This window comes from Pseudomonas sp. W2I6 (assembly GCF_030815935.1).
In the GTDB taxonomy this organism is placed as follows: domain Bacteria; phylum Pseudomonadota; class Gammaproteobacteria; order Pseudomonadales; family Pseudomonadaceae; genus Aquipseudomonas.
In genome coordinates this window covers 1202930-1660058 of sequence record NZ_JAUSXJ010000001.1, presented here as the reverse complement: position 1 = coordinate 1660058, position 457129 = coordinate 1202930, and the positions used below count along the sequence as shown (strand labels likewise).

Below are 457129 nucleotides of genomic sequence, written 5' to 3'. Positions count from 1 at the left end.
AACCTGCCAGGTCGGCAGCACTGTCTGCACCAGGGGCTGCTGTACCAGCCAGGTTTGCAGCGCCTCGGCCTGGGCCGGATTTTGCGGGTTGAGGTACAACTCGGCGGTCAGGCGTTGTTCCAGCCAGTTGTTAAAGGTCTGGCGAAAGCCCGAGGTCATCGAGCCCGCGCCGATATTGGCGGCCAACGCCAGCAGCAAGGCCATCAGCGCCAGGCTCAGGGCCGGCAACTGCTGGCGGCAATCGGCGAGAAACCATTGCCCCAGCACCGAACGGCTGCGCCCCAATACCGCCTTGAGCACACCATTGAGCACCACCGGCAAGCCCAGCGCAGCGCCCAGCAACAAGGCCGCCATCAAGACAAAACCACTGGCCAGGCTATCGCCAAATACCAGTGCCAACAGCGCAACCAGTAAGGCCGAACCCGCCACCCAGCCCTGGCGTCGCAGCCAGCGCCCATGGGCCTGGTGCCAGGCCTGGGCATTGGCCAGCGCCAACAACGGCAAACGCGCCGCCCGCCACAGGCTGCTGGCCCCGGCGAGCAACGCACCGAGCAAACCCAGGCCCAGGCCACTGAGCCACCACAGCGGGCTGAGGCTCAGTTGGCCGGGCACCTCGGCGCCATACAGACCGCGCAAGCTGGCGGCTACATCCGGCAGCAACAGGCTGGCCAGCAAGTACCCGCTGGCCACGCCCGCCAGGCCACCCAGCACGGCCAGGCCACCGAGCTCCACCGCCAGGCTGAGTATCAGCATCCGCGCACTGACCCCGCACGCACGCAAGGTTCGCAGCAGGCCGCGCCGCTGCTCCAGCGCCAGGCCGATGGCGGCATGCACGATAAACAAGCCCACCACAAAGGACAGAAAGCCCAGCGCATCGAGGTTCAGATGGAAGCTTTCAGTGAGGCGCGCGAGGTTGTTTTCCTCGGCCTGCTTGAGCTGCAGTTGCGCGCCCAGTTCCGGCGGCAGGGCGGGATGCGCGGCGGCAAAGGCCTTGTCCAGCAGCAACCGCGACAGGCGTTGGGGCATGTCCAGCAGCGGTTGGGCGAAGCCGATATCGGTCAGCAATACGCCAGGGGCCATGTCCGCTTGAACATGCAGCGGCGGCAGCACCAGCCCGGCAGCTGTCAGCGGCTGGTCGCCCTCTTTCAGGACCAGAGACTGCAAGGTCTGCGGCGCGATCCAGGTGCGTCCCGGCGGGTTGAAGAACGCGACCATCTGCGCCCGGTCCAGGGTCTGCCCGGCCAGCGCGCCACCGCCGGGCAACGACACCGGGTCGATGCCCATCACTTGCAGGCGCTGGTCTTCATGGCCCTTGAGCTGCACGCGGCCCTGCACCACCGGCGACACCGGCCACCCGGCGCGGCGCAGGTCGGCAAACAGCGCCTGGGGGAAGCTCGCACCGTCCGGCGCACTGAGGCTGGCCTGGGGTTCGCCGCCGATCAGCTGGCTGGCCCGCGCGTAGCTGTCCCGCGCCTGGCTGTTGAGGGCTTGCACGCCGGTCAACAGCGCGGTGGCCAGCCACAGGCCGGTGAGCACACTGAAGAATTGCACAGGGTGGCGCCGCCAATGGCTGAGCAGCGCGCGCAGTGTCCAATAGAAGACCCGCATGTCAGCGGGCGTCCGCAGCGAGTACCTGGCCGCGGTGCAACACCACCTGCTGGTCAAGGCGCGCCGCGATGCGCGGGCTGTGGGTGACCATCAGCAAGCTGGTGGGGCTGTCCCGCAGCAGGTCCAGCAGCAGTTGCAGCACTTCGTCGCTGGTGCCTTCGTCGAGGTTGCCGGTGGGTTCGTCCGCCAGCAGCAAGCCGGGGCGCGATGCCAGGGCTCGCCCTACCGCTACCCGTTGCTGCTGGCCGCCGGACAGTTGTTCGGGGTAACGCTTGAGCAAGTCACCCAGGCCGAGTCGCTCCACAAGCTGCGCTTGCCACGCCGGATCGAGGCGCCCGGCCAGGCGCGCCTGGAAGGCCAGGTTGTCTTCGACCCGCAGGCTGCCGATCAGGTTGAACTGCTGGAACACCAGGCCGATCTCGGTGCGCCGCCAGTGGGCCAGTTGCGCCTCACTCATCTGGTCCAGGCGCTGGTCGCCGACCTGGATGCTGCCACGGTCGACCTGGTCGAGCCCGGCCACCAAATGCAGCAGCGTGCTTTTGCCACTGCCCGACTCACCCATCAACGCCAGGCTGCTGCGCGCTCCCAGGTACAGGTCGACACCCGCCAGCACGGTCAACGGCCCCTGCGGCGTGCCATAACTCTTGAATACCCCTTGTACCTGCAGCATCACCCCTCCCCACAAGCTTCTGGACTTAAGCCGGAGAATAACGGTTGTCACATTTTTATGTCACAACCATGGGCAAAAGGAGCGCCCCATGACCCCCTGCAAATTTTTCACATCGATTTCACCCGGCTGCCACCTGCTGCACTTTAAATTGCCGCCCATTGGCAGATAACAGGCTGATTATTTCAAACGCCCGTTAGTACAAGTGAACAATTTTTTATATCGGTATGTTCAGCAAAAAGACAGCGCCCCTGTGACACGCTTTTGCATATTCCCGCATCAGCGCTACTCACTTGGCGCCTGCCTGACTTGCTGCTGCCAGTTACCGGATTAACGCCTGGAAGTTACCAATGGTGAATAGTGTGGTTGACCTGACCCTGAGCAAGTCTCGCTCGCGCTGGGCGTTTGTAAAACATCTGAACAAACTGTGGCTGGGCGTGGCAGGTATCGTAATGGCCAGCCTGGCAGTAACGGCGTTCATCTGGTGGCCAAGATCGCCGCTGGACCTGGGCGTGGGCCACCGCCTGCTCAGCTCCGGAACCCTGGAAGCCTGGCGCAACGGAGACTTGGTGGTGCTGGTCCGCCATGAGGAACGCTGTGACCGCTCCAACAACCCTTGCCTGGGCCCGGCAGACGGCCTGACCACGCTCGGCTCGTTGTCTGCAAGTGCCGTGGGCAAGGCCTTCCAGACCCTGGGCATGGAAAACACCGACGTACTGAGCAGCCCCACCACCCGTACCGCGCAGAGCTCGCTGTTCATGTTCGGCAAGGCCGAATTGTCACCCGGGCCCCTGGCCATCTGCGGCCCTGCCATCGGCGAGGAACTGCGCCCACATAAACACGCGGACCGCAACCTGCTGGTGGTCACCCACAGCGCCTGCATCAGCGACTTCGAGGAGGCATTGGGCTACCCACACGCCGCCCATGCCGAGTACGGCAGTGCATTGTTTGTAAAGCTGCTGCCCGATGGCAAGTTCAAGGCGCTGGGTATTTTGAACAGTAAGGACTGGGCCGCCGTGCTTAAACAACTTTAGAACACTTCTTAACATTTAATCATTCAAGTTCGTTCAGCAAAAAGACAGCCAGACCGTGGCATCTTCTATGGTTTTAATTGAATTTTTGTCAAAAAATTATTAGCTCACTAACTTTTCACAAGTTAACAACATGACGACGACCTTCGATGACTTATTGGACGCCACACATTTAACGAGCTTGACTGGGGCACAGGGATATTCAGTTTCGCCCCCCACTAACAGACTGTTTAAGGAATAACGTTCTGTGCCGCATTTTTACCCGACCATGACCACCTTCCACCCCTCGCGCATGGCTGATCCGCTCGCGCTGATTCACCGTCAATACCGCTTGAGAGTGCAATAGCCATGACCCGCCTTAAACCATTGCCCGTATTGCTACTGGCATTCGTGATGTTCTATCTGTTGCCACTGGGCCTGCATGGCCTATGGATCCCTGACGAAACCCGCTACGCCCAGATCAGCCAGGAAATGCTCATCAGCGGCAACTGGGTGGCACCGCACTTCATGGGCGTGCGCTATTTCGAAAAACCCGCCGCCGGCTACTGGCTGATCGCACTGGGCCAGGCATTGTTCGGTGAAAACCTGTTCGGCGTGCGCATCGCTTCCGCCCTGACCACCGGCCTGAGCGTCGTGCTCGCCTACCTGATCGCCCGCCGGCTATGGAACGACCCGCGCAAGAGCTTCGCCTGCGCGCTGCTCTACATGAGTTTCGGCCTGGTGGCCGGGCAAGCCGGTTATTCCAACCTGGATCCGCAATTCACCTTTTGGGTCAACCTGAGCCTGGCGGCGCTGTGGTTTGCCCTCGACAGCTCCACCCCCCGTGCCCGCCTCGCCAGCTGGACGTTGCTGGGTGTGGCCTGCGGCATGGGTTTCATGACCAAGGGTTTCCTGGCGTGGTTGCTGCCGGTGTTGATCGCCCTGCCTTACATGCTCTGGCAACGTCGCCTGGGGGAACTGCTGCGCTACGGGCCGCTGGCGATACTGGTGGCGGCCGTGGTGTGCCTGCCCTGGGCACTGACGATCCACCTGCAGGAACCGGACTACTGGCGTTTCTTCTTCTGGCACGAGCACATCCGCCGGTTCGCCTCCGACAATGCCCAGCATGCACGACCCTGGTGGTTCTACCTGCCGCTGATGGTGGTGTCGTGCCTGCCGTGGGCGGCGCTGCTGCCGGCGACACTGTGCAAGGCCTGGAAGGAAAAGCGCCAGCCGGCCATCGTCTTCCTGGCGCTGTGGTTGCTGCTGCCCCTGGGCTTTTTCAGCCTGAGCAACGGCAAGCTGCCGACCTACATCATGCCGTGCCTGCTGCCGCTGGCGCTGCTGATGGGCCATGCGTTGATCGACCTGCTGGCCAACGCCCGCACCCGCACGCTGCGCGTCAATGGCCTGCTCAACCTGGGCATCGGCGTCGCGGCAATGGTGACGCTGATCTACCTGCAAATCGACCGGCCGGTGTACGGCAACAGCCACAGCGAGATGTTCAACCTGTCCCTGACGTTCATCGTGCTGATGGGCTGGATGCTCGCCAACCTGCTTCAGGCCTTCCGCCCACTGGCGCTGTGGGCGATGCCGGCGTTGGGCATTGGCCTGCTGGTGGCGCTGTTGCCCGCCGGCATGCCGGCGGTGGTCGAAGATAACCAGATGCCTGACCAGTTCGTGCTCCAGCACCTGGACGAGCTCCAAAAGACCCATGCGCTGCTGAGCAACGAACTGGAGTCGGCGTCGGCCCTGGCATGGCGCCTGCGGCGGCCCGAAGTGACGCTCTACAACACCGAAGGCGAACTGCGCTACGGCCTGCAATACGCCGACTCGATGCACCGCAAGGTGGATCTGGACAGCGTTCAAGCCTGGCTCAAGCAGGCGCGCCAGCAAGGCCCGGTGGGCGTGCTGATGCGGGTCAGGAGCACCAGCGAAATGCGCGAAGCCGGCCAGCTGCCGTTGGGGGGCAAGCGTTATTACAAGGGTGACCTGGAGATCATCATCTACCCGCAATTGCCGTAACACAGGCGCCCTAATGTGGGGTGACCCCATTCAACACTCGTCCCACATCGGAACCGCCGCATGAACTTCTGGAAAACCGAACGCGGCGCCCTGCTGCTGCTCCTGGGCGTGTCGGCCCTGATCCTGCTGCTGGGCCTGGGCGCCCGCGACCTGTGGGGCCCGGAAACCCGCTGGGCGAACATCACCCTGCAGATGCTGCAAAGCGGCGACTACTTCGACCCGTACCTCAAGGGCACCCCGTATTACGACAAACCCCTGCCGTCGTACTGGCTGATCACCGGCCTGGCCAACCTGATGGGCGGCCTGGGGCCGTGGTCGTTGCGCCTGTCATCGGTCATCTCGGCGTGGCTGAGCATCTGGCTGGTGTACCTGATCGGCGAGCAACTGTTCCGCAAAGGCACCGGCCTGATTGCCGGCTGGATGCTCGCGACCACCTTCTACTTCCTCTTCTGGGCCCGGGTGGCCACGGCGGACGTGCTGACCGTATGCGGCGTGCTCGCCGCCGTCTGGTGGTATTGGCGCGGGCCGGACGATACGCGGCTGGGGCGCTACACGGTGTTCTTCCTGTTACTGGCGGCGACGTCGCTGTTCAAGGGCTTGATCGGCTTTGTACTGCCGGGCCTGGTGTTGTTGCCGCACTTGCTCAGCGAACAGCGCTACAAACGCCATCTCAACCTGCGGCTGGTGCTGGCCGTGATCATTGCCGGGGCGTTCTACGCGATCCCGTTTGTGCTGTCCCACCTATACGGCGCACCGACCTACGGTGCAAGCGGCCTGGAACTGGTGTTCCGGGAAAACGTGGTGCGCTTCTTCGACCCGTTCGACCATATGGGGCCGATCTACACCTACCTGATCTACCTGCCGGCCTACACCTTGCCCTGGGCGCCGTGCTGGGTGCTGGGCCTGTGGCTCGCCGTGCGGCATTGGCGCGACACCCCGCCCAACACCCGTTGGCTGGTGTGGGGGCTGGGCCTGCTGTTTGTGTTCTTCACCGCCAGTGGCAGCCGGCGCAGTTACTACGTGCTGCCGCTGGTGCCGTTCGCGCAGTTGCTGGCGGCGTGGTGGGTCAGTGAGCGTATCGCCCGCAAAGGCACGGTCGGCCGGGGTTGGTACCGTGGGTTCGGCATCGCTGCCGGGGTGATGCTGCTGGTACTCGGGGTGGTGTATCCGTGGACCAATGGCAATGGCGGCGTGACCCGTTTCGCCGAGGACGTTCAAGCGCAAGCAGTGAAAAGCGCGCCATGGAACGCGTGGCAGATGGTGATGGTGGAAGTCGACAACAAGGTACCGATGTACCTGCAAAATCACGGGACGCCGTTCTACTACGTTGCCGAAACCCAGGACTTCCCGCGCCAGGGCGACAGTGCGGCGTTCATGGCCTGGCTGGAAAAAACCAGCGGCCGCCCCTTTGATCCCAAGCGCACAATTATTGTCGCGCAGTCCACCAAGGATGACCCGACGCCGCTGGCCTACCTGGGCAACGATCATCAGGTCATCACGACCCAGCCGGACAATGGTGAACGGTTGTTCCACAAGCGTGACGGTGGCAGCGTGGCATTTGTGCCCAACGCCGCGCCGTAGCACTGGCGGCATGGGGCGGGCATTGCTAGTGTGGCGCGCTTAAGCCACCGTCCGAGCCCGGCCCGCCATGCCCTACCCTTCCCTTTTCCTTGCCGCCCTGAGCCTGATCGTGCTCGCCACGCCGGTAGCGGCAGACACGCCGATGCCGGCCAACATGGTTTACCTGCGCAGCCTCGACCCGAGCATCGCCCAGGACATTCGCTACGCCAGCCCCCACAACTTCACCGGAGCGCCGCTGGACGGCTACAACGCAGCCGAATGCGTGCTGTCTGCCGACGCGGCAAAGGCACTGGTACGGGTCCAGGCCGAGTTGGCCAGGCAGGGTTACGGCTTGAAGGTCTTCGACTGCTATCGTCCCAGCCGTGCCGTGGCGAACATGGGCCGCTTCGCCAGCCTGCCGGGGGATCCGGCCAAGGCCGAGTTCTACCCCCGGGTGAACAAGCAGGATTTCTGGCGCCTGGGCTATGTGGCCAAGGTTTCCAACCACTCCCGGGGGGCGGCAGTGGACGTGACCCTGACCGGCCCCGATGCACTGCCAGCCCAGGCCTGGAACGCCGACACCGCGGCGGTGGATTGCGCCGCCGGTTACGGTCGACGCTTGCCCGATGGCGGCCTGGACATGGGCACCGGTTTTGATTGCTTCGACGAAATGGCCCACACCAACAGCCCCCACATCAGCCAGGCGGCACGCCAGAATCGCCAACGGTTGAGCGCTGCGATGGCCAAGGAAGGCTTTGCCGGTTATGCCGGCGAATGGTGGCACTTCACCTACAGCCGCAATCCGGTGCGGGCCGAGCCGATGGACTTCCCTATCGAACCGCTGCGGTAACATCACAACACAGCTTCAGCTTGATAAAGCCCGGGGCAAAAACTAGCGTTTGAGGTTTCCCTCTTTTCAAGGACTGAACGACGTTGAACACGCTCATCAAAACCTGCGCGGCGCTGCTGACGCTGCTTTCAAACGTGGCACTCGCGCAAATCCCCGAGACCAGCCGGCAACTGATCGTGGTCACCACCCCGGACTGGAACAGCATCCAGGGCACCGCACAACGCTATGAGCGGCATGGGCAAGGCTTTCAGAAAGTCGGCGAACCCTTTGCCATCGTGGTCGGTAAAAACGGCATGGCGTGGGGCACCGGCCTTACGACGCCCACCCCCGACCAGCAGCCCCTCAAGCATGAAGGCGATGGCAAGGCCCCGGCCGGCATCTTCAAACTCGGCGGTGCCTTCGGCTACGCCCCCACCGCTGACACCCGCTTGCCTTACGCGGCCAGTACCGCCACCCGCGAATGCGTGGATGACAGCCAGTCCAGCCATTACAACACCCTGGTGGACAGCTCGGCGGTGAACAAGGACTGGACCAGTTCCGAGCGGATGCTGCGCAAGGACCAGCTGTACCGCCAGGGGATTTTTGTCGAGCACAACACACCGGCCTTGGCCAACGGCGGCTCGTGTATTTTCCTGCATATCTGGCGCAGCGTCAGTTCGGGAACATTGGGCTGCACGGCGATGGACCCGGTGAATATCCAGGCGTTGTTTGCCTGGCTGGACCCGCGAGAAAACCCGCTGCTGGTGCAACAGCCCGCCGCGCAGTACGACCTCTACCGTGAGCGCTGGAAACTGCCGTCCCGCTGAGCTGACAGCAGGCGTTGAAATGCGGCCAATACTTCGCCGGGTTTTTCCAGCATGAGTTGGTGGCCGCATTCGGGCAGCAACTGATACTCGGCATTGGGCAAATGCCGGGCGAGTGCTTCGCCGCCGCTGGCCGGGGTCAGGCCGTCGGTGTCGCCGGCCAGCACACTCACGGGCAGGGTCAGGGTGAGCAGTGCATTGGCGTCTGGCCATTGGACGTTTTTCATCAGGGCCTTGAACATGTACAGCGGGTTGCGCTCGGTGAGTTTTTCTTCGTAGGCGACCAGTGCGGGGTCGGCTTTGGCGTTCCATGCGGCCTGGCGGAAACCTTTGGCCAGCAGTGGGCGCAGCCATTCCAGGAGCCATGCGGGTAGACGCATCAGGCCGCCGCTCCGGCTGATGCTGTGCAGTCGGGTGCCCAGCAGCAATACGGCTTCGATGGGGATCGCGGGTTTGGCCAGCAAGGCGCTCAGGGTCAGGCCAGTGCCGAAGGAGTGGGCGACGATGAGGTTGCGGGAGCCGCCGTAGCGCCTGAGGATTTCCAGGTAATCGGCGACCAGTTCGGGCCAGGCGTAGGCCTCGGGGTTGCGGGGTTTTGCGCTGGCGCCGTGGCCGAGCAGGTCCCAGGCGACCAGACTGTAGCCTTGGGTTTTCAGGGATTGCCATTGGTGGCGCCACTGGTCCTTGTTGCCGCCGGCGCCGTGGCAGAAGAACACTACCGTGTCGGGTTGGGTGGTGCCCGCGTGATGGGTGATGCTCAGGTGACGGTTGGGGCGGATTTCCAGTGGTTGGCCCTGGATCACTGGCAGTTCGGTGAAAGAGGTCGGCATGGAGGTTTCTCAATAAGTGAAAGGGTTGAGTGTGGTGAAGCAACAGCAAAATCAAAGGCGGACACGATCCAAATGTGGGAGCGGGCTTGCTCGCGAAGGTCGTTAACGATAACGCGAACATCCTGATTCAACGCGGCGCTCTCAGGTTCTTCGCGAGCAAGCCCGCTCCCACATAAAGCGGCTCTGCTTTTGCTCTAACACTCAGGTCGCCTTTGCCGCTTTTGCAATGTGACTCGCTGTAAGAGCGAAACCATAGGTGGCCGTTAGCTGAATAACGGATATGCCCCCAACCCCAACACCCCAAGTCAGATGGCCTCAGCCATCAACAACTCCCGCGTATACGGATGCCGCGCATCAGCAAACAGCGCCGCCGTCTCCCCCTGCTCCACCACCCTCCCCTGACGCATCACCGCAATCCGGTCACACAACCGCGCAGCCACCCGCAAGTCATGAGTAATAAACACAATGCTCAACCTGAACCGCCGCTGCAGCGACTCCAGCAACTCCAGAATCTGCACCTGGATCAGCGCATCCAGCGCCGACACACACTCATCAGCGATCAACACCTTAGGCTCCACCGCCAACGCCCGGGCGATCCCTATGCGCTGCCGTTGCCCCCCGGAAAACTCATGAGGAAACCGCTCAAACGCCGCTGCCGGCAACCCCACCAACCCCAGCAACTCACGGGCCCGCCGCTCGGCATCCGCCTTGGAAACCCCCTGCACCAAAGGCCCAGTCATAACAATCTGCCCCACCGTCTGCCGCGGATTGAGCGAGGCAAACGGATCCTGGAAAATCATCTGCACATCACTGCGCAACGCTCGCAGCCGCCCTTCAGACAACCCCGCGACCTCCCGCCCCAACCACTCGATCCGCCCGCTGTCAGCACGCAGCAAACGCACCAGGCACCGACCCAGGGTCGACTTGCCCGACCCCGACTCCCCCACAATCCCCAACGTCTCGCCTTCACGCAATTGCAGCTGAACCGCATCCAACGCCTGAGTCGTACGCCGCCCCCACCAACCGCTGCGGCTGCGGAACACCTTGCCCAGCGCTTCGGCCTTCAGCACCACAGGGCCAGCCACCTGCGTACGTGGCACCAGCGGTTGCGCCGACACCGCCGCCAACAACTGCCGGGTGTAATCTTCCCGGGGCACACGCAACACCGCCGGGGCCGTGCCCTGCTCCACCACCCGGCCCTTCTCAAGCACCAGCACCCGGTCGGCAATCGCCTCGACCACGGCAAAGTCGTGGGTGATAAACAACAATGCCATGCCCTTGTCCTGCTGGATCTTGCGCAGCAGGTCGAGAATCTGCGCCTGGGTGGTCACGTCCAGCGCCGAGGTCGGCTCATCGGCAATCAACAGCGCCGGATCAAACGCCAGGGCCATGGCGATCACCACCCGCTGACGCTGCCCGCCAGACAGTTCAAACGGATACGCCAGTCGCAAGCGCTCAGGGTCGGGCAAGCCGACATAACCGAGCAAATCCACCACCCGCTGACGCCGCACCCGTGCCGCCGCCACGCCATGGGCGCGCAGGGTTTCATCGATCTGTTCGCCCACCCGCAACAGTGGGTTGAGGGCGCTCATGGGCTCCTGGAATACCATGCTGATATCCCGCCCGCGCAGTTGGCGCATGGCCTCTTCGCTGCGGTCGGCCAGGTCTTCGTCGCGAAACACCAGGCGCCCGCTTTCCACCTTCAGCGGCTCCGGCAACTGGCGCAGCAAAGCCTTGGCCAGCATTGACTTGCCGGAACCGGATTCACCCACCACACACAAGCATTCGCCACGGTTCAGTTGCAGCGACAGGTCATACAGCGCATGGCTGCGATCCGCACCGGCCGGCAAGGCGATACGCAAATGTTCAACACTCAACAACGTCATAGCGACCTCCCGGGCTCAAAGGCCACACGCAAACCTTCACCGACTCGATTGACCGCCAGCACGCACAGCACAATCGCCAACCCCGGTAGAAAGCTCATCCACCAGGCGTCCCGCAGCAAGCCACGGGAGGCATTGATCATGTAGCCCCAGCTCATGGCTTCCGGGTCGCTCAAGCCGAGAAACGCCAGGGCCGCTTCGGTGAGGATCGCCGTGGCCATGACAAAGGTCATGGTCACCAGCAGCGGCGCCAGGGCGTTGGGCAGGATCTGCTGGGCGATGATCCCCAGCGGCGACTGCCCCAGCACCCGCGCGGCCTGCACGAATTCGCGCTGGCGCAGGGTCAGGAACTCACTGCGCACCAACCGCGCCACCGCCGGCCACGCTACGAGTGCGATGGCCAGCACGATGGAGAACAGGGACGGCTCAAGGATCGCCACCAGGATCACCGCCAGTACCAGTTGCGGAATGATCTGGAAGAACTCGGCAATGCGCATCAGCACACCGTCGAGCCAGCCACCGAAATAGCCGGCGACCGCGCCGACCAGCAGGCCCACCACCAGGGTCGCCAGGCTGGCCAGCGCCCCCACGGCCAGGGACACCCGCGCGCCGTACAGCAGGCCACTGGCGAGGTCGCGACCGAGCAGGTCACTGCCCAGCCAATGGGCCGGGTCGTGGAATGGCGCGAGCATCGGCTGGCTGTTCATCTCCCATGGCGAGCTGCTGGTCAGCCAGGGGGCGGCGATCGCCAACAGCGTCAGCAGCAGCAAAAACAGCGCACCGATCAACGCCGCAGGCTGGCGCACAAAACGTCGGAAAACCAGCATCAGCCTTGCACTCCTGCACCGATACGCGGGTCGAGAAAACGACAGATCACATCGGTCAACACGTTAAAGCCCACCACCAGAATCGAGATCACCAGGAAACCGCCCATCAACACGCCGTAGTCACGCTGGGCCAGCGAGTCGTACATCAAGCGACCAATCCCCGGCCAGGAATACACCACCTCCACCAGCAACGCGCCGCTGGCCAACTGGCCCAGTTGCAAACCGGCAAAGGTCACCACCGGCAACAGCGCATTGCGCAACACATGCACGTACAAAATCCGCCGCGGGTGCAGGCCCTTGGCGTGGGCGGTGCGCACGTATTCCTGGCCAAGGGCGTCGAGCACGGCGGCGCGGGTCAGGTGGATATACAAGGCGAGAAACAGCACGCTCAACGACACGCACGGCAGCAGCAGGTGCTTGAGCCGGTCGAGCAGGGAAAAGTCCTGTGCCACCGTTTCCATGCCAAACGCCGGCAACCAATCGAGGCTGACGGAGAACAACAGGATCAGCAGCATCGCCAGCCAGAATGGCGGCATCGCATACAGCAGCAATGCGCCGTGGGAGATCACGCCATCCAGCCAGTGACGCTTCTGTCGGGCCCGGGCGGCCAACGTCCCCAGGGTGACGCCAAGCACCGACGAGAGCAAAAATGCCGAGCCCATCAGGGCCAGTGTTGCCGGCAAGCGCTCGGCAATCAGCGACCACACCGAGGTCTGGTTGCGGTAGGAATAACCCAGGTCCAGATGGGCGATATTGCCCAGGTAGATCAGCAACTGCGTGAGCAACGGCTTGTCCAGGCCCATGGTCTGGCGCAGGTGTTCGATGAACTGCACATCATCCCCCCCCGCCTCGCCGGCCAACAGCAGCGCCGGGTCACCCGGCGCCAGGCGGATCAGTAAAAAGCCCAGCACCAGCACCGCCACAATCATCAACAGTGCCTTGAGCAGGCGACCGCTGAAATACAGCAACCCGTTCATGGTGCAGGCGCGTCGAGGTAGACGCTTTCGTAGTCTTCGTTAAGGCTGGTGGCGGTTTGCAGCAGGTTCTTCACCTCTTTGTGGAACAGTGTCGGGTAGCGCATTTCGAAGATCGGCGCGATCGGCAGGTCGGTGTTCAGCACGTTTTCCAACTGGCTATAGAGCCTGGTGCGTTCCGGGCCTTCCGGGGTGTTGGCGACCTGAGTCCACAGGGCATCGGCCTCGGGGCTGTTGTAGCCGCTGACGTTGGCAAATGGCGAAGTCTTGAGGATGTAGTCGGAGCGGTACAGGTAGGCGTTGGTCAGGTACGGGTCGCCGATCTGGAAGATGAAGTTGTAGGTCAGGTCGAAGTCCCAGTCGCTGACGCGCTGGAACCAGGTGGCGGCGTCGGACGTCACCACTTGTACCTTGAAGCCCAGCGGCTGCAGGGCTTGCTTGGTGTATTCGGCCAGGCGCTCCCAGGCACCGCCCTTCTCGCCGTTAAGCAGGCGAATCCGCACGGCGCCCACGTCCACGCCGGACTCGGCAATCAGCGCCTTGGCTTTTTTCACGTCATAGGTGTACTGCGGCAATAGCGGGTCGTGGTACGGCGAGGTGGACACGAACTGGCCGGGGGCAACCTTGCCCGAACCGAAGAAGATGTTGTCGACGATGAACTGGCGGTTCAGCGCATACAGGATCGCCTGGCGCACCTTGGGGTTGTTCAGCGGCGGCTTGCGCGTATTGATCTGCAGGAAGGCCAGGCCGGAATACAGCTCCCAGCCTTTTTCCGACGACTGCACGTCCGGCAAGGCGGTCAGGCGCTTGAGGTCGGAATAGTCGGCATCACCGCTGCGCAGCACCTGCACGTCGTTGCGCTCGAACGCCGCAGCGCGGGACGAGCCGTCCGGGATCACGTGGAAGATGATCGCATCCAGGTGTGGCAGGCCCTTTTTCCAGTAGTCGGGGTTCTTTGCCAGCTTGATATAGGCGCCGCGTTTCCACTCCACAAACACAAACGGGCCGGTGCCGACAGGCTTGAGGTTATAGGGGTTGTTGCGAAAGTCAGTGTTCTCGTAGAGGTGCTTGGGCACCACAGGCCGCAGCCCGCTGCCCAGGGCCGAGAGCAACGGCGCGAAGGGTTTCTTGAGCTGGAACACCACCTGCAGCGGGCCCTTCGCGGTGATGCTGTCGACGTACTCGGTGAAGACCCCGCCCAGGCGCTTGTCCACTTCGGGGTAGAAGGTCTGGAAGCTGAACACCACGTCATCGGCGGTGAACGCGTGGCCGTCATGCCAGCGCACGTTGTCCTGCAAATCGAAGGTGTAGGTCAGGCCATCGGGGGAAACGGTCCAGGCCTTGGCCAATACCGGTTTGGGTTTCAGGTCGGTGTCGAAGGTCAGCAGGCCCTGGAGGATCTTGCCGCTGACGTACTGGGTGGACACGTGGCTGACCACGCCGTGCATCAGCGACGGCGGTTCGGGTTGGGCCACCAGGTTCAGCACGCCGCCGTCATGGGGTTGCGCCTGAGCGGTGCCGGCCAGCAGCACGGCGCCAAGTCCCAGGTATGAAAGGACACGGCGAAAAGATAAAGGGCGCATGGAGACTCCTTGACTAAGGTTTTGTCAGGGATTTAGCAAGGGCTGTGCCATGGGGCGACGGGCCGCGTTTGCGGGCATCACAGGCCTTGGCAGTGATGAAAAAACCACAGTGGCCGGGACGAGTGTGGAAAAAGCAACAGCCCGCCCTCTTGAGGAATGGTTGTGCGTAGCAGCTGCCGAGCCTTGGCGAGGCTGCGGCTGCGGTGTGTCAGGTACGCCGCCAACGCAGCCTCGACAAGGCTCGGCAGCCGCTACGGTAAGGTTTGAAGTTTGAGGGCCCCCTTCACTGGCACAAGGTTTGCCCGTCTAACCGCTATCTGAACCCATGAGTTTGAAGCGCATGTCACTGGATTACCTGGGCAACCCCATCGACACCCGCAACCCCGCCACCCGTCAGGGCCTGGATGATTTCGTCGGCGGTTTTCTCGGCTATCAGCCCCGTGCCGAGGGCATCCTCGCGGTCGCCGATGCCGACCCCGACTCAGCATTGGCCAACGGATTTGCCGGCCTGCTGCTGATGTTTATCGAGTCGCCCGAGGGCCCTGTGCTGGCCGAGAAGTACCGCCAGCGGGCGGCGGCGGTGAACTCCCGGCATCCACGGGCGCTCGTGTATCTGCAAGTACTGCAAGCCTGGATCAACGACGAGCTGGATGAAGTGCTGCGCCTCAGCGAGCATCTGCTGGATCTTTATCCGCGGGACCTGCTTGCGGCCAAGCTCAACCAGTACCTGGAATTCAACCGGGGCAACTGGCCGGCGCTGCTGCGGATCGGTTTGAAAGCCACCGCCGGCGCGCCGGATATCGCCCACAGTCACGGGCTACTGGCGTTTGCGTATGAGCAGTGTCATTTGCTGGAGGAAGCCGAGGCCAGTGCGCTTGAGGCGTTGCGGTTGCAGGCGTCCGAGCCATGGGCCCATCACGCATTGGCCCATGTGATGCTGACCCAGGGGCGTATCGAGGAAGGCATCGGGTTTCTGGAGAGCGTGAAGCAGCACTGGGACGGGCTTAACTCGTTCATGTACACCCATAACTGGTGGCATCTCGCGTTGTTTTATCTGGGGCGCGGGGAGGATCAGCGGGTGCTGGAGATTTATGACCGGCATGTGTGGGGGATCTTGCCGGAGTACTCCCAGGATCAGGTGGGCGCGGTGTCATTGCTGGCGCGGCTGGAGCTGGCCGGGATTGATGTGGGTGAGCGGTGGCAGGCGTTGGCGCCCTACCTGCAGCGTCGGGTTGGGGATGCGGTACAGCCGTTTTTGAGTGTGCAGTATTTGTATGGGTTGGCCCGGGCGGGCAAGCCTGAGGCGGATCAGTTGTTGGCGGCTTTGCGCAGGCACAGTGTGGAAGCGCGGCCGGTTTGGGGGGAAGTGACGTTGCCGTTGGCTGAGGGGTTGTTGGCGCATGCCCGGGGGGATGCCCGGCGGGCGTTGGAACAGCTGGGGATAGCGTTGCCGCGGCTGAATGAGATTGGCGGGAGTCATGCGCAGCGGGATTTGTTTGCGCAGGTGGAGCTGGACGCACGGTTGCGGGTTGGGGATTGGCTTGGGGCGCAGCAGACGCTGGAACTGCGCCGGCGGTATGACGGGCTGGATGTGCCGACGAACCGAGCTTTGGTGGTGGTGTATGAGGCTTTGGGGTTGCCTGGGGAGGCACTGCGGGCGCGGGCGCGGATTGGGGCGATATCCGTTATTTAGGTGATGGCTTGTATCGGTTCCGCTTTTGCCCCACCACTCGGCACCTCACTTAGGCTCGGTGTGCCCAAGATCAAGATCAAAAGCTAAAGCGGGCACGGTTCAAATGTGGGAGCTGGCTTGCCTGAGATGGCATCGCTTCGGTGTGTCTGATGTACCGAGGTGTCTGCATCGCCGGCAAGCCAGCTCCTACAGAAAAGCGGCTTTGCTTTTGCTTTTAACACTCAGGTCGGCTTTCAGGCCGCCGTGCTCTTGCTTTTGATTTTGATCTTGCTCTGACTGCCCCAATAAGCCCGAGGCCGAACGCAGGTATTGCGCAGCGGCTAAACCGGCAGGACGCCGGTTTAGCCGCGCCGGGCCATGGATGGCCCGTCGCGGCGGCCCGCGGAGTAACGGATATACACCCACCCCTAACCCCGCGCAGCAAACACCCCCCGAGCAATCGACCGAGCCACACAATCAGCCGCCGCCGACCCAATCCGCCCAATCTCCACCTGCCGCCGAGGCCCATCCGCCACCTCCACCGCCCCCGAAGCCAACGCAAAAACCGTATCCCCATCAAACGGCAAATGCGCCGGCCGCACCGCCCGGGCAATCCCGTCCTGCGCCATGATCGCCACCCGCTTGCACTCCGCCACCGTCAACCGCGCCGTACTCGCCACCACCACCAGCGTGGTATTGGCCCCCGCTTGCAGACGCCCCATGGAATCCAGCCGCGACAACTCCGGCATCGGATCACTGCAATCCATCTCCGTCACCGGCCGCGCTCCGCCAAACTCCCCCGCCACCTCCCAGGGCCACGCCCAGAACGTCTCGCCATCCGGCATGTAGACCGAACCAATCGGGTTAGCCACCACCAACGCGGCAACCACCAACCCATCGCCCAAATCCAGGGACGCGGTCCCCAGCCCGCCTTTCAACACCCCGGCCATGGCCCCACGCCCGGCCCCGACAGAGCCCAGCTCAAACTCCGGACCGGCATTGGCCAGCGCCTCAAACCCCAGCCGCCGGTAAGGTGGCTCCAGGCCCCAATCCTTGTCCCCGCCATTGGCCAAATCATGCAACACCGCCGCCGGCACGATAGGAATCGCCGGCGCACCCGGCTTCAAATGCAACCCCACCTGGTCCTGGGACAACTTCGCCGCCACCGCATCCGCCGCCGCCAGGCCAAACACCGAGCCACCGGCAAACACCAGCGCGTGCAGCTGGCCCACCATGTTCTCCGGCTCCAGCGCCGCGGTTTCGCGACCACCTGGGCCTCCACCGCGAATGTCGATACTGGCAGTCCAGAAACCATCCGGGCGGATCACCGTGACGCCGGTGTCGGCGTACAGGTCTGTGGCGTGGCCAACCTCCAGGCCGGGAATATCAGTGAGGGCGTTGCGCGGGCCAGGTCTAGGCATACAGAAAAGCTTCCTTGGGTTTAGGTATGGCGTGGGGAGAGCAAAGGGTGTGCCAAGGAGGCGCTCCCCCGGCCCAGCGTACGCTAGCAGCTTCGCGAAAAAATCCCCTGCACAAAAACCAACACCCTGCCCTCCCGCCTGTTAGAAAAACACCACCCGCCCCGCAAACCCTCCAACAACTCCTTGTTATCCAAGACTTTTCAGCGATGGCACAGCCTTTGCTCTCCTGCCTCCACCAGAGCTTGAACTTAACAAGCCGTCCTCGAACAAGGCCCGTTGCCTAACCACACTGGAGTGTTGCACATCATGAATCCATCACGCGCCGCCGGCCGCCGCCAACCCGGCAAGGCTTTCGCCCATACCCTGTTGTTCCTCGCCGTGTGCGAGGCCGTCAGCTATAGCAGCCTGACCCTCGCCGCCGACGCCCCGGCCAGCGACAACCCCCTGGACACCGTCGTGGTCATCGGCAACCGTGGCCAGGCCCGCACCCTGGCCGACAGCCCGGCGCCGGTGGACGTGATTTCTTCCAAGCAGTTGCTCGCCACCGGCCAGGGCGACCTGACCCGTGCCTTGAGCAAGGTGCTGCCGTCCCTCAACCAGCCGGCCTCGTCGGGCTTCGGTTCGACCTCGATCGTGCGCCCCATCAGCCTGCGCGGCTTGAACGGCGACCAGGTGCTGGTGCTGGTCAACGGCAAGCGTCGCCACAACAGCGCGCTGCTGAACAACGCCACCTCCCTCAACTCCGGCTCGCAACCGGTGGACCTGGACATGATCCCCACCGCCCTGGTGGATCACATCGAAGTGCTGCGTGACGGCGCCTCGGCGCAATACGGGTCGGACGCCATCGGCGGCGTGATCAACATCGTGCTCAAGCAAACCGACCACGGCGGCAGCTTGTCCACCACCTACGGCCAGAACTATGAAAACGGCGATGGCGAAACCGTGCGTCAAACCGGCAATGTCGGCCTGGCACTGCCCAACGACGGTTTCATCAACCTCGCCCTGGACGTGAAGAAACAGGACGTCTCGGACCGTTCCGATGCGGCGCCGTACACCGACAGTGCCGGCAACACCAGCCAACGCCACACCTACTACGGCACCGGCTTGCCCGAGGCGAAGAACTTCAGCCTCGGCTACAACGCCGAGCTGCCGGTCGCCGACGCGCTGACCCTGTACTCGTTCTCGACCTACACCCACCGCAACTCGGAAAAGCCCCTGGCATTCCACCAGCCGCCGTCGTTCAACGGCATCCAGACCCCGTACCCGGAAGGTATCGAAGACAACCTGCGCTTCATCGAAGACGACTTCCAGGTGGCGTTTGGCGGCAAGGGCCAGGCCGCCGGCTGGGACTATGACCTGTCGAGCACCTACGGCCAGGACCATGCCCGGGCCACCCTCACCGACACCTACAACCTGAGCTACGGCCCGAACTCACCGACCTCGGTCGACACCGGCGTAAAAACCTTCAGCCAGTGGACCAACAACCTCGACCTGACCCGCGCCTTCGACCTCGGCCTGTACAAGCCGACGCAGATTTCCTGGGGCCTGGAACAGCGCTACGAAGACTACAAGATCGGCAAGGGTGACCTCGCCTCCTACGCCAGCGGGCCGTTCGACACCGGTGCCAACGGCGCGATCATTCCACCCGGGACCATTTCCGGTGCCGGTACCACCCCGGCCGACGCCGCCGAAAAAAGCCGCATCAGCCTCGCGGGCTACGGCGAGATCGGCCAGGACCTCACCGACAAATGGCATGTGGACCTGGCCGGGCGCTACGAGCACTACAACGACGGCTCGGGCACCACCACCAACGGCAAGTTCTCCACCCGCTACCAGCTGACCCCGATCCTGGCCTTGCGCGGCACCGTCAGCACCGGGTTCCGCGCACCGTCCCTGGCCCAGCAGATCTACAGCTCCACCTCGCAAACCAGCGTCAACGGGCAACTGTTCGACTACCGCAACGTGGCGGTGAACTCCGATGTGGCCAAGGCCCTGGGCGCGACCACCCTCAAGCCTGAAAAGTCGACCAACTACAGCATCGGGCTGACCCTGCAACCCACTGACAACACCAACATCACCCTGGATGCCTACCAGATCGTGATCAAGGACCGCATCGCCCAGACCGGTTACCTGGGCGGCACGCCGCAAATCAGCGCGATCCTCGCCGCCGCCGGGCTCAACCCGAACCAGGCGGTGACCTACTTCACCAACGCCCTCGACACCACCACCCGCGGCGTTGACCTGGTGGGCGACTACCGCCAGGAGATCGGTGCCTATGGCAGCCTGAAATACAGCGCCGGCTTCAACTGGAACACCACCCAGATCGACTCGATCCACGCCTCGACGGTGGCTGCCCAGGCCCTCGGCCCGGACGGTGGCTATGACCGCCAGCGCCAGGGCAACCTCAAGTACGGCTTGCCGCAATCCAAGCTGCTGCTGGGCACCACCTGGACCTACGACAAGGTTGAAACCAGCCTCAACCTGACCCGCTACGGCTCCTACACCGAGTACGGCACCGCCGAGATCTACGACCGCAACTTCGCGCCGACCTGGATCACCGACCTGAACATCGACTACCACCTGACCAAGGCCGTGACCCTGAATGCGGGGGCCAACAACCTGTTCAACAAGTACCCGAAACGCACCGACCTGGTAAGCAGTTCCGGCGGCTTCCCGTACGGTACCTTTTCGCCTTACGGCACCACCGGTGGCTATTGGTACACCGGCGTGACGTACGCCTTCTGACCCAGCCCGCGGGGCCGGTTCGCCGGCCCTGCGCCTGACCTTTTGCGGGAGCCTGCCCATGACCCGACGTACCGATCAACTCAAGCTGGGGGCCTTCCTGGCCAACAGCGGCCACCATGTATCGGCCTGGCGCCATCCCCTGGCCCAGGCGGATGCCAGCCTGGATTTCGAGCACTTCAAACACATCGCGCAAACCGCCGAACGCGGCAAATTCGACGCCTTGTTCGTCGCCGACGTGGTCGCCCTGTGGGGCCATCATCATGACGCCCTCAGCCGCACTGCCCGCGCCGAACACTTCGAACCCTTGACCCTGATGGCCGCTTTGGCAGCCGTCACCAGCAACATCGGCCTGATCGCCACCGCCACCACCAGCTACAACGAGCCGTACCATATCGCCCGCAAGTTCGCCTCCCTCGATCATCTGTCCAAGGGGCGCGCCGCCTGGAACCTGGTGACCTCGGTGGTCTCGGATGAGGCCTGGAACTTCGGCCGCGAAACCCATATCGACCATGGCGACCGCTACCAGCGCGCCGAAGAATTCCACGACGTGGTCAAGGGCCTGTGGGACAGCTGGGACGACGACGCCTTCACCCGCGACAAGGCCAGCGGGGAGTATTTCGACCCGGCCAAACTGCACACCCTGAATCATCGCGGCGAACATTTTTCCGTACGTGGCCCACTCAACGTCGCCCGCCCTCCACAGGGCCATCCGGTTCTGGTGCAGGCCGGTGCGTCGGAACCCGGCAAGGCCCTCGCCGCCCGCGTTGCCGAGCTGATTTTTGCGGTCAACCATGACCTGGCCGGCGCCCAGGCTTTCTATCAAGACATCAAGCAACGCGCCGCCGCCTTTGGCCGTGACCCCGACCACATCAAGATCCTGCCCGGTGTCACCCCGTTTATCGGCGAAACCCGCGAACAGGCCCAGGCGCTGTTCGAAGAGTTCCAGGCCCTGGTGGACCCGGTGCTGGGCCTGCGCTTCCTGGCCGACACCCTGGGCGATGACATCGACCTGTCGGGCTACGACCTCGACGGCCCGCTGCCGGAAACCCCGGTAGGCCAGCGCGGCAGCCGTCGCGACAAACTGCTGGAACTGGCCCGCAGCCAGAACCTGAGCATCCGCCAGCTGTACCTGCACCTGACCGCCGGCAACCCGATAATCGGCACCGCCGAAGACATTGCCGACTTCTTCGAGCAGTGGTTCGAAGCCCGTGCCTGTGACGGGTTTAATGTGTTCTTCCCGTACCTCCCGGGTGGCATCGACCTGTTCGTCGAGCAGGTAATCCCACTGCTGCAGCAACGCGGGCTGTTCCGCACCGAATACGAAGGCACCACCCTGCGGGAAAACCTCGGCCTGCCGCGCCCGGCCAATCGCTTTACCCAGGGAGTAGCACCATGAAGCGCAGCGCATGGATGCTGGCAGTCGGCAGCCTGTTCGTCTCGAAGGCCTTTGCCCTGAACATTTTGCTGAGCAACGACGACGGTTATCAGCACCCCAATATTCGCGCCCTGTACACCGAGCTCAAGGCCCAGGGGCATACGGTGCGGATTGCCGCACCGCAGGCCGACCAGAGCGCACGGGGCGGTGCGTTTTTCTTTGGTCGCGAAGTCACCGTTGGCCATGACGACGACCCGGCCTACCCCGACAGTTACTCCATCAGCACCACTGAAAACGGCGTATGCCAAAGCCCCGAATGCGCCGGCAAAGACGTGCAGATCGAAATCAGCGGCACGCCGGTGATGGCCTTGCTGATGGGCCTGAAAAAAGTCATGCCCCACCCCGACCTGGTGATCGTCGGCCCCAACCCCGGGAATAACCTGGGGGCGATCAACAGCGCTTCCGGCACGTTCAACGTCGCCAGTGTCGCGGTGCAGGCGGGCATTCCGGCGCTGGCGGTCAGCACCGATTTGAAGGAGGCAGACCCACAACGCGCGGCGCAACTGGTGGCGAAGCTGGTCAATGCGCTGGACCAGCATCGCCAGCCCGACGGCGCGCTCTTGCCCAAGGGCCTGGGCCTGAATATCAACCTGCCAAAAGACCCACGGATCAAGGGCGTGAAACTCACCCGCATCGGCAGCTACGTGGGCTTTGAAGCGGTGTACACCGACGACCTCAAGCAATTCAAGCTGCCGGGCAAACCCGGCATCGGCTTCCAATACAGCCCCGCCGCCACCGCCGAGCAGCAGAAGCAGGATGAGGCGGTATGGCTCAACAAGGGTTACCTGACCATCAGCCCGTTCAGCGGCCTGCCGGAGTCGATCAACGCCGGCCCCGCCCTGCAAAAACAACTGGCCCGCGAGGTGCAGCCATGAGTTCGCGTTTTTCCCTGGGGTTTCTCAGCCGGGTCTACAGCCCCGGCTTCGAGCCCAAGGTCTACCGCGACACCGTGGAGTTGTTCAAGGTCGCCGAAGAGCTGGGCTTTGACAGTGGCTGGGTGGCGCAGCACCACTTCGCCAGCGAAAACGGCCGCCTGCCCTCGCCCCTGGTATTGCTTGCCGCCATCGCCCAGCGCACCCGGCGGATCAGCCTGGGCACCGGGATTATCGTGTTGCCCCAGGAAGCGCCGCTGCGCCTGGCGGAAGACGCCTCGGTGCTGGACCTGTTGAGCAATGGCCGGCTGGAGCTGGGCCTGGGTGCGGGTTTTGATCCCGACACGTTCACCGCATTCGGTCGTGAGCCTGAGGCGCGCCACCGCGATTATGAGCAGCACCTGCAACAGTTGATCCATGCCCTGGGCAACGCCCCCCTGACCGACAGCGGCTCGCGCCTGTTGCCACGGGCAGCCGGCCTTGGGCAGCGAATCTGGGAAGCCACCTCACGGGTGGAACGGGTGGCCGAGCGCGGCCACGGCCTGATCATGGCGCCCAACCCGCACCTGCCGCCCGAAGCCGGGGTAGAACTGGTCAACCGCTATCGCAACGCCTGGACCGGTGACAACGGCACCCCGCCCCGTGTCACCCGGGTACAGGCGCTGATCCCGAACCCGGACGCCGCCACGCGCAACGATATCCAGGCCTACGTGCAACGCCAACAGAGTATCGGCGTGTACAAGGCGCCGGTGGATGATGATTTCGACGCCACCCTCAGGCGCCTCGGCATCCTGCACGGCCCGGTCGAGCAGATCATCGAGCAGTTGCAGCAAGGGCCGAGCCTGACGGCCAACGACCACCTGGTGCTGCAAGTACAGACCGCCAGCACCCCGCTGCGGGAGGCGATCCGTGCCCTGGAAATCATCCGCGAACAGATCGCCCCGGCCCTCGGCTGGCAACCGACACTGCCCCAAGGAACCCTGACATGAGCTTCAAACTGGGCTTTCTCAGCCACGCCTTTGGCGACGATCCACAGCAGGTCTACCACGACCTGATCGAACAATTCGAAGTCGCCGAGGCCCTCGGTTTCGACGGTGGCTGGATTGCCCAGCACCACCTGAGCAATGGCTTTGGCCGGCTGCCGTCACCGCTGGTACTGCTGGCCGCGGTGGCCGAGCGAACCCGGCATATCGAACTGGGCACCGGGGTGATCGTGCTGCCTTTCGAAGACCCGATCCGCCTGGCGGAAGACGCCAGTGTGCTCGATGCACTCAGCGGCGGCCGGGTGCAATTGGGCCTGGGCAGCGGCGGCGCCAACCTCGACAATTTCAGCGCGTTTGGCCGTGATGCCGTGCAACGCCAGGTCGATTTCAGCGACCACCAGCAGCAGGTCCAGCAGTTACTCGACGGCGAGGCATTGACGCCCCACAGCGCGCTGACCCTGCAACCGCCAGCAACCGGCTTGAGCAGCCGCTTGTGGCACTCCCACGGCAGCCTCGAAGGCGCGGCATACACCGCCAGCCAGGGCAACGGCTTGCTGCTGGGCACCGCCACCCACGATCCGCTGACGGTGCAAAAACCCCTGGCCGATGCCTACTTGAATGCCTGGACCCGCACCGATCGCCCACCGAGAATCGGCGTGGTGCGGGCAATTTTCCCGGCAGCGGATCGCGCCAGTGCCCAAGCGGAACTGGCGGTGGATATCGAGCGCCACATCCCGCGCCTGCAACGCGAAGGCCTGATCGATCAAGCCGTGGACCTGCAGGAGCACCTGCGCCTGATGAACGTGCACCACGGCCATCCCGACGAAGTGATCGCCAGCCTGCAACAGGACCCGTCCCTGCTGCCCTATGCTGACTACGTGATCGCCGTGGTCCAGGCCGAAAGCTCGACCCAAGCGCAGATCCTCAAGCGCCTGGAAATCATCGCCCGGGACATCGCCCCGGCCCTCGGATGGCGAGGACGAGAGTAGGATGATCAAACGCCCTGAAAGCGTCAGCTCCCGTAGCAGCTGTCGAGTGAAACGAGGCTGCGTAGCGGTGTGTCAGATACACCGCGAACGCAGCCTCGCCGGGGCTCGACAGCTGCTACGACGACGCGTGATGCTGATGCCAAACTATGGAGCCCGTGTATGCCCCTTGAATTCAGTTGGTTGATGCCCCTCTGTACCCCCGACTGGGCGGCGCGGCCGGGGCAGTGGATCCAGCTGGCCCAGGCGGTGGAATACGCCGGCATCGACGGCCTGTGGATCCCCGGCGGCGCGCTGTGTGCCGACAGCCTCGGTGTGGCGGCGGCGTTATGCGCCCACACCCGACGGGTGCAATTGTCGGTGAGCGTACCGCCGGAAGTCATGCTGCCGGCGGCCCTGGCCACCACCCTGCAAAGCCTGCAATCGATCAGCAGCCACCGGGTGCGCCTGCACTTGCCCGACGGCGAACAAGGCAGCCTGCGCAGTGCGTTTGGCGAATGGCTGAACCGCGACCAGCGCAGCGAACGCATCGGCGAATACCTGGAGATTCTCCAACAACTGCTGGCACCGAATGACGGCGGCCTGGATTATCAAGGCCGCTATTTCCAACTGGAAAACGCCGGCGTCGCCCGCCGCGAACTGCCCGCGCCGCCACTGGTGCTGGACGACAGCCAAAGCCACGCGCTGGTGGCTGGCCACGCCCAGGTCTGCTTGTTGCGGCCTGGGCATCCGCAGTGGCTGGACCAGGAAATACAACGCTGGCGCCAGCTTCAGCCGGGCCTGGCCTTTGCCTGTACCTTCGGCCTGGTCATCGGCGACAGCGAGGACCTGGCCTGGGAAACCGCCGCCGCCCTGCTGCCGACCCAGGACCTGCCCAACCACCGCATCGCCACCGTGCCCCGCGACCGTCACCCGTTGCGCCAGTGGGAGATCCACCCGAACCTGCTGCAACTGCACCCTGGCCAACCGTTGATCCTGGTGGGCACGCCCCGCCAAATCGCCACGCGCCTGCAGGAACTGCACGGCCTGGGCCTTGGCCACATCATCCTGCAAGGCGGCCCGGCGGTCGGCGAAGTGCTGCGCTTTGGTGAACAGATCCTGCCGCTGCTTTTTCAACACGGCCTGCGCAAGGAGCGCCTGCACCATGAACACTGAGGTTCGCCCCCCGATCCAGCTCGACTGGTTCCTGCCCACCAATGGCGACGGCCGCCACCTCACCAGCAGCGGCCTGCCCAAGGTCGGGCTGTTCCAGCAAGGCGAACGTGCCCCCACCCTCGATTACCTGCGCCAGATCGTGCGGGCTACCGAACAGGCCGGGTTCGACGGAATCATGGTGCCCACCGCCAGCGGTTTCGAGGATCCGTGGCTGATTACCGCGGTGCTGGCCCAGGAGGTGCGGCGGCTTAAATTCCTCCTGACGTTGCGACCAGGCATGGAGCTGCCGGCCTATACCGCCCACCGTGCGGCGACCTTGCAATTGCTCAGCGAGAATCGCCTGGCGTTGCATGTGGTGACGGGGTCCAGCCGTTTTGAGCAGCGTTCGTTGGGGGACTTTCTCGAACACGATGAGCGTTATGCGCGTACTGCGGAGTTTTTGCAGGTGTTCCAGGCGGTGTGGGCTGGAAAGCAGCCGGCGCATCCGGGGCGCTACTACCGCAGTGGGATCAACACGCCGGTGGCGCCTGGGGCCGAGGTGCCAGCGATCTATTTTGGGGGTGCCTCCGAGGCTGCCGAGCAGGTGGGGGCTGCCCATGGGCAGACGTACCTGATGTGGTGTGAGCCGCCGGCGATGATTGCCGAGCGGGTGCTGCGGATGCGTGAGTTGGCCGCGATGCAGGGCCGGACGTTGCGCTTTGGGTTGCGCTTGCACATCTTTGCCGATCGCACTGACGAGGCGGCCTGGGCGCATGTGGAGCGGCTGTTGGAGGAGATACCCAAGGACGCCATTGACCAGGCGCAGCGGCAGATGGCCAAGTATGAATCGGTGGGGCAGAGTCGCCAGACCGAGTTGATGAAAGGCCGTGGGCGTGGGGCGCGGGAGCTGGAGGTTTCGGCCAACCTCTGGGCCGGTGTGGGCCTGGTACGGGGCGGGGCCGGGACGGCGCTGGTGGGGAGTTATGAGCGGGTGGCGGAGCGGATCGAGGAGTATCACCAGCTTGGGGTGGACAGCTTTATTCTCTCGGGGTTTCCGCATCTGGAAGAGTCGATTCATGTGGGGGCGGAGGTGTTGCCTTTGTTGCGCAGGATTGGGGCTTCGGGGAGGGATGTTGAGGTGGGTCGGGGTTGACCAGAGCAGTGTACATATCCGTTATTTGGGTAACGGCTGATATTGGTTCCGCTCTTACAGCGGCTCACTTTTGAAAAGCGCAAAAGTAAGCAAAACGCTCTTGCCCCACCACTCGGCACCTCGCTTAGGCTCGGTGTGCCCTCACTCCGGCTTTGGACCGTGGGCCGCCGTCATGGGCCATCCTTGGCCCAGGACGGCTAACCCGGCGTCCTGCCGGGTTACCCACGCTCCAAAGCCTGCGTTCGGCCAGCGTGGTTTAACGGGGCGCCTAAGATCAAGATCAAAAGCAGATCAAAAGCACAGCGGCGGCGTTTTTCAAGGTAGTTGTCGCGTCCACCATCGTGCTACGCGACCTTGATGCTCACTGCCAGCTCCCTTTCGGGGTTCAGATATACCGTTCCGGCTGGCTTCCAGTTGCGTGTCTCACCAGACCAACGCTCCGGTCTCTTTTCTCTAGCTTGCCCGTAGATTGCATCGCGCCGGGCCAGGATTTCCCGGTCTTTTCCCTCGTGACGTTGAGCCGGTGTCACAAAACGGATTCGGCTATGACGATGCTCGGTGTTGTACCAGGTCATAAAGTCCCTCACCCAAACACGCGCATCATCCAGGCTGCTAAAACCATCTAGTGGCCACTGCGGGCAGTATTTCAGCGTCCTGAACAGTGATTCCGAATACGGGTTGTCATTGCTGACCCGCGGTCGACCACGAGATGGCGTGATGCCCAGATCGTACATCTTGGTCAGCAGCGTCACCGACTTCATCGGCGCGCCGTTGTCAGAGTGCAGCACCAGCGGCTGGCGCCAGCACTGTTCCCGGGTCACGCTTCGTTGCAGTAATACTGCTGCTTTTTCACCACTTTCTACGTCGTAAACTTCCCAGCCCACCGCCTTTCGGCTGTAGATATCTTCGATCAGGTAGAGGTAGTAAAACTTCCCTCGAACGGGTGACGGCAGGTACGTGATGTCCCACGACCACACCTGATTAGCGGCTGTCGCCGCATGAGTGGTGGGTGCCGGATGACGATGAGGTCGCTTGGCACGTGAACGACGATGTTGCTGGCCTGCGGCATGCAACACACGATAAAACGTCGCCTCTGAGGCTACATAACGCCCCTCGTCCGCCAGTTGTGGCACGATCTGACTCGGGGGCAGATGCGCGTAAGCCTTGCTGTTGCACAGCGCTACGATGGCCTGGCGCTCGGACTCGCTGAGCGCGTTGCTGGGCACGGGTCTTGAGGTTGTGGTACGCCCATCGGCCAGTATTTTTTCAGGCAAACTCCAGCGTTGCAGTGTCCGTAGCGAAATGCCGACCTCCAGACAAGCAGGCGCCCTGCGGGCGCCCGCCGCGATGGCTTCATTGAGCCAACCAACGAGTAAATACCGTTCTGGCAACAAGGTCAGTTGCCCTCGTCGTCGCTCCCCCAGTAGGCATTGAGCTTTTTTCGCAACACCAGTAACGCCGCTGTCTCAGCCAATGCCGCATCCTTGCGCCGCAGTTCGCGCTCAAGCTCGCGGATACGGTTTTTATCGTTCTTCGACTGGCCGGTGTTTACATTTTTAACCTTTGTTTGCTGGGTGCTACTGGCGATAAATGCATTGCGCCAATCAGTGATTTGCTCAGGAAAAATCCCTTTTCGCCGGCAGTACTCACCCAGTTCCAGCTCTGACAGAGCTGCTGTTTCTATGATGACCGCCATTTTGGATTCGGCTGACCAATTCTCAACAGGTTGTTTGGTGTCGGACAATTGCGTTCCTCTGGCAGCGGCTTGCTTGCGCCAATAATGGAGAGACATATCGCTGCAACCTTCGCGGCGAGCGACCTCCGCCGCCGAGAGGCTCAGGGGCGGAAGCATCATTTTTAGCAGCGCAGCTTTGCGCTCTTCTGAGTAGAAAGGCATGACCATACTCTTGCCGCCCCCGGAATGTTTTTAAAAAAGTGGGGGCACGACAACTACCCTGACACCGGGGGGCGGCCTACCGGCCGGCTTGAGTGTTGAAGAGCAAAAGCCAAATCAAAATCTAAAGCGGGCACGGTTCAAATGTGGGAGCTGGCTTGCCTGCGATGGCATCGCCTCGGTGTATCTGAAAAACCGAGTTGTCTGCATCGCAGGCAAGCCAGCTCCCACAGAAAAGCAGAGCTGCTTTCGCTCTGGTTTTTGATCTGGCTTTTAACACTCAGGTCGGCTTTCAGGCCGCCGTGCTTTTGCTTTTGATTTTGATCTGACTGCCCCAATAAGCCCGAGGCCGAACGCAGGTATTGCGGAGCGGGTAAACCGGCAGGACGCCGGTTTAGCCGCGCTGGGCCAAGGATGGCCCATCGCGGCGGCCCGCGGAGCAATGCCGGAGTGAGGGAACACCGAGCCCCAGCGAGGTGCCGACAGGCGGGGCAGAGCCCTTTGCTTACTTTGGGGCTTTTCCAAAGTGAGCCGCTGTAAGAGCGGAACCATAGGTGGCCGTTACCGAAGACACGGATATGTACCTCATCAAAAAATCAGGGTTTAACCCGCCCCTTGAGCATCCCATGATTCACCAAAAGCGTCCGCATGGCATTGCGCGTCACCCCCAACAACTCCGCCGTACGCAACTGATTAAACCCACAAAACGCAAACGCCTCCCGCACGATCAAATCCTCGATATCGTGCAACAACGAATCCCCAGGCACCTCGAACAACCGCAGCAACTGCTCCCGCACCACCTCCTGCGGAATCCTCGGCGCCCCGCTGTTAACGCTGGCATGCATCGCACTCAGCCCCGCAGAAAACTTCAAGTGCGACGGCATGATCGGCCTGTCCCCAGCCACCAAAAGCGCCAGGTGCACCACATTCTCCAGCTCACGAATATTCCCCGGCCACGGATAATCCAGCAACGCCTGGGTCGCCGACTCCGACAACATCGGCTCGGCGATTTTCAGCCTGGCACTGTAGAGCCGCCGAAAATGCTCAACCAACGGCAGGATATCCAGCGGCCGCTCACGCAACGGCAACACCTGCACCTGCGCCACGTTGATGCGATAGAACAGGTCAAGACGAAAGTTGCCCGCCTCCACCGCCTGCTCCAGGTCGATGTTGGTGGCCGTCACCAGCCGGATATTGATCTTGATCGGCTTGCGCGACCCCACTCGCACCACTTCCTGCTCCTGCAATACCCGCAGCAGCTTCACCTGCAACGGCAGCGGCAAGTCACCGATCTCATCGAGGAACAGGGTCCCGCCATCGGCTTCTTCAAACCAGCCGATCCGCCGCCCCGAGGCCCCGGAAAACGAGCCGGCCTCATGCCCAAAAAATTCGCTTTCCGCAAGGTTCTCGCTGATGGCCCCACAGTTCACCGGCACAAACGCACCGGTGCGGCCGCTGGCGCTGTGGATATAGCGCGCCACCAGCTCCTTGCCGGTGCCGGTCTCGCCATTGATCAACACCGGCGCTTCACTGGGGCCGACACGTTGCAAATATTCGAGCAGTTGCAGGGAACGCGGGTCGGCAAAAACCAGCGCCTTGGCGCGAATCGACAACGGGTCTTTTTCGCCCTGGGGCAAAGTCAGGATCGGCGTGGGATGCCCGTGGGGACGGTTCATGAAGAGTATTTCCCGGCGACGAGGTGAAGGTACGTAAGGGAACTTTACTCAGTCACGCATATAACTAGAAATATTAAAAATTCATTAGTACATAACCGTTTATCGACGATGCGCCAGCGACCTCACGCAACGATCCCCCAGGCTTTGCACGCCCTGGACCAGCACCACCAACACAATCACCGTCACCACCATGATCTGGTTATTGAAACGCTGGTACCCATAACGAATCGCCAGGTCGCCCAGGCCGCCACCGCCAATCACCCCGGCCATGGACGAAAAGCCGATCAGCATCACCAGGGTCAGGGTCAACCCCGCAAGCAAGGCAGGCAGCGCCTCCGGCAGCAGCACCTTGAAGATCACGTGCCGAATATCCCCGCCCATGGCAACGATGGCTTCGATACGCCCCTTGTCCACTTCGTCCAGCGCGTTCTCGACAATCCGCGCAAAGAACGGAAAGGCGCCAATGGTGATCGGCACCACGGCGGCAGTGCTGCCCAGGGTGGTGCCGACGATCAGCCGGGTCAGTGGAATCAAGGCAATCAGCATCACCACAAAGGGCAATGAGCGGCCCAGGTTGATCACCGCACCCAGCACACGGTTCACCCGTGGCAAGGGGAACAGCCCGCCGCGGCGACTGACAAACAGCAGCACCCCCAGGGGCAGGCCGATCAGCAAGGTAAAGACCGCCGCCAGCAGCACCATGTACAGGGTTTCGCCAGTGGCCGTGAGCAGCAGTTGCAGGATGTCGTTCCAGTCCGTTTTCATACTGCCCTCACCGCTGGCAGGCTGGGGGCCAGTGAGCGGCCCAGGCTTGAGGCGGGGTCGGCCTGCAATTGAATCAGGCTGCCGCTTTCCACCACACGCCCATTGGCCAGGGATACCGCGCTGTCGCAGATAGCCTTGACCACATCCAGCTCGTGGGTGATCAACACGATGGTCACCCCCAGTTGCCGATTGATACTGCGCAGCAGTTCCAGGATCGACGCGGTGGTTTCCGGGTCGAGGGCGCTGGTGGCTTCGTCCGACAGCAAATAATCCGGGCGCGCCGCCAGTGCCCGGGCGATGCCGACGCGCTGCTTCTGGCCACCGGACAGTTGCGACGGAAACGCCAGCGCCTTGTCACTCAGGCCGACCAGTTCCAGCAATTCCTTGACCCGGGCAACGCGCTCGGCCTTGGGCTGGCCGGCGATTTCCAGGGGCACCGCCACATTGTCGGCGACGTTGCGTGAATGCAGCAGGTTGAAACCCTGGAAGATCATGCCGATACGCTGGCGTTGCTGGCGCAATTGCTTGTCACTGAGCAGCGTCAGGTCCTGGCCGTCCATGAGGATGCGCCCGGAAGTCGGGCGCTCCAGCAGGTTCAGGCAACGTAGCAAAGTACTCTTGCCCGCCCCGCTCCGCCCCACGATCCCGAAGATCGAACCGTCGGCAATCTGCAATGACACGTTATCCAGCGCCGGCGGCTGGCCATCGGCGTAGGTTTTGCTGACCTGCTCGACGACGATCATTCGACAGCTACCGGAATCACCGAACCTGCATATTTCTCGGTGATGAACTTAGCCACCTCCGGCGAATTCAGGTCCTTGGCCAGCTGTTTGATCCGTGGGTCGTCCTGCAATTTCGGGGTGGTCACGAGGATATTCGCGTAGGGATTGCCCTGGGCTTTTTCCAGCCCAAGGGCATCCTTGGCCGGTGACAGGCCGGCCTCGAGGGCGTAGTTGCCATTGATCACGGCGAGGTCGACATCATCCAGGGCACGAGGAATCTGTGGTGATTCGATCTCGAGGATCTTCAGGTGCCTGGGGTTCTCGGCAATGTCCTTGGGCGTTGCCTGGTCCTTGGCCGGGTCGTTGAAACCGGGCTTGAGCGTGATCAGGCCGTTGGCTTGCAGCAGGTACAGCGCACGGCTCAGGTTGGTGACGTTGTTGGGCACGGCCACGGTGCCTTTATCCGGCACCTGGGCAAAGCTGGTGTGGCGATGGGAATAGATACCCAGCGGCTCGATATGCACGGTGGCCGCCACTGTGAATTTCTGGCCGAGAGCCTGTTCCTGGGAGTGCAGGTACGGCAAGTGCTGGAAGTAGTTGGCGTCCACATCACCGTGGGCCAGCAGTTCATTGGAGTTCACGCCGTTGGGGATTTCGATGATTTTCAGCTGCAGCTGCGGGTCGAGCGTCTGCACGTATTCGAGGATTTGCGCGTGGGGAATCGGGTCCGCCGCCACACGCAGGGCCTCGGCGGCCTGGGCGTCGAAGGAGGCAATCAGGACGGCCAGGGCCAGGGCTGTTTTCTTGAGCATGGTGATGTTCCTTATCAGGCGGACAGGGCTTGGGGAATCGTGGCATCGGCGTAAAACCGTTGGGCGACATCCGGATGGGAACGCAGGCGGCCCTTGAGGTAGTTCCAGCCGACGTCCCGCAGCAGCGGGTTACGCGGGTCACTGGTGGGGCCGTGGGCATCGCGCAGCAACTCGGGCGGCAACTGATACACCGGCACCACCGCGTCGAGTTGTGCACCGAGGAAAAACGCCAGGGACAAACGCTCGCTGCCCAGGGGCGGCGATTCGACCCGGTGCACCGTGGCACGCAGGTAGCCGTTGGTGGCCAGTTCCAGCAACTCGCCGATGTTCACCACCAGGGTGTCGGGGCGCGGCAAGGCGTCGATCCAGCGGCCCTCCTCCACTTCCACTTGCAGGCCGGCCTGCCGGTCTTGCAGGAGGAAGCTGAGAAAGCCGGAATCCTTGTGGGCACCGACGCCCTGGCGACTCTGCTGGGCGTGGCGGCCGGGGTAGCGGATCAGCTTGATGTGTTCGTTGGGCTTGGCGCCATACAGCGGGTCGAAAGCGTTTTCCGGCAGCGACAAGGCCTGGGCAAAGGCGCGCAACAGGCGCAGGGACATCTGCGTCATCGCCTGCTGCCAGGCCAGTAACAAGGGCTTGAGTTCAGGCAATGCGGCGGGCCATTGGTTGGGGCCTTGCAGGCGCGACCAGGCCGGTGAGTCCGGGCCCTGTTGCAGCGGCTCGCGCTCGGCGCCGAGGTCGAACTGTTCACGCAGGTCCGGCTGCCCCCGGGTGATCTCCGACGCGGCGCGGTTGTAGCCGCGAAAGTGTGGGGAGTTGATCATGCCGACAGCAAGCTTGTCGGCCTCCGGCAAGGCGAAAAACTGGCGCGCCTGCTGCTGCACCTGGGTGAGCAACCCGGCGTCGATGCCGTGGCCGGTGAGGTAGAAAAAACCGATATGCCGCGCAGCGTGGCGCAGGTCATCGAGAAACTGCCCACGCTGGGCCGGGCTGCCGTCGAGCAGCGCCAGGTCCAGCAGGGGCAAGGTGTTGATTGCCAGCGGGTGCGACATTGGGTGCTCACTCCATGAACAGGTACGTGGAGTGGTGAAGCTAAACGATCTAAAAACCCCGCAATAAATACCTTTTTGGCATTAGCTTAGGTTGGCGCGTTCGCCGCCCTGGCTTCTTCCAGCAGGGCCTGGATGACTTTCTCCTGATTGTCGTAGCGGCCCTCGCCGAAATGGCTGTAGCGCACTTTGCCGGTGGCATCGAAGAAGTAATGGGCCGGCCAGTACTGGTTATCGAAGGCGCGCCAGATGCGGTAGTCGTTGTCGATGGCCACCGGGTAATGGATGTCCAGCTTCTTGACCTGGCTGCGTACGTTATCCAGGACTTTCTCATAGGCGTTTTCCGGCGTGTGCACACCGATCACCACCAACCCGTCCCTGGCGTACTTCTTCGCCCACTGATTGACGTACGGCAGGCTGCGCTGGCAGTTGACGCAGTCGTAGGTCCAGAAATCCACCAGCACCACCTTGCCCTTCAGGCCCTCGGCCGTCAGCGGCGGCGAGTTGAGCCAGGCCACCGCGCCGTCGAGGGACGGCATGCGCTCATCGGACTGGCTGAAACTTTCGGCATCGACGTTGTTGATCAGGTAGTTCACCGCCTTGGGCACGCCGACCAAGGCAACCACCAGTGCCAACAGCAGCAGGCCTTTTGAGCGGCGCAGGTATCGGATGAAGTTCATGGGTGTCACCTCGTGGCCGGGGGTGTTTCGGCGCGTTTGCGAGCCGCGCCGTTTTGCGCCAGCGGCGTGTTCTGGAAGCAGGTTTCACTGCCGGTGAGTTTTTTCGCGGTAGCGGCGTTCACATCCGCCGCCACACCCGCCATGGAAAACGCCAGGGCACTGAGAAAGCTGTTGAGTGGGGTCATGGCCGGTCTCCTCAGCTGCCTTCAAGGCAATTGCTGGAAAATTTGCGGTAGTCGAGGACGTGGCGCTGGCCCTCGGAATCGAGGTAGGTCAGGTGCGAGTTGACGATGCCGCACAGCGCGCCACCGGACTCTTCGGAGATCGACAGCACCTGGTGGATATCCGGCTGGCTGGCGGTGGTTTCGGCATGGGCGGCAACACTCAGGCCAGTGAGTAAGGCAAACAGGCAACTGGCATAGGCAGCTTTGATGGTCATGGGTGGTTCCCCGGGGGTTCAAGTGGGCCGAGGCGGATTACCTCGATGGGCTCATTTGAACCTTGCGAGGTATCCGGATTGTGTCGGCCAGGCCCGGATTTTTGCGTCGATGTGTATCTCGTCACCGCCAGATACACTGCAATACAAAGGGCACAAGGCAAGCCCGCCGCCAGTGGCTAGACTGCGCATCAATGACTAATCAACGAGGAAGGCAGCATGGATCACGTCGATCACATTCTGATTGTCGATGACGATCGGGAGATCCGCGAACTGGTGGGCAACTACCTGAAAAAGAACGGCCTGCGCACCACCGTGGTGGCTGACGGCCGGCAGATGCGCAGCTTCCTCGACACCACGCCCGTGGACCTGATCGTGCTGGACATCATGATGCCCGGCGACGACGGCTTGCAGCTGTGCCGCGAACTGCGGGTGGGCAAGCACAAGGCCACGCCGATCCTGATGCTCACCGCGCGCAACGATGAAACCGACCGCATCATCGGCCTGGAAATGGGCGCCGACGATTACCTGGTCAAGCCCTTCGCCGCCCGTGAACTGCTGGCCCGCATCAACGCCGTGCTGCGGCGCACACGGATGCTGCCGCCAAACCTGGTGGTGACCGAAAGCGGCCGGCTGATCCGCTTTGGCCGCTGGCGCCTGGACACCACCGCCCGCCATCTGCTGGACGAAGACAACACCCTGGTGGCCTTGAGCGGTGCCGAATACCGTTTGCTGCGCGTCTTCCTCGACCATCCGCAACGGGTGCTCAACCGTGACCAGTTGCTGAACCTGACACAGGGCCGGGACGCGGACCTGTTCGACCGCTCCATCGACCTGCTGGTCAGCCGCCTGCGCCAGCGCCTTTTGGACGACGCCCGCGAACCGGCCTACATCAAGACCGTGCGCAGCGAAGGCTATGTGTTCTCCCTGGCCGTGGAAATCCTTGGGGACCCGGCATGACCCTCACGTTCCGCTGGCCGCGCACCCTCGCGGCGCAACTGACGGTAATTTTCATCGTCAGCCTGCTGTGCGCCAACGCCCTGTCGTTCAGTGCGCAGTTCTATGAGCGCTACATGAGTGCCCGCAGCGTAATGCTGGGCAACCTGGAAAACGACGTATCGACGTCGATCGCGATCCTCGACCGCCTGCCCGCCGCCGAGCGTGCCAGCTGGCTGCCGCGCCTCGACCGCAACGCCTACCGCTACCTGCTGAATGCCGGCGAACCCGGCGAGCCGATGGCCAGCGACAACGTGCCCATGGCCGCGACGTCGATTTCCGATGCGTTGGGCGAGCATTACCCACTGACGTTTCGCGACATCCCGGGCCTGCAAAAACACTTCCAGGCGCACCTGACACTGGCCGATGGCAGCCCGGTCACGATTGATGTCTATCCCAAGCCGATCCCGTTTGCGTTCTGGCTGCCGGTGGTACTGGTGCTGCAACTGGTGGTGTTGCTGGTGTGCACCTGGATCGCCGTGCGCATCGCCATCCGCCCGCTGACACGCCTGGCACGGGCAGTGGAAACCCTCGACCCGAATGCCCGCCCGACACCGCTGGACGAAACCGGCCCCACCGAGGTGGCGCATGCGGCGGCGGCGTTCAACGAAATGCAGAAGCGGATTGCCGAGTACCTCAAGGAGCGCATGCAGATTCTGGCGGCGATCTCCCATGACTTGCAGACGCCGATCACCCGCATGAAATTGCGTGCCGAGTTCATGGAGGACTCGGTGGACCGGGAAAAGCTCTGGAGTGACCTGGGGGAAATGGAGCATCTGGTGCGCGAGGGTGTGGCGTATGCCCGCAGTGTGCATGGGTCGACCGAGGCCAGTTGCCGGATCGACCTGGATGCGTTTCTCGACAGCCTGGTGTTTGATTACCAGGATATGAACAAGCAAGTGAGTTTGACCGGTAAAAGCGCGGTGGTTTTGGATACGCGGCCCCATGCGTTGCGTCGGGTGCTGGTGAACCTGGTGGACAACGCGCTGAAATTTGCCGGGGAGGCGCAGTTGGAGGTGGGGTCGACGGCGGCGGGTGAGCTTTCGATCAAGGTGCTGGACCGGGGGCCGGGGATTGCCGAGGATGAACTGGTGCAGGTGATGCAGCCGTTTTACCGGGTGGAGAGTTCGCGTAATCGTGGCACTGGTGGTACAGGGCTGGGGTTGGCGATTGCCCAGCAACTGGCGGTGGCGATTGGTGGGGAGTTGACGTTGAGCAACCGGGACGGCGGGGGGTTGTGTGCGCAGGTTCGGCTGGAGCTGTGACGGGCGGTGTGTATATCCATTATTTGGGTGATGGCTTGTATCGGTTCCGCTCTTACAGCGGCTCACTTTTGAACAGCGCAAAAGTAAGCAAAACGCTCTTGCCCCACCACTCGGCTCCTCGCCTAGGCTCGGAGTGCCCTCACTCCGGCTTTGGACCGTGGGCCGCCGTCATGGGCCATCCTTGGCCCAGGACGGCTAACCCGGCGTCCTGCCGGGTTACCCACGCTCCAAAGCCTGCGTTCGGCCAGCGTGGTTTAACGGGGCGCCCAAGATCAAGATCAAAAGCAGATCAAGAGCACAGCGGCCTACCGGCCGGCTTGAGTGTTGTAAATCAAAAGATAATGCGGGCACGGTCCAAATGTGGGAGCGGGCTTGCTCGCGAAGGTCGTTAACGATGACGCGGGCATTCTGGATGAACGCGGCGCTCTCAGGTTTTTCGCGAGCAAGCCCGCTCCTACAGAAGAGCAGCTCTGCTTTCGCTCTGGTTTTTGATCTGGCTTTTAACACTCAGGTCGGCTCTCAGGCCGCCGTGCTCTTGCTTTTGATCTTGATCTGACTGCCCCAATAAGCCCGAGGCCGAACGCAGGTATTGCGGAGCGGGTAAACCGGCAGGACGCCGGTTTAGCCGCGCCGGGCCATGGATGGCCCGTCGCGGCGGCCCGCGGAGTAATGCCGGAGTGAGGGAACGCCGAGCCACAGCGAGGCGCCGACAGGCGGGGCAGAGCGCTTTGGTTACTTTGCCGCTTTTGCAAAGTGACTCGCTGTAAGAGCGAAACCATAAGCCGCCGTTACCCAAATAACGGATATGTACCCAGCCAGGTCAAACCGACAAATACCGACTGATAGTCGCCTCATCCACCCGATCCCGAGTTTCCTCAATCACAAACCTCCCCTTCTCAATCACCAAAAACCGATCAGCAATTTCCAAAGTAAACGACAACACCTGCTCAGAAACAACAATCGTCAAATCCCGCAAATTGCGAATCTCCTTAAGCGTACGAGCAATGTCCTTGATGATCGAAGGCTGAATCCCCTCAGTCGGCTCATCGAGCAACAACACCTTGGGATTCGTCGCCAACGCCCGGGCAATCGCCAACTGCTGTTGCTGCCCCCCAGACAAATTCCCACCCTTGCGCGAACGCATGTCATAGAGCACCGGAAACAGCGCATACAAATCCTCAGGCACCCTGCCCCGGGCCGCCGCCGGCAACCCAGTCTGAATATTCTCCAACACACTCATGCTGGGAAAAATCATCCGCCCCTGCGGCACATAGGCAATCCCCCGCTCCACCCGCTCATGGGTTTCAAGCGCAGACACATCATGCCCATCCACACTCACCTGCCCCTGCCACTGCGGCAAAATACCCATCAGGCTCTTGAACAACGTGGTCTTGCCCATCCCGTTGCGCCCCATCACCGCGACGATCTCACGCTTCGCCACATCCAGTTCCAGGTCGTGAAGAATCTGGCTCTGCCCGTACCCACACGACAGTTTGTCGATCTTGAACATGCCCGACTCCTCAGTGGCCCAAATACACTTCAATGACTTTCGGATTGCTCTGCACCGACTCCATGCTGCCCTCGGCCAGCACCTTGCCCTGATGCAAAACCGTGACCTTGTGGGCAATGCTCTTGACGAACTCCATGTCATGCTCGATCACCAACACCGAGCGCCCCTGGCTGATGCGCTTGAGCAACTCGGCCGTTTGCGCCCGCTCGTTGACGCTCATCCCGGCCACCGGCTCGTCGAGCATCAGCAATTCAGGGTCTTGCATCAGCAGCATGCCAATCTCCAGCCACTGCTTTTGCCCGTGGGACAGCAGGTCCGCCTGCTGCTGCAACAAGTCGCCGAGGAAGATTTCCCGCGCCACCTCCTCGACCCGCGCAATCACCTGGACATTACGCTTGAAAAACAGCGCGCCCCACACCTTGCGCCCGGCCGGATACGACATCTCGAGGTTTTCAAACACCGTGAGGTTTTCGTAGATCGATGGGTTCTGGAACTTGCGCCCTACCCCGGCGCGCACGATGTTGTATTCGCGCATTTTGGTCAGTTCCTGGCCGTCGAACTGGATGCTGCCACTGGTGGCGCGGGTCTTGCCGCAGATCAAATCCAGCACCGTGGTTTTGCCGGCGCCGTTGGGCCCGATCACCACCCGCACTTCATTGCGGTCGATATACAGGTTGAGGTTGTCGACAGCCTTGAAGCCATCGAATGACACGGTGAGGCCTTCGATAGCCAACACCGGTTTTTTCATCTCAAAACCGACGGCGGTCATGGCTGTGTCTCCAGGATCTTGGCTTCAGCCTTGGGCTTGATCTTCGCCGGTTCGGCCTTGACCACCGGCTTGCGCCGCAACACCCGGGCCAGGGCCTGGCGACCATGGCTGTCCCACAACCCCGCCAGGCCGTTGGGGAAGTACATGACCACGGCGATAAACAACCCGCCCATCAGGTACAGCCACAGCTCGGGGAAGGATTCGGAAAAGTAGGTCTTGCCATAGTTCACCAGCAACGCGCCATACACCGCGCCCAGCAACGACATGCGCCCGCCCACCGCGGCAAAGATCACCATCTCGATGGACGGCACGATGCCCACGAACGACGGCGACATAAAGCCCACCTGCAAGGCAAACATCGCCCCGCCAATCGCCGAGAACGCCGCTGCCACGCAGAACACGAAAATCTTGAAGCTGGCCACGTCATACCCGGAAAACCGTACCCGCTCTTCCTTGTCGCGCATGGCCATCAACAGCCGGCCCAGCTTCGAGGCGAGGATGAAACGGCCAATGAAGATGCAGCCGAACAACAGCCCGGCGTTGATGAAATACAGGATCATCTTCGCGCCGTCACCGCGCAGGTCCCAGCCCAGCAGGGTCTTGAGGTCAGTAATGCCATTGACACCACCGGTAAGGCCTTGCTGGCCGACGATCAGCACCGTGAGGATCAGCGCAATCGCCTGGGTGACGATGGAGAAATACACATCGCCCACCCGCCGCTTGAACAGCGCCATGCCAATGATGAACGCCAGCAGCACCGGCACCGCAATCACCGCGAACAAGGTAAACGTGAAGCTGTGGAACGGCTGCCAGAGCCACGGCAATTCGGTGATCTGGTTCCAGTCCATGAAGTCCGGGATGCCCGGGGTGGACTGGATCTTGGTGCTGATCGGGTCCGAGGCCTCAAGCTTCAGGAACATCGCCATGCAGTAGCCGCCGACGCCGAAAAACACGCCTTGCCCCAGGCTGAGAATCCCGCCATAGCCCCAGCACAGCACCAGGCCCACCGCGACGAACGCGTAGGTCAGGTACTTGCCGACCATGTTCAGCCGGAAGGCGTCCAGGGTCAGCGGGAACACCACGAGGATCAACAGCGCCAACAGCACGATGCCGATCAGGTTTTGCTGGCCGCCCAGCAGTTTGTCTAGAGCCTTCATCGGTTCGCCTCTACTTGCGCACTTTGATGGAGAACAACCCTTGCGGGCGCAGCATCAGGATCAGGATCACCGACGACAGCGTCAGCACCTTGGCCATCGAGCCACTGAGGAAAAACTCCGACAGCGATTGGGTCTGGGCAATCACGAACGCCGAGGCAATGGTGCCGAACAGGCTTTGCGCGCCGCCGAACACCACCACCAGGAAGGTGTCGACGATGTACTGCGAACCGGCAGTCGGCCCGGTGGAGCCGATGGTGGTGAACGCCGCACCGGCCACGCCCGCCACGCCGCAGCCGAGGGCGAAGGTCATGCGGTCGACCTTGCGCGTGTTGATGCCCACCGCCCGGCTCATCAAGCGGTTCTGCACGGTGGCGCGCACCTGCAAGCCCCAGCGCGAACGGTAGAGCATGACGAAGATCGCCCCGGTCAGCAGCAAGGTCAGGCCCATCATGAACAGGCCGTTGCGCGGGATTTCGATGGCGTCGGTGAGGTTCACCGAGCCCATCAGCCAGGCCGGCGGTTCGGCGCTCACTTCACGGGCGCCGAACACCGAGCGGAAGGTTTGCTGCATCACCAGGGACAAACCCCAGGTGGCGAGCAAAGTGTCCAGGGGCCGCTTGTACAAGCGGCTGATCATCGCCCATTCCACCAGCCAGCCCACGGCGCCGGCAACGAGGAATGAGAGGGCAATGGCAACGAAAAAGTAGTACGGCTGAAAGCTTGGCGCGAAATGCGCGGTAAGGCTTGAACAGACGTAGGTGGTGTAGGCGCCAATGGTCAGGAACTCACCGTGGGCCATGTTGATCACGCCCATCTGGCCGAAGATGATTGCCAGTCCCAATGCCATCAGCAACAGCACGCAGAACACGGACAAGCCGTTGAACCCCTGCATCGCCGCGATGGCTCCAAATTCCGATAGCCATTCCATGATGATGGTCTCCTGAGCGGGAGGTTGAAATGCAATCTGCTTCTGCTTTATGTGGGAGCTGGCTTGTGTGGGAGCGGGCTTGCTCGCGAATACGGTGTGTCAGTACCGGATGCACTCACTGATTCACCGCTTTCGCGAGCAAGCCCGCTCCCACACAAAACCAGTTCCCACATTCAGATCAGCGCCAGACCCGAGGTTATTGATAGCCTTTCGGAAACGGATTCGGCTCGATCAGATCCGACTCGTAGATCACCTTGAACTGGCCATTGGGCTGCACTTCACCAATGCGCGACTTGCTCCACAGGTGATGGTTTTCGTGGATCTTCACATAGCCTTCCGGCGCGTTTTTCAACTCGATGCCAGGCGATGCGGCGACGACTTTATCCACGTCGAAACTGCCAGCCTTCTCCACAGCCGCTTTCCACAACCATGGGCCGAGGTAGGCCGCCTGGGTCACGTCGCCAATCACTGCGTCCTTGCCGTACTTGGCCTTGAACGCTTCCACGAAGGCTTTGTTGTTCGGGTTGTCGAGGCTCTGGAAGTACTTCATCGAGGCATAGAAGCCGGCCATGTTTTCGCCGCCGATGCCCAGCAGTTCGTCTTCGGTCACCGACAGGGTCAACAGGGTTTGCTTGGACGCGTTCACGCCCGCTGCGTTGAGCTGTTTGTAGAAGGCCACGTTGGAGCCGCCCACCACGGCGGCAAACACCACGTCAGGCTTTTTCAGCTTGACCTTGTTGATCAGCGAACCGAACTGGGTATTGCCCAGCGGGTAGTAGTCTTCGCCGACCACGGTGCCGTGCAGGACATTTTCAATGTGCTTGCGCGCGATCTTCATCGAGGTGCGCGGCCAGATGTAGTCCGAGCCCACCAGGTAGAAGGTTTTGGCGCCCTTGGTCTTGGCGATCCAGTCGAGGCTGGCAAGGATTTGCTGGGTCGCTTCCTGGCCGGTGTAGATCACGTTTTTCGACTGTTCCAGGCCTTCGTAGAAGGTCGGGTAGTAGAGCAGGCCGTTTTCTTTCTCGAAGATCGGCAATACGGCTTTACGTGAAGCGGAGGTCCAGCAGCCGAACACTGCGGCCACCTTGTCGTTCACCAGCAGTTTCTTGGCCTTTTCGGCGAAGGTCGGCCAGTCGGACGCGCCGTCTTCCTGGATCACCTTGATCTGCCGCCCGAGGATCCCGCCCGAGGCGTTGATCTGCTCGATGGCCAGGCGTTCGGCCTGGATCGAACCGGTTTCGGAAATCGCCATGGTGCCGGTGGCCGAGTGCAACTGGCCGACGGTGACTTCGGTCGGCGTCACCGCCAGGCCTTCGTTGTCGGCCATTACGCCATGGCTGAACAGACTCGCCGCCAGCAGTGATAAAGCCAACAACGGTTTGGAGCGGATCAATCGTGATTCCATGGGGCGACTCCTCTGCAATGAGGGGTTCAGCATGGCGGCAGGTGGCCACGGCGGGTATACGCAGCCTGACGTAACGGGATACGTCATTTGACGTATGCCGTTGCGCACCATTTTCGAGCAGGATCCCGCCCGCCTTGGGAAAGGAACCCCCTGTGGCGAGGGAGCTTGCTCCCGTTGGGCTGCGCAGCGGCCCCAAAACCGGCGACCCGGTTCTGCCTGGAAAAATGAAGTGGTCTTGCTGGGCCTGCTTCGCAGTCCAACGGGAGCAAGCTCCCTCGCCACGAAGAGCGCACCCCGCAGGACTGGGGCACGAATATTGCTGCTATCTCCCCATCCTTGCAGGAGTTCCCCACCGTGCACCCCCTCCCCGGCACCCAGCGCATCGTCAAGATCCGCCGCGACTACAATTCCTGGGTCGCCGACGAGACCATGGAAGACTACGCCCTGCGCTACACCCCGAAGTCCTTCCGCAAATGGTCGGAACTGCGCATCGCCAACACCGCCTTGGGCGCGGTGTCGTTCCTGGCGCTGGAGGCCATCGGCGGCGTATTGGCCTTGAGCTACGGCTTTACCAACACCTTCTGGGCGATCCTCGCCATCAGCCTGGTGATCTTTCTCACCGGCCTGCCCATCAGCTACTACGCCGCCCGCTATGGCGTAGACATGGACCTGCTGACCCGCGGCGCAGGCTTCGGCTATATCGGTTCCACCATCACGTCGCTGATCTACGCCAGCTTCACCTTCCTGTTCTTCGCCCTGGAAGCGGCGATCATGGCCCTGGCCCTGGAGTTGTATTTCCATATCCCGCTGGCCATCGCCTATGTCATCTGTTCACTGCTGGTGATCCCGCTGGTGGCCTACGGCGTAACGCTGATCAGCCGCCTGCAACTGTGGACGCAACCGCTGTGGCTGGTGCTGTTGGTGCTGCCCTATGGCTTCGTGTTGTGGAAAAACCCCGAGGCCTTCAGCGACTGGACCAGCTTTGTCGGCCGCAGCAGCGACGGCGGCGACTTCAATCTGCTGTCGTTCTGCGCCGCCTGCACCGTGGCGCTGTCGCTGGTCACGCAGATCGGCGAACAGGTGGACTACCTGCGCTTCCTTCCGGAAAAAACCAGCGCCAACCGCAAGCGCTGGTGGGCCGCGCTGTTATGCGCCGGGCCCGGCTGGATCGTGCCGGGGGCGTTGAAAATGTTCGCCGGGGCGTTCCTGGCGTTCCTCGCCCTGCAACATGAAATCCCCATGGAGCGCGCCGCCGAGCCAACCCAGATGTACCTCGTCGCGTTCGGCTATGTGTTCTCCTCTCCCGAATGGGCGCTGGGGGCGATGGTGCTGTTCGTGTTCATCTCGCAGATGAAGATCAACCTGACCAACGCCTACGCCGGCTCCCTGGCCTGGTCGAACTTCTTTGCCCGCGTGACCCACAGCCATCCCGGCCGCGTGGTGTGGCTGGTGTTCAACGTCGCCATTGCGCTGATGCTGATGGAGCTCGGCGTGTTCGATGTGATCGAGCAGGTGCTGGGGCTCTACGCGAATATCGCGATTGCCTGGATCGGCACGCTGGTAGCGGACCTGGTAATCAACAAGCCCCTGGGCCTGTCACCCAAGCACATCGAATTCAAGCGTGCGCACCTCTACGATATCAACCCGGTGGGCGTCGGCTCGATGCTGATTGCCTCGCTGCTGTCGATTCTCGCCCACTTCGGCCTGTTCGGCGCCCTGGCCCAGGCTGCGCCACCGTTTGTCGCGCTGGGTACCGCGTTAATCATGGCGCCGCTATTGGCGTGGCTGACCAAGGGCCGCTACTACATTGCGCGCAGCAGCGAGGCGCAATTGATTCACCCGCAACCCGGCACCGGCCTGGTGATCTGCGGGCTGTGCAGCAACCCGTTCGAGACCGCCGACATGGCGTTCTGCCCGGCCTACAGCACGCCGATCTGCTCGCTCTGTTGCTCACTGGATGCGCGTTGCGGCGACCGTTGCAAACCCCACGCGCGCCTGGCCAGCCAGTTCGAAGGGGTGCTGCGCTGGTTGCTGCCGACGACGTTGGTACCGCGCCTGCATACGCGGCTGGCGCATTACCTCGGATTGTTGATGGCGCTGGTGCTGATGCTCGCCGGGGCGCTGGCGCTGATCTACATGCAGGCGGCCCAGGGTTTGCCCCATTCGCAAACCTTGTACCAGGCGTTTTTCAAGGCGTTCCTCACGCTCTCGGTGCTGGCCGCCGTACTCGCCTGGTGGGTAGTACTCACCCGCGAAAGCCGGCGGGTGGCCCAGGAAGAATCCGACCGGCAAACCTCGCTGCTGATGCAGGAGATCGCCGCCCACAGCCTCACCGACCAGGCCCTGCAACAGGCCAAGGAAGCCTCGGAAGCAGCGAACGCGGCCAAGAGTCGCTACGTCACCGGGCTGTCCCACGAGCTGCGCACGCCGCTCAACAGCATCCTTGGCTTCACCCAGATCCTGCAGCGCGACAGTGCCATGCCCGAACAGCATCAGGACGCCCTGGCGACCATCCTGCGCAGCGGCTCGCACCTGCTGTCGCTGATCGACGGCCTGCTGGACGTGGCGAAGATCGAGGCCGGCAAGCTGCGCCTGGAGCTCACCGAAATCCCCTTCCCGGAACTGATCCACGACCTGGAGCAGATGTTCACCCCCCAGGCCGAAGACAAGGGCCTGCGCTTTCGCCTGGACTGCGTGGGCAAGATCCCCGCCGTGGTGCGTGGTGATGAAAAACGCGTGCGGCAGATCCTGATCAACCTGCTGGGCAACGCGATCAACTTCACCGACAGCGGCGAAGTGCGCCTGCGGGTCAGCTACATGCGCGAGACCGCCAACTTCGAGATCATCGACACCGGCATCGGGATTGACCCCGAACAGATCGAGCGGATTTTCCAGCCGTTTGAACGCGGCGACCTGATGCGCCAGGACAAGGGCGTGGGTCTGGGCCTGACCATCACACGCATGCTGACCTCGCTGATGGGCGGCGAATTGCGGGTGGTCAGCGAGCTGGACAAGGGCACCTGCTTCCAGGTACGGCTGTTCCTGTCCCAGGTCCGCGTGCCGCAAGCCGTGGTGCATGTGGAGCACGACATCATCGGCTACCACGGCGAACGACGGCGCATCCTGGTGGTGGATGACCACGTGGACCATCGCAAGGTGCTCAGCGGCATGCTCACGCCCCTGGGCTTCGAGGTGTCCCAGGCCAGCAACGGCCAGGAGGCGATCCGCCAGGTGGCGCTGCTGTCGCCGGACCTGATCCTGATGGACCTGTCGATGCCGACCATGGACGGCTGGGCCACCAGCAGGCTGATCCGGCGTAACGCGTTGTCCACCGCGCCGATAATCATCATCTCCGCCAACGCCTTCACCGACGACCGCGAACGCAGCATCGCCGGCGCCTGCAACGACTACCTGGCCAAGCCGGTGCGTACCCCTGAACTGCTCGGACGCCTGCAACTGCACCTGAACTTGCAATGGCTGCGCCGTCGCACACCGCTCGGCGCGCCGGTCGCGACCCAAGGCGCGCTACCCAGCGCAGAAGAACTCGCGGTGCTCGCCGAACTGAGCGCCATTGGCTATGTGCGTGGTTTGCATGAAAAGCTCGACGCCATCGTGCTGGACAGCCCAGGTACCGCACCGTTCATCAACAAGCTCCGGGCCTTGCTGAAAAGCTTTCGCCTGGAAGAACTCAACCGCATCCTGAAGGAGGCCGAAGATGAATGCCTTGACCCACAGCGCTGAGCCCGGCGTGGTGCTGATTGTCGACGACACCCCGGACAACCTGGCCATGCTCTCCGACGCCCTGGACGACGCCGGCTACATGGTGCTGGTGGCGCTGGACGGCCTCAGCGCGCTGAACCGCGTACAACGCCGGCGCCCGGATTTGATCCTGCTGGACGCGGTGATGCCCGGGTTGGACGGATTTGAAACCTGCCGCCGGCTCAAGGCGCAACCGGCCAGCGCGGATATTCCGGTGGTGTTCATGACCGGGCTCACCGACAGCAAGCATGTGGTGCAGGGGTTCGAGGTGGGCGGCAGCGATTACGTGACCAAGCCGATCCAGACCGATGAAGTGCTGGCGCGGGTGGCGGCGCATTTGCGTACGTCGCGGATTTTGCTGTCGGCGCGGGCGGCGACACAGCCGAGCGTGATCACCCTGGAGGATGAGCCGGCGCACAAGCTATTGTCGGCGCGGTTTCAACTGACGGAGCGGGAGGTGGAAGTGCTGCGTTGGGTGGCGTGTGGCAAGACCAATCGGGATATTGGCGACATTCTTGGGTTGAGTCCGAGGACGGTGAACAAGCATCTGGAGCATGTGTATGTGAAGCTGGGAGTGGAGACGCGCACGGCGGCGACTTCGGTGGCGATGGCGGCGATGAGTCCAATCCGGATCCCACAGATGGCCACGGTCTAAAATGTGGGAGCGGGCTTGCTCGCGAATGCGGTGTGTCAGTCACCAAATTTTTTACTGATACACCGCATTCGCGAGCAAGCCCGCTCCCACATTTGATCTGTGTCGTTACTGGTATTACCTACCCACCGAAGATCTGCGACGGCCGACGCAATGTCGGGTCAAACGGGTTGATCTTCGGCCCGATCGCCGCCGCCTCGCGCTTCAACAACTCCACCACCGTCGGCAACCGCCCCGGCCCCAGCCGGTCGCTGATGGTCGCCACACTCAACGCCGCCACCGCATGCCCATTGCGATCCAGGATCGGCACCGCCAACCCGGCCATGCCTTCCAGCACCCCGGTATTGCGCGCCGCATACCCCAACCGCCGCACACTCTCCACCTCCGAACGCAAAAACACCTCGTCGTACAGGTGAAAATCCTTGAGCCGCGGCAAGTTGTAGCGGATCACCGTCTCGCGCTCTTCCTCCGGCAAAAACGCCAAAATCGCCAGGCTGCCCTGCCCCACGCCCAGCGCAACGCGGCCGCCGATATCACCGGTAAAGGTACGGATCGGATACGGCCCCTCACTGCGGTCCAAGCAGATCGCATCAAACCCGCTGCGCGCCAGCAGGAACAATGAATCCCCCAAGGATGCACTGAGGCGCAACATGCTCGGCCGCACCAGGTCCCGCAGGTTGCCGGTGTTGCCCGCATTCGCCGCCAGGGCAAAGAACTCCAGGCTCAGCCGATAGCGCTTGCTGCGCGCATCCTGCTCCACCATGCCCTCGTCCATCAGGCTGCGCAGCAGTCGGTGGGTGGTGGGTTGCGACAGCCCCACCTGCTGCGCCAGTTGCGTCACCCGTTCACCACCGTCCGGCGCCGCGCCGAGGATGCGCAGTAATGCAAACAACCGGGAGACGCCACCGGCGCCGACTTCCTTGACACTTTCATTCCGCTCAGTGGAATCCATAAGCCGATATCTCACACTAAATTCTGGTCAGTGAATGAAACTGAAAAAAGTACTCTATCCAGTGAAATTCCATCTTCCGCCATCCTAGTCTTTCGCCCTAATCTGCGTCCACAGGGGCGAAATGAACAACTAACGGCAGCCGACTCAAGATCGAGCGCCAACGCACCCGCAACACCCTTTTCGCATCTGCCCAAAACAAAAAAGCGCGTTTCGACGCGACTCAAAAAGGTGGAACGCAGACATGGCTTTTCTCCAACTCAACGCCTTGAGCAAACGCTACGGCGCCGTCGACGCGGTGGTCGCCACTGATCTTGCGGTGGAAAAAGGCGAATTCGTGTCCCTGCTCGGCCCCTCGGGCTGCGGCAAGACCACCACCTTGCAAATGATCGCCGGCTTCGTCGACGTCACCGGTGGCCAGATCGTCCTCGACGGTCGCGACATCACCCACGCCAAACCCGCCAGCCGCGGCCTCGGCGTGGTGTTCCAGAGCTACGCGCTGTTCCCCCACATGAGCGTGCGCGACAACGTCGCCTTCGGCCTGAAGATGCGCAAGGTGCCTGCCACTGAGATCGCAAGCAGAGTCAAGACCGTGCTGGAACTGGTGCGCCTGGCGCCACACGCCGAGCGCTACCCGCGGGAGCTGTCCGGCGGCCAGCGCCAGCGCGTGGCCCTGGCCCGCGCCCTGGTGATCGAGCCGCCGGTGTTGCTGCTGGACGAGCCGCTGTCGAACCTCGACGCCAACCTGCGCGAAGAGATGCAGTTCGAGATCCGTCGCATCCAGTGTGAAGTCGGGATCACCACCCTGATGGTCACCCACGACCAGGCCGAGGCGCTGTCCATCAGCGACCGGGTAGTAGTGATGCAGGCCGGGCGCGTGACGCAGATCGACGCGCCGTACAAACTCTATGAACACCCGCGCACACGCTTCATCTCGGATTTTGTCGGCAAGGCCAACCTGCTGGCGGGCGACTTCGATCAACTCGGCGCGCCGCAAGTGCGCTTCGAGCCGGGCAACGGCGAGCTGACCCTGAGCCTGCGCCCGGAAAAGATCGACCTGGTGGCCGCCGGCTCAGGGCGCCTGCAAGGCACGATCCTCGACAGCTACTTCTTCGGCAGCCAATGGCTGTATCGCATCAAGACCGAGATCGGCGAGCTGACCGTGGTCCGCCGCAATGACGGCAGCGCGCCATTGGCTTGCGGCGCTGCAGTGGGCCTGGACTGGGAGTCGAACCTGTTGCGGGTGCTGGCCGCGGATGAGGTGCGCGCATGAGCCGTGGCTACCTGTTGTCGTTGCCGGCGCTGGTGTTGTTTTTCGGGCTGCTGATCCTGCCCCTGGGCCTGACGCTGGTGCTGTCGTTCAACGTGTTCGACTATCAGGTAGGGGTGAAGGCCGATGAGTGGACCTTCGCCCACTACCTGTCGCTGTTCAGCGATTCTTACTTCTACGAGATCTTCTGGCGCACCTTCTGGATCAGTGCCCTGGTGACCTTGCTCTGCGTGGTGATCGGGGTGCCCGAGGCCTACATCCTCAGCCGCATGGGCACGCCGTGGCGCTCGATCTTTCTGATCCTGATCCTCACGCCGCTGCTGATTTCGGTGGTGGTGCGGGCCTTTGGCTGGAGCCTGCTACTGGGTGCCGATGGCCTGGTGAACCAGGTGATCCAGGCCCTCGGCGGCAAACCGGTGAAGCTGCTGTACACCTCGTTCGCGGTGATCATCGCACTGGTGCACGTGATGCTGCCGTTCATGATTATCCCGGTGTGGACCTCCCTGCAAAAACTCGACCCGTCGGCGGAACAGGCAGCGCTGTCCCTGGGTGCCAGCCAGGCCACGGTGATGCGCAAGATCGTGTTGCCGCAGGTGATGCCCGGCGTACTCTCCGGCACCCTGATCGTGTTCGGCCTGGCCGCCAGCTCCTTCGCGATCCCCGGCCTGTTGGGCGGACGCCGGCTGAAGATGGTCGCCACGGTGGTCTACGACCAATACCTCTCGGAACTCAACTGGCCCATGGGCGCGACCATCGCGGTGGTGCTGCTGTTGGTCAACTTGCTGATCATGCTGAGCTGGAACCGCATGGTCGAAGGCCGCTACAAAAAGTCCCTGGGAGTATAAGACGATGTCCAGAAACGGTCCTTTGGCCCTGGGCTTTCACGGCCTGGTGGTGCTGTTCATGATGGCGCCGCTGGTGGTGGTGTGCCTCGTCGCCTTCACCCCGGAAAACACCTTGAGCCTGCCCACCTCGGGCTTCTCCCTGCGCTGGTTTCATGCGGTGTTCGAGCGCGCGGACTTTATCCAGGCGTTCTACAACAGCCTGGTCCTGGCGTTCGTTGCCGCCACCCTGGCGACGTTGATCGCGGTGCCGGCGGCGCTGGCAATCAGTCGCTACCAGTTCCCCGGCCGTAACTTCTTCAGTGCGCTGTTCCTCTCGCCGATCATCATCCCGCACCTGGTGCTGGGGGTGGCGATGCTGCGGCTGTTCGCAATGATGGGCGTCAACGGCAGCTTCACCTGGTTGATGCTGGCCCACGTGGTGATCATCACGCCTTACGTATTGCGCCTGGTATTGGCGGCCGCCATCGGCATTGACCGCAGCGCCGAGCAGGCTGCCGAATCCCTCGGCGCCAGCCGCTTCACTCTGTTTCGCCAGATCACCTTGCCGATGATTCTGCCCGGCGTGGCCGGCGGCTGGTTGCTGGCGTTTATCAACAGTTTCGATGAAGTGACCCTGTCGATCTTTGTCAGCTCGCCGGCCACCCAGACCTTGCCGGTGCGCATGTACGTGTACGCCACCGAATCCATCGACCCGATGATGGCGGCCGTGTCGGCGCTGGTGATCGGGTTGACGGCGGCGGCAATGATTCTGCTGGACCGGGTCTACGGCCTGGATCGCGTGTTGGTAGGGAAACATTGATGGCACTGTTCAAACGACTGGCCGAGACCGAGCGGCCCAGCCTGGCGTTCACCCTCGATGGACAGCCTGCCACGGGCCTACTCGGGGACACCTTGCTGACTGCCGTACTGACCTGCGCCGAGCACCTGCGGGGCAGTGATTTCAGCGCCGAACGCCGCGCCGGTTTCTGCTTGATGGGGGCCTGCCAGGATTGCTGGGTACGCCTGGAAGATGGTCGACGAGTGCGCGCCTGTTCGACCTTGCTGGAAGACGGCCAGGCGATTCGCCGTGACCCGGGGCGCCAGGCATGAAGAGCGTGGTGATAGTGGGCGCAGGCCCGGCGGGCATTACCGCAGCCCGGACCTTGCTGGACCATGGCGTAACCCCGGTGTTGGTGGACGAGAGCCTGCGCGGTGGCGGCCAGATCTATCGGCGCCAGCCGGCGAACTTCCAGCGCTCGGCCAAGCAGCTGTATGGGTTTGAAGCGGGCAAGGCGACAGCGCTGCATCGCACCATGGATGAGCTGGCCACCCGGATCGACTACCGGCCGGAAACCCTGGTGTGGAATGCGGAAAATGGCCGCCTGGACATGCTCAACAACGGCCACGCCGAAAGCATCGAATACGCGCAGATCATCGTCGCCACGGGCGCCACCGACCGCATCCTGCCCGTGCCGGGCTGGACGCTGCCCGGTGTGTACAGCCTGGGCGCGGCGCAAATCGCGCTGAAGTATCAAGGCTGCGCCATCGGTGAGCGTGTCGCGTTTTGCGGCAGCGGGCCGTTGCTGTACCTGGTGGCGTATCAGTACGCCAAGGCCGGGGCCAGGGTGGTGGCGGTGCTCGACAGCGCGCCGTTCAGCGCCCAATGCCGCGCCCTGCCGGCATTGCTCGGCCAGCCGGCGACCCTGGCCAAGGGTTTGTACTACCGCGCCTGGCTAACGGCCCACGGCATCCCGGTGCATCAAGGGGCAACGTTGTCGCACATCAACGGCGAGCAACGAGTGACGGGCATCCACTGGGACCAGCAGAAAATCGCCTGTGATGCCGTGGCCTTCGCCCATGCCCTGCGCAGCGAGACCCAACTGGCGGATTTACTTGGGTGTGAATTTGCCTGGAATGCATTGAACCGCGCCTGGTTGCCCCAGCGAGATGCGGCCGGGCGTAGCAGTGTCGCGGGGGTGTATCTGGCTGGCGACGGTGCAGGAATCATGGGCGCCGATGCGGCGCAAATGGCCGGCGAGCGAGCGGCATTGGCCTTGCTCGAAGACAGCGGTGTTGCCATCGACCACCGTCGCGGGCCCGTGCTGGAACAACAACTGGCAGGTATCCAGCGCTTTCGCCACGGCCTGGAAACCGCCTTCCCCTTCCCGGAAAACTGGGCCGCTGAAGCTCCGGACGAACTGATCCTGTGCCGCTGTGAAGAAGTCAGCGTCGGCGAAGTACGCGCGGTGGTGGACGAAGGCCACTGGGAAGTGAACCGGGTCAAGGCCCATTGCCGGGTTGGCATGGGCCGCTGCCAGGGCCGGATGTGCGGGCTCGCAGCGGCAGAAATCATTGCCGAACGCAGTGGCCGCGAGATTGAAAACGTTGGCCGCCTGCGTGGCCAGGCACCGATCAAACCCTTGCCGTTTGGCGTGGAGGTGCAGCCATGATCGACAGTGAAGTGATCGTGTTGGGTGGCGGGATTGTCGGGGCCTCGGCGGCTTTGATGCTGGCGCAGAAAGGTCGCCGCGTGGTGCTGCTGGAGCGGGACTTTTGTGGCTCGCACTCCAGTGGTGTGAACTATGGCGGCGTGCGGCGCCAGGGGCGGCCATTGCACCAACTGCCGCTATCGCAACGTGCCCATGAGCTATGGTCCGACTTGCCGGGGCTGATTGGCATTGACGGCGAATACGTGCGCTCCGGGCATTTGAAACTGGCCCGCAGTCATGACGATCTGGCGGCTCTGCAGGCTTACGCCGACGCTACACGCGGCTTTGGCCTGGGCCTGCAAATGCTCGACCACGCTCAACTGCGCGCCCGGTTCCCGTGGGTGGGTGATGTGGCAGTCGGCGCGTCGTTATGCCCCGAAGACGGCCACGCCAATCCGCGCCTGGTCTCCCCCGCCTTTGCCCGCGCAGCGCAACGCCACGGTGCTCGGGTGATGGAGCAAACCGAAGTCACCCATCTTGAACATGACGGCCAGCGGTTTCAGTTGCGCTGTGCCAATGGGCTGCAGCTGCAAGCCCCCTGGCTGCTGAACTGCGCCGGCGCCTGGGCCGGCACCGTGGCCGCGCACTTTGGCGAGCCGGTGCCGATGACCTCGGCGCACCCGGCGATGCTGGTGACCGAGCCGTTGCCGGTGGTGATGGACGTGAGCACCGGGGTCGAAGGCGGCGGGATTTATGCGCGGCAAGTCGCCCGGGGCAATTGCATCCTCGGTGGCGGGCGCGGCTTTGCCCTGGGCCCGCAACAAGCCCGCCCGGGGCAAGCGGCGGTGCTGGAGATTCTGCGCAATGCCGGCGAGTTGTACCCGTTCCTCAAGGGCGCCCAGGCGATCCGTACCTGGAGCGGCACCGAAGGTTATCTGCCCGACCACGAACCGGTGATCGGCGACAGCAGCACCCAACCCGGCCTGCTTCACGGTTTCGGCTTTGCCGGCGCCGGGTTCCAGCTCGGCCCTGCGGTCGGTGAAGCCCTGGCAGAGATCGTCTGCACGGGGGCCAGCCGGCAGCCCATCGAAGCATTTTCCATCCGTCGTTTCCAAGCCTGAGAGGAAGATTCATGCACATGATCAAACGTACTGCGCTGTCTTGCCTGTCCCTCGCCCTGTTGAGCACGGCGGCCCACGCCGCACCGACGCTGTACCTGGGCATGAACGGCGGCACCATGGAGCGGGTCTACGCCGACAAGGTGCTGCCCGCGTTCGAAAAGGCCAACAACGTCAAGGTGGTGATCGTGCCGGGCACCTCGTCGGACATCCTGGCCAAGGTGCAGGCCAACAAGGACAACCCGCAGATGCACGTGATGTTCCTCGACGACGGCATCATGTACCGCGCGATTTCCATGGGGTTGTGCGAGAAGCTCACGCCCAATCCGACCCTGGATCAGATTCCGGCCAAGGCGAAGATCAAGGAAGAAGCGGTTGCGGTGACGCTCGGGGTGACCGGGTTGGGTTACAACGCCAAGATGTTCAAGGAAAAGGGCTGGGCGCCGCCGACGTCGTGGATGGACCTGGCCGACCCGCGCTTCAAGGACAAGGTGGTGTTCCAGTCGTTGGCCTCGTCCACATTTGGGTTGCATGGTTTCCTGATGTTCAACCGGATTCAGGGGGGCAGCGAGACCAACGTGGAGCCGGGGTTCAAGGCCTGGCCGAAAACGGTTGGGCCGAATGTGCTGGAGTACATCGCCAGCTCGGCGAAGATTTCCGAGATGGTGCAGACGGATGAGGCGGCGATCTTTCCGCTGACGCCGACGCAGGTGACCACGCAGCAGTTGTTGGGTGTGCCGATGGAGTATGCGCAGCCGAAGGAAGGCGCGGTGGTGTTGAACGTGGCGGAGTGTGTGATTGCGCGGAATGACCAGCCGGAGTTGGCGCAGAAACTGGCGCAGTTCTTGTTGACCGCAGAGGCGCAGGCGCCGGCTTTGGAACTGGGGGATCAGATTCCTTCGAATCCTACGACGCCGACTACCGACAAAACCCGGGCGCGGGTGGAGGCGATGAACAGTTATTTGCAGACGGCGATTTCGATTGACTGGGACCAGGTGAACCAGGCACGGCCCGAGTGGAATGCGCGGTGGAGTCGGTCGATTGAGCGGTAGACAGTCATGCTGATGACTGGCGCTGTTTTTTTCGGCGCCGGCCCCGAATGATCGCTATGACCCGATGGCGCTTCTGACGCAGCTTGACCCACTCGCTACGCACTTCACGGTGGCGTTTGCTGTTAAGCAACAGCAGCGCAAGAAGGGGGAACAGAATGCTCAACACGTAGAAGACTTTATGCGGGCGATAGTCAATCGTCGGCAGAACGCCGAGCAGGCACAGAGTCATCAGTACCACGGGAATCCATACCCAACCAGGATAGCCGCGGGCGATCATGAAGTTGCAATGCGAAGCCAGCAAAGCCAGACCAAGGCCGGTAAAAAATGAATATCTGAGGTTATCCCCGACAGGCATCTCTTTAAAATAACTGTCAAACATCAAGGGAATACCGAACGCAAAAGTAAATATCTGGGCATAAATAGCCATCATAAATGTTGGAAAGTAGCGTTTTAGAAAGTTCAGGAACTCTTGAAGGCTCATCAGAAAAATCATTCAGCGAACTCCTCGTACAAACCCACGGCAATCGTTCTCAAATTTCCAGACGTGGCGCTTCCCATCACCGCAGCGGAGGCTCCAACGACATCTTTTATTTGGGTAAGCGTCGCATGCTTAAGCTCTGCAGATGTAAATCGCTTGGGTAACGCGCCAGACGCCTGCTTAAGCTTCGACATTTTCGAGGTTAACTGCGGGTGATTGATACTTAGCAGCTCCTTGGTCAGTTTCGCGCGTTCTTGCCGACTTAACCCTCTGAGTACATCCCGCCAACTTTTTGCCGTTGCAGCCTTGATGGTTCTTACAAGCTTGACCGTCGTCAGAAACGACGTGCTCGCACCGATAAGAGATATTGCGTCCAAAACAGCTATTGCGCGTTGATACCACTGCTCACTGTCCAACATGTCATTACGTGAAGGCTCGGTCACTTCTTTGTACACCCGATACCCAGCGTTAAAACATTGAGCCGTACTGGCGGCAGTAGCACTGAAGCCAATTGCCACCACTACGGAACTGGTACCGAGTGTAAAAGGGATCGCCGCTGAACCACTTGTCACCACGATCCACCCCAACACCGCACTCGTACACGCCAACCCCATCCCCACCGCCTCAAACACCACCTGCGACTCCCTAGGTTCGTGCTCCAACTGCCGGACAAAATCCAGGCGGGCCATGGACCGTGGCATTTCCCGCAAGATCACTCGCTTGGGTAGCACACTGCAAATTGGCTGAAACTCACGCAAGGTTACCGGCCACAGTTGGTCATCGAGATACACCACCCCTGCCCCGGCAATCGCCGGATCGGCATCAATGCTTGCAAACAGGCGCCGCAGGTCGATGCTGCTTTCAATCCGCTCACGGGTGGTGAGGTGCGCACTGGGAAAACCGTCCTTCAAGAGGCTGGAAGTCATTCCTTTTACTCCGGGATTTCACAAGAGCGCAGAGCCTAAAGAATCCATATCCCGAAAAAATGTCGGAGGTTTTACTTTTTCTCGACAGGCACTTCCTGATCCTGTTCCCACCTCTTGTAGGCCATCGCGCGAATAGGAAAAGTACGCCCCACGCCACTACCGGTGAACACAGGAACAGGGAGCGACAATGGCCGTTGATATGTTTTTAAAGCTGGGAGACATCAAGGGTGAGTCCAAGGACCAGGCACACCGAGATGAAATCGAAATCAACAAATGGGGATGGCGCATGACCCAGTCGGGCAACATGCATTCCGGCACGGGCGGTGGTGCGGGCAAGGTCAATATGGGCAACCTGGCGATCAGCAAGGCCCTGGACAAGTCCACGCCCAACCTGATGATGGCCTGCTCCACCGGCAAGCATTATCCCGAGGCAAGGCTTGTGGTGCGCAAGGCCGGCGGCAGCAGCGCGGTGGAATACCTGGTGATCACTTTGAAGGAGGTGATGGTGTCGTCCTACGAGACCACTGCGGTAACGACGAGCGACGTGCTGACCGAAGAAATCAGCCTGAACTTCGCCAAGGTGGAAGTCAGCTATCAGCCGCAGAAGTCGGATGGTGGCAAAGACGGGGGAGCGATCAAGTACGGATGGAATATTCGCGAGAACAGCAAAATGTGACCCGGAAGCGGCGTGCGTCAGGCACGCCGCTCGTTGGCTGGCAGGCTACCGCCCGGTTCCGCTGTTACAGCGGGTCACTTTTGAAAGTGAGCCCAAACGTAACCAAAAGGCTCTTGCTCGGTGTGCTCACTCCGGCTTTGGAGCGTGGTTTAACGGGGCGCCTAAGATCAAGATCAAAAGCAGATCAAGAGCACAGCGGCCTACCGGCCGGCTTGAGTGTTGTAAATCAAAAGATAATGCGGGCACGGTCCAAATGTGGGAGCGGGCTTGCTCGCGAAGGTCGTTAACGATGACGCGGGCATTCTGGATGAACGCGGCGACCTCAGGTTTTTCCGCGAGCAAGCCCGCTCCCACAGAAAAGCAGATCTGTTTTCGCTCTGGTCTTTGCTTATGCTTTTAACACTCAAGCCGGCCGGGAGGCCGCTGTGCTTTTGCTTTTGATCTGACTGCCCCAATCAGCCCGAGGCCGAACGCAGGTATTGCGCAGCGGGTAAACCGGCAGGACGCCGGTTTAGCCGCGCCGGGCCATGGATGGCCCGTCGCGGCGGCCCGCGGAGTAATGCCGGAGTGAGGGAACGCCGAGCCTAGGCGAGGCGCCGACAGGCGGGGCAGAGCGCTTTGGTTACTTTGCCGCTTTTGCAAACTGACTCGCTGTAAGAGCGAAACCATAGGTGGCCGTTACCGAAGAAACGGATATGTACCCAATCAATCACCCCACCATCTCCCGAACCCGATACCACAACATCCCCAACGCCAACAGCGGCGAACGCAACACCTTCCCCCCCGGGAAAGTCATATGCGGCACCTGGCTGAAAATATCCAACCCCCGGCTCTGCCCAGCCTGAATCCCCTCAGCCAATAACCGCGCACACCAATGCGTCACGTTAAGGCCATGCCCCGAATACCCCTGGGCATAGAACACATTCGGATGCTGCTTCAGGCGCCCCACCTGGGGAAAGCGATTGGCGGTGATGCCGATCTTCCCCCCCCACTGAAACTCAATCGCCGTATCCACCAACTGCGGAAAAACCTTGAGCATCTTCGGCCGCATATACCCCGCGATATCCACCGGATCACGCCCCGAATAATGACAAGCCCCCCCAAACAACAACCGCCGATCCGCCGAAAGGCGGTAATAATCCAACCCCACTTTCTGATCACACAACGCCAGGTCCTGCGGAATCAACTGATCAGCCACCCCAACCGACAGCGGCTCGGTCGCAATGATGTAGCTCCCCGCTGGCAGCACCTTGCCGCTCAACTTCGGCTCCAGTTCCTCCAGATGCGCATTGCACGCCAGCACCAGGTTGCCGGCGCGCACGCTGCCAAACTCGCAACGCACCTGCACCGTGTCGCCATGGATCAACTCCAGCACCGGGCTGTCTTCAAAGATCCGCACCCCAAGGGATTCGGCCACACCGGCCTCCCCCAGCACCAGGTTCAACGGGTGCAGATGCCCGGAGCCCATGTCCACCAGGCCACCGGCATACAAGCCTGAGCCAACCACCTGCGCCATATCCTGCGATGCCACCAACCGCGTTTCAGGCGCATACCCCAAGGCAGCCAGGCTCTCCAGCTCCCCCTGAAACGCCGCAAACTGCGCCGGCGTATTCGCCAACTCGCAAAACCCCCAGCGCAAATCACACTCAATCCCGTGCTCGCGAATCCGCTCGCCCACCAGCGCCACCGAATCGATCCCGGCCTGCTGCAGGTAACGCACACCCTCCTCCCCCACGTACCTGGCAAAGCCCGATACGTCATGCCCAATCCCGCGTATCAACTGCCCGCCATTGCGCCCGCTGGCGCCCCAGCCAATCCGCCGGGCCTCCAGCAGGATCACCGAAAGCCCGCGCTGGGCCAGTTCGATGGCGGTGTTGACCCCGGTGAACCCACCGCCGATCACACACACATCGGCGGTCAGGTCAGCCCCCAGCGCTGGGCGCCGGGGCATGGCGTTGGCCGAAGCCAGGTAATAGGAACGAGCGTGGTCGGAGGAGGAACGGTTCATTTGTTGGTCTTCACTTTGCTCCAGGACCGCGTCATCAAGCGCATGACGGCGGGCGTCGGGGTGGTGGAAATGTAGAGTTTGTCGAGCACTTCCTGGGACGGGTAGATCTCGGGGTTGTTCACCAGCTCGGGGGCCATGAAGGCCTTGGCCGCCGGGTTCGGGTTGGCGTAGCCGACGCTGGCGCTGACCTTGGCGATCACTTCAGGGTCCAGCAAGTAGTTGATAAAGGCGTGGGCGGCTTTCGGGTTGGCGGCGTCCGCCGGGATGGCCAGCAGGTCGAACCACAGGTTGCTGCCTTCCTTGGGGATCGAGTAGGCGATGTTCACGCCGTTCTTGGCTTCCTTGGCGCGGTTGGCCGCCTGGAACACGTCGCCGGAATAACCGAAGGCGACGCAGATATCACCGTTGGCCAGGTCCGAGATGTACTTGGAGGAATGGAAATAAGTGATGTACGGCCGCAGGGTCAGCAGCTTGGCCTCGGCCTGTTTGTAGTCTTCGGGATTCTCGCTGCGCGGGTCCTTGCCCATGTAGTTGAGGATCGCCGGGAACAGTTCATCCGCCGAGTCGAGGAACGCTACGCCGCACTCGTGGAGCTTCTTGATGTTCTCCGGTTCAAACAGCACGGCCCACGAGTCGATATGGTCAATGCCCAACACCTGCTTGACCTTGTCCACGTTATAGCCGATGCCGTTGGTGCCCCACAGGTACGGCACCGAATGCTCGTTGCCCGGGTCGTTTTTCTCCAGCAGCTTGAGCAGCTTGGGGTCGAGGTTCTTGAAGTTGGGTAGCTGCGAACGGTCCAGCTTGAGGAACGCGCCGGCCTTTACCTGGCGCGCCAGGAAGTGGTTGGACGGCACCACCACATCGTAGCCGGTACGGCCGGCGAGCAGTTTGCCTTCCAGGGTTTCATTGGAGTCGAACACGTCGTAGATCACCTTGATCCCGGTCTTGGCCTGGAAGTCGGCCAAGGTGGTCTCACCGATGTAGTCGGTCCAGTTGTACACACTGACCGTCTGCGCGGCGTGGCCCGCGCTGCTGAACAACGCCGCCAAGGCCAGCGGGAGAAGCTTTTTCACCAGACGCATATCGACACCCCTTTGCTTGATTGATTTTTATGTATTCATCCAGCCATTCTGCCCGTAGCAGCTGTCGAGCCTTGGCGAGGCTGCGTAGCGTTGTATCAGACACAATTGCGGTGGGCCCGACGCAGCCTCGCTAAGCTACGGACGAGTCGTCAGACGCTCAGCAGCAGGAATTCACGTTCCCAGGAGCTGATCACCCGCTTGAAGTTCTCGTGTTCGGCGCGCTTGACCGCGACGTAGCCGCGCACAAACTTGTCCCCCAGGTACTGCTTGACGGTGTCGCACTCTTCCATGCGCGCCAGGGCGTCTTCGATGGTGATCGGCAGGCGCAGGTTGCGGCGTTCGTAGGCACGGCCTTCCACCGGGGCGCTGGGCTCGACCTTTTCGATCATGCCGAGGTAGCCGCACAGCAGGCTGGCGGCGATGGCCAGGTACGGGTTGGCGTCGGCGCCCGGCAGGCGGTTTTCCACGCGCATGGCGTCGGGGCTGGAGCTCGGTACACGCAGGCCGACGGTGCGGTTTTCTTCGCCCCACTCGACGTTGACCGGTGCCGAGGTGTCCGGCAGGAAGCGGCGGAACGAGTTGACGTTAGGCGCAAACATCGGTAGCAGCTTGGGGATGTACTTCTGCAGGCCGCCGATGTGGTTGAGGAACAGTTGGCTCTTGTTGCCGTGCTCATCGACAAACACCTGCTTGCCGGTGGCGATCTCCACCACGCTCTGGTGCAGGTGCATGGCGCTGCCGGGCTCGTCGGCCACCGGTTTGGCCATGAAGGTGGCCGCCACGTTGTGCTTGAGTGCAGCCTCGCGCAGGGTGCGTTTGAACACGGTGATCTGGTCGGCCAGGTCCAGGGCATCGCCGTGGCGGAAGTTGATTTCCATCTGCGCCGGGCCGTCTTCATGGATCAGCGTGTCGAGGTCCAGGCCCTGGGCTTCGCACCAGTCGTAGACGTCTTCGAACAGCGGGTCGAACTCGTTGGCAGCGTCGATGGAGAATGACTGGCGGCCACTTTCGGCGCGACCGGAACGGCCCAGCGGGGTCTTCAGCGGCAGGTCCGGGTCTTCGCAGCGCTGGGTCAGGTAGAACTCCATCTCCGGCGCGACAATCGGCTGCCAGCCCTGGTCGGTATAGAGTTGCAGGACCTTTTTCAGCACGTTGCGCGGCGACAGTTCGATGGGATTGCCCTGCTTGTCGAAGGTGTCGTGGATCACGATGGCCGTCGGCTCGATGGCCCATGGCACCACGTAGGTGGCGTTGGACACCGGGCGGCAGATCATGTCGATGTCGGCCGGGTCCAGCAGGTCGTAGTAGATGTCGTCGTCGACAAAGTCCCCGGTTACCGTTTGCAGCAACACACTTTCCGGCAGGCGCATGCCTCGCTCATGCAGGAACTTGTTGGTGGGCGAAATCTTGCCGCGTGCGATGCCAGTCAAATCACTGATCACGCATTCGACTTCGGTAATCTTGTGTTCTTTCAGCCAGGCGGACAGCTGATCGAAGGGGGCGTTCATAAGGACCTCGTCATGGGTTGGATGCTGCGCCGCGGGCTTCCCTCGCGGCGCATTGAGGTCTATCTTGGGCCAGCCGTCCAACGGCATCTATCCACTTTGCGCCAACCACAACGCACCAATAGAGTGCGCCCAGGTTACCCATGACACAGGCAACAGCTTTGCGCGTACAGGCCTTCACCACCGGTGATGTGGCCGCTCAATGCAGTGCGACACCCGGTTGGGTGCAGCAGTACCAGCAAATGTCCCCGGGGCATTTTGCCGGGCAGATCCGCTATCTCGACCTGCAAGGTGTCGAGGTGTACGAAGAGCGGATGAACACCCGGGTGGAGCAGAACTTCAACGCGCCGCCGGGTTCCCTGGCGTTCTGTTTCGATGGCAGCGACAACGCGCTGTACGTGCTCAATGGCGAAAGCCGCAACACCTGGATCACCCCGGAAAACTACCGCGAAGTGGCAGTGGTGTTCGGGCCGCAGTTTGTCCAGCGCCATGGTCTGGATGTGGCGAAGCTGGAGGGGTTGTTCATGGCCCCGCTCAACTCCCTGCAAAACCCGTTGTTCAGCCGCTGGCTCAGCGGCACGCTGACGCGGCTGTCGGCGACGCTTGACCCGCCGAGTCGTGATGCCCTTACGCAACAGTTGCTCGACGACTGCCTGTTCATCCTCGACAACGCCTGCGTGTGCCTCGACAAGGGCTCATTGCAGCGACGCACCGAGGAGCGAATCATCATGGCGCGCATTGGCGAATGGGCGGCGGATGTGCCGGATGAAACCGTCAACCTGCTGCAGCTGGCGCGCATTGCCGGGGTGCCGTTGCGCCAGTTGCAGCACGGGTTCAAGACGTATACCGGGATGAGCCCGGCGCAGTGGTTGCGGTTGCGCCGGTTGAACAGTGCACGGCGGGAGTTGTTGAACCCGCCGTCAGTGGACACCACCGTGGCGGAGGTGGCGATGAATTGGTCGTTCTGGCATTTGGGGCGGTTTTCCAACAGCTATCGGGCGTTGTTTCAGGAGTTGCCCAGCGAGACCCTGAAGCGCCACCAAAAACACCGCTGGTCTTGAAGATCGTTCCCACGCTCCGCGTGGGAATGCATCCTGTGACGCTCCGCGTCACCCTCGGGACGCGGAGCGTCCAGGGCGGCATTCCCACGCGGAGCGTGGGAACGATCAGGTCCGAAGAAACGCCAGCATCAACTGATTCACTCGCTCCGCCGCCTCCAACTGCACCATATGCCCCTGCCCCGGCAGTATCTCCACCTGAGCCTCCAACCCCTGGGCATGGCTCGCCGGAATGATTGCGTCCTCACTGCCCCAGATCACCAGGCTCGGCTGCTGCCCGACAACGTTGCGTAGATCCACCAACTGCCGACCACCGCTGAACAACGCCCCGGTGATCTGCCGCAACGCCTGCTCCACACCCTCCAGGCGCTTGAACTTGAGCATGTCTTCCAGCATCTGCCGAGTCACCAGCGCCGGATCGCTGAACAGTTGAACCAGTTGCGGCTTGAGTGCATTGCGATTGCTCGCGTCGATAAAACCTTGCAGGTAATCACTGTTGATCTGCGTACCCAATCCAGCGCTGGCGATCAGGGTCAACGACGCCACACGCTGCGGTGCCACCCGCGCGAGGTTCAGGGAAACCAGCCCGCCCATGGAATGCCCGGCGAGGTGTACCCGGTCAACCTTCAGATAATCCAGCAGTGCCAATACCGCCTGGCTCAGCTCTTCAAGCTCGCCCGTTTGCAGGTACTTGCCCGACTCGCCATGCCCCGGCAAATCCAGGGCGATCACCCGCCGCTCAGCCGCGAGCACCGGGTGATTGAACAGCCAGTTATTCAGGTCGCCACCAAAGCCGTGCACCAGCACCAGCGGTGTGCCGCCCTCCCCGAGGTCCAGATAGCGCAGCAGGCGCCCGCCCACCTCGACCTTCTGTGCCGATGGCCCGCTGGCTTCAGCCTCGGCGGCACTGGAAACGAACCCCGCCTGGAACGCCTCGATCACCCCATCAATCTCGGCCTCGCTGGCCTCGCCTTCCACCACGATTGCCAGCAATGCCCCCACGGGCAAGGTCTCATCGCTCTGGGCCAACACCCGTCGCAGCACCCCGCTGAAGGGTGCCTCGACACTGCTGGAAATCTTGTCGGTCTCGACATCCAGCACCTCTTCACCCTTCTCCACCCGGTCGCCCGGCTGCTTGAGCCAGACATCAACCCGGCCCTCGGTCATCGACAGCCCCCACTTGGGCATGGTCAGTGTATGGATCATGCGGCATTCCTCTTGTCGGCAATCTTCAGCACCGCAGCTTCGATCTTCGCCGCGTTGGGGATGTACAGGTCCTCCAGGGCATCGGAGAACGGCACCGGCGTGTGAGGCGCGGTGACCATTTCGATCGGCGCGCGCAGGAAGCCGAACGCCCGTTGCGCCACCAATGCACTGATGTCCGTGGCAATCGAGCAGCGTGGGTTGGACTCGTCGATCACCACCAGGCGCCCGGTTTTCTCCACGCTTTCAAGGATGCTGTCTTCGTCCAGCGGGCTGGTGGTGCGCAGGTCCAACACTTCGCAGTCGATACCCTGGCGCGCCAGATTGGCGGCGGCTTCCAGGGCGATGTGCACCATGCGCCCGTAGGTCACCAGGGTTACATCGTTGCCTTCACGCACGTAGTTGGCTTCGCCGAACGGCACGGTGTACAGCTCTTCCGGCACTTCGCCCTGGAGGCTGTAGAGCATTTTGTGTTCGAGGAAAATCACCGGGTCGTTGTCGCGGATCGCCTGGATCAGCATGCCCTTGGCGTCATAGGGCGTGGCCGGGCACACCACCTTGAGCCCGGGAATATGCGTCCACATTGAAGTGAGCATCTGCGAATGCTGGGCCGCCGCACGCAGGCCGGCGCCGTACATGGCGCGCACCACCAGCGGCGTGGTGGTCTTGCCACCGAACATATAGCGAAACTTCGCCGCCTGGTTGAGCAACTGGTCGAGGCAGCAGCCGATAAAGTCGACGAACATCAACTCGCACACCGGGCGCATGCCACGGGTGGCTGCACCGACGGCCATGCCCACATAACCGACCTCGGAAAGTGGCGCGTCGAGCACGCGGTCGGGGAACTCCGGATACAGCCCCTTGGTGACGCCGAGCACGCCGCCCCAGGCGTCCTGTTCACCGGGCGAACCGGTGCCGCCGGACACGTCCTGGCCGATGATGAACACGCTCTGGTCGCGGCGCATCTCCTGGGCCAGGGCTTCGTTGATTGCCTGCTGATAGCTGATTTTTCTAGCCATGATGACTTCTCCACGGATTGTTTTTGTAGTGGGTGGCGGTTAGCGGTAGGCGACGTAGACATCGCTCAGCAGGTCGGCGGCCTGGGGTTTGGGATCGGACTTGGCCAGGCGCACGGCGTCTTCGATCAGCTGCGCGACTTCGGTGTCGATGCGTTCGAACTGCGCTGCGTCGAGCCAGCCTTCGGCGGTGCAGCGCTGGCGAAACAGGCTCAGGCAGTCGCCGGTTTCCCGCAGGTTTTTCACTTCGTCCGGGCCGCGATAGGTTTGCGCATCGCCTTCGAAGTGGCCGTAGAAACGGCTCAGTTTGACCTCCACCAGCGTCGGCCCTTTACCGCTGCGGGCACGCTCTACCGCAACGCCGAGGGCGGCGTGCACGGCAAAAAAGTCGTTGCCGTCGACAATCACCCCCGGCATGCCAAAACCCACGGCGCGCTCGGCAATGTCCTTGCAGGCCACCGACCAGCCGGACCCGGTGGCTTCGGCATAACCGTTGTTCTCGGCCACGAACAGGCACGGCAGGTTCATGATCGAGGCCAGGTTCATCGCTTCGAACACCGCCCCCTCGTTGGAGCCGCCGTCGCCGAAAAACGCGACCGCCACCCCCGCGCTGCCCTTGAGCTTGGCCGCCAGGGCCGCACCGGCCGCCAGCGGCGCCCCGGCACCCACAATGCCGTTGGCGCCGAGCATGCCCTTCTCCTGGTCGGCGATGTGCATGGAGCCGCCCTTGCCGCCGCACACCCCGGTTTTCTTGCCGTAGATCTCGGCCATCATGCCGAACACGTCCACACCCTTGGCGATGCAATGGCCGTGGCCACGGTGGTTGGACGCGATGCAATCTTCATCGTTGAGGTGGGCCATGACCCCGGCGGCGCTGGCCTCCTGGCCGGCATACAAATGCACGAAACCGGGAATCTCGCCGGTGGCGAATTCCACGTGCAGGCGTTCTTCGAAATCACGGATGGTGCGCATCACGGTGTAGGCATGGAGCAGTTGATCGGTGGACAGGTGAGTGGACATCTTGTTGTTCTCCAGGTTGTCTCGACACACAAAAGGCTGGATCAGGCCAGCTGCAAGGCACTCAGCACGGCCTGTGCCAATCCGCTGGAAAACCCGGGAAAGCCTTGACCCAGAGCAGTTGCCTGGAAGCGTGGACGTGCCACTGTGGACCGTTCAATGAGACGCGCCGTTGCAACCTGCCCGCAGCGTCTGCGGCGCAATGAGACGCTGCGTCTCACCTCGGGCAGTTGGTCAGGCCGGCCTTGTTCCTCCCGGCCCATGGGCGCTTAATGGCGGGCATAACAACAAGGATCGAGAACCGGAGGCTTCAATGCTCGCCGTGAACTCCAAGGACCATGTCGACTGTGTCAGCCGCGTGGTACGCAACGCCGACCGACTGCCCCAGGCTCCGGTGCCGTCGCTGATTTTTGATTCCTGGCGCCGCTCCATGGAGCAGCACCACCTCGACCCCGGTTCACTGCAAGGGCCGCGCATCCTCACCAGCACCCTGCTCAAGGAATGCCGCGAACGCGCCGAACTGTTCATGCGCATCGCCAGTGAGGAAGTCGGGCAGATTCACAACCGGGTGCGCCACGCCGATTACTGCGTGATGCTCACCGACGCCCAGGGCCAGACCATCGACCACCGCGTGGACGCCGGCATTCGCAACGACTGCCGCAAGGCCGGCCTGTACCTCGGCACCTGCTGGTCGGAAGCCGAGGAAGGCACCTGCGGCGTGGCCACGGTGCTGACCAGCAAGGCCGCGGTCACCGTGCACAAGCGCGACCACTTTCGTGCGGCGTTTATCGGCCTGACCTGCTCTGCCGCACCCATCTTTGATCCCCAGGGCAACCTGCTGGGCGTGATGGACGCCTCCGCCCTCAAATCGCCGGATGACCGGCGCAGCCAACACCTGGTGCGGCAGATGGTGGCGCAAAGCGCGCGGGCCATCGAGAACGCGTTTTTCATGCACAGCGCCCGGCAACATTGGGTGTTGCAGGCCCACAGCACGCCCGGTTACGTCGACAGCCAGCCGGACATGCTGCTGGCGTGGGATCAGGATGGGCGGCTGCAAGCCTTGAACAGCAAGGCGCGGCAGGCCCTGAGATTGCGCTTCGGGCAGTTGCCGGAGCATATCGGCGAAGTGTTTGACCTGGACGCGTTGCGCGCCGTGACCGATCAATCGACGCAGCAGTTGCATTGGCTCGGCGAGCCGGGGGCGTTGCAGGTACGGGTCAGCGCGCCGCGGCGTAAGGCTGCACGTGCGACGGTGTCTTCGAGTCATCAGGTAGACCCGCGAGTAGAAGAACATCTGCGCCTGGCCGTGCGGGTCAAGGACCGCAACCTGCCGGTGCTGGTCCAGGGCGAAACCGGCGCCGGCAAGGAAGTGTTTGCCCGCCAGTTGCATGAACGCAGTGCCCGTCGCGACGGCCCCTTTGTGGCGGTGAACTGCGCGGCGATCCCGGAAAACCTGATCGAGAGCGAACTGTTCGGCTACGTGGCCGGGGCATTTACCGGTGCCTCCAGCAAGGGCATGACCGGGCTGCTGTTGCAGGCCGATGGCGGCACGTTGTTTCTCGACGAGATCGGCGACATGCCGCTGGCGTTGCAGACGCGACTGCTGCGGGTAATGGCCGAAGGTGAAGTGGCGCCGCTGGGCGGGGCAAAAACCCGGGCGGTGGATATCCAGGTGATCTGCGCCAGCCATCGGGACTTGGCGGCGCTGGTGAGTGCTGGAAGCTTTCGCGAGGATTTGTATTTCCGGTTGGGCTGTGCGCGGTTCTGTGTGCCGCCATTGCGCGAGCGCATGGACAAACTGGCATTGATCAATCGACTTCTGGAGCAGGAGGCGCGGCACAGCGGTGTTGCGGTCGGGATCGCGGCAGCGGCGCTGGAGTCGCTGCTGGGTTATGCCTGGCCGGGGAATGTGCGGCAACTGCGGCATGTGTTGGCGTATGCGTGTGCGGTGTGCGACGGCGGGACGATTCAGCTGGCGGATTTGCCGGTGGAAGTTCGTGGTGACGCGGTTGCGGTGGAAACATCGGAAAGCGTGAGTCCTGAGCGGCAGTTGGTGCTGGACGCACTGATTCGGCATCGGTGGAAGCCGCTGGCGGCGGCGCAGGCGTTGGGGATTTCCAGGGCGACCTTGTATCGGCGGGTTAACCAGCTGGGTATCGACATGCCCGGCAAGCACTGACCCAACACGGTCAAAAATGTGGGAGCGGGCTTGCTCGCGAAGGCGGTGTACCAGTCAACATTTCCGGTGACTGACACTCCGCCTTCGCGAGCAAGCCCGCTCCCACATTTTTTGACCGAGTGATTCCGCCGGCTCAGCGGTACAGAATCCCGCCATCAATCAACGGCGATTGCCCGGTCATGTAATCCGAATCCGGCCCCGCCAGGTACGACACCAGCCCCGCCACATCCTCCGGCGTTTCCGCCCGGCCCAACGCAATCCCGTCTACATACTTCTTGTACGTCGCCCCCACCTCGGCGCCGGTAATCTCGGCCATGCGTTTGTCGATCTCGACCCACATATCCGTGCCCACCACACCCGGGCAGTAGGCGTTGACGGTAATCCCGTCACTGGCCAGTTCCCTCGCGGCGGCCTGGGTCAGCGCACGCACGGCAAACTTGGTGGCCGAATACACCCCCAGCAACGCAAAGCCTTCATGGCCGGCAATCGAGCAGGCATTGATGATCTTGCCCTTCTGCTTCAGCGCCTTGAATTTCTTGCCTGCGGCCTGGATGCCCCAAAGCGTGCCCTGCACGTTGATACGCAGCGTGCGGTCGACCTGTTCCGGAGTCACGTCCAGCAGTGCGTCAATCTGTGCGATGCCGGCGTTGTTGACGATGATGTCGAAGCCGCCCAGGGTCTGGTGGGCATGGTCCACCGCCGCGACCACTTGCTCCAGCTTCGAGACATCGGCGACATACACCGAGGCCTTGCGCCCCAGTGCAACCACCTCGGCCGCCACCGCTTCAATCTTCGCGCTGTTGATGTCCACCAACGCTATGTCGGCGCCATCCCGCGCCAGGCGCAGGGCGATGGCCCGGCCGATGCCTTGCCCGGCGCCGGTCACCAGTGCAACTTTTCCAGCGATACTCATGACGATCTCCTTCAACGGTGAGAGAAGCCTTGTCTATCGCAGTTGCCAGGGGCCGCTGTCGAGCAGCAGCAGGATTGATCTGCGGGCTGAGACGGGACGTCTCAAAGCGAACCATTCTCGAAAACTTGTAAAACGCCGCCGTTATGCCTAGCTTATGCGCCCTCCGCTCTGCGCTCTCAGGCCTTCCCCCATGGTTTTGCGTCTTCGCCCCGCTGCCCCTTCACGTTTTGCCCTCGGCCTGTTGCTCAGCGCAGGTATTGGAAGCAGCCAGGCGGCTGATATCGAGCTGCCGGAGGTGAAGGTCCAGGGCCAGGATGAATCCGGCTATAACACCGACACCGCGTCGGTGGGCGCTTTCAATGAGGCGCCGTTGCTCGACACGCCGGCCTCGATCGCGGTGTTCAACGAGTCGTTGATCAAGGACCAGCAGGCGCGCTTGCTCAGCGAAGTGCTGCGCAATGACGCCTCGGTGGGCGACAGCTATGCGCCCATCGGCTACTACGAAAACTTCGTGGTGCGCGGTTTCTCGCTGAATGCCGCCAGCAGTTACAAGATCAATGGCCGCACCATCACCGGCGAGCAGAACGTTGCCCTGGAGAACAAGCAGCGCGTGGAGCTGCTCAAGGGATTGTCGGGTATGCAAAGCGGGATTTCCGAGCCCAGCGGCGTGATCAATTACGTGACCAAGCGCCCGGAGGATGTGCGCTCGGTGACGGTGTCCACCGATGATCGCGGCAGTGGTTACCTGGCCACCGACGTGGGCGGCTGGTTTGGCAGCGAGCAGCAGTTCGGCCTGCGCGCCAACGTGGCCCATGAAGACCTGCATTCCTATGTCGAACATGCCAATGGCCACCGGGATTTCCTGTCCCTGGCGTTCGACTGGAACATCAGCCCCGACGCGGTATTGCAGCTGGATGCCGAGTATCAGAACAAGCAACAGCGCTCGGTGCCGGGTTATCAGCTGCTGGGCGGGACCGAGGTGCCGCACGACGCGTCGCCGAAAAAACTGCTGGGGCATCAGAGCGGTGCGAATCAGGTAGGGATTGATTCGCTGAACCTCAACGGCAAGTTTGAATATCGCTTCAGTGACCAGTGGAAAGGCAGCGTCAGCGCGGCGCGCAGCAAGGTGGTGATTGATGATTACAGTTCGTTTGCGTGGGGCTGCTACGGGTCCGCGAGCTGTGCCGGGGCCAAGGTACCAAACTACTTCAGCCCGGAAGGCAACTACGATATCTACGACTTCCGCAGCCCTGATGACACCCGGCGCGATGATGAAATCCAGGCCGCGATGACCGGGTTGTTCAATACCGGTGGCCTGGGGCATGAGTTGACGTTTGGCAGCAGTGCGTTTCGGCGAGTGGTGGACAAGCGCGAATCGGTCAACGAGATGATTGGCTCCGGCAATATCAATCAGGACCCGGAAAACTTCGCGCCCACCGATAAGCCCCTGAACGATAGCCATCGCAACCTCGACAGCCGCCAATACGGCCTGTTCGTCACCGACCGCATCAGCTTCAACGAGCAATGGCAGACCATCGTGGGCGGCCGCGAAGTGCGCCTGGACGAAAAGGCTTTCGATGATCAGGGCAACGAGTCGCGCCACACCCGGCAGTATGTGTTCCTGCCCCAGGCGGCACTGATCTACAAACCGATTGAAAACCTGTCGCTCTACACCAGCTACAGCAAAGGCCTGTCCCTGGGCGGTACCGCGCCGTGGTTTGCCCTGAATAAAGATGAAACCCTCGCCCCGACAGTTTCCCGCCAGATCGAAGCCGGGGTGAAATACGACTGGCGCCGCATCAGCTTTGCCGCCGCGATCTTCCAGACTCGCCAGGCCTATCAATACGCCAGGCCGGACGACTCTGGCGACTACACCTACGTGCAACAGGGCGAGCAGAAAAACACCGGCCTGGAATTGTCCGCCAACGGCTGGGCCACCCAGCGCTTGCAGATCGCCGCCAGCGTCGCGGCCATCCGTGCACGGGTGACGGGCAGCGGCACGCCGGAATACGAAGGCCATCAGGCGATCAACGTGCCGAAACTGCGGGCCAGTCTGTACGCCGACTACGCCCTGCCCTGGGTCGACGGCCTGGCGCTGCTCGGCGGCGTGCAATACAGCGCCAACAAGTACGCCAATCGCACCGGTGATGTGGAAGTGGGCGACTACGCCATCGTCAACGTCGGCAGCCGCTACACCACCAAACTCGATGGCTATGAAACGGTGTTTCGCCTGAGCGTCGACAACCTGTTCGACAAGCGTTACTGGCGCGATGCCGGCGAATACATGGGCGATGACTACCTGTTCCAGGGTGCGCCGTTGACGGCGCGCTTGAGTGCCACGGTCAATTTCTGACGGTACGCGGGATCGCCAGGCATAGCGCCACCAAGGCGCACACCAACAGGGTCCAGCCCAACTGCTGGACCCAGGCTGCCAAGGTCAACCCCACCCCGATCACCAGGTAATACAGCAAACCGAACAAGGCACCGGCGGTGCCAAGGCGGTCGCGATAAGCCGTGAGTGCCGCCCCCAGGACATTGGGAATCGCCATGCCGAAGGCCATGACCACCAACAGCATCGGCAACACGAACAGCCAACGGTCCTGTAACAGCACCACCAGCGCGCTGCCCACTAACATCACGCCACCGGCTGCCAGCACCAGCTGTTCGCTGCCGGCCCCGCGCTTGAGCAACCCCTTGTTGAGCCAGGCCCCAAGCCCCGATCCCAACGCCAGCAGGACGCCGCTGTAGCCGAACTGCTCGGCAGACAACCCCAGGCGCTGGAACACAAACGGCCCCAGGCTGTAATAGCTGAACAGCGAGATATTGAAGACCGCGACCAGCCCCACCGAACGCCACAGCGCCGCATCCTTGAGCATCAGGCCCAGGGTGCCGCGCAACGACGCTGTGGGCAGCGAGGCCGGGCGGGTTTCCGGCAAGGCCCACAGGCACCAGGCCAATAACGTCAGCGCCAGCAGCAACAAGCCTGTGAGCACCCCGCGATAGCCAAAGTGCTGCACCAGGCCCGCGCCAGTGAACAGGCCAATGGCGGGGCTGGCCGCCAGGGCAATGCCCACGACTGAAAACACCTGCGCCAGTTCGGCGCCACTGAAGCGGTCGCGCAGCACGGTTTGCGTCACCACCGACCCCACCGCCGCACCAAACGCCGCCACCGCCTGGGCCAGCAACAGGCCGTTGAACGCACGCACGCCCAAGGCCAGCGCTGTGGCCGCGCCATAAAGGGCCAACCCGGCCAGCATCACCGGGCGCCGGCCGAAGCGGTCACACAAGCGTCCCCACACCACGACCCCGAACGCGAAGGCCAGAAAGTACACCGACAAGGTCTGCCCCGCTGCCTCGGGCCCTACCGCAAACGCCTGGCCGATATCCGCCAGCGCAGGGCTATACAGGGTTTGTGCGATCTGCGGGAACATCAGCAGCGCCACCGCCAGCACCAGCAATTTTTTCAACATCATCCAGACGCTCTTCACGAGTAAACAGGCCAGGGAGTCTAAACAGCGGCAGCTGGCGTATTATCCAGACTTTGACACCTTATCAATGAAATCGGACATCCCATGGCATGGCTGGCGGCGCAGACACCTTTCGATCCCGACCGCTTCGACGCGCCCGTGGTGGGCATCGCCGCCCTGCTGGGTGATCACGACTCCGGTGTACATCAGCATCAGCGCGGGCAATTGCTGTTCACCCAACAGGGCTGCACGCGCATTACCCTGGCCAACCAACTGTGCCTGTTGCCGCCCACTCGGGCAGCGTGGATTCCCGGCGGTGTGCCGCACCGGGCAGTGATGCAACAGACCGTGGATTACCGTTCGGTGTATGTCAGCCCGGCATTGGCCGGGCAGTTGCCGGCACAAGTGCGGGTGATTGAGGTGAGTGCGCTGCTGCGGGCGGTGCTGGAGCCGATGGCAATGGCGGCGTTCGACACCGATTGGCAACAGGGCAAATACGCGCATTTGCTGGCGCTGTGCCTGAGTGAAATCCGCGAGGCAGTCGAGCAACCGCTGCTGCTGCCCCTGCCCACGGACAAACGCCTGGCGCCGTTATTGCAGAACCTCGACACCCTGCCGCCGGAGCTGCAAGCCTTGCAACGCCAGGTGGCCGCCAGCGGCAAAACCATCGGCCGGATCTTCCTGCGGGAAACCGGCATGGGCTATCAGCAATGGCGCCAGCAGTGGCGCCTGATGCGCGCCATCGAGCTGCTCGCCACCGGGCGCAGTCTCGGGTACTGCGCCTTTGAGTTGGGCTTTGCCAGTGACAGTGCGCTGATCGCCTTCTTCAAGGCCATGACCGGCGCCACGCCACGGGGTTACTTCAAGTGAATGCCGACTGGCTGTAACCCGGTGGTAGATCGGCTTCACTGATCGTTCCCGCGCTCTGCGTGGGAATGCATCCCGTGACGCTCCGCGTCACCCGTACGCAAGACTTGAGCCTTGCATCGCCCGCTGGACGCAGAGCGTCCGGGGCGGCATTCCCACGCAGAGCGCGGGAACGATCAGTCATCCCGGCGTCTTGTCGGGTTATTTAGGCATCTTGCGAAAACCCACCGCCAGACGGTTCCAGCTGTTGATGGTGGCGATCGCCACGCTCAGGTCGACTTGCTCTTGCGGGCTGAAGTGGGCGGCCAGTTCGGTGAAGTCTGCATCCGGTGCGTGGGTCTGGCTCAGCAGGGTCAGGCTTTCGGCCCAGGCCAGCGCGGCGCGTTCACGGGGGGTGAAGAACGGCGTTTCACGCCAGGCCGACACGGTGTACAGGCGGCGCTCGGTCTCGCCCCCCTTGCGGGCGTCGGCGGTGTGCATGTCGAGGCAGAAGGCGCAGCCGTTGATCTGCGACACACGCAGGCGCACCAGTTCCAGCAGCGGCAGTTCGATGGACAGTTTGCCGACGGCAGCCTCCAGGGCCAGCATGGCTTTCATGGCATCCGGGGAGGCGGTGTAGAAGTCGGTACGAGCTTGCATGGTGATACTCCAGAACAGTGGGGATTGGTGTCTAGAGTAGTGACGAGGGGGCATTGGACAAATAGCCAATCCGGGGAAAGATCAGGTGGCCAATGGGGCCAATCCTGACGATCACCCCGGCCCTGCGCCTTCACCGCGAAACGCACTGGGGCTCAGCCCGGTCCAGCGCTTGAACGCCCGCCGAAAACTGCGCACATCGCTGTAGCCAACTTCCTCGGTGATCCGTTCGATGGACAACCCCGGGTTGCTCAACAACCCCATGGTCCTTGCCCTGCGCACCTGTTCCAGCAAGCCCTCGAACGTCAGCCCATGCTCGGTCAGGCGCCGGCGCAAGGTACGCCAGCTCATGTTCAAGTCACTGGCGACCTTTTCCAGCTGGCTGCCCTGCAAATCCCGGGAAATCGCGCGCTCCACCGCCTGGATCAAATCCATTTTCTGATGCAACTGGGCGCTTTCCAGCTCCAGCAGTTCCAGGGCCTGGCGCAGGGCCAGGGCATGGTGATTGGGCAGGCGCACGTCCAGCCAATGGCTGGCCAGGACCATGCGGTTATGCAGGCAACCAAAACGTACATCTGCGCCAAACAGCTGGTGATAGTCGGCGACGTAGACGGGCGCGGCGTGGATAAATTCGACCCGCAGCGGCATGAAGCCCTCGCCCACCAGGGCGCGGCCATACACCATCAGGCTGGCGAAGAACTCCTCGGCGGCAAACACCTGCACCTCGGCGTAGGGCAGCAGGCATTCGATATCGACGAAAACTTCCTGGGGGCCTTCATGGGTGCGCGAGGTGGCGATACCGCCGGAGGTGTGCTGATGACGTTCCCCGATGGCAAACGCATCGCGCAACGTCTTGCACAGTGAAATCACATGGCCGAGCAGGCCCAGGGTGCCGAGTACGTTCTGATGGCCTACCCACAGGCCCAGCCCCTGGTCGGGCAACACCTTGAGTGCACGCTGGATCATTGCTACTGCCTGGCGGTAGGAAATGCGCTGGGCCGGGTCGTCCAGATCGGCCAGGGTGAATCCCAGGCCACGGCACAGGTGCTCGGCGCTCGCGCCTTTTTGCGCGACCACTTGGCCGAGGGTTTGCAGCAGAAATGGCGAGACCAGGGCCAGGTCATAGTGCGGATCAACGGCTTTCCTTTGCATGGATCTTCGATTCCCGACTGAGTGCTTCAGTTCTTGTTTTGGAAACATCCTGACAATCATAGGCTCTTGCAAGAACTGCTGCACTCTGGATGAAAGCTGTCCGCCAAAGTCCCCCTATGTGGCCGCCAATACCCTGCCCCGCCGGGCGCCGAGGGCTTATTTCTATAGGCAGCGTCGTCCTGATAATAATAATAAGCCCAGACATGAACACGACCCGTGCGTTTTACCCCGTGCAACTCGCCCTGTTGACCCTCATCAGCCTGCCGGCCCTGGCCACCGAAGGCGGCGTCGACAACATCGGCCCCGGCACCGATGGCTTCTACATCCTGCCGCTGGACGTCAACAACCTGCCCGACCACATGTTCGCCTTCAACATCTATTACAACCATTACGAAGCCAGGAAGCTCGATATCAGCTCGTTGGGTGGCAAGGTGCCGGACGTGAAGATCAAGTCCGACGCGATCATCCCGCGCCTGGATTACCTCAGCCCGTTGCGGGTATTCGGCGGGCGCCTGGGCGGCTATATCGCCCAGCCGTACCTGAAGCAACAGGTATCGCTGTTCGGCATGTCCGACACCCGGGAAAGCATGGGCGACACCACCGTGGCGCCGATCATCCTCTGGGACCTGGGCAAGAACCTGACGGTGGGCACCGCCCTGGAAATCACCCTGCCCACCGGCGAATACGACGCCACGCGCCTGGCCAATACCAGCAACAATTTCTACACCTACAAACCGTTGGTGTCGGCGACCTGGATGCCCAACGAGCGCACTGAGCTGTCGATCAAGACCACCTACAGCTTCAACAAGGAAAACCCCGACACCCATTACCGTTCGGGGCAGATTTTTCACTTCGACTACTCGGCCAGCTACAAGGTGACGGATAACCTCAGCCTTGGGCTCAACGGCTACTACCTCAAGCAGACCACCGACGATAAGCAATACGGGCATACCGTGGTGAACATCTATGGCGAAGATGTGGATGACGGGGTCAAGGGCCAGGTGTTTGCGATCGGTCCGGCGGTGTATTTCACCTTCCTCAAGTATGCGAGTGCCGAGGTGCGCTGGGCCAAGGAGTTTGATGTGCAGAACCGGCCGGAAGGCGACATGTTGTGGGCGAAGCTGACGATTCCGTTTGCCTTGTAAACCCGGTTGAACATGTGGGAGCTGGCTTGCCTGCGATAGCATCACCTCGGTATCACTGAAAAACCGAGTTGCCTGCATCGCAGGCAAGCCAGCTCCCACCTGTTGATCGGGTTTCTTCAGGTGTAGACCGGCCAGGTATCGACGATTTTCCCGCCCCGTACCGCCAGCAAATCGCCGAACTGCAGCAGCACAAACTCACTCTGGGTCGGGCGCAGAAACACCTGGTCTTCCACGTTCAGCCCCACCTTGGGCGAACCATTGACCATCTCCTGATTGGAGCTGCGCCCGTACAGGTCATTGCTCTGCAACCCCCTGGGCGATTCAAACTCCGCCATCCAGTTGCCCCCATAAATAAAGAACGTGGCGCGCTGATTCGCATCCCACCACGAGAACAACCGCGACTTGCCGTCCAGCGCCGGAATGTCCACCGGCCCGGTGCTTTTCAACACGGGCGTGGCGATATAGGCCGCCGGCACATGCTCGCTCAGCGACGGCAAGTCATAGTGCGTCGGCTTGAGCAACGCCGTGCCCACCGACACCTCGCTGCTGAGCTTCTCCTGCTCGTGAATGCGATAGCTCGGGCTGCCTGCCGTATTCAACGTCAGCCCGTCGCGCCACAGCGGCGCAAAGTGCTGGCGGGTGTAATCCACATAGCCGTTGTAGCGCTGCATGACTTTGTCGAACAGGTCCTGGGGCGAGCCGAGAATCCCCGGCACACCCATGCCCACGAACGGGTCGTAGCCCATGAACCCGCTGAATTCCAGCTGCTGCGGATGCGCGCTGATCATCGTCAGCATCTGCCCCAGCACCGCGTTGTCGCTGATGCCGCCGCGATGCAGGCCCACATCCAGCTCGATATTGACCCGCAGTTTGGTGCCCAGCCCCTGGGCCAGCGCCAGGTATTGTTGCAGGCGCTCGGGCGTGTCCAGCAGCCATTGCAGCTGGCGGGACGGGTCGAACGGGCCCTTGTGGGTTTGGTAAAACAGCTCGGCGGAACGCACCGGCAACGGCTTGCCCAGCAGGATGTCCGCATCGGGAAAGACCTGGGCGTCGTGATTCAGAAATGGCTGATGAAACGACATCAGGCGCTGGGTGCCGGCTCGCTTGGCGATGTACGCCAGCAGCCCCGGCGACGGCAGGGATTTCTCCACCAGCCGCAGGTGTTTGCCGCCGCGCTGCACCGACTGCATCACCACGTCGATGTTGTGGTCCAGGCGATCGAGGTCGATCAGCATCACCGGGCGCATCGGCCCATGGGCCTTGAGTTCCTGGTTGAGGCTGCGGAAATACTCGGTGTACGGGCTGCCCCGGTCGCCGGGCCTCAGCAAGATGGCACCCCCCACCAGCAACACGCCGGTGCCGAGCATGAAATGTCTGCGGTTCATCAGGCCACTCCCAGAATAGACGACAGGTGCGCATTGAGGAATTTGCCGCTGGGGTCCAGCTCGCGGCGCACTCGGGTAAATTCCTCCCAGCGCGGATACAGCGGCTGCAAGGTGCGCGCATTGAGGGTGTGCAACTTGCCCCAGTGCGGGCGACCGGCGTATTTCCAGAAGATCGGTTCTACGGCGGCGAAGAAGTTGTGGTGGTCCATGGTGTAGTGCTGGTGCACGGAAATCGAACAGCTGTCGCGGCCCTCGAACATGCTCAGCGGAATGTCATCGGCCTTGACGTAGCGGTACTCGATGGGAAACCAGGTGCGCAGGTCCTTGTCGTTGATCAGCTTGAGGATTTCCCGCAGGCACGCCGGCCCGTGCTCGGCGGGCACCGAATATTCCATCTCGTTGAAACGCACGTTGCGCACGTTGGCGTACACCTGGAACGACTCGGCCACGCGGTCATCGAAGCTGGCAAAAAAGCGCAGGCTGTTGAGCAAGGTACGCCGGGCCTCGGGGAAATCGCTGCCGTATTTGTCGAGTTTCTCGATGATCGACACAAACTCGTTGCCGCCTGCCTCGGCCGGGTCGATGGGCGGGGTTTCGGGGTCGGTGGTTTCGTTCAGGGCGATGGACAGGGCGTAGTCGGAATGGGTCACCACGAGCATTTCCCAGTGCTGGTTTTCCCGGGTGTTCTTTGCCACGTCCTCCAGCAGTTCTTCAGTCTTGGCGATCCACTGGCGCTCCCGCAGGCGGTACGGTGCGCGGTTTTGCAGGCGGACCTGGGTGGCCACGCCGAGGGCGCCGAGGGACACCCGGGCGGCACTGAACACTTCGGGGTGACGCTTGGCGTCGCACTCCAGCACCTCACCCTGGGCGGTCACCAGTTGCAGGCCGGTGACGCAACCGGAATATGAGGTGAAGCCCACGCCGGTGCCATGAGTGGAAGTGGAGATCGCCCCGGCCAGGGTCTGGTAGTCGATATCCGCCATGTTCGGCAGCGCCTGGCCGACGTCTTTCAAGGCCTGGCCCATGCGTGACATCGGCGTACCGGCGGCGAACGTGGCCTGCAAGGTTTGCGGGTCGTGATCCAGCAGGCCGTTGAAGTAACTCAGGGACAGCAGCGTGCCGTCGGTGGGCACCAGGGCACTGAACGAATGGCCCGAGCCCACCGGCCGCACCTTGCCCGGTGCCTGGCCGATGACCTGCACCAGTTCATCAAGGTTCTTCGGCGCCAGCCGCGCCAGGGGCAGACAGGTTTGCGCCCCCGACCAATTGCGCCAGGGAATCAGCCGCGGTGCCCGGGCCAGCTGGGCCAGTACCGGGTTACTGGTCAATGCCATGAACGCGCCGGCTACCGCGCCGCGCTGCAATAATTCTCGCCGTGAAAGCCCCATCGCCTACCCCGTTATTCTTATTGGATGTGTTGACCCGACATAAAGCTGATCAGCCCCAGGAATTGCGCTTCGGAGCACTGCACGCACATCCCCATCGGGGGCATGCCGTTGTAGCCGTTGATGGTGTGGTCCAGCAGGGTGTCCGGGCCCTGGGCGATGCGCGGGCTCCAGGCCGGGCCGTCACCGGTCAGCGGCGCACCGGAGGCCGGGTTGGCGTGGCACAGCTTGCAACTGGTGTCGTAGACCTGGGCCAGGGCTGCGTCGCTCGGCATGGCATTGGCCGCCGTGGCACGTTCGGGGGGATGTTTCGGTTTGTCGCCACAGGCTGTCAGCAGGCAGGTCACGGCCAGCAGCAGACTGATGCGACGGGGGTTGATTGCCCGCATAGCCACCTTCTCTCTTATTGTGTGAAAGCGTGATCCACACTAAGGCAGCCAGGGCGCGGCGTTGAGGGTATTGGGGGACAGAAAGGGGGGCTTGGGCGGACAGGCTTCAGCGGCTGATCGTTCCCACGCTCTGCGTGGGAACGCCGCCTTGGACGCTCTGCGTCCGCGTTGTGACGCAGAGCGTCACGGGATGCATTCCCACGCAGAGCGTGGGAACAATCAGTCAGGCAGATTTAGAAGGCTATACCGACCTTGAACCCGTACTCGTCACGCTTGAGCTTGGTGTTGTCGGCCACGTACGAATCGTCATCGAGCTTGTACTCGGTGCGGGTGTAGTACAGGCCCGCCATCACTGGCAGATCGCCTTTCTGGTTCATCAGCAGGCTGACTTCGGCGTACGGGTTGGTGCGGTCCTTGAGGTCCACCGTGTCGCTGCCGATGCCGTCGACCTTGAGCTTGGCGCGGCCGTCGATGGTATGGCGGGCGCCCAGTTCAACACGCATGGTCATGTCGTCGAACTGGTGGTTGTAGCCCAGGGCCGCCTTGGCGAACGGCGATTTGTTGGTGAGTTTCATGTCGTAGTCGCCCGAGTCCGGCTCGTAGCGGGTCCAGCTGTAGCCGCCCCCCACCAGCACGTCGACGAAGTTGCGCGCATCCAGCGCGGCACGCCAGCCGAGGTCGAGGTCGGCCTGGCCTTCCTTGAGCTTGTTGTCGCTCTTCTCGCCGTACTTGGCTTCGATACCGGCCTGGTAGATGAAGCCGGATTCAGCCGTCAGCTTGTTGCCGAAGTTATAGAACAGGCCGGCTTCAGGCATGTGGTCCTTGTCGCTTTGGCTACCGCCTTCGAGTTTGAAGTCGTTGTAGCTGCCGAGGATCCCGAAGGTGGAAATCGGGTCGGTCGGCGCTGCGGCGAACACCACACCAGGTGCCGCGATCAAGGCCAGGACCGAGGAATTCTTGAGGATCTTTCCGAATAGTTTGGACATCGTTTTACGTCTCCATTGCAGGTGGCAAATTATTCAGGAAACGCTTCGAACCCTCGTTTTGGCGAAAGGTTCGAATTAATTTGCACCTTTTTCGAGGTAAAACGGTTCAGCGAAGGCTCTATATCAAGCGTCTTGGACGGGAGCCAGCAAACGGCCGAGAATTGACCGCAACTGCGGATGCGCCGGCAGGCGAATGCCAAAGCTGGCCTGCAACAGGTTCAGCAACTCTTCGACGTCCTCGATTGCACGCTTTTCGCTGGCCCGGTCCAGGTAGTGAATCGCGTACTGCCCGTTGTTCAGCGTGCGGCGAAATCCCGGGCCAATCAGTGCGACTTTCAGCTGGCCGAGGAACGGCGAATCCGGGTGGGTGGAGACGTACCAGTTACCGATCTCGTAGTCGAAGTGTGACTGCACCTGCAGGTCGAACACATATAAGCCGCGCCACTCACCGGCGACCTGCGCCCACAAGGTGTAGCTGCCCTCGTCCAGGCTCAGGCGATAGGGTTCATGGGCGGTGGCCTGGGTGGCATCGGTGTCCAGTTGCAACGGACTGGTGGGCACCATGCCACCAAAGCCGACATCACTGATGTAACGCACGCCATCCAGGGTCACCAGGCTCAGCCGATGGGTGCGCGCCGTAAGCGCATCGGGCGGCCCCCCCATCACCACACGGCCGGTAATGCCCCGCGCCTCGAAGCCCAACTCCTGCAACAAGGCCAGGAACAGCTGGTTCAGCTCGTAGCAATAACCACCACGGCCGTCGAACAGGACTTTTTGTTCGACGCTCGGCAAATCGATCGGCACCGGTGCGTGCAGCAGGGTCGACAGGCTTTCAAACGCGAAGGTGCTGACATGGCGCAACTGCAGATCCTGCAGGGTTTGCAGGGTGGGCGGAGGCGGCGTGTCGTAGCCCAGACGTTGCAGGTAGAGGCGGCTGTGGGTCAGCTCTGGCATGACGCAATCCTGGAGTCGGTGGCGAAAGCACCACTAATACCCTGACGGCGGTTATTTGCCAATTGTGGGTTGAATCAAATGCAAGCCCTCAGATGCACAAACTTTCTGAACCTTTCTGAACTGATTTATATCCATTCACTACAAGACAGGGAGGCATCATGAGTACCGCAATGATCTACACCATCCACTACTTGCTACACGGCGAACCAAAAACCTTTGTGGTGCGTGCCGAGGTCATGAACAACGCCGAAGCGTGGCATTGGGCGGCCGTTGACGCCGACATTGCCCACGTGGGGCGCATAGGCCGACCGGGCCATGAGCGGGTGAAAAAGACCACTCGGCCCTGGGCGGAGAAGTTCGGCATCACCGAGGTGACATGGACAGCCCCGAAACGGCTTGGTTGAGGAATAAAAAGCCCCGCACGACGGCGGGGCTTGTTTCACTTTTTCAGATCACCGAGGGGATCATAGGCCGGCTTCTTGCCGGTTTTTTCTGGCTTGTCCAACGGGGCAATGGCGGGACCTACCGGGTCGACCTGTGGGTCGGCGACGTCCGGGGAATCGGGGTCGAAACCCAATTCGTCCTTGCCGCTGGAATGCTCGGATGAATGCGGGCCGCTTGTACGATTAGTCATAACTACCTCCTTGGCGCGCCGGGTCTACAGCGGGCGGGCCTTGTCGTGCAGGTTTTCCAGGTCTTCCTCGACCTGCTCTTCGTCGTCTTGCCGTTCGGCCGGGTCGTTGGGGCGCAGGGCGTCGTTGTCACGCTCCTCTTCGCCGGGCGTGCGGTCGGGGTTGGGTGTGCCGGGCGGCTGTTGCTGGTACCGGGTCATGGTTCACCTCGCTTGGGGGTCGGTTGCCTACAGGGGTTAGAGAAATTGCGCTGATCCATCGTTCAACCTGATTACCGTCACTCCGACGGGTGAAGCATGAGAAGATGCTGGCCGGCGTTATAACCCTACTTGTGCCATGGAGACTGACCCTGGATGTTTGAGCTCAAACCGTGCGACCCGATTGTTTTTCGCCAGCAGACGCGACGCAGTACGTTGATAGTCGCGGGGTTGTTTGTGGTGTTGGCGATGGTGCTTTCCAGCCTGGCGGTGATGCTGTTTGGTGAGCCTGGGGGGGATAATTTTCGCTTTAATGTGGGCGGGGTGTTTGCCGGGGTGTTGATTACCGTAGGGCTGGTGCGGGGGCCGTTCTGGAACCAGGCCTGGTTCGCGCCGGCGGTGTATGGGTGGCAGCTCAAGCGCAGCCTGATGAGTGTGACGAATGTGATGCACAAGGTGACTGACGGGGTGAAGGCGAATGATCCGGTGGCGATCAAGTTGCTGCGGTTTTATCACCTTGGGTTGATGCAGATGCACGAACTGGACGCCAATTCGAGTTCTCAGGCGCAGTTGGTGCGGGAGGTTGATGAGCATCTGGAGAAGATGCGGGGGTTGGGGATTGAGCCTGACCAGACGCGGTTGGATCCGGATTGGGTTGAGGCTGTGAAGGCTCGCTGATTGGGGGGCATATCCGTTATTTGGGTGATGGCTGATATGGGTTCCGCTCTTACAGCGGCTCACTTTTGAAGAGCGCAAAAGTAAGCACAACGCTCTTGCCCCACCACTCGGCACCTCGCCTAGGCTCGGTGTGCCCTCACTCCGGCTTTGGACCGTGGGCCGCCGTCATGGGCCATCCTTGGCCCAGGACGGCTAACCCGGCGTCCTGCCGGGTTACCCACGCTCCAAAGCCTGCGTTCGGCCAGCGTGGTTTAACGGGGCGCCTAAGATCAAAAGCAGATCAACAGCACAGCGGCCTCCCGGCCGGCTTGAGTGTTGAAGAGCAAAATCAAAAGCTAAAGCGGGCACGGTCAAATGTGGGAGCTGGCTTGCCTGCGATGGCATCAACTGGGTCTGCCTGATACACCGAGGTGTCTGCATCGCAGGCAAGCCAGCTCCCACAGAAAAGCAGCTCTGTTTTCGCTCTGGTCTTTGCTTTTGCTTTTAACACTCAAGCCGGCCGGTAGGCCGCTGTGCTCTGCTTTTGATCTGCTTTTGATTTTGATCTGCGGGCCCCGTCAACCACGATGGCCGCAAGTAGGCACGGTGGAGCGGGTAAATCGGCAGGGAAGCCGATTTAGCCGCGCCGGGCCATGGATGGCCCGTCGCGGCGGCCCGCGGAACCGGGCCGGAGTGCGGGCATGCCGAGCCTAGGCGAGGCACCGAGTGGTGGGGCAAAGACCTTTTGGTTACTTTTGGGGCGTTTGCCAAAAGTGACCCGCTGTAAGAGCGGAACCCTAAGTGGCCGTTACCGAAGAAACGGATATGTACCCCCCTCCCCCCATCTCATGCTAAACCCCTGGCCCGCCAGCAAAACACCGCACTGACCGCAATCGCCCCCCCCGCCACGCCAAACACCCAAGGCGCCGACGCCACCGGCAACAACAACCCCGCCAGCAAAGGCCCAAGCCCCGCCCCCACATCACGCCACACCGCATTCGACGCCAACGCCGAAACCCGCATCGCCCCCGGATTACGCTCCGCCACCAGCGTCGTCACCAACGGCAACTGCAACGCCCGCAACACCAACACCGCCGCCCCCCCCACAATCACCCAATGACTACCAAACGCCCCCAACGCCAACGCACTGAGAAACGAAAACAGCAGCAACATCGACGTAGCACCAAACTGCTGCGCAGCACGCCCCCCCAGCGGACTCAGAAGCAACTCCGAAACATATCGCAGCGCCATCAACCCACCGGCAATCAATACCGCATTGCCCCCCAGCAGCTTCTGCGCCTGAATCGACAGGCCAAAGATAAACAGCCCATCCAGCGCCACCCCTTCGATAAACGACCAGGTCGCCACACTGTCAGGCAACTTGAACCGCCGCCCCGGCGTGCCATGCAAATTGTGACCCGCAGTCGGCAACCCCCGCGCCATCCACAACCCCACCAGGCAACACACCGCCAGAATCCAGAAGATCGGCCGCGGCCCAACCTGCAACGTCAGCCACCCACCCAACGGCAAGGCCAGCATCGGCCCCAGGGCAATCAACGCCCGCGACCGCCCCGCCCGCCGCGCCGCACCCAGCGGTTCAGAGGTGGCCAAGACTTGAGTGGAAAGGTTCAACGCCGCAAAACACAGGCCCCAGACCAACCGCAGCCCCAGCAAGGCCGCAAACCCGGACAGCATCGAGTTGCCAAGGGCACACACCGCCGCCGCGCCGGCGGCAATGGAGCACGTCAGCCGATCACCGTTGCGGGCGTAGAAATTCAGAACATGCTTGTAGCCGAAGATCCGCACCAGGCGGTTGGCCGCCAGCAGCACCCCGGCCTGGGCCAGGGTGATACCGAACGCCTGGGACTCCATCGGCAGCACCAGGTACAGCAACACGTCACTGGGCAGGCACAGGCCAAGGGTCAGCGCGGCACGGCGGGAGTGTGAATCAGCACTGCGTTGGGCCAGATCAGACATAAAAGCTGAAACATTCAGAATTATTTAGACGGCCACGGTAGCCGTCTACCTCAAGGTTTTACAAGGCCCAAATGATTAAACCTTGGCGCCGTCCTGCATCAGACGCAACCCGCTGGCCACCGCGCCCACCAGGGCAAACCCGCAGCCCAGCCACAACGCGTACTGCGGGCCGCTGCTCAGGGACAGGTGGAAACACAACGCCACCAACGAAGCGCCGAGTGTCTGCCCCATCAACCGCGACGTGGCAACGATCCCGCTGGCTCCCCCGCTGCGGGCAATCGGTGCGCTGGTCATGATCGCCTTGAGGTTGGGCGACTGGAAAAAACCGAACCCGGCGCCACACAGGGCCATGCGCCAACCGATATCGAAGGTCGAGGCGTCGTTGCCCAGGGTCGCCAGCGCGGCCATGCCCGCGCTCAACATCACCAGGCCGATGCCGCACAACAATGCCAGGGAGATACGGTCCGCCAGGCGCCCGGCAATCAGCGCCATCACCGCGACCACCGCCGGCCACGGCGTCATCAGGAAACCGGTGGCCACCTGGCTGTGCCCCAACACCGTTTGCAACAGGAACGGCAGCGACACAAACGCCAGCCCCTGGGCGCTGAACGCGCAAATCGCGGTGAGGGCCGACAAGGTGAACAGCGGGCGCTTGAACAGATCCACCGCGAGCATCGGCGCCGGGTGCCCGGCCTGACGGCGGATCAGCAACAGCCCGCACAGCAGCGCCACGGCGATCAGCCCCAGCGTCAACACCGCCTGCGCACCGTGCACCGCCGAGCCCAGGCCCAGCACCAGCAGGGCAAACAACCCGGCGCAGAGAATTGCCGCCAGCCGGTCGAAGGCATGCCCGGTGATCGGGATCACCGGAATCGCCCGCACCCCGAGCCACAAGGCCAATGCCCCAAGGGGCAGGTTGATCAGGTACAACCAGTGCCAGGTAGCCACCGATAGAATCGCCGACGCCGCCGTCGGCCCCAGGGTAAAGGCCAGCCCCACCACCAGTGAGTTATACCCCAGCCCCCGGCCGAGGATTTTTGCCGGGTAGATATGCCGCAGCAGCGCAATGTTGACGCTCATGATTGCCGCAGCGCCCAGGCCCTGCACCACCCGGGCGGCTGTCAGCGTCGGCAGTGACCAGGCCAGCCCGCAAAACAGCGACGCCACCACAAACACCAGCAAGCCGCCGAGGAACACCCGGCGGTGGCCGACCACATCACTCAGGGACGCAAAGGGCAGTACCGCGGCAATGGTCGCCAACTGGTAGGCATTGACCACCCAGATTACCGAAGCGGAGTCGGTGCCAATCCCTTCGGCCAGGGTCGGCAACGCGGTGTTGACGATGGCCGTGTCGAGGGTCGCCATGCCGATCCCCAGGGAAATGGCGACAACCGCCGCTAGACGCTTATCACTGGGCAACCCATCAGCTACTGAAGACATGGACAATCCGCACACGTGGCAAAGGCGTCTAGATTACGGGCAGCGGCCTTTTTTTTCAGCGGGCAAATGCGCGGCTGTCCAAATATTCATGTTCAGGTGCGCCATTTGCCCATCTGCGCCATCTGCACCAGCACCTCGGCCAGGGCGGGCTGCGGCGCGCTGTTGACGGTGACCAGCGCCACACAGCGGCTCGGCCGCAAGGTGGCCGCTGCCGTGACGGCACGACCGCCGAGATCGAACCCACCCAGCACAGCCTCGGGAATGTGCAAGGCGTTCATCAGGTCCAGAACGTCCTGGCCGAGAACGACTTCCTGAGTGACGGCGGGCGCAGCCTTGTCCAGTTGCGTGGTGCTGCCATGGCCTCGCAGGTACGGGATGACTACCCGAAAGCCTTGGGACACCAGATGCGGCGAGACCTCGGCAAAACGCTCAAGGTCGCCGTCAGCCCCATGCAGCAAAATGATCGGCCGGCCGCCTTCCGGGCCGGCTTCGTAGTAGCCGATATCCAGCAGGTCGGTGCTGACCTGGCGGATCGTCCAACGGGCGGGCGTCGCCATGACCGGCAGTGACAACGCCACTGAAGCAATGGCGCTGGAAATCAGAAAGCGCCGGCGATTGAAAAAAGACATAGGTTTATAGCTCCGAAAAATTCGACACTGGAAGGTCGTCAACAACCCCCACAATCAACTCGCTGCCGATCCAGCCGGCCAACAGCTCACCGGCTTTCGCGACGCCCTGCTCTTCCCCCAGGCGCGCTACCAGAAACTCGCACAACCCGGCAAAACTGCCGTCGCCTTGCAGGTGCACCAAGGCCTGGAACTCCAGCGCATCGACCTGGCGCAAGCGCGAAGTGAACTGCCGACGCCACACCAGCAACCCACCGGCCTCGGCCAGCATCACCGCCTCGGGCGCCGGGGTTTGCTGCCACAATACCGACCAGATCGCCTCGGCGTTGGTGGTCAGCCCATGGCAGCGCAGCGATGGCGTGAGTTGCAGGCGTGCCGTGTCCCAATCCACCGACGCCAGCACGTCCATGGGCAACGGGCTGGCATCGGCGGCGACAAACGCTTCATTGAGCGACGACTCGATCCAGGCCAGTTCATGCACGTCGGGATTGTTGGGAAACAGTTCGCCCAGGGTCAGGTGAAAACCCTCGGGATAGACGTCCAGGGTCCAGGCATGGGGCGGATGCCGGTCGATATGGCTGACGCACGCGGCCAGGAACGCCTCGTCCCCGACCCAGCGCCGCAGGTTGGGAAACGCCTGTTCCAGGCAACCCACCAATTGCGCGCGGTAGTTGTTCTGATACACCGCCAGTCCCGCGACCTTGTTACCCAACATCTCGGCCGACTGCTCCGAGGCACTCACCAGCCAGGTATGAAAAGCCTGCTGCCATTGCGCGAGATTCATGAGCGCACCTGCGAACGCTTGTAGGCCTCGGAGGCACCGAGCATGCGGGCGATCGACAGCTCCTCCAGCAGCTCTGCCAGGGGCGGGATCTCGTCATCGCGCTCGATCATCGTGGCGACCGGGCCGAGCAACGCAACGGCCTTGGCATACAAGTCCCAGACGCCGTCACACACCGGGCTGTCGTGGCTGTCGATCAGCAAATCGCGGCCCTGGCTATGGCCGGCCAGGTGAATTTGCCGGACCCGCTCGGCCGGAATCCCGTCGAGAAACGCGAGAGCGTCAAAGCCATGGTTGCTGGCGCTGACAAACACATTATTGACGTCCAGCAACAGCTCGCAGCCGGTGCGCCGGGACATGGCGGCGATGAATTCCCACTCGCTCATGGACGCGCCATCAAAGGCCAGGTAGCTGGACGGGTTTTCAAACAGCATCGTGCGGCCCAACACTTCTTGAGCCCGGTCGATATTGGCGCAGACCCGGTCCAGTGCCTCATGGGTGTAAGGCACCGGCAGCAGATCATGGGAGTTGAAGGCCCCACTGCGGGACCAGCTCAAGTGGTCGGACACAAACAGCGGTTCGATCTCGTCCACCAGCGACTTGAGGCGTTTCAGGTAATCGCGATCGAGGCCCTCGGCCGTGCCGATCGACATCGACACCCCGTGCAGCGCCACCGGATACCGCTCGCGAATCTGGCGCAGGATGTGCCGGGGCTGGCCGCCCGCGACCATGAAATTTTCGGAGATCACTTCAACGAAATCCACCGCCACCGGGTTCTCCAGGAACTCGCTGTAGTGTTCCTTGCGCAGCCCCAGGCCATAGCCTGGAAAACGCGGGTTGGGTGTCGGCATCATGTGGTCTCCGTTGCATAAATAGGCGGCGGGCCCAACCTGGGCCCGCCGGGGTGTTACTTCGGTTCGGTAGTGGTGCCGCCCAGCTTCAGGCACTCGGACGGGGTCTTGACGACAACGCCCTGGCCCTTGCAGCTGTTGAGGCCCTTGCAATCGTTCTTGGCCGTGGCGCACAGGCTTTCGCCCTTGCAGTTGTTCACGCCGTAGCAGCGACCCGGCTGTTCCGGCTGGTCGGCGGCGCTGGCGGCCGCCGCGAAGGAAGCGGACGCCATGGCGATCAGGGCGGCGGCAGTGGCAAGGCTCAAGCGGGATTTGATGGATGTGCTCATGGGTATTACTCCTCGGGGGTGGGGTTTATTTGATGACGGATGCCGCGTCTTCGATGACCTTCGCCACAGCCTCGGGCTGGGAGATGTACACCGAGTGGCTGGCCTTGATTTCAGTGACTTTCGAGCCGGCGCGCTTGTACATCCAGCGCTGCAGATCGGGGCTCAGGGCACGGTCTTCGGTGGACACCACGGCGTAGGTCGGCTTCTTGTGCCAGGCCGCGGCCCACACGGTGCCGCCGAACAGCGCGGTGGTGGCCGGCACCTGGGAGGCGGCCATGAAGTCGGTGCGGTTGGTGGTCAGGTCGGCAGCAAAGTCGGCATTGAACTTGGTGCGATCAAAGAACAGATGCCCGTCGCGGGTCTGCATCACGTCATTGCTCGGCGCCGGCATCGACGACAGCAGCTGGCTCATGTTCTCGCCGACTTCCGGCTGCAGGGCCGAGACATAGACCATCGACTTGACCTTGTCGCGGTCACCGGCAATCGAGATCACCCCGCCGCCGGAGCTGTGACCCACCAGCACCACCGGGCCGACCTGCTGCTCCAGCACTTCGCGGGCCTCGGCCACGTCGGCGGCGAGGCTTTCATGGCCCTGATGCACCACGGTGACCTTGTAGCCCTTGTGAATCAGGATGTCGTGCACCACTCGCCAGCCGGAGCCGTCGACAAAGGAACCGGGCACGATCACCACGCTTTTACCGGTGCCCGGCTGGGGCTTGGCTGCATCGGCGGCCGAGGCCACCAACGGTGTAGCGAGTGCCATGGCGATCGCCAGGGAAGAAAGAATACGCATGCGACTCTCCACAGGCCTTGGGGCCTGATCATTGTTGTGAAAGGGTTAACGGCGTTGGCCGGACAGCACGCGGTCCAGTGACCAGGCCCCGCCGCCATACGCCAGCAGCGGCAGCAACAAGCCCGCCCAGGTCAGGTGGGTCGGCCAGGCGTCGGGGTATACGAACACCTCGATCACCAGGGTCATGCCCAACAGCGCGGCAGCCGCCGGGCGGGTCAGCAGGCCCAGCACCAGCAACAGCGGGAACAGATGCTCGGCGTAGGTCGCCAGGTGCGCTGCCCAGTCCGGCGGCACCAGCGGCAAGGCGTATTCCGAGCGAAACAAGGTGTAGGTCGACGGCTTGAGCTGCAGGAAACCGGTCACCTTGGTGCGGCCCGAGAGGAAAAACACCGAAGCGATCCCGAGGCGGGCCACCAGCAACAGCAGCGCCTCAGGCAGCACACGCTTGAGCACCGCAGGGGCCAGGGCAATCATGGTTGTTCCGTCAGGCTGCCGAAGCCTTTGGGGGTTTTGATCTGGGTGCAGGTGCCTTTGTCCACCAGCACCCAGGCGTTGCCCTGGTAATCCGCCTTGGCGGTGCCGGCGCAGGAAGTCCCGGCACCGGCGGCGCAATCGTTGGCACCGGCGAGGGACACGCCGAAGCATTTTTCCTGAGGCTTGGCATCCTCGGCATGGGCGGTGGCGGCGAAGGCACCGAGGGACAGTGCGAGGGTGGCGGCAAGGGCTGCGTAATGGCGCTTCATTGTTGAATCTCCTGGCTTGACTGAATGTGGCCAGGGCGCTTGTGCGGTGGGTGACCGCCTGCGCCATCTGGTAGACAGATTTAAAGCCAGGCGTGTATCCCGTCTGTGTCGCGTTTCCTCCTTCTATTCATGCCGGTGTATCAGGTGGGTGCTGATACACAGTCTGATACACAGCCAAAAAAACCACGCCAAACCACCGCCGTTTTATTCGGCATCCCGAACGACACAATTAGAAATATTCGCCTTTCCGAACACCCACCTTCCCCCGCCTTCGACGACCTCAAAAATCCCCATAAATTTCATACGGTTGTTGTCATCTTTGTTACATGCCAACTGGCATACATTCTGCTACATCAGGTTTTCTAGTAATAAAATGTTTCTAAATTGAAACAGTCTCATCGCCTGAAACCCAACGGCCCCGCGCCCTATAACAACGTCCATGCCCCAAAGGAGGGCGGCAATTCTCACCTTTTTGATCGACTTCAACTCTCCAAGCCTGCTGCCGCACGTAAGCACCCAAAAGGGCGAATGGCCTGATCGCCAATAACAAGCCCGACTACAAAAAAGGACAAATTGATGAGTTCGAGCAAATACCCCGCAGTGTCCTTCACGGACCTCGCCCCCCAGGCCCCGGACCACACCGAGAATGCAATCGGTTTCGGCCCCTTTCTCTTGTTGGCGCGCCAGCATGTATTGCTGCGCAACGGCGAGCCGGTGACCCTCGGCAGCCGCGCCTTGTACCTGCTGATCGCCCTCGCCAGCCGAGCTGGCGAGTTGCTGGAAAAGTCCGAGCTGATCTCTTTCGCCTGGCCCAAGGTGGTGGTGGAGGAATGCAACCTGCGCGCGCAGATCGTTGCGCTGCGCCGGGCGCTGGGGGATGACGGCAACTTCAGCTACATCGTCACCGTGCCGGGCCGGGGTTATCGGTTTGTCGCGCCGGTGACGATGCAGGCAGTGAGTGAAGGCGCCATCGCCCAGGCGCTGGTGCCCGCCCCGACGGTGGACGTGCCCAACCTGCAACCGCCACCCAGCACAGTGATTGGTCGCGAACAGCTGATCCTGAGCCTGGCCGACCAGGTACTGAGCCAGCGTTTCGTGACCATCACCGGCCCCGGCGGCATCGGCAAGACCACCGTCGCCCTGGCCGTGGCGCAACTGCTGCAGGGCCGCTTTCACCAGGGCATGTGCTTCGTCGACCTGGCACCCGCCACCAGCGGCCAATGGGTGGCCGGCATGCTCGCCAACGCCCTGGGCATTCAAAGCGTAAGTGACGAGCCCTTGCAAAGCGTGGCCTCGATGCTCGCCAACAGCCCGTTGCTGCTGGTGCTCGACAACTGCGAACACGTGCTGCAAGCCACCGCCGACGTCGTCGAAGTGCTGCTGCGCTGCGCGCCCCAGTGCTGCGTGCTGACCACCAGCCGCGAGCCGCTGCGGGCCGAGGGCGAACGGGTGCACGACCTCGCACCGCTGCTGGTGCCGGACGAAGACTTAAGCTTGAGTGCCGAGCAAGCCATGACGTGGTCCGGCATCGCCCTGTTCATCGAACGGGTCAAGGCCCTCGACCCCGGCTTCGTGTTCAAGGACACCGACGTCGCCGCCGCCAGCGCCATCTGCCGCAAGCTCGACAGCAACGCCCTGGCCATCGAAATCGCCGCAGCGCGGGTCCGCACCTTTGGCATCCAGGACCTGGTGGGGTTGCTCGACGGCAGCTTCCGCCTGCAAATGACCGGCCGGCGCACCGCCCTCGCCCGCCACCGTTCACTGAGCGCGACCCTGGACTGGACCTACTCGATGCTCACCGGCGACGAACAGGCCATGTTGCGCCAACTGGCGGTGTTCACCGGTTCTTTTACCCTGGACGCGGTCAAGGCCATGACCGCCAGCAGCACCCTCGATGCACGCAATGCCCTGCCCTTGCTTGAAAGCCTGATGGACAAGTCGCTGCTGATCGCCGGTGAATCGCAGTTGCTCAAGCGCTACCGCCTGCTGGAAACCACCCGCGCCTACGCCCTGGAGAAGCTCAACGAACACGGCGAAGCCGATGCCACCCGCCAGCGTCATGCACTGTATGCGCTGGGCGTACTGCAGGAAGCCGGGCAGACCCTCGACGGGCTTTCTCCCGAGACCTGGATCGGCCTCTACGGCCCGGAAATCAACACCATCCGCACCGCGCTGGAGTGGGCCTTTTCAGCCTCGGGCGACCTGCCCACCGGCATCGAACTGACCTTGGGCGGTGTGCCTTTGTGGCTGCGCCTGTCGCTGGTCAGCGAGTGCCGTACCTGGGTCGACAAAGGCCTGGCCAGCGCCGCCACCACCCCGCTGCCGCTGCGCCAGCGCATGCTGTTGCAAACCGCCCTGGCCAGCGTGCTGATGCTCACCTATGGCACCGGCGGGCCAATGCGCGAAGCCTGGCGCCAGGTGCGTGAAGACGCCCGCGACCTGGGCGACGCCGAGCACAAGCTGCGGGCGCTGTGGGGCCTGTGGAGTGACCGCTGCGGCTGCAACCAGTACGTCGAAGCACTGGAATTGGCCGAGCGCTACATCAGCCTGAGCCACAGCGGCAACCAGCAACTGCTGGGTAAACGCATGCGCGCGCTGGCGTTGTTTCACATGGGCGACCTGGCCGGCGCCCGACAGAATATCGACGAGGCACTGGGGTCACCGTCAGCCCCGCGCTCGCACATTATCGACGTGCATTTTGACCAGCGCATCGCCGCCCGCTGCCTCAAGGCACAGGTGCAGTTGCTGGAAGGCGATGTCGACCCGGCGCTGCGCCTGATCGGCAGTTGCGTCGATGAAGCCATCACCCTCGATCACCCCGCGACCCTCTGGTACACCCTGTGCCTGGGGGCAATTCCCCTGGCGCTGTTGGCGTCCAACCTGCCCAAGGTGCGGTATTACCTGGGCTTGCTGCAAGACAGCACGACCCAGCAGGACCTGCACATCTGGCGTCAGTTTCGGCTGTGCTTCGAGAGCATCCTGCTGATCCGCCAGGGGTCGCCCGAAGAAGGCGTGCCGTTGCTGGGTGAGGCCTTGCATCACCTGCATGGCCAAGGCGACAGCCAGCTTTATAGCTTGCTGCGTTGTGAATACGCCCTGGGTCTGGCGCGGCTGGGCCTGGAGAAACTGGCGCTGGAGGTGTTGGAAGACACCCTGCAATTGGCGCTGGGCCGGCATGAGCGCTGGTTCGTGCCGCAGATGTTGCGGATCAAGGCGCAGCTGATTCTGCGCCAGGCCCAGTACGGGTCGGTGGACAAGGCCAAGGTGTTGCTGCGCCAGGCGTGGGTGGATGCGCAGTTGGCCGGGGCGCATTTCTGGCGGGCGCAGATTGCCAGTGACCTGGCCAGGTTGCAGGAGCCGAAGATGCGGATTGCTTCGTTGCCAAGGTTTCAGCACCGGTAGAGGCTGCCGGCATGTAACGGTAAAAAGGGGACAGATTTATTTTATAAATAAATCTGTCCCCTTTTCGCTCTTTTTGAACCCCGGCAGCCGCGCTATTGATCCGCTGCATAAATGACGGTTTGCGCACTGTCGGGTGCAGCGGGTCGGCGGGTGAAGTAGGTGTCGCCTTCATCCGTATGAATCTCGTATTCAAACTTGCTGGTCGCGCGGCCCGTGGCGGTGGCGTGCTTGATGATCTTCAGCACGCGCTGGAATTTCACACTTTGGGTGCCGTTCTGGCTGGGCCCGGTGAGCACGTTGACGCTTTGAAACCAGCCGTCGTTCTTCTTGTTCGCCACCAGGGCGCCGGTCATGGCTTCAAACCGCTCCAGCCGGGTAAAGCCCCACAATGTCTGCTCTTCCACGGTTTGGCCGAGGGCCGCAGAGCCGGTAAACACGAACAGGTTGATCGCCGGGCTGTCTTCACAGAAGAAATCGTAAGGCACCAGGCCGTCGACCATTTTCTTGCCGGCCACGAAGCCTTTTTTGTGCACCTGAAACATCGCCACCTCCACGCCAATGGCGTCACTGAACATCAGCTCACGCAGGAGAAAAGTCTAAAGGCGCAGGGCGTACAGGGCGGTCAAGCCAATGTAATATCGTGTAAAGATCCCACCCGAGGCAGGATGATTTCCACGCTCAACCCGCCGGACGGCTCGTTGTGCGCCTCGATGGTGCCGCCATGCATTTCCACGGACCTCAAGGCGATCGCAAGGCCCAGTCCGAAACCGGCATCGGTGTCATTCGGGCCACGTTCGAAAGGTTCGAAAATACTCCGCAACCGCAGGTTTTCAACACCCGGCCCCTGATCGGTGATCAACACCCGCAGCCAACGGTTGTCGGGGCTGACCTCCGCCGAAACCCGCACCGTGGTATCAGGTTGCGTGTAGCGCACGGCATTTCGAATGACATTTTCGAAACACCGATACAGCAGCTCGCCGCTGGCCCGACTGACAAAGTCCGGACACGCCTGCAAGCTGACACTGCAGCCTTTGATACCCGCCTCGAACTGGGCATCCTCGACAATCACGGCCAGCAATTCGACGATATCCACCGGCTCGCGCTCGATGCTTTCGGGACGACCCTGCACACGCGCCAGGGTCAGCAGCGCCTCGATCAGCGTGTCCATGCGCGCCGATTCACGCTGGATGCGCCCGAGCATTTCCTGGCGTGCCGGGTCTTGCTGCAACAGCCCGATGGCCACTTGCAGGCGCGTCAACGGTGAGCGCAGTTCATGGGAGATGTCGTGCAACAGCTGTTGCTGGGCTTCCACCAGCAGCTTGAGCTGGTTGGCCATGCGGTCGCAGTCTTCGGCCAGGTCGACGATTTCATCACGGCGCTTGCCCATCATCGGCCGCACCCGGGTTTCGAAGCGGCCCAGCGCAACGTCGCCCATCGCCCGCCGCAGATAAGCCAGCGGCCACGCCAGGTAGTAGGCCATGTACCCACTGAACAGCGCGCTCATCAGCGTGCCGATGATCAGCGGGATCCAGTGGCCCAGGCGCCCGGGTTCGTGGGGAGGATGGGAAGACCTGAGGGACAGCCTGACCCCGTCCTTGCCGATCAGCGACTTTTCATAAGCCACCTGCGAGACCGGCGTGCCGGCCAGCAATTGACCGGCACTGTCATAAACGCCAATGGCTTGGCCGTGGGGTGGCTGCCACACCGCCAGGAGCTGGCGGCCCGACTCGACACCGTACTGTTCCAGCAACTGTTCTTCGCTGGCCAGGATCGCATCCAGATGATGGTCCCCGGGGCCCAGGCTGCCCGCCACGAGAATGCTCAAGCCCACCAGGAACGTCAGGCTGGTGGCCAGCCAAAAGGCCAGGAACAGTTTCCAGAACAGCCGGCTGGGTTTCATCATTCGGCGATCAACAGGTAACCGAGGCCACGCACGCTCTGGATCCAGGCCTTGGCATCCGGGCGCGGGCCCAACTTCTGGCGAATGCTGCTGATATGCACGTCGATGCGCCGGTCATAGCGGGTCAACGGGCAGCCCAGGGCATTGAGCGACAGGGTCCTTTTTGCTCACCACCTGGCCGGCGCACCGGGCCAGCACTTCAAGTAGGCTGAATTCGGTACTGGTCAGCCCCAGTGCGCAGCCTTTCCAGAGGGCCTGGCGCTTGCCGGGCCAGAGCACCAGGGCGCCGGTCTTGATCACGTCAGCGGCCGGCGGGTCCACGGGCTGCACCCGGCGCATGATCGCGCGCAGCCGCGCCACCAGTTCACCCGGGGAACTGGGCTTGGGCACATAATCGTCCGCGCCGAGTTCCAGCCCGGTGATCCGGTCGATGTTGTCGCCCCGGGCCGTGAGCAACACCACCGGCACCTGGCTGCTGGCCCGGATACGCCGGAGCACCTCGATGCCCGAGAGCCTGGGCAGCATCACGTCCAGCACCACAATGCTGTAGCGCCCCGACAACGCCTCAACTTCACCCTCCTCGCCGGTGTGCACGCAGGTCGCCTCAAAGCCTTCATGCTCCAGGTATTGGCCCAGCATTTCAGTCAGTTCCTGGTCATCGTCGACTAGCAATACGCGGATCATGGCGAGCTCGTGAAAGGGTACCCCCACAGTATCGCCCAGCCTCATCGCCCCGGGGCCAACCTTTACCTAACTTGACACTTGGTTAACCGCACCAAACCCGCGCCGCTCTTATGCTTGCCGTCCACCCGTCTGGCCGCGTTGTGGTGACCCGTCTGCGGCGAGTCATCCCGGCGCGCTTGCGCTGCTTGTCGATGTGTTCTGGAAAAGATCTTGATGAATTTTTCGCGCCTGCTCTGCTCGGTTGCGCTGCTGCTCAATGTCACACTTGCACACGCTGAAGCCTTCAAAATCTCGGATATCCGTATCAACGGTCTGCAACGGGTCTCGGCGGGCAGCGTGTTTGGTGCCTTGCCCCTGAACGTGGGGGACGAAGCGGATGACCGACGGCTGGTGGATTCCACCCGTGCGTTGTTCAAGACCGGCTTCTTCCAGGACATCCAATTGAGCCGCGACGGCACGGTGCTGATCATCAATGTGGTCGAGCGCCCATCGGTGTCCAGCATCGAGTTCGAAGGCAACAAGGCCATCTCCACCGAAGACCTGCTCAAGGGCATGAAGCAGTCGGGCCTGGCCGAGGGCGAGATCTTCCAGCGCGCCACCCTGGAAGGCATGCGCAACGAACTGCAGCGCCAGTACGTGGCCCAGGGTCGCTATTCGGCCACGGTCGACACCGAAGTGCTGCCGCAGCCGCGTAACCGCGTGGGCCTGAAGGTCAAGATCGACGAAGGCTCCGTGGCCGCGATCCAGCACATCAACGTGGTGGGCAACCACGTGTTTACCGACAAGGAACTGATCGGCACGTTCACCCTCAAGACCAGCAACTGGCTGTCGTTCTTCACCAACGATGACAAGTACGCCCGTGAAAAACTCACCGGGGACCTGGAACGCCTGCGCTCCTATTACCTGGACCGTGGTTATATCAACATGGACATCACCTCGACCCAGGTGTCCATCACCCCGGACAAGAAGCACGTCTATATCACCGTCAACATCAACGAAGGCGAGAAATACACGGTGCGTGACGTGAAGCTCAGCGGCGACTTGAAAGTGCCCCAGGACCAGCTTGAAGCCCTGTTGCTGGTGCAGAAAGGCCAGGTGTTCTCGCGCAAGCTGATGACCACCACCTCGGACCTGATCACCCGGCGCCTGGGTAACGACGGCTACACCTTCGCCAACGTCAACGGCATGCCCACGCCCCACGATGAAGACCACAGCGTGGACATCGTGTTTGCGGTCGACCCGGGCAAACGGGCCTATGTGAACCGCATCAACTTCCGTGGCAACACCAAGACCGACGACCAGGTGCTACGCCGGGAAATGCGCCAGATGGAAGGTGGCTGGGCGTCGACCTACCTGATCGACCAGTCCAAGGTTCGCCTTGAGCGCCTGGGCTTCTTCAAGGAGGTCAACGTCGAAACCCCGGCCGTGGCGGGGGTCGACGACCAGCTTGATGTGAACTACGCGGTCGAAGAACAAGCGTCTGGCTCGATTACCGCCAGCGTCGGTTTTGCCCAGGATGCCGGGCTGATCCTTGGCGGTTCGATCACCCAGAACAACTTCCTGGGCACCGGAGATTATGCCAGCCTGGGCCTGACCCGCTCGCAGTACCAGAGCAAGTACAACATTGGCTTTACCAACCCCTACTTCACGCCGGACGGGGTGAGCCTGGGCTATAACGCGTTCTACAGTGCCACCGATTACAACAACTACTACGACGATGGCAGCGGTGTTTCCTACTACTCCATCAACAGTTACGGCCTGGGGGCCACACTCGGCTACCCGATCAATGAAACCTCGCGGTTGAGTTTCGGCCTGACGGTGCAACACGACAGTATCGACCCGGGCATCTACAGCTCTGATGAGATCTACGATTTTCTTCAGCGCGAAGGCAGTGAGTTCACCAACTTCAAGGCCAACCTTGGGTGGTCGGAGTCGACGTTGAACAAAGGCGTGATGCCGACCCGTGGTTACTCGCAGAACCTGAACCTGACGGTGACGCTTCCGGGCAGTGACTTGAGTTTCTACAAACTCGATTATTCCGGGCAGACATTTGTGCCGATCACCAATTCGACGACGCTGCGTTTGCATACCAAGCTCGGTTACGCCAACGGGTACGGCTCGACGGACGGCCTGCCGTTTTATGAAAACTACACGGCCGGGGGTGAAGGTTCGGTGCGCGGGTTTGAAAGCGGCACGCTTGGGCCGCGCAGTACGCCGGCGACCGGGGCGTATGCCAGTGCGGGCCAGCAGTACTACAGCGACCGCAGTCCCGAGGCGTTGGGGGGCAACATCCTGATTACCGGGGGGGCGGAATATCTGTTTCCGATGCCGTTCCTTAAAGATAATAAATCGGTGCGTACGTCTGTGTTCTGGGATGTGGGTAACGTGTATTCGGACAAGTGTGCCCTCAGTACTACCCAGGGTTGTAATGGGGTTGACCTGAGTCAGCTGGGTGCCTCTGTGGGGGTTGGGGCTACGTGGTACAGCCCGTTGGGGCCGTTGAGTATCAACCTGGCGTTGCCGGTTCGTACGCCGGAGAATGCGACCAAGCAGGTGTTCCAGTTCTCCATGGGGCAGAATTTCTGATCTGCCTGGGTACATATCCGTTTTTGCGGTTATGGCCGCTATTGGTTCCGCTCTTACAGCGGCTCACTTTTGAACAGCGCAAAAGTAAGCAAAACGCTCTTGCCCCACCACTCGGCACCTCGCCTAGGCTCGGTGTGCCCTCACTCCGGCTTTGGACCGTGGGCCGCCGTCATGGGCCATCCCTGGCCCAGGACGGCTAACCTGGCGTCCTGCCAGGTTACCCACGCTCCAAAGCCTGCGTTCGGCCAGCGTGGTTTAACGGGGCGCCTAAGATCAAAAGCAGATCAACAGCACAGCGGCCTCCCGGCCGGCTTGAGTGTTGAAGAGCAAAATCAAAAGCTAAAGCGGGCACGGTTCAAATGTAGGAGCTGGCTTGCCTGCGATAGCATCAACTGGGTGTACCTGATGCACCGAGTTGTCTGCATCGCAGGCAAGCCAGCTCCCACAGAAAAGCAGATATTCTTTCGCTTTGGATCTTGCCTTTGCTTTTAACACTCAAGCCGGCCGGTAGGCCGCTGTGCTCTGCTTTTGATCTGCTTTTGATTTTGATCTGCGGGCCCCGTCAACCACGATGGCCGCAAGTAGGCACGGTGGAGCGGGTAAATCGGCAGGGAAGCCGATTTAGCCGCGCCGGGCCATGGATGGCCCGTCGCGGCGGCCCGCGGAACCGGGCCGGAGTGCGGGCATGCCGAGCCTAGGCGAGGCACCGAGTGGTGGGGCAAAGACCTTTTGGTTACTTTTGGCTGGGCCGGCATTCCGGGCGTTTGCCAAAAGTGACCCGCTGTAAGAGCGGAACCATAAGCCGCCGTTACCTAAATAACGGATATGTACTCAACCCCTAGCGAAACCGCGCGATCACCGCCTCCACCACCGGGTTCGGCCGCTGGGTATTCCAGGCGACGGCCGTGGTCACCACATTGAGCTTCTGGCTCAACGCCCGAAACACCACATTGGCCGGCGCCAGCTTTTTCAACGACGCCGGCACCAACGCAATGCCCTGCCCATAGCTGACAAACGCGATCTGCGAAGCCACCGACCGCACTTCATGCAGCACCCGAGGCGAAAACCCGCTGGCACGACAGGTCGCGATCAAATTGTCGAAATACACCGGACTGACGTTGCGCGAAAACATCACCAACGGCTCATTCGCCAGGCTCGACAAACTGATCCGCGTACGACTCGCCAACGGGTGATCCGCCGGCAACGCCACCACCAGCCGGTCCTCCGTCAGCGGCAATGACTGCACCGAAGCCCCAAGGTCACCATCCAGCCGGGCAAACGCCAGGTCGATATCCCCGGCCTCCAGCGCCGGCAACGCCTCGACGCTGTCGATTTCCCGCACCGACACCGTGAGCTGCGGGTAATCAAGCTTCAGTTGCTCGATCAACCCCGGCAGCACATCAAACATCGCCGTGGAAATCGCGCCGATGGTCAACATCCCCGACTGCCCCGCCACCGCTTCTTCCACGGCGAGTTCCAGGCGCTCCAGCTGCTCGGCGAACTTGCGCACCGCCGGCAGGATCGCCGCGCCCACCGGAGTCAGCTTGGCCCCCCGTCGGGAGCGGTCGAACAGCTTGACCTTGAGCGCCTGCTCCAGCACCTGGATCTGCTCGCTCAGCGGTGGCTGGGACATCCCGAGGCGCTTGGCCGCACGGCCAAAGTTCTGCTCTTCAGCCACTGCCAGGAACAACCAGAGGTGACGAATCAGGCGAAAGTTGATCATGGTCTTATCCATAGGTTAAGCGTATGCAAGGCTTCTGTACTTCGTAATATACCTATCATAGGCACTGCCTGACACTGGCCGCCTCCGTCACCCGAGGCTTGCCCATGACCCCTGACCGTTTGCTCGACCGCCTGGCCGCACTGGACACCAACACCGTGTCCGACGCCCTCGACTTCCTCGGCCTGCCCGGCGCCACCGTGGGCCTGCGCCCATTGTGGAACTGCCCGAAGATCATTGGCCGCGCCAGTACCGTACTGCTCGGCCCCAAATCTGACATCGCCCCCACCGTGCATTTGATCACGCCGGTGATCGAACAGGTCGCGACAGACGACCGGGTGCTGGTGATTGCCGGCGGTATCGAGGGCATTTCCTGCTGGGGCGACATCATCGCCAACGCGGCGTTGCGCAAACACATACGCGGTACGGTGATTGATGGTTTCAGCCGCGATATCGACGGCAGCGAAGCCATCGGCTATCCGGTGTACGGACGCGGCGTGACCATGATCAGCGCGCGCAACCGCGTGGTGCAGCTCGACGCCGGCGTGACCCTCAGCGTCGCTGGCGTGTGCGTCAGCGAGGACGACTACGTGATTGCCGATACCTGCGGCACGGTATTCGTGGCCCAGGCGGTGATCGAAAAGGTCCTGGACCTGGGCGAGCGCATTGCCCGCCGCCAGGACGGCATGGTGCAGGCCGTGCGCAGCGGGCGCTCGGTGGTCGAGGTGATGCACGACGCACAGTTTGAGGCGATCAGCCGATGAGCGCCGATATCCAGCGGCTGAACCCGCGCCTGGCCAGCGCACAACCGTCCGCCACCTATCGCATCATGGACCGCGTCGCCGAACGCCGGGCACAAGGCGCGCAGGTTATTTCGTTGTGTGCCGGCGAGCCGGATTTCGACACCCCGGCGCATATCCGCGAAGCCGCGATCCAGGCCATTGAAACCGGGCATACCCGCTACACCCAGGTGGCCGGTGCGCGGGCCCTGCGGGAGGCGGTGGCGGCGAAGTTCCGGCGCGAAAACGGCCTGGACGTGTCCTGGCAGGACACCCTCGTGTGCAACGGCGGCAAGCAGGTGATCTACAACGCCCTGGCAGCCACCCTCAATGAAGGCGACGAGGTGATCGTGCCCGCGCCATACTGGGTCAGTTACCCGGAGATGGTGCAACTGTGCGGCGGCGAGGCGCGCATCGTCACTTGCAATGCCAACAGTGGATTCAAGCTGACACCCGAGGCCCTGGCTGCTGCAATCACCCTGCAAACACGCTGGCTGATCCTCAATTCACCGTCCAATCCCACCGGCGCGGTGTACAGCGAGGGCGAGCTACGGGCGCTGGCCGAAGTGCTGTTGGCCCACCCGCAGGTGCTGATCCTGGCCGATGACATTTACGAGCACCTGATCTTCGACGGCCAGGCCTTTCATACCCTGGCCCAGGTTGAGCCGCGTTTGGCACCACGCACATTGACCATGAACGGCGTGTCCAAGGCCTACGCCATGACCGGCTGGCGCATCGGTTTCGCCACCGGCCCACGCTGGCTGCTGGAGGCCATGGAAAAACTCCAGGGCCAGCAGACCTCCGGCGCCTGTTCGATCTCGCAACAGGCGGCCCTCGCGGCACTGGAAGGCCCCAGGGATTTCATCCGCGACAGCCGCCGGGTGTTCCAGGCGCGCCGGGACTTGATGGTCCAGTTGCTGAACGACACGCCAGGCCTGACGTGCATCAGCCCCGCCGGCGCGTTCTATGCGTTCGCCTCATGCGCCGCGCTGATCGGGCGCACCTCGGCGGGCGGGCGGCTGCTGCGCAGCGATGAAGACGTGGCCCTGGCGCTGCTGGATGAGGCCAATGTAGCCGTGGTGCATGGCAGCGCCTTCGGCCTGGGGCCGTACATCCGCATCGCCTATGCCCTGGATGACAAGTCGTTGCGCCAGGCGTGCGAGGCAATCCGCGGCTTCTGCAGCAGCTTGCTGGCAGAAGAATAAAAGTGATGAGTTCACATAGATAAATATCGCTAATGGTGGCGTGCGCCCCTTCTTAAGATTAAGGCCGAACAGGACAACACTCACAACAACAAGGTCCGCCCCCATGTCTATGCCTGAAGTCATAAAACCCGCTGTGCGCAGCCAATACCGCTGGGTGGTTGCTGCGCTGATTTTCCTGATCTACACCGTGGCCGCCGCCGACCGGGCCAACCTCGGCGTGGCGCTGCCATTCATCCGCCAGGAATTTGCAATGAGCAACGCCCAGGCCGGTGGCCTGGTCAGCCTGTTCCTGCTGGCTTACGCCCTGGCACAACTGCCGTCGGGCTTTGCCTTCGGCCGCTTTGGCGTCAGCCGGATCCTGCCGGGGGCCATGGTGCTGACCTCCCTGTTGACCGGGCTGGTGGGCACCGCCAGCTCACTGCTGGCGCTGAAACTCTATCGCCTGGGCCTGGGTATCGCCGAAGGCCCGCTGCCCATCAGCATGACCACCACCATCAATAACTGGTTTCCGGCACGGGAAAAAGGCACCGCGTCGGGGATCTTTCTGTCGGCCGTGAAGTTCGGACCGGTGATCGTGCCGCCGCTGTGCGCCGTGATCATTTCGGTGTGGGGCTGGCGCGAGATTTTCTACTTCTTTGCGATCCCGGGCATCGTGCTGGCGGTGGTCTGGTACTTCCTGGTCACCGACCATCCGTCCCGCAGCCGCTTCGTCAACCAGGCCGAACTTCAATACATCGTCGAAGACACCGCAATCGCCCAGACCGCCCGTGTGCACAAGACGCCGGCGTGGGTGAAAAAGCTCGACCGGGTGATCCGCACCCGCGATGAAAAGCCCCTGGAAACCAACCGTCAGGTTTTCACCTCATGGAATATCTGGGGGTGCGCCACCAGCTACTGCTTCCAGCTCGGTGTCTCCAGCGTGCTGCTGGCGTGGATTCCCACCTACCTGATGACCGTCAAGCAGTTTTCGATCATGAACATGGGCCTGGTCTCGGCAGCGCCCTGGGTGGGCGCGGTGCTGGGCAACCTGCTGGGCGGTTTCTGCTCGGACCGCCTGATGGGCGGGCGCCGCAAGCCGGGCATGTTGCTGTCGGCGGTCGGCACCTCGTTGATGATGTACCTGCTGATCAATTCACCGGCCGAGCCCCTGCCCTACGGTTTGCTGCTGATGCTGACCGGCGTGGTGCTGAGCCTCGGCTTCTCGTCCTACATGGTCTACCCGATGGGCCTGACCACCAAGAAGACCTTCCCGATCTCCAACGCCATCGTGAACATGATCGGCCAGTTGGGCGCCGCCGCCACGCCCTTCATCACCGGCCTGCTGCTGGACAACTACGGCTGGAACTACGTATTTGCCTGGCTGGCGATCGGCTCGTTCATCAGCTTCATCATTTTGCTGACCATTGCCGAGCCCCGCCCGGCCTCCAGCCACCCGACCTGATTTGTCACCACCACGAGGAGTTATCCATGTCACCCCAAGACCAAGAATTGGTTGCCCTGTTTGCCGGCCTGGACACCCCGGGCGTGTCCGACGCCCTGGACAAGCTAGGCCTGCCCGGCCAATGCCTGGGAATCATGCCCCTGGACAACTATCGCCAGGTGGTGGTCGGCCCGGCCTTCACCGTGCGCTACGTCAGCGCCAGCACCCCGCCGGGCACCGTAGGCGACTTTATCGATGACGTGGCCGAAGGCGATGTGGTGGTGATCGACAACGACGGACGCACCGACTGCACGGTGTGGGGCGACATCATGACCCAGTACGCCGGCAGCCAGCGGATCGCCGCGACGGTGATCGATGGCGTGTGCCGCGACGTGAGCAAGGCCCTGGGCGACGGCTACCCGCTGTTCACCAAGGGCCGGTTCATGCGCACGGGCAAGGACCGGGTTGAAGTGGAAGCAGTAAACCAGCCGGTGTCCATCGGCCAGGCCCGGGTGTGCGCCCGGGACATCGTGGTGGCCGACGCCAATGGCGTGGTGATCGTGCCGCGCGAGCGGGCCCATGAAGTGGCGGCGTGCGCACGCTCGATTGAAGCGGTGGAAGCGCGTATCCGGGCGCTGCTCGATGAAGGCAAATCCCTGCGTGAAGCACGGGCGGCGCTGGGTTATCACACCCTGCAACGCAAGGGCTGAAAGGTCCTTCAGTTGGCCGGTCGCAACAGCTGCATCTGCTGGCGGTAGTCATCCGTCACCTGCCGCGCCTGACCGCTGCTGGTGATCACCCTCGGCGTGATCAGCACGATCAACTCGGTGCGATCCCTGGACTTGCTGGTGTTGCCAAACAACCAGCGCAGCCCGGGGATTTTCCCCAGGTACGGCACGGCGCTGACGCTCTCCGCGTTGTCCTGCTTGATCAACCCGCCGAGCAACACGGTCTGGCCGCTTTGCACCGCCACCTGGGTCGACACCGAGCGCGTGGAGATACGCGGGTTGTTGGGTGTGTCGCTGCTGTTGGTGGTTTGGTTCTCGGCGTCGCTGACCTGTTGCTGGATGTCCATGTACACCAGGCCGCCCGGGTTGATCCGCGGCACCACATCGAGGATCACCCCGGTCTGCACGTATTCGACGCTGCTCAAGGTGCTGTCGGCGTTGCCGGTGTTGACCGTGGTCTGGCTGATGGGGATGTTGTCCCCCACCTGGATCTGCGCCGGCTGGTTGTTCATCACCACCAGCGAGGGTGCCGACAACACCTGGGTGCGGCCGTTGGTCTCAAGGGCGTGCAAGGCCACTTGCAGGTTGGAGCTGACGAAGGAATAGAACAGCGAATCCGCGCCCAATCCCGCACCGCCGCCACCCAGAGCGCCCTGGCTGCCAGGGGTATTGGCTACCGTGGTGCTGGTGGAGTTGCCCGCCAGGCGGCCCAGGTACCATTGCACCCCGAGGTCCAGTTCGCCGGTGAGTTTGACTTCGAGGATGCGCGTCTCGATCTGCACTTGCAGCGGCGGGTTGTCGAGGCGCTTGATCGCCGATTCGATCTCCTTCCACTGCACCGGTCGGGTGCGTACCAGCAACTGGTTACTGCTTTTTTGCGCGGTGATCCGGGTGCCGGCATCGAGGCTTTTGGGGGCGGCGCTTTCAGTGTCTTCAGTGGCGGCCGGGGCCTGGTCCTCATCGTCACTGACGGGCGGGCTATTGCTGCTGTTGTTCAAGCCACCCGAGGTGCCGCCGCTGGTATTGAGTGACGACAAGGTCGCCGTGCGCAGACCCGGCGCCACCTTGGCCGGCGCATCGTCCTTGATCGCGCCGGTGCCGTAGATCTGCCGCAGGTATTTGGCGAGGTCCGTGGCCTTCATGTTGCGCACGTCGTAGACGTACATCTGCGGCTCGTTGCCGCCGCCTTCATCTATGGTGTGAATCCAGTCGCCAACTTCACTGAGGTACTGCGGCTGGGACGAGATCGCCACCACCGAATTGGTCCGCTCGATGGGCAGGAAGCGCACCATGCCCGCCAGGGGCATGCCGCTGTCGGGGCCAAACATTTTTTGCAGCTCGGGCATCAACTCGGCCACCGAGGCCCGTTGCAAACCGAACACCCCCACCGACATCCCCTTGAGCCAATCGACGTCGAACGTGTCGATGGTGTCCTGATAGTTAGCCAACTCATCCGGCGTACCGGCCAGGCTCAACACATTGCGTGCCGGGTCCACCAGCAGGAATGCGTTTTCCCGGGCGAACGGCTTGAGCAGTTTCTGCATTTCCGTGGCCGAGATATAGCGCAGCGGAAACAGCCGGGCCGAGAGCCCGCTGGAGGGTTGCGACACGCTCATTTCCGGCACCAGCTTGCCCGCCACCGCCTGGTTGGCGGGCAGAATCACGTAGCGCTGGCCCTGGCGGATCATCGCGTTATCGGTCCAGGACAACAGGGTTTCGAGGATCGACAGCGCCTGTTTCTTGTTCACCGGCTTTGAGGTGGAGAAGCTTACGTTGCCTTTCACACCCTGGGCGATGCTGTAGTTCTCGTGCAGCAGGTCGCCCATGACGCTGTTGATCACCGCCTCAATCGGCTGGTCGGCGAAGTTGAACACGATGTCGCCGCTGGCTTCATCCTTGACCGCCGGCGCCGGTGCGGGCTGGCGCACGAACTGCTGGTTACCGCGAATCAACTGGCGCTGGGGCGGCGTAGGCACCTGGGGTTGGCGGCTGTCGGCCGCAGGCGACTCGCTGGCCGGGTCCACGGGCGGCCGTTGCGAACCGGTGCCCTGCATCGCCTCGTGAAGCAAGGCATCGTCCGGGTCGAGGTGATCGGGGAATGACCCACAGCCGCCCAGGGCGACGGCGGTGGCCAGGCAAAACACGCTGGTGCGCAAGGCGCTAGGGGAAGTATCGATCAAGGGGCGGGCTCGTGAGGAAGGGAAATCGGTGGTGTGGTGGACGGCGGCGGCAAACGCGGAACGCTGAGGCTCAGGGTTTGCGTGCGGCCATCCAGCACAAAACGGGCGTGCAGCGGTGTCAGGTGTTCCAGGCGCCAGCCGTTGGGCAGAGTCTGGCCTTGGTGGACCTTGAGCGGCGAGCCCTCGTCACGCTTGAGCAGCGCGACGCGCAGGTCGCCGTCGAGCAGCACGCCGGTCAGCTTCAGGCTCGACAGGCTGGAAATCTCGGCCTGGCCAACGGCGGCATCGGGGCTGCGGTCGGGGCTGAACAGCGGCGCCTGCCAGGTGCCGGCGAGGCTTTCCAGGGTCGCACTCGGGGCCACGTGAACCTTGGCCGAAGCATTGGCGCGCACGGCGGAGACAGGCTCATCCAGCCACTGCGGCGCGTCGCCGATGCTGCTCAGGATGCCCACCATCAGCAGGCCCAGCAGCCCGGCCACACCGAGCAACACCCACTCGAGGGGGCGCAATGAATTGATCATCGGCGGGCCTGCGTGGCGGCTGCCGGTTGCAGATAACCGCGCACCAACAGGTGCACCACCAGCTTTCCGGCACCGCCGCTGGCGGGGGCATTCGGCCCGCGACGGACGCTCATTTCATCCACGAACAGGAACGGTCGCTGGTACTCCAGCTCATGCAGAATCGCCGTCAGGGGTTCGATGGCGCAGTTGAGGGTCAGGCTGACTTTGACCTGGCGATAGGGCTCGGTGTCGTCCTGCTCCGGAGTAATGGGCATGCGCTGGGTCAGGCTGCAGCCGCCGCCGAGGCCGGCGCGGCTGTTGATCAGGTCGGCGATGCGCTGCATCAGGTCCGCCGCCACGGCGCTGGGGTCATCCCCCGGCAACAGGCTGGTGCTGCTGGCCGGGTCCTGGCGGGCTTGCTCCAGTTGCTCACGCAAGGCGGCGCCCTGGTGCAGCAGGCCCGCATAGCGTTGCTGTTGTTCGCGCAGCTGTTCGGCCTGCTCGCCCATGGCACGCAATGGCCCGGCGAACCAGCTGTCGATCAGCAGCCAGTAACCGCCGCCCAGCACCAGCGCCAGGACCAGCAAGGCGGCGCCGCGACGCTCACGGGGTGTCAGTGGTCGGCGCATCGGCGGCCTCCTGGTGCAAGTGGGCGCGCAGGGAAAACTGATCCTTGCCGGTTTGCGCATCGGGTTGGATCACCCCTTCGAACTGGGGGTTTTCCAGGCTGTGGCACGCCTTGATCCGGGTGATCAGGGCACTCGCCTTGGCGCTTTGCCCGGAGAAGGACACGTCGGCGCCGTTGTTGACGTCCAACTGGTCGATCCAGGTATCGGCGGGCAGGCAGGCGGTCAGTTCGTTGAGCAGCGCCGCCAATGGCGGTTGTGCCGACTTGCGGCGAATCAGGTATTGCGCGGCGCCACGGGTGTTAAGCAGTTGCTGGCGCAGGCTCTGGACCTCGGCGACCTGGGCTTTCTGTTGTTGCACCTGCGCCTGCATGACGTCGAGCACCCGCTGGCGGTCGTTGAGCCACAGCAGCATCGCGGCAACCAGCAAGGCGCCGCACAGCCAGGGCAGGCTGCGTTGCAAGCCCTTCCCGGCCGGCCGCTGGCGTGGGCGCAACGGCGCCGGCAGCAGGTCGATGCCCATTGGCCCGTCCACATCCACCGCATGGGGCTGCAAGCCGAGGGCAGCGCAGTCCAACAGGATTTGATCCAGGCGCTCCCGCAGGATGGCCACCAGGGTCACTTGCACATGCGTGGCGGTGCGCCGTTCCTGACGGGCCACGAAGTACAACTGTTCAGCTTCGAACGGGGTAAAGCGGTCCAGCTCATAACCCACCACGGTCGACAGGTTGCGCGCGACCGCCAGGGGCAGTTGCAGGGTTTGCAGCAACACCGCCGAGGGCGCGAGCACCAGCACCTGGCGCACCTCGTCGGCAGGTTTTGCCACCGGCCCGGTCAACGGCCAGTGGTAGCGGTGCTCGGGGATGTCACGGACCGACAGCCACGCCGGCAGGCAGCCACGCAGCTCCTTGAGCCACAGGCGCCAGCCCACTTGCAGCAAGCTGCCGCGCCAGCGCCGGGTGAGCGGTTCGGCCAGCTGTTGAAGGCGCGCCACTGGCGCCGAAAGGTATGGATTCATTCTTGCCAACGCAGCACCCGATAAGGTTGTGCGCTTCCCTCCGATGGGCTCAATAAAACCGTGGTTCGTAACCGGGCGTGGTAACCGCCGGGGCGTTGTGCGCGGCTGTCGATCACCAGCACGTCACCGGGGTCGGCCCCTACCGCGCTCTGCCGGGGCAGGTTCAGCGCCTGGCGCATCAAGGGGCTGGCGAAAGCGGGGTCGGGCCGGTCCAGGCCACTCCACAAACTGATTTCCGGGGCCAGCCGGCTGTACAGCGCCTGGGTCATGCCGGGCAATTGCCGCACTTCCTCCACCACGCGGAACGGCGCCAGGCCTGCGTTGCGCCGCATTTCCAGGTCCCTGGCGAGCCGGCTGGCCTGGGCCTGGGTGGCGCCGCAGGCCAGGGCCAGGCGGGCAAAGTCAGCGGCCTCGGCGCTGTTCAAATACAGCTTGCCGCGCTCGCTGTGCAGGCTCACGTGAAGCTGTGCGTCATCAAATACCAGGGGCATTTCGCGGCCGTCGGCGATCCATTGCTTGCGTTGCAGCGGGTCGGCCAGGGCCTGCATGGCCAACGCCACGCCCGCCTCCGCCGCCAGCAGCGCCTGGGTATGCTGGCGATGCCACAGGGCCTGGCGGCTTTCCAGTTGTACCCACCCGGCCAGGCCGCCCAGCAGCAGGCTGAGCAACGCCAGCACCCACAGCACCAGCAGCAGCGCAACGCCGCGCTGACGTTTCATTCGCCTGATGCTCCGCCGGAGAGGTTCAGCCGCAGGGCAACCACTTGGGTGACCCACGGCACCGGTCCGTTGACCTGTGCTGCAATGCGTACCGCATAAGGCAGGCGTTTGGTCCACGGCCAGTTACTGATCCAGCCGGTGGCCTGGCCCTTGGGCGACAGGCCGCGATAGCTGAATTGCAGATCCTCGACGTTCTTCAGCAACACCTGCGGTTCGCTGCGGGTGGCCGGCACGCTCACTTGGGCATTGGACTCAAACCGTGCGAACGCCACCTGCAACTCGCGCTCGGTCAACTGCAAGGTGAAACGCTGGATACCGCCGCCGAGCACGCCCGGCAAGGTCGCGACGTATTGCAGGCGCTGGGGAGCGCCGACAAAAAAGCCGTTGGTCTGGCTGTCGTCCTCGGTCACGTCCAGGGGCAGCGCCTCGCTGATGGAAGTGCGCAGGAACTGTTGCGCGGCGCGACTTTCATCCAGGCTGACGGTGTAGCGCTGCGCCTTGAGTACTGCACGGTTGGCTCCCAGGAGCGCGCCGCCCACCAGGGCCAACAACACGCCCAGCAGGCTGAGCACGATCATGATTTCGAGCAACGTGAAGCCCCGCTGCTGCTTCACTGGAGGCTCCCGTCGCGGCTGGCGCGCAGTTTCAAGGTACTGAAATTTGCGCGGCGCGGACCTTCGCTGACGCTGAGATCGAGGCGAAACAAATGTGGCTGACCGATGCGGGTGGGCTGCTGGGCGACGCGCAGTTGCCAGGCAATGCCGTCCAGCTCGCCCTCGCGCACGCCACTGGCCAGGGGCCCCGACGCCTCCTGATCCATCACGCTCAAGGCGGTATGGGTCAGGCGGTCGCTGTGGGCCACCTGCAACAACGAGCGCGCGCTTTGGCCGAACGCGACCAGCAACACCGTGCTGCAGATCGCCATGAGGGTCAGCGCTGCGAGCATTTCCAGCAAGGTGAAACCCGACTGACGCTTCATGGCAATGCCCTGGACTGCACGCTGCCGGTCAGCCAGCCGACGTCGATGCGCCAGCGTCGCGTGCCATTGGCCAATAACAGGTTGCCGCCGGTAGAGCTGCCGTCGGGGTAAAACTCCACCGCAGCGCCTGCGTGTTCGGCGGTGTGCAGGGTCACTTGCAGATCGGCCGGCCAGTGCTTGATGGGTTGCCCCGGCGCCTGAAAGCTCAGCCGGGCCAAGTCGAAGACAGTCTTGGCCGACCTGCCGCTGACAATCGCCCGTGCCCGTGTGCTGCGCAGGGCATCCACCATCTGCCCGACCACCTGGCGCTCTTTCGCTACCCGCAGGCCTTGTTGCAGGCCAAATCCCACCAACCCGGCCGCGATGCTGATCAACACGATCACCACCAGCATCTCCAGCAGGGTAAAGCCGCGTTGGAGGGCCGGCATTATTCCCAGTTGCCCAGGTCGGCGCTGTAGCCTTCGCCGCCGGGCTGGCCGTCCTGACCGTAGAAGATCAGGTCGAAGGCGCCATGTTCACCGGGGAAGCGATAGCCGAAGGCATGGCCGAACGGGTCCTTGAGGTCTGAGGGCTTGGCGTACGGCCCGGCCCAGCCGGCGGTGTTGCCGGGCTTGTCGACCAATTGCTGGAGGGTCTTGGGTGGCGAGCCGACGTCCAGGCCGTAGCTCTCGATCTTCATGCTCAGGCTGGCCAGTTGCGCCTTGCCTGCGCCGTATTTGCCCTTGTCGACGTTGCCGCCCACCTGGCGCACCACGATGGTCGCGACGATGCCCAGCAACACGATCACCGCGAGCATTTCCAGCAAGGTGAAACCGCCTTGGCGGCGGGCGGGTTTGAAACGGGTATGGCGCATCGGCTTGCTTCCTTGGGTCTTCATATATTGCTGGTCAGGCTCATCAGCGGCAGCATGATCGCGAGCATGATCACCGCCACCAGCACCGCCATGACCACCGTCAGGGACGGCACCAGGGCGGCGAGCAGGCGGTCGATGCCGCGCTTGGCTTCGACGTCGAACACGTCGGCGACCTTGAGCAGCATGCTGTCCAGTTCACCGGCCTGTTCGCCGACTTCAATCATTTGCAGGGCCAGGTCCGGCAGCAGCGGTTGGCTGCCAAATGCACTGGCCAGGGTGCCGCCGCCTTTCACCGACTCGGCGGCCTGGGCCACTTGTGCCTGCAAGGCACGGTTGGTGCAGACCTGGCGGGCGATCACCAGCGCTTGCAGCAGCGCCACGCCGTTGCTCAGCAAGGTGCCGAGGGTGCGTGCCAGGCGTGCGGCTTCGACCCGCTGCAACAGCGGGCCGATAACGCGGATACCCAGCACGCGCCGGTCGTACTGCTCGCGGTGTCGTGGGTTGCGCAGGCGTGCCGCCAGGGCCCAGACCGTCACGATCAACCCGGCAAAAACCGCCAGGCCATAGGCGCCGAGGAACTGCCCAAGGCCCAGGATCACTTCGGTGATCAACGGAATCGGCACGCCCAGATCCTTGAAGATCGGCACGAACTGCGGCACCACGTAAGCCAGCAACAGCGCCAGGGAACCGAGCACGCCCACCACCAGGAAGGCGGGATAGATCAGCGCGTTGATCACCTCGCCTCTCAATAACTGGCTGCGTTCCAGGTAGTCACTGAGTTGGCGCAGGGTGTTCTCCAGCGCACCGCCCGCCTCACCGGCACGCACCATGCTCAGGTACAGCGGCGAAAACTGGCTGCCCTCCTCTTCCAGCGCTGCCGACAATGGCTTGCCGGCCTTGACGTGCTCGCGGATACGTTCGATCAGCGCTAGGGTCTGCGGCTGGCCGGGCTGCTTGAGCAGGATGCCCAGCGAGCGTTCCAACGGTTGGCCCGCGCCCAGCAGGGTGGCCAGTTGCTGGGTAAAACTGACCAGCGCCGCGCCATTCAACTGGCCGCGCCCGAAGGCATTGCGCAGCCCTTGGGCACCGGCGGCATCGATGTGCAACAGCAGCAGGCCACGCTTGTGCAGCGCAGCGACGGCGGCGGCCTGGTCCTTCGCTTCGAGGGTGCCGTTCTGCGCGACGCCCTGGCTGTCCAGGGCACGGTATTTGAACAGGCTCACGCGCCCTCTCCACGGGTGACGCGCAACACTTCTTCAAGGGACGTGACACCGGCCACCGCCTGGCGCAGGCCTTCTTCATGCAGGGTGCGCAAGCCACCACGGCGGGCGGCCTGTTCGAGGGTCGCGGCGTCGGCCTGGCGCATCAACAAGCTGCGCAGTTCGTCATTCATCACCAGCAATTCGGTGATTGCACTGCGGCCGTGGTAACCGCCGCCGGCGGCGTTGGCGCGAGGCCGGTAAAGCAGGATCGGGCGCTGCTCGGTGAAGCGGTCAAGGCCGTGTTCCTCGATCAGCTCCGGCGGGGCTTCGAACGCCTCACGGGTCGCCGGGTCGAGGCGGCGCACCAGGCGCTGCGCGAGGATGCCATTGACGGTCGAGGCGATCAGGTAGCTCTCCACCCCCATGTCCAGCAGGCGCGTGATACTTGCTGCGGCACTGTTGGTGTGCAGGGTCGAGAGCACCAGGTGGCCGGTCAGGGAAGACTGGATGGCGATGCGGCAGGTTTCGAGGTCGCGGATTTCACCGATCATGATCACGTCCGGGTCCTGGCGCACGATGGAGCGCAGCGCGCCGGCGAAATCCAGCCCAATGGCCGGCTTGACCTGGATCTGGTTGATGCCTTCCAGCTGGTATTCCACCGGGTCTTCGACAGTGATGATCTTGCGCTCGGCGGTATTGAGCCGCGACAACGCGGTATAGAGCGTGGTGGTTTTACCCGAGCCGGTGGGCCCGGTGACCAGCAGGATGCCGTGGGGCCGCTCGAGCACTTCAAGGAAGGTTGCCAGGCGCTGGCCGTCAAAGCCCAGGCTCTGGAAATCGAACTGCACGGTCTGGCGGTCCAGCAGGCGCATCACCACCGACTCGCCAAAACTGGTGGGCACCGTGGATACCCGCAGGTCCAGTTCCTTGCCCTGGATGCGCAACATGATCCGGCCGTCCTGCGGCAGGCGGCGCTCGGCGATGTCGAGGCGCGCCATGATCTTGACCCGGGAAATCACCGCCGCCGAGGAACTCGCCGGCGGCGCTTCGGCTTCATGCAGCACACCGTCGATGCGGTAGCGCACCTTGAGCTGGTTTTCGAAGGGTTCGATATGGATGTCCGAGGCGCGGTGCTCCACGGCCCGTTGCAGGATCAGGTTGACCAGGCGAATCACCGGGGCTTCGGAGGCCATGTCCTTGAGGTGTTCGATGTCTTCCAGGGCGCCGCCTTGTTCGTCGAGGTTTTCGATCAGGGTGCCCATGGCGGAACGGCCCTGGCCGTAGTAACGCTCGATCAGGGTTTCGACTTCGTTGCGCGGGCCGACCGCCAGCCACACCGGCACGCCGCACGCATACGCCAGGGCCTGGAACGGATACAGCAGCGCCGGGTTGGCCGCCAACACCCGCACACCACCGTGGCTCCAGCCCACCGGCACCACCTGGTAATGGCGCATGAAGCGTTCGGTCAGCGCCGGCAGCGGGTCGAGCACGGGCGGTGCGGCGTCCGCCAGCAGCAACGGCGCGCCGAGCAAATCGGCCCAGGCCCGCGCCAGTTCCACTTCGGAAACCAGCCCCAGGCGCGTCAGCAGGCCGAGCAGTTCGGGGTCGTCGGATTCCTGGGATAACCGTCGAGCACGTTCCAGGTCGACGGTTTTCAGACCGGCTTTTCGCATCAGCCACGCGCACACTTGTTCGGCATCCGGAATCTGCATTCGGCATGCATCGATGGGCATTGACGGTATCGGTTGAGACATCTGCACCATTCTGAACAACTAGTTGAAGAGGCTGTTTCCAAGGGTGCAGAAACAACAACTAGTCCCAGCGGCGCCTTGAACAAGATCAAGACCCTGCACACAAGCGATGTGCAGGACAGCCGTGGCAAATCATGGCCTTTTAGAACTACTGACCAAGGCCATTAGTTCGCCACAATTCATAAAATCTTGTTAAACACATCGACTAACATATTGATGCTTAGTTCACGATTGCAAATAGCCAGCCCACTGCAACAGTACTAATCATTGAACTTCTCGTCGTTTAATTTTGAACTGCACAAGAGTGCCACTTCCCTGTGGCGCGATTGCCGCTAGAAGTCGACGGTCGCCGACAGTAAATACGTGCGCGGCGTCGACAAGGTCAAGCCCGGCTCGCTGTCATCCGAGGCACCGGCCGAACTCCAGTAGCGCCGGTCGGCCACGTTCTCGACATTGGCCCGCAGGGTGATGTGCTTGTCGTCGACCTTGAAGGCGTAGCGTGCGCCAACATCAAGACGGGTCCAGGCGTCGATTTCCTTGACGTTGGACTGGTCCAGGTACTGCGAGCTGGAATAGATCCCGCGGCTGGTCAGGGTCAGGCCTTCAACAGTCGGCACGTCCCACTCCGCGCCCAGGTTGACGTTGTACTTGGGCGTGGCCGGCGCGCGGTTGCCGTCGTAGGTGCCGTTGGTGGTGTGGGTCAGTTCGCTGTCGATGTACATCACCCCGCCCAGCAGGCGGAAGCCCTTGAGCGGCTCGCCGAACACGCTGAGTTCCACGCCATCGTTCTGGCGCTTGCCATTGGGGCCAAAGACCAGCGTGGTGGCGTTGGTCTCGTAGGCCGGCTGCTTGATCCGGAATACAGCGGCCGTCACCGCGAACGCACCGGCGTCGTACTTGGCGCCGACTTCGACCTGACGGCTGATGAACGGTGGGAAGATTTCGTCATCGTTGACCGACGCCGACGGCGCGACCTTGCCCTGGCTCAGGCCTTCCATGTAGTTGGCGTACAACGAGAGCTTGTCGGTGGCCTTGAACAGGATGCCGCCGGACGGTGAAATTTTTTCCTCGTCGTAGGCGGTGTCGCCTTTGACGTCATCGGTCCAGTCGTCGACCTTGACCCGCTGCCAGCGCGCACCGAGGGTCAGCAGCAACCGGTCATCGAAAAAACCCAGGGTGTCGGACAACGCCACACCGCTGAAACGGTTTTCGGTGTAGACCTTCGAGTCAAATCGCGTTGGCCGGCCAGGCGCGGGGGTTTCCACAGGGTTGTAGATATTGCTTGAACCCTGCGCATATCGCGCGCCGCCGTTTTCGAAGTCCATGTAGAAGTAGCTGGCCGCCAGGTTGACCTCATGGCTCACCGGGCCGGTATGGAACCAGTTGCGCACGCCCGCCGTGGCGGTGCGCACGTTTTCATCGCGGGTGAAGTCACGGGGCTGCACGCTGAAATCACCGGCGTTGTTGGCCACCGACACTGCATGGCGCAGGAAGTCATGGTTGCTTTTGCGCGCACCGACGCCGCCGTAGAGCATTAGGTTGTCGCTGAGATCAAACTCGCCGTTGACCGTGCCGAAGGTGTCGTTGGTGCTTGCCTTGCTCCAGGGCTGCGCGTAGTTGTGGCGTACGTCGTTGGCACTCGGCACCCTGGCTTTGGGCCCGACTTGCACACGTTCCTGGGGGGCGTCGGTGTCGCGCTCGGTACGACCGATGTCGGTGGAGAGTCGCAGGCGTTCACCGCGAAAATCCAGGCCCAGCACGGCCATTTCGCGGTCGACACTCTGGTGATCCCAGGCGGTGTCGCCGGACTGTTTCACGCCGTTGAAACGCAGGCCGAACTGGTTGTCTTCACCAAAACGCCGGCCGATATCCACGGCTCCGCCCGCCTGGCTGTCGGAGGCCCAACTGCCGGTGAGCGAGGTGATGGGTGTGTCGGTGGCACGCTTGGGCACCACGTTGATCCCGCCGCCCACGCTGCCCCGTGGCGAGATGCCGTTGATCAACTGGCTGGGGCCTTTGATGATGTCGACGCGCTCGGCCATTTCCATGTCGATGGTGTAGGTCGGCAATACGCCATAGAGGCCGTTGTAGGCGACATCACTGTTGAACAGGCTGAAGCCGCGAATGGTGAATTGCTCATAGCGCCCGCCGGCCGGGTTGGTGGCGCGCACCGAGGGGTCGCTGGCAATCAGGTCGCCAAGGGTACGCGCCTGTTGGTTCTTGACCGCCGCGCTGGTGTAGGTGGTCATGCTGAACGGGGTATCCATGAAGTCCTTCGAGCCCAGCAGGCCCTGGGAGCCACGGCGCGCCACCTGCCCACCAGCAAAGGACTCGCTGCCGGCATCGCCGGTGGTGCCGAGAATCGAGGTGGGCGCCAGTTGCAGGCTGCCGCCTTCGGGAATCGGGGTCAGCCTATAGGCCTGCTCGCCCATGGGCTGCAGTTGCAGGCCGGAGCCCTGGAGCAGGCGCGCGAAACCTTCTTCGACGCCGTATTCGCCGGACAACCCGCTGCTGTTGCGGCCGCTGACCAGAGCCGGGTCCACCGAGAGGTTGACCCCGGCCAGCCCGGCGAAACGGGTCAGCGCGGCGCTCAGGCTGCCGGCCGGCACCTGGTAGCTGCGCCGGGACGCACCGTCTTCGGCATAGCTGATGGGAACGAACAACGGGCTGGCACTCAGGCTCAGCATGAGGCTGAGGTTCAGCAACGGGCGTATTGCGGGCATTGGAAGAAGCTCTCGATTTTGTTCACTTACCTGGAATGACCAGTCACGTGAAAAAAAGGGACAGGCTTCAGCCACTATTTTTTGATTATTACGGTTTGATGCCTTTGAGCTTCTGGAGCAGCTCCATCAATTGCTCCAGGGATTCCTCGCCGAACTGCTCCTGAATCTTCAGGTAATTGCTTTCCATCCCGGCGCTCATGTCGACGAAACACTGCTGGCCCTGTTCGGTCAGGGCGACGAACACCCGGCGCTGGTCTTCGGCGGATTTGCGCCGGCGCACGATGCCGTCACGCTCCAGCCGCCCCAGTACGCCGGTCATGCTCGGCTTGAGGATGCAGGCGAGGTGCGCCAGTTGGTGGCTTTCGAGTTCGCCTTGCTGGCGCAGGATGCGGATCACCCGCCACTGCTGTTCGGTCAGGTCATGTTCATTGAGCAACGGCCGGAAGAACGCCATGGTCGCTTCGCGGGCCTGGAGCAAGGTGAGCGTAAGGGACGGTCTGGGGGTGGGCATGGTTCACGCGCAATAGAGGTCGAAGCGACGAAGCTTAGAGTCGGTGTCCCGCGTGCGCAACCCGACGCACGCAGCAAGTCGTTAATTTCGAAACGAATTCATAAAAACCTGTTAATCCAGCTATTCAGCCTAAAGATAACATGTTAACAATATGCCCGCCCCTGCCCTGGTGGCGGGCTCTACCAACAAAAACAACAAAAGGAACGCCCCTCATGCATTCGTGCCTCTTTCGCACGGCGGCAAGCGCTGGCCTGTGCGCCGCGTTTAGCCCTCTGGTCGCCCACGCCGACTTCATCCAGGACAGCAAGGCCAGCCTGGACCTGCGCAATTTCTACATGAACCGCGACTTTCGCCAGGCCAACGCGCCGCAGAACAAGGCAGACGAATGGGCGCAAGGTTTTGTGCTGCGCCTGGAGTCGGGCTATACCGAAGGCGTGGTCGGGTTTGGCGTGGACGCCCTGGGCGAAATGGGCCTGAAGCTCGACTCCAGCCGCGACCGCCGGGGCACCGGGATGTTGCCGTCTGGCGCAAGCGGCGAGCCAGCCGACAGCTACAGCGAACTCGGCCTGACCGCCAAATTGCGCGTGTCGAAAACCGTGCTCAAGCTCGGCACCCTGCAACCGCTGTTGCCGGTGGCCGCCTACAACGACACCCGCCTGCTGCCGTCGACCTACAACGGTGAACTGGTGACCTCCCAGGACATCGACGGCCTGACGTTGAACGTCGGCCGCCTGGAAAAGCAGAACCTGCGGGACTCCTCCAACAACGAGTCCATGAGCTACGGCGGCGTCAACAGCAGCCACCTGGACCTTGCCGGCGGCACCTACGCGATCAACCCGCACCTGGCCGCGACCTATTACTACGCGCAGATGCAGGACATCTACCGCCAGAATTTCATCGGCCTGGTGCATGACCTGCCGCTGGCCCAGGGCGTGAACCTGCGCACCGACCTGCGCTACTTCGACACCCGCGAGCAAGGCAGCGCCCTGCTGCGCAGCGCTTCGCGGGTCGACGGCGGGCGGATCGACAACCGCTTTTTCAACGGCATGTTCAGTTTGTCGGTGGGCGCACACAAATTCGGCCTGGGCTTCCAGAACCTTTCCGGCGACGGCGACTTTGCCTTCCCGGGGCAAGATCCGTATTCGGTCAACCTGGTGACCATCAATATCTTCACCAAGGCCAACACCGATGCCTGGCAGGCGCGCTACGACTACAACTTCGCCGCCCTCGGCCTGCCGGGCCTGACCTTCATGACCCGCTACGTCGACGGCAGCCATGCGCAAACCGCCACGGTGCGCAACGGCCGCGAATGGGAGCGCGACACCGACCTGGTCTACACCGTGCAGAGCGGCCCGCTGAAGAACGTCAACGTGCGCCTGCGCAATGCGACCCTGCGCTCAAGCAACGGCCTGACCAGCGACATCGACGAAAGCCGGGTGATCATCGGCTACACCGTAGCCCTGTGGTAACGCTGGCCACCTCAACGCAACCCCGATTGACGCTGGCGGTATTCCCCCGGCGTCATCTGCGCGTAGCGCTGGAAGAACCGGCTGAAATACGCCGGGTCCTTGAACCCCAGCTGGTAGCAGATTTCATTCGCCGAGCTACCGGTGAACAGCAGCAGGCGCCGGGCCTCTTGCATCAGCCGCTCCAGAATCAGGCGCTTGGACGGCAGATCGGCGATGCGTCGGCACACCTCGTTGAGCCGCGCTTCAGTGACACCGATACCGTCGGCGTAACGCGACAGCGGCCAGTGTTGCAGGTAGTGGTCTTCGATCAGTTCGTTGAAGCGGTGAAAAATCCGCAGGTCTTCGTGACGTGCAGGGCGGGCTTCCAGGGAGTTGGCGCAGAGCCTGAGCAGGCTGATCATGATCAGCCGCGTCAGGCTGTCCAGCGCCGAACCGCGCCCGCTGGCCTGGGCGTTGATTTCGCTGCACAGCTCATCAAACAGGAATTCCAGGCGGCGCACTTCGGGGCTGAAACTCCGGCGCCAGGCGCGCCAACGCCACACAGGCCGCCGGCAATTGCGCGCCGGGGGCCAGGCTTGGGTCGGCGTCAATCAAGGCCCACACCAGTTGCTGGCGCACGGTCAGCACATGGCCGTCGGCGTCGGCTTCGGTGACGAAGGAATGCGCCACCGTCGGCGGCGTGAGGAAAAACATCGGCCCGGATTCGAGGTACTGCTGGTCGTCCAGGTAGACCCGCACCGCGCCGGTCTTGACGTAATGCACCTGGAAAAACCGGTCATGGCGATGCACCGGCATGTTCCGGCCAAAAAATCCCGCCAGGTTGCCGAGCCGGTCGTAGTGCACCTCGGCATCGCTGTAACGCTGGTCGTAGACCTGCCCGATGTTGATGTTGGGGATCGGCTGACGATCGCTCATCACTGCATTCTCTTTGTTGTTTTGACTGCCCTGAAATATTGCCACGCTTGACGATAGTTAACATCTTAATTATAACGTTAACACGTTAACGAATTTCCCACGGTGCAGGTCCGAATCTGCCCCGCCACTGCCAGGAGAAAAGCATGAGCCGTGCCCTGCATGATGTTGCGAACGGCACCCTGTTCGGCGTTGCGCTGAACTACCAGGGGTTGCTGAACCAACGTCTCGCCGAATTCGAACAAGCGCCTTACCAGAAACCACCGGTGAAGCCGGTGCTGTTCATCAAGACGCCCAATACCCGCAACGGCCACGATGGCGTGGTGCTGCACCCGCAAGGTGAACGCCTGCAACCGGGCCCGGCACTCGGGGTGGTGATTGGCAAGAGCGCCAGCCGGGTCAGCGTCGAAAATGCCCTGGAGCATGTGGCGGGCTACACCATCGTCAATGAGTTCAGCCTGCCGGAAGACAGCTACTACCGCCCGGCGGTGAAAGCCAAGTGCCGGGACGGTTTCTGCGCATTGGGCCCGGAACTGGTGGCCCGCGACCAGGTCGCCAATCCGCATCAATTGAGCGTGAAGCTGTTCGTCAACGGTGAACTGCGCCAGCAAAACTCCACCGCCAACTTCGTGCGCAGCCTGCCGCAGTTGATCGCCGAGATCAGCGAGTTCATGACCCTGCACGAAGGCGACGTGCTGATCACCGGCACCCCCGAAGGCCGGGTGGATGTGCAACCCGGCGACACGGTTGAAGTCGAGATCAGCGGCCTGGGCCGCCTGGTCAACCACATCAAGGCAGAGGAGCTGTCATGAAACACGCCCGTATTCGCTTTGAAGGTGAAGCCCACCAGGTGCTGGTAGAAGCTGAAAACGCCGTGCGCCTGGCCGACGGTCGCCTGCTGGCCGAAGACCAGGTCGAATGGCTGCCACCGGCCAACGGCAGCATGTTTGCATTGGGCCTGAACTACGCCGATCACGCCGCCGAACTGGCCTTCAAGCCGCCGACCGAACCGCTGGCGTTCATCAAGTCCCCCGGCACCTACACCGGCCACAACCAGGTGACCTGGCGCCCGGACAACGTCGCCTACATGCACTACGAGTGCGAACTGGTGGCAGTCATCGGCAAGCCTGCGCGCAACGTCAAGCGCGAGAACGCCCTGGAGTATCTGGCCGGCTACACGGTGTGCAACGACTACGCGATCCGCGACTACCTGGAAAACTACTACCGCCCCAACCTGCGGGTGAAAAACCGCGACGCCACCACGCCCGTGGGCCCATGGATCGTGGATGTCGCCGACGTGCCGGACCCGAGCAACCTGAAGCTGCGCACCTGGATCAACGGTGAACTGCGCCAGGAAGGCAGTACGAAAGACATGATTTTCGACATCCCGTATTTGATCGAATACCTGTCCAGCTTCATGACTCTGCAGCCCGGCGACATGATCGCCACCGGCACCCCGGAAGGCCTGGCGGATGTGGTGCCGGGGGATGAAGTGGTCGTGGAAGTGGAAGGCGTAGGCCGCCTGGTCAATCGAATTGTCAGCGAGGCGGACTTTTTCGCCGCCCGTAAAGAGGCTTGAGCAACATGATCAAACACTGGATCAACGGCCGTGAGGTCGAGAGCAAAGACACCTTCATCAACTACAACCCGGCCACCGGCGAAGCCATCGGTGAAGTGGCCAGCGGTGGGGCCGAGGAAGTGGCGCAGGCCGTTGCAGCAGCCAAGGAAGCCTTTCCGAAGTGGGCAGGCACACCGGCCAAGGAACGGGCCCGCTTGATGCGCAAGCTCGGTGAGCTGATCGAACAGAACGTGCCGCACCTGGCCGAGCTGGAAACCCTCGACACCGGCCTGCCGATCCACCAGACCAGGAACGTGCTGATTCCCCGGGCGTCCCACAACTTCGATTTCTTCGCCGAAGTCTGCACCCGCATGGACGGCCACAGTTACCCGGTGGACGACCAGATGCTCAACTACACCCTGTACCAGCCGGTGGGCGTGTGCGCGTTGGTGTCGCCATGGAACGTGCCGTTCATGACCGCCACCTGGAAGACTGCGCCGTGCCTGGCGCTGGGCAATACCGCGGTGCTGAAGATGTCCGAGCTGTCGCCGCTGACGGCCAATGAACTGGGGCGCCTGGCGGTCGAAGCCGGGATTCCCAAAGGCGTGCTGAACGTGATCCAGGGCTACGGCGCCACCGCCGGTGATGCGCTGGTGCGCCACCCGGACGTGCGGGCGATTTCCTTCACCGGCGGTACCGCCACCGGCAAGAAAATCATGCAGACCGCCGGGCTGAAAAAGTACTCCATGGAACTGGGCGGCAAGTCGCCGGTGCTGATCTTTGAAGACGCCGACCTGGACCGCGCCCTCGACGCGGCACTGTTCACCATCTTCTCGCTGAACGGTGAACGTTGCACCGCCGGCAGCCGGATCTTCATTCAGGAGAGCGTATACCCGCAGTTCGTCGCCGAATTTGCCGCCCGCGCCAAGCGCCTGATCGTCGGCGACCCGCAGGACCCGAAGACCCAGGTCGGCTCGATGATCACCCAGGCCCACTATGACAAGGTCACCGGCTACATCAGGATTGGCCTCGAAGAAGGTGCCACCCTGCTGGCCGGCGGCCTGGAACGCCCGGCCAACCTGCCGGCGCACTTGAGCCGCGGGCAGTTTATCCAGCCCACGGTGTTTGCCGATGTGAACAACCAGATGCGCATCGCCCAGGAAGAGATCTTCGGCCCGGTGGTGTGCCTGATCCCGTTCAAGGACGAAGCCGAGGCACTGCAACTGGCCAACGATACCGAGTACGGCCTGGCGTCCTACATCTGGACCCAGGACATCGGCAAGGCGCATCGTCTGGCCTACGGCATCGAAGCCGGCATGGTGTTCATCAACAGCCAGAACGTGCGGGACTTGCGCCAGCCGTTTGGTGGGGTAAAAGGTTCCGGCACCGGCCGTGAAGGCGGCCAGTACAGCTTCGAAGTGTTTGCCGAGATCAAGAACGTGTGCATTTCCATGGGCAGTCATCACATCCCGCGCTGGGGTGTTTGAGTTATCCCTGTAGGAGCTGGCGAGCCCCCACATTTGATCTTTGACAACACGCTTCCAAGACAAAAACAATTATTCAGGAGAATCATCATGGGCGAAGTCGTCCTGGCAGCAAAGATCTGCCACGTTCCCTCGATGTACCTGTCGGAACTGCCCGGCAAGCACCACGGTTGCCGCGAAGCAGCCATCGCCGGGCACAAGGAAATCGGGCGGCGCGCCCGTGAACTGGGGGCCGACACCGCGGTGGTGTTCGACGTGCACTGGCTGGTCAACAGCGGCTATCACGTCAACTGCGGCGAGCATTTCAAGGGCACCTACACCAGCAACGAGCTGCCGCACTTCATCAAGAACATGGAGTACGAGTACCCGGGCTGCCCCGAGCTGGGCGAGTTGATCGCCGCCGAGGCCAACCTGGCCGGCGTGCGCACCATGGCCCACAACATCCCGAGCCTGGAGCTGGAATACGGCACCCTGGTACCGATGCGCTACATGCACATGGGCGTGCCGGACGCGCAGAAGTTCGACGTGATCTCGATTGCCGCGTGGTGCGCCTGGCACCGCCTGGAAGACAGCTTTGCGTTCGGCGCCGCCGTGCGCCGGGCGATCGAGAAAAGCGACCGCAAAGTCCTGGTGCTGGCCTCGGGCTCCCTCTCCCACCGTTTCTCGGACGACCGCGAAGCCGAAGCCAACATCCACAACTGGACCCGTGAATTCGACAAACAGATGGACCTGCACGTGGTGGAGATGTGGAAGCAAGGCCGCTTCAAGGAGTTCTGCGCAATGCTGCCGGACTACGCCGAGCACTGCTTCGGCGAAGGCAAGATGCACGACACCGCGATGCTCCTGGGACTGCTGGGCGGGCCGGACTACAACCAGCCGGCCGAGATCATCACCCAGCCGTTCGGCAGTTCGGGCACCGGGCAGATCAATGCCATTTTCCCTTTATGAGCCTTGGTGAGGATCAAATGTGGGAGCTGGCTTGCCTGCGATGCAGGCACCTCGGTGTATCTGTCGCACCGAGTTGATGCCATCGCAGGCAAGCCAGCTCCTACAAGGAATTCGCTGCACCTCACCCCAAGAGGAGATACACATGCCGCACTTCATCGCCGAATACACCGACAACATCGAGCAGCAGGCCAACCTGCCGGCCCTGTTCGAGCAGGTTCACGCCGTGCTGGGGGACAGCGGCGTGTTTCCCCTGGGGGGCATCCGCAGTCGCGGAGTGCGCCTGGACACCTGGCGCATGGCCGACGGCAAGCATGACTACGCCTTCGTCCACATGACCCTCAAGGTCGGCCACGGGCGCGACCTGGAAACCCGCAAGGCGGTGGCCGAAGCCCTGTTCAAGGTCGTCACCGAACACTTCGCCGAGCTGCAATCCCAGCGGCTGCTGGCGTTGTCGTTCGAGATGATCGAGCTGCACCCCGAGCTGAATTTCAAGCAGAACAACGTGCACGCATTCCTGAAGAACCAGGCGGGCTGACCACAGCCCACCTTTCCGCCCATGGCCACTCAAACAAAAAAGAACAACATCATGAGCACAGCCAATACCGCCGACAGCACCACCCTGATCGACCATCAGCGCACCCACAGCATCGTCACCTGGCGACTGATGCCGTTGCTGCTGATCTGCTACCTGTTTGCCCACCTGGACCGCATCAACATCGGCTTCGCCAAGATGCAGATGAGCACCGACCTGCACTTCAGCGACACGGTGTATGGCCTCGGTGCCGGCCTGTTTTTCATCGCCTACGCGCTGTTCGGCGTACCCAGCAACATGGCCCTGGACCGGGTCGGCCCACGGCGCTGGATCGCCTGCCTGATGGTGGTGTGGGGCGTGCTCTCCACCAGCATGCTGTGGATCGAAAGCTCCACGGGCTTCTACGTGCTGCGCTTTCTGCTGGGGGTGGCCGAAGCCGGCTTCTTCCCGGGGATCCTGGTGTTCCTCAACCGCTGGTACCCGGCCCGCCGCCGGGCGCAAGTCACCGCGCTGTTTGCGATTGCCGTGCCCATGGCCGGTGTGATTGGCGGCCCGTTGTCCGGTGCAATCCTGGAGAACTTCCATGATTTCGGCGGGCTGCGGGGCTGGCAGTGGATGTTCCTGATCGAAGGCGCCCCGGTGGTGCTGCTCGGCCTGGTCGTCCTGAAATACCTGCCCGACAGCTTCGAAACCGTGAAATGGCTGGAGCCCGCGCAAAAGCAACAACTGCGCGAGCAACTGAGCACCGAAGAACAGCGCAAATCCATCACCTCCTTCGGCGGCATCCTGCGTGACCCGCAGGTGTGGCTGCTGGTGGCGGTGTACTTCGCGGTGATGCTGGCGGTGAACACCCTGGCGTTCTGGATGCCCACCCTGATCCACGGCGCCGGCATCGGCCGCGACAGCCAGGTCGGCTTGCTGAGCGCCGTACCGTATCTGGCCGGGTGCTTCTTCATGATCGGCTGCGGGCGCTCGTCCGACCGCAACCGCGAACGCCGCTGGCACCTGTGCGTGCCGTTGCTGATGTCGGCCATCGGTATTGCGGTGGCCGGGCTCTCGCCCACCAACCCGACCCTGGTGCTGGGCGGCCTGATCCTCGCCGGCATGGGCGCCAGCGCTGCGCTGCCGATGTTCTGGCAATTGCCGCCGGCGTTCCTGTCCAACAGCACCCAGGCGGCCGGCATCGCGCTGATCAGCTCGTTCGGCAGCATCGCTTCGTTCCTCGCGCCCTACCTGATCGGCTGGATGCGCGACACCACCCAAAGCGCGAGCCTGGCCCTGTACGTGCTGGCGCTGCTTATCGCCCTCGGCGGCCTGCTGGTGCTGCGCACCCATGCGGCCATCGTCAATCCCCAGTAGAGATTTTGTCATGCTTGATCAAGCCCTTATTCAGCAAGCCGCCGCCCGCCTCGACCAGGCCGAGCGTTCCCGTGAACAGGTGCGCCAGTTTTCCCTGGAGCACCCGAACATCACGATTGAAGACGCCTACGCCATCCAGCGCGCCTGGGTGGCCCGGAAAATCAAGGACGGGCGCAAGCTGGTCGGGCACAAGATCGGCCTGACGTCGCGGGCGATGCAGGTGTCGTCGAACATCACCGAGCCGGATTACGGCGCCCTGCTCGATGACATGTTCTTCGACGAAGGCACCGACATCCCCTTCGAGCGCTTCATCGTGCCGAGGGTGGAAGTGGAACTGGCGTTCATCCTCGGCAAGCCGCTGAAGGGCCCGAACTGCACGATTTTCGATGTGCTCGATGCCACTGAATGGGTGATCCCGGCGCTGGAAATCATCGACGCCCGCATCCAGCAGATCGACCCGCACACCAACGCCACCCGCAAGGTGTTCGACACCATTTCCGACAACGCCGCCAATGCCGGCGTGGTGATGGGCGGCCGCGCCGTGCGCCCCACCGAGATCGACCTGCGCAAGGTGCCGGCGGTGCTGTACCGCAACGGGGTGATCGAAGAGTCCGGGGTGTCGGCTGCGGTACTTAACCATCCGGCCAAGGGCGTGGCCTGGCTGGCGAACAAGCTGGCGCCGTACGACGTCACCCTGCAACCCGGCCAGATCATCCTCGGCGGCTCCTTCACCCGCCCGGTGGCGGCGAATCCGGGCGATACCTTCCATGTCGACTACGACATGCTGGGTTCCATCTCCTGCCGCTTTGTCTGAATACTGGAGGACTGTTTCATGGACATGCCCATCAACCGTTTCAAGCAGCGCCTGCAACGTGGCGAGACCCAGATCGGCCTGTGGCTCGGTTTGGCGGACGCCTATTGCGCCGAACTGGCGGCGAATGCCGGGTTCGACTGGCTGCTGATCGACGGCGAGCACGCGCCCAATGACCTGCGCGGCATGCTCGGCCAACTGCAGGCTGTCGCGCCTTATGACAGCCAACCGGTGGTTCGCCCGGTGATCGGCGATACGGCGTTGATCAAGCAGGTGCTGGATATCGGCGTGCAGACGCTGTTGGTGCCGATGGTGGAGACGGCTGACCAGGCACGGCAGCTGGTGCGGGCGATGCGGTATCCACCGGGTGGTGTACGGGGCGTGGGCAGCGCGCTGGCGCGGGCGTCGCGCTGGAACAGGATTCCCGGTTACCTGGATGAGGCCGATGCACAGATGTGCCTGCTGGTGCAGATCGAGAACCGTGAAGGCCTGGACAACCTCGATGCGATTGCGGCGGTTGATGGCGTGGATGGGGTGTTTATCGGCCCGGCGGATTTGAGTGCGGCCATGGGGCATCGGGGGAATCCGGGGCACCCCGAGGTGCAGGCAGCGATTGAGGACGCCATCGTACGGATTCAAAAAGCCGGCAAGGCGGCGGGCATCTTGAGTGCGGATGAGAAACTGGCGCGGCGGTATATCGAGCTGGGGGCGGCGTTTGTGGCGGTAGGGGTGGATACGACGGTGTTGATGCGCGGGTTGCAGGGGTTGGCGGCGAAATTCAAAGACACCGCAACACCGGCCATTACCGGCGGCGTGTACTGACCCCGTCAAACAACAGAGATCAACTGTGGGAGCTGGCTTGCCTGCGATAGCATCACCTCGGTGTACCTGACACCCCCAGGCGCCTGCATCGCAGGCAAGCCAGCTCCCACATTTTGATCACCTGTTACTCATCTACCGTGATTCAACGCTTGATGGTTTTCAACTCATCCAGCAACCCCAACAACACCTGCAACTTCTCCTCCCCGAACTGCTCCTGCAACCGCTGGTAATTCTCCTCCATGCACTGGCTCATCGACTCGAAACTGGCCTTGCCCTTCTCCGCCAGCGTCACCAGCACCCGCCGCTGATCCTGCTCGGCCTTGCGCCGGTGCACCATCCCCGCCGCCTCCATGCGCACCAGCACGCCGGTCATGCTCGGCTTGAGAATGCACGCCAGTTCCGCCAGTTGGTAAATCTCCAGCTCGTCATGCTGGCTGAGAATTCGAATAACCCGCCATTGCTGCTCGGTCAGCCCATGCTCATTCAGCGAGGGCCGGAAAAAACTCATGGCCGCTTCACGGGCCTGAAGCAAGGTCAGGGTCAGGGATTGTCTGGGTTTCAACATAGGCTCAGGGTCACGATAGATTTAGTTAATGTTTTAACGAAACTCTAACACTCTCCTCCCCACCTCACGCTATAACTTGTGAAGCCGGCGAAGGCTCTGGCGCGCAGGATCAAAACCGGCGGCACACAGAATCAAGACATCCAGCGCGCCAACGGCCTTAATACACTCATTAGCTCTTCACTGTCAGGCAGCGCAATGATCAATATCGAAACGCCGACCTATTACACGGCGACCAAGAAATACAACCTCAGCTTCCCCACCCTGGAGCAGGACGTGGAAGCCGACGTGGTGATCATCGGTGGCGGCTTTTCCGGGATCAACACCGCCCTGGAGCTCGCCGAAAAAGGCATCACCAACATCGTCGTGCTGGAAGCGCGTTACCTGGGTTTCGGCGGAACCGGGCGTAACGGTGGGCAGATCATGGCCGGCATCGGCCACGACCTGGAAAAGATCAAGAAGGACGTGGGTGAAGACGGCCTGCGCCAGATCTTCGAGATCAGCGACCTGGGCGCCGACATCATCAAGAACCGCATCGCCAAGTACGACATCGATGCCGACTTCTGCCACGGCTATGGCTACATGGGCTTCAACGCCCGCCAGGAAAAGACCCTGCGCGCCTGGGAGAAAGACTTCAAATCCATCAACACCCAACACGAGATCCGCTTTCTTGGCGGCTCCGACGTCAAGCAGATCATCGGCTCCGACGCCTACAGCAGCGCCCTGCTGCACATGGGCGGCGGGCATGTGCACTCGTTGAACCTGCTGCTGGGCGAAGCCAAGGCCCTGGCCGGCCACGGCGTGCGGATTTTCGAGAACAGCCCGGCGCTGGAAGTCAGTTATGGCGAGCGCATCACCGTGCGCACCGGCCGCGGTTCGGTCAAGGCCAGCAAGCTGCTGTGGGCCTGCGACAGTTTCCTCAACAAGCTGGAGCCGGAACTGCACCGCTCTACCATCAACACCTACGCGTTCCAGATGATGACCGAGCCGTTGCCAGAAGAGCTGATCAACCGTATCAGCCCGATTCGCGGGGCCTACAGCGACATTCGCCCGGTGATCGACTACTACCGCGTCACCAACGAAAACCGCCTGCTGTTCGGCGCCGCCACGCCCTTGGTGGAGCACATTCCCGGCGATTTGAAAGCCTGGAACCGCAACCTGATGCTGAAGATTTTCCCGTACCTCAAGGACGTGAAGATCGACCTGGCCTGGGGCGGCCCGATGGCCTGCAGCCCGAACCTGTTCCCGCAGATCGGCACCCTGCCCGGGCGCAGCAACGCGTTCTATGTGCAGGGCTATTCGGGCTTCGGCGTGACCCCAAGCCACATCATCTGCAAGGTGCTGGCCGAAGGCATGAGCGAAGGGTCGGCGCGGTATGACCTGGTCAGCTCGATCCATCGCCCGACCATCATCGGCAAGGACGCGATCCGCCCACTGCTGCTTACCGCCGGCAAGTCCTGGCATCAGCTCTCCGGTTACTGGAACGGCCGCCGCTGACAAACACCTGTAGGAGCGAGCTTGCTCGCGAAAAACCCGCGGGCGCCGCGCTCATCCAGGACGCCAGCGCCCACATTGCCGCCTATTTTTTCTCATCAGGAGCAACTGCCATGACCCTCGTTACCCTCAAGAAAGACATCCAGCTATCCGAACTCGACGCCTGGGGCACCGTCGCCGACCTCGGTTCCACCATCCTCGAAGGCGAAGTCCGGGCCTTCGGCAAAATGACTTTCGGTGCCCCCACCGACCCGGTCAGCAGCGCCTATTTCGGCACCACCCAGGGCAAGTTCCGCATGGTCTACCCGTTTGCCGAACAGGCCACCGTGGTCACCGGCGAAGTGGTACTCACCGACGAATCCACCGGCCAGAGCACCCGCTACAAGGCCGGTGACAGCTGGTTCGTGACCAAGGGCACCCCGGTGCTGTGGGAAGTGGTCAGCGAAAGTTTCGTCAAACACTACTTCGCCGTGGTGTGATAGCCCCGGCTGCCGGCACCCGTCGGCAGCCTTTTGGCGCAGGTGCCCACCCATGCACGCTCTCCCCGCCCACGAAGTCGCCGGCCAGTGCCTGCAGGCTTTCACCCGCTTGATTCCGGTCAGCCAGGCCGCGTTCTATTGCGTCGACCGCCAGCTGCAAGCCCGGGATTTCCAGTTGCACGGCATGAGCGGCGAAATGCACCGCGACTACCTCGACAACTACCGCCAATTCGACCCGTTGCAACCGCGCAACTGCCTGTCCAGTGGCCTGGCGGTGGTGCCGCTGGGCGTTGCCATGGCTCGCCAGCCGGCGCGGGATACCCGGCGCTATGGGGATTTTCTGCGGCGCTATGGCGTGGTCGATGTGGTGGAGATTTTCGCCCAGCGGGCCGGCCAGCCCCAGGCGGCGATTTCGCTGTTGCGCACCGCCGACCAGGGCGCTTTCACCGGCGAGCAACTGGCCCAACTGAACGCCCTGCAAACCTTGCTGCAACTGGCGGTGGCCAACATGCAGCCCACTGAAGATGCATTGGCCGGTCTCACACCCAAGGAGCGCCAGATCGCCCTGCTGTTGCGCCAGGGCGCCAGCAATAAACAGCTGGCCCAGGAACTGGACGTCGGCCTGCCCACCATCAAGACCCACCTGATCAACCTGTTTCGCAAGACCGGCGTCAGCAGTCGCACCGAGCTGGTGGGAAGTCTTTTCCTGTAGTTCGCCTCAACCATCCGGTTGATACCCGCGCCTGCTCCCGGGCGCGATGATTCGTGGTGTTCACCCACCCAACCGGAGCTTCGCAAATGACCACCCCTTCTGACTGGATCACCGTGGGCGCCCTGGCCGACGGCTTCGCCCCAGAGGCATTTATCCTGCCGAACCTGGCCGACCTGAGCGGCAAGGCTTTCACCCTGCACTTCGCCAATGGCTGGCAGATCGAGCACCGTTTCGAGCGCGACAGGCTCTCCTGGGTTGCAGCCGACGGTCACTCCAGCGGCAGCGCCACCTACCGTGCGACCTCGGTGCGCCCCGGCCTGTACCTGGTGGATTTCATCAAGCGCGAAGGCACGCAGGCCTGGTCGGTCAGCCTGGTGCTCGACACCGCCAGCGCTTCGTTCACCGCTGTGCTCGGGCGCATGCCCACCCAGGAACAAACCCGCGAAGGCCTCTACAGCCGCGCCCTTGCCGGCAAGCCGCTGACTTCGGTGGAAGTGGAATTCCTCCACGGCAGCCTCGACCGCCCGTGGCAGCCAGGCCAATGCCCCCACGCACCAACCACCGACCTGATCGGCCTGCGCAACCAGTATCGCTACAGCCCGAGCGAGGTCTACGAGCACATCTACCTCAACCACCAGTTCTACGCCTGGCAATGCCTCAAGGGTGTCGAGCAAGGCCTGTGCGACACCGACCGCTGCGATTACTACAAGATCGCCGACCAGCTCTACCTGTTCGTCTGGCGCGAAAAAATCATCCCCACCCTCGGCCTGGTGCTGATCGACCTGCAGCAACACCGCAGCGACGGCAAGATCTTTGGCTATGCCGACGCCTCCTTCGATGAGCTATCGAACTTTCCCATCAGCTCCTACTGCCAGGTGCTCAATCGCACGGAGCATCCTGATGACTGAGCCGCGCACGATCGTGATCACCGGGGCCGGCACGGGCATCGGTGCTGCGTGCGCCCGGCTGTACGCCGCCGAGGGTGCGCAGTTGGTACTGATCGGCCGTCGTTGCGAGCCGCTGGAGCAGGTCGCGCGGGAAACCGGGGGGTTGGTGTTGGTGGGTGATGCGGCCTGCCCGCAGACCTGGGAGGGTTTTATTGCGCAGATTCGCCAGCACTATGGGCGGATCGACGTGCTGCTGGCCTGTGCGGGCGGCCATGGCGTGGGCAGCGCCACCGACACCAGCCCGCAGACCTGGGAAGCGGCGCTGCGCAGCAACCTCGACAGCGCCTTCTACAGTGCGCGGGCGTGTTTGCCGCTGCTGCTGGAAAGCGCCGGCAACATCGTGTTGATGGGCTCGATTGCCTCCCTGGCCGCAGGGCCTGAAGTATGCGGCTACACCACGGCCAAGCATGCCTTGCTCGGGCTCAATCGCTCGCTGGCGCGGGATTACGGCCCGCGCGGGGTGCGGGTGAACGCGGTGTGCCCCGGCTGGGTGCGCACGCCGATGGCGGATGAGGAGATGCAGCCGTTGATGGACTTTTATGGCGAAACGCTGCAACACGCCTATGACCGGGTGTGCGCCGACGTGCCGTTGCGCCGGCCGGCCAGCGCTGAAGAAATCGCCAGGGTGTGCCGCTTCCTGGCATCCAGTGACGCGTCGATCATTACGGGTGCGACGCTGGTGGCGGACGGAGGCTCAAGCATCGTCGATGTGCCGACGCTGGCCTATGCGCGTATGGAGCAGCGTCATGAATGAAGACCTGGATTTCACTGGTCGCAACGTATTGGTAACGGGTGGCGCCCAGGGTATTGGTCGGGCCATCGTCGAAGCGTTTGCCCTGCGGGGCGCGCGGGTGATGATCGCTGACCTGCAACTGGCAGAGGCGCTCGCGCTGGAGCTGTGCGGGCGCGGCTGCCAGGTGGAAGCGGTGACGGTGGATCTGGCGGATGCGGCTGCGGTTTTCGAGCTGATTGCAGGGGTGGAACACGACTGGGGGCGGCTGGATATTCTGGTGCATAACGCCGGGTATTTTCCGCTGACGCCCTTTGCCGAGATCACTCCGGCGATGCTCGGCCGTACCTTGGCGGTCAACCTCTCGGCGTTGTTCTGGCTGACCCAGGCGGCGCTGCCGATGTTCCGCCGTCAGGGTCGGGGCTGCGTGCTGGTTACGTCGTCTGTCACAGGTCCCCGGGTTGCGTTTCCGGGGTTGAGTCACTATGCGGCGTCGAAGGCCGGGGTCAACGGGTTCATTCGCAATGCGGCGCTGGAACTGGCCGGTTTGAATGTGCGAGTCAACGGTGTGGAGCCCGGCATGATCGCAACCCCGGCCATGGGCAACCTGGGGGATGACCAGGTAAATGCACAGATCGCCAGCCGGGTGCCACTGGGACGGCTGGGCGCACCGTCGGATATTGCCGGGGCAATGCTGTTCCTGGCATCGGACCTGGCGGGCTATATCACTGGGCAAACGCTGGTGGTGGATGGCGGCTCGACCTTGCCGGAGGTTTAACGAAAAGTCCTACTGAACTGCCGGATAACCTCTACTCCCCTGCCCTGAGAACCTCTGCAAAGTCCCTCGCCTGATCACACAGCGCGAGGGAACGCCGATGTTTTTTTCGATTAATGCCCTGCCCGATGGGGCTGCCTCTTGAATCCCGCCATAGGCTTTCTGGTCGTGGCGGCGATGGACCCGAAGACGCGCGACGTCGATGGGGTTCTTAACGACTTCACACATTGCCTGAACACCTACGACGCGTGGGCCGAGAGCTTCTGGAGCTTTTCGGCACTGGATGTCGAGCAGGTGTTCAAGGTCGGCGACGAGGTTTCGCTGGTCGCGCCCATCACCCGTTCCCTGTATCCCGCCAGCACCGTCGCGACCTGCAAGGCCAACTCACCGTTGACCCTGGTGCATATGTTCCAGAGCACGCGGTTCGTGCCCATCGGTAATACGCCGGTGATGCTGCAGGAAGTCGCGCAAGACGGTGGCGCCCTCGGCGACCCCATCCATAAAACCATCGGCCCCAGCGGCATCCTCGAAGTCACCGATTGCACCGTCGACCGGCAGTATCGAGTCAGCTTTTACCCCAACGTTTCCAGGGATCACATCAAGGCACTGTATGCCTCCTATCAGTCCGAGATCAGCTCGCTGGAAGGCAACTTGCGCGGTCAGTGGACGAGCACGTTCAAGCCGATATGGGAGAGCTATGCCAAGGCGGGTTATGGCGAGCGCTACACCTCGCTGCAACTGGCTTATGCGCGGGGCTTTGAAAACGTGCTTTACGGCCTCTGGGACGGTATTGCGCAGCTGTACCAGTGGTTGGCAGACATCAAGCCCAACAGCGAAAAGCTCCTGCAGTACCTCTCCCAAGCCGAGCTTGGAGCGCTCCTGAAGCTCAGTCATGAGGCGATTGCCAAAGGATTGTTGATTCTCAGCGACGAGCCGCTGCTGTTCATCTACCTGTCCGCGATGGTCAGTTGGATGCGCATGCTGCCGCCGCATTACATGTTTGAGTTGCTCGGGGAAATCACCACCGAGGTGTTGCTCAACCTGCTGTTGCTGTGGGCTACCGGCGGTATGGGTGTGGCGGTACGGCTGGGCGCGCAGGTGCTGGGCAAGGTCAGGTCCGAGCGGGCACGGGAGTGGTTGGAGCAGATTGCCAAGCTGGGCGGTACGGCCCCGTTGGATAGGCATGCGGAGGTGCTTAAGCCGTTATCGCTTCAGAGTCAGGCAGTACCGGTGAAGGCTGCGGCGGTGCCGTTGAAGGCTGGCGTGGACGAGATTTCCAATCCGGCACCGATGGTGCGGGAGCCGAAGACGGCGCGCACGGCGCTGGTGAAGCAAGAACATGTGGATGATGCCCCGGCTTCGGCGAAAAACCCCAATGGGGATGCTTCGGTCTGTTCGGCGAATACCTGTACCAATGGCTGCCCGGTTTCGATGGTTACTGGTGAGGAACTGCTGACCCTCACAGACGGCTCGTTGGAGGGTGTGCTGCCGTTTGCCTGGACGCGGTTGTATCGCAGCAGTGCCGTGGAAGTGGATTGCGGGTTGGGGTTTGGCTGGAGTCATTCGCTGGCTCAGCGCTTGGTGGTGAGCGGCGGATCGGTGGTGTGGACCGATCACGAAAACCGCAGCACCACCTTTCCCCTGCCCTCTGCTGCACGGCCGGCGATCACCAATAGCCTGGCGGAAGCGGCGATTTATCGGGGTGCTTTGCCGGATGAATGGGTGCTGGCTCAGGCGTCGCTTTTCTACCACTTCCGTGACGGTGTGCTGACGGCGATCAGCGATGCGTATGACAACCGGCTGCGTATTTCCCGTGACTATTCCGGGCGGATTCAGCGGATTGATAACGGCGTTGGTCAAGGATTGCTGCTGCGGTATGACCGCCGACATATCGTTGCCGTCGACTATCAGGTGCAGCGGGAACTGGACTGGGTTACCGAACAGAACGTTGTTTCCTACAGGTATGACGACGCTTGGCGATTGATTGAAGCGACCAACGCTGTCGGCGAAAGCGAGCGTTATCGGTACGACGATCAGCAGGTGATCCTGGAGCGCGAGCTGGCCGGTGGGGCGAGTTTCTTCTGGGAGTGGGAACGGTCTGGCAAGGCAGCGCGATGTGTCCGGCACTGGGCCAGCTTTTCGCAGATGGACACGCGGTATGTGTGGGACGACAACGGCACGGTCACCGTGCACAACGCCGATGGCAGCCAGGAAGTCTACGTACACGACCAGCGCGCACGGCTGGTGCAGCGGATCGATCCGGACGGCGCGCAGCACTTCAAATCCTACGACGAAAAAGGCCGGCTGACGGTCGAGCAGGATCCGCTGGGGGCGGTGACGGCCTATCAGTACGACGAAGCCGGTCGGTTGATTGCGCTGTTTCCCGGGGACGATGCGCCGACGTCCTACGAGCATGACAACGGGTTCGTACGGGTTGTGCGCCGTGGTGACGCGGTGTGGAAATACCAGCGTAACGATCAAGGCGATATCACCCGTAAGACTGATCCGGACGGCAATTACACCGAATACACCTACACCCAACACGGAAAGCTCAGCGGCGTCTGGTATCCGGACAACAGCAGTCAGCGGCTGATCTGGAACGAACGCGGCCAGCTCATTGAGGAAAAACTGGCGAATGGCGGTGTGCGGCGTTATCGCTATGACGAGCTGGGGCGGCAGGTTGCTTGCGAGGATGAGCATGGTGCACTGACCCAGTATCAGTGGGACGCCGTGGGTCGTTTGCTGAAGGTGATTCAGCCTGAAGGTGCCACACGCGAATTCAGCTACAACCCGTACGGAAAAATCACTGCTGCGCGCGACGAGTTGGGCCGCGTCACCCGCTACGAATACGGCGATGGTTTGCACCTGATCAGCCGTCGGATTAATCCGGACGGCACGCAGCTTAAATACCGTTATGACAATGTTCGGCTGTTACTGACCGAGATTGAAAACGAAGTCGGAGAGACCTATCGACTTGAGTACCACGCCAACGGCCTGATCCAGCAGGAAACCGGGTTTGATGGTCGCCGCACCGCCTATGTCTACGACCTCGCCGGGCATCTGCTGGAAAAGACCGAGTACGGCGACGATGGCAGTCGTCTGGTTACTGGCTATCAGCGGGACAGCGCCGGTCGCCTGGTAAGAAAAACCCTGCCCGACTGCAGCACGGTTGATTACACCTACGATCGCCTCGGCAATCTCCTCAGCGTCGACGACTGTCATTGGCCGCTGCATTACGAATACGACCTGCAAAACCGCCTCACCGCCGAACACCAGGGCTGGGGCACCTTGCGCTATGGCTACGACGAATGCGGCCAACTCGAAAAACTACGCCTTCCGGATAACAACCGCCTCACCTTTCACCACGACAAAGGCGGCGACCTCGCCACCGTCGAACTCAACGGTAACCTGCTCACCTCGCACCTGTTCAAATCCGGCCGCGAACACCAACGCCAGCAGGGCCAACTCCTCAGCCACTACCACTATGACGACCAGGGCCGCCTGCACGCCCACGCCATCACCCAACAGGAACAACGCCACCAGCGCCGCCAATACAACTACGACAAACGCGGCAACCTGACCCGCATCCTCGACACCCGCAAAGGCCAACACGACTACCACTACGACCCGCTCGACCGCCTGACCCGCGCCAACCACTCGCACGACCTGCAGGAACGCTTCGTCCACGACCCGGCGGGCAACCTGCTGATGCAAGACCGCGTCGGTCCGAGCGTCGTCAAAGGCAATCGCCTGTTGATGCAAGGTGACCGCCATTACGACTACGACGCCTTCGGCAACCTTCTGCGGGAACGCCCGGGTCGGGCGCAGCAGTTAGTTACCGAATACAGTTACGACTGTCAGCATCGCCTGATCAGCGTCACCCAACCGGACGGCACCCAGGCCAGTTATCGCTACGACCCGTTTGGTCGGCGTATCGCCAAAACGATAAAAAGCCAAACCACCGAGTTCTTCTGGCAAGGCGACACGCTGATTGCCGAACACAGTGCTGATCACCACCAGAGCTACCTCTACGAACCCAACAGTTTTCGCCCGTTAGCGCTGCTGAAAGGCTACGGCCCGGAAGACGCAAAACCCTTCCACTACCAACTCGACCACCTGGGCACCCCACAAGAACTCACCGCGCCGGACGGCGAAATTGTCTGGTCAGCGCACTACCGCGCCTACGGCCAAATCGCGAAGCTGGACGTCAACACCGTTACCAACCCGCTGCGCTTCCAGGGCCAGTACTTCGACCCGGAAAGCGGGCTGCACTACAACCGACATCGCTACTACAATCCGGATATTGGCCGCTACCTGACGCCCGATCCCGTGAAGCTCGCGGGTGGGCTGAACGGATATCAATACGTGCCCAACCCGACGGGGTGGGTGGATCCGCTGGGGTTGAGCTGTAAAGCTACAGCCTGCCCAGGCCAAATAGTCGCCGATGGGCCTTACAGCGAAATTGTTCCTGGTGGAGGTTTAGCTGCTCACGAAGCTGCCGGAGGACATTTGATGCAAAAGCACATTGGTAGAACTGACCAACAACTGGCAACACGTCTTAAAAATGAGCCTCATGTGCCCACGGCATCTACCTTCCCTGATCGCGCGACAGCCGAGTCAGCAATATCAAGCGTGATAGCAAGCAACAAAACTAAAATAAATTCGTTTATTAAAGGAAAAGACAAAAAAATTGTTATTACTCAAAAGTCTCCTCAGCCAGTTGGAACTAGCCTGAAGCGAGGTGCAAAAAAAACCGTCCCCGGACGGGAGATTTACCTGATTTTGTTCAAAGATAAAAACATGCCCGATGGCTATAGAATTCAGACCGGATATCCGAATCCATGAATAACGATTATTCACAACTGCAGCAACTTCTCGCGGGTTACTTCAATCAAGATTGGGTTGATGAGTTTGATAGTGCGGACAATGTGATTCTCAGCTTTATAGCTGAATCCTCAGCAGAAACTTTTAAAGCTGCACACCTCGAGTTAAAAGCTCTTTTACATGCCAACAAGACGGAGCAAGCGTTACAGCATCTTTTGTTCTCAGATATTGGCTGTGGCTACTATTATCCTCACGATTGGAAAAGCGGGAAATTGTGGCTGGAGCACATTGACGCGCTTTTGAGCCAAAGAGGCGAATAACTTCGATCTCTTAAGATATTTATAATAAAGAAGGTGCTCGGAAAGCCCCTTCTTCCTCCCCTACCCCACCTGCTGCAACCGCCCAGCCCGAAAATCCTTCGGCGACACTTCAAACTGCTTCTTGAACGAGCGACTAAAGTGCGCCGAATCCGTAAACCCCCACTTATACGCAATCGACGTAATCGACTCACTGCGCAAAAACGGGTTGGTCAGATCATCCGCACTGCGCTTCAACCGCGCCCGCTGGATATACCGGCACACGCTGTCATCCTGTTCCTCAAACAACCGGTACAAATGCCGCACCGAGATATTCAACCGACTCGCCAACCCCACCGGGCTAAGCCCTGGCTGGGTCAATGACTCATCAATCACCTTCTGCACATAGCTGCGCAGATTGCTGCCCTGCAACCCGCCACAATCATCGCGCTCATCGTCTTCCTGCTCAAACGCCGACCCCAGCAGCGAGACAAACGCCGACTGCAACGCCTGCCCTTCCCCGACCGCGCCTTCGCCGTTCAGTGCGTCTTTGCACAGTTGATCCATCAACACATGCAACATGCGCCCGCAGGCTTTGCTCGAGGAGATTTTGCCGAAGGTCTTGGGCTGGTTGCCGAACTGTTTGCACACCTCTGCGCGGGACAAGGACAGGGACGCGTGTTCGATGAGCCCGAACGGGGTGATGTCGATGGAGCCCACCGAGTCCATCAATAACAGTTCGCCGGGGGCAAGCTGGAAGCTCTGGCCGTTTTGGGTGATCTGGCAGTAGCCGCTGCGCTGGCTGACGAGGAAGCAGTGTTGGTCGTCATCGTGGTCGGCGCGGGCCTTGGGGCGCTTGATCAGGCCGGCGTTGGTGCGCAGGCTGGCCAGGGGCAAACCGCCGCGGGAAAAGGTGCTGATGCTGCCGATGAACAGCGAGCGGTTGAAGGCCAGTTCTGTGTCGAAGTGACCGCAAACCGCGCGCAGATCCCGGGTCCAGAGGTCCAGCCCGTCTTGCCCAATCTGTTGCATGCTCATGGTTGTTTCCACCTTGGCTTTTTGTTTTTGTCGGGCAATAGTTAACATGTTATCTATATGCGCGCAACAAGTACGTGTCTGCCAAGGTGGTTGCACTATTGATGCCAAATACTGCGGTCAGTGGGCCTGCAAGGCGCGCTGGAAACCGTTCAAGGCGTCCAGCAGCCAGGCGCGTTGCGCACTGCTCAAGGCGATGTAGCGACGGAACGCCGGCATGCGGTTGACCACCTCGCTGCCGCCCATATGCTCAAGCCGCACACACCACTGGTGATCCACCAGGTCGATGCGCAGGCGCTTGAAGTCCAGCGGCATCAAGGCGCGATGCAAGGCGCTGCCCTCCTGCAATTGTGTGTGCAAAATGCCTGAAACCTCCTTGTCGCCCGACCGCTGTCGACAGCGGATTCCGGTGCGTCGAACGGCCCCGGTGTGGTGCAGTTCGAAGCTCGCCGTGCCCTGCTGCGAGGCAGGGATGCGCAGTACGAATTCAGTCATCACCAGGTGCATCAACAGCTGCGACTCGGTGCGCTCGACGATCTCCAGTTGCAGCCCGAGATTGTCCAGGGAAACCCGGGCCGTCGTCGGTCCACACACCTCATAACCGGCCAGGCCGAGGTTACGCCGCAGGTGTTCCAGCGTAACGCCGGGTCGATACCCGGCAGGCGCGCGCCGGGCGCTGAACAGCTCAGACAGTTTTTGCAGCATGGCTGATATACCCGTTGTGCGGCTGACCCGGCTCATGGGCGAACTCCTTGGCCAACACCTCTTCCACCGAGGCGGGCTTGAATGGATTGACCTTCTGCACAACCAGCGTCCAGAACAACGCGTACGCCGCCGTGCACCCGAGCATCACGCCAAAGGGAATGTAGATGTCGGCGGGGTTCATGCCCGGCGGGGTGATAAACCACATGCCCAGCAGGATGCCGATGCTCGACAGAATCTGCGGTAGCGGAAAGAACGGCGAACGGTAGGCGCGAGGCAGATCCGGACGGCGAATCCGCAGGATCACCACCGACAGCGTCACCAGCAGATAAGCAAAGCTCCAGGCACACACGGCCGCCAGCACCAGGTGCATGATGTTGTCGGTGTTGCCGCCCAGGTACAGCGCGTGCAGGCACGGAATCAGCATCGCCACCAGAATGCACAGCAACGGTGTCTTGAAGCGCGGGTGCAGGTAGGTGAAGACCTTGGGCAACGCGCCGTCGACGGCCATGCCGTACAGGATCCGTGGCACACCGGCCATCAAGGTGTTGATGGTCGCAGCACCGGCAAACAGGAAGCCGATGCCCAGCCACATCGGGCCGATGCTGCCCATCACCTGCTCGGCGAATTTCGGGATGGCCATCGGCGTATCCAGCAGGTGCACGCCGCCCGCCGCGTCGATCAATACGTTTTCCACCTGGCGTTTCATGGCCGCGCCATAGATGAACATGCACGTGGCCACCCCCAGCAGTCCCAGCACCATGGCCTTGGGCATCACCTTGGCCGAGTTGCGCAGGTCCGGCGCCAGCGGCGTGACGAATTCGCAGCCGACGAACATGAACATCGCCATGCCCACCAGCGAGAGGATGGTAATCAGGTCGGTACCGACCAGGGATTCACCGAACCAGCCGTCCAACTGCACCGCCGGGGCTGCGATCAGGCCCAGCACGCCAAACACCATCAAGGTGGTCCACATGCCGAACGTGAGGATGATCTCGGCCCGGCCAAACGCGCTGACGCCAAACGCATTGAGCACCCCGAACACAATCACGAAGCCCACTCCCAGCAACCACGAACCGCCGGCGGATTCCGCCAGGGTGTTGAGGTGCTCGAAGTTCACCAGCGCCATCACGCCGGAGAGGATGGTTTCGGCGGTACCGGCAAACACATGCACGATCAGGTACGCCGACAAGGTGCCGGTGATCGCAAAGAACCGGCCCATGCCGCAATTGATGTAGTCGTAGACCGAGCCGGTGGTGGGCAGGATCGAGGCGGCTTCGGCGAAGGTGGTCGCCTGGGCCAGCATCATCACCACCGCGATCAACATCGCCACCGCAAAGGCGCTGCCGCCGATGCCAAACCCCATGGTCGCGGTGAGGATCACCGGGCTGGCCATGATCAAGCCAATGGTGCTCGCCAGCGCGGTTGGAAAGCCCACCGTGCCGCGTTTCAAATGTTCGGTGAGCCGGTCGTTGATCGACATGGTGCAGATCCTCAAGAAGCGGATTTTTAGAAGTATTGGCACTCTGCGCCCGCCCTGGCTGATCGTCTTGCTCCTGGCTGCCGCCGGTTTTGTTGCTGCCTGCCACTGCTGCGCCACTGGCGGCCTGGGACAATTTCCTGGCACGCAGGGGAAAGACTTGGCCCGGTGGCGCTCGCCCTAATGCTCCCTCAATTCACCTTGTTGGGGACTATAACAATGCAGCACACACAACAAACCCGTCACCTGTACAGGGCCATCAGCCTGGGCATCGCGCTGATGATCATCGACTCATCGGCCCAGGCGTTCGAGCTGTATGCCGATGACGACACTCAGGTCACCGGCAACTTCCTGGCGGTGTACGGGATGTTCAACAGCCGCAAGAACTACGACGGCACCACCGGCGGTTCCACCTGGCGTGAAGGTTTTATCAAGTATGGCTTGAGCGTCGACCAGCGCTTCGGCGCCCTGGGCAGCGTGTATGGCACGGCCAACCTGGTCAGCTCGGGCACCTGGGGTGATGGCGATGCGTCGGGCGTGACCACCGGCAGCGAGCGCACCACCAAGTTCGACGAAGCCTTCGCCGGCTGGCGCTCGGGGGAACTGTTTCCGGCACTGGGCAAGGAGGGTGTGGACCTGTCGTTCGGCCGCCAGGTCATCATGCTCGGCGACGGTTTCATCATCAACGATGACGGCCCGAACTTCGGCAAGGGCGTGGATGACGGCAAGTTCAACCGGGGCGGCGCCTACTACATCGCCGCTCGGCATGCCTTCGATCAAACCGCGGTGCTACGCCTGGGTGGCAAGGACGGCGTGCATGGCAGCGTAATGTGGATCAAGTCCGACAACCGCGCGCAGGCCAACACTGAAATGGCGGCCGGCACCCTGGACTACACCGCCGCGCCCGGCACCCTGGGGTTGACCTATATCCACGGCATCAGCGTCGACGACCGTTATGCCAATGACCTGCAAAAACAGCGCGCCGGGATGAACATCTACAGCCTGCGGGGCGCCGGTAATGCCGGGGTCGAGAACGCGCACTTTTCCTTTGAATACGCCTGGCAGGACAAGGACGCCGGCCCGGAAAAGGCCTGGTACACCGAAGGCGGTTATACCTTCGCCGCGCTGCCGTGGTCGCCGGACCTGACCTACCGCTACAGCCGCTATTCGAAAAACTGGGATGCGATGTTTTCGGGCTTCAACCGTGGCTACGGCACCTGGGTGCAGGGCGAGGTGGCCGGCAATTATTCGGGGCCGTTCAATACCAATACTGAGGTGCAGCATGTGGCGTTGAAGGTCAAGCCGCTGGACAGCGTCACCCTGGGCGCGCTGTTCTTCGACTACAAGACGTTGAGCAAGGGCGGCATGCTCAACCTCGATGGGCGCGAACTGGACCTGTACGCGGAGTGGGCGGTGAACGAACACCTGATCGTCACGCCGCTGCTGGGTTTGTACAAGCCCAACAAGGATGAGAGCAACGGCGGCAACCAGGTGGGTGGCAATGGCACCAATCTCTATAGCCAAGTCACCGTGGCCGTGCCGTTCTAACACAGATGCAATGAGCTACCGAGATCACATGTGGGAGCGGGCTTGCTCGCGAAAGCGGTATGTCAGTCGCCAGATGTATTGGCTGACACTCCGCATTCGCGAGCAAGCCCGCTCCCACATTGAACCTGCTTCAGCCTTCGATAGAGGTGTTCGCCCTACGGTTGCCGCTCCTCGATCCGCGCATACGCCCCCTGGTGATAGAGCAACGGCGCACGACCAAAATCATCGAAAGCCACCACCTTGCCAATCATGATCCAGTGATCGCCACCATCCACCTGCTGGTACTTCTCGCAGTGAAACCGCGCCGAGCAATCAGCGAAGACCGGCGAACCGCCCTCCCCGGGCTCGAATTCGATTTCGGCAAAGCGATCGTCCCTGGGCCGGGCGAAGTTGTTCGACAGGTGGATCTGGTCGGCCGCCAGCACGTTGACCGCAAAATGGCTGGCCTGCTCGAACACCTCGTGGCTGTTGGAGCGTTTGTCGATGCTCCACAGCACCAGCGGCGGGTCCAGGGACACCGAGTTGAAGCTGTTGGCGGTGACACCCACTTTGCGCCCGCTGGCATCAGCGGCAGTGACCACCGTGACACCGGTGGCAAAGTTGCCCAGGGCCCGGCGAAAGGCCCGTGGGTCGAAACTGTTATCAGACATGCAAGACTCCCGGACTGCATCAACGCGCAGTCCTGATGGTTGTGATGGCCGGGGCGGCGTCAAATCATGCTCGGATCAGGCTCGAGCCCCATCAGCTCACGCCCCAGGATCTGCGCGCACACGTCGTAATCGGTGTACGCATGGGCGCCGGTCATATGGGAATCGCGGAACAGACGCTGCATCTCGTTGTGCTCGAACCACGCATTGCCACCGGCGGCCTCGAACAAGCGGTCCACCGCCTGGATGCACATCTTGGTGGCGTACGCCTGGTTGGTACGCCAGAACGCCAGGGTCTCGCGGCTCGGGTAACGGTGCTGTTCGCTGTGTTCGGCGTGTTCCTGCCAGGTCTTTTCCAGGAACGCCCGGGCGGCGGCCACCTGGTGGGTCGACTCGGCCAGGCGCATCAACGCCGGAGTCGCCGCCCCCACTGCCGCGCCGGTGTAGGCACGTACGCGGGTCCTGGTTTTTTCGCGGAATACTTCGAGCATGCGCTCGGCCACGCCCAGGCTCACGGTGGAGAAACCGCTGGCGAAATACGGCCGGTACGGCGAGTAGAAAATCTTGCTGTCGGGGTACAGACCGAAGCCGGCGGACTTGCCTTCCATCATGTCCTTGGCTTTCTGGATGCGGTGTTCTGGCACCCGCACGTTGTCGATGATCAGGGTCTTGGTGCCGCTGCCTTTCATGCCGGCGGCGAACCAGTCATCGCGAATCTGATAGTCGCTGCGCGGCAGTACCGCGAAGCAATAGTCCTGGGTGCCCTCGGCGTTTTTACGGCGGAAGCCGACAATCGCCCACTCGGCATGATCGCAACCGCTGCTCCAGCCCATTTCACCGCTGAACAGCACACCGCCCTCAACTTCTTCAGTGCGGCCAAACGGCGCGATGCTGCTGCTGGCGGTGGCATTCGGGTTATCGCCCCAGACTTCCTGCTGCAACTTGGCGGGAAACAACGCCAGTTGATGGCTGTGAGTGCACAACAGGCTCATGGCCCAGGCGGTGCTGGCACAGGCGCCGGCCAGCAACGCGATGCAGTCGGCAAACTGCGGCAGGGAGATCTCCATGCCGCCGAAGGGTTTGGGTTGAAAGGCACGGTGCATGCCGATGCTCTTGAGCAGCGCAATGTTCTCGTCGGGAACCTTGCGGTCCTGCTCGGCCTGGAAGGCGTTGGCAGCGATGGTCGGCAGAATCGCCTTGAGATCTTCGAGGAGCGGGTTTGGCTTTTTCATGGACGGCCCTGCTTATTATTGGATGTCCGGCTGGCGTTCAAACTCAACGAACGGCGCTGGATGTGGGGCCAGTATGGGGCGGGCGACACCCCCGGAAAATGCACCTTCCACAGCCAAGATTGCACTTTCCACAGGCCTGGCAGCCACAGACATGTCGCCCGGCAGGCACAGACAAGCCTGGCCCGGCGGCGCTGGTTACCCTCGGGCTTTTGCGAGCAGGAAAATCCCATGAGCGATATTGCGCTGCTGCCTGAAGTCCAGGCCTTCCTCCGTCGAAGCCATGCCTTGTTTATCGACGGCGGGTACGTCCAAAGCCATTCCGGCCAGGCTCTGGAAGTGATCAACCCGGCCACCGGCGAGATGATCGCCCAGGTTGCCGATGCGGACCTGGCCGATATCGACACAGCGGTGGAATCGTCCCGGCGTGGCTTCCGTCAATGGTCCCAGGTCGCCCCAGCCATTCGCGGCAATGTGCTGCTGAAACTCGCCGACCTGCTGGAGCAACATCGCGAAGCACTGGCGCAGATCGAAACCTGCCAGTCGGGCAAGATCATCCAGATTTCCCGGGCCTTCGAGGTCGATCAGGCGGCGCACTTCCTGCGTTACTACGCCGGCTGGGCCACCAAGATCAGCGGCCAGACCCTTACCCCGTCACTGCCCTCCTTCGCCGGCGAACGCTACACCGCGTTTACCCTGCGCGAACCGGTGGGCGTGGTGGTGGGCATCGTGCCGTGGAATTTCTCGACCATGATCGCCATCTGGAAACTCGCCTCGGCGCTGGTGACCGGCTGCAGTATCATCATCAAGCCCAGCGAGTTCACCCCGCTGACCATCCTGCGCATCGCCGAACTGGCCATCGACGCCGGCCTGCCGGCGGGCGTGCTGAACGTGTTGACCGGTGGCGGCCATGTGGGCAAAGGCCTGGTGGAGCACCCGGGCACCGACAAGGTCTCGTTTACCGGCTCGGTGCCCACCGGCATCGCCGTGGGCCGCAGTGCCATGGGCGCCGGGTTGACCCGGGCGACCCTGGAACTGGGCGGCAAAAACTCCGCCGGATTCCTGCGGGATGTGGACCTCGACAAAGCGGTCAACGGCATCATCGAAGCCGGCTTCCTGCACTCCGGGCAAATCTGCGCGGCCGCCGAACGCTTCTTCGCCCACCGCTCGCAGATCGAGTCGATCATGGACAAACTGGCGCAACGCCTGGGCCGGTTGAACATCGGCTCGCCGCTGGACGAGCGCACCGAATTCGGCCCGGTGACCAACCGCCAGCACCAACAGAAACTCGAATGGTTTTTCGCCAAGGCCCGGGCCGAGAACAATACGATTGTCCACGGCGGCAAGCTGATCGACGGACCGGGGTGCTATGTGGAGCCCACCGTGATTCTCGCCAACACGATCCACGACACCCTGCTCAACGAAGAGACCTTCGGCCCGATCGCCACGTTTTTCCCCTACGACACCGAGGATGAGCTGCTGGAACTGATGAACAACACGCCTTACGGCCTGAGCGCCAGTCTCTGGACCAATGATCTGAGCAAGGCCCTGCGCATGGTGCCGGCGATCAACGCGGGGACGGTGTGGGTGAACATGCACACGATGCTCGACCCGGCGGTGCCGTTTGGCGGCAACAAGTCTTCGGGGGTGGGACGGGAGTTTGGCGGGGCGTTCATCGAGGATTACACCGAGCTCAAGTCGGTGATGATTCGCTACTGATAAACCGGGCGACCGATCGTTCCCACGCTCCGCGTGGGAATGCATACCGTGACGCTCCGCGTCACCACTGCGCAAGGCTTCCATTGTGCATTGCCAGCGGGACGCGGAGCGTCCGAGGCGGCATTCCCACGCAGAGCGTGGGAACGATCAGCGTGGGAGTGATCGCGAGCCTGCTGACAAACCCGCTCTCCTGACCAACCGCTCCCACACTGGATTTATGTTGCCAGTTGGATTTCGGATGTGATCAGGCCACCGGACACTCCCGGTTCAGCGCCTCATCCACCAACAACTGCGCCATCTCCACCAATTGCACCACTGCCAACACTTGCTTGCGGCTGGCCCCATCAAGATGCTCGGCACAGTCATAGGCGCTGACAGCCGCCGATTCAAGAATCTCGCTGGCATTACACAAGGCGACTTCGGTGCTGAGGCCGGCACGTACGGAGAATAGTTTGTTGGAGGACGGAGGCGAAGCGGCAGGTTCTGAATTGAGGTCGTAGTGCTTGAATGCGCGCTGGGCAGCATCGTGGAATTTCTGGTCGTTCAAGTAATGCGGCGGGTTGGGCGAGACCTTTTTCATGGTGAAGCTCCTCTATGAGTAAGCACCTCCACGCTCGCTACCACACGATTAAGGAGGCGACTGTACACGGGGTGGTAGACCGGTCATAGAAACCCGGCAGGCCGAAGCCTCCCATGCACAGCCGCCACAAAGCAGCCCGCACAAAAAAACGCCCTTGAGCGTTTTGGGATCTATGAAATAGCCGGGCTACCACACCCGTTCGCTGAATTGGCAGCGACCCGCGAAGGTTAGCGGCGAGAAGGTCTGGAAGCAACCTGAAATCTATGTGGGAACGGTCTGCGTAGGAACGGGCGATACCGCTGCCGGCGTATGCCCATTGTCGATCGTTCCCACGCTCTGCGTGGGAATGCATACCGTGACGCTCCGCGTCACCCTTGCGCGAGACGTCAATCCGGCGGTGCCAGCGGGACGCGGAGCGTCCGAGGCGGCATTCCCACGCAGAGCGTGGGAACGATCATCTGCACCTGGTCCCCTGAGGCTGCATATACCCGCCATAAATGGGCAGGCCGGTAGCCGGTAACATCCTGGTAATGCGCTAAATACCTGTACAATTTTATTATTTTGTACAAGTATCAGCAGTATCAAGCCCTCTCGGGGAGAACCGCAATGACCCGTCTATTGGTTTCGCTGGCCCTGGTGTTGGGCCTGAGTAGTTGTGGCAGCGTGGATGTAAAACACTATGCCGACCAGCAACCGCAACTGGACCTGGTGAGCTTCTTCAGCAAGCCCGTCAAGGCCTGGGGCATCTTCGAGAAACGCTCGGGTGAAGTGGCCAAGCGTTTCGAGGTGAATATCGCCAGCCGCCGCGAGGGTGAAAGCCTGATTCTCGATGAGCGCTTTCTATACAGCGATGGTACTCGCCAGCAACGTGTCTGGACCCTCACCCCGGACGGCCCCAACCACTGGCGCGGACGGGCCGGTGATGTGGTAGGCGAGGCCAGGGGCGAAGTGGCGGGCAACGCACTGCGCTGGCGCTACGTCCTGAACCTGCCGGTTGATGGATCCGTCTACGAAGTGAGCCTCGACGATTGGATGTACCTGATGGACGAAGACACGTTGATCAACCGCTCCAGCATGTCCAAGTTGGGTGTGGAAGTCGGCCAGGTGACGTTGTTCTTCCGTCGCCAGTCTTCACAACCCTGACCGGTAAGGAGTGAACCATGAACCTGCAAGCCCTGACCAAACTGGCCACCCAAGGCGCTGTACGCGAAATGGAACTGCTGTCGCTGGAAGGTGGTTTCTATCTGGCGCGCGTAACGCTGGACCACGGCCAGTTCACGCTGCTGGACGAGTCGGCGAAGCCCATGCACTTTCGCTCCGTCAATCACTTGCGTGACGTGTTGCAGGCGGTCCCTGCGTTTCCCTGCACCCTGGTGCATCAGTGCGTGCATGACGAAATGTGCGGCCGGCGAGAAGGCGCTATCGAGCCACTGCGAACGCCATTTTCCCTGGAAGCGCCGTGGTGACCAAGGCAGTTCGAAACCTGTGCCTGGTGCTGGGCGACCAGTTGTCGTTTGACCTGGCCTCACTGGATGGGCTGGACAGCCAGCGCGATGCGGTCTTGATGGTCGAGGTCATGGAGGAAGCCAGCCATGTGCCCCACCATCCGCAAAAAATCGTCCTGGTCTTCAGCGCCATGCGCCATTTTGCCCAGGCGTTGCAGCAGCGTGGCGTGCGGGTGCAGTACGTCACCCTGGACGATCCGCAAAACACCGGCTCGGTGCCCGGCGAGTTAAGGCGCTGGCAATCGCTGATGCAACCCCGGGAAATACACCTGACCGAATGCGGTGACTGGCGCCTGGAGCAATCCCTGAAGGACTGCGGTTTGCCGGTCCAGTGGCATGCCGACCACCGATTCCTGTGCAGCCGTGACGCGTTCGCCGCTTGGGCCAGCGGTAAAAAACAACTGCGCATGGAGTACTTCTACCGGGAGATGCGCCGCAAGAGCGGGCTCTTGCTCAACGGTGACGGTACGCCAGTGGGCGGTGCCTGGAACTTTGATGCCGACAACCGCAAGGCATTGCCCAAGGGCACCAAGGCGCCCTACCCGGCGCGCTTCAGCTCGGACTCGATCACCCAGGACGTGCTGACGCTGGTAGGTAAACACTTCAGCAGCCACTACGGTTCCCTCGACACCTTCGATTACCCCGTGACCCACGCCGACGCGCAGGCCCTCTGGAACTACTTTCTGGACTATGGCCTGGCGGGGTTCGGCGACTACCAGGACGCCATGGCCAGCGACGAGCCGTTCCTGTTTCACGCCCGTATCAGCGCAGCCCTGAACATCGGCCTGCTGGACCTGCGCCAGCTGTGCAGCGATGTGGAGGCGGCCTATTGGTCGGGCAGCATCGGGCTGAACGCTGGCGAAGGGTTTATCCGCCAACTGATTGGCTGGCGTGAATATGTACGCGGCGTGTACTGGCTGAAGATGCCCGACTATGCCGCAGGCAATGCATTCGGCAACAGCCGCCCGCTGCCGGAGTTCTACTGGACGGGCGAGACGCAAATGAACTGCATGCGCCAGGCGATCGGCCAGAGCCTGAAACATGCCTATGCCCATCACATCCAGCGGCTGATGGTCACCGGCAATTTCGCCCTGCTGGCCGGCATCGTGCCCAGCCAGATATGCGAGTGGTACCTGGCGATCTACATGGACGCTTTCGACTGGGTCGAGCTGCCCAACACCCTGGGCATGGTCATGCATGCGGATGGCGGTTACCTGGGTTCCAAACCTTATTGCGCGAGCGGCCAATACATAAAGCGCATGTCGGACTACTGCCGAGGCTGTGCCTACAAAGTCACGGAAAGTACCGCTGACAATGCCTGCCCGTTCAATGCGCTTTACTGGCACTTTCTGATGCGCCACGGCGACCTGCTGCGGGGCAATCAGCGCATGGCCATGCTCTACAAGAACCTTGACCGGATGCCTGAATCCAAGCAGGACGCGCTGTGGGAACGGGGCCAGAGGCTGCTGGCGAAGTTGGATGCAGGTGAAACGCTGTGAAATTTTCCGGCCGCTGCGAATTGTTGTGAAGCCGGTGATAAATGGCCAATTGCCCATGCTAACGTCGGCTTCGATGTCATCCAATTCATTGAGGGAGCAGCGCCGATGTCTACTACCGTAACACCCGCCGGTGGCGGACCGACCACTCAAAAAGCCTCGACGTCGGTATTCGACGACAAGTTGAATATTTCCAAGTCGAGCAAGGTCATCGCCGATTACATGCGCCAAACGGGCAAGTCGGCAATTACCAAGCAAGAGCTTTCACAGTTGGCCAGCAATGCCTCGGGCAAGGTGCCCGCCGATGTGAGCGCTGCGGCCCAGTACATGGAACGCCACCCCGACGTGTTCACCGCGATCGAAACCCATGATGTGGCCGGTGCCGATAACTTTTCCGGGGTGTGGAACTTCGACTGGGCAGCCAACGGCGGGCTCAACGGCACGGCGACCGATGCCATCGCCAAGATGCAGGACACCTTTGATTTCGCGATTGCCAAGTCGGCGCAGATCACCGAGATCAGCACCGGTAAAAAGGCCGAGCTGGATTCGACCAAGCAGCGGCCGCAGAACTAGGTTCCTCGAAATGATCGTTCCCACGCTCCGCGTGGGAATGCATACCGTGACGCTCTGCGTCACCATCACCTCTCGCATCGACGGCCGGACGCAGAGCGTCCAAGGCGGCATTCCCACGCGGAGCGTGGGAACGATCTGTCACGGTCAGAAGTGAAACGCCACCCCCGTGGTCACGTTGAACGCATCCCCCACATAGAAGTTGGCCGAGTCCTGGCCCTTGGCGTCGTACGCGGTGTTGGTGGCCGTGGCATAGCGCTTGTTGGTCAGGTTGCGTGCATCGACGAACACTTCCCACTTCTTGCTCGGGGCCTCGTAGCCCACCTTGGCCCCCCACAACGTATAGGACGGCGCACTCAGGGAGTTGGCAAAGTCGACGTAATAACTGGACGCCGCCCGGGCGTTGAGCTGCGCATAGAAACCACTGCCTTGGCGATATTCCAGCTCGGCCTGGTAGACCTGGCGCGGCAGGCCCGGCAGCTGGTTGTCGCCGAACACCGCATCGTTGCGGTAGTGGAAGTCGTTGAAGGTGTAAGCCTGGCGCAGGGTCACGGTGTCGCCATTGCCGCCGTCCCACAGTTGCGCATTCAAGCCGGCTTCGATGCCCTGGTGAATGGTCGCGCTGCCGTTGGAGGTGGCCACCAGTTGATCCTGGGTAGCCGTCGCCTGGCGTACCACTACCGACAGCAGTTCTTTCTGCACCCACGAGCGGTAGACCGTCAGGCTGCCGTCAAAAATACCGTGGCCGCCGCGAATACCGAACTCCACGGTGTTGGCTTTTTGCGGCCGCACATCACGGATGTACGGCGTGCCGGTGCTGCCCAGCTGCCAGGTGACCGGTGGATCCACCGAGCGGCTGACGTTGCCGAACACTTCGAATTCCGGAGTCAACTGATAGCGCAGGCCAATGCGCGGGGCGACGTCGGTCTCGTCGTATTCAACGCCACTGGGGAACGCGCTGGTGTTGGTGGCGGTGCTGTATTCGATCTGCGCCTTGCGCTTGATATCAATCAATGACAACCCGGTGGACAGCCACGTGCGGTCATTCAGTTGCAGTTCGTTGCCGAGGGAAAACACCGTGTCTCGCGAGCCGGTGTAGTTGGTCTTCTGCTGGGTGATGCCGGTGGCCTTGCTGTGGGATTTCACATCGGCCAGGTACGCCAGCGTATTGCTGAAGGTCACGCTGCTGTCGCTGCGCAGGCCGAAGAAGGTGTCGGCGGTGCGCAGGTAGCGCAAGGTCAGGTTGACGTCCTGGGAGCGCCATTCCTGTGGCGTTGGCGAATAGCGCCAGCCGTTGTCCAGCGGGTAATCGTTGTAGCCCAGGCCGACTTCGAGCTTGGCATTGTCGTCGAAGGTGTAGGTGGTGGTGCTGCCCAGCAGGGTCGAGCCGTCCTTCTTGCGCCCGATGGGCACGAGGTTGCTCGTGGGGTCGTGCTTGAGCTGGTATTTGGTCAGGGTGTTGCCCTGGCTGAGGGTTTCTTCCTTGTAGCGAATGTAGAAGCGCGTCTCCAGTTGCGGGCTGAACACGTGGCCGAAGTTGGCAACGATCCCCTGCCCCTTGTTCGGTGTGTTGTCCTGGTAACCGTCACGCTCGTTGTGCTGGATGCTGACGTAATAGTCATTGTCGCCGTCCACGCCGCCGGTGCTCAGTTGCTCCTTGCGATAGCCGAAACTGCCGGCTTCGAAACGCGCGTAGTTGCCTGGATCGGTGCGGCCGGTCTTGCTCACGAAGTTGATCGCGCCGCCCAGGGACAAGGCTGAATAACGGAAGGCGTTGGCGCCATAGAGCACCTCGGTGTGGTCCACGGAGGCCATGTCCAGCATGTCTTCCTGGGTGCCGCCCGGGCCGGTCAACGGCAGGCCGTCGTAGAGGAATTTGATCCCCAGCACATAGCCTTGATAGAAGGTATTGAGGCCCGAACCGCGGATCGAAATCTTGTTCGCGCCCGAGCCGCTGGTGGCCTGGGCGAATACGCCCGGCTGCAACGCCAGCACGTCCTCGGCGTTCGCCGCGCGGCCCTGTTCGATCTTGCGGTTGTCGATCACTGCGGTTTTGCCGGGCACCTTGGACAGTTGCTTCTCGGCCTTTTGCGCTTCGGTGGCTTCGGCACCGGTGACCACTACCGTGGCCAGGGTCGGGTCCGCCTGGGCGGCAAAGGCCGCGCCGTGTATCAACATCAACAGCACGCCAAGGCTGGACGCGGTGGCCAGTGACTCAAAACGACGAGCGCGAGGTTCAAACAGTTGCCGCATGAATTAAATACTCCTGGGGTCTCGAATTAGTTGGAGCATCTATTCGTATAGTCGCGCTCTATTTTCAACTTTGCAGGGTTCATGCCACGTCCAAGCCTCAATAAACACTGGCCGGCCACCCTTATTAATCGCCACAAGTGCAACACTTTGCTGGTGAAATGTTCGATTCCGGACAATACAAAAATCATCCACAAACACTTATATGTTCAAGCAATAAAAGCATAACGAAAGCCCCGCCCTGCGGGCACAGGACGCAACTGTGCAAATCCCAACAGCCCTCCAACAAAAGTTGCGTATTCGACACTGTCCGCGCCTGCATCCCCGTAAGAAGTCGCAAGTTATCGGCTTATTGTTACTTGGTATGGGTCTTGCTCTATCCATTGCCTGTTGAAACAAATCAGCTCGAGCATTCTCGACTTAAGCAACGAGGTATTCACGCGTGACGGTCAACTTACTCTGCACCCGCAGGAGGCCACTGGAGATTGCCCGTGACCTGGCGACCGAGTTCGCGCGCACCGCCGTCGACCGCGACGCCAGCGGCGGTACGCCCAAGGCCGAACGCGACAAACTGCGCAGCAGCGGCCTGTTGTCCCTGAGCATCCCCGGGCAATTCGGCGGGCTGGACGCCAACTGGTCGGAAACCTTCGAGGTGGTGCGCGAATTCGCCCGGGTCGACAGCTCCATCGCCCACGTATTCGGCTTTCATCACCTGATGCTCGCCACCGTCCGGTTATTTGCCACGCCCGCACAATGGCAAACCTGGTTCAGCCTGACGGCCAGCAACAACTGGTTCTGGGGCAACACCCTGAACCCCCTGGACACCCGCACGGTGGTCAAGCGCCACACGGGCTGGCGGGAATTCTCGGGACAGAAGAACTTCTGCTCCGGGGCCAACGACTCGGAAATGCTGATCGCCTCGGCCATCGATGAAAGCGCCGGCGGCAAGTTGCTGATCGCGGCGATTCCCAGCGCCCGCAGCGGGATCATCCTGCACAACGACTGGAACAACATGGGCCAGCGCCAGACCGACAGCGGCAGCGTGACCTTCAAGCGCGTGCGCGTGGAAGAGTCCGACCTGTTGCTGGACCCGGGCCCCCTGAGTACTCCGTTCGCCTGCCTGCGCCCGTTGATTGCGCAACTGCACTTCGCGAATATCTTCCTCGGCATCGCCGAAGGCGCGTTCGAAGAGGCACGCCAATACACCCTGGAAGAAGCCCGCCCGTGGTTCCGCTCCAGCGCCAGCCACAGCACCCAGGACCCTTACATCCTCAGCCATTACGGCGATTTCTGGGTGGCGCTGCAAAGCACCCGCCTGCTGGTGGAGCGCGCAGGCCAGGTGCTGGACGCGGCATGGGCCAAGGGCTCGGCCCTGACCAGCGAGGAACGCGGCGAAACGGCGATTGCCATCGCCACCGCCAAAGTCGCCGCCAGCCGCAATGGCCTGGAGTTGTGTAGCAAGGTCTTCGAGGTCACCGGCGCACGGGCGACCAACGCCTCGGTGGCCCTCGACAGGCACTGGCGCAACTTGCGCACCCAGAGCCTGCATGACCCGCTGGACTACAAACTTCATGAACTGGGCGAGTGGGCACTGAACGGTACCGCGCCCATCCCGACGTTTTATTCCTGATCTTTTATTCAAAGGGATAACCATGCAACTGCTGACCCTACCGCCCTCGCCCGCCCTTGCCACCTCCATCCGCGCCACCGCGCAGGTGTTTGAAGACCCCAGGTCCAAGGCCTTGCTCAAGCATGTGCAACAAGTCGCGCCGAGCGAAGCCAGCGTGCTGATCATCGGTGAAACCGGCACCGGCAAAGAGTTGGTCGCACGGCATATCCACAACCTCAGTGGCCGCAAGGAGCAGCCATTCGTGGCGGTGAATTGCGGTGCGTTCTCCGAATCACTGGTGGAAGCCGAGCTGTTCGGCCACGAGAAAGGCGCGTTCACCGGTGCCCTCGGTGCCAAGGCCGGCTGGTTTGAAGAAGCCAACGGCGGCACGCTGTTCCTCGATGAAATCGGCGACCTGCCCATGTCGATCCAGGTCAAGCTGCTGCGGGTATTGCAGGAGCGTGAAGTAGTGCGCCTGGGTTCGCGCAAAAGCATTCCGATCAATGTGCGGGTGCTGGCGGCGACCAACGTGCAGCTGGAAAAAGCCATCAACGCCGGGCATTTCCGCGAGGACCTGTTCTACCGCCTGAACGTGGTCAACCTGGAACTCAGCCCGCTGCGGGATCGCCCCGGCGACATCCTGCCGCTGGTGCAGTATTTCATCGACACCTACACCCGCCGCCTCGGCTATGGCGAGATCATCTTGAGCAAGGAAGCCGAGCAACGCCTGGCCACCTACAGTTGGCCGGGGAATATCCGCGAGCTGGAAAACGTCATCCACCACACCCTGCTGATCTGCCGCGACGGCGTGATCCAGGCCGATGACCTGCGCATGTCCAACCTGCGTATCGAACGCCAGGAAGACAGCACCACCGCCCATGACCTGCTCGACCAGGCCTTCCAGCGGCTGTTCGAGGAGCAGATAGAAAACCTCCACGAACAGGTGGAACGCAGCCTGCTCACCGCCGCCTACCGGCTGTGCCAGCACAACCAGGTGCACACCGCCGAGTTGCTGGGGCTGAGCCGCAACGTGACCCGCACCTTGCTGATCAACCTCGGAGAGCTGAAGGTCAACAAGCGCCGCCCGCTGGCCGGTGCCAAGGATGACCGGGTGCTGCACCTCTCGATCTGAACCTGACTGCGCGGCGTACCCGGTACGCCGCCTGGTCACACCACCGCTTCATCCAGCGCATCGCTGAACTGGCGACTCCACAACCGCGCATATTGCCCGCCCTGGCGCAGCAACTGTTCGTGGCTGCCGTCCTCGATCACCCGGCCATTGTCGAACACCAGGATCCGGTCCAAGTGGGCCACGGTGGACAGCCGATGCGCGACCACCAGCACGGTCTTGTCTTCCATGATTTCGTCGAGCTTGTCCTGGATAAAGCGCTCGGTGATCGAGTCCAGGCTGGAAGTGGCTTCGTCCATCACCAGGATCGGCGCGTTTTTCAGCAACACCCGGGCAATCGCAATGCGCTGGCGCTGGCCGCCGGACAATTTGACCCCACGCTCGCCCACCAGCGATTCGTAGCCGTGCTCCATGCTGTCGATAAATTCACTGGCGCCGGCGCGGTGGATCGCCTCGGCGACCTCGTCCATCGAGGCATCCAGGCGGCCGTAATGGATGTTTTCGCGAATGCTGCGGTGGAACAGGCCGGGCTCCTGGGGAATCAGGCCGATCTGCTGGTGCAGCGAATGCTGGGTGACGTCGCGCACGTCCTTGCCGTCCACCAGCACCTGGCCTTGCTGCACATCGTAGAGACGCAGGAGCAAGCTCAGCAGGGTCGACTTGCCGGAGCCCGAAGCACCCACCAGGCCGACTTTCTGGCCGGCGGGGATGACGATATTCAGGTGTTCGAAAATCGAACGATCACCGCCATAGCTGAAGCCGACATCGCGAAACTCGATATCGCCGCGCTTGACCATCAGCGCCTTGGCGCCGGGTTGGTCGATGACTTCATGGGGGCGGATCAGGGAGCGCACACCGTTGGCGATATTGCCGGTGGCTTCGAAGAATTCGAGAAAGCGTCGCGACAAGTTGCCCACGTCACTGATGATCAACAGCGACAGGCTGGTGGACATGACAAACGCGGCGATATCAATGCGGTGGCTGCGCCACAAGTACAGGGCGAGCAGCAACAGGCCCAGCTTGAGCACCACTCCGCAACTGGTCTGGAACCAGCGGATCTTCTCCATATAGCCCAAGGAACGGTAGGCAGCGGTCACCTCCTTGTCGAGGAAGGTGCCCAGGTAACTGTGCTCGAACGCATGGCGCGCAAACAGGCGGATATTGGCCAGGTTGGAGACCGCATCCACCACCTTGCCGGTGCTGGTGCTGCGCGCTGCCGAATACTGTTGCGCCAGAGGATGACTGCGGCGCGCCAGCAGGTAACAGATGGCGATAAACACCACCGACCAGCCGGCCATGAACAACGCCAACAGCGGCGATGCGGTCCATAGCAATGCCGTGGCCAGGCTAAGTGTTACCAGCAGCGGAATCAGGTCGAACAGCAGAATGCTCAGCGTCTGGTTCACCCCAAGCGTCACTTCGGACACCCGGTGCGCAAGGGCTCCAGCGAACTCGTTGCTGATAAACCGGTGGGAATGCTGTTGCAGGTAGGCAAATACCACGTGGGTCACCGTACGTCGCTGCAACGGCAACACGTGGATATGGCAGCCCGCCGCCGCGCGGGTAAACAACACCTCGCACACCAGCAGCACAGCAAACAGGGTCAAGGGCCAGTGCAACACCTCGAATGCACGCTCTGCCTCCAGCCCATTGCTGACGGTGCGGGTGATTTGCCCGAGCCCCCAGGGAATCAGAATCGAGCACACCACGGCGGCGATCTGCAGCAGCAGGATAGCCAGGTACCAACCTTTGAAATGCCCGATGAAATGCCGCACAAACGCCGCCGGCGTCGATGGCAAGTGCTGGACATTCCAGGTGCGAAACAATGAAAAAGACGAACTCATGGCCAATGACATTCCTGAATGACGCCTGTGGCCGCGCAGCTTTCAGGCAAAAATGGTGAGTGTGATCGTTCCCACGCTCTGCGTGGGAATGCATCCGGTGACGCTCTGCGTCACGATTTTAAGAGCGGACGCAGAGCGTCCAGAGCGGCATTCCCCTGTGGCGAGGGAGCTTGCTCCCGCTGGAGTGCGAAGCGCTCCCAGGATTTTGGGGCCGCTGCGCAGCCCAGCGGGAGCAAGCTCCCTCGCCACAGGTTCAGCGTCACTTTTGGGATTGGTAGCGAAGTTCCTCCAACTCACGACCGCCCCGAGCAAGGGTGCGGCTTGATTCGGGCTGCGCTATCCATCCTGCATTTTGGTAAAAGCGCACTGCCCGCCGGTTTTCAGCCAGCACCCACAACGTCGCCGTCTCCAGGCCCAGGCTCGCGAGATGCTCCAGCCCCCTGAGCCACAGCGCCCTGCCCACCCCCGTTCCCCAATGCTCGGCCAGCACATACACCGCCTGCACTTCACCGGTTACGCCTGGATCAGCATCCTCATCACGACTCGAGCTGACAACAATCCAGCCCACCACACGCCCCTCGACCTGCGCGACAAACACAGCTTCGCTCCCCTGCTCAATCGACTGCCGCCAAAAGGCTTCACGCCGAGGCTGCGTCGCCTCCAGCGAAGCCAGGTAATCCGCCGGCATCAGTTCACGATAAGCCTGCTGCCAACTGCGAATATGCACCCAGGCAATGTCACCTGCGTCCTCGATACGTGCTGCACGAATCATCACATTCCCTCTGCGCGTTTTGCATAAATCGCCGAGCCCGCCTGGGGCGACAGCCTGCGATAAACCAGCCCCGACAAGGCACACAGCAATCCGGCACCCGCCATGATCCAGGCGATATCACTCTGCTCGACCGTGGCATGCCCGCGCACGGCCATGATCAAACCGAGCAGCCCCGCCGCGATGCCCACCGATAAACTCAACGTCAACTGAATGGTCATCGCCGACAGGCTGCTGGCGCGGCTGGATTGCTCCGGTGGCACGTCGGCATAGGTCAACGCCCCCAGGGTGCTGAATTGCAGCGAGCGAATGATCCCGCTGCCAAATAACACCAGTATTACAATCCAGTAAGGCGTTGATACCTCGAACAGGCTGCACGCCAGGATGGTTGCACCGGTGAGCACCGCATTGCCGATCAAGGTGCGCCGGAAACCGAAGCGGCTGACAATCCGCACTGCCAGCATTTTCATCAGCAACGCACCCACGCCACCGGCCACGCTCAGCAGCCCCGCCTGCAACGGGTTAAGCCCGAAACACAGCTGGAACAGCAACACCAGCAAAAACGGCTGTGACGCGCTGCCGATGCGCATCAGGTTGCCGCCCCAGAAGCTCACCGCGAAGGTCGGGATTTTCAACAATGAAAAATCGATCAACGGGTACGCCGTCCGCCGTGCATGCAGAACATACAGCCAGGCACTCAACAGCCCGCCGCCAATCAGCAGCAACGCCCACTGGCGCGGCAACAGGCCGTGGCCCAGCACCTCGAAACCGAACACCAGCCCGCCCAATGCCACACCGCTGAGCAACAGGCCGGGAACGTCCAATGCCTGGCCGGGCGTCCCGGAATAGTCCGGGATATAGCGCAGCACCAGGATCACCCCGAGCACGCCGATTGGCAGGTTGATCAGGAAGATCCAGTGCCACGACAGCACCGTCACCAACAGCCCGCCCAACGGTGGGCCCAGCAGCGGCCCCACCAGCGCCGCCACCGTCAGGTACGACATGGCACGCAGCAGGTTTTCCCGCGCCGACCAGCGCAGCAGGATCACCTGCCCCACCGGCACCATCATCGCCCCCGAGGCGCCCTGGGCCAAACGCGCCAGGGACAGTTGCAACAGCGAGCCCGAGCAGGCACAGGCCACCGACGCGAGGGTGAACAGCACGATGGCGCTGATAAACACCCGACGCGGCCCGAACCGGTCGGCCGCCCAGCCGCTGACCGGCACGAACAGTGCCACCGCCAACAGGTACAGCGACACCACCAGGTTCATGCGCACGCTGGGCTCGCCGAAATCCTGGGCCATCTGCGGCAGCGCCGTGAGCACCGCCGTGGCGTCGATCAGTTCCATGAACAGCGCACAGCCGATGATCATCGGCACCCGGCGCGCATGCCCGGTGCCCACCTCGCCCAAGGGGTGTGAAAGGTCGAGGGCTTTGTTCAAAACAGCCCCGATGTCGGAGGCGGCGTGCCCTTGAGTTGCCAGGCGCCCACGGCTGCGGCTTTCCAGTGCCGGGGATTGTGGTTGGCCACGGTGCGCGCGTTGCGCCAGTGCCGGTCCAGGTTATGCGCGCGGCCGGTGGTGGAAGCGCCACCCACGTCGAACACCAGCTCGGCGGCCTTGAGCGCCGACTCCGCCGCGATGTATTGCGCCTGGGCCACGTCCACTGCCGCCTGGTCGACGGCCACCGCATCAAGATCCGCAGCCCAGGCGCGGTCGATGGAGTCCGCCGCGTGCAACACCACCGCTTCGGCGGTAAAGGCCCGGGCTGAAACGTCGCCCACGCTCAGTTCCACGTACGGGTCATCCACCGAGCGCGTGGCGCTGCTGTGCTTGATCGGCCGCGCATGCTCCTTGGCAAAGGTCACCGCATCATTCAGCGCATTGCGCGCAATACCGGCCTGCACCGCCGCGAGGAACACTTGCAGGAACGGCGTGACAATCGTGCGCTTGCCTTCCTCGACGGTGCGGGTGCGGATCTCGCTGGCCAACACCTGCACATCATGCAGATGGGTGGTGCCACTGGCGGTCAGGCGCTGGCCCATGGCGTCGAAATCATCCAGCAACTCCAGGCCCTGGCGGTCACGCGGCAGGATGAACGACACGGGCTGGTCATTCTCGTCCAGGGCGACGGCGCTGACCCAATCGGCATACAACGAACCGGTGCTGTAGTACTTGCTGCCGCAAGCGCGAAAGTGCTCGCCGTCACGCACGATGCGCGCACTGATCGAACCGTTGGCACCGCCGACTTCCCAGCCGGCATTGCCGATCACGGCGCCTTGCAGGTAGCGCCCGAACCAACGCTCGCGCTCCTCCTCCGCCCCCTCGGCGCGGGACGCCAGCAGGCCTTCGACAAACCCGAAACCGGGGCGCAGCGCCTGGGCCACGTTGGAGTCGGCCGAGGCGATGCGAATCAGCAAGGCAATCACGTCCTTGACCGAACCACCGGCGCCGCCAAACCGCTTGGGAATCCGCACGGTAAACAACCCGGCCTGGGCGATCTGCGCCACGGCCTCATACGGCAGTTGGCGGTCACGCTCACGTTGCGCAGCGCCGGCGGCAATCTGCGGCAGGATGCGGTCGGCACGGGCGTTCAGTTCGGCCACCGTTACAACCGGCGGCGTGGGTACAGCAGACAACTTGCTCATGGCACTTCCTTGATTCAGGTCTAGATGGCGATTTTCCACAGGCGCGATTCATCAAACAGCCAACCGGGGTTTTCCGGCTCCAGGGCCGGCACCACCAACTGCTTGCCACTGCCGGGCAGGCGTGGCACCGCGCCCAGCAGGCGCCGGGTGTATTCGTGCTGGGGCGATTCAAACAACGTCTCGACGCTGGCGCTTTCCACCACCTGGCCGTGGCGCATCACCAACACTTCGTCGCTGACGTGGCGAATCACCCCCAGGTCGTGGGAGATAAACAGGTAGGCCAGGCCCAGCGAGGCTTGCAGGTCGGCCAGCAGATCCAGGACCTGGGCCTGCACCGACACGTCCAGCGCCGACACCGGCTCGTCGCAGATAATCACTTTGGGGTTGCTGGCAATCGCCCGGGCAATCGCCACGCGCTGGCGCTGCCCGCCCGACAGTTGCAACGGTCGGCGCTCGGCCAATTGCGGCGCCAGGCGTACCTGGTCGAGCAACTGTGTCACGCGGGCCGCCTGTTGCTCGGCGTCGATACCGGCAACGTCCAGCGCATCACTGAGGATCTGCCCCACCGTCCAGCGCGGGTCGAACGAACTCAGCGGGTCCTGATAAATCACGCTGATATCCCGGCGATACACACGGCGGGTCTTTTCCTCGACCCGCTCGGTACCTGCCGCGGCCCATGGCTGGTCGAGAAAACGCACCTCACCGGCATCCGGTTGCAGCAAGCCGAGTGCGATGCGTGCCACGGTGGTTTTGCCGGAGCCGGATTCACCGACGATGCCCAGGGTGCGACCGGCGCGCAGCTCGAAGCTGACGTTATCCACCACCTGACGCGACTGTTGATCGGGGCCGACATACCGTTTGCCCAGCCCGGAGGCCTTGAGCAGCACCGGCGAATCCGCGCCGGGCCGTGGTTGCGCCACAGCGTTGCTGCGCTCCGGCGACAGGCGTGTGCCCCGGGCATGTTCGGCGGGCACCGCATCCAGCAGCGAGCGGGTGTAGGCGTGGCGCGGGTTGAGCAGCACCTGATCCATCGGCCCCTGCTCCACCACTTCGCCGTGGCGCAGCACCAGCACCTCATCCGCCAATTGCGCGACCACTGCCAGGTCATGGCTGATGATCAGCAGCGAATCGCCACGGGCCTTGATCTGCTGCAACACCTGCAGGATCTGCGCCTGCACCGTGGCATCCAGCGCCGTGGTCGGTTCATCGGCAATCACCAGGCCGGGGTTCAATGCGAGTGCGCTGGCAATCAGCGCACGCTGGCGCAGGCCGCCGGAGAGTTGATCGGGGCGCTGGCGGGCACGCAGTTGCGGCTCGGGTACGCCCACCAGATCCAGCAGTTCGATGACGCGTTCGCCACGGCTGCGACGGTCGCCCCAACGATGGGTCTCCAGCACTTCGAGAATTTCCTTGCCCACCGGCCGCAACGGGTCGAGGGACACCAGTGCATCCTGCAACACGAAGCCGATGCCATTGCCACGCAAACGACGCCAGCCGCGTTCCGACAGGCTGAGCAAATCCACACCGTCATAGCTCAAGGTGCGCGCCGTAACCTTCGCGCCCGCACCCGCCAGGCCGATCAGGCTGCGGGCGGTGACGCTTTTACCGGAGCCGGATTCGCCCACCAGCGCCAGGGTCTTGCCAGGCTCCAGGGTGAAAGACAGATTGCGCACCACCGACTGCCCGGCAAACTCGATGGACAGCCCTTCAACGATCAAGCGTTTCTGGTCGCTCATGAAAGACGGCCCTCCAGGCGTTGTTGCAGGTAACGGCCAGTGACCGTGGTCGACAGCGTGGTCAATACGATGAACAGCCCGGGGAAGAACGTCAGCCACCAGGCGTTGGCGATGAAGTCGCGGCCCATGGACAACATGGTCCCCCACTCCGGTGCCGGCGGACGGGCGCCCAGGCCGAGAAAACTCAGGGCCGACGCCCAGACAATCGCCTGGCCCACGCCCATGGTCAGGGTCACGATCAACGGGCGCATGGCGTTCGGCAGCAACTGGCGCAGGATGATGCGCAGCGGCGGATGCCCGAGGGCGCGGGCGGCTTCGATATAGCCCGCGTTGCGCACCGCCAGCACCTGGCCACGGACCATCCGCGCATAACCCGGTGCACTGCCCAGCCCGGTGGCGACGATCAGCGGGCCGATGCCGCTGCCGAAAATCGCCACGAACAACAGCGCCAGGATCAGGCTCGGAAACGCAAACAGCACTTCCAGCAACCAACCCACGCCGCGGTCCACCCGCGCGCCGCCCAGCCCGCCCAACAGGCCGAGAACGATGGCGATGCTCATGGCGATAACCGTTGCAGCCAGGCCGATGAACAACGACTGGCGAGTGCCATGGATCACCCGCGAAAAAATATCCCGCCCCGACTGATCGGTGCCGAACCAGTGGCCCAGGCTCGGCGAATGAAACGCATCGCGGGGCACGATGGCCAGCGGGTCGCTGTAGGCGAACAACTGCGGCACCAGCGCCGCGACGATCACCAGCAACAGAAAGGTAATCGCCAACAGCGGGCCGAGGCGCAGCGTGCGAGTGGTGCGCTGAATCCGCAGCGCGGGCAGCGGTGTTTCCAGGGTCAGGCCACTCATGCTGGAAGCTCCTGTTGGCGAGGGTCGACCCACAGGTACAGCAGGTCGACCAGGATATTGGCGAGCACGTAACCGGCGGCGACCACCAGGCTGATGCCGATGGTCAGCGGCAGGTCCTGGGCCTGCACCGCCTGGTACAACTGGCGGCCGAGGCCCTTGCGGGAAAAAATCACTTCGATCACCACGGCACCGCTGATCAGCGCGCCGATGGCCCAGCCCGACAGCGAGATGCCCGGCAACACGGCGTGGCGCAACGCGTGTTTGAAGCGCACGTTGAAGTCACTCAGGCCACGGGTGCGGGCGGTCAGGATGAAGGGTTGGTCGAGGGTCAAATCCAGGGATTCACGGGTGACCTGGGCGATAAACCCGGCCAGCGGAATCGCCAGGGCGAACGACGGCAACACCAGGGTGCGCCAGCCATCACTGCCTGCCGGCGGGAACAGCCGCAGGCCGAACGCAAACACCGCCAGCAGCAGAATCCCCAGCCAGAAGTGCGGCAGCGCGGCGGCCAGGGTTTCGGCCAACGAGGCCAGGCTGGCAACCCAGCGTCGCCGGCCGGCGGTCAGCACCGTCAGCGCCAGCACCAGAATCCAGGCCAGGGCGAGCGAGGTCAGGGTCAGCTCCAGGGTCGGCCAGGATTGCTCGGCGAGCACTCGGGTCACCGGCAGGTGCTGGGAATAGGAAACCCCCAGGTCACCCTGCACCAGTCGCCCGAGGTACAACGCGTATTGCACCGCCAATGGTTTGTCGAGGCCGTACTCGCGGGTGGCTTCGGCGATGGTCTCGGGGGTGGGGTTGCCGCTCGGGCCGCCGAGGATCGCCTGCACCGGATCGCCGGGCATCAGACGCAAGGCAAAGAACGTCAGCGTGGCCACCGCCCAGAGCACCAGCACGCCGCCGGCAAGGCGCCACAGCGCACGTTTGCCGAGCCGGGCCAGGCGCTCGCGCCGTGGGTTGGCAAGTGATGTGTCGCTCATTTGTTCACCCATGCGTCATAGAGATAAGTCACCGCCAGCGACGGCTCCAGCCGCACGCCCTGGGTGGTCTTGTAGATACCCAGCCGCGTGCTTTGCGGGTAGGTGGTCAATTGCAGGTACTGGCTGGAAGCGATTTTCTGCGCCTGGTAATACAGGGCCCGGCGCTGCTCGCTGTCCTGGGTGGTGAGGGCTTGCCGGATCAGCGTGTCGAACGCCGGGTCACTGAAGCCTGCGGTGTTCTGGTGGTAACCACCGACACCCGCCGGGCTGATGAACTCACTGCCGAAGATGATCCGCAGCACGTCGGCGGTGTTGGTGTTCCAGTAGCCGAGGCGAATGTCGTAGTCCCAGTCGGCCTGGCGTTTGTTGGCCTGTACGTCACTCATCTGGTCGACGATCAGCTCGAAGCCGACCTGCCGGGTGGTGGCCTGCACCTGTTCCCACAAGGTGTATTCCGACGGTGGCGTGCGGTTGCCCATCACCACGTGAACTTGCAGGCGCTTGCCGTCCTTGGTGCGGTAGCCCTCGCTGTCGCGCTGGGTCCAGCCGGACTGGTCGAGTAACTGAGCAGCCCGGGCCGGGTCGTAATCCTGGGCGTGCTGGAACTCCGGGCTGTAAAAGCGCGTGGCAGGGCTCAGCGGCCCGCCGGCGCGGGGGAATTCGTTGAAGTACACGCTCTTCAACGCGCCCTCGATGTCGGAGCTGCGCACGAAGGCTTCGCGCACTCGCACGTCATCGAACGGCGCACGGGTAATGTTCAGCGTGCCGTTGGTGGGGTTGCCGGGGCGTTGGGCGATCACCAGGGTCAGGTCCGGGTTGCGTCGAGCGGCCTCGTGAGATTCCGGCGGCAACGCTTCGATCACGTCGACCTCGCCAGCCTGCAACGAGGCGAAGCGCACGGAAGGTTCCTGGATGAACTTCCAGACGATCCGGTCGAGCCAGGCCGGGCCCTGGTGCTTGGCGGTGGGTGGCGCCCAGTTGTAGTCGGGGTTGCGCACCAGCTCGACCTGGCTTTGCCGGTCCCAGCGCACGACCTTGAACGGGCCGCTGCCGACCGGGCTTTCGCAGTTCACATCGCGCGAGCGCAGCAGGGCTGTGGGGGACTCGATGCCGAGGAAGCCTTGGGCGAGGACTTCAAGAAAGGCCGCGTACGGCGTGGCCAGGTGCACCACTGCGGTGTATTCGTCGAGCACGTCGGTGCTGCGGTATTGGCGGATGTAGCCGCCTGCGGTGCTGGACTGGGTCTTGGGGTTGGCCATGTGGTCGAGGTTGGCCTTGACCGCCGCGGCGTTGAACGGGGTGCCGTCGGTGAAGTGCACGTCGTTGCGCAGGTGGAAGGTGTAGGTCAGGCCGTCGGGGGAGACTTCCCAGGTCTTGGCGAGCCAGGGGCCGATGCGGCCGTCGGCGTCCATCGAGACCAGGGAGTCGAGGTACTGCTGGGCGACGAACACCTGGGGCATGTCGCCGGCCACGTGGGGGTCGAGGCAGGTGGGTTCGCGGTCGGTGGCGTACACGAGGGTGCCGCCCTTTACCGGTTGGTCACTGCGGGTGACGGTGGAGCTGCCTTGGCCACAGCCCAGGAGCAGGCCGCAGAGTGTGGCGGTGCCGATAAGGAGCAACGGGCTGGATCGTCGCGGGTAAGGGGCGGGTTCTTGCATGATGGGTCAGGCCTAAAGTCCGGGAACTGGGTCATTGCACAAGGCATGCCGGGTTTTTGGGCCTGTAAACAGGGGGGATTGGAGGGTTTGGGGATTGCTGAAAACGACAATGTGTGTGGGAAGTGTTGGTCAGGCAACAGCTCGGTCTTGGGGGGCGTGAGGTTTGAGTACATATCCGTTGCTGCGGTAACGGCGGCTATTGGTTCCGCTCTTACAGCGGCTTTGGACCGTGGGCCGCCGTCATGGGCCATCCCTGGCCCAGGACGGCTAACCCGGCGTCCTGCCGGGTTACCCACGCTCCAAAGCCTGCGTTCGGCCAGCGTGGTTTAACGGGGCGCCTAAGAAGATCAAGATCAAAAGCAGATCAAGAGCACAGCGGCCTACCGGCCGGCTTGAGTGTTTTAGAGCAACAGCACAATCAAAAGCTAAAGCGGGCACGGTCCAAATGTGGGAGCTGGCTTGCCTGCGATGGCATCAACTGGGTGTACCTGATGTACCGAGTTGTCTGCATCGCAGGCAAGCCAGCTCCCACAGAAAAGCAGAGCTGCACCAGCTTCAGATTTCGCTTTCGCTCTGGATCTTGCCTTTGCTTTTAACACTCAAGCCGGCCGGGAGGCCGCTGTGCTCTCGCTTTTGATCTGCTTTTGATCTTGATCTGCGGGCCCCGTCAACCACGATGGCCGCAAGTAGGCACGGTGGAGCGGGTAAATCGGCAGGGAAGCCGATTTAGCCGCGCCGGGCCATGGATGGCCCGTCGCGGCGGCCCGCGGAACCGGGCCGGAGTGCGGGCATGCCGAGCCTAGGCGAGGCACCGAGTGGTGGGGCAAAGACCTTTTGGTTACTTTTGGCTGGGCCGGCATTCCGGGCGTTTGCCAAAAGTGACCCGCTGTAAGAGCGGAACCATAAGCCGCCGTTACCGCAGCAACGGATATGTACACAAACCTCACGCCGTAAACCGCAATGGCAACGCCGGCTTCAGCAACGCCGCCGGATCCCGATAACGCGCCCCAAAGTGGTCCCCCGGCAACCGCGCCCGCCCAGCCCCAAACAACCGCTCCCGCAACGTCTCCCCCTCGTTGTACCGCTCACGAAACCGCCCCCGACGACGCAACTCCGGCACCACAAATTCAATAAAGTCCCGCGCCGTCTCAAACGACAAATACTGCCTCAGGTTAATCCCGTCGATCCCATCCTCATCCAGCCATTTCTCAATCGCGTCCGCCACCACCGTCGGCGTACCCGCGACAAAAAACCGCTCGCGATTAAACCCACCCAGCTGCGCCAATACCGCCCCAACAGTGGAGTCCGCCTTGTACCGGCTCAAACTCTCCCACCCCTTGACCTGCCGACTCACCAGATCACTGATCAACGTATCCCGCGGATACGCCGTCAAATCAATCGCCGACTGCCCGTGAGCCAGCGACGCCTCGACACTCACCAACTTGCGATAACTGTCGAGCTTGGCACTCACCTCCTCATCGGTCCGCCCAACGATCACCCCCGCCATCACAATAAACTTCAACCCCGCCGGATCGCGATCATGCTCAACTGCCTTCTGCCGCATTGCCTGGATATTCGCCCGCACCGCCGGCGCATCATTACCACCGGTAAACACCACTTCGGCGTGCCGCCCGGCAAACTCGATCCCGGCCGGTGACCCCGTAGCCTGAAACAACACCGGCGTACGCTGCCGCGAAGGCTGGCACAAGTGTGGGCCGGCAACCTTGAAGTGCTCCCCCACGTGGTTGATATAGCGCACCTTGTCCGGATCGGTGTAGATCCGACGCTCACGGTCGACAATCACCGCGTCATCGTCCCAGGAGCCTTCCCAAAGCTTGTACAGCACGTCGAGGTATTCATCGGCGATCTCGTAGCGGTGATCGTGAACCACCTCAGTGTCGTGCCCGAAGTTGCGCGCCGCATTCGGCAAATACGAGGTGACGATGTTCCAGCCCACCCGCCCCTTGGTCAGGTGATCGAGGGTACTCATGCGCCGCGCAAACGCGAACGGCGGTTCGTAGGTGGTGGAAAAGGTCGCGCCGAAACCCAGGTTCTTGGTCACCCCGGCCATCGCCGGAATCACCAGCAGCGGGTCGTTGCTGGGAATCTGCATGCCCTCACGCAGCGAGGTCTCGGGGCCGTCGCGAAAGCGGTCATAGGTGCCAATCACATCGGCCAGGAACACGCCGTCAAAGGTGCCGTATTCCAGCAACTGCGCCAGCTCGGTCCAATAGTCCAGGTCATTGAAACGGTGCCGGTTGTTGTCCGGGTGCACCCACAAACCATGGACGATGTGGCTGACGCAGTTCATCTCAAACAAATTCACGTGCAGTTGCTTGGGCACCAGGAGCACTCCTTTCGTAGATACGTTTTCCAATACGTCAGATCGCGACATTCAGGTAGAACGGGATCGGCGTGTAGTCGGTTTCAAGGGTCGGGATCGCATCGATCAGCGCGCGGGTATAGGCATGGGCCGGACGGTCGAACACCGCGCGTACCGAGCCGGACTCCACCACTTCACCGGCCTTCATCACCAGCACGCGCTCGCTGACGTGGTTGATCACGCCGAGGTCATGGGAAATGAACAGGCAGGCCAGGCCGAGGCGGCGCTTGAGGTCGTCGAGCAGTTCGAGAATCTGTGCCTGTACCGACACGTCGAGCGCCGACACCGGTTCATCGCAGATCAGGATCTGCGGCTCGGACGCCAACGCTCGGGCAATCGCGATGCGCTGGCGCTGGCCACCGGAAAGTTCGATCGGCCGGCGCGACAAGGCGCTGGCATCAAGGCGTACCAATTCCAGCAGTTCCAGGGCACGGTCGCGCCGGGCATGACGCGGTACGCCAGCCACCACCAGCGCTTCGAACAGCACACGCTGCACGGTGTAGCGTGGGTCGAAGGAGCTGAGCGGGTCCTGGAACACCACTTGCACCGCACGCCGGGCTTCGCGTTTTTGCCTGGCGTCGAGGTCGGACCAGCGCTGGCCCTTGATCCACACCTCGCCGGCATCGGCGGTTTCCAGGCCGAGTATCAGCCGGGTCAAGGTGGTCTTGCCGCAACCCGATTCGCCCACCACCCCCAGCGTCTCGCCGCGACGCAGCTGTAGCGACACCTGGTTCAGCACCGTGCGGGTTTTGCCGTCGGGGCCGACAAAGGTTTTGGACAGCTCGCGTGCTTCAAGCAGTATTTCGCCCTGGGGCGCCGGCTCGGGCTCCACCGCCGTGAGCAACCGGCGCGTAGGCTGGAAGTGCACGGCCTTGGCGGCCCGCAGCAGCAGTTGGGTATACGGATGACGCGGGTCTTGCAGGACCTGTTCGGTGCTGCCCTCCTCCACGATCACCCCGTGGCGCATCACGGCCACGCGATCGGCCAGGCGCGAGACCACCGACAGGTCGTGGCTGACCATCAGCAGTGCATTGTCTTCACCGCGCAGGCTCTCCAGCAGGGCGATGACCTGGGCCTGCACCGTGGCATCCAGTGCGGTGGTGGGTTCATCGGCAATGATCAGCCGCGGATTGCAGGCAATCGCCGAGGCGATCAGCGCCCGCTGGCGCAAGCCGCCGGAAAGTTGCCAGGGGTATTGGCTGGCGCGCAGTTCCGGTTCCGGCACACCGACATCCCGCAGCAGTTCCAGCACCCGCAGGCGGCGCGCTTCCAGGCCCAATGCGGTGTGCACGTGCAACGGTTCTTCGATCTCGGCACCGACGCGGCGCAGCGGGTCCAGCGCGCCCAACGCGTCCTGCATCACAAAGCCGATGCTCGCGCCGCGCAGTTGCTGCCAGGCCCGCTCGTTGAGCTGGCGCAGGTCGACGCCCTGGAAGGCCAGCTTGGCAGCCTGGACATGGGCGTCCTTGCCGGTGAGGCCAGCCAGGGTGCGGGCGGTGACGCTTTTGCCGGACCCCGACTCCCCCACCAGCGCGAGGCATTCGCCCCGGTTCAACTGCAGACTGACACCGTGCAACACTGGCTCGGCCTGGCCGAAACGTACTGTGAGGTCGCGGATATCGACCAACGGGCCGAGGGTATGGATGTTCATCGTCATAGAGGCTTTCCTTCGCTGCGGCGCAAGAGTTCGCGGCCGATGGCACTGATGGAAACAACGGTCAGGGTGATGATCAGGGCGGGCCAGGCCACCAGCCACGGCGCATTGGCCAGGAAGCTGCGCCCGATGGACATCATCCCGCCCCACTCCGGCGCAGGCGGCGGTGCGCCGAAGCCGAGAAAACTCAAGGCGGCACCGGCAGTGATCGCGCCGCCGATGCCGATGGTGGCGAGGATCAACACGGGCTTGAACGCATTCGGCAGGATGTGCCGCAGCACCACCGCCAGCTGCGATTGGCCGAGGGTGACGGCGGATTCGACGTAGCCGGCATTGCGTACGCTGAGGGTTTGCGCCCGCACCAGGCGCGCATAACGCGGCACACCGGCAATGCCTATCGCGAGAATCAGATTGGCCGTGCCCTGGCCGAAAAACGTGATGATCACCAGCGCCAGCAACAGGTCGGGAAAGGACAGCAGCACGTCGATCCCGCGCATCAAGGCGCCGTCCAGCCAGCGCGGCCCAAGGCCTGCGATCAAGCCGAGCAAGGTGCCCCAGGCCAACCCCAGCGCGGTGGCGGCGAGGCCCATGAACAGCGACGAACGCACGCCATAAATCAATCGGCTGAGCACATCGCGCCCGTTCTCATCAGTGCCCAGCCAATGCACATTGCTCGGCGCCTGGAACGCCATGCGCGCCGACGCCTCCAGCGGGTCATACGGGGCCAGCCATTGCGGAACAACGGCGGCCAACAGCAACAGCCCGACAAATACCCCGGCGAGCAACAGACCCGGCCGCAGTTGGGTAAACCCGACAAGACGCAACGGGCGATTGCCGATCAACGTTTCAATGGTTTGCGTCATGCCAGGCTCCTGGTGCTAGGGCGCGGGGTTGGGAATGCGCTGGTGGATGGCCTGGATCTGCGCCTTGATCTCATCGCAAAGAGTCACGTCCAACGCGCCGAGGTTGTCGCGCAATTGCGCCAGGCTGGTTTGCCCGGTCAGTGCGCTGGTGACGAAGGGTTTGTCGATGATGAAGGCCAGGGCCAGTTGGGCCGGGGTGAGGCCATGTTGCCGGGCAATCTCCACGTAGCCGGTGATGGCCTCCTGGGCCGAGGCACTGTCGTAGCGATTGAAAGTGCGGTACACCGCCGACAACCGCGAGCCCTCGGGCCGTGCGCCGCCGAGGTACTTGCCGGTGAGCGCACCGAAGGCCAGCGGCGAGTACGCCAGCAGCCCGACGCCTTCGCGATGGGTGAACTCCGAGAGGCCGCCTTCGTACAGGCGGTTAAGCAGGCTGTAGGGGTTTTGCACGCTGGCAATGCGCGGCAGGCCGAGGCGTTCGCTTTGCTTGAGAAACTCGGCGACGCCCCACGGGGTTTCATTGGAAACCCCGATGTGGCGCACCTTCCCGGCCTTGACCTGATCGGCCAGCACCGCCAGGGTTTCCTCGATGGCGACGCTCTGGGTGTCTGCCTGATACGGGTATTCGCGCTGGCCGAAGATGTTGGTGGTGCGGTCGGGCCAGTGCAGTTGGTAAAGGTCGAGGTAGTCGGTGTTCAGGCGTTTGAGGCTGCCGTCGAGGGCTTCGACGATGTTGCGCCGGTCGTGGCGGCTGAGGCCGTCGCGGATGTGCTGCTGGCTGCTGGGGTCACGGGCCGGGCCGGCGATTTTGCTCGCCAGGATCACCTCGTCACGTCGACCACTGGCCGCCAGCCAGCTGCCGATGTAACGCTCGGTGGTGCGCCAGGTTTCAGCCTTGGTCGGCGTGGGGTACATCTCGGCGGTGTCGATGAAATTGATACCTTCGGCCAGTGCCAGGTCGATCTGTTGATGGGCATCGTTTTCGGTGTTCTGGTGGCCCCAGGTCATGGTGCCGAGGCCCAGCACGCTGACTTGGATGTCGCTGTTGCCCAGTTGGCGGTAACGCATGGGTGATCCTTTTTTCTTCAAGGGTTGATGGCTCATACCGCACTCGCTTCGTCGCGGGCGGCCTGCTGCTCGGCGTCGGCGGCTTGCAGGCTGCGCCAGGCGGCGTTCGGGGTGACGTCATTGAGGTAGTAGTTGCCCAGTGCCCGTTCGCGAAAGATCGCCGGGTTGTGGGAGGCCAGGGTTCGCGCGTTGCGCCAATGCCGGTCGAAGCGACGCGACTCGCTGGTGGCGGAGGCGCCGCCGACTTCGAACAGCAGCGTGGTGGCTTCCAGCACCTGTTCCAGCACGATCTGTTGCGCCTGAAAAGCGCGAATCTCGGCCTCGGTGTAATGCTGTTCGGTTGCGTGCCCGCCCTGCTCCGCCTCGTGCACGTCCTGCAGCACCTCGGCGACGGCCAGCACCTGGGTGCGTGCGGCATAGGCCAGGCTCGACAAGCGGCCGATCACGCGCTGCACCAGCGGGTCATCCTTGGGGCTCGATTGCCCCGGCACACCAAACGCGCGGGTGCGGCCCTTGACGAACTCGGTGGCGTCACGCAGCACGGCGTTGGCGATGCCGGCCAGGGTCGCCAGGTGGAACAGCTGGTAGAAAGCGCTCAGGTAGGACTCGGCGCGCAGTTCGTCTTTCTTGAAGCGCCGCACAATGTGCTGCTCCGGTACGTTCACCGCCTTGAAGCGGGTGGTGCCGCTGCCGGTGAGTCGCTGGCCAAAGCCGTCCCAGTCATCCTCGACGGTGACGCCTGGCGCGTCGGTACGCACCGCGAGGCTGACAAAATCTTCGCCATCCAGGGCCACGGCCGCGATCCAGTTGGCGTACAGCGTGCCGGTGCAGTAGTACTTCTCGCCGTCCAGCTGCCAGCCGGAGTCGACCGCGCTGAGGGTCACCGAGTTGCGGGTGGTGTCGGTGCGCTCGGCCATCGCGGCGCCCCACAACTCGCCGTCGACGACTTTGGCGAACCAGTAATCCTGGGAAGCGCTGTCGCGGCTGGAAAGCCGGCCTTCGACAAAACCAAAATGCGCGCGCACGATCTGCGGCAGGTTTGAATCGGCCTCTCCCAGTTCAATCAACAGGCGAAACAGCTGCGGCAGGCTTGCACCCAGGCCGCCCAAGGCCTGCGGCACACGCAGTGCGCCAAAGCCGGCCTCGCGCAGCCAAGCCACCGCGTCATGGGCCAGCTCGCGTTGCTGCTCGCGGGCGACGGCGGTGTCGGCTATCCGGGCAAATACGTCAGCGAAACGCTGGTGCAAGTCGGCATAACTCACTTCAGCGGGGATCGAAGCACTCATGGTTTTTCCTTCTTCAAAGGCACTCACGCTTGGTTGGCCCGAGGGTCAATCCAGCGGTTGATCAAATCGACGGCCAGGTTCACCAGCACATAGACGGTGGCGGCCAGCAAGGTCACGCCCAGCACCACCGGCACGTCTTTGTTGCTGGTGGCATCGAGCATCAAGCGCCCGATGCCCTGGCGTGCAAACAGCAATTCCACCACCACCGCGCCGCCCAGCAGGCTGGCGAACACGAACCCGGCCAGGGTCACCAACGGCACCAGCGCATGGCGCAAGGCATGACGCAGGCGCACAGCGGTTTCGGACAAGCCACGGGCACGGGCCATGGCAATAAAGGGTTGTTCGAGGGTGTCTTCCAGGGACTGGCGCAACAGCTGGGTCAGCACTGCCGCCACCGGCAACGCCAGCGCGATCGAGGGCAGGATCAATGAGCGCCAGCCAACGGAACCGGAGGGCGGCAACCAGTGCCAATGAAACGAAAACACCAGCAACAACAGCATCCCGATCACAAACGAAGGTGCTGATGACAGCACCAGCTCGCTGCCTGAAACGGCTGAACGCACCCAACGCGAACGGTTGGCGGTGAGGATCGCGCACACCAGGGCCAATACCACCGCCAGCAACGCCGCGCTCAGGGACAGTTGAATGGTTGCACCGATCTGCTCGGCAATCGCCTGCTGCACCGGGATGCGCAAGCGATAGGACTCGCCCAGGTCGCCATGGGCCAGGCGCACCAGGTAATTGCCGTATTGCACGATGAGGGGTTGGTCCAGGCCGTACTCGGCACGCACCCGGGCCAGCAGCTCCGGGGTGGGCATCGAATCCGGCCCGCCGAGGATTGCCAGCGCCGTGTCACCGCCGCTGAAATTGACCGCGAGGAACGTCAGCGTCGCCGCGCCCCACAGCACGCCAATGCCCGCCAGCAGGCGCCAGGCGATGGATTTGAACAGGCTCATGGTTGCCCCCGGTCCAGCCAGATGCTGGTGAAGAACGGTACGTTGTGGGAGGTATCGAAAATCACCCCCTGGACCTGCCGGCCATACGCGGTGAGCACCTGGCTTTCCACCGAAGGCACCGCCGGGACGGTTTCGGTCAGGCGCTTTTGCGCCTCGCCATAGAGCGCCTGCAATTGCACCGGGTCGCGGGATTGGCGGGCGGCGCTGAGCACGCGATCCAGTTCGGCATCACGGAAGCGCCCGACGTTCTGGCCGATGATCTTGTCGGTGCTGATGGCCTGGCTGTGATAGAGCACGAACAGGCCATCGGGTGTGTTGGTGTGCCAGTAACCGCCCGCCAGCGCCTGGAACTTCCCGGCGTAGCGTTTCTCGGTCACGCGGGTCAGCGGCAGCATTTCGATGGGCATCTCGAAGCCGACTTTTTTCAGGTCGGCCTGGATGGCCACCGAAACGCTGGCGGGAAACGCCGGGTTGTCATAGGACAGCATCGTTGCCTTCAGGCGCTGCCCGTCCTTGGTTCGATAGCCCTGGGCATCGCGCCCGGTCCAGCCGGCCTCGTCCAGCAGCGCATTGGCGGCTTTCACGTCGTAGGCCAGGGCGTCGTTGCTGGGTTGATAAAACCGGGTGTTGGCCGCCAGGAAATCCGCCTTGGCGATGTATTCGCCGAAGCCGGAAATCCACGCCAACCCTTCGCGGTCAATGGCCTTGGCCACTGCGCGACGCACCCGTACATCGTCGAACGGTGGCTGCTCGACGTTGAAGGTCATGCTGCGGCTCGGGTTGCCTTTGCGGATCCGGCTGCGCATCACCAGGTTCGGGTTGGCACGGATGGCGGCGGCATTCTGGGCCGGTGCATCAAGCGCGAAATCCGACTGGCCGGACTCTAGCGCCGTGAAGCGGATCATGGCTTCGGGGACGTAGCTCAGCTCGATACGGTCCAGGTAGGCCTCGCCCGCGTGGCGCGTCACCGGTGGCGCCCAGTTATAGCCGGGGCGCTTGATGAACACCGCGCCCTGGTCACGGGTGTAGCTCTGCAACGTAAACGGCCCGCTGCCGATGGGGTGCTCGGCGATGGTCTTCGGCGCCTCGCGAATCTGCCTGGGCGAGATCATGCTCAGCCAGGACTGCGCCAGCACATCCAGGAACGGCGTATAGGGTTCGCGCAAATGGGCTTCGAAGGTGTAGTCGTCGATGACCTTGCCATCCAGGTACGGCGCGATATAGGCCGCGGCCAGTGGGGACTTGGTCGCCGGATCGCGCATGTGGTCCAGGTTGGTTTGCAGCGCCTGGGCATTGAATTTCTCGCCGTCGCTGAAGGTCACGTCGTCGCGCAGGTGAAAGGTGTAGGTCTTGCCGTCGTCGGAGATGTCCCAGGAGCGGGCCAGCCACGGGCTGATATTGCCCTGCTCGTCCTGGTACACCAGGCAATCGAAGAGAATCCGGCCCATCCACTGGATGTTGCCGTTAGACAGTGCATGAACATCGAAACTGCCGGCGTCGGAGGCGGCTGAGACGCGCAAAGTTCCGCCACTGCGCCCCGGTGACGACTCATGAAAGTCCGTCGCCGAATAAGTCACTACACCGTTGGTGACCGTGCCATCAGCCGCAGACGTTTCATGTTTCGGTGCCGCAGCCGGTGAGCAGGCATTGACTGCCAGGCACAGTGAAATAACCGCCGAAAGTTTCAGGATGGTTGTCAATGACACTTCCTTAGAGGAACTCGATGAACACTGAAAGTTTGCAATTACGGGGTGTAATGCAGTGAGCATGCCAGTCTTCAAGAAACGCCATATTGACCACGAAACCAGCGCAAAACCCTTGTAAAACGGGGGGAACACTGCCAAACACTTATATGGTTATACCCGTTATACACCCCGGAATTGTTGGTAGCCTTACACACTGCTTATCAGCTGTTGCGTTCGCGACAGCTGCGGTAATCCCAGCCATTAAAGTTGACTGTTGAGAATCAAACACCGATTCAAAACAAAGTATCCCGCAGAACACTTAACCTTAACTAAGCGCCCGTATTTCTTGGCCAATAGTCTTGGCATAGAAACTGCTCAGAGCGAAACAGGCATGACTATTCGAATAGAAAGCTGGGGCTCTTTTATCTATTCACAAGGAACACGCTTAATGGATCCAATCTTTCGGGGAGAGTTGCAAAAGTTGACACTTGCCGTGCGGCAAGCAACTTGGCTGGCGATGGTGGGGCTGGGCTCAGCCCTGGTTTTTTCCGCCAGTGTGCAGGCAGATGATGAGGTCACACCGACGACCGGAACACGGCTAAAGACGGTGACAGTAGAGGCACAAAAAATCACGCCCGTTGAGGCAGCCAAAAGTCAGCTGTCCGAAGTGCCAGGCGGCACCAGCGTGGTCGACAGCGAACAGGTGGCCAAGGGACGCACCGCCACCTTGCAGGACACCCTCGCCTATCAGCCGGGGGTGTTCGTGCAGTCCACCGGCGGCAACGACGCGGCCAAGATCTCCATCCGTGGCTCGGGCGCCAACACCTCGCCGGGGTATTTCCGTGAGGGCATCAAGTTCCTGTTCGACGGCCTGCCGATCACCGGCCCGGGCGGCACACCCTATGAATTCCTCAACGGCTCGGGGGTGAACTACACCGAAATCCTGCGGGGTGCCAACGCCTTCCAGTACGGCGCACTGAGCCTTGGCGGCGCCATCAACTTCGTCAACCAGACCGGCTACACCGCACCCGGCCTGCGGGTGCGGGCGGAAACCGGGAGCTACGGCTACAACAAGCAAAGCCTGAGCGTCGGCGGCGTCGAGGGTGCGTTCGATTACTACCTGAATGCCGACAACTACCGCAGCGACGGCTACCGCGACTACAGCCTGTCGAAAAGCCAGGGCGTGGTGGCCAACTTTGGCTACCGCTTCAGCCCGCAACTCGAAACCCGGGTGATGCTGCGTTACCGCGACGAGTTCCACAACGACCCGAGCGCTACCACCCTGGATGCGGTCAAGCACCATTCCGACCGCGCCAGTGCCACCGCCGAAAGCAGCGGCGCCGGCAGCCGCCGCCCCGGCAGCGTATGGCTGGGCAGCAAGACCACCTACACCTTTGAGGACGACGCCACCCTGTCGGTGGGTTTCGTCTACTACCAGTACGCCCACAACAACAGCCCGAACAGCCCGAGCAACCCCAGCTACTGGGACTGGCATGACCTGAGCGCGGTGATCAACTACGACCGCCGCGACACCCTGTTCGGCCACGAAAGCCGCTCCAGCCTGGCCTTCACCTCCACCGAGCACCTCAAGGGCCAGGTCGACTCCACCTTCGCCAACAAACAGACGCGCAAGTTCGTCGACTACAGCTCCTCGTTCGATCACGTGTTCTCCGTGGGCAACGACCTGGAACTGGTAGACGGCCTGTGGCTGACCAGCGGCGTCTCGGCGATCAACGTGCGCCGCCATGCCGACGTCAAGGAAGCCCTGGTGGCCAACACCACCACCTACCCGAGCGATGTGACCTACGACAACTGGAGCCTGGCACCGCGAGTGGGCGTGCGTTACGAGTTCAACCCACAACTGCAAGTGTTTGCCAACGTCAGCCGCTCCGTCGATCCACCGGCGTCCTGGGAATACTCCGGCTCCGGGCCGACCACGCCGTACGTACGGCCGCTGGTGGAACAGAAAGCCAATACCGTGGAAGTCGGGATCAAGGGTTCATCGGGCATCTTCGACGGCAGCCTGGCGCTCTACCGCTCGTGGGTGAAAAATGAATTGCTCAACGTACAGATCATCCCGGCCACCTCCACGGCTGCTGCGGTCACCGGTGCATTCAACGCCACGCCGACGATCCACCAAGGGATCGAGGCCGGCTTGAATACACGCCTGTGGGAAAACACCTCGGGTGAAAAAATCACCCTGCGCCAGGTGTATACCTATAACGACTTCTACTACCGGCACGACCCGACCTTCGGCGACAACCAACTGCCGGGGATTCCGAAGCATATCTATCAGGGCGAAGTGCAGTATCAGCACCCGGCGGGCTTCTATACCGGGGTGAATGTGCAATCGGCTTCGCGTACGGCGGTGGATTATGCGAACAGCTTCTATGCGCCCTCCTACACAATCTTCGGGGCGAACGTGGGGTATGAAACGCCGAGCAAGGACTGGAAGGTGTCGCTGGATTTGAAGAACCTGACCAATCAGAAATACGTGACGGCGGTGCAGCCGTTGTATGACGCGAAGGGGCAGGATACGGCTTCGTTGTATCCAGGGGATGGGATTGGGGCTTATGTGGCGGTGGAAATGCGCTATTGAGTCAGCGCATAACCTTAGCTGTCGATGTTCTTATTCCTCACGCCCGGCGATGGGTAAATTGTTAGCCACGTATCTCATTGAGGAAGTGGCTAATGTCTGAGTCTCGATCCGAGCCTGTGGTGTGGATTGCCGGTGTGGGTGCCGTGGCCGGCCTGGGAGCGGCGCTGGCGCGACGCTTCGCGCGGGAGGGTTTGCAGGTGGCTGTCAGCGGCAGGAGCCCGGACAAGTTGCAGGCCGTGGTCGAGGGCATCCGTGCGCTCGGCGGGGAAGCGGTGGCTATCGTGGCGGACTCGGGAATCGAGTCCGAGGTGATCGCCGCCAGCCAGCAGATCAGCCAGTTGGGCCCCCTCAAGGCCGCGATCTTCAATGTCGGCAACTCCGTCGCAGCGCCCACCCTGGAGTTGAGCGCGCAGTTGTTCGAGCAGACCTGGCGGGCATCGACCCTGGGTGGCTTCCTGTTTGCCCGCGAGGCCACCCGCTTGCTGCTCGCCAGTGGTGGCGGCAGCCTATTGTTCACCGGGGCTACCGCTTCATTGCGAGGCAAGCCACCGTTCGCCGCCTTTGCTGCCGCGAAGGCGGGACTGCGCTCACTGAGCCAGTCATTTGCCCGCGAGTTCGGCCCACAAAACGTGCACGTCGCACATGTGGTCATCGATGGCGCCATCGACGGTGAGCGCGTGCAAAGCCGGGCCCCGGATTACCTGGCGCGACTGGGGGAAGACGGTGCGCTGAAACTCGAAGACATCGCCGACGCCTATTGGTACCTGCACACCCAACCGCGCAGCGCCTGGACCCAGGAACTGGACCTGCGGCCCTTCAAGGAACCCTTCTGAAAACCGCCTCACGCCTGGAGGATTGTTCATGGGAACTCATCAGACTCATCTCGCCCCGCCATCGGTCATCGGCGAACTCAACTACCTGCTGGACACCGGCGAGCGACCGGTGAACTACACCTTCCCGCAGCCAGACGGCACACCCAAGCGCAACGGCGTGCTGGACCCCACCCAAGTGAGTATTCACAACGCCCGGTCGCTCGACGAACCGGCTTGTCTGGATCGCAACGGTTTCGAAAGGATCGACCACACCAGCTCGGTGCCTGACCTGGAAAACGATGATCAGGTCCGTGAACACTACTATCCGGAAACCGAAGCCTTGCTCAAGCAACAGACCGGTGCGGTGAAAGTGGTGATCTTCGACCACACCATCCGGGTGGACGAGCCTGGACGCGAGGACCGCGGGCTGCGTGAGCCGGTGCGGTACGTGCATAACGACCAGACCGAGCGCTCGGCGATTCGCAGGGTACGTGATCATTTGCCTGCGGATGAGGCTGAACAGCGGCTGCTGGAACGGTTTGCGATTATTAACGTCTGGCGGCCGATTGGTGCGCCGGTCCTGAGTACCCCACTCGCCCTGTGCGATGCGCAAAGCATGGCCGAGAGCGACTTGCTGCCCAGCGACCTGGTGTATCGGGACAAGGTTGGCGAGACTTTTTCGGTCAAGGCCAATCCCGCACATCGCTGGTATTACTACCCGCAGTTGCGGCCGGATGAGGTGCTGCTGTTGAAGATCCATGACTCGCGTAGCGATGTTGCGAGGCGCAGCGCGCATACGGCGTTTGATGACCCGACTACGCCGGTGGATGCACCGCCAAGGAGGAGTATCGAGGTGCGGGCGTTGGTGTTTTTTGGGAATGCAGGCAAATAAAAAGGCCGCGAGATAAATCTCGCGGCCTTTTTAAATTATATGGTCGGGACGGAGTGATTCGAACACTCGACCCCTAGCACCCCATGCTAGTGCGCTACCGGACTGCGCTACGCCCCGACTAGGCGTGTTACTGGGTTCGCTTCGCAACGAAGCGATCAGGAATATACCGCAAGCTTTTGAAATGTGGAAGTATTTTAAAAGCCGGAATTACTTCTTCAAAACCACCAGCACATCTTCGAGTTCGGAGATCATCTGGCGGATCATTTGCTTGTATTGGGTGGTGTCGTCTTTGGCTTCATCACCGGACATACGCTGGCGCGCGCCGCTGATGGTAAACCCCTGGTCGTACAGCAACGCACGGATCTGTCGGATCATCAGCACATCCTGGCGCTGATAATACCGACGGTTCCCGGTGCGTTTGACGGGGTTGAGTTGAGGAAACTCCTGCTCCCAATAGCGCAGCACGTGCGGCTTTACCGCACAAAGCTCGCTGACTTCACCAATGGTGAAGTAGCGTTTGCCTGGGATGACGGGCAGTTCGTCGTTATGACTTGGTTCCAGCATAAGCCTCAACTCGGGCCTTCAACTTCTGCCCTGGACGAAAGGTGACCACACGGCGAGCCGTGATCGGGATTTCTTCTCCCGTTTTTGGATTGCGGCCAGGCCGCTGGCGTTTGTCCCGCAGGTCAAAATTGCCGAAACCGGACAATTTGACCTGTTCGTTGTCTTCAAGTGCGTGCCTGATTTCTTCAAAGAACAGCTCGACCAATTCCTTGGCCTCGCGCTTGTTCAGGCCCAGCTCTTCATACAGACGTTCCGCCATCTCAGCTTTCGTCAAAGCCCCCATACGTCACTTCCTTAACGTGGCGTTCAACCTTTGTTCGAGCGAGGTGAGGATATTTTGCGTCGTCGTATTCACCTCATCGTCATTAAGAGTGCGCGATGGATGCTGCCAGGTCAAGCCAACTGCAAGGCTTTTTCTATGCGGATCAATGCCTTTACCCTGATAGACGTCAAATAGCCTGAGGTCTGTCAGCCATTCCCCTGCATTTTCACGGATTACGTCCAGAACAGCACTGGCCGCAACACCTTGATCGGCAATCAGCGCCAGATCACGTCGTACTTCAGGGAAACGCGACAACTCGCTGAATTTAGGCATTTTGCCCGAGGCCACTTCAGCCAAGACTAGCTCAAAAACGAAGACTGGACGGTCCAGCCCCAAGGTTTTCGACAGTTCCGGGTGAATCGCGCCAACGAAGCCCACCAGGCGACCTTCACGTTCGATACGGGCGGTCTGGCCCGGGTGCAACGCCGGGTGTTTGCCAGGGGTGAAAGTGAAGGCATCCAGCGCACCGGCAAAGCCCAGCACCGCTTCCACATCGGCCTTGACGTCGAAGAAGTCGACGGTGTCGCGACCTTGTGCCCAGCCTTCCGGCAGACGGCTGCCGCAAACCACGCCAGCCAGCATCGGCTCTTGTTTCAGGCCATCCAGCTGACCGACAAAACGCAGCCCGCTTTCGAACATGCGCACGCGGTCTTGCTGACGGTTCAGGTTGTGGGACAGCGCCTTCACCAGACCCGGCCACAGCGACGAGCGCATGGCGGCCATGTCGTTGGAGATCGGGTTAGCCAGCAACAGCGGCTCGACACCCGGGTTGAACAGTTCGAATTGCTTTGGATCGATGAAACTGTAGGTCACCGCTTCCTGATAACCACGGGCAACCAGCAGGCGACGCAGTTCCGGCAGGTGTGCACGGGCTTCGGCTTTCGGCTGCGGCGCCAGGCGCGCTTGCGGGTAACGAACCGGCAGGCGGTTGTAGCCGTACAGGCGGGCCAGTTCTTCGATCAGGTCGACTTCAAGGCTGATATCGAAGCGATGGCTTGGCACTTCTACGTGCCACTGCCCTGCTTCACCGGCCGAGATGCCGAGGCCGAGTGCCGACAGCAGGCGCTCGATTTCAACCGGCTCGATCACCAGGCCGAGCATTTGCTCAACGGCCTTGGCGCGCAGGATGATCGGTGCAACCGACGGCAGGTGCTGTTCGCTGACGGTTTCGATGATCGGGCCGGCTTCGCCGCCAGTGATTTCCAGCAGCAGGCCAGTGGCGCGCTCCATGGCTTCACGGGCCAGCTGCCAGTCCACGCCACGCTCGTAGCGGTGCGAGGCGTCGGTGTGCAGGCCATAGGAACGGGCCTTGCCAGCGATGGCGATCTGATCGAAGAAAGCGCTTTCGAGAAAGATGTCGCGAGTGGTTGCGGACACGCCACTGTGCTCACCCCCCATCACGCCGGCAATCGCCAAGGCGCGGGAATGGTCAGCGATCACCAGGGTGTCGGCACGCAGGCTAACTTCCTGGCCGTCGAGCAGTACCAGCTTCTCGCCTTCTTCGGCCATGCGCACGCGGATGCCGCCGTTGATTTCGGCGAGATCGAAGGCGTGCAGCGGTTGGCCCAGTTCCAGCATCACGTAGTTGGTGATGTCGACGGCAGCGTCGATGCTGCGCACTTCGGAACGGCGCAGGCGCTCAACCATCCACAGCGGGGTTGGCTTGGACAGGTCGACGTTACGGATCACGCGACCCAGGTAACGTGGGCAGGCATTGGGGGCGAGCACTTCGATCGAACGCACTTCGTCGTGCACGGCAGGTACCGCTGCAACCAACGGGCGGGTCACGTTCGCGGCGTACAGTGCGCCGACTTCACGCGCCAGGCCCGCCAGCGACAGGCAGTCGCCACGGTTCGGGGTCAGGTCGACCTCGATGCTGGCATCTTCCAGTTCCAGGTAGACACGGATGTCCTGGCCCACTGGCGCATCGGCCGGCAGTTCCATCAGGCCATCGTTGCCTTCACCGACCTGCAGTTCCGCCTGGGAGCACAGCATGCCGTTGGACTCAACGCCACGCAGCTTGGCCTTCTTGATCTTGAAGTCGCCTGGCAGCTCGGCACCGATCATGGCGAACGGGATTTTCAGGCCCGGGCGCACGTTTGGCGCTCCGCACACGACCTGGAAGGTTTCCGCGCCGTTGCTGACCTGGCACACACGCAACTTGTCAGCGTCCGGGTGTTGCTCGGTGCTCAGCACCTCACCCACAACCACACCACTGAAAACACCGGCGGCCGGCGTAACGCTATCGACCTCAAGGCCGGCCATCGACAGACGAGCAACCAGCTCGTCGCGACTTACCTGCGGGCTTACCCAGCCACGCAGCCATTGTTCACTGAATTTCATCCTGCTCTCCTAAAGATCCGTTACGACTAGCGAAATTGCGCGAGGAACCGCAAGTCGTTGTCGAAGAACAGACGCAAGTCGTTCACGCCGTAACGCAGCATGGCCAGACGCTCAACGCCCATGCCGAAGGCAAAGCCCGAGAATTCTTCCGGATCGATCCCGGACATGCGCAGCACGTTGGGGTGAACCATGCCGCAACCCATCACTTCCAGCCAGCCGGTCTGTTTGCAGACGCGGCAGCCTTTACCGCTGCACATCACGCATTCCATATCGACTTCAGCGGATGGCTCGGTGAACGGGAAGAATGAAGGACGGAAACGTACCGCCAGCTCCTTCTCGAAGAACACCCGCAGGAATTCTTCGATGGTGCCTTTGAGGTCGGCGAAGTTGATGTCGCGATCAACCAGCAGGCCTTCGACCTGGTGGAACATCGGCGAGTGGGTGATATCGGAGTCGCTGCGATACACACGGCCTGGGCAGACGATGCGGATCGGCGGCTTCTGCGATTCCATGGTGCGGACCTGTACCGGCGAGGTATGGGTGCGCAGCAGCATGTTCGCGTTGAAATAGAAGGTGTCATGCATCGACCGGGCCGGGTGGTGGCCTGGGATGTTGAGCGCCTCGAAGTTGTGATAGTCGTCTTCGACCTCAGGGCCTTCGGCAATGCCGTAGCCGATGTGGGTGAAGAACTGCTCGATACGTTCCAGAGTCCGGGTAATCGGATGCAGGCCGCCCGAGGTCTGGCCACGGCCAGGCAGGGTCACGTCAATGGATTCGGCGGCGAGCTTGGCCGCAAGATCAGCCTCCTCGAGCGACGCCTTGCGCGCATTGAGAACCTCTGTAACACGCTCCTTGGCCACGTTGATCAGCGCACCGACTTGCGGACGCTCTTCAGCCGGCAAATTCCCCAGGGTCTTCATCACCTGAGTCAATTCACCCTTTTTGCCAAGGTAGTGAACCCGGATTTGCTCCAGGGCATTGATATCTTCTGCGCTTTGCACAGCCTCTAGTGCTTGAGAGACCAGCGCATCCAGGTTTTCCATGTACAGACTCCAGATACAAAATAGGGGAAGAGCTTGAAGGCTCTTCCCCTATTTAAGACGTTTAACACCGTGGGCCGCGGAAGCGACCCAGGGTGACTGTCGGGGGTACTTAAGCCAAGGTGGCTTTAGCTTTCTCGACAATCGCAGCAAACGCCGCTTTTTCGTTCACTGCCAGATCAGCCAGAACCTTACGGTCGATCTCGATGGACGCTTTTTTCAGGCCAGCGATGAAACGGCTGTAGGACAGACCGTTAACACGTGCACCAGCGTTGATACGAGCGATCCACAGAGCGCGGAACTGACGTTTTTTCTGACGACGGTCACGGTAGGCGTATTGGCCAGCCTTGATAACCGCTTGCTTGGCAACACGGAATACGCGTGAACGCGCGCCGTAGTAGCCTTTAGCAAGTTTCAGAATTTTCTTGTGGCGCTTACGCGCCATGACGCCACGCTTTACACGAGCCATGAGTTACTTCCTCTATTCTTGACTAAAATTAACGAAGGCGCAGCATGCGCTCGACTTTTGCCACGTCAGACGGATGCAGCAAGCTGCTACCGCGCAGTTGACGCTTACGCTTGGTCGACATTTTAGTCAGGATGTGGCTCTTGAAAGCGTGCTTGTGCTTGATACCGTTAGCAGTTTTCAGAAACCGCTTAGCAGCACCACTTTTAGTTTTCATCTTTGGCATGTTCGGTACTCCGCATTCAGTTGATAAACATAATCAGAAGGCCTGCCGTGCCCTATTGATTACTTCTTCTTTTTCGGGGCGATGACCATAATAAGCTGGCGTCCTTCCATCTTAGGATGCTGTTCGACCGAACCGTACTCGAGCAGGTCAGCTTCAACCCGCTTGAGGAGTTCCATCCCCAGCTCCTGGTGGGCCATCTCACGGCCGCGGAATCGCAAGGATACCTTGGCCCTGTCCCCATCACTCAGGAAACGTACCAGGTTGCGCAGTTTTACCTGGTAATCCCCTTCCTCCGTCCCTGGACGAAACTTGATTTCTTTTACTTGAATCTGCTTCTGGTTCTTCTTCGCCGCGGCAATCTGCTTCTTCTTCTCGAAGATCGACTTGCCGTAGTCCATCACCCGGCAAACGGGTGGGATTGCGTCGGCGGAGATTTCCACCAGGTCCAATTTGGACTCTTCAGCAATACGAAGCGCTTCATCAATCGAGACGATGCCAATCTGCTCGCCGTCAGCGCCAATTAACCGAACCTCGCGTGCCGAGATATTCTCGTTGATCGGGGCTTTCGGTGCAGCTCGTTTATCTTGTCTCATTTCACGCTTAATAATAATTACTCCGAATCTGGGCGACCACGCCGGGAAACCGCTTGCGCGAGGAACTCAGCGAACTGGGCGACGGGCATCGAGCCCAGGTCAGCACCTTCACGAGTACGCACAGCGACAGTCTGCATCTCGACTTCCCGATCTCCGATAACCAAAAGATAGGGAACCTTGAGCAAAGTATGCTCGCGGATTTTAAAGCCGATCTTTTCATTTCTCAAGTCGGACTTGGCACGAAATCCGCTTTCATTGAGAGTTTTTTCAACTTCAGCGGCAAAATCTGCCTGTTTATCAGTGATATTCATGATCACTGCCTGGGTCGGAGCCAGCCACGCAGGGAATGCACCCTCGTAGTGCTCGATCAGGATCCCGACGAACCGTTCGAACGAGCCGAGGATCGCCCGGTGCAGCATAACCGGGTGCTTACGGCTGTTGTCTTCGGAGACGTATTCGGCTCCCAGACGGATCGGCAGGTTAAAATCGAGCTGCAGGGTACCACACTGCCAGACGCGACCAAGGCAATCTTTCAGCGAGAACTCGATCTTCGGACCGTAGAACGCGCCCTCGCCCGGCTGCAAGTCGTATGCAAGCCCCGCACTGTCCAGCGCTGCGCCCAGTGCAGCTTCGGCGCGATCCCACAGTTCGTCGGAACCGACGCGTTTTTCCGGACGAGTGGACAGCTTCATCTCGACTTCGGTGAAACCGAAATCGCGGTACACGTCCATGGTCAGCTTGATGAATGCAGCGGATTCGGCCTGCATCTGCTCTTCGGTGCAGAAGATGTGGGCGTCATCCTGAGTGAAGCCGCGCACGCGCATGATGCCGTGCAGTGCACCCGATGGCTCGTTACGGTGGCAGGCACCGAACTCGGCCAGGCGCATCGGCAACTCGCGGTAGCTCTTCAGACCCTGGTTGAACACCTGTACGTGGCACGGGCAGTTCATCGGCTTGATGGCGTAGTCGCGGTTTTCCGACTGGGTGGTAAACATGTTGTCGGCGTAGTTGGCCCAGTGCCCGGATTTCTCCCACAGGCTGCGGTCAACGACTTGCGGCGTCTTGATCTCAAGGTAGCCATTGTCGCGCTGAACCTTGCGCATGTACTGCTCGAGCACCTGGTACAGGGTCCAGCCGTTCGGGTGCCAGAACACCATGCCCGGCGCTTCTTCCTGGAGGTGGAACAGGTTCAGGCGCTTGCCGATCTTGCGATGGTCGCGTTTTTCGGCTTCTTCGATGCGCTGGATGTAGGCCGCCAGCTGCTTCTTGTCAGCCCAGGCAGTGCCGTAGATCCGCTGCAGTTGTTCGTTCTTCGCGTCGCCGCGCCAGTAGGCACCGGACAACTTGGTCAGCTTGAACGACTTGAGGAAGCGTGTGTTCGGCACGTGCGGGCCACGGCACATGTCGACATATTCTTCGTGGTAATACAGGCCCATGGCCTGCTCGTCCGGCATGTCTTCCACCAGGCGCAGCTTGTAGTCTTCGCCGCGGGCGGTGAACACGTCGATCACTTCGGCACGCGGAGTGACTTTCTTGATGACGTCGTAATCTTTTTCGATCAGCGCGTGCATGCGCTGTTCGATAGCCGCCAGGTCGTCCGGGGTGAAAGGACGCTCGTAGGCGATGTCGTAATAGAAGCCTTCGTCGATGACCGGGCCGATGACCATCTTCGCGGTTGGGTACAGCTGCTTGACCGCATGGCCAATCAGGTGCGCGCAAGAGTGGCGAATGATCTCCAGCCCCTCTTGATCCTTGGGCGTGATGATTTGCAGGCTGGCATCGCCGGTGATCAGGTCGCTGGCGTCAACCAGCTTGCCGTCGACCTTGCCGGCCACGGTGGCCTTGGCCAGGCCGGCACCAATGGATGCAGCGACCTCGGCTACGGAAACCGAATGATCGAATGAACGTTGACTGCCGTCGGGAAGAGTAATAGTTGGCATGGCGCCTCCTCTCCTAGTGGTGACCCCTACCAAAGGTCACGTGGGTTGGGATGAGCCAGTACAAGATCCAATACCAGGCCGTTCAGTGATGAACGCCTGCCTTACAGCGGCAGGAGCCTTTCGGCCAACCGATAATCGAACCAGAGTGACTGGAGTTAAACAAAAAAGACCTTGGCAAGGCGGCATAGGGCGCGCCGGAAAATAGCCAAGCGGAAGATGCTAGCACAGATGAACGGTCATGGCGCCGAAGCCGCTTCACGAAACGAAAATTCCCGGCTTTTAAGGGCAAAAGTGAACTTGAACTGTACGGCAACCCTCAAACACACCGAGAATCGCCGTTCGTCCACGACTCCAGGAGCATTTGATTATGCGTTTTACCTCGACTTTCGCCCTTGCTGCATCCCTGACGCTCATGTCCCTGGGTGCGCACGCCGCAGCCCCGTCGAACTGGCCTGCCGGTGCGCGGGACAGCTTCATCAAGGATTGCAGCGCAGCCGCCCAGCAAAGTGTTGATGCCAAAACCGCCAAAGACCACTGTGAATGTGGCGCGGACAAAATCAATGCCGAATTGAGCAGTGCCGAAATCAAGGAACTCATGACCAACCAGAACGCAGATCCTGCGCTCAAGACCAAAGCTGTGACGGCTATTTCGTCCTGCAAAGTCGTGAAGAAAAAGTAATTTTTACACCCTGCCAGACCGGCTGAAGGACCAGAAATCGCCATGAAAACTGCCATTTCTCACAAATTACGCAGCTTTTACGGCTTTTTTTAACAGCTGATATTTCGCCTGAAAGCCCCGTAGATCGGGACTTTCAGCCAACCAAGGCATGAAACACAACGCGATTGATTAGCAAACAATGCCTTGGGGGGGCTCCCAAGCCGAACATTTCGACTATGATAGCTCGGTGTGCCCAGTTGGCCTGAGCAGCACAGCACTACTGAAAATATATGTTTCTTGGAGATACACCATGTCTAATCGCCAAACCGGCACCGTTAAATGGTTCAACGATGAAAAAGGCTTCGGCTTCATCACTCCTCAAGGTGGCGGTGACGACCTGTTCGTACACTTCAAAGCTATCGAAAGCGACGGTTTCAAAAGCCTGAAAGAAGGCCAAACCGTTTCCTTCGTGGCTGAGAAAGGCCAAAAGGGTATGCAAGCTGCACAGGTTCGCCCAGAGTAATCTGCGCCGAACTAAAAAAACCCCGTCCATGTGACGGGGTTTTTTATGGCCTGGAGAAAAGCGCTGGAGCAATCAGCCGCAATTGACCCGATTGATCACAAGGTTGTCATCGGTATTGAGGTTCAGGCGATCGGAGCGGTATTCCAGCGTGACCATGTCATCTGGCTTGAGAATGCGTGCGTTCTGCGCTCCGGCGCGGCTACGGGCCTGTTCCAGCAATTGTGGCGAAGCTTTCTGGCCGATTGCGAACTCGGCAGCCTTCGCCTCACAGCGGCTATGACCAGCATCGGTCACGGCAGTGTCTTTGGCTGGCTCAGAGGTACCCGGGGTGCTGCAACCCGACAAGGCGAGCGCAGCCAACAAAGTACCGAATGATGCGAGCTTCCAAGGCATGAAGCCTCCTTTGAGAAAAAATGGACAGAGATCGTGCGACCGTGGTTTGGCCGATTGGTTTCAGAATTGTCACAATTGGCTGTGGGCCAGTCTGCCTGAGTCGACACCGGGCGCTGGCGAATCAATCGTCACCAGATATGAACGCACTCAGTAGATGTCGATGTAATCAAACGGCGGCGTTGGCCAGTTCTGCTTGAGCGCGTTGAAAATCTGCATCACCCACACCTCGTCGCTGGCTGCGACGTTGCCGACATACCCCGAACCCGCCGCCCAGGTCTCCAGGCGGAACAGAAGGCCGTCGATATCGACGCCACCCACCACGCCCGAAGAAATGTAGGCAATGCCGGCCTTGGTAACGCGCAATTGGGTGTGAACGTTGTCACTGGCGGACGCAAGCAGCTGCCGCACAGCGTCCAGCGTCAGGTTGTCGGGGTTGTTCAAGTCGATCTGCACGCGGTTTGCCCTGGCAATTAAACAGGCGGACAGTGTCGCACAGCCCTCCCCTCATGCCTAAGTAGCAGTGCCAAACACGGCGCAAAATGGTTAACTCCACACGCAGAACGCACTAACCGCCTTTCAGCCTCGCGAGACACCCATGACCATCGTCACGATCCACGCCGACATCAAAGCCAAGTGGCCCCACGGGCAAAGCTCCTACAGCCCGGGCAGCCCGGAGGAGTTGGCAATCATCGGTATCGACCTGCTGGTCAAGGAACTGGGCACACAGGCCGCGCAGGCATTCATCGGCCAGGTATTCGAGAAATACCCGGCCGATCACATGGGGGCGCCAGACCCCGAGCGCGAATAAGACCCGGCCGACGAACGTCGACCGGCAGGCTGTTTACTTCAGGCGACCAAGGCGTTCGGTCAGCAGATCGAAGAAGCCCTGGGCATCGCCATTTTCAACCCAGAACGCGTTCTTCGGTTGTTTCAGGCCATCGTACCAGTCGACGATGGTCTGGCCGAAGGTCGGGCCTTCACGGCTGTCCACCACCACGTTGACCTCACGGCCGCTGAACAGCGCAGGCTTGAGCAGGTAGGCAATGACGGTAGCGTCATGCACCGGGCCGCCCGGGATGCCGTAGTGCTCCATGTCGCCCTTGACGTATTCATTGAGAATATCGCCCACCACCTTGCTCGCGTTGTTGTTCAGCGCAGCGATTTGCTTCAGGCGTGCGTCGCTGGTCAGGACCTTGTGGGTCACGTCCAACGGCAGGTAGGTCAGCTTGACGCCGCTCTTGAGCACGATCTCGGCCGCGATCGGGTCGGCGAACAGGTTGAACTCGGCCACCGGCGTGATATTGCCGCCGTTGAAGTGCGCGCCGCCCATCACCACCACTTCCTTGATGCCTTGAGTGATCTCCGGCGCCTGGGTCAATGCCAGCGCCAGGTTGGTCTGCGGACCGAGCATGGCGATGGTGATGCTGTGGGGCTTGGCGGTGCTGAGGGTCTTGATCAGGTAATCAACGGCATTGCCTTCGGCCAGGCCTTTTTTCGGCTCATGCACGGTGACGCCGGAGATACCTTCCTTGCCATGGATGTTTTCAGCGTAGATCGGCGTGCGCAGCATCGGTTTCGGTGCACCGGCATATACCGGGATGTCCTCGCGCCCTGCCCATTCGCGGGCCAGGCGTGCGTTGCGGGAGGTCTTGTCGAGGCGCACGTTCCCGGCAACGGTGGTCAGCGCGCGGATCTGCAGTTCATCGGGCGAAGCCATGGCGAACAGCAAGGCAACCACGTCGTCGGCACCGGGATCGGTGTCGATGATCAGGTCGATCTTTTCCGCCGCGTGGGCGCTTGCAGCAGTTAGCACGGACAAAAGCAGCACACTCCGGAACAGGTGTCGCAGGGTTTGGGTACCACGTTGCATGACGCACTCCTTGTCGTTGGGGAATTCTAGAACGTTACGCCGGAAACCAGCGCGATATTGCAGTAGGGCTGGCACTCGCCGGTGCGCACCACCGCCCTCGCCTTGCGGCTGAGCTGCTTGAACTCTTCATGGCTGACCAGGCGGCGCTCGCCGAGGGCGGCCTGTTCGGCCAGGGTATTGAGATCCGCCAGGGCCGGCGGTTGCTTGAGCAGGATTTCTTCCGCGAGCACGTGGCTTTCCACCTGCATCTCGCTGAGGACGATGCGCAAGGTACTGACGAAATCCGGAATGCCTTTGGTCAGCGCCAGGTCGATCAGCTCGACACCCGGCGGCACCGGCAAGCCGGCATCACCGATCACCAGAATGTCGCCATGGCCAAGGGATGCGATCACCCGCGACAGCGCGATATTGAGCAAGGGAGTCTTTTTCATGAGGGCACAAAACCTTGGACGTCATGCAATGTGGGAATAGAGGGTTGCGCACCCGCGCGGGTCACGGACAGCGCGGCGGCTACCTGGCCGAAACGAATGGCCTCGGCCTCGCTCCTGCCGTTGGCCAGCGCGGCTGCGAAACCGCCGACGAAGGTGTCACCGGCAGCCGTGGTATCGACCGCCTTGACCTTGGGCGCGACCAGGTGCTCGAAGCCTTGGCCATCGGCAAACAACGCGCCTTCGGAGCCGAGGGTAATGATCACTTTGCCAGCACCGGCCTTGATCAGGCGTGTGGCGGCGGCCTTGGCGCTGTCCAGCGAGTCGACCACCACGCCGCTCAAGGCCGAGGCTTCGCTTTCATTGGGAATCAGGTAGTCGATGGCGGCGTACCAATCCTCGGGCAGCGGACCACTGGCCGGCGCCGGGTTCAGGATCACCGTCTTGCCCAGCTCGCGACCGCGCTTGAGGGCATGGCCGACAGTCTCCATCGGCGTTTCCAGCTGGCAGACAATCACGTCGGCAGCCTGCAGCACACTGTCAAATGCCTGTAATTTGGCTGGGGTCAGCTCGCCATTGCTACCGGCGACAATAACGATCGCATTCTGGCTGCTGTCATCCACCACGATCAGCGCCACGCCGCTGGAACCGTCGACGGTGCTGACGGCCTGGCAATCAATGCCCTCCACCAGCAACGCGTCGCGCAATTGCGCGCCATAGGCATCGGTGCCCACGCAGCCGACCATGGCGACCTCAGCCCCGAGGCGCGCCGAAGCGACCGCCTGGTTCGCGCCCTTGCCGCCGGGAACGGTGGAAAACGATTGGCCGATCAGGGTCTCACCGGCGCGGGGCAGCCGGCTGGCCCGGGTGACCAGGTCCATGTTCAGGCTGCCTATTACCACTACTTTTGCTGGCATACATCAGTACTCATCAATTCGGTTCAGCGGTATTGGGCAAACACACCGGCCAACGGCGCCGTCGACTCGCGCAGGACAATACTCGGCGTCACGATGCGCTGATCGATCGGCAATTGGGGTGTCGCAATTCGTCGCAGTAAAAGCTCGGCCGCCATCTCTCCCAACTGCAGGATCGACTGGCCCACGGTGGTCAGCGCCGGGTACACGTACTGGCTCATCTGGATATCATCAAACCCGATCACCGACAGCTCACCGGGCACCCGGATATTACGTTCGGCAGCGGCGCGCAAGACGCCGAAGCCAATCATGTCGTTGCCGGCAAAAATCGCGCTGGGGGGATTATCCGCCAGCAATTGCGCCGCGGCCGCGTAACCACCGGTACTGGTGAAATCACTTTCCAGCACACGGCCGGCCGGCACTTCGAGCCCCGCCTCGGCCAAGGCGCGGTAGTAGCCCGCCATCCGCATTTGCGCCACGCGGGTATGACTCGGGCCACCAATGCAGGCAATGTCGCGATGCCCCAGATCGAGCAAGTGCCGGGTCGCCAGGTAAGCGCCCTGTTCATGGTCGATGCGCACCAGGTCGACATCGATCCCGTCCAGTGCACGGTCGACGATGACCATCGGCGTGCGCACCGCCTTGAGGCCTGTCGCCAGGCCGCTGTCGTCGCCGCCCACCGAGGTCACGATCAAGCCGTCGATGCGTTTTTCCAGCAGCACCCTCAGGTAGCTGCGCTGCTTTTCGGCATTATCGTCGGAGTTGCAGAGGATCACGCAATAGCCGTTACGCTCGCAGTAATCCTCGATGCCCCGGGCCAGTTCCGCAAAATACGGGTTGAGGCTGTTGGGCACCAACAGGCCGATGGTGGCTGTGGTCTTGGCCTTCAGCGAGCGCGCGACCGCACTGGGTACATAGTCGAGCTGCTTGATGGCCGCCTCGACCTTGATCCGTACCGGCTCGCTGACCGGGCGCGTCTTGTTCACCACATGAGACACCGTGGTGTAGGAAATCCCCGCCAGCGCGGCCACATCCTTGATCGTTGCCATGGCTCAGGCTCGCCGACTGGCGCGCTGGCTGCGGTAAGTATCGAGCACCACCGCGATCACGATCACGGCACCGGTGATGATACGTTTGGTCGGCTCGGTGGCGCCAATCTGCGCCAGCCCTGCCGCCAGTACCGAGATGATCAGCACGCCGAAGAAGGTACTGATGACCGAGCCACGCCCGCCCATCAGGCTGGTGCCACCGATCACTACCGCAGCGATCACTTGCAGCTCCAGGCCGGAACCGGCGTTGGGATCGGCCGCTTCCAGGCGCGAAATCTGGAACAGCGCCGCCACACCCGCCAGCAGGCCCATCAGGCTGAACACCAGGATCTTGTAGGGCTTGGGATTGATACCCGCCAGGCGCACGGCCTCTTCGTTGGTGCCAATGCCGATCAGGTAGCGACCGAACACGGTACGGGTCAGCACCAGCTGCGCGGCGATGATCACCAGCAACGCGATGATGAACGAAGGTGAAATGCCGAAGGCCACCGGGTTGGACAGCCAGGCAAACGAATCACCGATGTATGCGGTACGCGAGCCGGTCATCTGGTACGCCACGCCGCGCGCCATTTCCAGCACGCCGAGGGACACGATGAATGACGGGATCCGCCAGGCCACTGTGATCGAACCGGTAATGGTCCCGGCCAACGCGGCGCAGCCCATGCCCAGCACGGCTGCCGGCAACACACTCCAGCCCCAGCCGAGAATCGCCACACTGACGGCCGATGCGGCCAGGGCCAGCACGGAGCCTACCGACAGGTCGATGCCGCCGATGATCAGCACGAAGGTCATGCCGACTGCCAACACCATCAGGTCGGGAATCTGGTTGGCCAGGGTGCTGAAGGTGTCGTACGAGAGGAAGTGGTCGCTCAGGAACGAGAACAGCGCAATCATCGCCAGCAAGGCGCCGGCCAGGCCCAGGTAGGTGCCCAGGCCATAGAAGTTGCCGCCACGTTTTGCGGGGGAGGAAGTGGTTTTCATGGGGTATTCCTAGGCGCTGCGTCGTTGAGCAGCGCATCACGTTTCTGATAGCCGGCAAAAGCAGCGGCAAGCAATTCGTCCTGGGTCCAGCTGTCGCGCTCGAAGGTCTCGATCAGGCGCCCGGCGGAAAGTACGCCGATGCGGTCGCAGATCAGCATCAACTCACGCAGGTCGCTGGACACCACCACCAGCGCCTTGCCCTGGCGGGTCAGGTCGCCGAGCAACGCATAGATATCGAATTTGGCGCCGACGTCGATGCCTCGGGTCGGTTCATCGAACAGCATCACCGCGCAATCGCGCTCCAGCCAGCGGCCAATCACCACCTTCTGCTGGTTGCCACCCGACAGCTCGGACACCAGCTGCGCCGGACTGGAACTGCGGATACGCATGGCGTCGACCTGGCGCTTGGCCAAGGCCGTTTCGTCACGACTGTTCACCAGGCCACCGCTGGACACCTTCGGCATGTTGCCCAAGGCAATGTTGGCGCCGATGGATTGGGTCAGCAGCAAGCCTTCGCCCTTGCGGTCTTCGGTGATCAGGGCGATGCCATGGCCAACCGCGTCGACGGGCGAGCGAATGCTGACGACTTGCGCAGGTGTGCCCAGGGCCACGGTGCCGCTGTCGGCCAGGTCGGCGCCGAAGATCAGGCGCAGCAACTCCGTACGGCCCGCACCGATCAGGCCGGAGATGCCGTAGATTTCGCCGGCACGCACTTCAAACGACACGTCGCGGACCTTGTCCGAGCGGGTCAGGCCTTTTACCGTCAACAGCGGCGCGCCGATGGTGCGCGGGCCCAGGTCGATTTTCTCGCCCAGTTCGCGGCCCACCATCAGCGTGACCAGTTGCTCACTGTTGTAGTTGGCCATCGGCTCGACACACACCAGCTTGCCGTCGCGCAGCACCGCAATGCGCTGGGCAACCCGGGCCAGTTCTTCGAGCCGGTGGGAAATATAGATAATCGCCACGCCCCGGGCCTGCAGGCGGGTGATTTGTTCGAACAGCAGCTCGACTTCACGGGCGGTCAGCATCGCCGTAGGTTCATCGAGGATCAGTACGTGGCAGTCGCCAATCAGGTTGCGGGCGATCTCGACCATCTGTTGGTGGCCGATGCCGAGGCTGCCGACCAGGGTGTCCGGGTCGATAGCGTCCAGGCCGACCTGGGCCATGGCTTCAATGGCGGCCTTGCGCAGTTGCTTGCGGCTGATCCAGCCACCGTGGCTGGGCAGGTTATCGAGGAACAGGTTTTCAGCGACCGTCAGGGTTGGCAGCAGGTTAAGCTCCTGCATGACCATGCGGATGCCCTGCTCTTCAGCCTGGGTCCGGCTGCCTGGCGTGTAGGCCTGGCCATTGAACTGCATCTGGCCGTCGGTCGGGGTGACCAGCCCGCCGATGATTTTCGACAGGGTGCTTTTCCCCGCGCCATTCTCACCGGTAAGCGCCAACACTTCCCCACGATTGAGCGTCAGGGTGATGTCGGACAGAACCGGTTGGGCATAGGTCTTGCCGATACCGCTGACCGAGAGGACAGCGTTCGGTGCGGAAGATGACATAGGAACGTCTCCAGGCGTCCGCTCGGGTGAGCGGACGCTGTTTTGTGCTGCCGGGGAATTACTTCTTGAGGATGAGTTCGACCGGGGTTTCGATCATGCCATCCACGGCATCGACTTTTTCACCCTTGACCAGCTTCAGAGCGTTCTGGATACCGAAAACGGCTTGCTGGGCAGCAGCCTGGTCGGCGGTGGCCAGGACACGGCCGTCCTGCAGCATCGGCTTGATGGCCTCGATGTTGTCGTAGCCTACGACAAGCACCTTGCCAGCCTTGCCGGCGCCACGTACGGCGGATACTGCGCCCAGTGCCATGTTGTCGTTACCGGCCAGCAGCGCCTTGATGTTCGGGTTTGCCTGGAGCATGGCAGCGGCAATCGCGTTGCCCTTGTCGATTTCCCACTCACCGGATTGGGTGGAGACGATCTTCATGCCGGCGGCATCCATCGCGTCCTTGAAGCCAGCGGTACGCTGCTGGGCGTTGGTGGTGGTGGACACACCTTCGATGATGCCAACCTGGTCACCCTTGGTGAGGTGCTTGGCCAGTTCTTCACCGACCAGGCGCGCGCCCTTGCGGTTGTCTGGACCTACGAACGGGATATCAAGGTTTTTGCTTTTCAGTACATCCACATCCAGACGGTTGTCGATGTTGACGACCTTGATGCCTTTGTCAGAGGCCTTTTTCAGCACGGTGACCAGGGCTTTCGAGTCGGCGGGAGCAATGACGATCGCGTCAACCTTGGACAGGATCATCTGATTGACGATATCGATCTGAGCACTGGTATCGGTTTCGTTCTTGATCCCGTTGGTGATCATGTCGAAGTCGGCGGCGTGGGCTTTCTGGTATTCCTTGGCACCGTCCTGCATGGTGACGAAGAATTCGTTGGCGAGGGATTTCATGACCAGGCCGACCTTGGGTTTGGCGGCGGTCTCGGCAGCAAATGCAGAGGAAAGAGGCAGGGCAGCGGATGCGGCAGCAAGCACAGCGACAGCAAGAAGACGTCCAGCAAATGGCAGCTTCATGGGTTCACTCCGATCTTATGATTATTGTGAGCAACGCTTGCACCGAAGAACGCTTCGGCAGCCAACCCACCCGGGCGGCTGATACGAGCTTTCACGACACTCGAGGAGCACCCCGTGAAACATCTCGCAAACGTTTGCGTTAGGTCAAACTATGAGAAGCTTGTCGAAATTTGTCAACGGGAGAAAACAGCCTTTTGGTGAATCCTCTTTGCGCCCTGCCCTCGAAGCCATCCGGTACCCCCTTTAAACATCCGCGTTGCTGGATCGTTCTCTGAAACGACAGGTCGCGGCGTGCCTCCTGCGTTTAAAACCAAACTTTTCCGTCATCCTTTTCGGACAACCGAACACCCGCGCACCGCTTTGTTCGGAAAGCCGGACAGAAGACCAAGCCATTTACTTAAAAATCAAACAAATATAGATATAAATCAATAGGTTAAATTCTATTGCCAAACAAAATCCCGCTGGTACAAATCCTGCTCTTACTCAGCACCTCGTGGCGTTCAGAACCGCCCGGGTGTTTCTAGATGAACCTGCATCAGCACTCATCAAAACTAGAGAGAAGAATAATGAAATCTGCGTTGAAAACTTTCGTACCGGGTGCGTTAGCCCTCCTGCTGTTGTTCCCCGTTGCCGCTCAGGCAAAAGAAGCTGAAACCCAGCAAAAACTGTCCAACGTGGTGATCCTTGCCACCGGCGGCACCATCGCCGGCGCCGGCGCCAGCGCGGCCAACAGTGCGACCTACCAGGCCGCCAAGGTCGGCATCGAACAATTGATCGCCGGTGTTCCTGAGCTTAGCCAGATCGCCAATGTCCGCGGCGAACAAGTATTGCAAATTGCCTCCGAAAGCATCACCAACGAAAACCTCCTGCAACTGGGTCGTCGTGTCGCCGAACTGGCCGACAGCAAGGACGTCGACGGCATCGTGATCACCCACGGTACCGACACCCTGGAGGAGACTGCCTACTTCCTCAACCTGGTGGAAAAGACCGACAAGCCAATCGTCGTGGTCGGCTCGATGCGCCCAGGCACCGCCATGTCGGCTGATGGCATGCTCAACCTGTACAACGCCGTTGCCGTCGCCGGCAGCAAGGACGCCCGCGGCAAAGGCGTACTGGTGACCATGAACGACGAGATCCAGTCGGGTCGCGACGTCAGCAAGATGATCAACATCAAGACTGAAGCGTTCAAGAGCCCATGGGGCCCGCTGGGCATGGTGGTTGAAGGCAAATCCTACTGGTTCCGCCTGCCAGCCAAGCGTCACACCATGAACTCGGAATTCGACATCAAGACCATCAAAAGCCTGCCGGACGTCGAAATCGCCTATTCCTATGGCAACGTAAGCGACACCGCCTACAAGGCCCTGGCCCAGGCCGGCGCGAAAGCCATCATCCATGCCGGTACCGGCAATGGTTCGGTGTCGTCCAAGGTGGTGCCTGCCCTGCAGGAACTGCGCAAGCAAGGCGTACAGATCATTCGCTCTTCCCACGTGAATGCCGGTGGTTTCGTTCTGCGTAACGCCGAACAACCAGACGACAAATACGACTGGGTAGTTGCCCATGACCTGAACCCGCAGAAAGCCCGCATCCTGGCCATGGTCGCCCTGACCAAGACCCAGGACAGCAAGGAACTGCAACGGATGTTCTGGGAATATTGATCGCTCCCGGGCCCGGCCGGCAACGGTTGGGCCATCCCGCTCGTGGCGTACCGCGAGCGGGTCTGATTTCCCCCGCGTTATCCCCCGCGCAAAAAAACCTTTGAAAAACAAAGCGTTCCTACACCAAATCGGCAAAACCACTGTCAGAAGAACTTCTTGAATTTTAAGCAGTTGCGAAATTGCCCACAGTTAAATACTGTATGCACGTACAGCCTAATAAGGAATACTCCGTGGCAAAGCCTTCTTCCGCAGCACCCGCAGCGCCTGACGCCTATCAACGCCTGGCCGTTCGCGTGCAAAAAATCATCAATTCCACCAACGCCCAGAAGAACAAGGCGGCGTTGATCTTCCGTTTGCCGGAGGAACCGGAAGACGAGTGGGCACGACTACTGGAGGAGATCGCAGAAAACGACAACGTCACCCTCGCCTATCGCGATGACGGCGGCGTGCAGATTTTCTGGGTTGTGCCGAAGGAAGATTGAGTCAATGAGTGTCCGTTTTATCAGTCTGTTGTGTGTGTTTTTTGCTGTTACCGCTCAAGCCCAAGCCCCCAAGACATTCAGCGAAGCCAAGAAAATCGCCTGGAAACTGTATGAACCGCAATCCACGGAGTTCTATTGCGGCTGCAAATACAACGGCAACCGGGTAGACCTGAAAGCCTGCGGCTATATCCCGCGCAAAAACGCCAACCGGGCGGCACGTATTGAATGGGAACACATTGTGCCGGCCTGGCAGATCGGCCATCAGCGCCAGTGCTGGCAGGATGGCGGGCGCAAGAACTGCACCCGCAAGGACGCGGCCTACAAGCGGGCCGAAGCCGACCTGCACAACCTGGTGCCGAGCATCGGCGAGGTGAATGGCGACCGAAACAATTTCAGTTTTGGCTGGCTGCCGGTACAAAGCGGCCAGTATGGATCATGCCTGACCCAGGTGGACTTCAAGGCCAAGAAGGTCATGCCCCGCCCTTCCATTCGCGGCATGATCGCCCGAACCTATTTCTATATGAGCAAGCAGTATGGCCTGCGCCTGTCGAAACAGGATCGCCAGCTGTATGAAGCCTGGAACAAGACCTACCCGGTACAGCCCTGGGAACGCCAGCGCAATCAAACCGTGGCGTGCGTGATGGGGCGCGGCAATGAATTTGTCGGCCCGGTGAACTTGAAAGCCTGCGGCTGAACGAAAAAAGCGGGAGCGCCATGGCCTCCCGCTTGTCGACTCTTTACTGCGCAACCTTGTGTTCGATGACCTCGGACACCGTGTCATTCTTCTTCGCAGTGGCCAGTTTCTCGGTCAACTGCGCTTGTTTCGCCTCGGCCTCGGCCCTGGTGCTGAATGGGCCCAGCAGCACCTGGTCCTTACCGTCTTCCTTCGCCAGATAGAAACTGAAACCGTGTTCCAGCAACCACGCGGTCAGGTCAGTCATCGCCTGCAGCTTGTGATCCGGCGGCCCCACCCATACATCCCATTCTTGAGAGGCGATCGCGCCGACCGCAGGTTGCGCCTGGGCGGGCGCCTCGGCAACGGCAGGCCTGGCCTTGGGGGCGTCGACACTTTTACCTTCACCGCAACCGGCCAATGCCAACACCGCAATTGCCATCGCTACTTTACGCACTACCCTGCTCCTTAGAGGATCAAAGAGGCGACTTTATCATTCACTGTCTATTCTGGCCGTCATAAACGTTGGCTTAAACAATGCGAATGATGTATCGCAGACCTGTATGATGGCGGCATGGGAATTAATGCCGCCTCTATGCGTCCTAAAAGAGGCAGCCACAGGGAAGCGCTTCGCAGTAAGCTACACACATCCGACATCTGCCCTGTCTGAAACATGTGTCCTTCAAAGCAATCAAGGAGAAGTCCATGCTGATACTCACCCGCAAAGTCGGTGAAAGCATAAACATCGGTGATGACATCACGATCACCATCCTGGGCGTTAGCGGCCAGCAAGTAAGAATCGGCATCAATGCTCCAAAGGACGTTGCCGTGCATCGCGAGGAGATCTACCAACGTATCCAGGCGGGCCTGACGGCTCCGGATAAAAACCAGACACCTTGAAGCGCCTCCAGTAGCCAGCCCTTTCGTTCACTGTAACGGCTGGCGAAAACCTCTTTCAGCCTGCTCGCGGCTTCCCGCGGCCAGCGCGCCCTATTCCCTTGTTCCAGCGCCAGGCCAGCGTCATCCCAGGCCGACACCGCGTGCCATGCCACTCGCTGCAATCATCATCAGCACCAGCAGTAACGCCTGCACATGGCTGATGCGCGCAAAAAGACCTGCCTGGTGCAAATCGAGGCGCGTGCCACGCGCCAACGCGATGCGCCATTTGATAAAGCGAATCATCGGCGCGAGCTCCAGTAACAAAATTAATACAAGCAGCGTCATCTTCACGTGAAACAACGGCTGGTGCAGGTAATAATCACTGCCCTTTTCGTAGCCGCCGAAGGCCCGCAGGCCACCGGTTACCAATAACACCAGGGCACTGATTCCCCAGATGTTGTCCGCGATCAATACGCGGCGCAGGGTGGATGGGTCACTATCAGATACACCGCGCAATGCCTTGCCACGCGCAAGCACGGCCGACAAAGCCATGGCGAATGCCAGTAAATGGACTGCTGCAAGAAACCACTGAACCAACATAAGGCGTACTCCCTTTTGTATGACACATGGCAGGAACACTTCTCAGTAATAGTCGCTGGCTGCGTTCAGCGCATGAAACAGCCTGCAAACAAAGGGAACTTGTGGAGTTTTCCAGGGCCGAATCTCGTGACAAATCCCCTACAGTCTGCAGCGCGCCAAGGAGCACGTTGATGAGGCGTACCGTTAAACAGCCTTACTTATCCAAGTCTTGGTTGATTGTCACGCTGATCAGCGTGGCGTTTGTGGCGCTGGAGTATGGCCTCAAGTTCGAAATCGAAGGTTCCTCCGACAAAGCCTACTCATGGCTGGACCTGACGCTGTTCCTGAGCGCGTACTTGTTTTTCTTCTGCCTCAAGCCCATTCAGGTCGCCGTCCATCGCAGACTGTGCCGGCGCGCGCCTCACAGTGATCGCCGCAAAGCCTCATCCTGACGGCTTTGGGTTTCATCTTGAAGTTCGTTGCCCCAGCGCGGTGTATCCCGCAAGCGGGTTGAAACCGTCGCCGCAGTTGCTATCAGATCGCCGGTATTTACAGCTGCGCGACACAACCTATGCTTGGGCATGCACGGTCGGTGAAAGGTTGTAGCGCTGATGGACACACTGAGTAAAAGCGAAATCGAATCAGCACTGGCAGCGCGCCTGCCGAGCTACAAAATCGTCTGCACCCTGCATGCCGATGGCACGCTTTCCGCGATTCTCAGCGGCCCGGAAGCTGATCACTTTGCGGTGACCGGCATCGTCCGCGCCCACCATCGAGGGCCGGAGGCGATTGCCAGGCTTGCCAGTGAAATCCTCAAGGAAATGGTCTTGTCCCGCCAGGGGCTCAAGGGCAACCGCCTGCAGACGCTGACTGGAAACAGCTCCAACGTTGAACCGCCCCTTTACGAAGAAGGCCGATCCGGGTAACCGGGTCGGCCTTTTTTTACGCCAGGCGCTGTAGATGCAACAGCCCGGCTTCGTCCCGCTGAACCTGTAGACGCTCATACCCGTCAATCGACGGATGCGCGGTGACCATGGGCACAAGGTGGGTCGACGTCACCACCATCACATCGGCCCCCGCCGCCTCGCCGGCGCGAATCCCGACGCTGGCATCCTCAAACACCAGGCAGTCCTGTACCGGTACTCCCAGCCGTTGCGCACCGAGCACATAACAGGCCGGATCCGGCTTGCCGCTGGCGACATCCTCCGCGGTGACCAGCACCGCCGGCGGGTTGATCCCGGCCGCCTGCATACGGCGCAGAGCCAGTGCCTTGGGGGCAGACGTAACCAGCGCCCATTGATCGCCGGGCAATGCGTTGAGGAATTCCACCGCGCCCGCAATCGCCACCACCCCTTCCACATCCTCAAGTTCAGCCTCGGTAATCCACTGCGCCTCAGCCTGCGCGTCCACACCGGGCAACGCCTGGCGGGTGATGGTATCGATGGCCCGGGCACCATGGATGGTCTTCAGAAAAGCCTCGACATCCAGCCCATGGCGTTCAGCCCAGGTGGCCCATACGCGCTCGGCGGCGGCAATGGAGTTCAGAAGTGTGCCATCCATATCGAACAGAAAGGCGCGGTAACGGTGGGCGAATACAGCTGAATCGCGGGTGGACACTGCTCGGCTTCCTCTTGCTTTCGTCACCCGGTCTTGGGCGCTGACGAACCACTTGCCTGGTGCAATCTACGGATCGGCCCAAACGCTGTAAACCTTCCCGTGGTTTGTATCGGACTGTATGGGAACCCCGCCTGGATACGCGAACCCGCATTTCGCCATGCCTGGGCACACATGGCAGATACACCCCGGCGATTAACTACGACCACCAGCCAATCCGGCTGACTCACGCGTAGGAGCCTCATCATGTTCAATCTCTCGAAAGCTTCGTCCCTGGTACTCGGCCTGACTGTCATCGCGGGCCTCGGGCTGTCATCCATGGCGTCGGCCGACACCCACGCTGGCGCGGTCAAAGACCAGCCATCCCACCTGCTCGCCGAGGGCGGCGCAGATCGCCTGCACGAACGCGGCCTGGCGGAAGGCGGCGCTGAACGCCTGCAAGCAGCCCGTACTGTCTGATGGGTCACCGTCCAACCAGGGCAGCCTTCCGGCTGCCCATTGCATTACAAACTTGTCATCAAGCTGTCAGTGTTGCCCGCACCCTCACTTCATACAGTGAAGTCGTCAGTCACCCACAGCGGGTGACCCAACTTCCCACTGAAAATGAAGCGAGCCCGCCCATGAAACCTGCAAGCAAACTCTGCCTGATCGCCGCCAGCCTGTTGATGCTGGGGACCGGCGCCGCCGTGGCCGGCCCGATTGCACCGGTGAAAGCCAATAACGTAGTGCTGGTACACGGCTCCTGGGCCGACGGTTCCAGTTGGTCCGAAGTGATTACCCGCCTGCAGGCCGCCGGCTTGCATGTAACCGCCGTGCAAAACCCGCTGACCTCGGTGGCGGATGACGTCGCTGCCACCAATCGCGTACTCGATCAACAGGACGGTCCTACCGTGCTGGTCGGCCATTCCTACGCCGGCACCGTGGTCAGCGACGCCGGGGCCAACCCCAAGGTCAGCTCCCTGGTATACGTCGCCGCCCGCGCTCCGGACGCCAACGAAGACTTCGTCGCCCTGTCCGCCAAGTACCCAAGCACACCCGTGCGGGCCGGTGTGGTGGAGCACGACGGTTACCTGACCCTGAATCAGGACGCCTTCCTCAAGTACTTTGCCGCCGACGTACCCCACGCCAAGGCCATGGAGCTGTACGCCGTGCAACAACCGATCGCCAAGACCCTGTTCAGCGGTCGCACCGTCAACGCCGCGTGGCACACCAAGCCGTCCTGGTATGCGGTGTCCAGCAATGACCAGACCATCAACCCGGACCTGGAACGCTTTCTCGCCAAGCGCATGAACGCCACCACCATCGAGGTGCCATCGAGCCACTTGTCCCTGGTTTCCCACGCCAAGGAAATCACCGACCTGATCCTCGAAGCGTCCGGCCGCCAGCCTTAAGCCCTTCATTACGATCTTGTCATCATCCTGTTGGCTGGCTGTTTGTGTCGCCTGGTTACTGTGAACTCACTGCCGGATACCGGCAGCCAACCCTTAAAGAGAAATACCGCCATGAAACTGTTTATCCTCGGCTTTGCTGCCCTCCTCGCCACCGGCTCGGCCTTTGCCGATACCACCGCCACCACCTCGGTGATCCATGACACCCCCGGCTTCTTCATGCACATGGACGTGGCCAAAGTACTGTCGAGCACCGATACCTACGGCCAGTGCGGCATTGTCCCTGCGCGCCTCGACTACCTCGACAGCCAGGGCCGCGAACACGTGCTGGACTATCAAGTACAGGGCATCGGCTGCCCCAATGACAATTGATCGGGCTACACTTGCGCCACGCAAGAACCGCACATCACCAGGGCGAATCCCATGAATATCCTCGTAGTCGAAGACGAGCCCAAGGCGGGCAACTACCTGCTTAACGGCCTGCAGGAACTGGGTTACTCCGTGAGCCTTGCCCGCGATGGCGTGGACGGTTTGCACCAGGCCCTGGAAACCCCGTTCGACGTGATCGTGCTGGACGTGATGATGCCGAAGATGGACGGCTGGGAAGTGCTGCGTCGCCTGCGCAAGGAAGCCGACACGCCGGTGCTGTTCCTGACCGCCCGGGACGATATTGCCGACCGCATCAAGGGCCTGGAACTGGGCGCCGACGATTACCTGATCAAGCCGTTTTCCTTCGCCGAACTGGTGGCGCGCCTGCGCACCCTGACCCGGCGCGGGCCAAGCCGTGAAGAAGAACACTTGCAGATCGCCGACCTGCAGATCGACGTGCTCAAGCGCCGCGTCAGCCGTGGCGGCGTGCGCATCACCCTGACCAACAAGGAGTTCGCCTTGTTGCACTTGTTCGCCACCCATCAGGACCAGGTACTCTCGCGCTCGCTGATCGCCTCAAGGGTGTGGGACATGAATTTCGACAGCGACACCAATGTGGTCGACGTGGCCGTGCGCCGCCTGCGCCTGAAAATCGACGACCCGTTCCAGCTCAAGCTGATCCATAGCGTGCGCGGCATCGGCTATCGCTTCGATACGCAACCATGAGCAAGCCCCGGCATTACTCCCTGACGCTGCGCCTGGCGCTGATCTTCGCCCTGCTGGCGTTCGCCCTGCTGGCAACCCTCGGCGTGGCGCTGTACCGCGACCTTGAGCGCGAACTGATCCACCGCGACGACGCTGCGCTGATCTACCGCGTCGACCAACTGCGCAACCTGCTGAACGACAGCAACACCCTGGACCTGATCAAGACCAAGCCCGAACTGTTCCAGAACATGCTGGGCAACCGCGAATCGGTGCTGAGCATCGCCGCACCCGGGCAGAAACCGCTGCTGGAAGTGAACCCCGGCAACATCGACATGCCCGACGTTGCACCGGTGCCCCGGGACCACGCCCTGGAATTCGCCGACGTGCAGCATTTACCCGGCGTCAATGGCGTCCCCTTCTCCACCCTCGCCGCCACCATCGATTCAGGCGACCTGGGCAGCCTGCAAGTCACTACCGGGCGGTTGATGACCGAGCGCACCGCAGTGCTCGCCAGCTACCGGCTGAGTGTCTATATCCTCGCCAGCATCGCGGCATTGGTACTGGCGGTGGTCGGTTACCTGATGGTGCATCGCGGCCTGCTGCCATTGCGGCGCCTGGCCGTGCATGCCCAGGGCATCGGCGTCGGCAACCTCGCCGCGCGCCTCGACAGCCACGGCGCCCCCAAAGAACTGCTGCCGATGATTGATTCGTTCAACACCATGCTCGAACGCCTGGCCAAGGGTTTTGTGCAACTGGGCCAGGTCTCCACCGACATGGCCCACGAACTGCGCACGCCGATCAATAACTTGCTCGGGGAAACCCAGGTGGCGCTGCAGCAACACCGTAGCATCGAAGCCTACCAGCAACTGCTGGCCTCCAACGTCGAAGAACTCGAACGCCTGGCGCGCATGCTCGACAACATGCTGTTCCTGGCCCGCACCGACCCGGCCAGTGCGCTGCGCCAGCGCCAGGAACTGGACGCGGCCGATGAAGTGGAACGCATGGCCGACTACTTCGAAGGCCTGGCGGGCGATGTCGATATCAGCATCCTCGCCCAGGGCGCCGGTGTGATCTGGGCCGAGCCGATGCTGCTGCGCCGTGCCCTGGCCAACCTGTGCGCCAACGCCATCAAATATGGTGCGCCCGCCTCTGAACTGCTGATCCAGGCCACACCCTGCGCCGAAGGCATCAACCTGACAGTGACCAACCACGGCGCGACCATCCCGGCGGAGCACTTGCCCAGGTTGTTCGAGCGGTTTTATCGCGTGGATGAATCACGGGAGCGTTCGGCGCATTCCAATGGATTGGGGCTGTCGATTGTCGCGACCATCATGCAGTTGCATAACGGCCGATACAGCGTGAGCAGCGAGAACGGTGTGACATGCTTCGCGTTGTTTTTCCCGGGACGCGAAGCCGAAAACCTCAGCTGACTTGCCCACCCGTTTCACTGATATCCACCAAGGTATTCCAGGCCGTCAGCAACGCAATCCGCAAGCCCTCGACCTGCATCGGCAACGCCATCGAGGCCGGCTCGGGTATTCGGCCCACCACCTGTTCGGGCAGCCACGGCACATGGATGAAACCGCTGCGTACCCCTGACCCGGCGAGCGCGTGCTGCAACAGATAGAACACCTGGTTGCACACGAAAGTGCCGGCGGTTTGCGACACGCTGGCCCCAATGCCGGCCTCGCGCACGGCCCTCACCATGGCCTTGCTCGGCAAGGTGCCGAAGTAGGCCGCAGGGCCGCCGGGTAGCACTTCCGTGTCGACAGGTTGCTCACCCAGGTTGTCCGGAATCCGCGCGTCGTTGAGGTTGATCGCGACCCGCTCGATGGAAATATCACTGCGCCCGGGGCCCAGCCCGACAGCAATGACCATCTGCGGGCGGTGTTCGGCCAACAGCTGAGCCAGGCGCTCGCCCGCCTTGGCAAAGGCACAGGGTAACTGCCGCGCGACAATCCGCACATCAGCGCCCAGCTGCACACCCTCCAACAGGCGTACCGCCTCCCAGGACGGGTTGATAAGGTCTTGGTCAAACGGTTCGAAACCCGTCAGCAATACAGTGCGCATTACAGCCTCACATCAGCAGGTAGAGCAGGACAATATTGACCACCAGCATCATCAATGCGGTCGGCATCTGTGCCTTGATGACCGCGTTTTTATCCGGCAGCTCCAGCAACGCCGCCGGGACAATATTGAAGTTGGCCGCCATGGGTGTCATCAGCGTACCGCAGTAACCGGAGAACATGCCGATGGCAGCCATCACCGCCGGGTTGCCGCCGTAGATGCCTACCAGCACCGGTACGCCAACGCCGCCGGTCATCACCGGGAAGGCGGCAAAGCCATTGCCCATGATCACGGTAAACAGTGCCATGCCCAACACATACACCATCACCGCTACCAGCTTGTAATCCAGGTTGATATAGGTGGTGGTGATGTGCGCCACCGCTGTGCCCACGCCCGCTTCGTTGAACAACAGCCCGAGCATCGCCAGCATCTGCGGCAGCACCATCGCCCAGCCCAGCGCTTCGGTGAGGCGCCGGGATTCGCGAAGGGCTTGCACCGGGGTGTCCCGCGTCAGCCAGCAGGCCAGCGCCAGTGCAATCAGGCAGCCGATACCCAGGGAAACAAAGGTGGTGTTCTTCGGGTCCAGCAGCGGCACGCCGCCGATCTCGGTGTGTTTGAGCAATACCGAGCCGATCACCGTGGTCAACGGAATGGCCAATGCCGGGATAAACAGTTTATGCCCCAGGCGACCAGCGCTGGCCCGTGCGGCCTTGTCATGCAACTGGGCATGCGCGCCGCGACCTACGCCGCCCAGGCCCGCGATGAGTGCCATCACCACCACGCCCACGCCGACCACCACCGAGGGCAGGCGCTCCCCCACCAGGAAGGGAATGGCAAATAGCAGCCAGAACAACGAACTCGACCAGCGCCTGGGGTGGGTGCGATCCATCAGGATCATCCCGGCGGTGATCACCAGCAGAACGCCGGCCAGCCAGTACAGGTATTGAATGGAAATGATCATTGCGCCGCCTCCGCTGTGTTGGCCGGCAACAGCTCTCGGGTCAGCATTCGGTCAAAGCGGTGCAAGCGGATGGCGTGAATGATGAAGGCGCAGATCGCCGTCGGGATGCCCCAGACCGCAATGTGCAGAGGCTCGACATCAATCCCCGAACCCAGCAGGAAGGTGTGCATCAACGCAATCGCACCAAAGGCGACGAAGATATCCTCGCCAAAAAACAGCCCCACGTTGTCGGTCGCGGCACACATGGCCAGGACCTTGTGGCGAAGCTTGTCGGGGAGTTTGCCATAGCGTTTTTCCGCCGCGCCTTCCGCCATCGGCGCCAGCAACGGGCGCACCATCTGCGGGTGCCCGCCCAGGCTCGTCAGGCCCATGGCCGCTGTGGATTCACGCACAAAGAGATAGATGATCAGCAAGCGCCCAACCGTGGCCCGCTCAAAGCGCGCGATCCAGTTTTGCGCATGCAGGCGCAAGCCATGGCGCTCCAGCAAGCCGATGACAGCCAGGGGCAACAACAGGATCAATTGCAAGGCGCGAGTCTGGAGGAAGCCGTCGCCCATGGTGGCGAGGATCTTTTCCAGCGGGAAGTGGGCGGCAAACCCGGTGGCAATCGCTGCCGCCGTGACGACCAGCAGCGGATTGAAGCGCAACACAAAGCCGACCACGATGACGAGTACGCCAATCAGCGGCCATAGGTTCACAACAGTTTGCATGGTGGTGAGGTCCTTAAGTGCGCGCTGCGGCGCCAGTAAAGCAGGTAGTGAACAAAGGGTTCACTGCAAGAAAACGGCGTGCAGCCCGGCTCGATTTTTTATTGTTGACCTGGAAGGTCGAGCGTCAGTGGCCGCATCTTTGCTGCTTGGGGAGGGAGGTGTCCAACAAGAAAAATTGTTGCTGCAATCCAATAAAGTTTGTGGGTGTTTGAAGCGTTAGAGGGCATTTGTATCGCAGCGGCTGGGTGGTGCGCCTTACGCCGATAACGACAAAGCGTTTGGCGAACGGGTTGCGCAACTGCGGGCGCTCGATGTGCCCACCGTGCTCGATGAGCCGCCTCACGCCTTTGTCGGCCCGTTTGAAGAGAAGGCCCAGGCGCAGAACGTGCTCAGGTACTTGAAGTCCGATAAAGGGCTGGACGGCTTGGTCACGTGGTGAACGGTGACCCGCTAGCCCTCAGCCCAGGTGCTTCTGGAAAAAGTGGCGCGTGTGTCCTGGCGGGTACTCGGCAATATGCCCGAACTCGCTGAAACCCAGCTTCCGGTAGAACCCGGGCGCCTGGAAGCTGAAGGTGTCCAGCCAGATCCCCGCACACCCTTTCTCCCGTGCCAGCTCCTCAGCCGCGTGCATCAGCCGCGAGCCCATGCCTTGAGTGCGCATTGACTCAGGCACGCTCAACAGCTCAATGAACATCCAGCCATAGGAGATTTTCCCGTAGAGGCCGCCTACCACTTCCTGGCTGGCGGGATCACGCAGTAACAGCCCAAACGTTTCGAACGGGTTCTCGCCGCATTGGCTGATGTTGTATGCCCTCAGCGGCTGAAGGATGGCCTGGCGCTCTTGCTCCGTAACTTCAAAAGACAACTCTATCGCTGATGCCATCTCAATCTTCCTGATGTGAATGCCCAATTCTGCGGACACTACCAGCGATAGCCACCTGTCGCATACAGGACAGTCTTTGCGCCCTCAGCTACACACAGGTCGCAACCGCCCGCGGGCATGCACTTCACCGCCAGTACTCTTGGAGCACCACCCGGGAGATTTCCAATGACTCTACGCGCTTGCTTGGCCGCTCTATTGGTACTGACCGCCTCCACCGCCTTTGGCGCTCCCCGCTACGATCACCTCTATGCGTTCGGCGATAGCTACTCCGATAACGGTGCGGGTGAACGCTTCACCAAGACCCTGGCCACTCTGAAGGTCAAGGATGCCCAGGAACTGCCCGGCTCGTTGTACTGGAAGGGCCGCTGGAGCAATGGCCCGACTGCCGTCGAGAACCTGGCCCACGCCTTGAAAACACCCTTGACCGACTACGCAGTGGGCGGCGCCAAGAGTGGCAATGGCAACTACTACGCCTGGATGGAGCCCGCCCGCGACACCGGCGTTTCAGGCCAGATCGCTGACTACCTGAAGTCCGCCAAGGCACATAAAGCCGACCCGAAGGCGCTGTATTTCATTTTCATCTCGGCCAACGACTTTTTTGAATGGGCCGACTTCTCGCACCCCGAGTCGGTTGCCGTACTCAGCCAGAACAGCGTGGCAAATGTTCAGAAAGCCACCGAGACACTGATTACAGCGGGCGCAAAACACGTGATGGTAGTGGGCACCACGGATTTGAGTCATGTGCCAGCCGTGGTGCAGGGCAATCAAGTCGAGAACGCGAAAAACTACCAGCAGGTACTGGAACAAAAACTGCCGGTTGTGCTGAGCACATTGGCTAAGGCGCATCAGGTCAGCATCAGCTACTTCGACCACGTGGCGTTCAGCGACAAGCTGCGCGCAGCTCCCCAGGTGGCGGGGTTGAAAGACCTGGATATGCCCTGCCAACACACCTATCCGGACGTGAAGCCGGTGTGTGAAAACCCGGATGCGCATTACTACTGGGATGAATGGCATCCGACGCGCAAGGTGCATGCGCTGGCAGCACAGGCGATGCTTGAAACGTTGAAGGCCGGCCAGTGATTACCCAGGTGACGCCGTCCTACTGAGTCAAGGCGAACACCCACCGATAACCGCTTCTCTTCTGAACGAATCGGGAGAGCCCCCGGTGCTTTTGTCGGTGACATCCACCACGCAGCCACTCACCGGCACGGACTGGACGACTTGATAAGTCGCACCAACGGCAGGGATAAAACTGACCAGGTTTGCGCAACTGCGAAGAGCGTTGGCGCCCTCCTTGTTGGCGCCACCGCTGCTCATGACATTCACGTAGATCCAATTAGACATCACCGCACACTCGTCGCCTGCCGATACTGGCGCGGCGTAAACCCGGTCAACGCCTTGAACTGCCGGGTAAACGCACTGTGGTCGGTATACCCGCACTGCAACGCCACCTCAGTGATCGGCAGCTCGGTATGCAGCAGCCGGTGCGCATGTTCCAGGCGTACCTTCTGGATCATCTGGCGCGGTGTCAGGTGGAACACGCGCTTGCAGTAGCGCTCCAGCTGCGCCACGGAAATCCCGGCGATCCGCGTCAGTTCACCCAACGTGACCCGCCGATTGAAATGCGCCCGGATGTGCTCGTCCACCGCCGCCAGCCGTTGATAGGCCGGGTGGGTTTCGCTGGCGGTTTGCAGGTCGACCGAGATGCCCGCCAGACCGATGATTGCAGCGTCGCGGCTGTACAGCGGCCATTTGTGGGTCAGGCACCAACCCGGCTCGCGGGTGCCGTACAAATGCAATTCCAACTGGTCTTCGAGGACAAATCCCTGCTCCAGCACCCGCCGATCCTGCTCGGTATAGCCGGGCCCCAACTGCGCGGGAAATACCTCGGCGCTGGTTTTTCCCAACAGCGGTTGCAAGTCCTTCAAGCCGCACCGCTGCACCAGGGTGCGGTTGGCCAATACGTAGCGCGCCTGCACGTCCTTGATAAAGATCGCGGCATTGGGAATCACGTCCAGCATCGGCAACAGCAACCCCACGCCGGCCAGTAATTCTTCGATGGTCTGTGGACGATTCGACCCGCTCCCTTGGCATAGGGTGGCGAACGCGCTCTGCATCATGACGCTCTCTCCTGCATTTTGCGGACAGGCCAGGCGCCCGGCGGGCGGTGCCTGGCGAGCAGATTGCCGCATGGCGGTGGCCCTGTCGAGCACTCGCAATTGTGCTGATTTCGTCATCGCAGCCTGCGCAAAACATCAATCGCGGCGCCGTTGATGGGTTCACTGTATGGCCACTGCATGCCTATCCAATAACCCACAAGAAGGCGCCGCCATGTCAGCCCAAGGCAAGTTCAAGAAACAGCTTTCATTGATCGACCTCACCTTTATCGGACTGGGAGCGATCTTCGGTTCGGGCTGGCTGTTCGCGGCCAGTCACGTCTCCGCCATCGCCGGGCCGGCGGGGATTTTTTCCTGGTTGCTGGGCGGCTTCGCCGTGTTGCTGCTGGGCATTGTGTACTGCGAACTGGGGGCGGCATTGCCCCGCGCCGGCGGCGTGGTGCGCTACCCGGTTTATTCCCACGGCCCGCTGCTGGGCTACCTGATGGGCTTTATCACGCTGATCGCGTTTTCAAGCCTGGTGGCAATTGAAGTGGTCGCCTCGCGCCAATACGCCGCGGCGTGGTTTCCCGAGTTGACGCAAGCGGGTTCCAGCAATCCCACCGTCCTCGGCTGGTTCGTGCAGTTTGCGCTGCTCTCGCTGTTTTTCGCCCTCAACTACCGCAGCGTGAAGACCTTCGCCATGGCCAATAACCTGGTCAGCGTGTTCAAGTTCATCGTGCCGCTGCTGGTGATCGGCGTGCTGTTCACCTTTTTCAAGCCGGAGAATTTCCACGCCCAGGGCTTCGCGCCGTTCGGCCTGTCGGGGATTGAAATGGCCGTGTCTGCCGGCGGGGTGATTTTCGCCTACCTGGGTCTGACGCCAATCATCTCGGTGGCCAGCGAAGTGAAGAACCCGCAACGCACCATTCCGATTGCACTGATCCTGTCGGTGCTGCTCTCCACTGCAATCTACGTGCTGTTGCAGACCGCTTTCCTCGGCGGCATCCCCACCGAAATGCTCGCCAACGGCTGGGCCGGCGTCGCCAAGGAACTGGCCCTGCCGTACCGCGACATCGCGCTCGCCCTGGGCGTGGGCTGGCTGGCGTACCTGGTGGTCGCCGACGCCGTGATCTCCCCCAGCGGCTGCGGCAATATCTACATGAACGCCACGCCACGGGTGATCTACGGCTGGGCGCAAACCGGAACCTTCTTCAAGATCTTCACCCGCATCGATGAAAAGTCCGGCATCCCGCGCCCGGCGCTGTGGCTGACCTTTGGCCTGTCGGTGTTCTGGACCCTGCCCTTCCCGTCGTGGGAAGCGCTGATCAACGTGGTGTCCGCCGCGCTGGTGTTGAGCTACGCCGTGGCGCCGGTATCCGTGGCCGCCCTGCGCCGCAATGCACCTGACCTGCCGCGCCCGTTCCGGGTCAAGTGGATGGGCCTGCTCGGCCCTCTGTCGTTCATCATCGCCGCGCTGATCGTCTACTGGTCCGGCTGGAGCACCGTGTCGTGGCTGCTCGGCCTGCAAATCCTGATGTTCGTGGTGTACCTGCTGTGCGGGCGCTTTGTGCCGACCCTGCACCTGAGCCTGGGCCGCCAGGTTCGCTCCTCCGCCTGGCTGATCGGCTTCTACGCCGTGACCATCATCCTGTCGAAACTCGGCAGCTTCGGTGGCCTGGGCATCCTCAGCCACCCGTTCGACACCGTGGTCGTCGCCGCTTGCGCGCTGGGGATTTATTACTGGGGCGCGGCCACCGGCGTGCCGGCGCACCTGGTTCGCCTGGAAACCGAAGACGACGAAAGCGAAGCCCCTGAGCCCGACATCGGCCGAGTGCAGCTTGCTTCCTGAGCCTCAGCCAACCACTGGATGGATTGTTCTATGAAACGAGTGCACATCATTGATTCCCACACCGGCGGCGAGCCCACGCGCCTGGTGATGACGGGGTTCCCGACGCTGGCCGGCGAGACCATGGTCGACAAGCTCGACGACCTGCGCACCCGGCATGACCAATGGCGCAGGGCGTGCCTGCTGGAGCCCCGTGGCAACGATGTACTGGTGGGCGCGCTGTATTGCGCGCCGGTCTCGGCCGATGCCACCTGCGGCGTGATTTTCTTCAATAACGCCAGCTACCTCGGCATGTGCGGCCACGGCACCATCGGCCTGGTTGCCTCGTTGCACCACTTGGGGCAGATCGCGCCGGGGGTGCACAAGATCGACACGCCGGTCGGCCCGGTGAGCGCCACGTTGCACGCCGACGGCGCGGTCACGTTGCGCAATGTGCCCGCCTATCGCTATCGCCAGCATGTCTCGGTGCAAGTGCCTGGACATGGCTTGGTCTACGGCGATATCGCCTGGGGCGGCAATTGGTTCTTCCTGGTTTCCGATCATGGCCAAGCGCTGGAAATGGACAACGTCGAAGCCCTGACCGACTACACCTGGACAATGCTCAAGGCCCTCGAAGCCCAGGGCATCCACGGCGAAGACGGCGCCCTGATCGACCATATCGAACTGTTCGCCGACGACCCCCAGGCCGACAGCCGCAACTTTGTCATGTGCCCAGGCAAGGCCTACGACCGCTCGCCCTGCGGCACCGGCACCAGCGCCAAGCTCGCATGCCTGGCGGCCGACGGGAAACTCGCCGCCGGTGAGCCGTGGATACAAGCCAGCATCACCGGCAGCCAATTCGAAGGCAGCTATGAATGGGAGGGCGAACGTGTGCGCCCTTCCATCACCGGCCGCGCCTACATGACCGCCGACAGCACCTTGCTGATCGACGAACAGGACCCCTTCGCGTGGGGCATCTGAACCGCCCCCGCCCCTTCAATCAAACTGGAGCTGAAACAATGAATACCACTATCTTCACCGGTTGCATCCCTGCATTGATGACGCCGTGCACCGCCCAGCGCAAACCGGACTTTGACGCACTGGTCGCCAAGGGCCGCGAACTGATCGATATCGGCATGAGCGCGGTGGTGTACTGCGGCTCCATGGGCGACTGGCCGTTGCTGACCGAGGCCGAGCGCCAGGAAGGCGTGGCGCGCCTGGTGGCCGCCGGTGTGCCGACCATCGTCGGCACCGGCGCGGTCAACAGCCGTGAAGCCGTGGCCCATGCAGCGCATGCGGCGAAGGTCGGCGCCCATGGTTTGATGGTCATCCCGCGGGTGCTGTCCCGTGGCGCATCGGCGACGGCGCAAAAGGATCACTTTGCAGCCATCCTCAAGGCCGCGCCAAACCTGCCGGCGGTGATCTACAACAGCCCTTACTACGGCTTCGCCACCCGCGCCGACCTGTTCTTCGAACTGCGTCGCGAGTACCCGAACCTGATCGGCTTCAAGGAATTCGGCGGTGCTGCAGACCTGCGCTACGCGGCCGAACACATCACCTCCAAGGACGATGACGTGACCTTGATGGTCGGCGTGGACACCCAAGTGGTGCACGGCTTCGTCAACTGCAACGCCACAGGCGCAATCACCGGCATCGGCAATGCACTGCCACGGGAAGTCCTGCAACTGGTGGCCTTGAGCAAGAAAGCCGCCAAGGGCGACGCCACTGCACGTCGCCAGGCGCGGGAGTTGGAGTCGGCGCTGGCGGTGCTGTCGTCCTTCGACGAAGGCTGCGACCTGGTGCTGTTCTACAAGCATCTGATGGTGCTCAACGGCGACAAGGAATACACCCTGCACTTCAACGAGACCGATGCCCTCAGCGATGCCCAGCGTCGTTATGCAGAGAACCAGTACGCGCTGTTCCGCCAGTGGTACGCCAACTGGTCGGCCGAGCAGAACGTCGTTTAACACTATTCAAGGCAGCAAAGATCAAATGTGGGAGCTGTCGAGCTCCGGCGAGGCTGCGATGGGATCACTGCGGTGTACCTGCCAGACCGCAGCGCCTGCATCGCAGCCTCGCTGGGGCTCGACAGCTCCCACAGTGGATTCTCTTCGCCAAGCCAATCTTTACTTTCCAGGACTACGCCATGACTCTGACGGGCACCATGCTGATTGGTCAGCACTCCATTCCAGGCAGCCGCGAGGCCATCCGGGCGATCAATCCTGCCACCAACCTTGCGTTGGAACCCGCCTACGCCGGCGGCACCGCCGAACATGTCGAACACGCCTGTGCGTTGGCCTGGAGCGCCTTCGATAGCTATCGCGAAACGCCGTTGGCCGCTCGCGCCGAATTCCTTGAAACCATCGCCAACGAAATCGAAGCCCTGGGCGATGAACTGATTGAACGGGCGATGGCCGAGACCGGCCTGCCCCGCCCACGCATCCAGGGCGAACGCGGGCGCACCTGCCAGCAATTGCGCACCTTTGCCCGCACCGTGCGCGCGGGTGAATGGCTGGATGTGCGGGTGGATACTGCACAACCGGACCGCCAGCCGCTGCCTCGCTCGGACCTGCGTCAACGCCACGTACCGCTGGGGCCGGTGGCCGTGTTCGGCGCGAGCAATTTTCCGCTGGCATTCTCGGTGGCGGGCGGTGATACAGCGTCGGCACTGGCGGCCGGTTGCCCGGTGATCGTGAAGGCACACGGCGCGCATCCTGGCACCAGCGAACTGGTGGGCCGCGCGGTGGCCCGGGCCGTTCAGCAATGTGGCCTGCCTGAGGGTGTGTTTTCGCTGTTGTATGGCTCGGGCCGCGAGGTCGGTATCGCGCTGGTCTGCGATCCGCGCATCAAGGCCGTGGGTTTCACCGGCTCGCGCAGCGGCGGTATTGCCTTGTGCCAGGCGGCCCAGGCGCGCCCCGAGCCGATCCCGGTGTATGCAGAGATGAGTTCGATCAATCCGGTCTACCTGTTTCCCGCTGCGCTGAGCGCACGCGGTGAAGCATTGGCACAAGGTTTTGTCGCGTCCCTGACCCAGGGTGCCGGCCAGTTCTGCACCAACCCCGGGCTGGTGATTGCCGTTGCAGGGCAAGCGCTGGACCACTTCGTCGGCACGGCTGCCAACCTGCTTCGATACAGCACTGCCCAGACCATGCTGACACCGGGGATCTTCAAGGCTTACGAAAACGGCGTCAGCGCCCTGACCCGGCATGCTCAGCTCGCAGGTACCGGTCTGCCGGCCGAAGGGCCGAACCAGGGACAGGCCCATTTGTTCGTGACCCAGGCCCGGGACTTTCTCGCCAATCACAGCCTGCAAGCCGAGATATTCGGCGCCACGTCATTGATCGTGCAATGTGCCAACGTCGATGAGGTCCGCCAGGTCAGCGAACACCTGGAGGGCCAACTGACCGCAACCCTGCATCTGGATGACGACGACCTGGCAACTGCCCGCGCGCTGCTGCCGACCCTGGAACGCAAGGCCGGCCGCCTGCTGGTCAACGGCTGGCCGACCGGCGTTGAAGTGTGTGATGCGATGGTGCACGGAGGACCATTCCCGGCCACCTCGGACTCACGCACCACCTCGGTGGGCACCGCCGCGATCCTGCGATTCCTGCGGCCGGTGTGCTACCAGGATTTCCCGGATAGCTTGCTGCCGACGGCCCTGCAACACGGCAACCCATTGCTGCTGCGGCGCTTGCTCGACGGTCAGAGGGAAGCCTAGAACATGTCCGATAACGTCATGCCAGACGTCGCCGTAGTGGGCGCCGGCATCATCGGCGTCGCCTGCGCGCTGCAACTGGCGCGCCAGGGCCGGCGGGTGGTCATCATCGATCAGCAGGAACCCGGCCACGGCGCCTCGTTCGGCAATGCCGGCCACCTGGCGACCGAGCAAGTGTTCCCCATCGCGGATGCGTCGATCCTGTCGCGTTTGCCCGCCATGCTCATGGACCCGATGGGCCCGCTGCGCCTGGACTGGAAATACCTGCCGCGTGCACTGCCGTGGTTTACCCGGCTGCTGCTGAACCTGCGCCCAGCGCCCTTCCAGCGCACCGTCGCCGGGATCCGCGCGCTCAATGAAGGCAGCCTGGGCGCCTGGCACCGGCTGCTGGGCAGCATCGAGCGCCCGCACCTGATGCGCGAAGACGGCTCGTTGCTGGTCTTCGAGCGCGCCGAGTCGCGACAGGCCATTGATGCATTGCAGGCACGCATGAGTCAGCAGGAAGTGCCGGTGGACCACTGGCAGGCCAGCGCGGTTCAGGACGCGGCGCCACAGCTCAGCGAAAGGATTCAGGGCGGGTTGTTTTTTCCACGCACCGGGCATTTTCTCGATCCCTATGGGGTGGTTTGCGAGCTGATGGAGGCGGCCAAAGCCAGCGGGGTGCAATTTCTCAAGCGCCAGGTCGTGGGCGGGAAGCTGGACGAGCACGGTGTTTCATTGCGGACCGACCAAGGCACGGTGGCAGCGCGCCAGGTGTTGATCGCATGCGGTGCGCACTCAGCCAGCCTGACCGGCGCACTGACTGGCAAAAAGGTCCCGCTGGATACAGAGCGCGGCTATCACCTGATGTTGCCCCATGAGCATGGACGGTTGCCGTTTGCGGTCACGTCATTGGAGCGCAAGTTCATCATGACGCCCATGGACGGCGGATTGCGGCTGGCAGGGACCGTGGAGTTCGCCGGCCTTGATCGCCCACCGAACATGGAACGCGCGTGGCAGTTGCATCGGCTGAGCCAGGGGCTATTTCGTCGTGACTTGAGTGCCGAGGACGCGACGCCGTGGATGGGGTTTCGCCCTTCCCTGCCGGACTCGCTGCCGATTATCGACAACGTGTGCGAGGGCAAGGTGCTGCTTGCCTTTGGGCATCAGCATCTGGGCCTGACGCAGGCTGCGGTGACGGCGGAGTTGATTGCACGGCTGGCATCGCCTGCGGCCGCGTCCAACGGGCTGCCGGCGCTTGAGCCCTACCGGCTGGATCGTTTCTGAGATCATCGGAAACGTCTTGCTACTGTTTCGCACTTTCGGCGATACAAGGCAGGTCATTATCGTGCATGACCTTACGGTTACGCTCCGTTGAGAACCTGCCTTGAACAACCACACCTGTATGCAGCCCCGTCCATCGATGCGCAGAACGCTCCGAAGCGTTGCTTGCGGCATGCTCGCCCTATTGCTCTGCACGACAGCCCTCGCAGAACCGGGCATGCCGCTTGGCCAGAAGTCATTCGAAGCGTATCGCGCCGCTACCTTGCAATGGCTGCGGGACCATCGTGATTTCCAGGGCACCGACAAGGATGCCGAACTCAACTGGAACGCCCCGCAGGAATGGCGCCCGGCGGGTGCCCCCAAGCGCGGGATCATTCTGGTGCATGGCCTGGGCGACTCACCTTGGTCTTTCCACGATATCGGCAGCGCACTGGCCGCCCGCGGCTTCCTGGTCAGGACCGTGCTGCTGCCCGGCCACGGCACGCAACCGGCCGACATGCTGCAGGTGCGCATGGAAGACTGGCGCCGGGTGGTGGACGAACAGGCTGCGATCCTTCGCGCAGAGGTGGGAGAAATCTACCTCGGCGGCTTTTCCACCGGCGCCAACCTGGTACTCGACTACGCCTACAAACACGACGACGTCGCGGGGCTGCTGCTGTTCTCTCCCGCGTTCCAGTCCAGCATGACCTACGACTGGCTGACACCCCTGATCAGTTGGGCGCGCCCCTGGCTGCTGGCGCCAGACGCCAGCCGGCCACAACAGAGCCTGGTGCGCTACATGACAGTGCCCACCAACGGTTTTGCCCAGTTCTACCGCAGCAGCCGGCTAGCCCGCCAGGACCTGGAGCGGCGCCCCTATGACAAGCCGGTATTCATTGCCGTCGCAGCCCACGACTCAGTACTCGATACGCACTACGTGCTGGAGACCTTCCAGCAACGCTTCAGCAACCCCCATAGCCGCCTCGCCTGGTACGGCACATTGCCAGAGAGCGCCTGGGATACCCGCCGTGTAAAAGCGCGTACCGACTACCTGCCGGAGTTAAGGATCAGCCAGTTCTCCCACATGGGGTTGCTGTTCTCACCCGACAACGCTCTGTATGGCGAACAGGGCAGCCTGCGGTTTTGCTGGAACGGCCAGACGGACGACGCAACCCGCGCCTGCGAACAAGGGGCCGACGTGTGGTATTCGGACTGGGGCTACCGTGAGCCGGGCAAGATGCACGCGCGGTTGACGTTCAATCCGTATTTCACCTGGCAGCTTGGGGTGATTGACGAGGTCCTGGGCAAGCAGGACCTGGCGAGTCATTAAACGGCAAATCCGGTAAACCGCGTTTATCCCGCGACGCCCAGGAACGGCAGCGCCAGGTACAACTTGATCACGATCGCATTGGTGATATCGATGAAAAAGGCGCCCACCATCGGCACCACCAGAAATGCAATCTGCGATGGCCCGAAACGCTGGGTCACCGCCTGCATGTTCGCAATGGCAGTTGGCGTGGCACCGAGCCCGAAACCGCAGTGCCCCGCCGCCAGGACCGCCGCGTCATAGTTGCTCCCCATCACCCGGAACGTCACGAAAATCGCAAACAGCGCCATCATCAACGCCTGCGCAGCCAGCAGGATGAAAATCGGCAGGGCCAGCGCGGCGAGGTCCCAGAGCTTGAGCGACATCAATGCAATCGCCAGGAACAACGACAGGCTGACATTCCCGAGCACCGAGACTTCGCGCTCGAATACCTGGTGCCAGCCCAGCGCCGACAGGCCATTACGCAACACCACACCGACAAACAAGACACACACAAACGTCGGCAGCTCAAAGGCCGTGCCCTGGATAAAACCGCTGAGGAACGTGCCCACTTGCAGGCTGATGGCGAGCAGCGCCAGGGTCTCGATAAAGGAGAAGGAGGTGATCAGGCGCTCTTGATTCGGCTGCTCGAACCCTTTTGGCCCTAGCGGTTGTACCGGCGCCAGGGCGGGCGTCTGGACGCGCTTGATCAGCAGGCGAGCGACCGGGCCGCCAATCAGGCCGCCGAGCACCAGGCCAAAGGTCGCGGAAGCAATGGCCAGTTCGGACGCCGACGCCACGCCATACTTCTCGCTGAACACCGCGCCCCAGGCCGCGCCGGTCCCGTGCCCACCCGACAGCGTAATGGAGCCCGCCAACAACCCCATCAATGGATCGAGCCCCAGCGCCTTGGCCAGCGCAATCCCCATCGCGTTCTGGACCACCAGGAGCGCCGTCACCACCAGCAGGAAAATCCCCAGCACCCGCCCGCCTTTCTTCAGGCTGGCGAAATCCGCATTCAAACCAATGGTGGCAAAGAAAGCCAACATCAGTGGCGTCTGCAGTGACGAATCAAACCGGACCTCAATGCCAGCGAGCATACGCAGGACCAGGAGCAGCACCGCCACCACTAAACCGCCGGCCACCGGCTCCGGAATATTGTAAGTGCGCAGGAAACCGATTCGAGCGACCAGCCCGCGCCCGAGTAAAAGCACCAGGGAGGCGGCGACCAGCGTTGAATAGAAGTCGAGTTGAAGCATGGGGCAGCTCTCTGTAGTTATTTATGACGAATCGGGGCAGGCCTATCGATCCTTCGGAACAACACAGGAAGAGTAGTAGTACGACGCCATCTTTAACCTCGGAAAAGTCCTAACGTTGCCGAACGGAATCCCCAGGACGTTCAGGCGAAAGACTTGCGAAGCGCAATCTGAAGGGGCACGACGAGAAAATCGAGTGCATGACAATGGCTGCAGAACTGCGTCTGGACGGGCGCTTTACAGGTTCCGCGGCATCCTGCCGACTCAGCGCCCATTCGAATTTGACAATCTCCGGCGTCCTGTCCAAAGCCACCTATAATCATGTCCAGTCGACAGGATCGTCGATGATAAACAGGACAACATCATGCAACGGATCGCTTTCGCAAACGCTTTGCGAGGTATTGCGGCGCTCAGCGTCGTCATTGCCCATTACATTCTGATGTTCAACTACCTCAAAGGTGGCTTCGGTGGCCTGCCACCCCTAGCTGAGCCACCCTTTCCAGCCTGGATGATCAGCATCTTTAATCCGCTCAACAACGTGAACATGGGCGGGTTCGGAGTGGCATTGTTCTTTCTGATCAGCGGTCTGGTAATTCCAATCTCGGTATCCAGCCTGAGCGGAACGGCTCTTGCGAAAACGAAATTCGTGATTGGCCGGCTTTTTCGAATATGGCCTACCTATATCATTGGCCTTCTAATCACCCTGGGTAGCCTTGAAATAGCTGCCTCATATATGGGGAACATCACGACCTACACGACTCTCCAGGTCCTCGCGCAAATGTCTTTGTTTCGAGACTGGTTTGGCAGTTCCGCACCGCTGGATGGCGTGGTGTGGACACTGGAGGTTGAAATCAAGTTCTACCTGATCGTGCTGCTGTGTTGGTCAATGATTACCAAGGGAAAATTGCTGCCGCTCGTGTTGCTGGGCGTCGCAACTGTGCTGGCCGCGAACCTATACCCTGGAAATATTTATCTCACCGGTCCGATGGCCGCGTTCGTCTTCCCGTTCAAATACATTTTTTTCATGATGATCGGCGTCGCGTTCAACTATTACTACCGTGGACTGTTAAGCCTTGAAAAGCTGTTCGGCATAACCATCTGTATGCTCTGCGTATTCGGGTATAGCGGGTTCACTGAAGGCTGGCCGTTTGAAGTGATCGCTGCCTACTTTATGGCATTTGCGCTGTTTACCGTGTTCTACCTGTTTTGCAGCAACTGGACGGGGCCCCCGGTATTCAATTTTCTGGCCGATATCAGCTATCCGCTATACGCCTGCCATGGGGCGTTCGGTATTGTCGGGATGCGGATTATGATTGACCAGGGGATCAGCCCGATTCCTGCCCTCGTTATCCAGTCACTAGCCACCATTTTACTGTCCTGGCTTATCCATAAGGGGGTTGAAGCCCCTACCCATGTACTCGGAAAAAGAATCGCCGGCCTGTTCAGTACAAAGCCAACTAATAATTTGCTACCTGGACAATCCCAATAAAAAGCCCGCTCAATGCGCAATGCTGTTCACTTAAGCGGAGCAGCATTGCGGGTAATCGAATACCGGTTTTTTGACAGCCTCACCGCCCTAAGCCTCGCTGGCCTGGGGCGTTTTGTTATGAAGAGCACACCTATGCTGCCGCGAAGCTCTTCCATGCGTCTTGGCGTGTGTGATGGCGACACGGCGCCAGCCATGGCCACCAAGGAGTCCACGCCAGTCGTCTTGTAGGTAGCGCTCATATCCCCAGGCGTTGGCGATCCTGGGACAGCCCGCTCTTGCCCAGGAGCATCTCCTTGGCAATTCCATCGGCGCAGATATTTAATCAACGGGCGACTTCAATGACCGGCTCGCCCCTGAAAAGGGCCATCCCGACAACCAGCCAAAGCACCATATCCGAAGGCAGACGGCGACGTCGGATCGTTGCTTTATCAGCCTGCTTGGCCGCTGCTGTTATCCATCAGGAATATGATCGGCGAACACCTCAAGACGTGAGAGTGGTCGCTCAGCAAAATCCAGAACGGTGTTTAAATCCTGAGCAACAGGCATAAAAAATCCGAAGTCCTTATCAGACTCCGGATTTTCCGGCTGCTTGAGGATTAGTCAACAATCCTTAAGTGAACAGCATTGCGCTCAATGCGGGCTTTCTTTTCCATGATTATCAGGAAAAAGGTATGGGCTCAACCATATAGCAATCAACGCAGTCTGAAGTGATGACGTTATCCAGAATCAGAGGGGACTCGGTCGCAGGTCGAAGGAACCCGGTACGAATAGACGCTGTATAGACCCCAACGTTTACTGTATTGAGGCGAGCCCTAGCGTTAATCGACACACAATCAATGCTGTAATTCATCCCCATCCCCAAGCCGCAATTTTCACCACCTGAATTAATCACGCGGGTAGAGTCCTGCCCCTCAATGACAACACCCCAGGCGGTCTGTTCAGGATCAACACCTGGCTCAGTAGCCGTGCAATAACTATCAAGAATGGTGTTGTACTCGCCACCGTTGTCCAGCAGCAGCATGCAGCGCCCGGTCCAGTCAACCGACGTGATGTTCTCTATAACACAGTGTTGTGCGTAGTGCAGATGCAGGCCAACCGCAGCGTCCCCGGTGAACTCAAGGTTGCGGATATACACGTTTTTAATCGGGTCACATAAAGCCACGATTGCGCCCAGGGGATGATCACGTTTGATTACGCGATTAACAATCAATGAGTTAGCCAGCACATATATAACCTGGCGAACCTCCAGGGGGCCGTCAAGTGGCATAGGGTAGGTTGCAAAATCGGTTGAAGCGTCCGAGATGACGATCCAGGAACCGTTTGTGTACGGAGTCGTGTCGGCCACGGAGATTTCGGTCGTATTGACGTAGGCCGGCGCGGTCAAATAACTGCCCGGGCGAACATTGCCTTGGTAGTCGATGGCGGCATAACTTGGATCTGTGGGGTCCAGCGGGTTACGGCCGATCCCTGAAACGTCAATAGTGACCTTATCGATCCCTGGGGCAGGCTCGATGATCTGCCCACTGTAGGGCCAGTTGTCATCACGGTTTAGCAGGACTGTTGTCCCGATAGGGCAGTCAGTGCCATTGATTTGAATCCAACGGTATCCGGCCTTCATCACCGACTGGAGTTGAGGGCCGTTATCCGCAGAGGGATTCGGGGTAAAAACATAAGGGGTATCGATGTAAATTGACATATGACTTCTCCTGATTTCCCATAGCCATTTTTCGGCGAAACAACTGTACATGCATACAGCTAAAAATCCTACAAAAGCAGCATTCTCAACGCTCACTTTATTGCCCACAGACACCGACATACGCATCACACGCGCCGGACGCGTGATCAAGCCGTTATCGCGTTCAGTGAGGCTCATGGGAGACGGGAAAAGAAGATACCGAAGCACGCTCAGAAAGGCGCAACGGGACAAAAATCGACAAGCCAGGAGGAGCCGCCGAATCGTCATTCTGAGGGGGTAGGTTGCAAAGGCTTCGCAAATCGCAACAAAAAAGGGCCCACCTTTCGGTGAGCCCTTCTAGACCGCCCAGCAGAGCGGATTTTGTTTGGTAGGCGCGATTGGACTCGAACCAACGACCCCCACCATGTCAAGGTGGTGCTCTAACCAACTGAGCTACGTGCCTGCTGTGAGGCGGCATTCTACGGAATTCCCGAGGGGTGTCAACACCTTTTTTGCAGCTAAGCCTATGAATATGCGAATTTTTTATTTGTGGCCAGCGCAGCGGTATTTTTCCGGTGGCTGGCAGCGGATTTTCAACTCAGGTAGGATCGGCGCACTCGTAAAAAATATAAAACAGAGGTTCCAGGATGGCGAACACCCCCTACCCCCAGTCGTATTACGCCGCGTCTGCGAATGCGGTACCTCCTCGCCCAGAGCTGCAAGGGGAAGTTGAAACCGATGTGTGCGTGATTGGCGCCGGCTATACCGGCCTGTCCAGTGCGCTGTTCCTGCTGGAAAACGGCTTTCGCGTGACAGTGCTGGAAGCTGCCAAGGTAGGCTTTGGCGCGTCGGGCCGTAATGGTGGGCAGATCGTCAACAGCTACAGCCGTGATATCGATGTGATCGAGCGCAGTGTCGGCCCCCAGCAGGCGAAATTACTCGGCGACATGGCATTTGAAGGCGGCAGGATCATTCGGGAGCGGGTGGCCAAGTATCAGATCCAGTGCGATCTGAAGGACGGCGGTGTGTTTGCGGCACTGAACAGCAAGCACATGGGCCACCTGGAGTCGCAGAAGCGCCTGTGGGAGCGCTACGGCCACACCCAGCTGGAGTTGCTGGACGAGCGGCGCATTCGCGAGGTGGTCGCCTGTGACAACTATGTGGGCGGCCTGCTCGACATGAGCGGCGGGCACATTCACCCGCTGAACCTGGCGCTGGGCGAAGCGGCAGCCGTGGAGTCCCTGGGCGGCACCATTTATGAGCAGTCGGCGGCGACTCGCATCGAGCGCGGCGCCAATCCGGTGGTGCATACGGCGCACGGCAAGGTCAGGGCCAAGTTCATTATTGTCGCGGGCAACGCCTATCTGGGGAACCTGGTTCCGGAACTGGCGGCCAAGTCGATGCCGTGTGGTACGCAGGTGATTACCACCGCGCCACTGGGCGATGAACTGGCGAAGACGCTGCTGCCGCAGGATTACTGCGTCGAGGACTGCAATTACCTGCTGGACTACTACCGCCTGACGAGCGACAAGCGCCTGATCTTCGGCGGTGGCGTGGTGTACGGCGCGCGTGACCCGGCGAATATCGAGGCGATCATCCGGCCGAAGATGCTCAAGGCCTTCCCGCAACTCAAGGACGTGAAGATCGACTACGCCTGGACAGGCAATTTCCTGCTGACCCTGTCGCGTCTGCCGCAGGTCGGTCGCCTGGGGGATAACATCTACTACTCCCAGGGCTGTAGCGGCCATGGCGTGACGTATACCCACTTGGCGGGCAAGGTACTGGCGGAAGCGCTGAGAGGCCAGGCAGAACGTTTTGATGCGTTTGCCGGCCTGCCGCACTACCCCTTCCCCGGCGGACAACTGTTGCGCACGCCGTTTGCGGCGCTGGGGGCCTGGTATTACGGGTTGCGGGACAAGCTGGGATTCTGACCCCGGACCACGGGGCTGGCTTGCCGGCCCCTGTACTTGCCGCGCCGGCACCCAATCGCAGACACAAAAAACCCCGGTCTTTCGACCAGGGTCTTTGCTATCGATCCAACCAAGCCAGCGGCTTGCTTTGGCGTCTCAGGGCGTTCAGTGGGCCCTGGAACAGATATGGCGCAGCGGACGGGACTCGAACCCGCGACCCCCGGCGTGACAGGCCGGTATTCTAACCGACTGAACTACCGCTGCGTATCGCTCAGACTGCTGAAGTGTCACCTTCAACCGCCTTCAAACATCTGACTGACCAACCTTGGCTGTTCAATCTCAAATCTGAAACATCAGACCTGGAAAATATGGCGCAGCGGACGGGACTCGAACCCGCGACCCCCGGCGTGACAGGCCGGTATTCTAACCGACTGAACTACCGCTGCGCGTCGGTGCAACCTTTAACGTTGCGTCTTGCCCTAGGGCAAAACTCTCAAGAAGTGGTGGGTGATGACGGGATCGAACCGCCGACCCTCTGCTTGTAAGGCAGATGCTCTCCCAGCTGAGCTAATCACCCTTTGCTTCGTTGAGGCCGCGAAATTTACGCAGGTAGCGGACCTAAGTCAATAGCCTGCTTGAAGTTTTTCTGAAAAAGACAAAATGGCTTCAGGACCGCGACCCGCCCTAGTCGGTGTAAATCATCTTCTTGCTCATGCCGCCGTCGACGACGAACTCTTGCCCAGTGACAAACCCGGCATTGCGCGACAGCAACCACGCCACCATCGCCGCTACGTCTTCCACAGTGCCTACCCTGCCCGCCGGGTGCTGGGCGTGATCCGCATCCGTCAGCGGCTCGGCACGGCGTGCAGCCGGGTCACGGGCATCGATCCAGCCCGGGCTGACGGCATTGACCCGTACTTCCGGCCCGAGGCTGATAGCCAACGCGTGGGTCAGGGCCAGCAAACCGCCCTTGCTCGCCGCATAGGCTTCAGTGTCCGGTTCCGACTGGCGTGCCCGAGTCGACGCCAGGTTGACGATGGCGCCGCCGTGGGCCCGCAGGTAGGGCGCACAGTGCTTGGCCAGCAACATGGGACCACTGAGGTTCACCGCCAGTACACGGTTCCAGTAAGCCAGGTCGAGACTTTCCAGGGTGATGTTGCGCGGGTCGGCCACGGCGGCATTGCACACCAGCGCATCCAGGCGCCCGAACTGGCCAAGCACCTCGGCCACGCCCTGGGCAACCTGCCGCTCATCGGCCACGTCCATGGTAATAAACCAGGCGTTGTCGCCGAGCACCTTGGACACCTTGGAACCGCGCTCACGGTCCAGGTCCGTCAATACCACCTGCCAGCCTTCGCTGATCAACCAGGCGGCAATCCCCAGGCCGATGCCCCGCGCCGCGCCGGTCACCAGCGCGACCCGCCCGTTACTGGCGCTCGCCGCTTCCATGGACCACTCGATCACAGGGCAGCCAACCCACGGGCCAGGTCGGCCTGCAGGTCAGCGACGTCTTCCAGGCCCACCGCAATGCGGATCAGGCTGTCACGAATCCCGGCAGCTTCACGCTCCTGCGGCGCCAGGCGGCCGTGGGAGGTGGTGCTCGGGTGAGTGATAGTGGTCTTGCTGTCACCCAGGTTGGCGGTGATGGAGATCAGGCGAGTCGCATCGATAAAGCGCCAGGCGCCCTCTTTGCCGCCCTTGACCTCGAAACTCACCACGGCGCCGAAACCACGCTGCTGGCGCTGGGCCAACTCGTGTTGCGGGTGGCTCTTGAGGCCGGCGTAGTGGACCTTCTCGATACCGTCCTGTTGCTCCAGCCACTCGGCCAGGGCCTGGGCGTTGGCACAATGGGCCTTCATCCGCAGGCTCAGGGTCTCCAGGCCTTTAAGGAAGATCCAGGCGTTGAACGGGCTCAGGGTCGGGCCGGCGGTGCGCAAGAAGCCCACCACTTCCTTCATCTGCTCGCTGCGGCCGGCAACCACGCCACCCATGCAACGGCCCTGGCCGTCGATGAACTTGGTGGCCGAGTGCACAACGATGTCTGCGCCCAGCTTCAGCGGCTGCTGCAATGCAGGGGTGCAGAAGCAGTTGTCGACGATCAGCATCGCGCCCTTGGCGTGGGCCACTTCAGACAATGCGGCAATGTCCACCAGCTCGGCCAACGGATTGGACGGCGACTCGACGAACAGCAATTTGGTGTTGGCCTTGATGGCCGCGTCCCAGCCGGACAGGTCCGCCAGCGGCACGTAGTCGACTTCAATACCAAAACGCTTGAAGTACTTTTCGAACAGGCTGATGGTCGAACCAAACACGCTGCGCGACACCAGGACGTGGTCGCCGGCGCTGCACAGGCTCATGACTACCGCGAGAATCGCGGCCATGCCCGTGGCAGTGGCGACAGCTTGCTCGGCGCCTTCCAGCGCGGCGATACGCTCTTCGAACGCGCGCACGGTCGGGTTGGTGTAACGCGAATAAACGTTGCCCGGCACTTCACCGGCAAAACGCGCAGCGGCGTCGGCCGCAGTGCGGAACACATAGCTGGAGGTAAAGAACATCGGGTCACCGTGCTCACCTTCCGGGGTGCGGTGCTGGCCGGCGCGCACAGCCAGGGTATCGAAAGCTACGCCATCGAGGTCGCTGTCCAAGCGACCGGCATCCCATTCCTGACTCATGCTCTACTCCTCAACTCGAATGCTTTATCAAAGATACAAAACCGGCCCCTCAGGGCCGGTGTCTACTCAGTTGTTGTACAGGTCGATGATCGCGCTGACCGCCTGGGTCTTGATCTTCGAGGAATCGTTACGGGCCTGCTCGATCTTGTTCAGGTAGGCCTCGTCGACATCGCCGGTGACGTACTTGCCGTCGAACACCGCGCAATCGAACTCCTCGATCTTGATCTTGCCACCACCGACGGCTTCGATCAGGTCCGGCAGGTCCTGGTAGATCAGCCAGTCGGCGCCGATCAGGTCCGCAACGTCCTGGGTCGAACGGTTGTGGGCGATCAGTTCGTGGGCGCTCGGCATGTCGATGCCGTACACGTTCGGGTAACGCACGGCAGGCGCGGCGGAACAGAAATAAACGTTCTTCGCACCGGCTTCGCGGGCCATCTGGATGATCTGCTTGCAGGTGGTGCCGCGTACGATGGAGTCATCCACCAGCATCACGTTCTTGCCGCGGAACTCCAGCTCGATCGCGTTGAGCTTCTGGCGCACCGACTTTTTGCGCGCAGCCTGGCCAGGCATGATGAAGGTACGGCCGATGTAACGGTTCTTGACGAAGCCTTCGCGGAATTTCACGCCCAGGTGGTTCGCCAACTCCAGCGCAGCGGTGCGGCTGGTGTCCGGGATCGGGATAACCACGTCGATGTCGTGATCCGGGCGCTCGCGCAGTATCTTGTCCGCCAGCTTCTCGCCCATGCGCAGGCGCGCCTTGTACACCGAAACACCGTCGATGATCGAATCCGGACGCGCCAGGTAGACGTGTTCGAAGATGCACGGGGTAAGTTTCGGGTTCAGTGCGCACTGACGGGTGTGCAGCTTGCCGTCTTCAGTGATGTAGACCGCTTCGCCCGGCGCCAGGTCGCGAATCAGGGTAAAGCCCAGCACGTCCAGGGACACGCTTTCGGAAGCGATCATGTACTCGACGCCTTCGTCGGTATGACGCTGGCCGAACACGATCGGGCGGATGCCGTGGGGGTCGCGGAAACCGACGATACCGTAGCCGGTCACCATCGCCACTACCGCATAGCCACCGACGCAACGGTTGTGCACGTCAGTCACGGCAGCGAACACGTCTTCTTCGGTCGGCTGCAGCTTGCCGCGCTGGGCCAGCTCGTGGGCGAACACGTTCAGCAGTACTTCGGAGTCCGAGTTGGTGTTGACGTGGCGCAGGTCAGATTCGTAAATCTCCTTGGCCAGTTGTTCAACGTTGGTCAGGTTGCCGTTGTGCGCCAGGGTGATGCCATAGGGCGAGTTGACGTAGAACGGCTGGGCTTCGGCCGAAGTCGAGCTGCCCGCTGTCGGGTAGCGCACGTGGCCAATGCCCATGTGCCCGACCAGGCGCTGCATGTGGCGCTGATGGAACACGTCACGCACCAGACCATTGTCCTTGCGCAGGAATAACCGGCCGTCGTGGCTGGTCACAATACCGGCAGCATCCTGGCCGCGGTGCTGGAGGACGGTTAGCGCGTCATACAGCGCCTGATTCACGTTCGACTTACCGACGATACCGACGATGCCACACATGCGACGCAACCCCTACTTAATGAATCTTGACTGAACACAACTTACTGAGGCGTTTTGGCCGGCAAGAGGTGTTCCTTGAACGGAAGATCAGCGGGTACGCTGATCCCGCTGGCCAGCCACTGACTGCTCCACCCCAAAATGAGGTTTTTGGACCAATCTGCAACCAATAGAAATTTTGGCACGAGTACCGACTCCTGCCACCACGAATCCTGCTGTACCGGCCCCAGGCTCAACAGCCCGACCGCCACGACCACCAGCAAGCCGCCACGCGCGGCGCCGAAGGCCATGCCGAGAAATCGATCGGTCCCGGAGAGGCCGGTGACGCGTATCAATTCGCCGATAAGATAATTGACCATTGCCCCCACCAACAACGTGGCGATGAACATGATGGCGCAGCCCGCGATGACGCGAGCCGAAGGTGTCTCGATGTATCCGGCCAGGTAGACAGACAATGAACCGCCGAACATCCAGGCTACAACTCCTGCGATGATCCATGTCAGCAGCGACAATGCTTCTTTGACGAAGCCGCGGCTCAGACTGATCAAAGCGGAGATGGCGACGATTGCAACGATCGCCCAATCAACCCAGGTAAATGGCACAGTTCAGCCTACAGACGGATAAGGCGGCGCATTTTAGCAGAGCGCTGGGCTATCGGTAAGCTGTGATTGGCAGTGCATTTGAAATCAATGAGTTATAGGGGAAACCGGCCTGTTGCGGCACACCCAAAACACTTGTGGGAGCGGGCGTGCTCGCGAAGGCGGTGGGGCAGCCAATAAATCTGCTGACTGATACACCGCTTCGCGAGCAAGCCCGCTCCCACATTGACCGCATTCCAGCTTGAATCCTTGCAGCCTCAGCCTTTTTCGGGCTGGAAGCGAACCACAAAACCCTTGAGGTTCTGCTGGCGATCCAACAGGTCCCGCAAGCGATCGGCTTCAGCCCGCTCGATCAGCGGCCCGATGAATACCCGGTTCTTGCCATCGGCGCTGCGGATATAGGCGTTGTAACCCTGGGTGCGCAGCTTCTTCTGCAACGCATCAGCACTTTCGCGGTTAGCCAGGCTGGCCAGTTGGATCGACCAGCTGATCGGCAAGCCATTCGGGTCAATACGGCTCTGGCCCACGTCCGGCTTGCCCGGTGCCGCAGGTTGCGGGGCCACAGGTTTTGGCGCTGGCGCCGGCGCCGCAGGCTTCGCAGCAACTGCAGGAGCAGGCGCAGGCTTAACCACCGGCACGCTCGGCTGCACCGGCATCGACGGCGCTTGCTGTGCAGCCACTTCGTCATCGGTCGGCACCGGCTCTTCTTCCGGCAGCGCTTGCGGCTCGGGAACCACCACCGGCTCAACCTGAACCTGAGGCACCGCAGGCGCCTGGGGCGCAGCTGGCGCTTCAACGGTCACTTGGCGCTGCTCATCCTGACGGGAAAACAGCATCGGCAGGAAAATCACCGCCAACGCCACCAGGACCAGGGCTCCAACCATTCGCTGCTTGTATGCGCTATCCAGTAATGCCATGTGCAGCTTCCTCCGTGGAGCGCCGGGCCAACCATTCGAGCGCCTCGGCAACACAATAAAATGATCCGAACAACAGAATCTCATCCTCAGGCGTCGCAACCGCGCACTGGGCTTCCAGGGCGGCTGTCACGCTTGCATGGGACGTCACGGACGCGCCAAGGTTCTGCAAGGCAACCTGCAACTCGATGGCAGGACGACTGCGGGACGTATCCAGCGGTGCAACCGCCCAGGCCTGGACGTCGCCCAGCAAGGGTGCAACCACGCCGTCCAGGTCCTTGTCGGACAACAACCCGAACACCGCGAGGCGGCGACCGGCGGGCGGCGTGCGTGCCAGGCGCCTGGCCAGGTATTCAGCGGCGTGAGGGTTATGCCCCACGTCCAGCAGCAGGTTCAGGCGCTTGCCCTCCCAGTCGAACGTGCGCCGGTCAAGGCGCCCCACCACGCGAGTAGCCTGCAACGTAGCGGCAATCTGCTCGGCATGCCAGGGCAAATCCAGCAACAGGTAGGCTTGCAGCGCGAGCGCGGCGTTTTCCATCGGCAGGTTCAGCAGTGGCAAGTCGCGCAACTCGACGGTTTGACCGCGCGCGTCAAGCCCGCGCCATTGCCAGAATTGGTCGCCAATCTCGAGATTGAAATCACGCCCGCGCAGGAAGAACGGGCAATCCAGCTCGCGCACCTTGTCCAGCAAGGTATGCGGCGGGTCCAGGTCGCCGCACAGTGCAGGCTTGCCCTGGCGGAAGATCCCGGCTTTTTCATAGGCCACGGACTCACGGGTGTTACCCAGGTAGTCCGCATGGTCGACGCCAATACTGGTAATCAGCGCCAGGTCGGCATCCACCACGTTGACCGTGTCCAGACGCCCACCCAGGCCGACTTCCAGCACCACTACATCCAGCTGCGCACGCTCGAACAGCCAGAACGCCGCCAGGGTGCCCATCTCGAAATAGGTCAGGGAAATCTCGCCACGCCCGGCATCAAGTGCGGCGAAGGCTTCGCAGAGTTGCTCGTCAGTGGCTTCGACGCCATTGAGCTGCACCCGCTCGTTGTAGCGCAGCAGGTGCGGCGAGTTGTACACGCCGACCTTCAGGCCCTGGGCTTGCAGCAAGGCCGCGACAAAGGCGCAGGTAGAGCCCTTGCCGTTGGTGCCGGTCACCGTGATCACACGCGGCGCCGGCCGGCCCAACCCGAGGCGGGCCGCTACCTGTTGCGAGCGCTCCAGGCCCATGTCGATGGCTGACGGATGCAACTGCTCAAGGTAGGCGAGCCATTCGCCCAGGGTACGTTGGGTCATATGTTTGCAGGCACCGGTGGCACGACAATCGGCTCGATTTTAGGCGCGACGTACACAGGTGTCGGCAGGCCCATCATTTGCGCCAGCAGGCTACCCAGGCGCGGACGCAGTTCGCCGCGCGGAATGATCAGGTCGATCGCGCCGTGCTCCAGCAGGAACTCGCTGCGCTGGAAGCCTTCCGGCAGTTTTTCGCGAACGGTTTGCTCGATAACACGCGGGCCGGCAAAGCCGATCAGCGCCTTCGGCTCACCGACGATCACGTCACCCAGCATCGCCAGGCTGGCGGACACACCGCCGTAGACCGGGTCGGTCAGCACGGAGATGAACGGAATACCTTCTTCGCGCAGACGCGCCAGTACCGCGGAGGTCTTGGCCATTTGCATCAGCGAGATCAGTGCTTCCTGCATCCGCGCACCACCGGAGGCGGCGAAGCAGATCATCGGGCAACGGTTTTCCAGCGCGTAGTTGGCGGCACGTACGAAACGCTCACCGACGATGGCGCCCATCGAGCCGCCCATGAAGGAGAATTCGAAGGCCGAAACCACCACCGGCATGCCCAGCAGCTTGCCGCTGACGGAAATCAGCGCGTCCTTTTCACCGGTCTGCTTCTGGGCCGCGGTCAGGCGGTCCTTGTACTTCTTGCCGTCGCGGAACTTCAAACGGTCAACCGGCTCCAGGTCAGCGCCCAGTTCGGAGCGACCATCGGCGTCGAGGAAAATATCAATGCGGGCGCGGGCGCCGATACGCATGTGGTGATTGCACTTGGGGCAAACGTCCAGGGTCTTTTCCAGCTCCGGGCGGTACAGCACCGCGTCGCAGGATGGGCACTTGTGCCAAAGACCTTCAGGAACCGAGCTTTTCTTCACCTCGGAACGCATGATCGAAGGGATCAGTTTGTCTACTAACCAGTTGCTCATGCTTTCTTTCTCCAGTACCGGTGGCTTGAACACAGCCCCGCGTATGCCCTTGAGCTAAATTCATATGTGGCGATGACACAAACTGGACGGGGTCAGACGCTCGACCAGCCATTTCCTGCCTGTGCCCTCAGCCTTCCAGACAACCTGCCGTGCAGGGTTGCCACTTCATTTCCGGGCCTCCCACAGGCGGCGCCGGGCTGTTTTACACAGTGGTAGTTATGGACGGCGGCAGACTGCCAGCCGTCACATCGTCCCGCTGCTGTCGCGCACGGCCTGCATGAATGCGCGAATCCTTGCGTGATCCTTGATGCCCTTGCCCTGCTCTACCCCGCCGCTGACGTCCACGGCATACGGCCGAACCTGCTGGATGGCACTGGCCACGTTGTCCGGATTCAGGCCGCCCGCGAGGATAATCGGCTTGCTCAACCCTTCGGGAATCAACGACCAGTCAAACGCCTCGCCCGTACCACCGGGAACGCCTTCGACGTAGGTGTCGAGAAGAATCCCGCGAGCCCCGCCATAGGCAGCGCATGCCGCAGCAATATCGTCCCCGGCCTTGACCCGCAGCGCCTTGATGTACGGGCGCTGGTAGCTCTCGCACTCGTCCGGACTCTCATCGCCATGGAACTGCAGCATGTCCAGTTGCACGGCGTCGAGGGTTTCATTGAGCTCGCAGCGGCTGGCGTTGACGAACAACCCCACGGTGGTCACGAACGGCGGCAACGCGGCGATGATCGCCCGCGCCCGCAACACATTCACCGCCCGCGGGCTTTTGGCATAAAACACGAAACCGATGGCATCGGCCCCCGCCTCGACCGCCGCCAACGCGTCTTCTATGCGGGTAATCCCGCAAATCTTGCTGCGAACGGCAGACATGTCGATGAAACCTCAGGGCGTGTCCGGGAAAGTCCCGGATGGTAACAAATGCTTTTGAGGGCGTCAGCCGCCAAGTTCGCTGAAACCTGTGAGGAAGTGTGGCCCGATGAATCGCTGGGGCAATTCGAACTCGTCGCGGTACTCCACATCCACCAGGTACAGGCCGAACGGATGCGCCGTGACGCCGCCGGTACGGCGAATCCGGCTTTCCAGGACTTCCCTGGCCCATTCCACCGGGCGTTCGCCGGTACCGATGGTCATCAGCACCCCGGCGATATTGCGCACCATATGGTGCAGGAACGCGCCGGCGCGGATATCCAGCACGATCATCTTGCCGTGGCGCGTCACCCGCAGGTGATGGACTTCCTTGATCGGCGACTTGGCCTGGCACTGCCCGGCACGGAACGCGCTGAAATCGTGGATACCTACAAGATGCTGGGCCGCCTCGGCCATGCGCTCGGCGTCCAGCGGGCGGTGGTTCCAGGTGATTTCTTCGTTGAGATGGGCCGGGCGGATCTGATCGTTGTAGATCACATAGCGATAACGCCGGGCGATGGCCTTGAAGCGCGCGTGAAAGTCCGCCGGCATCACCTTGGCCCAACTGACGCTGACGTCGTGGGGCAAGTTGATATTCGCGCCCATCACCCATGCCTTCATCGAGCGCTCGGCCTGAGTATCAAAGTGCACCACTTGCCCGCAAGCGTGCACGCCGGCATCAGTACGCCCGGCGCACATCAGCGACACCGGTGAGTCGGCGACTTTCGACAGGGCCTTCTCCAGGGTTTCCTGCACCGTCGGCACACCGGAGGCCTGGCGTTGCCAGCCACGATAGCGCGAGCCTTTGTATTCCACGCCCAGGGCGATTCTGAAAAAGCCTGCGGCCGCCATTTCGGCGGCCGCGTTATCTATATTTGCCAAGAACTGAGAGCCTGATGAGTTGCGCAAAGGCGGCCATTATAAGGCCGCGCGCCTGGGACGCCATGGGTTTGGTGCCTGGATGGCAAAACGGCAGCCCGAAGGCTGCCGTTGTATTTACCGCGCGTATCAAGCCAGCCGGCTGAGCATTTCCTTGGCCTCGCCCTTCTGACCGTCATCGCCTTCCTTGAGCACCTCGCCAAGAATGTCCCGCGCCCCGTCGGCATCGCCCATGTCGATGTAGGCCTGCGCCAGGTCGAGCTTGGTGGCCACTTCGTCGGTACCGGAGAGGAAGTCGAATTCCGGCTCATCGCCACCCAACGCCGCGTCGTCGGCGGTGAAGGACGGTTCGATTGGCGGATGTTCCAGGCTTTGCGACAGGCGATCCAGCTCGGCGTTGACATCATCAAGCTCCGACGCAAACGCGTCCGGCTTGGCCGCTGCGGGCGCCTCGGGCTCGTCGGCCAGGGACAGGTCGAAATCCTCCGGCAGGTCGAGGTCGTCGAGGTCGGCCGGCGTCAGTGTCGGCGGCTCTACCGGCGGCAGGTCCTTCATCTGGTCTTCAAGGCCGGAGAGGAAGTCGTCGTCTGACTGGGCCGACGAGGGTGGATCGAGTTGCAGGTCCAGGTCGAAATCCGAGAGGTCTTCCGCACTGGCCTTGGCCTCGGTCTGCTGTTGCAGCACCGATTCAAAGCTCAGGTCGTCGTCCGACGTCGGGCGGACCACGGCTGGCGAAGCAGCCTCCAGATCGTCCAGGCTGAGGTCGAAGTCAGTGTCAAACGCGTCCGGCACAGGCTCAGGTGCAGGCGGTGCCGGGTCGTCCTTGAGCAGGTCCTTGACGTATTGGGCGTCGAGAGCGGCAGCGGCAACGGCAGCGCTGACGCCTGCTGCGAACACGGCCATGGCCGGGAAGCGGCTTTTCAGCTGTTCGACCTGGGCATGGTTGTCGCCATTGGCGACCAACTGGCGCTCCTGGGTGACAAACCCGTCCTTGTTGCCCTGCAAGCCGTGGACTTCCATCAGCTTGAGACGCAGGTCGCTGCGGGCGGGCTCTTGCTTGATTGCATCTTCCAGCACTTCCGCAGCCTGGTTCAGGTGGCCACGGTCGATATGCGACTGGGCTTGCGCCAGGGCGTCGGTCGGACGCTGCACAGCAACAGGTGCGACCACCGGGGCAATCACCGGGGCAACCACCGCCGCCGAGGCTGGAGCTGGAGCTGGAGCTGGAGCTGGAGCCAGCTTGACGTTCGGCGGCGGTACATCAAGGCCTTCGAAACTGTCAGATGGCAGATCGTGATCAATGTTCGGCGCAAATTCCGGCTCTTCAGCCAGGGCCCGCGCCATGCGCAGGTGCTTTTCTTCTTCAAGCCGCGCATTGCGATGACGGGCCCACAGCAGCAGAAGCAACAGCACCAGCAAACCCGCTGCGCCGCCGATCACACCCAGCACGATCGGGTTGGTCAGCAGGTCATTGAATTTACCTTCAGTGCTGGCAGGCGCCGCATCCGGCTTGACCGGGGTCTCGACCGGCGCAGCCGCGGGGGTTGCTGCCGGAGCTGCCGCTGCCGGCGCCGCCGGTTGTGTAGCCAGCTCGGCCGGCATCGCCGCCGTTGCAGCAGGCTGCGCCGCAGCGCCACCCGGGGCCTGCAACTTGGCCAGCTGGTTGTTCTTGAGCTCAATCAGCCGCTGCAGCTTGTCCAGCTGACTTTGCAGGTCAGCCATGCGGCTTTTCAGTTCTTCATTCTCGCGGCGGGTCGAATCCAGGCTTTCCTGGGTCACCGCCAGCTTGTTGTTCAAGGCCCGGCTGTCGCCCGCCGCGCCCTTCCCGCCCTTCCTGGCCGCTTCGGCCGAGACCAGGCTCAAATTGTCCTTGGTATTGGTCTGCGACGGAGCATTACCCGCCTGGGTACGCTTGGTCGCGTCCAGCTGCGCCTTGCCGGCGAGCTGATTGCCGCCACGGCGGCCCTCGCGCCACGCCGCGTTTTGCGCCGTCACTTCAGCAATCGCCTCGGGCTGCGGCAGGCTGGTGCTTTGCCCCGAATCCGGCAGGCGCAGGACCTGGCCGGTTTTCATGCGGTTGATGTTGCCGTCGATAAAGGCGTCAGGGTTCAGCGCCTGAATGGCCAGCATGGTCTGCTGCACCGAGGCGCCATTGCGGTTTTTCGCGGCGATTTCCCACAAGGTGTCACGGGAAGTCGTGGTGTGTTCCTTGGCCTTGGTAACTGCCGGAGCCGTCGTCGCGGGCGCACTCAAGCGTGGCGCGGGTGCAGGTGCACCGGCGGCCGGGGTCGACTGGTCGAACTTGGCCGGGTCCAGCAGCACGCTATAGTCGCGCATCAGGCGGCCGTTGGGCCATTGCACCTGCAGCAGGAAACGCACGTAGGAATCCGGCAGCGGCTTGCTGGAGGTGACACGCACCACACTGCGGCCGTTGGGATTGACCACCGGGGTAAAGGTCAGGTCGTTCAGGAACGCCTGGCGATCGACGCCCGCATCCACAAAGGCCTGGGACGACGCGAGGCTGGGGGTGATCTCGGAGGCGGTCAGGCCACCGACATCGAGCAACTCGATTTCCACCGACAGCGGCTGGTTCAGCTTCGACTTGAGGGTCATCTCCCCAAGCTGCAGTGCTTGCGCCATACCGGAGGACAGCGCCGAGGCGGCCGCTATTGCTAACACCAGTTTGCGAACTTGAACCATAGCCTCATCCTTTTTGAACACTCCCCGGCCGGCGAGAAGGTGGGTAACCGCTGCCATTAGGCATGGCGAGCCGATAGGTCACCGACGCGCAATTTTTCCAGCTTGGGGCCAAGCATAGCGCTTGGCTAGAATCAATCTACAAATTGCCGCCAAGTATCTTTTACACAAGGCCTTTTATCAACAACTGCGCCAGCTGTACGGCGTTCAGTGCCGCCCCTTTGCGTACGTTATCTGACGCCAGCCACATATTTAGTTCCGCGGGGTCATCAATACCGGCACGAACCCGGCCCACGTAGACCACGTCCTGACCGACCGCATCGCCCACAGCCGTGGGGTAATCGCCCTCTTCCACCAACTCGACACCCGGTGCCGAGTCCAGGGCACGGTTGACGGCAGCGAGATCCACCGCTGCCCCCAATTGCAGTGACACAGTCAGGCTATCGCCAAAAAACACCGGGGCTTGAACGCAAGTGACGGAAATCTTTAGCAAAGGCATTTCCAGCACGGCGCGCAATTCGTGCACCAGGCGTTTTTCCAGGGCGGTGTGGCCTTGCGCGTCAGGCTTGCCGACCTGGGCCAGCAGGTTAAAGGCCATTTGCCGGTCGAAGAACTTCGGCTCCAGCGGGCGCACATTCAACAACTCGGCGGTCTGCCGGGCGAGCTCGCTGACAGCCTCACGGCCCTGGGCGGAAACGGCGAGGTTGGCGGTGACGTTGACGCGCTGAATGTCCAGCAAGCCGCGCAGTGGCGCCAGCACCACGGCCAGGGCAGTGGCCGACGGGCTTGGGCTGCTGACCTGATAAGGTTTTTTCAGGCCATCGAGGATCTGCGCGTTGGCTTCCGGCACTACCTGCGGCGCCTGATCGGCCGGCAAGGCGCCGGACAAGTCGATCAGGGTGCAGCCCGCAGCGGTGGCGCGCGGGGCAAAACTCAAGGTGACCGCAGGGCCGGCGGCGAAGAACACCAGCTGGACTTTGCTGAAATCGAATTCGTCGACTTCCCGCACCCGCACGTTCTTGCCACGAAACGGCACCGAATGCCCGGCCGACTCGCTGCTGGCCAACAGGTGCAGGCTGCCTACCGGGAAGTCCTGCTCTTCGAGGATCTGCACCAGGGTTTCGCCAACGGTGCCGGTGGCGCCGATCACGGCAATATCAAAGGTCTGGGTCATGGGGGCTGCCTCGGGCATTGCGGGGGGAGCGGCACTTTACCGGGTGGCTGGGGGTGAGGCAATTAACCTGGGGGTTGTGGTGTGGCTGATGGCCCCATCGCGGGCAAGCCCGCTCCCACATTTGATCGCATTTCAACTGAAGAAACTCGCTCGAATGTGGGAGCGGGCTTGCTCGCGAAGAGGCCCGAGCGCGCAATAAAAAACCCGCGCCTGTCACCAGAACGCGGGTTTCCAATGACCAGCAGCGATTACCGCTCCAGCAAGATCCGCAGCATGCGACGCAACGGCTCAGCCGCGCCCCACAGCAGTTGGTCGCCGACGGTGAACGCACCCAGGTACTGCGTACCCATGTTCAGCTTGCGCAGACGGCCAACCGGCACATTCAGGGTACCGGTCACCTTGTTCGGGCTAAGTTCCTGGATGCTGATATCACGGTTGTTCGGCACCAGCTTGACCCAAGGGTTGTGCTGGCTGATCAGCCCTTCGATATCGGCGATCGGCACGTCTTTGTTCAGCTTGATGGTCAACGCCTGGCTGTGGCAACGCATGGCGCCGATGCGCACGCAGATACCGTCCACCGGGATCGGGCTCTTGAAGCGACCGAGGATCTTGTTGGTCTCGGCCTGGGCCTTCCACTCTTCACGGCTCTGGCCGTTAGGCAGTTCCTTGTCGATCCACGGGATCAGGCTGCCGGCCAATGGCACACCGAAGTTCTCGGTCGGGTAGGCCTCGCTGCGCATGGCCTCGGCCACACGGCGGTCGATGTCGAGGATCGCGCTGGCCGGGTCAGCCAGTTGATCGGCGACAGCGGCGTGGGTCGCGCCCATCTGCTTGATCAGTTCACGCATGTTCTGCGCGCCGGCACCGGAGGCCGCCTGATAGGTCATGGCGCTCATCCACTCCACCAGGCCGGCTTCGAACAAGCCGCCCAGGCCCATCAGCATCAGGCTGACGGTGCAGTTGCCGCCGATGTAGTTCCTGGTGCCCGCGTCCAGTTGCTGGTCGATCACCTTGCGGTTGACCGGGTCCAGCACGATCACCGCGTCATCCTGCATGCGCAGGCTGGAAGCGGCGTCGATCCAGTAACCCTGCCAGCCGGCTTCGCGCAGCTTGGGGAAGACTTCGCTGGTGTAGTCGCCACCCTGGCAGGTCAGAATGACGTCGAGGGTCTTCAGTTCTTCAATGTTGTAGGCGTCCTTGAGCGGAGCAATGTCCTTGCCCACGGACGGCCCTTGACCACCTACATTGGAGGTGGTGAAAAACACCGGCTCAATAAGATCGAAATCCTGCTCTTCCAGCATCCGCTGCATGAGCACGGAACCGACCATACCGCGCCAACCGATCAGACCTACACGTTTCATCGCAACTACACCTTGTTCAAAAGTGGGCCGCCTTGCAGCAACATCTGCAAGCGGGCCCGAGAGATTACAGATTCCGCAGCGCGGCGACTACTGCGTCGCCCATTTCTTGCGTACCGACCTTGGTGCAACCCTGGGACCAGATGTCGCCAGTGCGCAGGCCCTGGTCGAGCACCAGGCTCACGGCCTGCTCGATGGCATCCGCGGCGTCGGTCAGGTTGAAGCTGTAACGCAGCATCATCGACACCGACAAAATGGTCGCCAACGGGTTGGCAATGCCCTGCCCGGCGATGTCCGGCGCCGAACCGTGGCACGGCTCGTACATGCCCTTGTTGTTGGCATCCAGGGAGGCCGACGGCAGCATGCCGATGGAACCGGTGAGCATCGAGGCCTGGTCGGACAGGATGTCGCCGAACAGGTTGTCGGTGACGATCACGTCGAACTGCTTCGGTGCACGCACCAGCTGCATGGCGGCGTTGTCGACGTACATGTGGCTCAGCTCGACGTCCGGGTAGTCCTTGGCGACTTCTTCGACGATTTCACGCCACAGCTGGCTGGACGCCAATACGTTGGCCTTGTCCACCGAGCAGACCTTCTTGCCACGCACACGGGCCATGTCGAAACCGACACGGGCGATACGGCGGATTTCACTCTCGCTGTACGGCAGGGTGTCGTAGGCCTGACGCTCGCCATTCTCCAACTCGCGCACGCCCCGTGGCGAGCCGAAGTAGATACCGCCGGTCAGTTCGCGGACGATCAGGATGTCCAGGCCCGCGACGATTTCCGGCTTCAGGCAGGAAGCGTCCGCCAGTTGCGGGTAAAGGATCGCCGGGCGCAGGTTGCCGAACAGGCCCAGTTGCGCACGGATCTTCAGCAGGCCGCGCTCAGGGCGGATGTCACGCTCGATCTTGTCCCACTTCGGGCCACCCACGGCGCCCAGCAGCACGGCGTCGGCTGCGCGGGCACGCTCCAGGGTTTCGTCGGCCAGAGGCACGCCGTGCTTGTCGATGGCCGCGCCGCCGATCACGTCGTGGCTCAGTTCGAAGCCCAGGCTGTACTTGGCGTTAGCCACTTCCAGCACCTTGACCGCTTCGGCCATGATTTCCGGACCAATGCCGTCGCCAGGGAGAATCAGAATCTGCTTGCTCATGCGTTCCTCATTTCATCAAGCGACCCGCCCGTGGGCAGGTCGGGAAAAATTAATCAGCGTTCGGCCCACACCACCAGCACGTCGGTGCTGAAGGTGCCGTCGGCTTGAATCTCGAAGTAATCGCGCACTTCCTGGCCCATTGCCTTTTGCAGCTCCAGGATCGCGGCACGCAATACCTCTGGGGTGCGCATGCGCTCGACCCACGAGGTGTATTCCAGGCGCAGGCGCTGGCGGCTGCTGTTGCGCACATGCAAACCGGCTTCGCTGAGCTGGCGCATCCACTCGCCGGCGGAATAGTCACGCACGTGGCTGGTGTCGCGCAGCACTTCGACGGTTTGCAGGTAAGTGTCCAACAGCGGGCTGCCCGGTGACAAGACGTCCACGAAAGCGGCCACGCCGCCCGGCTTGAGCACCCGGCGCACTTCACGCAGGGCCAGGCCCAGGTCGCTCCAATGGTGCGCCGAGTAGCGGCTGAACACGAAGTCGAATTCGCCATCGGCAAACGGCAGGCGCTCGGCGGCGCCGTGCACGGTGCGGATGTTGTCCAGGCCACGGTCCACGGCAGCGGCGGCGACCACGTCAAGCATCTGCCGGGACAGGTCGTACGCCACCACTTCCTTGACCAACGGTGCCACGTTGAAACTCACATGACCGGCGCCGCAACCCAGGTCCAGCAGTCGTGCAGCGCCCTGCCCGGCCAGTTCGGCCTGGAGCAGCGCGAACTCGGTGCCTTGAGCATGTACTGCGCTGCTCAGGTAGGCCGAGGCCTGTTCGCCGAATTGCTTTTGCACGACTTGGGTGTGGGCGGTGCTGGTCATGATGATGTCCCTGGTTTTTGTGTTGCTGTTGCTGGCCCTTTCGCGAGCAAGCCCGCTCCCACATTCGACCGAGTTCCTTCAGTTGAAATGCAATCAAATGTGGGAGCGGGCTTGCTCGCGAAGGGGCCAGTCCGGTCTACATGGAATCAAGCGTCGCGAAACAACCAAGGCTGGCTGGCCCGGTGTTTGGTTTCAAACGCGGCAATCGCATCGCCGTCCTGCAAGGTCAGGCCGATGTCGTCCAGGCCATTGATCAGGCAGTGCTTGCGGAAGGCGTCCACTTCAAAGTGATACACCTTGCCGTCCGGACGGGTCACGGTCTGCGCCGCCAGGTCGATGGTCAACTGGTAGCCCACATCGGCTTCCACCTGCTGGAACAACTCATCCACTTCGGCATCGCTCAAGATGATCGGCAGCAAGCCGTTCTTGAAGCTGTTGTTGAAGAAGATGTCGGCGTAGCTCGGCGCGATGATGCTGCGAAAGCCATATTCTTCCAGGGCCCACGGCGCGTGCTCACGGCTGGAGCCGCAACCGAAGTTTTCCCGGGCGAGCAACACGCTGGCACCCTGGTAACGCTCGGCGTTGAGCACAAAGTCCTTGTTCAGCGGGCGCTTGGAGTTGTCCTGGTAGGCGTAGCCCACGTCCAGGTAGCGCCACTCGTCGAACAGGTTCGGGCCAAAACCGGTGCGCTTGATCGATTTCAAGAACTGCTTGGGAATGATCTGGTCGGTGTCCACGTTGGCACGGTCCAACGGCGCGACTAAACCGGTGTGTTGAGTAAAAGCTTTCATCGGGTATTCCTCAGATCAATTCGCGAACGTCGATGAAACGACCGTTGACGGCAGCCGCAGCAGCCATGGCCGGGCTGACGAGGTGGGTACGGCCACCGGCGCCCTGACGCCCTTCGAAGTTACGGTTGGAGGTGGACGCGCAATGCTCGCCCGACTCCAAACGGTCCGGGTTCATCGCCAGGCACATCGAGCAACCCGGCTCGCGCCATTCAAAACCGGCTTCGAGGAAAATCTTGTCGAGGCCTTCGGCTTCAGCCTGGGCCTTGACCAGGCCCGAACCTGGCACCACGATCGCCTGCTTGATGGTCGAGGCGACTTTGCGGCCCTTGGCGATCACCGCCGCAGCGCGCAAATCCTCGATCCGCGAGTTGGTGCAGGAGCCGATGAATACGCGATCCAGCTGGATGTCGGTAATCGCCTGATTGGCTTTCAAGCCCATGTACTTCAAGGCGCGCTCAATGGAACCACGCTTGACCAGGTCGGTTTCCTTGGCCGGGTCCGGCACGTTCTGGTCAACGGCCAACACCATTTCCGGCGAAGTGCCCCAGCTGACTTGCGGCTTGATCTGGGCGGCATCGAGGGTAACCACGGTGTCGAACACCGCATCGGCGTCGGAAACCAGGTCTTTCCAGGCTTCGACAGCGGCGTCCCAATCAGCACCGGCCGGTGCGAACGGGCGACCCTTGACGTAGGCAATGGTCTTTTCGTCCGCCGCCACCATGCCCACGCGGGCACCGGCTTCGATGGACATGTTGCAGATGGTCATGCGGCCTTCGATGGACAGGTCGCGAATCGCGCTGCCGGCGAATTCGATGGCGTGGCCGTTACCGCCGGCAGTGCCGATCTTGCCGATCACGGCGAGGACGATGTCCTTGGCAGTGACGCCGAAAGGCAACTCACCTTCCACCGACACCAACATGTTCTTCATTTTCTTGGCGACGAGGCACTGGGTGGCGAATACGTGCTCCACCTCGGAAGTGCCGATGCCATGCGCCAACGCGCCAAACGCCCCGTGGGTAGAGGTGTGGGAGTCACCGCAGACCACGGTCATGCCAGGCAAGGTGGCGCCCTGCTCCGGGCCGATCACGTGGACAATGCCCTGGCGCACGTCATTCATCTTGAATTCGGTGATGCCATATTCGTCGCAGTAATCATCGAGGGTCTGCACTTGGAGGCGCGACACGGTGTCGACGATGGCGTCGATCCCGCCTTTACGCTCCGGGGTGGTCGGCACGTTGTGGTCCGGGGTGGCGATGATCGAGTCGACGCGCCAAGGCTTGCGCCCGGCCAGTCGCAGGCCTTCGAACGCTTGGGGCGAGGTCACTTCATGGATGATGTGACGGTCGATGTAGATCAGCGACGACCCATCATCGCGCCGTTTCACTTCATGGGAATCCCAAAGCTTGTCGTAAAGCGTTTTGCCGGCCATCACGCGGTCCTCATCAGGTGTTTCTATGCCCCGGGCCTTGAACGATTCAATAACCCTTTGGCTTGTGAGGCTGATGGTATGGCGCTACATTAAATAACTCAAATTCATATTTTTTATGCTTTGGATTACCAACTGGAATAGCACAATGGACCTGGCCAACCTCAATGCCTTTATCGCCATCGCCGAGACCGGCAGCTTCTCCGGTGCCGGTGAACGCCTGCACCTGACCCAACCGGCCATCAGCAAGCGCATCGCCGGCCTGGAGCAACAATTAAAGGTGCGCCTGTTCGACCGGCTGGGGCGTGAAGTCGGCCTCACCGAAGCCGGACGGGCGCTGCTGCCCCGGGCGTATCAGATTCTCAATGTACTGGACGACACCCGCCGCGCCCTGACCAACCTGACCGGCGAGGTCAGCGGTCGTCTCACTCTGGCCACCAGCCATCACATCGGCCTGCACCGCTTGCCACCGGTCCTGCGCACGTTCACCCGGGAATACCCGAACGTCGCCCTGGATATTCAGTTTCTCGATTCGGAAGTGGCCTACGAAGAAATCCTCCATGGCCGCGCCGAAGTGGCCGTGATCACCCTGGCGCCGGAACCCCACACGCTGGTGCGGGCCACCCCGGTGTGGGACGACCCACTGGATTTCGTGGTGGCGCCGGAACACAGCCTGATCAGCAACGGCAGCGTCAGCCTGGCGGACATCGCCCGGCACCCGGCGGTGTTTCCCGGCGGCAACACCTTTACCCACCATATCGTGCAGCGGCTGTTCGAGGCCCAGGGCCTGACGCCAAACATCGCCATGAGCACCAACTACCTGGAAACCATCAAGATGATGGTCTCCATTGGCCTTGCCTGGAGCGTGTTGCCGCGCACCATGCTCGATGACCAGGTGGCACGCATCGCTTTGCCGGGCATACAGCTCAGTCGCCAGCTAGGCTATATCGTGCACACCGAAAGGACGCTGTCGAACGCTGCGCGGGCTTTCATGAGCCTATTGGATGCACAGGTCGATCTGCCAGGGAATCAGGCTTGAATCGCCGTGGCCCGTAGACCGTGGAACCCGCGCCGAACGCCCATCGAGCCAAGGCCCTTTGAAAATGCGCAACCCCGTCGATACCGTGCCACCCCTGCCCCGCATCTACGCCCTGGACCCACAGGAGGCGGAGCAAAGCTGGGACAGCGCGCCGCAACTGCTGGCGGCGCTCAACGCTGCCCGGCTGGGCGCCTGGAGCTGGGAAATCGATACCGGCCGGATCAGCTGGTCCCGAGGCACTCAGGCCCTGTTCGGCTTCGACCCGCGCCAGCCGCTGCCTGAAGACCTGGAGTACCTGGACCTGCTGGCCCCCGAGGACCGCGCCAAGGTGGTCCGGGCCTTTCATGCGGTGCTGGCCGGCGAACCCGCTGTCCAGGCCATGCACCACCGTATCCAATGGCCCGATGGCAGCCTGCACTGGCTGGAAATCAACGGCAGCCTGCTACCGGACAAGGCCGGGCGTCGGCGAATGATCGGGGTGATCCGCGAAATCACCCACCAGCGCGAGCGCGAACACGCCCTCAGCCATTCGGAAAAGCGCTTCGCCACCCTGTTCCATTTGTGCCCGCTGATGGTCCTGCTGACCCGCCAGGCGGACGGCCTGATCAGCGAAGCCAACCAGTATTTCGAGAGCCTGTTCGGCTGGCCGTTGGCCGATGCCATTGGCCGCAGCACATTGGAGCTGGGCCTCTGGGTACACCCGGAACAACGCGCGCATCTGGTCAAGGCCACCCAGCGCAAAGGCGCCCCCATCACCATGGAAGTGCAGTTTCGCGCCAGCAACGGGCAGGTCCACGATGGCACCCTCAGCGCCCAGAAAGTCGAGCTGGACGGCGAGGACTACCTGATCAGCACCTTCCTCGACACCACCGAGCGCAAGAACGCCGAGCAGGCCCTCAAGGACAGCCAGGAACGCCTGGACCTGGCCCTGGACTCGGCGCAACTGGGCACCTGGGACTGGCACATCCCCAGCGGCATGCTCTATGGCTCGGCCCGCGCCGCCCAACTGCACGGGCTGGAACCCCAACCGTTCCACGAATCCTTCGAGGCCTTCTTTGAAGGCATGCCCCAGGAAGAGCGCGAGAGCATGCGCAACGCCTACCGCACCCTGCGCGAAGGCCCGGCGGGCAACTACCAACTGACCTACCGCGTGCAACTGGAAGACGGCAGTTCGCGCTACCTGGAAAGCCGCGCCCGCCTGTATCGCGATGACACGGGCGTACCGTTGCGAATGGCCGGGACCCTGCTCGACATCACCGACCAGGTTGAACGTGAGCAGCGCCTGATCGCATCCGAAGAAAAATTCGCCAGCCTGTTCCTCGCCAGCCCCGACCCTATCTGCGTGACGCGCCTGGAGACCGGCCAGTTTATCGAGATCAACCCGGCCTTCACCCAGACCTTCGGCTGGACCGCCGCCGAGGTGCTCAACAACAACGCCGAGCAGATCGGCTTGTGGGAGGAGTCCAGCCAACGCCTGCAGCGCATCGAGCAGGTGATCCGCGAACAATCCCTGAGCAACGTGGCAATCACCGTTCATCACAAGAACGGCCAGACCCTGAACTGTGTGATATCCAGCCGCCTGATCCAGGTCAGCGACCAACCCTGCATCGTCACCACCCTGCGGGACATCACCCAACAACAGCGCTCGGAAGCGGCGCTCAAGGCCAGCGAAGAGAAGTTCGCCAAGGCCTTTCATTCCAGCCCCGATGCGGTGTCGATCACCGAGCGCGATACCGGGCGCTACGTGGAGGTCAATGACGGCTTCTGCCGCCTCACCGGCTACCGCGCCGAAGAAGCGATCGGCCTGACGCTGTACCAGATCGGCATCTGGGCCGATGAAAACCAGCGCGCGGCGTTATTGGCCGAGCTGCAGATCAAGGGCCGCATTCATCACCTGGAAATGCTCTGGCACAACAAGCGCGGCGAAGTGCTGGCAGTTGAAGTGTCGGTGGAGCCCATCACCCTCAATGAAACCCCCTGCCTGTTGCTGACCGCCCGGGACGTCAGCCTGCTGAAAAACGCCCAGGCGCAGATTCGCCACCTGGCCTATCACGACCCGCTGACCAACCTGCCCAACCGCGCCCTGCTGATGGACCGCCTGAGCCAGCAGATCGCCCTGCTCAAGCGCCACAACCTGCGGGGCGCCCTGCTGTTTCTTGACCTGGACCACTTCAAGCACATCAACGATTCCCTCGGCCACCCGGTCGGCGACACGGTGCTGAAGATCGTCACTGCACGCCTTGAAGCCAGTGTGCGCATGGAAGACACCGTGGCACGCCTGGGCGGCGATGAGTTTGTGGTGCTGCTCAGCGGCCTGGAAGGCACGCGCCCGCAAGTCAGCACTCAAGTCCAGGAGCTGGCCGATACCCTGCGCGAACTGTTATCCGAACCGATGTTCCTGGATGGCCACCGCCTGCAAGTCACCCCGAGCATCGGTGTGGCGCTGATCCCCGATCACGGCTCAACCCCGGCAGATTTGCTCAAGCGCGCCGACATCGCCCTGTACCGGGCCAAGGATTCAGGGCGCAACACCATCCAGATGTTCCACAACAGCATGCAGAAAACCGCCAGCGAGCGGCTGCGCATGGAAACCGACCTGCGCCTGGCCCTGGCCCGCGGCGAGTTCAGCGTGCATTACCAACCCCAGGTGGATGCGCGCGGCAACACCATCGTCGGCGCCGAGGCCCTGGTGCGCTGGCAACATCCGCAGTTGGGCGCACAGTCCCCGACGGAATTCATCAAGGTCCTGGAAGACAGCGGCCTGATCCTTGAAGTGGGCACCTGGATCCTCGACGAAGCCTGCAGCACCTTCGCGCAGTTGATTGCCGAGGGCCTGGTAGACCCGCTGAACTTCAGCCTGTGCGTCAACATCAGCCCGCGGCAGTTTCGCCAGAATGATTTTGTCGAACGGGTAGAACGCAGCCTGCGCAACCACCACCTGCCTTATACCTTGCTGAAGCTGGAAATCACCGAAGGCATCGTGATCCAGAATCTGGACGACACCATCAGCAAAATGCGCCGCCTGAAAAAGCTCGGCGTGAGTTTTGCGATGGATGATTTCGGCACCGGCTATTCGTCGCTGACCTACCTCAAGCGCCTGCCGGTGGATGCGCTGAAGATCGACCAGTCGTTTGTGCGCGACGCCACCCATGACCCCAACGATGCGGAGATCATCCGTGCCATTGTGGCCATGGCGCGCAGCTTGAACCTGGACGTCATTGCCGAAGGTGTGGAAACCCCTGAGCAACTGGCGTTTTTGCAGGGGCTTGGGTGTCATTTGTATCAGGGGTATCTGCACAGTCGGCCCTTGCCGGTGGAAGGGTTCAGGCAGGTACTGAAGCGAATGCCCCAGGCCACTTCATCGGAATAAGTTGCACCGGATTTTCCTGATGGGCAGCTGCTTTTTGAGCCTGTAGGTTCAGGTGCTTTCCATTTTCGGACACACCTACCATGCAGGATGCAAAGCACTCCCCGGCGCTGCTGGGCGGCGCGACGCGTATGCCTGCGGTGCAACGGATGGTTGCCGTTGTTTGGCCGTCTCCCTTACCGTCACCCATTGATGGTAGGCCTCGTTGAGGTGACGTGCATGGCCGTTGTCCGCCAGGGACAACATGCCGAACAACTGGTCGCGATCATTGATTCCCCAGCTGCCGTCGAGATCAATAGGGGAAGGACCCGCATAGAAAGCCGGCTCGAGATAACCGGCGCCAGGGTTGATGGACACCATGGGAGCAGACAGGGCATACAGCCAATGCTGTTGAATTTCATCCATGACCAGGAGGTTCCAGAGTCGATGAGAGTAGCTGAGGCCAACTACGTATGCGGACACAGATTGCAAGGCATATGCAGCCGGCTACCATCGGACTTGTCTTTTCTGCGCGCAGAATAAAGACCACGAGATCTCGTGGCCTGTGTTTCTCAAACTCTGCACCTTTAAACCTAAACCAGCGTTAGCGCGGTGCCCTCTTCATCCATCCAGCTTGATGATTTCAGTGGGTGTTTATACCCGTAATCATCAAAAGCCCCATCAACGACGACAACAGAATGCATGAAGTTCGCCAACGTGCCGGTTGCACCATCTGCCAGCGCCTGGACGCTGCTGCTTCGGGTAAAGGCGAACAAACCCAGACGCCGCAGTGCATCACCGGGGGTCTCGCCATCATTGAGCGTGCTCATCGCCGCTTCAAAGCTCTCGCCGGCACGAAACTCGTGGTTCTCCATTTGCGCCCGCTTGGCGCTGACGGCGTACAGGAAATTCGCATCCTTGAGCAGGCCGGCGTCGGTGCCTTTGAAATTCGAGTGTTCCCGGGCTGTTTTCAGTTCTGCATGGGTCAAGCTGACCTTGCTGGAATCGCGCATCGTCACGGTGTAACCGTCGCGGGTCTCGGTGATGTTTTTATAGATGCCCCGGGGACTTTGCCCATACTTCATCATCGCCGCCTTGATCGCCGATACCGTGACACAGTTCCCCTCGACACCTTGATAGAATCCACTCCAGATATCCCCAGGCTTGACCCCGACCGGTACATTGGAAATAGGCGGGGGCCGCGAGCTTGAACCAACGGGCACTCCGTCCGGTACCTCCTCGGCGAGCATGTAGCCATAAGATTTGACGATAGATGGCTTGTCACCATTGCTGTGCTGCAGGCCATCCAGTACCAAGGCACTCGAATAGCCAAAAGTACTGACCACCCCCACCGCGCCCTGCTCCTGCATCTTGGCGGGTGGCACGATGCGCAAGAAGCCAGTCATGCCCAAGCCCTTCAACACGCGGTATTCCGTATCGCCTTTGAGCGTGTTCGATAAAACCTTTTGAAACGATGCCCCAGGGTCCTGGTCACCGCGGGTCATCTGCTTGCGCTTCGTGTACGCCGCCAGCATGAAGTTGGCCTGCTTCACCGCGTCGGGGTTGTTCCCAGCGAAACGCGAGGCCGTGGTCGCTTGCTGCAACTCTTGCCGGGAAAAATGCAGTTCGAAACCGTCCTTCATCGTGATGTCATAACCGTCTCCCGCCGGGGTGACTTTCTCGAACATATCCGTGGCGTCTGGACCAAACCTCATCATCATCATTTTTATGACGCAGGCATGGCTGCTGCCATCAACAACCTCACCGAATCCTCGCTCGGCCGCGTTAAATCCGCTGAGAATGTCAACGGGCTTGCGGCCACGCCGGGTGGACGGCGTATCGACGTGGGGAACATCGACCGGAGCAACCGGCACATCTCGCTTGACCGGCTTAGCCGTTTGCCCCTCCTTGTCCAGCACGTAGACGTAGGGACGGTCGGGGCGATATTGACGGTCAAACCGATGCGCCACCCCATCCCGAATCAACGCGGCACCGAAGTTATGCGCCTCCATGACGCCGACGGAGTTCCTGCCGACGAGTTGCTCCGAAGGGATCTGCTGCATAAAACGGCCCATGCCCATGCCCTTGAGCAGGTTCGATGCAGTCTCACCCTGTAAGGACGTGGTCAAGGCCGCGTTAAAGCTGCTGCTGATACGGCTGTCGGAACTGGACAATTGTTTGCGCTTGACGAAGACAGCCAATGCGAAATTCGCGTTTTCCACTGTATTGGCATCACCACCGACAAATCTCGACGCTGAGGCAGTGCCATGCACTTCATGATCGGAAACATGCAACTTATAACCGTCTTTCAGCGTAACGTCATACCCCGAGCCAACGCGCTTTACTTCATCAAATAGATCAGCGCGCGCAGGACCGAAGGTCGATATCATCATCTGGATAACAGCAGAATGGCTGCTCGTATCAAAATGCTCACCGAACTGTCGCTCGGTAGAATTCAAAGTACTTACACTGTCGACGGATTTATTTTCACCCCCGTATACACGCGCAGGATGATGGACCGCCGTACTCATTGCATAACCCGTATTCATCGTAATCATGGAGCACTCCTTTAAAGGGCGAACACACAATAGCCCGTGGTAAACGCTGCCACCTGCACGTTGCGTTCAGGCATAAAAAGAAAGTGCATGAACACGGCATACAGTATTTTCTGCACGCGATAAACTGCACTCAGTCAGATAATAAGTTCAACAAGATCTAGTTATAGATTTAACGTGTTGCGCAGCAACGATCATCTTCTTATTGTTTTATGGACGGCCCGTTAGCCAACCAATGCAATAGCCCGTCCAAACCGCGGTCTTCCCGCTTTAGTCCCATACATCTCCTCACACCCATCAACCACTGCTACAGAGTGCCTGCTCCTGTTGACCATACCGATCAATGATTTATCAGCAAACGCACTGACCGGAACTTCTTTCATATGCTGGCGCAAGCCCAGACGCTTGAAGCCTTCCCCGGGCCCCGTTTCGTCCTCACCGTCGTTGAGGCTGTTAATCGCGGATTGAAAGCTCCTGCCTGCAGTCCCGTCATTGTTTTCCAGCATCGCTCGCTTGGCGCTGACGGCAAATAGAAAGTGCGCATCCTTGAGCATGCCGGGATCGCGCATCGGGACAAACTTCGAGCCACGCCTGGCTTGGGCCAATTCATCCTTGCTCAAATCCAGCGCGTACCCGTCACGCATGACAATGTGATAGCCATCACCCTTGGCTTGAACAGACTTGAAGATATCGGTCGGGCTTTGACCGAACTTCGCCATCGCCGCCTTGATCGCCGAAATGGTCACGCAATTACCGTCAGGGCCCTGGCGAAAACCGTTCCATATATTTGCCGGCTTGGCGCCGTTGCGCTTATCGGACAGATCAGGGAGCGGCTGCTGTGCTGGATCCGGCAGGGGTGCATCCGGCTTGGGCAGCACTGCCGGCGGGGGTGCAGGCGTTACCTTGGTCGCCACTGTATTCGCCAGTTCCTTGCCCGCCAGCAGGCCTTGCAACTGTGTAAAAAACTGGGTGAACAGTTCGAGGAGCTTTGCTAACAGCGGGGTGTCGCTGGCTGTGTTCCCAACGGTACTTTGATCGTTATTACCGAACGATGAGAGGACCTGGTTATTAACGAATACCGGCTGCACGGGAACCGATCGTCCTGGTGTGTTGCCGGTTTGCGAATGTTGATAATAGTTTCTGACCGCGCCCGCATTATTGATTTCTGAACAAGACATATAACCATCCTTCATCAAGGGCCCCCGACGTTTTTTATCGGGAGCGCCTTGTTGAAAAAAACTGAGGAAGTGGCCGACTTACCTGCTTATCCGGCGGCCGGGATTAAACCGCCAGTCGTTGTCGAACGCTCGACGCCTGCCGCTGGTTTCGAACTCAAAGAAATCCTCAGACGGCCCTGGCGAAGTGATGTCCGGCTCCGGCTTATCCGGCTTCGGAGCATCTGGTTTAGGCGCATCCGGCTTCGGTGGGACCGGAGCGTCTGGCTTCGGCGGGACCGGTGCATCGGGCTTCGGTGGGACTGGCACGTCCGGCTTCGGCGGAACCGGTGCATCGGGCTTCGGCGGAACCGGCGCATCGGGCTTCGGCGGAACCGGCGCATCGGGCTTCGGCGGAACCGGTGCATCGGGCTTCGGCGGGACCTGTGCATCGGGCTTCGGCGGGACCTGTGCATCGGGCTTCGGCGGAACTGGCACGTCTGCCTTCGGCGGAACCGGTGCATCGGGCTTAGGCGGGACCGGCACGTCCGGCTTCGGCGGGACCGGTGCATCGGGCTTCGGCGGAACCGGCACGTCGGCCTTCGGCGGGACCGGTGCATCGGGCTTAGGCGGGACCGGCACGTCCGGCTTCGGCGGGACCGGTGCATCGGGCTTCGGCGGAACTGGCACGTCTGGCTTCGGCGGGACCGGTGCATCGGGCTTAGGCGGGACCGGCTTCGTTGCATCCGGGTGAGGGCAATGGCAGTTCATCACTTGGACCGTGACGTTCACGTCGGAACTGCTCCGGCTGTTCGGCTGCACGTCCTTGCCCGATGCGGGGTCTGGCCTGCGGGGCTCTGGCAGGGGTTTAGGCGTTACCTTAACCTGGGAACTCGGGACCGCTGGATTGTTTGCTGGCTTGTCTTTCTGTACCGACACCTCAGGGTTGGTACCGGACTTGTCCTTGAGTGCAGTGTTCAATACCGGCAAGTTGGTCTCGGCTTTGTCCTTGGCTACAGTGTTCGGCACTTGCGAATCAGTCCCCGCCTTGTCCTTGGCCGCAGTGTCCGGCACATTCGATTTACTGTCCGCCTTATCCTTCACCGGAGTATCGCTACTCTTCTCGGGTTTAGGCAGCGGGCCAGCATCGGGTACCAACTTGGGCATCCCGCCCTGTCCGGACAGCATGTTCCGTATGGCCTTGAATGCATATTCAAACAACTCGAACAACTTCTCGAGTGCATCCTTGTTGAAGGTGACGGTTCCATCCGTCACCACGGCGGGATTGTTTTTCAATACTGTGCCGGGCGTATTCGCCCGGATTTCGCCGGCGCTCTTGTCGACAGACTTTGGCAGGTCTGCATTCTGCTGATTGAAGTCATTAGTCAAGCGAGGGAAATTATTGACCGACAAATTAGACATAAACAAATCCTTATTCAGTGATTGCCAAAACTCCTTCAGCGGTCTGCAAACAGACCGTCCAGGTTCTGGACTGGAAACAAACCCGAGTGCTGCACACTCCCTACTTTCGTGGGTGTTGCGAGCATCGGGTTCCGAAAATCGGCCTTCACATAAGGAAATCAAATGAAAATAGAGACTTTATCCTATGGACTTTCCGTAAAACATCATGCTTACCCGGTGGTCGCCGTGGGCAAAATGGATATATCAGGCAACAGTCAGCCGTTAAGGCAAATTGATGAAATCACTCACCCACGCCAGTCATTCATATCTGTGTTATTGCGCGCGCCCCTCATACTCCAACTAACAAAACTTAAAAATATGCGCCGCTGACACCGCAAGACTCTGTAGCAAACAAGAAACTTGCTCACATATATAAAGCAACCAAAAAGCTCTAGCCACGTGCCCACAAACACTCGCTGTTAACGATCCGCGGCCTTATTTCAAGCAAAAAAAAGGGCGCCCACGGCACCCTTTCCTACTGGATTGAAACGCTTATATATATGTACTCAATTTTGCAGCGCAACCGAATCAGGCACCCCTAACAATCGTCCTACCTGCTCCAGGTCGGTTTCCCGCCGCATCAGCGTAAATAGTTCAACTGCTTCGGGATAGTTGCGGGTCAGCATCGCCAGCCATTGCTTCAAGCGTCCCGGCGCCTGGCGCTCGGTCAATTGCTCAACGGATTGCCGCCAGAATTCCTGGAGCATGGGTTGCATCTGCGCCCAAGTCATCTCGACCACCTCTTCCCCGGCCCGCGCGGCAGCAATCTGCCGGGCCAGGTCGGGACGGGCCACCAGGCCGCGACCGAGCATGATGTCTTCGACACCACTGATTTCGCGACACCGCCGCCAGTCTTCAACGCTCCAGATATCACCGTTGGCGAACACTGGCACCTTGACCACCTCTTGCACACGCGGGATCCACTCCCAGTGCGCCGGAGGTTTGTAGCCGTCAGCCTTGGTGCGGGCATGCACCACGATATGCGCTGCGCCGCCTTCGGCCAGGGCCGTGGCGCACACCAGGGCACCGTCGGGGCTGTCGAAGCCCAGGCGCATCTTGGCCGTGACGGGAATATGTGCCGGCACCGCACGCCGTACGTGTTCGACGATCTGGTTAAGCAGCTCCGGCTCCTTGAGCAGCACCGCACCGCCACGGGACTTGTTCACGGTCTTGGCCGGGCAACCGAAGTTGAGGTCAACCACCTGAGAGCCCAGCTCACACGCCAGGGCGGCGTTTTCCGCCAAACACACCGGGTCTGAACCGAGTAACTGCACACGCAGCGGCACGCCGGCAGCGGTCTTGGCACCGTGCAGCAACTCAGGGGCGAGTTTGTGGAAATAGGCAGGCGTCAGCAGGCGGTCGTTGACCCGGATGAACTCGGTCACGCACCAATCAATACCACCGACCCGGGTCAGCACGTCCCGCAGGATGTTGTCGACCAACCCCTCCATGGGCGCCAAAGCAATTTGCATGGAAAACACTCAACGAAAAACGTGGCGCAGTTTACTGGTTTCAGACGCTGGCAGGTAATTCGCCTTGCAGCGCAGGGCCATAACCCTCAAGAAATTCCGACGGCATGCGCTTGGGCTTGCCGCTGGACAGTTCGATGCAGACAAAGGTGGTTTGCGCTCGCAGCAAGGTAGCGCCATCACGCGGGCGTACCAGCTGGAAGCGTCGTGTCATTTTCAGGCGCTGGTCCCAGTCGACGATCCAGGTCGCCAACTGCAGTTCATCGCCCTCGTAACCGGCGGCGAGGTAATCGATCTCATGACGCACCACGGCCATCGCGCGATCCAGCCTGCGGTACTCGCTAAGGTCCAGCCCCAGGCGCTGGGAATGGCGCCAGGCGCAGCGTTCGAGCCAGGACACGTAAACGGCGTTGTTGGCGTGCCCCAGACCGTCGATGTCTTCGGCACCGACCTGCAGATCAATGATAAACGGCGTTGCCAAATCCCAGCCCATGGGGTGCTCCCGGTCGATTAATGTCGGCGGCGAGCAGTGTAACCCATGGCTCAGGCGGTTTGGCGCTCCGACACGTGGCGGCCGGCCAGCAGCGCCAGCACGCCTTCGATCACACGCGGATCCGCCAGCACTTTCTGGTGCCCGCCCTGCTCCAGGCGCAGCAGGCGGCTGTCGAACCAGGCGTCATGGATGACCTGGCAAGCCTTGACCGAGACGAAGGTATCGTCTTCGGCATGCACGATCAGGCCCGGGATATTCATTTGATAGTGGGCGACATCGAGGTGCTTGAGAGGCATGCCCATCGTCAGCTCGACCTCCTGGATAAACGCCGAACGCGCTCGCGCCGGCAAACCGACCATGCCGGCAAAGCCGCGCAGCACGTCGAGAAACCGCGAGGGTGCGGCGATGCTGACCAACGCCTTGGTGCGCAAGCCCAACTGCACCGCCAACATCGCGCTGGCCCCACCCATGGAGTGACCGACAACCGCATGCAGCGGTGGCAGTTCGGCAGCCGCTTCCAGCATGGCACGGGCAAACAGCAGCACATGGGCTTCGCGCCCCGGCGAACGCCCGTGGGCCGGGCCGTCCAGCGCAACCACCGAATAACCCGCGTCCACCAATGCGCTGATCAGGCTGGCGAATTGCGTCGGGCGCCCTTCCCAGCCGTGCATCAACAGCACCGCAGGGCCCTGGCCCCACTTCAGCGCCGACAGGCCGAAACGCAAAGTGATGCGCTCGGACTGCGCCAGCAGCGGCAGCTCCCAGTCACGTGGCGGCAAATCGCGAGGCGTCATGAACACCCGACGCATCTTGCTGGCCACCGTTTGCGGCGCCAGCCGGCCCAAGGTGCCATTGACGCCACGAATCCATTTCAACGTGCCCATCGCTCATTCCTCAGGCCAGAAGCCGTTTTTAACGCACTGCGGACTTGGCCGCACGCAACACACGGTCCGACAACTCACCCGGGCCCAGGGCGCGGGCCAGCGACAAGCCGCCGATCATCAGCGCCATGTCGGCCAGGGCCTTGTCGGTGTCTTCCGGGCTGGCGGCCAACTGTGCGGCCATCAGCTCGCAGTGTTCGTTCAAGGCCTGGCGAAATTCGTCCGGCAGTCGGCTCATCTCGCCCACGGTGGCCGGGATCGGGCACGCCTGGGCGGTAGAGTCACGGTGCTTGCGCGACAGGTAGAACGCTGCCACCAGGGCGCGGCGCTCTTCACCGGTCAAGGTCGAGTCCATGTCATCGATGGACGCGCGACGCCGGGCCAGCAACTCGGTGAAGGCCTCCAGCATCAGTGCGTCCTTGCTTTCAAAATGCGCGTAAAAACCACCGACGGTGAGCCCCGCCGCGCCCATCACTTCGCCCACACTCGGCTCGGCCGGGCCGCGTTGTACCAGGGCGGCGCCGGCAGCTTGCAGAATGCGTTCACGGGTTTGCGCTTTTTTATCGTTCATCGTTGCCTCCGAATCTCATGCTTCGAATATTATTACCATAATAATATTTCGCAAGCCACAGGCATGACCATTGGTCAGAAGAACATTCAGGGAAAAAGGAAGGAGGGTTGGCCAAACGCCAGACAAACAAAAGGGCCATTCAATAATTGAATGACCCTTAAAAATCCCGCAGAGCGGGTAATCGTGGCGTCCCCTAGGGGACTCGAACCCCTGTTACCGCCGTGAAAGGGCGGTGTCCTAGGCCACTAGACGAAGGGGACACAAACCTTCTGTACAACTGATCAGCGCTGAGAACTGATCGAATTCAAGGACGGTGTGGCCAGACCTTGAACCTGTAAATTGGTGGAGCTAAACGGGATCGAACCGTTGACCTCTTGCATGCCATGCAAGCGCTCTCCCAGCTGAGCTATAGCCCCGGATTTTTCGCCTCGCGGCGCAGCAGACCTTTCGAACTGCTTGTTGAAACTGGCGTCCCCTAGGGGACTCGAACCCCTGTTACCGCCGTGAAAGGGCGGTGTCCTAGGCCACTAGACGAAGGGGACACAAACCTTCTATACAACGTGATCAGGCTGAGTCTGATCGAATTCAAGGACGGTGTGGCCAGACCTTGAACCTGTAAATTGGTGGAGCTAAACGGGATCGAACCGTTGACCTCTTGCATGCCATGCAAGCGCTCTCCCAGCTGAGCTATAGCCCCTCGTCGGTGAGGACGGGGCGAATCTTAATGGCGTATTCGAAACGTGTCAAATTTATTTTCAACAATTTTCAAAATTTTTTGCCGAGATAACAATCACTTACCGAGCAAACCCCGGAAAACCGGGGTTTGGCCGTTACAACGGCGTGCTTAAGCGATAGCGCCCAGCAGCTTTTCCCATTCCTTGTTTTCTTTCTTCGACACACCACCAAGCAAATCAAGGGCTTGGCGCAGACGGAAGCGAGTCAGGTCCGGGCCCAGAATTTCCATCGCATCGAGCACCGACACCGAACTCGCCTGCCCGGTGATCGCGGCAAACATCAGCGGCATCGCATCGCGCAATTTCAGTTCCAGGGATTCAACCACCGCCTGGATAGTCGCGGTAATCGCATCCTTCTCCCACTGGCGCAGGCTTTCGAGCTTCCACAGGATCAACTGCATCAACTGGCGAACCTGGTCACCCGAGAGTTTCTTCGACTCAAACAGCTTCACGTCCGGGTTCACGCCACCGGCAAAGAAGAAACTCGCCAACGGTGCGACCTGGCTGAAGGTCTCCACCCTGCCCTGCACCAGCGGCGCGATCTTCATCATGTACTCGGGGTTCAACGCCCACTGCTGCACGCGGCTGGCGAACTCTTCCACCGGCAGGTCACGCAGCCACTGGCCGTTGAGCCACGAGAGTTTTTCGATGTCGAAGATCGGCCCACCCAGGGACACACGAGACAGGTCGAAGTGATCGACCATTTCCTGCAACGAGAACTTCTCGCGCTCGTCCGGCATCGACCAGCCCATGCGGCCCAGGTAGTTGAGCATCGCTTCGGGCATGAAGCCCATGCGCTCGTAGAAAGTCACCGAGGTCGGGTTCTTGCGCTTGGACAGCTTGCTCTTGTCCGGGTTACGCAGCAGCGGCATGTAGCACAGCTGCGGTTGTTCCCAGCCGAAGTACTCGTACAACAGGATCAGTTTCGGCGCCGATGGCAGCCACTCTTCGCCACGCAGTACGTGGGTGATGCCCATCAGGTGGTCGTCCACCACGTTGGCCAGGAAGTACGTCGGCAGGCCGTCGGTCTTCATCAGCACTTGCATGTCCATGCGGTCCCACGGGATCTCGACGTCACCGCGCAGCATGTCCGGCACCACGCACACGCCTTCGCTCGGCACCTTCATGCGGATAACGTGCGGCTCGCCGGCAGCCAGGCGCCGGGCCACTTCTTCCTTCGACAGCAGCAGTGCGCGGCCGTCATAACGCGGGGTTTCGCCACGGGCCTGTTGCTCGGCACGCATCTGGTCCAGCTCTTCGGCGGTGCAGAAGCACGGGAAGGCGTGGCCCATGTCGACCAGTTGCTGGGTGTACTGCTTGTAGATGTCGCTGCGCTCGCTCTGGCGATACGGGCCGTGGGGGCCGCCGACGTCCGGGCCTTCAGCCCAGGTAATGCCCAACCAGCGCAGGGCATCGAAAATCTGCTGTTCCGACTCGCGCGTGGAGCGCAGTTGATCGGTGTCTTCGATCCGCAGGATGAATTCACCGCCATGCTGCTTGGCAAAGCAGTAGTTGAACAAGGCGATGTAAGCAGTACCTACGTGGGGATCCCCAGTAGGCGATGGCGCGATGCGCGTGCGGACGGTGGTCATGGCGGGTCTCGAATTGGCGATAAAACTGAAAATGAAACAAGGGGCGAATGGTAACAGCCCCAAGCCCTTGGGCTCCAGCGTGGGGAGGCGAACAAAGGGCATATGAGACAAGCTCCGGTCTCAAGTCTCGACATGGCTATTTGCCAGACCGTTCGCTGGCTATATTCCATTACCTTTTGTCGACGACATCATCGCCATGCCTGCCCCGCTCAAACGCCGCCTGTTTATCTTCCTGTTTATCGTGGTCCTGATCGCCGCGGGCTTTTTCGCCCAGTGGTTCTTCAAGGGCCGTTTTTATGAAAGCACCGACAACGCCTACGTCCAGGGCGAGATCACCCGGGTCTCCAGCCAACTGGGTGCGCGCATCGTCGAGGTGCTGGTGGGCGACAACGAGCACGTGGAAAAAGGCCAACTGCTGGTCAAGCTCGAAGGCGACGACTTCCACCTCGCCGTCGACCGCGCCAACGCCGCCCTGGCCATGCGCGAAGCCGAGCGTGTGCAGGCCCAGAGCAAACTGACCCAGCAAGCCAGCCTGATCGCCGCCGGTGCAGCCAAGGTCTCGTCCAGCCAGGCCACCCTCGGCCGCTCGCAGATCGACCTGAACCGCGCACAAACCCTGCGCAAACCCGGCTATGTCTCCGAAGAACGGGTCACCACCCTCGACGCCGACAACCACATCGCCCGCTCCCAGGTGACCATGGCCCAGGCCGACCTGCAGGGCCAGCGCCAGCAGGTCAACGCCCTGAACGCCGAGATCAAGCGCCTCGACGCGATGATCGCCAACGCCAGGACCGACCTGGCCCAGGCCGAACTGAACCTGACCCGCAGCGAAATCCACGCGCCCATCAGCGGCCTGATCGGCCAGCGTGCCGCGCGCAACGGTCAATACGTACAGGCCGGCGCCTACCTGCTGTCGATCGTCCCGGACCAGGACATCTGGGTGCAGGCCAACTTCAAGGAAACCCAGATCGGCCAAATGCAGCCTGGGCAAAAAGCCGAGCTGACATTCGACGCCTACAGCGATACTCCAATCGAAGGCCGCGTCGCCAACCTGTTCGGCGCCTCCGGCGCGCAATTCAGCCTGCTGCCACCGGACAATGCCACGGGTAACTTCACCAAAGTCGTACAACGGATTCCGGTCAAACTGACCTTCGCCACCGACAACCCGCTGCAGGGCAAAATCCGCCCGGGCATGTCGGTGACGGTCAAAGTGAACATCCAAGACCCGCAAGATGGCCGGTGATCAACTGCTGCCGCCGGTAGGCGAACCGAGCCGGCGCGACTGGATAGCAGTCATGAGCGTAATGCTCGGCGCCTTCATGGCAGTGCTCGACATCCAGATCACCAACTCGTCCCTCAAGGACATCCAGGGCGCGCTGTCGGCCACCCTGGAAGAAGGTTCGTGGATTTCCACCTCCTACCTTGTGGCCGAAATCATCATGATCCCCCTCACCGCCTGGCTGGTGCAGCTGCTGTCGGCGCGTCGGCTGGCGGTGTGGGTCTCGGGCGGGTTCCTGATCGCCTCGCTGATGTGCTCCATGGCCTGGAGCCTGGAAAGCATGATCGTATTCCGCGCGCTGCAGGGTTTTACCGGCGGCGCGCTGATCCCCCTGGCGTTCACCCTCACGCTGATCAAGCTGCCCGAACATCACCGCGCCAAAGGCATGGCCATGTTCGCCATGACCGCCACCTTCGCCCCGTCCATCGGCCCGACCATTGGCGGCTGGCTCACGGAAAACTGGGGTTGGGAATACATCTTCTACATCAACATCCCACCGGGCCTGATCATGATCGCCGGGCTGCTGTACGGCCTGGAGAAAAAGGACTCGAACTGGGACCTGCTCAAAAGCACCGACTATCTTGGCATCGTCACCATGGCCGTGGGCCTTGGGTGTTTGCAGGTGTTTCTGGAAGAAGGCCATCGCAAGGACTGGCTGGAATCCAGCCTGATTGTCAGCCTGGGCACCGTCGCCCTGTTGAGCCTGATCACATTTGTGATCGTGCAGATGTCCAAGCCCAACCCGCTGATCAACCTGCGCATCCTCGGCAATCGTAATTTCGGGCTATCGAGTATTTCGAGCCTGGGGATGGGCGTGGGGTTGTATGGCTCGATTTATCTGCTGCCGCTGTACCTGGCGCAGATCCAGAACTACAACGCCCTGCAAATCGGCGAAGTGATCATGTGGATGGGGGTTCCGCAGCTGTTTTTGATTCCGCTGGTGCCCAAGCTGATGAAGTACGTGTCGCCCAAATGGCTGTGCACCCTGGGGTTCGGGCTGTTCGGGTTGGCGAGTTTTTCATCGGGGGTGCTGAACCCGGACTTTGCCGGCGACCAGTTCAACCGCATCCAGATCATCCGTGCGTTGGGGCAGCCGTTGATCATGGTGACAATTTCGTTGATTGCCACGGCATACATCATGCAGAAGGACGCGGGGTCGGCGTCGAGCCTGTTCAATATCCTGCGAAACCTGGGCGGGGCGATCGGGATTGCGTTGCTGGCGACGCTGCTGGATGCACGCACCAAGACCTACTTTGATTACCTGCGTGAGGCGATTGTGCCGACCAATCCACAGGTGGCGGAGCGCATGGCCAGGCTGACGGAGACGTTTGGGAGTGAGACGGCGGCGTTGGGCAAGTTGAGTGAGATAGCGCATCAGCAGGCGCAGATCATGGCCTATAACGATGCGTTCCATTTTGTAGGGTTGGCGTTGGGGATCAGTATGGTGGCGATCTTGTTGACCAAGGCGTTGCCGGCGGGGCTTAAGGCTGGGGAAGCCCACTGAAATAACCTGTGGCGAGGGAGCTTGCTCCCGCTGGGCTGCGAAGCGGCCCCAAAATTCTGGGAGCGCTCCGCACTCCAGCGGGAGCAAGCTCCCTCGCCACAAAGAGCTTGAAGATCGTTCCCACGCTCTGCGTGGGAATGCCTCACTGGACGCTCCGCGTCCGCTCTTGGGATGCAGAGCGTCCCGGGCTGCTTTCCCACGCAGAGCGTGGGAACGATCATCAGACCGCCAGTAACCGCTCCCGCAACTTGCCGATCTCATCGCGCATCTGCGCCGCCGCTTCAAACTCCAGATCCCGCGCCAACTGGTACATCTTCTCTTCCAGCTGGCGAATACGCTTGGTGATCTCGCTCGGCGAACGCAATTCCGCTTCGTACTTGGCATTCTCCTCCGCAGCCTTGGCCATGCCCTTGCGCTTCTTGCTGCGCGAACCCGGCACGGTCGCGCCTTCCATGATGTCGGCCACATCCTTGAACACGCCCTTCGGCGTGATGCCATGTTCCAGGTTGTAGGCAATCTGCTTGTCGCGACGACGCTCGGTCTCGCCAATCGCCCGTTCCATGGAACCGGTAATCCGGTCCGCATACAGAATCGCCCGGCCATTCAGGTTGCGCGCCGCCCGGCCAATGGTCTGGATCAACGACCGCTCAGACCGCAGGAAGCCTTCCTTGTCCGCATCCAGAATCGCCACCAGGGACACTTCCGGCATATCCAGGCCTTCACGCAGCAGGTTGATCCCCACCAGCACATCGAACGCCCCCAGGCGCAGGTCGCGGATGATTTCCACGCGCTCCACGGTGTCGATGTCCGAGTGCAAATAGCGCACGCGCACGCCGTGGTCGGCCAGGTAATCGGTCAAGTCTTCGGACATGCGCTTGGTCAGCGTGGTGACCAGCACCCGCTCCTCCAGGGCCACGCGCTTGGTGATCTCCGAGAGCAAGTCATCCACCTGGGTCAGCGCCGGGCGGATTTCGATTTGCGGGTCCACCAGGCCGGTCGGGCGCACCAGTTGCTCAACTACCCGCCCGGCATGTTCGGCCTCGTAGTTACCCGGCGTGGCCGAGACAAAAATCGTCTGCGGGCTGATGCCTTCGAACTCGTCAAAACGCATCGGCCGGTTATCCAGCGCCGATGGCAGGCGGAAGCCGTATTCCACCAGGGTCTCTTTACGGGAACGGTCACCTTTGTACATCGCGCCCACCTGCGGCACGCTGACGTGGGACTCGTCGATCACCAGCAAGGCATCGTCCGGCAGGTAATCGAACAAGGTAGGTGGCGCCTGCCCGGACTCGCGGCCCGAGAGGTAGCGCGAGTAGTTTTCGATGCCGTTGCAGTAGCCCAGTTCTAGGATCATCTCCAGGTCGAAGCGGGTGCGCTGTTCCAGGCGCTGGGCTTCCACCAGCTTGTTGTTGGAACGCAGGTATTCCAGGCGCTCCACCAGCTCAGCCTTGATGCCCTCGATGGCGCCCATCAGGGTTTCGCGCGGGGTCACGTAGTGGCTTTTCGGGTAGAAGGTGAAGCGCGGCAGCTTGCGGATCACCTCGCCGGTCAACGGGTCGAAGGCCGACAGGCTCTCGACTTCATCGTCGAACAGCTCGATACGGATCGCTTCCAGGTCGGATTCCGCCGGGTAGATGTCGATCACATCGCCGCGCACGCGGAAGCTCGCCCGGGCGAAGTCTATGTCGTTGCGGGTGTATTGCAGGCTCGTCAGGCGACGCAACAGTTCGCGCTGGTCGAGTTTGTCGCCGCGGTCGACGTGCAGCACCATCTTCAAATAGGTTTCCGGGCTGCCCAGGCCGTAGATGCACGACACCGTGGTGACGATGATCGCGTCTTTACGTTCCAGCAGCGCCTTGGTCGCCGAGAGCCGCATCTGCTCGATGTGGTCGTTGATCGAGGCGTCTTTCTCGATAAAGGTGTCGGACGACGGCACGTAGGCTTCCGGCTGGTAGTAGTCGTAGTAGGAAACGAAGTACTCCACCGCGTTGTTCGGGAAGAACGCCTTGAACTCGCCATACAACTGCGCGGCCAGGGTCTTGTTCGGCGCCAGCACCAGGGTCGGGCGGTTCACCTGGGCGATCACGTTGGCGATGCTGAAAGTCTTGCCGGAGCCGGTCACCCCGAGCAAGGTCTGGTGCGCGAGGCCGGCCTCAATGCCTTCGACCATCAGGCGGATGGCTTCCGGTTGATCGCCGGCGGGCTCGAAGCGGGTGACTAGCTGGAAATCCGACATAACGTACCTCTTGAGTCACCCCGAGGCCGGAAAAAGCAACGGGGACGAAAAAGACCGCGACCCGCGACTGTTCGGCGCAGGTTGCAGGAAAAAACCATGATAGCTGTAGAAGTGGAGGCGAATGTGACGGGTTTCAAGGCAATCGTCCTACATGCCGTTGGTCACCCATGTTGCAATAAGACTAACGGTCGGTAAATAAACCGAAAAACTTGGCCGAAAAGCCGTTTCGGCTGTCGCCGTGAGCAGTGATGGCCTCTATACTAGCTCCCCGTTTGTGCACCGCTCTAGTGCATTCGGCTGGAGCGCGACACGTCCCTCCACTCTCTATAGAGCTGCCGCAAAAATGAGCCTGTTCTCCGCTGTCGAAATGGCACCACGCGATCCAATCCTGGGCCTCAACGAAGCATTCAACGCCGATACCCGAACCACCAAGGTGAACCTTGGCGTGGGCGTTTACTGCAACGAGGAGGGGAAGATTCCACTCTTGCGTGCCGTTGCCGAAGCGGAAGCCATTCGCGTGGCGCAACACGCCGCCCGTGGCTACTTGCCGATCGACGGTATTGTCGCCTACGACCAGGCCGTGCAAAAGCTGCTGTTCGGCGCGCAATCGCCGCTGATCAGCTCCGGCCGCGTCATCACCGCCCAAGCGGTCGGCGGCACCGGCGCCCTGAAAATCGGCGCTGACTTCCTCAAGCAACTGCTGCCCAACGCCGTCGTCGCCATCAGCGACCCGAGCTGGGAAAACCACCAGGCGCTGTTCGAAAAAGCCGGCTTCCCGGTCCAAACCTATCGTTACTACGACGCCGCCACCCACGACGTAAACCGCGCCGGCCTGCTGGAAGACCTCAACGCCCTGCCGCCACAGTCCATCGTCGTGCTGCACGCCTGCTGCCACAACCCGACCGGCGTCGACCTGAGCCCGGCCGACTGGCAACAAGTGCTGGACGTGGTCAAGGCGAAAAACCTCGTGCCGTTCCTCGACATGGCCTACCAGGGCTTTGGCGACGGCATCGACGAAGACGCCGCTGCGGTGCGCCTGTTCGCCGAGTCGGGCCTGACTTTCTTTGTGTCCAGCTCGTTCTCCAAGTCGTTCTCGCTGTACGGCGAGCGCGTGGGCGCCCTGTCCATCGTCACCGACTCCAAGGAAGAAAGCGCGCGCATCCTGTCCCAGGTCAAGCGTGTGATCCGCACCAACTACTCCAACCCGCCGACCCACGGCGCGGCGATTGTGGCGGCGGTGCTGAACAACCCTGAGCTGCGTGCCCAGTGGGAAGCGGAACTGGCGGAAATGCGCCTGCGCATTCGCGGCATGCGCGAGCAGATGGTGGCTGACCTGGCCAAGGCTGCTCCGGGCCACGACTTCAGCTTCGTCGGTCGCCAGCGTGGGATGTTCTCCTACTCCGGCCTGAGCGTTGAACAAGTGACACGCCTGCGTAGCGAGTTTGGTATCTACGCGCTGGATACCGGCCGTATCTGTGTGGCGGCGTTGAACCAGAAAAACATTGATGCAGTGACCAAGGCCATCGTTCAGGTGCTGTAAGCCTGTTGTGATGCAAAAAAAGGGGAAGCCGGTGGCTTCCCCTTTTTACTGCAACATTCTTTTGTGAACACCGAACCTGTGGCGAGGGGGCTTGTCCCCCGTTGGGCTGCGCAGCGGCCCCAAAAACCTGCCACCGTGAACTTTCTGAATGAATGCGGTGCCTGAATGGGGGCCGCTTCGCGCCCCAGCGGGAGCAAGCTCCCTCGCCACAGGGTGAGCAGATTGCTTCAATAGATGAGTGCATCCCCCCTAAAAATTCGCTGCTTTCAGTCCGCTGCCCCTAGACTGACAGCAAGACAGTCCCTTCCCCTTGAGTATCCTATGAGAAACGACGACCTGGACCTGCGTGCCGACCGCGACGAACTGGACCACTTCACCCCGCGCCCACCCCCCGCCAAGCGCCAGAAAAGCCTGGTGCTGCAAGTCGCGCTCGGCGTATTCCTCGGTGGTTTGGCCTTATGGCTGGTGCAACTGGGCGCCGGCGCCCTGATGGCCAAGCTGGCCATGGGCACCTTCCAGTTCGGCGGCTAACTAGTTGCCCGCGGGCCTGTCGAAGTGAATCCTGGAGAAGTGACGCAGCCACCAGTACAACATCGCCAGGCCGTAACCCAAAAAAGCCGACCCTGCTGACGAATAGAGCACCTGAATCAGCGGGGACTCATAAAGGCATTTGCGGGTGCAATCGGGCTCTTCCGGGAAAGCCACAGTTAAACAGGACATTCCGACGCCAATCATGGTCGCCACCGGCAAGACCGCCATATGGCGCCGTCGATTGACCAGTGAACGCAGGAAGGCCCTTCGATAAGGCCCCCAGCGCGCAATCAGCACCCCATAGAAAACGCTGAACAGCCAAGCCAGTGAAAAGATCAGTTTGGTCACCGGCGGGAAGTACGAGCGTTGCGCCCATTTCTCTATCGACGGCAGCGCTTCTGCGAGCCCACCCACCAAGGCATTGGCCCACCTCAGATTGAGAAAACCTTCACTCAACCCTCCAAACACCAGGACCGATGTGAACGCCAGCGGCACCCAGAATATGAGGCGTTGAAAAAAACGGTCCTTTGTCGGCGACTCAACGATTTTCGAGCCTGGAGGCTTAAGCATGGTTTCCCTTCCCTACTGGCAAACGGCCTAAGGCCACTAGCCATCAGCGTAGTCGAGAACACATCAACCTCACCCCACCTCTTGAACGCTCCTCCAGCAATCGGTTTGGCCTTTTGTCTGGTGCAAGCAGCCCCCCTGCAGTTCGGCGGCTGACCAAGACCAAATGTGGGAGCCGTCGAGCTATAGCGAGGCCGCTATAGCGGTGGGTCAGGCACCATAAATGTCGACTGTGCCGACGCCTTCGCAGCCTCGCTGAAGCTCGACAGCTCCCACAGGGGGCCTGTGTGACTGATGCAACTGGGTACCGGCGCCCTGATCGCCAAATCGGCCATGGGCACCCTGCAATTGGCATCTGACCAAAACCAAATGTGGGAACCGTCGAGCTTTAGCGAGGCCGCGATAGCGGTGGGTCAGGCACCATCAATGTCGACTCTGCCGACGCCATCGCAGCCTCGCTGAAGCTCGACAGCTCCCACACGGGACCTGTGTGACTGATGCAACTGGGTACCGGCGCCCTGATCGCCAAATTGGCCATGGCCCCCCTGCAATTTGGCGGCTGACAAAGACCAAATGTGGGAGCCGTCGAGCTTCAGCGAGGCCGCGATTGCGGTGGGTCAGGCACCATCAATGTCGACTGTGCCGACGTCATCGCAGCCTCGCTAAAGCTCGACAGCTCCCACAGGGGGCCTGTGTGACTGATGCAACTGGGTACCGGCGCCCTGATCGCCAAATCGGCCATGGGCACCCAGCAGTTCGGCGGCTAACCAAGACCAAATGTGGGAGCCGTCGAGCTTTAGCGAGGCCGCGATAGCGGTGGGTCAGACACCATCAATGTCGACTGTGCCGACGTCATCGCAGCCTCGCTAAAGCTCGACAGCTCCCACAGAGGACCTGTGTGACTGATGCAACTGGGTACAGCCGCTCTGATCGCCAAATCGGCCATGGGCACCCTGCAGCTTGGCGGCTAACCAAGACCAAATGTGGGAGCCGTCGAGCTTCAGCGAGGCCGCGATAGCGGTGGGTCAGGCACCATAAATGTCGACTGTGCCGACGCCATCGCAGCCTCGCCGGGGCTCAGCTGCTACGGCTACGATGCCAGGGCCAGGCCACGCTCTTCCAGCAACTGCACAAAACTGTTCAGACTCTGCGACACCGTACCCCGGCGCCAGATCAGCCAGGTATTCAGAATCCGGAACGTATCGGTCAGCGGCCACACACTCACCGCCGTAAACCCCGGCATGCTCTCCAGCATGCTCCGTGGCATCAGCGCCAACCCGGCACCGGCACTCACACAGGCGAGCATCCCGTGGTACGACTCCATCTCGAAGATCTTCCCCGGCACCGCGCCATCCTGTGAAAACCAACGCTCGAAGTGATGCCGGTACGAACAGTTCGAACGAAACGTGTAGATGCTCTCCCCGCTCACATCCCGCCCCCGGGTGATCGGCGCGTGATGCAACGGCGCGATCACCACCATTTCCTCCTCAAACACCGCCACGCCCTCCAGCGTCGCGTGCAACACCGGCCCATCGACAAACGCCGCCGCCAGCCGCCCCGACAACACACCCTCGATCATCGTGCCGGACGGCCCGGTGGTCAGGTCCAGCTCGACCTTGGCGTGCTTCTGGTTATACGCCGCGAGCAACGCCGGGATACGCACCGCCGCCGTACTCTCCAGCGAGCCCAACGCAAACGCGCCCTGGGGCTCCTCACCCGCCACCGTCGCCCGGGCCTCTTGCACCAGGTCGAGAATGCGCCGCGCATACCCGAGGAAATTCCACCCGGCCGGCGATAACCGCAGCCGGCTCTTCTCGCGAATAAACAAGTCCACGCCCAGGTCCTGCTCCAATTGCTTGATCCGCGTGGTCAGGTTCGACGGCACGCGATGGATCAATTGCGCGGCAGCGCTGATGCTGCCTTGCTCGGCAACGGCTTTGAAAATTTCCAGCTGAACCAGATCCAAGTCATTCTCCAAACGTGAACGTATTGCTTAATATTATTCAGTTTCCGAAAAAGATACAGCCCCGTACGCTGGCCTCCATCCCATTCACTGCGCAGGACGGTGCCATGAACTCCATTTCCTCCCAGACCCACGCGTTGTCGATCAACCCCGCCAACGGTGAAACGGTCGCCAGCTACCCGTACGAAACCGAGGCGCAGCTGGATGCCGCCCTCACCCGCTCGATCAACGCCTTCCGCAACGGGCGCAATACCCCCGTCGCCCAGCGCGCCGAATTACTGCTGGCCCTGGCCAGCACCCTGCGCGACCAGGCCGAAGAAATGGCCCAGATGATCACCCTGGAAATGGGCAAACCGATCGCCCAGGCCCGTGGCGAAATCGAAAAATGCGCGCAACTCGCCGAGTGGTACGCCGCCCACGGCCCAGCCATGCTGGCCCCGGAAGCCACCCTGGTGGACAACGGCACCGCCCAGATCGAATACCGCCCGCTGGGCCCGATCCTCGCTGTAATGCCGTGGAACTTCCCGGTGTGGCAAGTGCTGCGCGGCGCGGTGCCAACCATGCTCAGCGGCAACACCTACGTGCTCAAGCACGCGCCTAACGTGATGGGCAGCGCGTACCTGATGAAACAAGCCTTCCAGCGCGCCGGCTTTGCCGATGGCCTGTTCGAAGTGATCAACGTCACCCAGGACGGCGTGTCCAAAGCCATCGCCGACCCGCGCATCGCCGCCGTGACCCTCACCGGCAGCGTGCGCGCCGGCATGGCCATCGGTTCCCAGGCCGGGGCCGCGCTGAAAAAATGCGTACTGGAACTGGGCGGTTCCGACCCGTTCATCGTGCTCAACGACGCCAACCTCGACGAAGCCGTGCAAGCCGCCCTGATCGGCCGTTTCCAGAACTCCGGCCAGGTGTGCGCCGCCGCCAAGCGCCTGATCATCGAAGAAGGCGTGGTGGAAGCCTTCACCGCCAAATTCCTCGAAGCCAGCCGCAACCTGGTGATGGGCGACCCGACCGCCAGCGAGACCTACATCGGGCCGATGGCCCGCTTCGACCTGCGGGACGAACTCGACGGCCAGGTCCAGGCCACCCTGGCCGAAGGCGCCACCCTGCTGCTGGGCGGCAACAAAGTCGAAGGCGCGGGCAACTATTACGCCCCCACCGTGCTGGCCAACGTCACCGACCAGATGACCTCGTTCAAACAGGAACTGTTCGGGCCGGTCGCCTCCATCATCACCGCCCGCGATGCGGACCACGCCGTGGCCCTCGCCAACGACAGTGAGTTCGGCCTGACCGCCAGTGTGTTCACCACCGACCCAGAGAAGGCACGCAGCATCGCCAACCAACTGGAAACCGGCGGGATCTTTATCAACGCCTACAGCGTGTCCGATCCCCGGGTCTCGTTTGGTGGTGTGAAAAAGAGCGGCTTCGGGCGGGAGTTGTCGCACTTCGGTGTGCGGGAATTCTGCAACGCGCAGACCGTGTGGCTGAACCGCCGCTAAGGCAAGCGCTGCAAACGATGGCCCGCCCTGCGGGTCATCGTGCTGTCTGGTTCAGCACCGTCACGTACGCACCGAACATATCCGCCATGGCGTCCGCATAGGCGGTGATTTGCGCCTCGGTGCGCGGGCTTCCCGAGAATTCCTTCGCCACCGAACTGAAGGTGGTGGCGATCAAATCGCAGGCCAGGGCGCGGGTGGCTTCAGGCACCTGCGGCAGCAGTTCCAGCATAAACGCCTGGAAAATCTGTTGCCCTTCTGCGCGAACCTCATGGGCTTCGGGCGCATCACGGTACAGTGGCGCGGCGTCGCTCAGGGCGACGCGCATCTGCGCCTCCTCACATTCCGAACGAATAAACGCATGCACCAACGCCCGCAACCGCTCAAGGGCCGGCTGGCTTACGTCCTGCAGAATGCGGCTGAGCATCTGCGAGGTTTGCTGCCACTCATCGGTCTGCAGCCGAAACAGGATGGCCGCCTTGTTGGGAAAGTACTGGTACACCGACCCCACGCTGACACCGGCCTTTTCCGCGACTCGTGCGGTGGTGAAACGGCTGGCACCTTCCTTGGCCAAAACCTGAATAGCCGCTTCGAGAATGGCCGACACCAACCCGGTGGATCGCGCCTGTTTGGGCTCTTTGCGTGAGGAAATCTGCGAGGTCTGGCGATCGGTCATGGGGCGTTCCTGCTGCCGTTGGAATGCGAATAGCGAATGTGACGAATTGTTCGCATACTTTAAATGCGACGAATCATTCGCATACTAGCCCGGCGCCTCACGGCGCTCAACCTGCAGCAGGACATCCCCATGAATACGCTTACCTCGGCCCCGATGGCGGCCCTGATTGAACGGCTGTACACACAGGCCGATGCCGCCACCAGCCCCATCATCAACACAGTGACCCACGAAGAACGCGACCGCCTGATGCGCAGCAAGACCGACTACCTGGCACTCTACGGAATGCTGAAAGACCTGTGGTTGCCCGTCTCCCGCGACACCGGCACCCTGCTGTACATGCTCGCACGCAGCAGCAAAGCGCAGGCTATCGTCGAGTTCGGTACTTCGTTCGGCCTGTCCACCCTGCACCTGGCGGCCGCCCTGCGGGACAACGGCGGCGGCACGCTGATCAGCAGCGAGTTCGAGCCCTCGAAGATCGCTCTCGCCCGGCAACACCTGGAGCAAGGCGGCGTGAGCGACCTTGTGGAGATCCGCCAAGGCGATGCCCTGGTTACCCTGGCCAACGGCCTGCCCGACAGCGTCGACCTGCTGCTGCTCGACGGCGCCAAGGCGCTGTATGGCGATGTGCTGAACCTGGTGGAAAGCCGCCTCAAGCCCGGCGCGTTGATCATCGCCGACAACACCGACTACTGCCCCGACTACCTGGCCCGGGTGCGTTCGCCAGCAAACGGCTACCTGTCGGTGCCGATCGGTGACGACGTCGAGCTTTCCGTTCGCCTGGGCTGATGCCCGTCAGAGGATTCAACTCATGTCTGGATTGGTAAGCCCTGTGGTACTGAAATTACTGCCCATCACCCTGGCGGTGTTTGTCGGGTTCCTGATCATCGGCATGCAACTGCCGGTGCTGCCGCTGCACCTGCACAACACCTTGGGCATGGACACGCTGGTGGTGGGCGTGGTGATCGGTGCGCAGTTTGCCGGGGCACTGTTGTCGCGGTCCTGGGCCGGCAATTTTGCCGATATGCGCGGCCCCAAGCGCGCCATGCTTGTGGGCATGCTGGTGGCGGCCAGCTCCGGCTTGATCTACCTCGCGTCCCTGGCGTTTGTGGCATCACCGGTGGTCTCGGTGTGGGTGTTGCTCGCCGGGCGCGTGGTGCTGGCGCTGGGGGAAAGCCTGATCGTGACCGGCTCGATGGGCTGGGGTGTCGGGTTGGTGGGGCCGCAAAATACCGGCAAGGTCATGGCCTGGATCGGCATCGCAATCTACGCCGCGTTTGCCCTGGGCGCGCCCCTCGGGGTGGCGGTGAATAGCCAGTGGGGTTTCAGCGGGATCGCCGTCGGGACCATGGTGATTCCGCTGCTGGCACTGGCCATCGTCGCCGGAGCGCAAGGCGTTGCGCCCACCAGCCAGCGGCGCACCTCGTTTTTCAAGGTGCTGCGCTCGGTGTGGGTACCGGGGTTGGGCCTGGCCTTTGCAAGCGTCGGGTTTGGCGTGATTACCGCGTTTATCGCGCTGCTGTTTGCCACTAAGGCCTGGGGCAATGCGTCATTGGCGTTTACCGCCTTTGGCCTGGCGTTTATCGGCGCGCGGATTTTCTTTGGGCACCTGCCCGACAAGATCGGCGGTGCCAAGGTCGCGCTGGTGTGCGTGATAATCGAAGCCGCCGGGCAGCTGTTGATCTGGGGCGCAGACAGCGCCTTGACCGCCTACCTGGGCGCGGCGCTGACCGGTTTCGGCTACTCCCTGGCGTTTCCCGGCTTTGGGGTGGAGGCGATAAAGCGCGCGCCGCCCCAATCCCGCAGCCTGGCGATGGGTGCGTATGTGGCATTCCTGGATATTTCGCTGGGGGTCAGCACCCCGCTGATCGGCGCCTTGGCCGGCGTGGCCGGAGTGGCATCGGTGTACCTGGCGGGCGCAGTGGCCGTGGCGCTGTCGGTGATCGTGGCGCTGGCGTTGCTTTTCAAGGCGCCAGTGGCGGAGCGCGAGGTTTATACTTCGCCACCTCGCCCTTAACCCACATCACCCGAGATTCCCGATGAGCCTTTCCCTGTCCACAACCCCAGCGCGCAAGCCGGTCGCGCCATTGCTGGCGTTTACCATCCTGCTGTTCGGCGCCGTCTTCCTGCAAAACAGCGTCGGCTCGCGCCAAGTGCTGTTGCTGGTGGTCGGCGCCGCATTGGGCCTGACGCTGTACCACGCCGCTTTCGGCTTCACCTCGGCCTGGCGGGTGTTCATCACCGACCGGCGCGGCGCGGGCTTGCGTGCGCAGATGGTGATGCTGGCGATTGCCGTGGTGCTGTTCTTCCCCGCGCTGGGAGCCGGCACGTTGTTCGGCCAACCCGTGGTCGGGCTGGTGGCGCCGGCCGGGGTTTCGGTGGTGTTCGGGGCATTCATCTTCGGCATCGGCATGCAACTGGGCGGCGGCTGTGCGTCCGGCACCCTGTTCACCGTAGGCGGCGGTAACGCGCGCATGCTGGTGACCTTGTTCTTCTTTATCTGCGGTTCGTTGATCGCGACTCACCACGTCGACTGGTGGTTCTCGCTGCCTTCGTTCCCGGCGGTTTCCATCGTCAAAAGCTTCGGCGTGGTGCCGGCGTTGCTGCTGAGCCTGGCGGTGTTCGGGATCATCGCGGCAGTCACCGTGCGCCTGGAAAAAAGCCGTCACGGGCAGCTCGAAGCCGGTGTCACCAGCGAACACCAGGGCCTGCGCCGCTTCCTGCGCGGGCCCTGGCCATTGGTGTGGGGCGCAATTGGCCTGGCCCTGCTCAACTACGCCACCCTGGCACTGGCCGGGCGGCCATGGGGTATCACTTCGGCGTTCGCGCTGTGGGGCGCCAAGGTTGCCGGCGGGTTGGGCGTGGACGTAGGCAGCTGGGCGTTCTGGCAAATGCCGGGCAATGCCAAAGCGCTGGCGGCGCCGGTGTGGGAAGACATTACCAGCGTGATGGATATCGGCATCATCCTTGGTGCGCTGCTGGCTGCGGGATTGGCCGGGCGTTTCGCTCCAAGCCTGAAGATTCCGGCACGCTCGCTGTTCGCCGCGGTGATCGGTGGGTTGCTGCTGGGTTATGGCTCGCGACTGGCGTACGGCTGCAATATCGGCGCGTACTTCAGCGGGATTGCCTCGGGCAGCCTGCATGGCTGGGTGTGGTTGGTGGCGGCGTTTATCGGCAACAGCGTGGGCGTGCGGTTGCGGCCGTTCTTCTTTGCAGGTGAGCGTCCGCAAGTAGCGTTGAGCGGTTGCTGACTGATCGTTCCCACGCGCAGCAAAGGAATGCCGCCAGGGACGCTCTGCGTCCCGCTGTTGGTGACGCGGAGCGTCACGGTATGCATTCCCACGCGGAGCGTGGGAACGAGCAGCATCATCGGCTTTTTGAAATCACTCCACTCATGTACTGATTCAAGTCGCGGAAGTCCTGAACTTTCCAGGTGAACGGTGACAACCTCACACCGTTCTCCCGCAGCGTTCTGGGAATCAGGTCGCCATTTGGACGAAGAATGACGGACGACACGATAACGCCCGGATAATCACTCAAGCGTTTTTTGAAAGTAGCCGTTGTCAGGTCAGGCGTAGGCGGATTGCTTTTATTCGCCAAGGGTCCCGTGCCTTTGATATCCGCGCCGTGGCACATGGCGCATCGCTGCAGATAAATGTTTTTCCCGTTAACGTTGTCCGCAAAGGACAGTGACGTTTGAACCAGCGATAAAATCCCCAGCGACGCGATGAACGACTTTCTTATTTTCATCTTTCCATGTGGCCTTGTTGTAAAAATCCAATATCAACCAACCGAGCGTAAACGACCCGTGATCCAATCGCGGCTGTAAGCCAGCACGCGGCCCGACATCGCCGTCGGAAAATGAATAAACCCATGAGCCGCCTGCGGTAACAAAAACACCTCGGACCCCGCCCATCGCTCGGCCATCTGTAGCGTGTCGTCCAGCAACGGGTCCAGCTCCCCCACAAACATCAGTGCCGGCGGCAGCCCGGCAAGGTCGCCATACAACGGTGACAACGGCGGCTGCCGACGCTGCTCGTCACTCAGGCCCGGCGTCAGCAAACGCAGCGCCTCCACCATGCCCGGCCCGTCCAGCAGCAGCGTTTCGCGACCTGCCGTGCGTACGCTCGGTGTACCGGTCAAATCGTAGACGCCGTAATACAGCACCGCCCCACTCACCCGCGCCAGCAATTCGGGCGATTGCTTCAGCGCCAACAGCGTGGCCGCCGCCAGATGCCCACCGGCAGACTCGCCGACAACGATCACCGGCAGGCCGGCGAACTCCTCACAGTCCCCGAGCAACCAGCGCGCCGTGGCCAGGCAGTCTTCCAGAATCCCTTCGACCGGCGTATTCACCGCCAGCCGGTAATCCACCGACACCACCGCCACCTCGCACGCATTCACCATGGCCACGTTGAGGTCGTCATTCATCTGCGCATTGCCGATCACCCAGCCGCCGCCATGGATATCCAGCACCACGCCCCTGGCCTTGCCCTTCGGCCGGATGATGCGCACCGGCACCGAACCCACCCGCCGGCTTTCAGCCTGCAGGCCATGCTTGAGCAACTTGTTGCCGGCCACCATCTGGCTGGAGCGCAACAGCGCCTGGATCACCCGGGGCGTCACGCGGTTGCGGATGCGAAAACGCGGCATCCAGGCGAGCTTCTGGTTAAAGCGCTGCATTTGCGCCAGTTCATGTTCTTCAGCAGGCCACAGCGTGTGAGTTCCCAATTCGATATTCCCTCTATCTCTAAAAGAGATGTTCACCTTGGCCAGTGTGCGTGGGCATCATGGCAATGATGTTTCCGCTCTCTGCCCACGCCGCCAGGCTCAGCGGTTATTGCGCAGGATGGAGAAATTCAACGCAGACGCAACGCTGAGCCACACCAGGTACGGGAACAGGATCAGCCCGGTGATCAAATCCAGCCGCACCGTCAGCAGCACCATGGCGGCCACTACCAGCCACAGCAGCGTGATGATCACCATCCCGGCGAAAATCCGGTGGGCGCCGAAGAACACGGGCGTCCACAGGGTGTTGAGGGCGATCTGCGCAGCCCATAGAGCCAGCACGATTTCGCTGCCGGGGATCAGGGTCAGGCGGTAGCCGGCCCAAGCCAGCAGCAGGTAGATGATGGTCCAGGCGACCGGGAACAGCCAGTTGGGAGGGGTGAAGCTGGGCTTGACCAGGGTGGCGTACCAGTCGCCCGGTTTGAAGATAATGCCGGTGCTCGCAGCGGCACCGCAGGCCAGAAGAAAAATAAACAACGTCACCATGATCGGTCCTTAGCTGAAAGCAGCTGCCTGGAGATGAAAGCCTTGACGGCGGTTTCAGGGTTGGACGCCCCGCGCAGCAAAAAGTGTATTTTTCTTTGCTCCGTGCCCCGCCACAGATGCCCTAGCTGAACGCGATGTAAACAGGCTGCTGCTCCACCGCCGACTGCTCACAAGCACGGACCAGATCCCGTACACAATAAAGTCGCCAGCCCTTGCCCGCGCCCCACTTGGCAGCCACATCATCAAACGACGCCGCTTCATCCCGCGCGGCCCGCTCCCAATCATCGTGACCGATCTCGGCGATCAGGCGTGTTTGGTAGTCCTTGAAAAAGGGAAGCAAGCCCTGCGCATGATCAATCTCCAGCAGCACAACGTCAGCCGAGTCCAATTGCTGCCTGGCCGCCTCGACCCAGTCCCGCGCCTGCAACGGCAGCGCGTCCAGCACCGCCTCAAAGGCCGACCCCGACTTGTCGCTGCCCTGAAACGAACCGCACCCAATCTCGCCACCTGCCATGTCGCTCTCCTTGATAGTGATTCATACGCGCTGGGTTACTGCCGGCGACTACTTTTCCGGACAGGGATTGAACACTTCCGTCGCCGCCACCGCAGACACATACGGAATTTTCGTGCCTGGAATGATCCCGACGGAGTAGGCATTTTTGCCGGTTTCACGCACATAGGTCTTGTCGGTGGTCAGATCGCCCGGCTGGTTCTCACCGAGCAGGTAATCCAGAAACTGGATTTTCACCGGCGTATTGAACTGCCCTTCGGCCGTCAGCGGAATGATCTGCGCGGCCCCCGCCCGAGTGAACGCGAAAAACGCCGCGGCGGCTTCACGGCTGCGGAAGGTTTTCACGCACAGCACATCGCGGGTACGCAGTGTGATAAAGCGCTGATAACGACCACCGGAATAGGTGCTCAGAATCAAGCCATCGTCCACCAGAACGCCCAGCCCCTGAGTGGCACGGCACTGGCCATCGCCGCCATTCTCCGAGCCGTAGGGCAAGTAGCACCAGTTGGTCTGGCTCAGGGCCCGCACCGAACCGGGGGCAATCTGCAGGTCGTGCTCGATTTGCTGCCGGGCTTCGGGTGTTTGATACGGAATGCTGCAGCCGCTGAGGATCAGGGCCAGGAACACGTACAACAGGCGATAAGAGCGCATAGGTTTTCCATAACAGGTACGGCAGGTCGTTGCGCGGGTTGCCAGGGGGTCATTCCTTTGAAAGCTGCGCAGGTTCTGTCACATTCTACGACAAGTACCTTTCGGCGAAACTTTATGGAAATACAGATTTCGGAAACGTCCGACTGGCAATTGTTCGCGGCCACAGCCGAAGTGTTGGAGCACGGTTTGAACGGTTCCATTTGCGGGATAAAGGAGACTTTGCGTAGGCCGTAGCACCTTGCTCCTTTGCCTACGCTTGCGTCAGAATCCGCCGGCTTGTGCACCTGGGTGGTCATCTCTAAGGTTGCTCGGTCGCTGAAAACTCAGTGATCGGGTTTAGTAGCCCTGCTTTGAATACTTACGTGCATGAGCCTCATCTTCCAGACGTCTTGTCTGTGCTTGATGGTGGCTGTGCGTAGGGCGCCCTCGGGCGCGCCGGCTTTAAGTATTCACCGGTCTACTAACCTGCGCACAGCTGCCACCCTTTCGTTTAGTAGCGACAAGGTGGCGGCCCGACTCAGGAATACTTATATGTTCAAGATAACGCCGAATCCGCCAAACAAGCCGGATCAAAAACTCCACCAGGCTGCCCAGCGCGCCATTGATCACTACCTCAATCCCGGCACTGATGCCGAGACAGCCCCAGAGGCAACCGCCCTCTTCAGCGTCACCTCCGGCGTCAGCAGCGAAATCCTGATCGCCAACAGCTACGAAACCGTTTCCTCCGTCAGCGCCCTGCTGCTCGACCTGTCCGACGAACTGACCGGCAAAGACCGCGACGTGGCATTGGCCATACACCAACTGAGCGAATTGAGTGTGCTGCTGATCGGCAAACTGATGGACCGCGAAACACCTCGGGCGTAGAGCCCAACGCGGTCCTGCGGGACTAGCCCTTCAACTCACCCAACCGATTACTCGCCGCGTCGTCGTATGCCACATACAGCGACTCGGCGATTTGGCTTTTGATGGCTTTGGCACTTTCCAGCCCCAATACAAAACCTTCGGCTTTGCCGCCTGCGCGGTTCAGGTCTTCTTTGGTGTCAGCACCGGTGATGGCGTCGAGGAGTTTGATGGCCTGCGGGCCTACGCCTTTTGGGAGGCTGATTTGGTCGATGCTCATTGGGATGCCTCGGATGGGGTACGGGATGGGGTGGCGCGGGGTGAAGAGGTCATGGGCGATACCTTGAGATTGAGGTCGGTAGCGCGTGGAACCACTGCCGGGGGGTGGCATGGTAGACCGGTATGGGAATTAAAGGGGTGGTTTCGGTCAGTAGCGGTCAGTCGAGTGATCACGTAGAGATGGCAAAAAGCGGTCATCGAGAGCCTGCTAAACTAGGGCGAGCTCACGGTGCTGTGCCCCATATTCTTTTCACTAAGGCTTTATTCCGTCCATTTTTTGTTTTTTTCAATCAATGCCTTATACACAAGTTGATCACGCGCAAGACGTCAATAGTAAGAAACATCAGAGTTTATATTATTAGATACGCGCTTCAGTGATATTCTGCCAACTGATTTTCGGTCGGTATAGTATTTACCTGAAAGTACAATCGCTGAGCCATCTTCAACAACATCAAAAATTGTCGAGCCAACGTAATCCCCCCAAGATGGGTTCTTGGGCGTGGAGCGGTAGACATAGTACAGCTTGTTTTTGTTAAGTTCTCTCGCGGGCGTTGTTTCAAGTGTTACTGATTTGACTGTTTCACCATGTAAATCTATTTCAGTAGCCAAAAGGGCCTGCCTAATAACGGCTCTGACCTCAAAAGTTTTCTGCTCCTCTGTAGTAACCTGACCAACCCAGACCCCATTCAAATCTGGATAAAGATTTTTTTTGAAAGTTCTTACTACACACCAGACTTTCCGAGAAATGAATGGTGATAACAATATAAACATTACCAGCGCGGACGAGACAGCTGAGATAGTCGTGAGTTTAAAAATACTTATATCAACACCGGTTATATTTTGCGCGAGACTGTACATCACAACCGCAATAAAAATAGAGATCAGGACTACTGCTCTCAACAGCAAGTCAAATTTTATAACTCTAAACATATATTACCTTATTCAAGCGCGTCGAAGTTAGAAAGCTGATTTTTCCCATTACTTTTTGAGTTAAGCAAAGCGACATATGCCTCTCTCAGACTAGATCCAACTCCTGCTGAAAAGGTGATTTCGTTTGTGAAGCATGAACTTATCATCAGAAATAGATCTTCAAAGTCGCAACTAGAATTTGTTCTCGCAACAACCCCGTCTGCGGCTCTAAAAATCACATAAAACCCCTTTGACCCTAACAAGTTCGCAATTCTTATAGTAGACGCCTCAATCTGCTTGCTAAGCATATTTAGCTTTTCTTCATCATTACCTATATAACAGGAAGTTATTTTTCTTCCTACATCGTCGCCATCGATAGATATATATTTCAATATTATAGCTCGCCAAGGTACGTGATCACTGAATATATCAGATTTCACAATCTTATTTATGACGCCACAACTGGCATCGAATCGCTGCCCACGACCGTTGGCTTGGGCCAGTTCTGCCGTTCGCCAACGGAAGCTATGGATCTAGTGTTCGGAGAGCAAAAACCATATACGCGTGCGTTAAATTTGCGTTCACGTTGACCAAAAAGCGACTTAATTGATAACTGCTGCGCGACGCTCAATCATCACAATGATATATCAGTCAAGGCGCATCTCGATTTAATGCAACACTTAAAAACTTACCACTTCATAAAAACTGCAATGCGCCGCCGTGCGATTTTTTTGCACTTCCACGGAAGGCAAATTAAAACCGCACACCTCATTATTTCTCATTACTCAGCGATATAGGATTCACGCAAAGCGTTTAGCGCTTCCAAGTCATCAATCCAGTAGCGGGAAGTAAGTTCAATTGCCAAATTCTTACCTAGCTCGCTAATTTCATCCCGCAGCAGATTTAGCGACTTAAATTTCTCTTCAGAATCGATAATTCTCCGAATCCCATCGGGCGTGATTAACCCCATCGTCCAAAGCTTATTGTCGATAATGCGAGTAAGCTGCTGTTTTGCCACAGCAACCAAAGCCAGTTCATTGTATCCGGGAACCGACATTGGAACGTCTTCAAAGTGAAACACTAGCCCTGCTATCTCGTAACTATTTACCAAGATCGCCGATGGGTTATCACTATCCGCTTTCAAATTTTTTAGCATGCGGATAATTTTCTTAGCGCCACCGCGGGTGACCGCGTCCTTTTGATTTATCTTATCGATATGAAGGAAGGGTCTGTTTAAGAGGGTGTCACCAGTGGCTTTCTGGTAGATTTTTACTTCGCGGTCTTTCTTGCTCTTGCTGATTTGATAAGTAGCAGAGTCATGCCAATGCGACGGCACGACATCTACCTTGCGCGACAGGCTTCCACCTGACAAGGCAATGGCTTTATCCTTTGTAATGTCGACATCAGCAGCTGGATAGGCAGCCTTCAGCGCCGACTCCAGTTCACTGCGAAGGGAAGCGAGTTGAGCAATACCGCTTGGCCCTACCCAATTTGAATAATCCGTTGTGTTTGCCCGAGATCCATTGAGATCAATAGTCACGTAACGACCCAGAAGTACCAGAATATCAATGTCGCTGACACCTCGGATATGGACATTCAGCGGGACAGATCCCTGATACTCGAACTTAACTTCCGTAGCAATACGGTTTGTGATCTGGCTCTTCACCCTCTCACCTTCCGCCACGGAATTCTTGGTATAGGTCGGATCGACTTCCTGCATGATCCCTAGTGCATATTTCGCCCACTGACCGCTCGAACGCGTTTCGAATTTCTCCGAAATTGACCTCGAGTTGGCCGTGATGCTATCCATCACAATGGTACTGCTACTTCCCCGGCGCCGAGACTTAAGGTCTGTCAGCCTCCGATTAACATCCTTCCCCATTACTCTATCTCCTGGTAAATATCATGATGCCCGCAGTACCACGCCCCTTCGCAGTGAAGTACTCACCTTGGGCGGATTTCAAACCTTTGACGAACCTCATCTCACTGTAGCCCTGATGACCATTGAGATGGCCATTACCTGTCTTAGGCTTATTCAAATAGCTGTACATCAACATCCAGCATCCATCCGGCTCAGGAATCAGTGCCACCGACAAGCTATGAGACACAGACGATTTGGTTTCCAGCCTGACCCGGATCTTCTCCCAGGTTTGAGAGATGTTCAGGTCTGCCTCCCAATCGTGAGCGATAGTCCCATCATCATCGAGCGTTTGGCCCACACACTTCCAGTCCCCAGAAATATTGGGAACCTGAGCCAAAAAACTCAAGGGACGCCAGGCATACTTGTTGAAGAACCAGTGAAGCGCTGTGTACGTCACACTAGCGGTGAGCGGAATGACAATGAAGTACTTGCCCCACTCAGGTACGCCCACTTGCGCCATCAGGTCGGACAACCCAATCCCAATTGCTGGAAGGAAGGACACGACAATCGTGGCCAGCATGCCCAAATAACGACCGACGCTACTCCTGCGATGACCTATCACTGAATACTCATGATCGTGCATGCTATCCCTCGCACTGGCCAACACCATCTCTCGTTTGGAGATGATAGCACTTTGAGAGTCATGAAATGCTTACAAAGCGCTGCCCGTCAGAACCAGCCTAGACATCATTTGCGGTGCTACGAAACGGTTTGACGGCAACTCTTCCTGACCAGAATTGTGCGGAGCTGAGAGCCGAGCAGAGCCTCCACATGAAGGCCTAAAAACTCGTACCAATGATGTGGAGGAACTATAGGACTGTTTTACGACTATGCCAGCAACAAAAGCACTCAGGGCAACCCCCGCAAGACCTGCCACTCCAGCGCGCAAAGCCAATCTAGCCGGGAAGGCTGGAAAAGCAGGCTGGGTGAATGCGTTAGATGACCTTACGGCAGCCTAATGTTTGCTCAATTTAAGCTCACTTCGTTCACTGGAAAGTCAAAGTCTGAGCGACCGCTTCTGGCCGAAAGCGTTCTTTCGCGAACAGCCGTTCTCGACCATCACGAATTATTCGACTTATCTCCATTGTTGGGACAAAAGCGAGCTATTCCAAATCAATAAATCCATCCATTTCCGACCTAGTTGCCGAAAACACGCTGGGACGCTTCCGCCAAAAGACTGATACGATCTCTTTCTAAAGATCAGCTGAATTAGAGCTATCCGTCCCAGGCCCGGCTCCCCCTACGAATTTCGGTGGAAGCTGCTTCAGAATGCACTCTTAGCCAACCAAACTAAAACAGCCCCTTGCCCCCTCGTACCAAACACGCTACAAATCCCATCACCAAGTTGTACGACAACCTAAAAATAATCCCCCATCCCCGACGATGGCGCCAACTCCCGAGCCCCCACCATGTCTCCCCCTGCCCCCACCCAATTCCCGCGCCACATCGCCGTTCTAATCCTGCTCTGCATGGGCTGCGCCTTCGCCGGCAACCACATCGCCGCGCGCGTAGCCTTCGACGACGGCGCCGGTGTCCTGCTGGCAATCCTCATGCGCTCCGGCGGCACCCTGTTGGTTCTGGCGATACTGGTCCTATACCAACGCCAAAACCTCCGCCTCCCCCCAGGAGCATGGTGCTGGCAAGTCCTCCTGGGCCTGCTCATCGCCACCCAAAGCCTCTGCCTCTACTCCGCCGTCGCCCGCGTCCCGGTAGCGCTGGCCTTACTGGTCGCCAACGTCTTCCCCATCCTGCTGGCCCTGCTCACCTGGACACTCGGCGGCCCACGCCCCACCGCACGCACCGCCTTGCTGATGAGCCTGATTCTGGTGGGACTGGTCTTCGTGCTGGATGTACCCGGCCGTCTCTCCGCCAACACCACCCTCGGCCCGGAATGGCTGCTCGGCGTCTCCCTGGCCTTTTGCGCCGCGTTCGTATTCGCCTGCGCGCTGTGGATCACCGACCACAAGTTGTCTCAGGTGCGTGGTTCGGTGCGCAGTCTGCTGACGATTTTTATCGTGTTCAGCAGCGTCAATCTCGCAGGCTTGAGCGGTGCGCTTGTCGATGGCCTGAACTTGCCTGCAACCAGTACCGGCTGGCTGGCACTGGCCACGTTGGTGGTGCTGTATGGCACGGGTTTTATCGTGCTGTTCATTTCGGTGCCGCGCCTGGATATGCCGCGTAATGCACCGGTAATGAACATTGAGCCGCTGGCGACGTTGTTGATGGGCTGGATCGTGCTCGACCAGATGCTCAGCGCCGGGCAGGTGGTGGGCGGGATGATTGTGGTGACGGGAATTGTGTTGCTGACGTATCGCAAGCCGCCCCGGCCGGCCGTCAAGGCTCAGGCTGCGTAGGTCGAGAGGCGAAAAGGAAAAGGGACGGATCTATTTTCAGATCAGTCCGTCCCTTTTTACTGCCGGCCGTGGGGAAATTCCAGGCCCTCCTTCAGCCCATCGGCTCGAACCGCCGCCGCTTCAGGAACAACCCCACCCCCAGTGCAACGGCAAAGATCGACAGCAGCCCCAGGTCAACCCCAAGCAAGCGGATTTGGCTCACTGCCACGCAGCCGACCGCCCCTATCGCTACCAACAGCACCCCTAGCCATTTGCGAAGCGGGTACGACTTGATAAACCGATCAAGCAGAAAGAACAGCACCAGGGCAACGACCAGTTGGGTAATGTCAGACATGTGTTTCTCCCGTCAGGTCTTGATGATCAGTGTCGAGGCACTGCGTTGCGGGCCGATGCCGCCGCTCACCTGCGCTTCGATGCTGACCAGTATGTCGCCAGCATGATAGGTGGGCAGGGTGTCATTCACATACATGCGCACTCCGGCGCCGACAGGGGCGCCCACGTAAGGAGACGCTATGTATGAGGTGGCGCCAGCGAAGGCCGAGGCTGCAAGGTTGGCGATCTTGGTGCGTTGGGCGTTGAGCACGTCGCCCTGTTGCCGGGTCAGCGGTTTGGAGATGCCGATCATCATCAGGCACGGCAGGTTCTTGGCCAGCATCTTGTCGTACACCTCGACGACTTTGCGGTTGACCTCGTAGTGGGCGCTTTTCGCTTCGCCAAAATGCAGCTCGCCCAGGCGTCCGCGTTCGCTGTCGGTGAGGGTGATCTGCGAGACGTTGAACACGATCCCGTGATTGCCCATGTATTGGAAAGTCCCTTCGAACTTCATCGCACGCATCCTTTCGAGCCAAAGGCGGGGATTGTCTAGAAGGCGCGCGGCGGATTCAAATCATTTCACTTGGCTGGCAAGGTGTGTTGCCCGCCGTAAGGTGCTGACGGACATAATAATTGTCGAATTCGGTGCTTTCGACGAACTGGAAGCCGTGCCGGGTGTAAAAACGATTCGAGGCGCTGTCTTTGAGGGCACCTACTTTAATCGGGAGTGCGGCTGCATCCGCCTCCTTGAAAATCTGAGTGAGCACAGCAGAGCCGATCCCTGATCCTTGCGCGCTCGGCCTCACGTATAAGTGGTCGAGCACGAGTTCATTGGGTTGATGCTTGACCACTACAAAGCCAACCCTCTCCCCAGACACCTCAATGTGATGTGTGTTGTGAGCTTCAAAACCGCTAACAAACCGCTCGCGCGCCCGTACTGGATCAAATCGCCCGACACGCTCCAGGCTTTCGCGCATGGCTTCGATTCGGATGGCGACAAGATCGTCCAGGTCGCTTTGTTGAGCGCGGACTAGCGTCACTGGGGAGTTTTGATTGGGTTGGATCGGCATATATTGCGCCTTGAGTTGCATCCTGGATGGCCAGTATAGAAAGACCGGCTCAAGTCATGCTCGACTATTTTCTATCGTAGTCTGGCCCATCTTTTTCGGGGCGTTAATTTATTTTTTCGCCAAAAAAAACAGCAGCACCATGAAAAACAAAACCAGAAAAAAGACTTCCCACCGTTACTGTAGTGGATGTTGTTTTTCCATGACGCTTATCAAAGCAAGCTAAGGCCAATGTTAAAAAACCAATAAAAAACATTATAAATGACAATGTCGGAACGATAATTGCCATGCCTGTGAATTCATATGATGAGCTATAACCCCGCCCCCTATAGGAAACCGTAGTGTACTGAAAATAAACCGAGATTATTGACACCATCAAAAAATATAAAGAAATAGCTCCGAGGATTACGGGCGCTAAAAATGATATTTCCTTATCGGCGATTTTCTCATGAGATTTTTTTCTGCACGTATAGCAGCGTCCATTTTTTATTTTAATTAATGGAGCACTGCTTATTACTTGGCAACTTTTGCATGCTTTTGCCTTAGACTTCATCGCTTGAAACGTTCCTAGTAAACCAGGGACACCAGGAGTCAATAAGGGTCATGGGTGCGTAGCCTCGTGAATTCTTTCCCACCTGCATTCGCCCGCTTTATCCGAGTTAGTACTTCGTCCCACTATCTGAACTGTACTAACAGGCCTGCAGCCAATATCCCAGCGGAGGAAATACCCATCATCGTTAGATTGATGAGCAAACGACGCTTCAGGTGAGGGGGGAAGTTTTCAACGTCCACAGGGTTTAAATCGCCCATGCGGATATACGTCTTCGGCCACGCCACCATCCCTGAGATTTTTGACATCTCATAGTGGGACCAAATCAAACCTCTCCTCCCCAGACTCGGCCCCCAAAGATAAATATAACGGCTGTTTTTCAAGGCATTTTTTATCGCGTCCAGATGACAACGGCTCAGGTAAACGCTGTAGGTCAAACTTACAATCGCGAGTAGAAATGGGCCGCCAATGGCAAATATCGCAACCCATGGATTCCAATGGTCGATACTCGTCATGGTTGTGTAGCTTCGTAAATTTTCTCCCCCATGTATTCGCCCCCCATACCTCCGTACTTCGTACCCACCCATGCGCCGGTCCCTACTATGGCTGCAACGCAGACAACACCACCGATACCTGTAGCAAAGCCAAGTGCAGTGCAGACCGAACCACCGACAGAACCTGCTATTCCTCCTAGCACGCCACCACCAGCGGTGGACAATCCAAACTTCCCACCCTCAGTAAACCTAACCTTCTCGCAAGCGGATCCAGAATCCCCGCTACACACCTCCTGAATAGCCAGAAGCGAGGACACCCCACCAATACCAATCCCGATATACCCACCCGCCTTCATATACTTGGCTGCCCGACTCGTCGCCTCCACATGCGTCGCATACCCCGGAATTTGCCCCGGCCCACCGGCCTTGTCCCAGTGATGCACCAAGCTTCGGCTCGAAATACCCAGAGCTGTTTTCAGCTTCGGATGATCGCCCATGGTTGTTTGGCCACGTAGTCGAGTGGAGTTAAGCAAATGCGCATCCAACTGGGCCATCAGCCGCTTGCGTTCAGCAAAAAACTGTAGCGATTTAAGATGCCCATGCTGACGATAGCTTTCCTGATGCAGCCGCTCCATGGCCTGAAGCGTGTCCCGCAGTCGGGTCAGGTGCGTTTCCATTACCACCGCGCTGACGCCAAGCCAGGTTGAGGTGGTACCCATATAACCAGCAATTTCAGCAGCGTGAAGAAACGCGAAATCGGCCTCGTCCGGCGTTAGAGGATCCAGGGACGCCTTGACCTGCTGAGCAGCCTGCATCAGCTGTGCCTCCTGGTAGGTACAGGAAGTGTTTGTCGGATCGCTCAATACGATCAGAGAGCCGGCTTTGACCTCGCCCACGTTAGGGTTGAGCGCCCTGAACTTGCTCATCACGGCCGGGTTGGCCGTGGGAAAAAGCGTAGTCTCCAGTGCTTCGCGAGTCATGCTTTTGGGCGCCACATAGAAACCCGGTTCCTGAGGCTCCAATCGGTTGAGTACCGGTGGGACTGGATTGCCTGAAGGCGCGAACGCAGATTCACGCGGCGCTACGGAGGGGCTGGTTGCCGTTGAATGGGCAGGTTCCGTCGCTCGTCTGGCCACTTGCCGTGCAGCACTTTTGCTCCGATATCTGGCCGTAAACACCGAGGGAATCAGCCGAGCGTTGCAGGGGCAATCACTGCGGCTGTCCAGCGTGCCCGCCATTAGCCTGCCATGGCTGTGCATATGCGAAATGCCACCGACAATCCGATACGTTTTCCCGTCCACTCCACACGTAACCCGGTCACCGGCACAGGCATGAAGCAGGCCCATTATGTTGACTCGGGAATCACCATCCAAAACCTCCCCGCCGCAGATGGTTTTATTGCCTTTACCAATAAAAAAACCTTCGCTCATTGATGTTTCTCCACGCGCTCGATAGCGGGCAGAAAATCCTCGGCCAGCAGCACGCCTTCACGGGCGATGAACACGCAGGCACCTTGGGGCGTATTGATGATTTCGTCGCCATTGCTCAGACGACTGCCGACCAGCGCAAAATGGCTATTGCCTTCCCCTGCCCCCGTAACGATTTGGGCCTTGCTGCCATCGGCATATACGGCGTAATCGCCCTTCTGCGCTGCGCGCACTTGCTGGCCGTTAACCAACTTGAATTCCATGGGGGTAGTCGCTTGTTGAATCACACCGCCGTTACGGGTTTGGCTGCCCTCGGCTGCCACGCGGTAAATAGCAACTGGAGGGTGAGCTTTGATGTAAGCCTGCCGCTGATTAACGACCGCCAAGGCGTCTTCATGGAAGTCGGCAAGCCGTTGCTCGGTAAAGTGCGACTTGTCGAGGATCTGGAGAAATTCTGGGGACACTTCATTGGTATATAGGCGAGGCGCTGCGTGTTCCATTGTGCTGTCCTTTTCTGGCGCCCAAGCAGGCGATTGCGCCTGAATGGCGCGCCAGCGATGCTGCTGGACCGCCCAAAACCTGACAACTGTCCGTTCGGCCAGGTTCTACAAAAAACGAATCGTCAGACGCGCCATCCGGAAAAACCTGTGGGAAAGTCACCTGTCGCCCCGTTTTCTAACGCAATTCTGTCGAATGCTTGGGCGCGCATGAGTTACCCGACGATGCGTCGGCTGGGGGCGCTGGCTTGCTCGCGAAGGCGGTGGCTCAGTGAAGAATTTGCTGACTGACACACCGCCTTCGCGAGCAAGCCCGCTCCCACATTTTCAACCGCGTTTCGGCAGTTTCCAGTTCGGCTGAATGAAGTGACAGGTGTAGCTGGCGGGGATGACCTGGAAGGCGCGCGCCGGATTCAAATCATTTTACCCCTGGCCAGGAATGCCGAGGCTGTTCGCCCCCAGGACTTGGCCCAATTCCTGCGTCCTCCACCCCACCCAGTCGCTACTGACTACGCGGACGACTCTTTTGAGCCCCGCCGCCCAATCCCCGCCCCCGATAATCAAGCATCCCCCTACCACCGCCGAGGCCTTCCCCCATGACGAGCCCATCCACCGACCAGGTCAGCCCCCAAACCCTGCGCAGAGTGATCATCGCCGCCGGTATCGGTAACTTCGTGGAGTGGTTCGACTTCGCCGTCTACGGTTTTCTCGCCACCACCATCGCCCAGCAATTCTTCCCCAGCGGTGACGCCAGCGCGGCGTTGCTGAAGACCTTTGCGGTGTTCGCGGTGGCCTTCGCCTTCCGGCCCCTGGGCGGGATTTTCTTTGGCATGCTCGGCGACCGGATCGGGCGCAAACGCACGCTGGCCATGACGATTTTGCTGATGGCGGGCGCCACCACGCTGATCGGCCTGCTGCCCACCTATGCCGCCATCGGTGTAGCGGCACCGATTCTGTTGTCGTTGATTCGCTGCGCCCAGGGTTTTTCCGCCGGGGGCGAATACGCCGGGGCCTGTGCCTATCTGATGGAGCACGCGCCCAGTGACAAGCGCGCCTGGTATGGCAGTTTTGTGCCGGTGTCGACGTTTTCTGCGTTCGCTGCGGCGGCCGTGGTGGCGTACGCCCTGGAGGCTTCGCTGTCCGCCGAGGCGATGGGCAGCTGGGGCTGGCGCTTGCCGTTCCTGATCGCGGCGCCGCTGGGGCTGGTGGGGCTTTACCTGCGCTGGAAGCTGGATGAGACGCCGGCCTTCCAGGCGGTGAAGCAGGAGCACGCGGTCGCGCACTCTCCCCTCAGGGAAACCTTGCGCAACCATGGTGCGGCGATCTGTTGCCTGGGCGCTTTTGTGTCGCTCACGGCGTTGTCGTTCTATATGTTCACCACCTACTTCGCGACGTATCTGCAGGTGGCGGGTGGCTTGAGTCGGGCGGTGGCGTTGCTGGTGTCGCTGATTGCGCTGATTTTCGCGGCGGCGATCTGCCCGCTGGCAGGGTTGTATTCGGATCGGGTGGGGCGTCGGGTCACGGTGATGACGGCGTGTGTGTTGTTGATTGTGGTGGTGTACCCGTCGTTCCTGATGGCCAGTTCCGGGTCGTTCGCGGCATCGGTGGTAGGGGTGATGTTGCTGGCGGTGGGCGCGGTGCTGTGTGGAGTGGTGACGGCGGCGTTGTTGTCGGAGACCTTTCCGACACGCACTCGGTATACGGCTTCGGCGATTACCTACAACATGGCGTACACGATCTTTGGCGGTACGGCGCCGTTGGTGGCGACGTGGTTGATCAGTACCACCGGCAGCAACCTGTCGCCGGCGTTTTATCTGATTGCGGTGGCGGTGCTGGCGTTGGCGGGCGGGTTGGCGTTGCCGGAGACGTCACGGATTTCGCTGCATGAGGTGGGCGTGGAGGAAAAAGGCGCAGCGCCGGTGTTGTCGCGTTAAAGTCGGCGGGTGTTCAAAAGTGCCGGAGACCTGAGCGATGCGTATTACCTGCCTGCATACCGCCGAGAGCAACATTGCCGTGTTTGACGCTGCCGCAGCAGCGCTGGGGATCGGGTCACGGGTGTTGCACCATGCAGTCCGGGCCGATCTTCTGGCAGCGGTTGAATGCGCGGGTAAGCTGACCGCAGGCATAGCCGAGGAAACGCAGCTGGCGCTGGTTGCCCTGGCTCAGCACTGCGATGCAGTGGTGCTCACCTGTTCGACCCTGGGCCCGGTGGTTGAACTTGCCGGTACTCACACCCCGGTGCCGATTTTGCGGGCAGATGAAGCGCTGGCATTCGCGGCGGTTCAAGCTGGCGGGAAGGTGGTGGTGTTGTGCGCTGTCGAAACCACACTCGAGCCGACTGCTCGCTTGTTTTACCAGATGGCCCAGCACACCGTGGCGTCGGTGGAGGTGCAACTGGTTCCGGGGGCATGGGCGATGTTCAAGGCGGGCGACCTGCACGGTTATCTCGCGACCATCGCCAGGGCTGCGGACCGTGCCTATGGGGATGGCGCGTCTATCGTGGCACTGGGGCAAGCGTCCATGAGCGGCGCCGCTGCGCTGATAACGGCGGGCCCTGCTCCGCTGACCAGCGCATCAGCAGGGCTGAGGGCTGCACTGAGTCGTGCCGAACGCGGGTATGATCCAGGCTAACCCGGCCCGACTGGACCCACGCTGATGCCCGCCTCCCACACCCGGCCTACTCCCGCACCACTCCTCAAGCCCGGCGAAACCGTGGTGCTGTTCGACGGTGTGTGCAAGCTGTGCAACGGCTGGGCGAGGTTCCTGATTCGCCACGACCACGACCGACGTGTGCGGTTGGCGGCCGTTCAGTCGCCCGAAGGTCAGGCGCTACTGGCCTGGGCCGGGTTGCCGCTGGATCAGTTCGACACCCTCGCCGTGATCCGCGACCGGCAGTATTGGGAGCGTTCGGAGGCGGTGTTTGAAATGATTGCGCAACTGCCTGCCCGCTGGCGCCCATTGCTGGTGCTGCGCGCCATCCCGCGCTTCCTTCGGGATTGGGCTTATGATCGCATCGCGCGTAATCGCTATCGGCTCTTCGGGAAATACGACACCTGCCTGTTGCCGGATCCGGATCATGAGCGGCGTTTTTTGAAGGGGCCGCCATGAACACCTGAGTTTGGCTTACTCACCTGGGCAGGCGTGGAGGATAGGTAAAGCACTCACTCCCCGCGTCCAGTGTCGTAGCGTTTGGAATAGGAAGCCCCCATCAGATAGAAGCACCCACCCGCCACGATAAACGCCGCGAGCATATAGAACATGAAATGCGCCGACTGCGTTGCCAGGGCAAACCCGCACAGCACCGGCCCCAGCGCACCGCCGAGGCTGGACAGGTTTTGCGCGCCGTAATACATGCCGCGCAGGTGCTCCGGTGCGATGCGGTCGATAAACATGTACTCGGCCGGGAACACGATGATTTCGCCCACGGTGAATATCGCCACGGCCAACGCCCAATGCAGCACGGTGGTGGACAGCGCAAAACCGACGACGCCCAGCAGAAACAGGCTGAAGCCCGCCGTCAGCCATTGATTCAGATGCTCGTTGGTAATGCGCTTGCCCACGATGTACTGCAGGCAGATCACCACGGTCGCATTGACCGCCACCACCGAACTGATGACCCGGTAGGTAAATTCCGGCGTGCTTGTGGTCACCAGGTATTGCGAGATGTAGCCGGTGAACTGGCCGAACGCCACGGCGCTCAACGCGCCGCCCACCGTGAAGCAGACCAGGCGATAGTCCTTGAGCAGAATGCGCCCCACCGCGACGAACGACACCGGGGCATTGGCCGGGTCGGCGGAGCTGAGGCTCCTGTCGCCCCACACCCAATAGGTGAGGAAGAAGCCCATGCCCAGGATCGCCGACACCAGGAACGGCAGTTTCATATCCATGTGCGCGAGCCCGGCGCCAATGAACGGCCCCACTGCGTAACCAACGTTGATCAGGGTGTAGCGCACCGAAAACACTTTGCCGCGTTCGGCTTCCGGCAGCAGTTTGCCAAACGCGGCCTTGACCACGATATCGATCACTGAATAGGCGAAGTTGAACGACACCAGAAACAGGAAAAACAGCCACAGGTGCGACGTGACGCACATGCCGATGAAGCCGACGGTGAAAAATCCCGTGAAGCTGAGGATCAATCGGTAGCTGGAGATTTTGTCAGTCAGGTAGCCGCCGTAAAGGCTCAGCAACGAACCGACGAGCATTGCACCGCCCACCACCAGGCCGATTTCGCTGATGCCCAACGTGAAGTTGGATGACAGATAAATCACCATATACGGCAGGGTAATGGCGCGCCCCAGGGTCAGGAACAACGCAGACGACAGCAGCAGATTGACCGAAAACGGGTAGTGTCTGAAGGCAGCGAGCATCAGCGTCGGTTCCTGTTATTGGCAGTATCAAAGGCTAAGTAACATATCCTTACACATCCACCTTTGAGCCGGCGTAATTATTTAGCCGCGCCCCCAATCGCCCGCGCCGCCTCAGCCAAACGCTGCGTAGCGACGCGGATTTCCTCCGAATTGAGCGAGGCGAAGCCCAGGCGCAAGGCATTTTCAGGATGATCAAACGGTGAAAACAGGCGACCGCTGCGCACCACCAGGTCCAGCTCCAGCGCTTTTTCGGCCAGTCGGTCGACGTCGATTGAGTCGGCGAACCTTACCCACAGCGCCAGCCCGCCTTCGGGTTCCTGCACAGAGATCTGCTCGCCAAAAGCTTCCAGCAAACAACTGAGCAGGGTCTCCCGACGCCGGCGGTATTCCCTGGAAACCCGCCGCAGGTGCTTCTTCAATTCGCCATCGTTGATCAGGTCCGCGAGCATCCGCTGCATCACGGCATCGCCCTGGCCCAGGCTCACCGCCGCCGTACGCTCGAGCACTTCGATGAGGTTCGACGGGGCAACGATATAGCTGCAACGGAAGGTGCTGCCCAGGGACTTGGACAGCGAGCCGATGTAGATCACATGACGCTGCGCGCTATCACTGGCCAGAGGCAAATAGGGCCGTCCGGCAAAGTGGTATTCGTGGTCGTAGTCTTCCTCGATGATGCAGAAGTCATGCAGCCGGGCCAGTTCCAGGAGCTGCTGGCGACGTCCGGCACGCAGGCTGACGGTGGTAGGAAACTGGTGATGGGGGGTGACGTACATCATCCGTACGTCATGCAGGCGGCACAGCTCGGCGAGTTGGTCGACCCGGCAACCTTCGTCGTCCAGGTCCACGGTGACCAGTTGCGCACCCAACTGGCGAAAAATCTCCCAGGCCGGTGGGTAACTCAGGCGTTCGACCACCACCACATCACCGGGTTTGAGCAACGCGCTGGCGGTCAGGTACAGCGACATCTGCACGCCTTGAGTCAGGCAAATCTGCGGCGCGCCGACCGTCAAGCCGCGATTGTGGCGCAACATTTCGGCCAGGGCGTTGCGCAGGTACTGGCCGCTGCCTTCGCTGCCATGGCGCACGGTGTTGGTGGTAAAGCTGTTGCGCAAGGCATTGCGGTAATAGCGGTGCAGCACGGCTTGCGGCAGCAAGCGATGGTCACAGGCGCCATTGTCAAAAAACAGCGCGCCGGGCCGGTGTTGCAGGGCTGTCACCTGTTCGCCCGGGGTGAAATAGGCCGCCGCAGGCGCCTCCCGCAATGCCGGGGCAAACGACTTCGGGGCGCGGGTGGCCGGCACCGCGCCTGTCGCCAGCTGCGAACTGACGAAGGTGCCGCGACGTTGAATGCTGACCAGCCAGCCCTTGGTCGCCGCCTCCTCGTAGGCAAGGATCACCGTCTTGCGGTTGACGTCCAGCAGTTGCGCCATCTCCCGCGTGCCGGGCAACAGCGCTCCGGGGCGCAGGCGGCCCTCGACAATCGCGCTCACCAGGCCCTCGACGATCTTTCTGTAGGATGCCTGCGGCTGCTCCCCATCGAGTTTGAGCAACGGGCGCCATTTGCGAAGCTGGACCATATGAATTATCCAAAACTGGAGGTTCTCCTGGTCCTAGTCTACCGCAACAATCGAGCCTCAATTGCCCCGAGGTGTTTATGCAAAACCGCCATGTCGTTGAATTGTTGCCCTCGGGCAAATCCTTCGAAGCTGCCGATCAATTGCTGCTCGACGCCATGCTGGCCAGCGGTCTCGCCGTACCCTTTTCCTGCCGGCGCGGCGCCTGCGGATCGTGCAAGGTCAAGGTGGTGTCGGGCCAGCACCGGGAAAAGCTGCGCGCACCCGACACCCCTGCCCCTTCTTATCCGCTCGCGGCTGACGAGATGTTGCTGTGCCAGAGCCATGCCTGCAGCGACATGCGCCTGGAAATCCCCGGCTGGTCACTGGACACGCCCGCGCTGGAAGCCAGCGCACAGGTGATCAGCAAACGCGCGTTGAGCGCCGACATCGTCGAGCTGGTGTTGCTGACTGCCCAGCCACTCGAAGTCCGGGCCGGCCAGTACCTCAGGTTTCGCCTCGACGATGGCGACAGCCGCTGTTTCTCCGTGGCCAATCTGCCCGCGCAGGATCAAGGCCGGTTGGTGTTTCATATTCGCCAGGTCAGCGGTGGCCTGTTTTCCGAACGCATCCTGCCGACCCTGCAAGTGGGCGATGCGGTAAAGCTCGAAGGTCCCGTAGGCGCCTGCACCTGGCAACACGACGATGGGCGCCCTGTTGTGCTGTTCGCCACCGGGACCGGTTATGCCGGCATCAAGCCCTTGTTGCTGACGGCCCTGGCCCGCCAGGCCGAAGTCACCCTGTATTGGGGGAACTCGTCGCCGGCAGACTTCTACGACGCTGAGTTTCTTGAGCGAGCCAGCCAGGCACATCCACGCTTTCACTGGCATCGAGTGCAGTCGGTAGACGCCCGCGTGCAACAGGTTGCGCTGACACAGCCCCACCACTGGGCGGAGAGCCAGATCTATGCCTGCGGCAACAGCAAGATGATCAGCCAAGTCCGCGAAACCTGCCTGGCAGCGGGCGCCCAGGCTCATCGCTTTGTCGCCGAAGCCTTCGTCCCCAGCGGTGCATTGACGCCAGCGGAGTCGCTCAACACGCGGCACCCGGTGCTGGAAAAAGTCGGCCCGCGCTACTCGCTGGACGGCATGCTCGCGGCCCGCGAGCAAACGGTCAGGGCCCTGGCCGCCATCGCCGATCAATTGAAAGTCGGCATGACCACGGCGCAAGCCCTCGCAATGGCCAGTGAGACATTGCAGGCCATGGGCGCGTCTCACACCTGGCATCCCACCTATATCCGCTTTGGCGAAGACACCATCCGCACACCCCGCCAAGGCATCGACCTGCTGCGCAAGCTGCGGCCCACCGACATCGCCGTGGTCGACCTTGGCCCGGTGTGGGATGGCTATGAAGGCGATTATGGCGACACCTTCGTATTCGGCGAGCACCCATTGCATGACGCTTGCACGAAGGCCCTGCATGAAGTGTTCGACGAGACCCGCGATGCCTGGCACCGCGGGCTGACCGGGCGCGAGCTGTACGACTTCGCTGAGGATAGCGCCCTCTCCAAGGGCTGGCGCCTTGAGCGCAACCTGGCCGGACACCGCATCGCCGACTTCCCCCATGCCCTGTTCGGGCAGGACAAGCTGGCTGAAGTCGAGATCGTACCGAGCGAGATGGTCTGGGTGCTGGAGATACAGATCTGCCATCCCACACAACCGGTCGGGGCGTTCTTCGAGGATATTCTGATTGGCGAGGCCAACGGGGGCGTGTAGGGACGGGCCGTACGGTGGACCCGGTGAGTCCAGAGCGGTAACGTTATCCGGGCATTATCACCTCAGCAAAAAGGGAGTTTGCATCATGACCGACGACACAAAAACAAAAGGGCCAGCGTCGTACTTCCCCTCCATCGAAAAAAACTATGGGCAACCCATTAGCCACTGGCTGGATCTGCTCAAGGCCGCCAGTTCCAGGAAGCATATGGAGCTTGTGGCCTTGCTCAAGACTGAACACGGCATGGGCCATGGTCACGCCAATGCGTTGGTTGCGTACTTCTTGGCGGCTGAAAAAGGCAATTGATCCACCTCCCGGCGGGCGGTGAACGTGCCTACCCGCCGGGCGTTGCGGCTGTCTCTTGCAGCGTTCGTTCAAGTCGTCGTAGGTGAGCATTCACAATGAGTTTGTGCGCTGGCCCCACTGGCAGCATGTAGAGGCGCCCATAGGTGTTATGGGTGACAACCGACGAGGTGATCGTGAGTACACGGTCAGCGATTGAAAGGCAGATCATCACATCCAGGTGCCGGTCACGCTCGGTCAGCACCAGCATGTCGGGCGCGCTGCGTTCCACCAGGAAGAAGTCCAGCCGGTCGCCGACCTGCACAGCCTCGCGCAAGGTCCCGGAGAACCCACCGATGCGCTTCACACCAAACAACGAGGAAATGGCATCCCTGATTCGGAAAGCCACCTGCATCAACGGCCCCGGTTCGCCGGTCATGATGTTCCAGGCATCCAGCGCGGTGATTTCAGTAGGCAGCGGGGCTGACCGGGTGTCGTAGTAATCAAGCTCTGACGGTGCACGCAGCGTGTGAACAACATCGGTAGTCGTCAACATTATCTTCCCTGATTGCTCGGTTGGAGCGGCTGACCTACATCAATACGATTCCCGTCCGGGTCTTCGAACACAAACGCCCGCAACCCGTAATCCTGATCCTTGAGGCGCTTGATGATCCTCGCCCCATGCTGCACGCAAGCGGCGTGCAGCCTGTCGACATCGTCCACCATCAGGTGGGCAATCGTGAACGCGGCAGCTGGATGGTTGGGTTGCAAGGTCAAATGCAGCTCGCCCTGGTCGCGCTGCAGAATCATGAAGCCGATCGGGTTTCCATTTTCGAAGGCTTTCGTAAACCCCAGGACCCTGGTGTAAAAATCATGGGCCCTGCCCATGTCCTTTACGGGAAGCGTTACTGCAATTCGTCCGAAACGGACGCCATGATCAACGACTGCGCTCATCGCAGAACCTCAACGTGCAAGCACCATGACACCTGCCAGGCGGTGCTGGTGAGTGTGAAGCGCCTTGCCAAACCTGAAGGAGCAGGACGGTGCCTGCGAGGCAGAGGTTATTTTGCGCAGCTACTGAAGTAAAGAGAGATACGAGGGTCGCTGCCGGGCAATGATCAGCAGGCGGTCGTTCAGCTACGATTGCTCGGAGTCGGAACTGAGCCCAAAACCAGCAGGATTGATCAAGCGAACTGAAAGGGAGCGAAACGCATGCGTTTATTCTCGCCCCCTGCCTCTAACACGGTTTCAGAGATGAAACGCCGGCCCCGCCTCTGCACCTTGTGGAGGCGCTTCAACCTTCACCTTCAGCGCAATCAACAGTGCCGCCAACAGCATCAAGATACCTGCCGCGACAAAGACCCCGCCGATACCACTGAAACTGAACATCGCGCCGCCTGCCGCCGCCCCGGCGGCAATCGCCGACTGCACTGAAGCCACCACCATGCCCCCGGCGCTTTCGGCCTGGTCAGGCACTGCCCGCGCCACCCAGTTCGACCAGGCCACCGGCACCCCGCCAAACGCCAGGCCCCAGAGCATCAACAACCACACCTGGCCGGTCACGGTTGCCGGCAACAGCGCCAGGGCGAGCGCCGCAACGCCCACCAGCGCGGGCATCAGCACCAATGTTCCACGCGGCAGACGCACCAGCAGCCAACCAGCCAGCAGCGTGCCGGCAAAGTTCGCAACGCCAAATCCCAGCAACATCAACGCCAGCCCCTCGGCATCGACGCCTGTGGTGCTTTCCAGGAATGGCCGGATATAAGTGAACAGCGCAAAGTGCCCGGTGTGCACCAGCACGCACCCCAACATGCCCACGGCAATGCCCGGACGCAACAGCACTTCCAGCACCGTCCTCAAGCGGGCGGTCCTGCGGGGTGCGAGCGGCGGCAGGGTGAACAGCTGGAACACCAGGGTCACGCCGCCCACTGCGGCGGCGGCGAGAAACGCGCTGCGCCAGCCGTACAGCCCACCCAAAAAGCTGCCCAGCGGCACCGCCACGACAGTGCCCACCGCGATGCCGCTGAAGATGATCGACAAGGCACGCGGCAGCAGTGCCGCCGGTACAAGACGCATCGCCACCGCCGCCGCCATGCTCCAGAAGCCACCCAGGGCGATGCCCAGCAGGACGCGCATCAGCAGCAACACCGTGAGGCTCGACGAGACCGCCACCAGCAGGTTGGAGCAGATCATCAGTGCGCTGAAGCACAACAGCACCACGCGCCGGTCGATCCCGCGGGTCAGGCCCGGTACCAGCAGCCCGGCGAACAACGCCACCACCGCCGTGACTGTCACCGCCTGCCCTGCCAAGGCTTCCGAGACGCCGAGTTCGGACGCCATCGGCGTCAACAAACTGGCCGGCAGGTACTCCGCCGTGAGTAATCCGAACACGCCCATCGCCAACGAAAACACCGCCATCCAGGCCGGTGTCGCGGGCGCCACATCTGCACCGGTTACGGCGTCACACACACAACTGCTCATCACTGGTCACCCTCCAAAAGTTATCGCGACCGCCAGTCTAGGTACGCAGGGCAGGATGATCTATGATGCAAAATCTTGAATCCTTTACCGAAACCCCGAAAATGATGCCTCCAGAACCGTTCGACGTGTCCTCTGACCTCATCAACGAGCTGTTGCGCGGCATGCGCCTGCGGGGCGTCGAGTACCGCCGTATCCAGGCCGGGCCGGCGTTTGGCCTGGGCTTTGCGGCCAAACCCGGGCATGCGTACTTCCACCTTGTCGCCGCCGGCGGCGTCACCCTGCGTACCGAGGACGGCACGCAGTACGAACTGACGCCGGGCAACGCCGTGTTCATCTCCCACGGGGGCGCCCATCAGTTGCTCTCCAGCCCGGAGGTGCCGGTGCAGGACATCGACAGCTTCAACGCCGCAGCGCTCGGCGATGCGGTGTGTGCCGTGGATGCCCGCGCCGATGCAGGCGTGGCTCAAAGCACCCTGCTCTTCAGCGGCTGCATGGAGTTTGAACTGGGGAGTTTGCACGGCCTTGGCCGCCTGATGCCGGACCTGATGCTGATCGACGCCAAGGGCCAACGTTATCCGGGGCTGATGCCGATCCTGGCGGCCATGGAGCGTGAAGTCAGCAGCGCCCGCATCGGCTTCGCCGGCATTCTGGCGCGCCTGGCGGACGTGGTGGCGGCCATGGTTGTTCGGGGCTGGGTCGAATGTGCCTGCGGGAATGCGTCCGGCCTGGTGGCCGCGCTACGCGACCCGCGCCTGGCCAAGGCCCTGCTGGCGTTGCATCAACAGCCTGGGCGCGACTGGACGGTGGAAGAGCTCGCGGCGCAGTGTCATACCTCGCGCTCGGTGTTCGCCCAACACTTTCAAACCACGATCGGCACGCCACCGTTGCGCTACGCCACCGAACTGCGGATGCGCCTGGCCAGCCAGTGGCTGACGCTGGAGCGGCTGCCCATTGAAACCGTGGCGCAACGCCTTGGCTATAACTCCCAGGCCGCGTTCAGCCGGGCATTCAAGCGCGTCACCGGGCAGCCGCCGGGGGCTAGCCGGCGACAGTCGATCTAATGAAAGGGTAGCGTCAGTCGTCTTGAGTCGCTTGCCGCATCAAGTCGGTGAACAGTTGCAGAACCCGCGCATCATCCACGCCCAACAATCGGTCACCCACATAGCATTCGGTCTTGCACCATCCCGGCACCTCGGTGGGTTGCAGGTGTGTGAACAGCCAACACCCGTGCTGGCGGGCAATCTCATCGCGGGCGTTGAGCAGTGCCGCGCAGTCTGCGTCGAAATACAGGTGAAGCATGTTCACCTGAGGCGTGCGCGGCAGGATGCGAATGCCGGGAATCGCTTGCAGGCAGGTCGCCAGGCGCAGGGCGCGCTGATAGCAGGCCTCCAGCATCCCCAGGCGTTGGTCAAAGCGCATGGCCGTGGAGACCACCATGGGGCTCTGCTTTATCAAGGTGCCGCCCAGCCGTTTACGCCACAGGCGGGCCTGCTGGATAAAGTCGGTGTCGCCCGCCAGCAGCGAGCCGGCGATACCGCCGAGGCCCTTGTAGGCCGAGACGTACACGGAGGAGAAACCTTCAGCGATTTCGGCGTAAGAGCGCTGGTAGTAGGCGCGGGTTTCCCATAGGCGGGCCCCGTCCATATGCAGCGGTGTATTCGAGGCCGCCGCCGTCGCCTTCAAGGCCTCCAGTTCATGCCATTCAGGCAGTTGCCCACCGATCTCCCGGGCAGGCAGCTCCACCACCAGGCAGCTCAGTGGCTCGGCAATCGCTGCGAGGTCGTCGGCCAGGATCGGTCGCAAGCGGTGGCCCACCATCACCCCATGCAAGTGCAGCAAGGCCTGGAACGCCTGCTCTTCGTGCAGCTGCAAATGCGAGGACGCATGTATCCCGAAGCGCGGCAGCCGGCGTCGCTCACTCCAGATATTGAGCGCAATCAATTGCGCCATCACGCCACTGGGCATGAACACTGCCGCGGGCTTGCCCAACAATTCGGCAACCTTGGCTTCAAAGCCTTCGATCAAGGCACCGCTGCCATAGTTGTCATGGGACACATGGTTGGCCTGTGCCCAGTCCGCCATTTCCTGGAACCACTGGGCCGGCGTGGGCTCTGCAAACCCATTGATCTCTTCAGTGCAGGCCGCCTTGAGTAGGCGGCGTTCTTCATCAATGTCTGGTGTCACGGTTGAGCGCCTGTGCAGGGAGGAAGTACGTCCAGGAATGGCCGGCCTGGTGAACGTATCAGTCCTTGACGAGGCTGGCCATGCGCAGCCTTAAAAGATCATGCCCACTCACCACCACAATCCCCACCAGCACCAGCACCGAGCCCACGATGAACGATGACTGCAGCGTCTCGTCCGGCAACCACACCAGCAGGCTCAGGAACGAGAACACCACCGTCTGGAAGGCCAGGCTGGCGACGGTAATGGCCGAGAAATGCACCCGGATTTGCCCGGTCGCACACGCCAGCGCAGCCAGGATCACAAATGCCCCGGCAAAAGGACCATTGACGCGGGCTTTTATGACAAAAAATTCATACAGCTAAACTGTACAGTTTTTCTGCACGCATGCTAACGTCCGGGCATGAACAAACCTTCCATCACCTCCGAAACCCAATCCGCCGCCCTGGCTGCCGAGCTGCGCATCTCCCTGGGCAAGCTGATACGCCGGCTGCGGGAACAAACCCATCCGAACGATTTCACTTCCGCCCAGAAGTCGGTGCTGCTGCGCCTGGACCGAGACGGGCCCAGCACCGTCTCGGCCCTGGCCCGGGCGGAGAGCGTGCGGCCGCAGTCCATGCGCATCACCGTGGCCGGGCTGGAAACGATGAAAGCGATCAGGGGCAAACCCGACCCCAGCGATGGGCGCCAAACCCTGATCGAGCTGACTCCCGGCTTTCGTAAGCACCTGATCGCCAGCCGGGCGGCCAAGGACGATTGGCTGCTGCGGGCGCTGCAGGAGCAACTGTCTGCCGAAGAACAAGCTGAACTCGCGGCAGCGGTAAAGCTGCTGGAGCGCCTCGCCGACTTTTGAGCCACTTCTATCCGTTCGAGGACCTCCCATGGCCGTCACCTTGCTGGATCCCAACACCGCGCTGATCATCGTGGACTTGCAAAAAGGCATCGCCGAATACCCGTTCATCCACCCCATCGGCGCCGTGGTGGAACGCTCCCGTGCACTGCTCGACGCGTTCCGCGAGCGCGGCATGCCGGTGGTGCTGGTCAACGTCACAGGCTTCGCCCCCGGGCGCACCGAGCGGCCACGGCGCAGCGATGTATTTCCACCGGGATGGGCCGACCTGCTGCCCGAACTCGATCAGCAACCCGGCGACATTGGGGTGACCAAACGCACCTGGGGTGCCTTCGCCAGCACTGATCTTGAGGCGCAACTCAAAGCACTCGGCGTGACTCAAGTAGTGATCACCGGCGTTGCTACCGGAACCGGCGTGGAGTCCACCGCGCGCCAGGCCTACGAGGCCGGCTTCAACGTGACCCTGGCCGTCGATGCCATGACCGACGCGAACGCCGAGGCCCATCACTACAGCCTGAACCAGATATTCCCGAAGCTGGGGGAAACCGGCACGGCGCAAGAGATCATCGGCTTGCTTGCAACAAGGGGTGCGTGACGATGCAATGGCATGAGCTGGTGTCTTATTTCTTCGGCGGCGTATTGCTCGCCAACGCGCTGCCCCATTGCCTCAGTGGCTTGATGGGCCAGTCCTTCCAGACGCCGTTTGCCAAGCCGCGCGGCCAGGGGCGGTCCTCCTCGACGCTGAATGTGCTCTGGGGTTTTCTCAACCTGGTGATCGGCTACGTGCTGGTCTGCCGGGTTGGGGACTTCGACCTCAAAAACACCGCTGATGTGCTCGCCCTCGGGCTCGGGGCCTTGGCCCTGAGTGTATTCCTGGCGCAGCATTTCGGGCGCTTCAACGGTGGTCATTCCTCAGGGCCGGTGTGAGTTCGATGGGCATTTTCCGCTCGCTGCGCAGCGTCAACTACCGCATTTGGGCCGCCGGCGCCCTGGTGTCGAATATCGGCACCTGGATGCAACGCACGGCCCAGGACTGGCTGGTGCTGACCCAGCTCACGCCGCATAACGCGTCGGCCGTCGGCATCGTCATGGCGTTGCAGTTCGGGCCGCAATTGCTGTTGCTGCCCTGGACCGGCTTCGCCGCCGATCACTACGACAAGCGCAAGCTGCTGATGGTCACCCAGGGCGTGATGGGCGTGCTGGCGCTGATGCTGGGGGTGTTTACCCTGACCGGCATCGTGCAGCTGTGGCACGTGTATGTGTTCGCGTTTTTGTCCGGCTGCGCGTCGGCCTTCGATGCACCGGTGCGGCAGATATTCGTGGCGGAGCTGGTGGGCGAAGCGGACCTGTCCAATGCCATCGCGCTCAATTCCACCTCGTTCAACATGGCGCGCATGATTGGCCCGGCGGTGGCCGGCGTGACCATCGCGTCGGTGGGCACCGGCTGGGCGTTCCTGCTCAATGGCGCGAGTTTTTTCGCGGTGCTGGCCTCGCTGTTTCTGCTGCGGGTTTCCGGCCTGCACACCAGCCTGCGGGCGCTGCGCACCAAGGGCAGCCTGACTGAAGGCCTGCGCTATGTGTGGGCGCGGCCGGACCTGATGGCGATCCTGATCATGCTGTTCTTGATCGGCACCTTCGGCATGAATTTTCCGATCTTCATCTCGACCATGGCCGTCACCGTGTTCCACGCCGATGCCCGCGGCTATGGCCTGCTGACGTCGACCCTGGCCATCGGCACCGTTGCCGGGGCGCTGCTCGCAGCCGGTCGCGAGCGGCCACACTTCAAGGCGTTGTTGATCGGCGCGCTGGTGTTCGGGGTGGGCTGCACGCTGGCGGCGATTGCCCCGAACTATTGGTTGTTCGCCGGGGCGCTGGTGATCATCGGCGTGGGCGCGCTGACCTTCAGCAACACCACCAACAGCCTGATGCAACTCACCACCGAACCTTCCATGCGCGGGCGGGTAATCGCCCTGCGGGTGGGCGTGGCCCTGGGCGGCACACCGATTGGCGCACCGATTGTGGGCTGGGTGGCCGACCATCTTGGCCCGCGCTGGGCGTTGGCGGTCGGCGCGGCCTCGGGCATCCTGGCGGCCGGCGTAGCGGTGTACACCATGACGCGCAAGCTGGATCGGCCTAAAAATATCTGATGGGCAACACAGCTCCCACAGTTGATCTTCGCAGGCTCGCACAGTTGATCGTTCCCACGCTCTGCGTGGGAATACATCCTGTGACGCTCCGCGTCACCCCTGCGCAGGACTTGAACCTTGCATCGTCAGCTGGACGCAGAGCGTCCGAGGCGGCATTCCCACGCAGAGCGTGGGAACGATCAATATCTGAAGGGCAACACGATCCAGTGTAGGAGCTGTCGAGCTTCAGCGAGGCTGCGAAGAGGTCCTGTCAGGCAATAAAGATGTCGCCTGCCAGTCCGCCATCGCAGCCTCGCTAAAGCTCGACAGCTCCTACAGTGGATCTCTCGCGTATCATCACCCTCCTCGCTCCTCAAGGAATCCCCATGTCTTCAAGCAAACGCGACAGCGCACGCATCGAACGTCGCCTGGTCGCGACCCTGACCTATGCCTGTGAGATCGCGAAAGCCGAAATCACCGGCTTCGACTGGCTGACCCACGAAGTCGACTACCAGGCCTTTGCCCAAAGCCTGCTGGTCATCTGGGTATTCGATACCAGGGCGAACCGGGAACTGGCCCTTTCTACCGGACTGGACCTGCGCATGCGCGAGCTGACGGCCACCGCGCTGGAGGATGCCGGGGTGGATCGCCCTTCTTCGGACCGCTACGTGCGCTTCGACTCCGAGGAAGAATGCCACCTGCAGCATGGCGGCAATTGGCGCCTGCGCCTGCTCAAACTGTATGCGGTAAAGGGGTAAAGCCTTGGCTAAAGATATCGAGAACCCGTGCGTCTCAACCTGCCAGCTCAGTGGTGAGCTGTGCGTGAGTTGTGGACGCACCAAGGACGATATTCGCAAATGGAAAAAGATGAAGCGGCCAGAGAAGATGGCCGCTGTGCAGCGCGCAACGTTGCGCTTGAAGACGTTGAAAAAGGGCAAGTGACGCACCCGGTTTCAGGCCGTCAAGTACGCCCGACTGACCCCGTCACCGGCAAATTCCCGAGCAACTTGAGCCCGGTGGTTTTCACAAACGTCGCGTAGTCCATCGGCTTCTCGATACGGGTTTCAGCGTTGGGCAGTACATACGCCCAGGCGCGCTTGGACGACACGTCGTAAACCAGCTTGAACAGGCGAGTCGGCACCCAGACCTTGTTGTCGCCAATGGTGCTGTAGCCCGGGTCAAACAACGGGCCGGTGAACACGAACACGTTGCCGTCGGCGCGCTTGGCAAACTTGCGCACGTCCGCCTCGACCTTGCTCCAGATCTTGCGGTTGTTGGTCGGGTCTTGCGGGACCATGTTCGACAGCGCAAAGGACTGGGCCATGGCGTTGGTGCTCGGCGCATCCGCCGCCGGGGATTGATGGCCACGGTCCACGGCCGGGTGTTGGCCACGGTAGTCGCTCAACTCGGCGCGCGCGCCTTTGGGAATACGCGGGTCGGGGTAGAACTGGTTGGTGCGTTCTTCGCCTTTGGCATCCTTCAACTGGCCGGCATTCAGGCGTTCGACCACCACCAGCGGGGTCTTGCTGGTTTGCGAGTACAGCACCGCGAAATTATCGGAACACAGCGCCAGGGGTTTCATGGTGGCCGGCACGGTGGCCGTGTTGATCGGTTGTGCGGCCGGGAACAGGTCGGCGCAACTGTCGAACGATGGCTTTTTCTGTTGGCTTGAATACAGATCCAGGGCCGCGCCCTGGCTGATGGAGCCCGAGCGGGAGGTATGGGATTGAGGCGGTGTGATGAGGTCCAGCAGGCCACGGGCTTGCGCCCCGGTGGAGAGCAAAACAAGGGCCGACAGCCCAACTGCAATTTTGCGTAGGTGCATGGGTTAAATCTTCAAAGTTCGATTGCGGGGCTTATGGACCCATGGATGTGACTTTAGTGCGAAGCAGCGCTGCAAAATACCCTGAACACGGTTTACGTAAGTGACTGATAGGTTTGAAGATAAGCTCGCAGCATGCGGGTCACCTGCTGTTCCAGGCCGGCTTCAAAGGCCGCAGATGCATTGCCTTCAAGCAACGCCCGAACCGGTCCCACCACCGCGCTGAGCGAGATGGCGGCGGTAAGGGATGGGTCTTCAAAACGCGCATCCGACGCCGTCGCCAACATCGCTGCAATCGCGGCCACCACCCGCTTGTTGATCCGCGCCACAAGCTCCGCACCGCCCCGCTCACCTGCGATGGCATACAGGGCTTTGGACGCCGTCGGGTCCATCAGCTTCACGGCGAGAAAAGCCGTGACAAACCCCGATGCCATTTCCGCCACCGTGGTGCCCTGGTGTTGATCGCACGCCTGCTCGACGGTCTCGGCCACCTGCACCAGATGCTTCTCCAATACCGCAGCAAGCAGTGCATCGCGGTTCGGATAGTACTGATAGAGACTGCCCACCGACATGCCCGCCCGCTCGGCCACGCGGGTCGTGGTGCAGCGGACCAGGCCCTGAGCGGTCAAAACCTGAAGGGTTGCCGTGTGCAGCGCTTCCACCGTCGCCGCCGACCGGGCCTGGACCGCTGATTTTCTTGGCTTTAACGACGCTTTGAGAGGGCTCATGGAATGCGAATTCTAAACCTGAAGGATCCTTCATATTATAGGCTTCCTCCCGTCAAGCAAGAGCTCCGACCATGACCACCAGCACATTCAATCTCGGCGATCGCACCGTCAACCGCATTGGCTACGGCGCCATGCAACTGGCCGGCCCAGGCGTGTTTGGCCCGCCCAAGGACCGTGATGCAGCGCTGGCCGTACTGCGCGAGGCCGTCGCTTGCGGCGTGAACCATATCGACACCAGCGACTTCTACGGGCCGCATGTCACCAATCAGATTATTCGTGAGGCACTGCACCCGTATAAAGACGATCTCACGATCGTCACCAAGGTAGGCGCCCGCCGTGGCGACGATGGCGCCTGGTTCAACGCTTCGTCGAAGGCCGAGCTGACCCAGGCCGTGCACGACAACCTGCGCAACCTGGGCCTGGATGTGCTGGACGTGGTGAATGTGCGGGCCATGCACGGCGTGATGGGCACTGCCGAAGGCTCGATCGAGGAACCCCTGAGTGCCATTGCCGAGCTGCAACAACAGGGCCTGATACGCCATATCGGCATCAGCAACGTTACCCCGACGCAGGTCGCCGAGGCGCGAAAAATCGTGCGCTTCGTGTGCGTCCAGAACCTGTACAACATCGCCCACCAGCACGATAACGCGATGCTCGACGAATTGGCCCGGGACGGCATTGCCTATGTGCCATTCTTCCCGCTGGGCGGGTTCTCGCCAGTGCAGTCAGCGGTGTTGTCGAACGTCGCACAGCGCCTCGGCGTCACCCCGATGCAACTGGCCCTGGCATGGCTGCTGCGCCGTTCCCCGAATATCCTGCTGATCCCGGGAACGTCCTCGGTCACCCATCTACGGGAAAACATCGCGGTGGGCGAGCTGGATCTTTCGGACGAGGTACTCGCAGAGCTGAACACCCTCGCAGGCTGACCCTCACGCCAGCAGTTCTGCGATCCACCGCGCCTGCTGGGCGACCTCTTGCATCTTGTCCTCGGGCACCGCTTGCCGCGCCTGGGCGAAGTCGCTCAGGGTCTGCTGTTTGTGGCGCAGGATGCGCTGCCACTTGAGCAGGAATTCCGGGCTGCGGGCCTGCATTTGCAGCGGGCCGAAGTACAGTTCTTCGGCGGTGTAGGTCACAGGCCCGGCGTGCTCGGCAACGATGATTTCGTAGAAGAATCGGTTCTCCCGCAGCAGCTCTTCGCACACGATGCGGTAGCCGTTCTCCATCAACCACTGGCGCAACGGTTGCTCGCCGCCGTTGGGCTGCAGCACCAGGCGCTCCCGGCCGTTGAGGCGCGCCTTGTCGCTGTCGAGGATATCGCGGATGGTCTCGCCGCCCATGCCGCAGATGCTGATCGCGGTGATCCCGTCTCCCGGCTCGATCGCCGCCAGGCCACTGGCCAGGCGTACGGTGATGTGTTGCTCCAGCTCGTTCTCGCGCACCGTGCGCTCGGCTGCGCGAAACGGCGTCAGGGCCACCTCGCCCGCCACCGCCGCCACGATGGCGCCGCGGCGCATCAATGCCACCGGCAGGTAGCCGTGGTCGGAGCCGATATCCGCCAGGCGCGCCCCGGCGGGGACGTGCGTCGCCACGCGCTCAAGGCGCATGGACAATGTGTGTTCGTTCAACTGACGTTCCTTTTCGGTAATACCCTGGCCATTGTATTGCGGGTTCATCAAAGAGGAACGTCACTTTGGTGAGCGCCGTCAATCAGTGGCCGCCAGCCTTACCAGTTCCTTGCGCAACAGCGAACGATCCAGCACCGCCATCCCGGCCTGCCAGTCGATGGAAAGCAACTGGCTCAGTTTTTCCTGGCTGACCTTGGGCTCAGCCAGGAAATAACTTTTGCACTCGCGGATACTGATGAGATTCACCAGCCAGTCCTCCCCCTGCGCCGCCAGCCAATCAGCGATGGTCGAGCGATGCTTTCGGATCAGCGCACCGGCATCCCACACCGTCATCTGCGCAAAAACCTGCGGCAGGTTGCTGTCGGCTTTCAGCCACTTCAGGTCACCCGCCAACGCGCCTGCAAGGTCTGACTCGATAGTGGCCTGGCACTCGGAGAAATACCGCTCAGGCCAGTCTGCCGCGAGTTTCGCCAGCAGCGCGAGGGTTTCATAAGCCCGAACATCCGCCGCGGTGGTCAACTGCCCGGTAAAATTCAGGGTATTGTCCAGGATTGCCGTGGCCAGCAGCGCGGCACTGTGCTCACTGATCAGCGGCAACAAACCGGCCGCTTCCCAACGCAGGAAAACCTGCGTCGCTGCCGCGCCGATCAAACGGATGTCTGCGGCACTTCCCAGCCTCTGCGCCCAATAGGTTTCAAACCCCGGGTGATGGTCAATCACCTCCACCACCTGATCGAGCACGACCACCGGGTCGAAGTGGTGGAAGTCCGAGATATCCACCATCACAAACTCATCGCCGGGCTCGGGTCGGTAGTCATCCAGTGACGATCGCCAGCCGAGCACGGTCCTGGAGATGCTGGCATTCAGTGGAGCACTGCTGACGGCACGCGCCTCGATTCCCTGACGATTCAACAACTCGGCATACGCAATGCAGCAGGCGTATGCATCGATGTCCAGATACGCCGAGCCGGAGGTGACTACCCTCATCGGAAAAACTCCATGATTTCATATTTTTGGCAGGCAAATTTCACACGCCTTTATGACGAAAACATGACTAAATGGACAGAACAACCCTGGAGATTCGAGCAATGACGTCATTTCGCGTTCGCGAGCTGAGCAGTACGGACACTGAAGCATTGCTGGCCTTCGAAGCCCGTAACCGTGACTGGTTCGAGTCGCATATCGAGGCGCGCGACCCATCGTTTTACTCGGTGCAGGGCGTCGCCGAGCATATTGACGGTTATCTATCAGGCCTGGCCACCGGCACATGGCACCCGTTCGTGATCGAAGACGCCAACGGCGAAATCGTCGGTCGCGCCAACCTGAAAAGCATCGACTCGCCAAAGGGCTCTGCCGAAGTCGGCTACCGCGTGGGTGAGCGCTCGTGCGGGCAAGGGCTGGCAACCCTGGCGCTGAACCATCTGATCCGCGAGGCACAGGCGCGCTGGGCACTGACCCAACTGGTGGCGTACGTGTACCCCGAGAATGTGGGCTCACAAAAAGTCCTGACCCGCTGCGGTTTCGTGCCCGACCAGCCCGCACCGGACGGCAAGCCCCAGGGCGAAAACCGCTTTGTCCTGACATTCCAGGCCTGAAGACCCGGCCCCCCGGCGAACCTTTACCCGGTAAACACCGTCCGAGCTAGGGCATTGATGTTTACCGCTCGCCGCGAGGTTTCCGTTTGAAAGCTGCCATCATCAAAAAATACCGCCTGATCATCAAGACCATGGGCTATGTAGGCTGGGCGCTGTTCTGGCTGCTGCTCTGGGATATCGCCGTCACCGTGGACTTCATGCTGTTCCTCAACAGCAAGATCAACCTGCCGCTGATGCCCCTCACCCTGCTCGGCTCGGCGCTGGTGGTGCTGATCAGTTTCCGCAACAGCAGCGCCTACAACCGCTGGTGGGAGGCACGCACGTTGTGGGGGGCGATGGTCAACAATTCCCGCAGCTTCGCTCGGCAAGTGCTGACGCTGCTGGATGACCCGGACAATGAGGTCAACCCGATAAAGGCGACCTTGCTGCGCCGGCACGTGGCGTATGTGAACTGCCTGGCGGCGCACTTGCGGGGCCAGCCTTGCCCGGAGGAAATCCGCGCCTTCCTGCCGGCCGACGAGTTCGCCCGCAGCACCAGTACCAATAACTTTTCCAACGACATCATCAACGGCTCCGCAGCCCTGCTGGCCCAGGAATACAAGGCCGGGCGCCTGGACAGCATTCGCCTGGCACGGTTGGAGTCGACTCTGGTGGATTTGTCCAACAGCCAGGGCGGCATGGAGCGCATCGCCAATACGCCGCTGCCCTACCCTTACGTGTATTTCCCACGGCTGTTCATCTCGCTGTTCTGCCTGATCGTGCCGGTGGGCCTGGTGGAATCCCTGGGCTGGTTCACCCCGCTGGCGTCCACGGTGGTGGGCTTCATGCTGCTGGCCATCGAACGCATCGGCACCGATTTGCAAAGCCCGTTCCGCGACAGCGAGCACCAGATCCAGATGGAAGCCCTTTGCGAAACCATCGAGAAAAACCTGCAGTCGATGCAGCGTGATTCCCTGGGGGGCGAGCGGATCAGTTAATCCTTGCCGGGCCGTTAACAAAAAAATCCAGCCAGTGGTGAATTATTCAGTGTCCGCATGTATCTGACCCATTAAGCGCATGCCACCAAAACAGTGGCATCGAAATGGACCTGCGGCTGAGTATTCCCATGAAATCACGCAAGAAAACCGTCAATCCGATTGGATTGGATGACATCACCATCGTCGACGACGCCAAGATGCGCAAGGCGATCACCGCCGCTGCGCTGGGCAATGCCATGGAGTGGTTCGACTTCGGGGTGTATGGCTTTGTCGCCTATGTGCTGGGCAAGGTGTTCTTCCCCGAAGCGTCTCCCAGCGTACAGATGATCGCGGCCCTGGCGACCTTCTCGGTGCCGTTCCTGATTCGCCCGCTGGGCGGCCTGTTCTTTGGCCGGCTGGGGGACAAATACGGCCGGCAAAAGGTCCTGGCGGCGACCATCGTGATCATGTCCCTGAGCACCTTCGCCATCGGGCTGATCCCCTCCTATGACTCGATCGGCATCTGGGCGCCGATCCTGTTGCTGCTGGCCAAGATGGCCCAGGGCTTCTCGGTGGGCGGTGAGTACACCGGTGCCTCGATCTTCGTCGCCGAATACGCCCCGGACCGCAAGCGCGGCTTCCTCGGCAGTTGGCTGGACTTCGGCTCCATCGCCGGCTTCGTGCTCGGCGCGGGCGTGGTGGTGCTGATTTCGGCGGTGATCGGCGAAGACGCCTTCCAGTCCTGGGGCTGGCGCCTGCCGTTCTTCCTCGCCCTGCCGCTGGGCATGATCGGGCTCTACTTGCGTCATGCCCTGGAAGAAACACCGGCCTTTCAACAGCACGTGGAGCAACTCGAACAAGGTGACCGCGAAGGCCTGGCGGGCGGCCCGAAAGTCTCGTTCAAGGAAGTCGCCACCAAGCACTGGCGCAGCCTGATGACCTGTGTCGGCGTGGTGGTGGTGACCAACGTCACGTACTACATGCTGCTCACCTACATGCCGAGCTACCTGTCGCACAACCTGCACTACAGCGAAAACCACGGCGTGTTGATCATCATCGCGATCATGGTCGGCATGTTGTTCGTGCAGCCGATGATTGGCTTTGTCAGCGACAAGATCGGGCGCAAACCCTTCATTCTGTTCGGCAGCATCGCGCTGTTCTTTCTCGCCATTCCGGCGTTCATGCTGATCAACAGCGGCAAGCTCGGGCTGATTTTCTCGGGGCTGCTGATCATTGCGGTGGTGCTCAACTTCTTTATCGGCGTGATGGCGTCCACCCTGCCGGCGATGTTCCCTACCCACATCCGCTACAGCGCGCTCGCCAGCGCCTTCAACATCTCGATCCTGATTGCCGGCCTCACGCCAACCGCCATGGCCTGGCTGGTGGAGACCACCAACAACCTGTACATGCCGGCCTATTACCTGATGGTATTCGCCGTACTGGGGCTTTTCACCGCCCTGACCATGAAGGAAACCGCCAACAAACCCCTGCGCGGCGCGGCACCGGCGGCGTCGGATATCGAGGAAGCCAAGGAGCTGCTGCAGGAGCACGAAGACAATATCGAGCAGAAGATCGAAGATATCGACGCGCAAATCGCCGAGCTGGAAGCCAAGCGTGAAAACCTGGTGCAGCAACATCCACGCATCAACTGACGCAACATATTTGGAAACGAATAGCGGGTGAACTAACGCGCAAGCAGCACGCTCCTTCCTTAAGCGCAGTCAGCGCGGCCCTGATGAGCCTCATCAGGGCCGCTCAACGATAAGGAGCCGCCCGTGACCGACACCACCACCCTCACCTACCGCTGCACGCCTGGTCCGCTTCACGCGACCTTGCTGGCCGGTACCGTCCCGCTGTTTCTCGGCGCCCTGCTGAGCGACATTGCCTACTACCAGACCTACCAGTTCCAATGGAGCAACTTCGCCGCCTGGCTGATCGCCGGCGCTCTGCTGTTCTGCGGGCTGGCGGGGTTGTTTTCACTGGTCAACCTGCTGCGTGCCGACCGCAAGGCCGGGCGCCCCACGGTGTACTTCCTGCTGTTGCTGGTGACCTGGGCGCTGGGCCTGGTGAATGCCTTTGAGCATGCGAAGGATGCCTGGGCCGTGATGCCTTCGGGCCTGGTGTTGTCTGCCGTCGTGACCCTGCTGGCCTGCGCGACCACGTGGGTCGGGCTGACCAACCTGCGCTCGGGAGGTGCCCAATGAAGCCTTCCAGCACGCTGACCGTTTTAAGCATGGCGATGTTGTTGAGCGCCTGCGGTGGCGAAGCCGACAGCACTCAGGCTCGCGGCCCCGACCCCAAGCTGCCGGAACCCCAGCGCGGCCTGTTGCCCAGCATGAAGATCGCCGAACCGGTGGCCTGGGCCGAGCAGAAACCCACGGTGCCCGAGGGTTTCAGCATCACGGCCATCGCCACCGACCTGCGGATCCCGCGCCAGACCCTGGTGCTGCCCAACGGCGACATTCTCGTCGCCGAAGGCCGGGGCGGCAACGCAGCGAAACTCAAGCCCAAGGATGTGATCGCCAGCGTGATCAAGGCCGAGGGCAACACCAAGGTCAAGGGCGGCAATCGCCTGACCCTGCTGCGCGATGCCGACGGTGACGGCACCTACGAGTTGAAAACCGTATTCGCCGAAAACCTCAACGCGCCCTACGGCCTGGCCTTTGCCGACGGCAAGCTGTACGTGGCGAACCAGGATGCGCTGGTGCGCTTCGACTACGCAGACGGCCAGACCAAGGCCGGTGGCCCGCCCACCACCGTCACCGAGCTGCCCGCCGCGATCAATCACCACTGGACCAAATCCCTGGCGATCAGCCCCGACGGCCGCTCGCTGTATGTGGGCATCGGGTCCAACAGCAACATCACCGAACGCGGCATGGAGGTCGAGATCGACCGGGCGATGGTCTGGCAGATCGACGCCGCCACCGGCGCCCACAAGCCTTATGCAACCGGTTTGCGCAACCCGACGGCATTGACCATTCAACCGGGCTCCGGGCAGGTGTGGGCGGTGGTCAACGAGCGGGATGAACTGGGGCCGGACCTGGTGCCGGATTACCTGACCTCGGTGCGCGAAGGCGAGTTCTACGGCTGGCCCTACAGCTATTGGGGCCAGAACGTCGACACCCGCGCCCAACCGCAGAACCCGGCCAAGGTCGCCGCCGCGATCAAGCCGGATTACAGCCTGGGTTCCCACGTCGCCGCGCTGGGCGTCGATTTTTCCATCCCGGCCATGGGCGAGAAATATGCCGACGGCGTCTTCGTCGGCGAGCACGGCAGCTGGAACCGGGACAATCCGGTGGGCTACAAGGTGATCTTCGTGCCGTTCAGCAATGGCCGGCCTGCCGGTGAGCCGCTGGACTTCGCCACGGGTTTCCGCGGGGACGATGGCAAGACTCGCGGGCGGCCGGTGGGGGTCACGGTTGATCCGAAGGGTGCGCTGATCATTGCCGATGACCTGGCCAACACGGTGTGGAGGGTGACGCGCAATAAATAAGGCCTGAAGCGGCCGATGTGGTTGCCTTCCTGTGGAGCGCGGCGGTACCTTCGCCGCACTCACGAACAGGAAGGTAACCGCAATGCCAGACACCACCGACAACGGCTTCTATGATCGCGCGGACGCGCACATCGAGCTGTCCAACGAGCAGTTCAGGGCGTTCGCCGACCTGGGCAAAGTCAGCGCCTCGATGATGTTCGGCACCACACGCTTCAATGCCTGGGTCAGCGCACGCAGCTTTAAATCCGGCGAAGAAATGGCCCAGGCGCGTGAGGCGATGCTGAAGTATTTCTGTGATCAGTACCGGATGATGCTTGAGGATAATCTTGATGATCACATCAACAATTTCAGCAAGTACATGCTCGTTAAGGGCAGTTGAACCCGCCCGCACAGGGCGGTGTGTCGACCTGTGATACCCGGCGCTCAAATTGCAACGAAGTGGCCCGCGGCGACCTCGCGGTAACTGATCGGCGGAGCCTTGTAGCCCACCTCGTAAATCCTGCTGGGCACGCTCTCCTCCATCAGGCTGAACGGCTTTCTGGGCACGTTCAGGTCCGCCGAGGGCACCGCGCTCAGCAACCTTTGGGTGTAAGGGTGCTGAGGCTGCTCGAACACTGACTGGCGTGGCCCGATCTCAACGATGCGTCCGTGGTACATCACCCCCACCCGGTGGCTGACCCGCTCGACCACCGCCAGGTCATGGGAAATAAACAGGAATGAAATGCCCATCTCGCGCTGCAGGTCCTGCAGGAGATTAATCACCTGGGCTTGAATGGACACGTCCAGCGCCGAGACGGCTTCATCGGCGATGATCAGCTTCGGAGACAGAGTCAGCGCCCGCGCGATGCAGATCCGCTGTCGCTGCCCACCCGAGAACTCGTGCGGATAGCGTTGTGCATGCTCCGCCGACAGCCCCACCTTCTCCAGCAATATTCGCACCTGCTTTCGTGCTTGCGCGCCATGTGCAATGCCATGAACATGCAGCGGCTCCAGCAGGCTGTTCTCGATCGTGAGACGCGGGTTCAGGGATGCATAGGGATCCTGGAAGACCATCTGGATATCGCGGCGCAGCGAGTTCATATCGCTCTTGTTCAACGTCGTAAGGTTCTTGCCACCGAAAACGATATTCCCGCCCTGTATCGGCATCAGCCCGGCAATCGCACGAGCGCTGGTGGATTTCCCGCACCCGGACTCGCCCACCAGGGCCAGCGTTTCACCTGAGTAGATATCAAAGTCGATGCCTTCGACGGCATGCACACGGCGCCGGACCTTCCCGAGGAGACCACCTTTGAGGTCGTACCGAATGGACAACGACTCGACTCTGAGCACCGGCGGACTCTGGTAGTCCGGGGCCACGCCAGGCGCAGGTTCTGCACCCGCTGCGACGTCATCATCGATCAAGGCAAATTTTGCGGGAAGTTGAGTGCCACGCATTGAGCCGATTTTTGGAACAGCCGCCAGCAATGCCCGGGTGTAGGGCTGCCTGGGCTCCTGCAGCACTGCCCTTGCCGGACCTTGCTCAACGGTCTCGCCTTTCTTCATCACCATCACATGGTCTGCGACTTCCGCCACCACGCCCATATCGTGGGTGATAAAGATCACACCCATGGCCAGGCTATCTTGCAGCTCCTTGATAATCCGCAGGATCTGCGCCTGCACCGTCACATCCAACGCTGTGGTCGGCTCGTCGGCGATCAGCAGTGTGGGCTCGCAGACCAGCGACATCGCAATCATGATCCGTTGGCGCATGCCGCCGGAAAGCTCATGGGGAAACCGGTTCATGACCTGCTTCGCATCCGGAATACGCACCAGGTCCAGCATGCGTAATGCCTGGGCTTCGGCTTGCGCACGGCTGCACCGCTGATGCAGCAAGATGCCTTCGATGAGTTGCGCGCTGATCTTGAAGACCGGATTCAGCGAAGTCATGGGCTCCTGAAAGATCATCGACATGGACGAGCCCCGCAGTGTGCGCATGACAGACTCGGGCGCCGCCACCAGGTCGACAATCTGGTTATTCCTGGTTTGCAGCTCCATCGAGCCCGAAAGCACCCGTCCGCCGGCGCGCTTGATCAGGCCCATCATCGCCATTGAGGTGACGGATTTGCCGGAGCCGGACTCACCCACGATCGCCAGCGTCTGACCGCGCATCACCTCGAAGGACACATCGCGCACCACCGGCGTCTCGCGCCCTCTGGTGCCGAAGCCGACACTCAGGTTTTTCACCCGGGCTACCAAATTCTCGTTCATGGGGCGCTCCTTTAATCGACGATCGCCGAGATGGCCGCGTCAAGGTCGGCACGGGATTGATCGACCTTGCGCCGGCTCTGCGCAACCCACTCACGGTCCTGCTCCAGTTCGTTCTGGGCGATCGACAATAATCGCCGGACCTCGTCCGGGCCGACGCCGCCCGCGGAAGTGCGGGTCTCGACAAAACGGCGCGGGTTCAAAGCATCGCGGACCTGGGCATCCGAGTAGCCCAGGGTTGAGCCGACAGTTTCCACGCTGGCTTGATCCAGTGCGGCGCCGGTCACCCCGGCAGGAGCCACGCCCTCGTACAGGCAGTTACGCACCAGGCGGGCCACGATGTGGTGGACCTGGCGGAAAGAGATGCCCCGGTCCCGAACGATCACATCGGCGAGGTTGCTGGCGGTGCACCAACTCCCGGAGAGCAGGGCTGTCATCCGGTCCTCATGCACCACCAGGGTTTCAATGATGCCGGTAAACAGGTCCAACATGCCTTCGGTGGTGGCCAGCGCATCATGGATCAACGGCAGGTCGCGCATCGCCTGGTCGCCGGTGCCTTCGGACCGGAAAGTGGCCAGGGCCGTGCTGAGCCAGGTCACCGATCCACCTGCAGCTTTCTTGATGGTTTCCAAGCCGCTGGGGTTTTTCTTCTGCGGGAAAATACTGCTGGTGCCGCAATAGCCGTCGTGGCTTTCCACCGTTCCAAATTCGACGCTCGACCAGATATGCAGGTCGGTTGCCAGATCGTTCAGGTCGGCCATGACAAAGGACAATGCGCCAATCGTCTCTGCTGCGTACCATGCTTCGCGGCCCAGCTTGGAGTTTTCTACCAGGCTGTCGAACCCCAACAGGTGCGTGGTGCGCCCACGGTCCAGCGGCCAGGACGTGCCGGCCAGGCCGACGGCACCAAGGGGGTTGCGATTGACCCGGGTGTAAGCGTGCATCAAGCGGCTGAAGCTGTCGTGCAGCCTCGACGTAAAACTCAAAAGGTAGTGGCCGAACACCCAGGGCTGGGCATGCTGCATATGGGTGTAGCCGGGCATGATGGTGCCCGAATGCGTGGAGGCCTTCTGAATCAACGCCACCTGGAACTCATTGATACGGTCCAGCACCGCCAGGATGCGCTTGCGGTCGTACAGGCGGCGTACCGTTGCCCCTTGGTCTATCCGGCTGCGGCCGGTGTGCATCTGCCCGGCCGAGTCTTCGCCGATCCGGGAGAAAAGGTACGATTCAACCTGAAGCAGGAAGCTGCCTTTCTTTACATCAAACGGGAAGTCGGCGGGAACCATGTCCCGAATCAACCGCAGCTCCGCGAGGATGGCTTGCCCGACCGACACAGAAAGAATCTGCTGTTCAACCAGCATCACGGTGTGCGCCAGGTCCACTTCGACAAACTCGTGAAACTGACGTTTCTCGGTCTCAAGTGCCGGAATATCATGGTACTTGACCATGCGTTCAGCGGGAGGAGCACTCAGGCGAGCGTCGGTTAACAGTGTTTCGTTGGCATGTAAATTCGACATTTAAATCACCGCTCAATAAGTTCTACATTCGTCAAATCGATGGTCCCTTCATAATCGACATCCAGGCCATTCAACGCTTTACGCACACCAATTATTTGCTCCTGGTCAAACAGCGGCAGATTGTCCGGGTCTTGTTCCCATAGAATCTGCTGAATCTGGCCGTAATAGGACATGCGTGTTTTTTCATCCAGTTCACGCGAGGCCAACTGAAGTAATTTGTCTACCTGAGGGTTGCTGTAACCCGTGAGATTCTGCGGGTCGCCGCTGGACAACTTTCGACGCAAACGAATATCCGCGTCAGATATGCCCGTTCCCAGTAACCACATGTTTGCGTCATTGCTACCTTTGCCCGTGCCCTTGCCCGGCTCGGGGCGATACAAGTTCTTTTGATACGTTGCCCATTCCCATACCTTAAACTCGGTCTTCAGCCCCACGGCGTTAAGATAGCCTTGGACAACTTCCGAGACCTGGCGATCTTTGGTATAGCGTCCCGCCGGGGTCCATATAACTACGGTGCCTGGATAACCGCCTGGATATACCTCGTTAATTATTTTTCTTGCCGCATCAGGGTCGTACTTCACCGGAGGGAATTCACGTCGGGCTTGCGTACCCTCCGGAAATGGGCCAGTGGGTACTTTTCCATATCCCAACAACACTTTGTCGACCAATGCCTGGCGATCAATCGCCATACTCACCGCCCTCCGTATGCGCGGGTCATCAAAGGGCGGTTTGGTCAGGTTCATTTCAAAGAACACCTGGAATGTGCTGGGTACCCGCAGCAAGGTGGATTTATTCAGTTCCTTTAATTCAATAGCCGCCTCGGGCGATAAATTTGCCGCGATATCCGCATTGTTCGTTCGCAGCTCTATGACTCGGGAAGAATCTTCCCTGACCGGACGGAACACGATGGTTTCCGGTTTTGCCGTTGTTCCATAAAAAGCGTTGTTCTTATGAATAACGGCCTGGTCGTTGGGTATCCAACTATCAAATACGTAGGGCCCGGTACCGACGGGATGGTGCCCATAAGCCCGTCCATATTTAACGACAGCGGCCGGACTGCTGATTGACGAAGATTCTTTTGCCAGTAACTCCAACATTGTGGGTGACGGATTTTTTGTGGTGATGCGTAACTCATTCGGCGCTAGCGCATCCACCGAAGCTATATCCGCATAGTAGGACCGGTGCGGAGAACCGAGCTTGGGGTTCATGATTCGGTCCAGGTTAAACTTCACCGCTGCAGCATCAAACGCCGTGCCGTCATGAAAGGTAATTCCCGGTTTCAGGATAAAAATCCATTGCCGTCCATCCTCGGACCTTGACCATGACTGCGCCAAATCAGCTACAAACGTGTTATGCCCGTGACCGTCCCATGCGACCAACCGATTAAACAGGTGATTAATCACGTTATAGGAAGGCACACTGCGCGAAATCGCTGGGTCCAGGGTATCGATATCAGCGCCTTGAACGAATGTCAGCTTCTTCAGGTCTTTGGCGTTGGCAACAAACGATAGGCCCGCCGACAGTCCAAGGATGCCGACAACAGCGAAACTCCGTATCAATACTTCCAGGCAATTCAGACGCCGCATAATCTTTCTCGCTTGATAATTCTGGTGGACACACAGGGCGTGTTTAACCGCGCCGAACTCATTAATGCGTTACGTGATTTCGGGTCGATATAGTCTCGCAACGCATCCCCCACAATGTTGAAACTCAATATGGTCAAAACCAGTGCAAATCCGGGCGCAATCAATACGTAGGGATGGGTGGTCAATAACGGCCGCGACTCGGCAATCATCGAGCCCCACTCCGGGGTGGGCGGCGGCGGGCCAAGCCCCAGAAAGCTGAGCCCGGAACCAATGAGGATTGCTTCAGCCAGCGAGACGGTGGCCTGGATAATGACCAGCGAACCGATATTCGGCAGGATATGTATCAGCAGCAGCCGCAGATCGCTGACGCCAATCGACTTGGAGGCCAATACAAACTCGCGGTTTCTCAATGCCATGACCGGCCCGGCAAAGAAACGCACGTAAATCGGGATCGTTGAAATGGCGATGGCCAGTGTCAGGCTTACTATGCTGTTGCCCGCCACCGTGATGACCAGAATGGCAACCAGTGTCCGGGGAAATGCAATCATCGAGTCCATGACCCGCATCACCACCCCGGCGATGGCGCCGTTGTAATAGCCACACGCCGCACCTAAAGCGATGCCAATGACCATCGCAATGCTGACACTTGAAACTGCGACGGTGAGCGTAATTCGTGCCCCCCACACGACTCGACCCAACAAGTCACGGCCCAATTGGTCCGTGCCGAGCCAGGAACTTGCACCGGGCTCGACAAGGGACGTTGATAAGTTGATCTTGGTGACCGAATCCCAATCAAACAACAAAGGGGCAGCTATCGCCGCAGCAACCATCACCAGGATCACGATCAATGAAGCAAACGCGAACCAGCGCTTATTGGAAATAAGGAAACTGACAAAGCCCAACCGATATTTTTTCGGAAGTTTCATATCGGCCTCAGTTGTAAGTGACGCGAGGGTCGAGGACGCCATAAACCAAATCCACCATTAAGTTGATAATTACCACCACCGCGGCAAACACAAGAACTGTGCCTTGGACGACATAAATATCCCGAGCCATGATTGCATCAATCAAGAGCCGCCCCATTCCCGGCCAGGCAAATACTGTCTCGACAATAACCGCGCCACCCAGTAACCGGCCGAAGTCCATACCGAATACTGTCACCAATGGAATGGCCGCATTGGAAAGTGCATGCTTGAGTACTACCTTGTAACTCGGTACACCTTTCGCATAGGCAGTACGAATATAATCTTCCCTCAGCACATCCATCATGGTGGATCGGGCCAGCCGTGAAAAAGTTGCAACATACGGCAAACCAAGTGTCAAGGCCGGTAATATCAGGTATTGCAGCCCGCCTCTGCCGGTCGGCGGCAACCATCCGAGGTTGGCTGAAAAGATCAGCATCAATATCAGTCCCAGAAAGAAGCCAGGCATTGATATGCCCAGAACTGCAACGGTGGTCAGCGAACTATCAAGGAAGCCTCTGGGCTTCAAAGCGGCCGCAATACCGAGGGGAACACCAATGATGACGGCAAGCAACATTCCGGCAGCGGTCAGTTCAATCGTGGCGGGAAGAGTTCTGGCTATACCTTCGAGCACGGGCGTGAATGTCTGGAATGACTCGCCAAAATCACCCACGACAACTTTCCTGACATAAATAAGGTATTGATTGATTAGCGGCTTATCCAATCCGTAGTTTTGCCTTATTTGCGCAACATCTTCCGCTGTTGCATCCGGACCTGCTGCCAGCTGCGCAGGATCTCCCGGAATAAAGTGCATGACCAGGAAGACCACAATGGAGACTCCCAGCAGCATCGGAAGCAGAAGTAACAACCTGCGGACGGTATAATTCAGCACGCGCTATCCTCTTTTTTATTTTTACTTAAGCGGCACCCGATATTAATAACGGGAACTGCTTTTCTTTGGTAAAACCACGCAACTAAATCATCGCGCCGTTACATGCTTATAGCAAACCGGTAACAGGTTGGACGCACATAACAAAATGTTATACGCTCGCAAAAATGCGCCCTCCAACATTCGATCGAGAGCCACAATGAAACTCAATCCTCGCCAATTGGAAGCTTTCAGGGCGGTCATGCTCACCGGAAGCATGACTATCGCCGCCGAGGCACTTCAGGTCAGTCAACCGGCCATCAGCCGGCTCATCCGCGACCTCGAAATTGTCCTTTCCCTTCGACTGTTTCGCCGTGAAGGCAATCGCCTCATTCCCGGGGCGGAAGCACAGGTGTTGTACGCGGAGGTGGACAAGTTTTATCAAGGCATAGAACGCATCGAGCGGGTTGCAGAGGACCTTGTGACGCTGCGCACCGGCACATTGAGGATCAGTTCAATGAGCACGCTGGGGCTCAGTGTGGTGGCTGAGGGGGTATGCCGATTCGCGCGAAAGCACCCCGAGGTCAGAACCTCGTTGGATGTGCGCAACTCGGTGGGCATCCTGGAACTGACGTCTGCCAACCAGATCGATATTGGTTTTGTGCAGATTCCTTCAGGGGAATATCCCGGGATCCAGGTGATCAACCTGCCACCCATCAGCGCGGTGTGCGTGATGCCGGCCAACGATATGTTGGCCACCAAAGACGTGGTGACCCTGGAGGATTTGCACGGGCGACGCCTGATTACCCTGAACGCCAACAATCCTTTGCAGCGACGCATCACATCAGCCATGGAGGCTCGGGGTGTTGCAGGCGTCTCCAGCGTTGAAACCACCGCCGCGCACTCCGCCTGCGGAATGGTGTCCGGGGGGCTCGGCATCACCGTGTGTGATCCATTCACCGCCTCCTACTCGAAATACCCGGGCCTTACGTTCAGACCGCTGGACCAGGACATACCCTTCGAGGTTTCGATGGTATTTCCGGGTCACCAGCAGCGCTCCAAGCTCGCCTCGGATTTCATGCAGGTCATGGAAGGTATCTTCAGGTCGGAGTTTATTTCCATGATTCCCCGTGAAGCGTACTAATCGCGAGTCACTTCAGTTCGGTTGAGTAATTCAGCGGCACCCATTGCCACGCGGCGCCCTGACCACGCAAATGCCCCAGGCCGGGAAACGAGAGGTGCGCCGCGCCGACCAGCGCGCCCTCTTTCGCAGCCAGGCTGAACACGGTCTCGCGGGCAGTGGTGGCGGCTTTCTTGTCCGTATCAAACTCGATAGTCACCGACGGGTCGGCAAACTGCACGGCACCGGCGTGGATCAGATCACCGGCGACAATCATCTTCTGGCCTTTGCTCTCAACCAGGTAGCTGGTGTGCCCCAGGGTATGGCCATAGCTGGACAGCGCCTTGAACCCCGGCAGGATCTCCCCGCTGCCCTGGAAAGGCTGGAACTTTCCAAGCGCGATATACGGGTTCAAGGAAGCCATTGCACCCTTCGCGAACTCGGGTACGAAGCTGTTGGCGTCGGCCGAGGCAGGCTCCAGCCTCGCCGGCGAGAGCCAGTAATCGGCGTCACGCTTGTCGGCGTGTACCGTGGCGTTCGGAAACACCATCACCCCTTCGGCAACCAGCCCACCCACGTGGTCCGGGTGCATGTGCGTGAGAAGGATGTCATCGACCTGCTCCGGCTTGTAGCCGGCTGCCTGCAGGTTGGCCGCGAGCTTGCCCAGGGTCGGCCCGAAGAGCGCACCAGCGCCGGTATCGATCAGGATGAGCCGAGTGCCGGTATTGACGAGATACGCGTTCGTCGAGGTCTCGGTGGGCACCCCGAGGAACGCCTTGCGCAGTGCGGTAGTGGTCTTGGCAGCCGGCTCATTCAGCAATTTGTCGAACGGTGCATCGATGGTGCCGTCACTCAGCGCGGTGACCTCGAAATCTCCAAGCATCGTGCGATAGTAACCAGGGGCCTGGGTTTTGACTTGGGGCGCGGCGGCAACTGCCACCGCCGGTGCCGCGATGGCTCCCAGTGCCAGGGCAGCAGCAAGGGCCGTGTAATTCAACACGCGGGTAAATGTCAGCTTGGTCATGGTGCAGCTCTCCAGTTGGAATCGGCGGCATCCTATTCAAGCGTTTTTTATAGTTGAAATCGAAACTCCGCATGCCAGGTATGTGTGGCGTAGATACCTGCCAGGGCCTGATGTCGTCAGGAAAGCACGCAGAGCTTGAGTTGTTCGCGCAACCAGAGATGTGCCAGGTCCTTGTCGAACCGTGGATGCCAGGCAGAGAACAAACTGAAGTCGCGCACCTCGAGGGGCAGAGCAAGGGCCGCCAGCGAGCGCTCATAACGGCTCAGGAAACGGGACGGAAGCACACTTACACAATCGCTGTTCTGCAGCAGCAATGGAACGATGCTGTAGTAAGGCACCGACACCGCGACACGGCGCGCACGCCCCTTCTGCGCGAGCACATCATCAATAAAACCGTGAAAGCTGTTCACGGCACCCGACACCACCACATGCTCCAGGCCCAGGTATTCCTCCAGCGTTGGTGGCGCGGATCCGCGAGGGTGATCGGCGCGCTGGGCCATCTTGAATTCTTCCTGCAGCAGCAACTCGTGCGACAGGTTCCCGATACGGCTGTGTGATACCAGCGCGACGTCAATCTCGCCGCTTTCCAACTGATCGCCAAGCAACACCTGGTCGATCGCACGTATCGAAACCCGGATGCCCCCAGGACTCGCAGCCTGCACAAGCTGCACCAGCCGGGGCGCGACGATCGCAGCGGCGTTATCGTTCGCGCCCAATCACAAAGGTCCGGTCCGACTTGGCAGGATCAAAGCATGGAAGGTCACCGACCACCGTCCCCAGTACCTGCAACGCCTGGCGCAACGGCTGACGCAAATGTTCGGCACGTGCTGTCAGCACCATGCCTTTTCCGGACTGAGCAGGCATCAATAAAGGGTCGCCGAACAGGTCACGCAACCGCGACAACTGCGCGGATAACGCCGACTGCGTCAGGTTGAGCTTCGCCGCCGCCCGCGTGACGTTCCTCTCCTCAAGCAAGACGCTGAGGGAAGTCAGGAGCGCGAGGTTGTGTCCAGTCAGGTTCATCGGGTTGATCCACTGCCATCTCTCAAGGTGACGTTAATGTAATCAGATACTGCCCCGACGTCACAGGCCTCCCTTGGCCATCCACCAACGCATATTGCTGCTGGTAATAGCGGTCTCCCCGGCCACTGTCGGCGACCAGCTTCACGTTCACGGCGCTGTGGTCGAGGGCCGTGACCGAGCCCACCGGTTGCACACTGCGCACGCTGATGGCGCTGCCGCGTGCGGACGTAGGGCAATTGTTGAGTTTCATCCCGTTGGCCACGGCGAGCGGTGTGCAAGACGCTTCGACGATGCTGCCGTGAAACGAGATGACTCCCTGCCCCACCGGGCTCGCGGCCATGCAGGCACCGGACAGGCTGAACAACAGGCCAACATGGATTGCAGACATTCTCTTGATGCGCATGCCGATACTCCCGGGGGTGATAAAGCCTATGCCCCGGGATATCGGCCGAGCAGCAGGTTATTTTAAGATTTGTCTGATGTTAGAAGCGGTTTTTCCAAAGACTTTGGAAATATCAGTGCCCGCCAACCACAGGTTTACCGTGGGCCCGGTGCCCCGGCTTGAAGCCATGGAGTCGCGCGCACCACACAATCGCGAAGCCCACCGCCAGCAACACCAACATTGCCCATGGGAAAGACGCCACGCCCCAGGTATCCAGCAACACGCCACCCACCACGCCGCTTCCGGCAATCGCGCTGTTCCAGGCCACCACATTCAGCGACAGCGCCACGTCCGCACCATCCCCGGCTGCGTCCGCCAACGCGGTTTGCAGCAACGTCGCAGCGCCGCCAAAACTCAAGCCCCACACCGCCACGCCGAGGTAAATAACGCCCGGCACCTGCGCCAGAAAACCAAACGCTAAACACGTCGCCGCAAAGCCCGCCAGGCTGACCAGCACCGTCTTGCGCAACGCCACATCCACCAACCGGGCAGTGACCCAAATCCCGAGCAGCGCCGCTATACCAAACACCAACAACACCAGATCCACACGGTCCACCAAGCCCGCCGGAGCCACGAACGGCGCGATGTAGGTATAGAGAATGTTATGGGCGAGCATCCATGAGATCACCACCGCCAGCACTGGCCGCACACCCGGCGTGGTCAGCACCTTGCGCAACGGCATGCGCTGATGGGCCGACTGGCCGGGATAATCCGGCACTTTCACCAGCACCCAGACAATCAGCACCAGGGTCAGTGCCGACATGATCCCGAACGTGGTGCGCCAGCCCACCAGCCCACCCAGCCAGGTGCCCAGCGGTACGCCGAGTGACAGGGCAATCGGCGTTCCTACCATGGCCAGCGCCAACGCCTTGCCCTGCTGATGTGGCTCTACCATGCGCCGCGCATAGCCGGCCAACAAACTCCAGGCCAGCCCCGCCGCCATCCCGGCGAGGAACCGCGCCAACAGCGTCAGCCCGTAGTGGGAGGACAGCGCCGTGATGGAGTTGAACAGCAGAAAACCGACGATGGTCAGCAGCAGCACATTGCGTCGCCGCCAGCCGCGAGTCGCGATGGTCAGCGGGATCACCGCCAGCACCGAGCCCAGCGCATACGCGGTGACCATCTGCCCGGCCATGGACGCTGAAACTCCCAGCCCATCGCTGATCAGCGGCAACAGGCCCGCCGGCAGGGTTTCGGTGACGATGCAGATGAAACCGGTCATGGCCAGGGCGAGCAAGGCGCCGACGGGCAAGCGGTCGGGAACGGCGTCTGCCGATAAGGTGGTTGAGGGGGTCACAGGGAAACTCCTTGAGCGAGAGGACTTAAATACCGATCGATATAAATGTTGGGCGACCCACGCAGCGTTGTCAACGACTTATGTATCGACTAGTATTTATCTCATCACCCGAGAGGATTTCCACATGGCACAGATGGGCCGCCCCCGCACCTTCGACCGCGATCAGGCCGTGGAACAGGCCATGCACCTGTTCTGGCAGCACGGTTACGACGCGACGTCCCTGAGCCAGTTGAAAGCCGGATTGGGCGGCGGCATCTCTGCGCCAAGTTTCTACGCGGCGTTCGGCTCCAAGGACGCGCTGTTCCAGGAGTGCGTGCAGCGTTATCTGGCGACGTTCGCCCAGGTCACCGAATGCCTCTGGGATGACAGCCTGCCACCGCGCCAGGCCATCGAGACGGCGTTGCGCCAATCGGCACGCATGCAGTGTGAAGAGGGGCATCCCAAAGGCTGCATGGTAGCCCTGGGCGTGATGAGCGCGCCCTCCCCCGAGAACGCACAAGTCACCCATGGGCTGACCCATTCGCGAGAGCGCACACGGGCGGGCATCGTGCATTGTGTCGAGCGCGGCATCCGCGCAGGCCAGTTACCGGCCGAGACCAATGCACGTGCCATGGCCACGGTCTACGACAGTTTTCTGCAGGGTGTGTCGATCCTGGCCCGGGATGGCGTCGACGCTGATGCCATCGATACTGCCATTGGCCAACTGATGCTGACCTGGGACTTATCCGCCGCTACAGCGCCGCCCATTCGGCGCGATGCTCCAGCAGAAAATCCACAAACGCCCGCACCCGATGGGGCACATAGCGGCCATGGGGATACAGCAAGGTAAACGGCCGTGAGCGCCCGCCGTAAGGCTGCAAGACCTCCACCAGGCTGCCGTTGGCCAATTCCTCCTCGACGATGAACTTGTAGGTCTGGAATAACCCCGCGCCGTGCTTGGCCAGGGTTACGCCACCCAGCACGTCGTCAGAGCAGCTGTAGCCTGCTTCCCCGGCAAACTCCCGCTCCTTGCCATCCACCTGGAACAGCCAGGAAATGCGCCGCCCGTTGCTCGGCAATTCGTACTGGATGCACTCATGGTTCGGCAAATCCTCCAGGGCCTGGGGCGTGCCGGCACGCTTCAGGTATGACGGCGTCGCGACCACCACCAGCCTGGCGTCTTCCAGCAACCGCGCAATCAGCGTCGAGTCCGGCTGGGCCCGCACGCGAATGGCCAGGTCATAACCTTCGGCGACGAAATCGATGTTGCGGTTGCTGATGTGGATATCCACGCTGACTTGCGGGTACAGCGCACGGAATTTCGGCAGCAGCGGCAGGATCCGGTGATGGCCGTAGGTGGTCGGGATGCTGATGCGCAACAGCCCGGACGGCACCGATTGCGCGCCCATCATTTCCTGCTGGGCTTCCACCAGTTGCGTCAGCGCCTGGCGGCATTGCTCGAAAAATGTCCGGCCGCCATCGGTCAGGCGGATGCTGCGGGTGGTGCGCACAAACAGCCGGGAGCCCAGGCGCTCTTCCAACCGCGAGATGCTGCGGCTCACCGCCGCCGGGGTCACGCCTGCCACCTGGGCGGCGGCGGTAAAGCTGCTGGCCTCGGCGGCCAGGCAGAACAGCTCGATGCTGCCCAGCTGCAAATCTTCGAAATGGCGTTTCATGATGGATTACACCGGGTATCTGCTTGGGGGCTCACCCGCTCTATTTATCAGCAAGGGCCGCATAAATATAGGGGTCCTACCTGGCCCGTGCTTGCTTTCATTCCACGCACACCGCCCACAACTTCCGTGGCAATGCTCCGTCGTTGCACCTTGCGAACTCCATCAACAACCAGCCGGTCGTGGTCAACCGATCACCGAATACCGACCGTGGTTCGCAGATCGACTCCCTGCAAAAAGGCGTGTATTTCCAGGACCAGATCAAGTTCGACGAGGCCACCACCTCGCGCGCAGGGTTGGTGTACAAGGCTGACAACGGCCTGGCACCGTACCTGAGCTACAGCGAATCGTTCTTCCCGGTAGCGGGTGTGAGCAAGGCCGGGCAAGTGTTTGTGCCCACCTAAGGCAAACAGTACGAGTTCGGTGACTCACCGCTGGTAGGCCAACAACGGCTCACTCAGCGGTTCGGGGCGTCAGGCATATGGCGTTGGGGGCGGTGATTGGGGGCATATCCGTTGGTTTTGTTACGGCTACTATTGGTTCCGCTCTTACAGCGGCTCACTTTTGAAAAGCGCAAAAGTAAGCAAAACGCTCTTGCCCCACCACTCGGCACCTCGCTTGGGCTCGGTGTGCCCTCAGCTCCGGCAGCACGAAGCGGGCCGCCGCGACGGGGCGTCCCTGCCCCGTCGCGGCTAAACCGGCGTCCTGCCGGTTTAGCCGCGCCGGGCCATGGATGGCCCGTCGCGGCGGCCCGCGGAGTGGTGCCGGAGTGAGGGAACACCGAGCCTAGGCGAGGTGCCGACAGGCGGGGCAGAGCGTTTTGGTTACTTTTGCGCTTTTTGTACGGACCGGACACATGGTTGACGGGTGTACGGGGACATGGTTGACACTTTTCGGCGAGCTAACTACGCCGGAAAACCATCATGCCCTGGAATACGAGAGACGCCATGAGCCTGAAAAAAGAGTTCGTTGCCTTAGCCCGGCAACCCGGCAGCAATAAACGAGAACTGTGTCGACGGTTCGGTATCAGTCCCCAAACCTCGTACAAGTGGCTCGGTCGCTACGAAGAACAAGGCCAGCAAGGTCTGCTGGAGAAATCCCGCAGGCCAGCCACTAGCCCAAAACTTACCGAGCCCGCGCTGGAGACTGAAGTCTTGGCAATTAGGCGGGAGCATCCAGCCTGGGGCGGCCGCACGATCAGCAATCTGTTAGATAAGCGTATCGCTCCTAGCACTGTCACCAATGTCTTACATCGCCATGGTTTGGTTCAAACGGTCCCGAAAGAGTTACAGGCAGCAAGGTTGAGGTTTGAACACGACGCGCCCAATGATCTTTGGCAGATGGATTTCAAAGGGCATTTCCCAACGCAACAAGGCCGATGCCATCCGCTAACTGTTTTGGACGACCATTCTCGTTTCAACTTGGCAATCAAAGCCTGTGCCAACGAGCGCACAGCCACGGTACAGGAGCAGTTGATCGCGGTTTTTCGGCGCTACGGTTTACCAGCTCGCATCAACGTCGATAACGGGCCCCCATGGGGCTCTCCGCGTAATCCGGGGGAGATCACGGAACTGAGTATCTGGCTCGTTCGCCTAGGTATCAGAGTAAGTTTCAGTCGGCCTTTCCACCCTCAAACCAATGGGAAAATCGAACGATTTCATCGGTCACTCAAGGCTGAAGTGCTCAATGGCCGCCATTTTCGGACGCTTGCAGAAGCGCAAACAAATCTCGATCAATGGCGAGAGGTTTATAACCATCAACGCCCTCATCAAGCCCTGGGTTACAAGGTTCCAATGGACCGATACCGAGAAAGCCCCTGGGCTTATCCGGAGACGCTTTTGGCGTTTGAGTACGGGCCGGACGATTTAAAGGCCAAGGTTTATCACAGCCGATTTAAGTTTCAGAAGCGCTATTTCAGGATCGCCAAAGGCCTGGCCGGACATCACATCGCACTACGTCCCAACACTGAGAGTGACGGGCTATTTGACGTCTATTTCTGCCATCATTTTTTGCGAACGATCGACGTGAAACAGCCTGATTACGGTTCATAATGTGTCAACCATGTCCCCGCACATGTGTCCACCATGTGTCCGGTCCGTACACGCTTTTCAAAAGTGACCCGCTGTAAGAGCGGAACCCTAAGTAGCCGTTACCTAAATAACGGATATACACTCAAAACAACAACCGCGAAAAATCACAACACTGCACCGCCAAGTGCGCCACATTCTGGTTCAAGCCAAACTGCCGATCCCCGCGATGCAACGCCACATACCCAACCCTCGGTAGCGCCGGTTCCGTCACCAGCGCGCGCAGCTCCCCGCGCTCGATCAAATGCGACAAACACCCCTTGGGCAAATAACTCACCCCCACCCCCGACAGCGCCAGCCCGACCTGCACCAACAGGTTATGACTGGTCAACTTGCGCGGCATCTGCACAGCATGCGCTGCCAACCAGCGCTCATAAATCAGCCCCGTCCCCGAGTGCGAACCCTGGGTCAACACCGTATACCCGGCCAATGCCTCAAGCCCCACCGGATCAGCCTCGCTGACCAACCCCGGTGCGCACATCCAGGCGTTTTCCACACTGCCCAGCGGCGTACTCAGGAAGCGCGAATCACTGTAGGCATCAGGCACGATCACCAGGTCCAGCTCATCACTCTCCAGCTTGCGAAACAGCTCACTGCTCAACTCCACCGACGGCTCGATCTGCACCTTGGGATAGGCCTCGCGCAACGCCTCCACCAGCGCCGGCAACCAGGTGAAAGCCGTCAATTCCGTCACCCCCAGGCGAAACCTGCGCACCAGCACTTCACGGGTGCTGACCCGCTCCAGCATGTAGTCACGACGCTCCAGCAGGTCCTTGGCGTAGTCGAGCAACTCGGCGCCCTTTTCCGTCAACCGCGCATTGCGTTTGCTGCGGTCGAAAATCTCCACATCGAAGGTTTCTTCCAACTCCTGGATGCGCTTGGAAATCGCCGACTGCGACATGTTCAGCTTGTTCGCCGCCGCCTCGAAACTGCCCAGCTCGGCAATCCAGTACAACGCGTCGATTTGCTTGAACGTGATCATCGGCCATCTCCCATGAGAAAAAGCGATCCTATCAGATAATAAAATATCGCTAAAACTGTATGTTCATCACTCCTAAGATCTAGCCACAGACCCATAAGATCAATCGGAGTTACAGCCATGTCCTTGCCCGGTTCCCGCATCCTCCCCAACCCACCTCTGGCTTGCGCCGAAGTGCTTGAAGCCTTCACTCACGTGGTCACCCCGCACATCAGCGACAACCTCGGCCGGCACATCGGCGCCCGTGGGCTGAACCGCTACAACCGCACCGGCAAGCTGGTGGGCACCGCGCTCACGGTGAAAACCCGCCCCGGCGACAACCTGCTGATCTACAAGGCCCTGAGCATGCTGGAGCCGGGCCACGTGCTGGTGGTGGACGCCCAGGGCGACACCAACAACGCGGTGATCGGCGAACTGGTCAAGCTCTACGCCCAGCAACGCGGCTGCGTGGGGTTTGTGATTGACGGGGCGATTCGCGATGTCGCGAGCTTCGAGGACACCCCTTGCTACGCCCGCAGCGTGGTGCATTGCGGCCCCTACAAGACCGGCCCGGGCGAGGTGAATGTGCCGGTGTCCATCGGCGGCATGCTGATCAACCCGGGGGATGTGCTGGTGGGTGACGAAGACGGCCTGGTCGCCTTCTCCCAGGCCGACGCCGCCGAAGTGCTGCGCAAGGCCGCGCAACACGCGGCCCATGAAGAGCAAGTCAAAGCCGAAATCGCCAGCGGTGCAGTGCGCCAGAGCTGGATCGACAAGGTGTTGCAACAGGCCGGACTGGCAGGCTGAGGAGAGTCATCATGAGCACTGCCTTTCTGTCCGACCGGGTGCTGGGCATCGCGCCCTCCCCGAGCATCGCCGCCAATGCACTGGTCAGCGAACTGCGCGCCCAGGGCCGGGACATCGTCAACTTCACCGTGGGCGAGCCGGACTTCGATACACCCGCGCATATCCTCGAAGCAGCCAGCGCCGCGATGCACGGTGGCGACACCCACTACACCGCCACCAGCGGCACCCTCGCCCTGCGCCAGGCGATCTGCCTCAAGCTCAAGCGCGATAACCAGCTGGACTATGGGCTGGACGAAGTGATTGCCGGGTGCGGTGGCAAGCACATCATTTATCACGCCCTGGCGGCGACCCTGAATCGCGGCGACGAAGTCATCGTGCACACGCCGTATTGGGTGTCGTACCCGGACATCGCACGGCTGAATGACGCGACGCCGGTGATCATTCCCGGCGACGAGTCACTGGGGTTCAAACTGTCGCCTCAGGCCCTGGAACAAGCGATCACCCCGCGCAGCAAATGGGTGATCCTCAACAGCCCGAACAACCCCAGCGGCGCGGTGTACAACGAGGCCGAACTGCTGGCCCTGGCCGCGGTGCTGCGGCGCCATCCCCATGTGCTGATCATGGCGGACGAGATCTACGAGCACTTCGTCTACGACGATGCCCGCCACGTTTCCCTGACCCGACTCGCACCGGACCTGAAGCCGCGCACGCTGATCGTCAACGGCGCCTCCAAGGGCTACGCCATGACCGGCTGGCGCCTGGGTTTCGGTGCCGGCCCGGCCTGGCTGATCGCGGCCATTGCCAAGCTGCTCTCGCAAACCACCACCTGCCCCAGCTCTCTCAGCCAGGCTGCCGCAGTGGCCGCCTTCGCTGGCGATCAGGCGCCCATCGCCGGGATGCGCGAGGTGTACCAGCAACGTCGCAAACGCATGTTGGGCCTGCTTGAAGACATTCCCGGCGTGAGCTTCACGCCACCGGATGGCGCGTTCTACGTGTTCGCCAACGTCGCCGGGCTGATGGGCAAGACCACCGCCCACGGCGAGCGGATCGACAGTGACACCCAGCTGGCCGAACACCTGCTGCGGGAACACGGCCTGGCCACCGTAAGCGGCGCGGCGTACGGCATGTCGCCGTATATCCGCCTGTCTTTCGCCAGCTCGCTTGACGTGATTGAAGAAGGTTGCCGTCGCCTGAATGAAGCGTGCCATCGATTGCGCTGACGGTTTCCGCCCCACCCGGCGGCCAGGGATGGCCGCTCATTGACTGCCTAGAACAACACTCATAATCATTGATATAAATGAGGCATTCCCATGCACAAGCCCCGCATCGCGCTGGTCTGGCAAATCCTGATCGGCTTGCTCGCCGGCATCGCCATCGGCGCCCTGCTGCACCGTTTTCCCGAATCCCGGCCGTGGCTGGTGGACAACCTGCTGCAACCGGCGGGCGATATCTTTATCAAGCTGATGAAGATGATCGTCGTGCCCATCGTGTTTGCCTGCATGGTGGTGGGCATTGCCGGGCACGGTGACGGTAAATCCCTGGGACGCATCGGGGTCAAGTCCCTGGGCTATTTCTTCTGCATCACCACCCTGGCGATCATCGTCGGGCTGGTGATGGGCAACCTGCTCAAGCCGGGCGCCGGTACCGAACTGGCCAGCCTGCAAGCGAGTGCCGTGACCTTGCCCACCAGCAGCGCCGGCGGCGGCCACAGCCTGGGGCAGATCATTGTCGGGATCATTCCGGACAACGTCATCAACGCCATGGCCCAGGGCAGCCTGCTGTCGGTGCTGTTCTTCGCGGTGATGTTTGGCCTCGGGGTTTCGCGCTTGCCGGCCGAGCGCAAGGACCCGGTGATTGCCCTGCTGCGCGGGGTGTCGGAGGCGATGTTCAAGGTCACGTCGATGATCATGGCCTACTCGCCTATCGGCGTGTTCGGGATGATCGCAGTGACCGTGGCCAACTTCGGGTTCAGCTCGCTGCTGCCGTTGGCCAAGCTGATCATGGTCAGCTACGTGTCGATTGCGTTCTTCGTGCTGGTGGTGCTCAACCTGGTCGCGCGGCTGTGCGGGATCAACCTGTTTGCGTTGATGCGACATATCAAGGACGAACTGATTCTGGCGTTCTCCACCGCCAGTTCGGCGGCGGTGATGCCGCAACTGATGAAGAAACTCGAAACCTACGGCGTGCCGCCTTCACTGGTGAGCTTTGTGGTGCCGGTGGGGTATTCGTTCAACCTGGACGGTGCGTCGCTGTTCCTGGGGATCGGCACGCTGTTCGTGGCGCAGCTGTATGGCATCGACCTGAGCCTTGGCGACCAGGCCCTGCTGGTGGTGACCATGGTACTGACATCCAAGGGCGCGGCCGGGGTGCCGGGGTTCATGTTCGTGATTCTGTCGGCGACCCTGGCGAGTGCGGGCTTGCCGTTGGAGGGCATCGCCTTCATCGCCGGGGTGTATCGCCTGATGGAAATGCCGACCACCGCGTTGAACGTGCTGGGCAATGCCCTGGCACCGCTGGTGATTGCCAAATGGGAAAGGCGTGAGAGCACCGCAGAAACCTGTGGCGAGGGAGCTTGCTCCCGCTGGGCCGCGAAGCGGCCCCAATAAGCATCCCGCATTCTTTCAGGTAGAACGTGGGCGCAGGTTTTGGGGCTGCTGCGCAGCCCAGCGGGAGCAAGCTCCCTCGCCACAAGGGTGGGTGTGGTGGGTCAGTCGAGGTCCGACGCGTCATGCCGCTCGCGCAGTTGCTCTGACGGCTCGCCCGACACACGGTTGACCCGGCGCCCACGCTGCACCGCCGGCCGCGCTTCGATGGCATTGGCCCAGCGCACGACGTGCTTGTAATCCTGCACCGAGAGAAACTCCCCCGCCTCATACAAGCGGCCTTTCACCAGGCCGCCGTACCACGGCCAGATCGCCATGTCGGCGATGGTGTACTCATCCCCGGCAATGTATTCGTGCTCGGCCAATTGCTTGTCCAGTACGTCCAGTTGGCGCTTGGTTTCCATGGCGAAGCGGTCGATGGCGTATTCGATCTTGGTCGGCGCGTAGGCATAGAAATGCCCGAAGCCACCGCCCAGGTACGGCGCGCTGCCCATCTGCCAGAACAACCACGACAGGCATTCGGCACGGGCCGCCGGTTCGGTGGGCAGGAACGCGCCGAACTTCTCGGCCAGGTACTGCAGGATCGCACCCGACTCGAACACCCGAATCGGCTTGGGCCCGCTGCGGTCCAGCAGCGCGGGAATCTTCGAGTTCGGATTGACCCCGACGAAGCCGCTGCCGAACTGGTCGCCGTCACCGATCCTGATCAACCACGCATCGTATTCGGCACCCTTGTGACCCAGGGCCAGCAGCTCTTCCAGCAGGATCGTGACCTTCTGGCCATTGGGCGTTGCCAACGAATACAGCTGCAACGGATGACGGCCTACCGGCAATTCCTTGTCGTGGGTCGCGCCGGCAATGGGCCGGTTGATGCTGGCGAAGGTGCCGCCGTTTTGGGTCTTCCAGGTCCAGACTTTTGGCGGTACGTAATCAGTCATGCCACTACTCCTTGGATTCAATGTTCACAACAACTAACGGCAGGAGCGAGCTTGCTCGCGAAAAACTCGAGGGCGCCGTGTTCTTTCAGGATGCCCGCGTTGTGGTCGACGACCTTCGCGAGCACGCTCGCTCCTACAGGTTCTTTTGGGTCAGTTGGGCCATATTCCAGCCGCCACCCAATGCCTTGATCAGCCCTACGTTGGCGCTTAACTGTTGAGTCTGCAGATCCAGCACCGTGCGCTGTGCCTGCAACGACGCTACCTGCGCCGTCACCACGTCCAGGTACGCCGCGCCACCCTGGCGATAGCGTGCCAGGGACAAGTCCTCGGCGTACTGCGCGGCTGCCGCCGCATCGCGCTGGTCAACCAGGGCGGTGTCGAGCCCGGAGATGATCGACAGGTTGTTCTCCACCTGCTCGAACGCGGTCAACACTACACCACGATACTTGGCTGCGGCTTCATCTGTTGCCGCCTTGGCACTGTCCACCCCGGCCTGGCGCGCGCCGCCGTCAAAAATCGTCCCCACCAGCGACGGGCCAATTGCCCAGAAAATGTTGGGCGCGCTCAACAAGTGCGCGAACTCATCACTCTGGAAACCACCCTGGGCACTCAGGGTAAGGGCCGGGAACCAGGCGGCTTTCGCCACCCCTATGCGTGCATTGGCCGAGGCAATCCGGCGCTCGGCAGCGGCGATGTCCGGCCGACGCTGCAACAGCGTAGACGGTACACCGGTGGGCACGCCGGGCAAGGCGATATCCGCGACGCTTGGGGCAATCGCGTAGGTCGATGCGGACTCACCCAGCATCGCCGCTATCGAGTGTTCAAGCACTGCACGCTGCACCAAATTCTGGCTCAGCTGCGACTTGACCGTCGACAGTTGGGTACGCGCCCGCGCCACGTCCAGCCCGGAGACGATACCGCCGCCGTGCAAGCCTTCGGTCAGGCTCAAAGCCTTGGCATAGGCATCGCTGGTTTCCTGCAGCAACTGGTCTTGCCGGTCGATGCCACGCAGGCGGATGTAGCTGTCGGCCAATTGCGCCTGCAAGCTCAGACGCACCGAAGCCAGGTCGGCCTTGGCGGCCTGGGCGTCGCTGGTGCCGGCGGCAACGGTGTCGCGCACACGGCCCCAGAGGTCGACTTCATAGTCCAGCTCTACCCCCACTGTCCCGGAATCGTAAACATTCGGCGGGCTGGCCGAGCGCAGTGGCCGGGTGTCCGACTGGCGAATGCGCTGGGCATTGCTGGAACCGATCAGCTTTGGAAACAGCCCGGATTGCGCCTGGGCCAAAAACGCCTGGGCCTGGGAATAGTGAGCCAGTGCCGCGCTCAAGTCCGGGTTGCTTTGCAGCAACTGCTGCTCCATCGCGTCCAGTTGCGGGTCCTTGTAGATGTGCCACCAACCGTCGCGACTCGCCTGGTCGTTCGGCGTGCCGACGGTCCACGGTCCCTGGGTATGGAACTGCGCGGCAATGGGTACCTCCGGCACGTCCAGCGGCGGCGCAAGATGGCAGGCGCCCAGGCCCAGGGTCGCGACCAATACCAGGCAAGTGCGCTTAGCCATGGGGTTTGGCCTCCACGGGATTGGCGGCCAGTTGCACCGAATCGTCGTCGGCCAGGCCGTCGGGCGGGGTGTCGATCACGCGGTCGGTGGCGACCAGGCCGCTGCCGATTTCCACGCTGTCACCGAAGTCCCGGACGATGGTCACGGTCTTGAAGTGCACATGATTATTCGCGTCTAGGGTGGCCACGCGCATGCCCTTGTCATCGAACACCAGGGCGCTGGCAGGCAAGCGCAGCACGTCGGTCTGCACCGGCAAGGTGAACTGCACGCTGGTGTAGCCGCCCGGCAACAGGCGGCTGCCGGGGTTCTCCACCAACAGTTGCACCAGGGTGCTGCCGGACGCGGCGTTCACCGCATCGGCAGTGGCGATCACCTTGGCGTTGAAGGTTTCACCGCGATACTCCGGCACGCTCAGACGCGCCACGGTGCCCACCTGGATCTGCGGCGCCGACGACTGCGGCACCTGCACATACACCCGCAGGCGGCTGACGTCAGAGACCGCGAACAGCTCTTTGCCAGTGGCACCACCGGCACTGATCAACGCCCCCACATCGGTGGAGCGTGCAGTGACCACGCCGGCGAACGGCGCAGTCAAGCGCTGGAAGCCCTTGGTGGCAACCAACTGGTCGACGTTGGCCCTGGCCGCGACCACTTTGGCCTGCTTGGCAGTCAGGTCGCCGGTGCGCTCATCCACGTCCTGGCGCGACACCGAGTCCGACGAAAGCATTGCCTGCCAGCGCTTGGCGGTGGTCTGTGCCAGCGACTCGTCGGCCTGGGCCGAAGCCAGCACGGCCTTGGCTTGCAGCAGTTGCTGATCGAGCTCCGGCGTGTCGATTTCGGCCAGCAGTTGCCCGGCCTTCACGTGGTCGCCAATGTCGACGTTCCAGGTCTTGAGGTAGCCATTGACCCGGGCAAAGATCGACGCTCGGGAGTACGCCTCAAGACGCCCCGGCAGGTTCAGGATCGGACCCTGGGGCTGCACGCTCGGGGTGATTAGGATCACGCTGGGCAACGCCTGGGCATCGGTCCAGGTTTTCAGGTCATGGGATTCGCTGGCGCGCACGCCGATGCCGAATACCACCACGGCAACCAGGACCACCAGCCCCAGCACCAGCCAGAGCAGACCACGGGATTTACGGCGGGGCGAACCCGGATTGGAAACGGAAGCAGACATGTCAAACCCCTTGAGTGGCGGTGGTCGCAAGCGTGGCGTGCTGACGCCGCCCGTGCACAAGACTGAAAATCAGCGGAACCAGGAACAACGTGGCAATGGTGGCGAAGGCCAGCCCGCCGATGACCGCGCGGCCCAGCGGGGCGTTCTGTTCGCCGCCCTCCCCCAGGCTCAGCGCCATCGGCGCCATGCCGATGATCATCGAAATCGCGGTCATCAATACCGGGCGCAGACGGGTAAAGCCGGCTTCAAGCGCCGCCTGCACCGCATCCCCGTGCACCGCCAGGCGTTCGCGGCAGAAGCTCACCACGAGGATGGCGTTGGCGGTGGCCACGCCCATGCACATGATCGCCCCGGTCAGCGCCGGTACCGACAGCGGCGTGTGGGTGATGAACAGCATCCACACGATGCCCGCGAGCGCCGCCGGCAAGGCGGTGATGATCACGAACGGGTCAGCCCAGGACTGGAAGTTGACCACGATCAGCAGGTAGATCAGCACCACCGCGCCAAGCAGGCCAAACAGCAAGCCACTGAAGGCCGCGTTCATGGTTTGCACCTGACCCTGCAACAGCACCTTGGAGCCGGTGGGCACTTCGCTGGCGTGGGCGGCGATGATCTTCTGGATGTCGGCGGCAACGGCACCGAGGTCGCGGCCCTGAATTGCGGTCAACACCTCGACCACCGGCTGGATGTCCGACTGGGTCACCACCGAGTTCGCGTGGCTGCGTTCGATGGACGCCAGGCCGCCGAGGGTCTGGTCTTGCGCCGAACCGGGGCTGCCGCTCAACGGCAGGTTATGCAGGGCGGCCAGGGTGTCGAGGCCGTACTGCGGGGTTTGCATCACAATCGGATAAGACACGCCGTTGGCCGGGTTGAGCCAGAACGTCGGCGCCACCTGGCTGGAACCCGCCAGGTTGACCACCAGGCTGTTGGTCACATCGCGCTCGTTCAGGCCCACCAGTTGGGCCTGGGTACGGTCCACATCGATCTTGAACGTGGGCAGTTGCCGCGACTGCTGGATACGCGCATCCACCACACCCGGCACCCGCCGGATTTCCCGCAGCAACGTGCTGGCGTAGGTGAAGTTGGCGGGCAGGTTATTGCCGCTGACTTGCACATCCACCGGCGCCGAAGAACCGAAGTTGAGAATCTGCCCGACGATGTCCGAAGCCGGGAACGAGAACACCGCATTCGGGAATTCACGGGGCAGCCGCTCCCGCAGTTCGCGCATGTATTCGGCGGTGGGACGATGGCCCTCTTTCAGGCTGATCTGGATGTCGCTGTCCTGTGAACCCACGGTGCCGGTGTTGTTGTAGGCCACGTTGATCCCGCTGATGGCCAGGCCGATATTGTCGACGATGGCCGCCAGCTCCCGGGGCTCGATCACGTTATGAATGGTGTTCTCGATCTGCGAGACCAGCCGCGCATTGCTCTCGACCCGCGTGCCGATCGGTGCACGCACATGCAACAGGATCTGCCCGGAGTCGACGTCGGGGAAGAAGTTGCGACCCAGGAATGGCACCAGCGCAAACGACACGGCGACGAACGCCAGCATCGCGATCACCGCGATACGGCGGTGGTGCAAGGCACTCTCCAGTGCCCCGTGGTAAACCCCGCGAAACGCCTCGAACTGGCGCTCGAACCCGCGCTGGAATTTCACCAGCGGGTTGCTCGACGGCGCCACCACTGGCGTACCGTCCGCATGATGTTCGTGAGGCTTGAGCAGGTAATTGGCGAGGGTCGGCACCAGGGTTCGCGAGAGGATGAACGAGGCGATCATCGCGAAGATCACCGCTTCGGCCATCGGCACAAACAGGAAGCGCGCCACGCCTTCCAGGAAAAACATCGGCACAAACACGATGCAGATACACAGCAGCGACACGAACGCCGGCGTGACGATCTGCGCCGCGCCGTCGAGGATCGCCGTCTCCACCGGCTTGCCCTGTTCCAGGTGCCAGTTGATGTTTTCGATGGTCACCGTAGCGTCATCCACCAGGATCCCCACGGCCAATGCCAGGCCGCCGAGGGTCATGATGTTGAGGGTTTCGCCGAGCGCCGACAGCGTGGCAATCGACGACAGGATGGCCAGCGGGATCGACGTGGCGATGATCACCGTGGAGCGCCAACTGCCGAGGAACAGCAGGATCATCAGGCTGGTCAACGCGGCGGCAATGATCCCTTCCCGGGCGACGCCGCTGATGGCCGAGCGCACGAACAGCGACTGGTCGCCGATCAGATCGATATTCAGGTTGGGCGGCAAGGCGCCTTTGTTGTCGGCCAGTTTGTCCTTGATCCCGGCGATCACCCCGAGGGTCGACGCCGAACCGGTCTTGAGCACCGGCAGCAGCACGGAGCGGTTGCCGTTGACGTGCACGATGTTGGTCTGCGGCGGGTTGCCGTCACGCACCGTGGCCACGTCACGGATCAACACGGTGGTGCCGTCGGCGGTCTTGATCGGCAGGTTTTCCAGGTCGTGGAAGTCCGTCGGCGAGTTGTTCAGTTGCAGGTTGAACTCGTAGCTGCCGATCTTTTGCGTGCCCACCGGGGTGATCAGGTTCTGCGTGGCCAGGGCAGTGGCCACGTCCTGCGCCGAGAAGCCCCGGGCCTGCATGCGTGCGGAGTCGAGGTCGATCTGCACCTGGCGGGTCTTGCCGCCGAACGGGTATGGCAGTGCGGCACCGGGCACCGTGGTCAGCATCAGGCGCACGGTGTTGAGGCCCAGGTCACCGAGTTTCTGTTCGCTGAGGCCTTTGCCGGACAACGCCAACTGCACGATCGGCACTGTCGAGGCGCTGTAGTTGAGGATCAGCGGCGGCGTGGTGCCCGGCGGCAGTTGACGCAGGATGGCCTGGGACACCGAAGTCATCTGCGCGTTGGCCGTACTGATGTTGACTCCCGGCTGGAAGAACACCTTGACGATGCCGTAGCCGTTCAGCGATTGCGCCTCGATATGGCGGATGTCGTTGACCGTGGTGGTCAGCACCCGCTCGAACGGCGAGGTGATGCGGCCGGCCATCTGGTCGGGCGGCAAGCCGGTGTACTGCCAGATCACGGCAATCACGGGGATGCGAATTTCGGGGAAGATGTCGGTCGGGGTACGCCAGGCCGCGAGCGGGCCCACAATCAGAATGAAAATAGCCAATACCAGGAAGGTATAGGGGCGCCGCAATGCGATGCGCACGAGGTTGAGCATAGATGTGATCCAGACAGGAAGTTGATGACTGAAGGAGGTACCGAACAGCGCTTCCCTCCTGCCCCGCCCGTCTGTGTTCCGGGCCAACTGCACTGACATCCGGTCAAAATAGAGGCATATGCCACGATATAGCGTTTAGTGGCATACGCAACTAATTTGTTGCAGCATGTGTCAATATTCATCTTGCCGGATTAACGTTCGGTTAACCCTTGATCTGTAGCGAGTGATCAGCCTGTGAAATGCGCACCGCCTGTCCTGAATAGCCCGAGCACCTGTTCCAACGGAGCCGTGCGGCGCGCGTCCCGTCGTATGGCGCAGATCTATGACGAGGCGTTTGCGCCGTTTGGTCTGAAGGCCACCCAGTATTCGCTGATGAACCACATCGCCAATGGGGACGCTCCGAAGATGCGCGACCTGGCGCAGTCGTTGGTGATGGATTTGTCGGCCCTGGGGCATACGCTCAAGCCGCTGGTGCGGGATGGGCTGGTGGTGTTGCGGGTGGATGAGTTGGACCGTCGCAGCCGGCGGGTGCTGTTGACCGACGCGGGGCAGCGTAAATACGAAGAGGCGCGGGTGGTGTCCAGGCAGATGGCGGTGCGGTTTGATGAGGTGTTTGGGGCTGAGGCGGCTTGCGAGTTGCGCAAGGCCATGGACTTTATTGCGTCTGATGAGTTTGCTCGGGCGTTGTTGGGTTAGGGGGCATATCGGTTATTTAGGTAATGGCTGATATTGGTTCCGCTCTTGCCGGCATTACTCCGCGGGCCGCCCAAGATCAAAATCAAGAGCGGGCACAGTCAAATGTGGGAGCGGGCTTGCTCGCGAAGGTCGTCAACGATGACGCTGGCATCCTGATTCAACGCGGCGTTCTCGGTTTTTTCGCGAGCAAGCCCGCTCCCACATAAAGCAGCTCTGCTGTTGACCTGCGGGCCCCGTTAACCATGATGGCCGCTGTAAAGATAGCCTGAACAGGTTCACAGGGTATCCCGACTAACGCGATACGCCAGACCGCCCCTGTGTTTTTCCCAACGTCGTGAAAGACACTTGCCTGAGACTCAGCATGAACGAAACACTCGAAGACATTCTGACCAAAGACCTGGCCGTGATTTTCTGCGGCATAAACCCGGGGCTGAAGGCCGCTGCCACCGGGCATCACTTCATGGGCAGGAGCAATCGGTTCTGGCGCACGCTGCACCTGGCCGGGTTTACGCCCCATGAAGTGCAGCCGGAGAACGACCGCACGATCCTGCAATACCAATGCGGGCTGACCACGGTGGTGGAGCGGCCTACGGCCCGGGCGGATCAGTTGTCGGCGGATGAATTCAGGGAGGCGGCGGCTAGTTTTGAACGCAAGATCGCACGCTACGCGCCACGGTATGTGGCGTTTCTGGGAAAGGCCGCCTATAGCGCGTTGAGCGGGCAGAAGCAGATTGCCTGGGGACTTCAACCGCACACCTTGGGGTGTGCGGCGGTGTGGGTTCTGCCCAATCCCAGCGGCAGGAACCTTGGGTTTACGCTCGACCAATTGGTGCAGGCATACCAGCAATTAAGGCTGGCAACACTCAGTCCCGATTAGAACTCAACTTCTCCCACAAAAAGCTGTAGACCAGCGCACTCATATGCGCAGCCTGCGCATTGTCTGCCGCCCCGCCGTGCCCACCTTCGATATTTTCGTAGTACGTCACGTCCTTGCCGGCCTCGATCATCTTCGCCGCCAGCTTGCGGGCGTGGGCTGGATGCACCCGGTCATCGCGGGTCGAGGTCAGGAAAAACACCGGTGGGTAGGCCTTCGCCGGATCGAACAGGTGGTATGGAGAAAACGTCTGGATGTACGCCCACTCTTCAGGTACGTCCGGGTTGCCGTATTCCCCCATCCACGACGCCCCGGCCAACAGGAGGTGATAGCGCTGCATGTCGAGCAAGGGCACCTGGGAGACGATTGCACCGAAAAGTTCCGGGTATTGAGTAAGCATATTGCCGACCAACAGACCACCGTTGCTGCCACCCTCCGCGCCCAGATGTCGGGGCGAAGTAACCCCGCGGTCGATCAGGTCACGGGCCACTGCGGCAAAATCTTCGTAGGCACGCGGACGGTTCTGCTTGAGTGCGGCCTGGTGCCAGCGCGGGCCGTATTCACCGCCACCGCGAATGTTGGCAACCACGTACACCCCGCCCTTCGAAAGCCAGGCGCGGCCTGCCTTACCGGAGTAATACGGGGTCAGGGAGTATTCAAACCCGCCGTAGCCATAGAGCAAGGTCGGCGCCGTGCCGTTGCGCGGCAGGTCTTTGCCGAGCACCAGGAAATACGGCACACGAGTGCCATCCCTGGAGACCGCAAAGTGCTGCTCGATCACGTGCTGGCTGGAATCGAAAAAGGCCGGCAGGGTTTTCAGTACCTCGGGCGGATGACCGATCTCGGCCAGCGACAAGGTGGTCGGCGTCAGGTAGTCAGTGGTCACCAGCCAGACGGCATCACTGTCGTCGCTGTCAACTGCGCTGGCATCCACCGTCCCCATGCTCGGCGCCCCGGTGAACGGGCTGTGCTGCCAGCCGTTCGCGCCGGGAGTGAGGACGCTGAGGCGGTTCTTGACGTGATCCAGTACGTTCAGCACCAGGTGATTCAACGTCCAGAAAAACCCTGCCAGCGAGGTGCTGTCCGTAGGGGTGAACAGCACCTCGAAATCCCGCTGGCCTGCCATGAAGCGATCAAACCGGATCGCCAGCAACGAGCCGGCCACAAACACTTCATCAAGCGTCCAGTTATCCCGCAGTTCCAGCAGCAGCCAGTCTTTGTACACCGACTTTTCCGCCGAGTTCGGCGCGTCGATTTTGCTTAACTGGTTGTCGCTGCCCCGCAGGTACAGCTCGTTGTTGTAGAACGCCAGCGTGCGGCTGACGAAGTCACGCTCGTAGCCGGGCGTGTCGTCGTGCATCGCCGCGATGTACATATCATCCAGCGCGCCTTCATAGACAAGACTGGCGGCACTCAGCGGTGTACCGCGCTGCCACTGCTTGACGATGCGCGGGTAACCGGAACGGGTCATCGCCCCTTCACCAAAATCGGTATAGACATAGACGTTGTCACGGTCGATCCAGCCCAGGCCGCCCTTGGACTCGGGCAACTGGAAGCCGTCTTCGACCCAGGTCTTGCTGGCCAGATCAAACTCGCGGGTGACATTCGCATCGGCGCCGCCACGGGACAGCGCCAGCAGGCAGCGCTGGTAGTCCGGGCGCAAGAAATCAGCACCGTGCCACACCCAGTTTTCGCCCTCGGCGGCGTTCAGTGCGTCAAGGTCCAGCAACGTTTCCCAGGCAGGCTGAGGCTTGCGGTACTCCGCCAGCGTGGTGCGACGCCACAGGCCCCGCGGGTGGGCGGCGTCCATCCAGAAGTTGTAGTAATAGGCGCCGACCTTATCGACGTAGGGGATGTTGCTGTCCGAGTCCAGTATCTCCAGCACCTCGGCCTGGATTTGCTTGAAGCTGCCGGAGCGGGCGAGCCGGTCTTCGGTCTTGAGGTTCTGGGCGCGTACCCAGTCCAGTGAACGCGTGCCGTCGACGTCTTCAAGCCATTGGTAGGGATCATTGGACGTTTCGGGAAGTTTTGACATGTTCGAATCCTGTCGAAAAGCAGAAATGGATAGCGTGCCCGACTTTGAGCCTTTTTGAGTGATAAAAAAAGCAAGAAACCGGGTGCGCTAGCCGATCTGATCGGCGATACATGGCGGACGTACCGCAGGCTGGTGCGGCAGGAGGACAAGCGATGGCTGACAAAAACATATGGATGCTGATGGGCGCAGACGCAAGCCCCTTCCCAAGCCCCGAGCCGGGAACGCTGGGCGGCCACCGAGGCGGCAAGCGCTATGGAAAGCTCGACTGTCGTGCGGCGCTGGGAGCCATTGCGCGTGGCGGCTACGTGAAAAATCGCGTGTTTTTTCTCGATGAAGCGACGGCTATCGCCGCGGGATTTCGTCCTTGTGCGGTGTGCATGCCAGCCGAATATCGCCTGTTTCGAGGGCACGCCTGAATCGAGTGTCCGGGACAAATTCCGGGCAAAAAAAAGCCTGCATCGCTGCAGGCTTTTTTACTATCTGGCTCCACGACCTGGACTCGAACCAGGGACCCAATGATTAACAGTCATTTGCTCTACCAACTGAGCTATCGCGGAATGCGCCGTATGTTACTGATTGAAAAGGAGAAGTCAAGCATTCAGTGAGATTTTTGCTCCACCCCAGGTGCGCCGCGCTGGAAAATCACCACGCCACTTCCTGTCACGACGCTGTCATACGTCAACGCCAACATCCGCAGATACCCCGCCCCTACCCTCTTCTTGAAGGACGACACATGCACACTCGCTCAGGCCCGCCAGCGGTAAAAACCCTGCTTGCCCGTTTTATCGTTATCGGATGCAGCCTGACGGTGAGCGCGTGTGACAGTGTGACCAGGAGCGCGCCTGTCGCGCCTGCTTCGTTCAAAACCCTGGACGGTGCACCGCCGCTGGTTATCGGCCATCGCGGCCTGCCAGGACTGTACCCGGAAGAAACCCGGGCCTCCTACGAGCATGCAGCCGATGCTGGTGCGGATTCGCTGGAGCTGGACCTGCACATGACCAAGGACTGTGTATTGGTGGCCCGGCACAATCCCTGGTTGAGCGACAACACCAACATCAGCGACGTCGCGAAGACCAATCCCGAAGTTGCACGCCGCAAGCGCACGGTGCCGGGTGTGCTGGTTAACGTCAGGTACCCGGCCACTGCAGAAAATGGCCCGGCCCAGTACCTGAGTGATCTGACTGACCCCAACGATCCAAAATCCGTGTTGAAGTCCTTGATCGTGGATGGCGAAGACCATACCAACGACTGGTCAATCAGCGATTTCACCCTGGCCGAACTCAAGCAATGGATCGGCGGCACGACGTATGATGCCCGCGACGAGCGCCCGACCGAACTCAACGGCAAGCTGCCGATCCTGAGTTTCCAGGAAGTGATCGACATCGCGAAAGCCAAAAGCGCCGCCACTGGCCGCGTGATTACCACCTACCCGGAAAGCAAGAACCCGATCTGGAACAATGCCCAGGCCATCGCCAACGGCTGCGGCGCGCCGGGCAGTCATCCGTTCGAAGCGGCGTTTCTCAAGATCCTTGAAGACAACAACCTCAATCGCAAAGACGCGCCGGTGTTCGTGCAGAGCTTCGACCCGAACAGCCTGAAATACTTGCGCTCCATCGGCCTGCAATCCAGGGCGGTTCAACTGGTGGATGGGAACGGGGTGAACTTCAAGACCGGCGAGACCATTTTCATCACCGACAAACCCAACACCTTCGTCAGCGGCCGCCCCTACAGCTGGACCGTCGCCGGCGACCCTCGCGCCTTTGGTGCGATGCTGACCCCGGCCGGGCTGGCCGAGGTCAAGACCTATGCCGACGGCATCGGGCCGTGGAAGCCGCAAGCGATGTTGCTGACCGCCGCTTCAGCGCAAAACCCCGGCTTGCCCGAGGTCGATACCTTCAAGCCCACCAGCCTGATCAGCGATGCGCACAAGGCCGGCCTGTTCGTGCATATTTTCACCTTCCGCAACGAAGCCAAATACCTGGCAGGTGCCTACAAGGGCAACCCGGCGGCGGAATACATGGCCTTTTTCCGCGCCGGTGTTGACGGTGTGTTTACGGATTTCACGCCGACTGCCGTTGCGGCCCGAACTGCCTACCTTAAAGAAGTCGCGCGCTAAAAAGTCGTGCGCAAAGATGGCGGCCTTATGGGCCGCCATCCTTCAGTCAAGTTGCTCAATCACCCCTCCTGCCTTGAGCTGCCCCAACTGCTCTGCCGACAACCCGAGGCGCTCGCCCAGTACCTCATCGGTATGCTGCCCCAACATCGGCGCCGGCCTTACATACTCTACCGGCGTGCCCGACATCTTGATCGGGCTGCCGACCATCTCGAACTGCGGATTCCTGGGATGCGGGATCTTCACCATCAACCCACGGGCAATCACCTGCGGCTCTTCCAGGGATTGCGCGATGTTGTTGATCGCCCCCACCGGTACTTTCGAGGCGTGAATACTCGCCACCCACTCGTCCGCCGTTCGCCCCAGGAAGTGCGCCGACAACAGTTCGACAATCTCCGCCCGATGCGCAACCCGATCGGCATTGCGCCGAAAGCGCGGGTCTTCCGGCAGGTGCGGCAAACCGATGCTGTGGCACAGCGCTACAAACTGGCTGTCGTTGCCGCAGGCAATAATGAAGTCGCGGTCGGCGGCGCGGAACACCTGGTACGGCACGATGTTGGCGTGGGCGTTGCCGAAACGCTGCGGCACCTTGCCCGAGGCCAGGTAGTTCATGCTCTGGTTGGCCAGGGTTGCCACTTGTACGTCCAGCAGCGCCATGTCGATGTGTTGGCCAACGCCGGTGCGTTCGCGGCTGAGCAGCGCGGCCTGGATCGCGACGGTGGAATACAGGCCGGTCATCAGGTCGGAGAACGCCACGCCGACTTTTTGCGGGCCGCCGCCGGGCAGGTCGTCGCGCTCGCCGGTGATGCTCATCAGGCCGCCGATGCCCTGGATGATGAAGTCGTAGCCGGGTTCTTCGGCGCGCGGGCCGGTCTGGCCGAAGCCGGTGATGGAGCAGTACACCAACCGTGGATTGATCTCGGCCAGGGTCGCGTAATCCAGGCCATAACGTGCCAGGGAACCGGCCTTGTAGTTTTCGATCAGTACGTCGGAGCTGGCCGCCAGGGCCCGCACCAGTTCCTGGCCTTCGCTGGTGGCCAGGTCAATGGCCACGGATAGTTTGCCGCGGTTGGTGGACTGGTAATAAGACGCCTGCCCGGACGACTCGCCGGTGTCGGTCTTCATCCACGGCGGGCCCCAGCCGCGGGTATCGTCGCCACTCTGTGGCCGTTCGATCTTGATCACTTCCGCGCCAAGGTCGGCCAACACCTGGCCACACCAGGGCCCGGCCAATACCCGGCTTAAATCCAGCACCCGCAAACCTGTCAATGCACCCATTATTCTTGTCCTGTGATGAATCGAAATCAGCCGACTGCCGGCTCTTCATGACGCAGGGAAATCCCCAGCGCCGCACGCCGCCGCAGCCAGGGGCTGGGGCGATAACGTGGGTCGTGGGTGAGTTCGCTCATGCGTTGCAAAATCGTGAGGATGCGCCGTGGCCCGAGGGCATCGCCCCAGGCGAGCGGGCCTTGTGGATAACCCAGGCCGAGTTGTACGGCCTGGTCAATGTCGTCGACGCTGGCGATGCGTTGCTGGGCAATGTCGCAGGCCAGGTTGACCACCATCGCCAGGGTGCGCTGGGCAACGAAGCCGACGCTGTCGCTGATCACTGTCACACCTACACCGTCACTGGCGAGCAACGCGTGGGCGGCATCGCGGGTGGCGGTGGACGTCAGCGGGTTTTGCATCAGAGTGCGGTGGCGCGACAGGTCGGTCAGCAGGTCGATGCACAGGGTGCGTGCCGGGTCAGTGTGGAAGCGCTCGCTGGCCGAGGTGGCGTCGAGGCCGTAGGGCGCCAGCAGGCACAACGCTTCAGGCGAAGGCTGCGCCGCGCTTTCAAGTTGTGCGCCCAACTCGATCACCAGGGCGCTGAGGCGCTCGTAGTCGTCGGCGTTTTCGGTGGCGATCCATACCGGCGGGAATTGCTTGATGGAAGGCACCGGCTGCGGCTGCGGGCCGTCCACCACCTGGCCATTTTCATAGCGGTAGAAGCCCTGCCCGCTCTTGCGCCCGAAGCGTCCGCCCACCAGCATCTGGCGGGTCAGGGGCGATGGTTTGTAGCGCGGGTCCTGATAGAACTGGTTGTAGATCGACTCCATCACCGGGTGGGAAACGTCGAGCCCGGTGAGGTCCAGCAGTTCCAGCGGCCCCATGCGAAAGCCTGCGCCTTCACGCAGGATACGGTCGATGTCGCCGCGCTCGGCAATGCCTTCATCGAGCATCTTCAAGGCTTCGGTGCCGTACGCACGGCCGGCGTGGTTGACGATGAAACCCGGGGTGTCCTTGGCGCGCACGCCGCGATGGCCAGTACGGGCGACGAAGGCCAGCAGGTCATCGCCGACCTTCGGTGCAGTGGCCAGGCCGTCGATCACTTCGACGACGCGCATCAACGGTACCGGGTTGAAAAAGTGCAGCCCGGCGACCCGCTCAGGGTGTCGGCAGCCGGTGGCGATGGCCGTGACCGACAGCGACGAGGTGTTGGTGGCGAGGATGCACGCCGCGCTGACCACACCTTCCAGCTGCTGCAACAGGCCGCGCTTGGCGTCGAGGTTTTCAACGATGGCTTCCACCACCAGGTTGCAATCGCGCAACGCCTCAATGGTGGCGGCAACTTGCAGGTTCGCAAGCGCAGCGTCCACCGCTGCCTGGGTGATCTTGCCCTTGGCGGCCAGCTTCGAGAGCGTGGCGCCGAGGTTATCCCGAGCGGTTTGCGCCGCACCGTCGCGGGCATCGAACAAGCGCACCAACACGCCCGCCTGAGCGGCAATCTGAGCAATCCCGGCGCCCATCACGCCGGTGCCTACCAGGCCCATGATCTTGATTGAATCAGCCATTGTCATTCCCCCAGGTAGTTCGCGGTGCGTTTTTCGAAGAACGCCGCGGCGCCCTCCTTCTGGTCTGCCGAATCGAACAGCAGTTGAAAGGCCTTGCGCTCCAACACCAGCGCGCTTTCCAGCGGCAGGTCGGCGCCGGCCAGCATCACTTCCTTGATCTGTTCCACCGCCAGTGGCGGCAAGGCGGCGATCTGCGCGGCCAGTTCCAGGGCGCGGGGGATGGTCTGGTCATCGTCCACCACTTCGCTGAGCATGCCCATGGCCAGGGCTTCCGGGGCCTTGACCATGCAGCCGGTCAACGCGATGCGCATGGCCTGGAACTTACCCACGGCGCGTACCAGGCGCTGGGTGCCACCGGCGCCCGGCATCAGGCCCAGCTTGACCTCGGGCTGGGCGAAGCGCGCCGATTCCCCGGCGACGATCAGGTCGCAATGCATGGCCAGCTCACAACCGCCGCCCAGGGCAAACCCGTTCACCGCGGCGATCACCGGCTTGGGGCAGCGGCTGATGGCTTCCCACAGGTATTCAGTGTGGCGGCGATACATCTCGATCGGGCTGGCGCTGGCGAATTCCTTGATGTCGGCACCGGCCACGAAGAACTGGTCGCCGCCGGTGAGCACGATGGCGCGCACATCACGGCGTTTGGCCAGGGCACGAAAGTGCTCGGCCAGCTCTTCGCGAACCTGGGCGTTCAAGGCGTTTTTCACTTCGGGACGGTGGATGCGTACCACGGCGACGCCATTGTCCTGGACGTCGAGGTGCACTACGGGTTGGTCGAGGCTGGCCACAAATTCTCCTGCTGCAATGTTCTTGTTAGTTCGGATATCGCAAGTTTCGCCATGCGAAACAACATTCCGTATTTAGCGATAATCATAAGGACCGAGTCGCCGTGATGTAAACGTAAAAACCTGACCCTCCAATAAATCGGGCTATAACTCGTTGTTTAGACGAGTTTTATTAAACAAAAAGACAACACCACGCAAAGTTGATTAGTTTCGCTGTGCGGAATACAATTTTGTTTTGTTGATTTTCTAAAAAAAGGGGGACTAACATGCGCCGTCGAAACCTGGACCCGAACACACCCGAAACACCTGCCGGCAACCACGCCTTCGAGCACTTGCTGATCGATCCGATGAATGCCGACGAGGAAGAAGACAAGGACCGCCAGTTCGTCACCGCCCTGGCCCGTGGCCTGGAATTGCTGCGCTGCTTCACCCCCAGCGAAAGCGTGCTGGGTAACCAGGAGCTGGCGCGCAAGACCGGGCTGCCAAAGCCGACGATTACGCGGATGACCCATACGCTGACCCGCTTGGGCTATCTCAAGCACCTGCCGCAGTCAGGCCGGTATCAGCTGGATGTGGGCGTAATGGCATTCGGTTACGCAATGCTGTCGAACCTGTCGGTGCGGGCCGTGGCCCATCCGCTGATGGAGACGATGGCCAAGTACGCCCAGGCCGCGGTGGCGATGGCCACGCGGGACCGCCTGGACATGGTTTACCTGGACGTGGTCCAGGGTGAAGCCAACATGACCATGCGCCGCCAGGTCGGCACACGGTTGCCGTTGCACTTGAGTTCCGCAGGCCGCGCCTGCCTGGCAGCGATGCCGGAAAACGAGCGGGAATTTATCCTCGACCATATCCGCCAGCGTCATCTGGAGGACTGGCCGGGCATCAGGAAGGGCCTGGAACGTGCCTTCCGGGATTACACCGATTTCGGCTACTGCATGTCGATCGGTGAGTGGCACCGCGATGTAAACGCCATCGCCGTACCGCTGCTGCATGCACAACATGGGCTGCTGACGTTCAACTGTGGCGGGCCGAGTTTTCACCTTTCCCGGGAGAAACTCGAGGACGACATCGGGCCCCGTCTCAAGCACATGGTGAACAACATCGAGGCCGCCGCCCGCTAGCCAGATCGGTGCAAGGCCTCGGCAGATTGACGACAACAGGCCCGCCGAACGGGCCGCTGAGGAATGCACATGATCCGAGACCCCGAAACGCTTCATCTGTTGCTGGAAACCCTTCAGCAGTTCGTCAACGAGGCGCTGATCCCCCGGGAAAACGAACTGGCCGAGACCGATGACGTCCCGGCGGATATCGTCAGCCAGTTCCGCGAGCTGGGCCTGTTTGGCCTGACCTTGCCTGAAGCCTACGGCGGCCTCGGGCTGACCATGGAAGAAGAGGTCAACGTGGCCTTCGAACTGGGCCGCACCTCGCCGGCATTTCGTTCCTACTTCGGCACCAACAACGGCATCGGCTCCATCGGCATCCTGCTGGACGGCACCGAGGCGCAGAAGCAGCACTACCTGCCAAAACTCGCCAGCGGTGAACTGCTCAGTTCGTTCTGCCTGACCGAGCCGGACTCCGGCTCCGACGCCGCCTCGCTGAAAACCACGGCGGTGCGCGACGGTGACCACTATGTCATCAACGGCACCAAGCGCTTTATCACCAACGCCCCCCACGCCGGGATCTACACGGTGATGGCCCGTACCAACCCGGACATCAAGGGCGCGGGCGGCATCAGTGCATTCATTGTCGAGCGCAACACCCCCGGCCTGTCTCTGGGCAAGCGCGACCACAAGATGGGCCAGAAAGGCGCCCACACGTGCGACGTGATTTTCGACAACGTGCGCGTACCGGCCGACCAACTGATCGGTGGCGTCGAAGGCGTGGGGTTCAAGACCGCAATGAAGGTGCTCGACAAGGGCCGCCTGCACATTGCCGCCGTCAGCGTCGGGGCCGCCGAGCGCATGCTCAACGATGCCCTGAACTACGCCCTGGAGCGCAAGCAGTTCGGCCAGCCGATCGCCGAGTTCCAGCTGATCCAGGCGATGCTCGCCGACAGCAAGGCCGAGATCTACGCCGCCCGCTGCATGGTGGTGGACGCCGCGCGCAAGCGTGACGAAGGCCTGAACATCGGCACCGAAGCGTCCTGCTCGAAAATGTTCGCCACGGAGATGTGCGGCCGAGTGGCCGACCGTTGTGTGCAGATTCACGGCGGTGCCGGGTATGTGAGCGAGTACGCCATCGAGCGGTTCTATCGCGACGTGCGCTTGTTCCGCCTGTATGAAGGCACTACGCAGATCCAGCAATTGGTGATCGCCCGCAACATGATTCGCGAGGCCAAGCACTGAACCCCGGGAACAACACAAAACCCATGTGGGAGCGGGCTTGCTCGCGAATGCGGTACATCAGCCACCGGATGCATTAACTGACACACCGTTTTCGCGAGCAAGCCCGCTCCCACATTTTGACCGTGTTCCAACCGCATTACCGCAACACCCATAACTTGTGCCCTAACAACTACAACAAGGTATCGCTATGGAAGTCGCCGCTTCGGCGGGTGCGTTGTCGCCCGCGCAAAACAAACTGTGGATCATCGTATTCATCTTCTGCTTCCTCGGCCTGCTGATCGACGGTGCCGACTTGATGCTGCTGTCCTACAGCCTCAGCAGCCTCAAGGCCGAGTTCGGCCTGACCAGCGTCGAAGCCGGCAGCCTGGGCAGCTTCACCCTGGCCGGGATGGCCATCGGCGGGATTTACGGCGGTTGGGCCTGTGACCGTTTTGGCCGGGTGAAAACCGTGGTCTGGAGCATCGTGCTGTTCTCCGCCGGCACGGCGATCCTGGGCATGACCCACAGCTATTGGCAGTTCGCGAGCACCCGTTTCTTCGCGTCCCTGGGACTCGGCGCACTGTATGTCGCGTGCAACACCCTGATGGCCGAATACGTGCCGACCCGCTATCGCACCACCGTGCTCGGCACCCTGCAGGCCGGTTGGTCGGTGGGCTACATCGTCGCCACCCTGCTCGCCGGCTGGATCCTGCCGAACCACGGCTGGCGCTGGTTGTTCTACGTGGCGATCATCCCGGTGATCCTCGCCGTACTGATGCAACGCCTGGTGCCGGAGCCGCAAGCCTGGCTCAAGGCCCAGGCCGAACGTGCCCGGGAAAAGGCCGAAGGCATCAAGCGCGTGTCGGCGAAGAAACCCGACGGCATGTTCAAGCTGATCTTCAGCGACCCGAAAGCCAGCCGCATGTTTATCCTCTGGGCGCTGACCGCAGGCTTCCTGCAGTTCGGCTACTACGGCGTGAACAACTGGATGCCGTCGTACCTGGAAGGCGAGCTGGGGATGAACTTCAAGTCGATGACCAGCTACATGGTCGGCACCTACGCGGCGATGATTTTCGGCAAGATCCTCGCCGGGCTCGCGGCAGACCGCCTGGGCCGGCGCCTGGTGTTCGCCGTCGGCGCGCTGGGCACGGCGATTTTCCTGCCGGTGATCGTGCTGTTCCAGAGCCCGGACAACATCCTGTGGATGCTGATTGTGTTCGGTTTCCTGTACGGCATCCCCTACGGCGTGAATGCGACCTACATGACCGAAAGCTTCGAAGCGAAATTTCGCGGCTCGGCAGTGGGCGGCGCCTACAACATTGGCCGAATCGGCGCGGCGGTGGCACCGGCAGCCATTGGTTTCCTGGCGTCCCATGGCTCGATTGGCGTGGGATTCCTGGTCATGGGCGGCGCGTACTTTATCTGCGGCGTGATCCCAGCGCTGTTTATCCGCGACAAGCAGTTCGACCCGCAAAAACAATAAGCCCTAACCCGGGGCCCGCGGCGACGCGGCCCCGGCTATAAGACGTGCGGCAGTTATACCCTTAGACAAACCGGGCTAGACTGTACGTCAGTCCTACGGAACTGAAGGAACAGTACGACGCTCTCACCCAGCCTGTAAGACAGTTTTGTGCTTAGAGGCTCATTCGCTTATGAAAACACCGACCCAGACCAACGCAATTGACTTCGACAGCGCCAAATTGCAACGCCTGGGCTTTGGTCAGCCTTCCCTTCTTACACGACGCCCCGCGACGGTTGAGCAACTTCGCCAGCAACTGGGCATGCAATTGCAAACCAGCCTGGAGCCAGAGCATATCCTTGCGTTGTTCTTCCGCGAGATCCAACGCCTGGTGCCGCTGGACGCCCTGCAATACCGCCACGAAGCCAGCGACCTGCGCCTGGAGTACGGTCACCGCGGCCATCATTCGGTGAGCTATGCCCTCAGCCATGAAGGCGAGCACCTTGGCGAACTGGTGTTTCGGCGCAACCAACGCTTTCTCGAAGACGAACTGGCCAACCTGGAATCGCTGCTGGCCACCTTGCTCTACCCGATGCGCAATGCCCTGCTCTACCGTGCGGCGACTCGCAGTGCCCTGCGCGACCCACTGACCGAAACCGGTAACCGCATCGCCATGGACCAGACCCTGCAACGGGAAATCGATATGGCTCGCCGGCACCTGCAACCCCTGTCCTTGCTGATGCTGGACATCGACCACTTCAAGCACATCAACGACAGCCACGGCCATGCCACGGGCGACAAGGTGCTCAAGGCCGTCGCCGCCTCGATCAAGAGCCAGCTGCGCAATGTGGACATGGTGTTCCGGTTTGGCGGGGAAGAGTTTCTGATCCTGCTGTCCAACACCGGCCGGGACGCGGCATCGATGGTCGGCGAGCGCCTGCGCCAGGCGGCACAGGCCCAGGATTATTGGGCGGATGATGAGCGGATCGAATTGACGGTGAGCCTGGGCTGCTCGACCTTGCTGGCGGGAGAGTCCGCCGAGAGCCTGTTGCGCCGGGCGGACAGTGCCTTGTATGTGGCCAAGCGTGAAGGCCGCAATCGGCTGGCAATGGCGGGGTAATTTACCCCGCCATCACCCCGTTTACGCCTCGCTGGCAACCAGGGCGGGTTGTTTGCGGGGGGCGGCCACCGACTTTTCCAGCTGCATGCAACGTTCCAGGAACAGGTACATGTAGTCGTAGCTCTTGCAGACCGCCTGGCGCAGCTCTACCTGCAGTTCCTTGGTCGGGTTCATGCCGGCCAGGGTGCAGATGATTTCCAGGGCTTCCCAGGGATGTGCGTCATCGTACTGGGCATGCATCTTCAGCCACTTCATCGCGCGCTTGCGGTCTTCCTCAGGGAAAGCCGCAGCATAGACGCCGGTGGAACACACCACGGCGGACCACTCCCCAGTGGCCCCCTCGATGGCGTAGTTGGTGGCGGCAATCGCGACAATCAGCGAATCGGCCGAGCTGGTGTGCCAGCACCAGTGGCTCAGTGCATGCAGCTCCGGCGGCACTTCCTGTGCCTGCAATTCTTCCAGGCTGACACCGTGGGCGCGGGCCCAATGCACCCAATAATCGGCGTGGTTGAGTTCCACGCGAATATTGCGCATCAGCCAGCGGCGCGCCATGTCCTCCCCAGGATGGCGGGCAAATTTGGTCTTGGTGAGGTTCTGTGCCATGTACAACGCAAACTGTTCAACCACCGGCCAGCCACCAATCAGGTAGTGGCGCATGGTCTTGGCGCTGAGCTTGTTATCGCGCATGCGCTGGTACAGTTCGTGTTCGACAACGCGACGCTTGCTCTCGCTACAGTCCTGGATCAGCTGTTGCGCCCAGGCGGGGTAACTTGAGGCTTCCATAAGCGGGCCGGTTCTGTTGAATGTGTCGATCACTGTCGGGCTCCTTTTGATTTGTGATATGTACAGACCAGCAAATGTTTCATCGGAACGTGCCAGGCGCCTTGAATAACAGGGGCTGCGGTCGCACAGGTCGACACTGCAAACTATCAAAGGTAAACAACTGCGGTCGCTCGATCAGGTATCCCTGAGCGTAGTCGACCCCGATCTCAAGCAAGGCTTGTTCGATCTGGGGTGTCTCGACAAATTCGGCAATTGTGCGCTTACCCATGACATGACCGATGTGATTGATCACTTCGACCATAGCGCGGTTAATCGGGTCGTCCAGCATATCCTTTACGAAACTTCCATCGATCTTCAAGAAGTCTACAGGTAAATGTTTAAGATATGCGAACGAGGACATCCCGGCGCAGAAGTCATCCAGGGAGAAATGGCACCCTAACTCTTTGAGCTCGTTGATAAAACGAATCGCACTACCCAAATTCGCTATAGCGCTGGTTTCTGTAATTTCAAAACAAATCATTTCCGGTGGAATGCCATAGGCAATGAATTGCTCACGCAGGAACCCAAGAAAGTCCTCATCGCCGATGGTAGTGCCTGACAGATTGATCGCACACATGGCCATGGGCCGGCCCGGGCGCTCACGCATGCAGCCTGCGATGATCTTGAACACGTTCTCCACCACCCAACGGTCCAGGGAGGTCATCAAGCCGTAACGCTCGGCGGCCGGGATAAAACTGTCCGGCAGGATGATCCGCCCCGCCTCGTCATGCAGGCGCAGCAGGATTTCGATATGCCCATCCCCCTGTTCGGTGTGCCCAAGGGGCGCGATTTCCTGGGCGTACAGGCAAAAACGGTTCTCTTCCAGCGCCATGTGCAGGCGCTGCACCCAGGCCATCTCGCCAAAGCGCAGGGACAATTCCGAGTCATCGGCGTGATACACCTGCACCCGGTTGCGGCCCTTTTCCTTGGCCATGTAGCACGCCATGTCGGCGGCTCGCAGGGAAGTCTCCAGGGTGGTCGGGGCGTGCGTGATGTGCACCAGGCCAATGCTCACGGTGGTGACAAACGGCCTGCCCTTCCACACAAAGTGCAGGCTCTGCACGGTGTGGCGCAGGCTTTCGGCGATTTTTTCCGCCACCGGCGCCGGGCAGTTCTCCAGCAGGATGCCGAACTCGTCGCCCCCCAGCCGGGCCAGGGTGTCACCTTCACGCAGGTCGGACTGCAAGAGCGCGCAGATATGCCGCAACAGTTCATCCCCCGCGGCATGCCCGCAGGTGTCGTTGACCAGCTTGAACTGGTCCAGGTCGAGGAACATCAAGGCATGGCGCCCGGTTTGCTGGCGCCCGACGTTGTGCAGCACCTGCTCCAGGCGGAACTCGAACTCACGGCGGTTGGCCAGGCCGGTCAAGGCGTCGTGGGTGGCCTGCCAGGACAGGTTGGCGATGTACTGGCGTTCCTGTGTCATGTCGTGCAACACCAGCACCGCGCCGACGACTTTGCCGGCACTGCGGATCGGCGCGCCCACCAGGGTGACGGACACGGTGGTGCCGTCCAGGCGCTGGATCAGCTTGGAGTGCTCGCTGCCCCCACCGAGCTGGCCACCCAATATATGTTCGATCAGGGTAAAGCCGTCGGCCTGGGCATTTTCGTCCAGCAGGTTGAACAGCGCCGCCAGCGGCAGCCCCTGGGCCTGGGAGGCTTTCCAATGGGTCAGGGCTTCGGCGGCCGGGTTCATATACGCAATGGCGCCGTCGACATCGGTGGTGATCACTCCGTCGCCAATCGACTCCAGGGTGATCTGCGCCCGCTCCTTCTCCAACTGGAGCGCGTCGGCAAACGCATGCCGCTGGGCCAGCAGCTTGTGGGTGCGCAACAGCGCCAGCACGATCAAGCCCAGTGCCGTGGCCAGGTTGGTCACCAGCAGCAGGCGCAGAATCATCCGCGAGCCTTCACCCAGGGCATCGCTGAAGGCTTTCGCGGCCGGCGTCACCCCGTCGTTGATGGCGAAGATCCGCTGCTTCCAGCGGTGTACGTCGCTGCTGCTGACCTGATTGGCCATGATCGCTCGGTGCATCTCCTGGGCCAGGTCGTCCAGTTGCACCAGGTAGCCATCGCCCACCGTCCACAGTTCGATGGCTTTTTCCAGGTAACTGAAATGGCGGAAGTTGAGGTACAGCCAGATCAGGCTGGAAACGTCGTCAGTGTGGTTACCGCCCTTGAGGATGCCCTGGCGCGCGGCAGGCAGGTCCGGCGTCGGGCGGTCCAGGGCCAGCCGCAGCTCATGCCCGCCCTGGGGTACGGCAATCGCGTTCTGGTATTTGAGGTAGGTGGCTTCGTCGCGGCTGTCGGCGTAGAGCGTCAGGTAAAAGATCGCGTCTTTCTGGCCCTTGGACCACAGGCTTTCGCCCGCCACATAACCGCGCACCGCCGAGAGTACGTAGAGACTGACGCAGCCTAACAATGCCTGGAACAGTACGACGGCGATAAAAGGCCACACAATGCCCAATAACCGAGGGGTTCCGAGAGTCTGCTTTTGCTTCATGAGGTCCCTTGCACATGCACAACTAAAATACGCACGCGAGTGAAAACCGCTCCTGATAGCTCAGCGTAGGCTAAATCACCGCACTTGTTGCAAGTGTCCGTAAAGTTTGGCGTACAAGCCACCATCAGCAATCAACTGCTGATGGTCGCCATCTTCGGCAATATGGCCGCCATCGAACACCAATACCCGATCCGCCTGTTTCACCGCCGACAGCCTGTGGGCGATGATCAAGGTGGTACGGCCACTGAGAAACCGCGCCAGCGCCTGGTGCAGGTTGTATTCGGTTGCCGCATCCAGGGCCGAGGTGGCTTCGTCGAGTATTACCACTTTCGGCTCCGCCAGCACCATCCGGGCAATGGCCAGGCGTTGACGCTGCCCACCGGAAAAGCGCACGCCGGAGCGTCCGACCACGCTGTCCAGGCCCAGCGGCAGCGCCTTGACGGTCGTATCCAGCTGGGCAATTTCCAGCGCCTGCCAACAGGCCTGGTCGCTGCGCTCGCGGCCCATGGTCAGGTTGGCGCGCACCGTATCATTGAACAGTGCCGGGTGCTGCAGCACTACGGAGACATTCTCGCGAATCGTCTCCAGGCCGATTTCCTGCTGGGTCGAACCACCGAAGCGAATGCTGCCGGCCTGCGGCGTATACAGCCCCAGCAACAGCTGCACCAGGGTACTTTTGCCGCCGCCGCTGGCGCCGACAATCGCGACTTTTTCACCCGGGGCGATGTTCAGGTTCAACTGGTCCAGCACCAGTTCCTCGCCGTAGCCGAAATTCAGGCCGCGCACTTCGATGCCGACGGTCTCGCGTCCGGTAAACGGATCGGCACCGCCCGCGTATTGCGGTTCATCGGCGCGGGCCAGCAGTTCGTTGATCCGCGTCAGCGCCCCGCCCGCCGCGTAGTAGGCGTATTGCAGGTTCAGCAACTGTTCCACCGGGCTGATCATGAACCACAGGTAACTGAACACCGCGAGCATCTGGCCGATGGACAGGTCGGAAAACAGCACCGTCAGCATCGCCGCCGCACGGAAGATGTCGATACCGAACTGGAACAGCAAGCCACTGGCGCGGCTGGAGGCGTCGCTTTTCCACTGGGAATTGACCGCAAAATCCCGCACTTCCTGGGCCCGCTGGCCCAGGCGACCGAGGAAAAAGCCCTGGCGATTGCCGGCACGCACTTCCTGGATCGCATCGAGGGTTTCGGTGAGCGCCTGGGTAAACCGCGACGTGCTGTCGTTTTCCAGCTTCTTCAGGTGCTTGACCCGCTTGCCCAACTGCACCGTGGCGTAGATCACCAGCGGGTTGAACAGCAGGATCAACAGTGCCAGCTTCCAGTGCATCCACATCAGGATCCCGGAGGTGCCTACCAGGGTGAGCATCGCCACCAGGAACCGGCTGAGGGTTTCACCGACGAATTTGTCCACCGTGTCCAGGTCGGTGACCAGGTGCGTAGTCACCGTGCCGCTGCCCAGGCTTTCGTATTCGCTGAGGGAAATGCGTTTGAGGCGCTCGATCAGCCGCACGCGAATGCGATAGACGATGTCCTTGGCCAGTCGCGCAAACAACCGCGCCTGCAGCACGTTGAACACCAGGGCGCCGCAACGCAGCAGCAAGGTCACCAGCAGCATCAGGCCGATATAGCCAGCGGCCTTCTGCCAACCCAAGGGCAATGCGTGGTTCATCACCTTCAGTGCCGCATCGCCATGGCCCAACAGCACTTCGTCCACCAGCAACGGCAGCAGCAATGGAATCGGCACACTGCACAAGGTTGCCAGCACGGCGACGCCATTGGCGATCCACAGGGATTTCTTGTGATGCAGCGCCAGGCGGCGGACTTCCGCCCAGGTCAGCCGGTCGACACGCTTGGGTTGCTCAACGGGATCGGGCTGATCATGCACAGGCAGCTCGCTCCAGCCAGCGGCTCAGCAGCGGCGCCAATTCGGACAGCGGCTGATAGCCGTTGGTCAGCAGCGCCAGTTGCCCATTACGCTCCGCCAGCAAGGTCGGGAAACCGGCGATACCCAGGTCCTGGACCCAGGTGAAATCCGCCGCGGTGGCCGCGTGCTGGTCGGCGCGGTCGAAAGCTTCGGCGAACTCGATACGCGGCACGCCGGCGGTCTCGGCCAGTTCCACCAATACGTCGGCGCGGGTCACGTCGCGCCCTTCGACGTAGAACGCCTGCTGGATCAGCCCCAGCAGTTTCCAGGCGCAATCCGGCGCCAGGCTGCGGGCAGTGACCACGGCGCGGCAGGCCGGCTCGGTGTCGTAGACAAAACCATCAGGCAGTGCACCTTCACGCTTGAACGGCTGGCCGGTAGCGTCGGTCACGGCCTGCCAATGCTCAAGAATATAGCGCCGGGTCGTCGGCTCCAGCGCCGCGCCACTGCCGGTGCGCAAGCCGCCCACCACCAGGTGCAGCTCCACGCCTGCGGCCTGGGCCTGCTCAACCAGCGCCTTGGCCACCGGGGCGAAACCCCAGCACCAGGAGCACATCGGATCCATTACATAGAGCAGGCGTGCGGACATGGCTCAGGCCTCGGAGGATGGGGATTGCTTGTAGTTGTAGCCAATCGGGTGCGGCATATTGCGGGCCTTGGCCAGTTCAATCTGCTTTTGCCGGTCGATCGCGCTGCGACGGGTCTTCTCTGAAAGCTTATCCCAGCAATGCGGGCAACTGATGCCAGCTACATAGTGTTCGGATGCACGGTCCTCGACGCTGACCGGTGTGCGGCAGGCATGACATTGATCGTAGTCGCCTTCGCTCAAGTCGTGGCGCACGGTCACGCGATTGTCGAACACAAAGCAGTCGCCCTGCCACTTGGTTTCTTCCTGCGGCACCTCTTCGAGGTACTTCAGGATGCCGCCCTTGAGGTGATACACCTCGTCGAAACCCTCGCTGAGCATATAGCTCGAGGCTTTTTCACAACGAATGCCGCCGGTGCAGAACATGGCGACTTTCTTGTGTTTGGCCGGGTCGAAGTTGGCTTTGATGTAGTCGGGAAATTCGCGGAAGCTGGTGGTCTTCGGGTCGATCGCGCCTTCAAAGGTGCCGATGGACACTTCGTAGTCGTTGCGGGTATCGATCAGCAGCACTTCAGGGTCGCTGATCAGCGCATTCCAGTCCTGCGGCTCGACGTAGGTGCCGACTTTCTTGTTCGGGTCGACGCCTTCGACGCCCAGGGTCACGATCTCTTTCTTGAGCTTGACCTTGGTGCGGTAGAACGGCTGCTCGTCGCAGTACGACTCTTTGTGGTCGATGTCGTCCATGCGCGGGTCGTTCTTGAGCCAGGCCATCAAGCCATCAATGCCTTCGCGGCTGCCGGAAACAGTGCCGTTGATGCCTTCTTCGGCGATCAGCAAGGTGCCTTTGATGCCGTTGTCGACCATCGCCTGCAGCAGTGGCTCGCGCAGGGCGACGTAATCTTCGAGGGTGACGAACTTATACAGTGCCGCCACGACAATCGGTTGAGTCATGGGTGTTCTCTCCAGGTGGCTACCCTCGTAAAGGGTGAACCGGATGCAAAAAAAACGCGCCGACTGAGCGGCGCGTTGCGGATTCTAACAAAAATGGCGACGATTATGGACCGCCTCTTACTGTGGCGAGGGAGCTTGCTCCCGCTGGGCTGCGGAGCGGCCCCAACCAGGCAGTTGCAACCTTTCAGAAAGATCGCGGTGATTGGCAGAAGGGCTGCTGCGCAGCCCAGCGGGAGCAAGCTCCCTCGCCACAGTAAGCTGATGTGCCACAGTGTCAGTGACCGCCGGCGCAGGTCGGCGAGGCCGGGGCTGCGTCGATTTTCGCCCATTCTTCAGGCGTGTAGGTATGCAGCGCCAACGCATGGAATTCGCCCATCAGGTCACCCAACGTGGCATAGACCTTCTGGTGGCGCTTGACGCGGTTGAGGCCCTCGAACTGCTGGCTGACCAGCACGGCCTTGAAGTGGGTCTGCAACCCACGGCTGTGCATATGGCTTTCATCCAGCACGCTCAAGTGTTCCGGGCTCAGGGCGACGAGTGCCGATTCGATACGCTGTTGCATGGTCATTCCTGTTTACTTCTTCTTGGCCGGGGCCGGGGCTTTTGGCGTCAGCTCGTTGGTCATGTCTTCCAGCAGCTTGTTCACCACAGGTACCGCGCTTTCAAGCTTGGCCTGGGTCATCTGGGCCGATTGCTGGGTCAGCTGGGGCATTTTCTCCAGGACTTTCTTGCCCAGTGGCGACTGGTAGAACGCAACCAGGTCCTTGAGCTCGGATTCGCTGAAGTTGTCGGTGTAGAGCTTGATCATGTCCGGCTTGAGCTTGTTCCAGCCGATGGCCTGGTCCAGGGCGGTGTTGGCCTTGGCCTGGTAGGTGTCCAGGACGGTTTGCTTGGAAGCAGGCGCCTTGGTCTGCTCGAAACGCTGGGCGAACATTTGTTGCACTTGCATGTACACCGGGGTACCCAGCTTGTCGGCATGGGCCAGGGTAAGGAAGGCTTCGGCACTGGCGTTGTGGCTGGCGGTATCGGCAAAAACCTGGCCGCTGGCACATACCAGAGCAACCGCGGTACAGATGGCACGAAGACGAGTCATCGAGTTTCCTTTTCTAGCAGGCGAGGTAAGACCCCAAGGGCGCCCATTCTGCGCCTAAAAAACGCCGCGGCTCAACCCCACGCCTTGTGGGGCCTGGTTTTGCGGGGCTTAATCCGATGAAAAGTCTTTTAAGGGAACCCCACCGGGCGATCAGGGCCTAAACTGCGCAAACGAACCTGAAGGAGTGTGCCCGATGAGCCGTATCGAAACCGACAGCCTGGGAGAAGTGCAAGTCCCGGATGACGCTTACTGGGGCGCGCAGACCCAACGCTCGCTGGTGAACTTCGCCATCGGCGACCAGCGCATGCCCCTGGCTGTGTTGCACGCCCTGGCCCTGATCAAGAAGGCTGCGGCCCGGGTCAACGACCGCAATGGCGACCTGCCCGCCGACATCGCCCGGCTGATCGAACAGGCCGCTGACGAAGTGCTCGCCGGCGAACACGACGACCAGTTTCCCCTGGTGGTGTGGCAGACCGGCAGCGGCACCCAGAGCAACATGAACGCCAACGAAGTGATCGCCGGCCGTGCCAACGAGCTGGCGGGCAAGCCCCGTGGCGGCAAGAGCCCGGTGCATCCCAACGACCACGTCAACCGTTCCCAGAGCTCCAACGACTGCTTCCCCACCGCCATGAGCATCGCCGCCGTGCAGGCCGTCACCGAGAAGCTGTTGCCGGCGATCCGTGAACTGTCTGGTGGTTTGGCAGAGTTGTCGGCGCGCCACATGAAGCTGGTGAAAACCGGCCGCACCCACATGATGGATGCGACGCCCATCACCTTCGGCCAGGAAGTCTCGGCCTTTATAGCGCAACTCGACTACGCCGAACGCGCGATCCGCAGCGCCCTGCCCGCCGTGTGTGAACTGGCCCAGGGTGGTACTGCCGTCGGCACCGGGCTCAATTCACCCCACGGTTTTGGCGAGGCGATTGCCTCGGAATTGGCCGCGCTGTCGGGCCTGCCGTTTGTCACCGCACCGAACAAATTCGCCGCGCTGTCGGGCCATGAGCCATTGACCACCCTGCACGGCGCCTTGAAGACCCTGGCCGTGGCCCTGATGAAAATCGCCAACGACCTGCGCCTGCTGGGCTCCGGCCCGCGTGCCGGGCTGGCGGAAGTCAAGTTGCCGGCGAATGAACCGGGCAGCTCGATCATGCCCGGCAAGGTCAACCCGACCCAGTGCGAAGCGCTGTCGATGCTGGCCTGCCAGGTGCTGGGCAATGACGTGACCATTGGCTTCGCCGCCAGCCAGGGCCACTTGCAGTTGAACGTGTACAAGCCGGTGATCATCCACAACCTGCTGGAATCGATCCGCCTGCTGGCCGACGGTTGCAGCAACTTCCAGGAGCACTGCATCGCCGGCCTGGAACCCGACGCCGAGCAAATGGCCGCGCACCTTGAGCGTGGCCTGATGCTGGTGACTGCGCTGAACCCGCACATCGGCTACGACAAGTCCGCCGAGATTGCCAAGAAGGCCTATGCCGAAGGGCTGACCCTACGGGAAGCGGCGCTGAAGCTGGGCTATCTCACGGACGAAGAGTTCGACCAGTGGGTGCGTCCGGAAAACATGCTGGAAGCCGGTCATTAAGACGCCAATCGTGCACGCCGGGCCCTGAGCCCGGCGAACAACGACGGCGCCAACGCCACGGTCGCGGACCCCAGCACCACCAACACGGCCCCGCCGTAGCCGAGGGCATTGATGTCTTCGGCGTGCACATACTCGGGCCACATCCAGGCGGCCAGCGCTACCGCGACGAAGGTCACCAATGGCGTCAGCGCCAGGGTGGCGCTGACGCGCGAGGCTTCCCAGTGGGCCAGGGCTTCAGCGAATGCGCCGTAGGCAATCAGCGTATTGAAACAGCAGGCCAGCAGCAGCCAGCCTTGCAGCGGGCTCAGTTGCAGCGCTTCCATCGGGTGCGCCCATGGCGTCAGCAAGAGCGCGCAGGACAGGTAGATCACCATCATCACCTGCAACGAATTCCATACCGTCAGCAACTGCTTCTGGCCCAGGGCGTAGAAGGTCCAGATGGTGGTGGCCAGGAGAATCGTCAGCACCCCGGCGGTGTAGCTGCCCAGGGAGGTCAACAACTCGGTCAGGCGCTGGTTGAAGAACAGGCCGAAGCCGATGATCAGCACCAGCAGGCCCATGCCCTGCCCGAGGCTGAAGCGTTCCTTGAACACGAAGACGCTGGCGATCATCAGGAAGATCGGGCCCACCTGTACCACCAGTTGCGCGGTGCCGGGGCTCAGCAGTTTGAGGCCGACCAGGTAGAGCACGTAGTTGCCCATCAGGCCGCACACGGCGATTGCTACCAGCCAGCCACCTTTTGGTCCGAGGGAACGCCAGCTGGGCAGGCGCCTTACGGCGGCGAGATAGATAAACAGACAACTGCCGGAGACGACCAGGCGAAACCAGGTGACGGTGACGGGGTCCATCACCTGCAAGACCTGTTTGAGTTTGATCGGCAGAATGCCCCAGAGCAGCGCGGTCAGCAGGGCCAGGGATAAACCGTAGACCCAACGGCCCGATGAGATGTGCATGAGTGCCCCGAATGCCTGAGGTGGAGGAGGTGCATTCTAGGGGGATGTGAACGGATTGGGATACGGTGCTGATCAAATGTGGGAGCGGGCTTGCTCGCGAAGGCGGTCTATCAGCCAACATTTTCATCGACTGCCCCGCCGCATTCGCGAGCAAGTCGAATCGTCGCACCGCCACTCCCACACTGAGTCAGCGTACGGCTTCGAACAAGCCGGTGGCCCCCATGCCGCCGCCCACACACATAGTGACAATGCCGTAACGCAACTTGCGCCGCTGCAACTCACGCACCAGATGCCCCACCTGCCGCGACCCCGTCATCCCAAACGGATGCCCGATGGAAATCGACCCACCGTTGACGTTGTACTTGGCGTTATCAATTTCCAGCCGATTACGCGCATAAAGGCACTGCGAGGCAAACGCCTCATTCAACTCCCACAAATCAATATCCGCCACTGCCAGCCCACGGGCCTTGAGCAACTTGGGCACCGAAAACACCGGCCCGATCCCCATCTCATCCGGCTCACACCCCGCCACCGTAAACCCGCGAAAAAACGCCTTGGGCTTAAGCCCCAGTTCCAGCGCTTTTTCCAGGCTCATCACCAGTGTCATGGAAGCCCCATCAGACAACTGCGAGGAATTCCCCGCCGTCACCGACCCATCCTCCGCAAACACCGGCTTCAATCCCGCAAGACTGGCCAACGTCGTATCCGGACGATTGCAATCATCCCGATCCACCACCCCCTCCAACACCTGCACCGCGCCAGTGTTCTTGTCCTCAACCTTGTACTTCACCGCCATCGGCACGATTTCATCATCGAACAACCCGTCAGCCTGGGCCTGAGCCGTACGCTGCTGGCTTTGCAGCGCATACAGATCCTGCTCTTCACGACTGACGTGATACCGCCGCGCAACGATTTCCGCCGTCTGCCCCATGGGAAAGTAAATGCCCGGCACCTGCTCCTTGAGCAACGGATTGATCAGGTTATCGGTGTTGACGCTCTTCATGGTCAGGCTGATGGACTCGACCCCACCGGCCACGATGATCTCGCTGCAACCGGAAGCAATCTGGTTGGCGGCGATCGCAATCGCCTGCAACCCCGAGGAACAGAAACGGTTGAGGGTCATGCCCGCCGTACCGGTACCCAGTTGCGACAACACCGCCACATTGCGGCCGATGTTGTAGCCCTGGGCACCTTCGTTGGAACCGGCGCCGACGATGCAGTCCTCGACCGTGGCCGGGTCGATGCCGTTGCGGGTCAGCAACGCGTTCACGCAATGGGCAGCCATGTCATCGGGACGGGTCTGGTTGAACTTGCCGCGAAAGGACTTGGCCAGGCCGGTTCGCACGCTGTCGACGATCACTACTTCACGCATGGGCTACCTCAATTGTTGTGGTTGTTGAGAGATGGATCGAGCATAGATCCCGCCCTCTTCAACCGCGACAATCATTCACCCCGCGTATGCAAAAGCATGGCGTTACTTCTTCTTGTCCTTCTTGTCATGCTTGTCGGACTTGTCGAACGCCTCCTCCAGCGCCCGGTTGATGGTGCGCAGTACCTTCACCCGCGCCCAGCGCTTGTCGTTGGCTTCAACCAGCGTCCACGGCGCAATCTCGGTGCTGGTGCGGTCCACCATGTCACCCACCGCCGCCCGATAGTCGTCCCACTTCTCGCGGTTACGCCAGTCGTCCTCGGTGATCTTGAAGCGTTTGAACGGGATTTCCTCGCGGGCCTGGAACCGCTCCAGCTGCGTCTGCTTGTCGATCGCCAGCCAGAACTTGACCACGATCACCCCGGCGTCGCGCAGTTGCTCTTCGAAGTCGTTGATCTCGCCGTAGGCGCGCATCCAGTCCGTCGGCGTGCAGAAGCCTTCGATGCGTTCCACCAACACCCGGCCATACCAGGAGCGGTCGAACACGGTGAACATGCCCCGCGCCGGAATCTTCTGCCAGAAACGCCACAGGTAAGGCTGGGCGCGCTCGTCTTCACTGGGCGCGGCAATCGGCACGATGTGGTACTGCCGGGGATCGAGGGCTGCCGCCACACGCCGGATGGCCCCACCCTTGCCCGCCGCGTCGTTGCCTTCAAACACCGTCACCAACGCGTGCTTGCGCATGCGCTTGTCGCGCATCAGCCCGGAGAACCGTGCCTGCTCGGTAATCAGTTGTTCTTCGTAATCGTCCTTTTCAAGGCTCAGGCTCATGTCCAGGCTGTTCAGCAGGCTCATCTGGTCAACCGCCGATGGCAGCGGCGCCGGGTTCATGCCGCTGGCTTTACCCTTGGGCACTTTCAAGGCGTTTTGCAGGCCTTCGAGCAGGATCTTGCCGACGGTCAGCCCGCGGTAGTGCGCATCGACACCCTCGATCACATACCAAGGCGCATAGTCACGGCTGGTGCGGCGCAGGATCCGCTCACCAAAATGCACAAACTTGTCGTAGGTCTTGGACTGCTGCCAGTCCAGCGGGCTGATGCGCCAGCTGTGCAGCGGGTCGTCCTGCAAGGCCTTGAGCCGGGATTTCATTTGCTTCTTGGAGAGGTGGAACCAGAACTTGAAGATCAGCGCACCTTCATCACACAGCATCTTTTCCAGGCGCTCGGCACCGGCGATGGCCTGGTCCAGCCGCGCGTCCTTGATCTCGCCATGGACGCGACTCTGCAGCATCTGGCTGTACCAGTTACCAAAAAAGATCCCCATGCGGCCTTTCGCCGGAAGCTGGCGCCAGTAGCGCCAGGCCGGTGGGCGGGCCAGTTCTTCGTCGGTCTGCTGGTCGAAGGTGCGCACCTCGATCAGGCGCGGGTCCATCCATTCATTCAGCAATTTGACGGTTTCACCCTTGCCCGCACCTTCGATGCCATTGATCAGGATGATCACCGGGAAGCGCTTCTGCTGTTGCAGTTCGTACTGCACTTCCAGCAAGGCTTCACGCAGGGCCGGCACTTCGGCGTCGTAGGTGTCTTTGTCGATGGCGTGACCGATTTCGGCAGATTCGAACATGGGCGGCTCCGTTCCAGAAGTGATCAAGACTAGCGGATTGGGCAACAACACGTGGCAGGAAATTCCGCAGCGGCTTGCCATGGATCAATGACAACCCTGTTGATCAGCTAGAATGGCCGCCTTGCCTTTACCGAGCCGCTCATGAACCCCGTATCCCACGCCCAGCTTGACTGGGATGACCAAGGTCGCCCGCACTCGCGGGTCTTCGATGACGTGTACTTCTCCGACAAGTCGGGCCTTGAAGAAACCCGCTACGTATTCCTCGAACAGAACCGTCTGCAGGAACGTTTTGCGGCACTGCCGGTGGGTGGGCGCTTGGTGATCGGTGAGACCGGCTTCGGCACCGGCCTGAATTTCCTGTGCGCCTGGCAGTTGTTCGAACAACACGCGGTGGCGGGCGCACGCCTGCATTTTGTCAGCGTGGAAAAGTACCCGCTGAGCCACGCCGACCTGCAGCGCGCCCTCGCCCTCTGGCCGGAACTGGCACCGTTCGCCGAGCAACTGCTGGCGCAATACATCGCGATTCACCAAGGCTTCCAGCGGCTGGTACTGGACACCGGTCGAGTCACCCTGACGTTGCTGATCGGCGACGCCCTGGAGCAATTGCCGCAACTGGACGCGCAGGTCGACGCCTGGTTCCTCGACGGTTTCGCCCCGGCCAAGAACCCCGACATGTGGACTGCCGAGCTGTTCGCCGAACTGGCGCGGCTGGCGGCGCCGGGCTCGACCATCAGCACCTTTACCAGCACCGGTTGGGTACGGCGGTTGATCAACGCCGCCGGGTTCAAGATGAAGCGCACCCCCGGCATCGGCCACAAGTGGGAAATCCTGCGGGGTGAGTTTCTCGGCTGGCCCGCTGAAACGCCTGCGCCTGCCGCGGCAAAACCCTGGTTTGCGCGCCCGCCTGCCGTTTCCGGTGAACGCCATGCACTGGTCATCGGTGGTGGCCTGGCCGGTTGCGCCACGGCGGCCAGCCTGGCGGCACACGGCTGGCGCGTCAGTTTGCTGGAACGCCACGCAGCGCTCGCGCAGGAAGCCTCCGGCAACCCGCAAGGGGTGTTGTACCTCAAGCTTTCCGCCCATGGCACGGCACTTTCGCAGTTGATTCTCAGCGGTTTCGGCCACACCCGGCGCCTGCTGGAACACCTGCAACGTGGCGTGGACTGGGATGGCTGCGGCGTGCTGCAACTGGCCTTCAACGCCAAGGAAGCCGAGCGCCAGGCACAACTGGCCGGCGCTTTTGCCCCGGACCTGTTGCACCTGCTGGATAAAGAGCAGGCACAGGTGCGCGCCGGGATAACGCTGGAGCAAGGTGGGTTGTTCTTCCCCGAGGGCGGCTGGGTTCACCCGCCGGCGCTGTGCGAATGGCAAGCCAGGCACCCGCTGATCGAAGTGCTCCAGCACCACGACGCCCTTGAGCTCAAGCAGGTCGACGGTCAGTGGCAGGCGTTGCAGGACGATACGGTTCTGGCTCAAGCCAGTGTGGTCGTGCTGGCCGGCGCCGCCGAGATCAAGCGGTTTTCCTTCAGCGCTGACTTGCCCCTCAAGCGCATCCGCGGGCAAATCACTCGCCTGCCGCAAACGGCGCAAAGCCAGGCGTTGGCCACGGTGGTGTGCGCCGAGGGCTACGTCGCCCCGCCACGCCTGGGCGAGCACACCCTCGGTGCCAGTTTCGACTTCAAGAGCGATGACCTTACGCCCACGGTGGCCGAGCACGTGGGCAATCTGGAGATGCTGCGGGAAATCTCCCTCGATTTGCTGCAACGCCTGGGCGCCGACAGCCTGGCACCCGAACAGCTTGAAGGCCGCGCCGCCTTCCGTTGCACCAGCCCGGACTACCTGCCGATCGTCGGACCGCTGGCGCAGCGAGAAGCGTTTGATCACACCTACGCCGCCCTTGGCAAAGACGCCCGGCAGGTCCCTGATGCGCCGTGCCCGTGGTTGCACGGCGTGTATATCAACAGTGGCCATGGCTCACGGGGGCTGGTCACCGCGCCACTCTGTGCAGAGCTGCTGGCCGCCTGGCTCGACGATGAGCCGCTACCGCTGCCGCGCAGTGTCAGCGAAGCCTGTCACCCCAATCGCTTCGCGCTGCGCGCCCTGATCCGCGGTAACCCAGGCAAATCCTGAGGGCGACGACGGGCTTGCAACCCGTCAAGGCTCTTTGCCTTATAACGTATTGTTCTAAAACTCCCACAATTTACCCGGGTCAGTCTCTGGGTACCCGCCGTTTTGGCGGGCTGCATTTCTATCCCTCCCCAACGGAAAAACCGGTAAGGAATTTATGTGCGGATTAGCTGGAGAGTTACGTTTCGATCACCAACCTGCCGACCTGGCAGCGGTGGAACGAATCACCCATCACTTGGCACCACGCGGTCCTGACGCGTGGGGCTTCCATGCCCAGGGGCCGATTGCCCTGGGCCACCGACGCCTGAAAATCATGGACCTGTCGGATGGCTCCGCCCAACCGATGGTCGACGCCCAGCTGGGCCTGTCCCTGGCGTTCAACGGCGCGATCTATAACTTCCCGGAATTGCGTGAAGAGCTGGAAGCCTTGGGCTACGCCTTCTATTCCGGTGGCGACACCGAAGTGCTGCTCAAGGGCTACCACGCCTGGGGCGAAGCCCTGCTGCCCAAGCTCAACGGGATGTTCGCCTTCGCCATCTGGGAGCGCGATGCCCAGCGCCTGTTTATCGCCCGTGACCGCCTCGGCGTGAAGCCGCTGTACCTGTCGCGCACCGGCCAGCGCCTGCGTTTTGCTTCGGCATTGCCGGCGCTGCTCAAGGGTGGCGATATCAACCCGATCCTCGATCCGGTGGCGCTCAATCACTACCTGAACTTCCACGCCGTGGTGCCGGCGCCGCGCACCCTGCTGGCGGGCATTGAAAAGCTGCCGCCCGCCTCCTGGATGCGCATCGACGCCGATGGCAAGACTGAACAGAAAACCTGGTGGACCCTGCCCTACGGCCCCCACGCCGATGAAGCCAACCTGACCCTGGAAGACTGGACCGACCGCGTGCTCGACAGCACCCGCGAAGCCGTGGCGATTCGTCAGCGGGCGGCGGTGGATGTGGGCGTGCTGCTTTCCGGCGGTGTCGATTCCAGCATGCTGGTGGGCCTGTTGCGGGAAGTCGGCGTGCAGGACCTGTCGACCTTCTCCATCGGTTTCGAAGACGCGGGTGGCGAGCGCGGCGACGAGTTCCAGTATTCGGACTTGATCGCCAAGCATTACGGCACCCGTCACCACCAACTGCGTATCGCCGAAAGCGAAATCATCGAGCAATTGCCGGCGGCGTTCCGCGCCATGAGCGAGCCGATGGTCAGCCATGACTGCATTGCCTTCTACCTGCTGTCCCGGGAAGTGGCCAAGCACTGCAAGGTGGTGCAAAGCGGCCAGGGCGCCGATGAACTGTTCGCCGGTTACCACTGGTACCCGCAGGTGGATGGCGCAAGCGACCCGTACGCGGCCTACCGCGACGCATTTTTCGACCGCAGCTACGACGACTATGCCGCTACCGTCGCGCCGAAATGGTTGACCGCGAATGACGCCGCCGGTGACTTCGTGCGCGAGCATTTCGCCCAGCCCGGCGCCGATGCGGCGGTGGACAAAGCCCTGCGCCTGGACAGCACCGTGATGCTGGTGGATGACCCGGTCAAGCGCGTCGACAACATGACCATGGCCTGGGGCCTGGAAGCGCGCACGCCGTTTCTCGACTATCGCCTGGTAGAACTGTCGGCCCGCGTGCCGGGCAAATTCAAACTGCCGGACGGCGGCAAGCAAGTGCTCAAGGAAGCGGCGCGCCGGGTGATCCCGAGCGAGGTCATCGACCGCAAGAAAGGCTACTTCCCGGTGCCCGGCCTCAAGCATTTGCAGGGTGACACCTTGAACTGGGTGCGTGAGCTGCTGCTGGACCCAAGCCAGGACCGCGGCCTGTTCAACCCGGCCATGCTCGACCGCCTGCTCACCGATCCCCAAGGCCAACTGACCCCGTTGCGCGGCTCCAAGCTGTGGCAACTGGCGGCGCTGAACCTGTGGCTCAGCGAACAAGGAATCTGATTCATGAAACCTCATGCCACGGCTTACAGCCAACGCTTGCTGCGAGGCCAGGCGCCCTCCTACGAGCGCCTGCAAGCCCGCTTCGCCGAAGACGGCAGCGAACTGGACCCCACGCCGATTGCCGTGCATTGCGGTTGGGGCCGGTTGTTGATCGGCCACACCTTCCCGGACCCGGCGAGCCTGGCCCTGGAGTTGCTCAACGAGCAGCCCGGCGAGCGGGATATCGCGCTGTATGTGGCGGCGCCGCAGCAGATCCTCGGGATTGATCCCCAGCAGTTGTTTCTCGACCCGTCCGATACCCTGCGCCTGTGGTTCACCGACTATCGCCCGGCAACCCGGGTGTTTCGCGGGTTCCGGATTCGCCGGGTACAAACCGAGGCGGACTGGCAAGCGGTGAACCAGCTGTACCAGGGGCGCGGCATGTTGCCGGTGGACCCGGCACTGCTGACGCCACGTCATCAAGGCGGCCCGGTGTATTGGCTCGCCGAGGATGAAGACAGCGGCGCGGTGATCGGCAGCGTGATGGGCCTGAACCACCACAAAGCCTTCAACGACCCGGAGAACGGCTGCAGCCTCTGGTGCCTGGCGGTCGACCCGCAATGCACCCGCCCCGGGGTGGGTGAAGTGCTGGTGCGCCACTTGATCGAACACTTCATGAGCCGTGGCCTGAGCTACCTCGACCTGTCGGTGCTGCACGACAACCGCCAGGCGAAAAGTCTCTACGCCAAGCTTGGCTTTCGCGCGCTGACCACCTTCGCCATCAAGCGCAAGAACGGGATCAACCAGCCGCTGTTCCTCGGCCCTGGCCCACAGGCGGAGTTCAATCCCTACGCGCGGATCATCGTCGAGGAAGCCCATCGGCGCGGGATCGACGTGCAGGTGGACGATGCCGATGCCGGCTTGTTCACCCTGAGCCACGGTGGCCGCCGGGTGCGCTGCCGCGAATCCCTCAGCGACCTGACCAGCGCCATCAGCATGACTTTGTGCCAGGACAAGAGCCTGACCCACAAGGCACTCAAGGCTGCAGGCTTGAAGCTGCCGGAGCAGCAGTTGGCCGGCAGTGCCGACGACAACCTGGAGTTTCTCGACGAGCACCAGCGTATTGTGGTCAAGCCGCTGGATGGCGAACAAGGCCAGGGTGTGGCGGTGGATTTGCAGACCATTGAAGACGTGCAAAAAGCCATTGAGGCGGCCCGCCAATTCGACACCCGTGTACTGCTGGAAAGCTTCCACGAAGGCCTCGACCTGCGCATTCTGGTGATCGGCTTTGAAGTGGTTGCCGCCGCCATTCGGCGCCCGGCGGAAGTCACCGGCGATGGTCAGCATTCCATTGGCGCGTTGATCGAAGCCCAGAGCCGCCGACGCCAGGCCGCCACCGATGGCGAAAGCAAAATCCCCCTGGACCATGAAACCCAACGCACCCTGCAGGCGGCCGGCTACGACTACAACAGCATCCTGCCCCGTGGCGAACGCCTGGCAGTGCGGCGTACCGCCAACCTGCACACCGGCGGTTGCCTGGAAGACGTCACCGCCATCCTCCACCCGACCCTGGTGGACGCCGCCGTGCGCGCCGCCCGTGCCCTCGACATTCCCATGGTGGGCCTGGACCTGATGGTGCCGGCCGCCGACCAACCGGACTACGTGTTTATCGAAGCCAACGAACGGGCCGGACTGGCCAACCATGAACCGCAGCCGACGGCTGAAAAGTTCGTGGACCTGTTGTTCCCGCATAGCCAACCGACGGCGTGAATGATCGTTCCCACGCTCTGCGTGGGAACGCAGCCCGTGACGCTCCGCGTCACAAGAGAGGACGCAGAGCGTCCCATGAGGCATTCCCACGCAGAGCGTGGGAACGATCATCCTCAACTCATCAGGAGTCTTTATGACCCGAACCATCCCCGAACCGGATCTCGCTTACCTGCAAAAAGTGCTGCTGGAAATGCTCGCCATTCCCAGCCCCACCGGGTTTACCGACACCATCGTGCGCTACGTTGCCGAGCGCCTTGAGGAACTGGGCATTCCCTTTGAAATGACCCGGCGCGGCACCATCCGCGCCACCCTCAAGGGCCAGAAAAACAGCCCCGATCGCGCCGTTTCCGCGCACCTGGACACCATCGGCGCCGCCGTGCGGGCGATCAAGGACAATGGCCGCCTGACCCTCGCGCCGGTCGGCTGCTGGTCCAGCCGTTTTGCCGAAGGCAGCCGCGTCAGCCTGTTCACCGATAACGGCGTGATCCGTGGCAGCGTGTTGCCGTTGATGGCCTCCGGTCACGCGTTCAATACGGCCGTGGATGAAATGCCCATCAGTTGGGACCACATCGAACTGCGCCTGGATGCCTACTGCGCCACCCGCGCCGACTGTGACTCCCTGGGTATCAGCGTCGGCGATTTCGTCGCCTTCGACCCGCTGCCGGAGTTCACCGAGAGCGGCCACATCAGCGCCCGTCACCTGGACGATAAAGCCGGGGTTGCCGCGCTGCTGGCGGCGCTCAAGGCGATTGTCGACAGCGGCCAGCCGCTGCTGATCGACTGCCATCCGCTGTTCACCATCACCGAAGAAACCGGCAGTGGTGCGGCGGCGGCATTGCCGTGGGATGTGAGTGAGTTCGTCGGCATCGACATTGCGCCGGTGGCCCACGAGCAGCACTCCAGCGAGCACGCGGTGAGTGTGGCGATGCAGGATTCCGGCGGGCCGTATGACTATCACCTGTCCCGCCACCTGCTGCGCCTGGCGGCGGAAAATGAGCTACCGGTGCGTCGCGACCTGTTTCGCTACTACTTCAGCGACGCGCATTCGGCGGTGACCGCCGGCCACGACATTCGCACCGCACTGCTGGCATTCGGTTGCGATGCCACCCATGGTTATGAGCGCACGCACATCGACAGCCTCGCCGCGCTGAGTCGCCTGCTGGGCGCGTACATCCTCAGCCCGCCGGTGTTCGCCAGCGATGCACAGCCGGCCAAGGGCTCCCTCGACCGGTTCAGTCACCAGATCGAACACGACACACAAATGGAGAGTGATACCCGCGTGCCGTCGGTGGACAGCCTGGTGGGTCAAAAAACCTGAGACTGGCAACTCGGATCCCGGCGCAGTAGCATCGCCGGGATTCCCTAGCAGAGGCTTGTATGCTGATTCCCTACGATGCACTTGAAGTCGACACCCTGACACGCCTCATCGAAGACTTCGTGACCCGCGACGGCACCGACAATGGTGACGACACGCCCCTGGAAACACGGGTGCTGCGGGTACGCCAGGCGCTGACCAAGGGCCAGGCGCTGATTGTTTTCGACCCCGAAAGCGAGCAGTGCCAGTTGATGCTCAAGCACGATGTGCCCAAGCACCTGTTCGACTGAGACTCAAGGATTGGGCACAGGCACTGGATGGGTGTTGGCCTGCTGCCCGTGGCGACTGAGGATCTTCTGATAGACCTCCGCCCGGTGCACATTGACCCCCACCGGCGCTTCCACACCCAGCTTCACTTGGGTGCCGTTCACTTCCAGAATGCGCAAGGTGATCTGGTCACCCACCGAAATTATTTCACCTACCGCGCGGCTTAATACCAGCATGGGGTTCGTCCTTTTTAAGTTACCGAACCCCGACCATGCGCTCCCTGCCTGGCACCATCAATGGCCTTCAGGTTAAACAGGCATGCCTTACACATCAGGGTAAATTACCCTACAGACAGGCAGTGAATAATCTCGAATTACACCCAAGAACCAAACGATATGTTCAAATTTGCAGGCGCTCTCTGTGGCGAGGGAGCTTGCTCCCTCGCCACAACAAGCCCTCGCCACATCAGGTGCTCACCTGAAATTCAACCTTTTACCGCCTGCGACTGGGCTTTCGCCCGCATCTTGTCCGCCATCACGGTCATCTCGTCATACAGCAGTTGCGGGTTCTTCTGTTTCAGTGCCCAGGCCATGCGCCCCTGCTCGTGGGGCAGGATCATGAATTGCCCTTCAGCCACCTGCTGGTAGATGTAGTCGGCGATCTGTGCGGCGGTAATCGGCGAGCTTTCCAGCAGCTTGCCCACCTGGGCCTTCATCGCGGGCGTCGGCCCGCGGAACGAGTCCAGCAGGTTGGTCTGGAAGAAGGATGGGCACACCACATGCACGCCGACTTCCTGTTGCTTGAGTTCCACCAGCAGGCTCTCCGAGAGCGCCACCACGCCGGCCTTGGCCACGTTGTAGTTGCTCATGGCCGGGCCCTGCATCAGGGCGGCCATGGACGCGATGTTGATGATGCGGCCCTTGCTCTTTTCCAGCAGCGGCAGGAAGGCCTTGCAGCCCTTGACCACGCCCATCAGGTTGATCGCGATCTGCCAGTCCCAGTCTTCCAGGGACAGTTCGCTGAAGAACCCGCCCGACGCCACACCGGCGTTGTTGACGATCACGTCGATGCCACCGAGCTTTTCCTCACACGCCTGTGCGAACGCGGTGAGCTGGCTGTAGTCGCGCACGTCGCAACGCTGGGTGAAGCCGTCACCACCCGCCTGGCGTACAAGCTTGAGGGTTTCTTGCAGGCCCGCTTCGCTGACGTCCGACAAGGCCAGCTGCCAACCCTCACGGGCCCAGCGCAGAGCGATTTCGCGACCCAGGCCAGAACCGGCGCCGGTGATCATCATGCGATTTTGCATAGGAAAGTAGCCTTGTGGTTCACGGAAGAAGTGAGCCGCAGTGTAGCGAAGGTTTTTCCTGCACCCACGCACCATCAGACTGCTGAATGCCCCAGGCAAACCGTGGGCCGGGTCGGATAGCGGGAAACCCGCCAAGTTCCATTTATTTGAACTAAGGACGGTTATTTGCAACGGGGTTAAAGGAAATAAGCAAGTTAGCGAAAAGCTTTAAAAAAACACGGAATTTTCTGCCAAACACATGGGTCGGAGTTATTAAGGCGTCCGTATCAGCTGTCGGGCCTATCCGTTAAATACCAGGTCTTTTCAGAAGACAATAAGGAAAACAAAACATGAGCCTCATTCTTATCATTATTCTGATCCTCCTGCTGGTCGGCGGTCTTCCAGTGTTCCCTCACTCACGCAATTGGGGTTACGGGCCATCGGGTATTCTCGGTACTGTGTTGGTAGTGCTGCTGATTCTGTTGTTGCTCGGCAAGATATAACGCGTTCCAGCGTGCAAAAAAAAGAGGCCTTGAAAGGCCTCTTTTTTATGCGCGGGTGTTTAGTCCGGCTTGCCGTCCACTACACCGGCGGTGTTGTCCAGCAGGCTCTTGGTAGCGGTCTGCAGGAACGATTCGAGCTTCTGCTTCAACGCAGCCTCGTCCGGCGACTCTGGAATCACTTTCCCGGTCGGGTTGGCGCCCAGTTCGTATTCCCACAACTTTGGTGGCATTTCCTTGGGCAGGACCAGCACGCGATCACCGGTGAGCAAGGCGACGGTCTGGTCGCTGCCCGACGGCTTGATCACGCCAAAGCCCTTGTCGCCTTCCGGCAGGTTGAGCAGGTCACGGCCCCAGCACTGGTGCAGGGTGTCACCGCCCAGGCGGCCCATGATGGTCGGCACGATGTCGATCTGGGTGCCCACGGTGTGGTCACGCTCGCCGAACTTCTCCTGCATGCCCGGTGCAATCATCAGCATCGGCACGTTGAAGCGGCCCAGGTCCATCTCGGTGATCTGCTGCTCGTTGCCGAAGCCGTGGTCGCCCACGATCACGAACAGGGTTTCCTTGAAGTACGGCTCCTTGCGGGCCTTTTCAAAGAACTGGCCCAGGGCCCAGTCGGAGTAGCGCATGGCCGTCAAATGCTCGTTGAGGCTGCCACGGTCGGTGACCTTCTCGACCGGCAATGGCGTCGGCAACGCGTACGGCGTGTGGTTGGACAGGGTTTGCAGCAGCGCATAGAACGGCTTGCCGCCTTCACGGGCCTTCAACTCTTCCAGGCCACGGTTGAACATGTCCTGGTCTGACACGCCCCAGGTCGGGTCCGAGAACACCGGGTTGACGAAGTCATTACGCCCGATAAAGTTGGTCATGCCCTGGTTGCTGAAGAAGCCCGACTGGTTATCCCAGGCGAAGTCGCCGTTGTAGACGTACACGTCGTCGAAATCGCGATGGCTGAGCAACTGCGGCAGGCCCGACAGCTTGTGGCTGCCTTCCGGAGTCTGCATCAGGTATTCGAAACCCGGCAGGTTCGGGAAGCAGGCCATGGTGGCGAACATACCCTGGTGGGTGTGGGTGCCGTTGGAGAAGAAGCGGTCGAACAGCAGGCCTTCCTTGGACAGTTTGTCGAAGTACGGCGTGATGTTGCCCGGGCGGCCCAGGGCGCCCACCGAGTGACCGGCGAAGCTTTCCATCAGGATAACCACGACGTTCTTGATCGGCAGGGTCTTCTCGGCCGGCGGCGTGAAGTCACGGCGTACCGCGGCGGTGTCGGTGTCGACCAGTTTCTCGGTCGGCAATACCAGCATGTCGCGCACGGTCTGGGTGGCCAGCGGCTGCTCCAGGGTGGCTTTCCAGATGTTCGAACGCTCCTCGGAGAAGCGCGATTTCGCCGCCGCAATCAGCGACAAGGTACCGTTGAGGCCCAACTGGTTGGCGAAGTTCGAGTCGGTGGTGTACACGTCGCCCCAACGCAGTGGCGGGCCCTGGCGCAGGGTGCCACGGATGGCGACCACGGCGACCAGCAGGCAGACCACGAACACCGCGATGCGCGTGTACCACGGCGCTACCTGGCGAGTGCCGATGCTGCCACCGCTGAACGGGCCGCGTGGGCGCGTTGCACGGTCGGCGCCTTTGAAGGCGATACTCAGGATCAGCGTACCCACGGCCCAGGCCAGCAGGTAGCGCACCACCGGGAAACCGTACCAGAGCATGCTCATCACGGTTTTCGGGTCTTCCTTCACGTACTGGAAGACCAGGCCGTTGAGGCGCTGGTGGAACTCGCGGTAGAAGTCCATTTCCATCAGGCCCAGGAACAGCGCGATGCTGGACGCGACCGTCAGCCACAAGCGGAAGAACCCGCGCGCCGCCATGGCCCGTACGCTGAACAACGCCAGCAGCAGCGGCACCAGCAGGTACATCACCAGGCGGATATCCAGGCGCAGGCCGTTGGCGAACGCTTCAAGGAAAGTCGAGGCCGGTGTGTCGAGGATCATCTCGCGGTTGTAGACCAGCAGCGCCAGGCGCAGCAGGGAGAACATCACCATCATGATCAAGGCACAAAGCAGCGTGTACGCCAGATGGGATTTGACGGTCGGTTGCAGCAAGCGATTAGAAGCTCGCTGCTGATTCAGGGCGTCCGGGTTTGCCATGTCGTTTTAGGACCCATTGGAAGTTTAAGTTGCGAATGAATACAGCGGCGCCCCGCCCTCGCCCAGGCAAGCTGGGGTAGACGGTGAACGCAATGGCGCAAATGGTGCCCGATCAACGCCGGCAACGCCATTGATTACTCAATCCGGCCAGTGTTTGAGACTCGTCTTAGAGCATCCGGCAGGAAAAATAGCCGGCGAATTGTCTTGGATGGAATGTGAAAATTCTGTGCAGCGAATATCTCGAAACACAATAACGGGCGTACGGAAACAGATGTGGGAGCGGGCTTGCTCGCGAATACGGTAAATCAGTCGATACATCAGGTGACTGTTACACCGTATTCGCGAGCAAGCCCGCTCCCACACTTACTGTGCCCGCTCTGGATAGCGTTGTTTGGATCAGATCCGCACGTTACCGCGCGGCCCGGCGATCGCCCAGATGATCAAGCCCAGTACCGGCAGCAGCAGGATCAACAGGATCCACAACACTTTGGCGCCGGTACTCGCGCCGCTTTTGAACACGTTGATGATCGCCCAGATATCCAGCGCGAGGATGATCAACCCGATCAGACCATTAAAAGTGGAACCCATGGTGTCGCTCCTAAGTGAGGGCTTGCCTGCTTAGGATAGTCAGCCGTGGCCGGGGGTTCCGTTTTATTTCAGACGTGTACCGCAACCCGCAGGGCTTCCAGCGATGGTTCGCCCTTTATGCCGGTTTCGGCACACAACTCCAGCACCCGTGGCACGTCGTTGCCGTAGACCAGCACAGCCTGGATCTCGTCGTCCAGCAATTGGCTGAAGTTCATCAGCACGTAGCCGCCGTTCTCCGGGTTGAGGGCGCTCATCTGGATCTGGATGCGGTTCAGCGCGGTCAGGGCTTCCGTCTTGGCCAGTTGCTTGGGCTTGAGGTTGAACGCCACGCCGGGGCCAAAGGAGGCGACGATCTGGGCGAACAGGTCCAGGTAGGTGTCGGCCTGGAACAGCACGGTGTCAGGCAGGCTGCCGACGACGATCCACTCACCCAGGGGAATCGGGAAAGTGTCGTCGTAGTTGATGTCGGGGTTGGCGGCCAGGAAAGCGTCGGGATCGGCGTAGGCCTGGGCCGCTTCGTCAGCCACCTTGGCGATCTCGGGTTCGCTCATGCAGCCGGAGCTGATTTTGCTGATGAGTTCGACGAGTGCGGTTTTCATGGGGTGGTCCTGTGGCGGGGCTGATTTTGAGGGCGCAAAGCCTACACCAGTTTTTCCAACTGCGCCGCCGTATCCACCGCCCCCATGGTCTGCGCGGCTGCCAGCGCGGTCACGCCCTGAGCATCGGTGGCCTTGGGATTGGCGCCCTGGCTGATCAGGTAGTCCACCATTTCGGTACGGTTGAACATCGCCGCCATCATCAAGGCGGTGCGACCATCAGAGGATGCGCCTTCGACCAACGCTCCGCCTTCGATCAATGCCTTGACCACCGGCAGGTTGCCCTTGAACGCCGCGCCGGCAATCGGCAGCTGGTTCTTGTCGTTGGCAATCTGGGGGTCGGCCTTGAATTCCAGCAGCACTTTCACCGCGTCCACATGACCATGGTAGGCCGACAGCATCAACAGCGTATCGCCGTTGTGGTTGCGCAGGTTCGGCGGCAAGCCCTTGGCCAGCAACGCAGCCAGCATCGCGGCATCGCCCTTGCGCGCCACGTCGAACACCTGCTCGGCAAATTCGGCGGCTTCGTCTTCGGTCATTTGTTTGGCTTGGTCTGACATGTGGGGCTCCTTGTCTGGTGTTTCATAAGGCGCCCAGTCTCGCGATGGAGTTCCCCACTGTCATGCCTTTTTTCCCAAAAGCGGCGATAGGCAGAATCAATAACGGAACTTGCCCGCCTGGATATCCGCCAACAGTTGCCCCGTGACCGGCACATAACTGTCCGACCCAGGCAGCCAGGCAAAGATCGGATCATCACCGGCCTTGCCCGGGTCGAACGCTTCCTCCTTGAGTTTCACCTTCTGGTATTTGAAGGTGCCCGTGGTTTCCATCTTCACCTTGATCCGCAGGAACAACGGCACCGCATACGCGGGCAATTGCCCGTGGGCGAAGGTCAGCAACTCGCGCATGTCCAGGGAAGCCAGGGATTCGGCAGGCGTAATGGCCGCCATGCCCGCGCGGCCGTTGGTGTTTTCAATCTCCACGCCGTAGGCCACCACTTCGGAAATCTGCGGGTGCTGCAGGAAGATGTTCTCGACTTCGGTGGTGGAGACGTTCTCACCTTTCCAGCGGTAGGTGTCCCCCAGCCGGTCAACGAATTGGGCGTGGCCAAAGCCGATATTGCGCAACAGGTCGCCGGTGTTGAAATAACGGTCGCCCTTCTCGAACACGTCGCTGAGCACCACCTTGCGGTTCTTCTCGGGGTCGGTGTAGCCGTCGAACGGTGCCTTGTCATCGATCCTGGCCAGCAGCAGCCCCTGGCCCCCCTTGGGCACTTCGCGCATGAAACCGTCGGCGCCGCGAATCGGCTCACAGCTGTCATGGGCGTAGTCCACCAGTGCCCAGTGCATCAGGGAAAAGCCAATGGTGTTGTCGAAGTTCAGCACATTGGTGAAGCCGATGTTGCCGTCACTGGCGGCGTACAGCTCGCAGATATGATCGACGCCAAAGCGCTGCTTGAACTCAGCCCAAACCCCTGGGCGCAGGCCGTTGCCGATCATCTTTGTCACACGGTTATCACGATCCTGCTCGCTCGCGGGCTGGTCGATCAGGTAGCGGCACAGCTCGCCGACATAACCCAGGGTGGTCGCATTGAATTTGCGCACATCGTCCCAGAACTGGCTGGCGCTGAACTTGCGGCGAATCGCGAACCCCGACGCCCCGGCAATCGCCGAACCCCAGCACACGCACAGGCCAGTGGCGTGATACAGCGGCAAGGTGCAATAGACGACATCCTCGGGCCCCATATCCAGGGCGATGGTGCCGAAACTGGCCGAGGACTTCATCCAGCGGCCATGCTTGAAAATGCCGGCCTTGGGCAAGCCGGTGGTGCCGGAGGTGTAGATATAGAAGCAAGGGTCGTTGAAAAAAATCTGCTGGGTGCTGGCGGGGTTTTCCACCGGGCAGTCGGCGCTGGCGGCCATCAGGTCGACGTAATCCGGCGGCACATGGCTGTGCTGCTGATCGGCAATAAACCAGGTTTTATCCGCCTCGATGGCCACCTGGCTGCGCACGGCCTCGTAGGCCCCTACCAACTCGGCTCCCACCACGATGGCCGCCGGTGCCACCAGGTTGAGGCTATGTACCAGCGCCGACTGGGTTTGCGAGGTATTGAGCATCGCGCAAATGCCGCCCACCTTGGCCACGGCCAGTACGCTGAGCAACAACTCGGGGCGGTTCTCGATAAACAACGCTACCACGTCGCCCTTGCCGATCCCCTGCTGCTGCAGGTAGTGAGCCATGCGGTTGGCCTGCTGGTTGGCCTGGCGGTAGCTCAGCACCGTGTCGCCATACAGCAGCGCGGCGCCGTCGGGGTTGCGTTGGGTGGCTTGTTCAAAGGTCCAGCCCAGGCCGCACGGCTGGTCGGGATCGGTGATGTTGGCAACGCGGATTCCGCGCACCAGGCGCGGCAGCGCACGGACAATGGTGGGCACCTTACGCAGCATCATGCCCCAGGTGATCATGTCACTTGGCGGGTGGTTCATGGCGGGAACGTCCTTTTTCTTATTGTTCGTATGACCCTCAAGGCACCCATCGCACTGTAAGACCCGCGCCGAATGCCTTGCAGGAAAATACGCCAGCCGTTCTTCGGCTGTACACGCAGGATTTGAAAAGTTTTGTATCCCGAAAGGAAAAGGAATTTAGCGCACCGCCAGGTGGTCACTATGGAAGACCTGCCTTGCGTGCCAGCGGTGAAACACTTGGCAAAACCCCGCAAAATGCAGGATGCACGATGGCCATTCATGCAAATTGCACGAAACTGGAAATCTTAAAATTTTATAACTGATTGATTTATAACGATTTTTTAAGATAGTCAGTACTGGCACAATCACTGCACCTATCACTCCACGCTGCAAAACATGAGCTAACGGAGCTGATAGACATGAGCCTGATCCAAGATAAATTTTCTTCTGTGTTCTCCAATTTCGACGTCACCACCCAGGCGCGTCCTGATGGCGGCATCCTGCTGACCTTGCGTAATAGCGAAGGCAAGCAGATCAAACGTTCGATCTCTTATCAGCAACTGCACACGGCCGACCAACTGACGTGGGTCATCAGCGCCATTCGCCGCGACCTGGCTGAACAAGCCAGCGACCTGCCACAGATTTCGATGCTGCAAAGCCAGAACCGCTTTGCCCTGCCGACCTACCATTCGGCTTGACCGTCATGCAGGACCCGAACAGGTCGTGGTGCCGTTGCGCACCACGGCCTTTTTTTTATTTGCACAATCCCTGTTTCACCGCCTCGTTCACGGCCTGGACCCGGTTAGTCACCTGCAACTTGCCGTAGATGTTGCGCAGGTGAAACTTCACCGTGGCCTGGGAGATGGAGCGAATCCTGCTGATTTCCCACACCGTCTTGCCCTCGACCGCCCAATGCAGGATTTCCCGTTCCTTTGGGGTCAGGGGTTTACCCGACAACATCGCACGCGCCTTGCGGTTGGCAACCGGCGCGCTGTCCGTTTGCGTGGACGGTTGTTCCTGTGGCTCCGAACCGCTCATGCAGGCCTCTCTCTTCATATAGGTCTTGTAACGCCCGAAGTCGGATTACTCCTATTGACAGGCGAATAAATATTGAGACCAGAGAGAGTTACACAAAGAGTGGAACTAATAAGTAAGGTCAACGATAAACAGCTGTTACCCACAAACTTTCAAGTTTATTCCTACAGCGATTTCCAACCTGAAGGAATTGAAGTTAAAAAAATGCCCCCTGTTCAGGAGGCATTGCCGGACGAACTTAGTCATCAAGCCGAGGAAAACCCTCGGCGATCGCGTCGCCGGTCAGCATGACCGCCAGCCCTTCAGGGTCACTGAACAGGCGGATCGCCACAAAGTGCGGGTTCTCCCCCATATCAAACCAGTGCGGGATGCCGCTCGGCACCAAGATCAGGTCGTTTTTCTCGCAGAACACCGCGTACACATAATCTTCGATGTGCAAGGTAAACAGCCCACGACCCGCTACGAAAAAACGCACGTGGTCTTGGGCCATGCGGTGTTCGTCGAGTCGCTCGGCGCGCAATTGGGCTTTCTGCGGGTGATCATTGCTGATGCGGAGCACATCAACGGTGGTGTAGCCGCGCTCGGTCATCAGCTTGTCGATGGGCGCCTGGTAGGCGGCGATAATCTCAACCTCGCTGGCCCCGGGCTCAAGTCGGGTAGCCGCCTGCCAGCGATCGAACCCCACACCCAGCTCGGCCAGGGTCGAGGCGATATCGTCCTGGTGAGTCAGGACCTTGTTCGGGGTGTCGGGGGTGCAGACGTGGTAAACCGCGAGATAGCTCATCAAACTCTTCCTCTGTCACGGGAGCCGCTCATGGCCGCTCCTCTTGCAATCGAATGCCAATGATTAGGGCGGCGGCCAGGGCCGCGACGCTGGCAATGCTGAAGGTCAGGGTCGGCCCCAGCAGGTTCCAGCTGTAACCTGAATAGAGTGCGCCCAGCGCACCGCCGGTACCGGCCAGTGCCGCATACAGTGCCTGGCCCTGCCCTTGCTGGCGAGCGCCAAAGCTGCGTTGCACGAACTGGATGGCCGCCGCGTGAAAACTGCCGAAGGTCGCCGCGTGCATCACCTGCGCCAGCAACAGCACCCAGAAGAATTCGGCAAACGAGCCCAGCAGCAACCAGCGCAGTGCGGCCAGCAGGAAACTCGCCATCAATACCCGGCGTACCGAAAAGCGCGTGAGAATCCGGCTCATGGCCAGGAACATCAAGACTTCCGCCACCACGCCCAGCGCCCACAACATGCCGATCACGCCACGGCTGTAACCGAGGTGTTCAAGGTGCAGGGTGAGGAAGGTGTAGTATGGACCATGGCTCATCTGCATCAGCGCCACACACGCATAGAACGCCAGCACGCCGGGGCTGCGCAGTTGCCGCAAAAAGCCGTCACCGGCCAGGCGACTCCCCTGGCTCAGGGGCTGCGCATTCGGCACCCAGAGGCTGGCGCCGATGATGCCGGCCATGATCACCACGACCACCACCGGGTAGATATCCAGGCTCAGCCAGTCGAACAAGCGGCCCATGATCACCACGGTGAGGATAAAACCGATGGAGCCCCACAACCGCACCTGGCTGTAGCGCGAGGTCTGGCCTTGCAGGTGCGCGAGGGTGATGACTTCAAACTGTGGCAGGACCGCGTGCCAGAAGAACGCGTGCAAGGCCATCACCAGCGCCAGCCAGGCGTAGGTCTTGCTGACAAAGATCAACGAGAAACTCACCAGGGTGCACACCGCGCCAAAGCGCACGATGGCCAGGCGCCGGCCGGTGTAGTCCCCCAGCCAGCCCCACAGGTTGGGCGCCACGCAGCGCATCAGCATGGGGATGGCCACCAGCTCGCCGATGCGCGCGCTGGAGAACCCAAGGTGATCGAAGTACAGCGCCAGGAACGGCGCCGTCGCCCCCAGCAGGGCGAAATAGAACAGGTAGAAGCTGGAGAGTCGCCAGTATGGAAGGGCTTGCGTCAGCATAAGTGACTTGTGGCGAGCGAGCTTGCTCGCGCTGGGGCGCGAAGCGCCCCCACTAGAAGCGCCGCAGTTCTCCAGGTCCTACCGGGTTGCAGGCTTTGGGGCCGCTGCGCAGCCCAGCGCGAGCAAGCTCGCTCGCCACACACGGTCACAGCTGGCCCAATACCGGAGTACTGACTTTTACGTCGGCGTTTTGCCCACGATGACGCAGCAGGTGGTCCATCAACACAATGGCCATCATCGCTTCGGCAATCGGCGTGGCACGGATGCCGACGCACGGGTCGTGACGGCCCTTGGTGATCACGTCCACCGGGTTGCCGTGCACATCGATCGAGCGGCCCGGCGTGGTGATGCTGGACGTCGGCTTGAGGGCCAGGTGCGCAACGATTGGCTGGCCGGAGGAGATGCCGCCGAGAATGCCGCCGGCGTTGTTGCTGAGGAAACCTTCCGGGGTCAGCTCGTCACGGTGCTCGGTACCACGCTGGGCCACACAATCGAACCCGGCGCCGATTTCCACGCCCTTGACCGCGTTGATGCTCATCAGCGCGTGGGCCAGTTCGGCATCGAGGCGGTCGAAGATCGGCTCGCCCAGGCCCGGCATCACGCCTTCGGCAACCACGGTGATCTTGGCGCCGACGGAATCCTGGTCGCGGCGCAACTGGTCCATATAGGCTTCCAGCTCCGGCACTTTGTCCGGGTCTGGGCAGAAAAAGGCGTTGTCTTCGACGCTGTCCCAGGTCTTGAACGGGATTTCGATCGGGCCCAGCTGGCTCATGTAGCCGCGGATCACGATGCCCTGGGTCGCCAGGAACTTCTTGGCGATCGCCCCGGCCGCCACGCGCATCGCGGTTTCCCGCGCCGAGCTGCGGCCACCGCCACGGTAGTCGCGCTCGCCGTATTTGTGGTGGTAGGTGTAGTCGGCGTGGGCCGGGCGGAACAGGTCTTTGATCGCCGAGTAGTCCTTGGACTTCTGGTCGGTGTTGCGAATCAGCAGGCCGATGGCGCAGCCGGTGGTGCGGCCCTCGAACACGCCGGAGAGAATTTCGACTTCGTCGGCTTCCTGGCGCTGGGTGGTGTGGCGGCTGGTGCCGGGCTTGCGGCGGTCGAGGTCACGCTGCAGGTCTTCCAGGGACAACTCGAGGCCCGGCGGGCAGCCGTCGACAATGGCGACCAACGCCGGGCCATGGCTTTCGCCCGCGGTGGTAACAGTGAACAGCTTGCCGTAGGTATTGCCGGACATGCAGGGCGCTCCGTGAAATCAGTTGAATCAAGTCAACCGTAATAACTTAAGGCGGCCAGTATACGCAGGCTAACCGACTAGTTCATCCTCGAAACCTTACCGGTAGACGTTGGTCCAACCGGCACCTTCCTCATGATGGCGCGATGATGCTGCGAGTTCTGCTTTTGACCCTCACTCTGTTTTCCAGCCTTGGCTTCGCCGCCTCCCCTGTCGTACTGCAACGGCCCATCAGCCTGGACACCGGCAGTGGCGAGCTGTTTGGTTCGCTGTTGTTGCCCAAATCCGACAAGCCGGTGCCGGTGGTGCTGATCATCGCCGGCTCCGGGCCCACCGACCGCAACGGCAACAGCGCCGACGGCGCACGCAACGACAGCCTCAAGCGCCTGGCCTGGGTGCTGGCCAGGCACAACATCGCCAGCGTGCGCTACGACAAGCGCGGCGTGGCCGCCAGCCTTGCCGCCACCCCCGATGAACGCAACCTGACCCTGGATGCCTACGTGTCCGACGCCGTGGCCTGGGGCAAGTTGCTCAAGGCCGACCCACGCATGGGCCCGCTGATTGTGCTGGGCCACAGCGAAGGTGCACTGGTGGCCGCCCTCGCCGCCCCGCAGCTCAACCCGGCCGGGGTGATTTCCCTGTCGGGCAGTGCGCGCCCGGTGGACCAGGTGATCCGCCAGCAACTGGCCGACCATATGCCTCCAGCGCTGTTACTGCGCAGCAACCAGATTCTCGATCACCTCAAGGCCGGCCAGGTGGACGCCGATGTGCCCACCCCCCTTGAGGGCATTTTCCGCCCCAGCGTGCAGCCCTATCTGATCAGCCTGTTCCGCGCCGACCCTTCGGCGGCCTTTGCCAAATTGACCATGCCGGCCCTGATCGTCCAGGGCACCAATGACCTGCAGGTCGGCGTGGCCGATGCGCAACAATTGCAGAAGGCAAAGCCCGACGCCGAGCTGACGGTGATCGAAGGCATGAACCACGTGATGCGCATCGTGCCCAACAACGTGAAGCAGCAACTGGAGTCCTATAACGACCCGCAGTTGCCGCTGGCGGCTGAACTGGGCACCCGCCTGGTTCGCTTTATCGACGGACTTCGCGCCAGTTAAGCGAGTATTGCCCTCCAGTCCTGAGCAAAACGGCCGATAAGCCATGGGTCGACAGCAAAAAGCCTGTCGGCCCGCAGAGCTTGGACAGGATCGCGCCGAATGACGAACACCGAAGCAACACCTGAACCTACCGCCGACACCACGGCTGACACCGAGGCCGCCGCATCGGCCGCGTTACCGTGGGCGGAGGTGCAGGCCGAACATTTCAAGATGCTGCGCCTGGCCCCTTTGGCCACCGACCGTGCCACGGGCGTGCGGCCCCTGCGCTTTGTGCAGTTTGGCTGGGCCGAACGCAACAACAAGGACCACAGCCTGCTGCGCATGGTCATTCAGTTGCCGGGCCAGCGGGTGCGCCGGGAACAGAACCATTTGGATATCTGGGTCGATCACGCGACCCATCGGGTGCATTTTGGCCCGGGCAACAGCCTGGAGATCGAGCCGGCTAACCGCGGCATCGGCCGTTTCCTGGTAGCCCAGGGCGCCGCCTGGGCGAAAAAGAAGTGGTCGCACTACCGCGTCGACGGCGTCGACCTGGCCAACAAGGACGCCCTCAACGAAGCCACGCGCCTGCGCCGGGATCACTTCCTGCGTATCCAGGGCTTTGATGTGGCGTACGCCGATGTCCAGCATTTGAAGGGCAACGTGCAGCCGGGCAAGGTCAGCGATGTGCTGGACAGCTGGAACACCGAAAAGCTGCAGTTCGTGGAGATTCTGGAAGCGGCGCAGATGCTGCAACAGGCCGAGCAGAACCTGGCGGAACAGGAAGTGAAGCTGCGCAAGGAAGAGGAAAAGGTCACCAAGTTCAAGCGCGAAGACAGCGGGTTGCGCTTCACGATTACGTGTCTGGTGGCGTTTACCGTGTTTCAGGCGGGGCTGTTGATCTGGATTGCGACGCATCGCTGAATCATAAAGTGTATTTGTGGCGAGGGAGCCTGCTCCCGCTGGAGTGCGAAGCGCTCCCAAGATTCTTGGGGCCGCTACGCTGCCCAGCGGGAGCAAGCTCCCTCGCCACAAGTATCAGCATGCTGTCAGCCAGGGTTTAGACCCTGGCGGCAAACACCGCCTGATGCGCCCGGCACTGCTCGGCCGTCAACATGAACACGCCATGCCCGCCGCGCTGGAACTCCAGCCAGGCGAAGTCCACTTCGGGGTACAACGCCTCGACGTGAACCTGGCTGTTGCCCACTTCGACAATCAGCAAGCCCTTCTCGGTCAAGTGATCTGCCGCCTCGGCCAGCATCCGCCGAACCAGGTTCAAGCCGTCGTCACCGCAGGCCAGGCCCAACTCCGGCTCGTGCTGGTATTCATCCGGCATGTCGGCAAAGTCTTCGGCGTCGACATACGGCGGGTTGGACACGATCAGGTCAAAACGCTGGCCCGGCAAACCATCAAAGCCGTCGCCCTGAACGGTATACACGCGCTCATCGACGCCATGGCGCTCGATGTTCTGGTTGGCCACTTCCAAGGCTTCAAAGGACAGGTCACCCAGCACTACTTCGGCGTCCTGAAACTCGTAGGCGCAGGCAATACCGATGCAACCGGAACCGGTGCACAGGTCCAGAATGCGTGCTGGCGGCGAGCCAAGCCACGGTTCGAAGCGGTTTTCGATCAGTTCGCCAATCGGTGAGCGTGGAATCAGCACACGCTCATCAACGATAAACGACATGCCGCAGAACCAGGCTTCCTTCAATAGGTACGCAGTAGGCACGCGCTCATGGATACGGCGGTGCAACAGGCGTTGCACGTGGGAGATTTCCTCTTCTTCCAGGTTGCAATCCAGGTAACTGTCGGCAATTTCCCATGGCAGGTGCAAGGCGCCGAGCACCAGTTGCCGGGCTTCGTCCCAGGCGTTGTCGGTGCCATGGCCAAAAAACAGGTCTTCCCCATGGAAACGGCTGACGGCCCATCGGATGTGGTCGCGCAAGGTGCGCAGGCGGGAAGTGATCACGGGGGCAAGCTCCTGGAAAAAACGACCGGCGATTCTAACAGTCTTAAGCTGTACCGACGATGTACGAAAAAACCCTTTGCCGCACGTCGGATTTCATCTTAAACGTGGTTTTTGCCTAAACGTAGTGCCCTATTGACATCGCTGCACGCCAACAACGGCGTACCTTACGATGGTAGCGATTCACAGAAGCGCTCAGCCAGAGGACAATGTCACAAAAGCCCCACTCACAGGAGCCCCAGAATGTCCGTTCCAAAGACGATGTTTCAACTCAGCGGTCGTGGTTACGCAGCGGCGAACCTGAACCATGCGACCCTCGTGATCATCGACGCCCAGAAGGAATACCTCAGTGGTCCCCTCGCCCTCTCGGGCATGGACGCTGCTGTCGAAAATATCAAGCAACTGGCGGCTGCCGCGCGCAACGCCGGGCGCCCGATCGTGCATGTGCGCCACCTGGGCACTGTCGGCGGGTTGTTTGACCCTCAGGGCGAGCGCGGTGAGTTCATTCCTGGCCTTGAGCCACAGGCCGACGAAACCATCATCGGCAAGCTGCTGCCCAGCGCCTTCCACGGCACCGGCCTGGAGAAACACCTGCAAGACCTCGGTTCCCTGGACCTGATCGTCTGCGGCTTCATGAGCCACTCCAGCGTCAGCACCACGGTGCGTGCGGCAAAAAACCTGGGCTTTCGCTGCACCCTGGTGGAAGACGCCTGCGCCACCCGCGACCTGCCTTACAAGGGCGGCATCCTCAGCGCCGACCACGTGCAGCAGACTGAAATGGCCATCATGGCTGACAACTTCGCCACCCTCGCCTTGACCAAAGATCTGATCTGATCGACCTTCGATGAGCGGGTAGCCGCCCGCTCATCCGCAAATACCTGTCATTTGCTGCAATTGCCTCTGTACCCGGAACAACCTGTGTATCTTCCGGTCGAAGGGCCGATACCCTGGAGGAAAGGTCGGAATGAAGATATCCGATGGTTTTGATGCTCGTCGCTTGCGCCCCAAGGGCCCGAGCAACTGGCGTCTGCGCATCGGCGCCGGCTTTGCCGCGCTGTTGGCGATAGGTGGCGTACTACTGGCAATTGCTGGCGGCGCTGGTTTGGTTGGACACTCACCGGCCCTGGGCGAGCTGAATGCCAGCCCTGGCGGTTCTGCAATACTCTTGGTCATCGGCCTGCTGGTGCTGTGGTTCGGCGTATGGCTGTGGCGCCGTTGCCGTCGGCGCATGCGCCAACCGCTGTCACTGAACATCGCTTCGCACCTGATGAAAAAGCACGACTGATGGCGTACAGATAGCGTTTGTTGCGCATCAAGCCGCCGCGATTAGGTAAACTGCCCGCCCTTCGCGGAGGCTGACATGCAAGACGACGATTTTTCCCTATTCAAGAACGAGCTGCGCGGCGTCAAGCCGATCAAGCATGATCGCGCCGACACCGGCAAACCCAAGACCGATCGCGCCCAGATCGCCAAGCTGCGCCAGGCCGCGACCGTGCGCACGGACGCCACCACCGTGGACGGCCTGTCGGATCAATTCGTTATCGATGTAGGTCCCGAAGACGAGTTGATGTGGGCCCGCGACGGCGTGCAGGAAAGCCAGATGCGCAAGCTCAAGGTCGGCCAGATCCCGTTCGAGGGCAGTCTCGACCTGCACGGCATGACCGTCGAAAAAGCCCGCGAAACCCTCTGGGCGTTCTTCGCCGAAGCCACCAAACTCGAAATCCGCTGCGTGCGCGTCACCCACGGCAAGGCCGTGCGCCTGGACGGCAAGCGGCCGATGATCAAAAGCCACGTCAACACCTGGTTGCGCCAGCACTCCCAGGTGCTGGGTTTTACCTCATGCCAGCCACGTCACGGCGGCGCTGGCGCGGTGTATGTGATGCTCAAGCGCACCATGATGGAAGGCCGCGACGAGTAACAAGTGCCATCGTCAGGCTTGCAGCGATGTGTTGGCCGCCGTACCCTTGCCCTTTGCGAAAATCCCACTAGGTAGTTTCATGTCCCTGGAACAGAATTACACCGCGATTCTCGGCCAACTCGGCGAGGACGTTTCCCGCGAGGGCCTGCTCGACACGCCAAAACGTGCCGCCAAGGCCATGCAGTATCTCTGCCGCGGTTATGAACAGACCCTCGAAGAAGTCACCAACGGTGCCTTGTTCAGCTCTGACAACAGCGAAATGGTGCTGGTCAAGGACATCGAGTTGTACTCGCTGTGCGAACACCACCTGCTGCCGTTCATCGGCAAGGCTCACGTCGCGTATATCCCGAGCGGCAAAGTGCTGGGCCTGTCGAAGGTCGCGCGTATCGTCGATATGTATGCCCGCCGCCTGCAGATCCAGGAAAACCTCAGCCGCCAGATCGCCGATGCGGTCCAGCAGGTCACCGGCGCCCTGGGCGTTGCAGTGGTGATCGAGGCCAAGCACATGTGCATGATGATGCGCGGTGTGGAGAAGCAGAATTCGTCGATGATCACGTCGGTGATGCTGGGTGAGTTCCGCGAAAACGCGGCGACCCGCAGCGAGTTTCTCAGCCTGATCAAGTAATACGCGGCACCTGGAAAAACCGGCGTTCATCGCCGGTTTTTTTTCGCCTGTGAAAAATCAGGTAAGCTGCGCCCCCTTAAGTCTAGGGCAAGAGGTTTCAGCCATGTTCGTCAAAGCACTTCGAGTGGGCCTCGGCCACGTCATCATCGCCGGCGACTTCCTGACCCGTCCGCGCAAAAAGCAGCGCCCTGCCGAACAACAGGCGCAGGTGAACGCAGCGGCCAAGGACCTGACCCTGTATCAATTCCACGCCTGCCCGTTCTGCGTGAAGACCCGCCGCACCCTGCACCGCCTGAACGTGCCGGTAGCTTTGAAGGATGCGAAGAACAACGAGCAGGACCGCCAGACCCTGCTGGAGCAAGGCGGCAAGATCAAGGTGCCATGCCTGCGCATCGAAGAGAACGGCCAGACCACCTGGATGTACGACTCCAAGGTGATCATCGATTACCTCGACAAGCGGTTTGCGGCGGTCTGACAAACAGCGAGAATCCAGTGTGGGAGCGGGCTTGCTCGCGAAGGCGGAGTATCAGCCACAGACGTAGTGGCTGATACTCCGCCTTCGCGAGCAAGCCCGCTCCCACATTAGTTTGGTATTGCCAATTCAAGATCCAACAATGCTGAGCCCAGGCACTTGCCATGGGCGTCCAGCGCCAGCGACCGCGTCACCCCGCCTCGCAGGATCCCCGGCAACACGAAGTTCAGTGCCTGCACATTGGGCAGTTCATAACGCCGCACCGGTGCAGCTCCCGCCTCCAGCAACGGCGCAAAAAATGCCGCCACCACCTCAGCCGTCAATTGCTCGCAGAGCAGCGGATAGTCCTCGGCCCGATACGCAATGATCGAGATGTTCGAGGTGTCGCCCTTGTCTCCCGTTCGGGAGTGGGCCAGGGTGTGCAGTTTCATGACTCGATCCTCGGGTTGACCGCGTGACGAGGCAGCAGCAACGAGGCCACCGCCACCACCTGGCGCAGGCTCTTGCTGGCGCCGCCGCCGCCGGACGGGCCGTTGGTGTAGAGAGTTTCAACTTCATTGCCGACACGCACCGCCTCGCTGCGCTCTGCGCAGCGGGCGGCTATGCGCAGGCGCACTTCCCACGATTCAACCGTGCTGCGCGGGCCGTGCAGGGAGTCGACGCCGATCAATTCGGCACGCACGTCCTGCATGCGCACACCGGTCAACTCCAAGCGTTTCAGGACCACATCACGAGCCAGTTGCGCACGAGCGACCGCGCCCGGGCCACCGTAGGAAATCTGCCCCTCACCGATCCAGCCGTCCAGATAACCGACGCTGACTTTCAACGCTTCGGGACGTGGCCGTCCGCTCGCGCCGTGGGCACGCACCCGGTCCACGGCTTCTTCGGTAAACGCCACCTGGGAAAAATCCGCGCACACGTCCGGTGTGAGGTAGGCCGCCGGGTCGTGCACTTCGTAGATCAATTGTTCGGTGCACGTGGCACGGCTGACCCGCCCACCGGAACCTGCGACCTTGGTGATCAAGGCCTCGCCGTCTGGGTCAATCTCGGCCAGTGGAAAGCCCAGGCGTGCCAGGTCGTCCACATCCTTGAAGCCCGGATCGGCAAAGTAGCCACCGCTGACCTGCCCCGCACATTCCAGTAAATGCCCCACCAGCGTGCCGCGCCCCAGCCGTTGCCAATCATCCGCAGCCCAGCCGAATTCGAACATCTGCGGCGCCAGGAACAACGAAGGGTCTGCGACCCGGCCGGTGATCACCACGTCGGCCTCGGCGCGCAAGGCGTCGATAATGCCGTCGGCGCCCAAATAGGCGTTCGCGGAAATCAATCGCTCGCCCAACGAGCCAAGGGTCTGACCGTTGTCGAGCAACTGCTCCGGCTGGGCACGCAAGGTCTCAAGCACGTCGTCGCCAACCACCGCCAGCACCTTGAGGTTAAGCCCCAATTCACTGGCAATCCGCCGCACTTCAACCGCCGCCGCCACCGGATTGGCCGCGCCCATATTGGTGATTACCCGCAGGCGTCGGCGCCCTTCGGACCGGCCGACAAAGGGCAGCACGCGGCGCATGCGCTCACTCAACAGCGGGTCGTAACCGCCTTGTGGATCGCTGATCCGCGCCTGTTGCGCCAGGGCGATGGTGCGTTCGGCCAGGCATTCGAAGACCAGGTAATCCAGGTCGCCCTGTTCGGCCAATTCCACCGCAGGTTCGATACGGTCGCCGGAGTAGCCGGCGCCGGAACCGATGCGCAAGGTTTTCATTTCAAATCACTCCCAGGAGCAAAGCCGTCAGGGTCATCAACACCGACGCGGCAAACAGAAAGGGGATGGTGAAGCGCTGGTGATCGGCCAATTCGATCTTGCACAGGCCCACCAACAGGAAGGTCGCAGGCGTCAACGGGCTGACCGGAAAGCCGGTGGTGTGCACGCCCAGCAACGAGGCCTGAGCCACTTGCAGCGGGTCGACGCCCAAGGCCTTGCCGACTTCGGCGATCACCGGCATCACGCCGAAGTAGTAGGAATCCGGGTCAAACAGCATGCTCAGCGGCATCGACAGGAAGCCCACCACCGCAGGGATCAACTTGCCGTGGCCCGCCGGAATCTGCGCCACCGCCACTTCGGCGATGGCCTTGAGCATGCCGGTGCCTTGCATGATGCCGGTGAACACACCGGCGGCGAGCAGGATGCTGGCCATGGTCAGGGCGGTTTTTGCGTGGGCGTCGATCCGCGCGCGCTGGGCGTCGACGTTCGGGTAGTTGATGCACAGCGCCACCACCGTGCCGAGCATGAACATCACCACCGGGTCGACCCAACCGGCGATCATCACCACCATCACCAGTACCGTCAGGACCAGGTTGACCCAGAACAGCCGCGGGCGACGCAGGGCAATGTCATCGTCGCTGAGCACCCGTTGCGGCACGGCGTCCACGCTGGAACCAGCGCCCAGGCCCAGGCGTTTTTCTTCCCGGTGGCCCAGCCACCAGGCGCAGGCGAATACAAAGACCAGGCCAACGATCTGCACCGGGATCAGCGGCTGGAACAAGTCCGCCACCGGCACGTGCAGCGCCGCCGAGGAACGCAGTACCGGGCCGGTCCACGGCAGGAAGTTGACCCCGGCCGCCATCGCCGCCACACACGCGAGGATGCGTTTATCAATTCCCAGCCGCGTGTACAGCGGCAGCATCGCCGGCACCGTCACCAGGAAGGTCACCGCGCCGGAGCCGTCGAGGTGCACCAGCAGGGCCAGGGTCGCGGTACCGACGACAATCCTTGTAGGACGCGTCCCTACCGTGCGCAGGATGCGATCAATGATTGGATCCAGCATGCCGGCATCGGTCATGATCCCGAAGAACAGGATCGCGAACACAAACATCCCCACCACGGGGGCGACGTTCTTGATGCCGGTGATGATGAAGGCGCTGGTTTGCAGGCCGAAACCGCCCAGCAGCGCGGCGATGATCGGCAAGGCAATCAGGGCCACCAGTGGCGACAGGCGTTTGCTCATGACGGCAGTGAGCAGGCACAGGATGGTGATGACACCCAGGGTAGCGAGCATGGGGTAGCTCCAGAACGGCGTTTTCGGCCGGTTATTGTTTTCCCTGGAGTATTGGAATCGCGTTAGGCTTTGTAAATTGGAATATTCGGCACTCAACATTCGAAAAAACAAAACGCTCGAGCAAAATAAAAATGAAAAATTCGATCCAGCATATCCAGGCGTTTCTCGCCGTTGCCCGCACGGGCAGCTTTACCAAGGCCGCCAACGAACTGCATTTGTCGCCCTCAGCGCTGACCGTGCAGGTGCAGCAACTGGAGGAATGGCTGGGCGTCGCGCTGCTCGACCGCAGCCCGCGCCACGTCAGCATCACCGCCGCAGGGCTGGATGCACGCGGGCCGATGGAGAAGCTGTTGCTGGACCTGGACAACATCGTCACCGGCTCCCGTGACCTGGCAGCGCTACGACGAGGCGTGGTGACCATCGCCGCCCTGCCCTCCGTGTGCGCCGGCGCGTTACCTCCCGCCCTGCGCCTGTTTCGCGAACGTTTTGCCGGGATCGAGGTGCGCTTGCATGACCTGGTTGCTCACCGCATTCATGCGCAAGTGCGTTCGGGCGAGGTGGATTTCGGTATTGGTGTGCGGGCGCGGCTGAGCCACGGGTTGGCGTTTGTGCCGGTGCTGAATGATCGGTTATGTGCGTTCGTGCCGCTGGATCATCCGCTGACTCGTTTTGCAAAGTTGAGCCTGGAGCAACTGGCCGACCAGCCGATCATCCTCACCGGCCGCGACAGCAGCGTGCGGGAACAGGTGGACGCGTTGTTCGATGAAACACGCCTGACGATGCTCGCGGGGATGGAGGCCAACTACATGTCGACCGTGTTGGCGTTGGTGCGGCAGGGCTTGGGGATCAGTGTGTTGCCGGAATCGGCGGCGGACAGTCTGGAGGGGTTGAAGCGGATTACCATTGATCATCCGGGGGTGAACCGGGAGATCGGGTTGATCAGTCGCAGTGGACAGCCGTTGAGCCCAGCGGCGCAGCGCTGTTTTGAGTTGCTCAGTGAAGAATTACCTGGCGCACCGCAAAACTAAATGTGGGAGCGGGCTTGCTCGCGAAGGCGGTGGGTCAGCCAATACATGTGCTGACTGGTACACCGCCTTCGCGAGCAAGCCCGCTCCCACATTTTTGACCGGATTGTCAGCCCAGCATCGGCACATGCTTGGGATGGCTGGCCACGCGCTTCAACCACGCCTGCACGCCTGGATAGGCGCTCAGGTCAAAGCCACCTTCATCCGCCACATGGGTGTAGGCATACAGCGCCACGTCGGCAATCGAGAATTGGTCGCCCACCAGATACGGTGTCAATTGCAACTGGCGCTCCATCACCTTCAGGGCTTTATAACCGCCCTTGTGCAGCTTCTTGTATTCCTCCAGGCGATCTTCCGGCAGCCCCAGGTAAAACTGGATAAACCGCGCCACCGCGATGTACGGCTCGTGGCTGTACTGCTCGAAAAACTGCCACTGCAGAACCTGGGTGCGCAGGCGCGGTTCGCTGGGCAGGAACTCGCTGCCATCGGCCAGGAAGTTGAGAATCGCATTGGACTCCCACAGGCAGGTGCCGTCTTCCAGCTCCAGCACCGGGATCTTGCCGTTGGGGTTCTTGGCCAGGAACTCCGCGGTCTGGGTGTCGCCCTTCAGGATGTCGACATCGATCCACTCATAGTCGATGCCCAACAGGCTGAGCATGAGTTTGACTTTGTAGCAGTTGCCCGATTTGTAATCGCCGTAGACCTTGTACATGGAGGCTCCCCTATGCCGCTTGCGCGTGCTGTGCTTGACGGACCACCGCAGCGAGACGCTTGAGACCTTCGTCCAAGCGCGCCGGGTCGATATGGCTGAAATTGAGCCGCAGGTGACCGTGATGATTGTCCGGCTCGGAAAAGAACGGTTCACCGGGCATGAACGCGATGTCCTGGTCGAGCGCAGGTGCCAACAAGGTGCGGGTATCGAGCGGCTGTTTCAAGGTCAGCCAGAAGAATAATCCGCCCTGGGGTATTTGCCAGTCGGCCAGGTCGCTGAAATGCCGCGCCAGTGCAGCCTGGAAAGCGTCGCGCCGGCCTCGGTAAAAACTGCGCAACTCTACCAGGTGATGCTGGTATTTCTCGGTGCCGATCCATTGCATCGCCTGCCACTGGCCAACGCGATTGGTATGCAGGTCGGCTGACTGCTTGAGTTTGAGCAGGTGCGGGAACAGGTCCGGACTGGCGATCAGGTAGCCGACCCGCAGGCCGGGCAACAAGGTCTTGGATACGGTGCCGGTGTAGATCCAGCTGGCCTTTTTCAGCCGGCTGACGATGGGTTGCGCGCTGCCGCCGTCGAAGGTCAGTTCGCGGTAGGGTTCGTCTTCGATCAGGGTTACGCCAAACTCGTCCAGCAACGCGGCGACGGCCTCGCGCTTGGCATCGCTGTAGCGCACCGCCGAAGGGTTCTGGAACGTCGGGATCAGGTAGACGAAGGACGGGCGATGCTGCTCAAGGCTGCTGCGCAAGGCTCTGAGGTCCGGACCGTCCGCCTCAAGCTGTACGGTCAGGCAATCGGCGCCGAACAATTGGAAAATCTGCAATGCCGCAAGGTAAGTCGGGCCTTCCAGGAGGATTTTGGTGCCCTTGTCGATGTACAGCTTGGCCGCCAGGTCCAGGGTTTGCTGGGAGCCGCTGACCACCATGACCTGGCGCGCATCGCAGGCAATACCCAGCACCCGCGCCTCGGCCGCCAGCAATTCACGCAACTGTGGCTCGCCTTCGCTCATGCCGTATTGGCCGATATTCAGCGGCATGCCTTCCCAATCCAGCGTGGGCAGCATCACTTCGGCCGGCAGGCCACCGGCGAAGGACATCACCTGCGGCTTTTGCGCCGCCGCGAGGATTTCACGGATCAGGGAGCTTTTAAGACGCGAAACACGTTCTGAGAAGGCCATAAGGGTCACCGGTAGCAAAGCCTGGGGAAAATACGTCAAACTGCTTGACCGAAATTACGACGACTTGGGCGGATACGTCAATATGCTTGACCTTAAAAACCAGACCAGCCAGCAAACCGCCATGGAAGCCTTCTTCTTCGGCTACCAGGCGTTCACCGCCAAGGCTGACGAAATGCTGGAGCGCCGCGGCTTGAGCCGGGTGCATCAACGCATCGTGTTTTTTATCGCGCGCTACCCGGCCTTGAGCATCAAGGAGCTGCTGGAACTGCTCGGCGTAAGCAAACAGGCGCTGAACATGCCGTTGCGCCAACTGCAGGAAATGCACCTGGTGGACAGCGTGGCGTCCGAGACCGACAAGCGTAAGCGCCTGCTGGAGTTGACCGAGGAAGGCCGGCGTTTCGAACAATCGCTGCGGCGCGAACAGGTAAAGCTGCTGCAACGGGCGTTTGCCGAGGCAGGCGAGACGGCGGTAGAAGGCTGGCTGGCGGTAAACAAGGCACTCAGTGGCCAATCCTGAATTGCCTTTCATCCCCTTTCGCACACAAAATAGAAAACATTATTTGCTTTATTTGTATACAAAAGCATAATTCGCTTCGTGCGAGTTCCTGACCTATTGGTCAACAAAACCCGCTGGTACCTCAAAGCGCTGCTGCCCACTCATGTGTCCGGCGCTGGAAATAACAATAAAACTCTTGAGGAGTACTTGCTGTGGAAAGCCGCAAATCCGAAGCCCCTACGCTCGACCTCTCGCCAACCCACAACGGTTGGCTGGAACGCCTGTTCAAACTCCGCTTGCATGGCACCACAGTGAAGACCGAGCTGATCGCTGGCCTCACGACCTTTATCACCATGGCCTACATCATCTTCGTCAACCCCAACATCATGGCCGACGCCGGCATCGATCACGGCGCGGCGTTTGTCGCCACCTGCATCGCCGCCGCGCTGGGTTGCCTGCTGATGGGCCTGTACGCCAACTGGCCAGTAGGCCTGGCGCCGGGCATGGGCCTGAACGCGTTTTTCACCTACACCGTGGTCGGGACCATGGGCTACAACTGGGAGACGGCACTGGGTGCGGTGTTTATCTCCGGTGTGTTGTTCATGATCCTGACGCTCTCACGCATTCGCGAGTGGCTGCTCAACAGCATTCCGGTGAGCCTGCGCCATGCCATGGGCGCCGGCGTCGGATTGTTTCTCGGGGTGATCGGCCTGAAAACCGCCGGCATCATCGTGCAAAGCCCGGCCACCCTGATCAAGCTCGGCTCCCTGCATGAACCCGCCCCATTGCTGGCGGCCATCTGCTTCCTGTTGATTGCGATCCTCAGCTACCACCGGGTATTCGGCGCGATCCTGATCAGCATCATCGCCGTGACCCTCGCCGGTTGGGGCCTGGGCCTGGTGGAGTACCACGGCATCCTGGCCACCCCGCCAAGCCTGGCGCCGACCTGGATGGCCATGGACGTGATGGGCGTGTTCAACGTCAGCATGATCAGCGTGGTGTTCGCCTTCCTGTTTGTGCACATGTTCGACACCGCCGGCACCCTGATGGGCGTGGCCCAGCGCGCAGGCCTGGTGAATGCCGACGGCAAGATCGAAAACCTCTCCCGCGCCCTGAAAGCCGACAGCGCCTCCAGCGTGTTCGGCGCCATGGTCGGCGTGCCGCCAGTCACCAGTTACGTGGAAAGCGCCGCCGGGGTTGCCGCCGGTGGCCGTACCGGGCTGACCGCCGTCACCGTGGGTGTGCTGTTTATCGCAGCGATGTTTTTTGCCCCGCTGGCTGGCATGATTCCGGCCTATGCCACCGCCGGCGCGTTGATCTATGTGGCGATGCTGATGATGAGCGGCATGGCCCATATCAATTGGGACGACGCCACCGACAGCATTCCGGCGATCGTCACGGCGATCATGATGCCCCTGACCTTCTCGGTGGCCGACGGCATCGCCCTGGGTTTCATCACCTACGTGGCGCTGAAGGCCGGCACGGGTAAACACAAGGAAATTTCCATCAGCCTGTGGGTGCTTTGCGCGATCTTCATCGCCAAGTTCGCGTTCCTGTAGGCCAACCCGCTTGACCCTGCCTCACCCCGTCGGGTGGGGCTTTTGTACGAATGGAGGAATGCAATGAGTCTGGAAACCTGGCTGCTGTTCAGCGGCGCTGCGCTGGTGGTGATCCTGATCCCCGGCCCCCTGTCCTTGTTGATGATCAGCAACAGCCTGAACTACGGCCTGCGCCGTTCGTACCCGGCCTTTCTCGGCGGGGTGATTGCTTCGATCTGCCTGCTGAGCGCCTCGGCGCTGGGTTTGGGTGCGTTGTTGCTGGCATCGGAACAGCTGTTCAGCGCCCTGAAGATCGTCGGCGCGCTGTACCTGTTCTACCTCGCCTGGCAGAGCTGGCAGCAATCCCGGCAACCGGCCCACGTCGCCGACGTACCGCAAGTGGCCGCCACCCCGCGTTTTCGTGCGCTGTTTGGCCGGGCCTTTGTGCTGGGCGCCAGCAACCCGAAGGACATCCTGTTTTTCGCCGCCTTCCTGCCGCAATTCCTCAGTGCCCAGCAGGCCTTTTTGCCGCAGTTGCTGATCATGATCGCCACCTGGACCGTGCTCGACCTGCTGTGCAAACTGGCCTACGGCCTCGGCGCCCATGGCGCCGCGCGCTACCTGCGCAGCGGCAGGGGCCAGAGCTGGTTCAACCGGATCAGCGCGGGCTTGTTCACAGGCGCCGGCGCTGCGTCGCTATTGAGCCGCTGAAGATCCAGCCCCGATCGCACTGACGATCGGGGCCGCCTTTATGGCGCAATCAGCAGGCGAAAAAAAGCCCGCAGTGTGAGCGGGCGAAAAACCAACGAAGAGCTTTGGGGGTGTGAAGCGCGGTGACGACTCAGCTACCGCGATAGGTGGAGTAGCTGTAAGGCGAAATCAGCAAAGGCACGTGGTAGTGATCCTGTTCGGCGCTGATGCCGAAGCGCAGCACCACCACATCGAGAAACGCAGGTTCGGGCAGTTGCACACCGCGGGCGCGGTAGTAATCACCGGCGCTGAACTGCAATTGATAGACGCCGCTGCGGTAGTCATCGCCTTGCAGCAGGGGTGCATCGCAGCGGCCGTCGCTGTTGGTCAGGGTGCTGGCGACCAGCTCAAGCTGTGCGCCCTCGACACGGTACAACTCAACCTTGATTGCGCTGCCAGGGCAGCCATGCGCGGCGTCCAATACGTGTGTGGTCAAACGTCCCATAGCGTCTGCGCGCCTCCCGAAGTCAGTAAAAGTGAAAGACCGCACCTTTTCAGGTCACTGAAAAAGCCGGCGATGGCTGATTAAGACACTTTTCAAAAAAATTGTACACAATAAAAATCACAAACTTCTGTTCTCCCCTGCCAGCGTTGGTGCTGGAGGCGATTGGTCAGCAGTCCTTGCTTTTAAACGACCTTTTAGCCATTAGCTGACCAGTCAGGCAGGTTTCTTGCAGTGCTATTCTGCAAAGACCCTGCGGAAAAAATGCAGAAATACAGGCTTACAAAGTGCACACTAAGTTGTATACAATCAGTCATCGTTGTGACGCCACCCAGTCTTTCCGCTGCCCGGCCGCCACACACACCGCTACCACGAACAAGAAGGAAGACTGCAGTGAGCGCTGACTACCCACGCGACCTGATCGGTTACGGCAGTAACCCTCCTCACCCACACTGGCCGGGCAAGGCCCGTATCGCCCTGTCGTTCGTACTCAACTACGAAGAAGGTGGTGAGCGCAACATCCTGCACGGCGACAAAGAGTCGGAGGCCTTCCTGTCCGAGATGGTCTCGGCGCAACCGCTGCAAGGCGAGCGCAACATGAGCATGGAGTCGCTGTACGAATACGGCAGCCGTGCCGGCGTGTGGCGCATCCTCAAGTTGTTCAAGGAATTCGATATCCCGCTGACCATCTTCGCCGTGGCCATGGCCGCCCAGCGCCACCCGGATGTGATCCGCGCGATGGTCGCCGCCGGCCACGAGATCTGCAGCCACGGCTACCGCTGGATCGACTACCAATACATGGATGAGGCCCAGGAACGCGAGCACATGCTCGAAGCGATCCGCATCCTCACCGAACTCACCGGCGAGCGCCCACTGGGCTGGTACACCGGCCGCACCGGCCCCAACACCCGGCGGCTGGTGATGGAGGAAGGCGGCTTCCTCTATGACTGCGACACCTATGACGACGACCTGCCCTACTGGGAACCCAACAACCCGACCGGCAAGCCGCACCTGGTGATCCCCTACACCCTGGACACCAATGACATGCGCTTCACCCAGGTCCAGGGTTTCAACAAGGGCGACGACTTTTTCGAATACCTGAAAGACGCCTTCGACGTGCTGTATGCCGAAGGCGCGGACGCACCGAAAATGCTCTCCATCGGCTTGCACTGCCGCCTGATCGGCCGCCCGGCGCGCCTGGCCGCCCTCAAGCGGTTTATCGAATACGCCAAGGGCCATGACCAGGTGTGGTTTACCCGCCGCGTCGACATCGCCCGTCACTGGCATGACGTACACCCTTTCCAGGGAGCCGCCAAATGACCGCGTTCCAAACCCTGAAACCGTCGAGCCTGAGCCGCGACGAATTCGTCGCAGCCTTCGCCGACATCTACGAACATTCGCCATGGGTGGCCGAAAAGGCCTTCGACCTGGGCCAGGACGCTTCGATCGACGAGATTGAAACCCTGCACCAGCGCATGAGCGACATCCTGTTGAGCGCCGATCACGCAAGCCAACTGGCCCTGATCAACGCTCACCCGGACCTGGCGGGCAAAGCGGCCGTCCAGGGCCAGTTGACCGAAGCCAGCACTAATGAACAGGCTGGCGCCGGTATTCACCAATGCTCGAGCGACGAGTTTTCGCGCTTCACCGAGCTGAACGATGGCTACAAGGCCAAGTTCAAGTTTCCCTTCATCATGGCGGTAAAAGGCAGCAACCGGCACCAGATCCTTGCCGCGTTTGAAACGCGCATTCACAACTCGGTGGAAGCCGAGTTCAAATGCGCGCTGGCCGAGATCAATAAAATCGCGTTGTTCCGATTACTGACCCTTTAGCAGACCTGGCCCGAGCGATTCATGAACGCCCAGGGCCTGGCGAGCATCCCAAGCCACTTACTTTAAGGCAGACAAGAAGAATGAAAGCGCAACCCGTACCTTTCGAAAAGTTCGTCAACCTGGCCGACGCCCGCCTGGGCACCAAGATCATCTCTGTCACCGATGACTGGTTCGCCGACGCCAACCGTCTGTTCCAGCCGACCCCGGCCGTGTGGAAGGAGGGCGTTTTCGATGACAACGGCAAGTGGATGGACGGCTGGGAGTCGCGCCGCAAGCGCTTCGAAGGCTACGACAGCGCCGTGATCCGCCTGGGCGTACCGGGTTCGATCAAAGGCGTGGACATCGACACTTCATTCTTCACCGGCAACTTCCCGCCATCGGCGTCCCTGGAAGCCTGCTTCCTCGCGAGCGGCGAGCCGGATGACAACACCCAATGGGTTGAAGTGCTGTCGGCTGTAGAGCTGCAAGGCAACAGCCATCACTTCCACGAGATCAACAACGACCAGGCCTTCAGCCACCTGCGTTTCAACATCTACCCGGATGGTGGCGTGGCCCGTCTGCGTGTGTACGGCATTCCATTCCGCGACTGGTCGGCGGTGGGCGACAACGAACAGGTGGACCTGGCTGCTGCATTGAACGGCGGCCGCGCACTGGCCTGCTCCGATGAACACTTCGGGCGCATGAGCAACATCCTCAACCCGGGCCGTGGCATCAACATGGGCGACGGCTGGGAAACCGCACGTCGTCGTACGCCGGGCAATGACTGGGTGATCGTCGCACTGGGCCACCCGGGCGAGATCGAGAAGATCGTGGTCGACACCCTGCACTTCAAGGGCAACTACCCGGACACTTGCTCGATCCAGGGCGCATTCGTGAAGGGCGGCACCGACAGCCAGATCGAAACCCAATCGCTGTTCTGGCGCGAACTGCTGCCGGCGCAGAAACTGGAAATGCACGCTGAACACACATTTGCCGAGCAGATCAAGGCGCTGGGCCCGATCACCCACATTCGTCTGAATGTGTTCCCGGATGGTGGTGTGAGCCGCCTGCGGGTTCTCGGTAAGGTCTCGAAGTAACACCCGATCGTTCCCACGCTCTGCGTGGGAATGCATACCGTGACGCTCTGCGTCACAAGAGCGGACGCAGAGCGTCCAGGGCGGCGTTCCCACGCAGAGCGTGGGAACGATCCATACACAAGATTAAGAAGACAGCCATGCGCACACTGATGATCGAACCCCTGACCAAAGAAGCCTTCGCCCCTTTCGGAGACGTTATCGAAACCGATGGCAGCGATCACTTCATGATCAACAACGGGTCGACCATGCGCTTTCATAAACTGGCGACGGTTGAAACCGCCACGCCAGAAGATAACGCGATCATCAGCATCTTCCGCGCCGACGCGCAGGACATGCCGCTGACCGTGTGCATGCTGGAACGACACCCGCTGGGCAGCCAGGCTTTCATCCCGCTGCTCGGCAACCCCTTTCTGATCGTGGTCGCGCCACTTGGCGATGAACCTGTATCGGGCTTGGTCCGCGCCTTCGTTACCAACGGCAGGCAGGGCATTAATTACCATCGCGGCGTCTGGCACCACCCGGTGCTGACGATCGAAAAGCGGGATGACTTCCTGGTGGTTGATCGCAGTGGCACAGGCAATAACTGCGATGAGCATTTTTTCAAAGAGGATGAGCGGTTGATCCTCGCCCCCCACCAATAAGAGAAGGTCTGATCACTCGACGACAGAGTGACAGGCGAGAGGTAAAGACTGTGGAAGCACATTTGATGGAATGGCTGAACCTGAGCGTGCGCTGGGTTCACATGATCACTGGCGTCGCCTGGATCGGCGCTTCGTTCTACTTCGTCTGGCTGGAAAACAACCTCAACCGCGTCAACCCCAAGGACGGCCTCGCCGGTGACTTGTGGGCGATCCACGGTGGCGGTATCTACCACCTGGAAAAATACAAACTGGCCCCACCGACCATGCCGGACAACCTGCACTGGTTCAAATGGGAAGCCTACTTCACCTGGATGTCCGGCATCGCGCTGCTGTGCGTGGTGTTCTACGCCAACCCGACCTTGTACCTGCTGGCCCCGGGCAGCAGCCTCAGCGGTCCGGAAGGTGTGTTGCTGGGCCTCGGTTCGCTGCTGGCCGGCTGGTTCATCTACTCCTTTCTGTGCGACTCGGCACTGGGCAAGCGCCCCGCCCTGCTCGGCCTGATCCTGTTCGTGCTGTTGATTGCCGCTGCGTACGGCTTCAGCAAAGTGTTCAGCGGCCGTGGTGCGTACCTGCATGTGGGCGCCGTGATCGGCACCATCATGGTGGGCAACGTGTTCCGCATCATCATGCCGGCCCAGCGCGCGCTGGTGGCAGCCATCGCCGAAAACCGCACGCCCGACCCGGCACTGCCGGCCAAGGGTTTGCTGCGTTCGCGTCATAACAACTACTTCACCTTGCCGGTGCTGTTCATCATGATCAGCAACCACTTCCCGAGCACCTACGGCAGCCAATACAACTGGCTGATCCTGGCGGGTATCGCGGTAGCGGCGGTGTTGGTGCGTCACTACTTCAACACCCGTCATAACAGCCAGAAATATGCCTGGACCTTGCCGGTTGGCGCGCTGGCGATGATTTGCCTGGCCTACGTGACCGGCCCAAAACCGGTGGCGACTGCACCGGATGTGGCCAAGGCTCCTGCGGCCATCGAATACCAGCCGCTGCCGGAAACGGCGTTGGGTGGCGGGCTTAAACCGGCTGCTCCAGCGGCACCTGCACCGGCACCTGCCGAAGCAGCACCGGCCCAGGCCTCGATTGATTTTGACAAGGTCCACGGGGTGATCCAGGAGCGCTGCGCGGTGTGCCATTCGGCCAAGCCGACAAGCCCGCTGTTCAGCACCGCACCGGCCGGGGTGATGTTTGATACGCCGCAGCAGATCCAGCAAATGGCCCCGCGCATCCAGGCACAGGCCGTGGCCAGCCAGATCATGCCGCTGGGCAATATCACCCAGATGACCCAGCAGGAACGGGACTTGATTGGCACCTGGATCACTCAGGGGGCGCGTACCAACTGACTGATTAACGCAGGACTAGTGTGGGAGCGGGCTTGCTCGCGAATGCGGTGTGTCATTCAACACTTCAGGTGACTGAACCACCGCGTTCGCGAGCAAGCCCGCTCCCACATGGGATCTGCGGTGTGCTTTGACGAATGAGTTCCACCCGGCAATTGAATGCCGAACAACACAACAATAAAAAGATCCGAGGTGTTGCATGTCCCAGCTAGAAACGCAGACTCCTGCCGCGCCCGCCATGGTGCGGCTGCCCCTCTTGCAACTGATTCTGGTAGGCCTGCAACACGTCTTGCTGATGTACGGTGGCGCCGTCGCCGTGCCTTTGATCATCGGCCAGGCCGCGGGCCTGAGCCGTGAAGAAATCGCCTTCCTGATCAACGCCGACCTGCTGGTGGCGGGCATCGCAACCATGGTCCAGTCCTTCGGCATCGGCCCGGTAGGCATTCGTATGCCGGTGATGATGGGCGCCAGCTTCGCCGCTGTCGGCAGCATGGTGGCCATGGCCGGCATGCCCGGCATCGGTCTGCAGGGGATCTTCGGTGCGACCATCGCCGCCGGTTTTTTCGGCATGGTGATCGCGCCGTTCATGTCCAAGGTCGTGCGCTTCTTTCCACCGCTGGTGACCGGTACCGTGATCACCGCCATTGGTCTTTCGCTGTTTCCCGTCGCGGTCAATTGGGCCGGCGGTGGCGCAGCGGCGTCCACGTTTGGCTCACCGATTTACCTGGCGATTGCCGCGCTGGTGCTGGCCACCATCCTGCTGATCAACCGTTTCATGCGCGGCTTCTGGGTGAATATCTCGGTGCTGATCGGCATGGCCCTCGGCTACGGGCTGTGCGGGATGATCGGCATGGTCGACCTCAGCGGCCTGGCGCGCGCCCCGTGGGTGCAAGTGGTGACGCCACTGCATTTCGGCATGCCCAAGTTCGAGTTGGCACCGATCCTGTCGATGTGCCTGGTGGTGGTGATCATCTTCGTCGAGTCCACCGGGATGTTCCTCGCCCTGGGCAAGATCACCGGCCAGGAAGTCACGCCGAAAATGCTCCGCCGTGGCCTGTTGTGTGACGCCGGCGCATCGTTTTTTGCCGGGTTCTTCAACACCTTCACCCACTCCTCGTTCGCGCAGAACATCGGCCTGGTGCAGATGACCGGCGTGCGCTGCCGTTCGGTGACGATCGTGGCCGGCGCGTTCCTGATTGTGCTGAGCCTGCTGCCCAAGGCCGCCTTTTTGGTAGCGTCGATTCCACCCGCAGTGCTGGGCGGCGCGGCGATTGCCATGTTCGGCATGGTGGCAGCCACCGGGATCAAGATCCTCCAGGAAGCCGACATTGCCGACCGTCGTAACCAGTTGCTGGTGGCGGTGAGTATCGGCATGGGATTGATCCCGGTGGTACGTCCCGAATTCTTTGCACAGCTGCCGCTATGGATGAGCCCGATCACTCACAGCGGCATCGCCATGGCCACGATCAGCGCGCTGTCGCTGAACCTGTTATTCAACATCCTGGGTGGCGCCGAACGCGCTGCCCCAAGCGCTCACGCACACCCACATTGATTCCTGCGTCACAACAAAAACAATAACGATCAGGGAACACACCATGTACGCCATTCACCCGGGGCCGGCCACGCGCCGTGCCCCATTCTCGCCCCGCGCGCTCTTTAACGGCGCACTTGAGCACAGGCCTGGGAGTCAGTATTCTCGGCGCCCGCTCAAATCGACTCAAAAAAAAACAGCGAATGTAAAAGCTGACTGCAAGGCCAACTTATCCCGGCCCCACGTCCGCAGCCAATGTGTGCAAAAACTCTCCGAATTCGACTGTGTTCATCACAGCCGACGGGGATTTTTTGGCTTTTTAAACACCTTGGCGCAGCTCTTGCTAAAAGCATCAAAGCTGACCGAACAGACGATTTTTGCGGCAAGCCAAAAGACGCCACACCAGAGCGTCCGCTTAGAAAAAAAACCAGAAACCTTTACCTCGGGAGCAACCGAATGAAACGTACCGTGAACAGCCTGATGCTGGCAGGATCCCTGCTGGCCGGGGGCCAGGCCATGGCCGGTGATCTGCTGCAGTGGCAGAACAACAGCCTGACTTATCTGTGGGGCAAGAACTTCACTGTTAACCCGCAGATCCAGCAAACCGTGACCTTCGAACACGCCGATGCGTGGAAGTACGGCGACAACTTCTTCTTCCTCGACCGCATCTTTTACAACGGCAAGGAAGACGGCAATGTCGGCCCGAGTACTTACTACGGTGAGTTCAGCCCACGCTTGTCGTTCGGCAAGATTTTCGACAAGGACTTGTCGTTCGGTCCGATCAAGGACGTGTTGCTGGCGTTCACTTACGAGTTCGGCGAAGGCGACAACGAGTCGTACTTGCTCGGCCCGGGCTTCGACCTGGCAATCCCTGGTTTCGACTACTTCCAGCTGAACTTCTACCAGCGCCAGACCGAAGGCAATCGCCCGGGTGACGGCGTATGGCAGATCACACCGGTGTGGTCGTACACGATCCCGGTGGGCAACTCCAATGTGCTGATCGACGGCTTCATGGACTGGGTGGTGGATAACGACAAGAACGCCCGCGGCACTTACCACGCCAACCTGCACTTTAACCCGCAGATCAAATATGACCTGGGCAAGGCGTTGCATTGGGGCGAGAAGCAGTTGTATGTCGGTATCGAATACGACTACTGGAAGAACAAGTACGGGATCCAGGACAGCGGCGCGTTCGAGACCAACCAGGACACTGCGAGCCTGTTGGTGAAGTACCACTTCTAACCACACCGCCTATCCCCTGTGGAATCGGGTTTACGTGGGAGCGGGCTTGCTCGCGAATGCGGTGGGTCAGTCAATACATCTGGCGACTGACACACCGCATTCGCGAGCAAGCCCGCTCCCACACAAGCCCGCTCCCACATTCAGTCCGGTGTCAGGCCCAGGAACCGCTGCAACTCTTCGCGCTTGGCCAGCGCATCCCGCCTTCCCAGCTCGATCAATTCGCTGCAATACCCCGCCTCGAACAGCAGGTAGCTGAGCACACCCGCGCCACTGGTTTTGGTCGCCCCCGGCCCGCGCAGAAACAGGCGCAATGCCGCCGGCAATTCCTGGCGGTGACGTGCCGCAATTTCGTCGATTGGCTGACTGGGAGCGATCACCAATACTTCCACTGGCGCCAAACCTTGTATCGCCGCGTTGGCCGGCAACACGTGGCTGAACTGGTTCAGGCGCTCGAGCAATTCGATATCGCTTTCCAGGCTGTCGATGAACGTGCTGTTGAGCATGTGCCCGCCGATCTGCGCCAACGTCGGCTCCTGGCCGGTGAAGGTGCGCGCCGGGTTCGATGGATCGTTACCACGCGGGTTGCCACTGACCCCCACCACCAGCACGCGGCTGGCGCCCAGGTGCAACGCAGGACTGATCGGCGCCGACTGGCGCACCGCCCCGTCACCAAAATATTCCTGGCCGAGTTTGACCGGCGCAAACAGCAACGGAATCGCCGAGCTGGCCAGCAAGTGTTCAACGGTCAATTGGGTGGGAATGCCGATGCGCCGATGCCGCAACCAGGCATCGATGGTGCCGCCGCCCTGATAGAAGGTCACGGCTTGCCCGGACTCGTATCCGAACGCGGTCACCGCCACAGCATGAAGGTGTTTCTCGCGGATCGACTGCGCGATGCCTTCCAGGTGCAGCTTGTCACGCAACAGATCCCGCAGCGGCGAACTGTTGAGCAGCGCCACTGGCACCTGCGCCCCCATCCCCAGCAGGCTGTGGATAAGGAAACGACTGGCCTGGCTGATCACTCCGGGCCAGTCGCTGCGCAGCACCAGGTGGCTGCGAAAGCCTTGCCAGAAGGCGGTCAGGCGCTGGATGGCGGCGGTAAAGTCCATGGCGCCACTGGCCAGGCTCACCGCATTGATCGCCCCGGCCGAGGTGCCGACAATCACCGGAAACGGATTGGCGGCCCCCGGCGGCAACAGCTCGGCAATCGCCGCCAATACCCCCACCTGATAGGCGGCCCGCGCCCCGCCGCCGGAAAGAATCAAGCCTGTGACCGGTTCAGCTGAGCGCATTGCATCACTCCATGGTGCTTGGGGACTTCAGATCAACGGCGGCGTTTTTCATATAGCTTAGGCTCACCTGGCGGCCGGCTCTTGAAGCGGCGGTGCGTCCACAGGTATTGCTCGGGGCATTCGCGCACGGAAGCCTCGACCCACTGGTTGATGCGCAGGCAATCGATCTCGTCGGATTCACCCGGGAAGTCGGTCAGCGGCGGATGGATCACCAGGCGATAACCGCTGCCGTCGGCCAGGCGCTCCTGGGTGAACGGCACCACCAGAGCCTTGCCCAGGCGTGCGAACTTGCTGGTGGCAGTGACGGTGGCGGCCTGAATACCGAACAGCGGCACGAAGATACTTTGCTTGGCGCCGTAGTCCTGGTCCGGTGCGTACCAGATCGCACGACCGGCCCGCAGCAGCTTGAGCATGCCGCGCACGTCTTCGCGCTCTACGGCCAGGGAGTCGAGGTTGTGCCGCTCGCGGCCACGGCGCTGGACGAAATCGAACAAGGGGTTGCCGTGCTCGCGGTACATGCCGTCGATGGTGTGCTTCTGCCCGAGCAAGGCGGCGCCGATTTCCAGGGTGGTGAAATGCAGGGCCATGAGGATCACGCCCTTGCCTTCCAGTTGCGCCTGCTTGAGGTGCTCCAGCCCTTCGACATGGGCCAGGCGCGCCAGGCGCGGCTTGGACCACCACCAGCTCATGGCCATCTCGAAGAACGCGATGCCGGTGGAGGCAAAGTTTTCCTTGAGCAAATGTTTACGCTCTTTAGCGGACTTTTCCGGGAAGCACAGTTCCAGGTTTCGTGCGGCGATACGTCGACGTTCACCGGCCACCCGGTACATTCCCGCCCCCAAGGCACGGCCAATCCCCAGTAAAGCCCGGTACGGCAACTGCACAATCAGCCACAGCAAACCCAGCCCCAGCCATAACAGCCAGAAGCGCGGATGAAAAAATACAGCTCGAAAACGCGGGCGATCCATTCAAGATTCCGGTAAAGACAACGGCCGCGCATTCTACAACGGTTCGACCCGGCTTGCGGCTAGCGGATGTTCTCGTTATAAGTCTCGACACTTTTCGTGACAAGCCGCTTTGCCGACCATGAGCCAAACCGAACCGCTAGACCAAGATCCCGTGTTCCAGTTGAAAGGCAGCATGCTCGCCATTACCGTGCTGGAACTGGCCCGCAACGACCTTGATGCCCTGGACCGCCAGCTCGCCGCCAAGGTCGCCCTGGCGCCGAACTTCTTCAACAATGCACCGCTGGTGCTGGCCCTGGACAAGCTCCCGGCCGGCCAGGGCGCGGTCGACCTGCCCGGGCTGATGCGCGTGTGCCGCCAGCATGGCCTGCGCACCCTGGCGATCCGTGCCAGCCGGATCGAAGACATTGCTGCGGCAATCGCTATTGAACTGCCAGTACTGCCGCCGTCGGGTGCCCGCGAGCGTCCGCTCGACCCGTTGGTCGGCGAAGAGAAGAAAAAACCGGAGAAACCGCCGGAGCCGACGATCAAGCCGACAAAGATCATCACCTCTCCCGTACGGGGCGGGCAGCAGATTTACGCCCAGGGTGGCGACCTTGTCGTCATCGCCCCGGTCAGCCCGGGGGCGGAACTTCTCGCCGATGGAAACATCCATGTATACGGCCCCATGCGTGGTCGTGCCCTGGCCGGCATAAAAGGTGACACCAAGGCCCGTATTTTTTGCCAGCAGTTGACCGCTGAGCTAGTGTCCATCGCAGGCCAGTACAAGGTTTCGGAAGATTTGCGCCGCGATCCGCTGTGGGGGGCCGGGGTACAAGTCAGCCTGTCGGGCGATGTGTTGAACATCGTTCGTCTTTAACGGATACTGCCGCATTTTCCAAGCATCTCTGGACTCTGATAGCACAGCGAAAACGGCAAAACTTGTGTAGGAATAATTTTAAGGTGGGGTTTGCCCAGGCAAACCGTGCTTTCTCCTACAAGAGCTGCCCGCCTGCAGCGAGTGACAAGAGATGTTTTTCAGGGACTAAAAAGTCCTTTTTCCTTAGGGGTGAAACACCTTGGCCAAGATTCTCGTGGTTACATCCGGCAAGGGTGGTGTGGGTAAGACCACCACCAGCGCCGCTATCGGTACCGGCCTCGCTCTGCGCGGCCACAAGACAGTTATCGTCGACTTCGACGTCGGCTTGCGTAACCTCGACCTGATCATGGGCTGTGAACGCCGCGTGGTTTACGACTTCGTCAACGTCGTCAATGGCGAAGCCAACCTGCAACAGGCCCTGATCAAGGACAAGCGCCTTGAGAACCTGTATGTACTGGCCGCCAGCCAGACCCGCGACAAAGACGCGCTGACCAAGGAAGGCGTGGGCAAGGTCCTCGCCGAACTGAAGGAAACCTTCGAATACGTGGTGTGCGATTCCCCGGCGGGTATCGAGACCGGTGCTCACCTGGCGATGTACTTCGCCGACGAAGCCATCGTCGTGACCAACCCTGAAGTCTCCTCGGTACGTGACTCGGACCGCATGCTCGGCCTGCTGGCCAGCAAGTCCCAGCGCGCCGAGAAAGGTGAAGATCCGATCAAGGAACACCTGCTGCTGACCCGCTACAACCCTGAGCGCGTCAGCAATGGCGAAATGCTAGGCGTTGAAGACGTGAAGGAAATCCTCGCCGTGACCCTGCTGGGTGTGATCCCGGAATCCCAGGCCGTCCTGAAGGCATCCAACCAAGGTGTGCCGGTGATTCTTGACGACCAGAGCGACGCCGGCCAGGCGTACAGCGATGCGGTAGATCGCTTGCTGGGCAAGACCGTGGAACATCGCTTCCTCGATGTTAAGAAGAAGGGATTCTTCGAGCGTATCTTTGGAGGCAACTAAACAATGAAATTTCTCGACTTCTTTCGCGCCAACAAAAAGCCAAGTACCGCGTCGGTAGCGAAAGAGCGTCTACAGATCATCGTGGCGCACGAACGCGGCCAACGCAGCACCCCGGATTACCTGCCAGCCCTGCAGAAGGAACTGGTGGAAGTGATCCGCAAGTACGTCAACATCGGTAACGATGACGTGCATGTCGCCCTGGAAAATGACGGCAGCTGCTCGATTCTGGAACTCAATATCACCCTGCCTGATCGTTGATCGAAAAGGCGGTCGCCACGGCGGCTCGGTTACCTGGCTCCCCTCACGGGGCCGGGTGAGCGAGCCGCCGTTGGCGTTTGTTACGAGGCTGTTTTAATGCCGTTGTCCAATGTCCATATCCTTCATCAGGACGCTGCTGTCCTGGTGGTGAACAAGCCTACCCTGCTGCTCTCGGTGCCCGGTCGCGCCGACGACAACAAGGACTGCCTGATCACCCGCCTGCAGGAAAACGGCTACCCCGAAGCCCGCATCGTCCATCGCCTGGACTGGGAAACGTCCGGGATCATCCTGCTGGCCCGAGACGCGGATACCCACCGTGAACTGTCCCGCCAGTTTCATGACCGGGAAACCGAAAAGGCCTACACCGCACTCTGCTGGGGCCAACCGGAACTGGACAGCGGCAGCATCGACTTGCCCTTGCGCTACGACCCACCGACCAAGCCACGGCACGTGGTGGACCACGAGTTCGGCAAGAACGCGCTGACCTTCTGGAAAGTCCTGGAGCGTTGCGGCGACTGGTGCCGGGTTGAGCTGACACCGATCACCGGCCGCTCCCATCAACTGCGCGTGCATATGCTGTCCATCGGGCATCCGTTGCTGGGCGATGGCTTGTACGCCCATGAACAGGCCTTGGCTGCCTGGCCACGCCTGTGTCTGCACGCCAGCATGTTGAGCTTCACCCATCCCCAGAGCGGCGAGCGTCTGCGCTTCGAGTGCCCCGCGCCGTTTTAACCTGTAAACGCAATTAAAATGTGGGAGCGGGCTTGCTCGCGAATGCGGTGGATCAGTTAGCTCATTCGGCGACTGACACACCGCATTCGCGAGCAAGCCCGCTCCCACATTTGTTCTGTGCACTTATCCCGTCGGACGGTAAACTCGCGCCATTGCTGTCTGGAGCTACTTATGCGCGAAGAGTTGAACCAAGGCCTGATCGACTTCCTCAAGGCCTCCCCTACCCCGTTCCATGCCACCGCCGCCCTTGCACAGCGCCTGGAAGCGGCCGGTTTCCAGCGTCTTGACGAGCGCGAGACCTGGACCACCGAGGCCAACGGGCGCTACTACGTGACCCGCAACGACTCCTCGATCATCGCCTTCAAGCTCGGCCGCCACTCGCCCCTGCAAGGCGGCATCCGCCTGGTCGGCGCCCACACCGACAGCCCGTGCCTGCGGGTCAAGCCACAGCCTGAACTGCAACGCCAGGGCTTCTGGCAACTGGGTGTGGAAGTGTACGGCGGCGCGCTGCTGGCGCCGTGGTTCGACCGCGATCTGTCCCTGGCCGGCCGCGTCACTTTCCGCCGCGACGGCAAGGTCGAAAGCCAGCTGATCGACTTCAAGCTGCCCATCGCGATCATCCCCAACCTGGCCATTCACCTGAACCGTGAAGCCAACCAGGGTTGGGCGATCAATGCCCAGACCGAACTGCCGCCGATCCTTGCGCAGTTCGCCGGTGACGAGCGCGTAGACTTCCGCGCAGTGCTGACCGAGCAACTGGCTCGTGAACACGGGTTGAACGCCGATGTGGTGCTCGACTATGAGCTGAGCTTCTACGACACCCAGAGCGCGGCCGTGATCGGCCTCAATGGCGACTTTATCGCCGGTGCCCGCCTCGACAACCTGCTGTCGTGCTACGCCGGCCTGCAAGCCCTGCTCACCGCCGAAACCGATGAAACCTGCGTGCTGGTCTGCAACGACCACGAAGAAGTCGGCTCGTGCTCCGCCTGCGGTGCCGACGGCCCGATGCTGGAGCAGACCCTGCGTCGCCTGCTGCCCGAGGGTGATGAGTTCGTACGCACCATCCAGAAGTCGCTGCTGGTGTCTGCCGACAACGCCCACGGCGTGCACCCCAACTACGCCGAGAAGCACGACGCCAACCACGGCCCGAAACTCAATGCCGGCCCGGTGATCAAGGTCAACAGCAACCAGCGCTACGCCACCAACAGCGAAACCGCCGGGTTCTTCCGCCACCTGTGCATGGCCGAAGAAGTGCCGGTGCAAAGCTTTGTGGTTCGCAGCGACATGGGTTGCGGCTCGACCATCGGCCCGATCACCGCCAGCCACCTGGGCGTGCGCACCGTGGATATCGGCTTGCCGACGTTTGCCATGCACTCGATTCGCGAGCTGTGCGGCAGCCACGACCTGGCGCACCTGGTGAAGGTGTTGAGTGCGTTTTACGCGAGTCGTGATTTGCCGTAATTGCAGGATGAACACAAATCAAATGTGGGAGCGGGCTTGCTCGCGAATGCAGAGGGTCAGTCAATACATCTGGTGACTGATCCACCGCTTTCGCGAGCAAGCCCGCTCCCACATTTTGATCTTCATTGTTTGATAGAACGGGCTCAGTTCAACACTTCACTCAGCGGAATGAAGTTGACCCGGTCACCGATCTCCAGCGTCGTCCCCTCCAGCACTTCTACCAAACCTTCGGCCCACGCCGCGCTACGCAGCACACCCGAGCTCTGGTTGCGGTAGATGATCGCCTTGCCCTGCTCCAGCCGCCCGCGCAAATACTCGCGGCGATTCCCCGGCTTGGGCCAGACAAATCCCACGGGCACTTCAATGCGCAGCGGCTGCACGTCTTCCACGCCCTGGCGGCGCAACAGGTAAGGCCGCGCCAGCAAGGCAAAGGTCACCAGCGTCGACGCCGGATTGCCCGGCAAACCGATCACCGGTACACCACGGAAATGCCCGAACGTCAGCGGCTTGCCCGGCTTGATTGCCAGCTTCCACAGCGCCAGTTCGCCCTCTTCCCGCAGTGCAATCCCGAGAAAATCCGCCTCCCCCACCGACACACCGCCGGTGGACAGAATCAGGTCTACCGAGCCCAATGCGCCCAGGCGTTCGCGGGTTTGTTCCAGGTCATCCGGCAGGATCCCGGCGTCCACCACTTCGCAGCCCAGGCGCTCCAGCCAGCTGCACAGCACCCGGCGATTGCTGTTGTAGATCTGCCCGGGCCCCAGCGGCAGGCCCGGCTCGATCAACTCGTCGCCGGTGGACAGCACAGCCACGCGGGCGCGTCGTACCACCTCCAGCCGATCACGACCCAGTGAAGCCGCCAGGCCCAACTCGATCGGGCCCAGGCGTGTACCTGCAGGCAACACCCACTCGCCCACCGTGGTTTCCTGGCCTTGGGGACGGATGTTTTGATCCACCTGCAACGCTTCGGTGAAGCTCACCCGCTGATCGGCATGGACCACGGCGTTTTCCTGCATCTCGACGCAGTCCGCGCCCTCCGGTACCGGGGCTCCGGTGAAGATCCGCGCGCAGGTACCGGCAGCCAAGGGCTCGGGTGCCGTGCCCGCAAAAATGCGCTGGCTGACTACCAGTGGCTCACCGGTCCAGTCCGCCAGGCGCAGGGCGTATCCGTCCATGGCGCTGTTGGGCCAGGGCGGCAAGTCCAGCGTGGAGATCAACGCCTGGGCCAGCACCCGACCATCACACTCGGCCAGCGGCAACGTTTCCCGCTCGCGGATCGGCGCTGCCTCGGCCATCGCCAGCAATTGTTCGAGGGCGTCTTCCACCGGCATCAACGCGCCGGTCTTGCCCGGCTTACCCACGGGATTCACAGGGCTCGGCCTGTTTCAAATGCGGGACGAAGTTGCACGGGCGGTGACGGTTATCCAATTGCTCGGCGAGAATCCCGTCCCAACCGGTGCGCACCGCGTTGGTGGAGCCCGGCAGGCAGCACACCAGTGTGCCGTTGGCCAGGCCGGCCAGGGCACGGGATTGCACGGTGGAGGTGCCGATATCGGCCACGGAGATTTGCCGGAACAGTTCGCCGAAACCATCCACCTGCTTATCCAGCAGGCAGCTCACCGCTTCCGGGGTGCTGTCGCGGCCGGTGAAGCCGGTGCCGCCGGTGATCAACACCACCTGCACCACGTCTTCGGCAATCCAGTGCGCCACTTGCGCACGGATTTTGTACAGATCATCTTTAAGCAAAACTCGCTCGGCCAGCAGGTGACCGGCGGCGGTCAGGCGGTCGACGAAGACCTGGCCCGAGGTGTCGGTTTCCAGGGTGCGGGTGTCGCTGACCGTCAATACAGCGATATTCAGGGGTACAAAGGGCGCATCAGCCTTGGCTTTCATGGCTCGGTCCGGTTGTCGAAGGAACAGCCCGATGTTATATCACAGCCCCCCATTTCACTGCCCGCAGGAGCCGTCATGCCAAGCCATTCTTCCCCACTGCCCTGCTCGATCCTTTTGCTGGCCGGCGGTCGTGGCCAGCGCATGGGCGGCCTCGACAAGGGCCTGCTGGACTGGCACGGGCAGCCGCTGATCGCGCACCTGCATCGCCTGGTGCGGCCGTTGACCGACGACCTGATCATCTCCTGCAATCGCAACCAGGCGCAGTACGCGGCCTACGCCGATCAATTGGTCGGCGATGACAGCCCCGACTTTCCAGGGCCACTGGCCGGCATTCGCGCAGGACTGGCGGTGGCGCAGCATGGGCATCTGCTGGTATTGCCGTGCGATGTGCCGCAGATCGATGCACGATTGCTCGCCGACCTGCGCAGCACGGCGCAGCAAAACCCGTTGCTGCCGGTGATGGTGCGCCACGGCGATTTCTGGGAACCGCTGCTCTGCGTGATCCCCACTTCGCTGCGCGAGCCCTTCGAGCGGGCCTGGGCAGCCGGCGAGCGCAGCCCGCGCCAGATCATGCAGGCGCTGGGGGCCAAGGCCCTGGATTGCCCCGCCGACGATCCGCGCCTGGCCAACCTCAATACACCGGAGTTGTTGCACCGCCCGCCCAGCGTGTCAGAATGAGCGTCGAACAAGGAACTTTGCCGACGTTGCACACGTCACAAGGTCAGTACTCAACAAAGCATTCTCTCGGAGACAAACTCATGACTCAACGGACCATCGCCGCTCTCATGCTTGCACTGGGCCTCGCTACCCTTGCCGGTTGCGCCTCGCCGACAGTGATCACCCTGAATGACGGTCGCGAAATCCAGGCCGTCGACACTCCTAAATTCGACAAGTCCACCGGCTTCTACGAATTCGAACAGCTGGATGGCAAGCGCACCCAGATCAACAAGGATCAGGTTCGCACCGTTAAAGACCTGTAAGTCTTAACGCCAGATACAAAAAAGCCCGCGTAATGCGGGCTTTTTCGTTGCTGGGGTTTACCAGTCCAGGCTGATCTCGCTGCGAAAGTCGCGCTCAAGGCCGGTGACCGGGTCGATGAAACGCACCCCCTGGGCCAGCAGCTTGAGCGGGTTGGCGTAGTCGTCCTCGGCATCCTTGATAACGTCGGGGTAGAACGGATCGTTGCAGATACTCGCGCCCAGGGCCGTCATGTGCACCCGCAACTGATGCTTCTTGCCGGTCACCGGAAACAGGCCATAGCGCCACAGGTCGCCATTCTTTTCCCGCACCTCGACCGCCGTCTCGGTGTTGCTCGCCCCCGCGCCTTCCTGCATGCGAAAGAACGGCTCGCCATCCACCAGCCGGCTTTTGTGCACCAGCGGAAAGGTCAGCCCAGGCAATGCAGGGGCAATGGCTTCGTAGAACTTGTCGATCTTGCGCGTGGGAAACAGCTGTTGATACGCCGAGCGCGTCTGGGGGTTGGCCGAAAACAGCACCAGCCCCGCGGTATGCCGATCAATGCGATGCAGCGGCACCAGCGCCGGGTTGTCGAGGCGACGGATCAAACGCCGCAACAGGGTCTGCTCGACGTATTCACCGGCAGGCGTGACCGGCAGGAAGTGCGGCTTGTCGGCTACCACCAGGTGTTCATCGGCGTACAGGATCGTCTCCTGCACCGGGATTACTTTCTCGTTCGGTACTTCGCGAAAGTAGTAGATGCACAGGCCTTCGCGGTAGGCGAGGTCCTGATTGATGGGGGTGCCATTGATGTCCAGTACCCGGCCTCGGGCGATGCGGTCCAGCCATTGCTCACGGCTGATGGCCTGGAAGTGCTCACACAGGCAATCCAGCACGGTGGCCCAGGCGCCTGGCGGCAGGTACAAGGTGCTGGCTTGGTGCTGGGCAGCGGAAAAAACGGACATGGGCAGGCTCAAGACGTGGACATACAGGCGCACATTATCCCGCATGCACCCGGATCAGGCCCAGCACAGATTCAGGCCTTGGCCAATTCCGCGCGCAACACCGGTGACGCACTGGCCGCCTCGGTGAATTCCTTGAGCCAGCGCAGCACATCCACCGCTTCCCAGCGGCCCGGGTCGTAAAGCGCATACAGCAAGCCCTGGTAACCCACCACATCCAGCTGCTTGTGATAACCCGCGCGCTGGAACAGCGCCTCGATCTCGGCAAAGCAGGTGTTGAAATGCACTTTGTTAAACGGCGTCCTGCCTTCCGTGACCAGGCCATCGAGGCGCAGCTCGTTCACCGCGTCGCGCACGACGTCGGCGGACATGCGATTGACGCTGCTTTTCAGTTGCTCAACATTCACCACGGGCGTTCCCTCTCATTCAATCGCTGTACAAACATACAGTAACCGAATAATCGGGAACTCGCCATCGCCGAGTGCTAGCTAAGAAAGTTCACTACCTGCGCTTCGTCGAACGGCCACTCCAGCTCCGCGCCCGTGTCTACCCGGCGCAGCACCGGAATCCGCAGGCCGTAGGCTTCAGACAGGGCCTCGGAATCGGCGATATCCACCAACTCCACCAGCAGGCCGTGTTCGACCAACGGCATGATTTCGGCTTCGGCAATCTCACACAGATGGCAGCCCAGGGTGCCGAACAACTGACATTCAGGAAGCATGGCAAAGGGTCCGAGAAGAATCAGGCACCTATTCTAACAGCGTCGGGACACTGCAAAAGCCTGACCCAGATCAGCATGGCGTATAACTGATTCAGCGACTCTCGCGACTTTTTTCCCGTAATACCTGCAATGGAGCTGCATGTGTTTGCCAACCTGCTGATTATCCTGGCCTCCTCCCTGGTGGTGATTGCGCTGTTTCGTCGCCTGCAACTGCCGCCGGTGCTGGGCTATCTGTGTGTTGGCCTGGCCGTGGGCCCCACCGCCCTCGACTGGGTCAATGACAGCGAAGAGTTGCCAGACCTTGCCGAACTGGGTGTGGTGTTCCTGCTGTTTTCCCTGGGCCTGGAGTTTTCTCTCAACAAAATGCTCAGCCTGCGCCGGGTGGTGTTTGGCTTGGGCAGCCTGCAGGTACTGTGCTGCGGGTTGCTGCTGGGCGGTTTGCTGGCACTGTTCGGCCTGTCGCCGACGACCGCGCTGTTGCTCGGTGCTGGGCTGGCGTTGTCGTCCACCGCCATCGTCAGCAAGGAGCTGACCAGCCTCGGCGAAATCTTCAGCAGCCATGGCCAGAATGCGATTGGGGTATTGCTGTTCCAGGATGTAGTGGCCGTATTGCTGCTGACCCTCGTGCCAGTGTTCGCCGGTAACAGCGAGCAAGCCTGGTACTGGGCATTGCCACTGACCCTGGGCAAAACCGTGGTGCTGTTCCTTGGCCTGCTGCTGGCCAGCCGCTGGTTGCTGCCGCGTTTGTTCCGTGAGGTGGCGGCGTCCCATTCGGCCGAATTGTTCGTGCTGCTGGCACTGGTGATCGTACTGCTCACCGCCTGGCTGACCCACTTGCTGGGCCTGTCCCCGGCACTCGGTGCGTTTCTCGCCGGCATGCTGCTGGGGGAAAGCCATTACCGCCATCAGATCGAAGCCGATATCCGACCGTTTCGCGACATCCTGCTAGGACTGTTTTTTGTCAGCATCGGCATGCTGATCGACCTGCAACTGTTCGTCAGTCATAGCCTGTTGATTCTCGGCCTGACCCTCACGCTGATGTTCATCAAAGGCTGTGTGGTCGCGCTATTGGTGCAACTGCGCGGCAGCGACGGTGAAACCGCCTGGCGCAGCGGCCTGGCGCTGGCCCAGGGCGGCGAGTTCTGTTTTGCCTTGATGGCGCAAATGCAGCAAAGCCGCCTGCTGCCCGCCGACATCAGCGGCCTGCTGCTGGCTGCCACCTTCTGCTCGATGCTATTGACTCCGCTGTTGCTCAGGGCTGCACCCGCGATTGCCCTGCGCCTGCACCGCAAGCCCAACCAGCAAGTACAGCTTGAAGAGATTACGGCCCTGAATGCCGAGCTGCGCGACCACGCGGTGATCTGCGGCTACGGCCGGGTTGGCCAGTCCATCGGGCGCTTCCTGCACCGTGAACAACAGGCGTTCATTGCCCTTGATGACGACCCGGAGCGAGTCCAGGAAGCGTCTACCGAAGACAGCGCCGTGCATTACGGCGATTGCCGCCGTGGCGCCCTGCTCAGCGCGGTCGGCCTGGAACGTGCGCGCCTGGTGGTGATCGCGGTGGACAACAGCGACGTCGCCCTGGCCGTGCTCAACGAAGCGCGGCGGATCAACCTGACCGTGCCGATCCTGGTACGCACCCGCGACGACAGTCAGTTGGCCGAACTGAAAGCCGCCGGCGCCACTGAAGTGGTGCCCGAGTTGCTGGAGTCGAGCCTGATGCTCGCCTCACATGCGTTGATCCTGCTGGGGTTGTCGGAGCAGCAGGTGCAAGGCCGTGTCGATGAAGTGCGCCAGAGCCGGTACCGGCTGTTACATGGCTGCAACCAGAACGAAGGGGACGCGCCCCTCAATCCTGACTGACCGCGCCAATCTTGTGGATCGACAAATCCGCGCCGTAATACTCCTCTTCCTGGCTCAAGCGCAGCCCGTAAACGCGCTTGATCACCCCATACACCAGGAAGCCGCCGGCCAGGGCTACCACTACCCCCAGCGCGGTGCCGATCAACTGGCTGATCAGACTGACGCCGCCCAGGCCGCCCAGGGCGGTCTGGCCGAAGATCCCGCAGGCAATCCCGCCCCACACGCCGCAGAGGCCGTGCAACGGCCATACACCCAGCACATCGTCGATCTTCCAGCGATCCTGAGCGGCAATGAAGAACCAGACGAACAAGCCGCCCGCCACCACGCCGGTCACCAACGCGCCCACCGGGTGCATAAGGTCGGAACCGGCACAGATCGCCACCAACCCGGCCAATGGACCGTTGTGCAAGAAGCCTGGGTCGTTACGGCCGATCACCAATGCCGCTACCGTGCCACCGACCATCGCCATCAACGAATTGACCGCCACCAGCCCGCTGACCCCGGACAGGGTTTGCGCACTCATGACGTTGAAGCCGAACCAGCCGACAATCAAGATCCACGAGCCCAACGCGAGGAATGGAATGCTCGACGGCGCGAACGCCACCAGGCGCCCTTCCCGATAACGCCCCTGCCTTGGCCCCAGCAACAGCACCGCCGCCAGCGCCAGCCAGCCGCCCATGGCGTGCACCACGACGCTGCCGGCAAAGTCATGGAAGCTGGCGCCGAAGGTGGCCAGCAACCAGGCTTGCAGGCCGTAGTTGCCGTTCCACACCATGCCTTCGAAAAACGGGTAGATGAAGGCTACGATCAACGCAGTGGCACACAGTTGCGGAACAAACCGTGCACGCTCGGCGATCCCCCGGAAATGATCGCCGGGATCGCCGCCGCGAAGGTCAGCAGGAAGAAGAACTTCACCAGGCCGTAGCCGTGGTCGGCGCTGATCACCGCCGCCGGTTGCATGAAGGTCACCCCGTAGGAGATCCAATAGCCTATAAAGAAATAGGCCAGTGTTGAAATCGCGAAGTCACTGAGGATTTTCGACAGGGCATTGACCTGGTTCTTCTGGCGCACCGTGCCGACTTCCAGGAAGGCAAAGCCGGCGTGCATGGCCAGGACCATGACCGCACCAATCAGAATAAACAGCGTGTTGGAGCTGTGGACGAGGGTGTCCACCGCGCTTTGCAAATTTTCCATGGAGGATGGCAGGCCTGCACATGCAGGAAAAAGCACCAAAGCAGTTCATGACCTTCATGATGCGCACTAAATTGGCACCAACGATCCGACCCTCGTTTGAGGCCGTGAACCGCTTTGGCGCAGCGATCATTGAAAAAGGCAGAATCCGACAGGGTTTTTCCGCGAGTTTTAGTTATTTAGGGTAAGGTTTTTCAGGGTTTGAGCCCCAACCGCCCGGATTCAGCGCAAGGCCCCGGGCCTGCGCACCAAGGCAAAGCAAAAGCTGTACCAGACAATTGCAGTGAACCTTCACCGACACCGGTGACTCGAAACCAGAAGTAAACAGACCAGCCACTCACGGAGATAACCATGGCCAGAAAAACGGCAAAGACTGCTCAAGAAATACTGATGGCGGATTTTCAAACCCTGGTCAGCGATACCGAGAAGCTGCTGGACGACACGGCGATCCTCGCCGGTGACCAGGCTGACGAGCTGCGCAGCAAGATTCACGAAAGCCTGCTCAAGGCCCGTGAAACCCTGCAACTGACCGAAGACTCCCTGCGCGAACGCGGCCAGGCGGCGGTCACGGCCACTGAAGACTATGTGCAGGCCAACCCCTGGCAGTCCGTCGGCATTGCGGCCGGCGTGGGCTTTTTGATCGGCCTGCTGGCTACAAGGCGCTAATCATGTCTATCGGCGAATCCGGCTCGTCCACGGGCCCAAGTTCTACTTCACGGCGCCTGGGCGCGGCTGTCCTGGGTTTGCTGCACAGCCATGTCGAGCTGTTCGGCATCGAGTTGCAGGAGCAGAAAGCCCGCACCGTCAGCCTGTTGCTGTTCGCCGGCCTGGCGCTGGTGTTTGCCTTGCTGTTGCTGGTGGGTTTGTCGGCGCTGGTGATGATTCTGGTGTGGGATACCTACCGCCTGACCGGGATTATCAGCCTGTGTGTGTTCTACATACTGGCCGCAGCATTCTGCGGGTTGCGCCTGAAGGCGGCGGTGTTCGATGAGTCCACGCCGTTCCACGCCACCCTCGAAGAGCTGGCCAACGACCGGGAGCGCCTGCTGCCATGAGCATGACTGAATTGCCGCAAAACACTTCCCGGCGAGAAATGCGCAAGGCGTTGATCCGCCTGCGCATGGAAATGCACCGCCAGGAAATCCGTCACGAGTCCCAGCAACTGATGCTGCCGCTGCAAAAGGTCCGCAACATGGGCCAGAGCTGGCAGGACGGTTTTGGCATCAAGCACGCGCCGCTGTGGGGCGTGGGCGTGGTGACGCTGCTGGGGTTTCTCACCGGCAAAGGCGCCAAGGGTGGCGGAATCGGCACCATGACCCGCCTGGTGCGGCTGGGTGCCGGCCTGATCCCGCTGATCAAACTGGCCATGCAAGGTGCTTCGCGCAAAAGTTGAGCGTGCTGGCTGCATTCTTGCAAACAGATCAGGCCCGGCCCTCTCCATTGAGGGCCGGGCCTTTTTTATTTCCGGTCTTTTAAGGAGGCCCCGTGATCGACGGGCAACCGCTCGCCTGCTTCCAGCCATTCATCGACACCGCCACCGGCCGCATCGCCGGCGTAGAAGCCCTGGGCCGCCTACGCCAGGCGAATGGCCAACTGCGCTCGGTGGGTCCGCTGTTCGCCGACCCGCGCACGCCCTCGGTGGCCTTGCGCCGCCTGGACCGGCAGATCCGTGACAATGCCCTGAGCCGCCTGCATGAAGCCCCGCAGGAGTGGTTCCTCAGCCTGAATATCTCGCCACGCTGGATCACCCGCCTGCGCCCGGGCCAGGCGCTGCCGAGCCTGAAGCAATTGCAACTGCATAACGTCGACCCGCGCCGCATCGTGTTCGAGATCACTGAACTGGGCGGCGATATCCTGCGCCTGGCCGAAGTCGTCGAGCGCTACCGCGAGGCCGGCGCGCGGATTGCCATTGATGACTTCGGCGCCGGCTATTCGCAGCTGGACCGGGTGCTGGCCTTGCAGCCGGACATTCTCAAGCTGGACATGCGCCTGTTCCAGGCCGCGGCACGCGGTGGCCCGAGCGGTGAGGTGGTGCGGGCACTGGCGCAAATGGCGGAAAAAACCGGCTGCTGGATCATCGCCGAAGGGGTGGAAACCGAGGCCCAACTGAATTTCGCCCTGGAATGCGGTTCGCGTTATGTCCAGGGCTACCTGTTCGCCCAGGCCCAACTGGACTGGTTCGACACCGACGCATTCGTGCCGCGCTTCGCTCAGTTGCGCACCGGCTATGTCCAACAGAAGCTCGCCGAACGTGGCCGGATCATGCAACTGCGCCAGCAACTGGCGGAGCTGATGCAGATCCTGCAAACCTGGGCCCACACCCGTGCACCGCTGAGCCATCTGCCGCAATTGCCGGGGTTTCCCTGGCTGCTGCGTTTTTACCAGTGCGACCGGCATGGCACGCAACTGACACCCAACTTCGAATGGCACCAGGGCGCCTGGCAAGCCGACAGCCGCTACCTGGGCCACAACTGGTCATGGCGTCCGTATTTTTATCATTTGCTGGCCGAAGGTTGGGGAGGAGCGGCGGCTGACCCTGTCCTCAACCTATCGCGATGCCACGACCAACCAGTACTGCCTGACTGCCGGACAATTCTTTGATAATGGTCAGCGCCTGCTGTTAATCGATATCGACGCCGCCGGCCTGTAGTTTTTCGCTTGCGAAGGCCTGGCTGAACCGGGAAGCTGGGAGCCGTCATTCACCGCACGGAGAGTACCCGCCTTGGATTGGCCCACCCTGCTTACCCGCGAACGCCTTGGAAAACCCCTGCACAGCCCGGAAGAACTGGGGCGCAGTCCGTTTCACAAAGACCATGACCGCATCATCTTTTCCGGTGCGTTTCGCCGCCTGGGCCGCAAGACGCAAGTGCACCCGGTGACCAGCAACGATCACATCCACACCCGGCTGACCCACTCCCTGGAAGTCAGTTGCGTGGGACGATCCCTGGGCATGCGCGTAGGCGAGACCATCCGCAGTGCCCTGCCCGACTGGTGCGACCCGAGCGACCTGGGCATGGTGGTGCAGTCGGCCTGCCTGGCCCATGACATCGGCAACCCACCCTTCGGCCATTCCGGCGAGGACGCGATCCGGCACTGGTTCCAGCAAGCTTCAGGCCGTGGCTGGCTGGATGACATGAGCAGCGCCGAACGCAATGACTTCCTCAATTTCGAAGGCAATGCCCAGGGCTTCCGGGTACTCACGCAACTGGAATACCACCAGTTTGATGGTGGCACCCGCCTGACCTACGCCACCTTGGGCACCTACCTGAAATACCCCTGGACCGCCCGCCACGCCGACTCCCTGGGCTACAAGAAACACAAGTTCGGCTGCTACCAGAGCGAACTGCCGATCCTGGAGCAGATCGCCCAGAAGCTCGGCTTGCCGCAGTTGGAAGAACAACGCTGGGCCCGGCACCCGCTGGTGTACCTGATGGAGGCGGCTGACGATATCTGCTACGCGTTGATCGACCTCGAAGACGGCCTGGAAATGGAGCTGCTGGAATACGCCGAGGTCGAGTCACTGCTGCTGGACCTGGTGGGCGACGACTTGCCGCAAACCTATCGGCAACTCGGCCCGCTGGATTCCCGGCGACGCAAGCTGGCGATCCTGCGAGGCAAGGCCATCGAACACCTGACCAACGCCGCGGCCCGGGCGTTCGTCGAACAACAGGACGCGCTGCTGGCCGGCACCCTGCCGGGGGACCTGGTGGAACATATGCACGGCCCGGCCAAGCGCTGCGTGCTGGATGCCAAGGACATGGCCCGCAAGAAGATCTTCCAGGACAAGCGCAAGACCCTGCATGAGATCGGCGCCTACACCACCCTGGAAATCCTCTTGAATGCCTTCTGCGGCGCGGCCCTGGAACAACATGGCGGTCGCACACCGTCGTTCAAGAACCGACGCATCCTCGACCTGCTGGGCAATAGCGCCCCGGACCCTTCCTGGTCATTGCACGCGTCCTTCCTGCGCATGATTGACTTTATCGCCGGCATGACTGACAGCTACGCCAGCGAGATGGCCCGCGAGATGACCGGCCGCTCCAGCCCGCAATAAATCGGAGCCCTGGCTGATGGCCAGGGCGACTTTTCAAAGAATCGCCCTACGCACGGAACAGAGCGGCCTGATCGAAGTTCTTCCCCGCCGCGATGAATAATCGCGCGCCCTGACCGCAGTCTTTCGACCTGCTCCTGCGCCCGATAGCTGGCGGGCCCATTAACTTCTTACTACACGCCCTGGTGGAGCGTCTTCAGGGCTCTTGTCCATTCCATGGAAAAAACCATGCTCGAACAACTTCGCATCCTGTTGGTGGAGGATCACCCCTTTCAATTGCTGGCCACCCAATGCCTGCTACGAAACTATGGCTACCACGACCTGGCACTGGCCGAGAATGCAGAACAGGCAATGCGGCTGATGACACAAACCGACGTGCCATTCGATATTCTGCTCTGTGATCAATGTTTGCCCGACTTGCCCGGGCTGGAGTTGATTGAAATTGCCAACCGCAGAGGCTTTATAAGGTCCGCGATATTGCTCAGCGGCCTGCCCGTCAATGAACTGGAACACCTGATGGCCCAGGCATCCCGACGCAACTTTGCATTACTTGGCTATTTGTCGAAGCCGTTAAGCCACCTTGAGCTGAATGAACTCATACGCCAATCACGCCTTACTCGCTCAACAGAAAAGTAGGAAGTTAAACACCCGGGCAATCCGAAAACGCCTCTTTATAACGCTGCCCTCTCACGACCAGTTACTTTTAAATTCCACCCACGCAAAACTCTTACACCCAAACAACAAACACCTCACAGAGCGTAATCCCTTGCTTTTTTTGATGTAGGATTATTCTTGTTTTACGTTTGTTCCACATCAAGTTCATCCTCCTTCATTGCCATGTGAGCTAATGTGCCGACTTTATTTGCGCCTGTATGGAATTTGATCATGAACTCAGTTTTTATTATTGACGACCACCCCGTCATCCGACTTGCCATTCGGATGTTGTTAGAACACGAAGGCTATAAAGTAGTGGGAGAAGCCGATAACGGTTGTGATGCGATACAAATGGTCAAGGAGTGTCAGCCTGACCTGATTATCCTTGATATCGGCATTCCGAAACTCGATGGCCTGGAAGTGCTGTGCCGGTTCAACGCAATGAGTACGCCGACCAAGACGTTGATACTCACTGCCCAGACCCCCAAGCTCTTTGCTACCCGGTGCATGCGCTCCGGTGCCGATGGCTATGTGTGCAAGGAAGGTGACTTGAGCGAACTGCTCAGTGCCATCAGGGCGGTCTTGTCAGGTTACAACTACTTCCCGAGCCAGGCCCTTAACGGCAGCACTAACGAAACGGATAACAATGAAGAGCTTGAACTTTTCAAAGTCGTCAACGATCGTGAACTCATGGTATTACAACTTTTTGCCCAAGGCCGGACAAACAAGGAAATCGCCAAGGGCATGTTTCTCAGCAACAAGACCGTCAGCACTTACAAAAAAAGGCTCATGCAAAAACTGAAAGCCAAATCCTTGGTAGAACTTATCGAGATGGCAAAACGTAACGCGCTAGTGTGAGAAATCGGATGCCCAGGCGATTAAAGGACTATCTAATCATATTGAGTATCGGGGTGTGCCTCAGCACTTCCGTGCCTGCCGAACAAACTGTTCCCGAGCAATATGCCCTGCTGGGGCGTGCCGGTGCCGTTCAACTGGACACCCCCCTGAACAAGACACAGCGCCAGTGGTTGCAGAACAAACGGGAACTGATACTGGGCACCTCTGCACCCGACTACCCGCCCTTCGACATCACCTCCAGCGGGCGTGATTATGAAGGGCTGACTGCCGATTACGCCGGGCTGCTGGCCAGGACACTGGCGATACCGCTCACCGTGTTGCGCTACTCCTCCCGTGAAGCCGCGATCCAGGCGCTGGCAAACGGCGAAATCGATTTTCTGGGGTCTGCCAACGGTTTTGAAGCGGCGAATCCCGACATCGTCCTGTCACTGCCCTACGCAGTGGATCAGCCGGTACTGGTGACCCGTGAAGGTGAGAACCGCGACCTTGGCGACGGCCTGGCCGGTCTGCGCCTGAGTCTTGTCTACCATTACCTGCCCATGGACGAAGTGCAGGCGCTGTACCCCAAGGCGACCATCCACGCCTACCCGTCCTATCAAAATGCCTTGAATGCCGTGGCATTCGACCAGGCTGACGTATTCCTGGGCGACACCATTTCCACTCACTACATGATCAACAAGGGCTACCTGAAAAATATCCGCATGGCCAACTTCGGCAAGCACGAGGCCCACGGGTTCAGCTTCGCCTTGCGCAAGGATCAACCCATTCTCCTGAGTATCATCGACTCAGTGCTCGATGGCGTATCAACCTATGAACGTGACAGCATCGCCAAGCGCTGGAGTGCGGGCAGCGACATTCTGCTGACCGACCGCAAGCTGCAACTGAGCCTGCGCGAAGAGCGCTGGCTCAAGGACAACCCCGTGGTGAAGGTCGTGGTCAATGAAACCCTCGCCCCCCTGACGTTCTTTGATACCGACGGCAAGTTCCGGGGCGTCACCGCCGACGTGCTGGAGCTGATCCGCCTGCGAACCGGCCTGCGCTTCGAGATTCAACACGTGCGTGACGTCGCCAACATGATGCAACTGGTGCAGACCGGCGCAGCCGACATCATCGGCGCAATTACCCCCAGTACCGGGCGCGAGTCCCAGTTGAACTTCAGCCGCCCCTACCTGGAAAACTCCTACGTATTACTGACCCGTAAAGAGCCGGGCGCGCCCACAAGCCTTCAAGAACTGGCCGGCAAGCGCCTGGCGATTACCCAGGGCAATCAGTTGGAAAAATTCCTGCAGCAGGCATTTGCCCAGATAAACCTGGTGGAAACCGGGGATACCTTCAAGGCATCGGAATTGCTGGCACAGGGGCAAGTCGACGGCGCAGTGAACCCTTTGGTGATCGCCAACTACCTGCTTTCTTCTCCGGCATTCCAGGACAAACTGCAGATCAGTTCCAGCATCGGCACGTTGCCTGCGACGTTTGCCCTGGCGACGTCCCGACACGCCACGGAGCTGAGTTCGATCCTGGACAAGGCACTGCTGAGTATCGCCCCGGATGAGATGGCGGCGATCAACAGCCGCTGGCGCGGCTACAACGCAGCGTCCGATGGCTACTGGCGCAATTACCATCGCCTGATTGCCCAGATCATCATCGGCACCGGGCTGCTGCTGTTGATTTCCCTGGCCTGGAACGGCTACCTGCAGCGCCAGATCAAGCACCGAAAACTGGCCGAGCGCGCCCTTAACGACCAGTTCGAGTTCATGCGGGCGCTGGTCAATGAAACGCCCCATCCGATCTACGTACGCGACCACAACGGCTATCTGCAGACCTGCAACGACAGCTACCTGCAGACGTTCGACATCAAGCGTGAAGACGTCATCGGCAAAAGCATCACGCAGATGAGCATGGCCCTTGAGACGGAGGCGGCGCAGTACCATGCCGACTACCAGCGGGTAGTGGCCGAGGGTAAACCGTTGATCCTTGATCGCACCCTGCACGTGCAAGGGAAAAAACTCACGATCTACCACTGGATCCTCCCCTACCGCGACTCCGTGGGCGAGGTCCAGGGCATCATTGGCGGCTGGATCGATATCAGCGAACGGCGCCAGTTGTTCGACGAGTTGCGCGCCGCCAAGGAACGCGCCGACGAGGCCAATCGCGCGAAAAGTACGTTCCTGGCCACCATGAGCCACGAAATCCGCACGCCGATGAACGCCGTCATTGGCATGCTGGAATTGACACTCAAGCGCGCCGATCAGGGACATCTCGATCGCCCTGCGATCGAGGTCGCCTACAACTCGGCCAAGGACCTGCTGGAGTTGATCGGCGACATTCTGGACATTGCACGTATCGAGTCCGGTCGATTGAGCCTGGCCCCGGAGCGGGTCAACCTGCGCGAAGTCATCGAGTCGGTGGTCCGCGTGTTCGATGGCCTGGCGCGCCAGAAAACCCTGAGCCTGGTGCTGGAGTTCACCCCCGATGTCGAGGATACCGACGTACTGATCGACCCTCTGCGGTTCAAGCAGGTGCTCTCGAACCTGGTGAGCAATGCGATCAAGTTCACTGAACGCGGGCAGGTGAAGATCAAGGTGCAGCTGAAGGCGACCGGGCAACCTCAACAGATCGAGATGAAACTGGTAGTGGAGGACACCGGCATCGGGATCAATCGCGAAGACCAGCTACGCCTGTTCGAGCCGTTCGCCCAGGCCGACAACTCCGGGCACCTGGCCAGGAGCGGCGCCGGCCTGGGCCTGGTGATCTGTCGCAGCCTGTGCGCCATGATGGGCGGGCAATTGAGCCTGAGCAGCGTGCCCATGGTAGGCACCCAGGTCCACGTCAGCCTGAAGATGACCAGCCTGCCGCCGGTCAAGGCCGTAGACAAGCTCGAACCGGCCGCGGCCACGCCGGCGCCAGTACTCAACGTGCTGGTGGTGGATGACCATCCGGCCAACCGCTTGCTGATGTGCCAGCAACTGGGTTTCCTGGGGCATCAGTTCACCGCGGCCCATCATGGTGCTGCGGGGTTCCAGGCCTGGCGCCAGGAACACTTCGACCTGGTCATTGCCGACTGCAATATGCCGATCATGAACGGCTACGAATTGAGTCACTCCATTCGCGAGTATGAGGAGCGCGAGCAGAAAACCCCGTGCGTGATACTCGGCTTCACCGCCAACGCGCAGCCCGAGGAGAAACAACGCTGCTTTGACGCCGGCATGAATGACTGCCTGTTCAAACCCATCAGTCTTACTGCACTGGAACAGCACCTGGCGCAGGTCGATCCGCTGCCCACCCGCAACGTGTTTACCCTGCAAAGCCTGGACGCGATGACGGGCGGTGACCCACAGTTGAGCCGGCGTTTGCTCGAGGAGTTGCTCAGCAGCAGCCGGAATGATCGGGTCGAGCTGATGGCCATGCTGGCACGGCAAGCCGCGCCCGGCGACCTGATCGACCAGGCCCACAAGATCAAAGGCGCCGCCCGGATCATCCAGGCCGATACCTTGTCCGGACAATGCGAAGCGTTGGAGCAGGCGTGTGGCGAACGCGAGACACCACACGTTATCGAGGCGGGCATCAAGGCAATAGAGAAATCCATGCTTGAGCTGGAGAGGATGCTGCAGATGCAACTGGACGTGCTGGACTGTCGATAGTCTGCAGGAGCGAACTTGCTCGCTCCTGCAGGAGACTCACCCCATCAACAATCGGTCAACCGCAGGAAAATCGCCGCCAACTGCTCGATGCCGGCCTGATCCTGCGGGGTAAACCGCGACAGCGATGGACTGTCCAGGTCGAGCACACCAATCAAGCGCCCGTCCTTGACCAACGGGACGACCAACTCGCTGTTGGACGCACTGTCACAGGCGATATGCCCCGGGAATGCATGCACGTCTTCCACCCGCTGGGTTTGCCGCGAGGCCGCTGCCGCGCCGCACACACCGCGACCAAACGGAATGCGCACACAGGCGATCTGCCCCTGGAACGGCCCGAGCACCAGCTCTTCATTGCGGTTGAGGTAGAAGCCTGCCCAGTTCAAATCATCCAGCTGGTTGAACAGGAACGCAGAAAACTGCGCGGCATTGGCAATGAAATCCCGCTCATCCGCCAACAGCGATTCCAGCTGCGCATGCAGCATGGCGTAGCCATCGAGGCCGGTTCCAGCCTGTTGCAAATCAATCATGGTTGACGCTCCAACAACTTGAGGCCCACCCAGTAGCGGGCGAACTGATAGGCACAACGGCCGTTGCGATTACCGCGCCCGGTGGCCCAGCGCACGGCGAGGATGTCCAACTCTTCATCGCGTTGCCACTGCAGACCGGCCTTGCTCGCCAACTCACCGATCCAGTGCTCGACCACATCCAGGAAGTGCTCCTGATTGAACGGGTAAAACGACAGCCACAAACCGAAACGGTCAGACAGGGCAATCTTGTCCTCCACCGCTTCGTTGGGATGCAGCTCACCGTCTATGGTCTTCCAGTTCTCGTTATCGCTCTGGTTCTCGGGCACCAGGTGACGACGGTTGGAGGTGGCATACAACAGGACGTTTTCCGGCGCCTGCTCCAGGGAGCCGTCGAGTACGCTCTTGAGCACACGATAATCGCTCTCGCCGGCTTCGAAAGACAGGTCATCGCAGAACAACACAAAGCGTTGTGGCAATTTGATCAGTTGCTCGACCACCCGCGGCAGGTCCGCCAGGTGATCGCGCTCGATCTCGATCAGGCGCAGCCCGGCCTTGGCGTGCTGCGCCAGCAAGGCGCGCACCATGGACGATTTACCGGTGCCGCGCGAGCCCCAGAGCAGCGCATGGTTGGCCGGCAGGCCGTCGAGAAACTGTTGGGTGTTACGGGCCAATTGTTCGCGCTGTTTATCCACGCCGATCAGGTCGGACAGGCGCATATCCAGGCTGACTTCCAGTGGCAATAAAAAGCCGCTGCGACCTTCGCGCTGCCAACGGGCAGCCAGGCAATGGTTCCAGTCAACGGCTTCGCGCGGGGCAGGCAACAAGGGCTCCAGGCGAGCCAGTACCGCGTCGGCACGCTCAAGAAAGGCATTCAATCGAGAATCCACGACTATTCCTCTGGCAAGTTCTTGTAAAAGATGGCGTATTGGCAACCCTGAGGCAGACCGTGCAGGGCTGCACCGAATAAAATCGATTCGTGCCGGGCAAGTTTGAGCCTGTGGATGTTCAGCTATGCTTGCCGGGCGAAAGGAAACGTAAAGTGGTACAGCACCCGATGGATATCAAGTTCGCCCACCGCTTGTCTTATAAACAAGCCAGACTGACAGTGCTGGTCGGATTCGTCTTGGGAACCTTGCTCAGCCTGATACAGATTGGGATTGATTATGCCAGCGAAGACGCTTCCATCAACCGGGAAATACGTGCGCTGATTGAAATCAGCCATAACCCGGCTTCGCGCATCGCCTACAACATCGACGCCGAGCTGGCCCAGGAACTGACGCTGGGCCTGCTGCACTCCCCCGCCATCACCCATGCACAACTGGTCGACAACAACGGTTTGGTCCTGGCCGATGTCCATCGTCCGCGCAAGGAAAGCACCTACCGGCCCATCAGCGACTTCCTGTTTGGCGCCAACCGCCAATTCGAAGACCGGCTGTACCTCACCCACATGCCCAATGATTCCCTCGGTGTACTGCGTCTTGACGTAGACACCTACGCGTTCGGCAGCCGCTTCCTGCACCGCGCCGAGATCACCCTGCTCAACGGCTTCGCCCGCAGCCTGATCCTCACCGGCATTCTGTTGGCGCTTTTCTACGTGATGCTGACCAAGCCGCTGGTGCGCATTATCCGCGAGCTGAGCTCACGCAAGCACGAGCGCCTGGACTGCCCGCCGGGGCACGAGCACGACGAGATCGGCGTACTGGTCAACGTCGCCAACCAACAGTTTGAAAACATGGAGACTGAAATCCAGCAACGCCGGCATGCTGAAAATCGCCTGACCGAATACCTCGGCCAACTGGAAGACATCGTCTCCGCCCGCACCACCGAGCTCAAGGCGATCAATCATCGGCTGACGCTCTCGAACGACGAGCTGGAAGCGGCGAAGATGACGGCCCTGGGCATGGCCCAGGCACGGGCGGCGTTCCTGGCCAACATGAGCCATGAAATCCGTACACCGCTGAACGGCCTGCTGGGGATGATCGCCCTCTCCCTCGACAGCCCGCTGAACGCCGAGCAACGCCAGCAACTGTCGATCGCCCATGACTCCGGCAAAGTACTGGTGGAGCTACTCAACGATATCCTCGACCTGTCGAAGTTCGACGCCGGCCAACTGGAACTGGAAAGCATCCCGTTCGACCTCGGTTCATTGGTGGAAGACACCGCCAACCTGCTCTCGCAAAACGCCGCGCCCAGCGTGGAGCTGACGTGCCTGATCGACCCGCAGTTTCCCGCCCAGGTGCTGGGCGACCCGACGCGGGTACGGCAGATTGTCAGCAATTTGCTGTCCAACGCCCTGAAGTTCACACGTTTCGGCCGGGTGGATGTACGCCTCAGTGCCCAGGCCGGCCGGGTCAGGATCGAGGTGTGCGACACCGGTATCGGGATCGCCCAGGATGCCCAGGTCAAGATTTTCCAGCCGTTCACCCAAGCCGGTGCGGGCATCACCCGCCAGTTCGGCGGGACAGGCCTGGGCCTGGCGCTGACCCACAACCTGTGCGAAGCCATGAAAGGCCGCCTGAGCATCAGCTCGGAAGCTGGCTTTGGCAGCCAGTTCTGTGCCGACCTGCCCTTGCCGACCCACTTGCCGGCGGTGCGCCTGGCGCCTTTGGCTGGAGATGTAATCGCCATCACCAGCACCAGCAGCGGGCTGGCAGAACTCCTCAACAGCCTGCTGCCGAGTTGGGGCCTGGCTCCGCGCTGTTATTCCATCGACGATGACTTGAGCGGGCAGAATCCCGACCTGCTGATCACCGACTGCCCCGAATGCCTGTTCCGCCTGCGCCCGATGATCACCGCCCCGATCCTGGTGGTAACCGCCTACGGCAACTTCATGCCCAGCGAAGAAGTCGCGGCCCTGGCCCCCTTGCAGCAACAGGCCCGCCCCCTGAGCCGCACCGCGCTGTACCAGGTCCTGCAACGCAACTTGCGCACCGATCCGGACCTGGTCCTGGACCTGATCCAGCTGGAAACCGGCCCCCTCGCCCACCGGGCGCGCATTCTGCTGGTGGAGGACAACCCGGTCAATCAACTGGTGGCCAAGGGCATGCTCGGCAAGCTCGGGTGCGAGGTGATCGTCGCCGCCCACGGTGGTGAAGCCCTCAAGCTGCTGGAAGAGCAAGGCTTCGACATGGTGTTGATGGACTGCAATATGCCGGTGATGGATGGCTATGAGGCCAGTCGGCAGATCCGCCGCAGCGGGCGCTGGCCGGACTTGCCGATCGTCGCCTTGACGGCCAATGCCATGTCCGAGGAACGCGAGCGCTGCCGGGCTGCGGGCATGAACGATTACCTGGCCAAGCCGTTTCGCCGGGAAGAACTCAAGGCCTTGCTCGATCTGTGGGTGCCGACTACGACAAGTCTTTGATCTGGCGCAACAGCTGATCCAGGCCGTCACGCAAGGCATCGGCCTGGTTCAGATCAACGCCGCTGTCACACAACAGGCGGGCCTTCAGCGGCTGCACCCGGTCGCGCAGGTGCCGGCCTTCATCGGTCAGGCTCAGGTGCACTTCACGCTCATCCAGCGCACTGCGCTGACGCCGCACCAGGGTAAGCTGCTCCAGGCGCTTGAGCAGTGGCGTCAGCGTGCCGGAATCCAGCAGCAGGCGCTCGCCCAGGGCCTTGACCGTAGGCTGCGACACCACAGCAGCCTGCCATTCCCACAGCACCAGCATCACCAGGTATTGCGGATAGGTCAGGCCCAACTGATCGAGCATCGGCTTGTAGGCCCGGGTGACTGCGCGGGAGGCGGCGTAGAGCTTGAAGCACAGTTGGTCGTCGAGGGCCAGGGACAGGTCGGTCATTTGAGCAGGGCTTCGATCTCTTGGGTCAGGTCCTGGGGCTTGGTGGTCGGGGCGAAGCGCTTGACCACCTGGCCGTCGCGACCGATCAGGAACTTGGTGAAGTTCCACTTGATGCCCTTGGAGCCCAGCAATCCCGGGGCCTGCTTTTTAAGCTGTACGAACAATGGGTGGGCATCGCTGCCGTTGACGTCAATCTTCTTGAACAGCGGGAAACTGACACCAAAGTTCAGCTCGCAAAACTCCGAAATGGCGCCTTCGTTGCCCGGCTCCTGCTTGCCGAACTGGTTGCAGGGAAAGCCCAATACCACCAGGCCCTGGTCCTTGTAATGCTGCCAGAGTTCTTCAAGCCCCTTGTATTGCGGGGTGAAGCCGCACTTGCTGGCAGTGTTGACCACCAGAATCGCCTTGCCGGCGAAATCGGCCAAGGTCTTTTGCTCACCCTTGATGGTGGTGCAAGGGATGCTCAGCAGGTTGTCGCTCATGGCAGTGCCTCTACAAAGATAAGAAGGACTGAACGATAGTAGGCAATTCAATTGTGTGCAATTTAATTGGCGGGACTTATGCCTTGATATAACGGCTCCTGCGGGCACGAAGCCCGCAGGAGCCTGACGGCTCAGCGCGGTACCAGGTCCAGGCACACCGAGTTGATGCAGTAACGCAAACCGGTCGGTGGCGGTCCGTCCGGGAACACGTGGCCCAGGTGCGCATCGCACTTGGCGCAGGTGACTTCGGTGCGGATCATGCCGTGGCTGACGTCCCGGATCTCGACCATGGCCTGCTTGGCGATCGGCTCGTAGAAGCTGGGCCAGCCGCAGCCGGAGTCAAACTTGGCCCTGGAATCGAACAGCGGCTCATTGCAGCAGATGCAGTGGTAGACGCCGTCGGTCTTGGTGCCGTTGTACTTGCCGCTGAACGGTCGCTCGGTGCCTTTGAGGCGGCACACGTTGTACTGCTCCGGGTCGAGCATGGCTTTCCATTCTTCAACGGTTTTCTGCAACTTTTCCATCGGTACACCTCGGCAACTGAAAAAGCCTGATCTGTGTCTTTTCCATGGATCAGGCGGCACGTATGATTGCGCCTCTTCAAAGCGCCAGTCTGGCACCCGCGTTACCGGCATTCAAACGTATTTATGGGTCAGGCCAACGCAGGATTCTCAGCACGGTAGTCTTCACACCGTCTGGATCGTTCATTTTCAGGATCACATCGCCATGCAGGTCAGCAAATCGAACAAGCTCGCCAACGTCTGCTACGACATTCGCGGCCCGGTGCTCAAGCACGCCAAACGCCTGGAAGAGGAAGGCCATCGCATCCTCAAGCTGAACATTGGCAACCCGGCACCCTTTGGTTTCGAAGCGCCGGACGAAATCCTCCAGGACGTGATCCGCAACCTGCCTACCGCCCAGGGCTACAGCGACTCCAAAGGCCTGTTCAGCGCGCGCAAGGCCGTCATGCAGTACTACCAGCAGAAGCAGGTTGAAGGTGTCGGCATCGAAGACATCTACCTGGGCAACGGCGTGTCCGAGCTGATCGTCATGTCCATGCAGGCCCTGCTCAACAACGGCGACGAAGTACTCGTTCCGGCTCCCGACTACCCGCTGTGGACCGCCGCCGTAACCCTGGCCGGTGGCCATCCGGTGCATTACCTGTGTGACGAAGGCGCCGACTGGTTCCCGGACCTGGCCGACATCAAGGCCAAGATCACCCCGAACACCAAGGCCCTGGTGATCATCAACCCGAACAACCCCACCGGCGCCGTCTACTCCAGGGAAGTGTTGCTGGGCATGCTCGAACTCGCGCGCCAGCACAACCTGGTGGTGTTTTCCGATGAGATCTACGACAAGATCCTCTACGACGACGCCGTGCACATCTGCACCGCCTCCCTGGCGCCGGACCTGTTGTGCCTGACCTTCAACGGGCTGTCTAAATCCTACCGGGTGGCGGGCTTCCGTTCCGGCTGGATCGCCATTTCCGGCCCCAAGCACAATGCCCAGAGCTACATCGAGGGCATCGACATGCTGGCCAACATGCGCCTGTGTGCCAACGTGCCGAGCCAGCACGCCATCCAGACCGCACTGGGCGGCTACCAGAGCATCAACGACCTGGTGCTGCCACAAGGCCGCCTGCTGGAGCAGCGCAACCGCACCTGGGAACTGCTGAACGCGATTCCCGGCGTCAGTTGCGTCAAGCCGATGGGGGCGCTGTATGCGTTCCCGCGGATCGACCCGAAAGTGTGCCCGATCCTCAACGACGAGAAGTTCGTGCTCGACCTGCTGCTGTCGGAAAAGCTGCTGGTGGTCCAGGGTACGGCGTTCAACTGGCCGTGGCCGGATCACTTCCGGGTGGTCACCCTGCCGCGGGTGGATGACCTGGAGATGGCCATCGGTCGCATCGGCAACTTCCTGAAGTCCTATCGCCAGTAATGGGCATTGCGCTGTACGGCCCACCCGTGGTCGTACAGCGATTATCTGGCAACACTTCTCTGCCCTGCGCGGGCGGTATCGCCTTTTACGCCTGCCGGCTCCACCCTTGCTCGGGCATCACCCTATAATTACAGGGCTGCAAGGTAATGGGGCGAGGCTGCCGAGCCACACCAGGCCTCGGAAATTCCCTTCAAGGCTCTACATTCAGGCTGTAGGACACAGTTTGAAATAGTCCCCCGGTTGAATAGCCCCATGCCGCACCTTATATACCCCGCAGTACGCGACATATTAAGCATGAGGAGAATTCTACAACCATGATGCGCATTCTGCTGTTCTTGGCCACTAACCTGGCGGTCGTGCTGATTGCCAGCATCACGCTGAGCCTTTTCGGCTTCAATGGGATCATGGCGGCCAACGGGGTTGATCTGAACCTCAATCAGCTGCTGATCTTCTGTGCGGTCTTTGGTTTTGCCGGGTCGATTTTCTCGCTGTTCATCTCCAAGTGGATGGCGAAGATGAGCACCAGCACCCAGATCATTACCCAGCCACGCACCCGTCATGAGCAATGGCTGCTGCAGACCGTCGAGCAACTGTCCCGCGAAGCCGGGATCAAGATGCCTGAAGTCGGGATCTTCCCGGCCTATGAAGCGAACGCCTTTGCTACCGGCTGGAACAAGAACGACGCCCTTGTGGCCGTCAGCCAGGGCTTGCTGGAGCGGTTCTCGCCCGACGAAATCAAGGCGGTGCTGGCCCACGAGATCGGCCACGTGGCCAACGGTGACATGGTCACCCTGGCGCTGGTCCAGGGCGTGGTGAACACCTTCGTGATGTTCTTCGCGCGGATCATCGGCAACTTCGTCGACAAGGTGATCTTCAAGAACGAACAGGGCCAGGGCATGGCCTACTACGTGGCGACCATCTTCGCCGAACTGGTACTGGGCTTCCTCGCCAGCTCGATCGTGATGTGGTTCTCGCGCAAACGGGAATTCCGCGCAGACGAAGCTGGCGCACGCCTGGCCGGTACCGGCGCGATGATCAGCGCCCTGCAGCACCTGCGCTCCGAACAGGGCTTGCCGGTGCACATGCCGAACACCCTGACCGCCTTTGGCATCAACGGTGGCATCAAGCAGGGCATGGCTCGCCTGTTCATGAGCCACCCGCCACTGGAAGAGCGAATTGACGCACTGCGTCGTCGCGGCTGATAGCGACAAGAAGAAGGGGCGATTCAATCGCCCCTTTTTTGTGGGCGCTCTTCAGCGCCTGGCCAACCGGTACACCCGCTCGTCCAGGCGCGTGACGCCATCCTTAACAAACTTCCAGCTGTCCCCCAGGATGTCCTGCTCCTGCAGCACATCCAGGCTCCACCGGCCGCCCAGGAGCAATTGCACTTCCTCATCGCTCACCGCGAACGGCGGGCCGGCCTTCTGCGATTGTTCATAGTCGAGGGTGATCAACAGGCCACGACTGCCTCCCGCCAGAATCTCATTCAAGTGCGCCGCATACTGCTCGCGCATCAACGGTGGCAGGGCAATCAGCGCCGCCCGGTCGTAAAGCGCTGTGCAACCAACCACGGCACCGGCATCCAGGGCGAAGAAATCCCCGCACCACAGCTCGATGGAACCCGCCTGGAAAACTTTGAAAGCGCCGCGCTGGCTGACCTGCGGCATCAGCTCCTGCTCGCTGAAAAACTCTTCAACGGCCTTTTCCGACAACTCGACCCCGATCACCCGATGCCCGACGCTCGCCAGCCACACCAGGTCCAGGCTCTTGCCGCACAACGGCACCAGCACCTGCGCCCCGCTCGCCACACCCAGACCGGGCCAGTGGCGCAGCAGGTAAGGATTCACCTCGGGCAAGTGGAAACCCGTCTGATTGCGCGCCCAACGCTCATGCCAAAATCCAGGTTCCATGATTTATCCTAAAAATTGATCAAATAGCGCTAAAACTTATATTAGATTTAGATCAATGATCTGATTGAAGATGGTCCCATCTTAACCCTCAGGACCCTACTCATGCTGCCCAGCCTGTTTATCTCCCACGGTTCGCCCATGCTTGCCCTGCAACCCGGGTGCCAGTGGCCCGGCACTCAAGCGCCTGGCGGCCGAGCTGCCACGCCCCAAGGCCATTGTGGTGGTCTCGGCGCACTGGGAAAGCCAGGGGCTGCTCGTGACTGGCAGCGCCGCACCAGAGACCTGGCACGACTTCGGCGGCTTCCCACGGGAACTGTTCGCGGTGCAGTACCCGGCCCCAGGTGACCCGCAGTTGGCCGCCCAAATCGTGCAGCTCCTCAAGGCTGACGGCCTGGAAGCGCGCATTGATGATCAGCGCCCCTTCGACCACGGCACCTGGGTGCCCCTGTCGCTGATGTACCCGGCGGCCGATATCCCGGTGGTGCAGGTATCGCTGCCAAGCCGCATGGGCCCTGCCCTGCAAACCCGTGTCGGCCACGCACTGGCGAGCCTGCGGGAACAGGGCGTGCTGCTGATCGGCTCCGGCAGCATTACCCACAATCTCGGCGAACTGGACTGGCATGCCGGGCCGGAGAGCATCGAGCCCTGGGCGCGGGATTTTCGCGATTGGATGGTCAGCAAACTGGCAACCAACGATGAAGCCGCGCTGCACGACTATCGTCGCCAGGCACCTCATGCCGTGCGCAGCCACCCCAGCGACGAGCATTTGCTGCCGCTGTATTTCGCCCGGGGCGCCGGCGGTGAATTCAGCGCAGCCCACCAAGGCTTTACCATGGGTGCGCTGGGCATGGACATCTACCGTTTCGCCTGATTGCAGGCAAAAAAAATCCCCGAACCAGTCGGGGATTTTTTATGTTCGATCAATCAGCCCGGGGGCGGATCAATCTTCGCGGTAGCGACGCAGCTTCAACTGCTTACCGGCAACGCGGGTGTCCTTCAGCTTGGTCAGGAGTTTCTCCAGACCATCTTCCGGCAGCTCTACCAAGGAGAAGCTGTCACGCACCTGGATGCGACCGATTGCTTCACGTGCCAGGCCACCCTCGTTGAGGATAGCGCCCAGCAGGTTCTTGGCAGCGATGCCATCACGCGCGCCCAGCGCGGTACGGCAGCGAGCACGGCCTTCAGCCAATGGAACCGGAGCACGACGCTCACGATCACCACGGTCCGGACGGTCGCCAGTACGCTCTGGACGATCACCGCGCGGAGCGTTGTTCGGCACCAGTGGACGTTCTTTCTCGATGGCAGCCAGGGTCAGGGCCTGACCGTTGGTAGCCTTGCGCAGCAGGGCTGCAGCCAGGGCACGCGGGGTGCAACCGATATCGGCAGTCAGGCGGTCCAGCAGGTCGCCGTGGGTCGATTCAGCATCAGCCACCAGTGGCGACAGGCTGTTGGTCAGTTTCTTGATGCGCGCATCGAGAACGGCCTGGGCATCCGGCAGGCGGACTTCGGCAACTTTCTGACCGGTTACACGCTCGATCACTTGCAGCATGCGGCGCTCACGTGGAGTCACCAGCAACAATGCACGACCTTCGCGACCGGCACGGCCGGTACGGCCGATACGGTGAACGTAGGACTCTGGATCGTAAGGCATGTCAACGTTGAACACGTGAGTGATACGTGGAACGTCGAGGCCACGGGCAGCAACGTCGGTCGCCACAACGATGTCCAGACGGCCATCCTTGAGGGAGTCGATCACGCGCTCACGCTGGTTCTGGGCAATGTCACCGTTCAGCGCAGCGGCTTTGTAGCCTTTGGCTTCCAGGGCGCTGGCCAGGTCCAGGGTCGCTTGCTTGGTGCGCACGAACATGATCAGGGCGTCGAAGTCTTCGACTTCCAGCAGGCTCAATACAGCCGAGGTCTTCTGGTCAGCGTGAACCAACAGGTGAGCCTGTTCGATCGCGGTAACGGTCTGAGTCTTGGTCTGGATCTTCACGTGTTGCGGATCGCGCAGATGGCGTTCGGCAATGGCACGGATCGACTGTGGCAGGGTAGCCGAGAACAGTACGGTCTGACGGGTTGCTGGCAGTGCCTTGAAGATGACTTCCAGGTCGTCCATGAAGCCCAGCTTGAGCATTTCGTCAGCTTCGTCCAGAACCAGGTGGTTCACGGTCGACAGCACTTTTTCGTCGCGACGCAGGTGGTCGCACAGACGGCCCGGAGTGGCGACAACGATCTGTGCGCCGTTACGGATTGCTTTCAGTTGTGGGCCCATAGGCGCGCCGCCGTAAACGGCCACAACGGTAACGCCCGGCATTTGCTTGGCGTAGGTTTCGAAAGCGGTTGCTACTTGCAGCGCCAACTCACGGGTTGGCGCCAGGATCAGGGCTTGCGGCTCGCGCTTGGCAGGATCGATGCAGTGCAGGATTGGCAGGGCGAACGCGGCGGTTTTACCGGTACCGGTTTGCGCTTGGCCAATCATGTCTTGGCCGGCCATGATGATCGGGATCGATTGCTGCTGAATAGCCGAAGGTTCTTCGTAGCCAGTCGCGATGACGGCAGCAAGAATGTTCGGGTTAAGATTAAAAGCGGCGAAGCCGCCGGTTTCCTGGGTCATGGGTCTGCCTCTAAGTGCATCCGCAAAGACCCATGCTCCAAAGCTGCGCATGCCGTGTTGAGACTCAAGAGTCGCCCTGGCTGCTTTGTCGGCGGGGATTTGCGAAAACGAATGAATGAAAAAGATTCGTCAAGGAAGAGTCCGCTGTGCGGACGTGCAGCCGAAGCTGACTTCGGGGAATTGCGCTACCTAAACGCGGCCCGGTTAAAGGCCGGCGCGCACTATACCGGAAATCGCTGAAAAAGGGAGCTTTTTTTATCGTAAACCGCAGGTAAACGCCTCTGCATCAAAGGCTTTGCGCATCCAGGCAGCAGGGTCTATTTTTCAAAGGCCCGGCCCTGTTGGTCATGACGCTTAAACGGTTCACCCTTAACAGCGGGCCCTTCGGTCCGAAACCTCCCTTTGCGCCCGAGGGCACACCCCATGAACCAAGCCACCAACAGCCGCGTCAGCCGTGAACAGCAGGGTCATATCCTGTTGCTGGGCCTGGATCGCGTGGCCAAGCGCAATGCGTTCGACCTGGAATTGCTCAATGATTTGAGCCTGGCGTATGGCGAATTTGATCGCAATGAGCAAGCGCGGGTGGCCATTGTCTTCGGGCATGGCGATCACTTTACTGCCGGATTGGACCTGGCCAATGTGGGGCCCACGATGGCACAAGGCTGGCAACCGCCGTTGGGTGGTTGTGATCCGTGGGGCGTTTTCGCGGGGCCCCGGGTCAGTAAGCCGGTGATTGTTGCGGCTCAGGGGTACTGCCTGACCATTGGTATCGAGTTGATGTTGGCGGCGGATATCAATCTGTGTGCCAGCAATACCCGGTTTGCGCAGATGGAAGTGCAGCGCGGGATTTTTCCTTTTGGGGGCGCGACGTTGCGCTTTCATCAGATCGCGGGGTGGGGGAATGCCATGCGTTGGTTGCTCACGGGGGATGAGTTTGATGCCCATGAAGCGCTGCGGTTGGGGTTGGTGCAGGAGGTGATGGCCAGCGAGGATTTGTTGCCCCGGGCGGTGGCGCTGGCAAACCGCATTGCCCAGCAGGCGCCGCTGGGGGTGCAGGCCACGCTGATGTCGGCGCGCCAGGCACGGATCGAGGGGGAGACCGCGGCGGCGGCCGGGTTGCCCGTTTTGGTGGAGAAACTGCTGAATAGTGAGGATGCCAAGGAAGGTGTACGGGCGATGGTCGAGAAGCGGCCTGGGGTTTTTAAAGGTTGTTGATTGTGGAGGGGGCTTGGGGCGGGGTACATATCCGTTATTTAGGTAACGGCCACTATTGGTTCCGCTCTTACAGCGGCTCACTTTTGAAAAGCGCAAAAGTAAGCAAAACGCTCTTGCCCCACCACTCGGCACCTCGCTTAGGCTCGGTGTGCCCTCACTCCGGCTTTGGACCGTGGGCCGCCGTCATGGGCCATCCTTGGCCCAGGACGGCTAACCCGGCGTCCTGCCGGGTTACCCACGCTCCAAAGCCTGCGTTCGGCCAGCGTGGTTTAACGGGGCGCCTAAGATCAAAATCAAGATCAAAAGCCAGAGCACAGCGGCCTACCGGCCGGCTTGAGTGTTGAAGAGCAAAATCAAAATCTAAAGCGGGCACGGTCAAATGTGGGAGCTGGCTTGCCTGCGATGGCATCAACTAGGTGTATCTGAAAAACCGAGTTGTCTGCATCGCAGGCAAGCCAGCTCCCACAGAAAAGCAGCTCTGTTTTCGCTCTGGTCTTTGCTTTTGCTTTTAACACTCAGGTCGGCTTTCAGGCCGCCGTGCTCTTGCTTTTGATTTTGATCTGCGGGCCCCGTCAACCACGATGGCCGCAAGCAGGCACGGTGGAGCGGGTAAACCGGCAAGGATGCCGGTTTAGCCGCGCCGGGCCATGGATGGCCCGTCGCGGCGGCCCGCGGAACCGGGCCGGAGTGCGGGCATGCCGAGCCTAGGCGAGGCACCGAGTGGTGGGGCAAAGACCTTTTGGTTACTTTTGGGGCGTTTGCCAAAAGTGACCCGCTGTAAGAGCGGAACCATAAGCGGCCGTTACCGCAGCAACGGATATGTACACAATCAAAACCCTACGTAGCCGGCCGAATCGCCTTGATCAGCGACTGCAACGAATACCCCAACCGCGGCGCCAACGCCTCAGCCCGCGCAGACAACGCCGCCACATCGAGCACCTGATCCAGATCCGCCGGCACCAGCAAAATCACATTCCCCTCCTTCACCGGCAACTCCCAATAATGCCGGTGATACAACCCACGCAACAACGCCGCCCCCAAAGGCTTCCCATCATCCGTAGCCCACTGATTAATCACCAACCACCCCCCCGGGTTCAGCTTCTTCTGGCAATTCTCCAGAAACGTCCAGGCCAGGTGCCCAACCCCAGGGCCAACATCCGTATACAGGTCGACAAAAATCAGGTCCGCCGACTCAGCCGAAGGCAGCAATTCCAACGCATCCCCAACGCGGATATACAGCCGAGGATCATCATCCAGCCCCAAGTACTCAATGGCCAGACGCGGCACATCAGGCCGCAGTTCGATGGCTTCCACATCATCCAAAGGCAGAAACTTCAGGCAAGCCTGGGTCAACGTCCCAGCGCCCAAGCCCAGGAACAACGCACTCTCCGGCTGCTCATGGCACAACGCCCCAATCAGCATCGCGCGGGTGTAGTCATACTCCAACCAGCTCGGGTCAGCAGTAAACACACAACTCTGCTCGATGGCATCGCCAAACTCGAGAAAGCGGTAGTCGGCCACTTCCAGCACGCGGATCATGCCGAAGTCATCATGGACCTCGGCCAGCAGGCGCTCGACGCGCTCCTCAGACATTGCAACTCCTAACGGCGTGCCAACGGGAAAGCCGGGATTGTGGGCGAACCGGCGGCAGCAGGTCACGTACTAATTGCTGATAACATGACGGCCCGACCGCAAATCACTCGAGTTCATGATGAGCCAACCCTGGAGCCCCGACAGCTGGCGCGCCCTGCCGATCCAGCAACAACCCCAGTACCCTGACGCCGCGCATTTGTCGCAGGTCGAGCAAAACCTGGCGAGCTATCCGCCGCTGGTGTTTGCCGGTGAAGCCCGTGAGTTGCGCCGTCAGTTTGCCGAGGTGACCCAGGGCCGCGCCTTCCTGTTGCAAGGCGGCGATTGCGCCGAGAGTTTTGCCGAGTTCTCGGCGGCAAAAATCCGCGACACCTTCAAGGTGCTGCTGCAGATGGCGATTGTGATGACCTTCGCTGCCGGCTGCCCGGTGGTCAAGGTCGGGCGTATGGCGGGCCAGTTCGCCAAGCCGCGCTCTTCCAACGATGAAACCATCGACGGCATCACCCTGCCCGCCTACCGCGGCGATATCGTCAACGGCATCGGTTTCGACGAAAAAAGCCGCGTGCCGGACCCGGACCGCCTGCTGCAGTCCTACCACCAGTCCACCGCCACCTTGAACCTGCTGCGGGCCTTTGCCCAGGGCGGTTTTGCCGACCTGCACCAGGTGCACAAGTGGAACCTGGACTTCATTGCCAACTCCGCCCTGGCCGAGAAGTACAGCCAACTGGCCGACCGCATCGACGAAACCCTGGCCTTCATGCGTGCCTGTGGCATGGACAGCTCGCCGCAACTGCGCGAGACCAGTTTCTTCACCGCCCACGAAGCGCTGCTGCTCAACTACGAACAAGCCTTCGTGCGCCGCGACAGCCTGACCAACGACTATTACGACTGCTCGGCACACATGCTCTGGATCGGTGATCGCACCCGCCAACTGGACGGTGCCCACGTCGAATTCCTGCGCGGGGTGAACAACCCGATCGGGGTCAAGGTCGGCCCGAGCATGAACCCCGACGACCTGATCCGCCTGATCGACATCCTCAACCCGGACAACGACCCGGGCCGCCTGAACCTGATTGCGCGCATGGGTGCCAGCAAGGTCGGCGACCATCTGCCCAACCTGATCCGCGCGGTACAGCGCGAGGGCAAGCAGGTGCTGTGGAGTTCCGACCCGATGCACGGCAACACCATCAAGGCCAGCAGCGGCTACAAGACTCGGGACTTCGCGCAGATTCTCAGTGAGGTGAAGGAGTTCTTCCAGGTGCATGAAGCCGAAGGCACTTACGCCGGCGGGATTCATATCGAGATGACCGGGCAGAATGTCACCGAGTGCATCGGTGGCGCACGGCCGATTACCGAAGACGGGTTGTCGGACCGCTACCACACCCACTGCGACCCACGGATGAATGCCGATCAGTCGCTGGAATTGGCATTCCTGATCGCCGAGACGCTAAAACAGGTCAAGCGTTAAAAGCTCTACCCGCAACCGTGCCGCACTGGCCCGCTGGCAATTGAGCTGTATCTGCTCAAGCCCGAGCCAGTCGGCCATCTGCCGCAGATTCAGGGCCAGCGCGCGCATGCCCTCCTCGCCCAGCCCCGGCTCTTCCTCGTGAACGGCATGCACCGCCAGGCGTCCGGCCGCCCGCTCCGCCCGCAGATCCACGCGCGCGGCAATCCGCTCGTTGTGCAGGAACGGCAGCACGTAGTAGCCATATACCCGCTTGTCCTGGGGCGTGTAGATCTCCAGGCGATAGCGGAAATCGAACAACCGCTCGGTACGGCTGCGCTCCCAGATCAGCGAATCAAAAGGCGATAACAGTGCGCTGGCAGGCACCTTGCGCGGGACTTTTGGCTCGGGCAGGCAATAGGCTGGCTGCTTCCAGCCCTGCACGTCGCAGGTGATCAATTGCCCATCCTCGACCAGCTCCGCCAGGCGCCCACGGCTGTCGGCCAGGTCCAGACGGAAGTAGTCGCGCAGGTCTTTTTCAGTGCCCACCCCCAGCGCCGTGGCGCTGTGCAGCAGCAAACCGCGTTGCGCCTCTGCCTCGTCCAACGGGGCTTGCTGGAGAATGTCGGCCGGGATCACACGCTCCGGCAGGTCGTACAAACGCTCAAAACCCCGCCGCCCGGCGACGGTCACCTGGCCGGCGGCGAACAACCATTCCAGCGCATGCTTTTCATCGCTCCAGTCCCACCACGGGCCGGCGCGCTCCTCGCGGGTCGACAAACTGCCCGCACCCAGGGCGCCTTGTTGTTCGACGATGCCCAGCACCCGGGCGATGGTGGCCTGCTGCTCGCGACCAAAACGCGCCATTTGCTGATAGATCCCCTGCCCCCGGGCCGCCCGTTCCATGCGCCAGCGCATCAATGGGTACAGCGCCATTGGCAACAACGACGCCTCATGCCCCCAATATTCGAACAGCGAGCGGCGCCGCCCCGAACTCCAGGCGGCCTGTTCTAGAATCAACGGAGAGTAATGCCCCAGACGGGAAAACAGCGGCAGGTAGTGCGAACGCACCACCGCATTTACCGAATCAATCTGCAACACGCCCAAACGCTCAACCAGGCGATTGACCTGCGCCGCCTTGATCAACGCCGGCGGCTGGCGCCCGGAAAAACCCTGGGCGGCCAGCGCCAGGCGTCGCGCCTGCTTGAGGGAAAAGGACAGTTCTGCGGGCATGGGCATCTCCTTGTGTGCTCGCGAACCACCCTACTGCATCCCGAGTCATTTTCGCAGCGGGTCTTCCCAAAAATGCCGGCGGCTTTCCTGCTCGACATCGCCACGGTTGAGCCCGATGTCCTTGAGCGCCTCATCGCTCATGCTCATCAACAGCTGACGCTCACGGTGCACGGCCATCCACCGGGAACCCAGTTGAAGCAGCCCGGAAAACGGCCGCTTCGCCATCAGTACAAAGCCTCTTTGACCTTTCATCATCTCGCCCTCCAGTGGGGATGACTGAAGTCTGTGCCTGGCGCTATGATCAATCCAACGAATGTTTCTTATGCAATACATCTCGGAGATTGATCAATTGTCCAGCTACCCGAGTATCGACACCGAGGTGCTGCGCACCTTTGTCGCCATCGCTGATCAAGGGGGCTTTACCCGCGCCGGCGAGCAGGTCAACCGCACCCAGTCGGCGGTGAGCATGCAGATGAAACGCCTGGAAGAAGATGTGTTGCAGCGCAAGTTGTTCGAGCGCGATGGTCGCCAGGTGCGGCTGACTCCGGAAGGCCAGGTGCTATTGGGCTATGCCCGCAGGATCCTGAAGCTGCACAGCGAGGTGTTCAACACCCTGCGCGAGCCGCACATGGTCGGGTTGGTGCGCATCGGCACCCCGGACGATTACGTGATGCGCTACTTGCCGGGGATTCTCAAGCGCTTCTCCAAGGCTTACCCGCTGATCCAGATTGAAATGCACTGCGAGTCGTCGCCGGTGCTGATGCAGCGCCGGGACCTCGACCTGACCGTTATCAGCCGCGAACCGGGAAATGAAATCGGCGAACTGCTGCGCCATGAACGCATGGTGTGGGTGGCGGCGCCGTGCTTCTGCATGGATGAGCACAGCGCCCTGCCCCTGGCCATTTCCGGCCTCGACAGTTTTTGCACGCAGTGGGCACGCGCCGCGCTGGACGCCCAGGGGCAGGAGTACCGACTGGCGTATCACAGCTCCAACGGGGCCGCGATCCTGGCAGTGGTGGGTGCCGGCCTGGCCGTCACGATCAATATGGAAAGCCTGGTGACCGAAGACCTGCGCATATTGGGCACAGCGGACGGTTTTCCGCCGCTGCCGTCGGTCAATCTGCGATTGTTGCGCAACCCGCGTACCACCTCGCCGATTACCGAATGCCTCGCCGAATACATCCTCGAAGGCTTCAAACTTTAAACGTCAGCATCACCGCACACACCGCCAGGAACCCGCAGAACAGCCCGCGTAACATGCGCTCCGGCATGGCGTGGGCGACTTTCACGCCCCAACTGATACTGAGCAAACCGCCGACGGCCAAAGGCACGCCGATCAGCCAGTCCACTTCGTGGTGCCAGGCGTAGGTCACCAGGGTCACGCTGGTGCTCGGCAGCGCCAGGGCCAGCGACAGCCCTTGGGCCACTACCTGGCTGGTGCCGAAGATGCTGGTCAGCACCGGCGTGGCAACCACTGCACCGCCCACCCCGAACAAGCCACCCATGGAGCCCGACGCCGCGCCCAACACCCCAAGCCACGGCCAGGAATAACGCATCTGCGCTGACGGCGGTGCATTGTGGGTAAACATTCGCAGCAGGTTGTAGGACGCCAATACCAGCAGAAACGCGATAAAACCCACCCGCATCACGTCAGCATCGATCCCCACCGCCCAGATCGAGCCCAGCCAGGCGAAGGAAAAACCCATCACGCCCAACGGCAGTGCATGACGCAATTCAATCCGGTTGCGCTGGTGATAACGCCACAACGCCAGCATCACATTCGGCACCACCATCACCAGGGCCGTGCCTTGGGCGATCTGCTGGTCGAGGCCGAAAAATACCCCCAGCACGGGAATGGCAATCAGCCCGCCGCCGATGCCGAACAAGCCACCGACCGTGCCCAACGCTACGCCCAGCATTAAATACAACGCTAAATCTGCCACCCGCTCGCTCCTGCTGTTCCCAGGCCTTGCATGCTACGCAGTCCGCTCTGGTGCGGAAACGCACAGCAACGCACAATGGCTGTGCCAATCTCGCACAAGCAGACGCTGATGAACCCCAATACATTGACCGATCAACTGAGCCTGTTTCTCGACGTACTGGAAGCCGGCAGCTTTTCCGCAGCCGCGCGCCGTCACCCGCTCACGCCCTCGGCCGTGGCGCGGCGCATCGACAGCCTGGAAAGCTCGGTGGGTAGCCGGCTGTTTCAACGCAGCACCCATGCGGTGGTGCCGACGCCCGCCGGCCTGGCGTTTGCCGAGCGCGCCCGGCGGATTGTCAGCGAGCTGCAACTGGCGCGGGCCGAAGCGGTGTCGCTGAGTCATGCGCCTGAAGGCTTGATCCGCGTGGACGCACCGGCGGCTTTCGGCAGGCGGCATTTGGCGCCTGCCATCGCTGACTTTCTCAATGTCTATCCGGGACTGGACGTGCACCTGCACTTGATCGACAGCTTTGTCGACATGCAGGGCGAGCATCTGGGCAAGGTCGACCTGGTGCTGCGGGCCGGGCATATCGTCGACACCCGGCTGATTGCCACGCCACTGGCCAGCATTGTGCGCATCGCTTGCGCAAGCCCGGCCTACCTGAAAAGCCGTGGCACGCCGACCCATCCCAGCCAGTTAAGCGAGCATGACGGCCTGGATTGGGAAGGCCTGGCACCGATGTTCGCCTGGCGTTTTGAGCTCGATGGGCGCAAATCCACCTACCGCCCGCAGCGCATTCGCATGAGCGCCAATAACGCCGAAGCCCTGCTTTCAGGCGCGCTGGCCGGACTGGGTGTTGCGCACCTGCCCACCTGGCTCGCCAGTGAATACCTGGTGCGCGGTGAACTGGTCCCGCTGTTCTGCGAGAACGGCCTGCCGACGCCTGAAACCGCGGGCATCTATGCGCTACGCCTGGAGCAACACGCCAACGCCCGCAGCCGCTTGTTGCTGGAATACCTCAAGGCGCGCTTCAGCCCTGTGCCGCCCTGGGACCTGGCACTGCAAAGCGGCCTGGGTTGACCGGCCGGACAGAATTGTCTGGCGCGTTAAAGATTTGCCCGCTAGATTCGAAACCAGACACGTTTTAAGGCACTGCCATGACCAAGCCCCTCGATACCTGCGAATCCTTGTTGCTCGACAACCAGCTGTGTTTTGCCCTGCATTCCACCTCGTTGTTGATGACCAAGGTCTACAAACCGCTGCTGCAAGCCCTCGGCCTGACCTATCCGCAGTACCTGGCCATGATGGTGCTGTGGGAAGAGGATGGCTTGACCGTAGGCGAAATCAGCAATCGCCTGCTGACGGATCCCGGCTCCCTGACGCCGCTGCTCAAGCGCCTGGAAGCCGAAGGCCTGCTCAGCCGCACCCGCAGCCGCGAAGACGAGCGCGTGGTGGTGGTTGAATTGACCGAGGCCGGGCGCGCCCTGCGGGACAAAGCCATGGATATTCCACAGTGCATCCTGGGCGCCAGCGGGCTGGACATCGAGCAGTTGCGCAAGCTGCAGGGCGATTTACTGGCACTGCGAAAAAACCTGCAAGTCTCCCTCTAAAGGCACCACGCATCAAAAAATGTGGGAGCGGGCTTGCTCGCGAATGCGGTGGATCAGTCAATGCATCTAGTGACTGTCACACCGCATTCGCGAGCAAGCCCGCTCC

Annotated in this window: 426 protein-coding genes, 10 tRNA genes and 9 pseudogenes (1 of these 445 only partly in view); 189 read left to right on the top strand and 256 right to left on the bottom strand. The window is 61.4% G+C overall.

Features of this window, described 5'->3' with window-relative positions; genetic code table 11:
• Both QF039_RS07910 and QF039_RS07905 read right to left on the bottom strand, forming a co-directional pair.
• Positions 1-1608, bottom strand: the 5' portion of a protein-coding gene (locus tag QF039_RS07910) for an FtsX-like permease family protein (protein ID WP_307517265.1). It extends 867 nt beyond the left edge of the window; the window shows 1608 of its 2475 coding nt (coding positions 1-1608); the start codon lies at positions 1606-1608; its stop codon lies off the left edge, out of view.
• Position 1609: 1 nt separating this feature from the next.
• A complete protein-coding gene (locus QF039_RS07905; RefSeq protein ID WP_307517264.1) occupies positions 1610-2278 on the bottom strand; it encodes an ABC transporter ATP-binding protein in 669 nt (222 codons plus the stop codon).
• Between the two features lie 347 nt (positions 2279-2625).
• On the opposite strand from QF039_RS07905, the gene QF039_RS07900 reads away from it, so the two are divergent.
• The 5 genes from QF039_RS07900 to QF039_RS07880 all read left to right on the top strand — a co-directional run bounded on the left by QF039_RS07900 (position 2626) and on the right by QF039_RS07880 (position 8526).
• Entirely contained in the window at positions 2626-3309 is a 684-nt protein-coding gene (locus tag QF039_RS07900) for a histidine phosphatase family protein (RefSeq protein WP_307517263.1), read from the top strand.
• Between the two features lie 345 nt (positions 3310-3654).
• Complete coding sequence (arnT, locus tag QF039_RS07895) at positions 3655-5310, top strand: lipid IV(A) 4-amino-4-deoxy-L-arabinosyltransferase (protein ID WP_307517262.1); 1656 nt, start codon at positions 3655-3657, stop codon at positions 5308-5310.
• 60 nt (positions 5311-5370) lie between these two features.
• Positions 5371-6891: a glycosyltransferase family 39 protein gene (locus QF039_RS07890; RefSeq protein WP_307517261.1), complete on the top strand. Its 1521-nt coding sequence runs from the start codon at positions 5371-5373 to the stop codon at positions 6889-6891.
• Between the two features lie 67 nt (positions 6892-6958).
• Positions 6959-7720, top strand: a complete 762-nt coding sequence (locus tag QF039_RS07885; protein WP_373461973.1) for a M15 family metallopeptidase — start codon at positions 6959-6961, stop codon at positions 7718-7720.
• Positions 7721-7803: 83 nt separating this feature from the next.
• Positions 7804-8526 (top strand): L,D-transpeptidase, encoded by a 723-nt coding sequence (locus QF039_RS07880; RefSeq protein WP_307517260.1) that lies wholly within the window; start codon positions 7804-7806, stop codon positions 8524-8526.
• On the opposite strand, the gene QF039_RS07875 is transcribed toward QF039_RS07880, so the two are convergent.
• The 5 genes from QF039_RS07875 to QF039_RS07855 form a co-directional block, all read right to left on the bottom strand.
• Entirely contained in the window at positions 8493-9353 is an 861-nt protein-coding gene (locus QF039_RS07875) for an alpha/beta fold hydrolase (RefSeq protein WP_003210284.1), read from the bottom strand. The two genes, QF039_RS07880 and QF039_RS07875, sit on opposite strands and share 34 nt — an antisense overlap.
• 305 nt (positions 9354-9658) lie before the next feature.
• Positions 9659-11239: an ABC transporter ATP-binding protein gene (locus tag QF039_RS07870; RefSeq protein ID WP_307517259.1), complete on the bottom strand. Its 1581-nt coding sequence runs from the start codon at positions 11237-11239 to the stop codon at positions 9659-9661.
• Positions 11236-12063, bottom strand: coding sequence for an ABC transporter permease (locus QF039_RS07865; RefSeq protein WP_003210288.1), 828 nt, complete (start codon positions 12061-12063; stop codon positions 11236-11238). The genes QF039_RS07870 and QF039_RS07865 overlap by 4 nt, the downstream gene beginning before the upstream one ends.
• Positions 12063-13040, bottom strand: a complete 978-nt coding sequence (locus QF039_RS07860) for an ABC transporter permease (protein WP_134326221.1) — start codon at positions 13038-13040, stop codon at positions 12063-12065. The genes QF039_RS07865 and QF039_RS07860 overlap by 1 nt, the downstream gene beginning before the upstream one ends.
• Complete coding sequence (locus QF039_RS07855; RefSeq protein WP_087693386.1) at positions 13037-14620, bottom strand: ABC transporter substrate-binding protein; 1584 nt, start codon at positions 14618-14620, stop codon at positions 13037-13039. The genes QF039_RS07860 and QF039_RS07855 overlap by 4 nt, the downstream gene beginning before the upstream one ends.
• Before the next feature lie 340 nt (positions 14621-14960).
• Between QF039_RS07855 and QF039_RS07850 the strand changes: the two genes are divergently transcribed.
• Positions 14961-16313, top strand: a complete 1353-nt coding sequence (locus QF039_RS07850) for a tetratricopeptide repeat protein (RefSeq protein ID WP_307517258.1) — start codon at positions 14961-14963, stop codon at positions 16311-16313.
• A 407-nt stretch (positions 16314-16720) separates the two neighbouring features.
• On the opposite strand, the gene QF039_RS07845 is transcribed toward QF039_RS07850, so the two are convergent.
• On the bottom strand, positions 16721-17713 hold the full coding sequence (locus QF039_RS07845; protein WP_003218615.1) for a P1 family peptidase: 993 nt from the start codon (positions 17711-17713) through the stop codon (positions 16721-16723).
• A 306-nt stretch (positions 17714-18019) separates the two neighbouring features.
• Between QF039_RS07845 and QF039_RS07840 the strand changes: the two genes are divergently transcribed.
• The 7 genes from QF039_RS07840 (at position 18020) to QF039_RS07810 (ending at position 27021) form a co-directional block, all read left to right on the top strand.
• On the top strand, positions 18020-20458 hold the full coding sequence (locus QF039_RS07840) for a TonB-dependent siderophore receptor (RefSeq protein WP_307517257.1): 2439 nt from the start codon (positions 18020-18022) through the stop codon (positions 20456-20458).
• Positions 20459-20516: 58 nt separating this feature from the next.
• Positions 20517-21854: an LLM class flavin-dependent oxidoreductase gene (locus QF039_RS07835; protein WP_307517256.1), complete on the top strand. Its 1338-nt coding sequence runs from the start codon at positions 20517-20519 to the stop codon at positions 21852-21854.
• Positions 21851-22768 carry a 5'/3'-nucleotidase SurE gene (locus QF039_RS07830; protein WP_177020864.1) on the top strand — a complete coding sequence of 306 codons (918 nt, stop codon included), beginning with the start codon at positions 21851-21853 and terminating at the stop codon, positions 22766-22768. The genes QF039_RS07835 and QF039_RS07830 overlap by 4 nt, the downstream gene beginning before the upstream one ends.
• Positions 22765-23754, top strand: a complete 990-nt coding sequence (locus tag QF039_RS07825; RefSeq protein WP_087695236.1) for an LLM class flavin-dependent oxidoreductase — start codon at positions 22765-22767, stop codon at positions 23752-23754. Before QF039_RS07830 ends, QF039_RS07825 begins: the two co-directional genes overlap by 4 nt.
• Entirely contained in the window at positions 23751-24737 is a 987-nt protein-coding gene (locus tag QF039_RS07820; RefSeq protein WP_307517255.1) for an LLM class flavin-dependent oxidoreductase, read from the top strand. The genes QF039_RS07825 and QF039_RS07820 overlap by 4 nt, the downstream gene beginning before the upstream one ends.
• 159 nt (positions 24738-24896) lie before the next feature.
• Positions 24897-25889: an LLM class flavin-dependent oxidoreductase gene (locus QF039_RS07815; protein WP_003218624.1), complete on the top strand. Its 993-nt coding sequence runs from the start codon at positions 24897-24899 to the stop codon at positions 25887-25889.
• Positions 25879-27021 (top strand): LLM class flavin-dependent oxidoreductase, encoded by a 1143-nt coding sequence (locus tag QF039_RS07810; RefSeq protein WP_003218626.1) that lies wholly within the window; start codon positions 25879-25881, stop codon positions 27019-27021. Before QF039_RS07815 ends, QF039_RS07810 begins: the two co-directional genes overlap by 11 nt.
• Before the next feature lie 344 nt (positions 27022-27365).
• Here the strand turns inward: QF039_RS07810 and QF039_RS07805 are convergent.
• The 9 genes and pseudogenes from QF039_RS07805 to QF039_RS07765 form a co-directional block, all read right to left on the bottom strand.
• Positions 27366-28918 (bottom strand): IS3 family transposase gene (locus QF039_RS07805; RefSeq protein ID WP_307517254.1). Its coding sequence is split into 2 segments (ribosomal slippage): positions 27366-28456 and positions 28456-28918, totalling 1554 coding nucleotides; the frame shifts between segments, so codons are not numbered across the junction.
• A 593-nt stretch (positions 28919-29511) separates the two neighbouring features.
• On the bottom strand, positions 29512-30591 hold the full coding sequence (locus tag QF039_RS07800; protein ID WP_003212528.1) for a sigma-54-dependent Fis family transcriptional regulator: 1080 nt from the start codon (positions 30589-30591) through the stop codon (positions 29512-29514).
• Between the two features lie 99 nt (positions 30592-30690).
• Positions 30691-31356, bottom strand: coding sequence for a methionine ABC transporter permease (locus tag QF039_RS07795; protein WP_003212526.1), 666 nt, complete (start codon positions 31354-31356; stop codon positions 30691-30693).
• A complete protein-coding gene (locus QF039_RS07790; RefSeq protein WP_003212524.1) occupies positions 31353-32099 on the bottom strand; it encodes a methionine ABC transporter ATP-binding protein in 747 nt (248 codons plus the stop codon). Before QF039_RS07790 ends, QF039_RS07795 begins: the two co-directional genes overlap by 4 nt.
• The gene (locus tag QF039_RS07785) at positions 32096-32890 is read right to left on the bottom strand and encodes a MetQ/NlpA family ABC transporter substrate-binding protein (protein WP_307517253.1); all 795 of its coding nucleotides are present in this window, start codon (positions 32888-32890) and stop codon (positions 32096-32098) included. Before QF039_RS07785 ends, QF039_RS07790 begins: the two co-directional genes overlap by 4 nt.
• 14 nt (positions 32891-32904) lie before the next feature.
• A complete protein-coding gene (locus tag QF039_RS07780; protein ID WP_087695231.1) occupies positions 32905-33942 on the bottom strand; it encodes an isopenicillin N synthase family oxygenase in 1038 nt (345 codons plus the stop codon).
• Positions 33943-34028: 86 nt separating this feature from the next.
• A pseudogene (locus tag QF039_RS07775) lies at positions 34029-34547 on the bottom strand (thioredoxin family protein); the annotation flags it as partial.
• A 77-nt stretch (positions 34548-34624) separates the two neighbouring features.
• Entirely contained in the window at positions 34625-34804 is a 180-nt protein-coding gene (locus QF039_RS07770) for a hypothetical protein (protein ID WP_003212515.1), read from the bottom strand.
• A gap of 11 nt (positions 34805-34815) precedes the next feature.
• Positions 34816-35058 carry a DUF2790 domain-containing protein gene (locus QF039_RS07765; RefSeq protein WP_087695229.1) on the bottom strand — a complete coding sequence of 81 codons (243 nt, stop codon included), beginning with the start codon at positions 35056-35058 and terminating at the stop codon, positions 34816-34818.
• 216 nt (positions 35059-35274) lie between these two features.
• On the opposite strand from QF039_RS07765, the gene QF039_RS07760 reads away from it, so the two are divergent.
• Both QF039_RS07760 and QF039_RS07755 read left to right on the top strand, forming a co-directional pair.
• The gene (locus QF039_RS07760) at positions 35275-36015 is read left to right on the top strand and encodes a response regulator (protein ID WP_003212510.1); all 741 of its coding nucleotides are present in this window, start codon (positions 35275-35277) and stop codon (positions 36013-36015) included.
• A complete protein-coding gene (locus QF039_RS07755; protein WP_003212508.1) occupies positions 36012-37316 on the top strand; it encodes an ATP-binding protein in 1305 nt (434 codons plus the stop codon). The genes QF039_RS07760 and QF039_RS07755 overlap by 4 nt, the downstream gene beginning before the upstream one ends.
• Before the next feature lie 820 nt (positions 37317-38136).
• On the opposite strand, the gene urtE is transcribed toward QF039_RS07755, so the two are convergent.
• The 5 genes from urtE to urtA form a co-directional block, all read right to left on the bottom strand.
• Complete coding sequence (gene urtE, locus QF039_RS07750) at positions 38137-38826, bottom strand: urea ABC transporter ATP-binding subunit UrtE (protein ID WP_008430563.1); 690 nt, start codon at positions 38824-38826, stop codon at positions 38137-38139.
• A gap of 10 nt (positions 38827-38836) precedes the next feature.
• The gene (urtD, locus tag QF039_RS07745) at positions 38837-39595 is read right to left on the bottom strand and encodes an urea ABC transporter ATP-binding protein UrtD (protein WP_307517252.1); all 759 of its coding nucleotides are present in this window, start codon (positions 39593-39595) and stop codon (positions 38837-38839) included.
• Positions 39592-40752: an urea ABC transporter permease subunit UrtC gene (gene urtC, locus QF039_RS07740; RefSeq protein WP_003218260.1), complete on the bottom strand. Its 1161-nt coding sequence runs from the start codon at positions 40750-40752 to the stop codon at positions 39592-39594. The genes urtD and urtC overlap by 4 nt, the downstream gene beginning before the upstream one ends.
• Before the next feature lie 10 nt (positions 40753-40762).
• Positions 40763-41680, bottom strand: a complete 918-nt coding sequence (gene urtB / locus QF039_RS07735; RefSeq protein ID WP_226478551.1) for an urea ABC transporter permease subunit UrtB — start codon at positions 41678-41680, stop codon at positions 40763-40765.
• Positions 41681-41876: 196 nt separating this feature from the next.
• Positions 41877-43085: an urea ABC transporter substrate-binding protein gene (urtA, locus tag QF039_RS07730; RefSeq protein WP_003218263.1), complete on the bottom strand. Its 1209-nt coding sequence runs from the start codon at positions 43083-43085 to the stop codon at positions 41877-41879.
• Positions 43086-43439: 354 nt separating this feature from the next.
• Here urtA and QF039_RS07725 point away from each other — a divergent pair, with 354 nt between their 5' ends.
• Together QF039_RS07725 and QF039_RS07720 are read left to right on the top strand one after the other, a co-directional pair.
• Positions 43440-46826, top strand: coding sequence for an ATP-binding protein (locus QF039_RS07725; RefSeq protein WP_307517251.1), 3387 nt, complete (start codon positions 43440-43442; stop codon positions 46824-46826).
• Positions 46801-47499: a response regulator gene (locus tag QF039_RS07720; RefSeq protein ID WP_177035854.1), complete on the top strand. Its 699-nt coding sequence runs from the start codon at positions 46801-46803 to the stop codon at positions 47497-47499. Before QF039_RS07725 ends, QF039_RS07720 begins: the two co-directional genes overlap by 26 nt.
• 118 nt (positions 47500-47617) lie before the next feature.
• Here the strand turns inward: QF039_RS07720 and QF039_RS07715 are convergent, their stop codons facing one another.
• Positions 47618-48448, bottom strand: a complete 831-nt coding sequence (locus tag QF039_RS07715; RefSeq protein WP_003218269.1) for an IclR family transcriptional regulator — start codon at positions 48446-48448, stop codon at positions 47618-47620.
• A gap of 241 nt (positions 48449-48689) precedes the next feature.
• Here QF039_RS07715 and QF039_RS07710 point away from each other — a divergent pair, with 241 nt between their 5' ends.
• Genes QF039_RS07710 through QF039_RS07680 form a run of 7 tightly spaced genes read left to right on the top strand, consistent with a single transcriptional unit; the run spans position 48690 to position 55138 of the window.
• The gene (locus QF039_RS07710) at positions 48690-49718 is read left to right on the top strand and encodes an ABC transporter ATP-binding protein (RefSeq protein ID WP_301050094.1); all 1029 of its coding nucleotides are present in this window, start codon (positions 48690-48692) and stop codon (positions 49716-49718) included.
• The gene (locus QF039_RS07705; RefSeq protein ID WP_003218273.1) at positions 49715-50560 is read left to right on the top strand and encodes an ABC transporter permease; all 846 of its coding nucleotides are present in this window, start codon (positions 49715-49717) and stop codon (positions 50558-50560) included. Before QF039_RS07710 ends, QF039_RS07705 begins: the two co-directional genes overlap by 4 nt.
• Before the next feature lie 4 nt (positions 50561-50564).
• Positions 50565-51359: an ABC transporter permease gene (locus tag QF039_RS07700; RefSeq protein WP_003218275.1), complete on the top strand. Its 795-nt coding sequence runs from the start codon at positions 50565-50567 to the stop codon at positions 51357-51359.
• On the top strand, positions 51359-51649 hold the full coding sequence (locus QF039_RS07695; protein ID WP_003218277.1) for a (2Fe-2S)-binding protein: 291 nt from the start codon (positions 51359-51361) through the stop codon (positions 51647-51649). Before QF039_RS07700 ends, QF039_RS07695 begins: the two co-directional genes overlap by 1 nt.
• Positions 51646-52989: an NAD(P)/FAD-dependent oxidoreductase gene (locus QF039_RS07690; protein ID WP_307517250.1), complete on the top strand. Its 1344-nt coding sequence runs from the start codon at positions 51646-51648 to the stop codon at positions 52987-52989. Before QF039_RS07695 ends, QF039_RS07690 begins: the two co-directional genes overlap by 4 nt.
• On the top strand, positions 52986-54089 hold the full coding sequence (locus QF039_RS07685) for an FAD-binding oxidoreductase (protein ID WP_008430551.1): 1104 nt from the start codon (positions 52986-52988) through the stop codon (positions 54087-54089). The genes QF039_RS07690 and QF039_RS07685 overlap by 4 nt, the downstream gene beginning before the upstream one ends.
• 17 nt (positions 54090-54106) lie before the next feature.
• Positions 54107-55138, top strand: coding sequence for an ABC transporter substrate-binding protein (locus tag QF039_RS07680; RefSeq protein ID WP_003218283.1), 1032 nt, complete (start codon positions 54107-54109; stop codon positions 55136-55138).
• A 4-nt stretch (positions 55139-55142) separates the two neighbouring features.
• Here QF039_RS07680 and QF039_RS07675 read toward each other — a convergent pair whose 3' ends face one another.
• Together QF039_RS07675 and QF039_RS07670 are read right to left on the bottom strand one after the other, a co-directional pair.
• A complete protein-coding gene (locus tag QF039_RS07675; RefSeq protein ID WP_307517249.1) occupies positions 55143-55631 on the bottom strand; it encodes a hypothetical protein in 489 nt (162 codons plus the stop codon).
• Positions 55628-56542 (bottom strand): NAD synthetase, encoded by a 915-nt coding sequence (locus QF039_RS07670; RefSeq protein WP_307517248.1) that lies wholly within the window; start codon positions 56540-56542, stop codon positions 55628-55630. The genes QF039_RS07675 and QF039_RS07670 overlap by 4 nt, the downstream gene beginning before the upstream one ends.
• Before the next feature lie 187 nt (positions 56543-56729).
• On the opposite strand from QF039_RS07670, the gene QF039_RS07665 reads away from it, so the two are divergent.
• On the top strand, positions 56730-57218 hold the full coding sequence (locus QF039_RS07665; protein ID WP_017475247.1) for a type VI secretion system tube protein Hcp: 489 nt from the start codon (positions 56730-56732) through the stop codon (positions 57216-57218).
• A gap of 709 nt (positions 57219-57927) precedes the next feature.
• On the opposite strand, the gene QF039_RS07660 is transcribed toward QF039_RS07665, so the two are convergent.
• The 3 genes from QF039_RS07660 to QF039_RS07650 form a co-directional block, all read right to left on the bottom strand.
• Entirely contained in the window at positions 57928-59226 is a 1299-nt protein-coding gene (locus QF039_RS07660) for an FAD-binding oxidoreductase (RefSeq protein WP_307517247.1), read from the bottom strand.
• A complete protein-coding gene (locus tag QF039_RS07655) occupies positions 59223-60311 on the bottom strand; it encodes a polyamine ABC transporter substrate-binding protein (protein WP_003219153.1) in 1089 nt (362 codons plus the stop codon). Before QF039_RS07655 ends, QF039_RS07660 begins: the two co-directional genes overlap by 4 nt.
• Positions 60312-60460: 149 nt before the next feature.
• Complete coding sequence (locus tag QF039_RS07650) at positions 60461-61819, bottom strand: glutamine synthetase family protein (protein ID WP_003219154.1); 1359 nt, start codon at positions 61817-61819, stop codon at positions 60461-60463.
• A gap of 140 nt (positions 61820-61959) precedes the next feature.
• Between QF039_RS07650 and QF039_RS07645 the strand changes: the two genes are divergently transcribed.
• Complete coding sequence (locus QF039_RS07645; RefSeq protein WP_087694147.1) at positions 61960-62877, top strand: helix-turn-helix domain-containing protein; 918 nt, start codon at positions 61960-61962, stop codon at positions 62875-62877.
• 105 nt (positions 62878-62982) lie between these two features.
• On the opposite strand, the gene QF039_RS07640 is transcribed toward QF039_RS07645, so the two are convergent.
• From QF039_RS07640 to QF039_RS07630, 3 genes are read right to left on the bottom strand one after another with little or no spacing between them, the layout of a single operon-like run.
• Positions 62983-64080, bottom strand: a complete 1098-nt coding sequence (locus tag QF039_RS07640) for an acetoin dehydrogenase dihydrolipoyllysine-residue acetyltransferase subunit (protein WP_177041334.1) — start codon at positions 64078-64080, stop codon at positions 62983-62985.
• Positions 64077-65096 (bottom strand): alpha-ketoacid dehydrogenase subunit beta, encoded by a 1020-nt coding sequence (locus tag QF039_RS07635; protein ID WP_003219158.1) that lies wholly within the window; start codon positions 65094-65096, stop codon positions 64077-64079. Before QF039_RS07635 ends, QF039_RS07640 begins: the two co-directional genes overlap by 4 nt.
• 39 nt (positions 65097-65135) lie before the next feature.
• A complete protein-coding gene (locus tag QF039_RS07630) occupies positions 65136-66113 on the bottom strand; it encodes a thiamine pyrophosphate-dependent dehydrogenase E1 component subunit alpha (protein WP_003219159.1) in 978 nt (325 codons plus the stop codon).
• Positions 66114-66423: 310 nt separating this feature from the next.
• Between QF039_RS07630 and QF039_RS07625 the strand changes: the two genes are divergently transcribed.
• A complete protein-coding gene (locus QF039_RS07625; protein WP_003219161.1) occupies positions 66424-68289 on the top strand; it encodes a sigma-54-dependent Fis family transcriptional regulator in 1866 nt (621 codons plus the stop codon).
• A 133-nt stretch (positions 68290-68422) separates the two neighbouring features.
• Here QF039_RS07625 and QF039_RS07620 read toward each other — a convergent pair whose 3' ends face one another.
• Positions 68423-69202 carry an acetoin reductase gene (locus QF039_RS07620; protein WP_008430737.1) on the bottom strand — a complete coding sequence of 260 codons (780 nt, stop codon included), beginning with the start codon at positions 69200-69202 and terminating at the stop codon, positions 68423-68425.
• Between the two features lie 190 nt (positions 69203-69392).
• On the opposite strand from QF039_RS07620, the gene QF039_RS07615 reads away from it, so the two are divergent.
• Positions 69393-71555: a TonB-dependent siderophore receptor gene (locus tag QF039_RS07615; protein WP_307517246.1), complete on the top strand. Its 2163-nt coding sequence runs from the start codon at positions 69393-69395 to the stop codon at positions 71553-71555.
• On the opposite strand, the gene QF039_RS07610 is transcribed toward QF039_RS07615, so the two are convergent.
• Complete coding sequence (locus tag QF039_RS07610; protein WP_307517245.1) at positions 71545-72675, bottom strand: MFS transporter; 1131 nt, start codon at positions 72673-72675, stop codon at positions 71545-71547. The genes QF039_RS07615 and QF039_RS07610 overlap by 11 nt on opposite strands.
• Before the next feature lie 99 nt (positions 72676-72774).
• Here QF039_RS07610 and QF039_RS07605 point away from each other — a divergent pair, with 99 nt between their 5' ends.
• Positions 72775-73539 carry a helix-turn-helix transcriptional regulator gene (locus QF039_RS07605; RefSeq protein ID WP_307517244.1) on the top strand — a complete coding sequence of 255 codons (765 nt, stop codon included), beginning with the start codon at positions 72775-72777 and terminating at the stop codon, positions 73537-73539.
• 198 nt (positions 73540-73737) lie between these two features.
• On the opposite strand, the gene QF039_RS07600 is transcribed toward QF039_RS07605, so the two are convergent.
• The gene (locus tag QF039_RS07600) at positions 73738-74175 is read right to left on the bottom strand and encodes a carboxymuconolactone decarboxylase family protein (RefSeq protein WP_003219182.1); all 438 of its coding nucleotides are present in this window, start codon (positions 74173-74175) and stop codon (positions 73738-73740) included.
• Between the two features lie 111 nt (positions 74176-74286).
• Positions 74287-75324, bottom strand: coding sequence for an AraC family transcriptional regulator (locus tag QF039_RS07595; protein ID WP_307517243.1), 1038 nt, complete (start codon positions 75322-75324; stop codon positions 74287-74289).
• A gap of 203 nt (positions 75325-75527) precedes the next feature.
• Between QF039_RS07595 and QF039_RS07590 the strand changes: the two genes are divergently transcribed.
• Positions 75528-76469 carry a transporter gene (locus QF039_RS07590; RefSeq protein ID WP_003219185.1) on the top strand — a complete coding sequence of 314 codons (942 nt, stop codon included), beginning with the start codon at positions 75528-75530 and terminating at the stop codon, positions 76467-76469.
• Between the two features lie 116 nt (positions 76470-76585).
• On the opposite strand, the gene QF039_RS07585 is transcribed toward QF039_RS07590, so the two are convergent.
• The 5 genes from QF039_RS07585 to QF039_RS07565 all read right to left on the bottom strand — a co-directional run bounded on the left by QF039_RS07585 (position 76586) and on the right by QF039_RS07565 (position 81568).
• Positions 76586-77794 (bottom strand): DSD1 family PLP-dependent enzyme, encoded by a 1209-nt coding sequence (locus QF039_RS07585; RefSeq protein WP_177009877.1) that lies wholly within the window; start codon positions 77792-77794, stop codon positions 76586-76588.
• A gap of 59 nt (positions 77795-77853) precedes the next feature.
• The gene (locus tag QF039_RS07580) at positions 77854-79182 is read right to left on the bottom strand and encodes a D-arabinono-1,4-lactone oxidase (protein WP_168197529.1); all 1329 of its coding nucleotides are present in this window, start codon (positions 79180-79182) and stop codon (positions 77854-77856) included.
• A 77-nt stretch (positions 79183-79259) separates the two neighbouring features.
• Positions 79260-79628, bottom strand: coding sequence for a cytochrome c5 family protein (locus QF039_RS07575; protein WP_307517242.1), 369 nt, complete (start codon positions 79626-79628; stop codon positions 79260-79262).
• Between the two features lie 233 nt (positions 79629-79861).
• The gene (locus QF039_RS07570; RefSeq protein WP_003210885.1) at positions 79862-80614 is read right to left on the bottom strand and encodes an outer membrane beta-barrel protein; all 753 of its coding nucleotides are present in this window, start codon (positions 80612-80614) and stop codon (positions 79862-79864) included.
• Between the two features lie 123 nt (positions 80615-80737).
• The gene (locus QF039_RS07565) at positions 80738-81568 is read right to left on the bottom strand and encodes an arylamine N-acetyltransferase (RefSeq protein ID WP_177029252.1); all 831 of its coding nucleotides are present in this window, start codon (positions 81566-81568) and stop codon (positions 80738-80740) included.
• A 158-nt stretch (positions 81569-81726) separates the two neighbouring features.
• Between QF039_RS07565 and QF039_RS07560 the strand changes: the two genes are divergently transcribed.
• Positions 81727-81972, top strand: a complete 246-nt coding sequence (locus QF039_RS07560) for a DUF6555 family protein (RefSeq protein WP_023658994.1) — start codon at positions 81727-81729, stop codon at positions 81970-81972.
• A gap of 35 nt (positions 81973-82007) precedes the next feature.
• On the opposite strand, the gene QF039_RS07555 is transcribed toward QF039_RS07560, so the two are convergent.
• Positions 82008-82202, bottom strand: coding sequence for a DUF6021 family protein (locus QF039_RS07555; RefSeq protein WP_003210890.1), 195 nt, complete (start codon positions 82200-82202; stop codon positions 82008-82010).
• 24 nt (positions 82203-82226) lie between these two features.
• Positions 82227-82400, bottom strand: coding sequence for a hypothetical protein (locus tag QF039_RS07550; protein ID WP_008430128.1), 174 nt, complete (start codon positions 82398-82400; stop codon positions 82227-82229).
• 153 nt (positions 82401-82553) lie between these two features.
• On the opposite strand from QF039_RS07550, the gene QF039_RS07545 reads away from it, so the two are divergent.
• Positions 82554-83075, top strand: coding sequence for a DUF3087 family protein (locus QF039_RS07545; protein ID WP_087693365.1), 522 nt, complete (start codon positions 82554-82556; stop codon positions 83073-83075).
• 825 nt (positions 83076-83900) lie between these two features.
• Here QF039_RS07545 and QF039_RS07540 read toward each other — a convergent pair.
• From QF039_RS07540 to QF039_RS07500, 9 genes are all read right to left on the bottom strand, one after another.
• Positions 83901-85031 carry an MFS transporter gene (locus QF039_RS07540; RefSeq protein ID WP_307517241.1) on the bottom strand — a complete coding sequence of 377 codons (1131 nt, stop codon included), beginning with the start codon at positions 85029-85031 and terminating at the stop codon, positions 83901-83903.
• A gap of 75 nt (positions 85032-85106) precedes the next feature.
• The gene (locus tag QF039_RS07535) at positions 85107-86471 is read right to left on the bottom strand and encodes an MFS transporter (RefSeq protein ID WP_102606436.1); all 1365 of its coding nucleotides are present in this window, start codon (positions 86469-86471) and stop codon (positions 85107-85109) included.
• Between the two features lie 92 nt (positions 86472-86563).
• A complete protein-coding gene (locus QF039_RS07530) occupies positions 86564-87100 on the bottom strand; it encodes an alpha/beta fold hydrolase (protein ID WP_177036966.1) in 537 nt (178 codons plus the stop codon).
• Positions 87101-87104: 4 nt separating this feature from the next.
• On the bottom strand, positions 87105-87881 hold the full coding sequence (locus QF039_RS07525; RefSeq protein ID WP_307517240.1) for a DNA-binding domain-containing protein: 777 nt from the start codon (positions 87879-87881) through the stop codon (positions 87105-87107).
• Positions 87878-88729, bottom strand: coding sequence for a DUF692 domain-containing protein (locus QF039_RS07520; protein ID WP_307522923.1), 852 nt, complete (start codon positions 88727-88729; stop codon positions 87878-87880). The genes QF039_RS07525 and QF039_RS07520 overlap by 4 nt, the downstream gene beginning before the upstream one ends.
• A 56-nt stretch (positions 88730-88785) precedes the next feature.
• A complete protein-coding gene (locus QF039_RS07515; RefSeq protein ID WP_003211275.1) occupies positions 88786-89058 on the bottom strand; it encodes a hypothetical protein in 273 nt (90 codons plus the stop codon).
• Between the two features lie 25 nt (positions 89059-89083).
• Positions 89084-89851 (bottom strand): alpha/beta fold hydrolase, encoded by a 768-nt coding sequence (locus QF039_RS07510; protein WP_003211274.1) that lies wholly within the window; start codon positions 89849-89851, stop codon positions 89084-89086.
• Positions 89852-89896: 45 nt separating this feature from the next.
• The gene (locus QF039_RS07505) at positions 89897-90325 is read right to left on the bottom strand and encodes a DoxX family protein (RefSeq protein WP_003211272.1); all 429 of its coding nucleotides are present in this window, start codon (positions 90323-90325) and stop codon (positions 89897-89899) included.
• A complete protein-coding gene (locus tag QF039_RS07500; RefSeq protein WP_003211270.1) occupies positions 90322-90594 on the bottom strand; it encodes a DUF2282 domain-containing protein in 273 nt (90 codons plus the stop codon). The genes QF039_RS07505 and QF039_RS07500 overlap by 4 nt, the downstream gene beginning before the upstream one ends.
• 576 nt (positions 90595-91170) lie before the next feature.
• Here QF039_RS07500 and QF039_RS07495 point away from each other — a divergent pair.
• Positions 91171-93996: a winged helix-turn-helix domain-containing protein gene (locus QF039_RS07495; protein WP_307517239.1), complete on the top strand. Its 2826-nt coding sequence runs from the start codon at positions 91171-91173 to the stop codon at positions 93994-93996.
• Positions 93997-94088: 92 nt separating this feature from the next.
• Here QF039_RS07495 and QF039_RS07490 read toward each other — a convergent pair whose 3' ends face one another.
• From QF039_RS07490 to QF039_RS07480, 3 genes and pseudogenes are all read right to left on the bottom strand, one after another.
• Complete coding sequence (locus tag QF039_RS07490; protein ID WP_177021191.1) at positions 94089-94538, bottom strand: hypothetical protein; 450 nt, start codon at positions 94536-94538, stop codon at positions 94089-94091.
• Between the two features lie 80 nt (positions 94539-94618).
• Positions 94619-95899, bottom strand: coding sequence for an ATP-binding protein (locus QF039_RS07485; RefSeq protein WP_307517238.1), 1281 nt, complete (start codon positions 95897-95899; stop codon positions 94619-94621).
• Positions 95896-96580, bottom strand: a pseudogene (locus QF039_RS07480) (response regulator). The gene QF039_RS07485 and the pseudogene QF039_RS07480 overlap by 4 nt, the downstream one beginning before the upstream one ends.
• A 213-nt stretch (positions 96581-96793) precedes the next feature.
• Here QF039_RS07480 and bamA point away from each other — a divergent pair.
• Positions 96794-99166 carry an outer membrane protein assembly factor BamA gene (gene bamA, locus QF039_RS07475; RefSeq protein ID WP_102368638.1) on the top strand — a complete coding sequence of 791 codons (2373 nt, stop codon included), beginning with the start codon at positions 96794-96796 and terminating at the stop codon, positions 99164-99166.
• A gap of 838 nt (positions 99167-100004) precedes the next feature.
• Here bamA and QF039_RS07470 read toward each other — a convergent pair.
• A complete protein-coding gene (locus tag QF039_RS07470) occupies positions 100005-100889 on the bottom strand; it encodes a LysR family transcriptional regulator (RefSeq protein WP_134326192.1) in 885 nt (294 codons plus the stop codon).
• Between the two features lie 104 nt (positions 100890-100993).
• On the opposite strand from QF039_RS07470, the gene QF039_RS07465 reads away from it, so the two are divergent.
• The 4 genes from QF039_RS07465 to QF039_RS07450 all read left to right on the top strand — a co-directional run bounded on the left by QF039_RS07465 (position 100994) and on the right by QF039_RS07450 (position 105000).
• On the top strand, positions 100994-101650 hold the full coding sequence (locus QF039_RS07465; RefSeq protein WP_307517237.1) for an RraA family protein: 657 nt from the start codon (positions 100994-100996) through the stop codon (positions 101648-101650).
• Positions 101647-102870, top strand: a complete 1224-nt coding sequence (locus QF039_RS07460) for a pyridoxal phosphate-dependent aminotransferase (RefSeq protein WP_003209931.1) — start codon at positions 101647-101649, stop codon at positions 102868-102870. Before QF039_RS07465 ends, QF039_RS07460 begins: the two co-directional genes overlap by 4 nt.
• Positions 102871-102973: 103 nt before the next feature.
• The gene (locus QF039_RS07455) at positions 102974-104311 is read left to right on the top strand and encodes an MFS transporter (RefSeq protein ID WP_023658999.1); all 1338 of its coding nucleotides are present in this window, start codon (positions 102974-102976) and stop codon (positions 104309-104311) included.
• Positions 104312-104337: 26 nt separating this feature from the next.
• Entirely contained in the window at positions 104338-105000 is a 663-nt protein-coding gene (locus tag QF039_RS07450; RefSeq protein ID WP_003209925.1) for an RraA family protein, read from the top strand.
• 8 nt (positions 105001-105008) lie between these two features.
• Here QF039_RS07450 and gspD read toward each other — a convergent pair whose 3' ends face one another.
• The 13 genes from gspD to hpaR (QF039_RS07385) all read right to left on the bottom strand — a co-directional run bounded on the left by gspD (position 105009) and on the right by hpaR (QF039_RS07385) (position 118080).
• A complete protein-coding gene (gspD, locus tag QF039_RS07445; protein ID WP_307517236.1) occupies positions 105009-107198 on the bottom strand; it encodes a type II secretion system secretin GspD in 2190 nt (729 codons plus the stop codon).
• A complete protein-coding gene (locus QF039_RS07440) occupies positions 107195-107719 on the bottom strand; it encodes a hypothetical protein (protein WP_307517235.1) in 525 nt (174 codons plus the stop codon). The genes gspD and QF039_RS07440 overlap by 4 nt, the downstream gene beginning before the upstream one ends.
• Positions 107716-108327, bottom strand: a complete 612-nt coding sequence (gspM, locus tag QF039_RS07435; protein WP_023659000.1) for a type II secretion system protein GspM — start codon at positions 108325-108327, stop codon at positions 107716-107718. Before gspM ends, QF039_RS07440 begins: the two co-directional genes overlap by 4 nt.
• Positions 108302-109342 (bottom strand): PilN domain-containing protein, encoded by a 1041-nt coding sequence (locus QF039_RS07430; protein ID WP_307517234.1) that lies wholly within the window; start codon positions 109340-109342, stop codon positions 108302-108304. The genes gspM and QF039_RS07430 overlap by 26 nt, the downstream gene beginning before the upstream one ends.
• Positions 109339-110061 carry a general secretion pathway protein GspK gene (locus QF039_RS07425; RefSeq protein WP_177009916.1) on the bottom strand — a complete coding sequence of 241 codons (723 nt, stop codon included), beginning with the start codon at positions 110059-110061 and terminating at the stop codon, positions 109339-109341. Before QF039_RS07425 ends, QF039_RS07430 begins: the two co-directional genes overlap by 4 nt.
• On the bottom strand, positions 110058-110675 hold the full coding sequence (locus QF039_RS07420) for a prepilin-type N-terminal cleavage/methylation domain-containing protein (RefSeq protein WP_307517233.1): 618 nt from the start codon (positions 110673-110675) through the stop codon (positions 110058-110060). The genes QF039_RS07425 and QF039_RS07420 overlap by 4 nt, the downstream gene beginning before the upstream one ends.
• Positions 110672-111040 (bottom strand): type II secretion system protein, encoded by a 369-nt coding sequence (locus QF039_RS07415; RefSeq protein ID WP_008437204.1) that lies wholly within the window; start codon positions 111038-111040, stop codon positions 110672-110674. Before QF039_RS07415 ends, QF039_RS07420 begins: the two co-directional genes overlap by 4 nt.
• Positions 111037-111468, bottom strand: a complete 432-nt coding sequence (locus tag QF039_RS07410; protein ID WP_003209913.1) for a type II secretion system protein — start codon at positions 111466-111468, stop codon at positions 111037-111039. Before QF039_RS07410 ends, QF039_RS07415 begins: the two co-directional genes overlap by 4 nt.
• Entirely contained in the window at positions 111468-111893 is a 426-nt protein-coding gene (gene gspG, locus QF039_RS07405) for a type II secretion system major pseudopilin GspG (RefSeq protein ID WP_003209911.1), read from the bottom strand. The genes QF039_RS07410 and gspG overlap by 1 nt, the downstream gene beginning before the upstream one ends.
• A gap of 20 nt (positions 111894-111913) precedes the next feature.
• Complete coding sequence (gene gspF, locus QF039_RS07400; RefSeq protein ID WP_307517232.1) at positions 111914-113116, bottom strand: type II secretion system inner membrane protein GspF; 1203 nt, start codon at positions 113114-113116, stop codon at positions 111914-111916.
• Entirely contained in the window at positions 113113-114807 is a 1695-nt protein-coding gene (gspE, locus tag QF039_RS07395; protein WP_177029019.1) for a type II secretion system ATPase GspE, read from the bottom strand. The genes gspF and gspE overlap by 4 nt, the downstream gene beginning before the upstream one ends.
• Positions 114808-115178: 371 nt before the next feature.
• Positions 115179-117569, bottom strand: coding sequence for a TonB-dependent receptor (locus QF039_RS07390; protein WP_307517231.1), 2391 nt, complete (start codon positions 117567-117569; stop codon positions 115179-115181).
• An 88-nt stretch (positions 117570-117657) separates the two neighbouring features.
• A complete protein-coding gene (gene hpaR / locus QF039_RS07385) occupies positions 117658-118080 on the bottom strand; it encodes a homoprotocatechuate degradation operon regulator HpaR (protein WP_008437189.1) in 423 nt (140 codons plus the stop codon).
• Between the two features lie 212 nt (positions 118081-118292).
• On the opposite strand from hpaR (QF039_RS07385), the gene QF039_RS07380 reads away from it, so the two are divergent.
• Entirely contained in the window at positions 118293-119549 is a 1257-nt protein-coding gene (locus QF039_RS07380; protein ID WP_307517230.1) for an OprD family porin, read from the top strand.
• A gap of 11 nt (positions 119550-119560) precedes the next feature.
• On the opposite strand, the pseudogene hpaA reads toward QF039_RS07380, so the two are convergent.
• Positions 119561-120464: pseudogene (gene hpaA / locus QF039_RS07375) on the bottom strand (4-hydroxyphenylacetate catabolism regulatory protein HpaA).
• A 143-nt stretch (positions 120465-120607) separates the two neighbouring features.
• On the opposite strand from hpaA, the gene QF039_RS07370 reads away from it, so the two are divergent.
• From QF039_RS07370 to hpaI, 8 genes are all read left to right on the top strand, one after another.
• Positions 120608-121273 carry a fumarylacetoacetate hydrolase family protein gene (locus QF039_RS07370; RefSeq protein WP_008437186.1) on the top strand — a complete coding sequence of 222 codons (666 nt, stop codon included), beginning with the start codon at positions 120608-120610 and terminating at the stop codon, positions 121271-121273.
• A complete protein-coding gene (locus QF039_RS07365) occupies positions 121270-122040 on the top strand; it encodes a fumarylacetoacetate hydrolase family protein (RefSeq protein ID WP_307517229.1) in 771 nt (256 codons plus the stop codon). Before QF039_RS07370 ends, QF039_RS07365 begins: the two co-directional genes overlap by 4 nt.
• Before the next feature lie 5 nt (positions 122041-122045).
• Entirely contained in the window at positions 122046-123506 is a 1461-nt protein-coding gene (hpaE, locus tag QF039_RS07360) for a 5-carboxymethyl-2-hydroxymuconate semialdehyde dehydrogenase (protein WP_177051961.1), read from the top strand.
• Positions 123507-123593: 87 nt separating this feature from the next.
• Positions 123594-124451: a 3,4-dihydroxyphenylacetate 2,3-dioxygenase gene (gene hpaD / locus QF039_RS07355; protein WP_003209884.1), complete on the top strand. Its 858-nt coding sequence runs from the start codon at positions 123594-123596 to the stop codon at positions 124449-124451.
• A 142-nt stretch (positions 124452-124593) separates the two neighbouring features.
• Entirely contained in the window at positions 124594-124986 is a 393-nt protein-coding gene (locus QF039_RS07350) for a 5-carboxymethyl-2-hydroxymuconate Delta-isomerase (protein ID WP_307517228.1), read from the top strand.
• Between the two features lie 51 nt (positions 124987-125037).
• Positions 125038-126342: an MFS transporter gene (locus tag QF039_RS07345; protein ID WP_177117494.1), complete on the top strand. Its 1305-nt coding sequence runs from the start codon at positions 125038-125040 to the stop codon at positions 126340-126342.
• Between the two features lie 10 nt (positions 126343-126352).
• Entirely contained in the window at positions 126353-127156 is an 804-nt protein-coding gene (gene hpaH / locus QF039_RS07340) for a 2-oxo-hept-4-ene-1,7-dioate hydratase (RefSeq protein ID WP_008437182.1), read from the top strand.
• Between the two features lie 18 nt (positions 127157-127174).
• On the top strand, positions 127175-127975 hold the full coding sequence (gene hpaI / locus QF039_RS07335) for a 4-hydroxy-2-oxoheptanedioate aldolase (RefSeq protein WP_307517227.1): 801 nt from the start codon (positions 127175-127177) through the stop codon (positions 127973-127975).
• Between the two features lie 142 nt (positions 127976-128117).
• Here hpaI and hpaR (QF039_RS07330) read toward each other — a convergent pair whose 3' ends face one another.
• The gene (gene hpaR, locus QF039_RS07330) at positions 128118-128540 is read right to left on the bottom strand and encodes a homoprotocatechuate degradation operon regulator HpaR (RefSeq protein WP_003209875.1); all 423 of its coding nucleotides are present in this window, start codon (positions 128538-128540) and stop codon (positions 128118-128120) included.
• Positions 128541-128735: 195 nt separating this feature from the next.
• Between hpaR (QF039_RS07330) and QF039_RS07325 the strand changes: the two genes are divergently transcribed.
• The 8 genes from QF039_RS07325 to QF039_RS07290 all read left to right on the top strand — a co-directional run bounded on the left by QF039_RS07325 (position 128736) and on the right by QF039_RS07290 (position 138818).
• A complete protein-coding gene (locus tag QF039_RS07325; RefSeq protein ID WP_177122784.1) occupies positions 128736-130034 on the top strand; it encodes an FAD-binding oxidoreductase in 1299 nt (432 codons plus the stop codon).
• A 110-nt stretch (positions 130035-130144) separates the two neighbouring features.
• Positions 130145-130510, top strand: a complete 366-nt coding sequence (locus QF039_RS07320) for a cupin domain-containing protein (RefSeq protein ID WP_003209872.1) — start codon at positions 130145-130147, stop codon at positions 130508-130510.
• A gap of 52 nt (positions 130511-130562) precedes the next feature.
• Entirely contained in the window at positions 130563-131222 is a 660-nt protein-coding gene (locus tag QF039_RS07315; protein WP_307517226.1) for a LuxR C-terminal-related transcriptional regulator, read from the top strand.
• Between the two features lie 86 nt (positions 131223-131308).
• Positions 131309-132130: a molybdenum cofactor biosynthesis F family protein gene (locus QF039_RS07310; RefSeq protein ID WP_177122786.1), complete on the top strand. Its 822-nt coding sequence runs from the start codon at positions 131309-131311 to the stop codon at positions 132128-132130.
• On the top strand, positions 132123-132923 hold the full coding sequence (locus tag QF039_RS07305) for an SDR family NAD(P)-dependent oxidoreductase (RefSeq protein WP_307517225.1): 801 nt from the start codon (positions 132123-132125) through the stop codon (positions 132921-132923). Before QF039_RS07310 ends, QF039_RS07305 begins: the two co-directional genes overlap by 8 nt.
• Entirely contained in the window at positions 132916-133677 is a 762-nt protein-coding gene (locus QF039_RS07300) for an SDR family oxidoreductase (RefSeq protein ID WP_003209865.1), read from the top strand. The genes QF039_RS07305 and QF039_RS07300 overlap by 8 nt, the downstream gene beginning before the upstream one ends.
• Before the next feature lie 174 nt (positions 133678-133851).
• Entirely contained in the window at positions 133852-138519 is a 4668-nt protein-coding gene (locus QF039_RS07295; protein WP_307522919.1) for an RNase A-like domain-containing protein, read from the top strand.
• Positions 138516-138818, top strand: coding sequence for a contact-dependent growth inhibition system immunity protein (locus QF039_RS07290; protein WP_134326170.1), 303 nt, complete (start codon positions 138516-138518; stop codon positions 138816-138818). The genes QF039_RS07295 and QF039_RS07290 overlap by 4 nt, the downstream gene beginning before the upstream one ends.
• Before the next feature lie 60 nt (positions 138819-138878).
• Here the strand turns inward: QF039_RS07290 and feaR are convergent, their stop codons facing one another.
• The 3 genes from feaR to QF039_RS07275 form a co-directional block, all read right to left on the bottom strand.
• The gene (feaR, locus tag QF039_RS07285) at positions 138879-139832 is read right to left on the bottom strand and encodes a transcriptional regulator FeaR (protein WP_003219901.1); all 954 of its coding nucleotides are present in this window, start codon (positions 139830-139832) and stop codon (positions 138879-138881) included.
• 117 nt (positions 139833-139949) lie between these two features.
• Positions 139950-140534, bottom strand: a complete 585-nt coding sequence (locus tag QF039_RS07280) for a DUF3156 family protein (RefSeq protein ID WP_307517224.1) — start codon at positions 140532-140534, stop codon at positions 139950-139952.
• Complete coding sequence (locus tag QF039_RS07275; RefSeq protein ID WP_003219898.1) at positions 140515-142014, bottom strand: APC family permease; 1500 nt, start codon at positions 142012-142014, stop codon at positions 140515-140517. The genes QF039_RS07280 and QF039_RS07275 overlap by 20 nt, the downstream gene beginning before the upstream one ends.
• A gap of 216 nt (positions 142015-142230) precedes the next feature.
• Between QF039_RS07275 and QF039_RS07270 the strand changes: the two genes are divergently transcribed.
• Positions 142231-143559, top strand: coding sequence for a hypothetical protein (locus QF039_RS07270; protein WP_307517223.1), 1329 nt, complete (start codon positions 142231-142233; stop codon positions 143557-143559).
• 173 nt (positions 143560-143732) lie between these two features.
• Here QF039_RS07270 and QF039_RS07265 read toward each other — a convergent pair.
• A pseudogene (locus QF039_RS07265) lies at positions 143733-144209 on the bottom strand (flavin reductase family protein); the annotation flags it as partial.
• A 59-nt stretch (positions 144210-144268) separates the two neighbouring features.
• Positions 144269-145438: a p-hydroxyphenylacetate 3-hydroxylase oxygenase component gene (locus tag QF039_RS07260; protein ID WP_087694959.1), complete on the bottom strand. Its 1170-nt coding sequence runs from the start codon at positions 145436-145438 to the stop codon at positions 144269-144271.
• A 228-nt stretch (positions 145439-145666) separates the two neighbouring features.
• On the opposite strand from QF039_RS07260, the gene QF039_RS07255 reads away from it, so the two are divergent.
• The gene (locus QF039_RS07255; protein ID WP_307517222.1) at positions 145667-147154 is read left to right on the top strand and encodes an aldehyde dehydrogenase family protein; all 1488 of its coding nucleotides are present in this window, start codon (positions 145667-145669) and stop codon (positions 147152-147154) included.
• A 244-nt stretch (positions 147155-147398) separates the two neighbouring features.
• On the opposite strand, the gene QF039_RS07250 is transcribed toward QF039_RS07255, so the two are convergent.
• Positions 147399-147734: a DUF6124 family protein gene (locus tag QF039_RS07250; RefSeq protein WP_008431194.1), complete on the bottom strand. Its 336-nt coding sequence runs from the start codon at positions 147732-147734 to the stop codon at positions 147399-147401.
• Positions 147735-148340: 606 nt separating this feature from the next.
• Here QF039_RS07250 and QF039_RS07245 point away from each other — a divergent pair.
• The 4 genes from QF039_RS07245 (at position 148341) to QF039_RS07230 (ending at position 151308) form a co-directional block, all read left to right on the top strand.
• Positions 148341-148877 (top strand): DUF3833 domain-containing protein, encoded by a 537-nt coding sequence (locus QF039_RS07245; RefSeq protein ID WP_177123385.1) that lies wholly within the window; start codon positions 148341-148343, stop codon positions 148875-148877.
• 17 nt (positions 148878-148894) lie between these two features.
• Positions 148895-149200: a DUF6482 family protein gene (locus QF039_RS07240; protein ID WP_134326164.1), complete on the top strand. Its 306-nt coding sequence runs from the start codon at positions 148895-148897 to the stop codon at positions 149198-149200.
• Complete coding sequence (locus QF039_RS07235; protein ID WP_307517221.1) at positions 149197-150738, top strand: cryptochrome/photolyase family protein; 1542 nt, start codon at positions 149197-149199, stop codon at positions 150736-150738. Before QF039_RS07240 ends, QF039_RS07235 begins: the two co-directional genes overlap by 4 nt.
• 105 nt (positions 150739-150843) lie before the next feature.
• Complete coding sequence (locus QF039_RS07230) at positions 150844-151308, top strand: hypothetical protein (RefSeq protein ID WP_003219875.1); 465 nt, start codon at positions 150844-150846, stop codon at positions 151306-151308.
• A gap of 144 nt (positions 151309-151452) precedes the next feature.
• Here QF039_RS07230 and QF039_RS07225 read toward each other — a convergent pair whose 3' ends face one another.
• Positions 151453-153558, bottom strand: coding sequence for a TonB-dependent receptor domain-containing protein (locus QF039_RS07225; protein WP_003219873.1), 2106 nt, complete (start codon positions 153556-153558; stop codon positions 151453-151455).
• 439 nt (positions 153559-153997) lie between these two features.
• Between QF039_RS07225 and QF039_RS07220 the strand changes: the two genes are divergently transcribed.
• Positions 153998-155185, top strand: coding sequence for an acyl-CoA dehydrogenase family protein (locus QF039_RS07220; RefSeq protein WP_307517220.1), 1188 nt, complete (start codon positions 153998-154000; stop codon positions 155183-155185).
• Positions 155186-155207: 22 nt separating this feature from the next.
• The gene (locus tag QF039_RS07215; protein WP_003219869.1) at positions 155208-156296 is read left to right on the top strand and encodes a sigma-54-dependent Fis family transcriptional regulator; all 1089 of its coding nucleotides are present in this window, start codon (positions 155208-155210) and stop codon (positions 156294-156296) included.
• Between the two features lie 35 nt (positions 156297-156331).
• Here QF039_RS07215 and QF039_RS07210 read toward each other — a convergent pair whose 3' ends face one another.
• The 15 genes from QF039_RS07210 to QF039_RS07140 all read right to left on the bottom strand — a co-directional run bounded on the left by QF039_RS07210 (position 156332) and on the right by QF039_RS07140 (position 176694).
• Positions 156332-158137, bottom strand: coding sequence for an ABC transporter ATP-binding protein (locus tag QF039_RS07210; RefSeq protein ID WP_307517219.1), 1806 nt, complete (start codon positions 158135-158137; stop codon positions 156332-156334).
• A 259-nt stretch (positions 158138-158396) separates the two neighbouring features.
• Complete coding sequence (locus tag QF039_RS07205) at positions 158397-158909, bottom strand: GNAT family N-acetyltransferase (protein WP_134326161.1); 513 nt, start codon at positions 158907-158909, stop codon at positions 158397-158399.
• Positions 158909-160348 carry an MFS transporter gene (locus QF039_RS07200; protein WP_307517218.1) on the bottom strand — a complete coding sequence of 480 codons (1440 nt, stop codon included), beginning with the start codon at positions 160346-160348 and terminating at the stop codon, positions 158909-158911. Before QF039_RS07200 ends, QF039_RS07205 begins: the two co-directional genes overlap by 1 nt.
• Positions 160345-161553 (bottom strand): acyl-CoA dehydrogenase family protein, encoded by a 1209-nt coding sequence (locus tag QF039_RS07195; protein WP_008431174.1) that lies wholly within the window; start codon positions 161551-161553, stop codon positions 160345-160347. The genes QF039_RS07200 and QF039_RS07195 overlap by 4 nt, the downstream gene beginning before the upstream one ends.
• 20 nt (positions 161554-161573) lie before the next feature.
• Positions 161574-163289, bottom strand: a complete 1716-nt coding sequence (locus QF039_RS07190) for an ABC transporter ATP-binding protein (protein ID WP_307517217.1) — start codon at positions 163287-163289, stop codon at positions 161574-161576.
• The gene (locus QF039_RS07185; protein ID WP_307517216.1) at positions 163286-164149 is read right to left on the bottom strand and encodes an ABC transporter permease; all 864 of its coding nucleotides are present in this window, start codon (positions 164147-164149) and stop codon (positions 163286-163288) included. Before QF039_RS07185 ends, QF039_RS07190 begins: the two co-directional genes overlap by 4 nt.
• Positions 164146-165126, bottom strand: coding sequence for an ABC transporter permease (locus QF039_RS07180; protein ID WP_102370239.1), 981 nt, complete (start codon positions 165124-165126; stop codon positions 164146-164148). The genes QF039_RS07185 and QF039_RS07180 overlap by 4 nt, the downstream gene beginning before the upstream one ends.
• Positions 165123-166784 (bottom strand): ABC transporter substrate-binding protein, encoded by a 1662-nt coding sequence (locus QF039_RS07175; RefSeq protein WP_307517215.1) that lies wholly within the window; start codon positions 166782-166784, stop codon positions 165123-165125. Before QF039_RS07175 ends, QF039_RS07180 begins: the two co-directional genes overlap by 4 nt.
• 943 nt (positions 166785-167727) lie before the next feature.
• A complete protein-coding gene (locus QF039_RS07170) occupies positions 167728-169128 on the bottom strand; it encodes an LLM class flavin-dependent oxidoreductase (RefSeq protein WP_307517214.1) in 1401 nt (466 codons plus the stop codon).
• 37 nt (positions 169129-169165) lie between these two features.
• Positions 169166-170824 carry an ABC transporter ATP-binding protein gene (locus QF039_RS07165; protein WP_307517213.1) on the bottom strand — a complete coding sequence of 553 codons (1659 nt, stop codon included), beginning with the start codon at positions 170822-170824 and terminating at the stop codon, positions 169166-169168.
• Positions 170821-171684 carry an ABC transporter permease gene (locus tag QF039_RS07160; protein ID WP_003219920.1) on the bottom strand — a complete coding sequence of 288 codons (864 nt, stop codon included), beginning with the start codon at positions 171682-171684 and terminating at the stop codon, positions 170821-170823. The genes QF039_RS07165 and QF039_RS07160 overlap by 4 nt, the downstream gene beginning before the upstream one ends.
• 15 nt (positions 171685-171699) lie before the next feature.
• Positions 171700-172752: an NADP(H)-dependent aldo-keto reductase gene (locus tag QF039_RS07155; RefSeq protein ID WP_307517212.1), complete on the bottom strand. Its 1053-nt coding sequence runs from the start codon at positions 172750-172752 to the stop codon at positions 171700-171702.
• A 32-nt stretch (positions 172753-172784) separates the two neighbouring features.
• Complete coding sequence (locus QF039_RS07150; RefSeq protein ID WP_003219924.1) at positions 172785-174038, bottom strand: acyl-CoA dehydrogenase family protein; 1254 nt, start codon at positions 174036-174038, stop codon at positions 172785-172787.
• A 23-nt stretch (positions 174039-174061) separates the two neighbouring features.
• Positions 174062-174994 (bottom strand): ABC transporter permease, encoded by a 933-nt coding sequence (locus QF039_RS07145; RefSeq protein ID WP_008431773.1) that lies wholly within the window; start codon positions 174992-174994, stop codon positions 174062-174064.
• Entirely contained in the window at positions 174991-176694 is a 1704-nt protein-coding gene (locus QF039_RS07140) for an ABC transporter substrate-binding protein (RefSeq protein ID WP_307517211.1), read from the bottom strand. The genes QF039_RS07145 and QF039_RS07140 overlap by 4 nt, the downstream gene beginning before the upstream one ends.
• A 433-nt stretch (positions 176695-177127) precedes the next feature.
• On the opposite strand from QF039_RS07140, the gene QF039_RS07135 reads away from it, so the two are divergent.
• The 3 genes from QF039_RS07135 (at position 177128) to QF039_RS07125 (ending at position 180982) form a co-directional block, all read left to right on the top strand.
• Positions 177128-179278: a TonB-dependent receptor gene (locus tag QF039_RS07135; RefSeq protein WP_008431769.1), complete on the top strand. Its 2151-nt coding sequence runs from the start codon at positions 177128-177130 to the stop codon at positions 179276-179278.
• Between the two features lie 92 nt (positions 179279-179370).
• Positions 179371-180111 (top strand): SDR family NAD(P)-dependent oxidoreductase, encoded by a 741-nt coding sequence (locus tag QF039_RS07130; RefSeq protein WP_008431768.1) that lies wholly within the window; start codon positions 179371-179373, stop codon positions 180109-180111.
• A gap of 28 nt (positions 180112-180139) precedes the next feature.
• Complete coding sequence (locus QF039_RS07125; protein WP_178912538.1) at positions 180140-180982, top strand: CmcJ/NvfI family oxidoreductase; 843 nt, start codon at positions 180140-180142, stop codon at positions 180980-180982.
• A gap of 40 nt (positions 180983-181022) precedes the next feature.
• Here QF039_RS07125 and QF039_RS07120 read toward each other — a convergent pair.
• The 9 genes from QF039_RS07120 to thrS form a co-directional block, all read right to left on the bottom strand.
• A tRNA-Pro gene (locus QF039_RS07120) sits at positions 181023-181099 on the bottom strand.
• A 90-nt stretch (positions 181100-181189) separates the two neighbouring features.
• The gene (locus QF039_RS07115; RefSeq protein WP_003219935.1) at positions 181190-181546 is read right to left on the bottom strand and encodes a MerR family transcriptional regulator; all 357 of its coding nucleotides are present in this window, start codon (positions 181544-181546) and stop codon (positions 181190-181192) included.
• On the bottom strand, positions 181527-181829 hold the full coding sequence (gene ihfA / locus QF039_RS07110; protein ID WP_002553164.1) for an integration host factor subunit alpha: 303 nt from the start codon (positions 181827-181829) through the stop codon (positions 181527-181529). Before ihfA ends, QF039_RS07115 begins: the two co-directional genes overlap by 20 nt.
• 3 nt (positions 181830-181832) lie before the next feature.
• Complete coding sequence (gene pheT / locus QF039_RS07105) at positions 181833-184211, bottom strand: phenylalanine--tRNA ligase subunit beta (protein WP_307517210.1); 2379 nt, start codon at positions 184209-184211, stop codon at positions 181833-181835.
• Positions 184212-184237: 26 nt separating this feature from the next.
• Entirely contained in the window at positions 184238-185254 is a 1017-nt protein-coding gene (pheS, locus tag QF039_RS07100) for a phenylalanine--tRNA ligase subunit alpha (protein WP_003219939.1), read from the bottom strand.
• A 109-nt stretch (positions 185255-185363) separates the two neighbouring features.
• On the bottom strand, positions 185364-185720 hold the full coding sequence (gene rplT / locus QF039_RS07095; protein WP_003219940.1) for a 50S ribosomal protein L20: 357 nt from the start codon (positions 185718-185720) through the stop codon (positions 185364-185366).
• Between the two features lie 28 nt (positions 185721-185748).
• Positions 185749-185943, bottom strand: coding sequence for a 50S ribosomal protein L35 (rpmI, locus tag QF039_RS07090; protein ID WP_002553160.1), 195 nt, complete (start codon positions 185941-185943; stop codon positions 185749-185751).
• Positions 185944-186002: 59 nt separating this feature from the next.
• Entirely contained in the window at positions 186003-186554 is a 552-nt protein-coding gene (gene infC / locus QF039_RS07085; RefSeq protein ID WP_169875357.1) for a translation initiation factor IF-3, read from the bottom strand.
• Complete coding sequence (gene thrS, locus QF039_RS07080) at positions 186554-188476, bottom strand: threonine--tRNA ligase (protein ID WP_307517209.1); 1923 nt, start codon at positions 188474-188476, stop codon at positions 186554-186556. Before thrS ends, infC begins: the two co-directional genes overlap by 1 nt.
• Before the next feature lie 364 nt (positions 188477-188840).
• On the opposite strand from thrS, the gene QF039_RS07075 reads away from it, so the two are divergent.
• Together QF039_RS07075 and QF039_RS07070 are read left to right on the top strand one after the other, a co-directional pair.
• Positions 188841-189155: a hypothetical protein gene (locus tag QF039_RS07075; RefSeq protein WP_080673250.1), complete on the top strand. Its 315-nt coding sequence runs from the start codon at positions 188841-188843 to the stop codon at positions 189153-189155.
• A gap of 289 nt (positions 189156-189444) precedes the next feature.
• Complete coding sequence (locus QF039_RS07070) at positions 189445-189657, top strand: cold-shock protein (RefSeq protein WP_003179963.1); 213 nt, start codon at positions 189445-189447, stop codon at positions 189655-189657.
• Between the two features lie 72 nt (positions 189658-189729).
• Here the strand turns inward: QF039_RS07070 and QF039_RS07065 are convergent, their stop codons facing one another.
• Positions 189730-190050: an I78 family peptidase inhibitor gene (locus QF039_RS07065; protein ID WP_008438688.1), complete on the bottom strand. Its 321-nt coding sequence runs from the start codon at positions 190048-190050 to the stop codon at positions 189730-189732.
• Positions 190051-190197: 147 nt separating this feature from the next.
• Positions 190198-190503 (bottom strand): hypothetical protein, encoded by a 306-nt coding sequence (locus tag QF039_RS07060; RefSeq protein WP_008438689.1) that lies wholly within the window; start codon positions 190501-190503, stop codon positions 190198-190200.
• A gap of 142 nt (positions 190504-190645) precedes the next feature.
• On the opposite strand from QF039_RS07060, the gene QF039_RS07055 reads away from it, so the two are divergent.
• On the top strand, positions 190646-190858 hold the full coding sequence (locus QF039_RS07055; protein WP_003219951.1) for a hypothetical protein: 213 nt from the start codon (positions 190646-190648) through the stop codon (positions 190856-190858).
• 33 nt (positions 190859-190891) lie between these two features.
• Here QF039_RS07055 and QF039_RS07050 read toward each other — a convergent pair whose 3' ends face one another.
• Genes QF039_RS07050 through QF039_RS07020 form a run of 7 tightly spaced genes read right to left on the bottom strand, consistent with a single transcriptional unit; the run spans position 190892 to position 197860 of the window.
• Positions 190892-191920, bottom strand: coding sequence for a nucleoside hydrolase (locus tag QF039_RS07050; protein WP_003219953.1), 1029 nt, complete (start codon positions 191918-191920; stop codon positions 190892-190894).
• 26 nt (positions 191921-191946) lie between these two features.
• A complete protein-coding gene (gene rbsD, locus QF039_RS07045; protein WP_177028847.1) occupies positions 191947-192351 on the bottom strand; it encodes a D-ribose pyranase in 405 nt (134 codons plus the stop codon).
• Positions 192348-193265, bottom strand: a complete 918-nt coding sequence (gene rbsK, locus QF039_RS07040; RefSeq protein ID WP_008438691.1) for a ribokinase — start codon at positions 193263-193265, stop codon at positions 192348-192350. Before rbsK ends, rbsD begins: the two co-directional genes overlap by 4 nt.
• A 23-nt stretch (positions 193266-193288) precedes the next feature.
• Positions 193289-194311 carry a LacI family DNA-binding transcriptional regulator gene (locus QF039_RS07035; protein ID WP_003219958.1) on the bottom strand — a complete coding sequence of 341 codons (1023 nt, stop codon included), beginning with the start codon at positions 194309-194311 and terminating at the stop codon, positions 193289-193291.
• A gap of 3 nt (positions 194312-194314) precedes the next feature.
• On the bottom strand, positions 194315-195292 hold the full coding sequence (locus QF039_RS07030) for an ABC transporter permease (protein WP_003219960.1): 978 nt from the start codon (positions 195290-195292) through the stop codon (positions 194315-194317).
• Positions 195289-196842 carry a sugar ABC transporter ATP-binding protein gene (locus QF039_RS07025; protein ID WP_307517208.1) on the bottom strand — a complete coding sequence of 518 codons (1554 nt, stop codon included), beginning with the start codon at positions 196840-196842 and terminating at the stop codon, positions 195289-195291. Before QF039_RS07025 ends, QF039_RS07030 begins: the two co-directional genes overlap by 4 nt.
• A gap of 58 nt (positions 196843-196900) precedes the next feature.
• A complete protein-coding gene (locus tag QF039_RS07020; protein WP_177009393.1) occupies positions 196901-197860 on the bottom strand; it encodes a sugar ABC transporter substrate-binding protein in 960 nt (319 codons plus the stop codon).
• Between the two features lie 566 nt (positions 197861-198426).
• On the opposite strand from QF039_RS07020, the gene QF039_RS07015 reads away from it, so the two are divergent.
• The 3 genes from QF039_RS07015 to QF039_RS07005 all read left to right on the top strand — a co-directional run bounded on the left by QF039_RS07015 (position 198427) and on the right by QF039_RS07005 (position 200691).
• Positions 198427-199515, top strand: coding sequence for an asparaginase (locus QF039_RS07015; protein WP_003219965.1), 1089 nt, complete (start codon positions 198427-198429; stop codon positions 199513-199515).
• 230 nt (positions 199516-199745) lie between these two features.
• A complete protein-coding gene (locus QF039_RS07010) occupies positions 199746-199997 on the top strand; it encodes a DUF1654 domain-containing protein (protein ID WP_008438695.1) in 252 nt (83 codons plus the stop codon).
• A gap of 4 nt (positions 199998-200001) precedes the next feature.
• The gene (locus tag QF039_RS07005) at positions 200002-200691 is read left to right on the top strand and encodes an endonuclease I family protein (protein WP_307517207.1); all 690 of its coding nucleotides are present in this window, start codon (positions 200002-200004) and stop codon (positions 200689-200691) included.
• A 43-nt stretch (positions 200692-200734) separates the two neighbouring features.
• Here the strand turns inward: QF039_RS07005 and QF039_RS07000 are convergent, their stop codons facing one another.
• The gene (locus QF039_RS07000; RefSeq protein WP_003219972.1) at positions 200735-201112 is read right to left on the bottom strand and encodes a hypothetical protein; all 378 of its coding nucleotides are present in this window, start codon (positions 201110-201112) and stop codon (positions 200735-200737) included.
• A gap of 263 nt (positions 201113-201375) precedes the next feature.
• Between QF039_RS07000 and csrA (QF039_RS06995) the strand changes: the two genes are divergently transcribed.
• Complete coding sequence (gene csrA, locus QF039_RS06995; RefSeq protein ID WP_003192511.1) at positions 201376-201570, top strand: carbon storage regulator CsrA; 195 nt, start codon at positions 201376-201378, stop codon at positions 201568-201570.
• Positions 201571-201690: 120 nt separating this feature from the next.
• Here csrA (QF039_RS06995) and QF039_RS06990 read toward each other — a convergent pair whose 3' ends face one another.
• Positions 201691-202149 (bottom strand): DUF2214 family protein, encoded by a 459-nt coding sequence (locus QF039_RS06990; protein ID WP_008438699.1) that lies wholly within the window; start codon positions 202147-202149, stop codon positions 201691-201693.
• A 170-nt stretch (positions 202150-202319) separates the two neighbouring features.
• Between QF039_RS06990 and QF039_RS06985 the strand changes: the two genes are divergently transcribed.
• Together QF039_RS06985 and QF039_RS06980 are read left to right on the top strand one after the other, a co-directional pair.
• Positions 202320-202580 (top strand): hypothetical protein, encoded by a 261-nt coding sequence (locus QF039_RS06985; protein WP_003219977.1) that lies wholly within the window; start codon positions 202320-202322, stop codon positions 202578-202580.
• Between the two features lie 159 nt (positions 202581-202739).
• Entirely contained in the window at positions 202740-203054 is a 315-nt protein-coding gene (locus tag QF039_RS06980; RefSeq protein WP_003219980.1) for a hypothetical protein, read from the top strand.
• A 16-nt stretch (positions 203055-203070) separates the two neighbouring features.
• Here the strand turns inward: QF039_RS06980 and QF039_RS06975 are convergent, their stop codons facing one another.
• A complete protein-coding gene (locus QF039_RS06975) occupies positions 203071-203745 on the bottom strand; it encodes an HAD-IA family hydrolase (RefSeq protein WP_003219982.1) in 675 nt (224 codons plus the stop codon).
• Positions 203746-203988: 243 nt separating this feature from the next.
• Between QF039_RS06975 and QF039_RS06970 the strand changes: the two genes are divergently transcribed.
• From QF039_RS06970 to QF039_RS06950, 5 genes are all read left to right on the top strand, one after another.
• Positions 203989-204201 (top strand): hypothetical protein, encoded by a 213-nt coding sequence (locus QF039_RS06970; protein WP_003219983.1) that lies wholly within the window; start codon positions 203989-203991, stop codon positions 204199-204201.
• Between the two features lie 161 nt (positions 204202-204362).
• On the top strand, positions 204363-205133 hold the full coding sequence (locus QF039_RS06965) for an alpha/beta fold hydrolase (RefSeq protein WP_008438701.1): 771 nt from the start codon (positions 204363-204365) through the stop codon (positions 205131-205133).
• A 111-nt stretch (positions 205134-205244) separates the two neighbouring features.
• Entirely contained in the window at positions 205245-205502 is a 258-nt protein-coding gene (locus QF039_RS06960; protein WP_003219985.1) for a DUF2790 domain-containing protein, read from the top strand.
• 51 nt (positions 205503-205553) lie between these two features.
• Positions 205554-206225, top strand: coding sequence for a heavy metal response regulator transcription factor (locus tag QF039_RS06955; RefSeq protein ID WP_003219986.1), 672 nt, complete (start codon positions 205554-205556; stop codon positions 206223-206225).
• Positions 206222-207634, top strand: coding sequence for a heavy metal sensor histidine kinase (locus QF039_RS06950; protein WP_003219987.1), 1413 nt, complete (start codon positions 206222-206224; stop codon positions 207632-207634). The genes QF039_RS06955 and QF039_RS06950 overlap by 4 nt, the downstream gene beginning before the upstream one ends.
• Here QF039_RS06950 and pcp read toward each other — a convergent pair.
• The 3 genes from pcp to QF039_RS06935 are packed head-to-tail and all read right to left on the bottom strand — an operon-like array spanning position 207627 to position 209942.
• Positions 207627-208274: a pyroglutamyl-peptidase I gene (gene pcp / locus QF039_RS06945; protein ID WP_307517206.1), complete on the bottom strand. Its 648-nt coding sequence runs from the start codon at positions 208272-208274 to the stop codon at positions 207627-207629. The genes QF039_RS06950 and pcp overlap by 8 nt on opposite strands.
• 7 nt (positions 208275-208281) lie before the next feature.
• Entirely contained in the window at positions 208282-209232 is a 951-nt protein-coding gene (locus tag QF039_RS06940) for a DUF979 domain-containing protein (protein WP_102605117.1), read from the bottom strand.
• A complete protein-coding gene (locus QF039_RS06935; RefSeq protein WP_003219990.1) occupies positions 209229-209942 on the bottom strand; it encodes a DUF969 domain-containing protein in 714 nt (237 codons plus the stop codon). Before QF039_RS06935 ends, QF039_RS06940 begins: the two co-directional genes overlap by 4 nt.
• 313 nt (positions 209943-210255) lie before the next feature.
• On the opposite strand from QF039_RS06935, the gene QF039_RS06930 reads away from it, so the two are divergent.
• Positions 210256-210381, top strand: coding sequence for an SPOR domain-containing protein (locus QF039_RS06930; protein ID WP_256580064.1), 126 nt, complete (start codon positions 210256-210258; stop codon positions 210379-210381).
• 18 nt (positions 210382-210399) lie between these two features.
• Here the strand turns inward: QF039_RS06930 and QF039_RS06925 are convergent, their stop codons facing one another.
• Positions 210400-210825 carry a GNAT family N-acetyltransferase gene (locus QF039_RS06925; protein ID WP_177069223.1) on the bottom strand — a complete coding sequence of 142 codons (426 nt, stop codon included), beginning with the start codon at positions 210823-210825 and terminating at the stop codon, positions 210400-210402.
• A gap of 165 nt (positions 210826-210990) precedes the next feature.
• On the opposite strand from QF039_RS06925, the gene QF039_RS06920 reads away from it, so the two are divergent.
• Positions 210991-211905 carry an SGNH/GDSL hydrolase family protein gene (locus QF039_RS06920; RefSeq protein WP_307517205.1) on the top strand — a complete coding sequence of 305 codons (915 nt, stop codon included), beginning with the start codon at positions 210991-210993 and terminating at the stop codon, positions 211903-211905.
• A gap of 27 nt (positions 211906-211932) precedes the next feature.
• Here the strand turns inward: QF039_RS06920 and QF039_RS06915 are convergent, their stop codons facing one another.
• Positions 211933-212169 (bottom strand): hypothetical protein, encoded by a 237-nt coding sequence (locus tag QF039_RS06915; protein WP_307517204.1) that lies wholly within the window; start codon positions 212167-212169, stop codon positions 211933-211935.
• Complete coding sequence (locus tag QF039_RS06910) at positions 212169-212945, bottom strand: AraC family transcriptional regulator (protein WP_177009388.1); 777 nt, start codon at positions 212943-212945, stop codon at positions 212169-212171. Before QF039_RS06910 ends, QF039_RS06915 begins: the two co-directional genes overlap by 1 nt.
• Before the next feature lie 211 nt (positions 212946-213156).
• Here QF039_RS06910 and QF039_RS06905 point away from each other — a divergent pair, with 211 nt between their 5' ends.
• The 6 genes from QF039_RS06905 to QF039_RS06880 all read left to right on the top strand — a co-directional run bounded on the left by QF039_RS06905 (position 213157) and on the right by QF039_RS06880 (position 221036).
• Positions 213157-214773 (top strand): APC family permease, encoded by a 1617-nt coding sequence (locus QF039_RS06905; RefSeq protein WP_134326083.1) that lies wholly within the window; start codon positions 213157-213159, stop codon positions 214771-214773.
• Between the two features lie 30 nt (positions 214774-214803).
• A complete protein-coding gene (locus tag QF039_RS06900) occupies positions 214804-215730 on the top strand; it encodes a 4-hydroxyproline epimerase (RefSeq protein ID WP_307517203.1) in 927 nt (308 codons plus the stop codon).
• 38 nt (positions 215731-215768) lie between these two features.
• Positions 215769-216716 carry a dihydrodipicolinate synthase family protein gene (locus QF039_RS06895; RefSeq protein ID WP_177040472.1) on the top strand — a complete coding sequence of 316 codons (948 nt, stop codon included), beginning with the start codon at positions 215769-215771 and terminating at the stop codon, positions 216714-216716.
• A 179-nt stretch (positions 216717-216895) separates the two neighbouring features.
• Complete coding sequence (locus QF039_RS06890) at positions 216896-218467, top strand: aldehyde dehydrogenase (NADP(+)) (RefSeq protein WP_307517202.1); 1572 nt, start codon at positions 216896-216898, stop codon at positions 218465-218467.
• A 3-nt stretch (positions 218468-218470) separates the two neighbouring features.
• Positions 218471-219730 (top strand): FAD-binding oxidoreductase, encoded by a 1260-nt coding sequence (locus QF039_RS06885; RefSeq protein ID WP_307517201.1) that lies wholly within the window; start codon positions 218471-218473, stop codon positions 219728-219730.
• A gap of 214 nt (positions 219731-219944) precedes the next feature.
• A complete protein-coding gene (locus tag QF039_RS06880; protein WP_250884727.1) occupies positions 219945-221036 on the top strand; it encodes a carboxylesterase in 1092 nt (363 codons plus the stop codon).
• Between the two features lie 23 nt (positions 221037-221059).
• Here the strand turns inward: QF039_RS06880 and gltS are convergent, their stop codons facing one another.
• Positions 221060-222271 carry a sodium/glutamate symporter gene (gene gltS / locus QF039_RS06875; protein ID WP_177106185.1) on the bottom strand — a complete coding sequence of 404 codons (1212 nt, stop codon included), beginning with the start codon at positions 222269-222271 and terminating at the stop codon, positions 221060-221062.
• Positions 222272-222632: 361 nt separating this feature from the next.
• On the opposite strand from gltS, the gene QF039_RS06870 reads away from it, so the two are divergent.
• A complete protein-coding gene (locus tag QF039_RS06870) occupies positions 222633-223757 on the top strand; it encodes an acyltransferase (RefSeq protein WP_307517200.1) in 1125 nt (374 codons plus the stop codon).
• Between the two features lie 241 nt (positions 223758-223998).
• On the opposite strand, the pseudogene QF039_RS33690 reads toward QF039_RS06870, so the two are convergent.
• The 3 genes and pseudogenes from QF039_RS33690 to QF039_RS06855 all read right to left on the bottom strand — a co-directional run.
• Positions 223999-224214, bottom strand: a pseudogene (locus QF039_RS33690) (transposase domain-containing protein); the annotation flags it as partial.
• A gap of 201 nt (positions 224215-224415) precedes the next feature.
• Entirely contained in the window at positions 224416-225630 is a 1215-nt protein-coding gene (locus QF039_RS06860) for a hypothetical protein (RefSeq protein ID WP_307517199.1), read from the bottom strand.
• Positions 225631-225818: 188 nt separating this feature from the next.
• A tRNA-Val gene (locus tag QF039_RS06855) sits at positions 225819-225895 on the bottom strand.
• A gap of 184 nt (positions 225896-226079) precedes the next feature.
• Between QF039_RS06855 and QF039_RS06850 the strand changes: the two genes are divergently transcribed.
• On the top strand, positions 226080-227363 hold the full coding sequence (locus QF039_RS06850; RefSeq protein WP_003212689.1) for an FAD-binding oxidoreductase: 1284 nt from the start codon (positions 226080-226082) through the stop codon (positions 227361-227363).
• Positions 227364-227529: 166 nt separating this feature from the next.
• On the opposite strand, the gene QF039_RS06845 is transcribed toward QF039_RS06850, so the two are convergent.
• The 19 genes from QF039_RS06845 to leuC form a co-directional block, all read right to left on the bottom strand.
• Positions 227530-227606, bottom strand: a tRNA-Asp gene (locus QF039_RS06845).
• A 105-nt stretch (positions 227607-227711) separates the two neighbouring features.
• A tRNA-Asp gene (locus QF039_RS06840) sits at positions 227712-227788 on the bottom strand.
• Between the two features lie 55 nt (positions 227789-227843).
• Positions 227844-227919, bottom strand: a tRNA-Val gene (locus tag QF039_RS06835).
• Positions 227920-228026: 107 nt separating this feature from the next.
• On the bottom strand, positions 228027-228791 hold the full coding sequence (locus tag QF039_RS06830; protein WP_307517198.1) for an SDR family oxidoreductase: 765 nt from the start codon (positions 228789-228791) through the stop codon (positions 228027-228029).
• Between the two features lie 11 nt (positions 228792-228802).
• Complete coding sequence (locus tag QF039_RS06825; protein ID WP_008438742.1) at positions 228803-230014, bottom strand: O-succinylhomoserine sulfhydrylase; 1212 nt, start codon at positions 230012-230014, stop codon at positions 228803-228805.
• Between the two features lie 66 nt (positions 230015-230080).
• Entirely contained in the window at positions 230081-231586 is a 1506-nt protein-coding gene (purF, locus tag QF039_RS06820; protein ID WP_003212683.1) for an amidophosphoribosyltransferase, read from the bottom strand.
• A 41-nt stretch (positions 231587-231627) separates the two neighbouring features.
• Entirely contained in the window at positions 231628-232185 is a 558-nt protein-coding gene (locus QF039_RS06815) for a CvpA family protein (protein ID WP_003212681.1), read from the bottom strand.
• A gap of 254 nt (positions 232186-232439) precedes the next feature.
• A complete protein-coding gene (locus QF039_RS06810) occupies positions 232440-233099 on the bottom strand; it encodes an SPOR domain-containing protein (protein ID WP_102606395.1) in 660 nt (219 codons plus the stop codon).
• Positions 233083-234390 (bottom strand): bifunctional tetrahydrofolate synthase/dihydrofolate synthase, encoded by a 1308-nt coding sequence (folC, locus tag QF039_RS06805; protein ID WP_008438745.1) that lies wholly within the window; start codon positions 234388-234390, stop codon positions 233083-233085. Before folC ends, QF039_RS06810 begins: the two co-directional genes overlap by 17 nt.
• The gene (gene accD, locus QF039_RS06800) at positions 234387-235307 is read right to left on the bottom strand and encodes an acetyl-CoA carboxylase, carboxyltransferase subunit beta (protein ID WP_003212675.1); all 921 of its coding nucleotides are present in this window, start codon (positions 235305-235307) and stop codon (positions 234387-234389) included. Before accD ends, folC begins: the two co-directional genes overlap by 4 nt.
• Positions 235308-235550: 243 nt before the next feature.
• Positions 235551-236183 (bottom strand): phosphoribosylanthranilate isomerase, encoded by a 633-nt coding sequence (locus tag QF039_RS06795; protein ID WP_102368524.1) that lies wholly within the window; start codon positions 236181-236183, stop codon positions 235551-235553.
• A gap of 63 nt (positions 236184-236246) precedes the next feature.
• Complete coding sequence (truA, locus tag QF039_RS06790; RefSeq protein ID WP_003212671.1) at positions 236247-237071, bottom strand: tRNA pseudouridine(38-40) synthase TruA; 825 nt, start codon at positions 237069-237071, stop codon at positions 236247-236249.
• A 156-nt stretch (positions 237072-237227) separates the two neighbouring features.
• The gene (locus tag QF039_RS06785; protein ID WP_307517197.1) at positions 237228-239798 is read right to left on the bottom strand and encodes a FimV/HubP family polar landmark protein; all 2571 of its coding nucleotides are present in this window, start codon (positions 239796-239798) and stop codon (positions 237228-237230) included.
• A gap of 160 nt (positions 239799-239958) precedes the next feature.
• A complete protein-coding gene (locus tag QF039_RS06780; protein ID WP_008438747.1) occupies positions 239959-240969 on the bottom strand; it encodes an aspartate-semialdehyde dehydrogenase in 1011 nt (336 codons plus the stop codon).
• A gap of 248 nt (positions 240970-241217) precedes the next feature.
• Complete coding sequence (gene asd / locus QF039_RS06775) at positions 241218-242330, bottom strand: aspartate-semialdehyde dehydrogenase (RefSeq protein WP_003212667.1); 1113 nt, start codon at positions 242328-242330, stop codon at positions 241218-241220.
• Between the two features lie 64 nt (positions 242331-242394).
• On the bottom strand, positions 242395-243477 hold the full coding sequence (leuB, locus tag QF039_RS06770; RefSeq protein WP_307517196.1) for a 3-isopropylmalate dehydrogenase: 1083 nt from the start codon (positions 243475-243477) through the stop codon (positions 242395-242397).
• A 53-nt stretch (positions 243478-243530) separates the two neighbouring features.
• Positions 243531-244295: a class I SAM-dependent methyltransferase gene (locus QF039_RS06765; protein WP_177123249.1), complete on the bottom strand. Its 765-nt coding sequence runs from the start codon at positions 244293-244295 to the stop codon at positions 243531-243533.
• A gap of 146 nt (positions 244296-244441) precedes the next feature.
• Entirely contained in the window at positions 244442-245086 is a 645-nt protein-coding gene (gene leuD, locus QF039_RS06760; protein ID WP_003212660.1) for a 3-isopropylmalate dehydratase small subunit, read from the bottom strand.
• Between the two features lie 10 nt (positions 245087-245096).
• Positions 245097-246515, bottom strand: coding sequence for a 3-isopropylmalate dehydratase large subunit (gene leuC, locus QF039_RS06755; protein ID WP_008438759.1), 1419 nt, complete (start codon positions 246513-246515; stop codon positions 245097-245099).
• A gap of 145 nt (positions 246516-246660) precedes the next feature.
• On the opposite strand from leuC, the gene QF039_RS06750 reads away from it, so the two are divergent.
• Positions 246661-247551 carry a LysR family transcriptional regulator gene (locus tag QF039_RS06750; protein WP_003212656.1) on the top strand — a complete coding sequence of 297 codons (891 nt, stop codon included), beginning with the start codon at positions 246661-246663 and terminating at the stop codon, positions 247549-247551.
• A 64-nt stretch (positions 247552-247615) separates the two neighbouring features.
• The gene (locus QF039_RS06745) at positions 247616-250921 is read left to right on the top strand and encodes a bifunctional diguanylate cyclase/phosphodiesterase (protein ID WP_178912922.1); all 3306 of its coding nucleotides are present in this window, start codon (positions 247616-247618) and stop codon (positions 250919-250921) included.
• A gap of 75 nt (positions 250922-250996) precedes the next feature.
• Here QF039_RS06745 and QF039_RS06740 read toward each other — a convergent pair whose 3' ends face one another.
• From QF039_RS06740 to QF039_RS06725, 4 genes are all read right to left on the bottom strand, one after another.
• Entirely contained in the window at positions 250997-251323 is a 327-nt protein-coding gene (locus tag QF039_RS06740) for a hypothetical protein (protein WP_307517195.1), read from the bottom strand.
• Between the two features lie 167 nt (positions 251324-251490).
• Complete coding sequence (locus tag QF039_RS06735; protein WP_307517194.1) at positions 251491-253455, bottom strand: hypothetical protein; 1965 nt, start codon at positions 253453-253455, stop codon at positions 251491-251493.
• A gap of 221 nt (positions 253456-253676) precedes the next feature.
• The gene (locus QF039_RS06730) at positions 253677-254630 is read right to left on the bottom strand and encodes a hypothetical protein (RefSeq protein ID WP_218180468.1); all 954 of its coding nucleotides are present in this window, start codon (positions 254628-254630) and stop codon (positions 253677-253679) included.
• A 78-nt stretch (positions 254631-254708) separates the two neighbouring features.
• Positions 254709-256028, bottom strand: a complete 1320-nt coding sequence (locus QF039_RS06725) for an adhesin (protein ID WP_307517193.1) — start codon at positions 256026-256028, stop codon at positions 254709-254711.
• A gap of 162 nt (positions 256029-256190) precedes the next feature.
• Here QF039_RS06725 and QF039_RS06720 point away from each other — a divergent pair, with 162 nt between their 5' ends.
• The gene (locus QF039_RS06720; protein WP_134326072.1) at positions 256191-256397 is read left to right on the top strand and encodes a hypothetical protein; all 207 of its coding nucleotides are present in this window, start codon (positions 256191-256193) and stop codon (positions 256395-256397) included.
• 176 nt (positions 256398-256573) lie between these two features.
• Here QF039_RS06720 and QF039_RS06715 read toward each other — a convergent pair whose 3' ends face one another.
• The 9 genes from QF039_RS06715 to gltX form a co-directional block, all read right to left on the bottom strand.
• A complete protein-coding gene (locus tag QF039_RS06715; protein WP_003214454.1) occupies positions 256574-257539 on the bottom strand; it encodes a tRNA-dihydrouridine synthase in 966 nt (321 codons plus the stop codon).
• A gap of 40 nt (positions 257540-257579) precedes the next feature.
• Complete coding sequence (locus QF039_RS06710; protein ID WP_177009373.1) at positions 257580-258029, bottom strand: thioesterase family protein; 450 nt, start codon at positions 258027-258029, stop codon at positions 257580-257582.
• Positions 258030-258079: 50 nt separating this feature from the next.
• On the bottom strand, positions 258080-258913 hold the full coding sequence (locus QF039_RS06705) for an alpha/beta hydrolase (protein ID WP_177023163.1): 834 nt from the start codon (positions 258911-258913) through the stop codon (positions 258080-258082).
• A gap of 28 nt (positions 258914-258941) precedes the next feature.
• Positions 258942-259481, bottom strand: a complete 540-nt coding sequence (locus QF039_RS06700; protein WP_177020869.1) for a TetR/AcrR family transcriptional regulator — start codon at positions 259479-259481, stop codon at positions 258942-258944.
• A 184-nt stretch (positions 259482-259665) separates the two neighbouring features.
• Positions 259666-259741, bottom strand: a tRNA-Glu gene (locus QF039_RS06695).
• A gap of 80 nt (positions 259742-259821) precedes the next feature.
• Positions 259822-259897: transfer RNA gene (locus QF039_RS06690), tRNA-Ala, on the bottom strand.
• Between the two features lie 50 nt (positions 259898-259947).
• A tRNA-Glu gene (locus tag QF039_RS06685) sits at positions 259948-260023 on the bottom strand.
• Positions 260024-260102: 79 nt separating this feature from the next.
• Positions 260103-260178 (bottom strand) — tRNA-Ala (locus tag QF039_RS06680).
• Between the two features lie 147 nt (positions 260179-260325).
• Complete coding sequence (gene gltX, locus QF039_RS06675; RefSeq protein WP_102368519.1) at positions 260326-261807, bottom strand: glutamate--tRNA ligase; 1482 nt, start codon at positions 261805-261807, stop codon at positions 260326-260328.
• A 196-nt stretch (positions 261808-262003) separates the two neighbouring features.
• Here gltX and QF039_RS06670 point away from each other — a divergent pair, with 196 nt between their 5' ends.
• Complete coding sequence (locus QF039_RS06670; protein ID WP_307517192.1) at positions 262004-263050, top strand: HlyD family secretion protein; 1047 nt, start codon at positions 262004-262006, stop codon at positions 263048-263050.
• Positions 263040-264590, top strand: coding sequence for an MDR family MFS transporter (locus tag QF039_RS06665; protein WP_008438772.1), 1551 nt, complete (start codon positions 263040-263042; stop codon positions 264588-264590). Before QF039_RS06670 ends, QF039_RS06665 begins: the two co-directional genes overlap by 11 nt.
• Positions 264591-264810: 220 nt before the next feature.
• On the opposite strand, the gene uvrB is transcribed toward QF039_RS06665, so the two are convergent.
• A complete protein-coding gene (gene uvrB, locus QF039_RS06660; protein WP_003214470.1) occupies positions 264811-266826 on the bottom strand; it encodes an excinuclease ABC subunit UvrB in 2016 nt (671 codons plus the stop codon).
• A 343-nt stretch (positions 266827-267169) separates the two neighbouring features.
• Between uvrB and QF039_RS06655 the strand changes: the two genes are divergently transcribed.
• Positions 267170-268366 (top strand): amino acid aminotransferase, encoded by a 1197-nt coding sequence (locus QF039_RS06655; RefSeq protein ID WP_003214471.1) that lies wholly within the window; start codon positions 267170-267172, stop codon positions 268364-268366.
• 321 nt (positions 268367-268687) lie between these two features.
• Positions 268688-268897, top strand: a complete 210-nt coding sequence (locus QF039_RS06650) for a hypothetical protein (protein WP_017478782.1) — start codon at positions 268688-268690, stop codon at positions 268895-268897.
• On the opposite strand, the gene QF039_RS06645 is transcribed toward QF039_RS06650, so the two are convergent.
• Both QF039_RS06645 and QF039_RS06640 read right to left on the bottom strand, forming a co-directional pair.
• On the bottom strand, positions 268898-269467 hold the full coding sequence (locus tag QF039_RS06645) for a hypothetical protein (RefSeq protein WP_087694344.1): 570 nt from the start codon (positions 269465-269467) through the stop codon (positions 268898-268900).
• A 1087-nt stretch (positions 269468-270554) separates the two neighbouring features.
• Positions 270555-271430: a LysR family transcriptional regulator gene (locus QF039_RS06640; RefSeq protein WP_003214475.1), complete on the bottom strand. Its 876-nt coding sequence runs from the start codon at positions 271428-271430 to the stop codon at positions 270555-270557.
• 104 nt (positions 271431-271534) lie between these two features.
• Between QF039_RS06640 and QF039_RS06635 the strand changes: the two genes are divergently transcribed.
• Positions 271535-272926, top strand: a complete 1392-nt coding sequence (locus tag QF039_RS06635) for an aldehyde dehydrogenase family protein (protein ID WP_177048506.1) — start codon at positions 271535-271537, stop codon at positions 272924-272926.
• 34 nt (positions 272927-272960) lie between these two features.
• Here QF039_RS06635 and QF039_RS06630 read toward each other — a convergent pair whose 3' ends face one another.
• The gene (locus tag QF039_RS06630) at positions 272961-273599 is read right to left on the bottom strand and encodes a TetR family transcriptional regulator (RefSeq protein ID WP_177048505.1); all 639 of its coding nucleotides are present in this window, start codon (positions 273597-273599) and stop codon (positions 272961-272963) included.
• Between the two features lie 129 nt (positions 273600-273728).
• Between QF039_RS06630 and QF039_RS06625 the strand changes: the two genes are divergently transcribed.
• The 3 genes from QF039_RS06625 to QF039_RS06615 are packed head-to-tail and all read left to right on the top strand — an operon-like array spanning position 273729 to position 276847.
• Complete coding sequence (locus QF039_RS06625) at positions 273729-274385, top strand: O-methyltransferase (protein WP_307517191.1); 657 nt, start codon at positions 273729-273731, stop codon at positions 274383-274385.
• Between the two features lie 22 nt (positions 274386-274407).
• Positions 274408-275613: an arabinose transporter gene (locus tag QF039_RS06620; protein WP_177035784.1), complete on the top strand. Its 1206-nt coding sequence runs from the start codon at positions 274408-274410 to the stop codon at positions 275611-275613.
• 22 nt (positions 275614-275635) lie between these two features.
• Positions 275636-276847, top strand: a complete 1212-nt coding sequence (locus tag QF039_RS06615; protein WP_307517190.1) for a YeeE/YedE family protein — start codon at positions 275636-275638, stop codon at positions 276845-276847.
• Between the two features lie 115 nt (positions 276848-276962).
• On the opposite strand, the gene QF039_RS06610 is transcribed toward QF039_RS06615, so the two are convergent.
• From QF039_RS06610 to QF039_RS06590, 5 genes are all read right to left on the bottom strand, one after another.
• Positions 276963-277346, bottom strand: a complete 384-nt coding sequence (locus QF039_RS06610; protein WP_307517189.1) for a cytochrome c — start codon at positions 277344-277346, stop codon at positions 276963-276965.
• Positions 277347-277379: 33 nt separating this feature from the next.
• Positions 277380-278279 (bottom strand): alpha/beta hydrolase, encoded by a 900-nt coding sequence (locus QF039_RS06605; protein WP_307522914.1) that lies wholly within the window; start codon positions 278277-278279, stop codon positions 277380-277382.
• Between the two features lie 147 nt (positions 278280-278426).
• Positions 278427-278867: a TspO/MBR family protein gene (locus tag QF039_RS06600; protein WP_102605786.1), complete on the bottom strand. Its 441-nt coding sequence runs from the start codon at positions 278865-278867 to the stop codon at positions 278427-278429.
• 124 nt (positions 278868-278991) lie between these two features.
• The gene (locus QF039_RS06595) at positions 278992-279384 is read right to left on the bottom strand and encodes a hypothetical protein (RefSeq protein ID WP_307517188.1); all 393 of its coding nucleotides are present in this window, start codon (positions 279382-279384) and stop codon (positions 278992-278994) included.
• A 48-nt stretch (positions 279385-279432) separates the two neighbouring features.
• Entirely contained in the window at positions 279433-280032 is a 600-nt protein-coding gene (locus QF039_RS06590; protein ID WP_307517187.1) for a hypothetical protein, read from the bottom strand.
• A 531-nt stretch (positions 280033-280563) separates the two neighbouring features.
• Here QF039_RS06590 and QF039_RS06585 point away from each other — a divergent pair.
• Entirely contained in the window at positions 280564-280896 is a 333-nt protein-coding gene (locus QF039_RS06585) for a DUF6124 family protein (protein ID WP_307517186.1), read from the top strand.
• 22 nt (positions 280897-280918) lie between these two features.
• On the opposite strand, the gene QF039_RS06580 is transcribed toward QF039_RS06585, so the two are convergent.
• The 5 genes from QF039_RS06580 to QF039_RS06560 form a co-directional block, all read right to left on the bottom strand.
• Positions 280919-281152 carry a hypothetical protein gene (locus tag QF039_RS06580; RefSeq protein ID WP_003214497.1) on the bottom strand — a complete coding sequence of 78 codons (234 nt, stop codon included), beginning with the start codon at positions 281150-281152 and terminating at the stop codon, positions 280919-280921.
• Between the two features lie 326 nt (positions 281153-281478).
• On the bottom strand, positions 281479-282081 hold the full coding sequence (locus tag QF039_RS06575) for a hypothetical protein (RefSeq protein ID WP_307517185.1): 603 nt from the start codon (positions 282079-282081) through the stop codon (positions 281479-281481).
• A gap of 8 nt (positions 282082-282089) precedes the next feature.
• Positions 282090-282500 carry a mCpol domain-containing protein gene (locus QF039_RS06570; RefSeq protein WP_307517184.1) on the bottom strand — a complete coding sequence of 137 codons (411 nt, stop codon included), beginning with the start codon at positions 282498-282500 and terminating at the stop codon, positions 282090-282092.
• 341 nt (positions 282501-282841) lie between these two features.
• On the bottom strand, positions 282842-283870 hold the full coding sequence (locus tag QF039_RS06565; protein WP_307517183.1) for a hypothetical protein: 1029 nt from the start codon (positions 283868-283870) through the stop codon (positions 282842-282844).
• A gap of 76 nt (positions 283871-283946) precedes the next feature.
• Complete coding sequence (locus QF039_RS06560) at positions 283947-284564, bottom strand: hypothetical protein (protein WP_307517182.1); 618 nt, start codon at positions 284562-284564, stop codon at positions 283947-283949.
• An 826-nt stretch (positions 284565-285390) separates the two neighbouring features.
• On the opposite strand from QF039_RS06560, the gene QF039_RS06555 reads away from it, so the two are divergent.
• On the top strand, positions 285391-286335 hold the full coding sequence (locus QF039_RS06555; protein ID WP_307517181.1) for a DMT family transporter: 945 nt from the start codon (positions 285391-285393) through the stop codon (positions 286333-286335).
• A 91-nt stretch (positions 286336-286426) separates the two neighbouring features.
• Here the strand turns inward: QF039_RS06555 and QF039_RS06550 are convergent, their stop codons facing one another.
• The 8 genes and pseudogenes from QF039_RS06550 to QF039_RS06515 all read right to left on the bottom strand — a co-directional run bounded on the left by QF039_RS06550 (position 286427) and on the right by QF039_RS06515 (position 290685).
• Positions 286427-286669, bottom strand: coding sequence for a hypothetical protein (locus QF039_RS06550; protein WP_307517180.1), 243 nt, complete (start codon positions 286667-286669; stop codon positions 286427-286429).
• A gap of 12 nt (positions 286670-286681) precedes the next feature.
• The gene (locus QF039_RS06545; RefSeq protein ID WP_307517179.1) at positions 286682-287161 is read right to left on the bottom strand and encodes a hypothetical protein; all 480 of its coding nucleotides are present in this window, start codon (positions 287159-287161) and stop codon (positions 286682-286684) included.
• 55 nt (positions 287162-287216) lie between these two features.
• Positions 287217-287717: a GNAT family N-acetyltransferase gene (locus QF039_RS06540; protein ID WP_307517178.1), complete on the bottom strand. Its 501-nt coding sequence runs from the start codon at positions 287715-287717 to the stop codon at positions 287217-287219.
• Positions 287718-287820: 103 nt separating this feature from the next.
• Entirely contained in the window at positions 287821-288267 is a 447-nt protein-coding gene (locus tag QF039_RS06535) for a hypothetical protein (RefSeq protein ID WP_307517177.1), read from the bottom strand.
• A gap of 122 nt (positions 288268-288389) precedes the next feature.
• Positions 288390-288779 carry a hypothetical protein gene (locus tag QF039_RS06530; RefSeq protein WP_258344649.1) on the bottom strand — a complete coding sequence of 130 codons (390 nt, stop codon included), beginning with the start codon at positions 288777-288779 and terminating at the stop codon, positions 288390-288392.
• Entirely contained in the window at positions 288776-289738 is a 963-nt protein-coding gene (locus QF039_RS06525; RefSeq protein ID WP_307522911.1) for a hypothetical protein, read from the bottom strand. Before QF039_RS06525 ends, QF039_RS06530 begins: the two co-directional genes overlap by 4 nt.
• 306 nt (positions 289739-290044) lie before the next feature.
• A pseudogene (locus tag QF039_RS06520) lies at positions 290045-290104 on the bottom strand (hypothetical protein); the annotation flags it as partial.
• Between the two features lie 80 nt (positions 290105-290184).
• The gene (locus QF039_RS06515; RefSeq protein ID WP_307517176.1) at positions 290185-290685 is read right to left on the bottom strand and encodes a hypothetical protein; all 501 of its coding nucleotides are present in this window, start codon (positions 290683-290685) and stop codon (positions 290185-290187) included.
• A gap of 593 nt (positions 290686-291278) precedes the next feature.
• On the opposite strand from QF039_RS06515, the gene QF039_RS06510 reads away from it, so the two are divergent.
• The 3 genes from QF039_RS06510 to QF039_RS06500 are packed head-to-tail and all read left to right on the top strand — an operon-like array spanning position 291279 to position 293790.
• The gene (locus tag QF039_RS06510) at positions 291279-292616 is read left to right on the top strand and encodes an MFS transporter (RefSeq protein WP_008438844.1); all 1338 of its coding nucleotides are present in this window, start codon (positions 291279-291281) and stop codon (positions 292614-292616) included.
• 37 nt (positions 292617-292653) lie between these two features.
• Positions 292654-293313: an aspartate/glutamate racemase family protein gene (locus tag QF039_RS06505; protein ID WP_307517175.1), complete on the top strand. Its 660-nt coding sequence runs from the start codon at positions 292654-292656 to the stop codon at positions 293311-293313.
• 24 nt (positions 293314-293337) lie between these two features.
• On the top strand, positions 293338-293790 hold the full coding sequence (locus tag QF039_RS06500; protein WP_307517174.1) for a thiol-disulfide oxidoreductase DCC family protein: 453 nt from the start codon (positions 293338-293340) through the stop codon (positions 293788-293790).
• Positions 293791-293843: 53 nt separating this feature from the next.
• On the opposite strand, the gene QF039_RS06495 is transcribed toward QF039_RS06500, so the two are convergent.
• Together QF039_RS06495 and QF039_RS06490 are read right to left on the bottom strand one after the other, a co-directional pair.
• Positions 293844-295049 (bottom strand): MFS transporter, encoded by a 1206-nt coding sequence (locus QF039_RS06495; protein ID WP_219406803.1) that lies wholly within the window; start codon positions 295047-295049, stop codon positions 293844-293846.
• A 77-nt stretch (positions 295050-295126) separates the two neighbouring features.
• Positions 295127-296626, bottom strand: a complete 1500-nt coding sequence (locus QF039_RS06490; RefSeq protein WP_307517173.1) for a PLP-dependent aminotransferase family protein — start codon at positions 296624-296626, stop codon at positions 295127-295129.
• 77 nt (positions 296627-296703) lie between these two features.
• On the opposite strand from QF039_RS06490, the gene QF039_RS06485 reads away from it, so the two are divergent.
• Together QF039_RS06485 and QF039_RS06480 are read left to right on the top strand one after the other, a co-directional pair.
• Complete coding sequence (locus QF039_RS06485; protein ID WP_307517172.1) at positions 296704-298377, top strand: M24 family metallopeptidase; 1674 nt, start codon at positions 296704-296706, stop codon at positions 298375-298377.
• Positions 298378-298462: 85 nt separating this feature from the next.
• On the top strand, positions 298463-298681 hold the full coding sequence (locus QF039_RS06480; RefSeq protein WP_003214516.1) for a DUF4287 domain-containing protein: 219 nt from the start codon (positions 298463-298465) through the stop codon (positions 298679-298681).
• Positions 298682-298709: 28 nt separating this feature from the next.
• Here QF039_RS06480 and QF039_RS06475 read toward each other — a convergent pair whose 3' ends face one another.
• The 3 genes from QF039_RS06475 to QF039_RS06465 all read right to left on the bottom strand — a co-directional run bounded on the left by QF039_RS06475 (position 298710) and on the right by QF039_RS06465 (position 301138).
• A complete protein-coding gene (locus tag QF039_RS06475; RefSeq protein ID WP_102368493.1) occupies positions 298710-299213 on the bottom strand; it encodes a DUF2867 domain-containing protein in 504 nt (167 codons plus the stop codon).
• The gene (locus QF039_RS06470) at positions 299213-299611 is read right to left on the bottom strand and encodes a glyoxalase/bleomycin resistance/extradiol dioxygenase family protein (RefSeq protein WP_087693746.1); all 399 of its coding nucleotides are present in this window, start codon (positions 299609-299611) and stop codon (positions 299213-299215) included. Before QF039_RS06470 ends, QF039_RS06475 begins: the two co-directional genes overlap by 1 nt.
• A gap of 294 nt (positions 299612-299905) precedes the next feature.
• The gene (locus QF039_RS06465) at positions 299906-301138 is read right to left on the bottom strand and encodes an MFS transporter (protein ID WP_307517171.1); all 1233 of its coding nucleotides are present in this window, start codon (positions 301136-301138) and stop codon (positions 299906-299908) included.
• A gap of 65 nt (positions 301139-301203) precedes the next feature.
• Here QF039_RS06465 and QF039_RS06460 point away from each other — a divergent pair, with 65 nt between their 5' ends.
• The gene (locus tag QF039_RS06460; protein WP_307522909.1) at positions 301204-302199 is read left to right on the top strand and encodes an AraC family transcriptional regulator; all 996 of its coding nucleotides are present in this window, start codon (positions 301204-301206) and stop codon (positions 302197-302199) included.
• A gap of 13 nt (positions 302200-302212) precedes the next feature.
• Here QF039_RS06460 and QF039_RS06455 read toward each other — a convergent pair whose 3' ends face one another.
• On the bottom strand, positions 302213-303322 hold the full coding sequence (locus tag QF039_RS06455) for a low specificity L-threonine aldolase (RefSeq protein WP_307517170.1): 1110 nt from the start codon (positions 303320-303322) through the stop codon (positions 302213-302215).
• 58 nt (positions 303323-303380) lie between these two features.
• A complete protein-coding gene (locus QF039_RS06450) occupies positions 303381-303623 on the bottom strand; it encodes a hypothetical protein (protein ID WP_177021312.1) in 243 nt (80 codons plus the stop codon).
• 99 nt (positions 303624-303722) lie between these two features.
• Here QF039_RS06450 and QF039_RS06445 point away from each other — a divergent pair, with 99 nt between their 5' ends.
• The 6 genes from QF039_RS06445 (at position 303723) to QF039_RS06420 (ending at position 307237) form a co-directional block, all read left to right on the top strand.
• Positions 303723-304172 (top strand): MarR family winged helix-turn-helix transcriptional regulator, encoded by a 450-nt coding sequence (locus tag QF039_RS06445; protein ID WP_003214523.1) that lies wholly within the window; start codon positions 303723-303725, stop codon positions 304170-304172.
• 28 nt (positions 304173-304200) lie between these two features.
• A complete protein-coding gene (locus tag QF039_RS06440) occupies positions 304201-304764 on the top strand; it encodes an isochorismatase family protein (protein ID WP_307517169.1) in 564 nt (187 codons plus the stop codon).
• A gap of 2 nt (positions 304765-304766) precedes the next feature.
• Positions 304767-305096, top strand: coding sequence for a hypothetical protein (locus tag QF039_RS06435; protein ID WP_008438861.1), 330 nt, complete (start codon positions 304767-304769; stop codon positions 305094-305096).
• Between the two features lie 5 nt (positions 305097-305101).
• Positions 305102-306316: an MFS transporter gene (locus QF039_RS06430; RefSeq protein ID WP_008438863.1), complete on the top strand. Its 1215-nt coding sequence runs from the start codon at positions 305102-305104 to the stop codon at positions 306314-306316.
• A 365-nt stretch (positions 306317-306681) separates the two neighbouring features.
• Entirely contained in the window at positions 306682-307053 is a 372-nt protein-coding gene (locus QF039_RS06425; RefSeq protein WP_177117524.1) for a hypothetical protein, read from the top strand.
• Positions 307054-307057: 4 nt separating this feature from the next.
• Complete coding sequence (locus QF039_RS06420) at positions 307058-307237, top strand: DUF1289 domain-containing protein (RefSeq protein WP_003207939.1); 180 nt, start codon at positions 307058-307060, stop codon at positions 307235-307237.
• A 19-nt stretch (positions 307238-307256) separates the two neighbouring features.
• Here QF039_RS06420 and QF039_RS06415 read toward each other — a convergent pair whose 3' ends face one another.
• Positions 307257-308120 carry a DNA/RNA non-specific endonuclease gene (locus tag QF039_RS06415; protein WP_008433300.1) on the bottom strand — a complete coding sequence of 288 codons (864 nt, stop codon included), beginning with the start codon at positions 308118-308120 and terminating at the stop codon, positions 307257-307259.
• Positions 308121-308212: 92 nt separating this feature from the next.
• Entirely contained in the window at positions 308213-308845 is a 633-nt protein-coding gene (locus QF039_RS06410) for a TetR/AcrR family transcriptional regulator (RefSeq protein ID WP_023659027.1), read from the bottom strand.
• Positions 308846-308916: 71 nt separating this feature from the next.
• On the opposite strand from QF039_RS06410, the gene QF039_RS06405 reads away from it, so the two are divergent.
• Complete coding sequence (locus QF039_RS06405; RefSeq protein ID WP_008433296.1) at positions 308917-309771, top strand: aldo/keto reductase family oxidoreductase; 855 nt, start codon at positions 308917-308919, stop codon at positions 309769-309771.
• A 3-nt stretch (positions 309772-309774) separates the two neighbouring features.
• Here QF039_RS06405 and QF039_RS06400 read toward each other — a convergent pair whose 3' ends face one another.
• Both QF039_RS06400 and QF039_RS06395 read right to left on the bottom strand, forming a co-directional pair.
• On the bottom strand, positions 309775-310470 hold the full coding sequence (locus QF039_RS06400) for a tRNA (adenine(22)-N(1))-methyltransferase TrmK (protein ID WP_008433294.1): 696 nt from the start codon (positions 310468-310470) through the stop codon (positions 309775-309777).
• A 78-nt stretch (positions 310471-310548) separates the two neighbouring features.
• Entirely contained in the window at positions 310549-311457 is a 909-nt protein-coding gene (locus QF039_RS06395; RefSeq protein WP_307517168.1) for a bifunctional oligoribonuclease/PAP phosphatase NrnA, read from the bottom strand.
• Positions 311458-311558: 101 nt separating this feature from the next.
• Between QF039_RS06395 and QF039_RS06390 the strand changes: the two genes are divergently transcribed.
• The 6 genes from QF039_RS06390 to QF039_RS06365 all read left to right on the top strand — a co-directional run bounded on the left by QF039_RS06390 (position 311559) and on the right by QF039_RS06365 (position 316893).
• Positions 311559-312065, top strand: coding sequence for a GNAT family N-acetyltransferase (locus QF039_RS06390; RefSeq protein ID WP_102605056.1), 507 nt, complete (start codon positions 311559-311561; stop codon positions 312063-312065).
• Positions 312066-312151: 86 nt separating this feature from the next.
• On the top strand, positions 312152-313042 hold the full coding sequence (locus QF039_RS06385; RefSeq protein ID WP_087692921.1) for a bestrophin family protein: 891 nt from the start codon (positions 312152-312154) through the stop codon (positions 313040-313042).
• A 128-nt stretch (positions 313043-313170) separates the two neighbouring features.
• Positions 313171-314673, top strand: coding sequence for a glycine betaine/L-proline transporter ProP (proP, locus tag QF039_RS06380; protein ID WP_003207926.1), 1503 nt, complete (start codon positions 313171-313173; stop codon positions 314671-314673).
• Between the two features lie 123 nt (positions 314674-314796).
• A complete protein-coding gene (locus QF039_RS06375) occupies positions 314797-315225 on the top strand; it encodes a DUF2231 domain-containing protein (protein WP_307517167.1) in 429 nt (142 codons plus the stop codon).
• Positions 315222-316514, top strand: a complete 1293-nt coding sequence (locus tag QF039_RS06370; RefSeq protein ID WP_307517166.1) for a sorbosone dehydrogenase family protein — start codon at positions 315222-315224, stop codon at positions 316512-316514. The genes QF039_RS06375 and QF039_RS06370 overlap by 4 nt, the downstream gene beginning before the upstream one ends.
• An 82-nt stretch (positions 316515-316596) precedes the next feature.
• Positions 316597-316893 carry a DUF3144 domain-containing protein gene (locus QF039_RS06365; RefSeq protein WP_003207921.1) on the top strand — a complete coding sequence of 99 codons (297 nt, stop codon included), beginning with the start codon at positions 316597-316599 and terminating at the stop codon, positions 316891-316893.
• Positions 316894-316937: 44 nt separating this feature from the next.
• Here QF039_RS06365 and QF039_RS06360 read toward each other — a convergent pair whose 3' ends face one another.
• The 5 genes from QF039_RS06360 to QF039_RS06340 are packed head-to-tail and all read right to left on the bottom strand — an operon-like array spanning position 316938 to position 323718.
• Positions 316938-318761, bottom strand: a complete 1824-nt coding sequence (locus tag QF039_RS06360) for an ABC transporter ATP-binding protein (protein ID WP_008433281.1) — start codon at positions 318759-318761, stop codon at positions 316938-316940.
• Between the two features lie 11 nt (positions 318762-318772).
• Positions 318773-320278, bottom strand: coding sequence for an argininosuccinate lyase (argH, locus tag QF039_RS06355; protein ID WP_023659030.1), 1506 nt, complete (start codon positions 320276-320278; stop codon positions 318773-318775).
• Positions 320279-320283: 5 nt separating this feature from the next.
• Entirely contained in the window at positions 320284-321864 is a 1581-nt protein-coding gene (locus QF039_RS06350) for an ABC transporter substrate-binding protein (protein ID WP_003207917.1), read from the bottom strand.
• Complete coding sequence (locus tag QF039_RS06345; RefSeq protein ID WP_307517165.1) at positions 321852-322790, bottom strand: ABC transporter permease; 939 nt, start codon at positions 322788-322790, stop codon at positions 321852-321854. The genes QF039_RS06350 and QF039_RS06345 overlap by 13 nt, the downstream gene beginning before the upstream one ends.
• A 7-nt stretch (positions 322791-322797) precedes the next feature.
• Entirely contained in the window at positions 322798-323718 is a 921-nt protein-coding gene (locus QF039_RS06340; RefSeq protein ID WP_307517164.1) for an ABC transporter permease, read from the bottom strand.
• Positions 323719-323914: 196 nt separating this feature from the next.
• Here QF039_RS06340 and QF039_RS06335 point away from each other — a divergent pair, with 196 nt between their 5' ends.
• Positions 323915-324838: a LysR substrate-binding domain-containing protein gene (locus QF039_RS06335; RefSeq protein ID WP_087692926.1), complete on the top strand. Its 924-nt coding sequence runs from the start codon at positions 323915-323917 to the stop codon at positions 324836-324838.
• A 7-nt stretch (positions 324839-324845) separates the two neighbouring features.
• Here the strand turns inward: QF039_RS06335 and QF039_RS06330 are convergent, their stop codons facing one another.
• The 5 genes from QF039_RS06330 to QF039_RS06310 form a co-directional block, all read right to left on the bottom strand.
• On the bottom strand, positions 324846-325838 hold the full coding sequence (locus tag QF039_RS06330; RefSeq protein ID WP_003207912.1) for an MBL fold metallo-hydrolase: 993 nt from the start codon (positions 325836-325838) through the stop codon (positions 324846-324848).
• Positions 325839-325954: 116 nt separating this feature from the next.
• Positions 325955-326554 carry a LysR substrate-binding domain-containing protein gene (locus tag QF039_RS06325; protein WP_307517163.1) on the bottom strand — a complete coding sequence of 200 codons (600 nt, stop codon included), beginning with the start codon at positions 326552-326554 and terminating at the stop codon, positions 325955-325957.
• Positions 326538-326861 (bottom strand): LysR family transcriptional regulator, encoded by a 324-nt coding sequence (locus QF039_RS06320; RefSeq protein ID WP_307517162.1) that lies wholly within the window; start codon positions 326859-326861, stop codon positions 326538-326540. The genes QF039_RS06325 and QF039_RS06320 overlap by 17 nt, the downstream gene beginning before the upstream one ends.
• Before the next feature lie 22 nt (positions 326862-326883).
• On the bottom strand, positions 326884-327264 hold the full coding sequence (locus QF039_RS06315) for a type 1 fimbrial protein (RefSeq protein WP_003207908.1): 381 nt from the start codon (positions 327262-327264) through the stop codon (positions 326884-326886).
• A 112-nt stretch (positions 327265-327376) separates the two neighbouring features.
• Positions 327377-328600: an MFS transporter gene (locus QF039_RS06310; RefSeq protein WP_003207907.1), complete on the bottom strand. Its 1224-nt coding sequence runs from the start codon at positions 328598-328600 to the stop codon at positions 327377-327379.
• A 124-nt stretch (positions 328601-328724) separates the two neighbouring features.
• Here QF039_RS06310 and QF039_RS06305 point away from each other — a divergent pair, with 124 nt between their 5' ends.
• Positions 328725-329429 carry a TetR/AcrR family transcriptional regulator gene (locus tag QF039_RS06305; RefSeq protein ID WP_087692927.1) on the top strand — a complete coding sequence of 235 codons (705 nt, stop codon included), beginning with the start codon at positions 328725-328727 and terminating at the stop codon, positions 329427-329429.
• Here QF039_RS06305 and QF039_RS06300 read toward each other — a convergent pair.
• Positions 329332-330255 carry a LysR family transcriptional regulator gene (locus tag QF039_RS06300; protein WP_008433275.1) on the bottom strand — a complete coding sequence of 308 codons (924 nt, stop codon included), beginning with the start codon at positions 330253-330255 and terminating at the stop codon, positions 329332-329334. The two genes, QF039_RS06305 and QF039_RS06300, sit on opposite strands and share 98 nt — an antisense overlap.
• Positions 330256-330398: 143 nt before the next feature.
• On the opposite strand from QF039_RS06300, the gene QF039_RS06295 reads away from it, so the two are divergent.
• Both QF039_RS06295 and QF039_RS06290 read left to right on the top strand, forming a co-directional pair.
• The gene (locus QF039_RS06295) at positions 330399-330656 is read left to right on the top strand and encodes a hypothetical protein (protein ID WP_177021321.1); all 258 of its coding nucleotides are present in this window, start codon (positions 330399-330401) and stop codon (positions 330654-330656) included.
• A 519-nt stretch (positions 330657-331175) separates the two neighbouring features.
• Positions 331176-332303 carry an IS481 family transposase gene (locus QF039_RS06290; protein ID WP_307517161.1) on the top strand — a complete coding sequence of 376 codons (1128 nt, stop codon included), beginning with the start codon at positions 331176-331178 and terminating at the stop codon, positions 332301-332303.
• Between the two features lie 121 nt (positions 332304-332424).
• Here QF039_RS06290 and QF039_RS06285 read toward each other — a convergent pair whose 3' ends face one another.
• Entirely contained in the window at positions 332425-333321 is an 897-nt protein-coding gene (locus QF039_RS06285) for a LysR family transcriptional regulator (protein WP_307517160.1), read from the bottom strand.
• A gap of 117 nt (positions 333322-333438) precedes the next feature.
• On the opposite strand from QF039_RS06285, the gene QF039_RS06280 reads away from it, so the two are divergent.
• The 3 genes from QF039_RS06280 to QF039_RS06270 all read left to right on the top strand — a co-directional run bounded on the left by QF039_RS06280 (position 333439) and on the right by QF039_RS06270 (position 336710).
• Positions 333439-334104 carry an RraA family protein gene (locus QF039_RS06280; protein WP_003207901.1) on the top strand — a complete coding sequence of 222 codons (666 nt, stop codon included), beginning with the start codon at positions 333439-333441 and terminating at the stop codon, positions 334102-334104.
• Positions 334105-334115: 11 nt separating this feature from the next.
• Positions 334116-335324 carry a pyridoxal phosphate-dependent aminotransferase gene (locus tag QF039_RS06275; protein ID WP_178911899.1) on the top strand — a complete coding sequence of 403 codons (1209 nt, stop codon included), beginning with the start codon at positions 334116-334118 and terminating at the stop codon, positions 335322-335324.
• 90 nt (positions 335325-335414) lie between these two features.
• A complete protein-coding gene (locus QF039_RS06270; RefSeq protein ID WP_307517159.1) occupies positions 335415-336710 on the top strand; it encodes a cation:dicarboxylate symporter family transporter in 1296 nt (431 codons plus the stop codon).
• Between the two features lie 101 nt (positions 336711-336811).
• Here QF039_RS06270 and yghU read toward each other — a convergent pair whose 3' ends face one another.
• From yghU to QF039_RS06250, 4 genes are all read right to left on the bottom strand, one after another.
• Complete coding sequence (yghU, locus tag QF039_RS06265; protein WP_003207895.1) at positions 336812-337645, bottom strand: glutathione-dependent disulfide-bond oxidoreductase; 834 nt, start codon at positions 337643-337645, stop codon at positions 336812-336814.
• Between the two features lie 133 nt (positions 337646-337778).
• Entirely contained in the window at positions 337779-339206 is a 1428-nt protein-coding gene (locus tag QF039_RS06260) for an efflux transporter outer membrane subunit (protein ID WP_301051201.1), read from the bottom strand.
• Positions 339199-340380, bottom strand: a complete 1182-nt coding sequence (locus QF039_RS06255) for an efflux RND transporter periplasmic adaptor subunit (RefSeq protein WP_307517158.1) — start codon at positions 340378-340380, stop codon at positions 339199-339201. Before QF039_RS06255 ends, QF039_RS06260 begins: the two co-directional genes overlap by 8 nt.
• Position 340381: 1 nt before the next feature.
• On the bottom strand, positions 340382-343570 hold the full coding sequence (locus QF039_RS06250; RefSeq protein ID WP_307517157.1) for an efflux RND transporter permease subunit: 3189 nt from the start codon (positions 343568-343570) through the stop codon (positions 340382-340384).
• 309 nt (positions 343571-343879) lie between these two features.
• Here QF039_RS06250 and QF039_RS06245 point away from each other — a divergent pair, with 309 nt between their 5' ends.
• Both QF039_RS06245 and mug read left to right on the top strand, forming a co-directional pair.
• Positions 343880-344266: a MarR family winged helix-turn-helix transcriptional regulator gene (locus QF039_RS06245; protein ID WP_003207888.1), complete on the top strand. Its 387-nt coding sequence runs from the start codon at positions 343880-343882 to the stop codon at positions 344264-344266.
• A 361-nt stretch (positions 344267-344627) separates the two neighbouring features.
• On the top strand, positions 344628-345143 hold the full coding sequence (gene mug / locus QF039_RS06240) for a G/U mismatch-specific DNA glycosylase (protein ID WP_307517156.1): 516 nt from the start codon (positions 344628-344630) through the stop codon (positions 345141-345143).
• On the opposite strand, the gene QF039_RS06235 is transcribed toward mug, so the two are convergent.
• Positions 345130-347175, bottom strand: a complete 2046-nt coding sequence (locus QF039_RS06235) for a prolyl oligopeptidase family protein (RefSeq protein WP_307517155.1) — start codon at positions 347173-347175, stop codon at positions 345130-345132. The two genes, mug and QF039_RS06235, sit on opposite strands and share 14 nt — an antisense overlap.
• Positions 347176-347327: 152 nt before the next feature.
• Between QF039_RS06235 and QF039_RS06230 the strand changes: the two genes are divergently transcribed.
• Entirely contained in the window at positions 347328-347591 is a 264-nt protein-coding gene (locus QF039_RS06230) for an Ada metal-binding domain-containing protein (RefSeq protein WP_102368470.1), read from the top strand.
• A gap of 65 nt (positions 347592-347656) precedes the next feature.
• Here the strand turns inward: QF039_RS06230 and QF039_RS06225 are convergent.
• Positions 347657-347732 (bottom strand) — tRNA-Asn (locus QF039_RS06225).
• A 176-nt stretch (positions 347733-347908) separates the two neighbouring features.
• Here QF039_RS06225 and QF039_RS06220 point away from each other — a divergent pair.
• Complete coding sequence (locus QF039_RS06220; protein ID WP_307517154.1) at positions 347909-349291, top strand: glycerophosphodiester phosphodiesterase family protein; 1383 nt, start codon at positions 347909-347911, stop codon at positions 349289-349291.
• A gap of 42 nt (positions 349292-349333) precedes the next feature.
• On the opposite strand, the gene QF039_RS06215 is transcribed toward QF039_RS06220, so the two are convergent.
• Genes QF039_RS06215 through QF039_RS06205 form a run of 3 tightly spaced genes read right to left on the bottom strand, consistent with a single transcriptional unit; the run spans position 349334 to position 352910 of the window.
• Positions 349334-350566 carry a CaiB/BaiF CoA-transferase family protein gene (locus QF039_RS06215; RefSeq protein ID WP_003216714.1) on the bottom strand — a complete coding sequence of 411 codons (1233 nt, stop codon included), beginning with the start codon at positions 350564-350566 and terminating at the stop codon, positions 349334-349336.
• Positions 350567-350592: 26 nt separating this feature from the next.
• On the bottom strand, positions 350593-352122 hold the full coding sequence (locus QF039_RS06210; RefSeq protein ID WP_307517153.1) for a 3-hydroxyacyl-CoA dehydrogenase: 1530 nt from the start codon (positions 352120-352122) through the stop codon (positions 350593-350595).
• Between the two features lie 2 nt (positions 352123-352124).
• Positions 352125-352910 (bottom strand): enoyl-CoA hydratase, encoded by a 786-nt coding sequence (locus QF039_RS06205; RefSeq protein ID WP_008433246.1) that lies wholly within the window; start codon positions 352908-352910, stop codon positions 352125-352127.
• Positions 352911-353173: 263 nt separating this feature from the next.
• Between QF039_RS06205 and QF039_RS06200 the strand changes: the two genes are divergently transcribed.
• From QF039_RS06200 to QF039_RS06185, 4 genes are all read left to right on the top strand, one after another.
• Positions 353174-354031 (top strand): IclR family transcriptional regulator, encoded by an 858-nt coding sequence (locus tag QF039_RS06200; RefSeq protein WP_008433245.1) that lies wholly within the window; start codon positions 353174-353176, stop codon positions 354029-354031.
• A gap of 69 nt (positions 354032-354100) precedes the next feature.
• The gene (locus QF039_RS06195; protein ID WP_003216725.1) at positions 354101-355255 is read left to right on the top strand and encodes an acyl-CoA dehydrogenase family protein; all 1155 of its coding nucleotides are present in this window, start codon (positions 354101-354103) and stop codon (positions 355253-355255) included.
• 187 nt (positions 355256-355442) lie between these two features.
• On the top strand, positions 355443-356717 hold the full coding sequence (locus QF039_RS06190) for an MFS transporter (RefSeq protein WP_307517152.1): 1275 nt from the start codon (positions 355443-355445) through the stop codon (positions 356715-356717).
• Positions 356718-356886: 169 nt separating this feature from the next.
• Positions 356887-357813, top strand: coding sequence for a GGDEF domain-containing protein (locus tag QF039_RS06185; protein WP_003216729.1), 927 nt, complete (start codon positions 356887-356889; stop codon positions 357811-357813).
• Positions 357814-357834: 21 nt separating this feature from the next.
• Here the strand turns inward: QF039_RS06185 and QF039_RS06180 are convergent, their stop codons facing one another.
• From QF039_RS06180 to QF039_RS06150, 7 genes are all read right to left on the bottom strand, one after another.
• On the bottom strand, positions 357835-358596 hold the full coding sequence (locus QF039_RS06180) for a TenA family transcriptional regulator (RefSeq protein ID WP_218166164.1): 762 nt from the start codon (positions 358594-358596) through the stop codon (positions 357835-357837).
• Positions 358597-358675: 79 nt separating this feature from the next.
• The gene (locus QF039_RS06175; RefSeq protein ID WP_307517151.1) at positions 358676-361138 is read right to left on the bottom strand and encodes an EAL domain-containing protein; all 2463 of its coding nucleotides are present in this window, start codon (positions 361136-361138) and stop codon (positions 358676-358678) included.
• 75 nt (positions 361139-361213) lie between these two features.
• A complete protein-coding gene (locus tag QF039_RS06170; RefSeq protein WP_177047103.1) occupies positions 361214-363034 on the bottom strand; it encodes an ABC transporter ATP-binding protein in 1821 nt (606 codons plus the stop codon).
• A complete protein-coding gene (locus tag QF039_RS06165; protein ID WP_008433236.1) occupies positions 363027-363662 on the bottom strand; it encodes a DsbA family protein in 636 nt (211 codons plus the stop codon). Before QF039_RS06165 ends, QF039_RS06170 begins: the two co-directional genes overlap by 8 nt.
• A gap of 3 nt (positions 363663-363665) precedes the next feature.
• On the bottom strand, positions 363666-364610 hold the full coding sequence (locus QF039_RS06160; protein WP_003216738.1) for a rhodanese-related sulfurtransferase: 945 nt from the start codon (positions 364608-364610) through the stop codon (positions 363666-363668).
• A gap of 274 nt (positions 364611-364884) precedes the next feature.
• On the bottom strand, positions 364885-365178 hold the full coding sequence (locus QF039_RS06155; RefSeq protein WP_307517150.1) for a BolA family transcriptional regulator: 294 nt from the start codon (positions 365176-365178) through the stop codon (positions 364885-364887).
• A 6-nt stretch (positions 365179-365184) separates the two neighbouring features.
• On the bottom strand, positions 365185-365703 hold the full coding sequence (locus QF039_RS06150) for a DUF2059 domain-containing protein (protein WP_003216742.1): 519 nt from the start codon (positions 365701-365703) through the stop codon (positions 365185-365187).
• A gap of 193 nt (positions 365704-365896) precedes the next feature.
• Here QF039_RS06150 and QF039_RS06145 point away from each other — a divergent pair, with 193 nt between their 5' ends.
• On the top strand, positions 365897-367285 hold the full coding sequence (locus tag QF039_RS06145) for a class II fumarate hydratase (protein WP_003216744.1): 1389 nt from the start codon (positions 365897-365899) through the stop codon (positions 367283-367285).
• On the opposite strand, the gene QF039_RS06140 is transcribed toward QF039_RS06145, so the two are convergent.
• The 3 genes from QF039_RS06140 to pap form a co-directional block, all read right to left on the bottom strand.
• Positions 367282-368238 carry a DMT family transporter gene (locus QF039_RS06140; RefSeq protein ID WP_003216745.1) on the bottom strand — a complete coding sequence of 319 codons (957 nt, stop codon included), beginning with the start codon at positions 368236-368238 and terminating at the stop codon, positions 367282-367284. The two genes, QF039_RS06145 and QF039_RS06140, sit on opposite strands and share 4 nt — an antisense overlap.
• Positions 368239-368425: 187 nt before the next feature.
• Positions 368426-369610 carry a thiolase family protein gene (locus tag QF039_RS06135; protein ID WP_003216747.1) on the bottom strand — a complete coding sequence of 395 codons (1185 nt, stop codon included), beginning with the start codon at positions 369608-369610 and terminating at the stop codon, positions 368426-368428.
• Between the two features lie 102 nt (positions 369611-369712).
• A complete protein-coding gene (gene pap, locus QF039_RS06130) occupies positions 369713-371230 on the bottom strand; it encodes a polyphosphate:AMP phosphotransferase (RefSeq protein ID WP_178965824.1) in 1518 nt (505 codons plus the stop codon).
• Between the two features lie 141 nt (positions 371231-371371).
• Here pap and mnmC point away from each other — a divergent pair, with 141 nt between their 5' ends.
• The 5 genes from mnmC (at position 371372) to QF039_RS06105 (ending at position 378641) form a co-directional block, all read left to right on the top strand.
• A complete protein-coding gene (gene mnmC / locus QF039_RS06125; RefSeq protein ID WP_307517149.1) occupies positions 371372-373360 on the top strand; it encodes a bifunctional tRNA (5-methylaminomethyl-2-thiouridine)(34)-methyltransferase MnmD/FAD-dependent 5-carboxymethylaminomethyl-2-thiouridine(34) oxidoreductase MnmC in 1989 nt (662 codons plus the stop codon).
• 154 nt (positions 373361-373514) lie between these two features.
• A complete protein-coding gene (locus tag QF039_RS06120) occupies positions 373515-375287 on the top strand; it encodes an N-acetylglutaminylglutamine amidotransferase (protein WP_003216754.1) in 1773 nt (590 codons plus the stop codon).
• Between the two features lie 3 nt (positions 375288-375290).
• The gene (gene ngg, locus QF039_RS06115) at positions 375291-377036 is read left to right on the top strand and encodes an N-acetylglutaminylglutamine synthetase (RefSeq protein WP_177122581.1); all 1746 of its coding nucleotides are present in this window, start codon (positions 375291-375293) and stop codon (positions 377034-377036) included.
• A 133-nt stretch (positions 377037-377169) separates the two neighbouring features.
• Positions 377170-378354, top strand: a complete 1185-nt coding sequence (locus QF039_RS06110) for an osmoprotectant NAGGN system M42 family peptidase (protein WP_003216760.1) — start codon at positions 377170-377172, stop codon at positions 378352-378354.
• A 59-nt stretch (positions 378355-378413) separates the two neighbouring features.
• Complete coding sequence (locus QF039_RS06105) at positions 378414-378641, top strand: YheU family protein (protein ID WP_003192759.1); 228 nt, start codon at positions 378414-378416, stop codon at positions 378639-378641.
• A 3-nt stretch (positions 378642-378644) separates the two neighbouring features.
• Here QF039_RS06105 and csrA (QF039_RS06100) read toward each other — a convergent pair whose 3' ends face one another.
• Both csrA (QF039_RS06100) and QF039_RS06095 read right to left on the bottom strand, forming a co-directional pair.
• Positions 378645-378854 carry a carbon storage regulator CsrA gene (gene csrA, locus QF039_RS06100; protein WP_008433220.1) on the bottom strand — a complete coding sequence of 70 codons (210 nt, stop codon included), beginning with the start codon at positions 378852-378854 and terminating at the stop codon, positions 378645-378647.
• 248 nt (positions 378855-379102) lie between these two features.
• Positions 379103-379924, bottom strand: coding sequence for an SDR family oxidoreductase (locus tag QF039_RS06095; RefSeq protein ID WP_177020683.1), 822 nt, complete (start codon positions 379922-379924; stop codon positions 379103-379105).
• Between the two features lie 329 nt (positions 379925-380253).
• Between QF039_RS06095 and QF039_RS06090 the strand changes: the two genes are divergently transcribed.
• The gene (locus QF039_RS06090) at positions 380254-380406 is read left to right on the top strand and encodes a DUF3309 family protein (protein WP_003216767.1); all 153 of its coding nucleotides are present in this window, start codon (positions 380254-380256) and stop codon (positions 380404-380406) included.
• Positions 380407-380465: 59 nt separating this feature from the next.
• Here the strand turns inward: QF039_RS06090 and QF039_RS06085 are convergent, their stop codons facing one another.
• The 5 genes from QF039_RS06085 to QF039_RS06065 form a co-directional block, all read right to left on the bottom strand.
• Positions 380466-382553 carry an LTA synthase family protein gene (locus QF039_RS06085; RefSeq protein WP_177020684.1) on the bottom strand — a complete coding sequence of 696 codons (2088 nt, stop codon included), beginning with the start codon at positions 382551-382553 and terminating at the stop codon, positions 380466-380468.
• A gap of 396 nt (positions 382554-382949) precedes the next feature.
• Entirely contained in the window at positions 382950-383141 is a 192-nt protein-coding gene (locus QF039_RS06080; protein ID WP_003172956.1) for a PLDc N-terminal domain-containing protein, read from the bottom strand.
• 68 nt (positions 383142-383209) lie between these two features.
• The gene (locus tag QF039_RS06075) at positions 383210-383740 is read right to left on the bottom strand and encodes a hypothetical protein (protein WP_003216771.1); all 531 of its coding nucleotides are present in this window, start codon (positions 383738-383740) and stop codon (positions 383210-383212) included.
• A gap of 41 nt (positions 383741-383781) precedes the next feature.
• Complete coding sequence (locus tag QF039_RS06070; RefSeq protein WP_003216773.1) at positions 383782-384297, bottom strand: ankyrin repeat domain-containing protein; 516 nt, start codon at positions 384295-384297, stop codon at positions 383782-383784.
• Positions 384298-384393: 96 nt separating this feature from the next.
• Positions 384394-386220 (bottom strand): long-chain-acyl-CoA synthetase, encoded by a 1827-nt coding sequence (locus QF039_RS06065; protein WP_177122583.1) that lies wholly within the window; start codon positions 386218-386220, stop codon positions 384394-384396.
• Between the two features lie 398 nt (positions 386221-386618).
• Here QF039_RS06065 and QF039_RS06060 point away from each other — a divergent pair, with 398 nt between their 5' ends.
• The gene (locus QF039_RS06060; protein WP_003216777.1) at positions 386619-386897 is read left to right on the top strand and encodes a DUF3509 domain-containing protein; all 279 of its coding nucleotides are present in this window, start codon (positions 386619-386621) and stop codon (positions 386895-386897) included.
• Positions 386898-386952: 55 nt separating this feature from the next.
• On the opposite strand, the gene QF039_RS06055 is transcribed toward QF039_RS06060, so the two are convergent.
• The 4 genes from QF039_RS06055 to aroC all read right to left on the bottom strand — a co-directional run bounded on the left by QF039_RS06055 (position 386953) and on the right by aroC (position 390438).
• Positions 386953-387237 (bottom strand): response regulator transcription factor, encoded by a 285-nt coding sequence (locus QF039_RS06055; RefSeq protein ID WP_003216779.1) that lies wholly within the window; start codon positions 387235-387237, stop codon positions 386953-386955.
• A gap of 235 nt (positions 387238-387472) precedes the next feature.
• On the bottom strand, positions 387473-388018 hold the full coding sequence (locus QF039_RS06050; protein ID WP_134326014.1) for an acireductone dioxygenase: 546 nt from the start codon (positions 388016-388018) through the stop codon (positions 387473-387475).
• Between the two features lie 28 nt (positions 388019-388046).
• The gene (locus tag QF039_RS06045) at positions 388047-389198 is read right to left on the bottom strand and encodes an MFS transporter (RefSeq protein ID WP_177040545.1); all 1152 of its coding nucleotides are present in this window, start codon (positions 389196-389198) and stop codon (positions 388047-388049) included.
• Positions 389199-389346: 148 nt separating this feature from the next.
• The gene (gene aroC / locus QF039_RS06040; protein ID WP_003213122.1) at positions 389347-390438 is read right to left on the bottom strand and encodes a chorismate synthase; all 1092 of its coding nucleotides are present in this window, start codon (positions 390436-390438) and stop codon (positions 389347-389349) included.
• A gap of 143 nt (positions 390439-390581) precedes the next feature.
• Here aroC and QF039_RS06035 point away from each other — a divergent pair, with 143 nt between their 5' ends.
• Together QF039_RS06035 and QF039_RS06030 are read left to right on the top strand one after the other, a co-directional pair.
• Entirely contained in the window at positions 390582-391544 is a 963-nt protein-coding gene (locus QF039_RS06035; RefSeq protein WP_003213124.1) for an alpha/beta hydrolase, read from the top strand.
• A 99-nt stretch (positions 391545-391643) separates the two neighbouring features.
• Positions 391644-392447 carry a hypothetical protein gene (locus tag QF039_RS06030; protein ID WP_003213127.1) on the top strand — a complete coding sequence of 268 codons (804 nt, stop codon included), beginning with the start codon at positions 391644-391646 and terminating at the stop codon, positions 392445-392447.
• Between the two features lie 136 nt (positions 392448-392583).
• Here QF039_RS06030 and prmB read toward each other — a convergent pair whose 3' ends face one another.
• Positions 392584-393492: a 50S ribosomal protein L3 N(5)-glutamine methyltransferase gene (gene prmB / locus QF039_RS06025; RefSeq protein ID WP_307517148.1), complete on the bottom strand. Its 909-nt coding sequence runs from the start codon at positions 393490-393492 to the stop codon at positions 392584-392586.
• A gap of 240 nt (positions 393493-393732) precedes the next feature.
• On the opposite strand from prmB, the gene QF039_RS06020 reads away from it, so the two are divergent.
• The 5 genes from QF039_RS06020 to QF039_RS06000 all read left to right on the top strand — a co-directional run bounded on the left by QF039_RS06020 (position 393733) and on the right by QF039_RS06000 (position 396507).
• A complete protein-coding gene (locus tag QF039_RS06020) occupies positions 393733-394323 on the top strand; it encodes a cysteine hydrolase family protein (RefSeq protein WP_008433198.1) in 591 nt (196 codons plus the stop codon).
• Between the two features lie 130 nt (positions 394324-394453).
• Positions 394454-394774, top strand: a complete 321-nt coding sequence (locus QF039_RS06015; RefSeq protein WP_003213133.1) for a hypothetical protein — start codon at positions 394454-394456, stop codon at positions 394772-394774.
• A gap of 75 nt (positions 394775-394849) precedes the next feature.
• Positions 394850-395407, top strand: a complete 558-nt coding sequence (locus tag QF039_RS06010) for a Smr/MutS family protein (RefSeq protein ID WP_307517147.1) — start codon at positions 394850-394852, stop codon at positions 395405-395407.
• A 79-nt stretch (positions 395408-395486) separates the two neighbouring features.
• On the top strand, positions 395487-396032 hold the full coding sequence (gene folE / locus QF039_RS06005) for a GTP cyclohydrolase I FolE (RefSeq protein WP_003204506.1): 546 nt from the start codon (positions 395487-395489) through the stop codon (positions 396030-396032).
• Between the two features lie 103 nt (positions 396033-396135).
• Positions 396136-396507, top strand: coding sequence for a glutathione S-transferase N-terminal domain-containing protein (locus QF039_RS06000; protein WP_063031984.1), 372 nt, complete (start codon positions 396136-396138; stop codon positions 396505-396507).
• A 107-nt stretch (positions 396508-396614) separates the two neighbouring features.
• Here QF039_RS06000 and QF039_RS05995 read toward each other — a convergent pair whose 3' ends face one another.
• Genes QF039_RS05995 through QF039_RS05985 form a run of 3 tightly spaced genes read right to left on the bottom strand, consistent with a single transcriptional unit; the run spans position 396615 to position 399557 of the window.
• The gene (locus tag QF039_RS05995; RefSeq protein ID WP_087694789.1) at positions 396615-396935 is read right to left on the bottom strand and encodes a hypothetical protein; all 321 of its coding nucleotides are present in this window, start codon (positions 396933-396935) and stop codon (positions 396615-396617) included.
• Positions 396932-398263, bottom strand: a complete 1332-nt coding sequence (locus QF039_RS05990; RefSeq protein ID WP_307517146.1) for an acyclic terpene utilization AtuA family protein — start codon at positions 398261-398263, stop codon at positions 396932-396934. Before QF039_RS05990 ends, QF039_RS05995 begins: the two co-directional genes overlap by 4 nt.
• 1 nt (position 398264) lies before the next feature.
• Positions 398265-399557: a CitMHS family transporter gene (locus tag QF039_RS05985; RefSeq protein WP_003213142.1), complete on the bottom strand. Its 1293-nt coding sequence runs from the start codon at positions 399555-399557 to the stop codon at positions 398265-398267.
• A gap of 131 nt (positions 399558-399688) precedes the next feature.
• On the opposite strand from QF039_RS05985, the gene QF039_RS05980 reads away from it, so the two are divergent.
• Complete coding sequence (locus tag QF039_RS05980) at positions 399689-400585, top strand: LysR family transcriptional regulator (protein ID WP_003213144.1); 897 nt, start codon at positions 399689-399691, stop codon at positions 400583-400585.
• Positions 400586-400691: 106 nt separating this feature from the next.
• Here the strand turns inward: QF039_RS05980 and QF039_RS05975 are convergent, their stop codons facing one another.
• Positions 400692-401294, bottom strand: a complete 603-nt coding sequence (locus tag QF039_RS05975) for a glutathione S-transferase family protein (RefSeq protein WP_008432197.1) — start codon at positions 401292-401294, stop codon at positions 400692-400694.
• 10 nt (positions 401295-401304) lie between these two features.
• The gene (locus QF039_RS05970; protein WP_003212839.1) at positions 401305-402471 is read right to left on the bottom strand and encodes a PLP-dependent aminotransferase family protein; all 1167 of its coding nucleotides are present in this window, start codon (positions 402469-402471) and stop codon (positions 401305-401307) included.
• Between the two features lie 82 nt (positions 402472-402553).
• Here QF039_RS05970 and QF039_RS05965 point away from each other — a divergent pair, with 82 nt between their 5' ends.
• The 3 genes from QF039_RS05965 to QF039_RS05955 all read left to right on the top strand — a co-directional run bounded on the left by QF039_RS05965 (position 402554) and on the right by QF039_RS05955 (position 405216).
• On the top strand, positions 402554-402988 hold the full coding sequence (locus QF039_RS05965; protein WP_307517145.1) for a MarR family winged helix-turn-helix transcriptional regulator: 435 nt from the start codon (positions 402554-402556) through the stop codon (positions 402986-402988).
• A 191-nt stretch (positions 402989-403179) separates the two neighbouring features.
• The gene (locus QF039_RS05960; protein WP_003212843.1) at positions 403180-404526 is read left to right on the top strand and encodes an NCS2 family permease; all 1347 of its coding nucleotides are present in this window, start codon (positions 403180-403182) and stop codon (positions 404524-404526) included.
• A 63-nt stretch (positions 404527-404589) separates the two neighbouring features.
• On the top strand, positions 404590-405216 hold the full coding sequence (locus QF039_RS05955) for a LysE family translocator (protein WP_008432192.1): 627 nt from the start codon (positions 404590-404592) through the stop codon (positions 405214-405216).
• A 130-nt stretch (positions 405217-405346) separates the two neighbouring features.
• Here QF039_RS05955 and uraH read toward each other — a convergent pair whose 3' ends face one another.
• Entirely contained in the window at positions 405347-405700 is a 354-nt protein-coding gene (gene uraH / locus QF039_RS05950) for a hydroxyisourate hydrolase (RefSeq protein ID WP_003209117.1), read from the bottom strand.
• 390 nt (positions 405701-406090) lie between these two features.
• Between uraH and puuE the strand changes: the two genes are divergently transcribed.
• The 8 genes from puuE (at position 406091) to QF039_RS05910 (ending at position 413368) form a co-directional block, all read left to right on the top strand.
• A complete protein-coding gene (gene puuE, locus QF039_RS05945) occupies positions 406091-407017 on the top strand; it encodes an allantoinase PuuE (RefSeq protein WP_008432189.1) in 927 nt (308 codons plus the stop codon).
• Positions 407014-407529: a 2-oxo-4-hydroxy-4-carboxy-5-ureidoimidazoline decarboxylase gene (gene uraD, locus QF039_RS05940; protein ID WP_003209113.1), complete on the top strand. Its 516-nt coding sequence runs from the start codon at positions 407014-407016 to the stop codon at positions 407527-407529. The genes puuE and uraD overlap by 4 nt, the downstream gene beginning before the upstream one ends.
• Before the next feature lie 80 nt (positions 407530-407609).
• Positions 407610-408605 carry an allantoicase gene (gene alc / locus QF039_RS05935; RefSeq protein ID WP_003209112.1) on the top strand — a complete coding sequence of 332 codons (996 nt, stop codon included), beginning with the start codon at positions 407610-407612 and terminating at the stop codon, positions 408603-408605.
• Positions 408606-408742: 137 nt separating this feature from the next.
• The gene (locus tag QF039_RS05930; protein WP_003209110.1) at positions 408743-409246 is read left to right on the top strand and encodes an ureidoglycolate lyase; all 504 of its coding nucleotides are present in this window, start codon (positions 408743-408745) and stop codon (positions 409244-409246) included.
• A gap of 50 nt (positions 409247-409296) precedes the next feature.
• Positions 409297-410598 (top strand): urate hydroxylase PuuD, encoded by a 1302-nt coding sequence (locus tag QF039_RS05925; RefSeq protein WP_087694785.1) that lies wholly within the window; start codon positions 409297-409299, stop codon positions 410596-410598.
• Between the two features lie 196 nt (positions 410599-410794).
• Complete coding sequence (locus tag QF039_RS05920) at positions 410795-412147, top strand: nucleobase:cation symporter-2 family protein (protein ID WP_087694784.1); 1353 nt, start codon at positions 410795-410797, stop codon at positions 412145-412147.
• Between the two features lie 43 nt (positions 412148-412190).
• Positions 412191-412586 carry a hypothetical protein gene (locus tag QF039_RS05915; protein WP_143495519.1) on the top strand — a complete coding sequence of 132 codons (396 nt, stop codon included), beginning with the start codon at positions 412191-412193 and terminating at the stop codon, positions 412584-412586.
• Positions 412583-413368: an outer membrane protein OmpK gene (locus QF039_RS05910; protein ID WP_003209104.1), complete on the top strand. Its 786-nt coding sequence runs from the start codon at positions 412583-412585 to the stop codon at positions 413366-413368. Before QF039_RS05915 ends, QF039_RS05910 begins: the two co-directional genes overlap by 4 nt.
• A gap of 140 nt (positions 413369-413508) precedes the next feature.
• Here QF039_RS05910 and QF039_RS05905 read toward each other — a convergent pair whose 3' ends face one another.
• Together QF039_RS05905 and QF039_RS05900 are read right to left on the bottom strand one after the other, a co-directional pair.
• Positions 413509-414660, bottom strand: a complete 1152-nt coding sequence (locus tag QF039_RS05905) for a patatin-like phospholipase family protein (RefSeq protein WP_177117507.1) — start codon at positions 414658-414660, stop codon at positions 413509-413511.
• Positions 414661-414692: 32 nt separating this feature from the next.
• Positions 414693-415628 (bottom strand): lipid A biosynthesis lauroyl acyltransferase, encoded by a 936-nt coding sequence (locus tag QF039_RS05900; RefSeq protein WP_087694782.1) that lies wholly within the window; start codon positions 415626-415628, stop codon positions 414693-414695.
• Positions 415629-415746: 118 nt separating this feature from the next.
• Between QF039_RS05900 and minC the strand changes: the two genes are divergently transcribed.
• The 5 genes from minC (at position 415747) to QF039_RS05875 (ending at position 419947) form a co-directional block, all read left to right on the top strand.
• Entirely contained in the window at positions 415747-416484 is a 738-nt protein-coding gene (gene minC / locus QF039_RS05895; protein WP_003209099.1) for a septum site-determining protein MinC, read from the top strand.
• Positions 416485-416683: 199 nt separating this feature from the next.
• Positions 416684-417496, top strand: a complete 813-nt coding sequence (gene minD / locus QF039_RS05890; RefSeq protein ID WP_003209098.1) for a septum site-determining protein MinD — start codon at positions 416684-416686, stop codon at positions 417494-417496.
• Positions 417497-417499: 3 nt separating this feature from the next.
• The gene (minE, locus tag QF039_RS05885) at positions 417500-417754 is read left to right on the top strand and encodes a cell division topological specificity factor MinE (protein ID WP_003175252.1); all 255 of its coding nucleotides are present in this window, start codon (positions 417500-417502) and stop codon (positions 417752-417754) included.
• A gap of 96 nt (positions 417755-417850) precedes the next feature.
• Positions 417851-418486, top strand: a complete 636-nt coding sequence (locus QF039_RS05880) for an RluA family pseudouridine synthase (protein WP_008432172.1) — start codon at positions 417851-417853, stop codon at positions 418484-418486.
• Between the two features lie 171 nt (positions 418487-418657).
• Positions 418658-419947 (top strand): M18 family aminopeptidase, encoded by a 1290-nt coding sequence (locus tag QF039_RS05875; protein WP_003209095.1) that lies wholly within the window; start codon positions 418658-418660, stop codon positions 419945-419947.
• 143 nt (positions 419948-420090) lie between these two features.
• Here the strand turns inward: QF039_RS05875 and glp are convergent, their stop codons facing one another.
• Together glp and moaB are read right to left on the bottom strand one after the other, a co-directional pair.
• Entirely contained in the window at positions 420091-421317 is a 1227-nt protein-coding gene (gene glp, locus QF039_RS05870; protein ID WP_307517144.1) for a gephyrin-like molybdotransferase Glp, read from the bottom strand.
• Positions 421301-421840, bottom strand: a complete 540-nt coding sequence (moaB, locus tag QF039_RS05865) for a molybdenum cofactor biosynthesis protein B (protein WP_003209092.1) — start codon at positions 421838-421840, stop codon at positions 421301-421303. Before moaB ends, glp begins: the two co-directional genes overlap by 17 nt.
• A 75-nt stretch (positions 421841-421915) precedes the next feature.
• Between moaB and mobA the strand changes: the two genes are divergently transcribed.
• Both mobA and QF039_RS05855 read left to right on the top strand, forming a co-directional pair.
• The gene (gene mobA / locus QF039_RS05860) at positions 421916-422518 is read left to right on the top strand and encodes a molybdenum cofactor guanylyltransferase MobA (RefSeq protein WP_177035739.1); all 603 of its coding nucleotides are present in this window, start codon (positions 421916-421918) and stop codon (positions 422516-422518) included.
• A gap of 80 nt (positions 422519-422598) precedes the next feature.
• Positions 422599-422820 (top strand): YgdI/YgdR family lipoprotein, encoded by a 222-nt coding sequence (locus tag QF039_RS05855; protein WP_003209090.1) that lies wholly within the window; start codon positions 422599-422601, stop codon positions 422818-422820.
• 57 nt (positions 422821-422877) lie between these two features.
• On the opposite strand, the gene QF039_RS05850 is transcribed toward QF039_RS05855, so the two are convergent.
• From QF039_RS05850 to QF039_RS05840, 3 genes are all read right to left on the bottom strand, one after another.
• Positions 422878-423768 (bottom strand): pseudouridine synthase, encoded by an 891-nt coding sequence (locus tag QF039_RS05850; RefSeq protein WP_085984630.1) that lies wholly within the window; start codon positions 423766-423768, stop codon positions 422878-422880.
• 65 nt (positions 423769-423833) lie between these two features.
• Entirely contained in the window at positions 423834-424169 is a 336-nt protein-coding gene (locus QF039_RS05845; protein WP_307517143.1) for a transcriptional regulator, read from the bottom strand.
• A gap of 74 nt (positions 424170-424243) precedes the next feature.
• On the bottom strand, positions 424244-424480 hold the full coding sequence (locus tag QF039_RS05840; RefSeq protein WP_003209085.1) for a glutaredoxin family protein: 237 nt from the start codon (positions 424478-424480) through the stop codon (positions 424244-424246).
• A 141-nt stretch (positions 424481-424621) separates the two neighbouring features.
• On the opposite strand from QF039_RS05840, the gene QF039_RS05835 reads away from it, so the two are divergent.
• Positions 424622-426343 (top strand): monovalent cation:proton antiporter-2 (CPA2) family protein, encoded by a 1722-nt coding sequence (locus tag QF039_RS05835; protein ID WP_307517142.1) that lies wholly within the window; start codon positions 424622-424624, stop codon positions 426341-426343.
• On the opposite strand, the pseudogene QF039_RS05830 reads toward QF039_RS05835, so the two are convergent.
• A pseudogene (locus tag QF039_RS05830) lies at positions 426330-427537 on the bottom strand (ammonium transporter). The gene QF039_RS05835 and the pseudogene QF039_RS05830 sit on opposite strands and share 14 nt — an antisense overlap.
• Before the next feature lie 348 nt (positions 427538-427885).
• Between QF039_RS05830 and QF039_RS05825 the strand changes: the two are divergent.
• The 8 genes and pseudogenes from QF039_RS05825 (at position 427886) to QF039_RS05790 (ending at position 436738) form a co-directional block, all read left to right on the top strand.
• Entirely contained in the window at positions 427886-428200 is a 315-nt protein-coding gene (locus QF039_RS05825) for a YqjD family protein (protein WP_003209080.1), read from the top strand.
• 2 nt (positions 428201-428202) lie between these two features.
• Positions 428203-428589: a phage holin family protein gene (locus tag QF039_RS05820; RefSeq protein WP_003209078.1), complete on the top strand. Its 387-nt coding sequence runs from the start codon at positions 428203-428205 to the stop codon at positions 428587-428589.
• On the top strand, positions 428586-428927 hold the full coding sequence (locus tag QF039_RS05815; RefSeq protein ID WP_008432159.1) for a hypothetical protein: 342 nt from the start codon (positions 428586-428588) through the stop codon (positions 428925-428927). The genes QF039_RS05820 and QF039_RS05815 overlap by 4 nt, the downstream gene beginning before the upstream one ends.
• Before the next feature lie 92 nt (positions 428928-429019).
• Positions 429020-430184 (top strand): annotated as a pseudogene (locus QF039_RS05810) (EAL domain-containing protein).
• Positions 430185-430256: 72 nt separating this feature from the next.
• On the top strand, positions 430257-431588 hold the full coding sequence (locus QF039_RS05805) for a deoxyguanosinetriphosphate triphosphohydrolase (protein WP_003209075.1): 1332 nt from the start codon (positions 430257-430259) through the stop codon (positions 431586-431588).
• A 225-nt stretch (positions 431589-431813) separates the two neighbouring features.
• Positions 431814-432221 (top strand): response regulator, encoded by a 408-nt coding sequence (locus QF039_RS05800; RefSeq protein WP_087694775.1) that lies wholly within the window; start codon positions 431814-431816, stop codon positions 432219-432221.
• A gap of 249 nt (positions 432222-432470) precedes the next feature.
• Positions 432471-433097 carry a response regulator transcription factor gene (locus QF039_RS05795; protein ID WP_003209072.1) on the top strand — a complete coding sequence of 209 codons (627 nt, stop codon included), beginning with the start codon at positions 432471-432473 and terminating at the stop codon, positions 433095-433097.
• 8 nt (positions 433098-433105) lie between these two features.
• The gene (locus QF039_RS05790; RefSeq protein ID WP_307517141.1) at positions 433106-436738 is read left to right on the top strand and encodes a transporter substrate-binding domain-containing protein; all 3633 of its coding nucleotides are present in this window, start codon (positions 433106-433108) and stop codon (positions 436736-436738) included.
• Positions 436739-436782: 44 nt separating this feature from the next.
• On the opposite strand, the gene QF039_RS05785 is transcribed toward QF039_RS05790, so the two are convergent.
• Together QF039_RS05785 and QF039_RS05780 are read right to left on the bottom strand one after the other, a co-directional pair.
• Complete coding sequence (locus QF039_RS05785) at positions 436783-437265, bottom strand: GAF domain-containing protein (RefSeq protein ID WP_003209067.1); 483 nt, start codon at positions 437263-437265, stop codon at positions 436783-436785.
• Positions 437262-438152 carry an ATP-binding protein gene (locus QF039_RS05780; protein WP_003209065.1) on the bottom strand — a complete coding sequence of 297 codons (891 nt, stop codon included), beginning with the start codon at positions 438150-438152 and terminating at the stop codon, positions 437262-437264. The genes QF039_RS05785 and QF039_RS05780 overlap by 4 nt, the downstream gene beginning before the upstream one ends.
• Before the next feature lie 167 nt (positions 438153-438319).
• Here QF039_RS05780 and QF039_RS05775 point away from each other — a divergent pair, with 167 nt between their 5' ends.
• Positions 438320-440629: a response regulator gene (locus QF039_RS05775; RefSeq protein WP_307517140.1), complete on the top strand. Its 2310-nt coding sequence runs from the start codon at positions 438320-438322 to the stop codon at positions 440627-440629.
• On the opposite strand, the gene QF039_RS05770 is transcribed toward QF039_RS05775, so the two are convergent.
• The 3 genes from QF039_RS05770 to msrB form a co-directional block, all read right to left on the bottom strand.
• Positions 440613-441065 (bottom strand): MarR family winged helix-turn-helix transcriptional regulator, encoded by a 453-nt coding sequence (locus QF039_RS05770; RefSeq protein ID WP_134326006.1) that lies wholly within the window; start codon positions 441063-441065, stop codon positions 440613-440615. The genes QF039_RS05775 and QF039_RS05770 overlap by 17 nt on opposite strands.
• Entirely contained in the window at positions 441062-441547 is a 486-nt protein-coding gene (locus QF039_RS05765) for a glutathione peroxidase (RefSeq protein WP_003209061.1), read from the bottom strand. Before QF039_RS05765 ends, QF039_RS05770 begins: the two co-directional genes overlap by 4 nt.
• Positions 441548-441678: 131 nt before the next feature.
• Positions 441679-442071: a peptide-methionine (R)-S-oxide reductase MsrB gene (msrB, locus tag QF039_RS05760; RefSeq protein ID WP_134326005.1), complete on the bottom strand. Its 393-nt coding sequence runs from the start codon at positions 442069-442071 to the stop codon at positions 441679-441681.
• Between the two features lie 202 nt (positions 442072-442273).
• Here msrB and QF039_RS05755 point away from each other — a divergent pair, with 202 nt between their 5' ends.
• Positions 442274-443485, top strand: coding sequence for a pyridoxal phosphate-dependent aminotransferase (locus tag QF039_RS05755; RefSeq protein WP_003209058.1), 1212 nt, complete (start codon positions 442274-442276; stop codon positions 443483-443485).
• A gap of 314 nt (positions 443486-443799) precedes the next feature.
• Positions 443800-444687, top strand: coding sequence for a protease HtpX (gene htpX / locus QF039_RS05750; RefSeq protein WP_003209055.1), 888 nt, complete (start codon positions 443800-443802; stop codon positions 444685-444687).
• A gap of 51 nt (positions 444688-444738) precedes the next feature.
• Here htpX and QF039_RS05745 read toward each other — a convergent pair whose 3' ends face one another.
• Positions 444739-445395 carry a thiopurine S-methyltransferase gene (locus QF039_RS05745; protein WP_307517139.1) on the bottom strand — a complete coding sequence of 219 codons (657 nt, stop codon included), beginning with the start codon at positions 445393-445395 and terminating at the stop codon, positions 444739-444741.
• Positions 445396-445497: 102 nt separating this feature from the next.
• Here QF039_RS05745 and QF039_RS05740 point away from each other — a divergent pair.
• Positions 445498-446266, top strand: a pseudogene (locus QF039_RS05740) (class III extradiol ring-cleavage dioxygenase).
• A 69-nt stretch (positions 446267-446335) separates the two neighbouring features.
• Here QF039_RS05740 and QF039_RS05735 read toward each other — a convergent pair.
• Complete coding sequence (locus tag QF039_RS05735; protein ID WP_003209050.1) at positions 446336-448009, bottom strand: DEAD/DEAH box helicase; 1674 nt, start codon at positions 448007-448009, stop codon at positions 446336-446338.
• Between the two features lie 423 nt (positions 448010-448432).
• On the opposite strand from QF039_RS05735, the gene QF039_RS05730 reads away from it, so the two are divergent.
• Positions 448433-449224 carry a crotonase/enoyl-CoA hydratase family protein gene (locus QF039_RS05730; RefSeq protein WP_134326003.1) on the top strand — a complete coding sequence of 264 codons (792 nt, stop codon included), beginning with the start codon at positions 448433-448435 and terminating at the stop codon, positions 449222-449224.
• A gap of 837 nt (positions 449225-450061) precedes the next feature.
• On the opposite strand, the gene QF039_RS05725 is transcribed toward QF039_RS05730, so the two are convergent.
• Positions 450062-450817: a spermidine synthase gene (locus QF039_RS05725; RefSeq protein WP_087693646.1), complete on the bottom strand. Its 756-nt coding sequence runs from the start codon at positions 450815-450817 to the stop codon at positions 450062-450064.
• A gap of 118 nt (positions 450818-450935) precedes the next feature.
• Between QF039_RS05725 and QF039_RS05720 the strand changes: the two genes are divergently transcribed.
• On the top strand, positions 450936-452282 hold the full coding sequence (locus QF039_RS05720; RefSeq protein ID WP_087693647.1) for a class II 3-deoxy-7-phosphoheptulonate synthase: 1347 nt from the start codon (positions 450936-450938) through the stop codon (positions 452280-452282).
• Here the strand turns inward: QF039_RS05720 and QF039_RS05715 are convergent.
• Together QF039_RS05715 and QF039_RS05710 are read right to left on the bottom strand one after the other, a co-directional pair.
• Positions 452262-453491 carry a winged helix-turn-helix domain-containing protein gene (locus tag QF039_RS05715; protein ID WP_307517138.1) on the bottom strand — a complete coding sequence of 410 codons (1230 nt, stop codon included), beginning with the start codon at positions 453489-453491 and terminating at the stop codon, positions 452262-452264. The two genes, QF039_RS05720 and QF039_RS05715, sit on opposite strands and share 21 nt — an antisense overlap.
• A gap of 45 nt (positions 453492-453536) precedes the next feature.
• Complete coding sequence (locus QF039_RS05710) at positions 453537-453743, bottom strand: DUF1127 domain-containing protein (RefSeq protein WP_003218685.1); 207 nt, start codon at positions 453741-453743, stop codon at positions 453537-453539.
• A gap of 70 nt (positions 453744-453813) precedes the next feature.
• Here QF039_RS05710 and QF039_RS05705 point away from each other — a divergent pair, with 70 nt between their 5' ends.
• Positions 453814-454695, top strand: coding sequence for a LysR family transcriptional regulator (locus QF039_RS05705; protein WP_023659060.1), 882 nt, complete (start codon positions 453814-453816; stop codon positions 454693-454695).
• On the opposite strand, the gene QF039_RS05700 is transcribed toward QF039_RS05705, so the two are convergent.
• Complete coding sequence (locus QF039_RS05700; RefSeq protein WP_087693650.1) at positions 454685-455434, bottom strand: sulfite exporter TauE/SafE family protein; 750 nt, start codon at positions 455432-455434, stop codon at positions 454685-454687. The genes QF039_RS05705 and QF039_RS05700 overlap by 11 nt on opposite strands.
• Before the next feature lie 108 nt (positions 455435-455542).
• On the opposite strand from QF039_RS05700, the gene QF039_RS05695 reads away from it, so the two are divergent.
• Entirely contained in the window at positions 455543-456493 is a 951-nt protein-coding gene (locus QF039_RS05695; RefSeq protein ID WP_008437773.1) for a LysR family transcriptional regulator, read from the top strand.
• 77 nt (positions 456494-456570) lie between these two features.
• Positions 456571-457023 (top strand): MarR family winged helix-turn-helix transcriptional regulator, encoded by a 453-nt coding sequence (locus QF039_RS05690; RefSeq protein WP_003218693.1) that lies wholly within the window; start codon positions 456571-456573, stop codon positions 457021-457023.
• Positions 457024-457129: the final 106 nt, after the last annotated feature.

Excerpts from the sequence above, each read along its gene's own strand:
- QF039_RS06620 (WP_177035784.1), top strand. The coding sequence starts at position 274,408 with ATGTCTGGATTGGTAAGCCCTGTGGTACTGAAATTACTGCCCATCACC.
- gltS (WP_177106185.1), bottom strand. The coding sequence starts at position 222,271 with ATGCTTCAACTCGACTTCTATTCAACGCTGGTCGCCGCCTCCCTGGTG.
- QF039_RS07275 (WP_003219898.1), bottom strand. The coding sequence starts at position 142,014 with ATGTCGATCAACGACCGGCTCACCGAACATTTGAAACGCGGCACGGTG.
- QF039_RS07490 (WP_177021191.1), bottom strand. The coding sequence starts at position 94,538 with ATGTTTCAGGTGCACAAAAAAGGCTTCGTGGCCGGCAAGAAAATGGTC.
- QF039_RS06605 (WP_307522914.1), bottom strand. The coding sequence starts at position 278,279 with ATGCAGCGCTTTAACCAGAAGCTCGCCTGGATGCCGCGTTTTCGCATC.
- QF039_RS06175 (WP_307517151.1), bottom strand. The coding sequence starts at position 361,138 with ATGAAGCAAAAGCAGACTCTCGGAACCCCTCGGTTATTGGGCATTGTG.
- gspG (WP_003209911.1), bottom strand. The coding sequence starts at position 111,893 with ATGCGCCATACCCGTTTCAAACCCGCCCGCCGCCAAGGCGGTTTCACC.
- truA (WP_003212671.1), bottom strand. The coding sequence starts at position 237,071 with ATGGCGGCCGCAGGCTTTTTCAGAATCGCCCTGGGCGTGGAATACAAA.
- QF039_RS06550 (WP_307517180.1), bottom strand. The coding sequence starts at position 286,669 with ATGTCTGACATTACCCAACTGGTCGTTGCCCTGGTGCTGTTCTTTCTG.
- QF039_RS07350 (WP_307517228.1), top strand. The coding sequence starts at position 124,594 with ATGCCGCACTTCATCGCCGAATACACCGACAACATCGAGCAGCAGGCC.
- QF039_RS07005 (WP_307517207.1), top strand. The coding sequence starts at position 200,002 with ATGAGTGTCCGTTTTATCAGTCTGTTGTGTGTGTTTTTTGCTGTTACC.
- leuB (WP_307517196.1), bottom strand. The coding sequence starts at position 243,477 with ATGAGCAAGCAGATTCTGATTCTCCCTGGCGACGGCATTGGTCCGGAA.
- QF039_RS06720 (WP_134326072.1), top strand. The coding sequence starts at position 256,191 with ATGAAAATAGAGACTTTATCCTATGGACTTTCCGTAAAACATCATGCT.
- QF039_RS07660 (WP_307517247.1), bottom strand. The coding sequence starts at position 59,226 with ATGAACCGTTCCTCCTCCGACCACGCTCGTTCCTATTACCTGGCTTCG.
- urtC (WP_003218260.1), bottom strand. The coding sequence starts at position 40,752 with ATGAAGGCTCTAGACAAACTGCTGGGCGGCCAGCAAAACCTGATCGGC.
- QF039_RS07160 (WP_003219920.1), bottom strand. The coding sequence starts at position 171,684 with ATGACGCAAACCATTGAAACGTTGATCGGCAATCGCCCGTTGCGTCTT.
- QF039_RS05815 (WP_008432159.1), top strand. The coding sequence starts at position 428,586 with ATGAGCATGACTGAATTGCCGCAAAACACTTCCCGGCGAGAAATGCGC.
- QF039_RS06135 (WP_003216747.1), bottom strand. The coding sequence starts at position 369,610 with ATGCGTGAAGTAGTGATCGTCGACAGCGTGCGAACCGGCCTGGCCAAG.
- QF039_RS06350 (WP_003207917.1), bottom strand. The coding sequence starts at position 321,864 with ATGCGGCGTCTGAATTGCCTGGAAGTATTGATACGGAGTTTCGCTGTT.
- QF039_RS07645 (WP_087694147.1), top strand. The coding sequence starts at position 61,960 with ATGACACAGGCAACAGCTTTGCGCGTACAGGCCTTCACCACCGGTGAT.
- QF039_RS06990 (WP_008438699.1), bottom strand. The coding sequence starts at position 202,149 with ATGTTGGTTCAGTGGTTTCTTGCAGCAGTCCATTTACTGGCATTCGCC.
- asd (WP_003212667.1), bottom strand. The coding sequence starts at position 242,330 with ATGAAACGTGTAGGTCTGATCGGTTGGCGCGGTATGGTCGGTTCCGTG.
- QF039_RS06165 (WP_008433236.1), bottom strand. The coding sequence starts at position 363,662 with ATGTCCGCACGCCTGCTCTATGTAATGGATCCGATGTGCTCCTGGTGC.
- QF039_RS07810 (WP_003218626.1), top strand. The coding sequence starts at position 25,879 with ATGAACACTGAGGTTCGCCCCCCGATCCAGCTCGACTGGTTCCTGCCC.
- QF039_RS05920 (WP_087694784.1), top strand. The coding sequence starts at position 410,795 with ATGTCCCAGCTAGAAACGCAGACTCCTGCCGCGCCCGCCATGGTGCGG.
- QF039_RS07855 (WP_087693386.1), bottom strand. The coding sequence starts at position 14,620 with ATGCGCCCTTTATCTTTTCGCCGTGTCCTTTCATACCTGGGACTTGGC.
- QF039_RS07440 (WP_307517235.1), bottom strand. The coding sequence starts at position 107,719 with ATGATCAATTCATTGCGCCCCCTCGAGTGGGTGTTGCTCGGTGTGGCC.
- QF039_RS06915 (WP_307517204.1), bottom strand. The coding sequence starts at position 212,169 with ATGTCTAATTGGATCTACGTGAATGTCATGAGCAGCGGTGGCGCCAAC.
- QF039_RS05980 (WP_003213144.1), top strand. The coding sequence starts at position 399,689 with ATGAAAAATTCGATCCAGCATATCCAGGCGTTTCTCGCCGTTGCCCGC.
- QF039_RS07190 (WP_307517217.1), bottom strand. The coding sequence starts at position 163,289 with ATGAGCGACCAGAAACGCTTGATCGTTGAAGGGCTGTCCATCGAGTTT.
- QF039_RS07415 (WP_008437204.1), bottom strand. The coding sequence starts at position 111,040 with ATGAAGCGTCAGTCGGGTTTCACCTTGCTGGAAATGCTCGCAGCGCTG.
- QF039_RS05825 (WP_003209080.1), top strand. The coding sequence starts at position 427,886 with ATGGCCAGAAAAACGGCAAAGACTGCTCAAGAAATACTGATGGCGGAT.
- rpmI (WP_002553160.1), bottom strand. The coding sequence starts at position 185,943 with ATGCCAAAGATGAAAACTAAAAGTGGTGCTGCTAAGCGGTTTCTGAAA.
- QF039_RS07245 (WP_177123385.1), top strand. The coding sequence starts at position 148,341 with ATGACCCGTCTATTGGTTTCGCTGGCCCTGGTGTTGGGCCTGAGTAGT.
- QF039_RS07570 (WP_003210885.1), bottom strand. The coding sequence starts at position 80,614 with ATGTCCAAACTATTCGGAAAGATCCTCAAGAATTCCTCGGTCCTGGCC.
- QF039_RS07430 (WP_307517234.1), bottom strand. The coding sequence starts at position 109,342 with ATGAATCCATACCTTTCGGCGCCAGTGGCGCGCCTTCAACAGCTGGCC.
- QF039_RS06145 (WP_003216744.1), top strand. The coding sequence starts at position 365,897 with ATGAGCCGTATCGAAACCGACAGCCTGGGAGAAGTGCAAGTCCCGGAT.
- rbsK (WP_008438691.1), bottom strand. The coding sequence starts at position 193,265 with ATGCCAGCAAAAGTAGTGGTAATAGGCAGCCTGAACATGGACCTGGTC.
- QF039_RS06185 (WP_003216729.1), top strand. The coding sequence starts at position 356,887 with ATGAAAACACCGACCCAGACCAACGCAATTGACTTCGACAGCGCCAAA.
- csrA (WP_003192511.1), top strand. The coding sequence starts at position 201,376 with ATGCTGATACTCACCCGCAAAGTCGGTGAAAGCATAAACATCGGTGAT.
- QF039_RS07555 (WP_003210890.1), bottom strand. The coding sequence starts at position 82,202 with ATGACTAATCGTACAAGCGGCCCGCATTCATCCGAGCATTCCAGCGGC.
- QF039_RS06020 (WP_008433198.1), top strand. The coding sequence starts at position 393,733 with ATGTCCGTTCCAAAGACGATGTTTCAACTCAGCGGTCGTGGTTACGCA.
- QF039_RS06955 (WP_003219986.1), top strand. The coding sequence starts at position 205,554 with ATGAATATCCTCGTAGTCGAAGACGAGCCCAAGGCGGGCAACTACCTG.
- QF039_RS06545 (WP_307517179.1), bottom strand. The coding sequence starts at position 287,161 with ATGAAGTTCGAAGGGACTTTCCAATACATGGGCAATCACGGGATCGTG.
- QF039_RS06860 (WP_307517199.1), bottom strand. The coding sequence starts at position 225,630 with ATGAGCCTCACTGAACGCGATAACGGCTTGATCACGCGTCCGGCGCGT.
- QF039_RS07760 (WP_003212510.1), top strand. The coding sequence starts at position 35,275 with ATGGATCACGTCGATCACATTCTGATTGTCGATGACGATCGGGAGATC.
- QF039_RS06445 (WP_003214523.1), top strand. The coding sequence starts at position 303,723 with ATGAACAAACCTTCCATCACCTCCGAAACCCAATCCGCCGCCCTGGCT.
- QF039_RS07325 (WP_177122784.1), top strand. The coding sequence starts at position 128,736 with ATGATCAATATCGAAACGCCGACCTATTACACGGCGACCAAGAAATAC.
- QF039_RS07135 (WP_008431769.1), top strand. The coding sequence starts at position 177,128 with ATGGATCCAATCTTTCGGGGAGAGTTGCAAAAGTTGACACTTGCCGTG.
- QF039_RS05705 (WP_023659060.1), top strand. The coding sequence starts at position 453,814 with ATGCAATACATCTCGGAGATTGATCAATTGTCCAGCTACCCGAGTATC.
- QF039_RS05955 (WP_008432192.1), top strand. The coding sequence starts at position 404,590 with ATGAGTCTGGAAACCTGGCTGCTGTTCAGCGGCGCTGCGCTGGTGGTG.
- QF039_RS06200 (WP_008433245.1), top strand. The coding sequence starts at position 353,174 with ATGCGCCGTCGAAACCTGGACCCGAACACACCCGAAACACCTGCCGGC.
- QF039_RS06465 (WP_307517171.1), bottom strand. The coding sequence starts at position 301,138 with ATGAGCAGTTGTGTGTGTGACGCCGTAACCGGTGCAGATGTGGCGCCC.
- QF039_RS07050 (WP_003219953.1), bottom strand. The coding sequence starts at position 191,920 with ATGCAACGTGGTACCCAAACCCTGCGACACCTGTTCCGGAGTGTGCTG.
- QF039_RS06195 (WP_003216725.1), top strand. The coding sequence starts at position 354,101 with ATGATCCGAGACCCCGAAACGCTTCATCTGTTGCTGGAAACCCTTCAG.
- QF039_RS06220 (WP_307517154.1), top strand. The coding sequence starts at position 347,909 with ATGCACACTCGCTCAGGCCCGCCAGCGGTAAAAACCCTGCTTGCCCGT.
- QF039_RS07790 (WP_003212524.1), bottom strand. The coding sequence starts at position 32,099 with ATGATCGTCGTCGAGCAGGTCAGCAAAACCTACGCCGATGGCCAGCCG.
- QF039_RS06280 (WP_003207901.1), top strand. The coding sequence starts at position 333,439 with ATGTCCTTGCCCGGTTCCCGCATCCTCCCCAACCCACCTCTGGCTTGC.
- QF039_RS06985 (WP_003219977.1), top strand. The coding sequence starts at position 202,320 with ATGAGGCGTACCGTTAAACAGCCTTACTTATCCAAGTCTTGGTTGATT.
- QF039_RS06000 (WP_063031984.1), top strand. The coding sequence starts at position 396,136 with ATGTTCGTCAAAGCACTTCGAGTGGGCCTCGGCCACGTCATCATCGCC.
- QF039_RS07560 (WP_023658994.1), top strand. The coding sequence starts at position 81,727 with ATGAGTACCGCAATGATCTACACCATCCACTACTTGCTACACGGCGAA.
- QF039_RS07685 (WP_008430551.1), top strand. The coding sequence starts at position 52,986 with ATGATCGACAGTGAAGTGATCGTGTTGGGTGGCGGGATTGTCGGGGCC.
- QF039_RS07845 (WP_003218615.1), bottom strand. The coding sequence starts at position 17,713 with ATGCCTAGACCTGGCCCGCGCAACGCCCTCACTGATATTCCCGGCCTG.
- mobA (WP_177035739.1), top strand. The coding sequence starts at position 421,916 with ATGCCAAGCCATTCTTCCCCACTGCCCTGCTCGATCCTTTTGCTGGCC.
- arnT (WP_307517262.1), top strand. The coding sequence starts at position 3,655 with ATGACCCGCCTTAAACCATTGCCCGTATTGCTACTGGCATTCGTGATG.
- QF039_RS06365 (WP_003207921.1), top strand. The coding sequence starts at position 316,597 with ATGCCAGACACCACCGACAACGGCTTCTATGATCGCGCGGACGCGCAC.
- QF039_RS06900 (WP_307517203.1), top strand. The coding sequence starts at position 214,804 with ATGAAACGAGTGCACATCATTGATTCCCACACCGGCGGCGAGCCCACG.
- QF039_RS06315 (WP_003207908.1), bottom strand. The coding sequence starts at position 327,264 with ATGCGCATCAAGAGAATGTCTGCAATCCATGTTGGCCTGTTGTTCAGC.
- leuD (WP_003212660.1), bottom strand. The coding sequence starts at position 245,086 with ATGAAAGCTTTTACTCAACACACCGGTTTAGTCGCGCCGTTGGACCGT.
- QF039_RS07130 (WP_008431768.1), top strand. The coding sequence starts at position 179,371 with ATGTCTGAGTCTCGATCCGAGCCTGTGGTGTGGATTGCCGGTGTGGGT.
- hpaR (WP_003209875.1), bottom strand. The coding sequence starts at position 128,540 with ATGTTGAAACCCAGACAATCCCTGACCCTGACCTTGCTTCAGGCCCGT.
- QF039_RS07295 (WP_307522919.1), top strand. The coding sequence starts at position 133,852 with ATGGACCCGAAGACGCGCGACGTCGATGGGGTTCTTAACGACTTCACA.
- QF039_RS07815 (WP_003218624.1), top strand. The coding sequence starts at position 24,897 with ATGCCCCTTGAATTCAGTTGGTTGATGCCCCTCTGTACCCCCGACTGG.
- leuC (WP_008438759.1), bottom strand. The coding sequence starts at position 246,515 with ATGGCCGGCAAAACGCTTTACGACAAGCTTTGGGATTCCCATGAAGTG.
- QF039_RS07710 (WP_301050094.1), top strand. The coding sequence starts at position 48,690 with ATGGCTTTTCTCCAACTCAACGCCTTGAGCAAACGCTACGGCGCCGTC.
- QF039_RS06275 (WP_178911899.1), top strand. The coding sequence starts at position 334,116 with ATGAGCACTGCCTTTCTGTCCGACCGGGTGCTGGGCATCGCGCCCTCC.
- mnmC (WP_307517149.1), top strand. The coding sequence starts at position 371,372 with ATGAACCCCGTATCCCACGCCCAGCTTGACTGGGATGACCAAGGTCGC.
- QF039_RS06335 (WP_087692926.1), top strand. The coding sequence starts at position 323,915 with ATGAAACTCAATCCTCGCCAATTGGAAGCTTTCAGGGCGGTCATGCTC.
- QF039_RS06460 (WP_307522909.1), top strand. The coding sequence starts at position 301,204 with ATGCAAAATCTTGAATCCTTTACCGAAACCCCGAAAATGATGCCTCCA.
- QF039_RS06120 (WP_003216754.1), top strand. The coding sequence starts at position 373,515 with ATGTGCGGATTAGCTGGAGAGTTACGTTTCGATCACCAACCTGCCGAC.
- QF039_RS06440 (WP_307517169.1), top strand. The coding sequence starts at position 304,201 with ATGGCCGTCACCTTGCTGGATCCCAACACCGCGCTGATCATCGTGGAC.
- QF039_RS05995 (WP_087694789.1), bottom strand. The coding sequence starts at position 396,935 with ATGAAACTGCACACCCTGGCCCACTCCCGAACGGGAGACAAGGGCGAC.
- QF039_RS07885 (WP_373461973.1), top strand. The coding sequence starts at position 6,959 with ATGCCCTACCCTTCCCTTTTCCTTGCCGCCCTGAGCCTGATCGTGCTC.
- QF039_RS06670 (WP_307517192.1), top strand. The coding sequence starts at position 262,004 with ATGCCTGCCCCGCTCAAACGCCGCCTGTTTATCTTCCTGTTTATCGTG.
- QF039_RS06065 (WP_177122583.1), bottom strand. The coding sequence starts at position 386,220 with ATGAACCACCCGCCAAGTGACATGATCACCTGGGGCATGATGCTGCGT.
- QF039_RS06035 (WP_003213124.1), top strand. The coding sequence starts at position 390,582 with ATGATGCTGCGAGTTCTGCTTTTGACCCTCACTCTGTTTTCCAGCCTT.
- QF039_RS06705 (WP_177023163.1), bottom strand. The coding sequence starts at position 258,913 with ATGGGCACGTTGAAATGGATTCGTGGCGTCAATGGCACCTTGGGCCGG.
- QF039_RS06890 (WP_307517202.1), top strand. The coding sequence starts at position 216,896 with ATGACTCTGACGGGCACCATGCTGATTGGTCAGCACTCCATTCCAGGC.
- QF039_RS06970 (WP_003219983.1), top strand. The coding sequence starts at position 203,989 with ATGTTCAATCTCTCGAAAGCTTCGTCCCTGGTACTCGGCCTGACTGTC.
- gltX (WP_102368519.1), bottom strand. The coding sequence starts at position 261,807 with ATGACCACCGTCCGCACGCGCATCGCGCCATCGCCTACTGGGGATCCC.
- QF039_RS06055 (WP_003216779.1), bottom strand. The coding sequence starts at position 387,237 with ATGAGCGGTTCGGAGCCACAGGAACAACCGTCCACGCAAACGGACAGC.
- uvrB (WP_003214470.1), bottom strand. The coding sequence starts at position 266,826 with ATGTCGGATTTCCAGCTAGTCACCCGCTTCGAGCCCGCCGGCGATCAA.
- QF039_RS07125 (WP_178912538.1), top strand. The coding sequence starts at position 180,140 with ATGGGAACTCATCAGACTCATCTCGCCCCGCCATCGGTCATCGGCGAA.
- QF039_RS07180 (WP_102370239.1), bottom strand. The coding sequence starts at position 165,126 with ATGAGCGACACATCACTTGCCAACCCACGGCGCGAGCGCCTGGCCCGG.
- QF039_RS05905 (WP_177117507.1), bottom strand. The coding sequence starts at position 414,660 with ATGCGCTCAGCTGAACCGGTCACAGGCTTGATTCTTTCCGGCGGCGGG.
- proP (WP_003207926.1), top strand. The coding sequence starts at position 313,171 with ATGAAATCACGCAAGAAAACCGTCAATCCGATTGGATTGGATGACATC.
- QF039_RS05800 (WP_087694775.1), top strand. The coding sequence starts at position 431,814 with ATGCTCGAACAACTTCGCATCCTGTTGGTGGAGGATCACCCCTTTCAA.
- bamA (WP_102368638.1), top strand. The coding sequence starts at position 96,794 with ATGAATTTTTCGCGCCTGCTCTGCTCGGTTGCGCTGCTGCTCAATGTC.
- QF039_RS07785 (WP_307517253.1), bottom strand. The coding sequence starts at position 32,890 with ATGCTCAAGAAAACAGCCCTGGCCCTGGCCGTCCTGATTGCCTCCTTC.
- QF039_RS05840 (WP_003209085.1), bottom strand. The coding sequence starts at position 424,480 with ATGCTTCCTGAATGTCAGTTGTTCGGCACCCTGGGCTGCCATCTGTGT.
- QF039_RS07510 (WP_003211274.1), bottom strand. The coding sequence starts at position 89,851 with ATGCGTATTCTTTCTTCCCTGGCGATCGCCATGGCACTCGCTACACCG.
- QF039_RS06700 (WP_177020869.1), bottom strand. The coding sequence starts at position 259,481 with ATGAACGATAAAAAAGCGCAAACCCGTGAACGCATTCTGCAAGCTGCC.
- pheS (WP_003219939.1), bottom strand. The coding sequence starts at position 185,254 with ATGGAAAACCTGGATGCGCTGGTCTCTCAAGCACTAGAGGCTGTGCAA.
- QF039_RS07595 (WP_307517243.1), bottom strand. The coding sequence starts at position 75,324 with ATGCAAAGGAAAGCCGTTGATCCGCACTATGACCTGGCCCTGGTCTCG.
- QF039_RS07065 (WP_008438688.1), bottom strand. The coding sequence starts at position 190,050 with ATGCCTTGGAAGCTCGCATCATTCGGTACTTTGTTGGCTGCGCTCGCC.
- QF039_RS06080 (WP_003172956.1), bottom strand. The coding sequence starts at position 383,141 with ATGGGTTCCACTTTTAATGGTCTGATCGGGTTGATCATCCTCGCGCTG.
- aroC (WP_003213122.1), bottom strand. The coding sequence starts at position 390,438 with ATGTCCGGCAATACCTACGGCAAGCTGTTCACTGTTACCACCGCGGGC.
- QF039_RS07820 (WP_307517255.1), top strand. The coding sequence starts at position 23,751 with ATGAGCTTCAAACTGGGCTTTCTCAGCCACGCCTTTGGCGACGATCCA.
- folC (WP_008438745.1), bottom strand. The coding sequence starts at position 234,390 with ATGACCCAACGTACCCTGGGCGAATGGCTCGCCTACCTTGAGCAGTTG.
- QF039_RS07720 (WP_177035854.1), top strand. The coding sequence starts at position 46,801 with ATGAATGCCTTGACCCACAGCGCTGAGCCCGGCGTGGTGCTGATTGTC.
- QF039_RS06980 (WP_003219980.1), top strand. The coding sequence starts at position 202,740 with ATGGACACACTGAGTAAAAGCGAAATCGAATCAGCACTGGCAGCGCGC.
- QF039_RS05765 (WP_003209061.1), bottom strand. The coding sequence starts at position 441,547 with ATGAGCGACAACCTGCTGAGCATCCCTTGCACCACCATCAAGGGTGAG.
- QF039_RS07365 (WP_307517229.1), top strand. The coding sequence starts at position 121,270 with ATGAAACACGCCCGTATTCGCTTTGAAGGTGAAGCCCACCAGGTGCTG.
- QF039_RS05880 (WP_008432172.1), top strand. The coding sequence starts at position 417,851 with ATGCCGTTGTCCAATGTCCATATCCTTCATCAGGACGCTGCTGTCCTG.
- QF039_RS06765 (WP_177123249.1), bottom strand. The coding sequence starts at position 244,295 with ATGACCAGCACCGCCCACACCCAAGTCGTGCAAAAGCAATTCGGCGAA.
- argH (WP_023659030.1), bottom strand. The coding sequence starts at position 320,278 with ATGTCGAATTTACATGCCAACGAAACACTGTTAACCGACGCTCGCCTG.
- gspE (WP_177029019.1), bottom strand. The coding sequence starts at position 114,807 with ATGCAGATTCCGGATGCCGAACAAGTGTGCGCGTGGCTGATGCGAAAA.
- QF039_RS06615 (WP_307517190.1), top strand. The coding sequence starts at position 275,636 with ATGAGCCTTTCCCTGTCCACAACCCCAGCGCGCAAGCCGGTCGCGCCA.
- QF039_RS07025 (WP_307517208.1), bottom strand. The coding sequence starts at position 196,842 with ATGTCATCTTCCGCACCGAACGCTGTCCTCTCGGTCAGCGGTATCGGC.
- QF039_RS05965 (WP_307517145.1), top strand. The coding sequence starts at position 402,554 with ATGCTTGACCTTAAAAACCAGACCAGCCAGCAAACCGCCATGGAAGCC.
- QF039_RS07165 (WP_307517213.1), bottom strand. The coding sequence starts at position 170,824 with ATGACGATGAACATCCATACCCTCGGCCCGTTGGTCGATATCCGCGAC.
- QF039_RS06230 (WP_102368470.1), top strand. The coding sequence starts at position 347,328 with ATGGCTGACAAAAACATATGGATGCTGATGGGCGCAGACGCAAGCCCC.
- QF039_RS07485 (WP_307517238.1), bottom strand. The coding sequence starts at position 95,899 with ATGATGAAACCCAGCCGGCTGTTCTGGAAACTGTTCCTGGCCTTTTGG.
- QF039_RS06645 (WP_087694344.1), bottom strand. The coding sequence starts at position 269,467 with ATGCTTAAGCCTCCAGGCTCGAAAATCGTTGAGTCGCCGACAAAGGAC.
- hpaD (WP_003209884.1), top strand. The coding sequence starts at position 123,594 with ATGGGCGAAGTCGTCCTGGCAGCAAAGATCTGCCACGTTCCCTCGATG.
- QF039_RS06925 (WP_177069223.1), bottom strand. The coding sequence starts at position 210,825 with ATGGCATCAGCGATAGAGTTGTCTTTTGAAGTTACGGAGCAAGAGCGC.
- QF039_RS07460 (WP_003209931.1), top strand. The coding sequence starts at position 101,647 with ATGAGCGCCGATATCCAGCGGCTGAACCCGCGCCTGGCCAGCGCACAA.
- QF039_RS06015 (WP_003213133.1), top strand. The coding sequence starts at position 394,454 with ATGAAGATATCCGATGGTTTTGATGCTCGTCGCTTGCGCCCCAAGGGC.
- QF039_RS06585 (WP_307517186.1), top strand. The coding sequence starts at position 280,564 with ATGTTCAAGATAACGCCGAATCCGCCAAACAAGCCGGATCAAAAACTC.
- QF039_RS06830 (WP_307517198.1), bottom strand. The coding sequence starts at position 228,791 with ATGGAAGCGGCGAGCGCCAGTAACGGGCGGGTCGCGCTGGTGACCGGC.
- QF039_RS07630 (WP_003219159.1), bottom strand. The coding sequence starts at position 66,113 with ATGTCCACTCACCTGTCCACCGATCAACTGCTCCATGCCTACACCGTG.
- QF039_RS06190 (WP_307517152.1), top strand. The coding sequence starts at position 355,443 with ATGGAAGTCGCCGCTTCGGCGGGTGCGTTGTCGCCCGCGCAAAACAAA.
- QF039_RS07755 (WP_003212508.1), top strand. The coding sequence starts at position 36,012 with ATGACCCTCACGTTCCGCTGGCCGCGCACCCTCGCGGCGCAACTGACG.
- minC (WP_003209099.1), top strand. The coding sequence starts at position 415,747 with ATGAGCCAAACCGAACCGCTAGACCAAGATCCCGTGTTCCAGTTGAAA.
- QF039_RS07015 (WP_003219965.1), top strand. The coding sequence starts at position 198,427 with ATGAAATCTGCGTTGAAAACTTTCGTACCGGGTGCGTTAGCCCTCCTG.
- QF039_RS07280 (WP_307517224.1), bottom strand. The coding sequence starts at position 140,534 with ATGCTGCAAAAACTGTCTGAGCTGTTCAGCGCCCGGCGCGCGCCTGCC.
- QF039_RS06590 (WP_307517187.1), bottom strand. The coding sequence starts at position 280,032 with ATGCGCTCTTATCGCCTGTTGTACGTGTTCCTGGCCCTGATCCTCAGC.
- QF039_RS07640 (WP_177041334.1), bottom strand. The coding sequence starts at position 64,080 with ATGATCCATACACTGACCATGCCCAAGTGGGGGCTGTCGATGACCGAG.
- QF039_RS07380 (WP_307517230.1), top strand. The coding sequence starts at position 118,293 with ATGCATTCGTGCCTCTTTCGCACGGCGGCAAGCGCTGGCCTGTGCGCC.
- QF039_RS07610 (WP_307517245.1), bottom strand. The coding sequence starts at position 72,675 with ATGATGTTGAAAAAATTGCTGGTGCTGGCGGTGGCGCTGCTGATGTTC.
- QF039_RS06160 (WP_003216738.1), bottom strand. The coding sequence starts at position 364,610 with ATGACTCAACCGATTGTCGTGGCGGCACTGTATAAGTTCGTCACCCTC.
- QF039_RS06780 (WP_008438747.1), bottom strand. The coding sequence starts at position 240,969 with ATGACCCAGACCTTTGATATTGCCGTGATCGGCGCCACCGGCACCGTT.
- QF039_RS05790 (WP_307517141.1), top strand. The coding sequence starts at position 433,106 with ATGCCCAGGCGATTAAAGGACTATCTAATCATATTGAGTATCGGGGTG.
- QF039_RS07850 (WP_307517258.1), top strand. The coding sequence starts at position 14,961 with ATGTCACTGGATTACCTGGGCAACCCCATCGACACCCGCAACCCCGCC.
- QF039_RS06490 (WP_307517173.1), bottom strand. The coding sequence starts at position 296,626 with ATGGTCCAGCTTCGCAAATGGCGCCCGTTGCTCAAACTCGATGGGGAG.
- QF039_RS07575 (WP_307517242.1), bottom strand. The coding sequence starts at position 79,628 with ATGCGGGCAATCAACCCCCGTCGCATCAGTCTGCTGCTGGCCGTGACC.
- QF039_RS07305 (WP_307517225.1), top strand. The coding sequence starts at position 132,123 with ATGACTGAGCCGCGCACGATCGTGATCACCGGGGCCGGCACGGGCATC.
- QF039_RS06010 (WP_307517147.1), top strand. The coding sequence starts at position 394,850 with ATGCAAGACGACGATTTTTCCCTATTCAAGAACGAGCTGCGCGGCGTC.
- pcp (WP_307517206.1), bottom strand. The coding sequence starts at position 208,274 with ATGCGCACTGTATTGCTGACGGGTTTCGAACCGTTTGACCAAGACCTT.
- QF039_RS07680 (WP_003218283.1), top strand. The coding sequence starts at position 54,107 with ATGATCAAACGTACTGCGCTGTCTTGCCTGTCCCTCGCCCTGTTGAGC.
- QF039_RS07860 (WP_134326221.1), bottom strand. The coding sequence starts at position 13,040 with ATGAACGGGTTGCTGTATTTCAGCGGTCGCCTGCTCAAGGCACTGTTG.
- QF039_RS06850 (WP_003212689.1), top strand. The coding sequence starts at position 226,080 with ATGGCGAACACCCCCTACCCCCAGTCGTATTACGCCGCGTCTGCGAAT.
- QF039_RS06710 (WP_177009373.1), bottom strand. The coding sequence starts at position 258,029 with ATGGGCTGGGATTTGGCAACGCCGTTTATCATTGATCTGCAGGTCGGT.
- QF039_RS06495 (WP_219406803.1), bottom strand. The coding sequence starts at position 295,049 with ATGCTCGCTGCCTTCAGACACTACCCGTTTTCGGTCAATCTGCTGCTG.
- QF039_RS07765 (WP_087695229.1), bottom strand. The coding sequence starts at position 35,058 with ATGACCATCAAAGCTGCCTATGCCAGTTGCCTGTTTGCCTTACTCACT.
- QF039_RS07000 (WP_003219972.1), bottom strand. The coding sequence starts at position 201,112 with ATGGCAATTGCGGTGTTGGCATTGGCCGGTTGCGGTGAAGGTAAAAGT.
- QF039_RS07550 (WP_008430128.1), bottom strand. The coding sequence starts at position 82,400 with ATGACCCGGTACCAGCAACAGCCGCCCGGCACACCCAACCCCGACCGC.
- QF039_RS05985 (WP_003213142.1), bottom strand. The coding sequence starts at position 399,557 with ATGCTCGCTACCCTGGGTGTCATCACCATCCTGTGCCTGCTCACTGCC.
- QF039_RS07795 (WP_003212526.1), bottom strand. The coding sequence starts at position 31,356 with ATGAAAACGGACTGGAACGACATCCTGCAACTGCTGCTCACGGCCACT.
- htpX (WP_003209055.1), top strand. The coding sequence starts at position 443,800 with ATGATGCGCATTCTGCTGTTCTTGGCCACTAACCTGGCGGTCGTGCTG.
- QF039_RS06405 (WP_008433296.1), top strand. The coding sequence starts at position 308,917 with ATGACCACCAGCACATTCAATCTCGGCGATCGCACCGTCAACCGCATT.
- QF039_RS06245 (WP_003207888.1), top strand. The coding sequence starts at position 343,880 with ATGGCGCAGATCTATGACGAGGCGTTTGCGCCGTTTGGTCTGAAGGCC.
- QF039_RS06300 (WP_008433275.1), bottom strand. The coding sequence starts at position 330,255 with ATGAAACGCCATTTCGAAGATTTGCAGCTGGGCAGCATCGAGCTGTTC.
- QF039_RS07635 (WP_003219158.1), bottom strand. The coding sequence starts at position 65,096 with ATGGCTAGAAAAATCAGCTATCAGCAGGCAATCAACGAAGCCCTGGCC.
- QF039_RS07705 (WP_003218273.1), top strand. The coding sequence starts at position 49,715 with ATGAGCCGTGGCTACCTGTTGTCGTTGCCGGCGCTGGTGTTGTTTTTC.
- QF039_RS06655 (WP_003214471.1), top strand. The coding sequence starts at position 267,170 with ATGAGCCTGTTCTCCGCTGTCGAAATGGCACCACGCGATCCAATCCTG.
- QF039_RS06150 (WP_003216742.1), bottom strand. The coding sequence starts at position 365,703 with ATGACTCGTCTTCGTGCCATCTGTACCGCGGTTGCTCTGGTATGTGCC.
- QF039_RS07195 (WP_008431174.1), bottom strand. The coding sequence starts at position 161,553 with ATGAGCAAGTTGTCTGCTGTACCCACGCCGCCGGTTGTAACGGTGGCC.
- QF039_RS07215 (WP_003219869.1), top strand. The coding sequence starts at position 155,208 with ATGCAACTGCTGACCCTACCGCCCTCGCCCGCCCTTGCCACCTCCATC.
- hpaH (WP_008437182.1), top strand. The coding sequence starts at position 126,353 with ATGCTTGATCAAGCCCTTATTCAGCAAGCCGCCGCCCGCCTCGACCAG.
- QF039_RS06415 (WP_008433300.1), bottom strand. The coding sequence starts at position 308,120 with ATGCACCTACGCAAAATTGCAGTTGGGCTGTCGGCCCTTGTTTTGCTC.
- QF039_RS06105 (WP_003192759.1), top strand. The coding sequence starts at position 378,414 with ATGCTGATTCCCTACGATGCACTTGAAGTCGACACCCTGACACGCCTC.
- QF039_RS07545 (WP_087693365.1), top strand. The coding sequence starts at position 82,554 with ATGTTTGAGCTCAAACCGTGCGACCCGATTGTTTTTCGCCAGCAGACG.
- QF039_RS07780 (WP_087695231.1), bottom strand. The coding sequence starts at position 33,942 with ATGTCGCACCCGCTGGCAATCAACACCTTGCCCCTGCTGGACCTGGCG.
- QF039_RS07425 (WP_177009916.1), bottom strand. The coding sequence starts at position 110,061 with ATGAAACGTCAGCGCGGCGTTGCGCTGCTGCTGGTGCTGTGGGTGCTG.
- QF039_RS06155 (WP_307517150.1), bottom strand. The coding sequence starts at position 365,178 with ATGACCATGCAACAGCGTATCGAATCGGCACTCGTCGCCCTGAGCCCG.
- QF039_RS05975 (WP_008432197.1), bottom strand. The coding sequence starts at position 401,294 with ATGTACAAGGTCTACGGCGATTACAAATCGGGCAACTGCTACAAAGTC.
- QF039_RS07670 (WP_307517248.1), bottom strand. The coding sequence starts at position 56,542 with ATGACTTCCAGCCTCTTGAAGGACGGTTTTCCCAGTGCGCACCTCACC.
- QF039_RS06735 (WP_307517194.1), bottom strand. The coding sequence starts at position 253,455 with ATGATTACGATGAATACGGGTTATGCAATGAGTACGGCGGTCCATCAT.
- feaR (WP_003219901.1), bottom strand. The coding sequence starts at position 139,832 with ATGAGCATGCAACAGATTGGGCAAGACGGGCTGGACCTCTGGACCCGG.
- uraD (WP_003209113.1), top strand. The coding sequence starts at position 407,014 with ATGACCGCGTTCCAAACCCTGAAACCGTCGAGCCTGAGCCGCGACGAA.
- QF039_RS06920 (WP_307517205.1), top strand. The coding sequence starts at position 210,991 with ATGACTCTACGCGCTTGCTTGGCCGCTCTATTGGTACTGACCGCCTCC.
- QF039_RS07240 (WP_134326164.1), top strand. The coding sequence starts at position 148,895 with ATGAACCTGCAAGCCCTGACCAAACTGGCCACCCAAGGCGCTGTACGC.
- QF039_RS05720 (WP_087693647.1), top strand. The coding sequence starts at position 450,936 with ATGAGCCAACCCTGGAGCCCCGACAGCTGGCGCGCCCTGCCGATCCAG.
- QF039_RS06475 (WP_102368493.1), bottom strand. The coding sequence starts at position 299,213 with ATGTTGACGACTACCGATGTTGTTCACACGCTGCGTGCACCGTCAGAG.
- QF039_RS07230 (WP_003219875.1), top strand. The coding sequence starts at position 150,844 with ATGTCTACTACCGTAACACCCGCCGGTGGCGGACCGACCACTCAAAAA.
- QF039_RS05915 (WP_143495519.1), top strand. The coding sequence starts at position 412,191 with ATGTACGCCATTCACCCGGGGCCGGCCACGCGCCGTGCCCCATTCTCG.
- QF039_RS06960 (WP_003219985.1), top strand. The coding sequence starts at position 205,245 with ATGAAACTGTTTATCCTCGGCTTTGCTGCCCTCCTCGCCACCGGCTCG.
- QF039_RS06480 (WP_003214516.1), top strand. The coding sequence starts at position 298,463 with ATGACCGACGACACAAAAACAAAAGGGCCAGCGTCGTACTTCCCCTCC.
- QF039_RS06085 (WP_177020684.1), bottom strand. The coding sequence starts at position 382,553 with ATGGCAAACCCGGACGCCCTGAATCAGCAGCGAGCTTCTAATCGCTTG.
- QF039_RS06535 (WP_307517177.1), bottom strand. The coding sequence starts at position 288,267 with ATGAAGTCTAAGGCAAAAGCATGCAAAAGTTGCCAAGTAATAAGCAGT.
- QF039_RS07835 (WP_307517256.1), top strand. The coding sequence starts at position 20,517 with ATGACCCGACGTACCGATCAACTCAAGCTGGGGGCCTTCCTGGCCAAC.
- QF039_RS05770 (WP_134326006.1), bottom strand. The coding sequence starts at position 441,065 with ATGACCGACCTGTCCCTGGCCCTCGACGACCAACTGTGCTTCAAGCTC.
- QF039_RS06575 (WP_307517185.1), bottom strand. The coding sequence starts at position 282,081 with ATGTTTAGAGTTATAAAATTTGACTTGCTGTTGAGAGCAGTAGTCCTG.
- QF039_RS06610 (WP_307517189.1), bottom strand. The coding sequence starts at position 277,346 with ATGAAAATAAGAAAGTCGTTCATCGCGTCGCTGGGGATTTTATCGCTG.
- QF039_RS06730 (WP_218180468.1), bottom strand. The coding sequence starts at position 254,630 with ATGTCTTGTTCAGAAATCAATAATGCGGGCGCGGTCAGAAACTATTAT.
- QF039_RS06665 (WP_008438772.1), top strand. The coding sequence starts at position 263,040 with ATGGCCGGTGATCAACTGCTGCCGCCGGTAGGCGAACCGAGCCGGCGC.
- QF039_RS05910 (WP_003209104.1), top strand. The coding sequence starts at position 412,583 with ATGAAACGTACCGTGAACAGCCTGATGCTGGCAGGATCCCTGCTGGCC.
- QF039_RS06290 (WP_307517161.1), top strand. The coding sequence starts at position 331,176 with ATGCCCTGGAATACGAGAGACGCCATGAGCCTGAAAAAAGAGTTCGTT.
- QF039_RS07500 (WP_003211270.1), bottom strand. The coding sequence starts at position 90,594 with ATGAAGCGCCATTACGCAGCCCTTGCCGCCACCCTCGCACTGTCCCTC.
- QF039_RS07210 (WP_307517219.1), bottom strand. The coding sequence starts at position 158,137 with ATGAGTTCGTCTTTTTCATTGTTTCGCACCTGGAATGTCCAGCACTTG.
- QF039_RS07270 (WP_307517223.1), top strand. The coding sequence starts at position 142,231 with ATGCAGCACACACAACAAACCCGTCACCTGTACAGGGCCATCAGCCTG.
- QF039_RS07175 (WP_307517215.1), bottom strand. The coding sequence starts at position 166,784 with ATGCAAGAACCCGCCCCTTACCCGCGACGATCCAGCCCGTTGCTCCTT.
- QF039_RS06500 (WP_307517174.1), top strand. The coding sequence starts at position 293,338 with ATGCCCGCCTCCCACACCCGGCCTACTCCCGCACCACTCCTCAAGCCC.
- QF039_RS06825 (WP_008438742.1), bottom strand. The coding sequence starts at position 230,014 with ATGAGTCAGGAATGGGATGCCGGTCGCTTGGACAGCGACCTCGATGGC.
- QF039_RS07255 (WP_307517222.1), top strand. The coding sequence starts at position 145,667 with ATGAGCGATATTGCGCTGCTGCCTGAAGTCCAGGCCTTCCTCCGTCGA.
- urtE (WP_008430563.1), bottom strand. The coding sequence starts at position 38,826 with ATGTTCAAGATCGACAAACTGTCGTGTGGGTACGGGCAGAGCCAGATT.
- QF039_RS06110 (WP_003216760.1), top strand. The coding sequence starts at position 377,170 with ATGACCCGAACCATCCCCGAACCGGATCTCGCTTACCTGCAAAAAGTG.
- QF039_RS07515 (WP_003211275.1), bottom strand. The coding sequence starts at position 89,058 with ATGAGCACATCCATCAAATCCCGCTTGAGCCTTGCCACTGCCGCCGCC.
- QF039_RS06885 (WP_307517201.1), top strand. The coding sequence starts at position 218,471 with ATGTCCGATAACGTCATGCCAGACGTCGCCGTAGTGGGCGCCGGCATC.
- QF039_RS06090 (WP_003216767.1), top strand. The coding sequence starts at position 380,254 with ATGAGCCTCATTCTTATCATTATTCTGATCCTCCTGCTGGTCGGCGGT.
- QF039_RS06965 (WP_008438701.1), top strand. The coding sequence starts at position 204,363 with ATGAAACCTGCAAGCAAACTCTGCCTGATCGCCGCCAGCCTGTTGATG.
- QF039_RS06940 (WP_102605117.1), bottom strand. The coding sequence starts at position 209,232 with ATGATCATTTCCATTCAATACCTGTACTGGCTGGCCGGCGTTCTGCTG.
- QF039_RS07030 (WP_003219960.1), bottom strand. The coding sequence starts at position 195,292 with ATGAAAACCACTTCCTCCCCCGCAAAACGTGGCGGCAACTTCTATGGC.
- QF039_RS05970 (WP_003212839.1), bottom strand. The coding sequence starts at position 402,471 with ATGGCCTTCTCAGAACGTGTTTCGCGTCTTAAAAGCTCCCTGATCCGT.
- QF039_RS05855 (WP_003209090.1), top strand. The coding sequence starts at position 422,599 with ATGACTCAACGGACCATCGCCGCTCTCATGCTTGCACTGGGCCTCGCT.
- QF039_RS05725 (WP_087693646.1), bottom strand. The coding sequence starts at position 450,817 with ATGTCTGAGGAGCGCGTCGAGCGCCTGCTGGCCGAGGTCCATGATGAC.
- moaB (WP_003209092.1), bottom strand. The coding sequence starts at position 421,840 with ATGAAAGCCAAGGCTGATGCGCCCTTTGTACCCCTGAATATCGCTGTA.
- QF039_RS06795 (WP_102368524.1), bottom strand. The coding sequence starts at position 236,183 with ATGTCTGCCGTTCGCAGCAAGATTTGCGGGATTACCCGCATAGAAGAC.
- QF039_RS06075 (WP_003216771.1), bottom strand. The coding sequence starts at position 383,740 with ATGAAAACCGCACTCGTCGAACTCATCAGCAAAATCAGCTCCGGCTGC.
- QF039_RS07465 (WP_307517237.1), top strand. The coding sequence starts at position 100,994 with ATGACCCCTGACCGTTTGCTCGACCGCCTGGCCGCACTGGACACCAAC.
- purF (WP_003212683.1), bottom strand. The coding sequence starts at position 231,586 with ATGTGTGGCATCGTCGGTATCGTCGGTAAGTCGAACGTGAATCAGGCG.
- QF039_RS06180 (WP_218166164.1), bottom strand. The coding sequence starts at position 358,596 with ATGGAAGCCTCAAGTTACCCCGCCTGGGCGCAACAGCTGATCCAGGAC.
- QF039_RS07310 (WP_177122786.1), top strand. The coding sequence starts at position 131,309 with ATGACCACCCCTTCTGACTGGATCACCGTGGGCGCCCTGGCCGACGGC.
- QF039_RS05730 (WP_134326003.1), top strand. The coding sequence starts at position 448,433 with ATGAACCAAGCCACCAACAGCCGCGTCAGCCGTGAACAGCAGGGTCAT.
- thrS (WP_307517209.1), bottom strand. The coding sequence starts at position 188,476 with ATGCCAACTATTACTCTTCCCGACGGCAGTCAACGTTCATTCGATCAT.
- mug (WP_307517156.1), top strand. The coding sequence starts at position 344,628 with ATGAACGAAACACTCGAAGACATTCTGACCAAAGACCTGGCCGTGATT.
- QF039_RS07870 (WP_307517259.1), bottom strand. The coding sequence starts at position 11,239 with ATGACGTTGTTGAGTGTTGAACATTTGCGTATCGCCTTGCCGGCCGGT.
- QF039_RS07455 (WP_023658999.1), top strand. The coding sequence starts at position 102,974 with ATGTCTATGCCTGAAGTCATAAAACCCGCTGTGCGCAGCCAATACCGC.
- QF039_RS05755 (WP_003209058.1), top strand. The coding sequence starts at position 442,274 with ATGCAGGTCAGCAAATCGAACAAGCTCGCCAACGTCTGCTACGACATT.
- QF039_RS06395 (WP_307517168.1), bottom strand. The coding sequence starts at position 311,457 with ATGAGGGTAGTCACCTCCGGCTCGGCGTATCTGGACATCGATGCATAC.
- QF039_RS07450 (WP_003209925.1), top strand. The coding sequence starts at position 104,338 with ATGTCACCCCAAGACCAAGAATTGGTTGCCCTGTTTGCCGGCCTGGAC.
- QF039_RS06715 (WP_003214454.1), bottom strand. The coding sequence starts at position 257,539 with ATGCAAATTGCTTTGGCGCCCATGGAGGGGTTGGTCGACAACATCCTG.
- QF039_RS06370 (WP_307517166.1), top strand. The coding sequence starts at position 315,222 with ATGAAGCCTTCCAGCACGCTGACCGTTTTAAGCATGGCGATGTTGTTG.
- QF039_RS06810 (WP_102606395.1), bottom strand. The coding sequence starts at position 233,099 with ATGGCATTACTGGATAGCGCATACAAGCAGCGAATGGTTGGAGCCCTG.
- QF039_RS07825 (WP_087695236.1), top strand. The coding sequence starts at position 22,765 with ATGAGTTCGCGTTTTTCCCTGGGGTTTCTCAGCCGGGTCTACAGCCCC.
- ngg (WP_177122581.1), top strand. The coding sequence starts at position 375,291 with ATGAAACCTCATGCCACGGCTTACAGCCAACGCTTGCTGCGAGGCCAG.
- QF039_RS06560 (WP_307517182.1), bottom strand. The coding sequence starts at position 284,564 with ATGCACGATCATGAGTATTCAGTGATAGGTCATCGCAGGAGTAGCGTC.
- urtA (WP_003218263.1), bottom strand. The coding sequence starts at position 43,085 with ATGGAATCACGATTGATCCGCTCCAAACCGTTGTTGGCTTTATCACTG.
- QF039_RS05710 (WP_003218685.1), bottom strand. The coding sequence starts at position 453,743 with ATGAAAGGTCAAAGAGGCTTTGTACTGATGGCGAAGCGGCCGTTTTCC.
- QF039_RS07525 (WP_307517240.1), bottom strand. The coding sequence starts at position 87,881 with ATGAATCTCGCGCAATGGCAGCAGGCTTTTCATACCTGGCTGGTGAGT.
- QF039_RS05875 (WP_003209095.1), top strand. The coding sequence starts at position 418,658 with ATGCGCGAAGAGTTGAACCAAGGCCTGATCGACTTCCTCAAGGCCTCC.
- QF039_RS07700 (WP_003218275.1), top strand. The coding sequence starts at position 50,565 with ATGTCCAGAAACGGTCCTTTGGCCCTGGGCTTTCACGGCCTGGTGGTG.
- QF039_RS07865 (WP_003210288.1), bottom strand. The coding sequence starts at position 12,063 with ATGCTGGTTTTCCGACGTTTTGTGCGCCAGCCTGCGGCGTTGATCGGT.
- hpaI (WP_307517227.1), top strand. The coding sequence starts at position 127,175 with ATGGACATGCCCATCAACCGTTTCAAGCAGCGCCTGCAACGTGGCGAG.
- QF039_RS05695 (WP_008437773.1), top strand. The coding sequence starts at position 455,543 with ATGAACCCCAATACATTGACCGATCAACTGAGCCTGTTTCTCGACGTA.
- QF039_RS06345 (WP_307517165.1), bottom strand. The coding sequence starts at position 322,790 with ATGAAACTTCCGAAAAAATATCGGTTGGGCTTTGTCAGTTTCCTTATT.
- hpaR (WP_008437189.1), bottom strand. The coding sequence starts at position 118,080 with ATGCCCACCCCCAGACCGTCCCTTACGCTCACCTTGCTCCAGGCCCGC.
- pap (WP_178965824.1), bottom strand. The coding sequence starts at position 371,230 with ATGTTCGAATCTGCCGAAATCGGTCACGCCATCGACAAAGACACCTAC.
- QF039_RS07650 (WP_003219154.1), bottom strand. The coding sequence starts at position 61,819 with ATGAACGCCCCCTTCGATCAGCTGTCCGCCTGGCTGAAAGAACACAAG.
- QF039_RS06255 (WP_307517158.1), bottom strand. The coding sequence starts at position 340,380 with ATGTCTGCTTCCGTTTCCAATCCGGGTTCGCCCCGCCGTAAATCCCGT.
- QF039_RS06485 (WP_307517172.1), top strand. The coding sequence starts at position 296,704 with ATGCAAAACCGCCATGTCGTTGAATTGTTGCCCTCGGGCAAATCCTTC.
- uraH (WP_003209117.1), bottom strand. The coding sequence starts at position 405,700 with ATGGGACGTTTGACCACACACGTATTGGACGCCGCGCATGGCTGCCCT.
- QF039_RS06555 (WP_307517181.1), top strand. The coding sequence starts at position 285,391 with ATGTCTCCCCCTGCCCCCACCCAATTCCCGCGCCACATCGCCGTTCTA.
- QF039_RS06030 (WP_003213127.1), top strand. The coding sequence starts at position 391,644 with ATGACGAACACCGAAGCAACACCTGAACCTACCGCCGACACCACGGCT.
- QF039_RS06630 (WP_177048505.1), bottom strand. The coding sequence starts at position 273,599 with ATGACCGATCGCCAGACCTCGCAGATTTCCTCACGCAAAGAGCCCAAA.
- QF039_RS06530 (WP_258344649.1), bottom strand. The coding sequence starts at position 288,779 with ATGACGAGTATCGACCATTGGAATCCATGGGTTGCGATATTTGCCATT.
- yghU (WP_003207895.1), bottom strand. The coding sequence starts at position 337,645 with ATGACTGATTACGTACCGCCAAAAGTCTGGACCTGGAAGACCCAAAAC.
- QF039_RS06870 (WP_307517200.1), top strand. The coding sequence starts at position 222,633 with ATGCAACGGATCGCTTTCGCAAACGCTTTGCGAGGTATTGCGGCGCTC.
- QF039_RS05715 (WP_307517138.1), bottom strand. The coding sequence starts at position 453,491 with ATGCCCGCAGAACTGTCCTTTTCCCTCAAGCAGGCGCGACGCCTGGCG.
- QF039_RS07625 (WP_003219161.1), top strand. The coding sequence starts at position 66,424 with ATGCTCGCCGTGAACTCCAAGGACCATGTCGACTGTGTCAGCCGCGTG.
- QF039_RS06525 (WP_307522911.1), bottom strand. The coding sequence starts at position 289,738 with ATGACTCGCGAAGCACTGGAGACTACGCTTTTTCCCACGGCCAACCCG.
- QF039_RS05930 (WP_003209110.1), top strand. The coding sequence starts at position 408,743 with ATGCGCACACTGATGATCGAACCCCTGACCAAAGAAGCCTTCGCCCCT.
- QF039_RS06595 (WP_307517188.1), bottom strand. The coding sequence starts at position 279,384 with ATGGCAGGTGGCGAGATTGGGTGCGGTTCGTTTCAGGGCAGCGACAAG.
- QF039_RS06210 (WP_307517153.1), bottom strand. The coding sequence starts at position 352,122 with ATGGCTGATTCAATCAAGATCATGGGCCTGGTAGGCACCGGCGTGATG.
- QF039_RS06285 (WP_307517160.1), bottom strand. The coding sequence starts at position 333,321 with ATGATCACGTTCAAGCAAATCGACGCGTTGTACTGGATTGCCGAGCTG.
- QF039_RS07890 (WP_307517261.1), top strand. The coding sequence starts at position 5,371 with ATGAACTTCTGGAAAACCGAACGCGGCGCCCTGCTGCTGCTCCTGGGC.
- ihfA (WP_002553164.1), bottom strand. The coding sequence starts at position 181,829 with ATGGGGGCTTTGACGAAAGCTGAGATGGCGGAACGTCTGTATGAAGAG.
- QF039_RS06470 (WP_087693746.1), bottom strand. The coding sequence starts at position 299,611 with ATGAGCGCAGTCGTTGATCATGGCGTCCGTTTCGGACGAATTGCAGTA.
- QF039_RS07900 (WP_307517263.1), top strand. The coding sequence starts at position 2,626 with ATGGTGAATAGTGTGGTTGACCTGACCCTGAGCAAGTCTCGCTCGCGC.
- urtD (WP_307517252.1), bottom strand. The coding sequence starts at position 39,595 with ATGACCGCCGTCGGTTTTGAGATGAAAAAACCGGTGTTGGCTATCGAA.
- QF039_RS07535 (WP_102606436.1), bottom strand. The coding sequence starts at position 86,471 with ATGTCTTCAGTAGCTGATGGGTTGCCCAGTGATAAGCGTCTAGCGGCG.
- QF039_RS07225 (WP_003219873.1), bottom strand. The coding sequence starts at position 153,558 with ATGCGGCAACTGTTTGAACCTCGCGCTCGTCGTTTTGAGTCACTGGCC.
- QF039_RS06250 (WP_307517157.1), bottom strand. The coding sequence starts at position 343,570 with ATGCTCAACCTCGTGCGCATCGCATTGCGGCGCCCCTATACCTTCCTG.
- folE (WP_003204506.1), top strand. The coding sequence starts at position 395,487 with ATGTCCCTGGAACAGAATTACACCGCGATTCTCGGCCAACTCGGCGAG.
- QF039_RS07905 (WP_307517264.1), bottom strand. The coding sequence starts at position 2,278 with ATGCTGCAGGTACAAGGGGTATTCAAGAGTTATGGCACGCCGCAGGGG.
- QF039_RS07020 (WP_177009393.1), bottom strand. The coding sequence starts at position 197,860 with ATGAAGCTGCCATTTGCTGGACGTCTTCTTGCTGTCGCTGTGCTTGCT.
- QF039_RS06060 (WP_003216777.1), top strand. The coding sequence starts at position 386,619 with ATGAGCCTGATCCAAGATAAATTTTCTTCTGTGTTCTCCAATTTCGAC.
- QF039_RS07800 (WP_003212528.1), bottom strand. The coding sequence starts at position 30,591 with ATGAACCGTCCCCACGGGCATCCCACGCCGATCCTGACTTTGCCCCAG.
- QF039_RS06580 (WP_003214497.1), bottom strand. The coding sequence starts at position 281,152 with ATGAGCATCGACCAAATCAGCCTCCCAAAAGGCGTAGGCCCGCAGGCC.
- QF039_RS05785 (WP_003209067.1), bottom strand. The coding sequence starts at position 437,265 with ATGATTGATTTGCAACAGGCTGGAACCGGCCTCGATGGCTACGCCATG.
- QF039_RS06750 (WP_003212656.1), top strand. The coding sequence starts at position 246,661 with ATGGACCTGGCCAACCTCAATGCCTTTATCGCCATCGCCGAGACCGGC.
- QF039_RS06360 (WP_008433281.1), bottom strand. The coding sequence starts at position 318,761 with ATGAACGAGAATTTGGTAGCCCGGGTGAAAAACCTGAGTGTCGGCTTC.
- QF039_RS07675 (WP_307517249.1), bottom strand. The coding sequence starts at position 55,631 with ATGATTTTTCTGATGAGCCTTCAAGAGTTCCTGAACTTTCTAAAACGC.
- QF039_RS06785 (WP_307517197.1), bottom strand. The coding sequence starts at position 239,798 with ATGGTTCAAGTTCGCAAACTGGTGTTAGCAATAGCGGCCGCCTCGGCG.
- QF039_RS07470 (WP_134326192.1), bottom strand. The coding sequence starts at position 100,889 with ATGATCAACTTTCGCCTGATTCGTCACCTCTGGTTGTTCCTGGCAGTG.
- QF039_RS06565 (WP_307517183.1), bottom strand. The coding sequence starts at position 283,870 with ATGGATAGCATCACGGCCAACTCGAGGTCAATTTCGGAGAAATTCGAA.
- QF039_RS06070 (WP_003216773.1), bottom strand. The coding sequence starts at position 384,297 with ATGTCAGACCAAGCCAAACAAATGACCGAAGACGAAGCCGCCGAATTT.
- QF039_RS06935 (WP_003219990.1), bottom strand. The coding sequence starts at position 209,942 with ATGCAAACTGTTGTGAACCTATGGCCGCTGATTGGCGTACTCGTCATC.
- QF039_RS07655 (WP_003219153.1), bottom strand. The coding sequence starts at position 60,311 with ATGCGTCTGGTGAAAAAGCTTCTCCCGCTGGCCTTGGCGGCGTTGTTC.
- QF039_RS07830 (WP_177020864.1), top strand. The coding sequence starts at position 21,851 with ATGAAGCGCAGCGCATGGATGCTGGCAGTCGGCAGCCTGTTCGTCTCG.
- QF039_RS07615 (WP_307517246.1), top strand. The coding sequence starts at position 69,393 with ATGGTTTTGCGTCTTCGCCCCGCTGCCCCTTCACGTTTTGCCCTCGGC.
- QF039_RS07875 (WP_003210284.1), bottom strand. The coding sequence starts at position 9,353 with ATGCCGACCTCTTTCACCGAACTGCCAGTGATCCAGGGCCAACCACTG.
- QF039_RS06910 (WP_177009388.1), bottom strand. The coding sequence starts at position 212,945 with ATGATGCAGAGCGCGTTCGCCACCCTATGCCAAGGGAGCGGGTCGAAT.
- QF039_RS07600 (WP_003219182.1), bottom strand. The coding sequence starts at position 74,175 with ATGCAAGCTCGTACCGACTTCTACACCGCCTCCCCGGATGCCATGAAA.
- QF039_RS06140 (WP_003216745.1), bottom strand. The coding sequence starts at position 368,238 with ATGCACATCTCATCGGGCCGTTGGGTCTACGGTTTATCCCTGGCCCTG.
- QF039_RS07715 (WP_003218269.1), bottom strand. The coding sequence starts at position 48,448 with ATGGATTCCACTGAGCGGAATGAAAGTGTCAAGGAAGTCGGCGCCGGT.
- alc (WP_003209112.1), top strand. The coding sequence starts at position 407,610 with ATGAAAGCGCAACCCGTACCTTTCGAAAAGTTCGTCAACCTGGCCGAC.
- QF039_RS07115 (WP_003219935.1), bottom strand. The coding sequence starts at position 181,546 with ATGCTGGAACCAAGTCATAACGACGAACTGCCCGTCATCCCAGGCAAA.
- QF039_RS06330 (WP_003207912.1), bottom strand. The coding sequence starts at position 325,838 with ATGACCAAGCTGACATTTACCCGCGTGTTGAATTACACGGCCCTTGCT.
- QF039_RS06235 (WP_307517155.1), bottom strand. The coding sequence starts at position 347,175 with ATGTCAAAACTTCCCGAAACGTCCAATGATCCCTACCAATGGCTTGAA.
- QF039_RS07260 (WP_087694959.1), bottom strand. The coding sequence starts at position 145,438 with ATGAAAAAGCCAAACCCGCTCCTCGAAGATCTCAAGGCGATTCTGCCG.
- QF039_RS06905 (WP_134326083.1), top strand. The coding sequence starts at position 213,157 with ATGTCAGCCCAAGGCAAGTTCAAGAAACAGCTTTCATTGATCGACCTC.
- QF039_RS06505 (WP_307517175.1), top strand. The coding sequence starts at position 292,654 with ATGCGTATTACCTGCCTGCATACCGCCGAGAGCAACATTGCCGTGTTT.
- QF039_RS06740 (WP_307517195.1), bottom strand. The coding sequence starts at position 251,323 with ATGGATGAAATTCAACAGCATTGGCTGTATGCCCTGTCTGCTCCCATG.
- QF039_RS07505 (WP_003211272.1), bottom strand. The coding sequence starts at position 90,325 with ATGATTGCCCTGGCCCCTGCGGTGCTCAAGCGTGTGCTGCCTGAGGCG.
- QF039_RS06635 (WP_177048506.1), top strand. The coding sequence starts at position 271,535 with ATGAACTCCATTTCCTCCCAGACCCACGCGTTGTCGATCAACCCCGCC.
- QF039_RS07320 (WP_003209872.1), top strand. The coding sequence starts at position 130,145 with ATGACCCTCGTTACCCTCAAGAAAGACATCCAGCTATCCGAACTCGAC.
- QF039_RS07770 (WP_003212515.1), bottom strand. The coding sequence starts at position 34,804 with ATGACCCCACTCAACAGCTTTCTCAGTGCCCTGGCGTTTTCCATGGCG.
- QF039_RS07665 (WP_017475247.1), top strand. The coding sequence starts at position 56,730 with ATGGCCGTTGATATGTTTTTAAAGCTGGGAGACATCAAGGGTGAGTCC.
- QF039_RS05990 (WP_307517146.1), bottom strand. The coding sequence starts at position 398,263 with ATGAAAACCTTGCGCATCGGTTCCGGCGCCGGCTACTCCGGCGACCGT.
- QF039_RS06390 (WP_102605056.1), top strand. The coding sequence starts at position 311,559 with ATGACGTCATTTCGCGTTCGCGAGCTGAGCAGTACGGACACTGAAGCA.
- QF039_RS07390 (WP_307517231.1), bottom strand. The coding sequence starts at position 117,569 with ATGCCCGCAATACGCCCGTTGCTGAACCTCAGCCTCATGCTGAGCCTG.
- QF039_RS07410 (WP_003209913.1), bottom strand. The coding sequence starts at position 111,468 with ATGCCGGCCCTCCAACGCGGCTTTACCCTGCTGGAGATGCTGGTGGTG.
- QF039_RS05690 (WP_003218693.1), top strand. The coding sequence starts at position 456,571 with ATGACCAAGCCCCTCGATACCTGCGAATCCTTGTTGCTCGACAACCAG.
- QF039_RS07155 (WP_307517212.1), bottom strand. The coding sequence starts at position 172,752 with ATGCGTTACCGCCAACTGGGCAACAGCGACATCCAAGTCAGCGTGCTG.
- QF039_RS06880 (WP_250884727.1), top strand. The coding sequence starts at position 219,945 with ATGCCGCTTGGCCAGAAGTCATTCGAAGCGTATCGCGCCGCTACCTTG.
- pheT (WP_307517210.1), bottom strand. The coding sequence starts at position 184,211 with ATGAAATTCAGTGAACAATGGCTGCGTGGCTGGGTAAGCCCGCAGGTA.
- QF039_RS06305 (WP_087692927.1), top strand. The coding sequence starts at position 328,725 with ATGGCACAGATGGGCCGCCCCCGCACCTTCGACCGCGATCAGGCCGTG.
- QF039_RS05820 (WP_003209078.1), top strand. The coding sequence starts at position 428,203 with ATGTCTATCGGCGAATCCGGCTCGTCCACGGGCCCAAGTTCTACTTCA.
- QF039_RS05900 (WP_087694782.1), bottom strand. The coding sequence starts at position 415,628 with ATGGATCGCCCGCGTTTTCGAGCTGTATTTTTTCATCCGCGCTTCTGG.
- hpaE (WP_177051961.1), top strand. The coding sequence starts at position 122,046 with ATGATCAAACACTGGATCAACGGCCGTGAGGTCGAGAGCAAAGACACC.
- QF039_RS07370 (WP_008437186.1), top strand. The coding sequence starts at position 120,608 with ATGAGCCGTGCCCTGCATGATGTTGCGAACGGCACCCTGTTCGGCGTT.
- QF039_RS07145 (WP_008431773.1), bottom strand. The coding sequence starts at position 174,994 with ATGAGCCTGTTCAAATCCATCGCCTGGCGCCTGCTGGCGGGCATTGGC.
- QF039_RS06320 (WP_307517162.1), bottom strand. The coding sequence starts at position 326,861 with ATGAACCTGACTGGACACAACCTCGCGCTCCTGACTTCCCTCAGCGTC.
- QF039_RS07695 (WP_003218277.1), top strand. The coding sequence starts at position 51,359 with ATGGCACTGTTCAAACGACTGGCCGAGACCGAGCGGCCCAGCCTGGCG.
- QF039_RS06510 (WP_008438844.1), top strand. The coding sequence starts at position 291,279 with ATGACGAGCCCATCCACCGACCAGGTCAGCCCCCAAACCCTGCGCAGA.
- QF039_RS05775 (WP_307517140.1), top strand. The coding sequence starts at position 438,320 with ATGGATATCAAGTTCGCCCACCGCTTGTCTTATAAACAAGCCAGACTG.
- QF039_RS06050 (WP_134326014.1), bottom strand. The coding sequence starts at position 388,018 with ATGAGCTATCTCGCGGTTTACCACGTCTGCACCCCCGACACCCCGAAC.
- QF039_RS07530 (WP_177036966.1), bottom strand. The coding sequence starts at position 87,100 with ATGTCTTTTTTCAATCGCCGGCGCTTTCTGATTTCCAGCGCCATTGCT.
- QF039_RS06410 (WP_023659027.1), bottom strand. The coding sequence starts at position 308,845 with ATGAGCCCTCTCAAAGCGTCGTTAAAGCCAAGAAAATCAGCGGTCCAG.
- rplT (WP_003219940.1), bottom strand. The coding sequence starts at position 185,720 with ATGGCTCGTGTAAAGCGTGGCGTCATGGCGCGTAAGCGCCACAAGAAA.
- QF039_RS07185 (WP_307517216.1), bottom strand. The coding sequence starts at position 164,149 with ATGAGTGGCCTGACCCTGGAAACACCGCTGCCCGCGCTGCGGATTCAG.
- QF039_RS07540 (WP_307517241.1), bottom strand. The coding sequence starts at position 85,031 with ATGTCTGATCTGGCCCAACGCAGTGCTGATTCACACTCCCGCCGTGCC.
- QF039_RS07690 (WP_307517250.1), top strand. The coding sequence starts at position 51,646 with ATGAAGAGCGTGGTGATAGTGGGCGCAGGCCCGGCGGGCATTACCGCA.
- QF039_RS07070 (WP_003179963.1), top strand. The coding sequence starts at position 189,445 with ATGTCTAATCGCCAAACCGGCACCGTTAAATGGTTCAACGATGAAAAA.
- QF039_RS06650 (WP_017478782.1), top strand. The coding sequence starts at position 268,688 with ATGAGAAACGACGACCTGGACCTGCGTGCCGACCGCGACGAACTGGAC.
- QF039_RS07495 (WP_307517239.1), top strand. The coding sequence starts at position 91,171 with ATGAGTTCGAGCAAATACCCCGCAGTGTCCTTCACGGACCTCGCCCCC.
- QF039_RS05795 (WP_003209072.1), top strand. The coding sequence starts at position 432,471 with ATGAACTCAGTTTTTATTATTGACGACCACCCCGTCATCCGACTTGCC.
- accD (WP_003212675.1), bottom strand. The coding sequence starts at position 235,307 with ATGAGCAACTGGTTAGTAGACAAACTGATCCCTTCGATCATGCGTTCC.
- QF039_RS07315 (WP_307517226.1), top strand. The coding sequence starts at position 130,563 with ATGCACGCTCTCCCCGCCCACGAAGTCGCCGGCCAGTGCCTGCAGGCT.
- QF039_RS07035 (WP_003219958.1), bottom strand. The coding sequence starts at position 194,311 with ATGGCAACGATCAAGGATGTGGCCGCGCTGGCGGGGATTTCCTACACC.
- QF039_RS06215 (WP_003216714.1), bottom strand. The coding sequence starts at position 350,566 with ATGGGTGCATTGACAGGTTTGCGGGTGCTGGATTTAAGCCGGGTATTG.
- QF039_RS05745 (WP_307517139.1), bottom strand. The coding sequence starts at position 445,395 with ATGGAACCTGGATTTTGGCATGAGCGTTGGGCGCGCAATCAGACGGGT.
- gspM (WP_023659000.1), bottom strand. The coding sequence starts at position 108,327 with ATGCGCCGACCACTGACACCCCGTGAGCGTCGCGGCGCCGCCTTGCTG.
- msrB (WP_134326005.1), bottom strand. The coding sequence starts at position 442,071 with ATGGAAAAGTTGCAGAAAACCGTTGAAGAATGGAAAGCCATGCTCGAC.
- QF039_RS05735 (WP_003209050.1), bottom strand. The coding sequence starts at position 448,009 with ATGACCCAGGAAACCGGCGGCTTCGCCGCTTTTAATCTTAACCCGAAC.
- QF039_RS07250 (WP_008431194.1), bottom strand. The coding sequence starts at position 147,734 with ATGAAAAAGGTCTCGCCCAACCCGCCGCATTACTTGAACGACCAGAAA.
- QF039_RS06625 (WP_307517191.1), top strand. The coding sequence starts at position 273,729 with ATGAATACGCTTACCTCGGCCCCGATGGCGGCCCTGATTGAACGGCTG.
- rbsD (WP_177028847.1), bottom strand. The coding sequence starts at position 192,351 with ATGAAAAAGACTCCCTTGCTCAATATCGCGCTGTCGCGGGTGATCGCA.
- QF039_RS06425 (WP_177117524.1), top strand. The coding sequence starts at position 306,682 with ATGTCTTCAAGCAAACGCGACAGCGCACGCATCGAACGTCGCCTGGTC.
- minE (WP_003175252.1), top strand. The coding sequence starts at position 417,500 with ATGAAATTTCTCGACTTCTTTCGCGCCAACAAAAAGCCAAGTACCGCG.
- urtB (WP_226478551.1), bottom strand. The coding sequence starts at position 41,680 with ATGGAATGGCTATCGGAATTTGGAGCCATCGCGGCGATGCAGGGGTTC.
- QF039_RS06270 (WP_307517159.1), top strand. The coding sequence starts at position 335,415 with ATGCACAAGCCCCGCATCGCGCTGGTCTGGCAAATCCTGATCGGCTTG.
- QF039_RS07290 (WP_134326170.1), top strand. The coding sequence starts at position 138,516 with ATGAATAACGATTATTCACAACTGCAGCAACTTCTCGCGGGTTACTTC.
- QF039_RS07620 (WP_008430737.1), bottom strand. The coding sequence starts at position 69,202 with ATGAGTATCGCTGGAAAAGTTGCACTGGTGACCGGCGCCGGGCAAGGC.
- QF039_RS07300 (WP_003209865.1), top strand. The coding sequence starts at position 132,916 with ATGAATGAAGACCTGGATTTCACTGGTCGCAACGTATTGGTAACGGGT.
- QF039_RS06430 (WP_008438863.1), top strand. The coding sequence starts at position 305,102 with ATGGGCATTTTCCGCTCGCTGCGCAGCGTCAACTACCGCATTTGGGCC.
- QF039_RS06540 (WP_307517178.1), bottom strand. The coding sequence starts at position 287,717 with ATGCCGATCCAACCCAATCAAAACTCCCCAGTGACGCTAGTCCGCGCT.
- QF039_RS07605 (WP_307517244.1), top strand. The coding sequence starts at position 72,775 with ATGGCATGGCTGGCGGCGCAGACACCTTTCGATCCCGACCGCTTCGAC.
- QF039_RS07520 (WP_307522923.1), bottom strand. The coding sequence starts at position 88,729 with ATGCCGACACCCAACCCGCGTTTTCCAGGCTATGGCCTGGGGCTGCGC.
- QF039_RS07345 (WP_177117494.1), top strand. The coding sequence starts at position 125,038 with ATGAGCACAGCCAATACCGCCGACAGCACCACCCTGATCGACCATCAG.
- QF039_RS06515 (WP_307517176.1), bottom strand. The coding sequence starts at position 290,685 with ATGGAACACGCAGCGCCTCGCCTATATACCAATGAAGTGTCCCCAGAA.
- QF039_RS06950 (WP_003219987.1), top strand. The coding sequence starts at position 206,222 with ATGAGCAAGCCCCGGCATTACTCCCTGACGCTGCGCCTGGCGCTGATC.
- QF039_RS06745 (WP_178912922.1), top strand. The coding sequence starts at position 247,616 with ATGCGCAACCCCGTCGATACCGTGCCACCCCTGCCCCGCATCTACGCC.
- QF039_RS07590 (WP_003219185.1), top strand. The coding sequence starts at position 75,528 with ATGAACACGACCCGTGCGTTTTACCCCGTGCAACTCGCCCTGTTGACC.
- QF039_RS07565 (WP_177029252.1), bottom strand. The coding sequence starts at position 81,568 with ATGCCAGAGCTGACCCACAGCCGCCTCTACCTGCAACGTCTGGGCTAC.
- QF039_RS06260 (WP_301051201.1), bottom strand. The coding sequence starts at position 339,206 with ATGGCTAAGCGCACTTGCCTGGTATTGGTCGCGACCCTGGGCCTGGGC.
- QF039_RS06435 (WP_008438861.1), top strand. The coding sequence starts at position 304,767 with ATGCAATGGCATGAGCTGGTGTCTTATTTCTTCGGCGGCGTATTGCTC.
- QF039_RS07150 (WP_003219924.1), bottom strand. The coding sequence starts at position 174,038 with ATGAGTGCTTCGATCCCCGCTGAAGTGAGTTATGCCGACTTGCACCAG.
- QF039_RS07055 (WP_003219951.1), top strand. The coding sequence starts at position 190,646 with ATGACCATCGTCACGATCCACGCCGACATCAAAGCCAAGTGGCCCCAC.
- QF039_RS06895 (WP_177040472.1), top strand. The coding sequence starts at position 215,769 with ATGAATACCACTATCTTCACCGGTTGCATCCCTGCATTGATGACGCCG.
- QF039_RS07840 (WP_307517257.1), top strand. The coding sequence starts at position 18,020 with ATGAATCCATCACGCGCCGCCGGCCGCCGCCAACCCGGCAAGGCTTTC.
- QF039_RS07205 (WP_134326161.1), bottom strand. The coding sequence starts at position 158,909 with ATGATTCGTGCAGCACGTATCGAGGACGCAGGTGACATTGCCTGGGTG.
- csrA (WP_008433220.1), bottom strand. The coding sequence starts at position 378,854 with ATGCTGGTATTAAGCCGCGCGGTAGGTGAAATAATTTCGGTGGGTGAC.
- QF039_RS06095 (WP_177020683.1), bottom strand. The coding sequence starts at position 379,924 with ATGCAAAATCGCATGATGATCACCGGCGCCGGTTCTGGCCTGGGTCGC.
- QF039_RS06725 (WP_307517193.1), bottom strand. The coding sequence starts at position 256,028 with ATGTCTAATTTGTCGGTCAATAATTTCCCTCGCTTGACTAATGACTTC.